This window comes from Hydrogenobaculum sp. 3684 (assembly GCF_000213785.1).
Lineage (GTDB): Bacteria > Aquificota > Aquificia > Aquificales > Aquificaceae > Hydrogenobaculum.
The window spans coordinates 1,030,749-1,492,121 of record NC_015557.1 but is presented as its reverse complement, the minus strand read 5'-3'; the positions used below and the strand labels follow the sequence as shown (position 1 = coordinate 1,492,121).

At 34.8% G+C, this 461,373-nt stretch carries 450 protein-coding genes, 13 tRNA genes, 3 rRNA genes, 5 pseudogenes and 1 CRISPR repeat array (2 of these 472 running past the window's edge); of the genes and pseudogenes, 256 read left to right on the top strand and 215 right to left on the bottom strand.

All coding sequences use genetic code 11. The features are described 5' to 3' along the window. A protein-coding gene (locus HYD3684_RS07895; protein WP_015420130.1) for an ATP-binding protein crosses the window boundary here: on the bottom strand, window positions 1–1,391 show its 5' portion. The gene continues 145 nt to the left of window position 1, outside the view; only the first 1,391 of its 1,536 coding nucleotides appear in the window; the start codon lies at window positions 1,389–1,391; the stop codon falls past the left edge of the window. Between the two features lie 115 nt (window positions 1,392–1,506). Between HYD3684_RS07895 and rfaE2 the strand changes: the two genes are divergently transcribed. From rfaE2 to HYD3684_RS07830, 13 genes are all read left to right on the top strand, one after another. Then, window positions 1,507–1,983 carry a D-glycero-beta-D-manno-heptose 1-phosphate adenylyltransferase gene (gene rfaE2 / locus HYD3684_RS07890; protein WP_015420129.1) on the top strand — a complete coding sequence of 159 codons (477 nt, stop codon included), beginning with the start codon at window positions 1,507–1,509 and terminating at the stop codon, window positions 1,981–1,983. 16 nt (window positions 1,984–1,999) lie between these two features. Further along, window positions 2,000–2,072: transfer RNA gene (locus HYD3684_RS07885), tRNA-Lys, on the top strand. A gap of 74 nt (window positions 2,073–2,146) precedes the next feature. Then, window positions 2,147–3,298 (top strand): hypothetical protein, encoded by a 1,152-nt coding sequence (locus tag HYD3684_RS07880; RefSeq protein ID WP_238524026.1) that lies wholly within the window; start codon window positions 2,147–2,149, stop codon window positions 3,296–3,298. Then, the gene (locus HYD3684_RS07875; protein WP_015420127.1) at window positions 3,286–3,864 is read left to right on the top strand and encodes a hypothetical protein; all 579 of its coding nucleotides are present in this window, start codon (window positions 3,286–3,288) and stop codon (window positions 3,862–3,864) included. The genes HYD3684_RS07880 and HYD3684_RS07875 overlap by 13 nt, the downstream gene beginning before the upstream one ends. Continuing rightward, window positions 3,861–4,550, top strand: coding sequence for a hypothetical protein (locus tag HYD3684_RS07870; RefSeq protein ID WP_015420126.1), 690 nt, complete (start codon window positions 3,861–3,863; stop codon window positions 4,548–4,550). The genes HYD3684_RS07875 and HYD3684_RS07870 overlap by 4 nt, the downstream gene beginning before the upstream one ends. Then, window positions 4,540–6,798, top strand: a complete 2,259-nt coding sequence (gspD, locus tag HYD3684_RS07865; protein ID WP_015420125.1) for a type II secretion system secretin GspD — start codon at window positions 4,540–4,542, stop codon at window positions 6,796–6,798. The genes HYD3684_RS07870 and gspD overlap by 11 nt, the downstream gene beginning before the upstream one ends. 42 nt (window positions 6,799–6,840) lie before the next feature. Further along, window positions 6,841–7,233, top strand: a complete 393-nt coding sequence (gene gspG, locus HYD3684_RS07860) for a type II secretion system major pseudopilin GspG (protein ID WP_015420124.1) — start codon at window positions 6,841–6,843, stop codon at window positions 7,231–7,233. Between the two features lie 7 nt (window positions 7,234–7,240). Then, window positions 7,241–8,917, top strand: coding sequence for a GspE/PulE family protein (locus HYD3684_RS07855; RefSeq protein ID WP_015420123.1), 1,677 nt, complete (start codon window positions 7,241–7,243; stop codon window positions 8,915–8,917). Further along, complete coding sequence (locus HYD3684_RS07850) at window positions 8,917–10,107, top strand: type II secretion system F family protein (protein WP_015420122.1); 1,191 nt, start codon at window positions 8,917–8,919, stop codon at window positions 10,105–10,107. Before HYD3684_RS07855 ends, HYD3684_RS07850 begins: the two co-directional genes overlap by 1 nt. Beyond that, window positions 10,104–10,496, top strand: coding sequence for a prepilin-type N-terminal cleavage/methylation domain-containing protein (locus tag HYD3684_RS07845; RefSeq protein WP_015420121.1), 393 nt, complete (start codon window positions 10,104–10,106; stop codon window positions 10,494–10,496). Before HYD3684_RS07850 ends, HYD3684_RS07845 begins: the two co-directional genes overlap by 4 nt. Further along, window positions 10,489–10,947, top strand: coding sequence for a hypothetical protein (locus HYD3684_RS07840; RefSeq protein ID WP_015420120.1), 459 nt, complete (start codon window positions 10,489–10,491; stop codon window positions 10,945–10,947). Before HYD3684_RS07845 ends, HYD3684_RS07840 begins: the two co-directional genes overlap by 8 nt. Beyond that, on the top strand, window positions 10,934–11,635 hold the full coding sequence (locus HYD3684_RS07835; protein WP_015420119.1) for a prepilin-type N-terminal cleavage/methylation domain-containing protein: 702 nt from the start codon (window positions 10,934–10,936) through the stop codon (window positions 11,633–11,635). The genes HYD3684_RS07840 and HYD3684_RS07835 overlap by 14 nt, the downstream gene beginning before the upstream one ends. Beyond that, window positions 11,622–12,515 carry a type II secretion system protein GspK gene (locus HYD3684_RS07830; protein ID WP_015420118.1) on the top strand — a complete coding sequence of 298 codons (894 nt, stop codon included), beginning with the start codon at window positions 11,622–11,624 and terminating at the stop codon, window positions 12,513–12,515. The genes HYD3684_RS07835 and HYD3684_RS07830 overlap by 14 nt, the downstream gene beginning before the upstream one ends. Here HYD3684_RS07830 and gmd read toward each other — a convergent pair. After that, window positions 12,512–13,540, bottom strand: coding sequence for a GDP-mannose 4,6-dehydratase (gene gmd / locus HYD3684_RS07825; RefSeq protein WP_015420117.1), 1,029 nt, complete (start codon window positions 13,538–13,540; stop codon window positions 12,512–12,514). The two genes, HYD3684_RS07830 and gmd, sit on opposite strands and share 4 nt — an antisense overlap. A gap of 42 nt (window positions 13,541–13,582) precedes the next feature. Here gmd and HYD3684_RS07820 point away from each other — a divergent pair, with 42 nt between their 5' ends. Then, entirely contained in the window at window positions 13,583–14,704 is a 1,122-nt protein-coding gene (locus HYD3684_RS07820; RefSeq protein ID WP_041112968.1) for a glycosyltransferase family 4 protein, read from the top strand. Here HYD3684_RS07820 and HYD3684_RS07815 read toward each other — a convergent pair. Next, entirely contained in the window at window positions 14,694–15,887 is a 1,194-nt protein-coding gene (locus HYD3684_RS07815; protein ID WP_015420115.1) for a glycosyltransferase family 1 protein, read from the bottom strand. The genes HYD3684_RS07820 and HYD3684_RS07815 overlap by 11 nt on opposite strands. 69 nt (window positions 15,888–15,956) lie before the next feature. On the opposite strand from HYD3684_RS07815, the gene HYD3684_RS08220 reads away from it, so the two are divergent. After that, window positions 15,957–16,292, top strand: coding sequence for a hypothetical protein (locus HYD3684_RS08220; protein ID WP_051048525.1), 336 nt, complete (start codon window positions 15,957–15,959; stop codon window positions 16,290–16,292). 8 nt (window positions 16,293–16,300) lie between these two features. Then, window positions 16,301–17,008 (top strand): hypothetical protein, encoded by a 708-nt coding sequence (locus HYD3684_RS07810; protein ID WP_051048524.1) that lies wholly within the window; start codon window positions 16,301–16,303, stop codon window positions 17,006–17,008. On the opposite strand, the gene HYD3684_RS07805 is transcribed toward HYD3684_RS07810, so the two are convergent. The 5 genes from HYD3684_RS07805 to HYD3684_RS07785 all read right to left on the bottom strand — a co-directional run bounded on the left by HYD3684_RS07805 (window position 16,999) and on the right by HYD3684_RS07785 (window position 25,050). Then, window positions 16,999–19,149: a hypothetical protein gene (locus HYD3684_RS07805; protein ID WP_015420114.1), complete on the bottom strand. Its 2,151-nt coding sequence runs from the start codon at window positions 19,147–19,149 to the stop codon at window positions 16,999–17,001. The two genes, HYD3684_RS07810 and HYD3684_RS07805, sit on opposite strands and share 10 nt — an antisense overlap. Further along, window positions 19,133–19,516, bottom strand: a complete 384-nt coding sequence (locus HYD3684_RS07800) for a GtrA family protein (RefSeq protein WP_015420113.1) — start codon at window positions 19,514–19,516, stop codon at window positions 19,133–19,135. The genes HYD3684_RS07805 and HYD3684_RS07800 overlap by 17 nt, the downstream gene beginning before the upstream one ends. Before the next feature lies 1 nt (window position 19,517). Beyond that, window positions 19,518–20,468 carry a glycosyltransferase family 2 protein gene (locus HYD3684_RS07795; RefSeq protein ID WP_015420112.1) on the bottom strand — a complete coding sequence of 317 codons (951 nt, stop codon included), beginning with the start codon at window positions 20,466–20,468 and terminating at the stop codon, window positions 19,518–19,520. Then, window positions 20,458–23,970 carry a glycosyltransferase gene (locus HYD3684_RS07790; protein WP_015420111.1) on the bottom strand — a complete coding sequence of 1,171 codons (3,513 nt, stop codon included), beginning with the start codon at window positions 23,968–23,970 and terminating at the stop codon, window positions 20,458–20,460. Before HYD3684_RS07790 ends, HYD3684_RS07795 begins: the two co-directional genes overlap by 11 nt. A gap of 81 nt (window positions 23,971–24,051) precedes the next feature. Beyond that, window positions 24,052–25,050: a class I SAM-dependent methyltransferase gene (locus HYD3684_RS07785; RefSeq protein WP_015420110.1), complete on the bottom strand. Its 999-nt coding sequence runs from the start codon at window positions 25,048–25,050 to the stop codon at window positions 24,052–24,054. 195 nt (window positions 25,051–25,245) lie between these two features. Between HYD3684_RS07785 and HYD3684_RS07780 the strand changes: the two genes are divergently transcribed. Further along, on the top strand, window positions 25,246–26,193 hold the full coding sequence (locus HYD3684_RS07780) for a flagellar biosynthesis/type III secretory pathway protein (protein ID WP_015420109.1): 948 nt from the start codon (window positions 25,246–25,248) through the stop codon (window positions 26,191–26,193). 14 nt (window positions 26,194–26,207) lie between these two features. Here the strand turns inward: HYD3684_RS07780 and HYD3684_RS07775 are convergent, their stop codons facing one another. From HYD3684_RS07775 to HYD3684_RS07765, 3 genes are read right to left on the bottom strand one after another with little or no spacing between them, the layout of a single operon-like run. Continuing rightward, complete coding sequence (locus HYD3684_RS07775; RefSeq protein WP_015420108.1) at window positions 26,208–27,218, bottom strand: FkbM family methyltransferase; 1,011 nt, start codon at window positions 27,216–27,218, stop codon at window positions 26,208–26,210. A 47-nt stretch (window positions 27,219–27,265) separates the two neighbouring features. Further along, the gene (locus tag HYD3684_RS07770; RefSeq protein ID WP_015420107.1) at window positions 27,266–28,645 is read right to left on the bottom strand and encodes a hypothetical protein; all 1,380 of its coding nucleotides are present in this window, start codon (window positions 28,643–28,645) and stop codon (window positions 27,266–27,268) included. A gap of 43 nt (window positions 28,646–28,688) precedes the next feature. Beyond that, window positions 28,689–29,756 carry a glycosyltransferase family 4 protein gene (locus HYD3684_RS07765; RefSeq protein ID WP_015420106.1) on the bottom strand — a complete coding sequence of 356 codons (1,068 nt, stop codon included), beginning with the start codon at window positions 29,754–29,756 and terminating at the stop codon, window positions 28,689–28,691. A gap of 109 nt (window positions 29,757–29,865) precedes the next feature. Between HYD3684_RS07765 and HYD3684_RS08305 the strand changes: the two are divergent. Further along, a pseudogene (locus tag HYD3684_RS08305) lies at window positions 29,866–30,060 on the top strand (Rpn family recombination-promoting nuclease/putative transposase); the annotation flags it as partial. Between the two features lie 55 nt (window positions 30,061–30,115). Further along, window positions 30,116–31,027, top strand: coding sequence for a transposase (locus HYD3684_RS07760; RefSeq protein ID WP_015420105.1), 912 nt, complete (start codon window positions 30,116–30,118; stop codon window positions 31,025–31,027). Window positions 31,028–31,130: 103 nt separating this feature from the next. On the opposite strand, the pseudogene HYD3684_RS07755 reads toward HYD3684_RS07760, so the two are convergent. Beyond that, window positions 31,131–32,665, bottom strand: a pseudogene (locus HYD3684_RS07755) (AAA family ATPase). Window positions 32,666–32,763: 98 nt separating this feature from the next. Here HYD3684_RS07755 and HYD3684_RS07750 point away from each other — a divergent pair. Continuing rightward, window positions 32,764–34,767: a carbon monoxide dehydrogenase beta subunit family protein gene (locus HYD3684_RS07750; protein WP_015420104.1), complete on the top strand. Its 2,004-nt coding sequence runs from the start codon at window positions 32,764–32,766 to the stop codon at window positions 34,765–34,767. On the opposite strand, the gene HYD3684_RS07745 is transcribed toward HYD3684_RS07750, so the two are convergent. Both HYD3684_RS07745 and HYD3684_RS07740 read right to left on the bottom strand, forming a co-directional pair. After that, window positions 34,768–35,496 (bottom strand): ABC transporter ATP-binding protein, encoded by a 729-nt coding sequence (locus tag HYD3684_RS07745; protein ID WP_015420103.1) that lies wholly within the window; start codon window positions 35,494–35,496, stop codon window positions 34,768–34,770. Then, the gene (locus HYD3684_RS07740; RefSeq protein ID WP_015420102.1) at window positions 35,493–36,290 is read right to left on the bottom strand and encodes an ABC transporter permease; all 798 of its coding nucleotides are present in this window, start codon (window positions 36,288–36,290) and stop codon (window positions 35,493–35,495) included. Before HYD3684_RS07740 ends, HYD3684_RS07745 begins: the two co-directional genes overlap by 4 nt. A gap of 51 nt (window positions 36,291–36,341) precedes the next feature. On the opposite strand from HYD3684_RS07740, the gene HYD3684_RS07735 reads away from it, so the two are divergent. Then, a complete protein-coding gene (locus HYD3684_RS07735) occupies window positions 36,342–36,920 on the top strand; it encodes a hypothetical protein (protein ID WP_015420101.1) in 579 nt (192 codons plus the stop codon). A gap of 12 nt (window positions 36,921–36,932) precedes the next feature. On the opposite strand, the gene HYD3684_RS07730 is transcribed toward HYD3684_RS07735, so the two are convergent. Both HYD3684_RS07730 and HYD3684_RS07725 read right to left on the bottom strand, forming a co-directional pair. Next, complete coding sequence (locus HYD3684_RS07730; protein WP_015420100.1) at window positions 36,933–38,108, bottom strand: iron-containing alcohol dehydrogenase; 1,176 nt, start codon at window positions 38,106–38,108, stop codon at window positions 36,933–36,935. A gap of 10 nt (window positions 38,109–38,118) precedes the next feature. Continuing rightward, window positions 38,119–38,868, bottom strand: a complete 750-nt coding sequence (locus HYD3684_RS07725) for a dihydroorotate dehydrogenase electron transfer subunit (RefSeq protein WP_015420099.1) — start codon at window positions 38,866–38,868, stop codon at window positions 38,119–38,121. 58 nt (window positions 38,869–38,926) lie between these two features. Here HYD3684_RS07725 and HYD3684_RS07720 point away from each other — a divergent pair, with 58 nt between their 5' ends. From HYD3684_RS07720 to HYD3684_RS07680, 9 genes are read left to right on the top strand one after another with little or no spacing between them, the layout of a single operon-like run. Then, complete coding sequence (locus HYD3684_RS07720; RefSeq protein WP_015420098.1) at window positions 38,927–39,400, top strand: hypothetical protein; 474 nt, start codon at window positions 38,927–38,929, stop codon at window positions 39,398–39,400. Window positions 39,401–39,412: 12 nt separating this feature from the next. Continuing rightward, the gene (locus HYD3684_RS07715) at window positions 39,413–39,796 is read left to right on the top strand and encodes a hypothetical protein (protein WP_015420097.1); all 384 of its coding nucleotides are present in this window, start codon (window positions 39,413–39,415) and stop codon (window positions 39,794–39,796) included. A gap of 1 nt (window position 39,797) precedes the next feature. Further along, complete coding sequence (locus tag HYD3684_RS07710) at window positions 39,798–40,472, top strand: YggS family pyridoxal phosphate-dependent enzyme (protein WP_015420096.1); 675 nt, start codon at window positions 39,798–39,800, stop codon at window positions 40,470–40,472. After that, window positions 40,472–41,386, top strand: coding sequence for a tRNA lysidine(34) synthetase TilS (gene tilS / locus HYD3684_RS07705; protein ID WP_015420095.1), 915 nt, complete (start codon window positions 40,472–40,474; stop codon window positions 41,384–41,386). The genes HYD3684_RS07710 and tilS overlap by 1 nt, the downstream gene beginning before the upstream one ends. 32 nt (window positions 41,387–41,418) lie before the next feature. Next, on the top strand, window positions 41,419–42,297 hold the full coding sequence (locus HYD3684_RS07700) for a F0F1 ATP synthase subunit gamma (RefSeq protein ID WP_015420094.1): 879 nt from the start codon (window positions 41,419–41,421) through the stop codon (window positions 42,295–42,297). A 50-nt stretch (window positions 42,298–42,347) separates the two neighbouring features. Continuing rightward, on the top strand, window positions 42,348–42,767 hold the full coding sequence (locus tag HYD3684_RS07695) for a molybdenum cofactor biosynthesis protein MoaE (protein ID WP_015420093.1): 420 nt from the start codon (window positions 42,348–42,350) through the stop codon (window positions 42,765–42,767). Then, entirely contained in the window at window positions 42,736–43,719 is a 984-nt protein-coding gene (moaA, locus tag HYD3684_RS07690; protein WP_015420092.1) for a GTP 3',8-cyclase MoaA, read from the top strand. The genes HYD3684_RS07695 and moaA overlap by 32 nt, the downstream gene beginning before the upstream one ends. A 12-nt stretch (window positions 43,720–43,731) precedes the next feature. Further along, entirely contained in the window at window positions 43,732–44,967 is a 1,236-nt protein-coding gene (gene mtaB / locus HYD3684_RS07685; RefSeq protein WP_015420091.1) for a tRNA (N(6)-L-threonylcarbamoyladenosine(37)-C(2))-methylthiotransferase MtaB, read from the top strand. Then, window positions 44,964–45,251: a hypothetical protein gene (locus tag HYD3684_RS07680; RefSeq protein WP_015420090.1), complete on the top strand. Its 288-nt coding sequence runs from the start codon at window positions 44,964–44,966 to the stop codon at window positions 45,249–45,251. The genes mtaB and HYD3684_RS07680 overlap by 4 nt, the downstream gene beginning before the upstream one ends. Here HYD3684_RS07680 and HYD3684_RS07675 read toward each other — a convergent pair whose 3' ends face one another. Next, window positions 45,252–45,890, bottom strand: a complete 639-nt coding sequence (locus HYD3684_RS07675) for a hypothetical protein (protein ID WP_015420089.1) — start codon at window positions 45,888–45,890, stop codon at window positions 45,252–45,254. It lies immediately after the preceding gene. Between the two features lie 63 nt (window positions 45,891–45,953). Here HYD3684_RS07675 and HYD3684_RS07670 point away from each other — a divergent pair, with 63 nt between their 5' ends. Together HYD3684_RS07670 and flgF are read left to right on the top strand one after the other, a co-directional pair. Next, entirely contained in the window at window positions 45,954–47,558 is a 1,605-nt protein-coding gene (locus HYD3684_RS07670) for a CTP synthase (protein WP_015420088.1), read from the top strand. A 3-nt stretch (window positions 47,559–47,561) separates the two neighbouring features. Continuing rightward, window positions 47,562–48,323 carry a flagellar basal-body rod protein FlgF gene (gene flgF, locus HYD3684_RS07665; protein WP_015420087.1) on the top strand — a complete coding sequence of 254 codons (762 nt, stop codon included), beginning with the start codon at window positions 47,562–47,564 and terminating at the stop codon, window positions 48,321–48,323. Window positions 48,324–48,326: 3 nt separating this feature from the next. On the opposite strand, the gene HYD3684_RS07660 is transcribed toward flgF, so the two are convergent. Next, window positions 48,327–49,196, bottom strand: coding sequence for an LptF/LptG family permease (locus tag HYD3684_RS07660; RefSeq protein ID WP_015420086.1), 870 nt, complete (start codon window positions 49,194–49,196; stop codon window positions 48,327–48,329). Window positions 49,197–49,256: 60 nt separating this feature from the next. Here HYD3684_RS07660 and thiE point away from each other — a divergent pair, with 60 nt between their 5' ends. Then, the gene (thiE, locus tag HYD3684_RS07655; RefSeq protein ID WP_015420085.1) at window positions 49,257–49,901 is read left to right on the top strand and encodes a thiamine phosphate synthase; all 645 of its coding nucleotides are present in this window, start codon (window positions 49,257–49,259) and stop codon (window positions 49,899–49,901) included. Next, window positions 49,898–50,761 carry a methylenetetrahydrofolate reductase [NAD(P)H] gene (gene metF / locus HYD3684_RS07650; protein ID WP_015420084.1) on the top strand — a complete coding sequence of 288 codons (864 nt, stop codon included), beginning with the start codon at window positions 49,898–49,900 and terminating at the stop codon, window positions 50,759–50,761. Before thiE ends, metF begins: the two co-directional genes overlap by 4 nt. Window positions 50,762–50,764: 3 nt before the next feature. On the opposite strand, the gene HYD3684_RS07645 is transcribed toward metF, so the two are convergent. Both HYD3684_RS07645 and HYD3684_RS07640 read right to left on the bottom strand, forming a co-directional pair. Further along, the gene (locus HYD3684_RS07645; protein WP_015420083.1) at window positions 50,765–53,041 is read right to left on the bottom strand and encodes a cation-translocating P-type ATPase; all 2,277 of its coding nucleotides are present in this window, start codon (window positions 53,039–53,041) and stop codon (window positions 50,765–50,767) included. Between the two features lie 58 nt (window positions 53,042–53,099). Beyond that, window positions 53,100–53,777 (bottom strand): ABC transporter ATP-binding protein, encoded by a 678-nt coding sequence (locus tag HYD3684_RS07640; protein ID WP_015420082.1) that lies wholly within the window; start codon window positions 53,775–53,777, stop codon window positions 53,100–53,102. A gap of 36 nt (window positions 53,778–53,813) precedes the next feature. Between HYD3684_RS07640 and rfbA the strand changes: the two genes are divergently transcribed. Genes rfbA through alaS form a run of 5 tightly spaced genes read left to right on the top strand, consistent with a single transcriptional unit; the run spans window position 53,814 to window position 59,682 of the window. Next, window positions 53,814–54,698, top strand: a complete 885-nt coding sequence (rfbA, locus tag HYD3684_RS07635; protein ID WP_015420081.1) for a glucose-1-phosphate thymidylyltransferase RfbA — start codon at window positions 53,814–53,816, stop codon at window positions 54,696–54,698. After that, window positions 54,688–55,260, top strand: a complete 573-nt coding sequence (rfbC, locus tag HYD3684_RS07630; protein ID WP_015420080.1) for a dTDP-4-dehydrorhamnose 3,5-epimerase — start codon at window positions 54,688–54,690, stop codon at window positions 55,258–55,260. Before rfbA ends, rfbC begins: the two co-directional genes overlap by 11 nt. Before the next feature lie 3 nt (window positions 55,261–55,263). Then, window positions 55,264–56,256, top strand: coding sequence for a dTDP-glucose 4,6-dehydratase (gene rfbB, locus HYD3684_RS07625; RefSeq protein ID WP_015420079.1), 993 nt, complete (start codon window positions 55,264–55,266; stop codon window positions 56,254–56,256). Then, window positions 56,253–57,080, top strand: a complete 828-nt coding sequence (rfbD, locus tag HYD3684_RS07620; protein ID WP_015420078.1) for a dTDP-4-dehydrorhamnose reductase — start codon at window positions 56,253–56,255, stop codon at window positions 57,078–57,080. The genes rfbB and rfbD overlap by 4 nt, the downstream gene beginning before the upstream one ends. A 31-nt stretch (window positions 57,081–57,111) precedes the next feature. Then, window positions 57,112–59,682, top strand: coding sequence for an alanine--tRNA ligase (alaS, locus tag HYD3684_RS07615; protein WP_015420077.1), 2,571 nt, complete (start codon window positions 57,112–57,114; stop codon window positions 59,680–59,682). An 86-nt stretch (window positions 59,683–59,768) separates the two neighbouring features. Here alaS and HYD3684_RS07610 read toward each other — a convergent pair whose 3' ends face one another. Genes HYD3684_RS07610 through petA form a run of 3 tightly spaced genes read right to left on the bottom strand, consistent with a single transcriptional unit; the run spans window position 59,769 to window position 62,248 of the window. Next, window positions 59,769–60,479, bottom strand: a complete 711-nt coding sequence (locus HYD3684_RS07610) for a cytochrome c1 (protein WP_015420076.1) — start codon at window positions 60,477–60,479, stop codon at window positions 59,769–59,771. Then, window positions 60,476–61,678 (bottom strand): cytochrome bc complex cytochrome b subunit, encoded by a 1,203-nt coding sequence (locus HYD3684_RS07605; protein WP_015420075.1) that lies wholly within the window; start codon window positions 61,676–61,678, stop codon window positions 60,476–60,478. Before HYD3684_RS07605 ends, HYD3684_RS07610 begins: the two co-directional genes overlap by 4 nt. A gap of 18 nt (window positions 61,679–61,696) precedes the next feature. After that, window positions 61,697–62,248, bottom strand: coding sequence for a ubiquinol-cytochrome c reductase iron-sulfur subunit (petA, locus tag HYD3684_RS07600; protein WP_015420074.1), 552 nt, complete (start codon window positions 62,246–62,248; stop codon window positions 61,697–61,699). 155 nt (window positions 62,249–62,403) lie between these two features. Between petA and HYD3684_RS07595 the strand changes: the two genes are divergently transcribed. The 13 genes from HYD3684_RS07595 (at window position 62,404) to HYD3684_RS07540 (ending at window position 77,686) form a co-directional block, all read left to right on the top strand. Next, window positions 62,404–65,172: an AAA family ATPase gene (locus HYD3684_RS07595; protein ID WP_015420073.1), complete on the top strand. Its 2,769-nt coding sequence runs from the start codon at window positions 62,404–62,406 to the stop codon at window positions 65,170–65,172. A gap of 45 nt (window positions 65,173–65,217) precedes the next feature. Then, the gene (gene dnaG / locus HYD3684_RS07590) at window positions 65,218–66,822 is read left to right on the top strand and encodes a DNA primase (protein ID WP_015420072.1); all 1,605 of its coding nucleotides are present in this window, start codon (window positions 65,218–65,220) and stop codon (window positions 66,820–66,822) included. A gap of 43 nt (window positions 66,823–66,865) precedes the next feature. Further along, a complete protein-coding gene (gene rpoD / locus HYD3684_RS07585) occupies window positions 66,866–68,602 on the top strand; it encodes an RNA polymerase sigma factor RpoD (protein WP_015420071.1) in 1,737 nt (578 codons plus the stop codon). After that, the gene (locus HYD3684_RS07580; protein WP_015420070.1) at window positions 68,599–69,444 is read left to right on the top strand and encodes a zinc metalloprotease HtpX; all 846 of its coding nucleotides are present in this window, start codon (window positions 68,599–68,601) and stop codon (window positions 69,442–69,444) included. Before rpoD ends, HYD3684_RS07580 begins: the two co-directional genes overlap by 4 nt. A gap of 14 nt (window positions 69,445–69,458) precedes the next feature. Next, a complete protein-coding gene (locus tag HYD3684_RS07575) occupies window positions 69,459–69,749 on the top strand; it encodes a 2Fe-2S iron-sulfur cluster-binding protein (RefSeq protein WP_012514567.1) in 291 nt (96 codons plus the stop codon). A 1-nt stretch (window position 69,750) separates the two neighbouring features. Next, the gene (locus tag HYD3684_RS07570) at window positions 69,751–71,196 is read left to right on the top strand and encodes a GspE/PulE family protein (protein ID WP_015420069.1); all 1,446 of its coding nucleotides are present in this window, start codon (window positions 69,751–69,753) and stop codon (window positions 71,194–71,196) included. Next, window positions 71,193–72,314 carry a bifunctional phosphopantothenoylcysteine decarboxylase/phosphopantothenate--cysteine ligase CoaBC gene (coaBC, locus tag HYD3684_RS07565; RefSeq protein WP_015420068.1) on the top strand — a complete coding sequence of 374 codons (1,122 nt, stop codon included), beginning with the start codon at window positions 71,193–71,195 and terminating at the stop codon, window positions 72,312–72,314. The genes HYD3684_RS07570 and coaBC overlap by 4 nt, the downstream gene beginning before the upstream one ends. A 62-nt stretch (window positions 72,315–72,376) precedes the next feature. After that, window positions 72,377–72,946 carry a sulfurtransferase TusA family protein gene (locus tag HYD3684_RS07560; protein WP_015420067.1) on the top strand — a complete coding sequence of 190 codons (570 nt, stop codon included), beginning with the start codon at window positions 72,377–72,379 and terminating at the stop codon, window positions 72,944–72,946. Window positions 72,947–72,965: 19 nt separating this feature from the next. Beyond that, window positions 72,966–73,709, top strand: coding sequence for a 2,3-diphosphoglycerate-dependent phosphoglycerate mutase (gene gpmA, locus HYD3684_RS07555; protein WP_015420066.1), 744 nt, complete (start codon window positions 72,966–72,968; stop codon window positions 73,707–73,709). Beyond that, window positions 73,706–73,957, top strand: coding sequence for a hypothetical protein (locus tag HYD3684_RS07550; protein ID WP_015420065.1), 252 nt, complete (start codon window positions 73,706–73,708; stop codon window positions 73,955–73,957). Before gpmA ends, HYD3684_RS07550 begins: the two co-directional genes overlap by 4 nt. Then, window positions 73,954–74,121: a hypothetical protein gene (locus HYD3684_RS08410; protein ID WP_015420064.1), complete on the top strand. Its 168-nt coding sequence runs from the start codon at window positions 73,954–73,956 to the stop codon at window positions 74,119–74,121. The genes HYD3684_RS07550 and HYD3684_RS08410 overlap by 4 nt, the downstream gene beginning before the upstream one ends. Continuing rightward, a complete protein-coding gene (locus HYD3684_RS07545; protein ID WP_015420063.1) occupies window positions 74,096–75,022 on the top strand; it encodes an RluA family pseudouridine synthase in 927 nt (308 codons plus the stop codon). The genes HYD3684_RS08410 and HYD3684_RS07545 overlap by 26 nt, the downstream gene beginning before the upstream one ends. 21 nt (window positions 75,023–75,043) lie before the next feature. Next, window positions 75,044–77,686: a BamA/TamA family outer membrane protein gene (locus HYD3684_RS07540; RefSeq protein WP_015420062.1), complete on the top strand. Its 2,643-nt coding sequence runs from the start codon at window positions 75,044–75,046 to the stop codon at window positions 77,684–77,686. A gap of 1 nt (window position 77,687) precedes the next feature. Here the strand turns inward: HYD3684_RS07540 and HYD3684_RS07535 are convergent, their stop codons facing one another. After that, window positions 77,688–79,133, bottom strand: a complete 1,446-nt coding sequence (locus HYD3684_RS07535; protein ID WP_237698599.1) for a glycosyltransferase family 39 protein — start codon at window positions 79,131–79,133, stop codon at window positions 77,688–77,690. A gap of 108 nt (window positions 79,134–79,241) precedes the next feature. On the opposite strand from HYD3684_RS07535, the gene HYD3684_RS07530 reads away from it, so the two are divergent. Next, window positions 79,242–80,423 carry an FAD-dependent oxidoreductase gene (locus tag HYD3684_RS07530; protein WP_015420060.1) on the top strand — a complete coding sequence of 394 codons (1,182 nt, stop codon included), beginning with the start codon at window positions 79,242–79,244 and terminating at the stop codon, window positions 80,421–80,423. Here HYD3684_RS07530 and murD read toward each other — a convergent pair. Together murD and HYD3684_RS07520 are read right to left on the bottom strand one after the other, a co-directional pair. Continuing rightward, a complete protein-coding gene (murD, locus tag HYD3684_RS07525; RefSeq protein ID WP_015420059.1) occupies window positions 80,413–81,648 on the bottom strand; it encodes a UDP-N-acetylmuramoyl-L-alanine--D-glutamate ligase in 1,236 nt (411 codons plus the stop codon). The two genes, HYD3684_RS07530 and murD, sit on opposite strands and share 11 nt — an antisense overlap. Before the next feature lie 6 nt (window positions 81,649–81,654). Continuing rightward, on the bottom strand, window positions 81,655–81,882 hold the full coding sequence (locus tag HYD3684_RS07520; protein WP_015420058.1) for a hypothetical protein: 228 nt from the start codon (window positions 81,880–81,882) through the stop codon (window positions 81,655–81,657). A 108-nt stretch (window positions 81,883–81,990) separates the two neighbouring features. Here HYD3684_RS07520 and HYD3684_RS07515 point away from each other — a divergent pair, with 108 nt between their 5' ends. The 10 genes from HYD3684_RS07515 (at window position 81,991) to HYD3684_RS07470 (ending at window position 89,472) form a co-directional block, all read left to right on the top strand. Beyond that, window positions 81,991–82,602 (top strand): methylthioribulose 1-phosphate dehydratase, encoded by a 612-nt coding sequence (locus tag HYD3684_RS07515; protein WP_015420057.1) that lies wholly within the window; start codon window positions 81,991–81,993, stop codon window positions 82,600–82,602. Beyond that, entirely contained in the window at window positions 82,599–83,150 is a 552-nt protein-coding gene (locus HYD3684_RS07510; RefSeq protein ID WP_015420056.1) for an acireductone dioxygenase apoprotein, read from the top strand. The genes HYD3684_RS07515 and HYD3684_RS07510 overlap by 4 nt, the downstream gene beginning before the upstream one ends. Next, window positions 83,147–83,812, top strand: a complete 666-nt coding sequence (gene mtnC / locus HYD3684_RS07505) for an acireductone synthase (RefSeq protein WP_015420055.1) — start codon at window positions 83,147–83,149, stop codon at window positions 83,810–83,812. Before HYD3684_RS07510 ends, mtnC begins: the two co-directional genes overlap by 4 nt. 38 nt (window positions 83,813–83,850) lie before the next feature. Beyond that, window positions 83,851–85,044: a TRC40/GET3/ArsA family transport-energizing ATPase gene (locus HYD3684_RS07500; RefSeq protein ID WP_015420054.1), complete on the top strand. Its 1,194-nt coding sequence runs from the start codon at window positions 83,851–83,853 to the stop codon at window positions 85,042–85,044. Between the two features lie 30 nt (window positions 85,045–85,074). After that, window positions 85,075–86,277, top strand: coding sequence for a type III PLP-dependent enzyme (locus HYD3684_RS07495; protein WP_015420053.1), 1,203 nt, complete (start codon window positions 85,075–85,077; stop codon window positions 86,275–86,277). A 107-nt stretch (window positions 86,278–86,384) separates the two neighbouring features. Then, window positions 86,385–86,573, top strand: a complete 189-nt coding sequence (locus tag HYD3684_RS07490; protein WP_015420052.1) for a CDGSH iron-sulfur domain-containing protein — start codon at window positions 86,385–86,387, stop codon at window positions 86,571–86,573. A 277-nt stretch (window positions 86,574–86,850) separates the two neighbouring features. Then, the gene (gene cmk / locus HYD3684_RS07485; protein WP_015420051.1) at window positions 86,851–87,480 is read left to right on the top strand and encodes a (d)CMP kinase; all 630 of its coding nucleotides are present in this window, start codon (window positions 86,851–86,853) and stop codon (window positions 87,478–87,480) included. Continuing rightward, on the top strand, window positions 87,477–88,040 hold the full coding sequence (locus HYD3684_RS07480; RefSeq protein WP_015420050.1) for a UbiX family flavin prenyltransferase: 564 nt from the start codon (window positions 87,477–87,479) through the stop codon (window positions 88,038–88,040). Before cmk ends, HYD3684_RS07480 begins: the two co-directional genes overlap by 4 nt. Continuing rightward, window positions 88,037–88,945 carry a methionyl-tRNA formyltransferase gene (gene fmt / locus HYD3684_RS07475; protein WP_015420049.1) on the top strand — a complete coding sequence of 303 codons (909 nt, stop codon included), beginning with the start codon at window positions 88,037–88,039 and terminating at the stop codon, window positions 88,943–88,945. Before HYD3684_RS07480 ends, fmt begins: the two co-directional genes overlap by 4 nt. A 2-nt stretch (window positions 88,946–88,947) precedes the next feature. Further along, window positions 88,948–89,472 (top strand): phosphatase PAP2 family protein, encoded by a 525-nt coding sequence (locus HYD3684_RS07470; RefSeq protein ID WP_015420048.1) that lies wholly within the window; start codon window positions 88,948–88,950, stop codon window positions 89,470–89,472. Here HYD3684_RS07470 and hemH read toward each other — a convergent pair. Genes hemH through HYD3684_RS07455 form a run of 3 tightly spaced genes read right to left on the bottom strand, consistent with a single transcriptional unit; the run spans window position 89,424 to window position 92,864 of the window. Then, window positions 89,424–90,362, bottom strand: a complete 939-nt coding sequence (hemH, locus tag HYD3684_RS07465) for a ferrochelatase (RefSeq protein WP_015420047.1) — start codon at window positions 90,360–90,362, stop codon at window positions 89,424–89,426. The genes HYD3684_RS07470 and hemH overlap by 49 nt on opposite strands. Before the next feature lie 10 nt (window positions 90,363–90,372). Further along, window positions 90,373–92,640, bottom strand: coding sequence for a 5-methyltetrahydropteroyltriglutamate--homocysteine S-methyltransferase (gene metE, locus HYD3684_RS07460; protein WP_015420046.1), 2,268 nt, complete (start codon window positions 92,638–92,640; stop codon window positions 90,373–90,375). A gap of 38 nt (window positions 92,641–92,678) precedes the next feature. Then, window positions 92,679–92,864, bottom strand: a complete 186-nt coding sequence (locus HYD3684_RS07455; protein ID WP_012514540.1) for an SHOCT domain-containing protein — start codon at window positions 92,862–92,864, stop codon at window positions 92,679–92,681. Between the two features lie 51 nt (window positions 92,865–92,915). Here HYD3684_RS07455 and HYD3684_RS07450 point away from each other — a divergent pair, with 51 nt between their 5' ends. The 11 genes from HYD3684_RS07450 to HYD3684_RS07400 all read left to right on the top strand — a co-directional run bounded on the left by HYD3684_RS07450 (window position 92,916) and on the right by HYD3684_RS07400 (window position 104,046). Next, window positions 92,916–93,512, top strand: a complete 597-nt coding sequence (locus tag HYD3684_RS07450; RefSeq protein WP_015420045.1) for a TIGR00296 family protein — start codon at window positions 92,916–92,918, stop codon at window positions 93,510–93,512. A gap of 59 nt (window positions 93,513–93,571) precedes the next feature. Beyond that, entirely contained in the window at window positions 93,572–94,201 is a 630-nt protein-coding gene (locus HYD3684_RS07445) for an endonuclease V (RefSeq protein ID WP_015420044.1), read from the top strand. Further along, window positions 94,198–95,700, top strand: a complete 1,503-nt coding sequence (gene murJ, locus HYD3684_RS07440; protein WP_015420043.1) for a murein biosynthesis integral membrane protein MurJ — start codon at window positions 94,198–94,200, stop codon at window positions 95,698–95,700. Before HYD3684_RS07445 ends, murJ begins: the two co-directional genes overlap by 4 nt. Before the next feature lie 4 nt (window positions 95,701–95,704). Next, window positions 95,705–96,556: a cytochrome c biogenesis protein CcdA gene (locus tag HYD3684_RS07435; RefSeq protein ID WP_015420042.1), complete on the top strand. Its 852-nt coding sequence runs from the start codon at window positions 95,705–95,707 to the stop codon at window positions 96,554–96,556. 71 nt (window positions 96,557–96,627) lie between these two features. After that, entirely contained in the window at window positions 96,628–97,143 is a 516-nt protein-coding gene (def, locus tag HYD3684_RS07430) for a peptide deformylase (RefSeq protein WP_015420041.1), read from the top strand. Continuing rightward, window positions 97,140–97,400: a hypothetical protein gene (locus tag HYD3684_RS07425; RefSeq protein ID WP_015420040.1), complete on the top strand. Its 261-nt coding sequence runs from the start codon at window positions 97,140–97,142 to the stop codon at window positions 97,398–97,400. The genes def and HYD3684_RS07425 overlap by 4 nt, the downstream gene beginning before the upstream one ends. Continuing rightward, on the top strand, window positions 97,397–99,004 hold the full coding sequence (locus HYD3684_RS07420) for a cytochrome c biogenesis protein ResB (RefSeq protein ID WP_015420039.1): 1,608 nt from the start codon (window positions 97,397–97,399) through the stop codon (window positions 99,002–99,004). The genes HYD3684_RS07425 and HYD3684_RS07420 overlap by 4 nt, the downstream gene beginning before the upstream one ends. A gap of 11 nt (window positions 99,005–99,015) precedes the next feature. Continuing rightward, window positions 99,016–99,088 (top strand) — tRNA-Phe (locus tag HYD3684_RS07415). Between the two features lie 4 nt (window positions 99,089–99,092). Next, the gene (locus HYD3684_RS07410) at window positions 99,093–101,006 is read left to right on the top strand and encodes a DUF3488 and transglutaminase-like domain-containing protein (RefSeq protein WP_015420038.1); all 1,914 of its coding nucleotides are present in this window, start codon (window positions 99,093–99,095) and stop codon (window positions 101,004–101,006) included. Between the two features lie 91 nt (window positions 101,007–101,097). Next, a complete protein-coding gene (locus HYD3684_RS07405) occupies window positions 101,098–103,533 on the top strand; it encodes an ATP-dependent Clp protease ATP-binding subunit (RefSeq protein ID WP_015420037.1) in 2,436 nt (811 codons plus the stop codon). Window positions 103,534–103,536: 3 nt separating this feature from the next. Next, entirely contained in the window at window positions 103,537–104,046 is a 510-nt protein-coding gene (locus HYD3684_RS07400; protein WP_015420036.1) for a YbhB/YbcL family Raf kinase inhibitor-like protein, read from the top strand. A gap of 2 nt (window positions 104,047–104,048) precedes the next feature. Here the strand turns inward: HYD3684_RS07400 and HYD3684_RS07395 are convergent, their stop codons facing one another. The 8 genes from HYD3684_RS07395 to HYD3684_RS07360 are packed head-to-tail and all read right to left on the bottom strand — an operon-like array spanning window position 104,049 to window position 111,601. Continuing rightward, entirely contained in the window at window positions 104,049–104,798 is a 750-nt protein-coding gene (locus HYD3684_RS07395; protein WP_015420035.1) for a uracil-DNA glycosylase, read from the bottom strand. Next, a complete protein-coding gene (locus HYD3684_RS07390; RefSeq protein WP_015420034.1) occupies window positions 104,795–105,631 on the bottom strand; it encodes a MinD/ParA family protein in 837 nt (278 codons plus the stop codon). Before HYD3684_RS07390 ends, HYD3684_RS07395 begins: the two co-directional genes overlap by 4 nt. After that, the gene (locus tag HYD3684_RS07385) at window positions 105,628–106,749 is read right to left on the bottom strand and encodes an AAA family ATPase (RefSeq protein ID WP_015420033.1); all 1,122 of its coding nucleotides are present in this window, start codon (window positions 106,747–106,749) and stop codon (window positions 105,628–105,630) included. Before HYD3684_RS07385 ends, HYD3684_RS07390 begins: the two co-directional genes overlap by 4 nt. Then, the gene (gene flhA / locus HYD3684_RS07380; RefSeq protein ID WP_015420032.1) at window positions 106,739–108,787 is read right to left on the bottom strand and encodes a flagellar biosynthesis protein FlhA; all 2,049 of its coding nucleotides are present in this window, start codon (window positions 108,785–108,787) and stop codon (window positions 106,739–106,741) included. The genes HYD3684_RS07385 and flhA overlap by 11 nt, the downstream gene beginning before the upstream one ends. Continuing rightward, complete coding sequence (locus HYD3684_RS07375) at window positions 108,787–109,089, bottom strand: hypothetical protein (RefSeq protein ID WP_015420031.1); 303 nt, start codon at window positions 109,087–109,089, stop codon at window positions 108,787–108,789. Before HYD3684_RS07375 ends, flhA begins: the two co-directional genes overlap by 1 nt. Next, window positions 109,086–109,721 (bottom strand): endonuclease III, encoded by a 636-nt coding sequence (gene nth / locus HYD3684_RS07370; protein ID WP_015420030.1) that lies wholly within the window; start codon window positions 109,719–109,721, stop codon window positions 109,086–109,088. The genes HYD3684_RS07375 and nth overlap by 4 nt, the downstream gene beginning before the upstream one ends. A 25-nt stretch (window positions 109,722–109,746) precedes the next feature. After that, complete coding sequence (locus HYD3684_RS07365) at window positions 109,747–111,129, bottom strand: UDP-N-acetylmuramoyl-L-alanyl-D-glutamate--2,6-diaminopimelate ligase (protein WP_237698598.1); 1,383 nt, start codon at window positions 111,127–111,129, stop codon at window positions 109,747–109,749. Continuing rightward, window positions 111,104–111,601, bottom strand: coding sequence for a 4Fe-4S dicluster domain-containing protein (locus tag HYD3684_RS07360; protein ID WP_015420028.1), 498 nt, complete (start codon window positions 111,599–111,601; stop codon window positions 111,104–111,106). Before HYD3684_RS07360 ends, HYD3684_RS07365 begins: the two co-directional genes overlap by 26 nt. Window positions 111,602–111,710: 109 nt before the next feature. On the opposite strand from HYD3684_RS07360, the gene HYD3684_RS07355 reads away from it, so the two are divergent. Next, on the top strand, window positions 111,711–112,013 hold the full coding sequence (locus HYD3684_RS07355; RefSeq protein ID WP_015420027.1) for a hypothetical protein: 303 nt from the start codon (window positions 111,711–111,713) through the stop codon (window positions 112,011–112,013). Window positions 112,014–112,021: 8 nt separating this feature from the next. On the opposite strand, the gene HYD3684_RS07350 is transcribed toward HYD3684_RS07355, so the two are convergent. From HYD3684_RS07350 to HYD3684_RS07285, 14 genes are all read right to left on the bottom strand, one after another. Continuing rightward, window positions 112,022–112,113: transfer RNA gene (locus HYD3684_RS07350), tRNA-Ser, on the bottom strand. Between the two features lie 40 nt (window positions 112,114–112,153). Beyond that, window positions 112,154–112,918 carry an ABC transporter permease gene (locus HYD3684_RS07345; protein ID WP_015420026.1) on the bottom strand — a complete coding sequence of 255 codons (765 nt, stop codon included), beginning with the start codon at window positions 112,916–112,918 and terminating at the stop codon, window positions 112,154–112,156. Beyond that, window positions 112,919–113,707 (bottom strand): ATP-binding cassette domain-containing protein, encoded by a 789-nt coding sequence (locus HYD3684_RS07340; RefSeq protein WP_015420025.1) that lies wholly within the window; start codon window positions 113,705–113,707, stop codon window positions 112,919–112,921. It abuts the gene before it with no gap. A 5-nt stretch (window positions 113,708–113,712) separates the two neighbouring features. Next, complete coding sequence (locus tag HYD3684_RS07335; protein ID WP_015420024.1) at window positions 113,713–113,895, bottom strand: hypothetical protein; 183 nt, start codon at window positions 113,893–113,895, stop codon at window positions 113,713–113,715. Between the two features lie 19 nt (window positions 113,896–113,914). Further along, window positions 113,915–114,505 (bottom strand): aminodeoxychorismate/anthranilate synthase component II, encoded by a 591-nt coding sequence (locus HYD3684_RS07330; protein ID WP_015420023.1) that lies wholly within the window; start codon window positions 114,503–114,505, stop codon window positions 113,915–113,917. Window positions 114,506–114,541: 36 nt separating this feature from the next. Then, window positions 114,542–115,102 (bottom strand): hypothetical protein, encoded by a 561-nt coding sequence (locus HYD3684_RS07325; protein WP_015420022.1) that lies wholly within the window; start codon window positions 115,100–115,102, stop codon window positions 114,542–114,544. Between the two features lie 296 nt (window positions 115,103–115,398). Further along, window positions 115,399–116,265: a UbiA prenyltransferase family protein gene (locus HYD3684_RS07320; RefSeq protein ID WP_015420021.1), complete on the bottom strand. Its 867-nt coding sequence runs from the start codon at window positions 116,263–116,265 to the stop codon at window positions 115,399–115,401. Continuing rightward, a complete protein-coding gene (locus HYD3684_RS07315) occupies window positions 116,252–117,142 on the bottom strand; it encodes a tetratricopeptide repeat protein (protein ID WP_015420020.1) in 891 nt (296 codons plus the stop codon). The genes HYD3684_RS07320 and HYD3684_RS07315 overlap by 14 nt, the downstream gene beginning before the upstream one ends. Then, window positions 117,139–117,870: a hypothetical protein gene (locus HYD3684_RS07310; protein ID WP_015420019.1), complete on the bottom strand. Its 732-nt coding sequence runs from the start codon at window positions 117,868–117,870 to the stop codon at window positions 117,139–117,141. The genes HYD3684_RS07315 and HYD3684_RS07310 overlap by 4 nt, the downstream gene beginning before the upstream one ends. A 7-nt stretch (window positions 117,871–117,877) precedes the next feature. Then, window positions 117,878–118,669 (bottom strand): TIGR00282 family metallophosphoesterase, encoded by a 792-nt coding sequence (locus tag HYD3684_RS07305; protein ID WP_015420018.1) that lies wholly within the window; start codon window positions 118,667–118,669, stop codon window positions 117,878–117,880. 27 nt (window positions 118,670–118,696) lie between these two features. Further along, window positions 118,697–118,779 (bottom strand) — tRNA-Leu (locus tag HYD3684_RS07300). A 19-nt stretch (window positions 118,780–118,798) separates the two neighbouring features. Further along, window positions 118,799–119,887: a glycosyltransferase family 4 protein gene (locus tag HYD3684_RS07295; RefSeq protein WP_015420017.1), complete on the bottom strand. Its 1,089-nt coding sequence runs from the start codon at window positions 119,885–119,887 to the stop codon at window positions 118,799–118,801. Further along, complete coding sequence (locus tag HYD3684_RS07290) at window positions 119,884–121,104, bottom strand: MFS transporter (protein ID WP_041112967.1); 1,221 nt, start codon at window positions 121,102–121,104, stop codon at window positions 119,884–119,886. The genes HYD3684_RS07295 and HYD3684_RS07290 overlap by 4 nt, the downstream gene beginning before the upstream one ends. After that, a complete protein-coding gene (locus HYD3684_RS07285) occupies window positions 121,101–121,334 on the bottom strand; it encodes a tetratricopeptide repeat protein (RefSeq protein WP_015420016.1) in 234 nt (77 codons plus the stop codon). Before HYD3684_RS07285 ends, HYD3684_RS07290 begins: the two co-directional genes overlap by 4 nt. A gap of 98 nt (window positions 121,335–121,432) precedes the next feature. Between HYD3684_RS07285 and HYD3684_RS07280 the strand changes: the two genes are divergently transcribed. After that, window positions 121,433–121,849: a copper chaperone PCu(A)C gene (locus HYD3684_RS07280; RefSeq protein WP_015420015.1), complete on the top strand. Its 417-nt coding sequence runs from the start codon at window positions 121,433–121,435 to the stop codon at window positions 121,847–121,849. On the opposite strand, the gene HYD3684_RS07275 is transcribed toward HYD3684_RS07280, so the two are convergent. Genes HYD3684_RS07275 through trxB form a run of 7 tightly spaced genes read right to left on the bottom strand, consistent with a single transcriptional unit; the run spans window position 121,850 to window position 129,592 of the window. After that, on the bottom strand, window positions 121,850–122,818 hold the full coding sequence (locus HYD3684_RS07275) for a GDP-mannose 4,6-dehydratase (protein WP_015420014.1): 969 nt from the start codon (window positions 122,816–122,818) through the stop codon (window positions 121,850–121,852). A gap of 12 nt (window positions 122,819–122,830) precedes the next feature. Continuing rightward, the gene (locus HYD3684_RS07270) at window positions 122,831–124,048 is read right to left on the bottom strand and encodes an ion channel (protein ID WP_015420013.1); all 1,218 of its coding nucleotides are present in this window, start codon (window positions 124,046–124,048) and stop codon (window positions 122,831–122,833) included. Then, window positions 124,045–126,192: a 3'-5' exonuclease gene (locus tag HYD3684_RS07265; RefSeq protein ID WP_015420012.1), complete on the bottom strand. Its 2,148-nt coding sequence runs from the start codon at window positions 126,190–126,192 to the stop codon at window positions 124,045–124,047. Before HYD3684_RS07265 ends, HYD3684_RS07270 begins: the two co-directional genes overlap by 4 nt. Beyond that, window positions 126,192–126,737: a molecular chaperone, inactive metal-dependent protease like protein gene (locus HYD3684_RS07260; protein ID WP_015420011.1), complete on the bottom strand. Its 546-nt coding sequence runs from the start codon at window positions 126,735–126,737 to the stop codon at window positions 126,192–126,194. Before HYD3684_RS07260 ends, HYD3684_RS07265 begins: the two co-directional genes overlap by 1 nt. Then, window positions 126,731–128,164 (bottom strand): Asp-tRNA(Asn)/Glu-tRNA(Gln) amidotransferase subunit GatA, encoded by a 1,434-nt coding sequence (gene gatA / locus HYD3684_RS07255; RefSeq protein ID WP_015420010.1) that lies wholly within the window; start codon window positions 128,162–128,164, stop codon window positions 126,731–126,733. Before gatA ends, HYD3684_RS07260 begins: the two co-directional genes overlap by 7 nt. 2 nt (window positions 128,165–128,166) lie before the next feature. Then, window positions 128,167–128,610, bottom strand: a complete 444-nt coding sequence (locus tag HYD3684_RS07250) for a TraR/DksA family transcriptional regulator (protein ID WP_015420009.1) — start codon at window positions 128,608–128,610, stop codon at window positions 128,167–128,169. Between the two features lie 13 nt (window positions 128,611–128,623). Beyond that, window positions 128,624–129,592 (bottom strand): thioredoxin-disulfide reductase, encoded by a 969-nt coding sequence (gene trxB / locus HYD3684_RS07245; RefSeq protein WP_015420008.1) that lies wholly within the window; start codon window positions 129,590–129,592, stop codon window positions 128,624–128,626. Window positions 129,593–129,774: 182 nt separating this feature from the next. Between trxB and HYD3684_RS07240 the strand changes: the two genes are divergently transcribed. The 3 genes from HYD3684_RS07240 to era all read left to right on the top strand — a co-directional run bounded on the left by HYD3684_RS07240 (window position 129,775) and on the right by era (window position 131,855). Beyond that, window positions 129,775–130,179, top strand: coding sequence for a hemerythrin family protein (locus tag HYD3684_RS07240; protein ID WP_015420007.1), 405 nt, complete (start codon window positions 129,775–129,777; stop codon window positions 130,177–130,179). 63 nt (window positions 130,180–130,242) lie between these two features. Further along, window positions 130,243–130,908, top strand: a complete 666-nt coding sequence (locus HYD3684_RS07235) for a thioredoxin family protein (protein ID WP_015420006.1) — start codon at window positions 130,243–130,245, stop codon at window positions 130,906–130,908. A 50-nt stretch (window positions 130,909–130,958) separates the two neighbouring features. Further along, the gene (era, locus tag HYD3684_RS07230; RefSeq protein WP_015420005.1) at window positions 130,959–131,855 is read left to right on the top strand and encodes a GTPase Era; all 897 of its coding nucleotides are present in this window, start codon (window positions 130,959–130,961) and stop codon (window positions 131,853–131,855) included. Here era and HYD3684_RS07225 read toward each other — a convergent pair. From HYD3684_RS07225 to HYD3684_RS07130, 20 genes are all read right to left on the bottom strand, one after another. Next, complete coding sequence (locus HYD3684_RS07225) at window positions 131,852–132,433, bottom strand: CDP-alcohol phosphatidyltransferase family protein (protein ID WP_015420004.1); 582 nt, start codon at window positions 132,431–132,433, stop codon at window positions 131,852–131,854. The two genes, era and HYD3684_RS07225, sit on opposite strands and share 4 nt — an antisense overlap. Then, the gene (purB, locus tag HYD3684_RS07220) at window positions 132,430–133,731 is read right to left on the bottom strand and encodes an adenylosuccinate lyase (protein ID WP_015420003.1); all 1,302 of its coding nucleotides are present in this window, start codon (window positions 133,729–133,731) and stop codon (window positions 132,430–132,432) included. The genes HYD3684_RS07225 and purB overlap by 4 nt, the downstream gene beginning before the upstream one ends. A gap of 35 nt (window positions 133,732–133,766) precedes the next feature. Beyond that, window positions 133,767–134,198: a hypothetical protein gene (locus HYD3684_RS07215; protein WP_015420002.1), complete on the bottom strand. Its 432-nt coding sequence runs from the start codon at window positions 134,196–134,198 to the stop codon at window positions 133,767–133,769. Beyond that, on the bottom strand, window positions 134,198–136,126 hold the full coding sequence (locus HYD3684_RS07210; protein WP_015420001.1) for a TonB-dependent receptor plug domain-containing protein: 1,929 nt from the start codon (window positions 136,124–136,126) through the stop codon (window positions 134,198–134,200). Before HYD3684_RS07210 ends, HYD3684_RS07215 begins: the two co-directional genes overlap by 1 nt. Next, on the bottom strand, window positions 136,098–137,150 hold the full coding sequence (locus HYD3684_RS07205; RefSeq protein ID WP_237698596.1) for a GGDEF domain-containing protein: 1,053 nt from the start codon (window positions 137,148–137,150) through the stop codon (window positions 136,098–136,100). The genes HYD3684_RS07210 and HYD3684_RS07205 overlap by 29 nt, the downstream gene beginning before the upstream one ends. 177 nt (window positions 137,151–137,327) lie before the next feature. Continuing rightward, a complete protein-coding gene (locus tag HYD3684_RS07200) occupies window positions 137,328–138,401 on the bottom strand; it encodes an NADH:flavin oxidoreductase/NADH oxidase (protein ID WP_015419999.1) in 1,074 nt (357 codons plus the stop codon). 93 nt (window positions 138,402–138,494) lie between these two features. Next, window positions 138,495–138,566 (bottom strand) — tRNA-Ile (locus HYD3684_RS07195). Window positions 138,567–138,583: 17 nt separating this feature from the next. Beyond that, window positions 138,584–138,661: transfer RNA gene (locus HYD3684_RS07190), tRNA-Asp, on the bottom strand. An 18-nt stretch (window positions 138,662–138,679) separates the two neighbouring features. Further along, a complete protein-coding gene (locus HYD3684_RS07185) occupies window positions 138,680–141,145 on the bottom strand; it encodes a CBS domain-containing protein (protein ID WP_015419998.1) in 2,466 nt (821 codons plus the stop codon). Continuing rightward, window positions 141,126–142,856, bottom strand: coding sequence for a DNA polymerase/3'-5' exonuclease PolX (gene polX / locus HYD3684_RS07180; RefSeq protein ID WP_015419997.1), 1,731 nt, complete (start codon window positions 142,854–142,856; stop codon window positions 141,126–141,128). The genes HYD3684_RS07185 and polX overlap by 20 nt, the downstream gene beginning before the upstream one ends. 24 nt (window positions 142,857–142,880) lie before the next feature. Further along, the gene (locus HYD3684_RS07175; protein WP_015419996.1) at window positions 142,881–143,444 is read right to left on the bottom strand and encodes a DUF4337 domain-containing protein; all 564 of its coding nucleotides are present in this window, start codon (window positions 143,442–143,444) and stop codon (window positions 142,881–142,883) included. Then, window positions 143,444–144,052 carry a pentapeptide repeat-containing protein gene (locus HYD3684_RS07170; protein ID WP_015419995.1) on the bottom strand — a complete coding sequence of 203 codons (609 nt, stop codon included), beginning with the start codon at window positions 144,050–144,052 and terminating at the stop codon, window positions 143,444–143,446. Before HYD3684_RS07170 ends, HYD3684_RS07175 begins: the two co-directional genes overlap by 1 nt. Next, window positions 144,049–144,948: a 2-oxoacid:ferredoxin oxidoreductase subunit beta gene (locus HYD3684_RS07165; protein WP_015419994.1), complete on the bottom strand. Its 900-nt coding sequence runs from the start codon at window positions 144,946–144,948 to the stop codon at window positions 144,049–144,051. The genes HYD3684_RS07170 and HYD3684_RS07165 overlap by 4 nt, the downstream gene beginning before the upstream one ends. Before the next feature lie 10 nt (window positions 144,949–144,958). Continuing rightward, window positions 144,959–146,782, bottom strand: coding sequence for a 2-oxoacid:acceptor oxidoreductase subunit alpha (locus HYD3684_RS07160; RefSeq protein WP_015419993.1), 1,824 nt, complete (start codon window positions 146,780–146,782; stop codon window positions 144,959–144,961). A 133-nt stretch (window positions 146,783–146,915) separates the two neighbouring features. After that, on the bottom strand, window positions 146,916–148,832 hold the full coding sequence (locus tag HYD3684_RS07155; protein WP_015419992.1) for a pyruvate/oxaloacetate carboxyltransferase: 1,917 nt from the start codon (window positions 148,830–148,832) through the stop codon (window positions 146,916–146,918). Between the two features lie 12 nt (window positions 148,833–148,844). Then, window positions 148,845–150,263: an acetyl-CoA carboxylase biotin carboxylase subunit gene (gene accC / locus HYD3684_RS07150; RefSeq protein WP_015419991.1), complete on the bottom strand. Its 1,419-nt coding sequence runs from the start codon at window positions 150,261–150,263 to the stop codon at window positions 148,845–148,847. Between the two features lie 4 nt (window positions 150,264–150,267). Beyond that, window positions 150,268–150,684: an OsmC family protein gene (locus tag HYD3684_RS07145; protein ID WP_015419990.1), complete on the bottom strand. Its 417-nt coding sequence runs from the start codon at window positions 150,682–150,684 to the stop codon at window positions 150,268–150,270. Window positions 150,685–150,699: 15 nt separating this feature from the next. Then, window positions 150,700–151,965: an NADP-dependent isocitrate dehydrogenase gene (locus tag HYD3684_RS07140; protein ID WP_015419989.1), complete on the bottom strand. Its 1,266-nt coding sequence runs from the start codon at window positions 151,963–151,965 to the stop codon at window positions 150,700–150,702. Between the two features lie 62 nt (window positions 151,966–152,027). Continuing rightward, window positions 152,028–152,720 (bottom strand): biliverdin-producing heme oxygenase, encoded by a 693-nt coding sequence (locus HYD3684_RS07135; protein ID WP_015419988.1) that lies wholly within the window; start codon window positions 152,718–152,720, stop codon window positions 152,028–152,030. Between the two features lie 4 nt (window positions 152,721–152,724). After that, the gene (locus HYD3684_RS07130) at window positions 152,725–153,000 is read right to left on the bottom strand and encodes a hypothetical protein (protein ID WP_015419987.1); all 276 of its coding nucleotides are present in this window, start codon (window positions 152,998–153,000) and stop codon (window positions 152,725–152,727) included. A gap of 308 nt (window positions 153,001–153,308) precedes the next feature. On the opposite strand from HYD3684_RS07130, the gene HYD3684_RS07125 reads away from it, so the two are divergent. Together HYD3684_RS07125 and HYD3684_RS07120 are read left to right on the top strand one after the other, a co-directional pair. Next, the gene (locus tag HYD3684_RS07125) at window positions 153,309–155,021 is read left to right on the top strand and encodes an acyltransferase family protein (RefSeq protein WP_015419986.1); all 1,713 of its coding nucleotides are present in this window, start codon (window positions 153,309–153,311) and stop codon (window positions 155,019–155,021) included. Between the two features lie 80 nt (window positions 155,022–155,101). Continuing rightward, a tRNA-Thr gene (locus HYD3684_RS07120) sits at window positions 155,102–155,174 on the top strand. Between the two features lie 104 nt (window positions 155,175–155,278). On the opposite strand, the gene feoB is transcribed toward HYD3684_RS07120, so the two are convergent. Then, complete coding sequence (gene feoB / locus HYD3684_RS07115; protein ID WP_015419985.1) at window positions 155,279–157,372, bottom strand: ferrous iron transport protein B; 2,094 nt, start codon at window positions 157,370–157,372, stop codon at window positions 155,279–155,281. Beyond that, window positions 157,369–157,596, bottom strand: coding sequence for a FeoA family protein (locus tag HYD3684_RS07110; RefSeq protein WP_015419984.1), 228 nt, complete (start codon window positions 157,594–157,596; stop codon window positions 157,369–157,371). The genes feoB and HYD3684_RS07110 overlap by 4 nt, the downstream gene beginning before the upstream one ends. Window positions 157,597–157,631: 35 nt before the next feature. Here HYD3684_RS07110 and HYD3684_RS07105 point away from each other — a divergent pair, with 35 nt between their 5' ends. The 4 genes from HYD3684_RS07105 to HYD3684_RS07090 all read left to right on the top strand — a co-directional run bounded on the left by HYD3684_RS07105 (window position 157,632) and on the right by HYD3684_RS07090 (window position 165,927). After that, complete coding sequence (locus tag HYD3684_RS07105) at window positions 157,632–157,964, top strand: hypothetical protein (RefSeq protein WP_237698595.1); 333 nt, start codon at window positions 157,632–157,634, stop codon at window positions 157,962–157,964. A 37-nt stretch (window positions 157,965–158,001) separates the two neighbouring features. Next, the gene (locus HYD3684_RS07100; RefSeq protein ID WP_041112966.1) at window positions 158,002–158,964 is read left to right on the top strand and encodes a hydrogenase small subunit; all 963 of its coding nucleotides are present in this window, start codon (window positions 158,002–158,004) and stop codon (window positions 158,962–158,964) included. An 82-nt stretch (window positions 158,965–159,046) separates the two neighbouring features. Beyond that, window positions 159,047–162,373 carry a helicase-related protein gene (locus HYD3684_RS07095; RefSeq protein WP_015419981.1) on the top strand — a complete coding sequence of 1,109 codons (3,327 nt, stop codon included), beginning with the start codon at window positions 159,047–159,049 and terminating at the stop codon, window positions 162,371–162,373. A gap of 2 nt (window positions 162,374–162,375) precedes the next feature. Continuing rightward, window positions 162,376–165,927, top strand: a complete 3,552-nt coding sequence (locus tag HYD3684_RS07090; protein WP_015419980.1) for a TaqI-like C-terminal specificity domain-containing protein — start codon at window positions 162,376–162,378, stop codon at window positions 165,925–165,927. A 31-nt stretch (window positions 165,928–165,958) separates the two neighbouring features. Here the strand turns inward: HYD3684_RS07090 and HYD3684_RS07085 are convergent, their stop codons facing one another. Continuing rightward, entirely contained in the window at window positions 165,959–166,930 is a 972-nt protein-coding gene (locus tag HYD3684_RS07085; RefSeq protein WP_015419979.1) for an Rpn family recombination-promoting nuclease/putative transposase, read from the bottom strand. A 94-nt stretch (window positions 166,931–167,024) separates the two neighbouring features. On the opposite strand from HYD3684_RS07085, the gene HYD3684_RS07080 reads away from it, so the two are divergent. From HYD3684_RS07080 to HYD3684_RS07055, 6 genes are read left to right on the top strand one after another with little or no spacing between them, the layout of a single operon-like run. Next, on the top strand, window positions 167,025–167,888 hold the full coding sequence (locus tag HYD3684_RS07080) for an ROK family protein (protein WP_015419978.1): 864 nt from the start codon (window positions 167,025–167,027) through the stop codon (window positions 167,886–167,888). Beyond that, window positions 167,885–168,544 (top strand): glycosyltransferase family 9 protein, encoded by a 660-nt coding sequence (locus HYD3684_RS07075; protein ID WP_015471366.1) that lies wholly within the window; start codon window positions 167,885–167,887, stop codon window positions 168,542–168,544. The genes HYD3684_RS07080 and HYD3684_RS07075 overlap by 4 nt, the downstream gene beginning before the upstream one ends. Beyond that, on the top strand, window positions 168,447–168,758 hold the full coding sequence (locus HYD3684_RS08350; protein WP_148233657.1) for a glycosyltransferase family 9 protein: 312 nt from the start codon (window positions 168,447–168,449) through the stop codon (window positions 168,756–168,758). The genes HYD3684_RS07075 and HYD3684_RS08350 overlap by 98 nt, the downstream gene beginning before the upstream one ends. Then, on the top strand, window positions 168,755–169,033 hold the full coding sequence (locus HYD3684_RS07065) for a SemiSWEET family transporter (protein ID WP_015419977.1): 279 nt from the start codon (window positions 168,755–168,757) through the stop codon (window positions 169,031–169,033). Before HYD3684_RS08350 ends, HYD3684_RS07065 begins: the two co-directional genes overlap by 4 nt. A 50-nt stretch (window positions 169,034–169,083) precedes the next feature. Beyond that, window positions 169,084–170,022 (top strand): TIGR01212 family radical SAM protein, encoded by a 939-nt coding sequence (locus HYD3684_RS07060; RefSeq protein WP_015419976.1) that lies wholly within the window; start codon window positions 169,084–169,086, stop codon window positions 170,020–170,022. Window positions 170,023–170,056: 34 nt separating this feature from the next. Further along, window positions 170,057–171,211 carry a cation diffusion facilitator family transporter gene (locus tag HYD3684_RS07055; protein WP_015419975.1) on the top strand — a complete coding sequence of 385 codons (1,155 nt, stop codon included), beginning with the start codon at window positions 170,057–170,059 and terminating at the stop codon, window positions 171,209–171,211. Here HYD3684_RS07055 and ybeY read toward each other — a convergent pair. The 3 genes from ybeY to HYD3684_RS07040 are packed head-to-tail and all read right to left on the bottom strand — an operon-like array spanning window position 171,208 to window position 173,442. After that, the gene (ybeY, locus tag HYD3684_RS07050) at window positions 171,208–171,642 is read right to left on the bottom strand and encodes an rRNA maturation RNase YbeY (RefSeq protein ID WP_015419974.1); all 435 of its coding nucleotides are present in this window, start codon (window positions 171,640–171,642) and stop codon (window positions 171,208–171,210) included. The two genes, HYD3684_RS07055 and ybeY, sit on opposite strands and share 4 nt — an antisense overlap. Then, on the bottom strand, window positions 171,605–172,603 hold the full coding sequence (locus HYD3684_RS07045) for a PhoH family protein (RefSeq protein ID WP_015419973.1): 999 nt from the start codon (window positions 172,601–172,603) through the stop codon (window positions 171,605–171,607). The genes ybeY and HYD3684_RS07045 overlap by 38 nt, the downstream gene beginning before the upstream one ends. After that, entirely contained in the window at window positions 172,588–173,442 is an 855-nt protein-coding gene (locus HYD3684_RS07040; protein WP_015419972.1) for a 4-(cytidine 5'-diphospho)-2-C-methyl-D-erythritol kinase, read from the bottom strand. Before HYD3684_RS07040 ends, HYD3684_RS07045 begins: the two co-directional genes overlap by 16 nt. A gap of 53 nt (window positions 173,443–173,495) precedes the next feature. On the opposite strand from HYD3684_RS07040, the gene HYD3684_RS07035 reads away from it, so the two are divergent. From HYD3684_RS07035 to HYD3684_RS07015, 5 genes are all read left to right on the top strand, one after another. After that, window positions 173,496–174,779 (top strand): homoserine dehydrogenase, encoded by a 1,284-nt coding sequence (locus HYD3684_RS07035; RefSeq protein WP_015419971.1) that lies wholly within the window; start codon window positions 173,496–173,498, stop codon window positions 174,777–174,779. Between the two features lie 76 nt (window positions 174,780–174,855). After that, on the top strand, window positions 174,856–176,100 hold the full coding sequence (gene ftsA / locus HYD3684_RS07030; RefSeq protein ID WP_015419970.1) for a cell division protein FtsA: 1,245 nt from the start codon (window positions 174,856–174,858) through the stop codon (window positions 176,098–176,100). Further along, window positions 176,097–176,639: a TlpA disulfide reductase family protein gene (locus tag HYD3684_RS07025; RefSeq protein WP_015419969.1), complete on the top strand. Its 543-nt coding sequence runs from the start codon at window positions 176,097–176,099 to the stop codon at window positions 176,637–176,639. Before ftsA ends, HYD3684_RS07025 begins: the two co-directional genes overlap by 4 nt. Further along, window positions 176,626–178,119, top strand: a complete 1,494-nt coding sequence (locus HYD3684_RS07020) for a GGDEF domain-containing protein (protein ID WP_015419968.1) — start codon at window positions 176,626–176,628, stop codon at window positions 178,117–178,119. Before HYD3684_RS07025 ends, HYD3684_RS07020 begins: the two co-directional genes overlap by 14 nt. Beyond that, window positions 178,100–179,785 carry an NAD+ synthase gene (locus tag HYD3684_RS07015; RefSeq protein ID WP_015419967.1) on the top strand — a complete coding sequence of 562 codons (1,686 nt, stop codon included), beginning with the start codon at window positions 178,100–178,102 and terminating at the stop codon, window positions 179,783–179,785. The genes HYD3684_RS07020 and HYD3684_RS07015 overlap by 20 nt, the downstream gene beginning before the upstream one ends. On the opposite strand, the gene HYD3684_RS07010 is transcribed toward HYD3684_RS07015, so the two are convergent. Beyond that, window positions 179,782–180,123, bottom strand: a complete 342-nt coding sequence (locus HYD3684_RS07010) for a hypothetical protein (RefSeq protein ID WP_015419966.1) — start codon at window positions 180,121–180,123, stop codon at window positions 179,782–179,784. The two genes, HYD3684_RS07015 and HYD3684_RS07010, sit on opposite strands and share 4 nt — an antisense overlap. A gap of 113 nt (window positions 180,124–180,236) precedes the next feature. Here HYD3684_RS07010 and mqnC point away from each other — a divergent pair, with 113 nt between their 5' ends. Then, complete coding sequence (gene mqnC / locus HYD3684_RS07005) at window positions 180,237–181,295, top strand: cyclic dehypoxanthinyl futalosine synthase (RefSeq protein ID WP_015419965.1); 1,059 nt, start codon at window positions 180,237–180,239, stop codon at window positions 181,293–181,295. A 10-nt stretch (window positions 181,296–181,305) separates the two neighbouring features. Then, window positions 181,306–181,773, top strand: coding sequence for a thioredoxin-dependent thiol peroxidase (gene bcp / locus HYD3684_RS07000; protein WP_015419964.1), 468 nt, complete (start codon window positions 181,306–181,308; stop codon window positions 181,771–181,773). Here the strand turns inward: bcp and HYD3684_RS06995 are convergent. From HYD3684_RS06995 to HYD3684_RS06980, 4 genes and pseudogenes are all read right to left on the bottom strand, one after another. Then, window positions 181,770–185,108: an EAL domain-containing protein gene (locus HYD3684_RS06995; RefSeq protein WP_015419963.1), complete on the bottom strand. Its 3,339-nt coding sequence runs from the start codon at window positions 185,106–185,108 to the stop codon at window positions 181,770–181,772. The genes bcp and HYD3684_RS06995 overlap by 4 nt on opposite strands. Before the next feature lie 10 nt (window positions 185,109–185,118). Next, entirely contained in the window at window positions 185,119–185,772 is a 654-nt protein-coding gene (locus HYD3684_RS06990; protein ID WP_015419962.1) for a regulatory domain containing protein, read from the bottom strand. A 111-nt stretch (window positions 185,773–185,883) separates the two neighbouring features. After that, window positions 185,884–187,531: pseudogene (locus HYD3684_RS06985) on the bottom strand (IS200/IS605 family accessory protein TnpB-related protein). A gap of 62 nt (window positions 187,532–187,593) precedes the next feature. Continuing rightward, entirely contained in the window at window positions 187,594–188,514 is a 921-nt protein-coding gene (locus HYD3684_RS06980) for a KaiC domain-containing protein (protein WP_015419961.1), read from the bottom strand. A 178-nt stretch (window positions 188,515–188,692) separates the two neighbouring features. Here HYD3684_RS06980 and dnaK point away from each other — a divergent pair, with 178 nt between their 5' ends. Then, complete coding sequence (dnaK, locus tag HYD3684_RS06975; protein ID WP_015419960.1) at window positions 188,693–190,567, top strand: molecular chaperone DnaK; 1,875 nt, start codon at window positions 188,693–188,695, stop codon at window positions 190,565–190,567. A gap of 211 nt (window positions 190,568–190,778) precedes the next feature. Here dnaK and HYD3684_RS06970 read toward each other — a convergent pair whose 3' ends face one another. Beyond that, complete coding sequence (locus HYD3684_RS06970) at window positions 190,779–191,366, bottom strand: TetR/AcrR family transcriptional regulator (RefSeq protein WP_015419959.1); 588 nt, start codon at window positions 191,364–191,366, stop codon at window positions 190,779–190,781. A gap of 14 nt (window positions 191,367–191,380) precedes the next feature. Between HYD3684_RS06970 and nikR the strand changes: the two genes are divergently transcribed. The 11 genes from nikR (at window position 191,381) to HYD3684_RS06915 (ending at window position 203,721) form a co-directional block, all read left to right on the top strand. Beyond that, window positions 191,381–191,800, top strand: coding sequence for a nickel-responsive transcriptional regulator NikR (gene nikR / locus HYD3684_RS06965; protein ID WP_015419958.1), 420 nt, complete (start codon window positions 191,381–191,383; stop codon window positions 191,798–191,800). A gap of 69 nt (window positions 191,801–191,869) precedes the next feature. Then, window positions 191,870–192,892: a HoxN/HupN/NixA family nickel/cobalt transporter gene (locus HYD3684_RS06960; protein ID WP_015419957.1), complete on the top strand. Its 1,023-nt coding sequence runs from the start codon at window positions 191,870–191,872 to the stop codon at window positions 192,890–192,892. Between the two features lie 131 nt (window positions 192,893–193,023). Next, window positions 193,024–194,352 carry a carbohydrate porin gene (locus HYD3684_RS06955; RefSeq protein WP_238524025.1) on the top strand — a complete coding sequence of 443 codons (1,329 nt, stop codon included), beginning with the start codon at window positions 193,024–193,026 and terminating at the stop codon, window positions 194,350–194,352. A 66-nt stretch (window positions 194,353–194,418) separates the two neighbouring features. After that, complete coding sequence (locus HYD3684_RS06950) at window positions 194,419–194,748, top strand: ferredoxin (protein ID WP_015419955.1); 330 nt, start codon at window positions 194,419–194,421, stop codon at window positions 194,746–194,748. After that, window positions 194,748–195,410, top strand: coding sequence for a type 1 glutamine amidotransferase (locus tag HYD3684_RS06945; protein ID WP_015419954.1), 663 nt, complete (start codon window positions 194,748–194,750; stop codon window positions 195,408–195,410). The genes HYD3684_RS06950 and HYD3684_RS06945 overlap by 1 nt, the downstream gene beginning before the upstream one ends. Beyond that, window positions 195,407–196,429, top strand: coding sequence for a 23S rRNA (adenine(2503)-C(2))-methyltransferase RlmN (gene rlmN, locus HYD3684_RS06940; RefSeq protein WP_015419953.1), 1,023 nt, complete (start codon window positions 195,407–195,409; stop codon window positions 196,427–196,429). The genes HYD3684_RS06945 and rlmN overlap by 4 nt, the downstream gene beginning before the upstream one ends. After that, window positions 196,426–197,199 carry an NAD(+)/NADH kinase gene (locus HYD3684_RS06935; protein WP_015419952.1) on the top strand — a complete coding sequence of 258 codons (774 nt, stop codon included), beginning with the start codon at window positions 196,426–196,428 and terminating at the stop codon, window positions 197,197–197,199. The genes rlmN and HYD3684_RS06935 overlap by 4 nt, the downstream gene beginning before the upstream one ends. Window positions 197,200–197,331: 132 nt before the next feature. Continuing rightward, window positions 197,332–198,717, top strand: coding sequence for a TolC family protein (locus HYD3684_RS06930; protein ID WP_015419951.1), 1,386 nt, complete (start codon window positions 197,332–197,334; stop codon window positions 198,715–198,717). Window position 198,718: 1 nt separating this feature from the next. Then, entirely contained in the window at window positions 198,719–199,843 is a 1,125-nt protein-coding gene (locus tag HYD3684_RS06925) for an efflux RND transporter periplasmic adaptor subunit (RefSeq protein WP_015419950.1), read from the top strand. Between the two features lies 1 nt (window position 199,844). Further along, window positions 199,845–203,081 (top strand): efflux RND transporter permease subunit, encoded by a 3,237-nt coding sequence (locus HYD3684_RS06920; protein WP_015419949.1) that lies wholly within the window; start codon window positions 199,845–199,847, stop codon window positions 203,079–203,081. 49 nt (window positions 203,082–203,130) lie between these two features. Next, window positions 203,131–203,721 carry a phosphatase PAP2 family protein gene (locus HYD3684_RS06915; RefSeq protein WP_015419948.1) on the top strand — a complete coding sequence of 197 codons (591 nt, stop codon included), beginning with the start codon at window positions 203,131–203,133 and terminating at the stop codon, window positions 203,719–203,721. On the opposite strand, the gene HYD3684_RS06910 is transcribed toward HYD3684_RS06915, so the two are convergent. The 5 genes from HYD3684_RS06910 to HYD3684_RS06890 are packed head-to-tail and all read right to left on the bottom strand — an operon-like array spanning window position 203,703 to window position 207,844. Next, the gene (locus tag HYD3684_RS06910; RefSeq protein WP_015419947.1) at window positions 203,703–204,572 is read right to left on the bottom strand and encodes a lysylphosphatidylglycerol synthase transmembrane domain-containing protein; all 870 of its coding nucleotides are present in this window, start codon (window positions 204,570–204,572) and stop codon (window positions 203,703–203,705) included. The genes HYD3684_RS06915 and HYD3684_RS06910 overlap by 19 nt on opposite strands. Next, window positions 204,562–205,521 carry a glycosyltransferase family 2 protein gene (locus tag HYD3684_RS06905; RefSeq protein WP_015419946.1) on the bottom strand — a complete coding sequence of 320 codons (960 nt, stop codon included), beginning with the start codon at window positions 205,519–205,521 and terminating at the stop codon, window positions 204,562–204,564. The genes HYD3684_RS06910 and HYD3684_RS06905 overlap by 11 nt, the downstream gene beginning before the upstream one ends. Continuing rightward, window positions 205,518–206,192 carry a peroxide stress protein YaaA gene (locus HYD3684_RS06900; RefSeq protein WP_015419945.1) on the bottom strand — a complete coding sequence of 225 codons (675 nt, stop codon included), beginning with the start codon at window positions 206,190–206,192 and terminating at the stop codon, window positions 205,518–205,520. Before HYD3684_RS06900 ends, HYD3684_RS06905 begins: the two co-directional genes overlap by 4 nt. A 12-nt stretch (window positions 206,193–206,204) precedes the next feature. Then, window positions 206,205–206,813, bottom strand: a complete 609-nt coding sequence (gene hisH / locus HYD3684_RS06895; protein WP_015419944.1) for an imidazole glycerol phosphate synthase subunit HisH — start codon at window positions 206,811–206,813, stop codon at window positions 206,205–206,207. Beyond that, window positions 206,810–207,844, bottom strand: coding sequence for a DegT/DnrJ/EryC1/StrS aminotransferase family protein (locus HYD3684_RS06890; RefSeq protein WP_015419943.1), 1,035 nt, complete (start codon window positions 207,842–207,844; stop codon window positions 206,810–206,812). Before HYD3684_RS06890 ends, hisH begins: the two co-directional genes overlap by 4 nt. Before the next feature lie 79 nt (window positions 207,845–207,923). Between HYD3684_RS06890 and HYD3684_RS06885 the strand changes: the two genes are divergently transcribed. Genes HYD3684_RS06885 through HYD3684_RS06840 form a run of 11 tightly spaced genes read left to right on the top strand, consistent with a single transcriptional unit; the run spans window position 207,924 to window position 218,214 of the window. Continuing rightward, window positions 207,924–209,375, top strand: a complete 1,452-nt coding sequence (locus tag HYD3684_RS06885) for a hypothetical protein (RefSeq protein ID WP_015419942.1) — start codon at window positions 207,924–207,926, stop codon at window positions 209,373–209,375. A gap of 12 nt (window positions 209,376–209,387) precedes the next feature. Next, window positions 209,388–210,203, top strand: coding sequence for a molybdopterin-synthase adenylyltransferase MoeB (gene moeB / locus HYD3684_RS06880; RefSeq protein WP_015419941.1), 816 nt, complete (start codon window positions 209,388–209,390; stop codon window positions 210,201–210,203). 9 nt (window positions 210,204–210,212) lie between these two features. Next, window positions 210,213–210,986 (top strand): citryl-CoA lyase, encoded by a 774-nt coding sequence (locus HYD3684_RS06875; RefSeq protein WP_015419940.1) that lies wholly within the window; start codon window positions 210,213–210,215, stop codon window positions 210,984–210,986. Further along, window positions 210,986–211,207, top strand: coding sequence for a DUF167 domain-containing protein (locus HYD3684_RS06870; protein ID WP_015419939.1), 222 nt, complete (start codon window positions 210,986–210,988; stop codon window positions 211,205–211,207). Before HYD3684_RS06875 ends, HYD3684_RS06870 begins: the two co-directional genes overlap by 1 nt. Beyond that, on the top strand, window positions 211,200–212,525 hold the full coding sequence (locus HYD3684_RS06865; RefSeq protein ID WP_015419938.1) for an acetyl-CoA carboxylase biotin carboxylase subunit: 1,326 nt from the start codon (window positions 211,200–211,202) through the stop codon (window positions 212,523–212,525). The genes HYD3684_RS06870 and HYD3684_RS06865 overlap by 8 nt, the downstream gene beginning before the upstream one ends. 8 nt (window positions 212,526–212,533) lie before the next feature. Continuing rightward, window positions 212,534–213,211, top strand: a complete 678-nt coding sequence (locus tag HYD3684_RS06860; RefSeq protein WP_015419937.1) for a flagellar basal body L-ring protein FlgH — start codon at window positions 212,534–212,536, stop codon at window positions 213,209–213,211. Window positions 213,212–213,270: 59 nt separating this feature from the next. Further along, a complete protein-coding gene (locus tag HYD3684_RS08510; RefSeq protein WP_015419936.1) occupies window positions 213,271–213,405 on the top strand; it encodes a hypothetical protein in 135 nt (44 codons plus the stop codon). A gap of 26 nt (window positions 213,406–213,431) precedes the next feature. Next, window positions 213,432–215,714: a plasma-membrane proton-efflux P-type ATPase gene (locus tag HYD3684_RS06855; RefSeq protein WP_015419935.1), complete on the top strand. Its 2,283-nt coding sequence runs from the start codon at window positions 213,432–213,434 to the stop codon at window positions 215,712–215,714. Between the two features lie 7 nt (window positions 215,715–215,721). Further along, window positions 215,722–216,006 carry an Asp-tRNA(Asn)/Glu-tRNA(Gln) amidotransferase subunit GatC gene (gatC, locus tag HYD3684_RS06850; RefSeq protein WP_015419934.1) on the top strand — a complete coding sequence of 95 codons (285 nt, stop codon included), beginning with the start codon at window positions 215,722–215,724 and terminating at the stop codon, window positions 216,004–216,006. Between the two features lie 11 nt (window positions 216,007–216,017). Beyond that, window positions 216,018–217,076, top strand: coding sequence for a recombinase RecA (gene recA / locus HYD3684_RS06845; protein ID WP_015419933.1), 1,059 nt, complete (start codon window positions 216,018–216,020; stop codon window positions 217,074–217,076). A 4-nt stretch (window positions 217,077–217,080) separates the two neighbouring features. Further along, window positions 217,081–218,214 (top strand): aspartate aminotransferase family protein, encoded by a 1,134-nt coding sequence (locus tag HYD3684_RS06840; RefSeq protein ID WP_015419932.1) that lies wholly within the window; start codon window positions 217,081–217,083, stop codon window positions 218,212–218,214. Here the strand turns inward: HYD3684_RS06840 and HYD3684_RS06835 are convergent. Together HYD3684_RS06835 and HYD3684_RS06830 are read right to left on the bottom strand one after the other, a co-directional pair. Then, on the bottom strand, window positions 218,209–219,438 hold the full coding sequence (locus HYD3684_RS06835) for a ComEC/Rec2 family competence protein (RefSeq protein WP_015419931.1): 1,230 nt from the start codon (window positions 219,436–219,438) through the stop codon (window positions 218,209–218,211). The two genes, HYD3684_RS06840 and HYD3684_RS06835, sit on opposite strands and share 6 nt — an antisense overlap. Next, window positions 219,416–220,009, bottom strand: coding sequence for a D-sedoheptulose 7-phosphate isomerase (locus HYD3684_RS06830; RefSeq protein ID WP_015419930.1), 594 nt, complete (start codon window positions 220,007–220,009; stop codon window positions 219,416–219,418). The genes HYD3684_RS06835 and HYD3684_RS06830 overlap by 23 nt, the downstream gene beginning before the upstream one ends. 62 nt (window positions 220,010–220,071) lie before the next feature. On the opposite strand from HYD3684_RS06830, the gene HYD3684_RS06825 reads away from it, so the two are divergent. The 6 genes from HYD3684_RS06825 to HYD3684_RS06800 all read left to right on the top strand — a co-directional run bounded on the left by HYD3684_RS06825 (window position 220,072) and on the right by HYD3684_RS06800 (window position 223,864). Next, the gene (locus tag HYD3684_RS06825; RefSeq protein WP_012514409.1) at window positions 220,072–220,500 is read left to right on the top strand and encodes an RsmD family RNA methyltransferase; all 429 of its coding nucleotides are present in this window, start codon (window positions 220,072–220,074) and stop codon (window positions 220,498–220,500) included. Next, window positions 220,500–221,129, top strand: coding sequence for an HAD-IA family hydrolase (locus HYD3684_RS06820; protein WP_015419929.1), 630 nt, complete (start codon window positions 220,500–220,502; stop codon window positions 221,127–221,129). The genes HYD3684_RS06825 and HYD3684_RS06820 overlap by 1 nt, the downstream gene beginning before the upstream one ends. 46 nt (window positions 221,130–221,175) lie before the next feature. Beyond that, window positions 221,176–221,258 (top strand) — tRNA-Leu (locus HYD3684_RS06815). A gap of 30 nt (window positions 221,259–221,288) precedes the next feature. Beyond that, a complete protein-coding gene (locus HYD3684_RS06810) occupies window positions 221,289–222,206 on the top strand; it encodes a branched-chain amino acid transaminase (RefSeq protein ID WP_015419928.1) in 918 nt (305 codons plus the stop codon). Further along, on the top strand, window positions 222,196–223,296 hold the full coding sequence (locus HYD3684_RS06805; protein WP_015419927.1) for a hypothetical protein: 1,101 nt from the start codon (window positions 222,196–222,198) through the stop codon (window positions 223,294–223,296). The genes HYD3684_RS06810 and HYD3684_RS06805 overlap by 11 nt, the downstream gene beginning before the upstream one ends. Continuing rightward, window positions 223,286–223,864, top strand: coding sequence for an outer membrane lipoprotein carrier protein LolA (locus tag HYD3684_RS06800; RefSeq protein ID WP_015419926.1), 579 nt, complete (start codon window positions 223,286–223,288; stop codon window positions 223,862–223,864). The genes HYD3684_RS06805 and HYD3684_RS06800 overlap by 11 nt, the downstream gene beginning before the upstream one ends. Window position 223,865: 1 nt before the next feature. On the opposite strand, the gene HYD3684_RS06795 is transcribed toward HYD3684_RS06800, so the two are convergent. Genes HYD3684_RS06795 through HYD3684_RS06775 form a run of 5 tightly spaced genes read right to left on the bottom strand, consistent with a single transcriptional unit; the run spans window position 223,866 to window position 230,288 of the window. Continuing rightward, the gene (locus tag HYD3684_RS06795) at window positions 223,866–224,399 is read right to left on the bottom strand and encodes a glycine cleavage system protein H (RefSeq protein ID WP_015419925.1); all 534 of its coding nucleotides are present in this window, start codon (window positions 224,397–224,399) and stop codon (window positions 223,866–223,868) included. Between the two features lie 51 nt (window positions 224,400–224,450). Further along, window positions 224,451–225,791 carry a UDP-N-acetylmuramoyl-tripeptide--D-alanyl-D-alanine ligase gene (murF, locus tag HYD3684_RS06790; RefSeq protein ID WP_015419924.1) on the bottom strand — a complete coding sequence of 447 codons (1,341 nt, stop codon included), beginning with the start codon at window positions 225,789–225,791 and terminating at the stop codon, window positions 224,451–224,453. Then, a complete protein-coding gene (locus HYD3684_RS06785; RefSeq protein WP_015419923.1) occupies window positions 225,788–227,899 on the bottom strand; it encodes a bifunctional (p)ppGpp synthetase/guanosine-3',5'-bis(diphosphate) 3'-pyrophosphohydrolase in 2,112 nt (703 codons plus the stop codon). The genes murF and HYD3684_RS06785 overlap by 4 nt, the downstream gene beginning before the upstream one ends. A gap of 3 nt (window positions 227,900–227,902) precedes the next feature. Continuing rightward, on the bottom strand, window positions 227,903–228,886 hold the full coding sequence (locus HYD3684_RS06780; protein WP_041112964.1) for a hypothetical protein: 984 nt from the start codon (window positions 228,884–228,886) through the stop codon (window positions 227,903–227,905). Continuing rightward, window positions 228,879–230,288, bottom strand: coding sequence for a TldD/PmbA family protein (locus HYD3684_RS06775; protein WP_015419921.1), 1,410 nt, complete (start codon window positions 230,286–230,288; stop codon window positions 228,879–228,881). Before HYD3684_RS06775 ends, HYD3684_RS06780 begins: the two co-directional genes overlap by 8 nt. Before the next feature lie 219 nt (window positions 230,289–230,507). On the opposite strand from HYD3684_RS06775, the gene HYD3684_RS06770 reads away from it, so the two are divergent. Next, entirely contained in the window at window positions 230,508–233,210 is a 2,703-nt protein-coding gene (locus HYD3684_RS06770) for a diguanylate cyclase (protein ID WP_015419920.1), read from the top strand. A gap of 102 nt (window positions 233,211–233,312) precedes the next feature. Further along, window positions 233,313–234,053, top strand: coding sequence for a triose-phosphate isomerase (gene tpiA / locus HYD3684_RS06765; protein WP_015419919.1), 741 nt, complete (start codon window positions 233,313–233,315; stop codon window positions 234,051–234,053). Window positions 234,054–234,063: 10 nt separating this feature from the next. On the opposite strand, the gene HYD3684_RS06760 is transcribed toward tpiA, so the two are convergent. Then, the gene (locus tag HYD3684_RS06760) at window positions 234,064–234,726 is read right to left on the bottom strand and encodes a class I SAM-dependent methyltransferase (protein ID WP_015419918.1); all 663 of its coding nucleotides are present in this window, start codon (window positions 234,724–234,726) and stop codon (window positions 234,064–234,066) included. 22 nt (window positions 234,727–234,748) lie between these two features. Between HYD3684_RS06760 and minC the strand changes: the two genes are divergently transcribed. The 8 genes from minC to HYD3684_RS06720 all read left to right on the top strand — a co-directional run bounded on the left by minC (window position 234,749) and on the right by HYD3684_RS06720 (window position 238,881). Then, window positions 234,749–235,342, top strand: coding sequence for a septum site-determining protein MinC (gene minC / locus HYD3684_RS06755; RefSeq protein ID WP_015419917.1), 594 nt, complete (start codon window positions 234,749–234,751; stop codon window positions 235,340–235,342). Next, on the top strand, window positions 235,342–236,136 hold the full coding sequence (gene minD, locus HYD3684_RS06750) for a septum site-determining protein MinD (RefSeq protein ID WP_015419916.1): 795 nt from the start codon (window positions 235,342–235,344) through the stop codon (window positions 236,134–236,136). The genes minC and minD overlap by 1 nt, the downstream gene beginning before the upstream one ends. A gap of 2 nt (window positions 236,137–236,138) precedes the next feature. Further along, entirely contained in the window at window positions 236,139–236,378 is a 240-nt protein-coding gene (minE, locus tag HYD3684_RS06745; protein ID WP_012514393.1) for a cell division topological specificity factor MinE, read from the top strand. Between the two features lie 37 nt (window positions 236,379–236,415). Beyond that, window positions 236,416–236,982, top strand: coding sequence for a hypothetical protein (locus HYD3684_RS06740; RefSeq protein ID WP_015419915.1), 567 nt, complete (start codon window positions 236,416–236,418; stop codon window positions 236,980–236,982). 4 nt (window positions 236,983–236,986) lie between these two features. Continuing rightward, on the top strand, window positions 236,987–237,451 hold the full coding sequence (locus HYD3684_RS06735) for a hypothetical protein (protein WP_012514391.1): 465 nt from the start codon (window positions 236,987–236,989) through the stop codon (window positions 237,449–237,451). Beyond that, window positions 237,452–238,198 (top strand): ATP-binding cassette domain-containing protein, encoded by a 747-nt coding sequence (locus tag HYD3684_RS06730; RefSeq protein WP_015419914.1) that lies wholly within the window; start codon window positions 237,452–237,454, stop codon window positions 238,196–238,198. A gap of 141 nt (window positions 238,199–238,339) precedes the next feature. Next, window positions 238,340–238,705, top strand: a complete 366-nt coding sequence (locus HYD3684_RS06725) for a chemotaxis protein CheW (RefSeq protein ID WP_237698593.1) — start codon at window positions 238,340–238,342, stop codon at window positions 238,703–238,705. Further along, window positions 238,702–238,881 (top strand): DnaJ domain-containing protein, encoded by a 180-nt coding sequence (locus HYD3684_RS06720; protein WP_015419912.1) that lies wholly within the window; start codon window positions 238,702–238,704, stop codon window positions 238,879–238,881. The genes HYD3684_RS06725 and HYD3684_RS06720 overlap by 4 nt, the downstream gene beginning before the upstream one ends. Here HYD3684_RS06720 and HYD3684_RS06715 read toward each other — a convergent pair. The 8 genes from HYD3684_RS06715 to HYD3684_RS06685 all read right to left on the bottom strand — a co-directional run bounded on the left by HYD3684_RS06715 (window position 238,876) and on the right by HYD3684_RS06685 (window position 246,552). Next, window positions 238,876–239,643 (bottom strand): HAD family hydrolase, encoded by a 768-nt coding sequence (locus tag HYD3684_RS06715; RefSeq protein ID WP_015419911.1) that lies wholly within the window; start codon window positions 239,641–239,643, stop codon window positions 238,876–238,878. The two genes, HYD3684_RS06720 and HYD3684_RS06715, sit on opposite strands and share 6 nt — an antisense overlap. Then, on the bottom strand, window positions 239,627–240,550 hold the full coding sequence (locus tag HYD3684_RS06710) for a LysR family transcriptional regulator (RefSeq protein WP_015419910.1): 924 nt from the start codon (window positions 240,548–240,550) through the stop codon (window positions 239,627–239,629). The genes HYD3684_RS06715 and HYD3684_RS06710 overlap by 17 nt, the downstream gene beginning before the upstream one ends. 128 nt (window positions 240,551–240,678) lie before the next feature. Beyond that, window positions 240,679–241,899 (bottom strand): cysteine desulfurase family protein, encoded by a 1,221-nt coding sequence (locus HYD3684_RS06705; RefSeq protein ID WP_015419909.1) that lies wholly within the window; start codon window positions 241,897–241,899, stop codon window positions 240,679–240,681. Window position 241,900: 1 nt separating this feature from the next. Further along, window positions 241,901–242,944 (bottom strand): Mrp/NBP35 family ATP-binding protein, encoded by a 1,044-nt coding sequence (locus HYD3684_RS06700; RefSeq protein ID WP_015419908.1) that lies wholly within the window; start codon window positions 242,942–242,944, stop codon window positions 241,901–241,903. Window positions 242,945–243,059: 115 nt separating this feature from the next. Further along, entirely contained in the window at window positions 243,060–244,412 is a 1,353-nt protein-coding gene (gene lnt, locus HYD3684_RS06695) for an apolipoprotein N-acyltransferase (RefSeq protein WP_015419907.1), read from the bottom strand. Next, window positions 244,396–244,701, bottom strand: coding sequence for a flippase-like domain-containing protein (locus tag HYD3684_RS08520; RefSeq protein WP_148283943.1), 306 nt, complete (start codon window positions 244,699–244,701; stop codon window positions 244,396–244,398). The genes lnt and HYD3684_RS08520 overlap by 17 nt, the downstream gene beginning before the upstream one ends. Beyond that, on the bottom strand, window positions 244,625–245,350 hold the full coding sequence (locus HYD3684_RS06690; RefSeq protein WP_051048521.1) for a lysylphosphatidylglycerol synthase transmembrane domain-containing protein: 726 nt from the start codon (window positions 245,348–245,350) through the stop codon (window positions 244,625–244,627). The genes HYD3684_RS08520 and HYD3684_RS06690 overlap by 77 nt, the downstream gene beginning before the upstream one ends. Then, the gene (locus HYD3684_RS06685; RefSeq protein ID WP_015419906.1) at window positions 245,347–246,552 is read right to left on the bottom strand and encodes a bifunctional 3,4-dihydroxy-2-butanone-4-phosphate synthase/GTP cyclohydrolase II; all 1,206 of its coding nucleotides are present in this window, start codon (window positions 246,550–246,552) and stop codon (window positions 245,347–245,349) included. The genes HYD3684_RS06690 and HYD3684_RS06685 overlap by 4 nt, the downstream gene beginning before the upstream one ends. Window positions 246,553–246,779: 227 nt before the next feature. Here HYD3684_RS06685 and HYD3684_RS06680 point away from each other — a divergent pair. From HYD3684_RS06680 to HYD3684_RS06650, 7 genes are all read left to right on the top strand, one after another. Beyond that, window positions 246,780–248,335: ribosomal RNA gene (locus HYD3684_RS06680) — 16S ribosomal RNA — on the top strand. A 52-nt stretch (window positions 248,336–248,387) separates the two neighbouring features. After that, window positions 248,388–248,462 (top strand) — tRNA-Ile (locus HYD3684_RS06675). A gap of 20 nt (window positions 248,463–248,482) precedes the next feature. Further along, window positions 248,483–248,554 (top strand) — tRNA-Ala (locus tag HYD3684_RS06670). Window positions 248,555–248,625: 71 nt separating this feature from the next. After that, window positions 248,626–251,552, top strand: a 23S ribosomal RNA gene (locus HYD3684_RS06665). Between the two features lie 57 nt (window positions 251,553–251,609). Beyond that, window positions 251,610–251,729 (top strand): 5S ribosomal RNA (gene rrf, locus HYD3684_RS06660). Together the 16S, 23S and 5S rRNA genes with 2 tRNA genes alongside form the textbook arrangement of a ribosomal RNA operon. A 12-nt stretch (window positions 251,730–251,741) precedes the next feature. Beyond that, the gene (locus HYD3684_RS06655; RefSeq protein WP_015419905.1) at window positions 251,742–252,467 is read left to right on the top strand and encodes an aminotransferase class IV; all 726 of its coding nucleotides are present in this window, start codon (window positions 251,742–251,744) and stop codon (window positions 252,465–252,467) included. After that, entirely contained in the window at window positions 252,443–253,438 is a 996-nt protein-coding gene (locus HYD3684_RS06650; RefSeq protein WP_015419904.1) for a chorismate-binding protein, read from the top strand. The genes HYD3684_RS06655 and HYD3684_RS06650 overlap by 25 nt, the downstream gene beginning before the upstream one ends. A gap of 1 nt (window position 253,439) precedes the next feature. Here HYD3684_RS06650 and HYD3684_RS06645 read toward each other — a convergent pair whose 3' ends face one another. The 3 genes from HYD3684_RS06645 to HYD3684_RS06635 are packed head-to-tail and all read right to left on the bottom strand — an operon-like array spanning window position 253,440 to window position 256,468. Then, window positions 253,440–253,940 (bottom strand): metal-binding protein, encoded by a 501-nt coding sequence (locus HYD3684_RS06645; RefSeq protein ID WP_015419903.1) that lies wholly within the window; start codon window positions 253,938–253,940, stop codon window positions 253,440–253,442. A gap of 6 nt (window positions 253,941–253,946) precedes the next feature. Further along, window positions 253,947–255,620: a single-stranded-DNA-specific exonuclease RecJ gene (gene recJ / locus HYD3684_RS06640; protein ID WP_015419902.1), complete on the bottom strand. Its 1,674-nt coding sequence runs from the start codon at window positions 255,618–255,620 to the stop codon at window positions 253,947–253,949. Beyond that, window positions 255,617–256,468 (bottom strand): NAD(P)-dependent oxidoreductase, encoded by an 852-nt coding sequence (locus HYD3684_RS06635; protein WP_015419901.1) that lies wholly within the window; start codon window positions 256,466–256,468, stop codon window positions 255,617–255,619. The genes recJ and HYD3684_RS06635 overlap by 4 nt, the downstream gene beginning before the upstream one ends. Window positions 256,469–256,527: 59 nt before the next feature. Between HYD3684_RS06635 and dnaX the strand changes: the two genes are divergently transcribed. From dnaX to HYD3684_RS06600, 7 genes are all read left to right on the top strand, one after another. Beyond that, window positions 256,528–257,814, top strand: coding sequence for a DNA polymerase III subunit gamma/tau (dnaX, locus tag HYD3684_RS06630; RefSeq protein WP_015471365.1), 1,287 nt, complete (start codon window positions 256,528–256,530; stop codon window positions 257,812–257,814). Next, on the top strand, window positions 257,801–258,034 hold the full coding sequence (locus tag HYD3684_RS06625; protein WP_012514374.1) for a hypothetical protein: 234 nt from the start codon (window positions 257,801–257,803) through the stop codon (window positions 258,032–258,034). Before dnaX ends, HYD3684_RS06625 begins: the two co-directional genes overlap by 14 nt. Then, on the top strand, window positions 258,031–259,350 hold the full coding sequence (locus HYD3684_RS06620; RefSeq protein ID WP_015419899.1) for a sigma-54 dependent transcriptional regulator: 1,320 nt from the start codon (window positions 258,031–258,033) through the stop codon (window positions 259,348–259,350). The genes HYD3684_RS06625 and HYD3684_RS06620 overlap by 4 nt, the downstream gene beginning before the upstream one ends. Then, window positions 259,347–259,616, top strand: coding sequence for a ribosome-binding factor A (locus HYD3684_RS06615; protein ID WP_238524024.1), 270 nt, complete (start codon window positions 259,347–259,349; stop codon window positions 259,614–259,616). Before HYD3684_RS06620 ends, HYD3684_RS06615 begins: the two co-directional genes overlap by 4 nt. 16 nt (window positions 259,617–259,632) lie before the next feature. Next, on the top strand, window positions 259,633–260,763 hold the full coding sequence (locus HYD3684_RS06610; RefSeq protein ID WP_015419897.1) for a geranylgeranyl reductase family protein: 1,131 nt from the start codon (window positions 259,633–259,635) through the stop codon (window positions 260,761–260,763). Between the two features lie 165 nt (window positions 260,764–260,928). Further along, entirely contained in the window at window positions 260,929–261,306 is a 378-nt protein-coding gene (locus HYD3684_RS06605; protein ID WP_015419896.1) for a hypothetical protein, read from the top strand. Further along, window positions 261,303–263,105, top strand: a complete 1,803-nt coding sequence (locus HYD3684_RS06600; protein WP_015419895.1) for a vWA domain-containing protein — start codon at window positions 261,303–261,305, stop codon at window positions 263,103–263,105. The genes HYD3684_RS06605 and HYD3684_RS06600 overlap by 4 nt, the downstream gene beginning before the upstream one ends. A 1-nt stretch (window position 263,106) precedes the next feature. On the opposite strand, the gene HYD3684_RS06595 is transcribed toward HYD3684_RS06600, so the two are convergent. Then, window positions 263,107–264,630 (bottom strand): transglycosylase SLT domain-containing protein, encoded by a 1,524-nt coding sequence (locus HYD3684_RS06595; RefSeq protein WP_015419894.1) that lies wholly within the window; start codon window positions 264,628–264,630, stop codon window positions 263,107–263,109. Window positions 264,631–264,633: 3 nt separating this feature from the next. Then, window positions 264,634–265,170 (bottom strand): hypothetical protein, encoded by a 537-nt coding sequence (locus tag HYD3684_RS06590; RefSeq protein ID WP_015419893.1) that lies wholly within the window; start codon window positions 265,168–265,170, stop codon window positions 264,634–264,636. Between the two features lie 149 nt (window positions 265,171–265,319). Here HYD3684_RS06590 and HYD3684_RS06585 point away from each other — a divergent pair, with 149 nt between their 5' ends. Both HYD3684_RS06585 and HYD3684_RS06580 read left to right on the top strand, forming a co-directional pair. Then, the gene (locus HYD3684_RS06585) at window positions 265,320–266,381 is read left to right on the top strand and encodes a TQO small subunit DoxD (protein WP_015419892.1); all 1,062 of its coding nucleotides are present in this window, start codon (window positions 265,320–265,322) and stop codon (window positions 266,379–266,381) included. Window positions 266,382–266,415: 34 nt separating this feature from the next. Continuing rightward, on the top strand, window positions 266,416–266,940 hold the full coding sequence (locus HYD3684_RS06580) for a GGDEF domain-containing protein (RefSeq protein WP_015419891.1): 525 nt from the start codon (window positions 266,416–266,418) through the stop codon (window positions 266,938–266,940). A gap of 15 nt (window positions 266,941–266,955) precedes the next feature. Here the strand turns inward: HYD3684_RS06580 and HYD3684_RS06575 are convergent, their stop codons facing one another. Next, window positions 266,956–267,258, bottom strand: a complete 303-nt coding sequence (locus HYD3684_RS06575) for a nitroreductase family protein (RefSeq protein WP_237698592.1) — start codon at window positions 267,256–267,258, stop codon at window positions 266,956–266,958. A 161-nt stretch (window positions 267,259–267,419) separates the two neighbouring features. Between HYD3684_RS06575 and HYD3684_RS08465 the strand changes: the two genes are divergently transcribed. From HYD3684_RS08465 to HYD3684_RS06550, 6 genes and pseudogenes are all read left to right on the top strand, one after another. Next, a complete protein-coding gene (locus HYD3684_RS08465; RefSeq protein ID WP_041112963.1) occupies window positions 267,420–267,734 on the top strand; it encodes a transposase in 315 nt (104 codons plus the stop codon). A 90-nt stretch (window positions 267,735–267,824) separates the two neighbouring features. Further along, entirely contained in the window at window positions 267,825–267,992 is a 168-nt protein-coding gene (locus tag HYD3684_RS08460; RefSeq protein WP_237698591.1) for a hypothetical protein, read from the top strand. Between the two features lie 63 nt (window positions 267,993–268,055). Next, window positions 268,056–268,886 (top strand): annotated as a pseudogene (locus tag HYD3684_RS08455) (transposase). A 203-nt stretch (window positions 268,887–269,089) separates the two neighbouring features. After that, window positions 269,090–270,634 carry an ATP-binding protein gene (locus HYD3684_RS06560; protein WP_015419890.1) on the top strand — a complete coding sequence of 515 codons (1,545 nt, stop codon included), beginning with the start codon at window positions 269,090–269,092 and terminating at the stop codon, window positions 270,632–270,634. Window positions 270,635–270,687: 53 nt separating this feature from the next. After that, window positions 270,688–271,524, top strand: coding sequence for a family 1 encapsulin nanocompartment shell protein (locus HYD3684_RS06555; protein WP_015419889.1), 837 nt, complete (start codon window positions 270,688–270,690; stop codon window positions 271,522–271,524). Between the two features lie 11 nt (window positions 271,525–271,535). Continuing rightward, complete coding sequence (locus HYD3684_RS06550) at window positions 271,536–272,459, top strand: ferritin-like domain-containing protein (RefSeq protein WP_015419888.1); 924 nt, start codon at window positions 271,536–271,538, stop codon at window positions 272,457–272,459. Here the strand turns inward: HYD3684_RS06550 and HYD3684_RS06545 are convergent. Together HYD3684_RS06545 and HYD3684_RS06540 are read right to left on the bottom strand one after the other, a co-directional pair. Beyond that, window positions 272,446–272,745, bottom strand: coding sequence for a rhodanese-like domain-containing protein (locus HYD3684_RS06545; protein WP_015419887.1), 300 nt, complete (start codon window positions 272,743–272,745; stop codon window positions 272,446–272,448). The two genes, HYD3684_RS06550 and HYD3684_RS06545, sit on opposite strands and share 14 nt — an antisense overlap. Before the next feature lie 223 nt (window positions 272,746–272,968). Next, complete coding sequence (locus tag HYD3684_RS06540) at window positions 272,969–273,175, bottom strand: hypothetical protein (protein ID WP_015419886.1); 207 nt, start codon at window positions 273,173–273,175, stop codon at window positions 272,969–272,971. A gap of 210 nt (window positions 273,176–273,385) precedes the next feature. On the opposite strand from HYD3684_RS06540, the gene tkt reads away from it, so the two are divergent. The 10 genes from tkt (at window position 273,386) to HYD3684_RS06490 (ending at window position 286,792) form a co-directional block, all read left to right on the top strand. After that, complete coding sequence (gene tkt, locus HYD3684_RS06535; RefSeq protein ID WP_015419885.1) at window positions 273,386–275,350, top strand: transketolase; 1,965 nt, start codon at window positions 273,386–273,388, stop codon at window positions 275,348–275,350. Beyond that, on the top strand, window positions 275,341–275,886 hold the full coding sequence (gene hslV, locus HYD3684_RS06530) for an ATP-dependent protease subunit HslV (RefSeq protein WP_015419884.1): 546 nt from the start codon (window positions 275,341–275,343) through the stop codon (window positions 275,884–275,886). The genes tkt and hslV overlap by 10 nt, the downstream gene beginning before the upstream one ends. Continuing rightward, the gene (locus HYD3684_RS06525; RefSeq protein ID WP_015419883.1) at window positions 275,883–276,701 is read left to right on the top strand and encodes a glycosyltransferase family 2 protein; all 819 of its coding nucleotides are present in this window, start codon (window positions 275,883–275,885) and stop codon (window positions 276,699–276,701) included. Before hslV ends, HYD3684_RS06525 begins: the two co-directional genes overlap by 4 nt. Before the next feature lie 78 nt (window positions 276,702–276,779). Further along, the gene (locus tag HYD3684_RS06520) at window positions 276,780–279,833 is read left to right on the top strand and encodes a ribonucleoside-diphosphate reductase subunit alpha (RefSeq protein WP_015419882.1); all 3,054 of its coding nucleotides are present in this window, start codon (window positions 276,780–276,782) and stop codon (window positions 279,831–279,833) included. A gap of 129 nt (window positions 279,834–279,962) precedes the next feature. Beyond that, window positions 279,963–281,828 carry a proton-conducting transporter membrane subunit gene (locus tag HYD3684_RS06515; RefSeq protein ID WP_015419881.1) on the top strand — a complete coding sequence of 622 codons (1,866 nt, stop codon included), beginning with the start codon at window positions 279,963–279,965 and terminating at the stop codon, window positions 281,826–281,828. Then, window positions 281,821–282,738: an NADH-quinone oxidoreductase subunit H gene (locus HYD3684_RS06510; protein WP_015419880.1), complete on the top strand. Its 918-nt coding sequence runs from the start codon at window positions 281,821–281,823 to the stop codon at window positions 282,736–282,738. The genes HYD3684_RS06515 and HYD3684_RS06510 overlap by 8 nt, the downstream gene beginning before the upstream one ends. 9 nt (window positions 282,739–282,747) lie before the next feature. Beyond that, entirely contained in the window at window positions 282,748–283,416 is a 669-nt protein-coding gene (locus tag HYD3684_RS06505) for a hydrogenase 4 membrane component (E) (protein ID WP_015419879.1), read from the top strand. Next, the gene (locus HYD3684_RS06500; protein ID WP_015419878.1) at window positions 283,413–284,855 is read left to right on the top strand and encodes a hydrogenase 4 subunit F; all 1,443 of its coding nucleotides are present in this window, start codon (window positions 283,413–283,415) and stop codon (window positions 284,853–284,855) included. Before HYD3684_RS06505 ends, HYD3684_RS06500 begins: the two co-directional genes overlap by 4 nt. Beyond that, window positions 284,852–286,288, top strand: coding sequence for an NADH-quinone oxidoreductase subunit C (locus tag HYD3684_RS06495; RefSeq protein ID WP_015419877.1), 1,437 nt, complete (start codon window positions 284,852–284,854; stop codon window positions 286,286–286,288). Before HYD3684_RS06500 ends, HYD3684_RS06495 begins: the two co-directional genes overlap by 4 nt. Window positions 286,289–286,297: 9 nt before the next feature. Next, window positions 286,298–286,792 carry an NADH ubiquinone dehydrogenase gene (locus tag HYD3684_RS06490; RefSeq protein WP_015419876.1) on the top strand — a complete coding sequence of 165 codons (495 nt, stop codon included), beginning with the start codon at window positions 286,298–286,300 and terminating at the stop codon, window positions 286,790–286,792. A gap of 85 nt (window positions 286,793–286,877) precedes the next feature. Here the strand turns inward: HYD3684_RS06490 and HYD3684_RS06485 are convergent, their stop codons facing one another. Further along, window positions 286,878–288,101, bottom strand: a complete 1,224-nt coding sequence (locus HYD3684_RS06485) for a hypothetical protein (RefSeq protein ID WP_015419875.1) — start codon at window positions 288,099–288,101, stop codon at window positions 286,878–286,880. 43 nt (window positions 288,102–288,144) lie between these two features. Further along, window positions 288,145–288,504 (bottom strand): hypothetical protein, encoded by a 360-nt coding sequence (locus HYD3684_RS06480; RefSeq protein WP_015419874.1) that lies wholly within the window; start codon window positions 288,502–288,504, stop codon window positions 288,145–288,147. 176 nt (window positions 288,505–288,680) lie between these two features. Between HYD3684_RS06480 and HYD3684_RS06475 the strand changes: the two genes are divergently transcribed. From HYD3684_RS06475 to murI, 4 genes are read left to right on the top strand one after another with little or no spacing between them, the layout of a single operon-like run. Continuing rightward, window positions 288,681–289,868, top strand: a complete 1,188-nt coding sequence (locus HYD3684_RS06475; protein WP_015419873.1) for a type II toxin-antitoxin system HipA family toxin — start codon at window positions 288,681–288,683, stop codon at window positions 289,866–289,868. A gap of 10 nt (window positions 289,869–289,878) precedes the next feature. Next, window positions 289,879–290,139, top strand: a complete 261-nt coding sequence (locus HYD3684_RS06470) for a helix-turn-helix transcriptional regulator (protein ID WP_012514339.1) — start codon at window positions 289,879–289,881, stop codon at window positions 290,137–290,139. Window positions 290,140–290,161: 22 nt separating this feature from the next. After that, entirely contained in the window at window positions 290,162–290,290 is a 129-nt protein-coding gene (locus HYD3684_RS08505; RefSeq protein WP_015419872.1) for a hypothetical protein, read from the top strand. Window positions 290,291–290,300: 10 nt separating this feature from the next. Beyond that, entirely contained in the window at window positions 290,301–291,080 is a 780-nt protein-coding gene (gene murI / locus HYD3684_RS06465) for a glutamate racemase (protein WP_015419871.1), read from the top strand. Here the strand turns inward: murI and HYD3684_RS06460 are convergent. Continuing rightward, window positions 291,070–291,774: an SDR family oxidoreductase gene (locus tag HYD3684_RS06460; protein WP_015419870.1), complete on the bottom strand. Its 705-nt coding sequence runs from the start codon at window positions 291,772–291,774 to the stop codon at window positions 291,070–291,072. The two genes, murI and HYD3684_RS06460, sit on opposite strands and share 11 nt — an antisense overlap. Before the next feature lie 7 nt (window positions 291,775–291,781). Continuing rightward, window positions 291,782–293,077, bottom strand: a complete 1,296-nt coding sequence (locus tag HYD3684_RS06455) for an ATP-binding protein (RefSeq protein ID WP_015419869.1) — start codon at window positions 293,075–293,077, stop codon at window positions 291,782–291,784. 110 nt (window positions 293,078–293,187) lie between these two features. Here HYD3684_RS06455 and HYD3684_RS06450 point away from each other — a divergent pair, with 110 nt between their 5' ends. From HYD3684_RS06450 to HYD3684_RS06400, 11 genes are all read left to right on the top strand, one after another. Then, a complete protein-coding gene (locus HYD3684_RS06450) occupies window positions 293,188–293,430 on the top strand; it encodes a sulfurtransferase TusA family protein (RefSeq protein WP_015419868.1) in 243 nt (80 codons plus the stop codon). Next, window positions 293,427–293,735, top strand: a complete 309-nt coding sequence (locus HYD3684_RS06445) for a DsrE family protein (protein ID WP_015419867.1) — start codon at window positions 293,427–293,429, stop codon at window positions 293,733–293,735. The genes HYD3684_RS06450 and HYD3684_RS06445 overlap by 4 nt, the downstream gene beginning before the upstream one ends. 1 nt (window position 293,736) lies before the next feature. Continuing rightward, window positions 293,737–294,075 carry a DsrE family protein gene (locus HYD3684_RS06440; RefSeq protein WP_015419866.1) on the top strand — a complete coding sequence of 113 codons (339 nt, stop codon included), beginning with the start codon at window positions 293,737–293,739 and terminating at the stop codon, window positions 294,073–294,075. After that, window positions 294,069–294,314 (top strand): sulfurtransferase TusB, encoded by a 246-nt coding sequence (locus HYD3684_RS06435; RefSeq protein WP_015419865.1) that lies wholly within the window; start codon window positions 294,069–294,071, stop codon window positions 294,312–294,314. Before HYD3684_RS06440 ends, HYD3684_RS06435 begins: the two co-directional genes overlap by 7 nt. Beyond that, window positions 294,315–294,803 carry a 6-carboxytetrahydropterin synthase gene (locus tag HYD3684_RS06430; RefSeq protein ID WP_015419864.1) on the top strand — a complete coding sequence of 163 codons (489 nt, stop codon included), beginning with the start codon at window positions 294,315–294,317 and terminating at the stop codon, window positions 294,801–294,803. Further along, window positions 294,800–295,147, top strand: a complete 348-nt coding sequence (locus HYD3684_RS06425; protein WP_015419863.1) for a hypothetical protein — start codon at window positions 294,800–294,802, stop codon at window positions 295,145–295,147. The genes HYD3684_RS06430 and HYD3684_RS06425 overlap by 4 nt, the downstream gene beginning before the upstream one ends. After that, window positions 295,148–295,786 carry a 2-C-methyl-D-erythritol 4-phosphate cytidylyltransferase gene (ispD, locus tag HYD3684_RS06420; RefSeq protein ID WP_015419862.1) on the top strand — a complete coding sequence of 213 codons (639 nt, stop codon included), beginning with the start codon at window positions 295,148–295,150 and terminating at the stop codon, window positions 295,784–295,786. Between the two features lie 93 nt (window positions 295,787–295,879). After that, window positions 295,880–296,254, top strand: coding sequence for a DsrE/DsrF/DrsH-like family protein (locus HYD3684_RS06415; RefSeq protein ID WP_015419861.1), 375 nt, complete (start codon window positions 295,880–295,882; stop codon window positions 296,252–296,254). A gap of 34 nt (window positions 296,255–296,288) precedes the next feature. Continuing rightward, complete coding sequence (locus HYD3684_RS06410) at window positions 296,289–298,274, top strand: HDOD domain-containing protein (RefSeq protein WP_015419860.1); 1,986 nt, start codon at window positions 296,289–296,291, stop codon at window positions 298,272–298,274. Window positions 298,275–298,354: 80 nt separating this feature from the next. Continuing rightward, on the top strand, window positions 298,355–299,548 hold the full coding sequence (locus tag HYD3684_RS06405) for a hypothetical protein (protein ID WP_015419859.1): 1,194 nt from the start codon (window positions 298,355–298,357) through the stop codon (window positions 299,546–299,548). 35 nt (window positions 299,549–299,583) lie between these two features. Then, the gene (locus HYD3684_RS06400) at window positions 299,584–300,978 is read left to right on the top strand and encodes a tetratricopeptide repeat protein (RefSeq protein ID WP_015419858.1); all 1,395 of its coding nucleotides are present in this window, start codon (window positions 299,584–299,586) and stop codon (window positions 300,976–300,978) included. On the opposite strand, the gene HYD3684_RS06395 is transcribed toward HYD3684_RS06400, so the two are convergent. Genes HYD3684_RS06395 through gnd form a run of 3 tightly spaced genes read right to left on the bottom strand, consistent with a single transcriptional unit; the run spans window position 300,961 to window position 303,831 of the window. Further along, a complete protein-coding gene (locus HYD3684_RS06395) occupies window positions 300,961–301,608 on the bottom strand; it encodes a 6-phosphogluconolactonase (RefSeq protein WP_015419857.1) in 648 nt (215 codons plus the stop codon). The genes HYD3684_RS06400 and HYD3684_RS06395 overlap by 18 nt on opposite strands. Further along, window positions 301,593–302,936 carry a glucose-6-phosphate dehydrogenase gene (gene zwf, locus HYD3684_RS06390; RefSeq protein ID WP_015419856.1) on the bottom strand — a complete coding sequence of 448 codons (1,344 nt, stop codon included), beginning with the start codon at window positions 302,934–302,936 and terminating at the stop codon, window positions 301,593–301,595. The genes HYD3684_RS06395 and zwf overlap by 16 nt, the downstream gene beginning before the upstream one ends. After that, entirely contained in the window at window positions 302,929–303,831 is a 903-nt protein-coding gene (gnd, locus tag HYD3684_RS06385; RefSeq protein WP_015419855.1) for a phosphogluconate dehydrogenase (NAD(+)-dependent, decarboxylating), read from the bottom strand. Before gnd ends, zwf begins: the two co-directional genes overlap by 8 nt. A 44-nt stretch (window positions 303,832–303,875) precedes the next feature. Between gnd and HYD3684_RS06380 the strand changes: the two genes are divergently transcribed. After that, on the top strand, window positions 303,876–304,904 hold the full coding sequence (locus tag HYD3684_RS06380; RefSeq protein WP_015419854.1) for a glycosyltransferase family 4 protein: 1,029 nt from the start codon (window positions 303,876–303,878) through the stop codon (window positions 304,902–304,904). A 57-nt stretch (window positions 304,905–304,961) separates the two neighbouring features. Here the strand turns inward: HYD3684_RS06380 and HYD3684_RS06375 are convergent, their stop codons facing one another. From HYD3684_RS06375 to HYD3684_RS06365, 3 genes are all read right to left on the bottom strand, one after another. After that, window positions 304,962–307,928, bottom strand: a complete 2,967-nt coding sequence (locus HYD3684_RS06375; RefSeq protein WP_015419853.1) for an ADP-heptose--LPS heptosyltransferase — start codon at window positions 307,926–307,928, stop codon at window positions 304,962–304,964. Between the two features lie 53 nt (window positions 307,929–307,981). Continuing rightward, window positions 307,982–308,374, bottom strand: a complete 393-nt coding sequence (locus tag HYD3684_RS06370) for a prepilin-type N-terminal cleavage/methylation domain-containing protein (RefSeq protein WP_015419852.1) — start codon at window positions 308,372–308,374, stop codon at window positions 307,982–307,984. 419 nt (window positions 308,375–308,793) lie between these two features. Beyond that, window positions 308,794–308,881 (bottom strand) — tRNA-Ser (locus tag HYD3684_RS06365). A 132-nt stretch (window positions 308,882–309,013) separates the two neighbouring features. Between HYD3684_RS06365 and rpsB the strand changes: the two genes are divergently transcribed. The 4 genes from rpsB to ribF are packed head-to-tail and all read left to right on the top strand — an operon-like array spanning window position 309,014 to window position 312,264. Beyond that, on the top strand, window positions 309,014–309,829 hold the full coding sequence (gene rpsB / locus HYD3684_RS06360) for a 30S ribosomal protein S2 (RefSeq protein ID WP_015419851.1): 816 nt from the start codon (window positions 309,014–309,016) through the stop codon (window positions 309,827–309,829). Window positions 309,830–309,843: 14 nt separating this feature from the next. Next, a complete protein-coding gene (gene tsf, locus HYD3684_RS06355; protein ID WP_015419850.1) occupies window positions 309,844–310,665 on the top strand; it encodes a translation elongation factor Ts in 822 nt (273 codons plus the stop codon). Beyond that, entirely contained in the window at window positions 310,662–311,381 is a 720-nt protein-coding gene (gene pyrH / locus HYD3684_RS06350; RefSeq protein WP_015419849.1) for a UMP kinase, read from the top strand. Before tsf ends, pyrH begins: the two co-directional genes overlap by 4 nt. Further along, the gene (ribF, locus tag HYD3684_RS06345; protein WP_015419848.1) at window positions 311,374–312,264 is read left to right on the top strand and encodes a riboflavin biosynthesis protein RibF; all 891 of its coding nucleotides are present in this window, start codon (window positions 311,374–311,376) and stop codon (window positions 312,262–312,264) included. Before pyrH ends, ribF begins: the two co-directional genes overlap by 8 nt. A 107-nt stretch (window positions 312,265–312,371) precedes the next feature. On the opposite strand, the gene HYD3684_RS06340 is transcribed toward ribF, so the two are convergent. Genes HYD3684_RS06340 through HYD3684_RS06325 form a run of 4 tightly spaced genes read right to left on the bottom strand, consistent with a single transcriptional unit; the run spans window position 312,372 to window position 316,903 of the window. After that, a complete protein-coding gene (locus tag HYD3684_RS06340) occupies window positions 312,372–314,180 on the bottom strand; it encodes a flagellin (protein ID WP_015419847.1) in 1,809 nt (602 codons plus the stop codon). A 60-nt stretch (window positions 314,181–314,240) separates the two neighbouring features. After that, entirely contained in the window at window positions 314,241–315,689 is a 1,449-nt protein-coding gene (locus HYD3684_RS06335; protein WP_015419846.1) for a menaquinone biosynthesis decarboxylase, read from the bottom strand. 22 nt (window positions 315,690–315,711) lie between these two features. Continuing rightward, window positions 315,712–316,221: a ribosome maturation factor RimM gene (rimM, locus tag HYD3684_RS06330; RefSeq protein WP_015419845.1), complete on the bottom strand. Its 510-nt coding sequence runs from the start codon at window positions 316,219–316,221 to the stop codon at window positions 315,712–315,714. Further along, window positions 316,214–316,903, bottom strand: coding sequence for a response regulator transcription factor (locus tag HYD3684_RS06325; RefSeq protein ID WP_015419844.1), 690 nt, complete (start codon window positions 316,901–316,903; stop codon window positions 316,214–316,216). Before HYD3684_RS06325 ends, rimM begins: the two co-directional genes overlap by 8 nt. 91 nt (window positions 316,904–316,994) lie before the next feature. On the opposite strand from HYD3684_RS06325, the gene HYD3684_RS06320 reads away from it, so the two are divergent. From HYD3684_RS06320 to recG, 5 genes are read left to right on the top strand one after another with little or no spacing between them, the layout of a single operon-like run. Continuing rightward, entirely contained in the window at window positions 316,995–318,266 is a 1,272-nt protein-coding gene (locus HYD3684_RS06320; RefSeq protein WP_015419843.1) for a succinate--CoA ligase subunit beta, read from the top strand. 10 nt (window positions 318,267–318,276) lie between these two features. Beyond that, the gene (locus tag HYD3684_RS06315) at window positions 318,277–319,266 is read left to right on the top strand and encodes a CoA-binding domain protein (RefSeq protein WP_015419842.1); all 990 of its coding nucleotides are present in this window, start codon (window positions 318,277–318,279) and stop codon (window positions 319,264–319,266) included. A 29-nt stretch (window positions 319,267–319,295) separates the two neighbouring features. Next, complete coding sequence (locus HYD3684_RS06310) at window positions 319,296–319,610, top strand: SMR family transporter (protein WP_015419841.1); 315 nt, start codon at window positions 319,296–319,298, stop codon at window positions 319,608–319,610. A gap of 10 nt (window positions 319,611–319,620) precedes the next feature. Next, complete coding sequence (locus tag HYD3684_RS06305; protein WP_015419840.1) at window positions 319,621–323,118, top strand: translocation/assembly module TamB domain-containing protein; 3,498 nt, start codon at window positions 319,621–319,623, stop codon at window positions 323,116–323,118. Next, window positions 323,115–325,511 carry an ATP-dependent DNA helicase RecG gene (gene recG / locus HYD3684_RS06300; RefSeq protein WP_237698590.1) on the top strand — a complete coding sequence of 799 codons (2,397 nt, stop codon included), beginning with the start codon at window positions 323,115–323,117 and terminating at the stop codon, window positions 325,509–325,511. The genes HYD3684_RS06305 and recG overlap by 4 nt, the downstream gene beginning before the upstream one ends. Here recG and HYD3684_RS06295 read toward each other — a convergent pair. The 13 genes from HYD3684_RS06295 to hfq (HYD3684_RS06235) all read right to left on the bottom strand — a co-directional run bounded on the left by HYD3684_RS06295 (window position 325,498) and on the right by hfq (HYD3684_RS06235) (window position 335,408). Continuing rightward, a complete protein-coding gene (locus HYD3684_RS06295; RefSeq protein WP_015419838.1) occupies window positions 325,498–325,884 on the bottom strand; it encodes a thioredoxin family protein in 387 nt (128 codons plus the stop codon). The two genes, recG and HYD3684_RS06295, sit on opposite strands and share 14 nt — an antisense overlap. Before the next feature lies 1 nt (window position 325,885). After that, window positions 325,886–327,406, bottom strand: a complete 1,521-nt coding sequence (locus tag HYD3684_RS06290; RefSeq protein ID WP_015419837.1) for a hypothetical protein — start codon at window positions 327,404–327,406, stop codon at window positions 325,886–325,888. An 8-nt stretch (window positions 327,407–327,414) separates the two neighbouring features. Next, window positions 327,415–328,488, bottom strand: coding sequence for a 3-isopropylmalate dehydrogenase (gene leuB / locus HYD3684_RS06285; protein ID WP_015419836.1), 1,074 nt, complete (start codon window positions 328,486–328,488; stop codon window positions 327,415–327,417). A gap of 39 nt (window positions 328,489–328,527) precedes the next feature. After that, on the bottom strand, window positions 328,528–329,169 hold the full coding sequence (gene purN / locus HYD3684_RS06280; RefSeq protein ID WP_015419835.1) for a phosphoribosylglycinamide formyltransferase: 642 nt from the start codon (window positions 329,167–329,169) through the stop codon (window positions 328,528–328,530). After that, window positions 329,166–329,744: a phosphoribosylanthranilate isomerase gene (locus HYD3684_RS06275; protein ID WP_015419834.1), complete on the bottom strand. Its 579-nt coding sequence runs from the start codon at window positions 329,742–329,744 to the stop codon at window positions 329,166–329,168. Before HYD3684_RS06275 ends, purN begins: the two co-directional genes overlap by 4 nt. 1 nt (window position 329,745) lies before the next feature. Continuing rightward, window positions 329,746–330,228, bottom strand: a complete 483-nt coding sequence (lspA, locus tag HYD3684_RS06270) for a signal peptidase II (RefSeq protein WP_015419833.1) — start codon at window positions 330,226–330,228, stop codon at window positions 329,746–329,748. Next, window positions 330,198–332,390 carry a phosphoribosylformylglycinamidine synthase subunit PurL gene (gene purL / locus HYD3684_RS06265; RefSeq protein ID WP_015419832.1) on the bottom strand — a complete coding sequence of 731 codons (2,193 nt, stop codon included), beginning with the start codon at window positions 332,388–332,390 and terminating at the stop codon, window positions 330,198–330,200. The genes lspA and purL overlap by 31 nt, the downstream gene beginning before the upstream one ends. 21 nt (window positions 332,391–332,411) lie before the next feature. Continuing rightward, window positions 332,412–332,693 carry a hypothetical protein gene (locus tag HYD3684_RS06260; RefSeq protein ID WP_015419831.1) on the bottom strand — a complete coding sequence of 94 codons (282 nt, stop codon included), beginning with the start codon at window positions 332,691–332,693 and terminating at the stop codon, window positions 332,412–332,414. Continuing rightward, entirely contained in the window at window positions 332,677–333,036 is a 360-nt protein-coding gene (locus HYD3684_RS06255) for a hypothetical protein (protein WP_015419830.1), read from the bottom strand. The genes HYD3684_RS06260 and HYD3684_RS06255 overlap by 17 nt, the downstream gene beginning before the upstream one ends. Next, entirely contained in the window at window positions 332,999–334,276 is a 1,278-nt protein-coding gene (gene eno / locus HYD3684_RS06250) for a phosphopyruvate hydratase (RefSeq protein ID WP_015419829.1), read from the bottom strand. Before eno ends, HYD3684_RS06255 begins: the two co-directional genes overlap by 38 nt. Before the next feature lie 20 nt (window positions 334,277–334,296). After that, window positions 334,297–334,369 (bottom strand) — tRNA-Val (locus tag HYD3684_RS06245). A 10-nt stretch (window positions 334,370–334,379) separates the two neighbouring features. Then, entirely contained in the window at window positions 334,380–335,099 is a 720-nt protein-coding gene (gene uppS / locus HYD3684_RS06240) for a polyprenyl diphosphate synthase (RefSeq protein WP_015419828.1), read from the bottom strand. A 39-nt stretch (window positions 335,100–335,138) separates the two neighbouring features. Continuing rightward, window positions 335,139–335,408 carry an RNA chaperone Hfq gene (gene hfq, locus HYD3684_RS06235; protein WP_015419827.1) on the bottom strand — a complete coding sequence of 90 codons (270 nt, stop codon included), beginning with the start codon at window positions 335,406–335,408 and terminating at the stop codon, window positions 335,139–335,141. Window positions 335,409–335,490: 82 nt separating this feature from the next. Here hfq (HYD3684_RS06235) and frr point away from each other — a divergent pair, with 82 nt between their 5' ends. The 13 genes from frr to HYD3684_RS06170 all read left to right on the top strand — a co-directional run bounded on the left by frr (window position 335,491) and on the right by HYD3684_RS06170 (window position 347,547). Next, window positions 335,491–336,039 carry a ribosome recycling factor gene (frr, locus tag HYD3684_RS06230; protein ID WP_015419826.1) on the top strand — a complete coding sequence of 183 codons (549 nt, stop codon included), beginning with the start codon at window positions 335,491–335,493 and terminating at the stop codon, window positions 336,037–336,039. Then, a complete protein-coding gene (gene trpA, locus HYD3684_RS06225; RefSeq protein ID WP_015419825.1) occupies window positions 336,036–336,824 on the top strand; it encodes a tryptophan synthase subunit alpha in 789 nt (262 codons plus the stop codon). The genes frr and trpA overlap by 4 nt, the downstream gene beginning before the upstream one ends. Next, a complete protein-coding gene (locus tag HYD3684_RS06220) occupies window positions 336,821–337,489 on the top strand; it encodes a response regulator transcription factor (RefSeq protein WP_015419824.1) in 669 nt (222 codons plus the stop codon). Before trpA ends, HYD3684_RS06220 begins: the two co-directional genes overlap by 4 nt. Then, the gene (locus HYD3684_RS06215) at window positions 337,470–338,543 is read left to right on the top strand and encodes a HAMP domain-containing sensor histidine kinase (protein WP_015419823.1); all 1,074 of its coding nucleotides are present in this window, start codon (window positions 337,470–337,472) and stop codon (window positions 338,541–338,543) included. The genes HYD3684_RS06220 and HYD3684_RS06215 overlap by 20 nt, the downstream gene beginning before the upstream one ends. Window positions 338,544–338,569: 26 nt before the next feature. Next, window positions 338,570–340,267 (top strand): excinuclease ABC subunit UvrC, encoded by a 1,698-nt coding sequence (uvrC, locus tag HYD3684_RS06210; RefSeq protein ID WP_015419822.1) that lies wholly within the window; start codon window positions 338,570–338,572, stop codon window positions 340,265–340,267. A 271-nt stretch (window positions 340,268–340,538) separates the two neighbouring features. After that, the gene (locus tag HYD3684_RS06205; RefSeq protein WP_015419821.1) at window positions 340,539–340,868 is read left to right on the top strand and encodes a nucleotidyltransferase; all 330 of its coding nucleotides are present in this window, start codon (window positions 340,539–340,541) and stop codon (window positions 340,866–340,868) included. Beyond that, entirely contained in the window at window positions 340,865–341,209 is a 345-nt protein-coding gene (locus tag HYD3684_RS06200) for a DUF86 domain-containing protein (protein ID WP_015419820.1), read from the top strand. Before HYD3684_RS06205 ends, HYD3684_RS06200 begins: the two co-directional genes overlap by 4 nt. 293 nt (window positions 341,210–341,502) lie before the next feature. After that, on the top strand, window positions 341,503–342,435 hold the full coding sequence (locus tag HYD3684_RS06195; protein ID WP_015419819.1) for a dihydroorotate dehydrogenase: 933 nt from the start codon (window positions 341,503–341,505) through the stop codon (window positions 342,433–342,435). After that, window positions 342,432–343,208: a polyprenyl synthetase family protein gene (locus HYD3684_RS06190; protein ID WP_015419818.1), complete on the top strand. Its 777-nt coding sequence runs from the start codon at window positions 342,432–342,434 to the stop codon at window positions 343,206–343,208. The genes HYD3684_RS06195 and HYD3684_RS06190 overlap by 4 nt, the downstream gene beginning before the upstream one ends. 20 nt (window positions 343,209–343,228) lie before the next feature. Further along, on the top strand, window positions 343,229–344,368 hold the full coding sequence (locus HYD3684_RS06185) for a Retroviral aspartyl protease (RefSeq protein ID WP_015419817.1): 1,140 nt from the start codon (window positions 343,229–343,231) through the stop codon (window positions 344,366–344,368). A 16-nt stretch (window positions 344,369–344,384) separates the two neighbouring features. Further along, window positions 344,385–344,729, top strand: coding sequence for a hypothetical protein (locus HYD3684_RS06180; RefSeq protein WP_015419816.1), 345 nt, complete (start codon window positions 344,385–344,387; stop codon window positions 344,727–344,729). 39 nt (window positions 344,730–344,768) lie between these two features. Continuing rightward, window positions 344,769–346,130, top strand: coding sequence for a dihydrolipoyl dehydrogenase (locus HYD3684_RS06175; RefSeq protein WP_015419815.1), 1,362 nt, complete (start codon window positions 344,769–344,771; stop codon window positions 346,128–346,130). A gap of 52 nt (window positions 346,131–346,182) precedes the next feature. Then, window positions 346,183–347,547 carry a YchF/TatD family DNA exonuclease gene (locus tag HYD3684_RS06170; RefSeq protein ID WP_015419814.1) on the top strand — a complete coding sequence of 455 codons (1,365 nt, stop codon included), beginning with the start codon at window positions 346,183–346,185 and terminating at the stop codon, window positions 347,545–347,547. Here HYD3684_RS06170 and HYD3684_RS06165 read toward each other — a convergent pair. The 14 genes from HYD3684_RS06165 to HYD3684_RS06100 form a co-directional block, all read right to left on the bottom strand. Further along, on the bottom strand, window positions 347,539–348,582 hold the full coding sequence (locus HYD3684_RS06165) for a PHP domain-containing protein (protein ID WP_015419813.1): 1,044 nt from the start codon (window positions 348,580–348,582) through the stop codon (window positions 347,539–347,541). The two genes, HYD3684_RS06170 and HYD3684_RS06165, sit on opposite strands and share 9 nt — an antisense overlap. 8 nt (window positions 348,583–348,590) lie before the next feature. After that, window positions 348,591–349,451, bottom strand: a complete 861-nt coding sequence (gene hemC, locus HYD3684_RS06160; protein ID WP_015419812.1) for a hydroxymethylbilane synthase — start codon at window positions 349,449–349,451, stop codon at window positions 348,591–348,593. Next, the gene (locus HYD3684_RS06155) at window positions 349,441–349,857 is read right to left on the bottom strand and encodes a M67 family metallopeptidase (RefSeq protein ID WP_015419811.1); all 417 of its coding nucleotides are present in this window, start codon (window positions 349,855–349,857) and stop codon (window positions 349,441–349,443) included. The genes hemC and HYD3684_RS06155 overlap by 11 nt, the downstream gene beginning before the upstream one ends. Continuing rightward, on the bottom strand, window positions 349,850–350,659 hold the full coding sequence (gene lgt / locus HYD3684_RS06150; protein WP_015419810.1) for a prolipoprotein diacylglyceryl transferase: 810 nt from the start codon (window positions 350,657–350,659) through the stop codon (window positions 349,850–349,852). The genes HYD3684_RS06155 and lgt overlap by 8 nt, the downstream gene beginning before the upstream one ends. Window positions 350,660–350,704: 45 nt before the next feature. After that, window positions 350,705–351,784, bottom strand: coding sequence for a type II secretion system F family protein (locus HYD3684_RS06145; RefSeq protein WP_015419809.1), 1,080 nt, complete (start codon window positions 351,782–351,784; stop codon window positions 350,705–350,707). Further along, window positions 351,777–352,802 carry an aldo/keto reductase gene (locus HYD3684_RS06140; protein ID WP_015419808.1) on the bottom strand — a complete coding sequence of 342 codons (1,026 nt, stop codon included), beginning with the start codon at window positions 352,800–352,802 and terminating at the stop codon, window positions 351,777–351,779. Before HYD3684_RS06140 ends, HYD3684_RS06145 begins: the two co-directional genes overlap by 8 nt. Before the next feature lie 17 nt (window positions 352,803–352,819). Beyond that, window positions 352,820–353,626 (bottom strand): hypothetical protein, encoded by an 807-nt coding sequence (locus HYD3684_RS06135; RefSeq protein WP_015419807.1) that lies wholly within the window; start codon window positions 353,624–353,626, stop codon window positions 352,820–352,822. Next, entirely contained in the window at window positions 353,619–354,731 is a 1,113-nt protein-coding gene (gene hflX, locus HYD3684_RS06130) for a GTPase HflX (RefSeq protein WP_015419806.1), read from the bottom strand. The genes HYD3684_RS06135 and hflX overlap by 8 nt, the downstream gene beginning before the upstream one ends. Next, a complete protein-coding gene (hfq, locus tag HYD3684_RS06125) occupies window positions 354,728–354,937 on the bottom strand; it encodes an RNA chaperone Hfq (RefSeq protein WP_015419805.1) in 210 nt (69 codons plus the stop codon). Before hfq (HYD3684_RS06125) ends, hflX begins: the two co-directional genes overlap by 4 nt. Before the next feature lie 2 nt (window positions 354,938–354,939). After that, window positions 354,940–356,004: a flavodoxin-dependent (E)-4-hydroxy-3-methylbut-2-enyl-diphosphate synthase gene (ispG, locus tag HYD3684_RS06120; protein ID WP_015419804.1), complete on the bottom strand. Its 1,065-nt coding sequence runs from the start codon at window positions 356,002–356,004 to the stop codon at window positions 354,940–354,942. Between the two features lie 9 nt (window positions 356,005–356,013). Then, entirely contained in the window at window positions 356,014–356,886 is an 873-nt protein-coding gene (locus HYD3684_RS06115) for a hypothetical protein (RefSeq protein ID WP_015419803.1), read from the bottom strand. A 3-nt stretch (window positions 356,887–356,889) separates the two neighbouring features. Then, entirely contained in the window at window positions 356,890–357,828 is a 939-nt protein-coding gene (locus HYD3684_RS06110) for a ribonucleotide-diphosphate reductase subunit beta (RefSeq protein ID WP_015419802.1), read from the bottom strand. 85 nt (window positions 357,829–357,913) lie between these two features. After that, complete coding sequence (locus HYD3684_RS06105; RefSeq protein WP_015419801.1) at window positions 357,914–358,927, bottom strand: polysaccharide deacetylase family protein; 1,014 nt, start codon at window positions 358,925–358,927, stop codon at window positions 357,914–357,916. After that, window positions 358,918–360,018: a tRNA (guanine(26)-N(2))-dimethyltransferase gene (locus HYD3684_RS06100; protein ID WP_015419800.1), complete on the bottom strand. Its 1,101-nt coding sequence runs from the start codon at window positions 360,016–360,018 to the stop codon at window positions 358,918–358,920. The genes HYD3684_RS06105 and HYD3684_RS06100 overlap by 10 nt, the downstream gene beginning before the upstream one ends. Before the next feature lie 95 nt (window positions 360,019–360,113). On the opposite strand from HYD3684_RS06100, the gene HYD3684_RS06095 reads away from it, so the two are divergent. Further along, window positions 360,114–360,779, top strand: a complete 666-nt coding sequence (locus HYD3684_RS06095; protein WP_015419799.1) for a Bax inhibitor-1/YccA family protein — start codon at window positions 360,114–360,116, stop codon at window positions 360,777–360,779. A 155-nt stretch (window positions 360,780–360,934) separates the two neighbouring features. Here the strand turns inward: HYD3684_RS06095 and HYD3684_RS06090 are convergent, their stop codons facing one another. The 4 genes from HYD3684_RS06090 to HYD3684_RS06075 form a co-directional block, all read right to left on the bottom strand. Then, window positions 360,935–361,435: a M23 family metallopeptidase gene (locus HYD3684_RS06090; RefSeq protein ID WP_237698589.1), complete on the bottom strand. Its 501-nt coding sequence runs from the start codon at window positions 361,433–361,435 to the stop codon at window positions 360,935–360,937. A gap of 2 nt (window positions 361,436–361,437) precedes the next feature. After that, a complete protein-coding gene (locus HYD3684_RS06085) occupies window positions 361,438–364,410 on the bottom strand; it encodes a valine--tRNA ligase (RefSeq protein WP_015419797.1) in 2,973 nt (990 codons plus the stop codon). Between the two features lie 36 nt (window positions 364,411–364,446). Continuing rightward, a complete protein-coding gene (locus HYD3684_RS06080) occupies window positions 364,447–365,076 on the bottom strand; it encodes a Crp/Fnr family transcriptional regulator (protein WP_015419796.1) in 630 nt (209 codons plus the stop codon). Between the two features lie 83 nt (window positions 365,077–365,159). Continuing rightward, window positions 365,160–365,594 carry a group 1 truncated hemoglobin gene (locus HYD3684_RS06075; protein ID WP_015419795.1) on the bottom strand — a complete coding sequence of 145 codons (435 nt, stop codon included), beginning with the start codon at window positions 365,592–365,594 and terminating at the stop codon, window positions 365,160–365,162. 128 nt (window positions 365,595–365,722) lie between these two features. On the opposite strand from HYD3684_RS06075, the gene HYD3684_RS06070 reads away from it, so the two are divergent. After that, window positions 365,723–366,097 (top strand): hypothetical protein, encoded by a 375-nt coding sequence (locus HYD3684_RS06070; protein ID WP_015419794.1) that lies wholly within the window; start codon window positions 365,723–365,725, stop codon window positions 366,095–366,097. On the opposite strand, the gene HYD3684_RS06065 is transcribed toward HYD3684_RS06070, so the two are convergent. After that, window positions 366,094–366,672, bottom strand: coding sequence for a Sua5/YciO/YrdC/YwlC family protein (locus HYD3684_RS06065; RefSeq protein ID WP_015419793.1), 579 nt, complete (start codon window positions 366,670–366,672; stop codon window positions 366,094–366,096). The two genes, HYD3684_RS06070 and HYD3684_RS06065, sit on opposite strands and share 4 nt — an antisense overlap. 127 nt (window positions 366,673–366,799) lie before the next feature. Between HYD3684_RS06065 and gltB the strand changes: the two genes are divergently transcribed. The 23 genes from gltB (at window position 366,800) to aroE (ending at window position 392,402) form a co-directional block, all read left to right on the top strand. Further along, the gene (gene gltB, locus HYD3684_RS06060; RefSeq protein WP_015419792.1) at window positions 366,800–371,209 is read left to right on the top strand and encodes a glutamate synthase large subunit; all 4,410 of its coding nucleotides are present in this window, start codon (window positions 366,800–366,802) and stop codon (window positions 371,207–371,209) included. Next, window positions 371,191–372,378: an RNA polymerase sigma 54 subunit RpoN/SigL gene (locus HYD3684_RS06055; protein WP_015419791.1), complete on the top strand. Its 1,188-nt coding sequence runs from the start codon at window positions 371,191–371,193 to the stop codon at window positions 372,376–372,378. Before gltB ends, HYD3684_RS06055 begins: the two co-directional genes overlap by 19 nt. Further along, window positions 372,375–373,430 (top strand): aminopeptidase P family protein, encoded by a 1,056-nt coding sequence (locus HYD3684_RS06050; RefSeq protein ID WP_015419790.1) that lies wholly within the window; start codon window positions 372,375–372,377, stop codon window positions 373,428–373,430. The genes HYD3684_RS06055 and HYD3684_RS06050 overlap by 4 nt, the downstream gene beginning before the upstream one ends. Window positions 373,431–373,473: 43 nt before the next feature. Then, window positions 373,474–375,048: a citramalate synthase gene (gene cimA, locus HYD3684_RS06045; RefSeq protein WP_015419789.1), complete on the top strand. Its 1,575-nt coding sequence runs from the start codon at window positions 373,474–373,476 to the stop codon at window positions 375,046–375,048. A 55-nt stretch (window positions 375,049–375,103) separates the two neighbouring features. Beyond that, on the top strand, window positions 375,104–376,858 hold the full coding sequence (ilvB, locus tag HYD3684_RS06040; protein WP_015419788.1) for a biosynthetic-type acetolactate synthase large subunit: 1,755 nt from the start codon (window positions 375,104–375,106) through the stop codon (window positions 376,856–376,858). Between the two features lie 10 nt (window positions 376,859–376,868). Further along, window positions 376,869–377,420, top strand: coding sequence for an acetolactate synthase small subunit (gene ilvN, locus HYD3684_RS06035; RefSeq protein WP_015419787.1), 552 nt, complete (start codon window positions 376,869–376,871; stop codon window positions 377,418–377,420). 25 nt (window positions 377,421–377,445) lie between these two features. Then, complete coding sequence (locus HYD3684_RS06030; RefSeq protein ID WP_237698588.1) at window positions 377,446–378,657, top strand: HDOD domain-containing protein; 1,212 nt, start codon at window positions 377,446–377,448, stop codon at window positions 378,655–378,657. Then, a complete protein-coding gene (gene hemE, locus HYD3684_RS06025; RefSeq protein ID WP_015419785.1) occupies window positions 378,657–379,700 on the top strand; it encodes a uroporphyrinogen decarboxylase in 1,044 nt (347 codons plus the stop codon). The genes HYD3684_RS06030 and hemE overlap by 1 nt, the downstream gene beginning before the upstream one ends. After that, window positions 379,669–380,313 carry a dienelactone hydrolase family protein gene (locus tag HYD3684_RS06020; RefSeq protein WP_015419784.1) on the top strand — a complete coding sequence of 215 codons (645 nt, stop codon included), beginning with the start codon at window positions 379,669–379,671 and terminating at the stop codon, window positions 380,311–380,313. The genes hemE and HYD3684_RS06020 overlap by 32 nt, the downstream gene beginning before the upstream one ends. After that, a complete protein-coding gene (locus HYD3684_RS06015) occupies window positions 380,313–381,080 on the top strand; it encodes an indole-3-glycerol phosphate synthase TrpC (protein ID WP_015419783.1) in 768 nt (255 codons plus the stop codon). The genes HYD3684_RS06020 and HYD3684_RS06015 overlap by 1 nt, the downstream gene beginning before the upstream one ends. After that, a complete protein-coding gene (gene sppA / locus HYD3684_RS06010; protein WP_015419782.1) occupies window positions 381,074–381,922 on the top strand; it encodes a signal peptide peptidase SppA in 849 nt (282 codons plus the stop codon). The genes HYD3684_RS06015 and sppA overlap by 7 nt, the downstream gene beginning before the upstream one ends. A gap of 34 nt (window positions 381,923–381,956) precedes the next feature. Next, window positions 381,957–382,547, top strand: a complete 591-nt coding sequence (locus HYD3684_RS06005) for a nucleotide exchange factor GrpE (RefSeq protein ID WP_015419781.1) — start codon at window positions 381,957–381,959, stop codon at window positions 382,545–382,547. Continuing rightward, window positions 382,544–383,074 (top strand): NYN domain-containing protein, encoded by a 531-nt coding sequence (locus tag HYD3684_RS06000; protein ID WP_015419780.1) that lies wholly within the window; start codon window positions 382,544–382,546, stop codon window positions 383,072–383,074. Before HYD3684_RS06005 ends, HYD3684_RS06000 begins: the two co-directional genes overlap by 4 nt. Then, window positions 383,052–385,850, top strand: a complete 2,799-nt coding sequence (uvrA, locus tag HYD3684_RS05995) for an excinuclease ABC subunit UvrA (protein ID WP_015419779.1) — start codon at window positions 383,052–383,054, stop codon at window positions 385,848–385,850. Before HYD3684_RS06000 ends, uvrA begins: the two co-directional genes overlap by 23 nt. Continuing rightward, on the top strand, window positions 385,851–386,516 hold the full coding sequence (locus tag HYD3684_RS05990; protein ID WP_015419778.1) for a PilZ domain-containing protein: 666 nt from the start codon (window positions 385,851–385,853) through the stop codon (window positions 386,514–386,516). It begins immediately after the preceding gene. A gap of 59 nt (window positions 386,517–386,575) precedes the next feature. Next, window positions 386,576–387,193, top strand: coding sequence for an FAD-dependent oxidoreductase (locus tag HYD3684_RS05985; protein ID WP_015419777.1), 618 nt, complete (start codon window positions 386,576–386,578; stop codon window positions 387,191–387,193). A 61-nt stretch (window positions 387,194–387,254) separates the two neighbouring features. Continuing rightward, a complete protein-coding gene (locus tag HYD3684_RS05980; RefSeq protein ID WP_015419776.1) occupies window positions 387,255–387,515 on the top strand; it encodes a hypothetical protein in 261 nt (86 codons plus the stop codon). Next, the gene (purD, locus tag HYD3684_RS05975; protein WP_015419775.1) at window positions 387,512–388,765 is read left to right on the top strand and encodes a phosphoribosylamine--glycine ligase; all 1,254 of its coding nucleotides are present in this window, start codon (window positions 387,512–387,514) and stop codon (window positions 388,763–388,765) included. The genes HYD3684_RS05980 and purD overlap by 4 nt, the downstream gene beginning before the upstream one ends. Further along, the gene (locus HYD3684_RS05970; RefSeq protein WP_015419774.1) at window positions 388,762–389,352 is read left to right on the top strand and encodes a phospholipase D family protein; all 591 of its coding nucleotides are present in this window, start codon (window positions 388,762–388,764) and stop codon (window positions 389,350–389,352) included. The genes purD and HYD3684_RS05970 overlap by 4 nt, the downstream gene beginning before the upstream one ends. A gap of 1 nt (window position 389,353) precedes the next feature. Beyond that, the gene (gene plsY / locus HYD3684_RS05965; protein ID WP_015419773.1) at window positions 389,354–389,944 is read left to right on the top strand and encodes a glycerol-3-phosphate 1-O-acyltransferase PlsY; all 591 of its coding nucleotides are present in this window, start codon (window positions 389,354–389,356) and stop codon (window positions 389,942–389,944) included. After that, a complete protein-coding gene (locus tag HYD3684_RS05960) occupies window positions 389,941–390,504 on the top strand; it encodes an RNA methyltransferase (RefSeq protein ID WP_015419772.1) in 564 nt (187 codons plus the stop codon). The genes plsY and HYD3684_RS05960 overlap by 4 nt, the downstream gene beginning before the upstream one ends. Next, window positions 390,505–391,584 carry a phospho-N-acetylmuramoyl-pentapeptide-transferase gene (gene mraY, locus HYD3684_RS05955; protein WP_015419771.1) on the top strand — a complete coding sequence of 360 codons (1,080 nt, stop codon included), beginning with the start codon at window positions 390,505–390,507 and terminating at the stop codon, window positions 391,582–391,584. Further along, window positions 391,581–392,402: a shikimate dehydrogenase gene (gene aroE, locus HYD3684_RS05950; RefSeq protein ID WP_015419770.1), complete on the top strand. Its 822-nt coding sequence runs from the start codon at window positions 391,581–391,583 to the stop codon at window positions 392,400–392,402. The genes mraY and aroE overlap by 4 nt, the downstream gene beginning before the upstream one ends. On the opposite strand, the gene leuA is transcribed toward aroE, so the two are convergent. The 3 genes from leuA to HYD3684_RS05935 form a co-directional block, all read right to left on the bottom strand. Next, window positions 392,399–393,946, bottom strand: a complete 1,548-nt coding sequence (gene leuA / locus HYD3684_RS05945) for a 2-isopropylmalate synthase (protein ID WP_015419769.1) — start codon at window positions 393,944–393,946, stop codon at window positions 392,399–392,401. The genes aroE and leuA overlap by 4 nt on opposite strands. Before the next feature lie 99 nt (window positions 393,947–394,045). Next, on the bottom strand, window positions 394,046–395,791 hold the full coding sequence (locus HYD3684_RS05940) for an ABC transporter substrate-binding protein (RefSeq protein ID WP_015419768.1): 1,746 nt from the start codon (window positions 395,789–395,791) through the stop codon (window positions 394,046–394,048). Between the two features lie 43 nt (window positions 395,792–395,834). After that, on the bottom strand, window positions 395,835–397,289 hold the full coding sequence (locus HYD3684_RS05935; RefSeq protein ID WP_015419767.1) for an IS200/IS605 family accessory protein TnpB-related protein: 1,455 nt from the start codon (window positions 397,287–397,289) through the stop codon (window positions 395,835–395,837). A 190-nt stretch (window positions 397,290–397,479) separates the two neighbouring features. Between HYD3684_RS05935 and queF the strand changes: the two genes are divergently transcribed. The 5 genes from queF to HYD3684_RS05910 all read left to right on the top strand — a co-directional run bounded on the left by queF (window position 397,480) and on the right by HYD3684_RS05910 (window position 403,785). Further along, window positions 397,480–397,866, top strand: coding sequence for a preQ(1) synthase (gene queF / locus HYD3684_RS05930; RefSeq protein ID WP_012514222.1), 387 nt, complete (start codon window positions 397,480–397,482; stop codon window positions 397,864–397,866). Continuing rightward, entirely contained in the window at window positions 397,867–398,832 is a 966-nt protein-coding gene (locus HYD3684_RS05925; protein ID WP_015419766.1) for a hypothetical protein, read from the top strand. Next, window positions 398,814–399,242 carry a hypothetical protein gene (locus HYD3684_RS05920; protein ID WP_015419765.1) on the top strand — a complete coding sequence of 143 codons (429 nt, stop codon included), beginning with the start codon at window positions 398,814–398,816 and terminating at the stop codon, window positions 399,240–399,242. The genes HYD3684_RS05925 and HYD3684_RS05920 overlap by 19 nt, the downstream gene beginning before the upstream one ends. After that, a complete protein-coding gene (locus HYD3684_RS05915; protein ID WP_015419764.1) occupies window positions 399,239–400,024 on the top strand; it encodes a PDZ domain-containing protein in 786 nt (261 codons plus the stop codon). The genes HYD3684_RS05920 and HYD3684_RS05915 overlap by 4 nt, the downstream gene beginning before the upstream one ends. A 2-nt stretch (window positions 400,025–400,026) precedes the next feature. Next, a CRISPR array of direct repeats spans window positions 400,027–403,359; the repeat unit is 29 nt; unit sequence CTTTCAACTCCACACGGTTAATTAGAAAC. 234 nt (window positions 403,360–403,593) lie between these two features. Further along, window positions 403,594–403,785: a hypothetical protein gene (locus tag HYD3684_RS05910; RefSeq protein WP_015419763.1), complete on the top strand. Its 192-nt coding sequence runs from the start codon at window positions 403,594–403,596 to the stop codon at window positions 403,783–403,785. Between the two features lie 88 nt (window positions 403,786–403,873). Here the strand turns inward: HYD3684_RS05910 and cas6 are convergent, their stop codons facing one another. From cas6 to HYD3684_RS05800, 22 genes and pseudogenes are all read right to left on the bottom strand, one after another. Beyond that, on the bottom strand, window positions 403,874–404,497 hold the full coding sequence (gene cas6, locus HYD3684_RS08300; RefSeq protein WP_237698645.1) for a CRISPR-associated endoribonuclease Cas6: 624 nt from the start codon (window positions 404,495–404,497) through the stop codon (window positions 403,874–403,876). A gap of 101 nt (window positions 404,498–404,598) precedes the next feature. Further along, complete coding sequence (cas2, locus tag HYD3684_RS05900; protein ID WP_015419762.1) at window positions 404,599–404,880, bottom strand: CRISPR-associated endonuclease Cas2; 282 nt, start codon at window positions 404,878–404,880, stop codon at window positions 404,599–404,601. Next, entirely contained in the window at window positions 404,877–405,830 is a 954-nt protein-coding gene (cas1b, locus tag HYD3684_RS05895) for a type I-B CRISPR-associated endonuclease Cas1b (RefSeq protein ID WP_015419761.1), read from the bottom strand. Before cas1b ends, cas2 begins: the two co-directional genes overlap by 4 nt. Then, window positions 405,823–406,335, bottom strand: a complete 513-nt coding sequence (gene cas4 / locus HYD3684_RS05890) for a CRISPR-associated protein Cas4 (protein WP_015419760.1) — start codon at window positions 406,333–406,335, stop codon at window positions 405,823–405,825. Before cas4 ends, cas1b begins: the two co-directional genes overlap by 8 nt. Before the next feature lies 1 nt (window position 406,336). Continuing rightward, complete coding sequence (locus HYD3684_RS05885) at window positions 406,337–408,544, bottom strand: CRISPR-associated helicase/endonuclease Cas3 (RefSeq protein WP_015419759.1); 2,208 nt, start codon at window positions 408,542–408,544, stop codon at window positions 406,337–406,339. Continuing rightward, entirely contained in the window at window positions 408,516–410,738 is a 2,223-nt protein-coding gene (gene cas5b, locus HYD3684_RS08205; protein WP_015419758.1) for a type I-B CRISPR-associated protein Cas5b, read from the bottom strand. Before cas5b ends, HYD3684_RS05885 begins: the two co-directional genes overlap by 29 nt. Beyond that, a complete protein-coding gene (cas7i, locus tag HYD3684_RS05875) occupies window positions 410,725–411,711 on the bottom strand; it encodes a type I-B CRISPR-associated protein Cas7/Cst2/DevR (protein WP_015419757.1) in 987 nt (328 codons plus the stop codon). The genes cas5b and cas7i overlap by 14 nt, the downstream gene beginning before the upstream one ends. Before the next feature lie 45 nt (window positions 411,712–411,756). After that, window positions 411,757–412,314 carry a thiamine phosphate synthase gene (locus HYD3684_RS05870; protein WP_237698587.1) on the bottom strand — a complete coding sequence of 186 codons (558 nt, stop codon included), beginning with the start codon at window positions 412,312–412,314 and terminating at the stop codon, window positions 411,757–411,759. 5 nt (window positions 412,315–412,319) lie between these two features. Next, window positions 412,320–412,604, bottom strand: a complete 285-nt coding sequence (locus tag HYD3684_RS05865) for a hypothetical protein (protein ID WP_015419755.1) — start codon at window positions 412,602–412,604, stop codon at window positions 412,320–412,322. Window positions 412,605–412,620: 16 nt separating this feature from the next. After that, window positions 412,621–415,335 carry a diguanylate cyclase gene (locus HYD3684_RS05860; protein ID WP_015419754.1) on the bottom strand — a complete coding sequence of 905 codons (2,715 nt, stop codon included), beginning with the start codon at window positions 415,333–415,335 and terminating at the stop codon, window positions 412,621–412,623. After that, window positions 415,332–415,781, bottom strand: a complete 450-nt coding sequence (locus tag HYD3684_RS05855; protein WP_015419753.1) for a phosphatidylglycerophosphatase A — start codon at window positions 415,779–415,781, stop codon at window positions 415,332–415,334. The genes HYD3684_RS05860 and HYD3684_RS05855 overlap by 4 nt, the downstream gene beginning before the upstream one ends. Then, window positions 415,778–416,422 carry a hypothetical protein gene (locus tag HYD3684_RS05850; RefSeq protein WP_015419752.1) on the bottom strand — a complete coding sequence of 215 codons (645 nt, stop codon included), beginning with the start codon at window positions 416,420–416,422 and terminating at the stop codon, window positions 415,778–415,780. The genes HYD3684_RS05855 and HYD3684_RS05850 overlap by 4 nt, the downstream gene beginning before the upstream one ends. A gap of 12 nt (window positions 416,423–416,434) precedes the next feature. Continuing rightward, a complete protein-coding gene (locus tag HYD3684_RS05845) occupies window positions 416,435–417,277 on the bottom strand; it encodes an MqnA/MqnD/SBP family protein (RefSeq protein WP_015419751.1) in 843 nt (280 codons plus the stop codon). A gap of 85 nt (window positions 417,278–417,362) precedes the next feature. Next, a complete protein-coding gene (locus HYD3684_RS05840) occupies window positions 417,363–418,577 on the bottom strand; it encodes a (Fe-S)-binding protein (RefSeq protein ID WP_015419750.1) in 1,215 nt (404 codons plus the stop codon). Between the two features lie 62 nt (window positions 418,578–418,639). Further along, entirely contained in the window at window positions 418,640–419,056 is a 417-nt protein-coding gene (locus tag HYD3684_RS05835; protein ID WP_015419749.1) for a hypothetical protein, read from the bottom strand. Next, the gene (dapF, locus tag HYD3684_RS05830) at window positions 419,056–419,889 is read right to left on the bottom strand and encodes a diaminopimelate epimerase (protein WP_015419748.1); all 834 of its coding nucleotides are present in this window, start codon (window positions 419,887–419,889) and stop codon (window positions 419,056–419,058) included. The genes HYD3684_RS05835 and dapF overlap by 1 nt, the downstream gene beginning before the upstream one ends. A 1-nt stretch (window position 419,890) precedes the next feature. Continuing rightward, window positions 419,891–421,285, bottom strand: coding sequence for a Do family serine endopeptidase (locus tag HYD3684_RS05825; protein WP_015419747.1), 1,395 nt, complete (start codon window positions 421,283–421,285; stop codon window positions 419,891–419,893). Between the two features lie 174 nt (window positions 421,286–421,459). Further along, a pseudogene (locus HYD3684_RS08445) lies at window positions 421,460–421,720 on the bottom strand (c-type cytochrome); the annotation flags it as partial. 376 nt (window positions 421,721–422,096) lie between these two features. Further along, complete coding sequence (locus tag HYD3684_RS05815) at window positions 422,097–422,861, bottom strand: patatin-like phospholipase family protein (RefSeq protein WP_015419745.1); 765 nt, start codon at window positions 422,859–422,861, stop codon at window positions 422,097–422,099. Further along, the gene (gene ispF / locus HYD3684_RS05810) at window positions 422,831–423,301 is read right to left on the bottom strand and encodes a 2-C-methyl-D-erythritol 2,4-cyclodiphosphate synthase (RefSeq protein WP_015419744.1); all 471 of its coding nucleotides are present in this window, start codon (window positions 423,299–423,301) and stop codon (window positions 422,831–422,833) included. The genes HYD3684_RS05815 and ispF overlap by 31 nt, the downstream gene beginning before the upstream one ends. An 83-nt stretch (window positions 423,302–423,384) precedes the next feature. Next, a complete protein-coding gene (locus HYD3684_RS05805) occupies window positions 423,385–424,401 on the bottom strand; it encodes a L,D-transpeptidase (protein ID WP_015419743.1) in 1,017 nt (338 codons plus the stop codon). Between the two features lie 33 nt (window positions 424,402–424,434). Further along, complete coding sequence (locus tag HYD3684_RS05800; protein WP_015419742.1) at window positions 424,435–425,067, bottom strand: C40 family peptidase; 633 nt, start codon at window positions 425,065–425,067, stop codon at window positions 424,435–424,437. 99 nt (window positions 425,068–425,166) lie between these two features. Between HYD3684_RS05800 and HYD3684_RS05795 the strand changes: the two genes are divergently transcribed. From HYD3684_RS05795 to HYD3684_RS05785, 3 genes are read left to right on the top strand one after another with little or no spacing between them, the layout of a single operon-like run. Beyond that, complete coding sequence (locus tag HYD3684_RS05795; RefSeq protein ID WP_015419741.1) at window positions 425,167–426,102, top strand: NAD(P)H-dependent glycerol-3-phosphate dehydrogenase; 936 nt, start codon at window positions 425,167–425,169, stop codon at window positions 426,100–426,102. Further along, complete coding sequence (locus HYD3684_RS05790; RefSeq protein ID WP_015419740.1) at window positions 426,095–427,603, top strand: sigma 54-interacting transcriptional regulator; 1,509 nt, start codon at window positions 426,095–426,097, stop codon at window positions 427,601–427,603. Before HYD3684_RS05795 ends, HYD3684_RS05790 begins: the two co-directional genes overlap by 8 nt. Window position 427,604: 1 nt before the next feature. Next, entirely contained in the window at window positions 427,605–428,957 is a 1,353-nt protein-coding gene (locus HYD3684_RS05785) for a hypothetical protein (RefSeq protein WP_015419739.1), read from the top strand. Here the strand turns inward: HYD3684_RS05785 and HYD3684_RS05780 are convergent. The 16 genes from HYD3684_RS05780 to glp all read right to left on the bottom strand — a co-directional run bounded on the left by HYD3684_RS05780 (window position 428,954) and on the right by glp (window position 443,302). Then, the gene (locus HYD3684_RS05780; protein ID WP_015419738.1) at window positions 428,954–430,225 is read right to left on the bottom strand and encodes an NAD(P)/FAD-dependent oxidoreductase; all 1,272 of its coding nucleotides are present in this window, start codon (window positions 430,223–430,225) and stop codon (window positions 428,954–428,956) included. The genes HYD3684_RS05785 and HYD3684_RS05780 overlap by 4 nt on opposite strands. Further along, entirely contained in the window at window positions 430,225–431,163 is a 939-nt protein-coding gene (locus HYD3684_RS05775; protein WP_015419737.1) for an NAD-dependent epimerase/dehydratase family protein, read from the bottom strand. The genes HYD3684_RS05780 and HYD3684_RS05775 overlap by 1 nt, the downstream gene beginning before the upstream one ends. A 12-nt stretch (window positions 431,164–431,175) precedes the next feature. Continuing rightward, on the bottom strand, window positions 431,176–432,234 hold the full coding sequence (locus HYD3684_RS05770; RefSeq protein ID WP_015419736.1) for a mechanosensitive ion channel family protein: 1,059 nt from the start codon (window positions 432,232–432,234) through the stop codon (window positions 431,176–431,178). A gap of 1 nt (window position 432,235) precedes the next feature. Beyond that, window positions 432,236–434,509, bottom strand: a complete 2,274-nt coding sequence (locus tag HYD3684_RS05765) for an endonuclease MutS2 (protein WP_015419735.1) — start codon at window positions 434,507–434,509, stop codon at window positions 432,236–432,238. A gap of 16 nt (window positions 434,510–434,525) precedes the next feature. Further along, window positions 434,526–435,203 carry a response regulator transcription factor gene (locus tag HYD3684_RS05760; RefSeq protein WP_015419734.1) on the bottom strand — a complete coding sequence of 226 codons (678 nt, stop codon included), beginning with the start codon at window positions 435,201–435,203 and terminating at the stop codon, window positions 434,526–434,528. After that, window positions 435,200–436,309, bottom strand: a complete 1,110-nt coding sequence (locus tag HYD3684_RS05755) for a hypothetical protein (RefSeq protein WP_015419733.1) — start codon at window positions 436,307–436,309, stop codon at window positions 435,200–435,202. The genes HYD3684_RS05760 and HYD3684_RS05755 overlap by 4 nt, the downstream gene beginning before the upstream one ends. Beyond that, window positions 436,306–436,638, bottom strand: a complete 333-nt coding sequence (gene rsfS / locus HYD3684_RS05750) for a ribosome silencing factor (RefSeq protein ID WP_015419732.1) — start codon at window positions 436,636–436,638, stop codon at window positions 436,306–436,308. Before rsfS ends, HYD3684_RS05755 begins: the two co-directional genes overlap by 4 nt. Further along, window positions 436,631–437,557, bottom strand: a complete 927-nt coding sequence (bamD, locus tag HYD3684_RS05745; protein WP_015419731.1) for an outer membrane protein assembly factor BamD — start codon at window positions 437,555–437,557, stop codon at window positions 436,631–436,633. The genes rsfS and bamD overlap by 8 nt, the downstream gene beginning before the upstream one ends. 29 nt (window positions 437,558–437,586) lie before the next feature. Further along, complete coding sequence (locus tag HYD3684_RS05740) at window positions 437,587–438,042, bottom strand: hypothetical protein (RefSeq protein ID WP_015419730.1); 456 nt, start codon at window positions 438,040–438,042, stop codon at window positions 437,587–437,589. Then, complete coding sequence (locus HYD3684_RS05735) at window positions 438,039–438,344, bottom strand: nucleotidyltransferase domain-containing protein (RefSeq protein WP_015419729.1); 306 nt, start codon at window positions 438,342–438,344, stop codon at window positions 438,039–438,041. Before HYD3684_RS05735 ends, HYD3684_RS05740 begins: the two co-directional genes overlap by 4 nt. A gap of 36 nt (window positions 438,345–438,380) precedes the next feature. After that, a complete protein-coding gene (locus tag HYD3684_RS05730) occupies window positions 438,381–438,959 on the bottom strand; it encodes a class III extradiol ring-cleavage dioxygenase (RefSeq protein ID WP_237698586.1) in 579 nt (192 codons plus the stop codon). 169 nt (window positions 438,960–439,128) lie between these two features. Further along, on the bottom strand, window positions 439,129–439,755 hold the full coding sequence (locus HYD3684_RS05725) for a methyltransferase domain-containing protein (protein WP_015419727.1): 627 nt from the start codon (window positions 439,753–439,755) through the stop codon (window positions 439,129–439,131). After that, window positions 439,742–441,067 carry a protoporphyrinogen oxidase gene (gene hemG / locus HYD3684_RS05720; RefSeq protein ID WP_015419726.1) on the bottom strand — a complete coding sequence of 442 codons (1,326 nt, stop codon included), beginning with the start codon at window positions 441,065–441,067 and terminating at the stop codon, window positions 439,742–439,744. Before hemG ends, HYD3684_RS05725 begins: the two co-directional genes overlap by 14 nt. Beyond that, on the bottom strand, window positions 441,064–441,855 hold the full coding sequence (locus tag HYD3684_RS05715; protein WP_015419725.1) for a thiazole synthase: 792 nt from the start codon (window positions 441,853–441,855) through the stop codon (window positions 441,064–441,066). Before HYD3684_RS05715 ends, hemG begins: the two co-directional genes overlap by 4 nt. Next, window positions 441,856–442,062 (bottom strand): sulfur carrier protein ThiS, encoded by a 207-nt coding sequence (thiS, locus tag HYD3684_RS05710; RefSeq protein WP_015419724.1) that lies wholly within the window; start codon window positions 442,060–442,062, stop codon window positions 441,856–441,858. Between the two features lie 22 nt (window positions 442,063–442,084). Continuing rightward, complete coding sequence (gene glp / locus HYD3684_RS05705) at window positions 442,085–443,302, bottom strand: gephyrin-like molybdotransferase Glp (protein WP_015419723.1); 1,218 nt, start codon at window positions 443,300–443,302, stop codon at window positions 442,085–442,087. A gap of 67 nt (window positions 443,303–443,369) precedes the next feature. On the opposite strand from glp, the gene lepB reads away from it, so the two are divergent. Further along, a complete protein-coding gene (lepB, locus tag HYD3684_RS05700; protein ID WP_015419722.1) occupies window positions 443,370–444,050 on the top strand; it encodes a signal peptidase I in 681 nt (226 codons plus the stop codon). Between the two features lie 2 nt (window positions 444,051–444,052). Further along, window positions 444,053–444,913, top strand: a complete 861-nt coding sequence (locus tag HYD3684_RS05695; protein ID WP_015419721.1) for an ATP-binding protein — start codon at window positions 444,053–444,055, stop codon at window positions 444,911–444,913. Here the strand turns inward: HYD3684_RS05695 and HYD3684_RS05690 are convergent. Next, on the bottom strand, window positions 444,892–445,263 hold the full coding sequence (locus tag HYD3684_RS05690; RefSeq protein ID WP_015419720.1) for an STAS-like domain-containing protein: 372 nt from the start codon (window positions 445,261–445,263) through the stop codon (window positions 444,892–444,894). The genes HYD3684_RS05695 and HYD3684_RS05690 overlap by 22 nt on opposite strands. A gap of 269 nt (window positions 445,264–445,532) precedes the next feature. On the opposite strand from HYD3684_RS05690, the gene HYD3684_RS05685 reads away from it, so the two are divergent. The 8 genes from HYD3684_RS05685 (at window position 445,533) to HYD3684_RS05650 (ending at window position 450,431) form a co-directional block, all read left to right on the top strand. Continuing rightward, window positions 445,533–445,745, top strand: coding sequence for a hypothetical protein (locus HYD3684_RS05685; RefSeq protein WP_041112962.1), 213 nt, complete (start codon window positions 445,533–445,535; stop codon window positions 445,743–445,745). A gap of 30 nt (window positions 445,746–445,775) precedes the next feature. After that, complete coding sequence (locus HYD3684_RS05680) at window positions 445,776–446,489, top strand: dienelactone hydrolase family protein (RefSeq protein WP_015419719.1); 714 nt, start codon at window positions 445,776–445,778, stop codon at window positions 446,487–446,489. Further along, window positions 446,486–446,827: a DUF488 family protein gene (locus tag HYD3684_RS05675; protein ID WP_015419718.1), complete on the top strand. Its 342-nt coding sequence runs from the start codon at window positions 446,486–446,488 to the stop codon at window positions 446,825–446,827. Before HYD3684_RS05680 ends, HYD3684_RS05675 begins: the two co-directional genes overlap by 4 nt. Further along, window positions 446,803–447,261, top strand: coding sequence for an N-acetyltransferase (locus HYD3684_RS05670; RefSeq protein WP_015419717.1), 459 nt, complete (start codon window positions 446,803–446,805; stop codon window positions 447,259–447,261). The genes HYD3684_RS05675 and HYD3684_RS05670 overlap by 25 nt, the downstream gene beginning before the upstream one ends. A gap of 19 nt (window positions 447,262–447,280) precedes the next feature. Beyond that, window positions 447,281–447,694 carry a protein-tyrosine-phosphatase gene (locus HYD3684_RS05665; RefSeq protein WP_015419716.1) on the top strand — a complete coding sequence of 138 codons (414 nt, stop codon included), beginning with the start codon at window positions 447,281–447,283 and terminating at the stop codon, window positions 447,692–447,694. Continuing rightward, complete coding sequence (locus HYD3684_RS05660; protein ID WP_015419715.1) at window positions 447,691–448,725, top strand: glycosyltransferase; 1,035 nt, start codon at window positions 447,691–447,693, stop codon at window positions 448,723–448,725. The genes HYD3684_RS05665 and HYD3684_RS05660 overlap by 4 nt, the downstream gene beginning before the upstream one ends. Before the next feature lie 7 nt (window positions 448,726–448,732). Next, the gene (locus HYD3684_RS05655; protein ID WP_015419714.1) at window positions 448,733–450,058 is read left to right on the top strand and encodes a hypothetical protein; all 1,326 of its coding nucleotides are present in this window, start codon (window positions 448,733–448,735) and stop codon (window positions 450,056–450,058) included. Between the two features lie 70 nt (window positions 450,059–450,128). After that, window positions 450,129–450,431, top strand: a complete 303-nt coding sequence (locus tag HYD3684_RS05650) for an MTH1187 family thiamine-binding protein (RefSeq protein ID WP_015419713.1) — start codon at window positions 450,129–450,131, stop codon at window positions 450,429–450,431. Here the strand turns inward: HYD3684_RS05650 and HYD3684_RS05645 are convergent, their stop codons facing one another. From HYD3684_RS05645 to HYD3684_RS05610, 8 genes are all read right to left on the bottom strand, one after another. Next, window positions 450,432–450,773, bottom strand: a complete 342-nt coding sequence (locus HYD3684_RS05645) for a 6-carboxytetrahydropterin synthase (protein ID WP_015419712.1) — start codon at window positions 450,771–450,773, stop codon at window positions 450,432–450,434. Continuing rightward, window positions 450,773–451,009: a hypothetical protein gene (locus HYD3684_RS05640; RefSeq protein WP_015419711.1), complete on the bottom strand. Its 237-nt coding sequence runs from the start codon at window positions 451,007–451,009 to the stop codon at window positions 450,773–450,775. Before HYD3684_RS05640 ends, HYD3684_RS05645 begins: the two co-directional genes overlap by 1 nt. A gap of 10 nt (window positions 451,010–451,019) precedes the next feature. After that, window positions 451,020–451,874, bottom strand: a complete 855-nt coding sequence (locus HYD3684_RS05635; protein WP_237698585.1) for a DUF1732 domain-containing protein — start codon at window positions 451,872–451,874, stop codon at window positions 451,020–451,022. A gap of 23 nt (window positions 451,875–451,897) precedes the next feature. Further along, window positions 451,898–453,259, bottom strand: a complete 1,362-nt coding sequence (gene thiC / locus HYD3684_RS05630; protein WP_015419709.1) for a phosphomethylpyrimidine synthase ThiC — start codon at window positions 453,257–453,259, stop codon at window positions 451,898–451,900. Window positions 453,260–453,389: 130 nt separating this feature from the next. After that, window positions 453,390–453,467, bottom strand: a tRNA-Glu gene (locus tag HYD3684_RS05625). Window positions 453,468–453,558: 91 nt separating this feature from the next. After that, window positions 453,559–454,674, bottom strand: a complete 1,116-nt coding sequence (locus tag HYD3684_RS05620) for an FtsW/RodA/SpoVE family cell cycle protein (RefSeq protein WP_015419708.1) — start codon at window positions 454,672–454,674, stop codon at window positions 453,559–453,561. Continuing rightward, window positions 454,661–455,371 (bottom strand): phosphatidate cytidylyltransferase, encoded by a 711-nt coding sequence (locus tag HYD3684_RS05615; protein WP_015419707.1) that lies wholly within the window; start codon window positions 455,369–455,371, stop codon window positions 454,661–454,663. The genes HYD3684_RS05620 and HYD3684_RS05615 overlap by 14 nt, the downstream gene beginning before the upstream one ends. Further along, window positions 455,368–456,183 carry a tetratricopeptide repeat protein gene (locus tag HYD3684_RS05610; protein WP_015419706.1) on the bottom strand — a complete coding sequence of 272 codons (816 nt, stop codon included), beginning with the start codon at window positions 456,181–456,183 and terminating at the stop codon, window positions 455,368–455,370. Before HYD3684_RS05610 ends, HYD3684_RS05615 begins: the two co-directional genes overlap by 4 nt. Before the next feature lie 50 nt (window positions 456,184–456,233). On the opposite strand from HYD3684_RS05610, the gene cysS reads away from it, so the two are divergent. The 6 genes in view from cysS to HYD3684_RS05580 are tightly spaced (at most 35 nt apart) and all read left to right on the top strand, a layout consistent with a single transcriptional unit that may run on beyond the window. Further along, a complete protein-coding gene (gene cysS, locus HYD3684_RS05605) occupies window positions 456,234–457,700 on the top strand; it encodes a cysteine--tRNA ligase (RefSeq protein ID WP_015419705.1) in 1,467 nt (488 codons plus the stop codon). Next, window positions 457,700–458,500 (top strand): prolipoprotein diacylglyceryl transferase family protein, encoded by an 801-nt coding sequence (locus HYD3684_RS05600; RefSeq protein WP_015419704.1) that lies wholly within the window; start codon window positions 457,700–457,702, stop codon window positions 458,498–458,500. Before cysS ends, HYD3684_RS05600 begins: the two co-directional genes overlap by 1 nt. 22 nt (window positions 458,501–458,522) lie before the next feature. Next, window positions 458,523–459,746 (top strand): D-alanyl-D-alanine carboxypeptidase, encoded by a 1,224-nt coding sequence (locus HYD3684_RS05595; RefSeq protein WP_015419703.1) that lies wholly within the window; start codon window positions 458,523–458,525, stop codon window positions 459,744–459,746. Further along, the gene (locus tag HYD3684_RS05590) at window positions 459,743–460,162 is read left to right on the top strand and encodes a hypothetical protein (protein ID WP_015419702.1); all 420 of its coding nucleotides are present in this window, start codon (window positions 459,743–459,745) and stop codon (window positions 460,160–460,162) included. Before HYD3684_RS05595 ends, HYD3684_RS05590 begins: the two co-directional genes overlap by 4 nt. Before the next feature lies 1 nt (window position 460,163). Next, on the top strand, window positions 460,164–460,937 hold the full coding sequence (locus tag HYD3684_RS05585) for an NUDIX domain-containing protein (protein WP_015419701.1): 774 nt from the start codon (window positions 460,164–460,166) through the stop codon (window positions 460,935–460,937). Window positions 460,938–460,972: 35 nt separating this feature from the next. After that, window positions 460,973–461,373: the 5' portion of an energy transducer TonB gene (locus HYD3684_RS05580; protein ID WP_015419700.1), read on the top strand. It continues 355 nt past the right edge of the window; the window shows 401 of its 756 coding nt (coding positions 1–401); the start codon lies at window positions 460,973–460,975; its stop codon lies off the right edge, out of view.

Below are 461,373 nucleotides of genomic sequence, written 5' to 3'. Positions count from 1 at the left end.
TTGTCCTCTACTACCTTAAACTCTATTATATAAACGCTGTCTTGGTTAAAGACACTAAGATCTATCTGGCCTTTGTTTGTGTTATCTTCTGCTATTACATTTAGCCCTGCTCCGTTAAAAAGTGCATATACGATAGATGCATAAAAACCCTCATAAGAATCTATATCGTTTTTCCTATACCAATCATGTGGAATGCTTGCAAAAAATCTATGTAAGATGTCTTTTAATTTTTCTACTTGTCTATTCTCAAAAGCCTCTATTAGACCTATTTCAGTTTTATCTTTTAAAGAAATATTTTCTATCACATAGCCTAAGAAAAAGTCGTTAAAACTCATTTTTACTTCAAGGTTTGGAAAAGATAGTGTATATAAGTTTTTGTTGCCTTTTGTTTTAAACTCTTTTATGGTAAGATAACCAGCTTGAAACAAAAGATTTTCTATCCTTATATTATCCACATCAAGGTTTGATAAAATCTCTTCTCCTACTTCAAGGTCTTCAAGTTCTGGTAGATAGTATTTATTTTTCATAAACATCTTAATAAGGAATGTGGGTGTTCCTGTTTCAAACCAGTAAGGTTTAAACATTTTCTTATCAAACAAAAGCAATATATCAAAAGGATTGTAAACGCTCTCTCCAAGCCAACTATAGCCGTTATACCACTCTTTTATCTTCTCTTTATCAAAATCTTTCAATCTATCTTCAAAAACATTTTCAAGCTCAGATTGGGTATAACCGCAAACAGTTGCAAAGCTTGGGTCTATAGTAATATCGTTTAACTGGTTTAAACCGCTAAATATTGACACTTTTGAAAACCTTGATACACCTGTTAGGAATACAAGTTTTAGATAAGGATCTGCATCTTTTAACACCGAATAAAAATCTTTCAATATTTCTCTATTTTCTTTTGCTACTTCTATATTCTCTATCGCATCTAATATTGGTTTATCATACTCATCTATGAGTACTACTACTTGTTGGTTGTATTTTTCGTATAGTTTTTGGATAAGTTCTAAAAACATTTGGCTTGGACGCTTTTCTTTTAAGTTTATCTGTTCTTTTTCTGATATCCTATTTACTTGAGATGTCATTAGATCCAATAAAATATCTGAAGTTCTTATATTTCCACTTGCAAAGCTTATTTTTATAATAGGATATTTCTTATCCCAATCCCAATTATCATATAGATATAACCCTTTAAAAAGTTCTTTGTTGCCAGAAAAAGCTTCTTTTAAGGTATCAAGAAAAAGAGATTTTCCAAATCTTCTGGGACGAGATAGAAAGTAATATCCACCGTTTTCTAATTTTTTAACAAACATTGTTTTATCTACATAGTAATAGTTGCTATTTCTTATTTTTTCAAAGGTTTGTATACCTATTGGTAAAAGCTTCATAATGTGATTATACCACAGCCTTTTTTATAAGGTTAAGTTGGCTACATCGTGAATACATAAAACGTGACAGACTTCATTATATCAAAAAACCACTTAGAGTGTATAATTAATTCTTATGATTTATACATTGGAAGAGGCGGTAAAAAGGATAGAGGATTATAAATCTCAAAATAAGAAGATAGTTTTTACAAATGGATGCTTTGATATAATACATGCTGGGCATGTAAAGTATTTAAACATAGCCAAAACCTACGGAGATATATTGATAGTAGGGCTAAATTCCGATAACTCTATAAAACGTATAAAAGGAGATAAAAGACCCATAGTACCCCAAGAACAAAGGGCGTATGTGCTTAGTCAGTTAAAACCTATTGATATAGTTGTTATCTTTGAAGAAGACACACCTTATAATCTTATAAAAGCTATAAAACCAGATGTGCTTATAAAAGGAGCAGATTGGAACATAGAAAACATAGTAGGAGCAGATATAGTACTTTCAAACGGAGGTAGTGTAAATACAATAAAATTTGATTACGATACATCCACATCTAAGATTATTCAAAAGATAATAGAGCTTTACTGTGAAAAGTGATATAATTATATAATAAGGGTTGCTAGCTCAGTCGGTAGAGCAACGGACTCTTAATCCGTAGGTCGGGGGTTCGATCCCCCCGCAACCCATGTAAATATCTAATGCTATGATATAATAAAATCATGCTAGGATTTTATTTTTTATACATTGATACCTTATATAAGTGCTGTTAGAAAATATGTATATATGCTTTTATAAAAACGGAAAAAAAGAATATTACGAAGTTGATAAAAGCGTAAAAACTATTTCAATACCAAACAATAAAGGTGTTTTTACCAAAAAGGTGCTTGTAATATCTTCCAAAGATATCTTTTACTCAAAAGAGAGCTTTCCTAAAACCTCTTACGAAAACTTAAAAAGCATTGTAAAAAACTATGTAGAGGATATATACCAAGATGAGAGTATGGATTTTACTTTTAACGTAGCAAAAGTATATGAAAACACGATGAAAGTAAACATATTTGCCTATCCTTCAAGCATCTTAGAAGATGTGAAAAAGAATTTTGAGTTTAACTACGTATTGGTGGAACCTCTTTGCTTTAAAGTGGACGAAAACAGTATTTTGATATACAAAGAAGATGATATATACAACATACTAGCAGTATCAAAAGAGGGACTTTATAGCTATCTTCAGCTGCATACGTTTTCAAAAGACTATCTTGATCTTTTTATAAAAGGGCTTAGCGATTTTGACATTAAAAGCGTTATCTCTTATGAGGATTTGGATTTAGATAATAGCGTTGTAAAAAAAACACCAAAAAGCTATCCCATTTTCTTAGACTATATAAAGTACATAGATTTAAAGCCTTACAAAAGGTTTAGGGCTTTTAGAATAAACGAAGATTTGGTGTTTAGGATAATAATATACTTTCTTATAGGATATGCTGGTGCTCTTTATGTAAACCACAGATACTACCAAGAAAACATAGAAAAAATTACATACCTTGATAAAAAACTAAAACCCTTTATAAAAAGTAAATTGAGCACCGAAGAAACCCCAAAAAAGCACTATGAAAAATCGTTTTTAAAAGATTACAAAAACACCATAGCAAAAATTGATCCTATATTTGTGCTTGATGATATAGCCTCTCACCTTCAAAAAGGCGATTATATCACGCAGATAGATATAAAATCATTGCACCCAAGTACCCCTGAAGCATCTCTTATTATAAACACTAAAGAGCCTTTTAAAGTTTTAGAGGGCTTTTCAAAAGATAAGTGTTTAAAGAATTTCAACTTAGAATCTCCTATATCAGAGAATATGCAAAAATTATATAGTATAAATATGAAGGTGGAATACCTATGCGTACAATAGCGCTACCAAATCTTTCAAGATTAAAAGAAAGCTATAAGAGTATAGATCGTAAAAAACTTGGTATATATATAATAATAATCCTTTCTATCCTTAGGTTCATCATCTATCCTATGAACGAAAAGATAAAAGAAGATAAATCAAAGCTAAATTCAAAACTAAAAGATTATATGGAAGATATAAAATTATACACCTCAAAAAAGATAGAAACGCCAAAAGAAGAGACCAAAAGCAGTAAAATATCTATAGAAAACCTACACAAAAGCGATGAAAAAGCAAAAGACATTCAAATATCCATTGCAAAGATTGTGAAAAAATACGCCAAGAAAAACAACATAAGCATACAAAGTATAGAAATGCCAAAACCATCCAAAACAAAGTACATAGAGCAAATAGATGTAAAGATAAGGCTTTCTACCCAAGACCCTTATAAGATATTCTCACTTTTTCAATATTTAGAAGCTATGCCAAAGTACACCATCATAAGAGAGACCCAAATAAACGCCTTTGGAACCAACGTAAACTTTTATTTTACAATAACCACTTACAAATTGGTAAAACCCGTATGATAAAGCTTGGTAAACAAGATGTAATTGCGTTTTTAATAAGCTTTTTCACAGCTTTTATAATATTTAAAAATACACCTTCTATAGAATATCCAATCCTCCATCTTTCTTCTTATCAAAAGCCCAAAAACCAAAACATCCAAAAAGAAGAAACGCCTACAAGAACCCTTTATAAACCAAAATACATTTTTGTAGAAAACATATTTAACCTACCACCGCCACCGCCTCCAACACTGCCCTCTTTAGCCCAAGCTATTTTCGTAGCAAACACTGTAAAACTGTCTGGTGTATTTGAAAGAGGAAACATGCGCTTTGCAGTGCTAACCCTTCCAAATAACAGCATGATAACAGTGCATCCGGGCGAACTAATACCGGCTGATTTAGGTGGGCCTTCAATCCCTAACTCGGGTGGGATGCCGGGATTACCAAGCTTACCACAGCTTCTTGGCATGTCACATCCTCCTTTCCCACCTCCCAATACAGCCCAAGGGACTCCAACAATATCAAAAGTACAAAAAAGCAAAAAAGGACCTTTTATAAAGGTCTTAGCCATAGGACCAAACTACGTTAGTCTTTCGTTTGTACAAAAAATCCCAGAAAAAAAGGGTGCTTTGGTAACTTACAAGTACAAATTTTACAAAAAAACCCTTAGGATATTTAATTTTGAGGTGAATCATTATGAAAAATAAAAAGTTTTTAGCGATCTTTGGTGCATCTACGCTTTTATTTTACTCTTGCGCTATGACACCAAAAGAGGCAAACCAGATAACAGTGACAAAACAGATAAAAAAACCACAAGAAAACGAAAAAAAGAACAACTTAGGTGTTATATCAGAAGGTTTTCCAACAAACGTAAATCCTTTAGAACCCATCCCCATACCAGATTTTTACAAAAAACCTAAAAACACTGCCACAGCACCTCCCCCACCTCCCGAAAAAAACAAAAAACTTGATTTATCAAAGGTAAAAATAGGAACCAAAGAACCTGTAGCGATAAATGTACAAAACATGCCTCTTGGGGATTTTGTCCAATACGCTTTGGGACAGGTGTTAAAGGTACCTTATTTTATAGACCAAGCCACCCAAAACAACAAAACACCCGTAACTATAAACATGCCCGTTAAACTAAAACCGCAGGACGTACTTAAGTTGGTTTTGGGGCTTTTAGAAAAAAACAACGTAGAAGTATCTGAAAAAGGAGGGGCTTTGTATCTAAATGCAAAACCCACAAACGTAACTCCTTCGCCTCCTCAGGAAGTAGTATTTTCAAGAAAAGCCTTAAACACCTTCCAAACAATAACCCAGATAGTACCGCTTAAATACATAGACCCAAACACCGCCATAAACCTCATACACAACATATACCATTCAAGCTTGGATGTGCAGATATTCCCAAAAGCAAACGCCCTAATGATGACAGGACCTGGTTATTCTATCAAAAGCCTCATAGACTTTTTAGATGCCATAGATATCCCTTATATGAAGAACAAAAAACCGGTACTCCTTCATCTAACCTATTGGTCTCCACAAGATTTTGTAAAACAAATATCAAGCATATTAGAAGGTCTAAACATACCCATAGCTCAAAACCCAAACCAACCGGGCGTGCTTTTTGTACCTATAGATTATCTAAACAGTGTTATGGTGATACCCCCAGACAGCAAAACCCTAAAGCTTATTATGTATTGGGATAAAAAGCTTGATACAGCAGAATCAGCGGGCACCGAAGAAAAAGCTTACATATACAAACCAAGGTTTACAAGGGCCACAGAGCTCGTACAAGCACTACAGTCTTTATACAGCATAACATCTACAACCACTGCCAAAAGCGGAAAGACCCCAACGCTTAAATCAAGCCCTGTGATATCACCCCAAGAAGCGGCCGGACAGCTAAACACCTTGGCAGGTCCAAGTGCCTATGGAAATTACGCCGGCATGAGCCCTTATGGAGGTATGGGAAGTGCCATAGTACCCTCGATGCAGGGAGCGGTACCCACTTCAAACTTCAACACCGGTCCAGAGGTGTTGGCCTTTTCCTCAAAAGATCTAAGGATAGCAGCGGACGATAGAACAAACACCATACTTATAGTAGCCACGCCCACCAAATACAAATTGGTAAGAAGTTTGCTCCAAGAGTTGGACAAACCACCAAAGCAAGTGCTTATAAAAACCACGATAGCCGAAGTAACACTAACTGGCTCACTGCAATACGGTATAGAGTGGTATATACAAAACAGGTTTAAAAAAGGTACATACACCGTATCCACCTTAGGAAACTTAGGAGTGGCAACATCTGGGGGATTGGTGGCCACATACATCACAGATTCAAAGATATTCCAAGCCCTCCTTAACATGTTTGCTCAAAAAAACAAGGTTAAGATACTATCAACGCCTACACTCCTTGTTCTAAACAACCATCCAGCCAGCATAGATGTGGGTACTCAAGTACCTGTTATAAATTCTCAAGCTACCTCGATAAACGTACCATCCACTACAGGGGGCGCTGGTATCATCCAAAGCGTTCAGTATGTAAACACCGGTATCATACTAAACGTACTTCCTACCATAGAAACCAACAACTTGGTAAACCTAAACATATACCAAGAAGACAGCACAGCCCAGCCAAACAACACCTCCGGCATAAACTCCCCTATCATACTAACAAGAAATATAAATACCACCGTGGTAGTGCCAAACGGAGGCACCGTAATACTCGGTGGTCTTATATCCCAGCAAAAAGGCACAGGTGTATCTGAAATACCAATTTTGGGAGATATACCTATATTGGGTAATTTATTTAAAAATACATCCATCAACAACACCAAAACAGAGCTAATAATCATGCTTACACCTTACATTATCACAGATACAGAAGAAGCTCAAAAGATAACGGATGAAATAAAAAGCGAACTTAGTTTTTACAAGGATCTAAAATGACTATCATTGTAAAGTATATGGATTTTAGATATAATTAAGCTTATGAGAAGAAAAAGAGGTTTTACGCTTATAGAAATACTTATAGTGGTGGCCATAATAGGGCTTATAGCTTCTTTGGTAATGCCAAACATATTTAAAAAGTTTGAACAATCTAAAGAACAGATTGCAAAAGCTCAAATAGAAACACTTTCTTCAGCGGTACGCTCTTACATGATGGATATGGACAAATGCCCAAAATCCTTGGAGGATCTTATAAAAAACGAAGACAACAGCCCAAAATGGCACGGACCTTATCTGTCTAAGGAAAAAATACCCTTAGATCCTTGGGGACATCCTTATCAATTTAAATGCCCGGGAGAACACGGAACTTTTGACATATGGTCTTTGGGACCAGACGATAAACTTGATAAAAAAGCCATAACAAGCTGGGAATAACCTTTGCATGAAAAAACCTTTGATAGGAGAGATATTAAGAGAAAAGTTTGGAGTTTCTTCTCAAGATATAGCAAAAGCCCTTGATATACAGAAAAAAAACGGCGGGTATATAGGCCAAATCCTAATACAGCTTGGAAGCATCACAGAATCTCAGCTTTTAGATGCCCTAAGCGAACAACTTTCTATACCTATAAAATATCAAATAGATGAACTAAGATTTCAAGAGATAATAAATGAGCTTTCTACAAAGATAAACTTAGATTTTTTTTATAAAAACGGGTTTTTACCTTTTGACAAAGAAGATCATTCACTTCTTACCCTTACCACAGACCCCCTTAAAATACATATAATAAGCAAGCTAGAGCAAGATACTAAACTTAAGATAAAGCTTTTTTTAACCTACGAAAGGTATATAAAATCTTTGTATAGAAAGTATATAGACACAAACACTGAGGAGTTTGTATCCTTAGAAGAAGAGGACCCAGAAAGGCTAAAAGACATGGCTTTAGAAGTGCCAGTGATAAAATATCTAAACGATATCATCACAAGGGCGGTGGAGCTAAATGCATCTGATATACATATAGAACCCCAAGAAAAGCGCTTCATAGTAAGGTTTAGAATAGATGGTGTTTTGCACGAGATGGACGAAATAGATGAAAACTTTTATTTGGCACTTACTTCTCGTATTAAGCTTTTATCGGGACTTGATATCGCAGAAAAAAGACTACCCCAAGATGGAAAGTTTAGCGTTAGAATAGGCTCATCTCCCATAGACATAAGAACTTCCACCATACCAACCGTAAAAGGTGAGGATGTGGTGATAAGACTCCTTTATAGGGGAAAACTCACCTTTGAACTGGATAAGCTTGGCATAAAAAAAGACCATTACGATATACTAGTAGATCTCATAAAAAGGCCTTATGGTATGATTTTAGTAACAGGACCCACCGGAAGCGGTAAAACCACCACTCTTTACTCGGTGCTTTCTATGTTAAACTCCCAAGAAGACAAGATCATAACCATAGAAGACCCGGTGGAATATCAGATAGAGGGCTTAAATCAAATTCAAATAAAACCAGATATAGGGCTTACCTTCGCATCGGCTCTTAGGTCTATACTAAGACATGACCCAGATATCATCATGGTGGGTGAGATAAGAGACAAAGAAACCGCAGAGATATCGATTCAATCCGCACTAACGGGGCACTTGGTGTTTTCCACCCTTCACACCAATGATGCACCCAGCAGTCTTTTTAGGCTTTTGGAAATGGGTATAGAAGATTATCTTATAAACGCCTCTATACTTGGTATAGTAGCCCAGCGTATTGTAAGGACAAACTGCCCTTATTGCTCAGAGCCTGTAAACTTAGAAGATAATATCGTAAGAAAGTTTAAATTGGACCAGCTATCAGAAAAGTTTGATCATCTTTTGGAAAAAAAAGAGTTTAGAAAAGGAAGGGGCTGTGATAAGTGTGCAAATACAGGATACAGAGGACGTATTGCCATATACGAGCTTTTTGAATACTCAGAAGACCTAAAGGAGGCTTTTGTAAGCCACAAATCTATAGATAACATAAGAGCTATTTTATTTCAAAAGCCTTATTACAGAACCTTGAGAGAGGATGGGTTTTTAAAAGTCATAGAGGGTATAACCACTATAGAAGAAGTTTTGAGAATTGCCTGATGATGGACTTTGAGTATATAACCCTTGACAAAACTGGCAAAGAGATAAGAGGGGTGTTAAGTGCGGAGTCTTTGAAAGAGGCGAAGTTAAAGCTAAAAGAATCTGGGCTTATCATAGTAAAAGTTGAGCCAAAAAAGGAAAATCTTTTTAGCCAAAGTCAAAGGATAAAAGACGATGATCTTTACACCATATCCAAAGAGATGTCGGTTTTGTTAAACTCAGGTATAGTCCTCGACAGGGCTTTGAAAATGGTGATAGATTCCTTAGAACAAGAAAAACTAAAGATATTTTTAGAAAACATACTAAAAGATATCAAAAGCGGAAAATCTCTTTCTAGTGCTTTTGAAGAAAAAAAGATGTTTGACCCTCTTGTGATAACGATGCTGAAAGTGGGGGAAACCACTGGAAACCTAAAAGATGCCTTTGACAACATAGCCCAGTATACGGATTTTAGGATAAAGTTTAGAAACGAGATTAGAAATGCCATGGCTTATCCGATGTTTTTGATATTTGCATCACTCGCAACCCTTGTGGCGATTTTTAAGCTTATAATACCTAGGTTCTTTAGCATATTTGGTTCAAACCCAAAGCATCTTCCCCTTATATCGAGGTTTTTATACGATTTTAGTAAAAGCTTAAATACAAAAACAGAAATAGCATTTACGTTTATCATAATATGGCTTTATGTTATATCAAGGTATTTTAAACTAAACCTATATCAAAAACTAACAAACTATTTTGTATATGTACCTATACTTGGCAATCTCATAATCCAAATTGAGCTTTCAAAGTTTTGCTATGCAATGTACGCTATGCTTAAAAACGGCGTTGAGTTTATAAAAGCCTTAGATCTTGCCACAAATGTAATTAGAAACGATTTTATAAAAGAGGACTTCAAAAAAACCTCCCCCAAGATAAAAGAGGGTAAATCGATAAGTGAGGCTTTTGACGAGCTTTCTTTTGTGCCGCCTATTTTTAAGGGTATGATAAAAGTAGGGGATGAAAGCGGTAACATGAAGGATATGTTTTATGAGCTTTACTCATTGTTTGATGAAAAGCTAAAAAATACCATAAAAAAAGTTTTATCGCTAGTAGAACCTATTATAATAACCGTTATGGGGCTCGTGGTGGGGACTATAGTGGTATCTTTAATGCTTACTGTTATGAGTGTAAGCAACATAAAACTATGAAAAAAGGCTTTACGCTTATAGAGATGCTTATAGTGGTGGCTATAATAGCCATACTTTTTTCCACTATAGCCCCTATATCCATAAATATGTATAAAAGCTATATGGCATCTCAAAGTGCTGAAAAGATACTTATACTGCTTTCGAAAATAAGAAGACATTCGTTTTTATACTCGGTAGAGTACAACATACACTGCAAAAAAGGACATCTTTTTATAAACGATAAAGAAATAGCACTAAAAGATAAAATAACCTGTAAAACCCAAAAACCTATTATCTTTTACAACAACGGCACATCCTCAGGCGGGGACATGAAGATAAAAATATCAAACTTTACTTACACTATAAAGGTAAGTTCACCTTTTGGAGCCATAAGCTTAGAAAATGGATAAAGGGTTTATACTATTAGATATCATAATAGCTTCTTTGATACTAACAGCAGCAGTGGCAGCCAGTATGTATTTGTTTAGAATAGGCTTTAAAGAGTTAGAACAAGCAAATACTATAGCCAAGATATCCTCCAAGATACCTCAAGCGGTGAGCTATCTAAAAACCGTAGACTTCAACAAAGAACCCATTGGAGAAGAATCTTTGGGGCAGATAAAACTAAACTGGAAGGCAAAACTCACCAGCAAAACCCGTATAAACACACCAAAAAACCTCATGTTTGGACCTATGGGCATGGCAAGCGCCGGTAACTCTGAACTTCCTTACGAGCTTTACATTTACCATGTGGATTTTTTCCTTTCTTACAAAAACTACAAAAACCCTTATCACATAGATATTTTAAAATACAAATATTTAGGTCCCACTGGCAAAGAGCTTATAAATGTACCGTTTTAAGGCTTTTAAAAGAAAACATGGATATACCCTTATAGAAGTAATCATAGCGGTGGCTATTTTTAGCATGATGGTGATGCTTGGGACTATGGCCTTTACCCAAGGCCTAAGACAGTACAAAAACATACTATCTAAAGGGCTAAACTTTTGGCAAAACGCCAAATACGTATGGCTTACAAAAAATATAGGTTCTATGATAGATTACTATGTACAATCCCCTTACAGCTGGGGACCGTTTTTTGTGGGAAAGTCAAACTATTTTGAGTACGTAAGTGCATCTCCTATAGCAAGCTCGCTGCCGGTGCTATCATTGGTAAAAGTTCATGAGAAAAAAGATAAAAAATACGATATAATCTACTATGAAAAGCCAGTATACACGATGTACTATGAGGATCTTATAAACTTTTACAAAGATGAGGATTACAAAAAAGCCACCCATCTTGAGCTTTTTAAAAACTTAGACAAGGTAAAGCTAAGATATTATGGTTACAACATCCAAACCAGAGAATACAACTGGTATGAAAACTACAACGCCCTGAAGCAGAAAATACTGCCTACCCTTGTAAAAATCACATACCAAAAATACGGCAAAACCCACAAGCTAATTTTTGGTATAAACAACAACTCCTTAGAAAAAAGCATTTACTTTTACATATACATGTATAAGGGAGCTTTGGGTGAGAAGAGATAACGGCTCAGCTACGTTGCTGGTGATGCTTTTGGCAACGGTTATCATCAGCCTTGGTATAGGTTTTGATTGGATAGTAAAAGAGCACATGAAAGCCACCAGGGATCTTGAGTTAAAAACAGAAGGTATGCTAAGATCATACTCCATCATGGATAAGCTTCTTTATATGATATCTGTATCAGAGTTTACACCAAAAGCTATAAACTCCGAAGTGGTACTAAAGCCTTTTAAAAGTTCATTGTTACCTCTTGATGGCACTTATATAAAGTTTAAAGATGTAGAGGTATCTCTCCAAGATGCAAACGGCCTAATAAACATTTTAGCCCCAAATCAAGAAGCCCTTAGAAACCTCCTAAAAGAAAATACAAAAGCAGATCCAGATATAGTGCTAAAAGCTTGGTATGCTTGGATAAACCCAAACTATCACGATGAGGATATACCCTCTGATTTTTACAACAAGTATTTACCAAGGAAGTATTTACCCCAGTACAAAGAGGAGTTTTCTTTGGTCTATGGTATGACAAAAAAAGATTATGATGCTATAAAAGACTATATAACTATTATGCCAAATACCGGTTTTAACCCAAACACGGCCCCGATACCCGTTTTAATGGCAAGGCTAAACATCACAAAACCCCAAGGAGAACTCATAAAAGAATACCTCAAAAACCACACCATCACCTCCGACGATGAGCTCCAAGCCCTTGTAAACAGAAAACTATCTTTACCAAACTACCGGATATATTACTACCCTTCAAATGCCATAAGAATAATAGTCTTAGCCCTTCACCACAAAAAACCCATCTACAAAATACACGCAGATATTCTAAAAAAGGCAAACCTAAGCTTTCCCTACACGGTGCTTTATTGGAAAGAGTATTAGCATTTTGCCTCTTTTGATACCCTTTCTAAATCTTTTTCCATCATAATCTCAACTATTTTATCGAATGTAGTTTTTGGCTCCCAGCCAAGCTTTTGCTTTGCCTTTGTATAATCTCCTATTAGAAGATCTACTTCAGCTGGTCTATAAAACTTTTTAGATACTTCTACTATAGTTTTTCCAGATTTTTTATCTATACCTTTTGTATTTTCAGCTTCTCCAACCCATTCTATATCAAACCCAGCCACTAAAGAGGCTTTTTCTACAAACTCCCTTACAGAGTGAGTAGCACCTGTGGCAAGCACATAATCATCTGGGGTCTCTTGTTGAAGCATCAAATACATCCCGTATACATACTCAGGGGCATATCCCCAATCTCTTTTAGAATCAAGGTTTCCAAGTATAAGTTTATCTTCAAGTCCATACTTTATACGAGAAAGGGTGTATGTGATTTTCCTTGTGACAAACTCAAGGCCTCTAAGTGGGGATTCGTGGTTAAAAAGTATACCAGAGCATGCAAACATGTTGTAGGCTTCTCTGTAGTTTTGAGTGATAAAGTGTGCATAAACTTTTGCCACCGCATAAGGGCTTCTTGGATGAAAGGGTGTGTTCTCATTTTGGGGGATTTCTTTTACTTTTCCAAACATCTCAGAGGTAGAAGCTTGGTAAAACTTGGTATCTTTTTTTATATCTCTTATATTTTCTAAAAGCCTCAAAACCCCAAGGGCATCTATATCTGTGGTAAGGATGGGCTGCTCAAAAGAAATACCTACGAAACTCTGGGCTGCCAAGTTGTAAACCTCATCTGGCATAACATCTTTTATCACATGCCTTATGTTGGTAAGCTCCAAAAGATCCATATAGACAATCTTTACATGTTTTTCTATACCAAGCTCTTTTAAGCGCCAGTTTGAAGAATCACCGCTTCTTCTATCAGCCCCGTAAACCTCGTAGCCGTTTTCAAGCAACAGCTTTGCCAAGTATGCCCCGTCTTGTCCTCTAATACCTGTTATTAGTGCTTTTTTCATGATAGATATTATAGCATATTTGGTATAATGGTTTTTGATCCGATGAAAAAAGCTTTGGTGCATGATTGGTTTGTGGTGTATGGAGGGGCAGAAAGGTGTGTAGAAAGTTTTACAAACATCTGGGATGATTTTGTTATATACGCTCTTGTGGATTTTTTAAATAAAGAAGATAGAGATATTATCTTAAAAGGTAAAAGCTCAAAAACTAGTTTTATACAGCATCTTCCTTTTGCCAAAACAAAGTATAGAAACTATTTACCGCTTTTTCCAATAGCCATAGAGCAGTTTGACCTAAGGGAGTACGATATTGTATTGTCTAGTTCTCATGCAGTGGCAAAAGGGGTACTAACGCATCCGTATCAGCTTCATATAAGCTACGTTTATACACCCATGAGATACGCTTGGGATCTGTACTTTGATTATCTAAAAGAAGCAAACCTTGAAAAGGGTATAAAAGGATTTTTGGCAAGGTATTTTTTGCATAAGATAAGAATGTGGGATAGCCTAACCGCCAACAGAGTAGACCGCTATATTGCCGTATCATACCATGTAGCCAAAAGGATAAAGAAAATATACAACAAAGATGCCACTGTGATATATCCGCCTGTGGATGTGGATAAATTTAGTCTAAGAGAAAAAAAAGAAGATTTTTATCTAAGCGCTTCAAGGATGGTGCCATACAAAAAGATGGATCTTATAGTGGAGGCTTTTAGTAAAATAGGTAAAAAACTTGTGGTGGTAGGAGATGGACCAGATTTTAACAAAGTAAAAGCCAAAGCTTCAAAAAATATAGAGCTTCTTGGCTATCAAAAAGAAAGCGCACTTATAGACCTCATGCAAAGGGCCAAAGCTTTTGTGTTTGCAGCAGAAGAAGATTTTGGCATAGCACCAGTGGAGGCTCAAGCCTGTGGGACACCTGTTATATGCTATGGTTTTGGTGGAGCAAAAGAAACGGTTTTGGATAAAAAAACAGGGATTTATTTTTTAAATCAAAATGTTGATTCTATCGTAGAAGCTATAAACACCTTTGAAAAGCTTCAAGATACCTTTGACCCAAAAACGATAAGACAAAACGCTCTAAGGTTTTCAAGAGATAGATTTGAAAAAGAGATAAAAACCTTTGTAGAAGAGGCTTACGATGATTTTAAAAGCACTAAAAATTAAAATGTTTTTTAATAGCAATAGCTATATCTTTGGCGGTATCTTCCCAGGTGTTTAGTGTGATATTTGGAAAACTGGGTTTGATAGCTCCTGTTTCAAAGCTTTTAATAGCATCTATAAGAGAATCTACGCTGTAAGGGTCAAAGTATATGGGATAATCTCCAGCCACTTCTTTGAATACCTCAATATCGCTTGCTAAAATGGGTTTATGTTTTGCCATAGCCTCCACAATAGGAAGCCCAAAACCTTCTCTAATGGATGCCATGATAAGGGCTTTGGCGTTTTGGTATAAAAACTCCAGCTCTTCATCTGGGGGGCTTTCTATAAAAAACAGCTTCTTGTCTTTGAAAGGAGAGCCCATTATAAAATCAAGCACGCTCTGATATTTCCAGCCAAACCTCCCAGCTATTACAAGGTTTGGAAAATCTTGGTTTTCTTTCCATATCTTATGAAAAGCCTCTAAGACAAAAAGATGATTTTTTCTTGGTTCAACAGTACCCACCATAAGATAAAAATCTTTTACATCAAACCCGTTTGGTTTTTTGATGTTTTGAGATATCTTTATATCTGTGCCAAGCCTTATGGGATAGATAGGCTTATCTATATTTTTTGATCTTAGGAAATCTTTTATAATCTTTGCCTCACTTTTTGATACAGTAAGGATTAGCTTTGATATTTTCATCATATCTATAACTTTTGTATTAAAAGCTTTTACAATATGCTCTGGTTGGATATCTGGATGTGTAATGGGTATGATATCATGAATTAGTAAAACAAGATTTAGCTTTGAAGCAAACTCAAAAAACTCATCTTCATAGCACTCACTCCAAAAAGCATCACCTACAAATAATATATCATCATCAGAAACAGTTATACTTTCATCAGAAAGCTTACTTTTAATTATATCTGGTTTATACTTTGAAAGACGCTTGTAAGATCTTGCAGCTATAGAATATAAATATGGGTATCTAACAAGATGTTGTCTTATCTTAAGTACTATATCTCTTTTCCTATGGATAGCCTCTTTTTGTACTGGTTTACCTACAAAGATAGTAGGTATCACTTCTTTTTGAGTGATATCTTTTATTATATCTTTATTTTTTATTATATTCCTTACAACCCTCTGTATGCCAGTGTTTAATCCAGTAATATATGTATCTGTAAAATCTATAAGTATTTTGGCCATTTGTATTAGTATTATAGCCCAATAATTTATTAAGTGGGTAGTTTTTGTGCTGTGATAAAATTAGATTGTATGCTAAATAGAATTAAAACTTACTTAAGAAGCTTGGCCAGAAGAGGAGATATTGATTCTGTAAAAGAAACCATAAGACATTTAGATGAAGCAAGAGAAAGAGATGTAAAGCTTTTAAACGAGACTATTAGGGATTTATACAGCATAAGAGGAGATATCGGATCTTTAAGAGATGCCGTATGGCATTTATACAATGTAAGGAAGAAAGATGCCTATATCTTAAAAAATGCCATAGGGCATTTGTGTGTTCAAGATTTAAGAAGAAGAAAAGATCTTATACAAAACATAAACGATGCTGAGTTTTGCATATACTCTCAATTTGGAGAAGATGGATAATCTGCTATTTGGTTGAATCAATTCCTATTGAAAATAAGTATTTTGTTGAGTTTGGAGTAGAAAATTACGAAGAGGCCAACACAAGATTTCTTCTAATCTACTATAATTGGAGTGGGCTAGTGATGGATGTTGTGGAACGTTATATAGAAGATATAAAATCCTCAGAAGTTTATTGGAGATATGACCTAAAAGCAATAAACGTTTTTATTACAAAAAACAACATTAACGAACTATTGAAAAACAATGTACCTTACGAAGATATAGGGCTTTTAAGCATAGACATAGATGGTATGGATTATTGGGTGTGGGAAAGCATAGAAGTTGTAAAACCAAGGATAGTTATATGTGAATACAATGCTCTATTTGGCTATAAAAAAGCAATAACAATTCCTTATAGCGATGACTTTGAAAGGTTTAGAGCAAACCCTTCTGGATGGTATTTTGGAGCTTCGCTAAAAGCATTGGTAAATTTAGCAAAAAGAAAAGGTTATATATTTGTAGGGTGTGATAGTAACGGGGTTAATGCTTTTTTTGTAAGAGAAGACGTTAAAGGAAATCTAAGAGAAGTAAGTATAGAAGAAGGATATAAACCTGGTAAGTTTAAGCAGATCAAAACTTCTGCAGCAGAAGCAGTAGAAATGCTCAAAGACATGGAAGTATATGACGTAGAAGAAAATAAAACATATAAGATATCTCAGATTTTAGATTACTTATAATTTTGTTCATCCTTATTCTTTTTAGGTTCTGGATCTCTAAATATCATAAGAAGCTCTCCTGTGCCTTGTGAAGAGTTTGGATTGTAAAGCTTGGGGTATGGGAAAAATATCTGTAAAGCTTGGGATTTATAGCTATCTATAATTGGCTTTACCTTATCAATGCTTCCAACTACTCCTACCCCAAAACACTTACCTTTTCCATCTGGGCAGCCCCACCATCCTATCCATCCACCGTTTTTAGTCCAATTGATAGCAGAGCCAGTTTCATAGCCAAAAGATTTAGGAAGATAGCCATTTTCTTCTAAGTATTGAGGCAAGAGCTTTGATGGATTACCACCATCTGATAGGAATTTTTGGGAAGAGGAGAGAAGGGTAGAGAATGTATCGCTAAAATATTTAGAGCATTCATTTTTGGCTTCTTTTAGTTTTGAGTCAAGATAACTTAAATCAATTTGATAAATTATAACTTTGCCAACTTCAATAGGTTTTAGACCAGATGTATCCAACAATTTTTGAAGATTTTGATTTTTGTAATCTTCTGGCACAAGTATAGCACCCACTTTGGACTTTGATAAATACGATAAAAATGAATATTCTGAGCAAGGATTTATATCGCTTTTCATATCACCCCATATAAAATGATCCAAAAACCAATGAACATCTTTATCTTCTTGCAATTCTTTAGGAGTTGGACCAGCTATTACTTGAGAAAGGTTAAAGTAAAAATCCGTTTTCATTTGCCACAAAGGTCCTTGAACACCATAGGCACCATAAGTTGGAAATACAATTATATTTTCGCCTTGTTTTATATATTTTTTATATATTCCTGATGATATGAAACTTGGATATATAATCTGTGATCCACGATACATATTTAGATTTGGTATTAGAAATAGGATAGCCAAAAAGGATATAGAATATTTGATATTTTTGTTAATATTTGATTTTTCAAACCATATAGCACTTATAATAGCTGCAACTATATCAATATAAAGAGTAAATCTCGTGGGTAATGCGTTTTTTATAAGTGGCATTTTTGTAAATATATACCATGGCATAACCAACAATAAACGATGTCCCAAAGATTTTAAATATGGTCCAAAGCTGGCTATAACCAAGACTATAAAAAGAGACGACAAAAATATATAAAATCTATTTTTACTACGCCTTGATGCAAATATAAAAGAAACGATGATAAATATTAAAGGAAGCCCTAAATACGCTCCTTCTTCAGAGTAGTTTCCAATAAATTTTTTGCTTATCGGTTCAAACAATTTTCCAAATAACAATGTAATTGGTGTTGGTATGAAAAAGTTCAACGGGTCTGCTTCATAAGCAGATGGAGCGTTTAAAGGCTCTTTAACATATCTATAAAATATATAGTACAAATATGGCAACAACAGTAAAGCGCTTAATAAAACTGCTAAAGAAGATTCTAAAGCAGTCTTCAGTATAAGTTTTTTATACTTCTCATCTTTACGGAATATATAAAACATTATAAATAAAGCTATATAAGAAAATGTAATAAAAGTAGTATATACCTCAGCTGATATTCCAAACTGAAGAGCAAGAAGTATCCCAGAGATTAATATATATTTCTTAGAGCCGATTTCATTTTTAAATCTCAAAATAAACAAATAAATTAAAAATGGGATAACAAATACTACGTATAAGGTTAGATGTCCCAAAAGCTGACCCCACACATAACTTGAAAAGAAAAAGATAAGGCCGCCAAATATAGAAGAAGATTGACTTAAATTTATACTTTTGCATATCAGATATATCCCAAAAGGTGCCAGAGCAAGCGATAAAATAGTTGCTAAATTATATGAAAGAACAGGTCCAAAGCTAAGCGTTATGGGTGAGAACAATAGCGCTATAGAAGGTACCGAAGTAGTCCAAGCAAGATCTTGACCAAAAGGAGCCCAAAATGCTTTTGTAAGAAAAGGATTCAGGCCATGAGATATAGCATAAGGCCACCATTTTATGGACCATAGATAAAAAGCGGGATCGCCAGATATATTTAATCTTGATGTAAACTCAAAATCCATCGGTATTCCCCAAAACACTACTGCCAAAGCAAGATAAAAAAAGAAAGCAAAATACTTTGTATTTAAAAACTTTTTAAGCATATCTTTCATCTTTTGAACCTCTGAACGCAAAATATTTCAAAAACACAAAACCACTAAGCGTATATACTGCACCGCTTATAATTTGAGATATATAAGGATTTATCTTAAGTATATGAATACACAAAACAAGCGTTAAAAAGTTTAATGTATAAGATGCTAAAAGCGATAAAACAAACTTAGGAAACTCTTTTTTTGGATGAGCCTTGCTTTGGAATGTATAAATTTTGTTTAATACATAAGATACGCTTATACCCACAGCATAACCTACTATATTGCTTATTTCTGGAGATACACCCAAAAACATAAGAAAAAATATGATGCCATAACCTACGATTGTATTTATGGTACCAACTAAAAGATATTTTAATATTTGCATACTATTTGTCTTTATTGTCTTTATCCCATATTTTTTTAACGATGTAAAGGGGTCTTTGTTTTACCTCTTCGTATATTCTTCCAACGTATTCTCCTATTATACCTATGGTTATGAGCTGAACACCGCCAAGAAACAATATAGCAACCATTATCGATGGATAGCCCTTCACAGGATTGCCGTATATAAGTTTTTGGATAATTATCCACATAGCGTATAAAAAAGCTACAAAAGATACAAATAAACCTAAAAGTGATGCCAGTCTTAAAGGTGCTATAGAAAAAGAAGTTATACCCTCTATTGCTAAGTTTATCAGCTTAAAATAATTCCATTTTGTTTTGCCAGCATGTCTTGGAGCAGTCTCGTAATAAACCGATGCAGTTTTAAAACCTACCCAAGCAAATATACCTTTCATAAATCTTTTTCTCTCTCTTATTTGCTTGACAGCGTTTAAAGCATCTTTGGATATTAACCTAAAATCCCCCACATTTCGTGGTATTTCAACGCTTGAGACATTATTTATTATTTTATAAAAAGTCTCAGACATAAATCTTTTGAAAAAATTTTCTCCTCCACGCTTTCTTTTCACAGCGTTTACCACATCATAGCCTTCTTCAAATTTAGCAAGAAGCTCTGGTATCACTTCTGGAGGATGCTGCAGATCAGCATCAAAAGGTATGACAGCATCGGCATCTACGTAATCTAAACCTGCACTTAAGGCTATTTCTTTGCCAAAATTTCTAGAAAGAGATATAACTTTTACTTTTTTATCTTTTTCATAAAGCTCTAAAAGTTTACTAAGCGTATTGTCTTTTGAACCATCATCTACAAAGATAAGCTCATAATCGTAATTTGTAGAGTCTAACACCTCTTTCAGTCTCTTGTAAGCTATTTCTACATTATCCTCTTCGTTGTAAGCAGGGATCACAATGGCAATCTTTTTCCTATTCTCCACCCAGCAGTACCTCTAATAGTCTTTTCACATTCTCTTTCCATGTTATATATTTTATACCATCTGGTTTTGGATGCTTATTTTCTTTGTATAGATTTAGCCAGTTTTCGATGGTGTTTGCCAAAGTTTGCGGGCTTTTATCGTTTGGAAAATAATAAGCACTATCACCAGCTATTTCTCTAAAAATTGGTATATCACGGGCTATGATGGGTAGTTTGTGTCTTGCAGCTTCAATAATGGGAAGTCCAAAACCCTCTCCTTCGGATGCCATGATAAAGCATGTAGAAGAAGCGTATATTTTCTCAAGGTATTCATCTGAGATACCAGATAGCCAAAAAAGTCTTTTGTTTAGCTCTTTGTGGGTCCTAATCAAATCTATCACATGCTCAACCATCCAGCCTTCTTTTCCTACTATTACAAGGTTTATATCTAATCCTTTTTGCCATAGTATCTCAAAAGCTTTTATGGTTTGTAGATGTCCTTTTCTTGGTTCTATAGTGCCCACCATCAGAAAGCTTGGTTTTGATGTTAAAAGCCCTAAAACCCTTTCATGATCTTGGGGCAATCCTTTTGTAGGCACTGAGTTTTCAATATCTGCTCCATTGTGGATATAGGTTATATTAAGATCGCTTTTATTTAAAAAGTTAGATACAGAATCTGCAACAGTTTTAGAAACGCATACAATATGATCTGATATGTCAGCCAAGCTTCTCACCCATTCGGCTTGTTTTATGTCATGCCCTTCTGGAAAATATTGGGGAAATTGTATCGGTAATATATCGTGGATTAAAGATACTATTCTTACACCTTTTGTTTTCAGGCTTTTAAAAAAACCAGATGTATAGGCTTTTAAAAAATCTTCCGGATACCAATCTGGAATATATAGTATATCTTTTGAGTCTATGTCCACTGGTATTTCTGGTTCAAGGTAATCCCTCAGACCAGTATCAAAAGCATAATAGCTTGCATATTTGTAGCACCAACTACCGTCTACATTATCTAGATATACGAGTGTTAGCTCAAAATCTTCTGGCAGCAGCTTGCTTAGATAAAAAAGCTGCGATCTTATCACCCTCTGAATTCCTGTTTTTTTATCCTCTTGAGAAATGGCTGTTACATCCACTAAAAGCCGTCTTTTATTTTCAATAACTTCATCGCTTGATATCTTTTTTTCTATTATGTAGCGAAAAAGCTCAGCTTGTTTTGACCAATCAAGATATTTTTTAGCATATATATATCCTTGGGTACCCAAATAGCTTCTTCTTGCACTATCATTTATTAAAAACTTTATTTCTTTGGCAAAATCATGAAGATCGCATATGATAGCATGAGTATTGTTTTTTATGTTATAACCTCTTGCTCCAAAAGGCGTTGTAACAGCGGCTATGCCTTTAGAAAAATATTCTGCCAATTTTAGGTTAGAACCACCACCAGAAATAATTGGATTTATGGCTATATCGGCTAACTCAAGAACAATGTCTTTTTTGATATCATCTAAAACTCCAAACAAAATAATATTGTTGCTGGTAATAGGTATACTGTTACAAACACTACCAATTATACCAAAAACAGCTTCTGGCAGTTCTTTTGATAGGGTTTGATTAATAAATTGAAAGGCCTCTACGTTTGGATAATGAGCGCTTCCTATAAATACTATAAAAGGCCTACCATTTAAGATCCGTTTTATATGTGAAATATCGTTTTTAGTGTTTATATCACCCACATCTGCACCATTTGGAACAATGTCTATTTTATCTTTCTTTGCACCTAAAGCTATTAGCTTTTCTATATCGTTTCCCGATGTAACCGTTATCCTATTGCTAAGCTCTATAGCTTCTGTTTCGCATTTTTTCACAGCTTCTATAAGTTCGTTATAATGAGGATGGCCTTTTAGTAAATCTTGCTTTAAAAAGAATTCTGCATTGAAGCTTTCATATATTATTGGTTTGTTGGAAACGTTTTTGTTTTCTAATAAACCAACCATGTAAGGGTGAGTTAGTATCATGATATCCGCCCATTTTGACAATGCACTAAAAACTTTCGATAGTAGCTTATTTTTTGGAGCTTCCATGAAGTTTACGATATCGTTAGCAGATATATACCATTTAAAAAGATTTTCCTTTTCTTTGTGTTCTTCAGTTTTTGGAATTTGTATCTCGTAAAAATCATCTTTTATACTAACTATATTTATCTCGTCAGATTTTGAAAAACAAAGAAGCCTTATATTGTAATATTTGCTTAAATGACTGTAAATTCTATTTATTCTGACTTCCCCACCACCTTGTGGATTTGAAGCAGAGAAATCATTTAAAACCAAAATGTTTCTTTTTTTATAAGCTTTTTCCTCAGAAATTTTTTCTATTTCTATAGATGCTTTTTTGGCTATGGCATCCCAGGAAAAATTTTCTATTACATACGATTTACTCTCATCTGCCACTTTCTTGGCAAAGTCTAAATTGTTCAATACATCCAATATTCTTTCTTTAAACTCCTCTTTATCGGCTATAAAAACATGTTTGTTATTTATAAGGTCTAATCCTCTTGCTCCAAGAGGTGTTGTGATAGTTGGAATGCCAGAAACAAGATATTCAAGCATCTTAAGGTTTGTGCCACCGCCACTAAACATGGGGTTTATGGCTATATCTACAGTAGAAAGTAGCTTTAATTTTTCCTCATGAGTAATCTTACCGAGAATAGCCACATTTTTGGCTTTTGATTTTTGATTTACCACACAATTCCCAGCTATAACAAAATTTACATTTGGCAAAGATGGTGCAAGATAATTTATTATAAAATCTGCTGCTTCGATGTTTGGTTGATGAAAGCTACCAAAGAAGAGCACCGTTTTTTTGTTTGAAGGATTCCTTGGAAGATAATCACCTGGATTTATTCCGTTTGGAACTATACTAAAATGCTTATCAAAAGCATTAAATTGATCTTTAAACTTATTTATATCTTCTTTGCTCACCGCAAATACAGCATCGCTTCCTAATACCAATCTTTTTTCCAACTCGTAAATATACTTTTTATACTTATTTGAAGATTCACCCTTCCATACGCTTGATACCAAATCAGATTCCACGTTGTAGCTATTGTATATGCGTGGTCTTTTATCAAAACCAAACAATATATCGTAGTCTAGCATATAAGGAGACTCATGGATTATAATATCTGCGTTTTCTTGTATATCCAAATAAATCTCATGGTATTTGTTGTGATATTTTGAGGATAAAGCACAGACTAGCGCTGAAAACTCGTCTGCAATATTTTCTTTTGATATGTCAGCGTGCAGTTTATCATGAATATCTTCCTTTGGAACTCTTATTTCTCTAAATGTGTCGGAATGGATTATAGTTTCTTGCGGATGGTGAGAATATGTAGGTGAGATAAGGGTAATGTTGAAATATTTGCTTAGTTTAAGATAAAGGTTGTAGTATCTTAACTCACCACCGCTTGAAGGTGGCACAAAAGCAGGGAAAAAGTTTATGACAAGTATATTTTTCATAATAGCTTGTTGCGTCTTTTCACGGCCTCTTCATCTATAGCTTTAAAGAGCATTTCAACATCAATATCAAGCTTTTTCAAATCAGGTTTTTTTTAGGAGTCTTCTTTTGATTTTTCCAAGTATAGTATACATACGCCAGAGTTTTGAGTAAATAAGCATATCTATTTGGCTTTTGAGGAACATAAGCATATTGTTTATATGAGATTGCTGAGATTTTATATTTTCTACTTCATTTGATAAATAACTGTTTTGAGATTTTAAAGATGATATTTCATCTAAAATTTGCTTTAGCTCGTCTGATATATTTTGAAACTTATTGTTTAGATTTTGAGAAGCGTAGTTTACTATCTCTCTTAAACTCGGGTAGGAAGAGGCTTTTATAGCCTCTTTGGAGGATTCTATCCTGTCTAAAAATAGTTTGTTAGGAGCTGGTTTGGTAGCTATTATAGCCACTTGTGGTGCCACAAAGCTTGAAAAAGCATCTTCAAAACCAATGCTTTGGGGGTCTTTGTAGTATCCATGAACGCCAAAATAAGAAACACCTATAAAACCATCGTATTCTAATATAAACTTTACGGCTTTTGGGTGGATGGGTTTTAGGTGGGTGGGATCGAGGTAAAAATCTATGGTGCCCATGGGGATGTTGTCGGTGTATGGAAACTCTATGATGAAGCTTCCACCTTCTTTGAGGGTTCTAAAAACCTCTTTGTAAAGCTCAAAAGCGTATTCAAACGGAAGATGCTCCAATACATGTATAAGAGATATCACATCGTAGGTGTTTGAGTCTTGGGCTTTTAAGAAAGAAATAGCATCCGATAGCTCCACATGAAGACCCTTAGAAGAAGCGTAAGAGACCATAATTTTATTTGTATCTATACCAAAAGCCTCAAAACCAAGCTCTTCATAAAGGCTTAGCATCTCACCTCTACCACAACCTATGTCAAGGGCTTTTGGCTTAGAAGATGGGTAAGCCTCGGAGTAGGCTTTTAAAAGAGGCGTGTAAAATGTAAGCCTTCGTTTTATCTCCTCTTCTTCACCTCTAAACTCATCTTCAAAAGCTTTGTAAAACTCATCGTTCATAAACATATATTATACCATATTTTAGCATATAACCAAAAAGTATAACTTCCCAGCCTTGTTTGTATTATCCCCACGATTACTGGCTAGTAAGATTGAAGAGATTTTGTAGGTTAGATAATTTGTTCCCTTAGATTGTGAGCATATAAGCTTACTATATCCTAATCACAATTTAAGCATGTCTCTTATAATATATAAATGGATCAGCAAAACCGTCATCCTCAAGATATAGATATAACCATAAAGAATATAATACTTCCTCTTTTGGAAAGTAAGCTAATGAGAGATATAATAGGTATAAAATATAAGCGGGAGTTAGATTCAGTATTTAAAACAACAAAAGAAAGAAGAGTGGATCTACTCCTTGAGTTAGAAGATGATTCTATCCTTCATATAGAATTCCAGACAACAAACGATAATACAATGCTTTATAGGATGTTTGAGTATTATAGCCTCATCAAAATGGAATACAAAGAAAAGACTATACACCAAAAGCTTATATATCTTGGTGAAGACAAATGCAACATGAAAAACACTTTAAAAGATTCAAAGCTTTCTTACGAATATGAGCTGATAGATCTAAAAGATTTTCAATGTGATGATCTGTTGGAATCTGACAACATGGCAGATATAACCTTTGCGTTTTTGTGCAACGTGAGAAATAGAGAAAAGCTATTTCGTAAAGCTCTATCCAAGTTAAGAAAATTACCAGAGCAAGAAAGATCTGAATGGGTTGGAAAGATATTGACATTGTTAAAGGTAAGACCTAAATTAAGAGAAGGATTTAAAATATTGCTTAAGGAGGAGCCTATGTTAGAGATACCGCCCTTTACTATAGAAGAGCTAAAAGATTTACCATTCACAGCAAAAGCTATAGAGCAATTAGAACAAGAGGCTATTTTAAAAGGATTAGAAAAAGGTAAGCAAGAAGGAAGGCAAGAAGGATTGCAAGAAGGATTAGAAAAAGGTAAGCAAGAAGGATTAATTAAGGCCAAAAAAGATGACATTAAGAGTGTTATTCTCATCAAGTTTGGAGTACTACCAAAAGAGCTTGAAGAAAAGATAGAAAGTACAAATGATATACAGATTTTAGATGATATGTTAAAAAGGGTTGCACTGGCTGGCAAGATTGAAGAGATTTTGTGAGCTAAAAACCCACGTCAACCGAGCTTTTTTAGATAATCTAACACAAGCTTTTTGGTTTTTGAGAGGAAGGAGGCGAGTTTGTAAGATCTTGAGTTTATGATGGCGTTGTAGGCGTTTTGGAGCTCTTCTAAGCGGGCTTTGTAGTGGTTTAGCTCTTTTTGGAGGTCTGGTGAGGATTCGTGGGCTCTTTCGGAGAGCATAAATTGATAACTTAAGAAATTTACATCATTTTGGTTTTTAAAAGCCCTAAAAAGGTTTAACCTATGGGCTATATCGTGATAACCAAGTATGTTTGAAAGCTCTATGATATAGTCAAACTCTTCGGGTTTTAGTAGTCCTTTTGCTATAGGCTCTTTTACATACAAAGCATCACCCCAGTAAAGCTGACCACCTTTTTGAGGGAGTTTGAAAATGGTAGCATCGAAGTTTAGCTCAAACTCTTCTAAGTTTATAAGCTTTTCACCAAAAACCCCATAGTGGTTTAAATCAAAAAACCTATAGAGCACAAAACCTTGAGACCTAAGATACATATCTATATCTGAAAAAAGAGAAGCCCCTTCGTATAGAGGGTTAAACTGAACCTCTACTTTTATAAAAGATGTGGTTTTTAGGATGTTTTTGGCACCTTTTAGGACTAAGAGCTCTGCTCCTTGGGTGTCTATCTTGATATAGTCTATTTTTTGTATACCGTTATCAGAGGCAAATTTATCAAGGGTGGTGGTTTTTGAGATACTTTTATAAAGAGGATGCTCACCGGCACACCACAAAAATGTATCTATCACAAACTTATCTGGAGGGTATATAGAAGAGCAACCAGGATTTTGGGTGATATAGATATCTACTTCTTTTTCTTCATCCAAAAGAGCATATGGGATAAGCTTGATATGAGGGTGGTTGTATCTATTTGATAGCTTGGTGCATTCTTCTTGATCTGGATCAAAACCAAAGATAAAAAGTTTATCTATATGATCTAAAAATCTATCTGCAAAACCCCATCTACACCCAACATCTACTATATGATACATTTTTAAAAACCCCTTCCCATCTAAGGGAAGGGGAGAGATTTTAGAGATTAATAAGAGAAGAAGCCAAGATAATTAATGATTGCACTATACACTACGTTTACAGGGATACGTTTTAGCATACCGTTAAATGTTGCGTAAGCATCAGCTGTTATATTGTTTGGAGTAGCGTTTGAACCAGCGATATTTATAACAAGTGGTACACCAGATTGCCATGCTGTTGGAGTGAGACCTGTACACAACGATGCCAATGTTGCTAAGTTTATGTAATACACATTGGGAGTGCTTGTAGATGTTAATATGCCGTTTGTTGGACAGCTGGCACTTGGATTGTTCAGAACGCTTATACTTGCTATAGAAGCGCTTGATGGCATAGATATGGTGATATAACCAGATTGTATAGCGTTACCATCGTAAGGTGCTAAAGCGTCTGGTACATAGATTTGTGTACCACCAAATGCGAATGTTAAGAAGTTTTGAGAACCAGAGAAGTATGAGTAACTATTGCTGCTTGTGCTTGCTATAGAAGAGATATATATCGTGCCAGGTTGTATATTGCCAGAGTTTGAGAAGTGAAAGATTGCTGTGTCTGAGTAAGGTGAGCTAAACACTGCACCATTAGAAGGAAGCGTTAAGCTTACAGTAGCACTACCTGTTCCTTGAGTATAATTTGAAGATGCAGTATCGCTGGTGCTAGAAGTAGCACCTGAAAAATAAGTATATATAGTAGACACAGAACTTGGTATACCATTAAATACAACATTTAGAGTGTCTGAACTTATAGAGGTAGAAAAGCCAGTAGACGAAGAAATTGTCATGGTGTTATAAGCAGTATTATAATCATAAACATAACTGCCACTTACAAATGTGCTCAAGCTGCTTGGGTCTATGATAGCTGTACCAGCATTAGCTGGTGTAACAGTTAGCTGTTGTTGTACTTGTGCTAACGTTACTGAGCTTGGTGTATCGTTACCAACGTCTGAGCTATAGGATAGGACTATAGAGCTTGTGCCTTGAGAACCATAAACGGTAAATGAGGTATTATTTGCATATGTAGATAATCCACCACCTACTATTGTGTATGAGGCATTAGCCGTTAGAGAACAATTGCTAAGTGTTAAACTGTTAAGTCCAGAATAAGATTCTTGAGTAGTACACAAAGTAGAGCTTCCAGCACCAAGTATTGCGTAATAATCGCCATTTACAAAACTAGCCCCGCTCAATATTAACGTAACCGAAGCATTGGATGGGTAATTTACGCTTGGGGTTATGTAAGGGGTTGGAAGCGATACGTTGCCTGGAAGATATTCTTTAGCAATAGTATTGACTATAGATGTTACCTTGGTCCCATGTGCCTCATGGGATATGGCACCTACACTTGCTACCGCAACAAAAGCGCCTAATAGCGCTGTACTTTTAATCTTTCGCATATTTTCTACCTCCTAAAAATTTTGCTTTTAAAAGTATAGCAAATTATTTTTCATTTGTCAAGTGTTTTTTAAAAATCTCTTCCCACATATCTTTTATGCGGTCTTTGTGAAATAGCTTTGCCCTTTCTAATGAGTAATTTGCATTTTGTTCGTAAAATGTTTTATCGGCTTTTAGTCTAAATATAATATCTTTTAGCTCTTCTTTTGTGTTGTAAAAAAGCCCGTCTTCACCAAGCACATACTTTGTGATATCTGATCTGTAGGCAATACATGGTATACCTATAGACATCGCTTCAAGAAGTGAAAGTGGTAAGGCTTCAAATTTTGCTTTTGATGTAAAAACAAAAACAGAGGAGTGCTCTTTCATATATCCTATAGGGTCTTCCACAAAACCCAAAAAATGCTGATGGGCAAAAAGCCTTGGTTTTAGCTCTTTTAGCTCTTTGGCAAAAACAAGGTCTCGTCCGTTTCCAAGAAAATCTACATCTATGTCTGTACCTTTTAGTGTTTGAGATAGCTCTTGCCAGTCTTTATCTGGTTTTAAAGTCCCTACCCAAGCCACTCTGAAGTTTTCATTGTATGCTTTTGGTTTTGGCTCTAGTTTTTCAATCCAGTTTGGTATGACCTTTAGTTTTTCTACTGGAAGATTTCCTTTTGATGCTATACTATCTTTTATAGGTTCTGATACAAAGACTATATACTTTACATTGGGGTTTTTGGCAAACTCCGTCCAAGCTTCTATCTCAGGTTTTGTACAAAGGCTAAAATAATCTGCATGCACCCATAGTACAGTGTTTGGATGCAAGTCTCTTGCAAGTTGATTGTTTATAATAAGTATATCGTATTTTTTTATATCTTCTTTGATTTTTTCAAGCTCTTGAGATATTTTATCTTTTGGATAGTACAAAGATATAGTTTTTATACCAAGTTTTTGGGCTTTTTCTAAAAGAAATTTTTGAGAGGTTAAAATGCTGATATCGTAATCTTTTTTTAAAAGCTCATAAAACTTCAATATCATCTTCTGTCCACCACCTATAAAGGTAGCGTCGTTGTGAGTATCGTTCCAAAATATATCCATTATCAAGATTTTTGGTTTTTTAGCTTTTGGCATATAGATATTTTAGCATAGTGATCGAGCGACATATAGCTTTTAGAACAAGTCTAAGGTCTTCTATCAATTTATCAAATTTTTCAAGATTGAGCACAAACGTGGCGGGGATGGAAAAGGTGAATGGAACATACCCACATCCTTACCAGTATTAGAAGACCAAAACTTAGAAAAATATGTATCTAAGCTAAACTATATACTTATAGATCTAAATAAAATATCTGATGAAGATATTATAAGTAAGACATACCAAGATCTTTGCGCACAATGGGCAATGCTTACAATGAAACATATATTTGATAGCATCGCATAAGCTTACTATATCCTAATCATAATTTAAGCATGTCTCTTATAATATATAAATGGATCAGCAAAACCGTCATCCTCAAGATATAGATATAACCATAAAGAATATAATACTTCCTCTTTTGGAAAGTAAGCTAATGAGAGATATAATAGGTATAAAATATAAGCGGGAGTTAGATTCAGTATTTAAAACAACAAAAGAAAGAAGAGTGGATCTACTCCTTGAGTTAGAAGATGATTCTATCCTTCATATAGAATTCCAGACAAAAAACGATAAGACCATGCTTTATAGGATGTTTGAGTATTATAGCCTCATCAAAATGGAATACAAAGAAAAGACTATACACCAAAAGCTTATATATCTTGGTGAAGACAAATGCAACATGAAAAACACTTTAAAAGATTCAAAGCTTTCTTACGAATATGAGCTGATAGACCTAAAAGATTTTCAATGTGATGATCTGTTGGAATCTGATAACATGGCAGATATAACCTTTGCGTTTTTGTGCAACGTGAGAAATAGAGAAAAGCTATTTCGTAAAGCTCTATCCAAATTAAGAAACTTACCAGAGCAAGAAAGATCTGACTGGACTGGAAAGATATTGACATTGTTAAAGGTAAGACCTAAATTAAATGAAGAATTTGAAAGAGTATTTAAGGAGGAGCCTATGTTAGAGATACCACCTTTTACTATAGAAGAGCTAAAAGATTTACCATTCACAGCAAAAGCTATAGAGCAGTTAGAACAAGAGGCTACTTTGAAAGGATTACAAAAAGGTAAGCAAGAAGGCTTACAAGAAGGGCTCGTTAAGGCTAAAAAAGATGACATTAAGAGTGTTATTCTTATCAAGTTTGGAGTACTGCCAAAAGAGCTTGAAGAGAAGATAGAAAGTACAGATAACATACAAACTTTAGATGAGATGTTTAAGAAGGTGATACTAGCTGGCAAGATTGAAGAGGTTTTGTAAGTTAATTGAAACCATTAAGCAATAACGTTTTTAAGCTTTTGCTTGCCAAAGTGGCTAAAGAAATATGCCGATAGGCTACAAAATTTTTGATTAAAGATAGCAATCAAAATAAAACCTTCTCCCACTCAAAGCCCACAATGTTTTTATCTTTTTTGCTAAACTCTATCCCTATTAGGTATATCTCACTATACTTGCCTATATACTTCTCATAATATTTTTTTTCTTTTATCTGTTTTAAAGCATTTCCTTCCTCTTTGTCCTCTACTACCTTAAACTCTATGATATAAACGCTATCTTGGTTAAAGACACTTAAATCTATCTGACCCTTATTTGTATTGTCTTCTGCTATCACATTTAGCCCTGCTCCGTTAAAAAGAGCATATACGATAGATGGATAAAATCCTTCATAAGAATCTATATCGTTTTTCCTATACCAATCATGAGGGATGCTTGCAAAAAATCTATGTAAGATGTCTTTTAGTTTTTCTACTTGTTTATTCTCAAAAGCCTCTATTAGACCTATATCAGTTTTATATTTTGCTGAGATATCTTCTATTGTATAGGTTAGAAAATAACTGTTGAAGCTTTTTCTCACTTCTAAGTTTGGGTAGGACAATATGTATATTCCGTATTTTTCTTTAAACTCTTTTATGGTAAGATAACCAGATTGAAATAAAAGATTTTCTATCCTTATGTTATCAACATCAAGGTTTGATAAAATCTCATCTCCCACTTCAAGGTTCTCAAGCTCTGGGATGTAGTATCTGTTTTTCATAAACATCTTTATCAAAAATGTAGGCGTTGCTGTCTCAAACCAAAAGGCTCTAAACCTTTTTTCTGAAAAAAGTAGCAGTATATCAAAAGGATTGTAAACCTTATCTCCAAGCCAACTATAACCGTTGTACCACTCTTTTATCTTCTCTTTATCAAAATCCTTTAGTCTATCGGAAAACACACTTTCAAGCTCAGATTGGGTATAACCGCATACTGTAGAAAACTCTTTGTTTAAAGTGATATCTTGAAGCTGGTTTAATCCACTAAAGATGGATACTTTTGAAAACCTTGATACACCTGTTAAGAAAACAAGCTTTAGGTATGGGTCAGAGGGCTTTAGTATCTCAAAAACTTTTTTAGTATATCTCTATTTCTTCTTGCTTTTTCTATATCTTCTATTACATCAAGTATTGGTTTATCGTATTCATCTATAAGTACCACCACTTTTTGATTGTATTTTTCATATAGTTTTTGGATGAGCTCTTTAAATCTTAGTCCCAATATCTCTTCTTCTAATGTTATTTGATGCTCTTTTGCTACAGCTTTTAGGAAAGAATCTAATGATTTTATAAGATTTTCCTCCGTATCTGGGTAAGCTTGGCTTAAATCAAACTTTATAATAGGATATTTCTTATTCCAATTCCAATTATCGTATAGATAAAGCCCTTTAAAAAGCTCTTTGTTGCCAGAAAACGCTTCTTTTAATGTGTCAAGAAAGAGGGATTTACCAAACCTTCTGGGACGAGATAGAAAGTAATATCCACCGTTTTCTAATTTTTTAACAAACATTGTTTTATCTACATAGTAATAATTGCTATTTCTTATCTTCTCGAATGTTTGTATGCCTATTGGTAAAAGCTTCATAGTGTAATTATACCACAGCCTTAAGAATTACAAATCATGATATACTTCATCATAAATTTTATCATTGTAATTTTTTTACTCTGTAAGAGATTTTTGATATGAAAATTTTACTAGAGCACGGAAGCATAAATATATATAGTTTTGATAAAGAATATGTGATAATTGGCTATCATCAAGACCCTGAGAAAGAGATAAGGCTTGATTATATAGAAAAAAACAACATAGGGCTTCTAAAAAGTAGGCTTTCAGGTCAAGCGGTTTATGTGGATGAAGAGACTATAGGGGTAAGAGTAAAAGGCACCAAAGAGCTTTTTTATGAGAGGTTTTTAAAAGCTTTTAAAAATATAATAAAGGATGTAAATATAGAAGGCACTCAATTGAAAGTAGGTCAAAAAAGGCTTTCGGTGGTTCATGGGGATATTGAGGATGGTGAGTTTGAAATATTTCTGCCTTTGTCTTTAAATATAGAAAAAACGCTAAAAAGTATACATATGCCGGTGGAAAAGCTCACCTCTTACGGTATAAAAGCAGCAGATGATAGGCTTACAAGCGTAAGAAAATCTATAGGAAAAGACATATCAAAAGAAGAGTTTATCAACATGCTTCTAAACAGTCTTTACGATGAGTTTGGGGCTTTTGATATAAAAGAAGAAGAACATGTTTATTTTGAGACAGATAAAAACTTTATCTTTGAAAATGCAAAGCCAAAAGAGGGCTATACATATGGGCTTTATAGATGCAAAGGTGGTACTTTTAGAGTTTATATAAAAGCATCAGAGGGTGTTTTAGAAGATATTTTTATAAACGGAGATTATATAATATCACCAAAAGATTATATTAAAAGCTTAGAAAACTTCTTAAAAGGTAAAAAGATAGACATTATAAAAGATGAGCTTGATGTATTTTTAGAGTCTAAGGCTTTTAAAAGCATAGATATATCAAAAGAAGATATAAAAGAAGCGGTTTTGTTTACAATAAGAAAGCTCGATGCAAAAGATTTTGGTTTAAAAGAAGATACACTTATTGCAAGTATAGGAGGAGATTTAAAAGAAAACCTTCAAAAGGCAAAGGTGATGCTGCTTCCTTACTGTGCCAAACCAAGATGGTGTGATTATAGGCATCTTGATGATTGTGGGGAATGCGGTGGATGCACGGTAGGAGATGCCTATAGGCTTGCCTATCAAAAGGGTATGATACCTATTACCATTACATCGTTTGAGCTTTTAAGAGATACGCTTCTTTGGTGTGCAAAAAATGGATATACTTATATAGGGCATTGTTGTTATGAGTTTTACGAAAAGCGCTACGAGGCTTTTCAAAAAGCCTCTATGTTTGGAGCAAATGGAGTGCTTTTTGATATAGTAGGTACCACTTGCTATAGTCTTGGTGTGGAAGAAGAAGAAAAAGCTTATCACGGTGAGTTTAGTGTAGAGCTTGATCTTATAAAAGACGATCTTACTAAGTCTTTGGCTTTTAAAGAAGATAAAAAAGAATTTAGCAAATCTCATCAGAGCTTTGATTTTTCAAAATACTTTTTAGATTTTAAACCCCCTTACTACAAAAAACCAAAAGCAGTGCCAACCCCAGAAGAAGATAGAACAAGAAGCGCCATGCAAATAGATATCTTTAAAGGTGAGGCCACCATCAAAGACAGTGTAGTCTCTTACAAAGAAGCATTTAAAGAGCTTGCAAGCCTTATTAAAAGCTCAAAAAACCCAACTATAGTAGTAGGACCTCTTTTGTTTTGGGATTTTAACGAAAAAGACCTCCAAGAAAAAGCCTATATCACAAGGCTTTTGATAGAAAAGATAAATGCCAATGTGAAGATACTACCAGATTATAGACCAAAACTAAAAAACTACGATCCAAACGTCGAGATGGACCCACCAAACCCCCATGAAGCCATACTTCATGGCAATCACGACATCACCATTCTGATAGGAACGCACTGCTATAGGACAGATTTTGTTATAAGACTTCTAAAAAAACATACCCCCACTAACGTAGTGGCTTTGTGTGGGCTTTATGGGCACCCTGAAGCGGATTTGTCTACAAGCTTTACAGATGCTAACAAGCTAAAAGAGCTTTTAGATATGCTTTGATTATAAACCGCACAAACTCACCACATTATCTACCTTCCCTCTTTGGATTAGCCTACCTTTGTCTATATAAATAGCTTCATCACACATCTCTTTTACACTTGTCATATCATGGCTTACAAACAATATCGTTTTGTTTCTTCTTTTAAACTCTTTTACCTTTTCTTTGCTTTTTTTCATAAAAGCTATATCACCTACTGATAGTATCTCATCCAAGATTATAATATCTGGGTCTATACTAAAAGCCGTAGAAAAAGCAAGCCTTGAATACATACCAGAAGAGTAAGTCCTTACAGGTTCATCTATCACATCTTTTAACTCTGCAAACTCTATTATCTCATCTATTTTCTTGTATATCTCTTTTTTGGAAAGCCCAAGTATAAGACCGCTTATGATGATGTTTTCTCTACCGGTGAGCTCCGGATGAAAACCAGTGCCAAGCTCCAAAAGAGGTACTAAGCTTCCTTTTACCTTTACGCTTCCAGAAGTGGGTTTTATGATGCCAGATATTATTTTAAGAAGGGTGGATTTACCAGCGCCGTTTTTCCCTATGATACCCAAAGTGCTTCCAGATACCATATCAAAGCTTATATTGTCAAGGGCTTTTACTATCTGCACTTGTGGTCTACCGTGTTTTATAAAATCCACAAAAGCAGACTTTATGGAAAAATATTTTTTCGTATGCCTTTTAAAGATCTTTGTAACATTTTTTACCTCTATCACAACGCTCATATATACTCTGCGAAAACATCCTTTTTAGAGTGAAAATAGTTAAACCCTATTATATAAACTACTATGGATATAAAAAATAACAATATCAAAAGCTCAGGTCTTGGCATTAGGTTGTCATAAAAAATATCGTGGTATACCTTTATAAGATAAGCTATTGGGTTTAGGTATATTAGCTTTTGGTATTTAGAAGGTATTTGTGTATCAAAATACATAACCGGCATACAAAAAAACAAAAGCTGTATAATGGTCTGCATAATCTGTCTAACATCTCTATAAAATACGTTCCATGTGGCTGGGAAAAACGCTACACCTGAAGTCAGAAAAAATTGTATTATTATCACCACCGGAAGAAAAAGCACTATAAAACTTATCTTAACATGAAAAAATATTAAAAATAAAAACAATATAGGTATCGATAAAAGATAGTTTATGAGGTTAGAAGCTACTTTTGTGATTACCACTATCTCAGCAGGTAGCGTAGATTTTGTTATCAAAGCCCCAGCAGAAACCACAGAATCAGTAGCCTCCATCACAGAAGAGGAAAACCAATTCCAGGGCAATATACCGCTAAAAAAATAAACTGGATAATTTTTTGCAGTGCTTTTAAATATCACCACAAACAAAAATGTATAAATCAAAAGATTTAAAAGAGGGTTTAGCATACTCCACAAAAAACCAAAAATAGAGCCCCTATACCTTATTTTTAGCTCTTTTAAAGCCAAAACGTATATAAGGTAGTGATACTTATAAAGAAGGTAAAATGGATATACCAAAGCATTTTGCTTCATTTCCATACTATTATAACTCAAGGCAACTTTATAAGTTGTATGTTATAATCTTATTCTATGAAAAAATATATAGGTTTTATATTTGGTGTGTTGGTTTTTTCATTTTCTTATGGTTTGGTAATACCTCTAAATACAGATGTATCTATACCAAAAAGCGCATATGGAATAACGGCTTATACTAAAGCAAAACCGCCAAAACCTCTTCAGTATATGTATATAGGAGAAAGTATCTCCGAAGTAGGAAAGAATAAAATCCCTTACAGAGTTTATATATCAAAAGGTAAAGGCAAGTTTGGAGATGGTGTCTACAGGGTATGGCTTTCTTTTGTAAAAGAAGATAAATTTAAGGCTATACTCCAAGGTATCAAAAAAGCCAACGAAGAAGCCTACAAGACCCTTCACAAAAAGCCTTCTGTAAGTGCAGAAGAAGCAGCTAACATCATAGCCCCTATGAATGGTATGCTTGAACTAACAGAGGTAAACTGCAAAAAAAGCGTAATATACACATTAGGTGGAGCTGGACAAATTAGGATGAGAATGGTTTATAAAATCGATAAAAACTCACCACCTTTAAACAAAAAGATCTACAACCTCGTATGCACAAAAGGAAAGCTTCCCATCATATACGTCAAATAAAAATACATATATCTAAGGCACAAGGCTTTCATCTTCAAACAAGGAAGCTTTGTATATAAGCTCTACCTCTTTTTCTGTAATCTCAGCGGGATTTATATTAAAAGCGTTTCTACCGGTAAAGTACACATCCTCTGCAAGAATGCGAGGAAGATCTTCATCTGGGACTATACCAAGGTCTTTGAGGCTAAGAGGAAGATTTAGCCTTTTAGTAAGGTTTTTGAGCGTTTCAAGAAGATGATACTCATCTTTTAAACCGAGCTCTAGGGCAAGTTTTCTATATTTTTCCGGTGCTCTTTTTATGTTGTAAAGGGTCACATAATATCCTAAAGCCGATAAGCCTTTTGCATGGGCTACTTGCGGATATCTACCAGATATAGGATGCTCCATAGCGTGGATAATACCAGCCCTTTTTTGATCTATAGCTATACCTGCAAGCATAGCCCCGTAGCTCATGTTTTCTCTAGCTTCTTTGTTGGTGCCATCTTCATAGGCTATTTCAAGCCATTTTAGTATAAGCTTTAAAGCTACGACATCCAAGTCTTCTGCAATGCGGTTATTTAGTCTGTTGGTATAAGATTCTAAAGCATGGTAAAAAGCATCCATACCTGTGGTGGCGGTAAGATCTTTATCCATACTCATGGTAAGTTCTGGGTCTACTATAGCCACCTTTGGATAGTTTAGAGAATGGGCTATTGCAAGCTTTTCTTTTCTATTGGGATTTGATATTACAGAGTATTTGTTTACTTCAGAGCCAGTACCGGCAGTGGTTGGTATAGCTATAACAGGTCTTGTGTAATAGGGGATTGATTTTGGACCTTCTGGGTAAAACACGTATTCCCAGGCAAAACCTTCGTTAGAAGAGACTATAGCTATAGCTTTAGCCGCATCCAATATAGAACCACCCCCAAGACCTATGATAAAATCTACTTTGTTTTCAGCAGCTATCCTTGCTCCTTTATTTACGCTTATATCTGTGGGATTTGGTTCTATCTCATCGTATATGATGACATCTCTTATGTTGTTTAAAATGAGGTTTGATATAACCTTGTCAAGATATCCATGCTTTTTAGAAGACTTACCTGTTACAATGAGCCCTTTAAAACCAAACCTTCTTGCCACTTCACCTACTTTTGACAAACTGCCGTATCCAAAATGTATATCCACAGGCATGTAATAATTAAACACCATAAACCACCTCTTAAAGTATTATTTCATCGCTTTTAAAAACAGGACCTTCTACGCAAGTCCTCACATAACCATCGCTGGTTTTTACCACACACCCAAGACAAACCCCATATCCGCAAGCCATAGGATTTTCCAAAGAAAGATAAGCATCAAACCCTTTTTGTTTTGAAATGTTTTGAACGGCTTTTAACATAGGACTAGGACCACAGGCATAGATATTCGCACTATCTATATTCTTTAGAGCATCCGTCACAAAACCTTTTTTACCAAAACTCCCATCGTCTGTGTAAACCTCTATAGGAATAGAGTATTTTGAAAACCAATCAAGCATAACAAGATATTCCTTTGACCTTGCTCCGTAGTATACTTTAAAATTTAAGTTTTTTTCTTTTAAAAGCCTACAAAACAAACTAACCCCAGATATACCAATACCACCAGCCAAAACAACGTTTAACTTATCCCTTGAGGCTTCAAAAAGCCCGTTTCCAAGAGGCATCAGTACATCCACAAACTCCCCTTTCCTCAAAGTGCTCATAACAGCTGTTCCTTTTCCTACTACATCGTAGTATATATAAATAGCATCTTCTTCTACATCTGCTATGGCGAAAGCCCTTCTGTTTAAAGGATCAAAACTATCGTTTGGTTTTATCATAACAAAATGCCCTGGTTTTATATCGTAGCTATGGTTTAGCTTTAGCACCATCAAATATGTATGCATTCCCACTTTTTCATTTTTTAGGATTTCTAATCTTACATCTTCCATAAAAATATTATACTGTCTGAAACCCAACAAGGTGTTATATTATTATTGGAGGAAATAAATGGGTATAAACATACCGATGGCTATTTACGATAAGTTGGTAGAAAAGTTTGGTAAAGAGACTGCCATTGAAATTGCAGAACTTATTGAAAATACCCAAGACTATTTAGAAGAAAAAGTAGTAGAAGAAACTAAAAAAAGAAAGATAGAATTAAGGGATGAGCTAAGAAAAGAGTTAGCTACAAAAGAGGATATACTGCTTGTAAGACAAGAGATAGAGACTGTAAGACAGGAGATGGAAACTATAAGGCAGGAGCTAAAAGGTAAGATAGAGGCTGTAAGAGAGGAGCTAAAAGGAGAGATTGAAGCGCTAAGGCAAGAGCTAAAAGGAGAGATAGAAGCACTAAGGCAAGAAGTAAAAGGAGAGATAAAAGTCCTAAAAATGTGGATTTTCTTTTTGGGAGCTTTGATGGTGGTGCTAAATCAAAACTCTTTGGAGCTTATAGCAAGGTTATTGGGTAGTATATTTAAATGAAAGAGGAGATTTATGGCCAACATCCCGATAGAGCTTTACAATAAGATAGAAGAAAGCGTTGGTAAAGAAAAGGCTGTAGAGATTGCAAAAATAATTGAAGATACAATAAACCACTTAGATGAACGTGTAGTAGAAGAAACTAAAAAAAGAAAGATAGAATTAAGGGATGAGCTAAGAAAAGAGTTAGCTACAAAAGAGGATATACTGCTTGTAAGGCAGGAAATAGAGACTGTAAGGCAGGAGCTAAATGGTAAGATTGAATCACTAAGACAAGAGCTAAAAGGAGAGATAAAAGTCCTAAAAATGTGGATTTTCTTTTTGGGAGCTTTGATGGTGGTGCTAAATCAAAACTCTTTGGAGCTTATAGCAAGGTTATTGGGTAGTATATTTAAGTAATATGCTAAAAGAGCGTATTGAAGAGGTTTATACCAAGATAGAAAAAACTGCTTTGAAAGCGCATAGGAAAAAAGAAGACATAAAGCTTTTGGCTGTTACAAAAACGGTACCTGAGGATGTTTTAAAAGAAGCTTACAGCCTTGGTATTAGGCTTTTTGGAGAAAACAAAGTCCAAGAGTTTTTAAGAAAATACGAAGCTTTAAAAGATCTTGATATAGAATGGCATTTTATAGGAGCGCTTCAAACCAACAAGGTAAAATATTTAAAAAATAAAGTAAAACTTATACACTCAGTGGATAGAAAAGCCCTTGTGGATGAGATTTCAAAACGAATGGAGCATATTGATATTCTTATAGAAGTAAACGTAGGACAAGAGAGTTCAAAATCTGGTGTAGAAGAAAATCACCTTAAAGAGCTAACAGAGTACACGCTTTCAAAACCAAACATAAACTTAAAAGGGCTTATGTGTATACCACCTTATTTTGAAGATACAGAAAAAGTACGTCCTTTTTTTGCAAAGTTAAGAAACTTAAAAGAAGATTTAGAAAAGACATTTAATATAAAACTACCTGAACTATCTATGGGCATGTCCCATGATTTTGAAGTAGCTATAGAAGAAGGTGCCACAATAGTAAGAATAGGCACATATCTCTTTGGCCAAAGACAATACACATAATGAACCTTGCAAGAAAGATTTTTGAAGCCAACAATCTTTTTAATCTGATAGAAAAAGGCGATAAAATACTCATTGGTTTTTCTGGTGGTGTAGATTCTGTGGTGCTATCTTATCTTCTTTTTAAGCTAAAAGACGTTCTTGGTATTGAGATTGGACTGGCTCATTTTAACCACCATTTAAGAGAAGATGCTGATGAAGATGAGGCTTTTTGTATAGATTTTGCTAAAAGCCTAAAAATACCTATATATGTAGAGAGATTTGATATAAAATCTTTAAAAGGCAATATAGAAGAAAACGCCCGTAAAAAGCGCTATGAGTTTCTACAAAAAACTTCAAAAAAAGAAGGCTACAATAAGATAGCTACAGCCCATCATCTTGATGATTTGGCAGAAACAATGATACTTTGGTTTGTAAGAGGAGGAGGACTAAAAGGTCTATCTGGTTTTAAGGCTTATAAAGAAAATATAATAAGACCACTTATCACCGCCACAAAAGATGAGATTAGAGCTTTTGCAAAAGAGCAACACTTGAATTGGAAAGAAGATTATACAAACTACGATGAGACTATATCAAGAAACCTCATAAGGCACAAAGTAATACCCATTTTAAAAAAGATAAACCCAAATTTTTTATCTACAGTACTCCAAGAGTCTATAATCCTTCAAGATGAAGAGGCTTTTTTGGAAGATTATACAGAGCATGTTATAAAAAATATAGATGTTTTTGATGTTAAAAGCCTAAAACAAGAGCCAAGAGCTATACAAAGACGCATTGTAAGAAAAACCTTTGGCACAAAAACGTTCCAGAAAACAGAATTGGTTTTAAAGCTTTTGGAAAACGCTAAACAAATAAGACTATCTAAAAATAAGATATTGGAAGTAAAAAATGGCAAAATAACACTAAGAATGATATAATATACATTAAACTTTTAAGAGGTGGAATACTTATGCCAAAATTATCACCAAGGGATATAAAGAGTAAGATTGCTGGTATAAAAAATACGATGCGTATTACAAACGCCATGAAGGTGGTTTCTGCCGCTAAGCTAAGAAAAGCCCAAGAGGCTATATTCAAAGCAAGACCATACTCAGATAAATTGTATGAAATAATGGCACACCTTTTTGCCCATATAGATACATATTCTCATCCGCTTTTTAAAAGAAGAGAGTTAAAGACTGTAGATCTTATAATAATAAGTGCAGACAGAGGTTTGGCTGGGGCTTTCAACACAAACCTATTTAAGAAAGTGGATAGCTATATAAAATCTTGTCAAAACCAAAACGTAAATCTCCACATAGTAGGAAGAAAGGCCTATCAGTACTATTCAAAAAGAAAATACAACATAGTTAGCTCCTATCAAGATGTATTTAAAAAAGAAATAAACTTTGATATAGTAAAAGAGCTTGGAGCTAAACTTATATCAAGATACAAAGACGAAGAAACAGATCTTATCGTGCTTTTTAACAACGAAATGATAACAAAAGCCACATACGCCCCAAAAGAAAGAAGGTTTTTACCAATAAGGGAAGAAGATATAAATATACAAGAGCGTCCATTGGACCAAAATACAGTATACAACATAGAAGGTAACGAAACGGATATACTCGATAGCATTATAAACATATACATGAACTACCAACTTTACAGGGCTATGTTAGAATCAAACGCTGCAGAACACTTTGCTCGTATGGTAGCCATGGACAATGCCACCAGAAACGCATCTGATCTTATCAAAAAATGGACTCTTATATTTAACAAAGCTCGCCAAGAATCTATCACCGCAGAGCTAATAGACATAGTAACAGCAGCAGAAGCTATGGATTAAGCTAATATATTGCATAGAAGTTTACAAGCTTTTAAGTATATTAAAATTTGATGATTCCTAAGGTATCTATAGGTGTAGAGTTTATAGCTAGGGAAGAAGATATACTAAGAGCTGTCCCAAAAGAAGTAGGGGCCTCTTTGACGTTTCTTGGTATAGCAAGAGCTTCAAAAGAAGACGGGGACATCGTAGAGCTTTTCTATGAAGCCCATGAACCCATGGCTTTAAAAATTTTTCACGATATAAGATTAAAAGCCATAAAGGATTTTTCTCTTATAGATGCCTATATCTATCATAAGATAGGTAGTGTAAAAGTAGGAGAGGTGTCTTTTTTTGTGCTGGTGCTTGGATCTCACCGAGATGAGGTTTACAAAGGTTCAAGGTTTATAGTGGATGAGGTAAAAAAAGAAGCACCCATATGGAAAAAGGAGGTTTTCAAAGATGGAAGCTCAAAATGGGTCATGGGTGCATGAAATAACATATCTTCGGATATCTATCACCGACAAATGCAATATGAAATGCTCTTACTGTAGACCTATCAATATAGATTATATATCCCACAAAGATATGCTATCTTACGAAGAGATAAGAGATATAGTGCTTGTAATGAAGGATTTTGGACTTAAAAAAGTAAGAATTACAGGTGGAGAACCCCTCGTAAGACCTCAAGTGTGGAATCTTGTATCTTTATTAAAAGCCACAAACTTAGAATCTATTTCAATGACCACCAACGGCACATATCTAAAAGATTATGCAAAACTTCTAAAAGAAGCTGGTCTTGATACTATAAATATAAGCTTAGATACACTAGATGAAAATAAATTTAAACATGTCACCAAAAGCGATATAAAACCCGTTTTAGAAGGCATTTATGAGGCTTCAGCTTTAGGTTTTAACATAAAATTAAATACAGTTTTGATAAGGAATTTCAACGACTCTGAAATAATACCCCTTGTGGAATTTGCAAAGGGTGTAAGGGCAAGGATAAGGTTTATAGAGCTAATGCCAGTGGGAAAGCTTGATTTTTTCAATAGATCAAAGATATTTTACAATGATGAGGTTTTTAAGCTTTTAGAAAAGACCTACGGAAAATTAACGGCACTACCTCCAGATGGTTCTAAAAGCGCCAAAAGGTTTCTAATAGAGTCTATAAACACAGAAGTGGGTTTTATAAGTCCAATATCAAGCCCTTTTTGCGATGGATGTTCAAAGCTAAGGCTCACTCCAGAGGGTACTATCATGTATTGCCTTAGAACCAACAGCGGTATAAATATAAAAAAGATTATAAGAGAAGAGGGTTTAGAGGCTTTTAGAAAACTAATGCCAGATATCATAAGACAAAAAAATATATCCAACGAATACATTATAAACAACGATTATAGCTTTTTGGATTGCAACAGAGCTATGACATCAATAGGTGGATAAAATAGGTAGCTGATGAAATTTAAAATTATAAACTTAGGCTGTAGGATGAATCAGTTTGATGGGGACTTCATAAGCTCTTGGCTTTTAAAACATGGTTATGAAAAATCAGAAATACCAGATATTTATATAATAAACACCTGCAGCGTTACCTCTCAAGCGGATAGAAGCTCAAGACAAGCCATTTACCAGGCCAAAAAAGAAAACCCAAACGCTATAGTAATAGCTACAGGCTGCTATGCCCAAACTCAAAAAGAGGCTTTGGAAAAACTAAAAGAAGTGGATATAGTACTTGGAAACGCCAATAGAACAGATATATTAGAAGCTATAAAAAACCATTTGGACACAAAACAAAAACTCTCTTACGTAGATAATATCTTTAGACAAAACGATATAACCTTTCAAGAGGATATTATATTTGAAAACCACAGGCCTTTTTTGAAAATCCAAGAAGGATGTAACAGTTTTTGCAGTTTTTGTATAATACCTTTTGCCAGAGGTAAATCAAGAAGCGTAGATGAAGAGCTTGTTATCAAAAGCGTACAAAACCTATATGAAAAAGGCTACAAAGAGGTAGTCCTTACCGGTACACAGCTAAGCCAATATGGACACGATAAAGGCACTTCACTTTATAAGCTTTTAAAAAAACTTTTAAAAATACCAATATTTATAAGGCTTTCTTCTATGAATGTAAATGAGATTAAAACAGATAAAAAGCTTTTAGAGCTTATAACAGAAGAGCCAAATATTATGCCTCATTTTCATCTTTCTCTTCAAAGCGCCAGCGATAGGCTATTAAAAGCTATGAGAAGAGAATACACGCTAAAAGAGTATGAAGAAGTGGTAAATTTTATAATAAAAAAAAGACCAATAAGTGCCATTGGTACAGATATAATAGTAGGTTTTCCCACAGAAAACCAAGAAGATTTCAATATCACCTACAATTTTTTAAAAGATTTTCCTTTTGCTTACCTTCATATATTCACATATTCAGATAGACCCCTTACGAAAGCCCAAAGACTAACACCAAAAGTAGATTCAAACACCAAAAAAGAGCGCTCAAAACTTCTTCATAACCTTGATCAAGAAAAAAGGGAACGCTTTAGAGCATCTATGAAAGGTAAAACCCTAAGAGCCATCACCATATCCCCTGACAAAGCCCTTACAGAAAACTATATAGAACTAACCCCAAAAGACTTAAATATAGATAAATTTGAAAAAATAAATGATATAATAATGATACGCTTATGAAGATAGTGGCAAGAAGTGTAAAGGTAGAGCCCTTAGATGCAAAGATAGAGCGCTGTAAAGACGGCGAAAATTCTAAGTTTTACTGCCTTAAAGTTTTGATAACCTTTTCAAATGGTACCACCAAAGAGTATATTATGAGAGCCCACAACGAGCCAAAAACCTTAGAGCGTTTTATAAACAACGAAAAAGGCTATAAAGATAAGTTTCAAGATAAATTCGCTCTGACAGACAAAGGAGATATCGTATATCTACCAAACGTACCAGAAGAGGCTATTTCTAAATAACTATCTACAAGATATATCCACAAAAGCCTGCATACTTATATGTTCTTCAGATTTTACAGGTGTTGGTAAAGCCTTTGCCATAGCAAATCTCATCGGTAGCACCGGATGGTTTTGGGCATAAGAAATGCTTTTCACAAAACACTCTTTTTGAAAAATCTTAGAAAAGTTTGAGGCGTAAACCATGGATTTTTTGGCCAAATCCTTTATAAGATAGTTCTTTGTAGCATCTATATCTTTTTTTGGTACTATAAAACCAGTATACGTTATCTCATAGTTTATACCCTTTAAAGCGTTTAATATTTTTGTTTGGTTTTCAGGATTTTTCATATAAAAACTATAATCGTTTATACCTTTATAACCCTCACATACATATTTGTTTTTAGAATAAAAGCAGTTTTTTAAAATCCTAAAACTACCGCCTTTGTAAGATATATTTAAACCTCTAATCAAATGATCGACTTTGCCAAGGTAGGCTATCACATCAGCACTATTTTGGGCGCTATAATTTATCTCTATATCAAGCTTATAAACGCTAGGCATAATACTTTTACTATCTTTTATCATAATCTTTATATCTGGATAAGCATAAGACAACGCACAAAAACCAAAAATAAATATTAAAAGTTTAAAAGTTTTCATAAATTTTATTATAGCAATTTATTATAGCAATTTCTCAAACTAAATAGCATGATATAATAAAGAATGCACGTTTCAAATAGCAAATTTATCTTTGTTACAGGTGGTGTTTTATCTTCTCTTGGTAAAGGTGTGGCTTCAGCTTCTATTGGAGCTTTGCTTGAAGGTTTGGGGCTTAATATAACCCTTCAAAAGTTAGATCCTTATTTAAATGTAGACCCTGGGACCATGAACCCATATCAACACGGCGAGGTATTTGTAACAGAAGATGGTGCCGAAACAGACCTTGATCTTGGACATTACGAAAGATTTACCAATACAAACTTATCTAAACTAAACAACATAACCGCTGGCAAAATATACAACAGCGTTTTGGAAAAAGAAAGAAAAGGCGTATACCTTGGTTCTACGGTACAGGTTATACCCCACGTAACCGACGAAATAAAATCTATGATACTAAAAGCATCAAAAGACAAAGATATAGCTATAGTGGAAATAGGTGGCACCGTTGGAGATATAGAGAGTTTACCGTTTTTAGAGGCTATAAGGCAGCTTCAGCTTGAACTTGGAAAAGAAAACACACTTTTCATACACTTAACCTATGTCCCCTACATATCTGTGGCAGGTGAGTTAAAAACAAAACCAACCCAACACTCTGTAAAAGAATTAAGGGCAATAGGTATACAACCAGATATCATAATATGCCGCTCCGAAGTAGAGCTTCCTCAAGATGTAAAATCAAAAATAGCGATGTTTTGCAACGTAAAACCAGAGAATGTAATATCTGCCTACGATGTAGATTACATCTATAAAATACCTCTTATTTTAAAAGCTCAAAACTTAGACAAAATCATTATTGATGCTTTTAGATTAGAAAACAAAGAACCAAATCTTACAAAGTGGGAAAACATAGTATCAAGCTTAGAACATCTAAAAGATTCTATAGATATAGCCATCGTGGGGAAGTATATAAAATTAAAAGATGCTTACAAAAGTCTTATAGAAGCTCTTATACATGGGGGCATTGAACATAAGTTAAAAGTAAATATGATTTGGATTGATTCTGAAAATTTAAATGAAAAAGATTTAGAACATGTAGATGGTATTTTGATTCCAGGGGGTTTTGGCGAAAGGGGAATAGAGGGAAAGATAAAAGCGCTTAATTACGGCAGAACTAAAAACATACCAACATTTGGTATATGTCTTGGTATGCAGCTTATGGCTGTGGAGTTTGCCAGAAACGTTTTAGGCTTTAAAGATGCAAATTCCACGGAGTTTGATCCAAATACATCAAACCCTGTTATAGATATAATGGAAGAGCAAAAGGGCATAGAAAACTTGGGCGGGACTATGAGACTTGGAGCTTACGAATGCCTTATAAAAGAAAACACAAAAGCTTATGAGATTTACAAAGAAAACCTCATATACGAAAGACATAGACATAGATACGAATTCAACAACAAATACAAAGAAGATTTTGAAAAACATGGTTTTATAGCTTCTGGCATATACCCTAAAAAATCTTTGGTGGAGATATTAGAGCTTCAAAGCCATAGATGGTATATAGGATGTCAGTTTCATCCGGAGTTTAAAAGTAAGCCCTTCAAAGCTCATAAATTGTTTGCATCTTTTATAGAAAACGCATATATTTATAAGAACGAAAGGAGTTAAGATATGGCTTTGGATTATCAACCGATGTATGTACTTGCCAGCGGAATGAGTTTAGAACAAAGAAGACTAGATGTAGTGGCCAACAACATAGCCAATGCAGATACACCTGGTTTTAAAAAAGATTTTCTATCAGCTTTAGCCTACTATACACCAGATGCCACCAAAGAACCTGGCAACGCCCCAGATAACCCTTCCAACAACTATGTATATACTATTATGGAAAAGATATACACAAACTACACAGAAGGACCTATAAAGAAAACCGACAATCCCCTTGATTTAGCCATAAACGGCAAAGGTTTTTTCAAAGTTATGAACGATAAAGGTGAAATATTTTATCAAAGAAGAGGAGATTTTCAGCTGGATAAAAATGGTTATCTCGTAAACCATTACGGTATGAAGGTATTGGGACCCAAAAACCAACCCATCCAAATACCACCTATTGCCACATCTATACATATTTCACCCCAAGGAAACGTGTTTATTACCACCCAAGGCACCAACGAAACACCTTCTCAAGTAGGTACCATAGGCTTAGTGGACCTCACAAACCCAGAAAAAGCTGGTAACGACCTTTACACAGCCCAAAACGCCACCCCAGACACCACATCTACTCTCATACAAGGGGCTTTGGAAGGCTCCAACGTAAATCCAGTAAGGGAAATGGTACAGCTTATCGACCTTTCAAAAGCCTATCAAGTCTATGGAAACCTTGTGAAAGGCCTAGAAACCACGCAGTCTAAAGTCTCAAATAACTTCGGTTAGTTTTTAGGATTTTAAGATAAAGGTTTTTATAACGGTTATTATGGCTTCATGGATTATTATAAAAAAAGCCAAAAACGTATAAAAAATACCAGAAGACATTTTTATGTTTGATATGAAGTAAAATCCCAACAAGACAAAAAAAGGTGTTAGTAAAATATTTAATATATCAAAAAGTATATCTTTTTTAACGATTTTTCTAGAGATAGTAGAAGATGTTAGTTTATAAATCTGTATTTTGAGGCTTTTAAAATCTACTACGTAGTCTTTTGAATTCTCTTCCGATACTACCTCGCCGTCTTTTGCATAAAGAATGCCATCTTTATAGTAGGCTTTTTTCATATATATGTATTTGCCGTTTTGGGATACAAACATATTTTCAAAGGAATCCTTTGATTTGTTGTCAAAATAAACTGCATAATCCCCTACATGTTCAAAGGTCTTTGGAGGTATTGCTTCTATAACTCTTTTGGCAAACTCTTCCATAAGATAGTTTTTAGCGTAAGTGATATCTTCGTTTGTAATAAAAAATGAAAACAAAAACCCCAAGAAAAGAGGTATAGCCACTACATAAAGGCTTTGCCTTAATATATAAAAAGGACTTACCCCAAATATATAAAAAGCTTGTATTTTATTTTGGCTAAAAAGCTTATAAAAAAAAGAAAAAACGCTTATAATAACACCAAGAGGTAAAAAGTATATAAAATAATAAGAAAACCAAGAGGCTAAAAACCCCAAAGCGGTTAAACCATTAACATAACTAAGCACATAAACCAAAGAAAAAGATTCTATGGAAAAAAATATAAAACATATAACCATGGTGTAAAAATACACGTTTACAAGCAAACCTTTGAGGAAAAACAAAAAAATTCTCATAAAATAACTATTTTAGCATATAAGCTTGCCACAATCTAATGACTATAGTATAATAATGCTATGTTTAAGGATTTTAACTTTAGCATATACCTTGTAACGGATGACGCTTTTTTTGTGGATAGAGACGTTGTAAGAACGATAGAGCAGGCCATAGAAGGCGGTGTAACAGCTGTGCAGTATAGGTTTAAAAACAAGCCTTCTAGAAAAATGTACGAAGAGCTTTTGGTATTAAGAGATATCACCAAACAAAACAAAGTAGCCCTTATAGTAAACGACAGGGTAGATTTGGCCATAGCTGTAAAAGCCGATGGAGTGCATGTAGGACAAGAGGACTTACCACCAGATGTTTGTAGAAAAATAATACCAGAGGATATGATAGTAGGATATTCGGTAAACAATTTAGAACAGCTAAAAGATGCTATGACGATGCCAATAGACTATATAGGGTTTGGCTCTGTTTTCCATACAAAGACCAAAAAAGATTACAAATACGTAGGACTTGAAGCCCTTTGCAAAGCAACAAATATCACATCTATACCTATTATAGCAATAGGAGGTATAACACACTACAATCTAAAAGATGTGTTAAAGTGCAAAGTAAAAGGAGTGGCGGTGGTATCTGCGATACTTGGTTTTGAAGATGTAAAAAGAGCAGCATCTGATTTTAAGCAAATGTACAAAGAAAGCTTAAGTATGCAAATATGAAAATAATAGAGCTTCTTAAGAATAAAAAGGGGGTATCTTTTGAATTTTTTCCCCCTAAAAGCCAAAAAGATAAAGAAGCTCTTTTAGAAACTGCAAAAGAATTAAAGGTTTTCGAACCAAACTTTGTATCGGTAACCCATGGAGCAAGTGGCAACTCCGTATCCCAAAAACCACCCATAGAATACACAAAAGAAACGGTGCTTGAGTTAAAAAACTCTCTTGGTTTAAATATAATGGCTCATCTTACGTGCATATCTCATACAAAAGATGAACTTATGAGTATATTGGGCTTTTACAAAGAAAATAACATAGACAACATATTGGCTTTAAGAGGTGATATACCAAAAAACGGTGAAAAAAGAGGCTGCTCTCATGCATCAGAGCTTATAGATCTTATAAAGACATATTTTGATGATAGTTTTTGCATAGGAGTGGCAGCTTACCCGGAAGGACATCCAGAATCTCCTAACATGGAATGGGAAATAAAATATTTTAAACAAAAGGTAGAAAAAGGAGCAAGCTTTGCCATTACCCAGATGTTTTTTGACAACAGTTATTACTATGAATTTTTAGACCTATGCCACAAGGCAAACATAGATATACCCATAATACCTGGGATTATGCCTATTACTAACATAAAACAAATATCTAAGTTTGCAAGCATGTGCGGTGCCACAATTCCCTCTTATATCACAGATGCGTTGGAAAACCTAAACGAAGAAGATGTAGTAAAAAAAGGTGTTGAAATAGCTATAAATCAATGCGAAGATCTCATAAAAAACGGCGTAAAACATATTCACTTTTACACACTAAACAAATCAAAAGCCACACTTCAAATATTAAAAGCCATAAAACTATAACCTTTAAGCTTTTGAAAGCCTCATAGCGTTTAACACTACGCTCACAGACGAAAGCCCCATCAAAAGCCCAGCAAACTGAGGTTCTATGTAAATGCCGTATTTAGAAAAAATACCAGCGGCAGAGGGTATCATAACAGCATTGTAACCAAAAGCCCAAAAGAGGTTTTGCTTTACGTTTTTCATAAATTTATCCGTAAGGTCTAAAAGATATATTATTTTTTCAAGACCACCACTTGATACTACAATATCTGTACTTACTTTAGCAGCATCTAAGGCTTTTGATACAGCTATACCAACATCAGAAAGCGCCATAGCCTTTGCATCGTTTATACCATCTCCCACCATACAGACTATATGATTTTCATCTTTTAATCGTTTTATAAGATTTGATTTATCGGTAGGGCTCATAGAGGCAAAGTAGTGCTCTATACCAAGAGTATCTGCTATATATTTGACATTTTGTTCGGTATCTCCAGAACAAAGTATGATTTGCTTTTTTCTTTGTTTTAAGCTTTTAATAAAATCTTTAGCGTATGGGCTTATAGCATCTTCAAGATAAAAAATGCCCATGAGACTTTCTTTTGTGCCTATACCTATAGCTTTTTTGTTTATATCTTTATCCCAAAAAGAAACATCTGTTATATAAATATCTTCACACTTTATACCAAAACCTTTTATCTCTTCACACGTTAAATTTATGTCCATATTGTAATCTTTACAGTGTTCATAAAGGGCTTTTCCTATCGGATGGTTTGAAAACCTTTCAGCATGTTTTATCAAAGAGCATACTTTTTCCTTATCCTCTTTTATATCCTCTTTTACAACTTTAAAGGTGCCTTCTGTTAAAGTACCAGTTTTATCTAGCACAAAAGTATCGGCTTTGTAAAGGGTTTCTAAAGAAGCGGCGTTTTTTATCAAAATACCATTCTTAAAAGCCATAGAAACTGCCACCATAACAGATATAGGCACCGCTATACCCATAGCGCAAGGACACGATATCACAAGGGTAGATACAGAGTAGTTTAAAGCCTCTTCTGTGGGTACACCTATTATTTTCCATATTACAAACACAAAAGAAGATATTAAGATAATAGCCTGTACAAAGTAAGAAGAGACCTTATCGGATATTCTTTGTATGTTTGGTTTTTTCTCAAGGCTTAAATTTGAAGCTCTTACAAGCTCATTTATAAAAGATTTTTCAGCTATATTTACCACAACTCCTTTTATATAACCGCTTTTTACCAAAGAACCAGATATTACGTTATCTCCTTCTTTTACAAAAACAGGCTCAAACTCCCCATTTATAAAAGATGTATCTATATAAGCACTTCCTTCTTTTACCACAATATCCAAAGATACCCTGTCTCCAGCTTTAAATAAAACAATATCCCCCTCTTTTAAAGAGTAAGAATCCACAATCAGCTCCTCAGTACCTTTCAAAACCCTTGCACTTCTTAGGTTTAAAGATGTAAGATTTTTAAGATAGGCGCTTGCTTTTTTCTTTAGTCTATACTCTATGAGCTTTCCTATTAAGACAAAAGATACCAAAAAAGTGGGTGTTTCAAAAAATGTGTTTCCTTTTAAAAGCCCAAATACCACAAAAGAACTATACACTATAGATACAAAGCTTCCTAAAGCCACCAAAAGATCCATATTACCAGTTTTGGCTTTTAAAGAAGCGATAGCCCCTTTGTAAAAATCTTTGGCAGTGTAAAACTGAACAGCTATTGCTAAAACCATCTCTATATAATCTTTGTAGGCTATAGAGCTGTAGTTAAGAGCCATTATAAGAATACCCGATGCTATACCAAAAGCTATTTTTAGAGCTATCTCTTTTGATCTGTCAAGTTCTAAAATAGAGGCTTCATACCCTTTTGATCTTATGAAAGCCATTATATCTTCAGAGGAAATAATATCTTTATCGTATTCTATATAAAGGGTTTGTTTTATATTGTCTAAAACTGCCTTTTTTACACCATTTAAGGATTCTAAATCCTCTTTTGTAAGTAAAGCACAAGAGTCAGTGGAGCAATCTACTTTATCAAGGTATAGGTTTAAAACACCAGACTCTTCTACTACTTGGGCCTCGTATCCAAGCTCTTTTATTTTTTTAACGATATCTTCTTTTGATAAAATATTTTCATCAAAGCTCACTATAGCCCTTTCTAAAACCAAAGATACATCAACATCTTCTACACCTTTTGTTTTTTTAAGACCTATCTGTATAGTCCTTTGGCAGTTTACACAGGTCATCCCACTTATTTTGAACACTTTTCTCATATTTACCAATCTATCAACAAATCAATGATAAATCAAGCAAGATATTTAAATGTTAAAATCAATAAAAACTCTCTAGCAATTTTTTACCATATTCGCTTTTTGGGCTTTTAAAAAAATCATCTTTTTTAGAGATCTCTTGCACTATACCATCTTTTAACACCATCACCCTATCCGCTATATAATAAACCACATCTATATCGTGGGTTATAATGATTGAACTAAAATAAGCTTTCATGTTCTTAAAAGCGCACAAAACGTCTTTTTGTATCAAAACATCTAAAGAAGTTGTGGGCTCATCGGCTATCACCAAGGAAGAGCCCCTTGCCAAAGACATTGCTATCATTACCCTCTGCTTTTGACCCCCTGAAAGCTGATGGGGATATTTTTTCTTTAGCTCATCTACATTAAGCCCCACAAGGTTTATAGCCTTATCTATATCCATACCAGAGCTTTCTTTTACAGCCTCTTTTACCATCTTTATCTGTGAATATATGTTAAAAAGAGGATCCAAATAATTGCCTGGGTCTTGAAATATCATAAATATATCCTTACCCTTATACTCTATAAGCCCGTTATAATCAATAAGTCCCATTATAGCTTTTGCAATGGTGGATTTACCAGAACCAGATTCTCCCACTATAGAAAATATCTCATTTTCTTCTATATCAAAACTAACATCTTTTAAAATATGTTTATTTTTATAAAATACGTTTAAATTTTCTACTTTTAAAAGCATAAAAACTAAGTATATTATATAATAAAATAAATCAATATGAAAGCTGTTATACTGGCAGGGGGTTCTGGTACAAGACTATACCCCACTACAGAAGTGTTAAACAAGCATCTTTTGCCTATATACAACAAACCTATGATATATTATCCGCTGTCGTTGGTGATGCTTCTTGGTATAAGGGATATAGCCATTGTGGTAAACCCACAAGATTTGGAGAGTTTTAAACTCTTGTTAAAAGATGGGTCTCATATTGGTATAAATATAACTTATATTATTCAAGAAAAACCAAGGGGCTTAGCAGAAGGGCTTATTCTTGCAAAAGATTTTATAAAAGATGATTATGTGCTTTATCTTTTGGGAGATAACATATTCTTTGGACATGATTTGCCCAAGATTGTAAGTTTGGCAAAAGAAAGGGTTTTAAAAGAAAACGGGGCATCTATATTTTGCTATCACGTAAAAGACCCAGAGCGCTTTGGTATAGCAGAAATATCAGAAGATGGTAAGGTGATCTCTTTAGAGGAAAAACCAAAGCATCCAAAATCCAATTATGCAGTGGTTGGTATGTATGTATACGATAAAGATGCAGTTTATATAGCAAAAGATATAAAGCCTTCTCATAGAGGAGAGCTTGAGATTACATCTGTAAACGAAGTTTATTTGAAAGCTAATAAGCTATACGCCTATATACTGGGAAGGGGTTTTGCTTGGTTTGATGCTGGAACCCACGATAGTTTTATGGAAGCCTCTGAATTTATATCAACAATAGAAAAGCGTACTGGTCTTATGGTAGGATGTATAGAAGAGATAGCTTACAACAACGGATGGATCACAAAAGAGAAACTTTTAGAATTAGCACACAATTTAAGAAAAACAGATTACGGAAAATACTTAATGGAGATAGTCCAAGATCATGCCTTTTGAGTTTATAAAAACAGATATAAAAGAGGTGATACTGATAAAGCCAAAGGTCTTTGAAGACGAAAGAGGGTTTTTCTTAGAAAGCTATAAAAAATCTGAGTTTGAGGAAAACGGTATAACAGATGTCTTTATCCAAGATAATCATTCAAAATCTGTAAAAGGAGTATTAAGGGGCCTTCATTATCAAAAAGAACCAGAAGCTCAAGGAAAGCTTGTAAGATGTATAAAGGGTAAAATATTTGATGTGGCAGTAGATATAAGAAAAAATAGTCCCACTTACGGCAAATGGGTAGGATATGAGCTCTCAGAAGAAAACAAACTGATGCTTTTTATACCAAAGGGCTTTGCCCATGGATTTTTGACCCTTTCAGAAGAAGCTGAAGTAATATACAAAGTATCTGGGGCCGAGTATTCAAAAGAACACGACAAAGGTATAATATGGAACGATAAAACCATAAACATAAAATGGCCTTTAGAACATATAAAAGAGGTTATTTTATCTGATAAAGATAAAAATCTACCAACACTAGAACAAGCAGACAACAACTTTTTATACGGAGGATAAATTTTGAAATTACTTGTAACAGGTGGAGCTGGTTTTATAGGCAGTGAGTTTGTAAGAGAAGGCGTAAAAAGAGGATATGATATTGTTGTGGTGGACAAGCTAACCTATGCTGGGGATTTGGAAAGACTAAAAGAAGTAGAAGAGAATATAACATTCTACAAAGCAGATATTACCAACAAAGAGTTTATAGAGCATATTTTTAAAACTGAAAAGCCAAAGGTTGTAGTTCATTTTGCAGCAGAATCCCATGTGGATAGAAGTATATTGGATGCAAGCCCTTTTATAAAGACAAATGTAGAAGGCACACAAGTGCTTCTTGATGTAGCAAAAGATATAGGTGTTGATAAGTTTATCAACATAGCCACAGATGAGGTTTATGGAGAACTTGGGCAAGAGGGAACGTTCAAAGAAGATTCACTCCTTGTTCCAAACTCCCCTTACTCTTCATCAAAAGCAGCTGCTGATATGCTTGGAAGAGCTTACTATAAAACCTACAAGCTTCCAGTTATAACCGTTAGACCCTCCAACAACTACGGTCCTTGGCAATATCCAGAAAAGCTTATACCTGTTGTCATCTTAAAGGCCCTAAACAACGAAAAGATACCTGTATATGGCACTGGGCAGAATGTAAGAGAGTGGCTTTATGTCTCAGATTGTGCTGATGCTATATTTGAGATAATGGAAAAAGGCAAAATTGGTGAGATTTACAACGTAGGTAGCAATCAAGAACGAAGAAACATAGATGTGGTAAAAACTATATTAAAACTTTTACATAAAAATGAAGATCTTATAGAGTTTGTAAAGGATAGACCAGGACATGATTTTAGATATTCTTTAGATACTACAAAGATAAAAAATGAGCTTGGCTGGGAAGCAAAAACTACATTTGAAGAAGGTATAGAAAAAACTGTAAAATGGTATATAGAAAATATGGCATGGGTAGAGAAAAAACTCAAATACCTAAAAGAGTATTGGGATAAGGTATATAGCGTATGAAATACCTTATACTTGGTAAAAATGGACAGCTGGGAAAAGCGTTTTTAAATGCACTTCAAAATGAAGATATTTTGGGGCTTGATAAAGAAGATTGCGATATATCAGATTTTGACAGATTAAAAGAGATCTTTGATTCTTATAGACCAGATATAGTATTAAACTGTAGTGCTTATAACCTTGTAGATAAAGCCGAGACAGATTTTCCAAGTGCTTACAAAACAAACGCCTATGGAGTAAAAAACTTAGCTTACCTTTCCAAACAATACAACGCTTACTTTATAACATACTCAACAGATTACGTGTTTGATGGTACAAAAGAAGGACTATACAAAGAAGAAGATACGCCAAACCCCATCAACGAATACGGTAAAAGTAAACTCTCAGGTGAAATATGGACTTTAGAAGAGGGGTTGGAAAAATGTTTGATATTTAGGACAAGCTGGGTATATGGGGATGGTACACAAAACTTTGTTTATAAGCTTTTAAACTGGGCTAAAAATAACGATATTTTAAAAATAGCGATAGATGAGTTTTCTGTACCAACGCCTGCAGACTTTTTGGTAGAAAAAACTCTAAAAGCTATAGACAAAAACTTAAGCGGTCTATATCATCTTGTCCCAAACGGCTACGCTTCTCGTTACGAATGGGCAAAGTTAATTTTAAAGGTTTACGGCATAAAGAAAATCATAATACCGGTAAGCAAAGAAGTATTTAACTTACCAGCGAGAAGGCCAGATTTTTCAGCCCTAGATTCAAGTAAAATCCAAAAAGATTTAAATGAAAACTTTGAAGAGTGGAATGACTTATTAAAAAGGTTTTATTGACCAGAGATTAAAACATTGGTAAAATAGATGTATGAAAACAGACGAAATAAGGGAAAAGTTTTTATCTTTTTTTGAAAATAAAGGGCATACCGTTGTGAAAAGTGCTTCTATTGTGCCTAAAAGCGATCCTACGCTTCTATTTGTCAATGCTGGTATGGTACCTTTTAAAAATGTATTCTTAGGGCTTGAAAGTTTACCTTACAAAAGAGCTACCTCTTGTCAAAAGTGTTTCAGAGTATCAGGCAAGCACAACGACCTTGAAAGCGTAGGAAGAACCACAAGACACCATACGTTTTTTGAAATGCTTGGAAACTTTTCCTTCGGAGATTACTTTAAGAAAGAGGCCATACTTTACGCTTGGGAGTTTGTTACAGAGGTTTTGAGACTACCAAAAGATAAGATATATGTAAGCGTCCATCAAAACGATCAAGAAGCTTACGACATATGGAAAGATATGGTAAAAGTGCCAGAGGATAAGATATGGCGTATGGGGGATGAAGATAACTTTTGGCAAATGGGAGAGACTGGTCCTTGCGGATATTCTTCTGAAATCTACATAGATAGGGGAGAAAAATATTCTCAAGATGAAAGATACTTAGAAATCTGGAACCTCGTTTTTATGCAGTTTAACAAAGATGAATCCGGACATATGGAACCCTTAGCCAAACCCTCTATAGACACTGGTATGGGGCTCGAAAGAATAGCCTCTGTGATGCAGGGCAAAGACTCAAACTTTGAGATAGATATTATAATGCCTATTATACATTTTGTAGAAGATCTTTCTTCTAAACGCTACAAAACCGATGAAGAAACTGATATTGCCATGAGGGTTATAGCCGATCATTCAAGAGCTTGCACCGTAGCCATATCTGAGGGTATTATACCTTCCAACGAAGGAAGAGGCTATGTAATAAGAAAAGTCTTAAGAAGAGCCGTAAGATTTGGTTATAAGATAGGTATAAAAGAAGAGTTTTTATACAAAAGCGTAGATGTGGTGGTAGATACGTTAAAAAACGCATATCCAGAGCTTGAAATGAGCAAAGAATTTGTTAAAAATATAATAAAAGCTGAAGAATCGAGATTTTTAGAAACATTGCAAAACTCTTTGGAGCTTTTTGATAGATATATAGCTGAGAACAAGTCAAACGTTATAAGTGGGGATTTTATCTTTAAAGCTTACGATACCTACGGATTTCCTTTAGATATACTTCAAGAGATGGCCCATGAAAAAGGTATGACCCTTGATATGAAAGGTTTTTATGAGCTTTTAGAAAAACAAAAAGAAGAATCGAGAAAACACTTCAAAAGTGAAGAAAAGGTGGATGAGGTATACCTTAGCATAAAAGACAAGGCAAGATCAATCTTCACAGGATACACACACACCGAAGAACAAGCAAAAGCCCTTTTCATAATAAAAGATGGTAAAATAACAGAAGAGCTAAAAGAGCAAGAAGATGGTATCATCATCCTTGATAAAACACCTTTTTATCCAGAAAAAGGCGGTCAAATAGGAGACAGCGGTATACTGGAAAACAGCGAAGCACTTTTTATAGTAAACGATACCAAAACCCCAACGGATGGAGTAATAGCCCATATAGGAAAACTAATAAAGGGAAGGCTAAGAGTAGGCGCAGGCGTACTTGCAAAAATAGATAAAGAAAGAAGAGAGGATATAAAAAGACATCACACCTCTACACATCTTTTGCATGCAGCTTTGAGAAATATGTTTGGTGAATCTGTAAGACAGGCTGGTTCTTACGTGGGAGATGAGTTTTTAAGGTTTGATTTTACATTTTATAGAAGCCTAAAACCAGAAGAGTTAGAAGCTTTGGAAGCGATGATAAACGAAGAGATTATGAAAAATGAAGAAGTATTTGTAAAAGAGCTTCCATACCAAGAGGCTATAAAAACTGGAGCTATAGCAATATTTGAAGAAAAATACGGTGATGTAGTAAGGGTAATAAGCGCTGGAGATTTCTCTAAAGAGCTTTGCGGTGGAACCCACGTAAAAAGAACCGGGGATATAGGTTATTTTAAAATAATATCAGAATCATCCGTAGGAGCAGGTATAAGACGCATAATTGCAAAGGCTGGTAGAAAAGCTGTAAGAGAAGCCTATGAAGATAGCAATCTCTTAAAAGCCATATACCAAGAAATAGGTGCCAACAAGCAAAACCTTTTAGAAAGGCTAACAGCTTTAAAAGAAGAACTGAAAGAAAAAGATAACCACATCCAAACGTTGAAATCTAAATTGGTACGCTTAGAAGCTAAATCCTCTGTAAACCTAGAACAAATAAACGGTATAAAACTATACTGGGGTATATTGGAAGAAGCTTCTTTGGACAATCTTAGAGAGATAGCAGATTCCTATAGACACCATCCAAACACGGTGGTGTTTTTAGTTTCCAAAAGCCCAAAAAAGAGTATACTCATAGCTAGATCAAAAGATTTAAACTACGATATGAAAGCTATTATAAAAGATGTAGCAAAACCAATGGAAGGGTCTGGCGGCGGTAGAGAAGATTTAGCCCAAGGAGGGGTTCAAAAGATAGAAACGTTTAACAGTGCTTTAGAAGTATTGAAAAGCATTTTAAGCAAATAACTATATCAAAGATAAAGAATTATAAAGTTTTTAAGATTTTAATAAAAATTTTATATAAACCCTCCCAAAAGGGAGGGTAATTGGTATCAATGTAAGCCCATTTTATCTAAGAGCCTACCTCTGCGTATGTAAATTGCTATACCAAAGAGTATTAGGAAAGCAAGCGTTACTACGCCCATTTCAAAGCGTCTTGTTTGTTCAGCTGGTGTGGGTGTATCCACAGCTCTTAGATAAGCCACAACTTCAGCAGCTTCTTTCGGTTGGCCGTGCAATATAGCTGGCATTGCAGTACCTGGAATGATTTGACCGGGGTTTTGAACCCAATTAAACAAGTACGCCGATCCTCTTGCAAGGTACATAGTAGACAAGTCTGGTGGAACTTTACCAAACTGGGTTTTAAGGGTATGAAGTTCAGACGCAAAAGCAGCATCGTAGACATCTTGTGGTAGATACATTGCAAAACCTTTGGTTTTTTGATGGAACGGTGCCAAAAGACTATCTGAAGGTATAGGTTTTGCAAATTGTTTTATGATCATTGGATAATTTGGATCTGATTTTACAGATAAAGGATACACACCGTCGTATCTTAAAGAATGGCAAGCGGCACATTGTTGGGTGACTATCTGACGACCAGCAGCTATTATCTGAGGATTATCGCTGTAAATCATGGCTCTGTATTTTGTTGGGAGTGGATACTCTTGTTCTTGAACAAAAGGATTTTTTACCCATATGATGAAGAAAAAGCCCACTACAAATACAGTAAAGAATATTGTCTTAAGGATATTGCCTAAACTCATTGTTCACCCCCTTTAGCATAATCTACTTCACCTTTAGCTTTAGCATAACCAAGCTCTATAAATGATATAATAGGCAAAGATATAAAGAACAAGAACAATAGAGCTGTGAAGAATAAACCAACTTTAGCTACTTGAGGTGTGGCTGGAAGTGTACCTATTATTGTAAGACCAGCACCAGCAAATATAAATACAATATACATTATAAAGAAAAGAGGTCTTCTTCTGGCGCTTCTAATAGGAGAAAAATCAAGCCAAGGTAAAATAAGTAAAAGAGCTAAAACCAAGTTGAAGGTTACAAAACCAACAAATTTGTTAGGTATAGATCTAAATATGGCGTAATAACCTTTTAGGTACCATTCTGGGGCTATTTCAGCTGGGGTTTGGAGTGGGTTTGCTGGTTCCCAGTTTGTGGCTGGTAAGAATTCTTTCATGTAGAAGAATACGAAGAAGAAGAACAGAGCAAGATAAAACATTGCTATAGCACCTTCTTTTAGAGTAACGTAAGGATGGAAAGGCACACCTTCTTTTTTCTTATCGTATGGTTTACCGTCTGGGTTTGATATACCAGCAGCTCTTACTAAGAATAGGTGTATGCTAACTACACCAAGAAGTATAAGAGGAAGTATCAAAACATGAAGGGCAAAAAATCTACCTAAAGCTATGTTTCCAAGGGTATAACCACCTCTCATAAGAAGAGATATGGTCTCACCTATTACACCTGGAATAGCACCTGGTATTTCAACCGTAACCTCTGTAGCCCAGTAAGAAAGCTGGCCCCAAGGCAAGACATAACCAGTAAGAGCGGTAAGAAGAAGCAAGAAATATATTATAAATCCCATTACCCAAACAAGCTCTCTTGGCTTCTTGTAAGCGTTGTAATATATGCCGGTAAACATGTGAAGATATATAACCGCTAAGAAAAAGTTTGCCCCAGCAGCGTGTATACTTCTAAATAACCATCCGTATGGTATAACTTTCCATATGAAAAGAGCGGCACTATCAAAGGCAAGTGTATCATAAGGTTTATAGTACATCAGAAGTATCATTCCAGATAATATTTGCACAGTAAAAGCGATTATCGCCAATACGCCAAAAGCATATGGAAACGTGAGGTTTTTTGGGACTTTGTAGTCCACCATCTGGGACTGAAATATTTCACTCAAATGTGTTCTTTCTTCAATAAATTTAGCAAGACCCATTCCTATTCCTCCTTTTTATCAAGCATACGGATTCCAGAACTTCTTAACAAAGCCTGGAGTACCTATCTCAAGCGTATTGCCGTTTAAAGCTTGTGGTGGTATACCAAGAGGTAATGGCGCTGGACCAGATATGTTGTCTCCCCAAGGAGTGTATATGCTACCATGACATGGACAATGAAATACTGGAATGTTGGAAGGATTCATAGCAGGATCACCATCTGGTTTCCATAGAGGAATACAGCCAAGGTGAGTGCATTTGGCTATGATAGCGTAAACGTTGTGGTTGCCAAGTATGTCCCTGTTGTGGTTTTTGTATTTGTCGTTTTTTACTGGACCATTCCAGTTAAAAGGTGTTGGCAACATCATAACAAACACCGGAAAACCTTTCCACGATGTGACCCTCACATCCATCGGTTTTAACTGAGATACGTCGTAATCCACTTTTGACTGAAGCGCCGACGCTGCACTTGGTCCTAAACTTTTTAGAATAGGATAGGCAGCTCCAACAGCAGCCACAGCGCCAAAGGCACCTACAACGTACTGCATAAAATCGCGTCTTGATGCTTCCATAATAAGTACCTCCTATAAATCTAAATACAGTATACCACAAAACATACATTTTTAAATATAACTTATATTAGGATTTTCTTATATAAAGAAATTCTTATAATCATTAAAGCTAAAGTTATAACATCAATTGCTTTTTTTTATAAATTTATTATGCTATGAAAGGTATATTGGAAAAGCTTTTAGGAAAACCAAAAGAAGAAAACCCAAAAACTAAGTCTCAATCAATATACATAAAGGATATAGAAATTACACCTGGATACTTAGAACAAGACAAAGATGCGCGTATAGAAGAATACTGGGTAGAAACAATGGCCACCTCCGAAGACGGTTATTGGTTTTTGGCAGGTAGAAGACACGGGCTTTTTAGTTTGTACAAATACAACGGGGCTTTGGTAAGGCTTCCAGCAAGACCACCATCCCAAGCGGTAGTAAATATCGTATTTAGAGATAAATTTCTTGCGATATCGAGTCCGCCTTATGTTTCAGTGCATGAGATGATAGATCCATACAATCCAAAATCTTGGAAAAGCATAAAACTTACCCAAGAGGGTTTAAGACCAGCCGGAGGTTTAGATATAGCAAACGGTCTTCTCATATACGGAAGCTTATCAAATCAGGTGGTAATAGTAGAGCTTGATTTTGATAAAGGTGTCATAGAACCAAAAAATATAATAAGACTTCAGGATTTTGATCAAATAAAATTTATAAAAATCCTAAGAAATAGAAATATCATTGTCTCTGGTCCAAAAAAAACGGTTGTTATCGACGTAAACGGAAACATTTTACAGGAGCTAAGCATTCCATCTTCTTGTGCTACTTTTAAAGATGATATTTTATATCTGGTAGGCAACGAGTTAATAGGATACAACGTAGATACAAAAACAGAAGTTTTTAGATACCCACTCTCTTGCAATCCAAACGATATAGATGTGTATGAACATATAGCACTCATAGCCGACAAGGAAGAAAACAGACTAACATTTTTTGATACGAAACTTGGCCAAGAGATGGGAGTATTAGAAGACGGCGGATACTCCGTAGTGAAAGTATCTCCAGATGGTTCTATATATACATCTTTTGTAGATAGGGAAAACAAACTTTACTACCTTAGAAAGTTTGATACAAATTTGCTTGATCTATACTATTCAAAAGAACGCCAAGAAGCTATAAGAAAAAACGCTCAAAAGCTTTATAGAGACTTCAAAAAAAGGTTAAACAACAACGAAACAGAAGATATACCAGAGTTAAAAGAACTTAAGACCTTGATGTCTTATCCTTTTAAAGATATAAGAGAGCTTATAGAAAAAGCTGAAGAAGAGCTTTACCAAAAAATTATAGAGTTAAAATTTGAGGCTTTTAAAAGCCAAATACCAAACATAAACGCAAAAATTTACGAAGAGCTTCAAGAGTTTGGCAAAAACTTAGACGAAAGATATCAAGAGGCTTTTGAAAAACTTCAAAAAGAAGCTTTAGAATCTCTTAAAAATCTTATAGAAAAACATATTAAAGAAGTAGAGCAAGCGATATCAAAAAACTCTATAGCAAGCCAAATAGAAGCGGAGTCTTTAGAAGAGGTAAAAAGGGCAAGAGAGGTTTTTTTAAGTTTACCAAGAGATATACAGCCAGAGGCTTTTGATAGGTTAAACAAGCTAATACAAAGGTTTATAATAAGTAGAAGGTTAGAAAAGTACAAAATCGAAATAGACAACAACACGATAAAAATAGCGGATGTAAAGGTAGAGATACCTCAAAACATAAGAAAAAAACTAAAATGGCAACTAAAGTTGGAAGAAAAGCTCGTTATAGAACAGAAACTTTATTCAAAGGTCTCTTTTGTAAGAGAAGATGGTATCACCAGAGAACCAAAAAGATACAACAACTACCTTACTATAGATGAGATGAGGCATAAACCAAAATGGATAGCAAGATATCTATCAAAATTAAATGGGCTTTTTGGCTATCAAGATAGCTCTATCTTAAATCCCACCGTGAGCTTTGAAGACACGCCTTGGTTTGTGCAAAATTTGGCAATGCTATCAAAAGCCCTAAATGAGCAACTAAAATACAACGAAGGAATAGTGATTATAGAAGGGGATGCCGGTGTAGGTAAAAACTTCCTTATAGAGGTTTACTCAGCCCTTACCAGAAGACCACTTTTTATAATACCTTGTCATTCAAAAATGGAGAAAGAAGATATAACGTTTGTATACGAATACGACCCCAAAATAGGCACAAAAAGGACAAAATCAAACCTTATAAAAGCTTTAGAAACCCCAAACGCCATAATCTTTTTTGATGAGATAAACACACTACCCACGTCGCTTGTTAAAGTTTTTAACCCTTTGTTTGACTATAGAAGGTATATGTATTTATCTTACGATAGTATAGTAAAAGCCGAAAAAAATGTGCTTTTTGTGGGAGCTATGAACCCTCAAAACTATTTGGGCGTATCAGAGCTACCTCAGGATATAAAATCAAGGGCAGACATACTTTACATAGATTATCCACCTTTTGAAGATGAGAAAGGTTTTTATTATCCAGATGAAGCTCTTATATTAAAAGATTATGTAGCGGGGTTTGAAGGTCTTACAAAAGAAGACTTCATATACTTATGGTACGATAAAATAAACGGTATAAACCACGATAAAGCAATAAACGTATCTGAAATCACCATAAGGAATCTCTACAAAATTTTTGAGCTTTTAAAAATAGCATCCTCAATTAGAAGAGCCTACAGAGATTATCAATCTGGACAATCTGAAGAAGCCATAGATTTTGTCTTTTCTATGAGAGATACCATAAGATGCGCTAGAAAGCTAAACGAAAGCGACAACGTAAAAGAGGTAGTAAAATCTACAATATTACCAAAAGTTTCAAATCTCTTTGAGAGAAAAAGCGTAGAAACGCTAATAGATGATACTTAACAAAACATCATTGACAATTTTAAAAGTCGGTTTAGCTTATTTACGATGCTAAGCAAAGCTTATACGTTGGAAAAGAACAAAGCTGGCAACATATCAATAGAAGATGCTATAAAAAGGATAGATATAGTAAAAGAAATATCTTCTTATATAGAACTAAAAAGAAGCGGTAGCAACTATTTGGGAAAATGCCCTTTTCACGATGATTCAACACCTTCTTTATCGGTATCAGAGCAAAAGCAAATTTGGAAGTGCTTTGGATGCGGTAAAGGTGGAGATGTAGTAAAATTTGTATCTTTGTATGAAAACATCTCCTATATGGAAGCTCTTTCAAAATTAGCCATCAAATACAACCTACCCATCAATATAAAAAGTGAAGAAAAAAACCACAAGATTTATGAAGTCATGAGTTTGGTATCTAACTTTTACCACGAAGAACTGACAAAAAGCCCAAAGGCTATGCAATACCTTCAAAAAAGAGAGATAAACCCAAAAACGGTAGAAATCTATGAGATAGGCTATTCGCCAAATCATTACAAAGTCGTGGAATTTTTGCAAAATACATCAGAGTATTATCTTGAACTTTATAAAAGCACACAAAACCTACACAAATCTTCAAAGAGTATAAGGGATATATTTGAAGGAAGGCTTGTAATACCTATAAGAAACGCATCTTCAAACGTTGTGGGATTTGGCGGTAGGATTTTATACGAAGATAAATCCGCTATAAAGTATTTGAACTCACCAGATTCTTTTATATTCAAAAAATCACAACTTCTATTTGGTATAGACATAGCCCTTCCTTACATAAAAGAAAAGGAAGAGCTAATACTGGTAGAAGGCTATTTTGACGTTATAAGACTTTATCAAATAGGCATAAGAAACGTGGTAGCTCCCCTTGGAACGGCATTTACCGAAGAGCATGCAAAAACCATATCAAAATACGCCAAGATAGCCTATATAATGTTTGACAACGACAATGCAGGAAAAAACGCAAGCTTAAGAGCCGCCAAATATCTAATAGCCAAAGGTGTAAAGGCCTTCTACGTAGAGATAAAAGATGCTAAAGACCCAGACGAATTTGGTATGAAGTTTGGAAAAGACGGCGTTTTGGAGCTTTTAAAAGCATCAAAAAATATAATAGATTTAAACATAGAGTCAAAAAATATAGAAACAGCCTTAGAGTTGGCCTCTTATCTCAAAGAACCAGAAGACATATTCCAATATAGTCAAAAACTCTTAGCGGTAGGATTGCCAAAACATATAATAGATCAATACGTTGGTAAAAAAAGTTTTGTAGAAAATAAAGAGCAAGGGGATATCTCTTACGAAAAGATACCTATGAAAGATAGGATACTCTTAAAAGCTTTAAAAGAGTGTGATATAGACATAAACCCTTTAGATATAGACTGGCTTGATAAAAACTCCATAATAATAGCAGAAAAGATAAAGTATCAACAAGAATTAAGAGAAGAAGAGTTAAAATTGCTTGAGTCTGTTGACTATCTTACAAAAGATGCTCTTGAAAAATACCTATTAAAGACTGCCAAAGAACAAAACGTCGTTACCAAAGATGAACTTATGAACATCAAAAATACACTTAGTAGAAAATCTTATATAAAGAAGTATTATTTTTCTCATGGTAAAAGTTAACTTTTATTTATATTTTAAGTAGCTTATTGTTGAAGGAGGTTGTATGGGAAAAGCCAAAGGCAAAGACCAACTTTTAGAAATCGGCAAAGAAAAAGGCTACGTAACCTACGACGACATAAACGAGTATGTCAGTGAGGACTTGGTAGAGTCCGATGAATTGGAGTCTTTGTTTGATATCTTGTCCGAAAAAGGTATACAGATTTTAGAAGATGAAGCTGAAGCCGCTATACACCACGAAGCCGATGAAGAGATTTTAGAAGAAGACGACGAGATGATAGTATCTGCCAGCATAGTAGAGGCAGATTTAAAGAACAACGATTCCGTAAGATACTATCTAAAAGAGATGGGTAAGATAGCTCTTCTTGGAAGAGCAGATGAAATAGAGCATGCAAAATACATAGAGATGGGTAGAAAGCAACTAAGAAGAGGGCTACTAAGGACATCTTTTTTAGTGGATATGGTGCTAAGGTATTGGGCAAAAGTTTGCGATGGAAAGATGAGATCTCAAGAGATACTTGATATGCAGGAAGAACACACAGACTACGATGAGTACGAAGAAGCAGAACACGTAGATTCTGTGTTTATAGAAAAAGGTATAGAACTTGCCAAAAAATATAAAACAGTAATAGAAAAAAGGACGTTATTTTTAACATACAAAGATAAGAAAACAAAAGCAGAATATTTAAAGGCTCATGCAGAGATGAATAAAACGTTAAAAAGTATAAATATCAAGTTTTCAAGATATGAAAAAATAGCGGATGAGTTTATAAAACTATACAAAGACTATAAGAGCAAACTAAATTCTTTAACTATACAAAAAAGAAGATTTGAAGCTATACATCCAAACGTGGAAGAACTTTTATCTTACTACGATAAAAACAAAGAACTACTAAATAAAATAGAAAAACATATGCCTTTTCATACTTTTGAGATAAGCAGGTCAAACTACTTAGCCCTTCAAAGGGAAATAGAGGACATAGAAAGACGCTTAGGAGTCTTACCAGAAGAGCTTAACAAAATTATAAACATTATAGAACAAGGTAGAAAACGCGTAAAAGAGTCAAAAGACATAATGGTAAAATCAAACCTAAGACTCGTAGTATCCATAGCTAAAAAGTACATAAACAGAGGTCTTCACTTCTTAGACCTTATACAAGAAGGCAATATGGGACTTATGAAAGCTGTTGATAAATACGATTATAAAAAAGGCTTTAAATTTTCTACATACGCCACGTGGTGGATAAAACAAGCTATTACAAGAGCTATAGCAGACCAAGCAAAAACCATACGTATACCAGTACATATGATAGAAACTATCAACAAAATTTCTAAAGTATCCAAAAAACTATTTCAAGAGTATGGCAGAGAACCATCCCCAGAAGAAATAGCAAAAGCTCTAAACATGTCTCCAGAAAAAGTAAGGAAAATACTGAAGTCCATTCAAGAGCCTATATCTCTTGAAACACCTATAGGAGATGACGAAGATACACATCTTAAAGATTTTATAGAAGATTCAAGCATATCAAACCCAGAGGAAGCCACAGCCAGAAGACTTCTAAGAGAGCAAATAGAAAAGATCATAAACACACTCTCAGATAAAGAAAGAGAAGTAATTATGTATAGGTTTGGATTGGTAGATGGCATAGAGCACACGCTGGAACAAGTGGGGGCTATGTTTAATCTTACCAGAGAACGCATAAGACAAATAGAATCAAAAGCTATAAGAAAGATAAGACATCCAAGCAGGGCAAAGTATTTAAAAGATTTTGAAATAATATGATGTTTAAAACAGCAATACTGCTTGGTGTTTTAACAGGCATATTTTTAGCTGTAGGTTATATGATTGCAGGCCAAACTGGCCTTCTTTTTGCACTTATTTTTTCGGCTTTTACGAACTTTATAAGCTATTATTATTCAGATTCCATAATACTTTCTATATATGGAGCAAAAGAGCTAACCCCTCAAGAAGCACCTACCCTTTTTAACATAGTAAAGAAGCTAACCCAAAGGGCAAACTTGCCCATGCCAAGGTTATACATAATAGATATGGATCAACCAAACGCCTTTGCCACTGGAAGAGACGAACACCATAGCGCTGTGGTAGTTACTACGGGGCTTTTAAGGCTTTTAAATGAAGATGAAATAATGGGCGTTTTAGCTCACGAGCTTTCTCATATAAAAAATAGAGACATACTTATAGCAACAATAGCAGCCACTATAGCTGGTGCCATAAGCGCCCTTGTAAATATTTTTCAATTTAGTCTTATATTTGGCATAGGACAAGACAGAGAAAGAAATTCAAACCCTATAGTAGCTTTGCTTCTTATTATCATAACTCCTATCATAGCTTCCATAATACAGTTTGCGATATCAAGATCAAGGGAGTTTGCTGCAGATGCTACGGGAGCCCATATATGCGGATGCCCACTTTCTTTAGCAAAAGCCTTAAAGAAAATACATGATTATATAGAAAGAGTGCCTGTAGAAGTAAATCAAGGCACAGCGGCATTATTTATAGAAAATCCAATGGGGAGCATAGGACAGCTTTTCTCTACCCATCCACCTACAGAGGAACGCATAAAAAGACTTGTTGAAATAGCAAAAGAAATGGGACAAATTTAGAAAGGAGATGTATTATGGCAAAACTTATCGTAAATAAAAAGGTTATAGGAAACTTTGACGTAGGAACAAAATTTCAAGATATTCACGACCTTATAGAAAAAGCTGGTGTTGAATTTGGCTGTACCGATGGCCAGTGTGGAGTTTGTGTGGCTACGGTATTACGAGGGCTTGAGGCTTTAAACGAAGTGTCCGAAAAAGAATCAGATACTTTATGGCGTATAGGAGAATACGACGAAGACAGGAGGCTTACCTGCCAACTTGAAATAGTAAAAGACACAGATGTTATAGAACTTCAGACAGATTAAGATGCAAGGCTATGTAGAAAATAGCATCCTAGATTTAGCCAAAAACTTAAGGTTTATACCCATAAAAGAAGACCAAGACACTTTAACGATAGAGGTATCTAGCAATCAAGATGTGGCTTTTGTAAAAAATATCTTATATTTTTATTTAGACAAAAAGATAAAAACTGAGGTTTTAAGCGAAGAGGAGTTTTTAGAACATTGGAACAATTTCTTATCCCAGTCCTATCAAACTTTAGAAGATCAAGATGTGAAACTGGAGTTTGAAACTATAGATATTTCAAAAGATGAGCTTGAAAGTCCCGCTATTATATTTGTAAACAACATTTTATTAAAAGCCATAAAAACAGGGGCTTCTGATATACATATAGAGCCCTATGAGAAAAATGTTTTGGTTAGAATGAGGATAGACGGAAAGCTGGTGGTGGCGGAGGAACTTACCAACGGCTTTTATCAAAGTGTACTTTCTCGTATAAAGGTTATAGCAAATATGAACGTAGCTGAAAAGAGGTTACCTCAGGATGCAAGATTTAGGATAAAGATTTCAAAAAAAGAGATAGATATAAGGGTATCCACAATACCTTCTTTATTTGGGGAAAGGGTGGTGCTTAGAATATTGGACCAATCAAATACGCCTCTTGATTTGGAAGAACTTGGGCTTTCAAAAGAAGATTATGAAAATGTATTAAACATACTTTCAAGACCATACGGCATAATACTTGTCACAGGACCCACGGGTAGCGGTAAATCCACTAGTTTATACGCTTTTTTAAAGAGATTAAAAAGCCCATCAAAAAATATAATAACCATAGAAGACCCAGTGGAGTATCAAATAGAGGGCATATCGCAAATTCAAGTAAATCCGAAAGTGGGTCTTACGTTCGCATCTGGGCTTAGATCTATATTAAGGCAAGACCCGGATATCATTATGATAGGAGAAATAAGGGACAAAGAAACCGCTGAAATAGCTATACAAGCAGCTCTTACTGGACATTTGGTACTTTCTACCCTTCATACCCAAAACGCTTTATCAAGCATCACAAGACTTTTTGATATAGGGATAGAGCCTTTTTTAATAGCTTCTTCCGTAGAAGGACTTATAGCCCAAAGGCTTGTAAGAAAGATATGCCCTTATTGTAAGACTTCTTACAAACCTTCTTACGTAGAGATCAAAGAGTTGGGTTTAAAAGAAGGAGATTATACATTCTACAAAGGGCTTGGTTGCGAACACTGTATGCAATCTGGCTATAAAGGTCGCATTGGGCTTTTTGAGGTAATAAACGTAGATGACAGGCTAAAGAGTCTAATATCTCAAAATCCCTCATGGGAGTATATTAAAAGCCATATACAATACAAAAGCCTATTGGATGATGGCATAGAAAAAATATTAAATGGTATCACATCCACAGAGGAAGTGCTTCAAGTGTGCAAGATTGAGGAAGACCAGTGAACATCCTAATTGGTATTACCGGCGGAATAGCCTGCTACAAAACCTTAGAACTCATTAGGCTTTTAAAAAAGAAAAATCACAACGTAAAGACCATTATGACAAACTTTGCACAAGAGTTTATAAGCCCTATGATAGTAAAAACCCTATCCCAAGACGAAGTATACACAGACTCAAGCTGGAAAGAAAAACCCCTTTGTCATATAGATTTAGCAAGGTGGGCAGATGTATTTATGATAGCCCCTTGTACTATAAATACGCTATCAAAGCTAAGATACGGCATAGCCGACAATTTGCTTACTACCACAGCTTTAGCGTATAAAGGTTATATACTTTTGGCTATATCGGCAAACACTGTAATGTATGAAAAAGATATTACCAAAGAACATATAGACAGTATAAAAAACTACAAGTTTAAAGTCATAGAACCGATCTATGGGCTTCTTGCTTGCAACGAAGAGGGCATAGGCAAAATGGTAGAACCCCAAGAGCTTTTGTTTTATATATACAGTGCCAACGAAGAGCCTATTTTTAAAAACAATCAAGCTTTGGTGATAGGAGGGGCTACAAAAGAGTATATAGATGACGTTAGGTTTATATCAAATGGCTCTTCCGGTAAAATGGCAAGATACCTTACAATGGGACTTTTGTCTTTGGGTGCTAAAGCAGACTTTTTAGATGTATCAAATATGGATGTGGAAGGAGCCTACCAAAAGATATTGGAGATATTTGATAGATACGATATTATTATAATGAACGCCGCTATCTCAGATTACAAGGTATCATCAAAGCACAACGGGAAAATCAAAAAAACTCAAGATAAAATTGTATTGGAGCTTTTAAAAACAAAAGATATATTAAAAGAACTAGGTATTAGAAAAAAACCATATCAAAAACTTATAGGCTTTGCTTTAGAGGAAAAAGAACATCTTATAGAAAATGCCAAATCAAAGCTAATAAACAAAAATTTAGACGCAGTAGTGGCAAACCCAATATCCGTTATGGGCTCTGAGGAATTTGAAGGTTATGTAATTACAAAAGATGATATCAAGAGTATACCAAAAATGCCAAAAGACGTTGCCAGTATAGAGATTTTAAAAGCTTTAAGAAGTATTTTATGATGATTTTTATCCTTTTATTTTAAAATTGTATGTTTATATTTATATATTTGTGAGGTGAGTTTATGGAGACAGTGGATACTAGAGGGTTGTTCTGTCCATTACCTCTTACGTTTGTGTCAAGAAAGTTGAAAGAGATACCTGTGGGCGAAAAGCTCATGGTCATGGCAGATGACAAAGCCTTTAAAAAAGACATAGAAATTTGGTCTTTTGAAACTGGCAACAAGCTTATAGATTTTAAAGAGGAAAACGGATACTACGTAGCTATAATAGAAAGGGGCAAAGGCTTTAAAGGAGAAAAACTTATAGACAAAATTAAATTTATAGCCCTTGGTGTTAAGCTTCATGCAATAAAGCATTTTCTTGATATAATACCTTTTGGTAAGCCAAAATATCTAATAACTTTTGTCTCTGTGTCAGAAGGTGTTAGAGCAGACAAATTTTTGCAGGAAAAGAACATGAACTCCTACGTAAAACTACCAGTGCCAAAAGAAATATATCCGCATTGCGGTATTGTATTTGGCTTTTCATCAAAAGAAAAGGCTTTTGAAACTTACGAGTTTCTAAAACAAAACAAATTTGCCGTAGAAGATGTTTTTGCCATAGAAAAAGGCGAATATCCAAAACTTACTTAAAATATAGTATAATATTTTTATGTATACGTTGGTGCTTTTAAGACATGGACAAAGCCTTTGGAATTTAGAGAATAAGTTTACAGGTTGGATAGATGTAGACTTAAGCGATCAAGGTAAAGAAGAAGCTAAGAATGCCGGTAAGGCTATGCTTGAGGCCGGCATAACACCAAAAGCCGCTTTTACCTCTTATCTTAGAAGAGCCATAAATACACTAAACATAGCTCTTGATACAATGAACCTTCATTATATAGATGTCTTTAAAAGCTGGAGACTAAACGAAAGACATTACGGAGCACTTCAAGGCCTAAACAAAAAAGAAATGGTAAAAATACACGGAGAAGAACAAGTAAATATATGGAGAAGAAGCTACGATGTCCCTCCACCTCCACTTCCCAAAGATGATCCAAACCACCCATGCAACGACCCAAGGTATAAGCATATAAGATGTCAAGATTTACCATCTTCAGAATCCTTAAAAGATACCTTAGAAAGAACGCTTCCTTACTTTCAAGATTTTATAGCACCCACCCTTTTTCAAAGAGGATGCGTATTGGTGGCCGCTCACGGAAACTCCCTTAGAGCCATAGTGAAATACCTTGAAGATTTGAGCAAAGATGAGATAGTAAAGCTAAACATACCCACTGGTATACCACTTGTTTACGTAGTAGATGACAATTTAAATATAAAAAGCAAAAGATACTTAGCAGATGAAGAAACCCTCAAAAAAGCCATAGAGTCTGTGGCAAATCAAACAAAAGCATGAATACAAAAGAAAAGGCTGTAGAATTATCAAAAGAAGTCATAAAAAAGCTATTAGAATGTGGTACAGACATAGATGAGTTTTATAGGCTTTTTAGAGAATTAAGAATTTTAGAAGATGAAAGCCCAAACTTTGCAAAGGCTATTTTAAATGTAGAACACGGCTTTTTTATGACTATCCAATCTTTAAACGTTTTAAAAGAACAGCTTCAGCTTCTCAGCGTTGCAGCCAAAAAAGAAGAGATTATATGATAGAACTTGAGATAAACGATAAGAAGATACGCTTGAAAGAGTTTCCATCAAAGGCGTTAGAAAGTACAATAATAGGTTTTATAAAAGCCCTAAACTTAGAAGAAGAACCGCATGATATAAAAATATTTATTAAAAAAGATGCCCCAGATAAAAATAACCCCTGATATAGCCGGTGAACGTATAGACGTCTTAATATCAAACATATATAAAGATATATCAAGGGAGTATATAAAAAGGATAATAAAAGAAAACGGTGTTTTGATAAACGGTGAAAAGGTTTTTAAAAGCTCAAAAAAGGTTTTTGAAAACGATGTATTGGAGTTTGAAATACCACCTCCAAAAAAACTAGACGTAAAAGCCCAAGATATACATATAGATATACTCTATGAAGATAACGATTTGGCTGTGGTGGTAAAACCCTCTGGTATGCCTTCTCATACAGGACCAGGACACGATGAAAACACGCTTGTAAACGCTTTGCTTGCTAAGTTTGGAGATTTGTCTGTAATAGGTGGGGTAGAAAGACCGGGCATTGTGCATAGGCTTGATAGATATACTCATGGGCTTATGGTAATAGCAAAAAACGATATCAGCCATCAAAAGCTATCTTTGATGTTTAAAAATAAAGAAGTAGACAAGCGTTATAAAGCTATAGTATACGGTATACCAAGGTTTAAAGAGCAAACCATAGAAACTTTTATAAGAAGACATCCAACCAACAGATTAAAATTTGAAGTGTCAAACGAGGGAAAACTGGCCATAACAAAATATAGCTTAGAAAAACCTCTAAAAAATGCGAGCTTGCTAGACATAAAAATATACACAGGAAGAACCCATCAGATAAGAGTACATATGTCTTATTTAGGACATCCTATTGTTGGGGATACGCTTTATGGCTACAAGCACTCTTATTTTGATAAAACCCTTGAACATATGATAGGTGAGAGGTTTTTGCTGGTGGCTTACAAGCTGAAGTTTCTTCATCCTAAAAGCCAAAAACCAATGGAATTTGAAATAGATATGCCAGATTATTTTAAAAACGTTTTAAAATATTTAGAATCCTAAATTTTTATTATAATTAAAAAGATGAAAAAAATAATGTTAATAGTTGTTTTACTTTTAATAAACAAAGCTTTTGGAGAAGCTATTATAACATCAAATTATCCTTTGGCAAAAAATAACTTCTCAAAAGTTATCACAAAAGAGAATTTAAAAAGAATGATAGGTATTATAAAAAATATAGATTATGTAAAAGATGTAAAAGTTTTGGGCTTTAAAGAAGATAAACCTATTTTATACATAGAAAGATATCCAATAATAAAGCATGTAAAAATAACCGGCAACACCTTTTACCATGCTATAGACCTCATACCAATAGCAAATATAAGACCTGGCACACCTGTAAAAGAATCTATTGAAAAAAAAGAAAAGCTAATAAAAGAGTTTTTAGAGGAGTTTTACAAAGATCATGGTTTTTTGAAAGCAAAGGTAAAAGACAAAATAACAAAAACCAAAGATGGATATTTAAATGTATATATCAACATAAAAGAGGGAAATCTTTACTTTATAAAGGATGTTTTTGTAAATGGAAAAAAGTTCAAAAACGATGATCTTCCAATAGGTGATATAGCAGACATCAAAAACCTAAACAAAATATACAACATAGTAAGAAAACACTTTGGTAAAAACGCAAGGGTTTTTGTTTATCAAGAAGGATTGGAGACGCTTATTACAAAAAGACCTTTTAAAGCCATCTTTGGAGCACAAAATATAAAACATAACATATTTCATATAGTAGGTGTTTTTGTAAACGATATTTCAAAATTTTTAAACTATCCAATACCTTTTACAAAAGCAGCCATTGGAGAAGGCGGTATAGTAGATATTTATTACAAAGTCTATCAAAGACCTTTAGGTAGTATCTCTTTTGAAGGCAACAAAGCTTTTGACGACAACATACTAAAAAAAGTAGCAAACATAAGCGATATAGACATATTTACACTACAACAAGCAAAAGAAAACATCTTAAGATTTTACAAAGATATGGGTTATCTTGATGCAAAAGTCCACTATAAAGTAAACAAAGAATATACAAAAGCCATATTTTACATAGAAGAGGGTCAAAGGTATGGCATAAACGATATATTTTCTAATTGCAAAGCTTTGGAAGATTTTATAAAAAAAAGATACAAAGATAAATATTTAAATATATTAGCATTGAAAAAGCTGATAAATCAATACCACAAAAAGCTTAAAAAAGAAGGATACATATATGGCTTTTCCTACAAATACAACGTAGAGAAGTTGCCAAACTATCAAGCAAACATAAATATAAACATAAACAAAGGTTATAAGATTATACTAGAACGCATTGTTGTAAAAGGTACTAAAAACAGACATATTTTGGATATTTTTAAAAGCTATAAAACTCCAAGGGAATACAATGCAAAAGATATAGAAGATCTCTACAAAGATAGCATATTAACCGCTAAGAAATACGGATATTTTGATGTAAAAATAAAGCCAGTGGTACATGTAAAAACCATAGGCAAACATTATTACAAATACATATATATGTTTAATATAAACTTAGGCAAAAGATACGAAAATGGCAACACGGTGATATATGGCTACAACCACACATTAGAGCATAGCATCCAATACATGGCAGCACTACCAAAGTATTACTCCTTAGAGAACGAAAGAAAGGCAATAAAAAATCTACAAGAAAGTTCAATATTTGATGCAGTCAACCTGGAAACATTTTTAAATAAAAAACAAAAGAAAGTGGATAGGCTCATAGAAGTTCAAGAGGGTAAAAGAGGTTTTTTTAGAATAAAAGCCGGATACAACACAGAACAAAGGTTGATATTAGATAGCTCTTTAATGTGGGCAGATTTATTTGGCACACCGGCGATGGCGATATTCAACTACAACATATCTAGCTTAAACACCACTTACAAACTTGGTATATCTGAAAAATTTTTATTTTCTAAAAATTACTTAGGAGATATTTTCTACCAAAGGGATTTTGAAATACACAACAGCTATTACTTTGTATCAAAAGGCATAAACTTTGATATAGGAAGAAGGATAGGAAATTATTACACCTTTAGCGTAGGTTATTCCAGGACAAGAGACTATGTTTACAACGCTCCTATTCAAGACAACGGATATTCAAACCAAGAAACCGTTAGCTTTAGCTTGATAAGAGACTACAAAAACAAATCTATAAACCCTACAAAAATAGGCTATGACAACGTTAGTTTTACCAAAAGCCTACAAACCGGTTACAATAGTTTTAATATAAATACATACTATCTTATACATATAATAGATAAGATATTTTATAGTTTTAAATTTGGGTTTGGAGCAGAAAACGACGGTCTTATATATCAAAGATTTTTCCTAGGCGGTATTAAGGATATGATGGGTTATAACTTTGAAGATATAGGTTCTCCAGAAGGCGGAAAATATTACGGGTTTTTAAGAAACGAGATAGATTTTCCCATCAAAAGCCCCTTTAACTTGGCACTTTTCACAGATACTGGCAACGTAGCAAACGATATATCTGGTATTACCAAAAACCTAAAACAAGATGTTGGTGTTGGTGTATTTGTATATACACCGGTGGGCCCTGTAAGATTTGATGTAGCAAAACCCATCACAAAAATACCAAACGTAAACTCTTCTATAAAATACTATATATCAATAGGATATTTTTACTAATTTAATAACTACGTGTCTTTACCTGTTTTATATGCCCGTTGTAATCTTTTAATACATATATATAGTAGGTTTCTACAGGTTTAGATCTCCAGTAAACGGTGTAAGTGGTTTGATATATTATTTTTTTAAAGCCAGATAAGACTCTTTTGTCTATCGGATGAACGCTTACAAAGATCCCATCATGTCCTATATAGTTTTTCATAAGATTTTGCCATAGGTAAAACTCGTTCATCCTTGTACCTAAATTTATACAAAACACCTCAGGATGATCTTTCATATAAAAAGCAAGCTCCCCAGCTATTTGATAGTAATCGCTAAACACCAAATCCCCAGGTTTGTAAAATCTTGATACAAAAGCACCAAGCTTATCCCAGCCTACCAAAAATTTTGTAGGATCGTGAATGGGTTTTAAAATATTACCAAGGCCTATTAAATCAAGAATTGGTGTAAACATCACAAGTATTGTAATAAGCATAGAAAAACCTATATAAAGTATCTTTTTTCTAAAAGCCTCAAAATATTTTGATATTAAAATAAACGCACTAAAGTAAGCAAAGTCTGGCCAATTGGCTTGTACGTTTGTGTTTATACTAAGAATAGCAAAAAATAGCAAAATAGGCCAAGATAAAATGATAAAATACATATCATTGTGATCTTTTTGTTTTAGGCTTTTAAAAGAAGCGTATAAAAATACAAAAAACCAGACTATTGATAACACTCCAATTTGCCCTCCTAGGAAATTCAAAACCCTTAGGGCTTTAACACTAGCATCATCTTCTATTCCCGCTAAAGCCCCCACATGCTTAAACCCATCGAAGTGATGAAAAGCATTCCATATTATCACTTGAATGCCAAGCACTGTGGCTATTAACATTGAAAGATAGGGTTTAAAGCTTTTAAGAACATCTTTTTTATATATAAAAGCGTAAATAAAACCAAGCACCAAAAAAACAGCGGTGTACTTTGCTAAAAAAGCAAGTCCTGCAAATATGCCAAGGTATATGTAATCTTTTAATTTATTCTTATGAAGGGCTTCGTACATTGCTATGACACTAAGTCCCCAGAAAAACAAAAAAGGCGCATCGGTGGTCATCATTATTGCGTTTATGTTAAAACCTATGACGGTGTTTGGTATAACAGAAGACCAGAAGGCAGCAGATGGGCCATATATTTTTTTAACAAAAAAATAAGAAAAGTTTAACATTATAAAAGCAAACAAAATGGGCCATATTCTAACAGCTAAATTGTTTATACCAAAAAGATGCATCGATACAAAGTTTAAATATGCCACCAAAGGAGGTTTTGAGTAGTAGCTAAAATCTAGATGTCTAGCCCAGTCCCAATACTGAGCTTCTTCTGGGTCCAAAGATATAGGGTAAAAAAGCACGTACGTTATCCTAAAGATCAGAAAAAACACATTTATTAAGAAGACATTTTTAAAGTTCATCAAAACTATTATATTGCAATAAGACTGATTTAATTGTGAAATCATAGGGATTAGTTTTATGGCTTTTGGCATAGAAAATAATACAAAGTAAGAGTATATTAACTTAATATGAAAAAGGTATTGGTATTAGGCGGTGGTATAGCTGGTGTAGAAGCAGCTTCTTTGCTTAGTGAATATGGTTTTGACGTAACGCTTGTTTCCAATAGAGATTACTACTATATATATCCACTGGCTATATGGATACCTGTAGAGAGGATAAAATTTAACGATATAAAGATGAATCTAAACAACTTAGCCTTAATACATAACTTTAGATTTATTAAAGATGAGGTTTTATCTATAAAAGCCAAAGAAAAGGAAGTATTACTAAAAGAGAGTGGTAGCTTAAAAGATTTTGATTATCTTGTGATAGCCATTGGAGGGTCTAAAGTAAATCCAAAAGGTATGGAATACGCTTACTCTATATGCTCAGAGCCTACTCAAGCGTTAGAACTAAGAGATGCCATTCAAAAGCTTGTTTTAAAAGGTTCTGGTAAAATAGCTATAGGTTTTGGTGGCAATCCAAAAGACCCATCTGGTGTAAGAGGTGGACCTGCTTTTGAGCTTTTATTAAACTTAGACGATTACCTTAGAAAACTAAACCTAAGGGAGAACTTTGAAATAACATTCTTTGCACCTATGGATAAACCAGGCATTAGACTTGGAGAAAAAGCTTACAACAGCGCTATAGATATGCTCAAAAAACTAAATATAAAGATAAAAACCGGTAAGAAGATAAAAGAGTTTCAAAAAGATGGTGTAGTATTAGAAGATGGTGAAAAGATAGAAGCAGATGTCATAGCCTTTATACCAGCCACTGATGGGCATAAAGCTATAAAAGAATCCGATTTACCCCAAAACGAAGCTGGTTTTATAAAAATAGATGATACCACAAAAGTAATTGATTTTGATTATGTATACGCTATAGGTGACTCTGCCGCTTTAGAAGGGCCGGATTGGAAAGCCAAACAAGGACATCTTGCCGAAGCAATGGCAAGAGTTTGCGCTTTTAATATAGCTCTAAAAGAAGGCAAAGCTAAAGGAGCGCCAAAAAGCTATAAAGAACATATGAGTATAATATGCCTTATGGACATGGGTACAAAAGGAGCCGGGCTTGTTTATAGAAACGATAAAAAAGCAATATTCTTACCAATGCCCATAATAGGGCATTACCTCAAAAAGCTTTGGGGTATGCACTTTAAGTTGGTGAAAATGAAGAAATTACCAAAGCTTCCTTATATCAACTATTAAAATGCTTTTTTACAAGCTCAGTGAATACCTTACCTCTATGCTTATAACTTTCAAACATATCAAAAGAAGCGCAGGCTGGAGAAAAAAGTATAGTATCTCCTTTTCTTGCCTGCTCTTTGGCTTTTAGCAAAGCGCTTTCCAAATCCTCCAATACATACACTTTTAAAAAATGCTCAATTTGATCTTTTATTAGATTCTTATCTTTTCCATACAAAAACACGGCTTTAATCTTGTCTTTGTAAGCCTCAATAGAAGAAAAATCTCCTCCTTTATCTATGCCACCAGCTATAAGAAGAATAGGGGCTTTGGTGGATTCTAAAGCGCTCGTAAGAGCATTTACCGTTGTAGATTTAGAATCGTTGTATATATCGATACCTTCAAAGTTTCCTAAGTATTGGTATCTAAAAGGAAGTGCTTCGAAGGTTTCTAACTTCTTTTTTATCTCTTCTAAACTTATACCCATACTAAAAGCCACAAAACTAGCAACCGCAATATTATAGAGATTGTGAAGACCTTTTAAAGAAGGATGAGATATATTCTCTATAAAAAGTTCATCTTTGTAATATACATCACTTCCCACAACTTTCAAATCCCCATTTTCACCAAAAAATATCTTTTTAGCCAAAGAAGGCGTATCGCAAACTGGTTTTTGAGCATTTAATATCAATATATCTTCTTGTGTTTGATTTTTAAATATCTTTTGTTTTGACAAAAGATAATCCTCTAAGCTTGGATGCCAATCAAGGTGATCTTTCGAAAAGTTTAAAAATACACCTACGTTTGGTCTAAAGGTATCCAAGGTTTTCCCTTGAAAAGAAGACACTTCTAACACCACATCCTCTTTATCGTTATCAAGGATTATTTCGCTAAAGGGTGTACCAAAGTTACCACCTTCTTTAAAAGAGGTGAAATGATGTATAAGATGCACTGTGGTAGATTTACCATCGGTACCTGTTACTGCTATTATATTTTTACCTTTGTAAAATCTATAAGCTAATTCGGTTTCTCCTATTAATTCTTTTGAAGATTTTATAGCCTCTTGCCAAATAGGATGAGAAGGTGGTACGCCGGGTGATAAAACTACTGTGTCTATTTCATTCCAAACATCTTTCCAAAGATTTTTATCTTCTTTGTCGTCTCCTATATAAGCCTTAAAACCTTTTGCTTTTAAAAGGTTAAAAGCCGCTAAACCGCTTCTTCCTTTTCCCCAAACAAGATAAGTCACTAAGCTTTATCTATAAAGGTTTAATAAAGTTGCTGTAAGCTGTGGGTTATTTTGAAGGTTTTGATTATTTTGCTGCTCTTGAGTATTTTGATTTTGGGCTTGATTATTTTTGTTAACAGCTGTAGCTTGAACCTTGTTTTGAGCTGCATTTTGATTGTTAACTTGCTCGTTCACCTTGTTATGGTGATGCACACCGTAAGTATTATAAGCATTGATAACATTTACATTTGCCATATTTCATCCTCCTTAAAAATAAATATAATAAATTTTTGATTTTTTGCAATAGAACTTATTCAATCACTTGACAATCCCTAAAACAAAGAATATACTATAACTTTTAATATGGAAGGAAAAGTAGCTGATGTTGTAAAAATTGCAAAAGAGTTTCACACAAGAGGATGGCTTCCAGCTACCGCCGGTAATTTATCATTTAGAATTGACGATAAGAAAATATGTATTACAGCCTCTGGCACTCACAAAGGACATATGAGCGAAAAAGATTTTGTCATTGTAGATTATGAAGGCAAAACCATAGATGGCAAGAAAAAACCTTCCGCTGAAACGCTACTTCATATTATAGTGTATAAAAATTTTCCTGATGTAAACGCAGTTTTCCATGTTCATACTATAAACGCTACTTTGATATCAAGGTTATTAAAAGACAAGGTTTTACTTAAAGATTATGAGCTTTTAAAAGCTTTTGATGGAATAGATACCCACGAGACTGTTGTGGAAATACCCATTTTTGACAACATGCAAGATATGAAGAAACTATCAGATATTGTAAAAAAAGCCATAGAAAAAGGTGAAGTAAAATATGGATTTTTGTTAAAATCTCACGGCATTTACGCTTGGGGTAAAGATACAATGGATGCTTACGTAAAGCTTGAAGCCCTTGATTTTTTGTTTGATTGCGAGTTAAAAAGTATGCATTTGCAAAGAGGTGCCCTATGAGTCATCTTGTGATTTACAATGAAGAAGGTAGCGTTTTAGAGCTTATAAAAGAGCATGAGACGATATCAAAGAGATTGGCAGCATTAGGGGTGAGGTTTGAAAGATGGAAAGCTTACAAAGAACTTTCTTGGGATGCAGGTCAAGAAGAGGTAATAAAAGCCTATGAAGAGGATATAAATAGAATAATAAAAGAGTTTGGGTTTAAATCTTTGGATGTAGTAAGTCTAACACCAGAAAATCCTAAAAAAGATGAGTTAAGAAACATGTTTTTAAAAGAGCATACACACTCTGATTTTGAAGTGAGGTTTTTTGTAGATGGGTCAGGTACTTTTTATCTTCATATAGATGATAAAGTTTATGTGGCTTTTTGTGAAAAGGGGGATTTTATAAGTGTGCCAGCTTATACAAAACATTGGTTTGATATGGGTTCAAAGCCCTTTTTCAAAGCCATAAGATTTTTCTTGATACCTGAGGGTTGGGTAGGGCATTTCACAGGCTCTTCTATATCTTTAAAAATTCCAAGTCATGATGATATAGCCACTTTATGATAAAAGCTATTCTTACAGATATTGAAGGCACCACATCTTCTATAAACTACGTAAAAGATGTAATGTTTGAATATTCAAAAAACCGCTTAAAAGACTATTTACAAAAACACTGGGAAGAAGATCATGTAAAAAATATTGTAAAATCCTTATCTCAAAAGCTTGAGAAAGATATAGATTTACAAACAGCCGTTTTAGTTTTCAAAGATTTTATTGAAAAAGATATAAAAGATACACTTTTAAAAGAGCTACAAGGGCATATATGGGAAGAGGGGTTTAAAAGTGGTGAGCTAAAAGGACATATATACGAAGATGCTTATATCAAACTAAAAGAGTTAAAAGAAAAAGGATACAAAATTTTTGTGTATTCTTCTGGGTCTATAAAAGCCCAAAAACTATTTTTTGGACACTCCTCTTACGGAGATATCACATACCTTTTTGATGGGTTTTTTGATACAACAGTAGGTTCTAAAAAAGACCCAGATTCCTATCTGAAAATAGCCTCAACCATAGGTTTAGACCCTAAAGAAATATTATTTTTGTCAGATATAGAAGATGAGATAAACGCTGCTAAAAAAGCCGGCATGAAAACATGTCTAGTATCAAGGGAAAATCCTTGCGAAAAAGAAGGTTGTATAAAGGATTTTACCGAGATAAACATTTAAAAGATTGACTTTTAATTTCTATATATTAAATTTTGTATATGCGAATAATACTTTTTTCTGGTAAAGGTGGTGTAGGAAAAACTACGGTATCGGCAGCTACCGGTTATAAGCTTTCCAAAATGGGTTATAAGACAATTGTAGTGTCTTTAGACCCAGCCCACAGTTTAGGAGATTCTTTTGATATACCAGATGAGCAAAAATATGCCGTTAAAGGTCTTCCAATTCAGATAAATGAAAATCTTTATATACAAGAAATAGACATTCAAGAAGAAATAGATAGATATTGGGGAGATGTCTATAGATTTTTAGAGCTTCTTTTTAACACCACAGGGCTTGATGGGGTTTTATCAGAAGAACTAGCCATACTTCCTGGCATGGAAGAAGTCACAAGCTTGCTGTACGTAAACAAATATTACAAAGATAAAGAGTTTGATGTATTGATACTAGACTTACCACCCACTGGAGAATCTCTTAGATTTGTTTCGATGCCTACGGTTTTAAAATGGTATATGAAACGTGTATTTAAAACAGAGCGCATGATCTTTAAAGTGGCAAGGCCTGTGGCAAAAAGGTTAACAGATGTCCCGCTACCCGATGATGATTATTTCCAAGCACTTGAAAACTTTTATGAAAAGCTAAAAGGTGTAGATGAGATACTTATAGATCCAGATACAACGTCTGTAAGAATAGTGGCAAATCCAGAAAAGATGGTGGTAAAAGAAAGCCAAAGGGCTTATATGTATTTTAATCTCTTTGGTGTAAACGTAGATGCTGTTGTGGTAAACAAAGTCCTTCCAAAAGACAAAGTGGCAGATTGTGAGTTTTTCAAAGAATGGGTAAAATCTCAACAAAGTTATCTTGAAGAGATAAAATCTTTGTTTAACCCTACTCCTATATTTGATGTACCCACTATGCAAGAAGAAGTATGCGGTTTGCAAAAGCTAGAAATGTTATCTGATTTAATATACAAAGATAAAAATCCCGCAGATATACTTTTTAAAGATAAGCCTTTTGAGTTCTTACAATCAAACGGCAACTACATGTTGAAATTAAGAGCCCCATATATAAGAAAAGACGCTATATCTGTGATAAAAGGAGAGGATGAGATCATAGTAAGGGCTGGTAACTTTAAATCCCACGTAATGCTTCCAAGAAAACTAAGAGATTATGAACCAATCAAAGCTAAATACGATGCTCCTTATCTATATATAGACTTGGCAAAAAATAATTGAAATTTAATAAAAAGGTATTATACTAATCTTATGCCAGAAAAAGTTTTGGAAGCTGAAGAGGTACCGGATGTATATCCTTTGCAGTATAAGTTTGCAAAGCAATATTTTGATAGCATAGTATTAAGAAAACCCTTTATATTGGACGTTCTTAAAAGCGTAAAAACCCCGACTCTAGTCATAAACTTAGACAGAATAAAAGAGAGGTTTATAGAACTACAAGAGGCTTTAAAAGAAGCAAAGATATATTATGCGGTAAAAGCAAACGATCATCAAGAAATATTGGCTTTGCTAAATTACCTTGGCAGTGGTTATGAAGTGGCTTCTTCCTGGGAACTGGAAAAAGTCTTAAGACTTGGAGTAGATGGTTCAAGAATTATATCTAGCAACCCGGTAAAACCATTAGATTTTATAGATTACGCTTATAAATCTGGTATTAAAGCTTTTAGCATAGATTCATACAAAGAAATAGATAAGTTAAAAAAGATAGCTCCAAGATCAAGAGTATACGTAAGGCTAATAGTACCAAACGAAGGAAGCGATTGGCCTCTTACCAACAAATTTGGCGTTGATGTAGATACCGCTTTAGATATTCTTGAGTATGCAAAATACCAAGGGCTTGTGCCTTATGGTATTACATTTCATGTGGGTTCTCAATGCAACAATCTAAGAAATTGGTTTATAGGTATAAAAAAAGCTTGGGAGCTTTGGGAAAAAGCCATATACAAAGATATAAAACTTACAATGCTAAATTTAGGTGGCGGTATCCCCGTAAACTATCAATACGAATCCCTTAGCATAAGAGATATTGGCTCTTACATAGAGGCGCTTTTGCAAAAGTATTTTCTTATAAAGCCTATGGAAATACAAATAGAACCAGGAAGAGGGCTTGTAGGAGATGCGGGCGTGTTGGTTAGTTCTGTGATAGGTAAAACCACAAAATATATAAACGGTGAAGAATCTTACTGGATTTACTTAGATACTGGGGTATTTAACGGGCTTGCGGAAGTTTTAGGGGGTATAAGCTATCCTATGTATGCTGAACAAAAAGGCGAGATAAAACCCTACACCATAGCTGGGGTTAGTTGCGACAGCATGGATATCATATCAAATTTCACATATCTTCCAGATGTGGATGTAGGCGATAGAATATATATAATGGCAACGGGTGCTTACACTACGGTTTATGCTGCCAACTTCAACGGTTTTGGTATACCAGAAACTGTTTTTGTATAAAGAGGAAGTATACTTTTATATACTTACTCACTATAAAGTGCCTACTTGACAAGATAAACTATACACTTTAATATAAAACTATCAAAAAACCAAAGGAGGTTTAACCTATGGCAAGACTTGTCAAGTTAAGTGGCAAAGGACCTATACAGGTAAAAGCCCAAGAAGAAAAATGGGTTTGCACGTGTGGACTGTCAAAGGGTTTTCCATTTTGCGATGGATCTCACAAAAAGACCCAAGACGAAGCTGAAGGAAAGCTTTATATATACGGTGAAAACGAAAGGATAGAATTAACATAAGGAGGGATTTATGGATCAAGAGTTTGACAGACAAAAAGTGAAAGCTTACATAGAAGCCTAAAACGACGAGCTTTTAAAAGACATTGAAAACGTAGCAAAGCATGCTCCAGTGGAAGGCTGTGAGCGTTTTATGAAGGCAATGTATGATAACCTAAAACAAAACTCTGAAAATATATCTGGTGCCATCGAATACTGGGAAGGCGAGTTAAAATAAACATGCAAGGCCCTAGGCTTAGGGCCTTTTTATTAAACTTAAGCTTTAATGTATAATATTTAGGTGAACTATAAAATTATAGCTATAGATGGACCAGCTTCCAGTGGTAAATCAAGCGTATCGCGGGAGCTTTCTAAGATTTTGGGATATGTTTATTTCAATACAGGTCTTGTTTATAGGGCCATTGGTTTTTTAAAATCAAAAAATATAGATTTTTTTGATGCTGTAGAAAAAAATAGACTTGTTTTTGAGCTTTTAATAGGACAAACAAAAGTAATTTTTGATCATGATGATATAACAAAAGAACTTACAAAAGAATATGTAGGGGCTTTAGCGTCAGAGGTGGCAAAAGAACCAAGTTTAAGGGAAAAGATAATCGTGTTTCAAAGGTCTTTGGTAAAAGATAACGCCGTTGTAGAAGGAAGGGATGTTGGTACTCACATATTTAAAGATGCCACGATAAAGTTTTTTATAGACGCAGATCCAAAAGAAAGAGCATTAAGAAGATATTTGGAAGAAGGTGGGTCTTATGAGGATATTTTAAATAAAATCCTAAAACGAGATGAAACCGATAAAAACAGAAAAGATTATCCTTTTAGAAAAGCAGAAGATGCCATACAAATAGATACCACTTGTATGACAAAAGAAGAGGTAATAAATCTTTGTATGGAGTATATTAAAAAGGTTTTATGAAAGAATCTATTGCCCTTCTTATCACCGGTGCCAGTGGCAGTATTTACGCTGTTAGGACTTTTGAAGTGCTAAAAGAACGCTACGATCTACATGTGGTGATGTCAAAAACCGCCAAGTACGTAATGGGTTATGAAACAGGAGTCGGTGAGGAGTTTTTTAAAAAAGAAGCCCATGTTTACGATTATACAGATTTTGCAGCTCCTATATCAAGCGGGTCTTTTTTATGCAAGTTTAAAGGAGTTTTGGTGGTGCCTTGTTCTATGGGGACTTTGGGAGCTGTGGCAAGCGGTGTTGCCCAAAATCTCATTCACAGAGTATGCGATACAGCTCTAAAAGAGAGAGTACCTCTTGTTATGCTTGTAAGAGAGATGCCTTACAACAGTATACACCTTGAGAACATGCTAAAACTAACAAACGCCGGTGCCATCATAATGAGCGCAAGCCCTGGTTTTTATCATAAGCCAAAAACCTTAGAAGAAAGTATAGACTTTGTAGTGGGAAAAGTTTTAGATACCCTAAGGATAGATCACAACATCTACAAAAGGTGGAAATCCTCATGAGGATAGTATTTTGCGGTACCTCTTCTTTTGCGGTGCCCTCTTTGGAGCTTTTAGCCAGTGAGTTTGAAATAGCCCTTGTAATCACCCAACCAGATAAACCAGCTGGAAGAGGTCAAAAACTCACGCCCCCTCCTGTAAAGCAAAAAGCCCTCGAGCTAAATTTAAACATCTCCCAGCCAGAAAAAATCTCTTTTATAAAACAAGAGCTTTTAAATATAAAACCAGACATCATGATAGTGGTGGCTTACGGGCAGATAATACCAAAATCCATGCTTGAAATACCAACGTTTAAATCGCTAAACCTTCACGGGTCCTTGCTTCCAAAGTATAGAGGAGCAGCCCCAATCCAACGGGCTTTGATGCAGGGAGAAAAACAAACGGGCAACACAGTGATTTTGATGTCTTCTAAAATGGATGAGGGAGATATTTTATCTATGGAGTCTATACCTATAGAACAAGAGGATAATTATGAAACGCTATCTAACAAACTATCTATAAAAGGTGCAAAGCTTTTAAAAGATACTATTTTAAACTGGGTAAGTGGTAAAATAACGCCTATTCCTCAAAATCACCAAGAAGCCACATACGCTATGCCTATTTTAAAAGAAGAGCTAAGAATATGTTTTAAAACAAGTGCTTTTAGCATACACAACAAGATAAGAGGTGTATATCCAAACGCCTACGGGGTTTCAGCCGATCGCAATATTAAAATCCTAAAAACAAATATCGTAGAAAAAGATCTAAATTTAAAACCCGGTGAGCTTTTTTACGATGGGAAATCTCTTTTTGTAGGCACTGGAGATTTACCTTTGGAGATTTTAGAGATTATGTCTTTAAAAGGAAAAAGGGTAAGCGGAAAAGAGTTTGCAATGGGTTATCTAAATCAAGTTAAAAAATTTTATTAAAAATGGTTTTTGAGCTTTTCAAAGAAAACATAGAACTTTTTAATCTAATAAACCATCATCACGATAAATTTTTTGATAGATTTTTTTATACATATGCATCTTTTGGTTCTGGTTGGGTGCTTTTACCTTTTTTAGCTTACATATATACATTTAGAAGATACAAGTTAAAGGTTTATCTTGTGGCTCTTATCATAGAGACAATACTTGTGACGGCCTTAAAAAACATCTTTGATCAGCCAAGACCAGCAAGTGTTTTAAAACATGTTCATCTTCTTTATAAACTCTATTGGGGATCTTTTCCCTCTGGGGACACTGCTATGGCTTTTGTGATAGCCATGGTGGGTTCTTACAACGAAAAACCTCTTGTGAAAGCATTTTTCTTTTCTTACGCTTTTTTAATAATGTATGAAAGGTCTTACGTAGGGGTTCATTTTCCTCTTGACACCATCACGGGTGCTTTGATAGGGGTATTTAGTTTTTATGTGGCAAAGGCTTTGGTGGATAGTTCTTTTAAAAGCTCAATATAAGTGGGGTTTGTCTGCAAGGTAGGTACTCTTTTAAAGTGTTCTATACCAAGTTCTTTAGCCATGTTTTTATAAAGGTAGTCCATCTCGTAAAGGGTTTCTGAATGCTCTGATACAAAGCTTATAGGCACGAGGCAAAGTTTTTTTATACCTTGCTTTGCCAAGTTTTCTATGGTCTTATCGGTGGGGGGCTCTAACCACTTCACTGGCCCTACTTTGCTTTGATAAGAGATCATATATTTGTTTTTAAAGTTTTTCATAATAAGCTCTACAGATTTTTCTATCTGATCTTTGTAAGGGTCTCCTTTGTCTATTATCTTTTGAGGCAGGCTATGGGCTGAAAAGAGTATAAAATATTCATCGTCTATACCGCTGTTTTTAATATTTTCTGTCCAGGCTTTTATAAAAAGCGGATGATTGTGATAATCTCTTATCTCTTTTACAGGTGTGTCTTTTAAACTTGATTTTTTAAAAAGCCTATAAAACTCTTTAAAAGAAGAACCTGTGGTGGTGGAACTATAATGTGGATAAAGGGGTAAAAGCACTATCTTTGAAGGTTTTACCTTTTCTAAGTTTGATATAGCCTCAGCGGTAAAAGGATGCCAATATCTCATCGCTATTTCAACGATATAATCTTGACCTAAAGCTTGCTGGAGGGCGTTTTTTTGAAGAATGGTTTGCTCTTTCTGAGGGGATTTACCGCCCATTATCTTATAGTAATACTCTGTTTTTTTGGCTCTAAATGTAGATATGAAAAAAGCCACTGGTTTTTGAATGGGTCTTGGGATTTGTATGATATCGTGATCGGAAAATAAATTGTACAAAAAAGGGCGAATGGCGGACATGGAATCCGGTCCGCCCATATTTAAAAGCACTACCGCAGTTTTTGACATCAGATAAAATTTAGGCCTCTTTTCTTAGCTTTAAAGCCATTTCCATCATATTTTTTAAGGCTGGTTTTACCTCTTCCCATCTTCTGGTTTTAAGACCACAATCAGGGTTTACCCATAAAAGGGATTTATCTAAAACCTTCATAGCTCTTTTCATCACAATTTCCATCTCTTCTACGCTTGGAATAGCTGGCGAGTGAATATCGTACACACCTATACCTATTTGTCTGTCCCATTTCCCAAATCTCTCAAAAGCCTCTAAAATCTCACCTTTACTTCTTGAAGCCTCTATGGATATCACATCAAAATCCATATCGTATATTTTGTCTATGATATCGTTAAACTCTGAGTAGCACATGTGAGTGTGTATTTGGGTTTTTGGATTTGCTTTTGAGCACAGTCTAAAAGATTTTATAGCCCAATCAAAATAATCTTCCCAGTCTTTTTTCTTTATGGGTGTACCTTCTCTAAAAGCTGGTTCGTCTATTTGTATTATCTTTATACCGCTTTTTTCTAAGTCTTTTACCTCGTCTAATATAGCTAAGGCTATCTGGTAAGCCACCTCTTTTTTTGGTATATCCTCTCTATAAAAGCTCCAATTTAGTATAGTAACAGGACCAGTTAGCATGCCTTTTACAGGTTTTTGGGTTTTTGATTGAGCATAGAGTATTTCATTTAGTGTCATCGGCTCATCTCTGTAAACATCGCCGTATATGATAGGTGGTCTATAGCCTCTTGAACCGTAAGAGATGATCCAGCCGTGCTCTGTGGTGGCAACACCTTTTAACTTCTCGGCAAAAAACTCCACCATATCTGTACGCTCAAACTCCCCATGTACAAGCACATCAAGTCCTATTTCCTCTTGGAAGGCTATGACGTTGTCTATCTGGCTTTTAATAAAAGCCTCATACTCTTGCTTTGAAATTTTGCCAGATCTAAAAGCGCTTCTGGTTTTACGCACCTCTTCGGTTTGAGGGAAAGACCCTATGGTGGTGGTGGGGAAAATAGGCAAGTTTAGTATGCTTTGCTGGAGTTTTATACGCTCTTTGTAAGGAAGTTCTCTTTGAAAATCACTATCTTTTAGAGCTTTTATACGATCTATCACGGCTTGATTTTTACCAAAGCTTCCTTCAAAAAGTTTGGCTGAAGCCTCTACTTCTTTTAGACTTTCTTTGTCCCCTAAGAAGGCGTTTTTGAGGGTTTTTAGTTCTTCAAGCTTTTGCTTGGCAAAGCTAAGTCTATCTTTTAGATCTTTGTCCATCTTTGTTTCAAGCTCAACATTTACTGGAAGATGTAAAAGAGGAGCAGAGTTTGAAATAGATAAATTTGGTGCTATTTTTGAAAGCTCATCTATTAGCTTTAACTTATCTCTTAGGTTTGCTCTCCATACTTGACGGCCGTTTATAATACCAGCTATAAGCTCTTTGTCCTTTGGAAAGCCGTATTTTCTAAGGTTTTCAAGGTTTTCAGCGTTTGAGCAAAGATCAAGCCCTATACGTTTTACAGGTAAATCTATAATATCTTTATAAGCACTAACACTATCGTAATACGTGATTAGCTCTATATCTGATACTTGACTTAACTCCTCGTATATTTTTTTGACGGCATTTACTTCATAATCTTTCAGATCAAACACTAGGCCTGGGTCTTGTAAAGAAACGATATTTACACCTTCTGTTTTTAGGTTTTTAAGAATATCTTTATACACTTCCAAAAGAGGTTCTAAAAAGTAATAAAGGGTTTTCTCATCCTCTATTTTTGAGGTTTCCAAAACACTAAAACCATCTTTTGTGGTTTTTTTATAGGTTTTTGATAGTTTTAAAAATGTAAAGGGGGCTATTAGGTATGGTTTTGGGTTTTGGACTTTGTCTTTGGCGTTTAAATAGCATCTTTTGGGTTTATTTTCTAAAAGCTTAAAATTGTTTGATTCTAACTCCGGGACTATATAATGATAGTTTGTGTTAAAATACTTTGTCATCTCCATGGCAGATTTGCCACGAGCCATTTCAAAATAGGTTTCAAGCCCTTTGTACTCACCGAAGCGAGATGGTATCATACCCACCATAAGAGCGGTATCTAACATAAAATCGTAAAAAGAAAGCTCTCCCACAGGGATTTCATCAACGCTCTCTGAATAAGCTCTTATCCTTTGGGCTTCGATGTTTCTCATCTGCTCGTAAAACTGTTCTTCTGTTATAGCTTTTTTCCAAAAGCTTTCAAGGGCATTTTTAAACTCTCTTTTTTCACCTAATTTTGGATAACCATACGCCAGTGCTTTCATAATACCTCCTAAATATTTAAATACATTATTATATCACATCAAAGGTTTTCCAACACCCTTTTGGCCTGTTCGTACTCTTCTTTTGATATTTCCCCTCTTAAATATTTGTCGTTTAGAGCTTTTAGCGTATTGGCTTTATGACTTCCAAACAATTTCCCCAATATCCCTAAAATCCCAAAAACAAGTATCACCAAAGATAAAAGCCACAATATCATCACAAGCATAATTTTATTATATAAAAACTTTAAGCACCTGTTAAGTGTTATAATAAAACTATGGATATAAAAGATGCTAAAAAACTAATTGCCTTGGCAAGGGAAAGCATAAAGACGGAGTTTGAAAACAAAGAGCCCTTCGTAGAAGAGGATATAAAAGCAAAGTTTTCAAAACCCCAAGGGGTTTTCACCACACTAAATACATACAAAGATCATCAGCTTAGAGGATGTATAGGTTTTGTAGAAGCAAGGTATCCGCTTTGGCTTGGGGTAGTATACACAGCTAGGTTGGCAGCTTTTAAAGACCCAAGGTTTGAACCGTTAAAAAAAGAAGAACTTGAAAACATAGTGATAGAGCTTAGCATTTTAACTACACCAAAGCGCATAATACCTGATCCAAGATATATATGCATAGGAAGAGATGGGCTTATAGTAAAATACGGCAAAATATCAGGGCTTTTGCTTCCACAAGTAGCCACAGAATACAATATGAACTGGGAAACGTTTTTACAACACACGTGTCTAAAGGCCGGTCTTCCAAGAGATTGCTATAAAAACCCGCAGGTAGAGGTTTATTCTTTTTCTGCTGAAGTCTACAAAGAACTAAGTCCAAATGGAGATGTGGTAAAAGAAGAATCTTTTTCATGCGGGACATAAAGTGCTGTAAGCACATTTTAGCTCTACGTCTTGCAAACAAAGTTCCCAAGAGGTAATAAATGCTTTTAGCACACTTAAAAACCGAGCAAATAGAATGCTCAAAAAAGATAATAAAAAAAGATGGTTTCAATGATTTTAATACAATAGGTGGTATAGATTTAACGTTTATAAAAAATAAGGATAAAACTATAGGCATAGGGGCTTTGGTAATCCTTGATAAAGATAAAAATAAAATCTATGAACACACTTATAAAGATTATGTGGATTTTCCTTATATACCGGGGTTTCTTAGCTATAGAGAGTTTCCTATTATGGAAAAGCTTGTAAACACTTCAAAAGTATTGCCAGACATCTATATGATAGACGGCAACGGTATGCTTCATCCAAGATTTTGCGGACTTGCCTCACACTTTGGTGTAAATCTAGATAAAATCTCTTTTGGTGTAGCTAAAAAACTCCTTATAGGTGATATAGACAAAGAGAACAACATAATATTAAACAACATCATTGTAGGAAAAGCCCTAAAAACAAAGAAAAACGTAAAACCAATCTACGTATCAATAGGGCATAAAATATCCCTTGAAAGCGCTGTAAATATAACCCTTCACTTTTCAAAATATAGAATACCAGAACCCACAAGACTTGCTCATAACCTTTTAAAAGAGATAAGAAAAGAGGTAGAGGCTTGATTTTTAAAAACGCATTATTTTTTTCCGTTGCGGTTTTTATAAGTAGAATCCTTGGATATATAAGAGATGCTGTTTTTGCATATTATTTTGGTGTTTCTTATCTATCCGATGCTTTTTTTATAGCTTGGAGACTGCCAAATACACTAAGAAGGCTTTTAGGAGAAGGGGGTTTAAACGCCTCTTTTGTGCCTATATATGGGGAGCTTTACAAAAAAGACAAAGAACTTTCAAACAGGTTTTTTTCAGGGGTATTTTGGTATTTGGCTTTTATAAATGTGATTATAATAACCTTTGTTATACTTTTTGCCCCTTATGTGGTAAAGATAATAGCCCCAGGTATCACAAATCCATTGGCTTTAGAAAAGGCCTCTTTGTTTATAAGATTTTTGATAGTAAATCAGATGTTTTTTAGCATAAACGCCCTTTTGATGGGTGTTTTGAATGTAAAAGGTATATTTTTTAGAAGCGCTTTTACTCAAGCGATATTTAATATGAGTATGATATTTTTCATAATAGTTCTTCAAGATAAAATTGGCATATTTTCAGCTATAATAGGTGCTTTGATGGGAGGGGTATCCCAAGTGTTATTTTTATTCTCAAAAGCCCTAAAACTCGATATAAAACTAAGCTTTTATTTTGAATGGAATGATTATATAAAAACGTTTTTTAAAAGACTAATACCTGCTTTGCTGGGGTTTGGGGTAGCACAGCTTTCTTTTTTTGTGGATACGTTTTTAGCTTCTATGCTTGGAAAAGGGGTAATATCTTACATGTATTATGCCAACAGACTTTTCCAGCTTCCTATAGGACTTATGTCAGTGGGGCTTGCCAATGCGCTTTTATCATCTTTAAGTGTAGGTGAGGATAAAACCAAGAGAACATCAGAAGCCATAGCTGTGATAAGCCTTCTTACGATACCAGCCTCTTTTGGGCTTTTCGTATTATCAAAGGATATAATAAATACGCTATATCATCACGGGCTTTTTAACGAAAAAGATGCTTTAAACACCGCTCACGTACTTGCCGTATTATCTCTTGGTATTACGTTTTTCTCTTGGCAAAAGATACTTTCAAGCGCTTTTTTTGCCAATAAAGATACACTTTCTCCAAGCCTATCTACGCTTATAGGTGTTTTGGTAGAAGGTATATCTGGTTATACGTTTGCTTTTTTACTGCATTTTTCTTTTATAGGGCTTGCTATGGGTACTGTGTTATCTGGTCTTAGTTCGTTTTTATTTTTAATGTGGCGTTCAAAGGGTGAATTTATAGATTTAAAAATGCTAACAAGCACTTGTCTAAAAGCTCTTGCGGGGGCTTTGTTGATGTGTGTTTTTATACTATATTTTAAAAGGTTTGTACCTTATTCTTGGCTAAAGATAGCCATATTCATACCAGCTGGTGCTTTGGTGTATTTGATGTCTCTTTTTCTTTTAAAAGAACCATTTTTTATCTCTATTTTTAAAAGCCTAAAACGTAAAATTAATGATATGATAAATTAATAATATGGAAAATGTATCTGTTTTAGCAGCTTTTTTAGCAGGTGTCATAAGTTTTTTGTCTCCTTGTGTGTTACCTATAGTTCCAGCTTACTTATCCTATCTTTCTGGAAATAGCAGTGTAAGAGCAGATAAAAATTTTGATATTGATATACTTCTAGCGTCTATATTTTTTGTGCTTGGTTTTACAGTGGTGTTTAGTATAATGGGGTTATCTGCATCTTTTATAGGTGGGCTTTTTAGAGATTACTCATCTTATATTAGTAAAATAGGTGGGGCTTTTGTAGTATTTTTTGGGCTTCATTTTTCTGGAATTCTTATCAAAAAAGATTTTCTTAAATACCTTGGGGCTTTTGAAGGGTTTTTGTTTAGTTTTTATGCTTTTCATATGATAAACCTAAAAACATTTTTAGAGTTATCGGCAGTGGTAAGCATAGTATTCGCCCTTTACATGCTAAACCTTCACAACGTTTTATATCAACAGTTTAAGCTTACAGACGATTCAAAAATAAACATTAACACAAGAAAAGGGTTTTTAAAATATATTTTTGCTTTTACGGTGGGTCTTAGCTTTGCCTTCGGTTGGACTCCTTGTATAGGACCGGTGCTTGGTTCTATACTATTTTACGCTTCACAAGAAAGTACCCTTTACAAAGGTGCTTATCTTCTTTTTATATATTCTATGGGGCTTGGAGTGCCTTTCATCGTATCTGGGGCTTTGTTTGGAGCTTTCATAGGATTTTTAAAGCGCTTTAAAAGAGCTTTCGAATTGGTGGAAGTTGTGGGTGGTATACTCCTGGTGCTAATGGGAATATTCTTGGTGCTTGGTAAAATTACCATGATATCATCTTTGATATAAATCATATTATATATTGCATAATAATATCTTATATCAGATAAAAATAGAAGATGTTGATATATAATATTTAGATGCTTGAAATTGTTACATTTCCAAACGAAATTTTAAAGCGCAAGACAAACCCAGTTAAATCTATTGATGCTGAGATAAAAGAAATCATAAAAGAGATGAAAGAAACCATGTATAAAAACGATGGTATAGGCTTAGCTGCCAATCAGGTAAATATACCCCTTAGCATAATGGTTATAGATACCACTTCAAGAGAAGACGACCAAGAAAAATTCAAAGATGTACTTATAAATCCAACAGTTTTAGCAAAAGAAGGCGAGATAAAGTTTAAAGAAGGATGTCTTTCTTTTCCGGGTTTGCAAGTAGAAGTTGTAAGAGCTAAAGAAATCACTATAAAAGCCATAAACGAGCGCGAAGAAGAAGTGATATTAAACTTAAGTGGACTTCCGGCAATAGTATTTCAACACGAGTTTGACCATCTTAATGGTATAACATTTTTAGATAGATTAAGCGGTATCAAAAAACGTCTTGCCCTTGAAAAGTATCAGAAGATGCTAAAAGAAAAAGTAAGTGCATGAACGTTTATATCGAAAAGTTTTATAGCTTTGAAGTAGATTATAGAAATTACAGAGTCTTAGGATACGTAGATGTAAAGCTAGAAAACGCCGTTAGATTAAAGTATATAAAAGTATTACAAAACAAACTAGACAACAGCGTATTCTTGCAAATGCCCACCTGCAAAGACTCCAAAAAACCTTTTTTTGAGCTTTTAGACCAAAATATAACAGAATATATAAAACAAAACGTATTAAAAATGCTGAGTGAGAACCTATGAGAAAGTATATCACCAACACACTAGCGATACTTACAATAAGTTTGGTGTTATGGCTATCAGAAGCCGTATACGGTCTTTTTTATGATCATACTAAAGGTCCTATTTTCTATACAATCTTTGGTATCACATCTTTTGTTTTTGGGCTTTCAATAATAAAGCTCCTTTACGATGAGTTAGTGGAGGTTGTAAAAGAACTACGCTCTGGCAAAGGCCTTTTTGATGTAATATACGATCTTTTATCATCTTTAAAGCTTGCATTCTTTTTAATGATTGCAATAGCTATATTTTCTATGCTTGGTTCTACATACGTAGAACAAGAACAGCCCTTTAGTTTTTACGCTTCCAAATATGGAGTAAATGAAGCCCATCTTATAATGGCTCTTCATTTAAACAACGTATTTCACTCTTGGTATTATAGGATATTACTTTATCTTTTTGGTATAAACCTAATACTTTGCTCAATAAAAAGATTACCACCGGTATGGAAACATACCTTTGGAAGCGAACGTATATTAAAACTCGATGAAAAAGCAGAAAAACATTTAAAACCTATAAGTGTAAAATCTCAAAAAGATCCAATAGAAATAGCAAAGTTCTTAAAATCAGAGGGCTTTAGGGTTTTTTACGAAGAAGAAAAAGACAAAAAATACATATATGCCGAAAAAGGAAAATGGTCAAGGCTTGGGGTCTACATAGTGCATATAGGACTTATAATACTTCTTGCAGGAACACTTATAGATTCTTACTTTGGCATAAGGGGTATTATGCAGGTCCCAGAAGGTGAAAAATCAAACTTGCTTATGAGTTTAAATTTGGCTTCAAACAAAGTTTATAAACTTCCGTTTTATGTGTATGAAAAAAGGTTTAAGATAATAAACTACGGCAAGTCATCTCCAGAGTTTGCTTCTGCGGTAAAATCCTATGAGAGCTACATATACATAATAAAAGACAACAAGATAGTAAGCCAAGGGTCTTTGGCGGTAAACAAACCTTACAACTACGATGGATACAACATATATCAAGCATCCTATGGACTTACGGGATTTCCAAAAGAAATGGAGCTTATCGCCATAGACAAGAAAAAAGCAGCATCTGGCAATCCTCAAAAAGCTTTGGCCGGTACTGTAAGATTTGTAAATTCTAAATTTGCAATGTTTAATGGCATCAGTCTTGAGATTTTAAAAAGCACATTAAACATAGAAAACCCCCAAGCTGGAGCTAATGGCGATTTGAAGCCTGCTGTTATGCTAAAAGCTAAGTACAACGGTAAAAGTTATTTGATTCCCGTTATATACAGCCCAAAACTAACGCTTGTAGCTTACAACGAGATACCCGGTACAAAAGATTTTCCATACGTATTTTTTATGGATAGTTTTGTACCCCAATATTTTTCAGGATTCCAAATATCAAAAAATCCAGGTACAGATATAATATGGCTAGGTTCTATTGTTACCATACTTGGTATGATGCTAGCTTTCTATAGGGTAAATAGGAAAGTGTGGATAAGGTTGCAAGGAAACGAAATGAAAATAGCACTTTACTCTCACAAGTTTAAAGAAGAGTTTCAAAAAACCTTCCTACAAAAACTAAAAACTGTGATATAATAATAAGATAAGGCCCGGTAGCTCAGTTGGTAGAGCATACGGCTGAAAACCGTAGTGTCGGCGGTTCGATTCCGCCCTGGGCCATTTTATGACTAAAAGTTTAAAAGTTTACAGCTTTCTTTTAATACTTGTATATTTAAGCATAGTATTCTCAATACTATCTATAAGCTTAGTTAGTTTTAGCCCTATATTTTTTATAGGTATTGCTTTAGTTGTTATAGGTATTTTTCAGGATTTTAAAAACAAATATTTACCAAGAATTGTTGTAAATACAATTGCAGTTTCATCTGTGATTTTGGTTTTTGCAGCAAGCTTCAATATAACTGCACTTTTTGATTTTGCCAAAAACATAATAATAACGTTCTTAGGCATCAAATCCTTAGAGAAAAAGCAACCAAGAGACATATACCAAATACTTATACTGGAAACCATGGGTATGGGTATAGTAGGGGTTGCCACCACAGATATAAAGTTTTTAATGATGCTAATAATGTGGGTTTTCTTAAGCATTTTTATATTCTTAACCACAAATATTTTTAAAAGCCTAAAAGACGAAATCTTAACAAAATATCATATAAAACTTATCAGCTACGTTGTAGGGCTTATATCTATAAGCACCGTAGTTATAGGATTTTTCATATTTCTTACTATGCCAAGGATACAATCGCCTCTTTTAAACATAGGAATAGGAGGTATTTCAAATACAGTAGGATTTTCTAATACACTTTCTCCATCAAACGCCACCAACGTATTAGAAAACACATCCACAGTTTTCAGAATATTTAACATAAAAGGAGATATAAATTTAAAAGATGCTTACTTTATAGGAGAAACCTTAGATTATTTCAACGGCATAAGCTGGACTCACAAACATAGAGCAAAGGGGCCAAAGGTTATAAAAGGCAATATTGTATCTTACGATATTATGATAGAACCAAGCTACGACAATATTCTTTTTGGTATCTTGTTTCCACACATGGTTAAAATCTATAAAAGCCCTATAAAAGCTTATATAACAAGCGATAACACGATAAAGACAAATAAGCCTATCACAAATAGAACTGTTTATAGGGTATGGTCTTACGTGACAGATTCCTATAGACAAAACCTTATGAATATGAATAGGTTTTTACAACTGCCTCAAAACATAGACCCATCTATAGTAAAACTTGCTGAGTTTATAAAAGCCCAAAACAAAAACCCCATAAAGGCTATAGAAAACTATTTTAAGCAGGAAAACTTCAAATATTTTCTAAGCAACAAAGCTTCAAAAAATTTTCTATACGATTTTTTATTTAAGTATAAGACTGGAAACTGCGAAGCCTATGCTTCTTCAACCGCTCTTTTGCTTAGGTTGATGGGTGTACCTTCGAGAGTGGTGGTGGGTTTTCATGGGGCTATTTACAACAAAGATGGACATTATTTTTTTGTAACAAACTCCTTAGCTCATTCATGGGTAGAAGCATATTACAACGGCAAATGGCAAACTGTAGACACAACCCCAACAGACTACACCCAGACAATACCAAAGTTAAGTAAAGCAAGGATGTTTTTTGATTATATAAACTACCTATGGGATATAAACGTAGTATATTATTCTAGCGCAAGGCAAAAATACCTATTGGAAAGTGCCGTTAAACATATAAAAGCCATAGCTACTCATTATGCAAAATATGTAGCTTATGGATTGTTTGTTTTGACGGTATTTTATATGGCTTTTAATAGAATACTATTGATGTTTAGTATAGATGCCATGTACAAAGATATATGCAAAAGGTTGAAACAGCCTGATGTAAAATACTGTACACCAGAACACGTCTCAGAGTTCATAAAAGAAAACGGCTTTAAAAACTTTTTTGATATTTATATAAAAGCTAAGTATTCAAAATACGGCATAGATAAAAAAGAGAAAAAATTGGCGAAAATATATTATAATAATACTATAAAAGCTATAAAAGAATTTAGCGGTTTTGTTAATAGACAACTTAGCAAAGATACATAAGAGTTCTATCATAAAAAATAATAAATAATTCTATATTTTTATATATAGAGTCTAACTAAGGCTCTAAAAATTTTGGTGAAAAGAGGTTTATATGTTTGAGAAATTTACTGAAAGGGCTAGACAGATTATATTACAAGCAAGAGAAGAGGCTATAGAGTTTGGTCATGGTTATCTCGGCACAGAGCACTTGCTTTTGGCTCTTTTAAAAGAAGACGATATACCAACACTCGTGTTGGCTAAGTTTAACATTACCCCTGAGAAGGTAAGGAAAGCTATTACAAGCCAGATGTCAAGGGGAAACCACACAGGAGAAGTATTGTTTGCTCCAGATGCCAAAAGAGTGCTAGAGTTTGCAGTTGAAGAAGCTAGGATACTACATCATCAATTCGTTGGTACAGAACACATATTTATAGGTGTTGTAAGAGAAAAAACGGGTCTTGGTGGCAGAGTATTAAGAGGTTTAGGCCTTGACGAATACGCCGTAAGAAGAGAAACGCTTCAAATATTAGGAGAACTACCCACCCAAGAAACCACAAAATATGTAGCAACACCAACGCTGGACAGACACAGTAGAGATATAACAGCTCTTGCTGCAGAAGGCAAGTTAGATCCAGTGGTGGGAAGAGGAAAAGAAATAGAGAGAACTATTCAGATACTAGCAAGAAGAAGAAAAAATAACCCTGTCTTGATAGGAGATCCTGGAGTAGGAAAAACTGCTATAGTAGAAGGCTTAGCACAAAGAATAGTAGCCAAACAAGTACCAGAATCCTTGATAAACAAAAGAGTGGTAGTGCTTGATATAGCATCTATAGTAGCTGGTACAAAGTATAGAGGTCAGTTTGAAGAAAAGCTGAAAACTATTATAAAAGAGTTAGAAAAAGCGGTTAATGTAATTCTTTTCATAGACGAGCTTCATATGATTATAGGAGCTGGAGCAGCAGAGGGTTCTGTGGATGCCTCTAACATGCTAAAACCGGCTTTAGCAAGAGGTGAGATTCAAATAATAGGGGCCACTACACTTGATGAATATAGAAAATACATAGAAAAAGACGGTGCCTTAGAAAGAAGATTTCAACCAGTGTTGGTAGAACCTCCTTCTGTAGAAGAAAGTATTGAGATTTTAAAAGGATTAGCTCCAAGGTTTGAAAGCTTTCACAACGTTAAATACGAAGAAGAAGCACTTAAAAAGGCAGTAGAGCTTTCCAATAAATACATAAACGACAGATACCTACCAGATAAAGCTATAGATGTAATGGATGAGGCTGGAGCTTTGGTAAAAATAAGAGGCTCCGAAATGCCAGAAGAACTTCAAAAAATGCTGGAACAAATAAAAGAAATAGAACAAGCTAAAGATCAAGCTGCCGCCGAACAAGATTACGAAAAAGCCGCAAACCTAAGAGACGAAGAGATGAGATTAAGAGCTAGGTTTGAAACCGCAAGACTAAAATGGAAACAAGAACAAGCTATAAACAAACCTTTAGTGACCGTAAAAGATGTTGCCTCTGTAGTAGCAAAATGGACTGGAGTACCGGTAGATAAACTCTATGAAGATGACCTATCAAAACTAATGCACATAGAAGAAAAGTTAAAAGAAAGGGTGATAGGTCAAGAAGAGGCTATAAAAGCTATAGCAAAAGCTATAAGACGCTCACACGTAGGGTTAAAAGGCAAACACAAACCAATAGGGGTATTTATGTTCTTAGGTCCTACTGGTGTAGGTAAAACTGAAACTGCAAAAGCTTTGGCAGAATATCTTTTTGATACAGAGGATGCTCTCATAAGGTTTGATATGTCTGAATATATGGAGAAGCACACCGTATCAAAGCTAATAGGCTCGCCTCCTGGATATGTAGGTTATGGAGAAGGTGGCCAACTCACTGAAAAAGTAAGAAGAAAACCTTACTCTGTAATACTTTTTGACGAGATAGAAAAAGCCCATCCAGATGTATTCAATATATTTTTACAAATATTCGATGATGGAAGGTTAACGGATGGTAGTGGAAGAGTTGTAGATTTCTCAAACACCATAATCATAATGACTTCAAACCTAGGAGCAAAATCTATAATGCAGAACACAACCTTGGGATTTGAAAGCAAGCAACATGAGGTGGATAAAAAGAGTATGAAGAAAAATATAATAGAACAGGTGAAAAAACACTTTAACCCAGAGTTTATCAACAGACTAGATGAAATGATAGTATTTGAGCCTTTAGACGAAAAAGACTTGGAAAAGATACTATATCTTCAAACCAAAGAGATAAACAAAAACCTACAAGATATAGGTCTTAGTGTAGAAATTACAAAAGAGTTTGCCGATTGGATAATTTCCAAAGAGTATAAGAAAGAGTATGGAGCCAGAAGTTTAAGGAGAGCTATACAAAGACATATAGAAGATATGTTAGCAGAAAAGCTTATAAACAAAGAGCTAAAAGATGTAGCAAAAGTAGTAATTGATGTGAAAAACGATACCCCTTACATAAAGAGTAAGAAAAAGAATACCAAGAAAGAGGTAGTAACTACTAAATGAAGTATGAAGACGAGGCTTTTTGTCTTTTCTTTATTTATAGCTATAGCGGTTTTTATGACTGAGCAAGCATCAGCTTTTGAACTTTATAGTAAAGATTTTAAAAACGGCGGTTATATCCCGCCGTTATTTTCTTGTCTTGGTAAAGACATATCTCCAGAGTTATATTGGAAAAACCCTCCAAAAGATACCAAAAGCTTTGTCATCATAGTGGAAGATTTGAACGCACCTGGCGGTGTTTTCTATCATTGGAGCGTATACGATATACCTTCAAGTGTTCATGAGCTAAAAGAAGGTACAAAAGAATATCTTCAAGGCTTAAACGATTTTGGCAATATAGGATATGGAGGACCATGTCCACCACCTGGAAAACCGCATAGATACTACTTTAACCTTTACGCTTTAAATATAAGCTCTTTAGGATTACCAAAAGGAGCCACAATAAAAGCCATCCAAGAAAAAATAAGATCTCATATATTAGGAAGCGCCTTTCTTTTTGGGCTTTTTAAAAGATGAATCTAACGTAAGCTGTCTATAAGGCTTTTAATTTTTAAAATATCTTCTCTAAAATTGCTAAGTTCGTTTGGATTCCTAAGAAGATAGGAAGGATGGTAAGTGGCAAATATTTTTGTCCCAGGTGCTAAAACGGGACTTTTTAGGTTTGCCAATATAAAACTTCCCCTTACCTTGGTGGGAGATATCTGTTTTATGCCAGAAAGCCCGACTGCCGCCGTTCTTCCAAGAGCTATTACAAGCTTTGGCTTTATAAGCTTTATCTCTTCTTTTAGTATATAAGAGCACGTTATCATCTCTTGCTCTTCTGGAGTTCTATTGTCTGGGGGTCTACATTTCACAACATTTGTTATATAATAATCCCTTTGTCTTAAAAGCCCCACTCTTTCAAGTTCCTGAGTTAAAAGTTTGCCAGCTTTTCCAACAAACGGTTTACCCTCAACATCTTCATCAGCCCCTGGTGCTTCTCCAACAAACATTATACCAGTATCAGGGTTACCATCACCAAACACCACTTGAGTCCTTTGCTCTGATAGTTTGCATTTCTTACAATCTTTACAAGTCTCATAAAAAGCTTTTAATTGCTGTAACAAATCTGATGCGGTTGACTTATAAATCGTGGCAGAATTGTTATTTAAGGTCTCTTGATTTTTATTTTCAACGTTATCTACGCTATTTTTTACACTTTCTCTTAATTTTTTATCAATATAAACTTTGCCAAAACCTATAGTTTCATATATAAAAGTGCTGTTCATGTGGGTTTTAACCTCTCTATAAGTTTTGACCAGAAACTCTGTTTAGACTGTACATTTATGTTTAGAGGTATGTTCTTTAAACTCTGGGTAAGCTCATCTGTCAGAGTCTTATCAAAAGGTTTTTGGTCCACTATTTTTCTTATAATATTCTTGTTGTAGGTTATATAACCTAAATATTTTAAATTTATATCTAAAAAGCGCTGAGACACAGTGTTTATACTGTTAAATATTTTTAAACCTTCTTCCTTTGAACTACATTTGTTTATCAAAACGTAAAAATCTTTTAACATCATAGATGTGTTTAACACCTTTATAAGAGCATACGCATCTGCTACAGCAGTAGGCTCTGGTGTAGATATAACAATCGGTATATCAGAAGACGATGTAATAATAAGCGTTTCGTTGTGAATGCCTGGGGGTGTATCAAAAATAATGATATCAAAGTTATTCTCAGCATATTCATGAATTCTATCAAGAATCTCTGTTATATCTTTTGAAGATAAGTTTACAAGCTCTTGAATACCGTTTCCACTGGATATAAAGGATACGTTGTTGTTTATTTTAAAAACTATCTCATCTATACTTGCTTTACCGTTTATAAAATCAGACAGGTTTTTCTCTGGAGTGAGTCCAAGCATGATATGTACGTTTGAAAGACCAAAATCTCCGTCTATGATAAGCACCCTTTTGCCAGTATTTCCTATGATCATAGCAAGGTTTATGCTTATAAGAGTTTTGCCAACACCACCTTTACCGCTAGATATCGCTATATATCTTGTATTTGAACCTCTTTCTATAGCCCTTTTCAGGTGCGATAGTTGCCCTTCCATCATATCGTACCTCTTAATAAAATATTAGCTATATTGTCGTAGGTGGCAACCTCTATATCGTTTGGTACTTTCTGACCGAACGTCAAAAAAGATATGGGAAGATTCGTTTTAAAAGATGCATTTATTATACATCCAGGATAAACTGTCTCATCAAGTTTTGTAAATATAATACTTTTTATACCAAGCTCTCCAAACCTTTTAGCGCTGTCTAATATTATTCTTTCATCAGTAGTGGTACTAACCGTAAGAGCTATCTCCAAGGAAGGGACATTTTCCAAATAATGTTTTAACTCTTTTAATCTTATAGAATCATATTGACTTCTTCCAGCTGTATCTATAAATATAACGTCAAGGCTCGATAGCTCACCTATGCATTCTCTAAGCTTTTGAGGTGTATCTGCCACTCTAAGAGGCATTTCTAAAAGATTTACATAAGACTGAAGCTGTTGCACAGCACCTGTTCTATAACTATCAAGTGTTATAACACCAGTTTTAAAACCTTGCATCTTATACATATATGCAAGCTTTGCTATGGTAGTGGTTTTACCAACGCCAGTAGGACCTACCAAAGCCAATATACTTAAAATGCTTTTACTAAAGTCTAGGGTTTTTAAAGAAATATTTTTAGATAAACCTTCTTTTAAAGATTCGTAATCATCTTCATATTTTAAATCAAGCCTATTTATGTTTATATCAAAACCACAAGAATCTTCAAGGATTTTTTTAGCTATATCTTGTTCTACACCCACATTTATAAGCCTTGTGGCCAAGTTCATGGCCCTAAGTGAAAAATCATCGTTTGATTGATATTGTGGCTTAGGAGTTTGCATTTGTTGCGGAGGCTCTTGTTTTACATTCTTAACAACATTTACCACGTCCTTTAAAGTAGTTTTTATTTGCTCTATCTCTGTATATAATTCTTTTTCTTTGTTAAAATGTGATTGGAAATCCTCGTCATCGGCTATACCTATTGTAACCTCTAATTTGTTTGTAGAAAAAAATAACCATTTCTTGGTTTTTACTACTTTTGTGGACATAATGGTAGCTTTATCTCCATACATCGTTTTCGTTAGTTCTATCGCCTCTTGGAGTGAGTCTGCCAAAATCTTTTTAATTTTCATCTACCACACCAAGCACCTTCATATTTACCTGTTTATCTATTTCATTATAAGCTATAATGTTTAATTGTGGCAAGTATCCTTCTAAAGCTTTTCTCACAAATCTTCTTATGTTAGGTGACGTAATAAGCACAGGTTGAGCCTGAAACTCTGCAAAACGCTTCATGTTTTCTGCTATGTTGTTTTTTAGTCTGTTTATAAGAAGATCTAAGAACTCCTCTTCTCTTCCTTCTTTTATATAAGAGTTTAGCTTAGTTTCAACCCTAGGAGAAAATGCAATCACGTAAAGGGTGTTGTCTTTCATAAAACGTTTTGTTATATGCTTTGAAAGCTTTTGCCTTACAAACTCTACTAAAAGTTCAATATCGTTAACTCTATCTATATAATCGCCCACAGTTTCTATTATAGTTACCATGTCGTTGACCGGTACGTTTTCTTTTAGAAGGCTCTGTACAACCCTATGAAGCACAGAGTAAGATACTTTTTCAGGTATTATATCTTTTATGACTTTTGGGTACTTTTGAGATAGCCTTTCCACCAAATCTATAATCTCAGCTCTTCCTATTATTATATAAAGGTTTCGTTTTATTACCTCAGAAAGATGCGTTATTATGACGGTGGATATATCTACTACCATATACCCAAGCTTTGTAGCTTTTGCCTTTTGCTCTTGTGTTATCCAAAAAGCTGGAAGATGGAAAGAAGGATCTTTTGTGGGCTTTCCGTCTGTGAGTTTTTCTTTTACATTGCCAAGATCTATAGCCAACAAAAACCCAGGCATCACTTCGTAAGAATCTTCTTCCACACCCCTTATAAGTATTCTGTATTGGTTCGGCGAAAGTTTCATATTGTCTCTTATATGCACAAGCGGTATAATTACACCATACTCAGCAGCTATTTGTCTTCTTATAGTTTTAATACGAGAGGTTAGGTCTCCTCCTTGGGATTCATCCACAAATGGGATAAGCCCATAACCCACTTCCAACGTTATCGGGTCTGGTTGAGGTAAAAAATCCTCTTCTCTTTGAGTTTGAGGAGCCATCTTTTGTGCTTTCTCTTGCTCTAAAGCCTTTTGTATTTCAACAGCTTTTTGAGTTTTAAGATTTTGTTGAATATAAAAATAAAGACCTCCAAGGATTATAGCCATTATAAAAAATGGTATTTTTGGTAAACCTGGCATTATACCTATAACAGCCAACGCTATAGCGCCAAACAAAAGGACTCTTGGATCCTTGGTAAACTGCATATATATAGCGCTACTGAGCTCTTCTTCCTTTGTGGAGGATTTTGTAGTAAGTATACCAGCAGAAACAGATAGTATCAAAGCTGGCATCTGGGATACAAGACCTTCACCTACAGTGAGTAGCGTATAATTTTTTATTGCCTCCTGAAAATCCATGCCTTTTATAACTATACCTACCACTAAACCGCCGATTATACTTAAAAAGAGTATGATGATAGCCGCTACCACATCACCTCTTATAAATTTAGAAGCACCGTCCATGGCACCGTAAAATGCCGCCTCTTTTTCTAGTTCTTTTCTTCGTTGTTTTGCCTCTTGTTCATTTATAAGACCTGCATTTAAGTCTGCATCTATACTCATCTGTTTACCGGGCATTGCATCCAGTGTAAACCTAGCTGCCACTTCCGATACTCTCTCGGCACCCTTTGTAATAACCACAAAGTTTATAACAATAAAAATAAGAAATATAATAAGTCCTACAACTACGTTGCCCCCTACTACAAACCTTCCAAAAGCTTCTATAATATGTCCCGCAGCAGAAGGACCTTCGTTTCCGTAAAGAAGTATTCTACGGGCTGCAGCTATGTTTAAAGATAGCCTAAGCAACGTCCCTATCAAAAGTATGGAAGGAAACGAAGAAAGCTCTAAAGGAGATTTTACATTTAGTACCAAAATAAGCACCACCAATGAAAAGCCTATGGCAAAAGCAAGAAGAATATCAAGCAAAAAAGCTGGGAGAGGTATAAGTATAGCAGCTAAAATAATACCAAAAAATACTATGACAAAACTTTGTTGCATTAGCCTATTTTAAACCCCACCACCAAACCTACCAAAAACACTACTATATTCAAATTCTTAAAATCTATAAACTTATGTAAAGAACTGTGTTCAAAAAACTCTGATTTGTGGTTTATTATCTGGCTTTTGGCAAAATCAAAAAAATTTTCTAAAATATGATAAAAAACGTTAGAATGAGCGCCGGGTAAAAAATACCCTACTATTATAAAAACTATAAGAATAAGGGCAAAAAGCGATGTAATCTTGTTTATTAGATATCCTATCACTACTCCTATTAGAAAAACACCTATAAGCGTTGTCATTTTATCTTACCAAAGCTTTCGCAGATATCTTTTAATACACATTCTTGGCATTTTGGATTTTTTGCAGTACAAACTTCTTTTGCATGCCTTAACAAAAGAAGATAAAACGTTGTCCAAAGCTCCTTATCTACAATAGATTTTAAGTGCTCTGTGGTTTTATCTGGATCTTTGTTTTTATCAAGACCAAGCCTTTGAACTATCCTATGCACATGCCTATCTACCGCTATAGCAGGTTTTCTAAAAGCGTTTGCCAGCACCATATTGGCGGTTTTTCTACCAACCCCTGGAAGTTTTAAAAGCTCGTCTTCCTCGTCTGGGACCTGAGAGTTGTATTTATCTACTAAAATAGTAGCTATTTCTTTTATAGCGATGGCTTTTTTGTTGTAAAAGCTTATAGATTTTATCGCTTCTTTTATCTCTTCCAACGGGGCTTCTTTTAGAGCTTTTGGGTTTTTAAACTTAGAAAAGAAAGACTTTCTTATGCTATTTACCTTCTCGTCTTTTTCTTGGGCTGCTAAAACTGTCTCTATTAAAAGCTCAAAAGGGTTATCAAATTCAAGGTCTATTTTTGGGTTTTTGTATATTTTTGAAAGCCTTTGATAAACTTCTTTTGCTAACGTTTTCTCATCCATATAATTATTATACAGCGTTTATATGCTAAGTGTTATTTTTATACTTTAACACCTCTTCTTTATCACTAAAATGATATTTTACACCTTTTATCTCCTGGTAATCCTCATGTCCTTTACCAGCTATTACCACCACATCACCATCAAGGGCTATATCAAGAGCCAAAACTATGGCTTTTTTGCGGTCCTCTTCCACCATAGGCCCTTTAGATGGGTCTATACCCTCAAGTATATCTTTGATAATATCCATCGGCTCTTCAAACCTCGGATTATCGGAAGTTACAATGCTTATGTCAGAAAGTTCTGAAGCTATTTTGCCCATCTTTGGTCTTTTGGTTTTATCACGGTTTCCACCTGCACCAAAGACACATATAAGACGGTTTTTGGTTATTGCTCTTGCGGTTTTTAAAAGCTTTTCAAGGGCATCTGGAGTATGAGCGTAATCTATTATCACCTTAACACCGTTTAGCTCTATCGTTTCGAACCTTCCGGGTATTGAGCTTAAAGAAAGAATACCTCTTTGAATATCTTCTATATCAAACCCCATATAAAGCCCAAGGGCTATACTTGCTCCCATGTTGTAAGCTTGAAATCCACCCATCAGGTTTGTCTTAATCTCATAATGTTTATTTTTATAGTAAAAGCCAAAAACCTTGTTTTTTTGATCAAAATACTCTATCTTCAGATGGGCGTTTTTCGAATACCCATAGGTTATAGCTTTGTCTTTAAACTCCTTATAAAGCATGCTACCGTAATCATCGTCTATATTTAAAACACAAACCTCATACTCGTAATCTTTAAAAAGCCTTCTTTTGGCGTTGAAATAATCTTCCATGGTCTTATGATAATCAAGATGATCTTGGGTAAGGTTTGTAAAGACGGTGGCAAAAAACTTTGTAGGATAAACTCTAAGCTGATCCAAAGCGTGAGAAGATACTTCTGCTGCCACAAAATCAAGCCCCTTTTCTTTGGCTTTTGATAAAAGGCTAAACCACGTTTTTACACCGGGAGTTGTATTGGGAGCTTCTATAACCTCATCGTCAAGTTTGTAATACATAGTACCAATGATACCACCTTTATATTTTTGAGACAAAATAGCGTGTATTATATGTGTGGTGCTTGTTTTACCGTTGGTCCCGGTAACACCTATGACTTTCAGATGTTCATCTGGAGCATCAAAATGAGCTTTTACACACTCTCCAAAAGCTTTTTTAGAATCTTCTACTACTATTATATTCTTAAAATCCTTAAAAGGTTTTTCTGCTACAACGTAAGGAGCCCCTTTTCCAATGGCTTCTTCTATAAAATCATGACCGTCTTTTGAAACGCCTCTTATGGCAAAGAATATCGTATTGTTATCTACCTCTTTGGAGTTGTCTGTAATATTATACTTCTTGCAGTCTAAATTCATTGTAAACATCAAAGCTTTTGGAAATGTGTTTTTGAGGTATAGGATAATCTACTTTTACAAAGTAAAGGCAATTTGTAGTGCACTTGGTTACACAAGAGGGTAAAAGCCCTTTTTCAAGTCTGTTTATACAAAAATCACACTTTACCACTTTTTCAGTTTCTGGGTTAAAGCTTATAGCCCCGTAAGGACAGGCTATTATACAAGCTTTACAGCCTATACAAAGGTTATCCCTCACAAACACAAGACCATCTTCTCTTTTTGTCATAGCTGAAGTGGGACAAGCGTATACGCATGGAGCTACATCGCAGTGAAAACAGTTCATAGGCATAAAGTAAGAAATCTGTTCTTCTTCGTAATGTTCAAATCTAAGTACTTTCATAGGTCTTGGTCCTTCCTGGAAAAGACTTTTTTCTTGCTTGCAAGCCACTTCGCAAGACATACATCCTATACATCTATCTATATCCATAAGCATTACGTATTTTTCCATAGGAGATTATATTATAGCATCTTTTAAATAAAACAAGACTATTCATAAAATATTCATATATGTGTGCTTAAATTCTAAATAGGAGGTTTTAAACATGAAAAATCTTTTAAAAGTAGGTTTAACAGTGGGTATTTGGCTTTTAGTATTTAATACTTCATATGCTAACGATGGTATAATGCTAAACCAAGAAAAAGCCTATCTTTTGGAGGTTATACACGATAAAATAGATATGCTACAAAATATGGAGATATGCGTAGATCAAGCCCAGTCTTGGAAAGATTTAAAAGGGTGTAACTTGTACGAGCTTTGGGGAGGATATATGCCGCCAGCTTGTCCCTATCCAAATCCTTACTACTGCGGGCCGATGCCTTGGATGTTTGAAAGAAAGCACAAATAGTTAAGATATGGCGGAGAGGACAGGATTCGAACCTGCGGTACGGCTTTAACCGTACAACGCCTTAGCAGGGCGCCGCCTTCGACCACTCGGCCACCTCTCCTTACCTAAACATTATACCATAACAATTTAGCTAAGAAATTTCAATTTACAAGCTTTTTTATAGAAAAAGCGCTAAAAACCAAGAAAACAACGCTGTAGAAACTCAATACCGCTAAAGGTATGCCTATATAAATACTATTTTTATAAAGTAAAAGTCTGAGACCTTCCACAGAGTAAGTTAAAGGGTTTAAGAACGCAACAACCTTCAACCATCCTGGCATTAAAGATATAGGGTATAAAGCACTGCTGGAGAAAAAAATAGGCATCGTTATTATTTGAATTACGCTCATAAACCTCTCAACATTTTTAAATATCGAGGCTATTAGCATAGAAAAACTGGCAAAACATATACCAGATAGCATGATAACAACAATTGAAAGCAAAATTGTATAAATGTTTATATAGATGTTAACGTTTATGGCTTTTGAGAGTATCATTATTAAAAAAGCTTGTACTAAAGATCTAACACCAGAAAAAATAGCTTTCCCAGTGGTAATAGAAGAATAAGGTATAGGAGCACTTAAAAATCTCGTTATCTGACCTTGATCTTTGTCCCATATTAAAGATATACCATAAAAAAATGAAACAAACATCACAGATTGAGCCAAAATGCCCGGTGTCATAAAAGAAAGGTAATCGCCTTTTATAGGTATGCTCTTTATATTTTTAAACACATTGCCAAAAAGCAGTATCCAAATAAGGGGCTGAAAAGCCCTCGTTATTATATCTACTTTTTGACGTATCATCTTTCTTAGTTCTATTTCAAGTATTACAAAGCTTCCTCTTATAAAAGCCAAAAACCACATCTAACTAAGCCTTTTGACTATATTCCTTGTTTTTCTTATAGATTTTATATCTTGGGTATCCTCTTCGATATTCTCACCGGTAAGCTGAATAAAAATCTCTTCCAAAGAGGCATTTTTGTCGCCAATGAGTTCTCTTAGCTCTTCTAATGTACCTTTTGCCACTATTTGCCCTTTTTTCATGATTGCTATTCTATCGCATATACGTTCAGCTTCGTTCATATCGTGAGTGGTGATTAAAACCGCCATATCTTGTTTTTTTGATTTTAAAAAATTCCATATACTAAGCTTAGAGTTTGGATCAAGACCTACGCTTGGCTCATCTAAAAGAAGCAGTTTTGGACTGTGCAAAAGCGCCATAGCAATCTCTAACTTCCTTATCATACCACCAGAAAACGTTTGAACCATAGAATCTTTTCTATCCCATAGATTAACGGCTTTTAGCATTTGTTCAACACTATCTTTGGAAACGCCGTAAAGCTTTCCTATAAGCCTTAGATTTTCGTAAGCGCTTAGGTTAGGTATTATAGAAATATCTTGAGGCACATAGCCAATTTGGCTTTTTATCTTGACGGGATTTTCTTTTATAGATTTTCCTTGAATTTTTATTTCACCAGAAGTAGGTGGTATTATACCGGCTATTATTTTTATAGTGGTGGTCTTCCCAGCACCGTTTGTACCAAGAAGACCAAAAATCTCACCTTTTTTTACTTCAAAACTTATACCTTTTAAAGCCTCAAAACCGTTGTAACTTTTCTTTAGGTCTTTGACTTCTAAAAAATACTCTTCCAAACGCTTTAGTCTTTAGCTGCTAAAGGCACTACCAAACCAACCCAAATGCCGTTTAGAACAGCAGCCACCACCATGAGAAAACCAAATGTAACCGTAGAGTATTCTTGCCCGTGCCACAAAATAGCACCAGCCACTTCAGCCACCACCAAAACCAGAGTTGTGAGCCATATAAGAGCTACGCCTTTCATAATGCAACCTCCTATCCGTTTAAACTTTATTATAACTCAATTTAGCTTCTTGTAAAAAGTTTTTTAGTATATCAAATCCATACTCAGAAACTATGGACTCTGGATGAAACTGCACACCAAAAATAGGAAGAGCTTTATGTCTTATACCCATTATATCGCCATCCTCGGCCACAGCATCTACAATAAACTCATCTGACAGCGTACTTTTATCTATCACCAACGAATGATATCTTACCGCTTTAAAGGGATTTGGTAGACCTTTATAAAGACCCTCGTTATCATGGGATATCATAGAGGTTTTCCCATGCATAAGTCTTTTAGCTTTTACTATATTAGCTCCAAAAGCATATCCTATGCTTTGATGCCCAAGACAAACCCCCAATATTGGATATTTATCTTTATACATTTTTATTACATCTACAGATATACCAGCCTCTTTTGGAGAGCAAGGCCCTGGAGATATTACTATAGCGTCTATGTCCATATCTCTTATATCTTCTGGTTTTATTTCGTCGTTTTTCACAACTTCTACATTTTGACCCAATATGTTAAAATACTGCACCAAGTTGTAAGTAAAAGAGTCATAATTATCTATCATCAAAAGCTTCATACTTAAAATATAGGATCTCTTACAAAGTTTTCAAGCTTAAAACAACATCCCAAGTTTTATGCCAAGCCTATAGTTATCAGGGTTTATACCGGTGTTTTTGTACTCGGTGGCAAACTGATACTTTGCTTGAGCTCCTATGTATACATTTGGAGATATCTTAAGATCAAGCTCACCAGAGCCTTGCATAGTGCCTACCATACCAGAGGACATCCCTTGGAGTTTTACATCCGCTGCTCCTATACCAGCACCAAAACCAGCAAAAAGATTTTGACCTATAGGATATAGGTATCTCATGTTAAGTTCTATATTTGAAAAATCAAGATGAGAACCATCTCCATAAGCTCTGCCCGTACCAAGCTGTAAAGAGGGTTTTAATTGTCCGTAAGCCACTTTAAAAAGCCTACAGTTCCAATCTACACCAACACCAAGATAAGGCCCATCAAAACTACTTATATGAGAACCCGTAAAATGCATATAATCAAGCTTCATATACGATGTAAAATCACCAAGATTCTGAGTGCTAACGTTATCACCATAATAAGGCTGTGCCATAGCCATACCACCAAAAACCAACAAACCCATCAAAAACTTTCTCATAAAACACCTCCTATAAACATTATATCGCTAGTTAAACGAAAAATTATAAAAGATTTAATTGTACAAGTTCACTACATCGTGAACATATAAACCATGGTATACTTGTCGTATAATAAGCGTATTTTAAGAAACAGGTATCTGAAACATAGTAAACCACTCTAGTGTGCCAAAGGCATTTTTTACATCGTATGATAAGTGTCTGTTAAAAAGACATGCATCTAAAACATGGTAAACCACTCTGTGTTCATAGTCTATCTGAACTTATACAGTATTTTAAAATCTTCTTTATCTGGGTTTTAAAAATGAAAGTATAGTATAACCCCGTCGTACAACACAAGAGCTATAGCGCTAAGAAGTATAAGCTTATCGTTTAAAAGCTCTTCTGAGGGTTCTCCGCTTTTTAAATTATGGGTTATATGGTAATACCTAAATATACCAAACGTAGCTATTATAACGCTATAAAAAAATATTTTGCTGGGTATACTTAGAGTATACATAGTATATATGCCAAGTCCCAAAGTGGCAGATATTACCATAAGCTGGTCAAGATAATAAACACTGTAATACTTTAAAACCTCTTTAAAGTCCTCACTTTTTTCTTCCATTGTAAATAACTCATACCTTCTTTTGCCAAAACCAAGGTAAAGGCTTATAAAAAACATATCTAAAAACAGATAAGGAGACACATCCACAGATGCCGCAAAAGCCCCTATGTATATCCTTATCAAAAAACCAAAGGCTATAAAAAACACATCAAAAAGCTGTTTTTTCTTAAAATAAAAGCTGTAAACAAAACTATTTAATACATACACCATAGACATTGCAAAGGCAAGCATTGAGACTCTAGTCACAAGGATAGACCCTGTTATAAACAAAGATATTCCTATCAAAGATGCAAGTTTGATAGATATATCACCTTTTGCTATGGGCCTATTTTTTTTCTTAGGGTGAAGCCTGTCTTTTGGCGCATCTATTATATCGTTTAATATATATGTGGAAGATGCTATAAGGCAAAATCCTATAAAGACAAGGCTTGTATTTAAGAACAAAGTTTTATTAAATACTTCCCTTGCAAAGACAATAGGAATAAAAAGCATTAGATTTTTTGTATATTGTTTTACCCTTAAAAGCCTAAAAAATATCTTTAGTTTATTGTAATCCATTTAACCAAGATTGAAGATATTGTACTTCTTTATCTGCATGTATTTGGTTTAGATATTCTATAGCTCCTTGGATATATGCTCTAGCTTTTATGGGGTCATTCATATCTTTATAATAAAAACCAAGATACGCATACGCCATAGACTCCCAATAACTATCATCCGCTTCCAGAGCCTCTTGATAGCCTTCTGATAAAAGCGTCAAGGCGTCTTTATAATCTTTGTTTTCTCTTGCTATCTCGCCTAAAGAGAGCAAGGCTATAGCCCTTGCATCGTGGTTTTTTGATTTTTTGGCAAGTTTTTGAGCTTTTTCTAAAATAGATTTCGCCTTATCAAGATTTCCTATGTGATAATAAGCAAGACCTTTTAAAGCCATTATATCTGATTTTATAAAATCTGATTTAGCATGTTTTAAAGCCTCATCAAAAAACTCTATAGCCTTTTGATAGTTGTTTTTAGCGCTTTCTAAAAAACCTTCCGATTCTAAGGCTATGGCAAGGGCGTCGCCCGTTGGGTTATACTTCATAGCGTTTTGGCAGTGCGTCGAGGCTTTATTTAAATCCCCGCTCATGGCAAAAACTTTACAAAGATAGCTTTCTGCCTCGGACATCATCGTTATATTTTTTGTATTGTCAAGAGAATTTTTCAAAAACACCACAGCATCTTGATAATCTCCATTTATCTCACTCATGATTCCAAGACAAAGGCTAGCTGCTGGGTCTTTGGGATTTTTTATAAGTTCGTTATGACCCTCAAACACCGCCAATCTAAAATCACCCTGATATAGTTTTGACATACATTCGTTGTTGAAGGGCTTTTTAGAGCAAGAGCTAACTATGAAAGCCAAAATCAGAAATAAAAAAAATATATTCTTTTTCATAGAGATTTTATCTCTTGAATTATCTCTTGTTGAAGCTTCATAATGATAGAGCTTAGCTTTGCAGCGTCTTTTTTATCCACAGACATCTTAAAGCCAGCGTATAACTCATCTTGTTCTTCGTATATACTTACTAGATTAGCCTTACCCCTAACGATATCGCCATCTATATAAAGCTCCACATCAAAAACAGTATCTTTGCTTGCCAAATCTTTCATCTTACCCAATATCATATCTTTGTTTTCATCTTTTTCTATTTTTATAGCAAAACCAGTTTCGCTAATATTTTTTAACGATAGGTTTGAAAAACATTCGTCCAAGTCCTCAAGGCACAACTTTGCATAAGCTTTATGCTTATAATCAAACTCCACCCTTACGCTCGATCTTTTTAAAAATGGCGGTACATCTATTAAGGATTCTGCCATAAGCACAAGCTCATCTCTAGCACTTGAAAAAACGCTACATTTTATATAAAAAGAGAGTTCTCTACTTTGGTATGGTATAACAATCTTCACATACACTGGGTTTCCAGTTTGAAAAGCATACTTCATAGATGTATTTTTCCAATTAAAAGCCAAATAAACCTCGTTAGTTTTAGAAATGTCAAACCAAGAAAAGGGCACCTTTATGTTGATAGGTACATCTCTATACACAGTATATATATTGTACTCCTTACCCTTTTGTAATTTTGCAACGACCTCTTTTATATCTATTTCAAAAACGTTTGGCATTTAATTATTATATTACATCTTCAAATATTTGTAGCCTATTTATAGATTCTATCGTACCTTCGGCTTTTAATAAGATTGCGTTAAATATACCTTGAGATTTATCCACTTCAAACCTTGCCGGGATGCCGTTTAGGTATTTTGTAATAGCTGCGTACTCTGTACCTATTATACTATGCCAAGCTCCAGTTATTCCTATATCTGTTACATATGCCATACCAGATGGAAATAAAAAAGCGTCAGCGGTAGGCACATGCGTATGAGTACCGTAAATAAATATCTTGTTGGCCACATCTTTAAACTCGTTTTCTATGTAAAGGGCAAAAGCGTATTTTTCGGCAGTGGCTTCTGCGTGAAAATCTATTATAGCTATGTCAAAATAATACTTAGAGAGTATATCTTTTGCCACAAAAAAAGGATTTTCTAACGCTGGATTTCCCATAAAAACTCTACCCATAAGGTTTAACACAAGAATTTGTTTTTGGTTTTTATTAAAAATACCAAAACCTCTACCTGGCACCCCATCTGGGTAGTTTGCTGGTCTTAATATGTCTTCTTTTTGATCTATAAAGCTAAAAACCTCTTTATTGTCCCATATGTGATTTCCAGAGGTAAACACATCTACCCCAAGGGCTTTTAGCTCTTCATAAACCTTTAAAGTTATACCAAAACCACCAGCTGCATTTTCACAATTTAAAAGCACAAAATCTACTTCATATTCTTTCAAAACATGCGGCAATATTGATTTTAAAACCCTTCTACCAGTTCTTCCTATCACATCCCCAATAGCTAGTATATTCATCCTATAAAAATTATACAGGATATTACATGCGGATGGTGGGACTTGAACCCACACGGCTCTTCACCATAGGATCCTGAGTCCTACGCGTCTGCCAATTCCGCCACATCCGCTTTAGATATTTTATTATATCTAAGACAACTCTTCCAACAATTTTACATACTTTGATAGCATATTCTCTATGCTATACTCTTTTGAAGTAGCAATAGCATTTTGAATTATATGCTCTCTAACATTACTATCTAAATTTAGTACCTTTTCCATGGTGTTTGCCATGGCGTTTATATCCTTTGGAGGGATTAAAAATCCATTTATCCCGTCTTTCATATATTCTGATATACCACCCACATTTGTACTTATACAAACAAGCCCACTTGCCATAGCCTGTAAAAGCGCTCCTGCTATACCTTCTAACCTTGAGCCAAGCACAAAACTATCGCAAGCTCTCAAAATATATTCTACATCTTCTTTGTACCCAAGCCCTAAAAAATGTTTTATACCAAAAGAAGATGCTTCTTTCATAGCGTCTTTATCTGTTAAAAGCCCCACAAACAAGAGCATGGTATTGTCTTTTTCTATTTGTTTGTAGGCTTTTAGTATATCGATATGACCTTTTATCTCAGGGTTGTAATTGGCTACATTTACAAATATATGTTTGTCAAGCGGTAGATTGTATTTCTTGCGAAGTGCTATTTTCTCCTCATAGCTTGCTCTTTTAAACCTCGATAAGTCTATCCCGCTTTGGATCAATCTAAGCTTATCTTTAAAAAAATCTTCTTCTAAAAGCTCCTCATAAACTTTTTTAGATACCACCACTATTTTATCGGCAATAGAGTATTTAAAATATTTTGAAAGCATGTTTGATTTTCTACCAGATCTTTTAAAAGCCACTATTTTAGGCTTTTTGGATAAAAAAGGATAGACCACCCTCACATAATCAAGGGCTTTTGGAGAGTTTGCAAATATTACATCAAAATTATTTTTTGAAATAATATCATAAAGCCTTTTGTAGGTAAAAAAACTTATCCTTTTAAAAGGCGTTTCTTTTTCAAACTCATAATATGGGACTTTGTCTTTTATTTTTTCTTTAAAAGCCTCAAAATCAAAAGAAAGTGCAAAAGATACATCAAAACCAAGATTTTTAAGACCAACGGCTGTTATGTAAGCTTGCTCTTTGGTACCACCCCAGCCCACAGCATCCAAAACACTTAAGATTTTCATTGAAGATAGTTTTTTTCTTTTAACAAAAACACCACCAAAACACCAATTATATATATAGAAGATGCCATAGCCCCAGCTTTTGCCACAGAACCAAATAGATATGTAATATAACCTGTTATAAAAGGCCCAACAGCCGCCAGAGTCCTTCCTACGTTAAAACAAAAACCAGCTCCAGTGGCTCTAATAAAAGATGGATACGCCTGAGGGAAGTATATAGAAAACCCGCTAAAAACACCGTTGTTAAAAAATCCAAGCAACGCAAGCGATATTAAAAGTTTATCAAAGCTTTTAACATATAAAAACGTTGTAAGCCCCATCAAAAAACTACCCATAAAAAACAAAATAAACGTATTTCTTATGCCGATACGTTTTGTTATAACACCAAAAGATATATAACCAAACAAAGCACCGATGTTTAAAGCTATTGAGCCAAGCCCTACATAGTAGGCTATATCTTTTTTATGCAAAATATAAGATATCAAAGCTGGAGTCCAGTTTGTAACCCCCCAAAGCCCAAAGACCGCTACAAAAGCAAGCAAAGAACCTATGATAGTTTGATTTATATACTCTTTTCTAAAAAGAAGTTTTAGGCTTTTAATATAAGAAAATGTATTTTTATTTAAAATCCATTCTTGGGATTCTTTTACAAAAAGCCTAAAAACAAAAGCCAACAAAGCAGGTAAAATACCTATTAAAAACATCACCCGCCAAGAGTGATAACGCCCCACAGTAAAATATATAATAGATGCCAGCAAAAACCCAAAAGCCCAAGCGCTTTGAAGAAGGCTTGAAGCAAAAACTCTATTTTTATTTTTAAATATCTCTGCCACCAGTGTAGCACCACCAGCCCATTCACCACCTATACCAATGGCCGTTATAAACCTAAAAAGCCCAAGTTCCCATACATTTTGAGCCAAGGACGAAAGGCCGGTAAATATGGAATAAAGACCTATCGTTATAGTAAGAGCCCTAACTCTACCTATCTTATCCGCCACATAGCCAAAACTAACCCCACCTATAGCCCAGCCTATTAGAAATATAGAAAATATCAACCCTCCGTAAAAGCCCACATTGGATTCTGTGTTTAAAATACCTTGGTTTTTTAGTAGCTCTTTTAAAGCGCTCACCATCACCAAAGCATAGATGGTGGCATCCATGCTATCAAACACCCATCCTAAAAAAGCCCCTATAAAACCAAAAAGTTCTTCTTTTTTCATACTTCGTACATCATATCAAAAAGTTCTTTAGCCATAACCTCATCCATAGTTTTTAGCTTTTTGTAGCACTCCCGTGCTTTATCTATATCGTTTATTTTAACATAGGCAACACCTAATTTAAATATAAGATCTTTGTCCTCTGGTTTTTGGGAGAGCTCTTTCTCCAAATCCTCTATATACCTTTTTACCATTATATCGCCCATCTTACTAAACATACCCTTTTTTATCATAACATTAAAGATAATAACATATTGGCCGTTTGCAACGCATAAAAATAAACAAAAATTTATGATAAAATAAAGTTAAATTTATTTTAAGGAGGTTTTTTATGAAAAAGCTTTTATTGGCAATGGTACTTGTAAGTGGTGCGGCCTTTGCAAAACCAGAGATTGCGATCAAAGACCCTTGGGTTAGACTTATGCCCCCTACTTCAAAAGTAAGCGCCGCTTATATGAAGATAGAAAATAAGGGAAGTTCAGAAGATGTGTTGTTGTGGGCAAAGTCATCTGTATCAAAGATTACACAGCTTCATAAAACCATAACCAAAAACGGAGTGATGAAGATGGTAAGAGTAAGAAAGTTTGTGATAAAACCAGGGCAAACGTTTATTTTAAAACCAGGGGGTTATCACATAATGCTTATAGATTTAAAGCATCCTCTTAAAAAAGGAGAAAAAGTAACCCTTTGGCTTAAGTTTAAATATAGCGGTATGAAAAAAGTTATCGCACCGGTGGAAAATAGATAATTAGAGTTTTACATCTTTTATCCAATCCCAGTTTTTTAAGGTCCATTCTACGGTATTTTTGATGCCTTCTTCCAAAGATACCGTAGGGGCCCACTCTAAAAGATTTTTAGCTTTTGTGATATCTGCCCAAGTGGCCATCATATCGGCTTTGTGAAACTCTTTATAATTTATCTTGGCTTTTTTGCCTAGATAAGTTTCAATAAGTTCTATAGCATAGATAAGTTTATCTGGTTTGTTGTTGCCAAGGTTTATGATTTCATAACCAAGTGGTTTTAGGGCTTTTATGGTACCTTTGGCTATATCGTCTATATATGTAAAATCCCTTGATTGAGAACCGTCTCCAAAAAGTTCTATAGGTTCTTCTTGGTATATCCATTTTATAAACCTAAATATAGACATATCTGGTCTTCCAGCGGGCCCATAAACGGTAAAATATCTTAGTATAGACACATCTATGCCGTATAGGTAATGATAGCTATAAAGCATAGCTTCTGCACCTTTTTTAGAAGCAGCGTAAGGAGATATTGGAGTATTTACTGGAAGCTCTTCCACAAAAGGCATCTTTTGACCAGCGTACAAAGAAGATGTAGAAGCTTGGACAAACTTCCTTGTACCAAAGTCTTTTGCCAACTCTAAAAGGTTTAAAACACCAAGCGTATTGGTAGAAAGGTAAACAAATGGATTTTCCAAAGAGTATCTTACACCAGCCCTTGCTGCTTCATTTATTATGGCATCTATGGGATTATCTTGAAATATCACCTCAAGAGCTTGTTTGTTTTCTATATCTATAGGATAAAATTTGAAGTTTTCATGGCTTTTAAGAGTATCAAGCCTCCAAAGCTTTACCTTCACATCGTAATAATCGTTAAGATTGTCAACACCAACAACACGATAACCTTCTTCTAAAAGAAGCGTAGATACTTTCCAGCCTATAAAACCAGCAGCCCCTGTGACAAGTATGGTTTTCATAAGAGTATTGTATCATAAATCCTTTAAGAACATATCTCCCAATATTTCACCGCTCACTATGATGTTATCCGCTATGTTTCTTTTTCTAAAAGTCTTTGCATTTTCTATTTTTAAAAGCTGAAGATTTATCTTTATATTTTTGTTTAAACCTCTTGCCACTACAGCAGTTAGCATAGACCTTGCATCTATAGACTCGGAGTCAAGATTTTGAATAGGTTCTGGAAATATATTTATCCGTTTGGCAAGCTCAATCTTTACATCTTTTAGCACCTTTTCTTTTACAAAATCCCCTTTTTTAAATATAAAACCGCTTGGAAGTTCTAAATCTTGATTGCTTATAACCACTATCATCGGTTTATCTTTGCTATGAGATAGTTTTTCTATCATATAAGAAGTGGCTTCTGTCCATCCAGCCAAAATAATATGATCTTTTAAATCCGCCATTATTATACCTCCTGTTTTCAACAAATTTATATATCTTATAAGCCCAGAGCTTATAAAAGCCGTTAACACTGAAAACGAAAGCCATCCCATAAAAGCAATAACAACGGCCACAATTCTTCCCACAGTGGTGATGGGCGTTATATCTCCGTATCCTACCGTTGTAGCAGTTATCATAGCAAGGTAAAAAGCATCAAAAAGATTGTGCATATGAGGGTTATGCGCTTCTTTTTCTACAGAAAATAAGATGATCGTCAAAGAGAACATGCTTATAAAAATAAACATCAATATACCAAATATTTCATTTACAACATCTGATATATGGCTGATTAGAGTAGTGTAAATCTCTTTGTATTGCATTGATATCTTGAAGAATCTTGCTAAAAGCACCACTATTCTTATAAGCCTAAGAGGATGAAATATAGGAAAAATAGATATAAAATCTACTATAGAATAAGGTTTTGACATCCATAAAATTTTTGGTTTTATGGCTTTTATAAAAGCTTTCAAAAAACCCTGATCCCTGTTTCTTATGAAATCCTCGGTAAAATCGCTACAAAGCCACAGCCTAGAAACATATTCAAAACCTATTACGAAAGATGCAGCAAAATCAAACACAAAAGCCATAGAGTAAAGATCTTCATGTAAAGCGTGAAACTCGTTGAGAAGCCCAAGTACTATAGATAAAAGCACTATAAATATACTTATAGGCTGATAGGTTTTATAAGCGGTGGAAGAAGGGTCTTCAAACATCCTGAAAACAAAATGCTTTATAGTTTTTAATCTCATACTGGTCTTAAGAATTCTTTTACAATTGATCTTTCTTTATCTTTAAACTTCACATTTGCTACGCCGTTTGATATATTTAAAACTACGCCCTCTCCGAAAACCTCGTGAAATACGCTATCCCCAATTTTTATATCTACTTTTGATACTTTATTTTTTGAGCTTTTATAAGATATAGATTCATATTTTGTTAGAGTTTTTGCCTCTTGATTTTTCAGTGTTTCTTTAGGCAAAAACGATGTGTCCAGCAAGGTTTTGTCCATAATGTTTATAAAATCGCTAGCTTTACCAGCAGCAGTATAACTTAAAAACAAATATCTTTTTGCCCTTGTAATACCAACGTATAAAAGCCTTCTTTCTTCTTCCATATCAAGCACATCGCTAAAAGCTGAAGAATGAGGAAGTATACCATTTTCAAGCCTTGGCATAAAAACAGCTTCAAACTCCAAACCTTTTGCCTTGTGAATGGTCATAATTTTAACGGCTTTTGAGTTGTCTTTGTCATCTTCTTCCATTAAAGAAATCTCTTGTAAAAGCTCTTTTAAATTTTCTTTTTGATTTTCTTGATGTTTTTGGGCTTCTATTTCAAAAAATCTTAAAAGCTCCTTTACGTTATCGATGCGCTCTTGATAATCTTCTTTGTACTCTTGCTCCAAATATTCAAAATATTTTATATCCTTTATAAGCTTCTCCACGTAAAAAGATATATTTCTGCCGTTGGCTTGCCCCTTTTCCAAGTTATAAACCAATCTTTCCATAGCCTTTATAAAGTCGTTTTCTTCAAAAAGCTTATTACCTAAAACATACTTTGTAGCTTGGATCAGATCTATAGATTTTTGCTTAGAGAGGTTTATAATTTTCTCTATTGTTTTTTCTCCTATGCCTCTTTTTGGATTTGTTATAGCTCTTTGAAAAGATAAGCTATCTTTTGGATTTATCGCAAGATGCAAGTACGATAGTATATCTTTTATCTCTTTTCTTTGAAAAAATCTCAAAGCACCTATTATCTTATGAGGGATCTTTGCTTTTACAAGAGCTTGCTCTAAAAAGTTTGTTATATAGCTTACCCTCACAAGGATAGCTATTTCTTCCAATGGTACGCTTTTGCTAAGTTCCTCTATTTTCTTGGCTATCCACTCTGCTTCTTTTTCTTCGTTTGGATGAAACGTTATAACAGGTTTTGGATGGGTTTGATTGTCTTTTTTATGACTTTTTAAAATAGGTACAAGCTCTTTCCATTTGGCTTTTGAATTTTTTAAAACATCATTGGCTAAAGATAATATCTCGCTTGAGGATCTATAGTTGATGTTTAATTTTATTATTTCTGGGTTGTAATCTTCTATAAAGCTTATTATGTTGTCTGGGTGGGCCATACGCCATTCGTAAATGCATTGGTTTGGGTCTCCTATCACGCATATGTTGTCTTTTTTTGATATATGTTTTATTATCTCGTACTGAGTGGTGTTGGTGTCTTGGAACTCATCCACTATGATATAATCAAAAAAATTCTGATAGTAGTTTCTAAAAGCCCCATCTTTTTGAAGCATATCCTTAAAAGCTCCCATAAGATATGAAAATGTAACAGCGCTTGTCTCTATCATAGCGTTTAAAAATATATCCTTAAGCTCTAGCACTTTTCTATCAAACTTGTTGTCTTCGTCTAAAAATCTTATGCCTTCTATAGCTTGGTTTACAGCTATGTAAAGCTTTTTTGCTTCATCTTTTTTTATATCTTGATCTTTTATTATGCTCTTGAAAAGCCTTACTGAATCTTCTTCATCAAGCACTCTAAAATCGTTTGAAAGCCCAAATATTGCATGATGCTTTCTTATAATCCTTGAAGCCACAGAATGAAATGTACCCACCCATTCTATATTTATATCTTTACCCAATAAGTTAGCGTATTTTTGTATCCTTTCTTTTATCTCGTTGGCAGCTTTGTTGGTAAAGGTTATCATCAAAAGCCTACTCCCTCTTATCTTATACTCTTGGTTAAATATAAGATAAAGGGCTTTGTGTATTATGGTTTTAGTCTTACCAGAACCAGCTCCAGCCACCACCAAAAGTGGTTTTCCATTTGATAAAACCACTTTTTTTTGCTCTTCATTTAGTCCTTCTAAAAGTTCTTTTAAGAGTGTTTCACTCATCAAAAGACCCTTGTGGGTGGTCTTGTGTATATAGGTTCTACAAAAAATATATCGCTTGGTTTTTCTTCTTTAAAAGCCTCATAACCAAGATAAGAAAACATGTGTTCATATTCTTCTATATCTTTTGACATAGCATCTGGAAGTTCTTTATACTCTTCTATATCAGATACTCTATATCCTTTCTCATAATAAGCACCAACATAGGCGTTTGAAACTTTTCTATAAAGAAACAAACTATCTTTTGAAAACATTGTTTTTGCCACTGCATCTATGTTTATAAAAGAGTATATCGGTTTTTCAAGAGCTATGCACATAGCCTTTGTAAAGTTTACACCTATCCTAAGCGGTGTAGCATAACCTATGCCTATACATACAAAAAAAGCATCTATCTCTGCTGGTTTTATATCAAAAGTATTAAACAAAAACGGCAATAAGCTAAGCGTTTTTTCGTTGGTTTTTTTATAAAAGCTCAATACTGGTTTTGAGTCTTTTAGCAAACAAAAAGATACATTGCTACTAGAAGTATCCAAACTCAAAATTAGCATACATTTGATATATATTCATAGTGAGGATAGTGTTGTTCCCAAGCGTAGGATACATCCAAAAGTGTCTGCTCGTCAAAAGCCCTTCCTATGATTTGCACACCTATTGGCAGTCCAACTTTTGTAAACCCAGATGGTATAGATATCGCTGGAAGCTCAGCTAAATTTACAGAAACTGTAAATATATCAGAAAGATACATCGATATTGGGTCGCTTAGTTTCTCGCCAAACTTAAAAGGTGGTGTAGGAGAAGTGGGGCTTATTATCACATCTACTTTCTTTAAAGCTTCTTGAAATTCTTTTTTTATTAGGTTTTTAACAGCAATAGCTTTACCATAATATGCTTCGTAATACCCAGAAGAAAGCACATAAGTCCCAAGCATGATACGGCGTTTTACCTCAGGGCCAAAACCTTCATCTCTTGTTTTTGCATAAAGCTCAAAGATATCTTGAAAATCTTTAGCCCTATAGCCATATCTTACCCCGTCAAACCTAGCTAAGTTTGAAGAGGCTTCAGCCGGTGCTATTATGTAATAAACTGGTATAGCGTACTCTATATGTGGCAAAGAAATTTCTTTTATGGTAGCTTTGTTGTCCTCTAAAAATTTTATAAAGTTTTTAAAAGATTCTTCTACTTCTTTATCTATCTTGTAAGCCATAAACTCTTTTGGAATACCAACACAGAGCTCTGTCCTTGGTTTTAGGTTTTTAGAAAAAGAAGGAAGTTCTACATTGGCACTTGTACTATCTTTTGGATCGTAACCAGATATCACTTCCAAAAGAAGGGCTACGTCTTTTGTATACCTACCAAAAGGCCCTATCTGGTCCAAAGAGGAAGCGAAAGCCACAAGGCCATACCTTGATACTCTACCGTAAGTGGGTTTTAAACCTATAACACCACAAAAAGAAGCTGGCTGTCGTATAGAACCTCCAGTATCAGAACCAAGAGAGAGTGGCACCATGTTGGCACCTACCGAAGAAGCAGAACCTCCAGAAGAACCTCCCGGTACATACTCTATATTCCAAGGGTTTTTTGTTTGGAAAAAGGCTGAATACTCTGTAGAAGAACCCATTGCAAACTCATCCATGTTGGTCTTACCTACTATAATAGCTCCCTCTTGTTTTAATTTTTTAATCACAGTGGCATCGTAAACAGATATATAGTTTTGTAGCATCTTTGAGGAGCAAGTGGTGGGAAATCCATCAACGTTTATATTATCTTTTATAGCTATAGGTATACCAAATAGCTTACCTTTGGGTGTTTGTTTATCCAAAGCTTTCGCCGTTTCATAAGCTTGGTCATATAGATCTGTCACAAAGGCTCTTATCGTTGGTTCGAAAGCTTCTTTTCTTTTCTTAAAACTTTCCAATATCTCAGAGGGTTTTACTTTTTCTTCTAAAAGCCAAGAAACACTATTTTTGTAAAGCATATTCAGTCTTCCCCTATATCATCCCTTTCTATAGTTATATCTTCTACAGGTGGCTCGTATGTATTGTTGGTCATTGATGTACCCATAGTCTCTTCATATTCTTCGGCACCTTTGGCGGTAAACCTTGTCCAAGGTATAGCTTTTAGTCTTTCATAAGGTATCGGCTCTCCAGTCCATTCGCATATACCGTAAGTCCCATTTTCAATACGCTTTAGAGCATCTTCTATCTCTTTTAGCACTTCCATATCCCTTTGAGAAAGAGACTCTAAAAGCTCTTCCGTATAATTTATTTGGCCCAAATCCTCTAAATCTTGAGGCTCTTTTGCCTCTTCAGATACACGCTTTTGGACTTCTAAGTTTTCGTTGTATCTGGCCACTATCTTAGCCTTTTCTTCCAAAAGCCTTTTTTTCAACTCTTCCAATTGCTTCTTAGTAAGATGTTTCATGTAACCCCCTTTATTACCATTGAGATGTAATCTTAGATTTTTTGTTTAGATACTTATCAACAGCTAAAGCCGCTTTTACACCATCGGCAGCCGCTATAACAGCTTGTTTTATGTTGGTGCAAAGTATATCTCCTGCAGCAAATACTCCTGGTACAGAAGTCATCATCTCTTCGTTTATTTCAAGGCAACCATGTTCGTTCATCTTAACTTGCCCCATTAGAAAATCCACAGAGGGTTTGTTACCACCTATAAATATAAAAACACCATCCACTTCCAACGTGGTTTCCTCACCAGCGGATAGTTTTTTCACATGAAGCCCTCTTACAAGACTATCGCCAACAATTTTAACAGGTCTTGTATGAAGAAGTATCTCTACGTTTGGAAGGCTTGAAAAATGCTCAATCTCTTCTTGAGGTGCTCTTATTCTAGAAGAAGGCACCACAAAATAAACCTTTGAAGCAAAACGGGCGATAAACTCCGCTTCTTCAATACCATAATCATCATCACCTACAACGGCTACAGGTCTATCTTTGAAAAACGCAGCATCACAAACACCGCAGTAGGATACTCCTTTACCTAAAAACTCCTCTTCACCGGGAAACTTGTGAGCCCTTTCCATGGCTCCAGAAGATACTATCAAAGCTTTTGCCTTATACTCTTTACCGTCTATGGTATAAACGCTTTTAACCTCGCCTTCTAAAGATGTGGCTATAACTTTACCTCTTTGAAATTCTGCACCAAAGGCTTTAGCGTGGTCTCTCATTAATTTTAAAAGCTCAAAACCCGTCAAAGGACCTCTTATGCCTGGGTAGTTTTCTATCTTTTGAGTAACACCCAAAGCTCCGTCAGCTTCAGCCCTATATAACACCAACGTAGACAAACCAGCCCTAGCGGTATAAATAGCGGCAGAAGCACCAGCCGGACCTGCACCTATTATAATTACATCGTATACCTTATCTTGATTAATAAGCGTCAATTCCATATTTTCACTCCTAAAAAGTTAAATAAATATTATATCTAAATTTAAAGCATAAGATATGATTAATATATGCGAAAGAATACAAAAACAATTCATATACAATGATAAAATGCATATTGACAAATCAAGTACAAAATATAAATTAACATTTACTTATTTAAAGCAAGAAATTTTAGGAGGTATTTATGCTTTTACCAAAGGAAAGGATACCGCAGGTGGCTTTGATGGAAATGAACGATATACACTTTGAAGAAATAGACCTTCTCAACGAGCTTTACGATGCGATAAAAAACAACGAACCCATAGAACGTATAGAAAAACTTTTTGAAGATTTTTTAGCAGATGTAGTTTATCATTTTGAGTTTGAGAACAACGCCATGAAAGAGACAGGATTCTTTGCCTATCCTATGCACAGACAAGAACACGAAATGAGGATGTCTGAGTTAAACAAATTAAAAGAGGATTTTTACGCCACTAAGAACAAAGAACTAATAGCAAACTACCTAGAACAAAAATTTGTACCTTGGCTTATAATCCATGTACCAACGATGGATACCGTCACTGCCCAATATTTAGCAGATTATCTATAGATTTATAACGAAAAAAGTTTATATTAATATATAATAAATTTTTTATCCTTTAAGGAGGTGTTTATGCTTTTAGACTTAGAAACAAGGGCACAGTTGAGGGACATATTTGAGAAGAACCTCAAAGAGCCAGTAAAACTAAAGCTATTCTCACAGGCTATAGGATGTGAGAGTTGTGGCATAACAGAACAGTTGATGCAAGAAGTCAGAGAGGTGGCTGGAGATAAACTCTCTTTAGAGATTGTTTCACCGCTTACCAACCAAGAACTAGCTTCTTCCTACGGCATAGAAAGAGTGCCAACGCTCGTAATAGAAGGTGAAAAAGATTATGGTATAAGATATATAGGCCTTCCGGCAGGTCTTGAATTTAACACTCTTATACATGGTATTATCCAGGTATCTCAAAGAGACCCTGGACTTAAAGAAAGAACCCTTGAGATATTAAAAGAGGTGGATGTACCTATAGATATAATGGTGTTTGTAACCACCTCTTGTGGATATTGTCCTGCTGCTGCCATAACAGCTTTTAAATTTGCAATAGCAAACGACTATATCACATCAAAAGCCATAGATGCTTCAGAAAACATGGATCTATCGGAAAGATTTCAAGTGGTAGGAGTACCAAAGATTGTATTAAACAATGGTCTTGCGGAGTTTGTAGGTGCTCAGCCTGAAGAAGCTTTCTTAGGGTATATTACATCAGTAGCATCAAAGCTTAAAAGCCTAAACTAAAATATAAAAGCGGATAGCGATATCCGCTTCCTTTGTGATATAATCAAAAGATGAAGGTTGGATTTGTAAGTATAGTAGGAAAGCCAAACGCAGGGAAATCCTCTTTGTTAAATGCTATACTAGGTAAAAAAGTATCCATAGTATCTAACGTAGCTGGCACTACACGCATAAGGGTTATGGGTGTAAAAAATTTAGAAGATGCTCAGATTATCTTTGTGGACACTCCTGGATTCATGAAAAGACCCAAAGACCTCATGGAAGAATACATGGTAAAAGCTGCCAAAGAATCTTTGGAAGATGTAGATGTGCTTTTGTTTGTACTTGACGCTAAAACAGGGATTACCGAAGAGGATTTAAATCTTTTTAAAATCCTAAAAAGGGATTACTCCGACAAAAAAATAATAGGTGTTTTAAACAAAATAGACAGCATATCAAAAGAACAGGTTTTAGAGCTTATAGAAGAGGTATCAAAAATCTTTGCACTAGAAGAAATAGTCCCAGTGAGCGCTACCAAAAATACAAATATAGATGAGCTTTTAAAAACAATCGTAAAATACTTACCAGAACAAGAGATTAAGATGTTTGAACATGAAGAAGACGCTTCTTTGCCTTTAAGACTTCATGTGTCAGAGATTATAAGGGAAAAAGTCCTTCAAAGGACATATCAAGAAGTACCTCATTCTGTAATGGTAATAACCGATTCTATAGAACCTGCCAAAAACAACAAAGACATGATCGTAATAAAAGCTAGGATTTTAGTAGACAGAGAAAATCTAAAACCTATCATTATAGGTAAAAACGGTCAAAATCTTAAAAAAATAGGTACGGAGGCCAGAAAAGAACTTGAATTTTTGCTTGGAAAGAGAGTGTTCTTAGAGCTAACAGTAGAAGCTACAAACTGGCGAACAAAACCAGAGTATGTAAAGTATATGGGTTATATGGGTTAAGAAAGATGTTTTTTTGCGTAAAATATCCTTTCTAAAGTTGTATAAAAAGCCCCTATACCTACTATCAAAAGTCCAAGTTTATAAAACCCAAGAAATGTAAATATTACTATTGTACCAAAACGCTCTGTTCTTTCAAAAAAACCCACCGGAATATCAACACCAAGACTATGAGAACGGGCTTTTGTATAGCTTACTGTAAAACCAAACACCAATGCTAAAAGCCCAAAAAATACACCTTCTATATCTTGAGCTTTTGAGAAAAAAAGTATCATAGCACCTATCGGTAAAGCATCTGATAATCTATCTATAGTAGAATCTAAGAAAGCACCAAAGGAAGAGCTTTTGTTTGTAAGCCTAGCAAGGGCTCCATCCAAAGCGTCAAACAGACCACCTATTAGAAGAATCAAGCTTCCAATATGATTATACCCTTTATAAACAAAAAAAGAGCCTATAGATATTACAACTACTCCTGACAAGGAAATTGTGTTTGGATTTATATTTTTTTCTTTTAAAAAATCAAGAATTGGGTATACAGTTTTTTCAAAAACAGGTTTTAGGCTTTTAGCAAAATGACTCATCCAAAAACTCGTTTAAATATATAATCCCTATGTTTTATAAATTCATAAGGATCCATTATCTTATCAAGATCTTCTTTTGTAAGGTATTTGGAGGCTTCTTTGTCTTCTAAAAGAGCATCTTTAAACATAATACCTTCATCCCAGCTTCTCATAGCACATCTTTTGACTATATCGTAAGCGCTGTCTCTATCTACACCTTTTTGCATAAGATAAACAAGGACTTTTGAAGAAAAGTAAAGACCTTTTGAGATATCCATATTTTTTAGCATTCTATCGGTATTTACCTTTAAGCCTTTCAATATGTATTCAAAAAGCCCAAACATATAATCAAGGCCTATAAAAGTATCTGGTATTATGATGCGCTCAGCGGATGAATGAGATATATCTCTTTCATGCCAGAGGGCTATATTTTCAAAAGCGGCTATCATGTTTGCTCTCATAACTCTTGTAAGTCCGCATATTCTCTCGGCGTGTATTGGGTTTTTCTTATGGGGCATGGCAGAAGATCCTCTTTGAGATTCTGAAAAAGGCTCTTCCATTTCAAGGACTTCTGTTTTCTGGTAATGTCTTATCTCTGTGGCAAACTTTTCCAAAGAAGAGGCTATCAAAGAAAGCACGCTCATAAGATAAGCATGTCTATCCCTATGCACTATTTGACTGGGAGCTGGTTCTGGTTCAAGCCCAAGCTTTTGAAGGGCTATTTTTTCTACCTCTGGGTCTATGTTTGAAAATGTACCTACGGCTCCGGAGATTTTCCCTTTTAATACATCTTTTTTTGCCACTTGAAGGCGTTCTCTTTGCCTTTTTAACTCATCGTACCAAGAGGCAAATTTAAGCCCTACGCTTATAGGTTCTGCATGCACCCCGTGGGTTCTTCCCATCATAACGTTATCTTTATATTTAAAAGCTTTTTCTTTTAAAAGCTCCAAAACTATATCAATATCAATTATTATGCTGTCTATAGCATCTTTTAGTACTAAACTAAGAGCTGTATCTAAGATATCAGAAGATGTAAGCCCCATGTGAAAATACTTTGAATATTCACCAAGTTGCTCTCCTATGGCACTCACAAACGCAAGCACATCGTGCTTATACATCCTCTCATACTCATCTATTTTCTTTTCTACGCTTTCATCCACATATGCTTTACTATCTATAACTTTGTAAGCTTCTTTTGATATTATACCAAGCTCTGCCATAGCATATAAAACAGCTAACTCTACCTCAAGCCACTTCTTATACTTGTTTAAATTTGAGAATATTTCAGCCATTTCTTTTCTTGTATATCTTTCTATCATACAAAATATTTTAGCATTTAGAAGGTTTGTTTAATTTAGAAAATTAAATCTTTTATGCTTACTTCAAAAGGTTTATAATCTTTTGGTAGGGTTATACCAAACCTTCTTAGTCTTTCTTTTACAAACACAAGCTGATATCTTCCATCAAGCCAATAAAGCCCAGCTACAGCATCGGGATTTTTTAACAAAGCATTATAGCTCATTGCCAAAAAGGGCTTGTGAAAAGCTGGTATATAAGAGTTAGATACCACAATATCTGCATTGTTACAATTTAAAGTAAAACTAGCATACCTAAAATAATGAGCTACAGGTTCAATATTTACACCGTCTTGGCATATTATCGGATTGTTTTTACGGGTTAGTGCTATAGCTATTTTCTCTATTAACCTTGAGAGTATGACATTTTTTTCTATCTGAAAAGCTAAGCTTATATACGGTATGATAACAAGAATTAGCAAAAATCTCATTAGAAAAGCCTCTCCAAGCTTATATAAAATGTCGTAGGATAGGCGTTTACGTTGTATAAGCCGCTTGGATTGCCGTTTTGATCATATACGATAATTGGCACCTTGTAAGAGCTGTTTAGTATGTTTTGGGCTTTTAGCGTTATGCTGTAATAAGGGTTTATATGGTAAGTGATGGCACTATCCCACATGTATGTGGAGGGCTCATTTATACCAAAATACCCATCAAAAGGACTTCTGTATACAAGTTCATTGTAAAAATATATATTTTTATACCTATCAAAAAGTTTTATAGAAAACCCTTCATTTGGCGAATGATATAATTTGTTAAGTTTATTAACAAAATAATCAAATTCTATCTTGTTAAAAGAGTTTATAAAATAAGTGTTTGAAAGCCAAAATATATTCATATATATAGGAGATGACATGTTGTAATAACCATAAGGATAGTTAAAGCTTGGTTCTATAGTATTTCTCATATCTATGTAGGCGTATAAGAATCTAATATTATCTCTTGAAAAATTATAATCTGTTTCAAAGCTCAAACCTTTATATTTTACATTTTTAAGATGATAAGGTCCGCTGTATAAAGCATTTCGAAAAGGAGGAGGGGTATAAGTCTTGTAAATGAAACCTTTAAAAGCTATATTATTTTTGGGTTTTGATATATAACCAATTCTTGCAGAATAATCAGAGTTTCTAAAATGCCCGTTGTAAGAGTACCTATCAAACTTTAAATCTCCAAGCAAAAGGTTTCTATCGTTTATATTAAATTGATCTTCTATGTAAGCAGTGTAATAGTTTCTATGAGTATATTTATTTAAAGAATTTATAGGTATATTGTTGTAACTTAGGTTATCTATATCAAAGTTTAAAAGCTGAAAACCAGAGCCTATTATAAGTTTATTCTTATCGGTGGTAAAGGTCTTTAGTATATCCCCAGAGTATTTGTATATGTTCGCATTTAAATTGTAAAAAATGGGTATTTCTCCTTGATTTAAAGCATATGGTATGTAAAGAGGGAAATCAAATGAATTTTTATAATTATCTTTATGTTCCATGTCTAAAGCAAAGTGAATTTTTAGGCTTTTATCGAAATAATCTGTAAAGGATATATAGGCATCTTGGTCTTTGTCTGTACCACCCACTGGATTTACAAATTCAGCCCCTACAAATACGTTTTGTTTTGATCTAACAGCGCTTATATCAATATGCCAGTTAGAAAAATGTGTGTATCCTTTGTGATTTAGGTTTAAAAAAGCGTATTGTTTAAAGGCGTTTCTTGAATGTTCTATATTTAGTACGTTAAACTTTGGGAAGGCCTCGTAGGCTTGATCGTACATAAAAGAATAAGAAAAGTTTTTATTTATGGGTTTTGCACTAGAAAACCCAACATTGTAGCCACCTCTTGAGTTAAGAGTGATTCTTAAAGATGATATATTCTCCCTCGATGGTTTTTTAGTGTATATCTTAATAATAACAAGTTTTGGCGTATTGCCAAGAATGACAGAACCTGGGCCAAGATATATTTCTATATGATCAACATCGTTTAAAGGATAATCTGCATACAAATTAAAATCTCCATTAAAGCCAGAGCTTACAAGATGATCATTTATATAAATAGCAAATTGGTTGTAATAATCGTAAGCAAACCCACCTAGCGTTAGAGAGTAGTTCCCGCTTTCATTTGGCCCATAGTTAAATATTGGAATTGATTTCAGCACATCTTCAAGGGTATATGCTTGCATGCGCCTTAAATCTTGCCTTGTTATAATAATCCAATGCCCTAAACTCTCTTTTCTTGTCTGATAAGATAAATCAGATTTGCTGTTGTACATAGACAAAAGCTTACTTATGTTTTGACTAAAAGCTAAAGAGGTGATAAATTCAACACAAAACAAACTAAGAAGTAACAGCTTTTTTATCTTCATAAACCTCTATTCTATCCCTACCGCTTCTTTTTGCCTTATAAAGAGCCTCATCGGCTTTTTTAATAGCTTCATCCAAGTTTTTAGCTTTTAAACATACCCCTATAGATACGCTAATTTTTATATTGTGATTGCTGATATTAATATCAATAGATTTTATTTTTATCCTCAATCGCTCTAAAGTATTTAAACAAGCCTCATGGTGTTTGCATTTTAAAAGTATCAAAAACTCTTCACCGCCCCATCTTAAAACAATATCATCTTTTCTTACGGAACTTTTTATAGCTTGAGCTAACTCTTTTAGAACTGTGTCACCAGCATCGTGTCCATACGTATCGTTTACTCTCTTAAAAAAATCAATATCTAACATAGCAACTACGTAATCTTCTTGATTGTTTTTTATACTTTTAAGCAGTTTTCTATTTGGTAAGCCTGTAAGTTCATCTATATAAGATTCTATCTTGTAAGCTCTTGTTTTGAAAAGCAAAAATACTATAGTCAGCAAAAACAACAACGACATTATATCGATAATTATTATGCCTATTTTTATACTCGCTAAGGTATCTTTTAAACTTTTTAACGTACTCAACTTATAATCTATTATTATCAATGCTTTATAGGGTTTATCGTGTATCAAGACGTTTAGTGGGTAGTAAAGAGAAAAACCCACGTTTTCTATAGTATCATGGTATTTTACATAAGATGTACCAGTTTTTATAGCTTTTAATATAACATGTTTTTCATCTGTAGTGGGCATAAAAACCCGTGGGTAGCTAATACCATGCTTTGGTAAATCCTCTACGCTGTATAAAATACCGTTTTTATAGACAAGCACAAAAACTCTCTGTATATCTTTTGAAAGCAATAGCGGAAGATAGTTGTCAAGCTCCTTGTAAGATTTGTTGTTTACTTTTAAAGCTATATTGGAAACTGTGGCTTGGGTTTGGTTATAAACAATATTTATTATAGACTTAGAAAGCTTAACTTCAATTCTATGAAGTTCATAAGATATAAAAAGAAAAGCCAAAATTATAAAAATTATATAAAAACGTTCTAACCCCTCTTTTTTAAATGACATGGATAATATTTTAACATAACGATATAAATAGAGATAGGATAGGAATACAGAGTAGTAAAAACACTTTTCAGACAAGTAAGTCTGCCATAGTTTATGTGTTTAAGATTTATATTTTAGAAAATTATATCAAACATCCAGATAATATCCTCTTTGATACTGATTTGGAATATCTATCTTGATGTTTCTTGACATAGCCCATTTTATAGGAAGATATGGCTCTTGCAAGAAAAGACGAGCTATAGCCACAAGGTCTGCTCTTTTGTTTTTTATAATCTCGTTTGCCATATCAAAGGATGTGATACCACCCACCGCCATCGTTTTTATACCCACTTCTTTTTTGATGGTTTCAGCAAATACTATCTGATGGGCTCTGTAATAATCGTTTGGTGGTACTCCAAAGGCTATCCCACCAGAAGAGCAGTCTATCACATCAACGCCTTTGGTTTTTAGGATTTTAGAAAGTGCTATAGAATCTTCCAAATCCCATCCACCATCCACGTGATCCACTACCGATATCCTGACAAAAAGTGGCATCTCGCCGGGTACAATGCTTCTTATAGCTTCTGTTATCTCTATTAAAAGCCTAATACGGTTTTCAAAAGTACCACCGTATTCATCTGTTCGTTTGTTTGTAATAGGTGATAAGAACTCGTTTAAAAGATATCCGTGGGCCGCATGGATTTCTATCACATCAAAACCAGCTTTTAAAGCTCTTTGTGTAGCTTTTACAAACTTTTCTACAATATTTTTTATATCTTCTTTGGTCATCTCTTTGGGAGTTTTCCAATTAGGACCAAAGGCTATTGGGCTTGGTGCTATTAAATCAAGCTCATCATAACCAAACCTCTGAAGATTATCCCAGGGTCTTCCTCCAAAAGCTTTTCTACCAGCGTGAGCTAGCTGTATACCTACTTTTGCTCCAAAGCTATGACATATATCCACTATACGCTTTAAACCTTCTATATGCTCATCTTTGTATATACCAAGGTCTTGTTTTGATATAACACCCTCAGGAGATACAGCACAAGCTTCTGTAAAAATAAGACCAGTGCCCCCAGCTGCTCTTGAACCATAATGAGCTATGTGAAAATCCTTTACAAAGCCATCTTCTGAAGAATACATGCACATAGGGGACATAACAATACGGTTTCTAAGCACCAAAGACCTAAGCTCTAATGGAGTAAATAGATTTTCTTTCATATTTTTAAGTTTATCATGTTAAAAGCCAAATAAAAAGTATAAAAACTACAAAAATAAAATGAAATTGTCAGTTAGATAATATGAGAAAAAGCATGGGCCTGGAAGGACTCGAACCTCCAACCGGACGGTTATGAGCCGTCTGCTCTGCCTTTGAGCTACAGGCCCTACGTTAATTAAGAAGATGGCGGAGCAGACGGGATTCGAACCCGCGACCTCCGACGTGACAGGCCGGCGTTCTAGGCCGGCTGAACTACTGCTCCAGCCATCTAAATATTATATCATAGACTATAAATTTTGTCCATCTCAATTAATTTTGATTCTTCAATAACTTTAGAACGATCCGCTGGTGGTATAGAGCTTATATCTATATTTGGTTTTAGGTTTTTAAGATGAGAAAGATATTTTACTATACGGTTCATAACATCTACGTTTCCCTCGGTGGCAAAAAGGGCTAATTCCTCCAAGCCAAAGGGCTTTAATATCTTGTATAGTTCCGATGGTTTTTTGGCTTTTAAAATCTCTGATATAATGTGTTTTATATTGATCTCAAGAAATCTGTAAATAAATGCCGGGGCGCTTATAGCTTTTAAAATCTCTTCTAAAGAAGGGGCGTTTTTTATCAAAAGCCAAAAAAATATCCAAGAGGCCTCTTTAAAAGGGGTTTTGTACTCCAACAAATACCAATCAGAAAACATCTTTAGGTTTTTAGATTTTTCTTCTATATAAATATAATCTGGTTTGTATTCAAACAACGATTCTATGATGCCGTATTTTTTGTAAGTTTCAAAAATGTTTTCAAACTCTTTTTCTTGAAGGGCTATTTTTAGTTCGTTGAATATTCTTCCTTTTGGAGCGTATTTTAGCATACCTTTTTGTAAAGCCTCTTCTAAAAGTCTTTTGGTGTCTTTTGAAAGTTTGAAGTTTAGTTTGGCCTCAAATCTTATGGCTCTTAATATCCTAACTGGGTCTTCTATAAAACTAAGTGGGTGTAAAACCCTTATAATCTTATTCTTTATATCGTTTAAAGCTCCAAAATAATCTATCACAGTGCCAAAATCTTTTTCATCAAGAGAAAGAAGAAGCGTATTTATAGTAAAATCTCTTCTAAACAAATCCTCTTTTAAAGAGGCTTTTGACACCACCGGGTAAGAACCTGCCATCTCATAATACTCTCTTCTAGTGCTTGAGATTTCTATTTTAAAACCCTTGTACTTAAAATGAACGCTGTTAAAACCAAGAAATCTATGGGTTTTTATACCATGAGATTTTAAGCTTTGCTCTAATAGGTCTATATCCCCTTCAAAAACAAAATCAATATCGTAAGAAGGTCTATTTAAAATGATATCTCTTACCACACCACCTACTAAATAAAGCTTTTCACCTTTTGGTATAAAGTTTTTAATATCAATAATGATATCTATCATATAAGATGGTATATTTATATGCTTTGTGGAAATATTGCGTTCTTCATCTTCGGTGATATGTCTTATAAGATCTGATTTTGTTATTATACCCACCAACTTTCCCTCTTTGTCCAATACCCCTATCATAGGTGCCAAAGGGTTTTCTAAAAACACTTTTTCAGCTTCCCAAATAAAATCATCCTCTTTTAAAAGCGGTATACTTACCAAAAGCTCTTGTACTTTGCTATCTTTTGAGATATCCAAAGCTTTTGCCAATATCTTTTTGGTAATGGCACCTATCACATGTTCATTCTCATCTAAAACTGGGGCTTTTGAGATCTTGAAGTTTGAAAGTGTATAAAAAGCCTCTTCTACGCTCATATCTTTTTTTAGGGTAAGCGGGTGTTTTGTCATAATATCTTTTAGGGTTATCTTTGGGTTTTCTTCTTTTAAAAGCTCTAAAATGATACTTTTTAATTTTTTAGAAGATACAAAGTTTAGTTTTAAACCAGAGGCAAGCGTATGACCACCCCCTCCTAATTTTGATAAAATGCGTTCTACATCTATAGTTTTTGAGCGTGCTACCACATAGGTATTTATAGAAGAAGACATGATGATAAAATAAGCATCAAGGTTTTCAAGCTCCTTTACATCTCTTAAACTCTCAATTACACTTTCTTGAGTAGTGTCAAGCACTATAAAACCTATCTTTTTGCCATTTATATTTAAAATCTCCAAACTCTTTAGATATTCTTCTACATGAATCAAATCTTTTAGGCTTATATAATATTTTACATATTTGTTTACAAATTCTATATCCCCGCCCATCTTTATAAGATAAGAAGCCACTTCAAAATCCCTTGGGCTTATATCTTTTATGGAAAAATAGTTTGTATCGTCGTATATACCGCAAAGCAAGACAGATGCATCTTCTTTTGATATAGATACATCTTTTTTTATAAGATGCTCTACTATAAGCGTAGTACAAGCCCCAAGAGTTTCATCTATGTAAGCTTCCACAAGTAGTTCTTTTTCTATGTGTCTTATGTGATGATCAAACAGCGTTATTTTTTTAATCTTTTCTTTTTTTAAAAGCCCAAAAACAAAATCTATAGATGAATAATCCACTGTAAAAATATGTATATTTTCTAGCCCCTCTAAAGATTTTAAAATATTAAATCTATCTTTTATATCTTCAAAGAGTTTTCTGGCTTTTGGACTAAAAGATGTGTAAAAAAGTTTTGCATCTTTTTCTAAAAGCGATATACCGTATATAGAGCTTAAAGCGTCTAAATCTGCGTTTGGTGGAAGCAAAAGCACCTTAGCGCTTTTTTCGGACAAACGCTCTTACCTCTTGTAGTGGCTTTGTGTTTAAAACCCGTTCTTTCAAAGCCCAACCTCTTCTTGCAAGCCCAACCCCTACTTTCATAAACTGAAGATGAGAAGAGGAATGAGAATCCGTTACTATGCTTATCGTTACCCCTCTTTCTACTGCAAGCCTTATGTTGTCTGGGGATAAATCTGCCCTTGGAATGTTTAATTCTAACGCCGTGTTGGTATCAAGGGCTGCTTTTATCACCTCTTCCATATTTAGTATGTATCCATCTCTATAACCGTAATTTTTACCAGTGGGATGCCCTATTTGATTTACATATTTGTTGTGGCAAGCTTTTATTATGCGTTTTGTATTATCAGTGCTAGGCGACATGTGAGAGTGGATAGAAGCTACTACATAGTCAAACTCCTCTAAAAAGCTATCTGGCAAATCTAAAGATCCATCTTCTAATATATCCACCTCACAGCCTCTTAGTATAGTCATACCTTTGTACTCTTTTTGGATCTGTTCTATCTCTTTCCACTGATTCCTAAAGCCCTCTTCATCTAAACCGCCTGCCACTCTTAGGGATTTGGTATGATCTGATATGACGATATATTTATATCCAAGTTCGTAGCATGTTTGCACCATCTGTCTTAAAGAAGCTTTACCATCTGAGTATGTGGTATGCATATGAAAATCGCCTTTTATATCATCATAATCCACTAGCTCTGGTACTTTGCCTTGCATGGCAAGTTCAATCTCACCTTTATCTTCTCTTATCTCAGGTGGAGGCATCACCATACCCAAGATGTTGTAAATATCTTCTTCTTTTTCACCCCCAAGCCTTTTACCAGAAGATATTTCAAAAATACCGTATTCGCTTATCTTATAACCTTTTTCTTTGGCGATATCCCTTATCCTTACGTTGTGCTCTTTAGAACCTGTAAAATATTGAAGACCAGAACCCCATTCTTCTTCTTTTAAAACCCTTAAATCCACTTGTTTTGAGTTTTTAAGAAGAATAGATGTCTTTGTTTCACCGCTTCCAATAACTTGCTCTATATCTTTATAAGCTTTAAAATACTCATGAATTTTTGGAAAATCCTCTTTTTTGGCAGACACCAGTATATCTATATCACCTATAGTTTCTTTCATGCGTCTTAAAGAACCAGCCACAGATATATTTATTATCTCTTTACAACCTTTCATGTAGTTAAGTATATCTTGAGCCAAAGAATAGGCTTCTGTTATAAACATCCTCTCTTTTGATTGTTCAAAAAGAGCTATACCTCTTTTTATATTTTCTATTTTTTTGGGGCCAAAGCCTTTTATGGTTTTTATACGTGGATCGTCTAAAGCTTTTAAAAGTTCTTCCTTGTTTTTTATGCCAAAAACATCGTAAAGAGTCTTAAGAGTCTTGGGCCCAATACCAGGAGCATCCATTATATCAAGAAGTTCTTTTGGGACTTTTTGCAAAAACTCATCGTGCTTTTTTATACGACCAGTTTTTAAATACTCTTCTATCTTTTCTAAAGAGGATTCCCCTATACCGTGTATTTGGTTTGAGCTAAGGTATTCTTTTAGCTCATCTACACTTTTTATATCTTTGTCTATTTCAAAAAGAATATCTGCTACTTTCTGATAAGCCAAAACTCTAAACTTGTTCTCCCCCAAAAACTCCGCCGCCAGAGCCATCTCTTTAAAGAGTTTTGCTATATCCTTAGTGGATGCCATAAGATGTATTATACAACGTTTTTACTAAAAAGCTATGTTGTATACAAAAAGCCCAAAACCTATAAGAGCGGATATCAAAGAAATGTAAAAAAACTCTTTTCTTCTGGTAAGGGCTGACACTGAAGCCACCGCAATACCTATTTGTAAAAGAAGTTGCGATATCATAAACATATGATGCTTTTCATAATAATGTTCACTTTGAATGGTCTTTTGCTCAACTTGTTTTTCTAAATCTTTGGCTTTTTTCATTATCTCTATTTTTTGATTTTTGTATTTTTTTATATATTCCTCAAACTTTGGATTTTCCTTTATATAGTTTGCTATGGTATACATATGATATCTCATATCTTTAGCTTGATAGTAGTTCCAAAGGTCCGTGGCTTTGTTCTGCAAAAGTACCGCATCGTTTTTTGCCACTATAGTCTTTGTAACGTATATTTCAGATTGCATACTCACAAGACCGCTTAACACAGCCATTATTGTAGTGGCTAAAGATACCCACAAGAGCCATTTCTCTTTGGCTTTCTCCTCTTTTATAGTCTCTTCTATCAGTTCTTTGGCATGCTCTTCAATAGGACTTTCTTCCATCAATCCACTCCTTCTGAGTGGTATTCGTCTAATGGATGATTTTCTGATGATACACCACCCCAAGGTTTTTTGCCGTAAAATTTTGCCTCTACGTCTTTTATATTCTTTAGTGTTGAGCTTTTAAAATTAACACTTCTTAAATCTGTGTTTATAAAATCTATATCTTCTAATGAGCTTTCTTGAAAGTGAGAACCCTTTAATATAGCATCTTTAAAATTCACATTTTTTAAATGAGTACCTACAAAAGCACCATCAAGCATCTGGGCCTTTTCCATGTTGGAGCTTATTATATCACAACTTATAAACTTTGTTAGACCCATGAAAGCATATTTAAAAGAGCAGTTTTCAAAATAGCACTTGTCAAAAGTGGTCCTTTGAAAATTTACCCTCTCAAAGTTGCAGTTTACAAATTTACAGTTTACAAAATCAGCTTCTGGTACAAAACACTCTGTAAAATCTATATCTTTAAAGGTAATATTCTTAAAGCTAGCGCAGGTAAAGGTAGAAAAACAAAGGCTTAAGCCCTCAAGGCTTAAGCCCTCCAATATCTCATTTGAAAAGTCACACTCTGTTAAGTCCTTCGTTTTTGCCTTTTCTAAAAAATTCATACAGGCAATACTTTACACTCATCTATAAAAACTTGAGGGTTTATATCCTTTGAAGCTTTGTATTTGGTTTTTACTTCTTTTACCCTATCTTGATAGGTAGGCTCTTCTTTTTGATAGAAAATACCTATAGGTACTTTGGCAGATTCGTTGTAATAATGCTCTAGGTCTTTCATAGCTAACTCTAAAGCTTTTTGTAAGTTATCTAACTCATTGTGGCCTTGTTCATTTATATCTATAGTCTTATCTTTATAGTATTTGAAAGTATCTACTTTGTTGTATGTAGGACATGGAGATATGATGTTTACAAAGCTAAAACCTCTATGAGATATAGCCTTTTTGATAATATCGCTCATATGTTTGAGATTGCCAGCATAAGTTTGTGCCACAAAGGTAGCACCAAAAGTAAGCATGTAGGATATAGGATTTATTGGCTTATCTATAGAACCATAAGGCGTTAAAGAGCCGTAAAGTCCTTCTCTTGAAGTGGGTGATATTTGATTTTTAGTAAGACCATACACTTGGTTGTCCATACAAAGTACCGTGATATCTATGTTTCTTCTAGCCGCATGTGGGTTATGGCCAGAACCTATAGAGAATAAATCCCCGTCTCCAGCTTCTACTAAGACGGTGAGATCTGGATTTGCAATTTTTACACCTATAGCTGTAGGTATAGCTCTACCATGAAGTACATGCATACTGTAGTTTTTCAAAAACAAAGGTGCTCTAGAGGAGCATCCTATACCAGATACAGATACTACGTTTTCTGGTCTTATTTTAAGCTCTGAAAGAGCTTTTGTAATGGCGCTTATAACACCAAAATCCCCACATCCTGGACACCATGTGGGTTCTATATCGCTTCTATAATCCGCTGGTTGAAGCTCCAACTGTTGTTCCATAAAACCTCCTTTAAATTAATCCGTAAGCTTTTTCGCCGTAAATATGCTCAGGAGTAAATCTTCCTTCTGTTATCTCCTGATTTTCCATCAAAAAGTCCACTATATCTTCTATCTCTTTTGGTATAAAAGGCTCTCCTCTATAAATGTTGTAAGATATAGGTCTTATATGGGTTCTATCTTTTACGATAGTAGCCAATTGTCCATAGTAGTTGGTTTCCGGTATCAATATACGTTTTGAGCTTTTAGCAAAAAATTCAAAAACGTCTTCTTTTACTGGCCATAAAAGCCTTGGATACATGGCATTTATCTTTAGACCTCTACTTCTCAATCTTTGTACTGCTTCTTTTGTTATGGATGCTGTAAGACCCCAAGTGATGATACCTATATCAGCATCTTTGTAAGGAGCATCTATTTCTATAAACCTATCGTAATCTTCTTCCAAGAGTTTCTCGAGCTTTTTAAAACGTTTGTTCATTTGATAGGTTCTTATGTCTGGTCTGTTTCTTGGATCCGAATTTTCTTGTCTTTCAAGACCTGTTATAGCGTGTATGGCGTTTGGGTCCCCTGGTATACCCATAGGTGTGATACCATCTTCGGTAAAAAGAGCATACCTTAAAAATCTTCCATGTCTTATAAACTTTTGCTCTTTATCTTCTTCTGAGTTATAGATAAGTCTATTTACAATGTTCAATTTGGATAAGTCTGGAGTTGGGAAAGCCTCAGCCCTTAAGCTCATAGCAGCGTCTGTAAGCATGATAACTGGCATTTGATATTTTTCTGCCAAGTTAAAAGCCTCAACAGACATATAAAAGCTATCTTCCACAGATATTGGAGCTAAAACAGCCCTTGGTATCTCACCGTGAGAACCATAAACGGCGTGGTATAGATCTCCTTGTTCATGCTTTGTGGGCATACCTGTAGCTGGGCCTACCCTTTGTACATCTACTATTACCACAGGAGTCTCTGTCATACCAGCATAACCTATAAGTTCTGACATGAGTGAAAGACCAGGACCAGAAGTGGCTGTCATAGCTTTTGCACCGGCAAAAGAAGCACCTATGGCCATAGCCAAAGACGCTATTTCATCCTCTGCTTGATAGAGCCAGCCATCTTTTCTTATTAGATCCTCCACTATATAGTTTCCAACGGACGTAGCAGGTGTTATAGGGTAAGCTGCGTAAAACTGACATCCAGCAGCCACACAACCCTTTGCCACAGCTTGATTACCTTCCATAATTACTACATCTTTTAAGCCTATAGGCGGTGGGAACTCAAAGCCATCTTTTTTAACAAGATTTTCTTTTACATAGTTTATACCGGCTTCTAGAGCTTGATAGTTCATAGAAACTATCTTCTCACCCTTTCTTGAAAATTTTGCTTTTATAGAGTCTTTTAAAGACTCAACAGGTAAATTAAACAAGCCAGTGAGAGCCCCAAGAGCTACTATGTTTTTTGTAATATATGCCTTAATCTGATTTTTTGCTATATCAGAAAGAGGCACCGGGTACATGATTACACCTTCATGCTCTTCTGGTTCAAAATCTGAAGAATCGTAAACAAGCACGGTACCAGGTTTAAGATGCTTTTTGTTGTAAGCGTAAGCTTCAGCGTTAAAACAGCATAGAATATCAAATCCATCGCCCGTGCTATAGAGTTTCTCATCTGATATTCTCACAGTGGAATTTGCATAACCGCCTTTTATCTCAGCGGGAAAGCTCTTGAAATTCACCACGTGATAACCAGACCTAACAGCGGCTTCTGTCAAAAAATCCCCAGCAGAGATTACACCTTCTCCACCTTCTCCACCAATCTTGATAACAAGACTAAAAGCCATAAACACCTCCTAAATTAGTTAGCACTTAAAAACAATAAATACATACTTCACAAAATAAATATATACTTACAATTCATCTTAAAAAGATCTTCAATCATAAAGCGCGCCATAATATATGGCGCGCCAAGCAATATTAAGCTGGTTCTATCCTTACGATAACTTCGTCAGGTGTAATATTCTCACCGGGTTGAGCGTATATTCCCTTTACAATACCGCTTATAGGTGCATGTATTTCGTTTTCCATCTTCATAGCTTCTACTATAGCCACCGTTTGACCTTTTTCTACCTTGTCCCCTTCTTTTACTAAAATTTTTGAAACTTTGCCCGGCATAGGTGGTACTGCATCGCCTTCTTTCTCTGGTCTTGGTCTTGTACTACCAGAGCTTTGAGCAGCTCCACTTTGTTTAGCCTGACCAGAAACAAGAGCTTCTGCTATAGGATAAAGCTGTATCTCTTCAAGCTTTCCGTTCACTCTTATGTAATATTTTTTAGGTTTTCCAGGCTCTTGACTTGGAGCTACACCTTCTACTTTGACTTTAAATTTATCACCGTGATAAGTAATATCAAACTCCACTGGTGCTGCGTTTTCAACGGTACCTGGTTTCGTTTCCACTATATCAGTGGTATCTATGGCTATATCGGGGGTTAGCTCGCCGTTTTCTCTGGCTTTTAAAAACTCCATAGCCTGCATTGGGAATAGTACGTAAAGAAGTATATCTTCTTCAGACTTTGCTAAAGGACCAAGCTCTTGCACAGCCTTATCCCAATCGTTTGGATCTGCTAAATCACCAGCCCTTATATCAAACTTAGGCTCTTTTCCAGGTCCTAATATCTTTTCCACAAGCTCTTTGGCTATTGGACCTGGTGGTCTTCCGTATTTGCCTTCTACATAATCTCTAACTTCTTTTGTGATGGTTTTATATCTTTCACCGGTGATGACATTTAAAACTGCTTGCACACCTACTATCTGAGAAGATGGAGTAAGAAGTGGTGGATAACCAAGATCTGCTTCTACGTGAGGTACTTCTTCCAAAGCCTCTTCCATCTTATCTGCAGCGTTTGCTTCTATTAGCTGGGCCACCATATTTGATATCATACCACCAGGTATTTTGTGTATAAGCACTTTTGCATTGACCCCAGCGTACTCAGTTTCATATTTTCTATATTTTCTCTTTATTTGTCTTGTGATTTCAGCAAGCTCGTCCAAGATTTTAAGATCTATACCAGTGTCGTACGGCGTACCTTGTAGGGCTGCTACTACGCTCTCTGTGGCTGGGTGCGATGAACCAAAAGCCAGTGGCGATAAAACAGTATCAAGCATATCAACACCAGCCAACACTGCCATCATATGGTTCATAATGGCGGTACCACTCATATCGTGGTTGTGAAGAAGCACTTTTATCTTATCGCCGACTTTTTTCTTTATACCTCTTATAATGTTGTAGGTATCCAGTGGCATTAGTATACCTGTAGCATCTTTGAAAGATATCCAATCTGGTTCTAAATCTATTAGCTCATCGGCGTAAGACATCCATTTTTCAAGCGTATGAACTGGGCTTTTGGTATAGCTAATCTCAGCGTGCACTTCACCACCAAACTCTTTTATAGCTTTGCAAGCCACTTCGATGTTTCTGTTGTCGTTTAAAGAGTCAAATACCCTAAACACCGTTATGCCGTTTTTTATGGCTTTTTCTACAAACTTTTTGACGACTTTATCAGATTTTGGTTTATAGCCTACTATATTTTGGCCTCTAAAAAGCATTTGAAGTTTTGTGTTGGGCATCACTTCTTTTATACGTCTTAATCTTTCCCACGGATCTTCTTTTAGATATCTAAGACAAACGTCGTAAGTGGCGCCTCCCCATACTTCTACAGCGTAAAAACCAGCTTTATCCATCTTTTCACAAAGAGGAAGCAAATCATCGGTTCTTACCCTCGTGGCAAGCTTACACTGTTGACCATCTCTTGGTGTAAGGTCTGTAATGAGAATTTTCTTTGGTGGTGCCACTTCAAGGTTTTGTTCTTGCAACATTTGTTCGATAAGTTTCATAATTTAACCTCCTTATAACCCGTGATATGAAGCTATAGCTGCACTTATAAAAGCTACAAAATCTTCTTTGTCTTTTGGCTCTTCGTAATTAAACACCTCTTGGTGCTCTTCCAAATACTTGGTGGTAAAGTATCCATTTCTAAAATCTTTTTCTTCTACAATCTTCTTAAGAAGAGGTATCGTGGTTTTAACACCCTTTATCTCATAAGTGTCTAAAGCTGCCTTTGTCCTTGAGAGTGCCTCTTCCCAAGTTCTACCCCAGCATATAAGTTTTGCTATCAAAGAGTCATAATATGGCGTAACTTCGTAACCTACAGAAGCCGCACTTTCTATCCTAATACCAAAACCACCAGGTACGTAATAACGCTCTATAGTACCTATGCTTGGAGCAAAGTTTTTCTTTGGATCTTCTGCATTTATACGACATTCTATAGCGTATCCGTTGAAGGTTACATCCTCTTGTTTTATCTCAAGCTTATGACCTGCGGCTATCTTTATTTGCTCTTTTACTATATCAACACCGGTCACTCTTTCTGTTACAGGGTGTTCCACTTGAATACGGGTATTCATCTCTATAAAGTATATGTTACCTTCTAAGTCAGATACAAATTCCATGGTACCGGCGCTGTAATAACCTATCTCTTTTGCAGCTTTTGCCACTATTTCACCGTAGTGCTTTCTCTTTGCTTCGTTTAGTACCAAAGAAGGAGCTATTTCTATAAGTTTTTGATTTCTTCTTTGGACAGAACAATCCCTTTCCCCTAAATGTATAACGTTTCCATATTTATCACCTAATACTTGAAACTCTATGTGTTTTGGATTTTGAATGTATTTTTCTAAAAGCAAATCACCTCTTCCAAAGGCTTTTTGAGCCTCAGAGTAAGCGGCTTCATAGTTTCTTTTAAGCTCTTCTTCGTCTTTACATATTCTAATACCTCTACCACCACCTCCAGCTGAGGCTTTTAAAAGCACCGGATACCCTATTTCTTTTGCTATTTCAATAGCCTCTTCTACAGATTTTAATATGCCATCGCTTCCGGGCACCGTAGGAACACCCGCTTTTTTCATCACCTCTTTGGATCTTGCCTTATCACCCATAAGGGCTATTACTTCGGCAGAAGGACCTATAAAGGTTATACCATTTTTTTCACAAAGCTCTGCAAATCCTTCGTTTTCTGCCAAAAACCCATATCCTGGATGTATGGCATCTGCCCCCACAGACTTTGCCAAATCCACTATGAGTTGAGCGTTTAGGTATGTGTCAAGAGGATTTGCACCTATCATATAAGCTTCATCTGCCATCTTCACGTGTCTGGCGGTAGGCTCTACTTCAGAGTATATTGCTACTGTGGGTATATCAAGTTCTTTTGCAGCTCTTATAATTCTACAAGCTATTTCACCTCTGTTTGCCACCAATATCTTTTTAAACATAGACTTACCCCTTTTCTATTTTGAAAGTATAAGATATAGGTGCTACTTGGTTTATCATATAAGCTATACTGCAGGTTTTGTTAAGAGCTGTCTCTATAGCCTCTTTTACATCTTGCTCTGAGAGGTCTTTACCTTTTATCGTAAAATCCAAATAAATTTTTGTAAAGACTTTTGGATACGTGTCTTTTCTCTCACTGTCTGTGTTTACAACAATGTCTTCTACGTGTTTACCGGCTTTATGAAGAGCTTCGTATACATGAATACCCATACACCCAGCTATAGAGTGAAACAAAAGTTCTGGAGGCCTTACACCTCTTCCTTTACCACCTACATAACCAGCGGCATCTATGGGGACTTCTATGCCAGATTCCCCTTTACCCACAAAATGAAAATCTTCCTTTTGCCTTACGGTAAGCTTCATCTATCACCTCTCAAATCAAAGTTTATCAATCTCATCAACGATAGCATCACCAAACTGAGACGTAGTTAAGGATATAGCTTCTACGCCCATCTTTTTAAAACCATTAGCTATATCTGGTGTACCTTTTCTTTGGTTTATTACGCTTTTAATAGCTTTATAAACAAGATCAGCAGCTTCATAAAAGCCTAAATACTCAAGCATCATAGCGCCAGAAAGCGTTATAGAAAGTGGGTTTGCCATGCCTTTACCAGCTATATCGTAAGCGGTACCATGGGTGCTTTCAAAAAGCGCATAGCCATCGCCTATGTTACCACTGGGTACATAACCGGGACCACCCACCAAAGCAGAGGCCAAATCAGAGATATAATCGCCGTTTAAATTTTGCGTGATAATCACATCGTAATAATCTGGGTTTAATACAAGTTGCATAAGCATTTGGTCTGTGATAACTTTGTAGAGTTTGGCTTGACCTTCTTTTGGCTCTCCTTCTGTGATTATTTTACCTTCAAACTCTGGTTCTTTTGCCACTTCAAAAGCCCAGTTCATAAACATACCTTCGGTGGCTTTCATTATGTTACCTTTACCCGCTACCGCTATATGCTTTTTACCGTTTTGAAGAGCGTATCTAAAGGCCTTTCTTACGTGTCTTTTGGTTTTAAACTCAGACATTGGCTTTACCGTAATACCTGCATCTTCTGGTATAGCATCTTCTGATACGCTCATTTCTTTTACAAAAAACTCCCTTACTTTTTTAAAGCCATCTGTTTTTGGCATATACTCTATAGCCATGTATACATCGTCGGAGTTTTCTCTAAACACCGCCACATTTACCCTTTGAGGGTTTGGTATGGGGGATGGCTGGCCCATCCAATAAACGGGTCTTATGGCAGAATAAAAATCCATAGATTGACGCAAAATGGCATTCAAAGATTTTCCACCTTTGCCCACTGGTGTACCAAGAGGACCTTTTATACTAACGATACTTTGTTTTAAAAGCTCCAGAGTCTCCTTTGGCATCCTCTCAAGGCCTTTTTGCTCTGCCATGTCTCCAGCCAAAACCTCTACCCAGTATATCACTTTAGAGCCGTTGTAGGCTTTTGACATAGCCTTGTTGATTACCTTTATCATCTGAGGTGTTATTTCAGGGCCTATACCATCCCCTTGGATAAAAGGTATGATGGGGTTATTTGGTACTTCCAATGTTTTATCGGCTTTTAATTTGATAAAAGAACCCTCTTTGGGTATACTAATCTTAGAATCGTACCAGCATACGTTTTCCATCAAACGCTCCTTAAAAAGTTGTCATAAAATATTAAATAATCTTATAAAAAAAGTCAAGTATTTTATACGAATTTCATCTTTTCGTAAGCCCTTACAAGATAAGGCTTCTCTATTTCATCCGGGTAAGGAACTGGTCTATTCACCTCTCTAAAGAAGTTTACGTTGTACAAGAATGCTATGTTAGCCTCTCCTATGATAGCTTTTATCTGCTCGTCTGTTAAGTCTAATGTGTCCAAAGAAGCTCTGTAATTTCTTTTAAACTCCATTATATCTTTTATTTTATCAAACTCGTAAAACCTTGTGCCCTCACTGTTTTGCAAGTTTAAAGCGTTTCTTATCATATCTTTTATCATCTGCCCACCAGACAAATCCCCCATATACCTAACATAAGCATGGGCTATAAGAAGCATAGGTTCATGTTTTGCTACATAGCTAATCCTAGATATATAAAGCAAGATGGCTACCGTTGGATATATCTGCTCAAGGTAGTTCTCTCCAAAGTAAAACTTCAAATCTTCTACTATATGCTCTCTTCTAAAAAGCTCCGGATAATATATTTTTGATACGTAAGGGTTATCTTTGTTTTGTTCTATGGCATCTTCTAACGTGTTGTATATATAGTAAAGACCTGCGGTTATCTTTTTCATATCCTCAAACGTGGTTTTGGCTTCTTGCATATCTTGGGCTACGGTAGAGCTATCCGCCATGCTATGTATATCCCAAATTCCTTCTCTTAAAAGCTTAGAAAATCCCATAATATCAATCCTCGTCTTTATAAATTTCTACCAAAAGCTGGTCTTTCAACTCTTGTACCACAATTATATGAGTATTGTAAATAAGAGGTTCTTTTTGTATTACATCAAGTTTTTTGTTGGCATAATAAACAGTAGCACCTTCTGGGACAACACCTTTAAACTCTTTCATAGGATATGTTTTTACCATACCAGGTTTGCCTTTGTATCCATAAGCAAGGCCCATTATAAAACTGGCAAACTTAGACATTTTACCACTAGAACCACTAGGCGGCATTATCATAGATAATATTATAATACGCTTTAAAATAAGTTGTATGTATAAGTTCACTAAATCGTAAATGCATTTTTGCTAACAACTATCACGTATGGCTTTTCAAAGCTAGCATTTCAAGAATATAATTTTAAGTCAGAAATCAATAAGATAAATAGTTTATTAAGATAAGTTTATTATGGATTATGGGTTTAAAGGTATGATTAAAAAGAAAGAATTAGAAAATTAGTTTAACAGGAGGGGAATTTATATGATGTGGTTGGCGCAGTATTTGCTAATATCAGCTGTAATATTTGCATAGATGGGAGGTAGACTTTATGAACTCAGAAATTAACGGTTTAGATGGTTTTCGTGCAATTTTGGTGTTTTCTGTGATGGTTTTTCACTCGATACTGATATTTACTCCAACTCATATTGAGCTTTTTCAAGGTGGATTTTTTGCAGTGGAATCTTTTTTTGTTTTATCGGGTTTTTTTATTACAAAGTCTTTGATATCTAAGTACAAATCCAGCAAAACATCCATAGAAGCATTCAAAAAATTCATAAAAGCAAGGATATTAAGACTAACACCTGCTTTTGTTTTTCTTTCTTTAATACAGCTTCTAACTATACTTATTTTATTTCTCAAAAAAGTTTACTTATTTACACAAGAGCTTTTTTACAGTAGTTTAAATCTATACAATATCTGGCTTTTAATAAGACATATTCCTTACTTTCAAAAATTTACACAGATACTATTTTACAATCATTTTTGGTCGCTGTCGTTAGAATGGCAATTTTACATAGTTTGGGGCATTTTGTTTGCACTGCTTTTTAGGATAAACAAGAAATATATCATAATATTGGCTGTAATTATAGCTGCTTTATCAATGGTAGACATGTATTACATGGCAAGGTTAAACGAAGATATAAACAGGGTTTATTATGGAACCGATTCAAGGTTTTTCCCTTTTATGCTTGGAGCTTTACTTGCTTTTTTTGAACAGAAAATCCCAAAACACAATTATATGTTTTTCATAACAGGCTTAACTTCTTTAGCGCTTTTGATATTTGGCTATTTTAAATTTAACGAATACTCTTCAATAACCTATTCTTTTGTTTTTATTTTAGTAGACGTTCTCACTTTAATATTTATAGTATCTGTTTTAAAATCTCCTATATTTGATAAACTTATGTCTATTAAACCACTTCATTATTTTGGAATTAGGAGTTATTCGCTATATATATGGCATTATCCTATTTTTACAATATTGACTCTAATCTATAAAAATGATATACTGACATCTATTATGATGGGATTTATTTTAACTATTTTGGCAGCGGATATATCTTATACTTTTATCGAAGAACCTTTTAGAAGGTGGAATTTTGATGCTTATAAAGATTTTAAAACAAAGTTTAGCTTAGTATTAAACTCCTTTTTAATCATAGTTACTTGTTCTTATGTGGGTTTTTCACATACCAATCAACAATTAAACCAGATACCACAAAATCGTTATACTTACGCATGGCACCCTAGTGTTAATGATGAAAATAGCAGTTACAAAAAGCATGAAAACAAATCTAATTTATCTAACCTGAGGGTTGCAGTCATAGGAGATTCCGTAATCCTCGATGTGAAACCTTATTTAGAACGTTATTTACCTCATGTATATGTAAATGGCAAAGTCAGCAGACAATTCTATAGGGTTTTTGATGTATTAAAACGTATAAACTTAAATGATTACAATGTGTTTGTCATTGAACTTGGAACAAATGGTTATGTTAGACCTAGTGATTTGAAAAGGCTTATAAAATTGCTTTCTAACAAGAAGGTTTATCTCATAACGACGAAAATGCCTGATCCATGGCAAAACGAAGTCAACAATCTATATTTTGAAGCTAGCAAAAAGTATCCTAACGTAAAAGTAATAGATTGGTATAGTTTTAGCAAAGATCATCCTGAATTTTTCTGGAATGACAAAACGCATCTAAGACCCTATGGAGCCAAAGAGTACGCTAAGCTTATAGTAAAAAATTTAGAGCATTAAATCCAAAAGATATACTAAAAAGTTTTTGAATAAGATATTGACAAGATTGTTTTTATTTGATATAATTTAGCTTTAACTTAGCTAGCGTAGCTCAGTCGGCAGAGCACGTGATTTGTAATCACGAGGTCGTGGGTTCGACCCCCACCGCTAGCTTTTTGATTTTTTAGTGGCATTTACCACATTTTTTCGCCTTTGATTTTTGGCTTTTAATAAGATAAAAAATACCAAAAGTTAAAAGAAGTATTACAAAAGCCCAATCAAAAAACATGAAGCACCATACTTAGTCTATATATCACAAAAGCTACCGCCCATCCTAAAACGAAGCTGTATGTCAAAAAAAGCATGGCAAATTTTGTTCCAAACTCTGATTTTAAAATAGACACCGTAGCTATACAAGAGGTATACAAAAGCACAAACACCATAAAAGATAAAGCTCCGTAAGGGCTTAAGCTATCTCTTATGGCTTTTATGGTAGAAGAATCAGTGCTTTCTTTTGTAAAAACATTTGAAAACCCAGGGGATACAAAGGCTATGGCGGTGTTTTTTAAAGCGTTTTCAAGGGATATCATTTGTTCTTTAAAAGACTTTTCTATATTAAAATTTGAATAATCTTCTTTGGCAGAGGCTGAGTATATAGCACCCATAGAACTTATTATGATCTCTCTTGCCAAAAAAGCTGGTACCAGCGATGTGGTGGCTCTCCAGTCTTCTATACCTATTGGTTTAAACACATATACCAAAGCACCACCTATTTTACCAGCTACAGTATCTTTTACATTTGTATTTGGGGGGATATGTAAAAAAGCCCAAACCACTACCGTAGAAGCAAATATAAAAGTACCGGCTCTTTTTAAAAATCCTTTTAATTCTACAAAGGCTATGTTTAAGACTATCTTTAATGGGGGTTTTCTATAAGGAGGAAGCTCTAATATCATTGGTAAGCTTTCTGTTTTTGGTAAAACCTTGTTCATAACTATAGCCGTTAGTATGCTAAAAAATATACCAAGTAAGTATAAAAATAAGATTATAGGAGCAGGGTTTTTGAAAAATATTGCTCCAAAAAAAGCAAACACCACAAACCTCGCTGGGCAACTGGTAAATGGTATCATCGCTGCCACTATAAGCTTTGAGCGTTTATCTTCTAATATTTTAAGTGCCATAATAGCGGGTACATTGCAACCAAAACCAAGCATAAAAGGAAGTATCCCACGTCCATCTACTCCAAACTTAGATACAAACCTATCAAAAATAATAGGTACTCTTGGAAGATAGCCAGATAGCTCCAACACAGAAAGCCCAACAAACAAAGCCCCCACAAGGGGTGCAAAGCTTATTACAAAACCAACACCGTCTAATATTGCACCTGATACAAAACTTTTTACTATGTATGGAGCTTTTGGGAAAAGCTTATAAACCAAAGGATGTAAAAACGAGCTTTCAAAATCTCCTATCCAGTTTGATATAGGATAGCTCACATCAAAAGATAGTTTAAACATTAGATACATCACTACTACAAATATCAAAAGCCCAAAAAAAGGATGAAGAGCAAACTTATCGAGGATTTCCGTTAATTCTATCTCGTCTTTAAAGCTTCTTTTTACAACGCTTGAACTTATAAAGTGAGCAACACCGTATATATCTTTTTTAAGTATATCGTAGATATTTTCCTTCAAATCGTTTTCAAGTTTTAATATGATTTCGTTGCAACAATCGCAGGGGATTATACGCTCGAGTATCTTCATGGCAAAAAATCTAGGTGGTATATTTTTATTGGGTGGTACGGCACAGAAAGATAAGATATCGTTTATGGCTTTTTCTGTGATATCTGAGTATCTTAGGTCTTTTGGTATTTTCTTTTGTTCATAAGTAGATACTATACTTTCTAAAAGTCTGTCTTTTAAATCCTCTTTCGTACCTATGGCACTTATTACATCAACGCCTATGAGTTCTGAGAGCTTTTTTATATTTATATCTATCCCAAGTTTTAACGCTTCATCCCACATATTTAGCACTATTACCATAGGTATTTTTAGCTCTATCAACTCAGCAGTCAATATTAGAGAACGTTCCAAGTTTGTGGCTTCTATGATATTTACTATTATATCAGGAGGGTTGTTTATCAAAAAATCTGTGGTAACAGCCACATCTTCTGATGTATAATCCAAAGAGTAAGTGCCTGGTAAATCTATGATATGAAATTCATAATCTTTATAGAGCAATGTAGCTTCTGTCTTTCTTACGGTGACGCCCGGCCAATTGCCAACTTTTAATGAGGTTTTTGCTACGTTGTTTATTATGGTGGATTTTCCAACGTTTGGATTGCCAACAAAAGCCAGCTCTATTTTTTTCATTCTACTTCAACTTTATCCGCAAGGCAGTTACATATAGATATCCTTGAATTGTAGACTTTTAGTATCATATTTCTGTCGTCTTTTCTAAGGATTTTTACGCTTACTCCAGGTACTATACCCATGCTTATGAGCTTTCTCTTCCAGCCTGGATTTTCGTTGTGACCTTTTACAACGTATCCCTTTATCTTTAGCTCTTTATCTTGTGTAGCTTCAACTAACCTCATAGATTTTAATATGAAATCTCAATTTAATTTATACAATGAGAAATATCATGGCTCTTAAAAGCCAAATACTTATCTTATTAAAAGGAGGTTTTAATATGAATATATCAAACGCTATTTTTAACTTAAGCGCTTTGCAAAACAACGTACAACCTCAGCCAAAAGCCCAGCAAGCGGGTATGGTAGATGGCGTTCTACCTTTTGGACTTTTTATGGGAGAACCGGTATCACCTGCTGAAAAATCCAAACAAGAAAACCAGCAAGCTACCACAGGTATAAACTCTTTTGAATCAGCCCTTTACAATTTCATGAACAACATGATAACCCAAAGCGTACAAAACACTCAAAACAGCGGTTTAAACAGCTTTTAATTATTTTTAGGCTTTTAGTATGTAAATATAAAATGATATGGAAACTTATTATGATTTTCTTACGGGAAGAGGGGTTAGGTATAGAGAATTCGTAAGTTTTTCTACAAAAATATGTGGGCTTCTTGGTATAAATCCAAATGAAATAAACAATATATTAGAAGCTCTAAAACAAAAGCCGAGGATACCGGTTTTGTGGTTTCATGGACTTGAATGCTCATGCTGTTCTGAGTCTTTGATGAGAAGCTCATCACCGGTGTTTAGCGATATAGTATCGTTGATATCTTTAGAATACGATGATTTGATATCTGCTTCTTGTGGTGAAAATCTATTAAACTATAAAAAGAAAATAATAGAACAATACAAAGGAAACTACATACTTGCCATAGAAGGAAGCATTACGGAGTTTGAAAATGGGGCTTGCTGCATGGTGGGAGGAAGACCCTTCAACGAAGAGCTTTTGGAAGCTGCCGAAGGTGCAAAAGCTATTATAGCTTGGGGTTCATGTGCATCTTTTGGCTGTGTACAAGCGGCTTATCCAAATCCTACAAAATCATCTTCTGTAGATACCATCATCAAAAATAAACCCATCGTAAAAGTACCCGGATGCCCTCCTATACCAGAGATAATGGCAGGTGTGATCGTTTATATGCTTTTAAAAGACGAACTACCTCCTCTTGATAGCAAGTTAAGACCAAAGATGTTTTATGGTATGACAATCCACGACACTTGCTATAGGAAGAACTTTTACAACGCCAACAAGTTTGCCGAACGCTTTGACGATGAAGGTGCAAAAGCCGGTTATTGCCTTTATAAACTTGGATGCAAAGGTCCAAGCACCTACAACGCCTGCAGTTCCATTGGCTGGTACAACGGCCTATCTTTCCCCATAAGATCAGGCCATGGTTGCATCGGCTGCTCCCAAGAAGGCTTTTGGGACAAAACCATGTACAAAGAAGAAGCACCTATAACACCTCAGAATTTTGATATATTTAGCTTTTAAGATATAATAATTTAATGGATAGAGCGATACCATCGCATTTCAACTCTGAGGAACAAACAATGCCACTCAAGAGAACATAAAAATGCTAAAGCACTCTCCTCAAAATTTTATAACAAATAGCGGTAATAAAAGTTTACAAAGTAGGCTAAAAGAGCTTGTTGGTATAAGCAAAGAGCTAAAGTTTCTTGTGGGATTTTTCTATTTTTCTGGTATAAAAGAGCTTTATGAGACTTTAAAAGAGCTGTATGAAAATGGAAAGCTTCAAGATGAACATATTAAGATACTTGTAGGTCTAAACGTAGATAAGGGAAATTTTGGTTTATATGAGGCTTCTAAAAGCATAGAAAACAAAGAAGAAACCATAAGAGATTTTATAGAATCTATAAAAATTGCATTTACAAATGAAAAACTCGATAAGAAAGAGATTTATGAACAAGCTGAGTTTTTTGTGGAGCTTTTAGAAAAAAGAAAGCTTGTAATAAGAAAAACTAAAGATCCAAACCATGCAAAGCTTTATTTGTTTAAAACCACTGAAACTGGGGCTCCTGAGCTTTTTATAACAGGAAGTAGCAACTTAACGCTTGCTGGTATCGAAAGCCAAAACGAGTTTAACGTCGAGATAAAAGATTATGGTTTTAAAGATGCAGAAGAGTACTTTGACGCTAATTGGGAAATGGCTATAGAGTTATCGGCTGAAGACGTTGTAAACGCCATGAGAAGAAATACATTTTTAAGATATATAGATCCTTTTGTGGCATATGTTTATCTTATTAAAAACTATCTTGACACTTACCAAGCTAAAGATATAGGTAAAGAGCTTATAAGCCTTATGGAAAAAAAGGGATATAGGCCTTACTCTTATCAAATTGAGGCTGTATCTCAAGCAATAGCCAGCTGTGAAGCGCATGGAGGGGTTATCCTTGCCGATGTGGTGGGACTTGGAAAGTCAATCGTTGCTTGTATGGTAGGTAAGGCAATGGGTAAAAGGGGTATTGTTTTATCGCCTCCTCATTTGATAGGGGATGATGCTAAAACGATAGGATGGAAAAAATATTTGGAAGATTTTGAGCTTTACGGATGGGAAGTGTGGTCTATTGGAAAGCTCGATGAGGCGCTTCAGTTTGTAAAAAACTCAGACAATATAGATATTGTTGTTATAGACGAAGCCCATAGGTTTAGAAACGAAGACACCGCTAGTTATAATCAGCTAAAAGAGATATGTAGAGGTAGAACTGTTATGCTTCTTACCGCTACACCTTTTAACAACAAACCATCTGATATATTTTCACTTCTTAAGCTTTTTACGATACCAAAAAAATCTACGATACTCCTTGATGAAAATCTAAAGGCAAAATTTGATGAATATGAGGATCTGTTTAATGAGCTCTCTTATATCAAGAAACACTACAACTCATCAAACGCTGAAAGACGAAAAAAAGCCAAAAAATATTACAAAGAGATCTTTGGAGAAGATACTGTAAATATTGAAAAAGTAAGGGATAAGTCTAAGATGTTGGCAAGGCGTATAAAAGCCATCGTAGAACCTGTTTTAATAAGAAGAAATAGACTTGATTTAAAGCATTATAAGGAAAAGATAGATCTTCCTATTGTAAGAGATCCAATAGAGTGGTTTTATGAATTAACACCAAAGCAATCAAAATTTTACGATGAGGTGATAAGAGCTTTTGACGATGATAGTAAGGGCGGATATTTCAAGGGTGCTATATATATGCCTATTAAATACGAGAAAGGTATAACAAATGAAGATAGCAAACTTTCTGAAGATGATAGGTTTATATTTGTTTATCAGAAAAATTTATACGATTTCATGAGAAGGCTTCTTGTGAAAAGATTTGAAAGTAGTTTTGGATCTTTTTATGAGAGTATTAAAAGCTTTAAACGTATAAATGAAACAGCTTTAAAGTTTATTGAGAAATCAGGTAAGTTTATACTTGATAGAAAACTCATGGAAGATATCGTTACAGCAGATCCAGATGAGATTTTAAAAGAGCTCGCAGATTATGAAGATCGTTTAAAAAACGAAAAACTAAACAGCAACTATTACAAAGTTTATGATTTATCTACGTTTAAACTAAAAGATAAATTTATAGAAGATATACAAAGTGATATTGATCTTTTTGATGATTTTATAAGAAAGATAAAAGAGCTAAACCTTACAGAGAATGATCCTAAAGCAGATAGGCTTATATCTGGTATCGAGGCTTTTATAAAAGAAAATAGAAAAGTGGTTATATTTACCGAATACATAGATACGGCAAAACACTTAGACAGTATATTAAAAGCTAAATTTGGAAATATATTGCTTAGTGCTTATGGCAACATAGGGAAAACCAAATTTGAGGAGATAGCCAAAAATTTTGACGCCCAAAACAAAGAACAAGAAGATAAGTACAGCATACTTCTTGCCACTGATAAACTATCTGAAGGTTATAACCTCAACAGAGCTGGTGTGGTGATAAATTACGATATACCTTGGAATCCTGTTAGGGTTATACAAAGGGTGGGACGTATAAATAGAATAGGTAAAAAGGTTTACGATGAGATCTACATAGTCAATTTCTTTCCCACTGAAAAAGGATCTGATATAGTAAGATCAAGGGAGATAGCCCAAAACAAAATGTTTATGATTCACAATATCCTTGGAGAAGATGCCAAAATCTTTGATGAGTCTGAAGAACCCACCGAGTCAAAGCTATACAAAAGGTTAAACACCTATCAAGAGGGTGAAGAAGAAAGCTTTTTTACAAAGCTAAGGGATGAGTTTGAAAATATAAAAAATTCTTATCCAGATATACTAAATCAAATTGAAGATATGCCAAAAAGGGTTAAAACCGCCAAAAAAGGGCAAAAAGATGAACTTTTTGTTTTCATTAGAAAAGGAAAAGATATGTTTGTGGGCTACAAAGATTATCAAGAAAGACAGCCAAAATCCATAAGCTTTGAAGAAGCTTACGAGAAAATAAAAGCAAACAAGGGTGAAAAATCTTTAAGATTGTCAGATAAATTTTGGAAGAATTATGAAATAGTGCTAGACAAAGATGCTTATATAAGAAGAAGATCAAACTCAAGCTCTTTGGAATCAAAAGCTCTAAACCTTTTACAAAGTTTGTTGAATACACAAGATGAATATCTAAAACCTTTTAGAGCTTTTATTATCGATCTTAAAAAAGATATAGAATATTATGGAAGTCTTTCGGATTATATATTAAGAAAAATTGTGGAAATAGAAAAAGATCTAAAAGATATCAAAAATGTATGTTCTAAATTAGAGGAGATAAAAAACGAAATAGGAGAAGATTTTTTAAGAAAAATAGAAGATCAGCTAAAATTTTTAAATCTATCCAACGAAGATGTTATAATAAGTGTAGAAAATCAAGAGAGTGCTTAAAAATGGTAGAGATATTAGAAAACCTCACAAAAGCGTTTTCTTTGGAAGATTTTCAAAATTATCTTTATGATAACAATTTTACCGTTTCTCCAAGACAAGTATACGATTATGAAAACCATGAAGAGTTGATAGAGGAAATAACATATTTAGGACATATAAAGTTAGAAGACCGGGAAGCTGATTTGGTAGTTTTTGCTGTGAAGGTCAAAAATCTTACTGAAAGAACCAGCAAGAAAAAACAGTTTGATATTGCAAAAGAGCTTTTGAACAAAGAAAACAAATATTACGGGTTGTTTTTATTTTACTCTGATAGATCGTTTAGACTTTCATTTGTATTTAAAAATACCTATGGCATAAAAGCCCAATACAGTTATTACAAAAGGTTTACGTTTTATATAGATCCGAAACTTCCAAACAAAACCTTCATAAATCAGCTTAAAGACTGCAATTTTAAAAATTTAGAATCTATAAAAAACGCCTTTAGTGTGGAACCAGTAACCAAAGAATTTTACAACGAGCTTCAAAATTGGTATTTCTATGCGATGGATAAAGTCAAGTTTTCTGAATATTCAGAAAAAGATAAAGAGATTAGAAATGCTCAAAGTTTAATTAGGCTTCTTACAAGATTGATTTTTATATGGTTTTTAAAAGAAAAAGGATTGGTACCAAATGATTTGTTTGATGAACAAAAGCTAAAAAACATCGTAAAAGATTTTGGTAAGAGCAACAACTATTACAATGCAATTTTACAAAATCTATTTTTTGCAACACTAAACACACCAATAGACCAAAGAGCTTGGGCAAAAAACGAAGGTTACCCAGCAAACAGAAAAGACTTTGGAGTAAAAATCAAATATAGATATGAAGATAAATTTTTGATAAATGAAGAAGAGGCGAAAAAGCTTTTTTCAAGCATTCCTTTTATAAACGGCGGGCTTTTTGACTGCCTTGATAAAGACAGTATTTATATAGACGGATTTACAAGAAATGAGAAAAAGCAGGCTAAAATCGATGATGAATTGTTTTTTAGCAGTAAAGAGAAAACAGTTGATTTATCTAAATATGAATTGAGTGCAAACGCAAAAGTTAGAGGGCTCATAGATATTCTTAAGTCCTACAACTTTACCACAGATGAGGCAACACCGATAGACCAAGAAATAGCCCTTGACCCTGAGCTTCTTGGCAAGGTATTTGAAAATCTACTAGCAAGCTACAATCCAGAGACTAATACCACCGCAAGAAAAGCAACGGGTAGCTACTACACACCAAGAGAGATAGTAGATTACATGGTAGAAGAGAGTTTAAGAGAGTATTTAAAGACAAAAGTACCACAAGCTGAAGAAATACTTGATAACTTATTTTCTTACTCTAATGAAAATATAGATTTACCAGAAAATCTAAAAAAAGAGCTAATCTATGCAATAGACCAGATAAAGATAATAGACCCAGCCTGTGGATCTGGGGCTTTTCCTATGGGAATATTGCATAAACTTGTTTATCTTCTTCAAAAGCTTGATCCGGCCAATAAAGTCTGGTATGAAATACAAGTAGATAGGATCAACAAAGAAAGTAAAGAAGTATTAGAAATGGCAAAAGATGAAAACGCTCTGAAAGAGCTTTTAAATGAGGTAAAAGAGCATTTTAACGAAAGCATAAACTACCCAGACTATGCAAGAAAGCTGTATTTGATAGAAAACTGCATATATGGGGTAGACATACAACCCATAGCTATTCAGATCAGTAAATTGAGATTTTTTATTTCTTTGATATTGGATCAAAAAGCAGATAAAACTAAACCAAACTTTGGTATTTTAACTTTGCCAAACCTTGAAACAAAGTTTATCTCTGCAAATGCTTTGATAGGATTGGAAAATACACCTCAAAGACGCATTAGAAACCCAGAGATAGTTAAATTGGAAAAACACTTAAAATCATTAAGGCATAGATATTTTAGAATTAGATCAAGAAAAGAGAAAATACAACTACAAGAAGAAGACAAAAAGATAAGAGAGCAAATAAAAGAGCTTCTAATCAAAAATAGATGGCCTGCTGAAACAGCCGATAAAATAGCTCATTTTGATATCTTCGATCCAAACGCCTCCGCAGATTGGTTTGATCCAGAGTGGATGTTTGGAGTGGTTGATGGTTTTGATATCGTGATTGGAAACCCGCCATATGTAAGACATGAAAAAATAAAAGCCATTAAACCGATCCTTGAAAGACAAAACTACGAAGTTTTCACATCAACGGCAGACCTTTATGTGTATTTTTACGAAAAAGGCTATCAGCTTTTAAAAGATCAAGGGATTTTGGCATATATAACAAGCAACAAATGGATGAGGGCAAAGTACGGAGAGAAGTTAAGAAAGTTTTTAAAAGAAAAAACAGCTATTTTAGAGATTATAGATTTTAGTGGTTATAGCGTTTTTGAGCAAACAGTGGATACCAATATTTTGATCTTTAGAAAGCAGAAACCAAGGAAAGAGCATATTTTTAGATTTTTAGAGGTTAAAAGTGATATTGAAGATATTGAAGAGTATTTAAGAAAAGACAAATCCAAGTTGATTGAGCAAGCTACTGAGAAAGGAGTTGAGCGTTTAAATAGTTGGTCTCAGGTAGATACATGGCAAGAGCTTAGAACATGGCAAACGATGTATCAAAATAAGCTTTCTGATAACGCTTGGACGCTTGGAGATGAAAGTGTTTTGAGTTTAAAAGATAAGATTGAAAAAGTAGGAAAACCTTTAAAAGATTGGGATGTAAAGATTTATTATGGAATAAAAACAGGATTTAATGAAGCTTTTATTATTGATAGTGAGAAAAGAAATGAGATTTTAAGAAATTGTAAAACTGAAGAAGAGAGAAAAAGAACAGAGGAAATTATAAAACCAGTTTTAAGAGGTAGAGATATTGAGAAATACAGGTATAAGTGGGCGGGCTTGTGGATAATTGGGACTTTTCCAGCAAAACATCTGAATATTAACGATTATCCAGCTTTAAAAGATTATTTAGCAAGCTTTGGAGATAGGTTATTACAAGACGGAAAGCCAGGTCATCGCAAAAAGACATCAAATAAATGGTTTGAGACACAAGATAACATAGCATACTATCAAGAATTTGAAAAAGAAAAGATAGTGTGGCAAGAAATAGTAAGAGAGCCAAGTTTTGCATATGACAATTCAGGTATGTATGTTGAGGCTACAGCTTTCTTAATGACAGGAAAAAATTTAAAATACATAATTGGACTTTTAAACTCAAAACCAGTGGCATTTTTCTTTAAAACTTTCTATGCAGGTGGCGGATTAGGAGAAGATGGATACAGATATAAGAAAGCGTTTTTAGAACAGCTACCCCTTCCCCCAATCACAAAAGAAAACCAACCCATAGCAGACCAAATAATCCAAAAAGTAGAACAAATCCTCACGCTTACCCAATCTGAAGATTATGAAACAAATCAAGAAAAACAAGAACATGTGAAAAGGCTTGAGCATGAGATAGATAAGATAGTTTACAAGCTTTACGGATTAACGGAAGAGGAGATAAAAATAATTTAGCGTGGCATACTTGTAGAGGGAAGTTGATCTCTTACAAAATCTCTTCAATCTTGCCAGCCAGTATAACCCTTTTTAACATATCATCTAAAATCTGTATATCATCCGTACTTTCTATCTTCTCTTCAACCTCTTTTGGCAATACTCCAAACTTGACAAGAATAACACTCTTGATGTCATCTTTTTTAGCCTTAATTAATCCTTTTTCTAATCCTTCTTGCAATCCTTCTTGCAATCCTTCTTGCTTACCTTTTTCCAATCCTTCCATAATCCACTTTTCTATCAGTGTCATAGCTTTCTTATCACCTCCTATAAGTTCTTTCAAGGCGTTTTCTGCCTCTTTGGTATCACCTTTCACATATGAAATATAGTTAAATGAGAAAAATAAACAATGATATCCTTCTTCATCTTCATGAATTTGAACGTATTCCACCAATGGCCTAAATACTGCTTTAATCTTTTCTATATTCTCATGTACATGCTTCATTGCAATAACAGCAGATGTAAAGCAAAAATCTATGTAGGCTTCTTTTATTAGCTCATCATCAGATATTTTATTTAGATCTATAAGTATATAGTTTAGCTTAGATACGTATTTTTCTAAGTTTTGGTCTTCTAATACCGGTAAAGATGTAGGTATGTTCCATTCACCTTTTCCATGATAAAAAACAATGTTGATAATAGGAGGGTAATAATCTTTCTCTTTTATAGCCTCTTCCCAAATAGCACTGTTGTAGTATAGAAGCTGAATAGGTAATTCTTTATCAAGATAAGATTTATGTTCAAGTACAATCCTTATATAAGCATCTTGATCTTTTACCTTGCAGCTAAAAAGTAGATCAAGCATAAACTTTTGAGATTTTGAAGAAAACTTTTCTGTATTAACAGGTGTTATAGAATGTATACTTTTAGATACATCTTTACCAAAGATATCAAGAAGCAATTTTACTCTCTTAGGATTAGAAAATATTTGCTTAAAAAATGAATCGTGTGGTTGTATATCCATAGGTTTATTTTAATACAAACAAGGGGCAGAGGTTATACTTTTTAGCTTTAAGAGTTTTTTATGTATTTGGTATAATATCTGTAGGGATTATAACATGATACTCTCTTTAGACGTAGGGGCTACTCATATAAAATCTGGGATAGTGGAAAATGGTAGTATAAAAAATAGGCTTGATTTTGGGACACCAAAAGATTTTGAAGGGTTTTTGGGGCTTTTAGAAAAAATAATATCTCATTATAAGGATATAGATACACTTTCTATAGCAATAGCTGGTCAAGTGGATATGAAAAAAGGTATTTTAAAACATGCACCAAACTTAGGCTGGAAAAATATAAATTTTGTAGAGCTTGTGCAAAATAGATTAAAAAAAAGGACTATCTTAATAAACGACGTTAGAGCTATCACTTACGGAGAATACATATACGGCGGGTTAAAAGATGTAGAAAACGGGGCTTGTGTTTTTGTGGGTACAGGTATAGGTGGTGGGCTTATCATAGATAAAGAGCTTAGGTTTGGCTGTGATTCAAACTTAGGTGAGATAGGGCATATAAAACTAAAACCAAATGGGCTAAAATGCACCTGCGGTAAAAGGGGCTGTTTTGAAGCTTACGCCGGGGGTTTGTCTTTGGAGAGATATTTAAAAAAATTAGGTTATAATAAAAGCTTAAAAGATTTGGTTAGTGAAAAAGACTCAGAAGTTGCAAAAAAGGTTTTTGATAGGTTTGTTTTGTACATGTCTTATGGGCTTGCTAGTTTGATAAATATGTTAAATCCATGTAAGATAGTTTTAGGGGGTGGTGTTATGATGGGATTTAACTTTTTGTTTGAAGAGATAAAAAATAAAGCTATTTCACTATCTATAGACCCAAGCGTTGAGCATATAGATATCACACTTTCAGAGCTTGGAAACGATGCTGGGATTTTGGGAGCCCACGCTTTTGCCATGAAGCATATATGAAGATTTTGGTTTTATCCCTTCATAGGGGTTATGGGGATCTTCTTTACAACGCTTTGCTATTTAAAGCTATAAAAATCCACCAAAAAGATGCAATAGTAGAGGTTTTTACCACAAAACAAGGTTTAGAGCTTTTTGAAAAAAACCCTTATATAGATTTTATGAATGATAAACTTGGTTCTTTTGAAGGCTCTTACGATTTTTTAGTAGATACTTCCTTTAAAGGTATTTCTTATATTTATAGTTTTCTCTTAAAAGCCAAATACAAAATAGCTTTGTATAAAAAAGACAAAGAAAAGTTTTTATCTTTTATATACAACAAGCTCACTCCTTTTAGTCCAAAAGATAATGAGATAAAAAATACCCTTCAGATACTAAGCCCTGTTTTTGGTAAAGAGGTTGATGTAGAGCCTTATTTTTGGATTTTCAAAGAAAACCCTCTAAAGGGTAAAACCTATGTAGTAATATCTCCTACAGCACCTGTGCCCACAAAAGTCCCAAGTATAGATATATTTAACGAAGTGGCGAAGTTTATACATGCTAAAGGCTACGATGTGGTGTTTGCTTATCCAAAATCTGAATTTTGCCACATACATATCTACAGATATACATACTTACGCAAGCATTTTAAAAGATGCAAAAGCTCTTGTTTCTTGTGAGACATTTAGCTATCATCTTGCTACGTTTTTGAATGTGCCTTCTTTGGTGCTTTTGGGAGCATACCCCATATGGAAAGTAAGCCCTTTACAGCATTATGTAAGCCTTAATCTTGAATGTCAATACTGCGGATCTAAAACCTGCAAAAGAGGCGATGTGGCATGCCTTAATATAGATTATAAAGATGTAATAAAAGAGTTTCAAAAGCTTTTATGAAAGAAAATTTTGTAGAACTGATAGGTCTTGTGGCAGGGGCGCTTACTACATCTGGTTATATTCCCCAAATTTATTCTGTGATAAAACACAATAGTGCCGAAGGGTTATCTGGGCTTTTCTTAATTATAATGACGATTGGTATAAGCTTGTGGCTTTTATACGGGATTATACAAAACTCGTTGGCTCTTATTTTTGCAAACGCTTTTAGCTTGTTTTGTCTTCTTGTATTGGGTTTTTATAAAATTAAAGATTATTATCGTAAAAACCAGCAATAATGTGTTTTTTATTAGTGAAAAAATAAAAAATATATATATATTTTTATCCTATGTTAGCGACATCATCAAGGATTTACACGTTAAAAGATTATCTTAAGCAAAAGTATGGAAGAAGGGTGCAAAAGATAACGGTAGCCCTTCCCTTTACATGTCCAAACATAGACGGCACAAAGGCCACTGGTGGATGTACCTATTGTCTTACTGGCACAAGACCAGCCCACATATCACCTTTGATGGATTTAAGAGAGCAAATATCTTCAGGTATAGCCCAAGCTAAAAGAAGATACGGTGATAACATATATTTTTACATATACTACCAGTCTTATTCAAACACATACGGAGATTTAGATTTTCTAAAATCTGTATACGATGTGGCGCTGGAATTTGAAAACGTTGTGGGTATAGATATTGGCACAAGACCAGACTGCGTACCAGAAGACGTATTGGAGCTTATACAAACCTATACAGACAAATTGGATGTATGGATAGAATACGGCCTTCAAAGCTCTCACTTTAGTACCTTAAGATGGATAAATAGAGCTCATGGAGCATCTGATTTTGTAGATGCTGTTTTAAGAACAAGGAAATACAAAGGTATAAACATATGCGCTCACCTTATAGTGGGTTTTCCTCAAGAAGATTTGGAAGACAACTTAGAAACTGCAAAGCTAATAGCCGCTTTAAACGTAGACGGTGTAAAAATACATCCACTTCACATCATCAAAAATACGAAAATGGCAAGAGAATATCTGGAGAACCCTTTTAAGCTTTTAACCTTAGAAGAGTATGCATATAGAGCTGCCAGAATCATAGAGATACTTCCACAAACGATGGTCATACACAGATTAACCGGCGAAGTAGAACCAGATAGGTTGATAGCCCCAGATTACTGTACATTTTCAAGAAAGTTAGAGGTAAGGGAAAAGATAGAGCAAGAGCTTGAAAAGATGGACTCTTACCAAGGGAAAGTTTGTCCATTTAATAGATAAGATAGGCTTTTAAAAATTTAGTAAAATTAAATAGATGAAAAAGTATCACTGGAGTATAATATCAATCTTTTTGATGCTCCTACTGGCTATTATAAAGCTGGGGGTGGGTTTTTTGTCTAAAAGCGTAGCACTTAAAGCAGAAGGTATACACTCTTTATCGGATAGCTTAGCTTCTTTCATAGGTTTTATTTCTATATACATGTCTGAAAAAAAGCATGAAAAGTTTCCCTATGGACTTTACAAACTGGAAAATATAGGTGCGATGTTTATATCGTTTTTCCTATTTTTCGCCGCCTATGATATGTTTATGGATGTGCTCTTTGGTCACTATAAAATAGATAGGCAATATATATCATGGGGCTTAGGTGTAGGTATCATATCAATGCTTATAACCTTTGGGTTTTCAGTATTAGAAAGAATAGCCGCCAAGAAGCACAACTCCCCAGCTTTAATGGCAGATAGCGAGCACATGTTGGTGGATGGGTTTGGCTCTTTTGTTATAACGTTAAACTTCTTATCGCTGGAGTTTAATATAAATTTAGATAAAATATTTGCAAGCGTAATAATACTCCTTATAATTTATACGGGTTTTCATATATTGAAAGAACAAATCTTTGTTATATTGGATGCTTCAGTGGATTCAAAAATGATAGAGCATATAAAAGAGATAATACTGCAAGATCCTAGGGTAAAATCTATAAAAAGGTTGTTGGTAAGAAAATCCGGTGATAAGATTTTTATAGATGCTGCTATCTCAATCAAATCTCACAACTTCAACCAATCCCACGCCGTTGCTGACGATATAGAAGAGGCAATAACAAGGGTTTTTCCCCAAACGGAAATGGTTTTTATACACTACGAACCAGACGAAAGTCCTGAAAATACAAGAATAGCAGTTTTGACATTTCAAGATGAAGTTTCAGATTTTAAAAATGTAGACATGATACATATTTACGACAATTTTGTATTAACCTTTGTATTAAAAGCTAAAGACGATAAAGAGAAAAAAGAAGATATAACCGCCACAGATATAGCTCAAGTAAAATCAGACTTTGTTATAGCTACAAACCATCCAAAAAGCAACCGTGCCAAATGGATACTTCACAAATACGGGGTTTTTATATGGGAAACAGAAAACAAAGACATCCAAAAAGCCCTTGATGAGATAAAAGCTTTTTCAAAAGATTAATTAAACATAGCCAAAGCGCTTTCTTGTTTTTCAAAGAATGTTTTTTCATCTTCTAAAGAAGTTTCATGATCGTATCCTATCAAATGCACAATACCATGCACAAGAAGCCTTGTTAACTCTTGCTCCAAAGAAACACCGTACTCTATAGCTTGTTTCAAAGCGGTATCGTAAGATATCACTATTTCACCAAGGTAATATATATTTCCGATATTTTCATTTATATTAAAAGACAAAACATCTGTAGGCTTATCTTTTTGCCTGTAAGTAGAATTTAAATGCTTTATCTCTTCGTCATCTGTAATATAAATGTCCAGCATTGAGTTTTTAAAACCAAAAAACTTTAACGTATGGTTTGCTCTTTTTTTTAAAAGATACTTTAACTCTTTTGGTATTTCAAGCTTCTTGTAGGTCTTTAGATTGATTTTGTTCATAAACTTCGTAGGCTTTGACAATCTTTTGAACTATAGGGTGTCTTACCACATCTTTCTCATCAAAAAACACAAAATCTATACCCTTTATATTTTTAAGCACATGAATTGCTTCTTTTAGCCCAGATTGTTCTTTCCTTGGCAAATCCACCTGCGTCATATCTCCGGTGATCACAACTTTTGAGCCAAAGCCAATTCTTGTAAGAAACATCTTCATCTGTTCTTTTGTAGAGTTTTGGGCTTCATCAAGTATGATAAAAGCATCGTTTAAGGTTCTACCCCTCATAAATGCAAGAGGTGCAATCTCAATGACGTTTTTTTCCAACAAATAAGCAGATTTCTCGTAATCTACCATATCAAAAAGGGCATCGTAAAGAGGTCTAAGATAAGGATCTACCTTTTCAGCTATTGACCCTGGCAAAAACCCAAGCTTTTCTCCGGCTTCTACGGCTGGCCTTGTAAGAATGATTTTGTTTATCTTTTGAGCTTTTAGATAAGATATAGCCATTGCCATAGCAAGATAAGTTTTACCAGTACCAGCAGGACCTATCCCAAATACAATATCGTTTTGTTTTATAGAGTTTACATACAAATATTGATTTTTCGTCTTTGGAGTTATGGCTTTTTTGCGATGTGTAATAAGTATTGTCTCATATTCTTCTTTGGATTCTTTTTCATCTTCCTCTTCTTCTTTGTTGGTATAAGATACAGCCATATTTAAAACATCTTTAGAAGATAGAGGGGTTTTGGCATACTCTTTTGTTATATAGTTTAGAAACTCTATAAAGTTTTCAACCTTAGAAGGTTCACCTTTTATATGTAGTTCTTGGCCTCTTGCTACTATCTTTATTTCAAAAAGCTCCACAAACTTTTTAAGGTTTTCATCCGCCCTTCCTACTATGGCATAAAACCTTTCGTCTATATCGCCTATATCAAATATTTCTTCTATTATATGGTTTTGCATTCGTATACGTACCAACCCCTCGACTCTAAAGCCATTTTAATCTTATCACTTAGCTTACCAAACACATAAACGCTTGAACCGCTCCCAGACATATACGGCTTGTATCCAACGCTTTCTAAAAATCTTATGAGTTCTCCTATTTCTTTGTATATTTCAATAGCGGTTTCTTGTAAGTGATTTTCGATAATATTTTCTATATTGTTTTCTTCTAAAAGCCTTAAAATATCTTCCAACGACAAAACTTCTTCAGTTTGTTTTGTAAAAGCACCGTAAACTTTGGAAGTAGAAGCTTCTACATTTGGATACACTATTGTTATTTCTCTGGAAATAGGTTCTAAAGCTTTTACTTGGTCACCGGTGCCGTAAACCAAAGCACATCCACCTTTTAAGAAAAATGGTGCATCCTTGCTAAAAGAAGATAGAAACTCTGCAAGCTCTTGTTCTTCCATAGGGTTTTCAAGCTCTTCGTTTAAATAGCTAATAACAGCTGCCAAATCAGAACTAGCACCGCCCAGTCCAGCACCCACAGGTATATTTTTTTCAATTACTATCTTATAATCAAAGTTTTTACCAGTTAGTCTTGAAAATGCTAAAACTCCTTCGTAAACTATGTTGTCTTTTAGATTTTTAGAAAAAGGACCAACGCTAAGCACTTCTAGAGTATAATGGGGCTCTATGTATATTCTATCGTACAAATCTATCGTATGGATTATGCTAAATATATCGTGATAACCGTCTGTTCTCTTGCCTTTTACCCAAAGTCCAAAATTTACCTTTGCTGGCGCTAAAATAACCTTTACACCATCTTCCAAAATAATCAAATTATCTTTTTTATTCATCCTTATAAATATTATAATCTAAAATTAAAAATTTTACATGATATAATGTATGTATGTATAGAGTAGGTATAGCAGGTTATGGTACCGTTGGTACCGGTGTAGCAGAACTTCTTATCACCCATAAAAATCTCATCAAAGAGAAAACAGGCTTGGAGCTTGAGTTAAGCGCTGTTTTAGATAAAGATTGGCAAAGGGAAAGACCTTTCAAGATAGATGATTCTTTGAAAGTAAGCTCATTAAAAGAGCTTTTAGATAGGTCAGATATAGTTGTAGAATTAATAGGTGGAGTTGGTTTTGCAAAAGAACTTATAGAAAAAGCCATAGAAAATAAAAAGCACGTTGTAAGCGCCAACAAACATCTTATAGCTATACATGGAAAAGAAATCTTTGAAAAAGCCAAAGAGCACAACGTAAGCATAGAATTTGAAGCATCTGTTGGTGGGGGAATACCTATTATAAAAGCTTTAAAAGAAGGCTTAGTGGCCAACAAAATAAATTATATACACGGCATATTAAACGGCACTACAAACTACATTTTAACAAGCATGCTAGATGAGGGCAAAAGCTTTGAAGAAGCCCTCAAGGAAGCTAAAGCGCTAGGATATGCTGAGCAAGACCCAACTTTTGACATAGAAGGTATAGACGCAGCTCATAAAATAGCGATACTTAGCTCTATTGCCTACGGTGGTTATATAGACTTTAACGATATATACATAGAGGGCATATCAAACATAGATCTTCTTGACGTGGAGCTCGGTAAAGAGCTTGGATACACTATAAAACTTTTGGCTATTGCAAAAGCTATAGACGGTGAGCTTGAGGTAAGGGTGCATCCAACTTTTATAAATCATCAAGAGCAACTAGCCAAAGTATCCGGTGTATACAATGCAATCTTAATAGATGGTGATTTTGTGGGCAAAAGCATGCTGTATGGAAAAGGTGCTGGCTCAAAACCAACCGCCTCAGCAGTAGTATCAGATATCATAGATATAGCAAAAAATACCCAAAAACGTTTTCAAGCTTTTAATACCGATAAAAGCCTTAAACTAAACAAAAATTTTAACACAAGATACTATATTAGGTTTGAAGTGGAAGACAAAATAGGTGTGTTGGCATCTATTGCAAACGTATTCGCAAAATACGGTATAAGCATAGCGTCTGTGTTGCAAAAGGAGATGGTCTGCAAAGTGGCGAAAAAAGAAAACAGCTTGGTAGTCCCGCTTGTAATACTGACCCATAAAGCATACGAAAAAGATATAAAAAAAGCTTTAAAAGATATAGAAGAGCTTTCTGTGGTAAAAGAAAAACCTATTTTAATAAGACTTGAAGAAGAATGAGAAAATATTTTACAAATTACAATTATTTTTATATAATATTTGATATGAAAAGAAAAATATTTAAGAGGATAAAAACGTGAAATCTATAGTTGGATTAGATATAGGTACGAGCAAAATAGTAGCTCTGGTGGCTGAGATAGACAACTACGGAGATACACACATAGTGGGAATAGGCGAGGCTAAATCTCAGGGCATAGACAAAGGTTCTGTAACAAAGCTTGATTCAGCTTCAAAAGCTATACAAAAAGCCTTAAAAGAAGCTGAAGAGATGTCGGGGCATAGGATAGATGGTGTTTTTATATCGATATCTGGAGTGCATATTAAAAGCCAAAACGAAAGAGATACCATAAGCATATCACCGCAGCCTTCTGATGTAGATGAGCAAATAGTTGAGAGGCTTTTAGAAAGGGCTGTGGCAAAAGCCAAAGAAGAATCTTACGATATATTACATACAATACCAAGAAATTTTATATTAGATGATCAAGAGGGCATATTGGACCCAATAGGTCTTACCGGTTCAAGGCTAGAATGTGATGTACATATTATAAAAGCAGGTGTATCGCTTTTAAGAAACGTAGAAAGAACTGTAAGCGTTGCTGGGTATAAACTTTTCGGCAGAGTATTCGCTGGGTTAGCATCGGCAGAATCTTCTCTTACAGAAGAGGAAAAGTTAGAGGGTGTCTTGCTTATAGACATAGGTCATTCTGTAACAAACTTTGTTTTATACAACAACGGCCAACCGGCGGTATCAGGTACAGTACCCATCGGAGGATACAACATTACGAGGGATTTGGCTCATTTTCTTAAAATATCTACAGAAGAAGCCGAACGTATAAAATTAGAAAGCGGTGTAGCTTTTATAGAGCTTGTAGATGAGATAGAAAAGGTAAAGATAAAACCACGCGGAGAAGATAAAGAGGCGATGGTCCCGAGAAGACAACTAGCAGAGGTTATACAAATAAGGTTAGAAGAGCTAATGGATAAAATAGTAGAAAAGATAAACAACTCAAGCATAAAACTTGAGAATATAAACGCAGGTGCTGTCATAACAGGAGGTACAGCAAAGCTAAACGGTATAAAGGATTTTACAGAACACTACCTTGATATGGCGGTAAGAATAGGATATCCTCTGAATATAACTGGCCTAAAAGAAAAGCTACAAGATCCTTCTTACGCATGCGTATGTGGCATAATAAAGATAGCTCAAAACATGAAAGATATAAGCTATACAGCACCGCAAAGACCCATACAAAGGCAGATCCAATCAAGAAACACCAGCTTTTTGCAAAAGATTGTGAATTTCTTTAAAGATTTAATATGAAGAAAAATATAGCATACATATTGGCGCTTGTTCTTTTTATAGTGGCAGCTTATTACGGATTTTACGACAAAGATTCAGCTCAAGCGATATCTTATCAAAAACCAAGCCCTATACCTCAGTTTAGCGTAAGGTTAGTATACGAAAATGGTGTGCCCACAAACAAGGTGGTAAGCATAAACAACTTTAAAGGACATTATACGCTGGTGAACTTTTTTGCTTCTTGGTGCCCACCTTGTAAAGCAGAACTACCCTTGTTTGAACAAGCCTATCAAAAATTCTCCCCCTATGGATTTAGAATTCTTGCTATTAGCATGGATGATAACGAAAACGCTTTAATGTCTTTTTTAAAAGATAAGCACTATACATTCGATATAGCAATACACAGTCCTGGGCTTGGTTCAAAGTTCAACATAACAGGTCTTCCAACTTCTTATCTTTTAGACCCTAAAGGTAATATAATAAAAGTTGTATACGGAGAATACACCACTATAAACCAAGACCTTTCCAACATATACTTTAACCTTAATGAGCCTCGTTAGAAAAATTACATTGTACATAAGCGTTATATCGCTGATTTCATACTTAGCTGTGGTAATAGGTAACAAAGTCATAACAAAGAAAGAAATAGACACCAGAGTCATGAAAGAGTACTACGATACATACAAAATATACAAAGCTGCAGTGGACGAGTACAAAGATATGTTAAAAAATGGTATTGTTAACCCAGATATTGTATTAAAAGCCAAAAACCAAGATTATTGCAAACAAGATAATTCCGATGCAATATTGGGAAGATACCTCTCTTTAGGTATCTATAAATACATAGGAGACACCTGTGATTATATAGGTATATACGCTTACAAGCCCCTTGATTACCTATCTAGATTAGAAGACATAAGCTGGGTTGTGATACTTCACACAGGTGTTATAAAAAAACTATATAACCAACAGAGCTTTTGGGACAACTACGTAGGTGGAAAGATCATTACCAAAAAATACATAGTAGATTCTTATAAAGATAACAACGCCCTTAGTATATTTTTATACTCCAAAAAATCAAAAATAATATCTTACAAGGTGGAAAACATAGGAGAAGATTATTACCTCATAATGGAAATACCTATAATAAATATATCTGGTATAGAACTTGGCAATATATACCTTATAAAAAACATATCTTGGATATACAAACAAGAGCACAGACAATTCTTAGTTCTAACTGTATACGGAATAATATTTACATCTATTCTTCTTATTATCATTATATTTATAGTATCGCAGATTATAAAAGACATAAACAATCTCTTAAGGGTGGCTTTAAAACTAAAAGAAAAAGATTTTCTTCACTTAGACGAAGTTGAGAAAGACCCAATATTAGAAAAAGATATATCAAAGTTAAACGAGATTTCTAAGCTTAAAAAAATAACCTATATGATGGCCATAGAGATAAAAAATCTTGTTAGCGAACTTCAAAAAGATAAAGAGAAGTTTCAAGATATGGCTTACAAAGATGCCCTTACAGGTATATACAACAGAAGATTTTTCTTTGAAAATGTGAGTATATTGATAGAGCAAGCAAAAAGAACAAACACACCCACGTGTATCGTTATGTACGATATAGATAACTTCAAAAAGGTAAACGATACCTACGGCCACGACATGGGAGATGTAGTGCTAAAAGATTTTGCCAATGTCATAGTAAGCTCTATAAGAAAATCAGACATAGCTGCAAGACTTGGAGGTGAGGAGTTTACCGTATTCTTATACAACACAGACGTAGAAAATGGATTTAAAGTGGCAGATAAAATAAGGCAACGCTTTGAAAACTCAACTCACACACTAAACGATATCACCATTAAATGTACCTGTAGCGGTGGTATTTACCAAATACAGCAAGAGGACGATATAGATAACGCTCTAAAAAAAGCGGACGAAGCCCTTTATGTGGCAAAGCGTACCACAAAAAATAGGATTGTAATATATAAAGAGGGTATTGAAGATGAGCTCAAAAATACTTAACGTAAGCCTTTGTCAGATAAACACCACAGTAGGGGCTTTTGAAAAAAACTTTGAGAAAATTTGCGATTTTATATCAAAAGCCAAAAACTCACACATAATAGTTTTTCCAGAGCTATCTTTGTGTGGTTATATGCCTCAGGATATTATCTATAGTTCAAAGTTTTTAGATTTAAACAAACGTTACTTTGAAAAGCTAAAAGAATATTCAAAAAATATAGACAGCGTTATAGTGGTGGGTTTTGTAAGAGAGGAAAAAGCTATTTACAACTCCTTAGGGGTTTTGTTTAAAGGTGAGGTATTGGGCTTTTACGACAAAAGGTTTTTGCCAAATTACAACGTGTTTGATGAAAAAAGATATTTTAAAAGCGGTGAAAAGGATTTAACCATAGACATAAACGATATAAGGTGTGGTTTTTCCATATGTGAAGATATATGGTACCCAGATGGCACCGAAAGACAAGACGCTTTAAAAGGTGCGGAAGTGCTTATAAATATAAATGCCTCTCCATACGCTTTAAAAAAACAAGATTTTAAAGAAAATTTCCTAAAAGCAAGAGCTTCTGATAACTTATGCTTTTTGGTTTATACAAACTTGGTAGGGGCAAACGATGAGCTTGTGTTTAACGGCGAGAGCCTGGTCATCGGTCCTAAGGGGGATACAATAGCAAAGGCAAAAGCTTTTGAGGAAGATATTTTACATGTAAGCTTAGATATAAAAGAGGTTTTTACAAAAAGACGTACAGATTTAAGATGGCAAGAGGTGTGTAGACCTATTAACTCCAATATAAGTATTAATATATCAAAAAATCAAAGATACGATAATACTATACATCTTAGTCTTTCGAAGGAAGAAGAGCTAATAAAAGCGATAACACTTTCTATAAAAGATTTTTTTGAAAAGCAGGGTTTTTCTAAGGCGATACTAGGGCTATCCGGCGGGATAGACTCTGCCTTGGTGCTTTATCTAGCGGTTTTAGCCCTTGGAAAAGAGAATGTAAAGGCTGTTTATATGCCTACTGTGTTTAACAAAGAAGAGTCTTATAAAGACGCAAAAGCCCTTTGTGAAAATTTAGGTGTAGAGTTAAGTGTTTTCCCTATAGAAGATATAAGAAATATATACAATAAAACACTTTCATACGGTAATTTTGATATAGCCGATGAAAACCTCCAGGCAAGAATCAGGGCAAACATACTTTTTTACATATCAAACAAAGAAAATAGAATAGTGTTATCCACTTCAAACAAATCAGAATCAGCAGTAGGCTATACAACCATATATGGAGATATGGCAGGTGGATTTTCACCTATAAAAGATTTGTACAAAACAGAAGTTTATGAGATAGCTTATTTTATCAACAAAGACAAAGAGATAATACCAAAAAATATAATAGAAAGACCGCCCTCTGCAGAACTAAAACCCAATCAAAAAGATCAAGATACTTTACCACCTTATGATGTATTAGATAAAATTTTATGGCTTTTAATAGAAGAATGTAAAGACAAAGAAGATATAACAGAGTTTGATAAAGAAATTGTAGAAAAAGTTTATGATATGCTTTTAAAAGCCGAGTACAAAAGAAAACAGGCCCCCATAGGGCCTAAACTTCACGAAAGAGCTTTCGGGATAGGTTGGAGATACCCTATTGTAAGAGATAAAAATATTTAATACATTTTACCAGGTGGGCCACCAACTTCAGAACGAGGTCCGTGTTCAAATTTTTCGTTTCCCATTGGATTGCTGGCTGGTTGACAGTTTGCTACCATTCCCTTTTTAGCAAGTCCTGGTGGCATACCGTTTATAAAACCTACTTTTCTACCTCTTTGCCATCCAGGCGGTATGTTGCATTGGTTGTAATTATTGTAAGTGTTTGAATAAGCACCACCGCCATTTAACGCGTTTCCAAGGTTTGATATGGTGTTTCCTATATTTTGAAGCTCATCACCAAGTGTAATACCAAAGCTTACGTTTGCTAAAAGCGCCAAAACACCTATATATTTCAGCATATAAACCTCCTTTTAATATAAATATCCAATATAGCAGTTTTACATGAAAATTGGATGAATAATAGCTGATAAAAATCTTCTTTACAAAGAAGATAAGAGAATATATTTAAAATATGAAAGTTTTGGATATTGGAAAAAGGATAGACGAGCAAACAGCCAAAGAGCTCTTTGAAGAGCTTGATTTAAATACGCTTGGTTTTTTGGCAGATAAAAAAAGAAGAGAGTTTCATGAAGACAACATTGTAACATTTGTTATAGATAGAAACGTAAATTATTCAAATGCCTGTGTGGCATCTTGTAAGTTTTGTGCTTTTTATAGAAAACCAAAAGACGAAGAAGCTTACGTATTGCCAAAAGACGAGATATTGAAAAAGGTAAGAGAATTAAAAGAAAGAGGCGGAACTACACTTCTTATGCAAGGTGGATTAAATCCAGAATTAGGTCTTGATTATTTTAAAGATCTTATAAGCTCAATACATCAAGAATTTCCAGATATAGATATACACTCATTATCGGCTCCTGAGATAGTTTATCTTGCCAAGATTGAGAAGATGAGCATAAAAGATGTAATAAGAGAATTAAAACAATCAGGATTAAAATCTATACCCGGTGGTGGTGCAGAGGTGCTATCTCCAAACGTAAGATCTGTCATAAGTAAAGGCAAATGCAGCACAGATGAGTGGATAGAAGTGCACAAAAGCGCTCACGAGCTTGGAATGACTACAACAGCCACAATGATGTTTGGCCATATAGAAACTATAGAGGATATACTCTACCATCTTTCTCTTATAAGAGATTTGCAAGATAAAACCGGTGGTTTTACAGCTTTTATACCGTGGACATTTCAAAAGGGTAACACTGAGCTTGATTATGTAGAACCAGCTTCAAGCGTATATTATCTAAAGGTTTTGGCAATAAGCAGGTTGTTTTTAGACAACTTTAAGAATATCCAAGCCTCTCACGTAACTCAAACCATGCAAATAGGTACCGTGGCTCTTCACTATGGGGCTAACGATCTTGGTAGTGTGATGCTTGAAGAAAACGTTATATCTTCAACGGAGTTTAAAGTGAGGATACCAGCTGTTGAAGATATGATAAAAAATATTAAAAAAGCAGGTTTTATACCGGCAAAAAGAGATACGTATTACAATATATTAGAAATATACAACTAAAGGAGGTATTATGGAAAAAGCACCGGATTTTTGCTTACAAGGTATCGATGAAAACGGCAATGAAAAAGAGTTTTGTTTAAAGGATTTTAAAGGTAAAAAGATAGTGCTTTATTTTTATCCAAAAGACGATACCCCAGGATGCACGAAAGAGGCTTGCGGATTCCAAGAAAATTTAAATCCCATAAAAGCAATGGGTGTGGAAGTGATAGGAGTGAGTCCAGACAGTATAGCTTCTCATAAAAAGTTTAAAGAAAAATACGGTTTAAACTTCATACTCTTATCAGACCCAGATAAAAAGGTGGCTGAAGCCTACGGAGCTTATGGTGAGAAAAAGATGTATGGCAAAGTTACAAAAGGCATTATAAGATCAACGTTTGTAATAAACGAAAACGGCGAGATAGAAAAAGCTTGGAAAAATGTAAAAGTAGATGGGCATGTTCAAGCTGTATTAGATTATCTTAAAAGCCAAAAAACTTAGATTATATATTTTATAGCCTCTTCTAAAGGCATAGGTTTCGCAAAAAGATAGCCTTGAGCTATATCACACCCTATTTCTTTTAAAAGCTCATATTGCTCCTCATTTTCAACACCTTCTGCTATTGTTTTAATGTTTAATGCTTTGGCAAGGTTTATTATGGCTTTTACCACCGCCAAACTTCTTTTATCAAAAACTATATCCTTTACAAAGGATATATCTATCTTTATAATATCAAGCTCAATATTTTTAATATAGGAAAGAGAAGAGTAATAAGTGCCAAAGTCATCCAAAGCAACTTTACTACCAACTGATCTTATATTTCTCAAGATTTCTTTTGCCTTTTCAAAATCTGATAGCAACATCCTTTCTGTAATCTCTATTACAAGCTTATCTTCAAACTCATGACAAAGGCCTATAAGCTTTGACATGAACATATCATCTTTGAAGCTGTTTGCAGATATGTTGAAAGCAGAGCTAAAATGTGATTTAGCTTTTGAAATAAACGTATTCATATCCTTTTCAACCATCTTTAAAAATACCTCTTGAAATCTATTTAAAAAATACGAAGAAGATTCGAGGTAATCTATAAACTTGTAGGGAGATATTGCACTGCCATCTTCATCTATTATTCTCATGAGGGCTTCAAAACCTACAAAGTCTTTTGTTTTAATGTCAAAGTAAGGCTGATAGAAAAATTTAAACAACCCTTTGTCCAGAGCTCTTTCTAAAAGCTCTTGAGCCTCTTTATACTTCTTGAGGGATGAACTTATATCTTCGTTGTAAAACCTGTATGTGCCCGGTCCTTCTTTCTTGGCCTCTTGTAAAGCAATGTTGGCTTTTTCGCGAAGCACTTCAAAAGAGTCACCGTCTTTATCGTAAAAAGACACACCTATATTGATAAAGATGTCAATACCAAGCTCTTTTGAAACAAGCAATTCGTTTATTTTGTTTATAAAATCGTTAATTTTAGAAGTGATGTCCTCTTGAGAACACTCTACGAACATACCAAACTCATCTGGCCCAACTCTCGATAGCACAACATCATCTCCAAACTGGGATTTTGAAACGCTATTTAGCATATTAGCAAAATCTTTCAACAATTTATCCATATGTGAAAAGCCGTGAATCTGGTTTAACTCAGAAAAACCATATATATCAATAAGCAAAACGGCTCCTTTGTCTGAAGTTTTAGAGCTTTTAAGATAAGAAATCCTATCGTTTATAGCTTTAGAAAAACCAGCCATGTTTAAAAGGCCTGTAAGATCATCTATAAGTCTAAAGCGTTCTAAACGCTCTTGAAGCTCTATTTCTTTTGTTATATCTTTTGCTATAGTAATATACCTTACAGTTCCATCTTTGAGCTTTACCGGTATTATCATCTCTTCTAAAACAAAGATATCACCGTTTTTAGCTTTGTTGTAAAAAATCCCTTCAAAGATATCACCAGATTTTATAGTATCCCAAAGTCTTTTGTAGAATGTATCATCGTGATAACCAGATTTAAATATGCTTGGTTTTCTCCCTATTACCTCTTCGCAAGAGTACAAAGATATTTTACATACCGTTTGATTTGCATATAGGATATAGCCATCTTCATCCGTTATAAGCACCCAACCTTTAGAGTTTTCTACGGCTTTTCTTAATATGAGGCTATTTTGCTCTTCCAAGATTTTTTTCAGAGCAAAAGATACGTCTTTCTCAAGCTCTTCAAGTATGCTAACAATATGATAATTATCAAAGAATTGAAATTCTTTTTTATATATGCTAATAATATAAACAACTTCATTTTCGTTGTGAGAAAGTATTGGTGTAGATGCCTTAGAATACGTAGGTTTAGATTGTAAAGCGATAGATTTGCTAAGCAAAGCTCTTTTTTCCTCTTCTAAGCTGATATCTTCAATAGGTGTTCCAGATTTTAACATAAGTTCAAGATTGTCTTTTTGTTTTACTTTAAATATCTCAACGTAGTCAAAATCAAACATTATAATGGTCTCTGCTATGCCGCTTAATAGTTCGCTCTCTAGTTCCACACTTACCAGTATAGTGTTTATCTTTTTTAACATATCAAAAAGTTTGGCCAACAACACTTTCTCAGAAATATCAAATACTGTATATAAGATGTATGTTTTATCTTCCATACTTAGCTTGTTTACATAAACTTCTACGTTTATCTTTTTGCCGCTTTTAGAAACATGAATAAATTCAAAACGTTTTAAATCACCCTGTATTATATTTGTTAGCAATCTTTCCGATTCCTCTTTTGGCCCTCCTTCAAGTTCATATATATACATATTTTGAATTTCTTCTTTAGAATAGCCGTATAACTTTGACGCTGGTTCATTTGCCTTTAGAATTTTTCCATTTTCATCTATGAGGAGTAACGGAAGAGAATATTTATCAAACAACACCTCGTAAAAGTATTTTTCCTGATTCAAAAGATATTCATTTTTGGTCTTCTTGATTATAAAAGCTATAAAACCAAGTATGACAACACCAAATATAAACCAAGACAAAAAGACGGCTCTTAAATTGGTGTAATAACCTTTTAATACAAAAGGAATAGAAGCAGATACATAAGGATATATAACTTTACCAACCACAAGATCAAGTCTTGTGATAGCTGCAAGTTTTGGCTCACCATCTATAGGAGATTTGTATCTTACAAGGGCGAAACTTAGGTTTTTATGAGATGTTATAAAATAATAAAGAGGTTTGTGTATTCGGCTTTTAGACAAAATAGGTATATGAGCGTTTATGACACCGTTTGGAAGCAAAACCCCATAAGAAAAACCTGTTGTAGAAGAAGCGTATATGTAAAGAGGAGGTTTATGTATTTGTAGAAGATATAGGCTGTCTTTTATAGGTAAAAGCGTAAATATAAAGTAGTGCTTATCTATTTTAAAAGCCGGTGTAAAACAGTATTTATGAGAAGAGATGCATTTGTAAATTGCATTTTTTATATTTTGATTTGATATAGCATCTTCATAAATAGATAGCTCATCTTCTTTATAACCTTTACCAACAACCTTAAGATTTTTATCTATTATAAGAAATAGGCTATTATCGTTGTCAAAGTTCTTTTGCAAAATATAAGAGGCTCTATGCATATCAGATTTTGTTATTATGTATCTGATATTTTTCATAAGATAATACTCTAACTTGTTTTGGTTAGCTATATGATGTTTTAATGTATATAGATTGTTTCTTAGATCTGCTTTTGTATATTCTATAGCATCTTTTTTATACTTACTTATATAAAACAAGTTAAGACCTAAGCCGAATGTTATAAAGATAAAAGCTAAAACAAAAAAGAAGAATTTACTTTTGTTCTTCAACGTCTCTTATCTAATCTTTTATTTGATCATGAATAGCTTGCTTTATCTCGTGTATAAGGGCTGCTGGGGTTTTGATAGGGTAGTGTATTAGCTTTATTATCTCTTCTGTATTAACATTCTTAATCTTTACGTTTTTTAGCTTTTCTTGTAAAACATTGCCATCTGTTATTGGATATTTTATACCTTTGGTATTTTTAAGCACAAGATAAGCCCACGGTACATCCAAATCTCTTACGATATCCTGAGCTATCAAAGAACAGTAATGCACGAGGCTTTGGGCATCCTGGCCGTCTTTTACAAACTTGTAAGCTAATTTCGCAATACCACCAGCTGTATGAACCTTCATTTCCTTAGATTCTTCTTTTGTAAGCTCCTCTAACTTTTTTATCTTTTCCATGGCAAGGGTTGGATCGGCCCTTAATATATTTTTTACAGTGTTCTTGGTAAGTCCTACCTTAGCAGCTATCTCTTCTTCTGGTTTTATGTACTCTTCTTTTAAAACAATCACATAAGAGGCTCTAGCCAAAGAAGGAAGCCATGTTAGAGTCCTAAACTCAGAAAGCTTAGAAAGACCTCCAAGAAGGTCTATGGCTTTTAAGAAAACTCTTTCCACCAACCTTTCCAAGTCTTGCTCGTTTTCAAAAGCACCGTTTAGCGTAATCATATCTATACCTGGTCAACCAAACTGTACAAAACTGTAGAGCGATGCAATCGCATTTCGAATCTAAGAAACATTCAAAGCCACTCCAAAGCTCAGAGAAATGCTTACAGCACACTATTGCTCTGTACAGCTTGAGTTGGGGTATTTGTATTCCGCCATTTCAGACACTTCCGACCCCAACAGGCGGTATTTTGGAAGTGTCATAGTCCCTATACCAAGTACAGGAACTAACCTATTAGCCACTGCTATCCAATCCTTTGAAATTATAACACGTTTTAAAGGAGAAAAATCTCTGTAAGATTTTTCAAGACAGCAGAAAGCAAGGACTGTGAAAAGAACTTGCCAGTTTTTGTGTCCCGCATAAGCGGAACCTCTCACCCGTTCCTTCCGTCGGTTTACAGGTTGTTGAGAAACTGACTTACTCTTTTCACTTTCTATAATAAGCGACAAATGTTTTTGTAGTGCTTTAAGTTCTTTTCTTAATTTACTTAGCTTACTTTTTAATTTGTTTCTTTTGTACTGATTTCTTTCTTCTTTTATCTCTTTCTTAAGTTTTGCAATTCTGCCATCAATACTGGCTTCACTAAACAAAAGAAAATCTTTATCATTTAATAATCCTTTGTAGTTTTTAGGTAGTTTTTCCTTATATCCTAATCCTCTTCTTGCTATTACAAATGCTGCTGCAATATCTTTGTCTATGTTAAACTGCGGTGCATATTTTAATTTGCCTATTAAAGATGTATATGCTGGATTTACTTTTCTAATTTCTATTCCATTTCTTCTTGCTGTAATCTCTATTTTATTTAATAATCTCTTGTATATCCACTTTTGCAATTTCTGTCTTAGTTTAGCAAACCCATCTCCTCTTTTACCTTTTGGTAGTTTATCTAAGTTTTCTATTGCAATAGCTTTGTTTTCCTTCTTAGCAATTTCTATTATTTGATGTGCTATTTGCCATTCTAAATATTGTCTTTTTTCTGAGCTAACATCCAATAACTCATGCAAGCTTATCGCTTGATAGTTTTCCAGATTTCCATCTTTTGACACTGTTACTAATGCTAAATGAAATGGATAAGCGTTTATATCTATGCCTATTATTCCATTATCTTTTTTAATTGTAACAGGTGGTAATTTTTCTTCCACAGATATGAAAGCATATACATTACCGTTTTTTACTTTTAATCTAACGCTATATGGAAACCAATCACTTGTCTGATATGCCTTTTCTAATATAAACATAAACTCTATCCATTTATCTTTTTCTCTTTTAACACTTCTAATTACCTTTGCATAGATATACTGTCTATCTCCTGTGTTTATTCTTAAATAAAGTTTATCATTTATCCACTCAAATCTTAAATTCAAATTACCTTGTTTTGTTTTATCTCCTCTTGAATATAAATTCCCTTGTCTGCTTTCTTTCCATTTTGTCTTTAGCTGTTTTCTTCTTTTACCTGTTAAATGGTTTTTCTTTAATTGCTCAAATGCTTTTCTTGAGCCAAATATGAGCTTTTTTGGGTTTTGTTCTCTCTCTTTGCATGATGTAATCATCGATTGTGCTAAAAATATAGCATCATCTGAGTATCTTGTGTTTATGTTAAATAATCTTGATAAATGTTTTTTTAAATCTTTTCTTTTTTTCACCTTCTAACAACCTTTTGTATGCATATCTCATTGCAGATGAAAATCTACGCATCAAATCTAATACAATCTCTTTATCTTTTTCATTTTCAAATTCAAGCAAACATTGAAATGTTAACATTTCTTTTTAAATCCTCTTTTTCCGTATATACTACATAAATATACACTTTTGTGTAAGATTTGTCAACTGTTGTTAGCCTCCTCTTCGGATTTTACATTTTTACCTATGGGCTCTTTTATCACTACGAGCCCTGTTTCTGTGATATCCAAAAAATGCGTCTTTGTGTCGTGCCCAGACATCCTGCAACCATCTATTCTAAAAAGCCTTACTATATCACCTATTTCTTTTTTATAAAGCCTCGCCTTGTAAGTAGAATCCACTAACTCCTTTGCCAGCACCATAGTACCATCTACTATATGACCTACAGCATAGCCTCCAGCCGCTTCAGCGGTAAGCTCTTCATGACCGCTTCTTTTCTGGGATACAAAAAGAGCCGTCTGATACCATTTTTTCATAAAGTTGAACATCCTTCTTACTATTGCTCTTGCCATCATCTCTTTGTTTTCAAATAGCCCAGTGATAGAATCCACTACAGTGAAGTTTATTTTGTAGGTTTTTATAGCGTAAGCCAGAGTTGCTAGTAAATCAGGTATATTTTCTCTAAGCCTATCCGAAGAAGCAGCATCTATAAGTATTATGTTGTTTTCAAAATCTTCAAACTTATACCCCATAGCTGAAGCTCTTAGCTTTAGAGAAGCCGCTACAAAGTTAGCTGGGGCTTCTACGCTTATAAAGGCTACTTTTTTACCCTTTTGAGCCTGATATACGCTGAATTGCTCAGCCATGAGAGATTTACCTGTATCTGATACACCAGTTATATTCATTACCGAATAAGCTGGTATACCTTTTAGACTCTTTTTTACAATTTTGCCTTTTTCTGATTCTACTACGAAAAACAAATCATCAAGCCCCTCAACACCAGTTTCAACGCCGTATATTTTTGGTGCTTTCTCAAGCGCTTCTTTGCCAACGTATATAGCGCTTAGATCTGGCTTAGGTTTTTCCTGTCCTTGAACCTCTTCCTTGTCAAAATTTTCTTCCATAAATTTATTATAACTTAACTTTTTTCTAAAAAGCTGATAAAACAAATACTTAAGATAATATTTACTTTCTACTTTAAAGTATTTGGCTTTTAGTATGTTATAAATATACTAAAAAAACTTGACAAAATTATACTTAAGTTTTATTATAATAGTATATTAAAGTAGGAGGTAAAAACGTATGGCAGAAAAAGTATTGGGTATAGACCTTGGAACTACAAACTCTGTTGTAGCTGTAATGATAGGTGGTGAACCAGTGGTTATAGCAAACCAAGAAGGGGCTAGGTTGACTCCTTCGATAGTTTCATATACAAAAGAAAAGGAAGTTTTGGTGGGTGATCCAGCCAAAAGAAGAGCAGTACTAGACCCAGAAAACACTATATACGAATCCAAAAGGTTTATAGGTAGAAAATACGAAGAGGTTTTAGACGAAGCAAAAAGGGTATCTTACAAAGTGGTTCCAGATGACAAACAAGATGCAGCTTTTGAGATACCAAACATTGGAAGAAAGGTAAGACCCGAAGAAATAGGAGCTCAAGTGCTTAAAAAACTAAAAGAAGCAGCCGAAGCTTATCTTGGTGAAAAGATAACAAAAGCCGTTATAACAGTACCAGCATATTTTAACGAGCGTCAACGTCAAGCTACAAAAGACGCAGGAGCTATAGCAGGTTTAGAGGTCCAAAGAATATTAAATGAACCAACAGCGGCAGCTCTGGCCTATGGGCTTGACAAACAGTCTGATGTTAAAATCTTAGTATATGACTTTGGTGGTGGTACTTTTGACGTATCTATCCTAGAAGGTGGAGACGGTGTTATAGAGGTAAAAGCCACAAACGGCGATACACATTTGGGAGGTGCAAACATAGATGAGCGCATAATGGAATGGCTTATCTCTGAGTTTAAAAAAGAAACCAATATCGATCTTAAAAACGATAAAACAGCACTCCAACGCCTAAAAGAAGCTTCAGAACAAGCTAAAAAAGAGCTTTCTTTTAAGATGGAAACGGAAATAAACCTACCATTTATAACCATAGACCCAGATACCAAACAACCTATGCACCTACAGAAAAAACTCACCAGAGCGAGATTAGAAGAGATGATAAAAGACCTCATAGATAGAACTATGGAAATAGTAAAAAGGGCCTTAGAAGATGCAAAGCTAACTCCAAAAGATATAAACGAAGTGGTATTAGTGGGTGGTTCTACACGTATACCTCTAGTTCAACAAAAGATAAAAGAGTTCTTTGGCAAAGAACCTCACAAAGGTGTAAACCCAGATGAAGTAGTGGCAGTGGGTGCTGCTATACAAGCTGGTGTTATAACTGGTGAAGTAAAAGACATATTGCTTGTAGATGTAACACCGCTTTCTTTGGGTCTTGAAACGTTGGGTGGAGTGATGACTACCCTTATACCAAGAAATACGCCTATACCTTACAAAAAATGCGAAGTATTTACCACAGCTTCAGACAATCAAACAGAAGTAGAAATCCATGTGCTACAAGGTGAAAGACCAATGGCCAAAGACAACAAATCTCTTGGAAGATTTACCCTAACTGGTATACCACCAGCACCAAGAGGAGTACCACAAATAGAAGTATGCTTTGACATAGACGTTGATGGCATACTTCATGTGACTGCTAAAGACAAAGCTACAGGCAAAGAACAATCTATAAAGATACAAGCCTCCGGTGGACTCTCCAAAGAAGACATAGAAAAGATGGTAAAAGAAGCAGAAATGCACGCTGAAGAAGATAGAAAGAACAAAGAACTCATAGAAGCAAGAAATAGGCTAGACTCTTTGATTTACAACCTTGAGAAGCTTTTAAACGAACATAAAGACAAGATACCTCAAGATCTTGCCCAAGAAGCCGAAGCTGAGATATCAAAAGGCAAACAAGCACTAAATTCCGCCGATAAGAACGTTATAGAAGAAGCTTACAACAAAATAACAAATATATCCAACAAGATAGCTACAAGCTTATACTCTTCTGGTCAAACCCCACCACCAAACGATCAAAACCCACCAGATGACGGTTTTAACGCAAGACCAGTATAACTATACCAAAAGCCCCTTTTGGGGCTTTTATAAAAATTAAAAGTGAATATGTATATCTTGGGGTATCTCTATATCTTTTAGCAAATTTTTGATATATTCGCTTGTGGTAGATGGGTAAACTTTGGCTTTTTCTTCTAAATCTTTTTGTTCCATACACAAAAACGACTGGGTATTTGCTACACAAGAAAGTCCCTGTATCCAAAAAGCGTTTTCATGCTTTTAAAGCCATATATATATTTTCTGATATGTAGGGCTCGTAGTAGTCTAAGTCGTTGTCTAAAACGCCTTCATAGTATAAAAACACTATGCCCCCTATCGAACCAATCATAGTAGAAAAAGCTGTGAAAAATTCTTGATTTCTAAGCTCTCCTTTTTCAACGCCATCTGAAAGCAGTATCATAGTTTCCGTAACAATCTCTTTCACACAGGTAAAACCTTCGCATCCGTCTTTGAAAACTTCTCTATTCACCAAGAAAACCTTTAAAAAATAACTCATAAGCTGAGGTTCATGTTTTGCAATGTCAAAGAAATTCCTAACAAATAAGCTTATTTTTTCTTTAACGCTCACGTTCAAAGAGTTTATATAAGAGAGTTTTTCACCTACAAGTTTAGACACAGTTAGCATCGTTTCTTTTGCTAGCTCTTCCTTTGACTCAAAATAGTTATAAAGGTTGCCTACACTCATGCCCGAAGCGTTTGCAATATCTGGCATTGTTGTGTTATAATAACCACTTTTAGCAAAAAGCTCACAGGCTACTTTTATAATCTGGTTTTTCTTCTCATCTTTGCTATTTGGCATAGTAATATAATATAATGAGAAAGATGGACAAATCAAAGGTTGAAAGGATATGTATAACAATACCAAAAGAGCTTGTAGATTTTATAGACAAAAAAGTAGAGCAATCTTACGCATCAAGATCTGAGTTTATAAGAGATTTGGTAAGAGAGGCCATTGTAGAAGATGAATGGGAAGATGAAAACAATGAGCTTATAGGGGTTTTGGTGATAATATATGATCATCATAAAAGAGAGCTTACACAAAAGTTGCTCGATATACAGCACAACCATTATATAAACATTCTATGTACTACGCATATACATATAGATCATAACAATTGCTTAGAAACCATAATGATAAAAGGTCCTAGTCAAACGATAGTAGAAACTGTAAACATCATATCAGGTCTCAACGGCGTTAAATTTGCTAAGTTGGTAAAAGCTTCAAAACTATAATATATATCATATTACTTTTTTTAAAAAAATATTATCATAAATGATAATTCATTCAGGAGAAGATACAGAATGAAAAGTGCAAAACTTATGCTTTTTGGGCTTTTGGTGTTCAACACTCTGGTATGGAGTTTATTCGTAACAAGCTTTTACAATATACCAGGGCTTTTGGCTATAGGAGGTATGGCGTATCTTTTTGGACTAAGACATGCATTTGATGCGGATCATATAGCAGCCATAGACAACACCACAAGAAAATTGGTTCAGGATGGTAAAAATGCCAACAGCGTAGGTTTTTTCTTCTCCCTTGGACATTCAAGCGTTGTTATAGGGTTGTCGGTAGCTCTTATATTTGCCACAAAGGCCGTAAAAAACTCTATACCCACTTTGCAAAACATGGGAAACATAGTAGGCACTCTCATATCAGCTTTATTTTTAACGCTCATAGGTATTATCAACATATTCATATTTAAAGCCCTATACGATATATATAAAATGTATAGAGAATCTTCTTCTGAATATCAAGAAGAACTAAACAAGATATTTCAAGAGCTTTTAAACAAAAGAGGTTTTATGGGAAGGTTTTTTAGCTTTTTGTATAAAAAAATAGATGCCCCTTACAAAATGTATATAGTAGGATTTTTGTTTGGTCTTGGGTTTGATACGGCTACAGAAATTGCTATACTTGGTATATCTGTGGCTTTGGCAAAGACAAGTATGAATATATGGAGCATACTGTTGTTTCCACTGCTTTTCACAGCAGGTATGACGTTAATGGATTCTTTTGATTCTTTTATCATGAACAACATATATGCTTGGACCAACAACGACCCTATAAGAAGACTATCTTTTAACCTTGTTATCACTGGTGCTAGTATTTTTATAGCCCTTTTTATAGGCATGCTGGAGTTTTTGCAAATTATAACACAAGAGTTTATGCCAAAAGCTTACTTTACAAATTTAGTTAACAGTATTCCCCTTGGTAAAGTTGGTATATTTATTGTGCTTTTTATGATATTTATATTTTTAGGAGCGTTTATTTTCTATGGAAAAGCTATAAAACAAGATATGTATCATACAAGAAATATAAATTAAAAATATAGCGAGGTTAAGTATCATGGAGGTAAAAATTTTTTTTATGAGAAAAACTTTGTTTTTGGTGTTTTTTTCCTTGCGCTTTAGCCTTTGGCGAAAACCTTCCCCCTTGGTTTCCTCAATTCTTAGGTATGAAAGCAACATTTGTGGGTCAATACTCTACAAACTTCAACTCCCCTTACGAAGGACCTATGACCTTTGGTAATCCATATAAAAACAACGGTGGTGGAAGATCCGAAGAGGTAACCCAGTCTTATGGTTTATACACAGGAGCACAGCTTACAAAAGATATCCAAGCTTATCTTGATATACAGCTTTTTAAAGGAAACGGCGTAGGTTATGGTCAAGGAATAGGTGGTTATCCAAACTTCCTTTACATAAGGGCAGGGTCATCTGATCTTGGCAAAAACCCATATATAGCAAGAGCTTATATTATATACACAAAAGCCCTATCTCAATCTTTGGAGTATGAAGGAAGAGCTCCAGATCAGCTTCCAGGGTACTATCCAAAAGAATATTTTTATATCAAGATAGGAAAGTTTTCCCTAGCAGATGATTTTGATAACAACCGATATGCTAACTCTCCAAGAACTCAGTTTTTAAACTATGATTTTAACGACAACGTAGCTTGGGATTACGGAGCAGATACAAGAGGATACACAGTAGGTGTAGAATCTGGTGTTGTTAAGAAACACTATTCTTTTAAAATAGCTTTAGGGGCAGAACCTACCATGGCAAACGGCAACACCTACGATCAGTCTGGAGCTTACAGTCTAAACACACAGCTTTCTCTAAGACCAAACGACATAGGAACTGTGATAAGGCTTCTTGGCATGCTAAACTACGGTAGGATGGGAAGCTATACTGAGGCTATGGATAATTTTAGCTATTATTATTCTCCAAATAGCCCTTGTTATTACACAAAATTTGGACCAAATGGAGCTTTGGCAGGATATGATTACCCTGTTATATGCACAGAGTCAAAAGATCACAAAAGATACAAATGGGGATTTTTCCTAAACTTAGAACAACCTATAGCAGATGATGGTAAAACAGGACTCTTTTTAAGAGCTGGTTTTAACAACGGACAAACAGAAGATTTTGCCTACACCGATGCAGATAGAGACATAGCAGGCGGTATTTCTATAAACGGCGTTCATTGGAAAAGGCCCAAAGATCAACTTGGTATAGGCCTTGCCATAAACGCCCTTTCAAACACCCACAAAAGATATTTGGAATCAGGTACCATCAACGAACCATCATCTTCATTCTTTGTAGGCTCAGGTCAAAACGGACAATTTAACTATGGCTATGAAGAAATAATGGAAGCTTACTACAAGTATCAACTAAACAAGTATATATCTATATCTCCAGATGCTCAATACATAAGACATCCAGGGTATGATAAGAATAGAGGTCCTTTGTGGGTTTATGGGCTTAGAGTAAATGCACAGTTTTAGAGCTTTTATCATGCCAAAAGCCTATAAATTTTATAAATTATTAAAAAACCTTTTTAAGGAGGCGATATGTTTAAACACGTATTCGTATGCGTAAATCAAAGACCACCAGGCCATCCTATGGGTTCTTGTGCAGAAAAAGGAAGTAGGGACGTTTATACAGCCTTTGCGGATGCCCTTCAACAAGACCCTCAGCTTATGATGACAGTGGTGGTAACACCAACAGGTTGCCTTGGACCTTGCGGTATGGGACCAACGGTGGTGGTATATCCAGAAGGCATATGGTATGGCGGTGTAAAAAAAGAAGATGTAAACGAAATCATTGAAAGTCATCTAAAGGAAGACAAACCAGTAGAAAGACTTATCATATCTAAAGGAAAACCACCAGGCATGCTTTGATGAAAGCTCTAATACTAAGGCATGTTCAGATAGAGCATGCCGGTGTTTTTAACTACATACTATCATCAAAAGGTATAGATATTAGATATGTAGACCAGGCAAAAGAACTTCCACAAGAAGAGTTTGATATACTTTTTGTGCTTGGTGGTTATATGGGCGTTTACGAAGAGAGCCAATATCCATTTTTAAGTAGAGAGTTTAGAATAATAGAGCATTTTTTAAAAGCCAAAAAACCAATATTAGGTATATGCCTTGGGGCTCAGATGCTTGCACATGTGTTAGGGGAGAAAGTCTACAAAGGACAAAACGGCAAAGAGATAGGATGGTATGAGATAAGAAAAGAAAACGACCATAAATTTTTTAAGGGTTTTCCAGATAAACTTATGGTTTTTCAATGGCATCAAGATACTTTTGACCTACCAAAAAACGCTTTAAGAATATACAGCTCAGATAAGTATCAAAACCAAGCTTTTGTTTATGAAAATGCCGTAGGTCTTCAATTTCATATAGAGCTAACAAAAGACATGATAAAAGAGTGGATAGAAGCCTATGAAGAAGATTTAAAACAAGAAAATATAGAAAAAGACACCCTTATAAAAGAAGATTATATAAAAACCACAAATGAACTATCCTACAAACTAATAGAAAATATGTTCCAATGATAAACTTATTGGAAGATTACTTTGAACTACAAGAAAAATTAAACTTAGAAAAGTATAGAATATCTCAAATTAAATCTTGGGCTTTTAAGAAAAAAATAACCGATATAAACCTCATGACAGATATTCCTAAAAGCCTAAGACAAGAACTAAGAATAGATTTTCACGTGCTAAGCTTAGATTCTTTTGTAGAAGGGGAGGATTCCACAAAGTTTGTTTTTAAAACAAAAGATGGGCACTTTATAGAAAGTGTACTGATAAAAGAAAAAGACCATTATACACTTTGCATATCTACACAAGTTGGCTGTGCGGTGGGGTGTAAGTTTTGCGTTAGCACCATAGGAGGACTTTTGAGAAATTTAAGCTTTTCAGAGATAGTAGATCAGTATTTTTACATATCTATACTAAGAAGTATCTTTATAAGAAATATCGTTTTTATGGGCATGGGAGAGCCTCTTGCAAACTTTGAAAATCTAAAAAAAGCATCTTTTATCTTCCTAAAAGAGTTTGAACTTTCCAAAAGACATATAACTATATCCACAAGCGCCTATACAAACTATATCAAAAAACTAAAAGAAGACAGTTTTTTAAACAAACTAAACCTAGCCATATCATTAAACGCCTCAGATGATGAAACAAGAAAAGCGCTTATGCCCAATGTAATAGGATCTTTAAAAGAACTTTTTGAGATTTTAAAAACATACCCATTAGAACCAAGAAGGCGCATCACAATAGAGTATGTACTTATAAAAGATATAAACAGCTCTTTAAAAGATGCCAAAAACCTTGTAAATCTTCTTAAAAACCTAAAACATAAAATAAAGGTAAATTTAATACCTTACAACGAAAGCCCTATATTACAATTTGAAAGACCAAGCGAAAGCCAAATATACAGATTTCAGCAAGAGCTTTTGAAAAATGATGTATCCTGCACAATAAGATGGAGTAAAGGTTTAGAGCTAGCTGCCGCTTGCGGACATCTAAGTAGAATAAGGACTTTTGATATGATAAATATACAATGAGATTTAGCTTTTACGTTAAAGAAGATAAAACGGCCAAAGAATTTGTAGAATACATTGAAAACCAGCTTAAGACTATGGGACAGAAGGTAGTGACAATTGAAGAGGCGGATATATTGGTAGTAGTAGGAGGGGATGGAACTTTTTTAAGTGCTGCTAGAAAGTTTTCGGCTTTTCAAAAACCAATAGTAGGTATAAACTTAGGAAGGCTTGGATTTTTGACGGAGATACCAAAGCAAGATGCTATACGTATGCTAAAACTCATAATAGAAGGCAAATACAAAGTAATAGATAGGATGATGATAGATGTTTATCTAAACAATAAATACTTAGGAGCATACCTAAACGATGCTGTATTGGCAAGGTCTTATCTTTCAAGGCTTATAGATATAGAAGTTTATCAACAAGAACACATGATAGCAAAACTAAGGGCAGACGGGGTTATAATATCAACTCCAACGGGTTCTACCGCTTACGCTCTTTCAGCTGGGGGTCCTATACTTACCCCAGAGCTTCAAAACATCTTGCTGGTGCCTATATGCCCACATACAATCTCTATAAGACCCATGGTTTTGTCTTCTGATGCTCTTATAGGCCTAAAACTAGGAGATAAAACAAAAGAAGCATATCTTACACTTGATGGTCAAGAGTTCTTTAACATAACCCAAAAAGACAATATCTTTATAAAACGCTCAAACACAGTATGCAAAACTATATCTTTAGAACATGTAAGCTTTTTCGATGTAATAAGGGACAAACTTGGCTATGCTTAACCATCGTTTTATCATAATAAGAATATTAGAATATTCTTATATTCTTAATTTATAAATTTGTGATATTATATTATCTTCTATGCGGTTAGAATGTATTAATTATGCTAAATTATTTAATTAGGAGGCGATGATATGAGATTTATATACATGGCGTTTGCTCTGTTAATATTAGCAGATATATCTTTTTCTCAAAGCATAAGTATAGATTATGCCATAAAAGAGGCTCTTAAAAATAACCTAGCAATAAAAGCCAAAAGATACGATATAAAATCAAAAGAATATGAGTTAGAAAGCGTAAAAGGTATGCTATTCCCAAGGCTTAGCTTACAAACATCTTTTAACCGCACCAACATAGCCCCTTGGAGCATAATGAACAAAATGGATACAAGAAGCCTCAAATTTCCACAACCACCTCCTCAGTTTTTCCAAGCCCCATTTACTACACCCCAAATGGTAGGCGGTGCTTTCCAGTCCATGCAAGACTTTTTTAACAACCCAGGAGCTTCACAGCTTTATCAAACCCAACTAACTTTACAAATACCTATATGGATCGGTGGTAAAGTCCAAGCTTACGAAAGTGCATCTTATCACGCTCTTAAAAGCACCAAAAAAGAACTAAACCAAACAGAACAAGACATTGTTTACAACGTATACAAAGCATACCTTGGTGGGCTTTTGGCAAAAGAAGGTATAAAGCTTGCCACCCAAGCGGTAAACGATGCACAAAAACACGTAGATATGGCTGAGTCTTACTATAAAACTGGTATGGCGCTTTTCTCAGACACTCTAAGAGCAAAAGTATACCTTCATCAAGCAGAGCAAAAACTAGTAGAAGCCAAAAACAACTATAAGACTGCCAAAAGAGCGTTGTTTTTACTAATGGATGAACCCTATAAAGATGTGGATTTAAAAGGAAATCTCTATTGTCCAAGCCACATAGACAAAGAAGCTCTTGTAAAAGCTGTATACCAAAAACCCCAAATAAAATCTATGGAAGAAAAACTAAGAGCTTTAAAATCCATGAAAAGAGCCTACTTAGCAGATTACTTACCCCAAATAGGGGCCTTTGGTTCTTACTCGCTTTTTGATAACTCAACACCCTTTGGAGCCACTGCCAACGGTTATATGGTGGGAGTTGGTGTAAATTGGAATATCTTTGATGGTTTGACAGCTTTTAACAAGATAAGAAGTTTAAACGAACAAAAGCTTATGCTTAGTTCTTACATAGATTACATGGCAAAAGGTTCAATATTCAAAATAAACAAAGCTTTAGCTGATTATGAAAACGCACTGGCTATGATGAAATATGCAAAAAAAGAAGAAGAGGAAGCAAAAGCCACTCTAAAAGTTATGGACCAAAGGTATAAAGTGGGTCTTGCTAAGATTACAGATGTTATAGACGCTGAAACTCAATACGATAAAGCGAGGTTTGACTTTGCAAAAGCAATGTATGATTGTAATTTAGCCTATATTAAAAGCCTATATCAAGCTGGCCTATTAAACAAGGAGGTAAAGTAATATGAGCGCTCTCAAGAAGTACGTTCTTTATTTTATAATACCAATGGTTGTTATCATACTTTGGCTTGGTGGGTTTTTTGAGCATAAGATTTCTCCTGGTGAAAAGCCCCTAAAACCAAAGGTTATTTCAAATGTAAAAGTTATAACAGTATCCTCTTCCACACCTATAGAAGAAGAGTTTGACGGTGTAGTGAGCGCTAAAAACCACGCTGCTATCTCCACAAGGCTTATGAGCAAAGTGATAGGAGTATATGTAAAAGATGGGGATTGTGTAAAAAGAGGACAGCTTTTGGTAAAACTTGATACAAAAGATATATCAAGTATGGTAGCTGAAGCAAATTACGGAGCCAAACAAGCTGAGGACCAGATGAAAGCAGCCGAAGCTAACTTACAAGCTATCTCAAAAACCTATCAAAGATTTCAAAAGCTTATAAAAACAGGAGCAGTAACAGAGCAAGAGTACGATGAGGTAAAAGCTAAGTACGAAGCAGCAAAGGCTATGGTAGAACAAGCCAAAAACGCTATAATGGCTGCAAAAGCTGGAGCATCTGCCGCCGGGGCAAACTTAGCCTATGCAAATATAACAGCTCCTTTTTCAGGATGCATATACATGAAAAATGTAAACGTTGGAGATATAGCAGCCCCTGGTATGCCTCTTATGATGATAGATAAACCACCATACAGAGTAGATGTGGCATTACCAGAAAAGTATATAAACAAAATAACCCCAGGACAAACGTTAAAAGTATATATAGGTGGTATAGACAAAACAGTAGAAGGTACTGTAAAAGAAGTATCCAAAGCTTTAAACCCTATGTCTCATACGTTTGATGTAAAAATAGATATACCAAACCAAGATGGCATCACAAGCGGGCTTTACGCAAAAGTTTATATTCCTAAAAGCCAAGAAACTGTCGTTACTATACCAAAGGATGCACTGTTTAAATGGGATGATATAGATGCGGTATGGCTAGTAGACAAAAACAACATAACCCATATGCAGTTTGTAAAGCTTGGTCAAAAGGTAGGCGATAGCTACGTTGTACTATCTGGTTTAAAACCAGGGGATAGAATAGTGGAAGGAAACGTATACAACGTTTGCGATAAATGCAAGATAGGAGAGTAATATGTACGGGATAGCCGGAAGAATAGCAAAATACTTTATAGATTCCAAACTTACACCTATAATGATAATAGCGCTTTTGGCTCTTGGTATATTTGGGGTGGTTACCACTCCAAAAGAAGAAGACCCAGATATCGTAGTACCAATGATAGATATTATGATACCCTATCCAGGTGCTGCTCCAAGAGAAGTAGAAAAAAGAGTGGTTACACCGTTAGAGAAGAAGCTTTGGGAATTAAAAGATATATCTTACATTTACAGCGCATCTGGTGATGGTTATGGTCTTGTGACCGCAAGGTTTCACGTTGGCACAGACCCTATAAAAGCACTTGTGCAGTTAAATGCCAAAATGATGGCATCTTTAAACTTAGTACCACCAGGCGTTCAACTTCCACCTCTTATAAAACTAAAATCCATAGACGATGTGCCAATAATGACACTTACGTTGTGGGGAAAAGGCTATGACTATTATTCTCTAAGAAGGATTGCAGACACCTTAGATAACGAGCTAAAAACTGTACCAAACGTAGCTCAAGTAAAAATCTACGGTGGTCAACCAAGAAAATTAAGGGTACTGTTAGACCCAGCTAAAGAAGCGGCTTACGGTCTTTCTCCAGCTTATATAGTACATATCATCCAAGAGGCAAACCAAGAACTTCCAAGCGGTTATGTAAATCAAAACAACACACTTTACTATGTAAAAACCGGAAACTTTATCAGATCTAAACAAGATTTAGAAGATTTGGTGGTAGGATGGTACGGCGGAAAACCAGTTTATCTAAGAGATATAGCCACGATTACAGATGGTCCAGGCGGTATACACGATTACGTAACTATGGGCTTTGGCGCTGCTTCTAAACGCTATGGCTCTCCTATGTATCCCGCTGTTACTATCTCGATAGCAAAAAGAGCAGGTACAAACGCAGTAAATGTAGCAAACGATGTACTTAAAAAGATAGATTCTTTAAAAGGTACTGTCATTCCATCAAGATTACACATAACCGTTACAAGAAACTACGGAAAATCCGCTCAAAACAAAGCAAACGAACTTATAGAGCACTTATTTATAGCCACAGCGTCTGTTATACTTCTTATAGCGGTAGCTCTTGGTCTTAGAGAGTCTCTTATAGTAGCAATAGCTGTACCTGTAACCCTTGCATTTGCGTTATTCTTTAGCAAGCTTTACGGTTTTACTATAAACAGGGTTACGCTTTTTGCTCTTATATTCTCAATCGGCATATTGGTAGACGCTGCTATTGTAGTGGTAGAAAATATTCATAGATGGTTTGAGTTTTTCCCAGAACTTCCAAAACACGATGCCATAATAAGAGCCACTGACGAAGTAGGAAACCCTACCATACTTGCAACCCTTACCATCATAGCCGCTTTAATGCCTATGGCTTTTGTGGGTGGTCTTATGGGTCCTTATATGAGGCCAATACCGGTAAACGCTAGTGCAGCAATACTATTTTCTTTGTGGGTTGCTTTTACCATAACTCCTTGGGCAGCCTATAGACTTATAAAACATGGACACGAAAATCATGATAAAAGCGAAAAACCTGTAATAAACATAAAAGAAACTATATTTTGGAAACTATACTGCAAGATGGTAGAACCCCTTCTTATATCAAAATCAAAAAGAGTTTTATTCTATATAGCCGTTTGGTCTTTATTGGGTATATCTGTATTTCTTATACTAAGTAGAGCTGTTATAGTAAAAATGCTTCCTTTCGACAACAAATCAGAACTATCAGTAGTCTTAAACATGCCAGAAGATACCACGGTAGAGCAAACATATTTAGTGGCCAAAAAGATTGCAGATTACATAGCAAAACAAAAAGAGGTTAAATACTATCAAATATATGCAGGTTTGCCAAAACCCTATGGTTTTAACGGCCTTATAAGACACTACTATCTTAGGACAAGACCTTACTATGCACAAATAGCCATAGAGCTTGTGGGAAAAGACAAAAGAAAAATGGAATCCCACGCTTTTGCCCAATCCATAAGACCTATGGTACAAAAGATAGCTTACTCCATGGGAGCTTCTTATGTGGCTGTAGTAGAGACCCCACCAGGCCCACCAGTTTTAGACCCAATAGTGGCTCAGATATACGGCCCAACGCTTTCTTCTCAAAGAGCCTTTGCTATGCAAGTTTTAAAGCTTTTTAGAAAAGATAAAGAAATAACAGACAGCGGTATATACTTAGAATCAAACGCTCCCCAAATAGATTTTGTTATAGATCAAGCAAGGGCGGCACAGTTTGGGGTTTCAAAAAAGGATATAGTAAGGACTCTAAGAGTAGCAACCGCTGGTTATAATGCTGGTATCATCCAGTCCACAGACACCGAAGCAGTACCTATAGAAGTAAGGATAGCAAGACCCTATAGAACGCTTCAAAACCTTGAAAACTTAGAAATACCCAACAAACAAGGTCAGCTTATACCACTATCAAACCTCATCAAAATAGTAAAACACCCTATACACAAAACCATATATCACGAAAATTTAAGAAGAGTAGTATATGTGGTAGGAGATGTGGCAAAAGGTGCAGGTGCCCCGTTTTACAGCATATGGGACATAAGGAAAAAGGTTTTGAGTATACCTAACCCGTATGGCCATGTATCAGAGCTTTGGATGTCTTTCCCAAAGATTACAAATCATATATATGTAAGATGGGGTGGTGAGATGTATATTACTTTGCAAGTGTTTAGAGATCTTGGCATTGCTTTTGCAGGTGCTCTTTTTATCATCTATATCCTCATAGTAGGATGGTTTAAGGACTTCAAAACCCCTGGTATCATCATGTCTCCTATTCCACTAACTTTAGTTGGTATAGTCCCAGGACACTTTATACTACACGCTTTCTTTACAGCCACTTCTATGATAGGTTTTATAGCTTTAGCTGGTATAATCCTTAGAAACTCTATACTTCTTGTGGAATTTGCAGAACAACGTATAAGAGAAGGAGTACCTCTTCATGTGGCTGTGGTAGAAGCCGGTGTCATAAGAACAAGACCTGTACTTTTAACAGCAGCAGCCCTTATAGTAGGTGCTTTTGTTATCATATTTGACCCGATATTCAACGGTCTTGCCATATCCCTTATTTTTGGTACAATAGCCTCCACTGCTCTTAGCTTGGTGCTTATCCCAGTTATGTATTATGGGTCTAAAGTAAAAGGCCTTCCACCAGAAGCTTGCCCCTTGCCAGAAGACATAAGTAAAGATTTAAGAAGTTAATTAAGATCTTAGAGCCCTTCCAGGGGCTCTTTTATCTTATAATAAATATATGATTAAAATAGGGATATCTCTTATAGTCCTTGGATTTATAAGCATATTTTTATTTGATAAGGATATAACGTATTTTTTGTATGTCCATAGGGATAGTTTTTTGGCTTTTAAAAGCTTGATAAAACTTATTACAAAGCTTGGGCATTTTGACATTGTTTTTTATGCATGTACGGTGCTTATGCTGATTAGTTTTTATGTTAAAAGCCTAAGAAAGTATATACTCTTACTATCAGTTTGTCTTGTGCTTTCAGATAGCGCTATCATGCTGTTTAAGTTTATATTTGGTAAAGCAAGGCCTGAGCTTTTTTTGAAAAAAGATATATATGGGTTTTACTTTTTTAAAAGCAATAAAAATTACTCTTCTATACCTTCTGGGCATGTGCTTATAAACAGTTCTATAGCTTTTAGTATTTTTATTAAAAATAAAAAACTAGGGTTTTACCTTATACTTTGGTCAATGTTGGTGGGTATATCAAGGGTTTTACTTTTTATGCATTATCTTGGAGATGTGCTTGTGAGTTTTGGTATGGGATGTCTGATATCTATTTTGGTTATAAAGTTAGAAAAGCTTTATCTTTCTTCTTTGTAGTGTTCAAGCTTTAAAAATAATAAAGATAGTATACCAAGTATAGAAGAAGATAAAAGCAAAAACACATGGGTTATAAAGCCAAGATCCAAAGACGTTTTTAAAGATATATCAGTTAGCTTTGATGGTATAGAAAAACCAAACTCATAAGTGCCAAGGCCCATAACGCCGTTTATAGGCAATATAGAGCTAAGTTCTGATACCACATAAGAGGGCAATATATCAAAAAATCCCATAGGTATAATGTTTTTTGCCATCTCATAAAAGCCAAGAAACTTAAAAGCAAAAGATATCACAGAGATAAAGTAAAGCTTTATGGCGGTTTTGCTTTCAAAATGAGTAGAGAGATTTTGTTTTAGGGATTTTAAAATAAATATATTTGGTAAAATAGCTATAGTATGCTTTAGTAAAAACACCATTATAAGACCAAATACGACGATAAAAGCCGCAAAATAAAACTTAAAGAAAAAACCAAAGAAAAACCCAAGCAAAGCAAGTCCATCCATCAGTCTAGCCAAAGCAAATATCCAAAAGGATTTAGTAAGGTTTATACCACGCTTTTTAAGCATGTAAAAGAAACTAAACTCTCCAGTCCTAGCCGGTAGTATATTGTTTAAAAAAATATGGATGTTGTTTATAAGAAAAAAATCTTTCATGTTTATATCTTTTATCATTAGATGCCAGCGATAAGCTCTTAAGAAAGAACTAAAAACGTAAAGAGTAAAACCAACACCTATATAAAGGGGGTTTAAAGCTTCAAAGCCATTTTTAGCCTCTTTAAAACCAACGGTTTTATAAAAGATGTATAAAAATAATATGCTTAAAAGAAAAGAAACCAGTATTTTAATTTTCATCAATATTTTCTATATTTATTGCATCCTTTATCCTATAGGGTTTTATATCTTGAGATTCGTAGTAAGTTCTTATAATAACTTCTGCGATTATTCCAGTAGATATAAACTGAAGACCAGATATAATAAGAAGCACTGTCAAAAACAAAAGAGGTCTTTGTCCTATCTCTTGATTGTTTATAAGTTTATCGTAGGTAAGATAAAGCCCAGATAAAAATCCAAGGCTAAAAAGTATAAAACCTATACCGCCAAAAGCATAAAGGGGTTTGTTTATATACTCATTTAAAAACTTTACCAAGAATATATCAAGTATAACCCTTATAGTACGCCCTATACCGTATTTAGATTTACCGTAAAGTCTTGGATGATGACTCACAGGCACTTCTGTTATCTTAGCCCCTAACCCCTTAGCCAAAGCAGGCAAAAATCTATGCATATCTCCGTATAGCCTAAAGTTTTTAGCTATATCTTTTTTATAGGCTTTTAACGAACATCCATAATCATGAAGATAAACACCTGTGGCGTTTGAAATTATATAATTGGCAATTTTAGAAGGTAGTGTCCTTGAAAAAAACGGGTCTTTTCTGTCTTTACGCCAACCGCTTACCACATCGTATCCTTCGTTTATCTTTTCAATGAGGATCGGGATATCCGCTGGGTCGTTTTGAAGATCTGCATCCATAGTAATGACTACATCCCCAGAAGCGTGCTGAAAACCTGCAAACATGGCTGCCGTTTGTCCATAGTTTCTTTTAAAGCTTATTACCTTTAATCGCTTATCTTTTGAGGCTATTTCCTTTAACTTGTTAAAAGTGTTGTCGGTGCTTCCATCATCTACCGCTATTATCTCATAATCGTAGGGAAGCTTATTCATAGTGTCTACGATTTTTTCGTAAAGCGTTCCTACGCTTTCTTCTTCGTTGTAAATTGGTATTACTATAGAAATTTTCATATGATACCCGCTTTTTTAACAGAGTATTTTCCTTCAGAATGCATATAAACCGCTATGGCGTTATCTTCTTCTTGTATATCGCTTACCACAAAATCTAAAAAATTTATCTTTTTAAGTTCTTCTATGCTTTTTATATCTTTTTCAACTATATATCTCATTGTGTAAGCTTTTACCAAAGAACTATCTTTCATAGGTTTATCCTTTATCATGTATTTAAAGTTTACAACCTTTGTTTCTTTTGGTAAAAGCCTATCAAAAGAGCTTGGTAGAAAGTTAAACACAATAAAATCATCGTTAAGTATATATCTTTTTATATCTTCTTTCCAAAAACCCATAGACTTATACTGACAAGAAACATCCCATTTGCAAACTTTGTCCTCCGGTGATAGCATACCCATTATGGGATGTAACACTATCGTTCTTTCAAAAATTCTCTCTTTTACAGCTTTTGGCATGACATGCATATGAAGCCCTTCCCAAAACTTATCTTTGGATATTCTCCAAAGAGCCCCACCCTCTTTTGATTTTTTAGCTTTTAAAAGCTTAAACGCTTCATGCCTTTTTTCTTGCAAAAAAGAAAATTTTCCATCGGTAAACAAGTTTTCTTTACAATCCAAGTCATAATAAGCACTATACTTATTGGCACATCTTGTAAGATAAAGCACTCTCATAGCTTTCTCACCTCATAGCTTGTATTTTTCTTTAAAATTAGAAAGTATTTTAAGACCCACTTCTTGGCTTTTTTCTGGATGAAACTGCAAACCCACTACGTTCTCGTATTCTATAGAAGATGCAAAATCAACGCTATAATCGGTGTAAGTGGAGATTATATCTTTATCCTGAGGATTTACGTAATACGAATGCACAAAGTATACAAAAGCCCCGTTTTCTACACCTTTAAACACGCCATCATCTTTTTTTATCCAAAGCTGGTTCCAGCCTATATGAGGCACTTTCACCCCCACTGGAAAAAGCCTAACATCACCTTTAAATATAGAAAGCCCTTCGTGCTCGCCAAACTCATAGCTTTTTTCAAACAAAAGCTGGTATCCAAGACAAATACCTATAAAAGGTTTGCCTGATTTTATAAAAGCTATTATGTCATCTATGATATCTAAATTTTTAAGATTATCCATCGCATCTTTAAAAGCTCCAACACCCGGAAGACAAAGAGCATCAGAAGTTTTTATTTGGTCTTTGGTGTTTATTATCTGAGGGTTTAAACCCACTTTGTCAAAAGCCTTAAAAACGCTTCCAAGGTTTCCCATACCGTAATCTATTATACCTATCATAGGCTTTTGTTTATAACATAAACTATTTTTTCTAAATCCTCCTGAGAAAGATAAGGGTGCACTGGTATACTAAAAAGCTCCTTTATATATTTGTTGGCGTTATCAAGAGGAAGATGCAAAGCATCTCTTAAGCTTGCCAACGTATAAGTGTAATATACCCTTGCGTCTATATCCTCTTTTTTAAGAGATTCTATTATATGATCCCTATTTTTATGCCTTAACGTGTAAAGATGATAAACGTGATGGGAGTTTTCTCTTTGTTTTGGTTTTATGAGCTCATCGGATAGGTGCTTGTTGTAGTACTCTGCGTTTTTTATACGCTTATCGTTTTGTTCTTTTAGTCTCTGAAGTCCTAAAAATCCAAGGGCAGCCTGAAACTCTGTAATTCTTAAATTTAAGGCCGGTGAATCTCCAAAGTCTATAAGGGCGTTTACAGCTTTTAATATAGACTCATCAGAAGACGATATTGCACCACCCTCTCCCATTGGAACATTCTTAGAAGCGTAAAAACTAAAAGCCCCCACATGTCCTATAGCTCCAGCCATTTTACCCTTAAAAGATGCTCCGTGAGCTTGGGCTGCATCTTCTAAAACATATACGTTGTATTTATTTGCAAGCGACATAATTGAATCCATATCAGCCATGCCACCGTAAAGATGCACCGGTATTATACAAACTGGGTTGTATTTTTTTATAGCATCTTCTAGTTGATTTACATCCATTGTATAATACTCATCTACATCCACCACCACCGGTATACCACCTGCCAAAATCACCGTGTCTATCGTAGCCATAAAGCTAAGAGCTGGTACTACAACATGTTTACCTTCAACGTTTAAGGCTTTTAATATCACGTATAAAGCAGCGGTCCCAGAACAAACCGTATAAACTTTTTCTACACCTAAAAACTGTGCAAAAGCTTCAGAAAATTTTTTGGTCCATGGTCCTCTTGTTATATAACCAGAAAGCACTATCTCTGATAGGACTTTTGCATCTTCTTCCGTAAATCTAGGCTCAATTATCTTTATCATTCTAATATTTTACATGAGTTTGCTACAAAATTTCTATTTTTATAAAAAAATGTTATATAATATTTTACAAGGAGATGTTATGATTAAGAGCTATATACAAACTGCCAAGATATATCTATTTTTAATATTTATGAGCACGTTGGTAAGCGTGGGTTTATCAAGAGCAGAGCAGGTTTATGTAAAACCGGGTAATTTTTCTTACTTTGACGCATACATACCCATTTATATAACCGCTGGACAAAAAGTAACCTTTACCTTAAGACCAACGGATGCTTATGGAAACTTCATAAATAATTTCTCTTATTACGATAAGAAGTTTCTTGTAAGAAGCACAGGAGAGTTAGCAGTAGATCCAGCTTTATTTTCTTCAAAGGATTTCAAAGATGGTTCTTTTAGTATAACCATAGAAGACAATGAGGCGGGTGTGGCTACTTTATCAATACTGGAAGGCTCTTATCCAGTTCCTATAAAAAACGAAGCCACTGGCAGTATGATGCCTGTGGTTAGCATAAAAGTAGTCAATGGTCCTGTCTATAAGTTCGCTATAGAAGCGCCTTCTACAGTAGAAGCGGGTAGGGATTTTGTAGCTAAGGTTATCGCTTTAGACAAATATGGAAATGTGGTTAAAAATTATGCTTCAATAGGCTCTGACGTTGTAGTAGAACTTAAAACACCAAACGGCACACTTCCTTACACAGTTCATGCTTATAAGTTTAAAAACGGTATAGCTGATATCGTATTAAGATACGACACGCCTTCTAAAGTAGCTATAGACGCTTACGAAGTAAACAACCGTAAAATATCAAGCCAAGATTATTATGTAGATTTATATTCACCAAAACCATCCAGATTTAAAGTAGAGATTCCAGAAAGTACTATAAGTGCCGGTGAGCCCTTTGAAGTATACGTTACAGCATACGATCAAGATGGTCAAGTTATAAGAAATTACAATATAGTGGGTAAAACTGTTCACCTTGTGGCAAGTGGTACTGGCAAACTTATTCCAGATATAATACCCCCAGAGGATTTCATAAACGGCACAGCGAAGGTAAGCCTTATATATACGAAATCGGAGCCAATTACAATATCTGCATACATAGAGGGTATGGTACCCAAAAAACCGGCTCAAACTTTCCAAAAAGAAGTTACAAAGCTACAACCCAAAAGCATACCAAAGCCTAAGAAGAAAGAAGTGGTAAAACCACAAAAAAATATTTATAAAGAAGTGGCTTCTTTAGAGTTTCCGAAAGCTTATGGATCCATAAGAAAATACGATTACAGCACCAAGTTTGTGGACGGCAGAAGAATAGGTATAATAGATGTATTCTTCACAAGAAGAATAAAACATCCAATAGCCAGGACTGTAAAACCTTTATACTTTGGAAAAGAAGCTTTTGGCAGGTTAATAGTTCAAAACGGTAAAGATACCGTTGTTATTGTGCTTGTGCCGGAAAAAGAAGACCTATATGTAACAGATATAAAAAAGCACAACAACAGCATGGATATAACCATAGAAAGGCCAAGACCTTAAAGGAGTATTAGCATGTTTGATTTTACTGAAGAGCAAATTAAAAGATATGCAAGACATATAATATTACCAGAAGTAGGTGGTGTTGGACAAAAAAAGATAAGCCAAGCCAAAATTTTGGTAATAGGTGCCGGTGGGCTTGGATCACCAGCTATATATTACTTAGCGGCAGCTGGGGTTGGTACACTTGGCATTGTAGATTTTGATAAAGTAGACTATTCAAATCTCCAAAGGCAAATTATTCATACAGAAGATAGGGTAGGAATGCCTAAAGTTGAATCTGCCGCCATGACGGTAAAAGCCCTAAACAAAGATGTAAACGTCATCACTTACAACACTATGATAAACAAAGACAACGTAATGGATATTATAAAAGATTACGACATCATATTAGATGGTACCGACAACTTTCCCACAAGGTTTTTAATAAACGATGCTTGCTATTTCTTAGGTAAAAAGCTTGTATCAGCCGCGATGCTCAGATTCGAAGGTCAAATAACCGTATTTAACTACGAAGACAAGGAAAACTCTCCTTGTTATAGGTGTTTGTTCCCAGAACCACCGCCCCCGGGGCTTGTGCCCACTTGCCAAGAAGCTGGCATACTCGGTTCTATCGGTGGTATAATGGGTGCAATACAAGCCACAGAAGCTTTAAAACTTGTAATAGGCTGTGGAGAGCCCCTTATAGGTAAACTGCTTATCATGGATGCTTTGTCTATGGATTTTAGAAAAGTAAATCTAAGAAAAGATAAATCTTGCCCGCTTTGCGGAGAAAACGCTCATATAAAAGAGCTAATAGAATATGAACAAACCTGCGATGTTCATTTTTAGGAGGTTTAGATGGAAAAAAAATGGCGTACCGGTATCACTCTTCACAAAGGCGAAGACACCTATATAAGAGGTTACAAGCTATTAGACTTAGTAGGTAACCTTAGCTTTTCACAAGCGATATATCTAATATTAAAAGGTGAGCTGCCATCTGAAAAAGAAGCCAAGATGATGGATGCTATCTTTGTATCTGTAATAGACCACGGCATAGCTCCACCTTCTGTAATAGCTGCAAGAGCTGTAGCCTCTGGTGGCAACACGCTAAACGTAGGAGTAGCCGCTGGTGTTGCGACATTTGGTTCTGCTCACGGTGGGGCTTTGGAAGATGCGATGAAGTTTATGCAAGATAACATAAACAAAAATATAGAAGAGCTTGTAAAAGAATATCTTGAAAATAAAAAACCAATACCTGGTTTTGGACATAAATACTACAAAGAATTTGACCCAAGGACAAAGAGGCTGATGGATATAGCTAAATCTTTGGGCTTTTACGATAAGTATTGTGCTTTTGCAGAAAAAGTAGAAGAAGAGATACTTAAACAAAAGGGCAAAAAGCTCGTGTTAAACGTAGACGGTGCCATAGCTGCTGTTACATCGGAAATGGGGTTTGATTGGAGGCTTGGTAAAGGATTTTTCATAATAGGAAGGGTTCCTGGGCTTGTAGCTCACGTATACGAAGAACTTACCAAAGAAAAGCCTTTTAGCAAGAGATTAAACGAAAAGGAAGAAACTGAATACACCGGGATAGAACCAAGAGAGCTTCCTCAAGAGTTTAAAAAGTTTTAATGATTTTAAGGGTAAAAGTAAAACCAAACGCAAAAACCGTTTCGGTGGAGCAATTAGAAGACAAAAGCTTAAAAATAAGCATAAAAGCTCCGCCGGTGGACGGTAAAGCAAACGAAGAACTCATCAACGTTTTGTCGGAATTTCTAAAAGTATCAAAATCTAAGATACACATAAAAGCAGGAAAAAGCTCAAAAGAAAAACTTGTGGAAATATATGATTAAAAAGCTACTTATAGCAAATAGAGGCGAAATCGCCGTAAGAATTATAAGAACCGCCAAAGAGATGGGCATAAAAACCGTGGCCATATACTCCGAAGCAGATAAAAATTCCCTACACGTAGAAATGGCTGATGAAGCAATATGCATAGGCCCGCCGAAGGCAGCCGATAGCTACTTAAATATTCCTTCTATAATGGCAGCCGCAGAAGTTACAAAAGTAGACGCCATACACCCAGGATACGGCTTTTTGTCGGAAAATCCAACATTTGCAGAAATAGTTCAAGCTAGCAATATAAAGTTTGTGGGACCACCTTCAGAAGTTATAGAATTAAGCGGTGATAAGGTAAAGGCCAAGGAGATAGCAAAGAAAGCTGGAGTACCGGTAGTACCAGGAAGCGACGGTGAAGTAAGCTTTTTAGAAGCAAAGGAGATAGCTCACAAAATAGGATATCCAGTTGTGTTAAAAGCGGCAGCCGGTGGCGGTGGTAGAGGCATAAGGATAGTAAGAGACGATAAAGAGCTTCTTGAAGTGATGCAAACAGCTATGGCAGAAGCAAAAAATTCCTTTGGAGATGAAAGGATATATATAGAAAAATACCTTATAAACCCAAAACATATAGAAGTACAAATACTATCTGATGGGAAAAACGTAATAACCTTAGGAGAAAGAGAATGCTCTTTACAAAGAAGGCATCAAAAGATAATAGAAGAATCGCCTTCTGCTTCAATATCTGATTCTGAAAGAGAGCTGCTATACGAATACGCTATAAGGTTTGCAAAAGCTATAAACTACATAGGAGCTGGCACTGTAGAATTCCTCTACACAGAAGGGCAATTTTATTTCATAGAAATGAACGCTCGTATACAAGTAGAACATCCCGTAACCGAGATGACTACAGGAATAGACATAGTGTCTTATCAGCTTTTAATAGCGGATGAAGGTGAGCTTGATATAGACTCTATAAAACCACGAGGATTTGCTATAGAATGTAGAATAAATGCAGAAGACCCTATTACTTTCATACCATCTGTAGGTGTTGTTGAAAAACTAAGATTACCAGGCGGGTTTGGAGTAAGAGTAGATACCCATCTTTACCAAGGCTATAGCATACCCCAATATTACGACTCTCTTTTAGCCAAAATAATAGCTTATGGTAAAAATAAAGAAGAAGCTATAAATCGCATGAAAAGAGCTATTAACGAAACAAAGATAGAAGGAAAATCTCTAAAATCAAACTTAGATCTTCACAGAAAACTTTTAGACACAACAGAGTTCAAAAAAAATGAGCATCATGTAAGATTTTTAGAAAACATGATATAATTTGGAAAATGAAGTTTAAGAAGCTTGTTTTTTTAGCTTTTAACGTTATAATGCTTAGTTTATTGCTAAATAGCTGTGCTTCAACGCCTCATCACTTAAAATACTTACCCTATTCAACACCATCTCAAAATCTAAACTATGCATCAAAAGGTAGCCTGTACGTACCAGATAGTCCTATGGCTAATCTTTACAGCGACCAAAGGGCTTTTGCAGTGGGGGATTTGGTACACATCCTTGTTTCAGAAAGCGTAAACGCCGTAGAAAGTATATCAAATCAAACTCAACGTTCAAGCACATTCAACGACGCTATCTCCTCGTTTTTTGGACTTCCTTCAAGTACTCTTAGAAATTTAGGGGTTGGAGCAAACTCAAACGCACAGCAAAAAGCTCAAGGCACAGAATCTCAAAGCGGGGTTTTTACTACTACTATTACAGCTTATGTAAAAAGAGTTTACCCAAATGGCAACCTTCTCATAGAAGGTCATAAAATTATATATCTAAACAACGTAGAAAGGGTAATTACGTTAAGGGGTATCGTAAGACCTCAAGATATAGACAACACAGATACCGTCCCAAGCCAGGATATAGCAAACTTAGAGATTTTATACCAAGGCCATGGTTATCTAGTAAATGGCTCTCAACCAGGATGGCTAGCTAGATTTTTGGCAAAGATCCTCCCCTTTTAAAATAAAATCATTGACTTTTTTCATAAATCGCAATAATATGATATAGAAGGAGATTTTTTATGGGAATTTCTGAGATAGTAGGCGTGATAACGCTTATTGGTATAGTGGTGTATTTTATATGGATGTTTGTTTACGATCCAAATGATGAATCCGATAAAGTCTTAGATTACGATGAGCAAGAGAATGAAACATAAACTAAAGTTATGTTAAAATAAGCTTTGTGGAAAGTTACAAAGGCTTAACGGAAGATCAAGCTAAAGAAAATATAAAAAAGTATGGCTTTAACGAAATAAAAGAAAAAAAAGAATCAACCTTTGTCTTGTTTCTCAAAAAATTTTGGGGTCCTATACCTTGGCTTTTAGAATTTACAGGTATATTGACGTTTTTACTAAAAAAGTATCCTGATGCGATAGCTATTTTTGTATTGCTAATATTTAACGGGGTAGTATCTTTTTGGCATGAGCTAAGCGCTCAAAACGCTTTGGAGCTTTTAAAAAAACATCTAAGTGTAAAAGCTAAAGTACTAAGAGACGGCATTTGGAAAGAGATAGATGCAAAGTATATTACAATAGATGATATTGTACTTTTACAAAGTGGATTTGCAGTACCAGCTGATGTAGAGATTTTAGAAGGTGCGATATCGGTAGACCAATCAAGTATAACAGGAGAATCTCTTCCTAAAAGCCTAAAACCTAAAGATACAGCGTATATGGGTTCTTTTGTGGTAAGAGGAGAGGCTATAGGAAGGGTGATAAACATAGGAGAGCATACGTTTTTTGGAAAATCTGCAAAGCTAGTACAAGAGGCTAAAACCAAAACCCAGCTTGAAGTAGTGGTTTTTGAGCTGGTAAAATACTTATTTTTGTTTGGGGTCTTTCTCATAATAATATTGTTAGGTCTTTCCATATCAAAAGGTTTTTATTTAGGCGATGTTTTACCTGTTCTTGTGGTAATGCTCATTCCTATCATACCTGTAGCTTTGCCAGCGGCTTTCACACTCTCCACAGCGCTTGGAGCAAAAGAACTTGCTAAAAACGGTGTCCTCACCACAAAACTCTCAGCTATCGAATCTGCTGCATCGATGGATATACTTTGCACCGATAAAACAGGTACTATTACAAAAAACAAGATAACAGTAGATAAAATCCTCCCTGTAGGTAATTACCAAGAAAAAGATGTAATGTGTTACGGAGCCATATCTTCTGACCCAAAGCAAAAAGACCCCATAGAAGAGGCAATATTTAACTATTTAAAAGACGATTGCTACAAAATAGAAAAAGAAGATTTTGAGGCTTTTGATCCATCAAAAAAATACTCAACAGCAAAAATCAAAAAAGACAACGAAGAAATATATGTATTTAAAGGTTCGCCTAAAGTAGCTCCCATAGAAGATGAAAATCAAGAAAACCTTTACAAAGAAATGGCTAGCATGGGGCTAAGAGTTTTGGCGGTTTGGATAGAAAAAGACCACAAAAAAGAGTTGGTGGGTTTTATAGGCTTTTCTGATCCTCCAAGAGAAGACTCTAAAGAACTTATAGAAAAAATAAGGGACTTAGGTGTAGATGTAAAAATGATTACCGGTGATACCAAAGAAACTGCAAGTCATATAGCCTCTTTGGTAGGGATAGAAGGTGATGTTTGCGAAGCAAAAGATATAAGAGAAGCCTGCGGAGTGTTTGCCGGAGTATTACCAGAAGATAAATTTAAAATTGTAAAAACCTACCAAAAGATGGGTCATATAGTAGGTATGACCGGAGATGGCATCAACGATGCTCCAGCTTTAAAACAGGCAGACTTTGGTATAGCAGTCTCAAACGCCACAGATGTGGCAAAAGCGGCCGCTTCAGTGGTTTTAACAGAAGAGGGACTAATAAATATAGTTTCTGCCATAGTGGTATCAAGAAAAATATATCAAAGACTTCTAACATACGTATTCTCAAAGACCATAAGAGTTTTTGCCGTAGTGCTTACGATATTTGCATTTTTTATTATAGACAAAGATTTTGTACTCACTACAAAAATGATAATAGCCATGTTTTTTTACAACGATTTTCTTACGCTTTCTTTGGCCACAGACAACGTTGGCTATTCTCAAAAACCAGATAAATGGGATATAAAAAAGATATCTATAGCATCTTTGGCATTTGGTATTTTTAGTGTTTTATGGATTGTAGGTGGTATATACATCTTTGGTCATCTAGTATTCAAGCTTCCTCTTCAAAATATAAAAACTCTAACTTTTCTTGCCTTAGTCCTTACCATACCCGTCAGTATATTCTCAGTAAGAGAAAGAGACTTTGGTATAAAAAATATGCCTTCAAAAGCATTATTGTTTTCTATGCTTTTTGCAATAGTAGGTTCAAACCTTATGGCTTTATACGGTTTTCTAATGCCAAAGCTTCCAGTTTATATAGTACTCACAATGGACCTTTACATATTCTTAATGTTTATACCCTTTAATACATTAAAGATTTTTACTTTTAAAAGCCTCAAAATGATATAATAAGAATATGAGTATTAGCAAAGAAGAGGTTATAAAAATAGCAAAGCTTTCAAGGTTAGAGTTAAAAGAGGATGAAGTAGAGTTTTTCTCAGCTCAAATGAAAAACATACTTGATTTTGTAAACAAGCTAAATGAAGTAAAAGCCGAGCTCCTAGAAGAAGAGTATAGCAACTCTACACCTTTAAGAGAAGATGAACCAGAGGCTTCTTTAGAGGTGGACAAAGTCCTTCTAAACGCTCCAGCTAAGCGTTTAAACATGTTTGAAGTTCCAAAAATAGTAGATGCAAACTGACTGAGGTAGTTATGGATCAAGAAAAGAAAAAAGCCTTAGAGGCGACTCTTACACAAGTAGAAAAGAAATACGGCAAAGGTGCCGTTATGCCTATGAAGGCCGCCTACGAAAAACAAACCATAAACGTCATTCCTACAGGGATATTGTCTGTGGATAGAGCTACGGGAGTAGGTGGCTTACCAAGGGGTAAGATTATAGAAATATTTGGACCAGAATCTGCAGGCAAAACCACATTAGCCCTTTATGCTATAGCAGAAGCCCAAAAGCAAGGGGGTATAGCGCTTTTTATAGACGCAGAACACGCTTTGGACCCAAAGTACGCCGTAAAACTTGGGGTAAATCTTGATGCTATGTATATATCCCAGCCAGATTATGGAGAGCAAGCCCTTGAGATAGCGGATGCTTTTATAAACTCAAACACAGTGGATATTATAGTAGTAGACTCGGTGGCTGCTTTGGTACCAAAAGATGAATTAGAAGGCGAAATGGGTGATGCTCAAGTAGGTAAACAAGCAAGGCTTATGTCTCAGGCTTTAAGAAAACTAAAGGGAGCCACCAATAAATCCAATACAACCCTTATATTTATAAATCAAATAAGAGAAAAAATAGGTCAGATGTACGGAAACCCAGAAACCACACCGGGCGGAAGAGCTTTGAAGTTTTTTGCAGATATGAGGCTTGAAGTAAGAAAAACTGGAGATATAAAAGCCGGAGATAACAAAATAGGCTACAGTGCGAAGGTAAGGGTAGTAAAAAACAAATTAGCACCACCTTTCCAAGAGGGCGAATACGAAGTTTACTTTGGCGAAGGTGTATGTAAAATCTGTGATCTTGTAAACGTAGCAATAGAGATGGGTATAATTCAAAAAAGCGGTAGTTGGTACAGCTATCAAGATACAAAGATAGGCCAAGGCAAAGAACAAGTTAAGACATTTTTAACTGAAAACAAAGATATAGCAAAAGACATAGAAACCAAAATAAGACAAGCCATATATAGCTCCAACAACCCACCACCATCAGAAGAAAACAAAAAAGAGCAAAAAGCCCAAACCAAAAAAGAAGAAGCGTAGTTTTATGTTTTTAATGAACACGTATCCTCGTAAAGATATTGCTTTTGTAAGAGGAGAAAATTCTGTTTTATTTGACAAAAATGGTAAAAGGTACATAGATTTTTTATCAGGTATTGCTGTAAATACGCTAGGGTATTCACATCAAAAGCTTAAAAACGCTTTGAAAAATCAAATAGATGAGATAATCCATACTTCAAACCTATACGAAAACCCTTGGCAAGAAGAAGTAGCTTCAAAGTTAATAAGCTTTTATAAAGACAGGGGCAAAGTATTTTTTTGCAACAGCGGCACAGAAGCCAACGAAGCAGCCATAAAACTAACAAGAAAATACTTCAAGGACAAAGGAAAAGACAAATACCGTATCATCACATTTAAAGGCGGGTTTCACGGAAGGACTATGGGCTCTTTGTCGGCCACTCCCAGACCAAACCTGCACCAAGGTTTTGAACCGATGCTTGAGGGTTTTGATTACGCCGAGTTTAACGATATAAACTCCGTTAAAAGCCTAATGACGGATAAAACAGCAGGCATAATGATAGAAGCCATTCAAGGAGAAGGTGGTATAAACGAAGCAAACTTAGATTTTCTAAAAGAGCTTGAAATATTATGCAAAGAAAACGATATGCTTCTTATCTTGGATGAGGTCCAAGCTGGCATGGGAAGAACCGGTAAGTTTTTTGCATATCAATATGCAGATATAAAACCAGATATCGTTACGATGGCAAAAGGGCTTGGCTCTGGGCTTCCTATAGGAGCTGTTATTGCAAAAGATGAGATTTCAGAATCTTTTGGAGTGGGTACCCACGGGGCTACCTTTGGAGGAAACGCCCTTTCTTGCATGGCAGCATCTATTACCCTTGATGAGATACCAAATCTTATGAAAGACATACCTTCAAAAGAGGCAATATTTAGAAACGCTTTAGAAAGTTTTGGGCTTTTAAAAGGAAAAGGATTGATGCTTGGGCTTGATATAAAAAAAGATTGCAAAGAGATATCAAATGAACTTCACAAAAGAGGGCTTGTAATAAACTGCACCGCCAACAGCGTTTTAAGAATGCTTCCGCCTCTTGTTATCACAAAAGAAGAGATAGAAGAGGGATTAGATATATTGACATCTACGCTAAAAGATCTTTTATAAACCCCACATAGCGTAAGCTAAACCAAAAAGAAATATCATAGAAAAGACTTTTAAAAATCTATCTTTTATAAAAACTATAGATAGTAGCAAAAGTCCATCAAAAACCACTCCATAGTAAATAGGTATTTTAAAGTACATAGGTCTTAGATTTAGCTCATAAACGATATCTCCAAAATAATAGGCTATTTTATTTAAAGGTATATAAAATATAGGTATAGAAAAAACCGTTAATATGTTTAAAAGCCCCAAAACAAGGTATAATTCTACAACTAGAAGCAAAAACGGTACCACCAAAACAGCTAATATAGATATAGGCCCAAGCTTTGAAATCATTGGCATAGAACTAAGAATTGCCACCAAAGAAAGCTCCATAGAAAGCGCTATCTTACCAAAGAAGGTTTTAGGAGTTTCTACGCTTTTAAGATAAAAGAGTATATAAAATGTTATAACCATTGAAAGCCAAAAACCAATACTTTTATAAAAAGATATATTAAAACAAAGCGTAAGAATACCAGATATAAAAAATATTTTTATGTTGCTTGCGTATCTATAAAAGGTTTTTAGCAAAACACTCACTATAAGATAGCTAACAGCCCTTATTATAGGAGCCCCGTGTTCCATAAAAATACCGACATAGGTTATCAAAAGTAAAAGTGCAAAAACATCTTTATACTCACCAAAAAAGAGGTTTGATAGATTTTTAAATATAAGGTCTATATGTATCCCAGACATAATGAGCAAAAATATCAAAGAGTTTACCGAAAAACTTGTAAGAAGGTCCTCTGGAAGAGCCTTCACGCCCTCTCCAAACAAAAGCGCAAGGCCTATATCCTTTGACCAATCGTTTGAAGTGGTGCTTTTGAACCTATTTTTTAAAAATATCTTTAGTCTTTCTAAAAGCCCCAAATCACGGTTATTTGGTTTTGATATTTCCAAAAAATCTTTTGAAGTTTTTGCGATGCCGTTTTTTACCTTTATATAACCTTTTATATAGCTATCTTTTGGAAGTTTTATGTTTAGATGCAAGATATCGCCTTTTAGATAAGATGGGTTTAGTACCTTTACTTCAGAATTTGTCAATGCTTTAGCCTCTATTTTGTAAAAACCATTTTTTAGATGGGTTTTAGGGCTTTTAATATTATCTTTAAAAGTCAGAAAACCTAAAAGTATAAAAAATAAAAGTGGATATAAAAATACACTTTTAGGCCATAGATAGCTTTTCATTTACAACTTCATCTATGATTTCGCATAAAGTGTGTCCAAGTGTTATGTGACACTCTTGGATTCTTGCTGTATCGTAAGAGGGTACTACAAAACTATAATGGGCTATATCCACCACCTTGCCCCCTTGCTTACCGCTAAAAGCTATGGTAGTAGCTCCCATATCGTGAGCTTTCATAAGACCTTTTATTACGTTTGGAGAGTTCCCAGATGTAGATATACCAATAGCCACATCCCCAGGCATACAAAGGGCTTCTATCTGACGCTCAAAGATTACATCAAATCCATAATCGTTACCAACGGCTGTAAGTATAGAAGTATCTGTGGTAAGGGCTATAGAAGGAAGGCCTTTTCTTTCTTTTTTGTAGCGCCCCACAATCTCTGCGGCTAAATGCTGTGAGTCTGCTGCTGAGCCCCCATTTCCAAAAAACAAAATTTTATTACCATCCAAAAGAGCCTGAGCCATGATAAGTCCCACTTCTACTATCCTATCTTTATACATCTCCAAAAATGCCCTTTTGGTCTCTATGCTGTTTATAAAAGAGTCATTTACAATTTTTAACAAGTCTTCCATGTAAATATTATAAATTATCCTAAAAGCAAAGTCTTTAGATCATAAAATGATATAATAATTAAATGTCTTATAGGCCCACGTCTTCAATGGTGAAATTAGCTATATTCAACATAATTGGAGATATAGAGGGGCTCATGTTTTTAGAGCTTTTTGCTGGAAGCGCCACAATATCTTTGGAAGCAAAAAAGCGAGGTGCCATACCAACAGCGGTAGATATATCTAATAAAAACGTAAAAACCAAAGATGTAAAGTTTGTTAAAAGAGACGTTTTATCGTTTTTAAAAAGCTCAAAAGAGCAATTTGATATTGTATTTGCAGATCCTCCTTACAAATTTCAAGATTACGATAAGCTTCTTTTTTTGGTAAAAAATGTTTTGTCAGAAGGTGGGCTTTTTATACTAGAGCACAGTTCAAAACTTGATTTTGGCTCGAAAGACAAAAGAGTTTACGGGGACACGGCGATATCTTTTTGGTACAAGGAGGAGCTTTGATGCGCTTTGAAGGATACATATTTGATTTGGACGGCACTTTGATAGATTCTTTGGAAGACATAGCAAACGCTGCCAACAAAACACTAAGAGATTTAGGATTTGAGGAAAAATCAAAAGAAGAAATAAGAAAACACATAGGCTCAGGGGCAAGGGAACTTTTTAAAGGAATCTTACCAAGCGAATCTCACTTGGAAAAAGCTGTAGAAATATTTAAATCCTACTATGCCCAAGAACCTGTAAAACATACCAAATTGTTTGATGGTGCATTAGAGGTTTTAAAGCTTTTAAAATCAAAAAATAAGAAAATGGTCATAGTATCAAACAAACCTTTAGAACTTAGCAATATAATATTAAAAGCTCTAAACATAGAACATTATTTTGAATATATAGTAGGTCCAGAAACCTACAATGAAAGAAAACCTTCTCCTATACCCATAATAAAAACTTTAGATAAATTAAACATCGCTCCAGAAAAGTCAATAGTAATAGGAGATACGTATGTAGATATAGAGAGTGCAAAAAAATCAAATTGCAAAAGCGCATTGGCAAGCTGGGGCTATGTAAAATTGAAAGAAACAAAGCCAGATTTTGTCCTAAAAAGCTTTGAGGATTTGGTGTATATGATTTGAAGAAGTCATTGACTTAAAAGCCTTTTATATGATATTATAATAACTAGCCGAAGTGGTGGAATGGCAGACACAGGGGACTCAAAATCCCCCGCCCGCAAGGGCATGTGGGTTCAAGTCCCACCTTCGGCATTTTTATTTTATTTTTTAAGAGGTGGTTAAATGGAATACGCTTATTTTGAAGGAAACATAATACCAGTAGAACAAGCCAACATAAACATCAAAACCAACTCTATACACTACGGTACACTTGTTTTTGAAGGCATAAGAACATATTACAACGAAGAACACAAACAGCTTTACATACTTTTTTCCAACGAACATTATCTTAGGCTTTTGAAAAACGCAAAAGCCATGTTTATGAACATAAACAAAACCCCGGAAGAACTAACAGAAATTACAAAAGAAATTTTGAGAAAAAGCGAAATAAGGGAAGATACTTACATAAGACCGTTTGTATATTTTAAAGATTTGGCTCTAACACCAAAACTAAAAGATTTTACGCCAGAAATAGCTATATATACGTATAAATTCGGTAGATACTTAGACACTTCAAAAGGTATTCATGCAAAAGTATCTTCTTGGAAGAGAAACTCAGACAACTCTATACCTTCTCGTTGGAAAGTGGCTGGGGCTTATGTAAATAGCGCTTTAGCCAAAACAGAAGCTTTGATGTCTGGATATGATGAGGCTATACTTTTAAACGAACAAGGAAATATAGCTGAAGGCTCTGGTGAAAATATATTTATAATAAGAGGCAAAAAGCTTATCACACCATCTTTTAGCGAAGGCATATTAGAGGGTATCACAAGAAGAGCCGTCATAAAGCTTGCGAAAAACGAACTATTTTTAGAGGTAGAAGAAAGATCTATAGCCAGAAGCGAGCTTTATATGGCTGATGAGGTGTTTCTAACGGGCACAGCAGCAGAAATAACCCCAGTAATAGCTATAGACAATAGACCAATAGGAGATGGAGGTATAGGTCCCATAACTCAAAAGCTTCAAAAACTATACTTTGATGCGGTAAGAGGAAATATAGAAAGATATAGGCACTGGCTTACTCCAGTATATGACACATAAATTTTTAAAGGAGGTTTGCCAAGAGGTATCAAAATACCCAAGACCTGTAAATTCCTTAGGATCAACCTATACGAAAGATCTTGTAAAAGAGTTTGCCATAAAAAACAATCTACCATTAAGCATAGAAGAGCATAGATCTAAAACCACACCTACACATTTTTTTCTAAAAGCTAAAAAACTAGTAAAACTAAATATATTAAACGAATTCAAAGAGCATGTAGAGGGTAAAATTTTTATTGTTGAAATAGAAAAGTTAAAATATATAAACACCCTTCAAGATTATATTCCAATTTTGCTAATTAAAGATATAGTAGATATAGAACTTTATAAAGACAAAATAAACGACATAAAACCAAAAGCCGTTATATTTAGCCTAACAACCATAGACACAAACTTTTATCAAAGGGTTTTCAACTTCAACATGCCGGTGTTTTCTATTGGCTACAAAGACTTAGAATATATAGAAGAGTTAACATACATAACCTTAGAACCCATAAAAGAAGAACAGATAGAGATAGAAAATATATCTTTTGATATAGGAAGAGGTCCTATTGTATATGTTATTACCTCAATAAGTTCAAAAGATGACAGTTACGGATCTATATACAGTGCTTCATCAATAGCTTTGACACTTGGTATCGCACAATCCTTTTGTAAACATTACAACAGCGATTTTAAATTTAGGTTCTTTTTTACAGAAGAAGATAGCTACAACTTTGAAAGTATACAAAAGCATATTAGCAAAAATCTAAAACACGTTTATTATGCAATATCTGTTTTTAATATGGGTTGGACAAACAAAAGTTGTTTTTATGAAGACGCCCACGGGGATAATTCTCTTTATATGAGCGAAAAATTTTATAAATACGCAAAAAGCATAAATCAAAACATATTTTTCCTAAAGACAAAAACAATGTCTTTTTTGCATGCTCCTTTTAAAAATAAAGATGTAAAAACCCTCATGCTTGGTTCTTATCCTTGCATTGTATCAAATACAAAGTATGACAACATAGAAAGTGTTAGGTTTGAAGAGCTTTGCTCTTGGTTTGAAATATTGTCAGGATTTTTAAGGAGGTTTCATGCGCTTTAAATATATTTTAGTGATTATTTTGATGACATCTTTAGCTTTTGGCGAGGTAGTAGATAAGTTTTTAAATAATATAAAACATATGGAGCTTATAAAAATAGGCTTTCAACAAAAGTTTTACCCAATAGGCTACACTAAGCCTATTGTATCTTATGGTGAAGCGTATATTGAAAACAAACCACCTTTTAAAATAAAACTTACATATGAAAAGCCCAACAAGTTTGTTATACTATACAACGGTAAAAGCACCATACTCTACAACAAAAGCTCAAACTACACTTACTATATAAAAGGTAAAAGCGAAGAGATAAAAGGTATAAGCATATTAAACAAAGATATAACTAGCGTATTTAGACCTATACTTACCTCTTATCAGAATGGCTATTATGAGATACTCTTTATACCAAAATCAAAAATTGTAAAAGATGTATCCTACGTAATTCTAAAATTAACAAGAAATCTAACTCCAGATTCCTTTTACGTTTATATGCCGCAAAAAGGCGTTTTATACATAAAGGTATTGAGCTTTTACAATGAAAAAAACAACGAAGATTTATTTAAGATAAAGTAAATCAATGCTCTTCCTCATAACCAAGCTCATCTTCTGGTATTTCTTCTAAGGGCTCTTCTTCTAATATATCTGGTGAGTGTATTATACCTACTGAACCAGATTCTTCTCTTATTAGCTCTTCCAAATATTCTATATACTCCTCTGAAGACATAAGGTCTTCTACTTCAAGGGGATCTGACATTCTAATCTCCACAATCCAACCTTCTTCATAGGGATCTTCGTTTACTATACTAGGGTTGTCTTCTAAGTAAGAGTTTGTGTTTTCTACAGTGCCAGTAATAGGGGACAACACCTCAAACATTCCTTTAAGACCTTCTATCCTGCAAATTACATCTTGTGGTTCAAAGTAATCTCCTACGCTTGGAAGCTTTATCTCTTCTACGGTATCCACTTGAAATTGCGCGTAATCTGTCAGACCTATTTTAGCTACGCTTCCTTTTACCAAAACCCATACGTGATCTTTTGAATAGTAGTACTTTTGTGTTTTTACTATATACCTTCCTACCACCACTTCGTCTTTTCCTAAATCTTCCATATAAACCTCCAAATATCTATTATATATAATACTTATAAAAAGCAATATATATTATAAACCATTTACAAGCCTATCCACAACGTTTTCCATCTTCATGCCTCTAGAGCCTTTTACCAAAATCATTGTATTGGTATCGGTTTTTTGTTTTAGGCTTTTAACAAGATGAAAAGACAGCTCCTCTTGATTATCAAAGTAAAAAACTTCTTTGTTGGAAAGTTTTAAAACATCGTAAGCGTATTTCATATCGCTTCCATAAAGATACACATTGTTAATATGAGAAGACTTCAGCATAGCCCCTACCTTCTCGTGAAGAGCCTTTGAATACTCTCCCATCTCAAGCATATCTCCCAAAACTATTATCTTATTAAAATCTTTAAAACTATCTATAGTAAGAATGGCATTTCTTACAGAAACAGGATTTGCGTTGTAAGTATCGTCTATTATTCTAAAAGGTCCTTTTTTTATAAGTTGCATCCTTCCTTGCACACCTTTAAAACTCTCAAACCTATCTTTTAACTCCTTCCAATCTATACCAAAAGATGCAAGAACACCAACCGCTGCTGCCGCACTCTCTGCTATACCTATGCTAAGCACTGGTATAGTAAGCCTGATTCCCATTATCTCAAAATGTGTACCTTCTTCGTCTATATAGACATTTTTTACTCTTATATCAGCATCATCTCTAAATCTACAAAAACTAAGCCCATATTCTTTTTTATAAAAGCTATGAAACGCCTTAGGATAGACCCCAGACAAAAGATTCGGAGAGTCAAACACTTCAAAGTTTCCTTTTACCACGTTTTCAATAGAGCCAAAACTCTCAAGGTGCTCTTCTCCTATAGAAGATATAACCCCAACATGTTGTTTTGCAATATTTGTAAGCTTTTTTACATCTTCTAATGCGGTAGCTCCCATCTCCAACACAAGATAATCTATATCATTATCAGCTGTTATAACTACCTTTGGAAGCCCTATTTGAGAGTTAAAATTTTTGTAAGTTTTATGCACTTTACCAGGTAATACATGAGCTATAAGCTCTTTTGTAGTGGTCTTACCAGCAGAACCAGCTATCGCTACAACATTTGCTTTAAGACTAATCCTTTTCAAAGAGGCTATATCCTGCAAAGCCTTTATCGTATCTTTGGCTTTTAGACAAGATTTACCTTTTGCTAGTATCTCTTTACAGTCAAAATCTTCTCTTACCAAAAACCCTGCTATATTTTCATTAAGAAGGTTTTTTATATAAAGATGTCCATCGGTTTTTTCTCCTTTTATAGCTACAAACAAAGCATCTTTTACAGGCTCCCTTGAATCAAAAAATACATCTTTTATCAAAAAAGGTTTTCCCTCGTGTATCAAACCTAAGCTTTTAGAAACTTCTAAAGAGTTCATCCAAACACCCTTTTTACAGATTCTACACCTTTTATAGATTTTATCTCGTCAAAAGCTCTCTTTAAGTCTTTTGTGTTTCTTAATTGCACTTTAAAATCCATGTTTGCTATGTTTAGGTTGTTGGTTTTTGTGGAAGCTTCTACTATGTTTATGTTTGATTTTGTAAAAGCAGAAGACACTTCTGAAAGTATGCCTGGCCTATCTGAAGCTATTACTCTTACCCTCGTGGTGTATAGTTTGTCTTGATTTTTCCAGTCTATTTTTACCACCTTTTGAGGGATGTTTCTAATGGCGTATTGAAGGTTTGGGCATTTCTCATGATGTATAACAATACCGGCGTTTTTTGATATAACCCCCATCACCGGATCTCCTGGAATTGGCATACAGCATTTCGCTACACCAAAAAGCACGTTTGATACACTCTCAAGCTTCAAAGACCCCTCTTTGCCCTCATCTTTTATATGTTTTTGCTCTTTTTCTTTGGAAAATAGCTTTATTATCCTGTTTATTGGGATTTTACCAAAACCCACATTTGCAAAAAGATCTTGCTCGTTTATATCAAAATGCAAACTGAGTTTTTTTATCATATCTTCGAAGCTTACACTTAGTTTCTCTGAAAGCTTTAAAAGGGTTTTGTGACCCTCTTCTATAGCCATTTCTTTTTCTTTTGCTTTTAAGAAAAGCCTAATACGAGTTTTTGCTTTTTTTGTGGTTACAATCTTAAGCCATTCTATTTTTGGGCTTTGAGAGGGGTTTGTTATAATCTCTACCCTATCACCGCTTTGAAGCACATAAGAAAGAGGCACTATCTTGTTGTTTACTATAGCTCTTTGACAGTGGTTTCCTATATCTGTATGTATGTAGTATGCAAAATCAAGCACCGTTGCACCTTTTGGAAGCACTACAACGTCATCTTTTGGAGTAAATACAAATACCTCATCTTCGAAAAGCTCATCTTTAACAGCTTCTATGAGCTCATTGGCGTTTTTGGTTTTTATGCTGTTTAACACCTCTCTTAACCATGCAAATATGGAGTTGTCTTTTGTAGAGGAATTTTCTTTGTAAGCCCAGTGAGCTGCTATACCCTTTTCAGCTCTTTCGTGCATTTCGTAAGTCCTTATCTGTACCTCCACAACTCTTTTTTTTGGACCTTCCACGGCAGTATGAAGAGATTGGTACATGTTTGGTTTTGGAAGTGATATGTAATCATCAAAGCTTCCGGGTATAGGCCTAAAAATGCTATGAACTATGCCCAAAACAGTATAACACTCTGCCACATCCTCTACTATTACCCTTATACCAAGAATATCCTGTAAATCCTCCAAGCTTAGATTTTTTCGTTTTAGCTTTTGATATATGCTGTATATATGTTTTTGTCTATATTGTATGGTGTAGTTTGGTTTTTTATCTTTGAAAAAATCGTTTATGGCTTCTACCAATTTAGGTATGAAGTATTTTTTTAGATAAACCTCTGATTCTGCACTTATTTTTTGGACAAAATCTTTTATTTTTTCGTACTCTTCAGGATGCGTATATTTTAAGTAAAGGTCTTCTAGCTCTTTCTTTATGCTCCATATGCCAAGTCTATGAGCTATCGGAGCGTATATGTCTATGGTCTCATTGGCTATTTCAAGTTGTTTGTGTCTTGGCATGTAATCAAGGGTTCTCATATTGTGTAGTCTATCCGCTAACTTTATGACTATGACCCTTACATCCTTTGACATAGCAAAAAGCATTTTCCTATAGTTTTCAGCCTTTGCATGTTCTTTTGAAGAAAACTTATACTTGTCTATCTTGGTAAGGCCATCCACTAGGCTTGCGATCTGAGGGCCAAACTCCCTTTTTATCTCCTCAACGGTGGTATCGGTATCTTCTACTACGTCGTGTAAAAGCCCAGCTACAATACTATGATAATCCATCCCTATGGAAGCTAATATACTAGCTACAGCTATAGGATGGTTCACATAGGGTTCTCCAGATTTTCTTGTTTGGTTTTCATGCTTTTGATATATAAAATCTATAGCTTTGTTTATAATGTCCTCATGCTCTTTGTATTTGTTTAAAATATCTTCTATGAGTTTTTCGTTGGCTTTATCTAACGTTTTCATATCTTATCCCGGTGGAGGTGGTGGAGAATTTTGGGGTTGGTTTTGGTTTGGAGATTGACTGGAAGAAGGAGAAGATGCATTCTGATTTTGAGCTTGATTGTTGGCATTCATAATCTCTTTTTTCATGGCGTTTAGTTCTTTTTTGTGTGTCATAATATAATCAGTAACAAGGGCAGCTTTTTTAGGATCCATCGCTGAAAGTATATCTCCAGCTTTTCTAGAAGGTAGCATAACAAGAATCTTAGCCGCTATCTCAGGGTCTACATCGTTTAGCATAGCTCCCGCTTGGTCACTATCAGCAGCGGCTACTACTTTTACATACTTTTGTATTTCTTGTTCTTCTTGTTGTTTTTTCTTTTTAGCCTCTTCTTGCTTTTTCTTTTGAAGCTTTTGAAGTTCTTCTTGTTGTTTTATAAGGGCTTGAAGTTCTTTCTTTTCTTTTTCTAACTTCTGAAGTTTTTGGTCTAAAAGAAGGTTTAGGTTTTGTTCATCGGAGTTAATATTTTGTTCCACTTGAGTTTTGGCGTTTTGATACAAAGCCGGTGCTCCAAAGCTTTTCATACTAAAAGCCAAAAACAAGGCTATCAAAACTATGTAAAAATGTTTTAGGTTGTAGAAAAAACTAGCGTTCATCTCCTCTTGGTATAGTTCTTTCTTTATATACTCAATCTGTCTATTGTGTTTTATGATCTCCATAGCTTTAATATCTCTAACAATATCTTTTGCCTCCTCAGCCAAAGCCTCCTCTAACAGTCTTAACTCATCAAGCGTTTTTTCTATAGCTTTTAATCTTACATACAGCTTTTGATAAGCCACTAAGTTTGATATATATTCATCGTAAGAAGAAACATCTTTATTTAAAAGGTTCATAGCTTTCTCTATATCTTTTTTCTCGGTTTCTAAGGTGTTTATTTCGTCTTTTATTCTGTTTAGCTCGGATAGTTTTAGGTTTAGCTCTTGTTTTTTTATATCTATTATTTTATCCACTGCAAACCTCGCATCCACCAAGGGTCATAGATTTTATCCTCACAGTGGGCTGGGCATCTGAAACTGGTACCCCTTGACCATCTTTACCGCAGGTGCCTATGGCAAAACCCTCGTCGTAACCTACGGCATCTATATCTTCCAAAGCCTTAGGGCCGTTTCCTATGAGTGTTGCTCCTCTTATGGGATATGTAATTTGGCCATTTTCTATAATATAGCCTTCCATTACATCAAATACAAAATCTCCAGTGATGGTGTTTACTTGTCCACCGCCCATTTTCTTTACCAAAATACCCTTTTTGGTGTCTTTTATTATATCTTCTGGATTTGTTTTACCGCTTTTAATAAAGGTATTTGTCATACGCACCACCGGAGGATGGGCATAGCTTTGACGCCTTCCGTTGCCGGTGGATTTTACACCGTCTTTCATAGCCCTTAGCCTATCGTACATATAGCCCACCAGATAACCATCCTCTATAAGAACTTTCCTTTGAGCCTCAACCCCTTCATCGTCAAAGTTAAAAGAGCCGTTCATGCCTGGAATCGTAGCATCATCAATGACACTCACCAGCGAAGAAGCCACTTTTTGACCTATCCTATCTTTATAAACAGATTGGCCTTGCTGTACCAAATCTGCCTCAAGCCCATGACCCACTGCTTCGTGTACCATCGTCCCGCCTGCTTCTGAAGACATCACTATGGTAAAACTACCCGCTGGTGCTGGTTTTGCATCCAAAAGCATGATAGCCCTTCTTGCAGCTACACTTGCTATTTCCTCAGGAGATTTTCTTTCAAAAAGCTCAAAACCTACGTTGCCACCCATAGATTCGTATCCCCTTTGAAGGATGCCATCTTTGTAAGACACAACTTCCGTGTAGAAGACTGTTCTTGTCTGGATGTCTTCTACATGCTCTCCTAAAGAGTTTATTATCATTATTTGTCTTTTTTTGTCCATCAAAACTGCACTCACTTGTTTTACATATTCTCCAAAAGACCTAGCAGCATCATTAGCTCTGTTTAAAATCTCTATTTTCTTTGAAAGCTCTATTTGTTCTGGATCTATACCTATAGGCATATAAGCTTTAGCGTAGGCTTTTCCAACCTTTATAGGACCTTGAGAAGACGTGTTTGCTATGGTTTTGGCAAGCTCCACCAAAGAGTCTATATCAAACTCCGTAGAGTATCCGTAATATACCTTGTGATTCTTTATAAGCCTAAGACCTACACCCACATCAGACCCATGTTCTATCTTATCTACTTTGTTGTTTTCAAAAACAATACGTGTGTTTGAAGAGTCTTCAAAGAAAATCTCTCCGTATTCTCCGCCGTTTCCCATCAAAAACGATAGTATATAACCGGCCTTTTCCTGTAAAAGCTCTTTTACATCTATTGCTTCTAAAATCATAAAAACTCTCCTTTCCAAATATTCTAACTCTATTAATTTATCTTCAATCAAGGAGGTAGTCAAGCCAAAAAACTATTTTGTAAAATCTTTACGATGGCGTCGTATATTTTTGTAGATTTTTATACGATAATATCGTATAGTATTGAAAAGTTCCTGCAACTATAAACCATTATAATATACCTCATAAATCGTTTTTTGTTTTGATATAATTATATACCTATGGAAACTTCTGATTGTATATACAAAGAAAGTATAAAAAAATTGATAGATGATTACCTAGATACAGGGATTATAGATGAAGAAAGCATAAAAAAGATAGGTTATGAAGCTTACGATACAACTCATATAACTTATATAAAACACAATATAGAGAATATAAAAAATAGCTTTATAAAAGAATACTTCAAAAGCCACGAATTTACAGAGGAAGCTTACGATAAGATATACTCTTTCTTTAAAATTCTTGAAAAAAATATATCAAGAGCTTACGGTATAAGGTGTATAGAATATTCAGAAACGTTGGAATCTACTTTGTATACTGAGGATATATTACCAGAGCTTTTAAAACCAAGTGCACAATTTAAAGACGCTATAACAAAAGATTATGTTGAATTAAACGAAACCCCTTCCATAATATTGGATACAAAATCTTGCCCAGTCTACAAGGAAATAGAAAACTCAGCAATGCCAGAAGATGTTAAAAAAGATGTTCATAAAGCTCACGAGAGACTTCATTATACCGCTCAATACTTTTATAAGCTTATAAAAGAAAAAGACACAGAAAATCTATACGGTATATACTGGCACATGAGATATCTAAATATCTTAATAGTAACTGCTATATCAATATACAGCTTGAAATTTGAAAGGGAGTTTTACAAAACACTTTTAGAGGGCCATAGTATACCAATACTTTTGGTAGATCCAGATACTTACAGCATAGCAAACGCCAATCAGGCCGCTCTTGATTTTTATGGATACACAAAAGAAGAAATAACTACTTTGAAAAGTTGGGATATAAACACTTTAGGCGAAAAAGAAATAAAAGAACTCGCATCAAAAGCCAAAAACAAAGAGATAAACAGGTTTAGGTTCAAACACAGATTAAAATCTGGAGAGATAAGAGATGTGGAAGTTTACTCATCCCCTGTTGTTGTAGAAGGTAAAGAATATCTACTTTCTATAATATACGACACGACGAAAGAAGAAAGGGCTAAAAAATTTTTAGAAATCTTAAAAGAGATAGAGCGCCTTAGCAACATCTCTGACACAGAAGAAGAATTTATAGAAAATCTTTTTAGATTTTTAGAAAAAGAGGATATATCAAAAGATGTATGTTTTATAATAAACAAAGAAGGCAAAACCAAAATAAGTTCGTCATCAGAAAGCTGTATTCAAAACATAAAAGATAAAGAAGAAAATTTTCCCATATTTGAGGCTTTTTATCTTAAAATCCCTGTTTACCATGAAAATACAGAAGATATAAAAGATGAGTTTGTAAAAGAAAAGCTTTTAGAAAGAGGGGTCCTCTCATCCTTTGCAATACCCATATTAAAAGATGGTAAGCGTTACGGAGCCCTTTGCATATGTTCGAATATTAAAGGCTACTTTGAAGATTATGGGCTTTTCATCACACAGCTTAAAGAAAAGATAGAAAACGCATTAAAAAACATAAATCTTAGAAAAGAGTTAAACTATAGGAATGAACTTCTTAAAAACATAGTAGAGAATACTCAAATAGGTGTGATGGTATTTGATATAGACAATATTTATTACACAAACAGATACTTTCTTGAGCTCTTAGGATATGAAGAAGATACGATAAAAGAAATAAGCATATTTGATATATTTTCTTCAATACACACGAAAGATCTTATAGAAGCCTTCACAAACAAAAGATCAATACTTTTACAAGATTTTAATCTGATAAACAAAAACAAGCATCTTGTATACGTAAAGGGTTCTTTAACCCTAACAAAAGATTTAAGCGGTAAAGATATCGCTATATTTAGCTTTGTAGATACCACACAGGAAAAGCAACTAAGGGATATACTAACACGTGAGAAAAAAACATTAGAAAATATATTAGATAGAGCAAACTTTGGGGCTTTTATATTTAAACTAAAAAATTTAGAAAATCTAGAGATAGAAATTATATATAAAAATAAATATTTTGACAATATGATAGAAAATCAAGATATAAAAACCTGCGAGGATTTTCTTATATTTGATGATGATAAAAAAGAACTAATGAAGAGATATTTAAGGAAAATTACAGCAGACGAGAGCGGGATTTTTACTATAAACGATATTATTATGAAACAAGATAAAAATATCGTGCTAAAACTAAACATGAACCGAATAAGCCAAAACCATGAAACACTGATACTTTGTATACTTCAAGATATCACAGAAGAATCAATGATTATAAAATATTTCGAAGAGCTATCTATAAAAGACGGCCTAACTGGAATATGCAACAGAAGGTGTTTAGAAGATAAACTAGAAGAGTATCTAACCCTTGCCAAAAGATACAACAGACCTTTAAGCGTTATTATGTTTGACATAGATTTTTTCAAACACATAAATGACTTATATGGACACGATGTAGGAGACAAAGTGTTAAAAACTATAGCAAATATAGTCTTATCAAACATAAGAGCCACAGACATATTGGCAAGATACGGCGGTGAGGAGTTTGTTATAATAGCCCCGGAGACAGCTTTGGAGGATGCAAAAGCCTTGGCTGAAAAACTAAGAAAAGAAATAGAAAATTTTCTTTTTGAAGAAGGTTTTAGTATAACATGTTCCTTTGGCGTCACTTCGCTAAACCAAGAAGATACAAAAGAAACCATTTTAAAACGAGTAGACGAGGCCCTTTACAAAGCAAAGAGAGAAGGGAGAAACAGAGTAGTGGCCTGAAAGGCTTATTGAGATGCATGTACTTTGAAAGCAAAAGTGGCCTCGCAAGAGGCTTGTTAATATACTAATATATTAAACACTAACACATGGTATAATAACTTTATGAAAAAGATTATAGCTGCCAATTGGAAGATGCATAAGACCTATGAGGAAGCCATATCTTATATAAATGAACTTTTGAAGAAAAATATAGATTTTGAAAAAAAAGATGTGCTTATATACCCTCCATGCTTATATGTATGCGAGGTTTCTAAGCTTTTAGAAAAATCAAATATAAAAGTAGGAGCTCAAAACGTATACTATGAAAAGAAAGGGGCTTTCACTGGGGAAATCTCACCGGTGATGGTAAAATCCTGCGGGGCAGAGTATATACTCATAGGACATTCAGAAAGAAGGCACATATTCAAAGAATCTGATGAGTTAATAAGAAAAAAAGTGATATCTTCACTGGAAGAAGGTCTAAAGGTGATGCTTTGCGTAGGGGAAACCTTAGAAGAAAGGGAGTCTCAGCTTACTTTCAACGTTATAGAATCTCAGCTAAAGCTTGCACTGGCTGGTTTAGAAGAGTGGTTTGAGAATATAGAAATAGCTTACGAGCCTGTTTGGGCAATAGGCACCGGCAAATCGGCAAATCCAGAGGATGCTTCAAAGATACATAGCTTTATAAAAGACATATTAAAAGATATAGCAAAAAAAGATACAGATATAAGAGTTTTGTATGGTGGTAGCGTAAATCCGCAAAATGCTAAAGAGTTTTTAAAAGCTCCAAACGTAGATGGGCTTTTAGTAGGTGGTGCAAGCTTAGATCCAAACACGTTTTTAGAGATAGTAAACGCTTGCTAAAAATATTTAATTAAGGCTTTTCAAACACAAGCAATCCTACCATACCAAAGATAAAAAGCTTTTTGTTTATGAGTCTAAGACCATAGGATTCGCAAAGGTTTTTTATCTCTTCGGTGGATAGGCTGTTTTCCAAAGAGTGTATAAAAAAGTCCCAATTTTTGTTACCAAATATAGCCACACCAAGAGGTCTTAAAAACGTCTTTGAACCTTTAGCAAAAAAATCCATACCAATAAACTTCGTAGTATCAAGCACTATAAACTTACCGCCTTTTCTTAAAACTCTGTTTATTTCCTTTAACATAGAATCTTTGTCTATTATATGTCTAAAAACCAAAGACATGGATATATTATCAAAAACCCCATCTTTAAAAGGCATATGCTCAGCGGATGCTATAAACAAATAAGTGGGTTTTCCTTTTAGTTTTTGTTTGGCTATTTTAAGCATCTTTATAGACAAGTCTATACCAAAAGCAGTTTTTATCTTATTTTGCTCAAAAGCCCTAAAAATAACGTCCCCAGTAGCAGTACCAATATCCAGCAGGTTGCCAGGTTTTAACTCGTGGGCTATGCTTTTGTGCCATTTTTTGTTTTGGCCAAGACTTATAAATCCCACAAACTTATCGTAAGCTCCAGATATTGAATCAAAAATATTGGCAAGATTTTCCAAATTCATACAAATATGATATCATATTAATATGATAAAGATAAAAGGTATAACGCTACCTGTTGTGAGTTTGACGCTATCTTTGGAAGATACCACGAAAGAAAACCTTATAAATGAGCTTGTAGAAAAAATAAACTCAAACGTATTCTCAAACAGCTATTTTCTCATAGAAGTAGATGAAAGTATAGATAAAGAAACTCTAAAACAGATAGAAAAGCTGCTGGAAGAAAAAAATGTTAAAAGCATAAAAACAATGAGCGTTCAAACAGTAAGCGCACAAAAACCCACAAACGTATCTAGGCTTTTAATAGTAAATAAAAACCTTCGCTCAGGACAAACGGTAGAGCATAGCGGGGATGTTTTAATACTAGGTGATGTAAACGAAGGTGCGGAAGTTGTAGCCGCAGGGAATATAGTAGTTATGGGAACTTTAAGAGGTTATGCTCATGCTGGAGCTATAGGAGACGATAGCTCCGTGGTGGTAGCAAAGAAGATGATGCCTCAACAACTAAGGATAGGACATCATATAGCCATAAGAGGAGAAGACGAAGAAGAACCTCAAGAGGCTGAGATAGCAAAAGTTATAGATAATAAAATAATATTAGAACCTATAGGAGGTTTTTGATGAGCGATACAAAAGTTATCGTTATTACATCCGGCAAAGGCGGTGTTGGCAAAACTACGATGACTGCCAACATAAGCACCGCTTTGGCAAAATTAGGAAAAAGCGTGCTAGTAATAGATGCCGATATAGGCCTTAGGAATCTTGACATGATACTTGGGCTTGAAAATCGTATAGTTTATGACGTATTAGATGCAATAGAACAAAGAGTAAGCCCAGAAAAAGCCTTGGTAAAAGATAAAAGAGGATTGCCTTTATGGCTTTTACCGGCAAATCAAACAAAGAATAAAGACGCCATAGACCCAGTAAAATGGAACAAGCTTATAGAAGATTTTAAAGAATCTGGAAAATTCAACTACATAATAATAGACTCACCGGCTGGTATTGAACAAGGATTTAAAAATGCGGTAACTCCAGCAGATAGCGCCATAGTGGTGGTAAACCCAGAAGTATCATCGGTAAGAGATGCAGATAGGTCTATAGGCCTTATGGAAAGCATGGGCAAAAGCGATTATAAGATTGTCATAAATCGTATAAGATGGCACCAGGTTAAAAAGGGTGAGATGCTTTCTATGGAAGACATAGTAGAGGTTTTAAAAGTGCCTGTGCTCGGAGTTGTCCCAGAGGAAGAGAAGCTTGTAGATTTTACCAATAGAGGTGAACCTATAGTGCTCGATGAATCATACAATGCCTCAAAAGCAATAATGGATATAGCAAAAAGGATAACCGGTGAAAATGTACCTCTTACCCTTTACAACAAAGAGAAGGGTTTACTGGCAAAACTCTTCGGGAGGTAAAAATGGGTATATTAGACATATTTTTCAAAAATAAAAGCAAAGATGTTGCCAAGCAACGTCTTACTATGGTGCTTGCTTATGAAAGAAAAGGTTTAGCGCCCAATTTTATAGATTCTTTAAGAGATGATCTTATAGCGGTTTTCTCAAAATATTATCAGTTTGATGTAAACAACATAGAAGTTGAGCTAAAAAAAGACAACTCTGCAGAAGAGCTTTGGATAAGCATACCATTCAAACATTAAGCATAGTTTTTATAACAAATCATGATATTATATTAGTATGATATGTTTAACTCATTTAGAGGTTTGCCCGTATTGTTATCATGTAGCTCTAAAAGTTTGCGAGTTAGATGAGCCCTACCCAAGGGTAGAGGCTAACTGTCTTTGCTGTGGTTATACTATAAAAGACAAAATACCAAAGCATTACGACTTAGATTTTAAAAATATTTTAGAGCTTTTAAGCAAAAAACAAATAGGCCTTGTATGCGTTGACAACAATTGCGGCTCTAAAAACATAATAAGGCTTATAGACGAGGGAAATTACAAAGAGTTTAGATGTCTTGATTGCGGTGCAGAATGGAACAGCAAAGAACTTCAACATGCTATAAAAAACGTTAAAAAAGTATGGGAGTGTTTAAAGAAAGAAGAGCTAGAAGATTGCGTAAGGGCACAAGAAGGCGAGTGTCCCATATGCAAAAACGATATAGGGCATAAAAGAAATGGTTATCTTGTGGAGATTGTTTGCAGCTTATGTGGTTTTCACAACGTATACGAAGAGAAATTACCAAACATTGATGTATCTCAAATAGATTGCAAAGATTATCAAAAAGCGGAAACACCGGGTTAAAAGCGTGGCATACATTGAAGATCCTATAAAACCCCTTCAAAAGTATATAGACTTGTACGAAAAATATAAAGAAGCCACTAAAAACATACAAAACTACAAACAGGACTTTTTAAATCAGTCCACTGACGAAAGATTAGCCCTCGCCATAGCCTCAGCTATAATAGGGGGTATCGAGTCAAGGACAAAAGACGAAGAGGTAAGAAGATGGGCTATTTGGGGTGTAGATCAAACTATGAGGGTTTTCAACAACTTTCCGAAACTATCCGAAAATCAGCTTTCCTATCTTTTTTTTGTACTTGGAAGACACTTTATACCTATACTTCTTCATGAAAAAGGCATAAAATCGGACTCTTTTAAAGCCTTAAAAGAAGAAGAGCAAATAAAAGCCGTTATGGACGTGCTAGATATAAACTTTGAAAATGTGGTCATTAGATGCCTTCAAGCTATAGACTTTCTTCACATAGAGTAGATGGATATCGCAATAAAAGTAAGAAATCTTACAAAGGTAATAAACAATAGGACGATACTAAAAAATATATCTTTTGATGTTTATAAGAAAGAGGTATTTACCATAATAGGCGGTAGCGGTAGCGGTAAGACATCTATTACAAAACATATCATAGGACTTTGGCAACCCACCGAAGGAGACATAGAGATTGAAGGTAAATCTATAGTAAACCTAAATAAAGATGAACTAAACAAAATAAGGATGAAGATGGGATACGTCTTTCAAGAAGGGGCTTTGTTTGATAGCCTTAGGGTTTGGGAAAACGTAGGCTTTTACTATTTAGAGCATACAAACAAACCCAAAGACGAGATAATAAAAATAGCCATAGAAAAGCTAAAAGAGGTAAACCTAGACGAGTCTATACTCTATCTTATGCCGTCGGAGCTTTCTGGAGGTATGAGAAAAAGAGTAAGTTTAGCAAGAGCCCTCGCCACAGACCCCGAGATTATCATCTACGATGAACCTACCTCTGGACTTGATCCAATTACAAGCCGCATAATAGACAAACTTATATTGGATTTAAAAATTAGATTAGGTATAACGTCCATCGTAGTAACCCACGATATGGTAAGTGCTCTTGGTATTAGCGATAGAATAATGGTGCTAGACAAAGGAGAGCAAAAATTTTTAGGTACCAAAGAAGAGTTCCTAAATTCAAAGGAACCATCTGTTAGAATGTTTTTAGAAAATGCGGTCCTAAAAATCTAAAAAAATTTTTTTAAAAATATGACAGAAGTTAATATAATATAGAAGGAGGATTTTATAGCAAATATATTAAAAGCTGAAAGTGTACCAACGCAAACGGCTACTCAAAGAGGTAAGAAAGCTCAAGCGAATATATTGGAGTTTTTGGCTATTTACTTAGAGAGTGAGCTTATGGGGATACCCCTTACAAAAGTGATAGAAATAACAAAAATGAGGGATATAGTACCAGTACCTTTTTCGAAAAGCCATATAAGAGGAGTAATCAATATACGCGGTGAAATAATGGCTATAGTCTCTTTGAAAGAGACGCTTGGGTTAAACGAAACTAGGGAATCTCAAAGGATAGTAATATTGGAGACAAGGTTTAGAAAGATTGGTATCATAGTGGATGAGATTTACGGTGTTATAAAGGTAAGAGAAGATGATTTAGAACCAAATCCAATGGTAGGAAGATATAGCGAATACGTAAAAAATATAGCCCAGATAGACAACGGATATCAGAATCTATGAAGTTTTTTGGCTTAGAAGAGCTTGATGAAGACAGATTAAAAAAAGCCTATAGAAAAATGATGAAAGAATATCACCCTGATAAGGTAAAAGATAAAAAAATATCGCATGAGAAAACTGTACTTATAAACTACCATTACCAAGTCTTACTTAGCTATATAAACGGACTAAAATCATAAGAGTAAATCTTCTAACTCCTTTTGAAATTTTACCGTAGCATAGATATATTCTTTTGGCAAGGTAGTGTTTTCTTCGTTGTAAAAATTGCAGTGTATATAATACACATAGGGCTTGTAAGAGTCGTTGTAATGCTTCGTCATCATTATATCGCTTATAGTATCTCCAATATAGACTCCACCTTTTTTACAAATCGCATCTACACAATACTTTAAAGCTTCTTTGCTTGGTTTTCTCTTGGTTTTATCATCTGTGTAATCGTCATCCACTACAAAATCAAATATATCCTCAATACCAAAAAGCTTCAAAGAAAATATCAAATCATCTTTAGGTCTTCCGGTCACTATACCAGTTTTATAGTTTTTTTTCAGAGCTTTTAAAAAGCTTTTATCCAAAAGAAGTATTTCGTTTTCTCTAAATTTTCTATAAAAAGCCTCAAAAACATCTACAAGCTCGTTGTAATCAAAGTAAGGATTGTTAAAAATCTTTTGCTGGATATAGGTTTGATTTGTGGTGTACTGTAAAGCTTCTTCTTTGGTTATATATCCAAGCGCCATCAATATCAAAACAGAACTACTTTCCCAGTCGTTGTTTATACCAGCTTTCTTTTTTACAAATATAAAATCTTCTTCTTTCAAATCCTTACCGGTGTAATGCTTAAAAGTCTCGTATATGGCTTTGTGATAAGAAGGTCTTACGTCTATCAAAACGCCATCTACATCAAATATAACAGCGTCTATTTTATCCTTAAGATTGAAATCCAACAGCTTCTCCAAGAGCCTCTTTGTTGGCAAGAAGAAATTTTATAAATTTATCCACGAGGGCTGATTTTGTAAAATCGGTATAATATATTACGTTAAAAACTTTGTAAGCGCTGAAGTTTCTAATCTTAACAGGCACAAGATCGCCTTCTTCAATATCTTTTTGTATTGAGTTTCTAGGGAAAAATGAAGCGCCGTATCCAGATTTTACGATATTCATAATAGATCTTATAGAGTTTGTTTCTATTTTTATGTTTAAAAGCTCAAAATTTATACCCATGGCTTCCAGCGTTTCTTTTACGGTTTTCCTAGTACAAGAATACGCCTCTCTCATTACAAGGTCTATAGTATAAAGATCTTCTGGTTCTATGATATCTTTTTTTGCAAGCTCGTGATTTTTCCCCACACAAAGCACCAGCTCGTCTCTAAAAAGTTCAACGCTGTTTATTTTAGAATCGGCTTCTTTATCAACCACACCTACGTTTATTAGTCCATTTACTATACTATCTTCGATCTTTTTAGAGGTATCTACGTAGAGCTTTACTGTAATGCCCGGATAAAGTTTCTGAAACTCCACTATAAGTTTTGGCAACCTATACTCACCAAAGGTAGGGCTAGAACCTATATAAAGCGTATCTTTTATATCTTTTTTTAGCTGAGACATCTCTTTTACAAGGTTGTCGTAGCTTTCTAAAAGAAGTTTTGCTTTTTGGTAAAGCCTTTCCCCTTCCTCTGTTAAAACTATTTTACCCCCTTGTCTTCTTAAAAGCTTACAACCAATGGTTTTTTCCAAAGATTTTATCTGTTGGGTTATAGCTGGCTGAGTGACATAAAGCACATCTGAAGATTTTGAGAAACTTCCAAGATCCGCTACGGTTATAAACGTTTTAAGCTTAACAATATCTATCATCCAACCACTCTTAACTATATATTATAGCACTATAAATAAAATTTATACTTAATCAGTATCATAAAGACATTGAAAAAACATTTTTAAACGGGGCAGCAAAGGCCCCATAGAAAAGATTGTAAGATAGATTATTTTTTAGATTTTACGTAGTTATCCCAGTTTGACCTGTCAAAAGGAGATATTTCCCTTAACTTTTTGATGACTTTGGGAAACTCTCTTGCCACATAATCTATATCTTCATCGGTATTGTCTCTTCCAAAGCTAAACACCAAAGAACCGTTTGATACTTCTTTTGGTATACCTATGGCAGCTATAACATGAGATTGTTTTAAAGCTGTAGATACACAGGCAGAACCTGAAGCTGTTTCTATACCTTGTAGATCCAATCTAAGAAGCATAGCCTCACCTTCTATAAGATGAACTATGACAGATAGATGATGAGGAAGCCTTTGGGTTGGATGTCCTGTAAACTCTATCATGTCAAGATTTTCTTCGAGGGCTTTTCTCACTTTATCTCTGTAGGAAGAAAGGCGTTTTACCCTATCGTCCATCTCTTTCATAGCAAGCTCTGCAGCTGCTCCAAAGCCCACTATACCAGGCACGTTTTCAGTACCAGCTCTAACACCGCGCTCTTGAACACCGCCTTCTATGAGGGGTTTTATCTTGACGCCTTTCTTAGTCCAAAGAGCACCAACGCCTTTTGGTCCATACATAAGATGTGCTGTAAAAGAAGCTGCATCTATACCAAGCTCTTGCACATCAATAGGAGTATGACCGCAAGAAGGAGCTATATCGCTGTGGAATACAACCTTAGGGTTTTTAGCTTTTGCGATAGAAACAAGATTTTTTATATCCTGAATGGTGCCTATTTCTCTATTTGAATGTCCTATAGAGATTAGTATGGTATCTGGTCTTATAGCCTGTTCTAGCTGCTCTGGGTTTACAAATCCATACTTATCCACCTCAAGATATGTAACTTCAAAACCTTCTTTCTCTAAATTTTTGCAAGGATGAAGTATAGAATGATGTTCTATTGGTGTGGTGATAATGTGTTTACCCTTTTTTTCGTAAGATTTGGCTATCCCTTTTATCGCTAAGTTGTTGGCCTCTATGCCACCAGATGTAAAAACTATTTCTTCAGGGCTTTTAGCATTTATAAAATAAGCTATCTGCTCTCTTGCGTGGTTTATGGCTTTTTTAGCCTGCTGACCAAAACTGTGTAAAGATGTTGGGTTTCCAAAAATCTCTCTAAAATAAGGCAACATTGCCTCTAAAACTTCCTGAGCCACCGGGGTAGTAGCTATATGATCCAAGTAAACTGTCTTTTCCCCTGCCTTCTTAAAAAACATGTTATTTACCTCCTTGGTATATAGAATCAACTATTTTTGCTATTCCCATAAAAGCCTTGGCCGTCCTAGACTCCGGCGAGGCTTCTACTATGGGTATTCCTTCGTCTGCATACTTTGTAACATCTGGCTCTATAGGTATCGAGCCTAAAAGCTTTAGATTGTAAGTTTGCACAAATTGGGGCACTTTGCTTTCTCCAAATATGCGGTACTCTTTTCCAGTTTCTGGACATACAAAATAAGCCATATTTTCAACAACCCCAAGTATAGGTATATTTACTTCTCTAAACATAGACACCGCCTTTTTAACATCCACCAAAGCCACATCCTGAGGTGTAGTGACCACCACCGCGCCATCTATAGCTGTATTTTGCGCAAGACTAAGCTGGACATCGCCAGTTCCAGGAGGCAAATCAAGTATAAGATAATCTAACGGCCCCCAATCTACATCAAACAAGAATTGATTTAACGCCTGCATCAATATGGGACCTCTCCATATTACAGGGGTGTCTTCGGAAGGAAGCAAAAATCCCATAGATATCATCTTTACGCCATATTTTTCTATAGGTATTATCTTGTTAAACACGTTTGCGGTTAGCCTTGCCCCTTTGGTACCAAGCATAGTAGGCACAGATGGACCATAAATATCTGCATCTAAAAGCCCAACACTTCTACCTAACTTGCTTAAAGCCATAGCCAAGTTCGTTGCCACCGTAGATTTACCAACACCACCTTTACCGCTTGCTACAGGAATAATCCTTTTCACACCCTTTATACTTCTTTTGCTGAAAACAGGCTGTTCAAAGGGGTTTTTCTTGGGTTCTCCTTCTACAAATTCTATGTTTGGCTTTAGGTTTTGATTTGTTTCTTTGATAAGGTTTTCAAAACGACTCTTCACCTGCTCCTTAACAGGTTCAGGTACAGCCAACTTTAAATTTATAATATCTCCAGACACTTTTAGATCTTTAACTATGCTGGTAGGCTCTTGAATGTTTAAATCTTTCAAATCAAGAGTTTTGATTTTCTCCAAAATTTCTTTTACTGCCATACTTACCTCCGTTTAATTTAAAAAGATATAAACTTTTTAAAGGTATTTTATGAGAAATATTAGTTTAAAATTTATTTTTATGACTTGGTAATCATAGATTTTTATCATAAATTTTTTAGTGTCTCTTTTTAAAAGCCCCAAACTTGTAAAAATAAAATATATTTACACCAAGTATTACAAAAACAAGCGGTTTATAGCCAAACATATCAAAAGGTGTCTTTAGTTTGTAGGGTTTTACATAACCCACACGAACACCTTTCTTTCCATAAGAAAGCGTCTTTTCATAACCAAGAGGAGATATTATTGCAGATATACCAGAGTTGTTGGACCTTATAAGGTATTCTCCGTTTTCAATTGCCCTTGCCATAGCTTGATCGTTGTGCTCATAAGGCTCCAATGTAGGGCCAAACCAAGCGTCATTTGTAAGATTTATAATAAAATCACTGTGCAAAGATAATTTTCTTACATAAGAAGAAAATTCCAATTCAAAGCATATGGGTGTTGCTACCTTATAGATGTGTCCATTAACAATTACGTTTATAGGTTTCATGCTTTTACCAGGTACAAAATCTATACCGTTTATGGCAGCGAAAAGCTTTTTAGCAAACTTAAAAGGATAAGGCATATACTCACCAAAGGGAAGAAGCTTTATTTTAGAATAGTAGTCTATCATGTTACCCTTATAAAAAGAGTAGGCGTTGTTGGTGGGAAGTATCTTGTTGCCTTTGTATTTTATATCCACAAGTCCCACCACAAAAGGTTTGTAATAAGTATAATACATAAATAACTCTCTTACAGGATCTTTGTAATCTGAGTACAAAAATGGAAAAGCAGATTCTGGAAGCACTATAAGATCTGCTTTTTCTGATATAGCTTTTTTTATCAAAGGAAAGTAAACAAGCGACTCTTTCTCAAACTGATAATAGTTTAGCTTTATGTTCTCATCTATGTTTGGCTGTATCGTAGCTACTTTTATAGAGGGTTTATCTTTGTAAAAGCTATAAACATAGGATTTGTAATTATAACAAATTATAGCTAAAAATATCGTAAGAGCAATAGAAAAAACAAATTGTTTCTTGCTTTTAATACTAACAAGAAAATAAAGTAAGAAAAGACCCACTCCATATACACCAAAAAACGCCAAAGCGTACTTTAAAATAGGTACATGCACTATCAAAGTACCCACTGGATACCAGGGAAAACCATCAAAAGGCAAAAACTCCCTTAGGTATTCAACACTTATCCACGACACTGGAAACATGTAAATGTTAAATTTATAAAGCTTTTGAAACAAGTAAACGCTTCCAAATTGAAGTATATCAACCCCCACCAAAAAAACAAAAAAAAGCAAAACCACCAAAAATATATTCATCTCACCAAATTTATAAAGCGTATAAAAAATCCAGTAATAGCAGACAAAAGAGTATAAAAACCCAACACCAAGATAAAAACTAAGTTTGTTTTTCATTGTCCTTTATAAGTATTATTTGAAACAATATCCAGCCTATAAAAGCTGAAAAATACTGGCTTACAAACCTCCAAAGTATTACAAAAAGCCCCAGTTCATATAAACTAAGATAACCTTTAAACACTTCGAGTCCTCCTATTTCTCCTACACCAGCTCCCCCTGGAGTAGGGCTCATGTATATACCATACAAAAGCCCCAACTGCCTCAGCATGCTAGTTAGAACATCCACATTCTTTCCAAAAGCTTTTATAAGCACTGGGGCTATACTCAAAAATGTTATATAGAGCATAACAGAGTAAAAAAACGCCAAAAAAAACACTACTTTTCTTAATTCTTAAAAAAATCCTCAACGTTGCTACGTATTTTCTTAGTGTATATTTTATGTTTAGCTTTCTTTTGTCGCTAAGTATGTTGCTTTTAAAAAAAAGTTTAGCACCTATATATATTAAAAGCCCGATACCAAAGGACACTAGAAAAATCTTAAGAACATCTAAACCAAGCTTTGGCTTCTGATAAAGGTAAAAAGCTGTTATAGGAAAGGCCAAAATAAAAAAAAACATACCAGAAAACGTTTTCATAGTGACTATACTCATAGTTTTGTGAAGGTGTACACCTCTTCTTTTTAACATATAAACACTAGCTAGCTCTCCGCCTATGTGAAGAGGTGTGACTGTAGCTGCAAAGGTATTTATAAAAGACATGATATAACCGTAAAAAATAGAGTATCTCACGTTTAGGGCTTTTGAAAGGGTAAAAAGCCTAAGTACATCAAAAGTTTGATACAAGAAGCTCAAAAGAAGAGCCAAAAGCACGTATCTAAAGTTCAACCTGTACAAAACGTCTATTGTATATTTGTTAAAAGTCTTATAAATTACATAGAATATACTAAGACCTGCTACAAAAGTAAACAATGCAACAGCTTTTAAAATATGCTTCACAACATATGACCCAGCTTATTTTTCTTAGTATCAAGATAAACTCTATTGCATTCGTTGGGATTTATAGCTATAGGTACCCGCTCCACCACTTCTAAGCCGTATCCTTTAAGAGCCACTATCTTACGCGGATTGTTGGTTAAGAGTCTTATCTTTCTAACACCCAAATCAAGAAGTATTTGAACGCCTGTTCCATACTCTCTCAAATCCGCTGGAAATCCTATCTTTTCGTTGGCTTCTACCGTATCATAACCCTGTTCTTGTAAAGCGTAAGCCTTTATTTTGTTTGCTATACCAATACCTCTTCCCTCATGACCCTTTAAGTACACCAAAACACCTTTGCCTTCTTTAGCTATAGCTTCAAGGGCAGCTTCAAGTTGAGACCTGCAATCGCATCTTAAAGACCTAAATACATCGCCGGTAAGACATTCAGAGTGCACTCTTACCAAAACCGGTTCATCTTCTTTCCATTCTCCCATTGTAAGAGCCACTTGCTCTTCACCGTTTAGTTTATTTCTATAAGCGTGCACTTTAAAAAGCCCGTAAGCGGTAGGCAAAGTAGCGCTTGCAACTCTTTCTATAGTCCTATCTTTCCTTAACCTATATTTTATAAGGTCTTCAATAGTAATAATTTTTAGATTAAAAGCCTTTGCAAACGTTTGAAGTTCTGGCAATCTAGCCATTGTACCATCTTTATTCATAATCTCACATATCACTCCAGCTGGGTAAAGGCCAGCAAGCTTTGCAAGGTCTACCGAAGCTTCTGTATGTCCAGCTCTTTCCAAAACACCACCTTCCTTAGCTCTTATGGGAAACACGTGTCCTGGTCTTATAAAATCTGATGGCTTAGCATCTTCACTGATGGCAAGTTTTATAGTCTTAGCTCTATCAAAAGCCGATATACCTGTAGTAGTACCGTGTTTAGGGTGAGCATCTATAGATACACAAAAAGCAGTTCCTTTTGGATCTGTGTTCATGCTTACCATAGGAGGAAGGTCAAGTTCATCACACCTTTTTCCCTCCAAGGTAAGGCATATAAGACCTCTTCCGTGGGTAGCCATGAAATTTATAGCCTCTGGCGTTACAAATTCAGCAGCCATAACAAGGTCTCCCTCATTTTCTCTGGAGGGATCATCCACCACTATAAGCATCTTACCGTTTCTTATATCCTCTATAGCTTCTTCAATGCTTGCAAATTCACTCATAATTTTAAATATATTATATTTTTCCTTAGTATGCTATGCTTTTAAGATAACCCAAACCTAACCCACATCATATAACACCCTCTTGACAAAAAGAAAAAATTTCTGTATACTTAATATTCTCAATTGGTTGATAGCTTCAAAAAGTTGGCTATCAACGGTCGTACTTCAATAGCTGAATAAGAGGATAGCGTAGCAACATTATTAACATTAAAAGCCATGGATAAAATTCTTTGAAGAGTTTGATCCTGGCTCAGCGCGAACGCTGGCGGCATGCCTAACACATGCAAGTCGTACGGAGAGTGGGGCAACTCACTCTCAGTGGCAAACGGGTGAGTAACGCGTGAATAACCTGCCTTTGAGAAGGGGATAACTGTCCGAAAGGATAGCTAATACCCTATATTGCCTTTTGTCACTAAGGCAAAAGGTGAAAGCGAGGCTGTCAAAGGCTTCGGCTCAAAGAGGGGTTCGCGTCCTATCAGGTAGTTGGTGGGGTAATGGCCTACCAAGCCAATGACGGGTAGCTGGTCTTAGAGGATGATCAGCCACAGTGGGACTGAGACACGGCCCGCACCCCTACGGGGGGCAGCAGTGGGGAATCGTGGGCAATGGGCGCAAGCCTGACCCCGCAATGCCGCGTGAGGGAAGAAGCCCTTCGGGGTGTAAACCTCTGTCAGATGGGAAGATGGGACTAGGGGCTAATACCTCCTAGTCTTGACGGTACCATCAGAGGAAGGGACGGCTAACTACGTGCCAGCAGCCGCGGTAATACGTAGGTCCCGAGCGTTGCGCGATGTTACTGGGCGTAAAGCGTCCGTAGCTGGTTTCGTAAGCGGATTGTCAAAGCCCGAAGCTCAACTTCGGCAAGGCATTCCGAACTGCGTTACTTGAGTCCTGTTCAGGTAGGCGGAATTCCCGGTGTAGCGGTGAAATGCGTAGATATCGGGAGGAACACCAGTGGCGAAGGCGGCCTACTGGGACGGTACTGACGGTCATGGACGAAAGCTGGGGGAGCAAACCGGATTAGATACCCGGGTAGTCCCAGCCGTAAACGATGGATGTTAGGTGTAGTGATAACTTCGCTGCACCCCAGCTAACGCGTTAAACATCCCGCCTGGGGAGTACGGGCGCAAGCCTGAAACTCAAAGGAATTGGCGGGGGCCCGCACAACCGGTGGAGCGTCTGGTTTAATTCGATGCTAACCGAAAAACCTTACCAGGGTTTGAAATGGTAGGAAAGGCTGTCGAAAGATAGCCGTGTTTCCCTTTTGGGAGAAATCCTACCACAGGTGGTGCATGGCCGTCGTCAGCTCGTGTTGTGAGATGTTGGGTTAAGTCCCGCAACGAGCGCAACCCTTGTCCTTATTTGCTTCCTCGTATGAGGTGCTCTATAAGGAGACTGCCGGCGACAAGCCGGAGGAAGGAGGGGACGACGTCAGGTCAGTATGCCCTTTATGCCCTGGGCTACACAGGCGCTACAGTGGCAAGGACAATGAGTAGCGAGAGTGCAAGCTCAAGCTAATCTCACAAACCTTGTCGTGGTGCGAATTGAAGGTTGAAACTCACCTTCATGAAGCCGGAATCGGTAGTAATGGCGTATCAGCTATGTCGCCGTGAATACGTTCCCGGGCCTTGCACACACCGCCCGTCACGCCACGGAAGCTGGTGTTTTCGGAAGTCCTCAAGCTAACCCGCAAGGGAGGCAGAGGCCGATGAAAACATCGGTAACTGGGGCGAAGTCGTAACAAGGTAGCCGTAGGGGAACCTGCGGCTGGATCACCTCCTTTTTTAACGGATAACACTTGCTACGCTATCCTCTCATTGAGCTATTAACCCTTAGGGCCTCTAGCTCAGTTTGGTTAGAGCGTACCCCTGATAAGGGTAAGGTCACTGGTTCAAATCCAGTGAGGCCCATTATCAGGGATGCGTATTAAGGGGATGTAGCTCAGCGGGAGAGCGCCTGCTTTGCAAGCAGGATGTCGTGGGTTCAAATCCCACCATCTCCATGTGTAAAACGTGGAGAAGCTCATACTTCATAAGCTGAATAGGTTTGAGAGAAGAAGTAATTAAAGTGGGTATGCAAGTTAGTAAGGGTCCTTGGTGGATGCCTTGGCAGCTAGAGTGGATGAAGGACGTGGTAAGCTGCGATAAGCCGGGTGGAGGCGCAAACAGCCTTTGAGGCCCGGATCTCCGAATGGGGCAACCCGCTATGGGTAATACCATAGCACCCGAAAGGGGCACACACGGGACGAAGTAAAACCTTCTAGTAGTCCCAGGAAAGGAAATCGAATGAGACTCCCTAAGTAGCGGCGAGCGAACGGGGATTAGCCTAAACCTACAAAGTGCCATGGTGGCAGCCTTAGCTTTGTAGGGGTCGTGAGGCGCATCTTCAAGACTCTGCCAGGTCTTGCGGAAGTTACAAAACTTTATGCTAGCAGAAGCACTTGGAACAGTGCGCCATAGAAGGTGAAAGCCCTGTATGCGAAAGCATAAAGTCTTCCGGATGCGTCCTCGAGTACTACCGCCCCCGCGGAAGGTGGTAGGAATCTGGGGAGACCACTCTCCAAGGCTAAGTACTACTAGCTGACCGATAGCGCATAGTACCGCGAGGGAAAGGCGAAAAGAACCCCGGAAGGGGAGTGAAATAGAGCCTGAAACCAAGGATCTACAACCCAGTGGAAGAGGCTTTTGCCTCGACTGCGTGCCTTTTGCAAAATGAGCCAGGGAGTTGTCCTAAGCTGCAAGGTTAAGTCGCAAGACGAAGCCGAAGGGAAACCGAGTCCGAATAGGGCGTTAAGTAGCTTGGGGCAGACGCGAAGCGGAACGATCTACCCATGCCCAAGGTGAAGGACAGGTAATACTGTCTGGAGGCCTGAACCAGTCGGTGCTGCAAAACCGTTGGATGAGGTGTGGGTAGCGGTGAAAAGCCAATCGCGTTCCGGGATAGCTCGTTCTCTCCGAAATAGGTCGACGCCTAGCGTCATGGTAGCTTCTCTCAGGTAGAGCCACTGGAAGGGCTAGGGCCTCGAAAGGGGTACCGAACCCTACCAAACTCCGAATGGGGAGAAAGCGGTCCATGGCAGTCAGTACCCGGGGGATAAGCTCCAGGTACGAGAGGGAAAGAACCCAGACCGTCAGCTAAGGTCCCTAAACTGAGCTAAGTGGGGAAGGATGTGAAACCCCTAAAACAGCCAGGAGGTTGGCTTAGAGGCAGCCATCCTTTAAAGAGTGCGTAACAGCTCACTGGCCTATTGGGGTTTCGCGCCGAAAATTTAGCGGGGCTAAGCTCAGTACCGAAGCTACGGACAGCGTTAAGCTGTGGTAGGAGAGCGTTCCCTGTTGGCTGAAGTCAAAGCCGTAAGGCATGATGGACGACAGGGAAGTGAGGATCCTGGCATGAGTAGTAGCGAAGATAGATGAGAAATCTATCCGCCGGAAGCCCAAGGTTTTGGCGTCAATGTAAATCATACGCCAGTTAGCCGGTACCTAAGGTGAGGCCGATGAGGCGTAGCCGATGGAAAACGGGTCAACATTCCCGTGCCAGCTAAGTGGAGGTTAAGTCATGACGTAGGAAGCTAAAGGCAGCCTGCTATGGAATGCAGGTTCAAGGTAGTAGGAGGAAGGGATAGGCAAATCCGTCTCTTCATACTCCGAGAGCTGATGAAGTAATTGCCTTGACGCTACACTACCGAGAAACAATGGCGTAACCTTTGAAGCTTAGCTGACCGTACTGGAAACCGACACAGGTGGGCTGGGTTAGTAGCCTAAGGCGTCGGGGGAACTCTCCTCAAGGAACTCGGCAAATTGACCCCGTACCTTCGGAAGAAGGGGTGCCCATGGAGGTTGTAGTTTTTCGGCGAAGGCCTCCGTGGGTCGCAGAGACCAGGTGGTGCCGACTGTTTACCAAAAACACAGGACTACGCAAACTCGAAAGAGGACGTATGTGGTCTGAAACCTGGCCAGTGCTCGTAGGTTAAGAGGCGGGGTGCAAGCCCCAAATCGAAGCCCGGGTAAACGCCGGCCGTAACTATGACGGTCCTAAGGTAGCGAAATTCCTTGTCGGGTAAGTTCCGACCTGCATGAATGGTCCAACGAGTGCCACGCTGTCTCGAGGAGAGACCCGATGAAATTGTGATGCCGGTCAAGACACCGGCTACCCACGGCAGGACGGAAAGACCCCGTGAAGCTTCACTGTAACCTGACATTGGACTTTGACCTATCCTGCGCAGGATAGGTGGGAGGCTAGGAAGCCCCTCTTTCGGGAGGGGTGGAGCCACCGGTGAGATACCACCCTGGATAGGTTAGAGTTCTAACCTTAGCAAGTAAGCCTTGCAAGGGACAGTGTCAGGCGGGCAGTTTAGCTGGGGCGGCTGCCTCCTAAAGAGTAACGGAGGCGTCCAAAGGTACCCTCAGGCGAGTCGGAAATTCGCCATCGAGTACAAAGGCATAAGGGTGCCTGACTGTGAGACAGACATGTCGAGCAGACGCGAAAGCGGGGCTTAGTGACCCACATGCATTCCGAGTGGAAGGGCATGTGATCAGCGGATAAAAGCTACTCCGGGGATAACAGGCTAATTTCGCCCGAGAGCCCCTATCGACGGCGAAGTTTGGTACCTCGATGTCGGCTCCCCCCATCCTGGAGCTGAAGCAGGTTCCAAGGGTTGGGCTGTTCGCCCATTAAAGGGGGACGCGAGCTGGGTTCAGAACGTCGCGAGACAGTTCGGTCCCTATCCGCCGTGGGCGCAGGAGTTTTGAGAGGGTCTGTCCTTAGTACGAGAGGACCGGGACAGGGAAGGCTCTGGTGTATGGGTTATCACTCCAGTGGTAGCGCCCAGTAGCTATCCTTCTACGGAATAAGCGCTGAAAGCATCTAAGCGCGAAGTCCACCTCAAGATAAGAACTCCCTGAAGAGCCGTGGAAGATGACCACGTTGATAGGCCCTGTAGTGGAAGCCAAGCAATTGGTGGAGCTAAAGGGTACTAATAGCTCGTTCGACTTGCATACCCACTAACTTCTTCTTTCTCAAACCTATTGAGCTTATAAAATTAAAAATCAAGATTCTCCGCGGGCAATAGCGAAGGGGAAACACCCGGTATCCATTCCGAACCCGGCAGTTAAGCCCTTCTGCGCCGATGATACTGTGCTGGGCAAACGGCACGGGAAAGTAGGTCGCCCTCGGGGGTTAAATTTACTATGGACAACAACATCCAATACTCTCAGGGGCTTTTTGAAACTTTCATATACAACGGCGATACTCCGTCCTTAGAAAGGCATCTAAAACGATTAAACAACTCATCAAAAGAACTATTTGACATAGAACTTGATCTAGACAATATAAAAACTACATTAAACCAATATACCAAAAACACAGTTTTAAAGCTTTTAGTAGCTTATGATGAAACTAAGATTTTCTATGAAAAGCCAAAAACTTACAAAGTCTATATCAAAAACCGTGAAAAAGGACCTATTCCATCTGTAGTAAGCCTAACAATCTCACCCTATAAAAGACATAGTAAAGATATAACCATATACCACAAAACCACAAATTACCTTCTAAACACACTAGCAAAAAGAAAAGCCCAAGAGATGGGATTTTTTGACGGGATATTTTTAAATGAAAACGATGATATCCAAGAGTGCTCAAGCTCAAACATACTATTTGAAAAAGATGGCAAATACTACAGTCCTTATATTCAAAGCGGTATTTTGTTTGGTATAACCCTTCAAACGCTAAAAGACCATATAAATATAGAGTTTTTACCAATAAAAGCAAAAGACCTAAAAGAGTTTGAAAGAGCTTTTATATTAAACTCTGTAATCGGTGTAAAATCTATAAAAAACATAGATCATATAAACTACAAAATAGACCAAGATTTGGAGCATTATTTAAATTCATGGGTAGAAAAAGAAAACTCATAATAGCCTCTGGCTTTTTAAATAAGCACAATAAATTACTCTACAAAGCAAATATAAAAGATATAATATATTTGGATAGTTTAGATCAGTTTGAAGAAGACAAATATATACACTTTCTAATAATACCCTTTTCAAAAGATAAAATAATAGATATAAAGATATCTTCTTTTGTAAGGCTTAGACCCATTTACACAACATCTCGTTTTAAACTTCTTGATATGACACCAAAACAAGATTATATAAATATGCTACTAAAAGCCAAAAAACATATAGAAAATGGTGATATATACCAAATAAACTTAGCTATGAAGTTTGACTTTGAGCTTTTATCCAAAGAAGAAGCATTGTTTTGGCATTTTTTCAGATACCAGCCGGTGGATTTTGGATTTTTCTTTAAAGATAAAGATTTTTATATAATAAGTGGGTCTATGGAGCTTTTTATAAAAAAAGAAAAAGATATCATAATTTCAAAACCTATAAAGGGCACTTCAAAACGAAAATGTGAACTTATCAAAAGTCAAAAAGACATATCTGAAAATCTTATGATAACAGATGTTATGAGAAACGATTTTAACAAAATATCAAACAATGTCAGCTGTAAAAAACTTTTTGCCATATCAAAACACAAAACCCTTTATCATATGTATTCTGAAGTATTTGGCAAAACCAAGGAAAAGCCTATAAATATAATAAATCAATGCTTGCCAGTGGCTTCCATAAGCGGTGCTCCAAAGAAAATGGCCACATATCTTATAAAAACACTAGAGCCTTTTGATAGAGGGTATTATTGCGGTGTGGCTTTGCTTTTAAAAGGTAAAAATATGGTTTCAAGTGTTTTGATAAGGACTATAGTAGGAAATGCGAAATATTTTACGTACTACGCTGGTTCTGGTATTACCTACGATTCAAATGAGGAAAAAGAATACGCTGAAAATCTTTTGAAATCAAAATTTTTTAAACTTAAAAACCTTTAAATCATTTTATAAACTTTTTTAGCTTTTTTAAAAAAGAAAACACAAAATCCCAAAAGATATGCACTATATCAGATACCACTGCACCCATCACAAACCAAAATATATCTTCTTCTTTTATCCTATATTTTATATGTTGAAAAAAAGTATCTGAGCTTTTAATAAAAGTATGAGAATAATGCGAAAAGCTCATAATACCCACTATAACAAAGTATAAAAACACCACCAAGACAAAAACATATAAGAGTCTAGAGAGAGTACCCACTATAGGAAAGTGCGACAAACCCCTATGTTTAAAAACAATACGGTATGGATGCCAAAACCACTTTAATATCTTCCATCTTTTTGAGGGTTTTGAATGATGAAGGTCTATATCTGGAGATAGCAAAATAGTAGAAATCACATAAGCACTTCCAAAATATAAAAAATACTCATGAGGCACACCGTAAAGGAAGATAGGAAGCGTTGCTAAGTTTAAAAAATCGTGGGTATTACCAGAAGCCATCAGATATCAACAAAATACCACATCTATCATGTTTATTCCGTAAGAATCTATGTTGTATATGGCTTTTAAACGTTGACCAGGTCTTAGCTTTACAAAAAGCTCCTCTTCAAAACAGCTTAGTTCTATCTCTTTGTCTTTGTCTAAAGTCTTCACCCTTACCCCTACGCCTTTGCTTGATATAGAAGAAATAGTGATATCTTGAGATATAAAAATCGGTTCTGGGTTTAGTTCACCATATGGAGATAGCTTCTCTATTATTTCTTCAATACGTTTATCAACGCTTCTTAGGGGAAGTTCCATGTCCACCTCTAAAACCCTATCCACTTCAAAGGACTCTCTTTTTAATAAATCGTTTATCTTTTGTCTAAAAGCATCAAAATATTCTTTTTTAATGGTAACCCCAGCTGCTCCAGCATGACCTCCCCATTTATCAAACATATAGCTTAAATTTGATAAAAGCTTATGAACATCAAGACCTTCCACAGATCTTATAGAGCCCACCGCATGAGTGTTGTTGATGTGAAATATACCTGTTGGTTTTTTAAGCTTGTTAGAAAGTCTTCCAGCCACAATTCCAAGAACCCCATGATGCCATGTTTGTTTTCCAAGTATCACAAAATCATCGTTGGATTGAGAAGCAAGACTATAAGCCTCTTTAAACATCTCGTTTGATATTCTTCTTCTATCTTGGTTTATCTTGTTTAAGTCTTCAGCTAATATTCTAGCTTTCTCATAGTTTTTTTCCGCCAAAAGCTTCAAAGCTATTTGAGGTTTTCTTATGCGACCTGCGGCGTTTATCCTTGGGGCTATTGAAAATCCTATATCTTTGGCGGTGATTATCTTTTGATTTCCGTTTTGGGTTTTTGATATGTAGTTTATAAGGGCTTTCATACCAGCTTTTCCAAAATCTGTAGCCATATCCCAAGACATATCTTTTATTTTGTTTATAAGCTCAAGACCTTTAGATATTAGGACTCTGTTTAATGAATTTATCGGCATCACATCCGCCACAGTACCTACTGCCACCAAATCAAGATATTTTTTTATATCAAAATCTACACCCAAAGCCCTTCTTAAAGCCCCCACCATATAAAAGGAAAGCCCAGCTGTGCATAGGCCTTTTAGTTTGTTGTCTTCTTCTAAGTTTGGATTTACCAATATAGCCTCAGGCATGTCTTCGCCGTGATTTATCATATGATGGTCTAAAATGATAAAATCCATATTGTATTTTTCTTTTGCATATTTTATCTCATGAACGGCTGTGGTACCGTTGTCTAATGTAAGCACCAAGTTAGAGTACTTTGAGAATAAATCTATAAGCTCTTTTGAAAGCCCATAGCCGGAGTTTCTGTTTGGAAGCACCGGTACTACGTTGGCGCCTATTTGCTTTAAAAAATCGTACATGATGGTAGTAGAAGTAACCCCGTCCACATCGTAATCCCCGTAAAGTAGTATCCTTTCTTTAGATTTTATGGCTTTTACAAGTCTATCTACGGCTTGGTTTATGTTTGGTAAAAGCTCAAAACTTGGTATATTTTTCAACTTTACATCCAAATCTTCAATATTTATATTTCTAAGGCCAAGAAGCGTATTAAAAACTAAGCTATATAAATCCGCCGAATCATCTAAACTCTGTATTTGACTTTTAACAACAACATGCCTACCTAAAGCACTTATCATAAATTCTTCTTATAGAGATTATATATAGCTGAAAAATCAAGGTCTTCCATGTTTGATTTTATAGCAAGCCCATAAGTCTCTTTAACAGCTCCTAAGCTAAAAGAGAAAAGCCCAAAATCTTTAAGAAGGTCTTGCACATAATGAAGGTCTTTATATATGGCCTTTACAGAAAACTGAGGAGAAAAATCCTCTTGTAAAAGCTTTTGTTTTTTAACGTTTAATATGTAAGAGTTTCCAGCTCCAATCTCTAAAAACTTCAAAATAGTATCTTTGGGAAGGCCAACGCTTTCTCCAATGCCAATGGCTTGGGCTATAGCGTCCATAAAAGCTCCAAGTACTATGTTGTTTATTAGTTTTCCGTAAGTGCCGTTTGGCACTGGTCCAAGATACATTCTTTCTTTTGTAAAAAGCTTTAAAACCTCTTCAACGCTTTTAAATACATCCTCATCGCCCCCCACGAGCATAATAAGCTCGCCCTTCGTAGCAGGTATCACAGAACCAAGCACAGGTGCATCAAGATACTTAGCCCCAAGCCCTTTTAACGTCTCGTAAGCTTCTTTTACATAAGCGTAGTGGTTTGTGGTGGTATCTACGATAGTTTTATCTTTTAAATTTCCCTTTACAAGACCGTTTTCTCCAAAGACAACCTCTCTTGAAGCAAAAGAGTCAAAAACGTTTATAAAAACAATATCCACCTCTTCTAAAAGATCATATGGATGATCTACCGCTTTAAAGTCTTTTACCTTTGATTTTGTCCTGTTGTAAACTATCACCTCCACACCTAAAGAAGCCATTCTTCTTACAATAGCTGAACCAAGATTTCCAAAGCCTATAAAACCTACCTTCATACCAATAGTGTATCAATATTTTTATATTTTTTCAAGCAAAATAATTTAAAATATATAGGATGAGTTATATACCTTTTGCTAGAAAGTACAGACCAAAAACGTTTAAAGAGCTAATAGGTCAAGAGATACCAGCTACCATATTAAAAAACGCATTTTTATACCAAAAAATACATCACGCTTATATATTTGCAGGACACAAAGGGACAGGTAAAACCACCACCGCAAGGATATTTGCAAAAGTCTTAAACTGCCTAAATCCCCAAGAGGGAGAACCTTGCAACGCTTGTCCAAACTGCCAAGCTATAGAAAAAGGTACATTTGTAGACCTTATAGAGATGGATGCCGCTTCCAACAGAGGTATAGATGAAATAAGAGCCGTAAAAGAAGGGGCAAGCTATCTACCGATGCAAGGCAAATATAAAGTTTATATCATAGATGAAGCTCATATGCTTACAAAAGAAGCTTTTAATGCACTTTTAAAAACCATAGAAGAACCACCACCTTCTTTGATATTTATCCTTTGTACCACAGAGTTTGACAAGATACTTCCCACCATTCAATCAAGATGTCAAAAGCTTGTGTTTTCAAGAGCTTCAAAAGAAAACATAAAAACATACCTAAGACGAATAGCCACCCAAGAAAACATCGAAATAGACGAAGAGGCTTTGGATGTTTTATCAGATTTAGCAGATGATTCTATGAGAGATGCCGCTAGTCTTTTAGATCAAGCTAGCACATACGGCAACAACAAAGTAACCATAGACATAGTAAAATCTATGTTTGGACCGGTGGATAAAGCATCTATAAGAAAGTTTTTGGAGCTTTTAATAGAATCAGACACAAAAGAAGCTATAAATATGTTAAATACCATAAACGAAAAAGGCTACAACGTAAGGCTTTTCTGGGAAGGAGTTTACAAAGAGATAAAAAACATACTAAAAGCTTTTGCCACCGGAGAAGCCGAAGAAGAGTTTTACAAAAAAATGTTAGAAAAACCCTTAGAAGTATTTTTATACCTTGAAGATATCATAAATCAAGGTTTTAGCGCCATGTATCAAAAAGATCCAATCCTTGCTCTTGAGATAACAGTGCTAAAAGCTTCTTTGATAAAAGATTTTGTGCCCATTTCAGAGCTTTTAAAAGAAGGTTTAGATTTGCCCACAAAATCCGCTGAAAAAAAAACACCAAATGAACCTATAGATTCTAAAAGCCAAAAAACTGAGGATATAAAAGCTGAAAACTCTAAGGATCAAGAGTATCCAGAAGAAGTAGAGAAAATTTTAGAAGTCTTTAAACCGGCAAAGATACTTCACTATGAAAAGAAAATAAACCATGATAAAAAGTGATATGAAAGTGGTGATACATCTTTCAAAAGAAGGGGAGCTTCTTATATTAGATGCCATCATAACAGGGGCACCAAATAGGCTTGGTCTTACAAGGACAAGACCCTATGACAAAAAAACCCTTGAAATACTAACTACAGGGTATCAAATTAATGATTTGATGGAGTTTTTAGAAACGTTAAAGCCTTATTTTAGTATAGAATCTATAGAGATAGAGCAATGAAGGTGCTTATAATAGACGACGAGGCTTCCATAAGAGAGTCTATATCAAATATACTAAGCGATGAAAATATAAGCTCAAAAACCGCAAAGTCCTTGGAAGAGGCAAAAAAGATCCTTACAAAAGAGTACTTTCCGGTGATACTTCTTGACATATGGCTTGAAGATGGCTCTGGTATAGATTTTATAGATACCATAAAAGAGTTATCTCCAAACTCTTCCATAGTGATGATAACAGGTCATGGCGGTATAGAGCTTGCAGTTCAGTCTATAAAAAAGGGGGCTTTTGATTTTTTAGAAAAACCTCTATCTATTGAAAAGCTTTTAAACGTTATAGAAAAAGCCCACAAAGAACACATAAAAAACAAACTCACCAACATAGAACAAAGTGATGACATCATAGGAGAATCATCAGCTATAAAAAAACTAAAAGAAGAGATAAAAAAGGTAGCAAAATCAAATGCAAACATCGTAATATTTGGAGAAAATGGCACCGGTAAAGAGCTTGTGGCAAAAAACATCCACAAACTATCTTATAGAAAAGACAAACCCTTTGTGGATATAAACTGTGCTGCAATACCAGATGAGCTTATAGAATCTGAGCTTTTTGGATACGAAAAGGGAGCTTTTACTGGGGCGGTGTCAAGAAAAGCTGGAAAACTTGAAATAGCAAACGAAGGAACGATATTTTTAGATGAAATAGGGGATATGAGTTTAAAAGCCCAGGCAAAACTCTTAAGGGCTATAGAGACAAAAAGCTTTCACCGGCTTGGGGGGCTTCAAAAAATAGATGTGGATGTAAGGTTTATATGCGCTTCCAACAAAGATCTAAAAACACTTATAGAACAAGGGCTTTTTAGAGAAGACCTTTATTATAGGCTTGCAGTTATAACACTAGAAGTACCACCTTTAAGAGAAAGAGGACAGGACGTAATAATCTTAGCAGAATATTTCTTAGACAAGTTTTGCCAAGAGAACAAAACAAAACCAAAAAAATTAACAGAAGAGGCAAAAGAAGTACTTTTAGAATACCACTGGCCCGGAAACGTAAGAGAGCTAAAAAATCTAATGGAAAGACTAAGCATAATAGTAGAAAAAGATACGATAGACGCTGATTCTCTTGAGATAAAAATCAAAAACAAAGAGTCTCAGGATTTTAAAAGCGCAAAACAAGAGTTTGAAAAGCAGTTTATACTAAAAAAGCTTGCCCAGTACAACTACAATATAAAACAAACAGCTCAAGCCATAGGTATGGATTTTACAAATTTATACCGTAAGATAAAAGCTTACAACATCAAAATAGAAGAGGATTCCAAATGAACAAACAAAAAGATATGCTAAAAAGAACCATCGAAAAAGAAGTAGCAAACATACTATTAAAAGACATAGAAAACATCCCAGGTTTTGTAACGGTAAACGGTGTACTCTTAAGCGAAGATGGTAAAAATGTGTTGATATCTATAAGCGTTTTAGAAAAAGACAAAGAAGAGGCGGTACTAAAAAGACTTCAAAGCGCAAAGGATTACATAAGACATCTTTTGACCAAAAAAATAAAACCAAATCCATGCCAAAAATCGATTTTGTAATATCTAAGGAAGATTGATGGAGCGATACGACGTTATAGTTATAGGCGGTGGTCCTGCTGGAGCTGGTGCATCTTACGAGCTTGCGGATGCTGGCGCAAAAGTCCTAGTAATTGAAAAAGCCAAATACCCAAGACCAAAGCTATGTGCTGGTTGCATATCAAAAAGGTCCGTAGATTTGTTTCCAGCTTTTAATATAAAAAACAGCATAAAAGGAGGGATACTGGGCTTCAAAGGCCAAGAGTTTGTAGAAAAAGTTTCCGATGAATGCGCTGTTATAGTAGATAGAAAAGAGTTTGATCATTTTTTAATATCAAAAGCCCAAGAAAAAGGAGCCCATCTTTTAGAAGAGATCACTGTAAAAGATATAGAACTAACCCCCACCGTAAGAAAAGTCATCACCGACAAAGGAGTATTTGAAGCCGATTATGTGATAGGAGCAGATGGTTATCACTCTGTTACAAGAAAATCTATAGCCTGTAAAAGTGCATCAAGAAAGTTTTTTATAGCTATGGAGGTAAAAGTCCCAAAAGATGATTTAAAAAATTTTAAAGAAGATGAGGTTTTGATAGACATAGGCGTTGTAAAAAAAGGCTACGGATGGTATTTCCCCCAAGGGGAGTTTGTAAATATAGGTATAGCCACCGCTGAAAAAGAAGATCTTTTAAACATTTTTAAAGCTTATACAAAAAACCATAAGCTATTTCCTATTGATATATCAAAACACCGCATAAAATCTTGGTTTATACCTTTTATCTCAAAAGCCCAAGAGTTAAGACTTGGAAGAGATAGGGTATTTTTAACAGGAGACGCTGGGGCTATAGTAGATCCATTGCTGGGAGAGGGCATAAGGTATGCATACTTAAGTGGGGGCCTTTGCGCAAGAGCCATAAAACTTGCCAGAAAAGATGCCCATTCTTTGTATGAAAGGTTTGTAAAAAATACAATATTAGAAGATCTCGTTTACGCTGGTAAAATCGCTTCCATAGTCTACAACATACAAGAGTTATCTTTTAAACTATCTCAAGACAAAGCCCTATATATGTTTTTTGAGCTTTTAAAAGGAGAAAAAACCTACAAAGATTTATACAGATGGGGTTGGAAAGAGCTTATAAAAAATATACCTAAGATACTGAGCGGAATGATATAACGTAGTAAAATTTAAAGCAAAGCTACGAGCTTGCATCGCTATCTGAAAACACTATAAAAGCAATAGTGGAATTTGCTAAAAGTATAAAAACTTAAAACATTAAAACTTGATTTTTCCGTAGAAATAGATTATCTTATATAAACTATCTTAAATTGGAGTGTGTCTATGAAGGACTCTTGTTCTATGTTGGTCTCTTGTTTGGAATCATTTTTTGACGAACTAAAGTCTAGTCCTTTTGATAAATCACTTTTAGATCTAAAGATGAACTTTGCCAAAAACATAAACATAATAATAATGAGTGCAAAATCAAACGGAAATTTGGAATATGTCCTGTGCCAAAACATAGATGGTTTTAGAGAGCACCTTCTTTTAAACATGCCAAACTTAAAGGATAACTGCCAGCGTTTTAAGCTTTTAAAAGCTTTAGAGGAAGTGATAGATAAGTATATGCATTCTAAAGATATAAAAGATAAAAACTCCATATCAACGCTTGGGGAAACCATATTTACATTGCTACAGCAAACAAAACCTTGTAAAAAATGAACAAGTTTGACCAATTAGATTCTATATTAGAAAGAGAGTACGACATAGAGGTAAAACATTCTCAAGAAGGTTGGGGCTGTGGATACGATCCAAAATATGTATCCATGGTGGATATGTGGGCAAAGGGGGAGATAGAAGATATACCTCAAATCATAAGAATACCAGCGGGTGTTGTTTACAACGCTTCAGAGTTTTTAAGGGTTTCTCAAGAGCAAGCACTGTCTGATATTGGACATGAGATAAGATATATAATTAGCACAAACCTATTTAACTTTAGAAACGGCCAAAGGGAAGTTTTTAGAGCAGGGTATGATCCCACATCGTTTGTATGTCTTTACGCTGTTTTTGAAAACATAAGGCTTGATAAAGAGGTTGGTTTTGGGGCTTTTGACAGAAAAAGATTCAACGAAAGATTAAACCGTATAAAACCAAAGTATCCACACCATCTATACCTTGCTTATATTTATAAAAGCTTTTACCAAGAGCAATTTGATATACCAAACGACATAAAAAAACATGCAAACGATACAAGAAATAGCTTTGACGAGGCTTTAAAAGATATACCAGAAGCCTACAACATCCTGATGGAATCCGTATGGCCAAGATATAGGCAACTGGTGGAGCTATCCCAAGATATAAGACTTATAGAACTCATATTAAAAGAGCTTGATAAACACTCTGGTAGAATCACCACAGATATAGTAGGGAAATTAAACACAGAGCAAATAAGCTTTTTTGAAAGTCTAAAAAAAGCAAACCTCATAGACAAAGTCATCGTAGATAAATCAAAAGCTATACTAAAACAAATACCAGATTGGATGGTGGCCTACGCAAGACAAATAGTAAGGATGGAGATGATAGAGCAAGACGCTATATTCTTTAGAGAGTTTCTACCCAAAGTCCTTGAAGCGGAGATAGAGCACAGGGGATTTTTAAGTTTTATCATAAAACCCTGGGAAGAGAGCATGGCCTCAGGGAGTTCTTCAAAATCCGGGAGATCCGATTCTAAAAACAACGACGGTAATGGATCTTCTTCTCTTGGAAAAGATCAAAGCAAAGCTTACAACGAAATAAGAAACTCTATAATAGTGGTATCTGAGATTTTAAAAAGAAATATATCAAAACTATTTCCCACAGAGGATAGTTTATTTGAAGGAAAATACTACACCGGAAAGCATATAAACAAAACAGCCCTTGCCACAGAGATAGCATCAAAAAGTGGTCGTATTTTCCAAAGAAGGATAGCCGGAAACGAAATACCGGTGTTTTTTTCGTTTTTACTAGACATATCTTCAAGCATGAGAAAAGAAGATAAGCTTATAAATGCCATTAAAAGCCTAATACTTATAAGCGAGGTTTTAAGCGATTTAAAACTTGATTTTTCTATAAGCCTTTTCAACGAAGAATATTTTATATTAAAAGATTACAAAACCCCTTATAAGCAAGTTATAGCTAACATATTAAACATATTACCTCAAAAAAGCACAAACTTAGGCCTTGCCATTGAAGAGGAAAGAAGGCATATAGATGACTTTCAAAGAAAAACCCACAAAAGGGGTGTATTTGTGCTGTTTTCAGATGGAGAACCCACAAAAGGCATGAAAAAAGAAGAGCTAAGCTCCTACGTAAATTTAATAAAACTAGAAATACCTATAGTGGCTATAAGCGTAGGAAAAGCTGGAGAATCCATAAAGGAGGTTTTCGGTAAGAATACGCTTATAGTAAACTCTATAAACAGTTTGCCGGTGGCCTTTGGAAGAATTGTACAACAACAGCTAAATAAGTTTATGAAAAGATGATTTATTTATTAAAAGCATATTTATAATGCCAGTAAAAGTTTAACACGTTTTTTACATAGTGTCTATTTATGGTGTTTGGTATGTGCTCTACAAACAAAAGCCAATCATCAAAATCTTTGTATCTTGATACGTTTCCAGGTCCTGCGTTGTAAGATGCTATAGCTTTTACAAGGTTTTTGTGCCAAAGGTTGTAAACAAAATAAAGGTAATAGCTTCCATAAAGTATAGAGTATTTTGGGCTTTTCATATCATCTACAAAAGGAAGATTAAACCTTTTTGCCACAAACATACCGGTAGTATCTTTTACTTGCATAAGCCCAACGGTGGTGGGTTTTTTATCTGGAAAAGCCCAATAAGTTCTCGCTATGGGGTTGTAAAAGCTTTCCATCCTTATAATAGAAAGCACCAAGCTTGGGCTCATGGTATCTTTTGGTATATATTTCAAAAACACTATAGGATAAGCGTCCCAATAGCCTTTTCTTATCATGTAAAACTTCGGGTTTATATGAAAAATTTCACACATCTGTTTTTCGTTAAAATGTTTATCTTTGTAATAGCTGTAAAGGTAGCCGTTAAACCCATAATCCATAATACGTTTAAATTCTAACACCCTCTTATCTGGCTTATAAGAAGGACATCTTAAAAATTTTGCGTATATAGGTTTATGAAGTTTTAGCTTTGCCAAAGTCCCGTAAAAACTATCATATCTTGAAGCTTTTTCTAAATATCTTTTGTTTTTAGTGCTTTTATAAAGCCAATAATAAGATGCTCCTGTTTTATCGTAATAGGAGGCTTTTTTAAAAGCCCTGGAAGCGTTTTGATAATCTCCAAGCTCAAAATAAGATATCCCTTCATAAAAATATTTATAAAAACCATCTGGTACATAGCTGACATAGTTTATAAGAGCTCTTGGTTTATCTTTAAAAAACAAATATCTATAAACATAGTTTACATAAAAATCCTTCAAGTGTTGATAATTAGAATATGGTTTTAACCTTGATAGCTCTTGGCTTGCTTTGGCAAAATTGTCTATAAAAAGATAATGATAAAATTTAGCTACAATAGCTGGTGCTGAATTGCTGTTTTGGGATATAAGATAGGCAAGATAATAACACCCTCCTTTTAAAGCGTTTTCTATAGCAGACTCATTTCCCATAAGCTCATTCTTCTTATCAGGAAAAAAGCAAGGTTTTTTAGCCATAATATCTTTATTTATTTTTGCTAAAAGCCTATAATACTGGTATACAAAACCCCTTGTAAGACAATGAGTATCCACTTGGTCAAGTATATGCTGAAGGTTGTTAGAATCTTTCGAAAGGTAAGCATATACCACCAGTGCATCGCTTTTTGTAATAGGATCGTTGTAAGATATTACTTTCTTTACAAGAGCTTTAGCTTCAGATGGATCTTTTTTAACAAGTTTTAGGGCTTTTGAGAAAAGATTAAGCTCTTTATCAAAATCATAAGAAAAGCCAAAACTTACAAAGGATAAGAACGTTAAAAAAATCAATAAAAATTTGCGCATTTATCAAGGGTGTTTTATTTCATATATTCTAACAAAAGCGTAAACAAGATCTTCCACGCTCTTTACTTCTACTTCATCCTTTGACCTTCTATCCTTTGGAAGTTTTTTATAACCTATATAAATGAGCACAAGACCTATTATGCTTATCACTAGACTAGCCAAAGCCCAGGCTAAATGATTTACAGGTCTACTAAACGTCCCGATGGTAAAAGTCCAAAAAGATACCGCCACAGATATCACGATACCACCCATGGCAAGCCAGAAAAAATCTTTTATGGGTATATGTTTTGGCTTTGCCATCAGCATAAGATCTTTATTTCTAAAGATTATATCTTCTAGCTCTTCCGTGCTTATCATATCAGCATCTTTAATGCCTATATCCTTTGCTATATATACGATGGCTTCCCTATAATCGGAGGTCTTAGGTCTTACTAAAAGCGCCAATACAAGGTTCCTAAAGTTCTCTAAAGAGACATTCTCCCCTTTCTTTCTTCCTAACCACGATTTCAATATAGCTTTATCTCTTTCCAAGACATCCATACAAATATTTTAACTCATATTTTTGAAAAAAATATAAAATATCAAACTTTATGAAAAATTTTAGTTTACAATATCATAAACAAAGATTATGTTTTTTTATACAGCGTTATTTATATTTAAATATATCACTTGATAGGAGGTGTAAGCTTATGGAAAGTGTCAGCGGTTATTCATCTAAAAGTGTTTCAAATAGTAACATAGATATATTACAGCTACTTGCGTTTGTAGTTTTACCAGTAAGACTGGTATACGCTTGGATGTATATATCTGCACCATTGAGAAGGGTGGTTTTAGCCAGTGGAAAGCTGGATCCAAACTCGCCTTTGTGGGTAGGGCATAAATTCAATTCCTTTTTGCCTCACGCATCAAATATACTATGGCTTCATGATTTTGTTAGATACTTAGTGCTTCATCCAGATCTTCTGGCTAGTTTTCTATGGGTATTTACTATAATAGAATTTCTTACTGGTTTAGGCATAGCTCTTGGACTTTTATCAAGGCTTAGCGCTATTGGTGGGACGCTTTTACCCCTTGGAATGCTCTTAGGAGCAGGTTGGCAAGGTGCCACATGCCTTGATGAGTGGCAAATAGGCTCTACGGGTGTTGCAATGGGACTCACGTTATTTTTTGCCGGAAGCGGTGTTTTAAGTGTAGACTGTCTTTTGATGAACAAATATCCAAAGCTTAAAGAGAGCGGATGGTTTAAATGGCTTGGTAGTGGTCCAATTTTTGATAACCCCGCTTTTAACAAAATCGCTATAGTTGGCGCTCTTTTTGCTTTATTTGTCACGATGGGTACGAACCAATATTTCCAAGGGGGTGTATGGGGTAAACTTCACAACTTTGGCAAAGTCCTCGATGTAAAAGTATCCAATGCACACATACAAAATGGAAACCTCGTTTTTGAAGCCTATAGAATAAGTGGAAGTTCTGCTGCTATGGCTTGGATACCAAAAATAGATCTTATAAAAGATGGTAAAGTAATTTATACCTGGGATCAAAAAGCGATAACCTCTTTACCACCTTCAAGCATAAAAAATATATACATAAACAAAGCTAAGATAAATCAATACGCTCTTGGTATGAGATTAGGTGCTAAGGCGATAATCACCTTACCGCTTCCACAAAATCTAAATTTAACACATGGTCAATATACTCTTGTATTACATGAGATAGGTGGTCAAAAGTTCAGCACAACATTTACCTATTAAGCTAATCAAATAAATATGCCCCTTTTGCGGGGCATTGCAATTTTTTTTACATACAAGCAAAATTAATAACATCGGTAATCATTCATCAAGCAAACATGCTAAACATAGCTACAATATACGATATTCAAGAAGAACTAAAACGGCCCCTTTTTCTCTAATAATATTTGATATAGACGATTTTAAAAAAATAAACGACGCATACGGACACGACGCTGGGGATTTGATACTAAAACGTATATCGGAGCTCGTGAAAGCCAACATAAGACAAGAAGATATTTTTTGTAGGATAGGTGGGGAAGAGTTTGCCATTATACTAAAACAGATAGATATATTTGGAGCGTATGTTGTTTCAGAAAAACTAAGGAAAATAGTAGAAACTACAGACTTCACTTACAAGGACAAAACTATAAAAACCACCGTTAGCCTTGGCGTAGCTGAGTTTGGTAAAAACGATACAAAAGAAACCTTGTTTAAAAAAGCCGATAGAGCATTGTATGTATCAAAAACCTCTGGTAAAAACATGAGTTATTTATTTTTTGGAGATTTTATGGAAGTATAAATATACTATTAAAAGCTATAAAAGCTTTACAAAATCTTCAAAAGAATATCTAAAAGCCCTTGGTAAGAGTTTTCTGCTTTGATCTTTATAGCCTATGGCTATTACCATGGTGATTATCTTATAATCTGGAAGCTTTATAAAATCTCTCAATTTTTTATCATTAAAACCTTCCATCGGATGCGTTTCAAAGCCAAAGCATCTAGCAGTGATTATAAAATTCATGGCAAACAAAGAACTATCTCTTACAGCTTTTAACTTAGCCTTCTCTGGTATAACACCGTCCTTAACACCATAGCTATCTACTATAGCACTTTTCACAGCTTCTTTATTTCCCTCAGTTATATAACCAAGCTCTAACCAGCTATTTACTATATCATCAGCATGCTCAATAGCAGCTTTTGGGTTTGCTATTACTGGGAGTTAAAATATTTATGTGTCTTAAACTTAAACACTTTATCAAATTTTAGGAGGTTTTGTTTATGAAAGAAGAAGAAAGAATAGGGAAGTTAAAAGCTTCTTTAGAAAGCCTAATAGAAGATTATCTTGGTAAAGACATCAACAACTACCAGAAGCTTGGTGTAAAGGAGTTCATTGAGTTAGTTATGGAAACGCTTATGAAGTCTGAAAGAAAGATATTCTTAAGCGAAAAAGAAGACAACAAAGCTAACGGATACTATGGAAGAACTTTAAACGCAGGATCTTTTAAGATAGACTTAAATGTTCCGAGAGATAGAAAAGGAAGATTTAGGCCTAAAGCTTTACCAGAGCCCTATAGAAGAGTCAATGAAGATTAGTGTGCGTAGCATTTCTTACACTACCAGTGCCTGTTCCCTTGTCAACCCCTGAAGTAAAATGCGATACCATCGCTCTACGTAAATCTTCTAATGAGCCTTGTGGCCAATGGATACTCTGAAAGTAAGATAGAGTCTACCTTAAATAGCTTGGGTCTTGATTACTCCAAACAACATATGAAGATAATTAAGCAAGATCTTCTTGAAAGGTTAAACGATTTCAAAACCAGAGAATTACCATCAGACATAGCTATCCTCTAGCGTGCGTAGCATTTCTTACACTACCAGTGCCTGTTCTTTAATAAACCCACGAAGTGAAATGCGATACCATCGCTCTATATAGATGCCTATCATTGTGAAATAAGAGAGAAGGGTAAAGTAAGGAAATCAGCTGTTTATATTGCTCTTGGCATAGACCTTCAAGGAAACAAAGATATACTTGGGTTCTAGTGTGTCATAGACATTTCTTACTTCGTGAGTAGGTTGTCTTTTAAGCAAAAACTTATTGGAAATATGCTAAAGCACTCTACTTTCTTTAATAACGAGAACAGAGCAGATTGGCTAAAGGTTTTCAACGACCTAACAGAAAGAGGAGTTAAAAGAGTAATGATTATAGTAAGCGATGATTTCCCTGGTATTGCTAACGCCATTGAAAAATTTTTTCCAGATACAGACCATCAATTGTGCTTCATACATCTTCAGAGAAATGTAACAGCTCAGATGAGTAAGCAAGATGCTCAGTTCTTTAAGAAAGAGTTAAAGAATATCAAGAACAATAGCTTAGATTTTGAAGATGGTTTAGAGAAGTTTGGAGCACTGTGTGAGAGATTTAAGTCTATTTATCCAAGCTTCATAAAAAGGATACAAGCTAACAAAGAAAGGTACTTATGCTTCTTGAAATATCCAGAAAATCTAAGAAAGCATATTTATACTACCAATCCCGTAGAGAGTATAAATAGCATGATTGAAAAAGCAAGGATAAACTTAGGAGGCTATTTCCAATCTGCTGAGATTCTTGAAATAAATATCCTTGTCCAGAGAGATATTTTAAAGAACAATAAGTGGAGTAAGCCAGTTCCTGCATTAAAAGGGTCCTCATATGAAGTTTTACAAATATTCAACAGGAGATTTTGTTATGAGACACAAAATTATTGACAAGTCTCGGGCTTTTATAGTTCTTATATATAGCATCGTTATCAAATTCATTATCGCTCATCTGACTACCCCTTCAAAAATTGCATGCATAAATACATATTTATAAATATTTTAACATAATGTAGGGGTTTTTGATAAGATAATAATTTTAGCTATGAGGTTAATTTATCATTTTAGATTATAATATTTTAAAGGCAGGTTATATGAAATATTTACCTATTGGCATACAAACGTTTAGAGATATCATAGAAGGCGGTTTTTACTATGTAGATAAAACACAATTTATACCAAAACTAACGAGCAAATATTATTTTCTATCTCGTCCAAGAAGATTTGGCAAATCTCTTTTTCTTGACACATTAAAAGAAGCTTTTTCTGGCAACAAAGAATTATTTAAAGGGCTTTATCTGTACGATAATTGGGATTGGGAGAAAAGGTATCCAGTGATAAAAATAAGCTTTGCAAGTGGAAATATAAGAACTTCAGATATTTTATTGGATCTAATGACATCTCAAGTAAATAGGATATCAGAAAAAGAACAGATAAACTTAAAAGAAAAGCGTCCAAGCCAAATGTTTTTAGAACTTATCCAAAAACTATACGAAAAATACAATCAAAAAGTAGTAGTACTAATAGATGAATACGATAAACCGATATTAGATGCGATAGAGAATATCGAGATAGCCAGGGAAAATAGAGAAATATTGAAAGATTTTTATTCGGTGTTAAAAGATGCTGATTCTTATCTAAAACTTGTATTCCTTACAGGTGTATCAAGGTTTTCGAAAGTATCAATCTTTAGCGGTTTAAATCAGCTTCAAGATATCACGTTAAATGAAGAGTTTTCTACAGTATGCGGCTATACCCAATCTGAGCTTGAAAGTGTGTTTTCCGATAGACTAAAGGATTTTGATAAAGAAAAGATAAAACAGTGGTACAACGGCTATAGTTGGCTTGGAGAGAGCGTTTACAATCCTTTTGATATACTCCTTCTTTTCTCAGAAAAAAGGTTTAGAGCCTTTTGGTTTGAGACAGGGACACCTACATTTCTTATTAAGATGTTTATGAAAAACAGATACTACATCCCAGAGCTTGAGAATTTGGAGGTAGGAGAAGAGATTTTATCAAATCTTGATGTTGATAACATAAGGGTAGAAAATCTTTTGTTTCAAGCTGGTTATCTTACAATAAAAGAGTTTTTAGAAGAAGACGGGGTGTATATACTATCTTATCCAAACTTAGAAGTAAGAAAAAGCTTAAACAACGCCTTTCTTTTTTATCTAGATTTTGATGCTAGCAGGATAACCAAAACAGAGCTTAATATAAAGCAAATTCTTAAAGAGAAAAATATAGACAAACTAAAAGATGCTATATACACATTCTTTGCAAGCATCCCTCACGATTGGTATAGGAAAAACGATATAGACTCCTATGAGGGTTTTTACGCATCTATTGTATATGCGCTTTTTAACGGAGCAGGGCTAAATGTGATAGCAGAAGACAACACAAACAAAGGCCAGATAGATCTAAGTGTCTTTAACCAAGACAGCGTTTATATAATAGAGTTTAAGGTAGTAGAAGATAAAGAAGAAGGAGGAAAAGCTTTAGAGCAGATAAAAGAAAAAAGGTATTATGAAAAGTATAAGAGCAAATATAATGATATATACCTAATAGGGATAGAGTTTAGCAAGAAGGATAAAAACATTGTGGGTTTTGAGTGGGAGAAAGTTTCAACTTTTTACATTTAACTCATACACAAAATAATAATTTGGGTTATAATCTGAAAGAGGAGGATAAAATCATGAACTTTTTACATAGAGAAGAAAGCCCACTAACAGCTCAAGAGTGGCAAACAATAGACAACATCGTGGTAAATACCGCTAGAAACCACTTAGTAGGTAGAAGGTTTATAGAGCTAACCCAAGCTCTCGATCCAGCTATTCAATCGGTGGCCTACGATACTATACCAAGCTTAGATAATGGAGCTTGTGGGCTTTTTGGGGAAAAAGAATGCGGTATAGCCAAAATAAAATCAAGAAAATTTTTACCTATCCCCCAGATTTACAAAGACTTTAAGATACACTGGAGAGACATAGAAACCAGTAGAAAATTAAATATACCCTTAGATGTAAGCGTAGTGGCTTTGGCCACAAGAGAAGTGGCTTTGGCAGAGGATAGGTTTATATTCCATGGAGATAGCGAGATTGGGTATCCTGGGCTTTTAAATGTAGAAGGAAGAAGTATAATTAAAAACAAAAACTTTGACGAGGAAGGCGGTATATTTAAAACAGCTTTAGCTTGCGTGGAAACGCTGGTAGAAAAAGGTTTTAGCAAGAACTTAGCCTATATTTTAAATCCAAAAGACTATACAAAGGCTTTTAGGATATATGGGAACAGCGGTGTACTGGAAATAACGCATATAAAAGAACTTTTTGATGTAGGAGTTTTCACAAGCCATGCTGTTGATGAGGGTAAAACCATAGCGGTTGCCACTGGTGTTGAAAATATGGATATATTTTTAGTACAAGATATGATAAGCGCTTTTATAGATTATGAGAATATGGATTATTACTTTAGAGTGTTTGAGATTTTGGCTTTTAGAATAAAAAACCCATCGGCGGTAGTCACTACAGAATAAGGAAGGCATTTATGGATAACAAAACAATCATAGAATACCTAAATTACAACATAAGCTTAGAGCATTCTGCTATTATCCAATACTTGTTTCACGCTTACACAATAAACGATGAAGGCTTAGAAAATAAACTCGAAGAGATAGCAAGAGAGGAGATGAAACACCTTCGCATGTTTGCCCATAAAGTAGTAGAGCTTAACGGTATACCAGCTATAGACAAAAGGGCCCAAGTATTTTTGGAAGCCCCTACGCTTCAAGATTTACTTCAGCTTGATATAGAAGCTGAGAGCATGGCCATAGAAGAGTATTCAAAACAACTAAGCAATATAGAAGATAAAAGCATAAAAAAGATATTTGAAAGGATTATAGATGATGAAAACTCACATCTACATATTTTCAAAGATCTCCAGAAAAAGGTATTAGAAACATCAAAAGAGTTTGGGGAAAATCCTATTTTAGATGAAAACAAACTAAAGATAGTAAGCACATTAAATACATTTTTGCAAAAACAATATCAGACTATATTAGAAACCTTATATCAGTCTTTTGTAACAAGGCACAAAGATATGTCTTTGAGCGATGAGTTAGAACAAAGAGCTATAGACAAAATGAAACATATGGGCTGGATAGCCGAAGAGATATCAGAAAAAGGTCAAAAACCAAACTTTTCTTTGCCAAACAATGTAAATACGCTTGAAAATAAAGATGAGATAATTGCCTATCAGATAAAAGATCAAGAAACATCTTCCAATCAAATAAAAGCTATAGAAAGTAGTGTAGAAGATTCCGATCTAAAGTGGATTTTAGATAGAATATCAAGAAGAGAGATACACTATAAAGACTTAGAAGCTTTCTTAGAAAATCCGAAAACAAAAGAAGAGGATATAGCAAAAGTTGTAAACGCTCTAACGGTGGGAAGTTTATTTAAGAAACATTGAGTTTATCATCTTCTAACAATCCCTTTAATCCTCCTTCTATATTAAAAGCTTTAAAACCTAAACTATTTAACATATCTACCACATATTTACTTTTATTGCCACTGTTGCAAACTACAAAATATTCCTTTGATTTATCTAACATATACTCTAAATTTTCGTTATCTACAATCTCATCAAAAGGAATATAAATATACTCTTTACAACAAAACATATCCATCACTTTATCCACATCAAATTCTTTCTTATCCATTCTTACATCTAAAAGAGTCTTAGTATGCTTTAGCATTTCTCTGAGCTATTGAGAGGCTGTGAATGTTCCTTAGCGTAGAAACGCGTCATAGTCGCTCTAGTGTGCTTTAGCATTTCTTTATTCTTCTGAGTGGCTTTGTCTGTTCCTTAGCGTAGAAATGCGCCATAGTCGCTCTTACCTCGTATATGTAAACGTATCCGCAGGGCCAAAGACCCGCGGATTATAAAATTAAACGGAGGAGGGAGGTAGCTGATTACAATTAATCTTCTGAGTCTTCCTTAGAATTGTCCTCAGAATTGTCCTCTTGCTTGTTTTCATCTTCAGCCAAAAGATAAGATTGATTAGCAGCTTTGGCTGAGATGCCAGTTTCCTTGTAAGTTTGTGAAGCTTGGGCACTTGCCCCAATAAACAAGACAGCTCCTAAAAGAGCCAACATCCTTGGTGCAGATACGATAAGGTTTCTCATACGCCTTACCTCCTTTAAGAATATAAAAAAAATATAAAATTATCAAGTGAAATTTTAATGAAAAGATAAAATTTTTATAAAAATATCAAATTATATTTACTTTGTACATTTTATAATCCCCTATCGCTAATTATTATTCTTGGCAAAATGATATTATTTTTATGTCTTGTTTAAAAGCTTATATAAAAAATTTGGTTTATAATAAGAAGTATGAACATAGATGAACTTGTCATTAACAGCATTAGATTTTTAAGCGTAGATGCCGTAGAAAAAGCTAATTCAGGACATCCCGGTATGCCCCTTGGCACCGCTCACATAGGATATATACTATTTGATAGGATTTTAAGATACAACCCAGAAAACCCCAAATGGGTAAATAGAGATAGATTTGTGCTTTCCAATGGGCATGGTTCCATGCTTCTTTATTCGCTGCTATACCTTTATGGGTTTGATCTTACCCTTGAAGATATTAAAAACTTTAGACAATTAGGAAGTAAAACCCCAGGACACCCAGAGAGCTTTTTAACAAAAGGCGTAGAAGCCACCACAGGACCCCTTGGACAGGGTATAGCAAACGCCGTAGGTATGGCTATAGAGCAAAAACACCTTGGGGCTATATGCAACAAGCTTGATGAGCCTATATTGGACTATAAAGTCTTTTGCATGGTAGGAGACGGGGATTTAATGGAAGGGATCTCTTATGAAGCAGCAGCTTTGGCAGGGCATCTAAACCTTGACAATCTATTTATTATCTGGGACAACAACCATATTACTATAGATGGAGACACAAGCTTAGCTTGGAGTGAAGATGTACTAAAGCGTTTTGAAAACGCAGGTTTTACCGTAAGACACATAGAAGACGGATACGACATTGGGCTTTTAGAAAAGACTATAAAAGAACTTTTAACAAATCAAACAAAACCAGTGTTCTTATCGGTAAGAACTCATATAGGTTATAAAAGCATAAAACAAGACAGCGCTGAAGCCCATGGGGCTCCTCTTGGAAAAGAAGCTATAGCAAAATTAAGGGAAAGCCTAAACTGGCCCTATGAACCTTTCCACATACCTCAAGAGGTATTGGATTACACAAGAAGAAAAGTAGAAGAAGGAAGAATATTAGAGCAAAAATGGCAAGAAAAGTTATTAAAATACAAAGAAACTCATAAAGATATTGTAGATATTTTGACAAAGAATATAAATTTGGAAAACGTAATATCACATATACCAAGGTTTACAGAAGATATGGCCACAAGACAAGCCTCCGGCAAAGTGTTAAATGCTATAGCACCGCACATGCCAACGCTTTTTGGTGGTTCAGCAGACCTACACGAATCAAACAACACCTATATTCACAACGAAGGGGATTTTGAAGCCACAAACTACTACGGAAGAAACATACATTTTGGTATAAGAGAACATGCGATGGGAGCTATAGCCAACGGCATGGCTTACGGAGGCATCACAACTCCTTATGTGGCAACGTTTTTGGTATTTTCAGATTATATGAGACCAAGTATAAGAGTAGCCGCTTTGTCAAAGCTACACGTGATATACATATTTACCCACGATTCTATAGGTGTAGGAGAAGATGGACCAACCCATCAACCAGTAGAACACGTACCATCTTTGAGACTAATACCAAACCTATGGGTGATGCGCCCTTGCGATGCCAATGAAACCGCTTACTGCTGGGAACTTGCTTTAAGAAGAAAAGACGGCCCAGTAGCTCTTATACTATCTCGTCAAAAGCTAAAAACCTTAGATAGGACAAAGTATACCAAAGAAAATATGACAAAATATGGAGCATACGTGCTTTCTGGTGCTCCAAATCAAGAATTTACCATAATAGCATCAGGATCTGAAGTAGGATTGGCTTTGGCTCTCCAAGACAAACTTGCCGAAAACGGCATACAGTCTTCTGTAGTAAGTGCTCCTTGTTTAGAGCTTTTTGAAATGCAAGATGAAGCTTATAAAAAAGAGGTCATTCCAAAAAATACAAAGCACATAGTAATAGAAGCTGCTAAAGGAGATATCTGGTATAAGTATGTAAACAAAGACGCCCTTGTAATATCTATGGAAACCTTTGGCAAATCTGGAAAAGGCCCAGAGGTTATGAAACATTTTGGTTTTGACGAAGAATATATATATCAAAAAGTGAAAGAAAAATGGATGTAAAAGATAAACTCCTTCACGCTACCACTGTAATAGCTGTTAGAAAAAATGGCCAAACGGCCATTGGAAGCGATGGGCAAGTAACACTTGGCTCTCAGATACTAAAACACGGTGCAAGAAAGATTAGAAGACTTCACAAAGGCACTGTACTTGTGGGCTTTGCAGGTGGAGCAGCAGATGGGCTTGCTCTCATGGAGAGGCTTGAAGGTAAGTTAGAAGAGCACAGAGGAAACCTAGCAAGGGCAGCTGTGGAACTTGCCAAAGAATGGCGCACCGATAGATATTTAAGAAGATTAGAAGCGGTCTTGATAGCTTGTGATAAAGAAAGTATGTTTTTGCTCTCTGGTAACGGTGATGTTATAGAACCAGATGAACCCATATTGGCCACAGGTTCTGGTGGTGATTTTGCAAGAAGTGCCGCTAAAGCCCTATACTATCACACCGACAAAAGCGCCGAAGAGATAGTAAAAATATCTCTTGATATAGCATCCGATATATGCGTTTATACCAACAAACACTTTAGCATAGAGCTGTTGTGAAATGTATAAGTGTAGTTATACCCTCTTACAACGCTTCTAAGTTTTTATTAAAAGCCATAAACTCTGTAAAAAATCAAACATACCTTCCAAAAGAGCTTATAGTAATAGACGATGGATCTACTGACAACATAAAAGAGCTTTTAAAAGATATAAAACTACCCTTTGATTTTAGGCTTTTAACAAACGAAAAAAACAAAGGAAGAAGCTACTCAAGAAACTTAGGGGCAAAAGAAAGCGCTTGTGATTTTGTAGCGTTTTTGGATGCAGACGATATATACTTTCCCCATCATCTTGAAGAGCTCTCAAAAGAAAAAGGGGATTTGGTTTACTCTATTCCAAGAACATTTATAGATGAAGAAGATAAGATAATAAGAGTATCAAAAAAAGCTTACCCCGATTTAAAAAGCATGATACTTGGGGGAATGGTAGGATATCCCTCTGGTATCATGGTAAAAAAAGAACGTTTTTTGGCTTTTAACGAAAGCCTCCACCAGCGAGAAGACTGGGAGCTATTTTTAAGATATTACAAAAATAACCTTGATATAAAGATTATCGATAAAAACACCGTAGGGATAAGAGAGCACGGCAAAAGAACAAGTCGGTCAAAAGAGTATTTTGACTATACGATGAAGGTTTATAAGATGCACAAAGACATCGCCGATGCAAATATGTATCTTAGCATATCTGAAACTGCCTTCAGGTTCAAAGAGAAATCTTTGGGTTTTGAGTTTTTAATAAAAGCCCTAAAACAAAATCCAAAAGCTTTAGATATTAGAAGACTTTGGAATATAATAAAAAGAATACCAAAAGTATAGTGAGTTTTTTCAGGCTTTTAAAACAACAAATTTCCTTTATATTTTTATATTTAAATTAAAAGTTTAGGAGGCTAGACTATGGAAGTTATTAAACGCTCAGGTGCAAGAGAAAAATTAGACCTTTTAAAGATAAGGACGGTTTTAGAAAATGCTTTATCTTTGCTAAAAGAGTGGAAAACCACAAAAGATGTATCTGCCCAAGATAGAGCGATGCAATCGCATTTCTGGTCTAAGGAGCATTCACAGGCACTCCAAAGTTCAGAGAAATGCTTACAGCACACTAGAGCGATGCAATCGCATTTCAACTCTAATGAACATTCACAGCCTCTCAATAGCTCTGAGAACGGCTACAAGTCTGCCACGAACCAGCACACTATAGAAGAATGGACAATGGAGGATTTAAATAATATCAACATAGACGAGATCATGGAAGATATAGAGATAAACCTCTTTGATGGTATAGAAACCGCTGCCATATTCCAGCATATACTTCATTCTCTTCTTACAAGGGCCATAGATGACCCGATATACGACGCCATGGCAAGAAATGTGCTTTTACAAAGAATATACAAACAAGCTTTTGGTGGTATGTACTCACCCAAAAAAGCCTACAAAGAGCTTTTTATAGACTACATAGACAACGCTGTGGAGCTTGGGCTTTTAGATGAAAAATTAGCTTCTTATTATGACCTTGAAATGCTTGCTCTTGAGTTGGTACCCAAAAGAGACCAACTTTTAAAGTTTAACGGTCTTTATAACCTCATGGATAGATACCTTATAAAAGATTTGGATACTGGAAACATCTTAGAAGCTCCTCAATGGTTTTGGATGAGAGTGGCAATGGGCGTAGCTTTGGTGGAAAAAACCCCTGAAGATAGAAACCATTGGGCTATAGAGTTTTATCACATGATGTCAAGTATGGAGTTTATCCCATCCACTCCAACGCTATTTAATTCTGGCACAAGATTTCCGCAGCTTTCTTCTTGTTTTGTAGTGGATTTTGAAGACGATCTTTCTAAAATCTTTGAAACTGTAAAACAAGTAGGCATGTTAAACAAACACGCCGGAGGAGTTGGATTACCGGCTACAAAACTAAGGGCAAAAGACTCAATAATAAGAAGCATTCAAGGAAAATCCTCAGGTATAATACCGTTTTTAAAAATAATAGATGAGACAATAACAGCGGTATCTCAAGGTGGAAGAAGAAGAGGCTCAGCACTGGCTTCACTGGAGCCATGGCATCTTGACGTGTTTGATTTTATAAGGACCAAAAGAAAATGGGGCGATGATTCCCAAAGGTTTAAAAACCTCAAGATTGCTCTTTTCTTAAACGATGAGTTTATGAGAAGAGTAGAAGAAAATGGAGACTGGTATCTTTTTGACCCAGCTGATTGTCCAAAATTAGTTAGCACCTACGGTAAAAAGTTTTCTAGAGAATATTCAAAATGTATAAGAAAAGCTCTATCGGGAAAGATAAGGCATAAAAAAATAAAAGCGGTGGAGCTATTTAAAGAGGCTATAGAAAACACCATACAAACTGGAGAGCCTTGGTACACATTTAAAGATCCTATAAACATAAGACATCCAAACAAACATACTGGGACAATCCTTACCACAAATCTATGTACTGAACAACTTTTGGTATCTACCTACGATTCTATAGAGTCTTGCAACTTAGGCTCATTGGTATTGCCTAAATTTTTATCAAACAACACTTTTGACTGGGAAAAGTTTAAAGCGGTTATAAGAAAAGCGATAAGATTTTTAGATAACGTTATAGATGCCAACTATTATGCTTTAGAGGCTGTGGAAAAAGGCACAAAACAAAGCAGGAAAATAGGTCTTGGGTTTATGGGATATCAAGATATGATAGAAAAGCTAAAACTACCAGTAGACTCAAAAGAAGCTTTGAAGCTTTTAGATAAAATAGGAGAAACGATGTCTTATGTGGCTATAGAAACTTCCGTAGAACTTGCCAAAGAAAGAGGCACTTATCCAAACTTCGAGGGCTCGGACTGGTCAAAGGGAATCCTACCAATAGATACTCTAGAGCATCTTTTTAGAGAAAGATCTTTCACCAACGACAAGTATGCCACGCCCTACAATGACATGATTCAAAACTATGCGGATGAGAATAGAGCGACTATGGCGCATTTCATCTCTAAGGAACATTCACAGGCACTCAATAGCTCAGAAAACGGCTATGAGCACACTATAGATTATAAAAATCTTGTTGATAAGTATGTAGGACTTGACGATATACCGGAAGATGACACTAGAGCGGTGTCGACGCGTTTCGAAGCTAAAGACCAGGCAACGGCACTCAATAGCTCTGAGAACGGCCCTTGGCACACTTTACCAACATTTAATTGGGAAGAACTAAGAGAAAAAGTAAAGCAAGGTATAAGAAACGCATGCCAGACAACGCTTGCGCCCACAGCCACAATATCTATAATAGCTGGCACTTCTCAAAGCTTTGAGCCCTATTACGCTTTGGTCTATTCAAGAACCAACATAGCTGGAAGATTTTTAGAAGTGAACGAAAACTTTATACGCGATCTGAAAAGATTAGGCCTTTGGGACAAGCTAAGAGAAGACGTACTACTTCAACAAGGCTCTATACAGGACATAAAAGAAATACCTAAAGAGATAAAAGATATATACAAAACCGCCTACGAAATAGACACCGAAGTCTATATAAAACAAGCGGCTGTACTTCAAAAATGGATTGATTCTTCCATATCAAGAAACTTATACTTCAACACCAGAGACCCACAAAAGATAATGGAAATATATCTAAAAGCTTGGAAATACGGACTAAAAGCCACATACTACGCCTTTATGCCAGCAAAGATAAAAACCGAAGGAAAATACGTGCATGAGGACTTGAAAGAGCCGCAATCATCACAGTTAGAATCTAAGGAACAGAAACCAGCATCCAAAAGCTCAGAGGACGATTTGGAACATATTGTAGAGGCATTTTCCCAAACCACTCAAGCTAAAACTGTTAGCAGTGCATCATCTTCGAAGCCAAAAAATAGTAACAAAGGCAAACTCGTTGAAAGCGATAATCTAATGCCTTTAGACGAGATAATGAAAGAAAAAGGCTATTGCGAAGAATGCGGTAACTGATAAAATACTTTTATGAAGAAGCTTATAGCCATAATGGGCCTCGGCATTATTTTCTTGCTGAGGCTTATTTTTAAATTTGACAAAAGAAATAAGATATAAATCTAAAAAATATGCTATAATAAAAGCACCGTGTTTTTTTATAAAAAAGTTAGTAAGGATTTATGGAGGTTTTTGGAGGTAGGTTTTAGCCTTCTATATATTGGTATATTCTTAGGATGTATAGCGCTTTTTATAAAAGGTGATAACAATACAATACATTTAAACACAACCATAAAGTACATAATATACTCATTTTACGTAGATAGACTATCGTTGTTTTTTATAGGTATTGTGGCTTTTAACGGTGCAATAAACAGCATATACACCTTGGATTACATAGAAGAAGAGAACTACGATAAAAAAATTTTAATGACAATGTTAAAAAACATTTTCATACTATCTATGATATTGGTCTTACTAAGTGCAAACGTTTTTACATTTTTATTGTTTTGGGAGGTTATGAGTATCCTCTCGTTTTTCTTGGTGCTTTGGGATTTTAAAAAAGAAGAAAATTACAAAGCATCTTTGATATACATAGTGATGACACACATAGGTACAGCTTTTATACTACTTAGTTTTGTAGGATTTTATATAAATACAAACTCTCTGAGCTTTGATCATTGGCAAAACTTATCGCTAAACACCTTTTGGACCACATGGATATTTTTATTTTCAGTGCTTGGATTTGGTATGAAAGCAGGTATTATAGGGCTTCACAATTGGTTGCCAAAAGCCCATCCTGTGGCACCTTCTTTTGTATCCGCCCTTATGTCTGGACTTATGATAAAAATGCCTGTTTATATGTTTATAAGGTATTGGTTTTATTTTATAAAACAATATCCGGCAAGTTTTGGGCTTTTAATACTAACAATTGGAACTATCACTATGCTATTTGGCATCCTAAACGCATCTGTCCAAAACCGCCTAAAAGCTATGCTCGCTTATTCTTCTATGGAAAATATAGGGATTATATACGCTGGTATAGGACTTGCTATGATTTTTAAAAGCCTAAATATAGAATATTTATACGCTTTGGCTTTGGGGGCTTCGTTGTTTCATATATTAAATCACTCTTTGTTCAAATCCCTTTTGTTTATGAGTGCAGGGTCTTTAATGGCAAGAGCCCATACCCAAGAGATAGCAAAGCTTGGCGGGGCCATAAAATACGCTCCTAAGCTTGGTACAATAACCCTTGTTGGGATGCTTAGCCTTGTCGCTTTGCCTCCTTTTAACGGTTTTATAAGCGAGTGGCTTCTTTATCAAAGCCTTCTTTTATCTTTGAAGGTAAAAGGATATTACCTTTGGATAGCATCGCCCTTATCTGCATCGTTTTTGGCACTTACAGGTGGTATAGCTATGCTTAGCGCCGTCAAATACTTTGGTCTGACGTTTTTAGGAAACCCAAGAAAAGATATAAAACACAAAGAAGATATAAAAACCATGGGTCTAATATCCATGGGTATATTGGCATTGTCTTGCCTATTGGTGGGTGTTTTGCCGGTTTTTGTATTAGATGTGATAAACAAACTGATACCAGTACCTATACATGTAAATGGGATATTTGAAATTAAAACCCCTGAAAACTTTGGTTCTATAGCACCGTTTTTTATAGGTATATTGATGGTTTTCATGCTTTTGATAAGCATATATCTAAACAAATACATCTCAAAGCACTCTATTTATTACAAAACATGGGCCTGCGGACAAGAGGATGTACCTCTATCAGCCCAGTATAGCCCAGAAGGGTTTTCTCAGCCTATAAAGAAAATCACTTCCAAACTATACAAAGATGGGTTAGATATCTTTGATGGTATTTATGGTTTTATTGCTAAAAGCTTATTAAACAAACTCCAAACATTAAAGTATAAAATCCAACCAGGTATTATACACGTATACATACTCTATATGGCTATAACGCTGATAATCTTAATATGGGTAAGTAAGATATATGGGTAACATCGTAATAGGTATTTTACAGATTGTTATATTCATAGCCTTAGCTCCAGCTATAAAGGGTTTTATACATAAAATAAAATTAAATCTAAGAGGTCAAAAAGGACCATCTATTTTACAACCCTACAAAGACCTTATAAAGCTTTTTAGAAAAGAGCCCGTAATATCAAAAGACGCATCTTTTATATCAAAGATAGCTCCTATCGTAGTGCTTTTGGCTACAATCATAAGCGCATCTTTTATTCCTATTTTTAGCCCAAACACGCTTTTGTCTTTTACAGGGGATGTTATAGCCTTTATGTACGTACTTGGTTTATCTACGTTTTTTATAGCACTTTACGGTTTAGACCAAGGGTCTTCTTTTGGAGGGCTTGGTTCTGCAAGGGAGATGACGATAGCTTCTTTGGCAGAGCCCACACTTATGATGATTATGTTTACATTTTCTTTGGAGTACGGTACATCAAATATAAGCGAGATATTTGTAAAAGCCCATAGTCATTCTTTTAATGTGCCCATAGCCTATGTGTTTAGCCTTTTGGCTTTGTTTTTTGTATCAATGGCAGAAAATGCAAGGATCCCCTTTGACAATCCCGAAACTCATTTAGAGCTTACAATGGTGCACGAAGCGATGATATTGGAAGCAAGCGGTAAATACTTGGCCATATTTGAACTTAGTTCTTATATGAAACTACTTTTGTTTATAAGCATAGCCAGCAATATCTTTTTACCGTTTTTATACTCTTCAAACATGCTTCTAAATATATTATTTTATATCATAAAAGTCATAATATTCTCTATACCAATAGCCTTAGTGGAGCTATCTGTGGCGAAATTTAGGTTTTTTAGGATACCAGATCTTCTGATGATATCCTTTGCATTGGCAACACTGGGGTTTGTGCTTTACTATGCTTAAGGAGAGACTATGAATTTAAACATTAGTTTAAGCGAGTTTGTGGAGTTTATGGCAGCTTTGTCGTTGTTTTTTGCTATACTTCAAACTGCCAGTCATAGGCTTGATTTTGCCATAAAAACCTACACAGCCCAGTCAATAGCCCTCAGCATTACCATGTTTTTGAGCGTGTTTTATTATTTTGATTATGAACTTATACTATCGGCAGTTTTAACGCTTTTAATAAAAGGTATACTCATTCCATTTGTGATGAAAAAGATAACAGATAAAATAGTAGAAGACGAAAATGTAAAACCCTTTGTAAATCTTACCTACTCTGTGCTTATATGCATATTTATAGTGATATTCTCTTTTTATATCACAAGCAACACATTTTATCGTAGTACTGACAACGGCACTATGCAAAAAGTTTTAGCTATAGGGCTGTCCATTATCTTTGTTGGGATATTTCTTATGCTTGCCAGAAAAAAAGCCCTTATACAGATAATAGGATTTCTTACATTAGAAAACGGCATAATACTTGGGGCCACTTCAACGGTAAAAGGTTTGCCCCTCATAGTGGAAATAGGCGTGTTCTTCGATGTGTTTGTGGGTGCTATCATGGCAGGCATACTCATATTCCATATCAAAGACACGCTCGAAAGCATAGACACTTCCAAATTGTCGGATTTGAAAGAATGATTACACTTCTTTTATTAACAGAGCTAATAGGAATAGTTGTTATACCGTTTTTGGATTTTAATAAAAATAAGTATATTCAAGCGTTCTTGCAGTTTATAAATGTGGTTGTATTTTTGTATCTTTTTAAAAGCCTAAAAACAAACGGTCCTTACTACGGGACATACTTCACCTTAGATAGTTTAAATATTGTACTAATAGGTATTGTAAGTGTCGTAGGGTTTTTAACATATTTATACAGCATTGGATATTTGGAAAAAGAGAAAAGTCTAAAAGAATCAAAAATAAAAGAGTTTTATCTTTGGATAAACACATTTATGTTTAGTATGCTTTTGTTGGTTAGCACAAGCAATTTGGGTATCATGTGGGTAAGCATAGAAGCCACTACGCTATCCACTACGTTTTTAATAAGCTTTTATAAAAATAAAACAGCCGTAGAAGCCTCTTGGAAGTATATAATGCTTTGTTCTCTTGGCATAGCCCTCGCTCTTTTTGGGATAATACTCATATACTTTGGGGTTATAAATATCATCGGTGGTGGGCTGTACTCTTTGGACTGGCAAAATATAATGCCTATAGCAGATAAGATAGACAAAAACCTTCTTAAGATAGCGTTTGTCTTCGTGTTGGTTGGTTTTGGTACAAAGATGGGTTTGGCACCCCTTCATTTTTGGCTACCGGATGCTCACTCCGAAGCTCCTACACCTATAAGTGCCTTGATGTCCTCGGTGCTTTTGAGCTGTTCTTTTTATACGATAATAAGGATATTTAGCATAGAATCAAAAGCCGGAATTGGAGCATTTACCTACGATACGATGCTTTACATAGGGCTTTTTAGTATTGTGCTTGCTTCTATATTTATACCCCGTTCAAGGGATTACAAAAGGCTCTTGGCTTACTCTACAATGGAGCATATGGGTATATTGGCTTTTAGCTTGGGGCTTGGGTCTTTTGAAGGTATATTTGCAAGTCTTCTGGGGCTTATAGCACACGCTTTAACAAAAGCCCTTATGTTTATGTCAAGCGGTTCTATATTGGTAAATCTTCATACTAAAAGCATCAAAGACATAAGAGGTTTATTTAAGATACTTCCTATAACAGCAACGTTTTTAGCCGTTGGGGTTTTTGCCATAACAGGAGCTCCGCCGTTTTTACTCTTTATCTCAGAGTTTCTTACGCTTGTCTCGGCGTTTAAAGAAGGCTTTATATGGCAAGGGATAGTGGTGCTATTAGCCCTTTCTCTTATCTTTTTTGGTTTTATAGAAAGCTTTTTTGGTATGCTAACAAGAGAACCAACGTTTGAGCAGAAAAAAGAGCATATGTTTATGCTTATACCTATGGGAATACTCGTTATCTTGATTGTGGGTCTTGGGCTTTTCATACCAAACGATATAAAATCTTTATTGGAAAACGCCGTTTATACAATAGGGGTTAGAAGATGAAGCACTATATAGAATCTCTTTTGCACTCTGACGATCATCAGTTTTTAGGGGTGTTTGTCAGCGATGATTTAGAAAAAGAAGGTGTATTTAAAATAAGATATTTATTTTGTGATATTAAAAGCAAAAAACTAAACACTGTAGAACTAAATGTAAAAGATACATTCCCTCACATAGATATACCTGTGCTTGATTGGTATGAAAGAGAAATCTATGATATGTTTGGTCTTATACCAGAAGGCCATCCAAATTTAAGACCCCTTATGCTTTTTCCAGAAAACTATCCAAAGGATTTTCACCCACTAAGAAAAGATGCCAATATGAATATAAAATACGAAGGATATAAGACCTATCCTTACGAAGATTTTGACCCAGAAGGTTCTTTTAAGATACTTGTAGGACCAATACACGCTGGTATCATAGAACCGGGACATTTTAGATTTACGTTGATAGGAGAGCCCATACTAAAACTTGAAATAAGGCATTTTTACAAACACAAAGGCATAGAAAAGCTCTCAGAAGGAAAAACCCCAGAAGAGAGCCTAAAACTATCTGAAAGAATATCTGGTGATCACAGCGTGGCTCATTCTTTGGCTTTTGTAAAAGCAGTGGAAAAAATATACGATATAGATATACCGCCAAAAGCAAGATACATAAGGGCTATACTGTTAGAGCTTGAAAGGCTTATGTGCAATCTAAACGATTTTGCTTTTATATTCCAAGACGTAGGTTATTCTTTTGGAGCCCAAAAGGTGTTTGCTTTAAAAGAGATGCTGATGAGACTAAACGAAACACTTACAGGCAACAGATTTAACAGAAACATCATAAAAATAGGTGGAGTCTCAAAAGAACTTGATACAAAAGCCATTAAAGAGGTTTTGGGGCTTTTAGAAAAAGAGTATTTAAAATATAAAAAACTATTTTTAAATTCATCAACGGTTTTAGAAAGAACAGATACCACAGGAAGGATATTTTATAAGACTGCTAAAAAACACGCAGCACTTGGTTATGTAGCAAAAGCAAGCAACATATTTTTTGACACAAGGGCTATTTTGGAAAAAGATCTTTACGGGTCTTTGGTAAAAGCCTTTAAACTGGAGAAAGGAGATGTAAGCGCCCGGGTAAAGGTGAGATTCAACGACATAGAAGAGAGTTTTAACATAATAAAAACCTTCATAGAAAATATGCCTTTGGGAGATATAGCAAAAAATATAGAACCAAAAGATGGAGAAGCCTTTGGATACGAAGAAGGTCAAAGGGGCAACATCACGCATTTTCTTAGGATAGAACACGGTCTTATATCAAGATGGAAAATAAGAGACCCATCTTTTCACAACTGGCCCATCATTCAAAAAGCGGTGCTTGGGGATATAATAGCAGATTTTCCCCTTATAAACAAAAGCCTAAATTTATCTTATGCTGGGAACGATCTATGAGGTGGGATTATGCTTAATATACTTAAAAGCTTTTTAAAAGAAGGTATCAAAACAGAAGACATAACCCCTTATAACGAACAAAACATCGTCATCTATAAAAAACTTCCAAAACACTTAAAAGGTAGTCTAAACATAAGACATGTGGACTGTGGGTCTTGCAACGCCTGTGAGTATGAGCTTACAGCTTTATCAAACGTATTTTACGATATAGAGCGCTTTGGTATAAAATTTGTAGCCTCGCCAAAACACGCAGACGCTCTAACCATATCAGGCCCCATCACAAGAAACATGTACAAACCACTTTTAGATGCCATCCAAAACACCCCAAACCCAAAAGTTATAATAGCTATAGGCGATTGCTCCATAGATGGCGGTCTTTTCAAAGGCGCTTATGGAATAATGGGCGGTCTAAAAGACATAAACATAGAACCTCACATCCTCATAAGAGGCTGTCCCCCACATCCAAGAGATATAATATCAGGTATATTGAAGGGATTTGACTAATAAAGAAAAGAAAAAGAATAGATATAATCATAAAAGTAATTAAATATGTCATTTTTACAATGTTGGATAATTTTAGATTTATATCTTATTTTTTAAAGAGTTTTTTATTAAGCTCGTCTACTATATTAAACTTGTCTACTATATAAACTATAAAGTAATTAACTATAAGGTCAAACAAGATAATAAATATACCCATGATATAAAATTTAAGATCAGGTTTGATAACTATTATACTTTTTATGCAACTTATACTTTTTATGAAACCATATACATTACTTTTTATGAAAACAGATAAAAATATCAGATATATTATAAGCAACCGAGAGAAGTAAAGTAGATGTGCAAAGAAGTAAATTATATGTACAGGCATTTCTGCTAATGCTCTTCTAATTATTATTGTAATATTTTCTACATTTCTCTTTCTCAATAAATTTAAAATATATATTATAAGCAACCGAGAGAAGTAAAGTAGATGTGCAAAGAAGTAAATTATATGTACAGGCATTTCTGCTAATGCTCTTCTAATTATTCTTGTAATATTTTCTACATTTCTCTTTCTCAATAAATTTAAAATAATTATAATAATTACAGCAACAAAACAAGCAAAACTATGATTAGCAAAACTATAATTAAACAATCCGATAATGATAATGACGCTAATAGGAACCTCAATTTTTAAACATGAACTTAATTTTGAAACTAGTTCAAGTAATTTTGAATCTGTTTCAGGTAAAAGTTCTTTTGATTCTTTTAAAGCAAGAACATATAAAATAAATAAAATAAAACCTGCATTTAGTCGATTTGCTTTTAAGAATCTTAAGTTTTCTGATAGGACAAGACCTAGAAATAGGAAAAGCATAAAACAAGCAACCATAATCGAGTTATAAAATAACTTTTTATAATCGGACAACTTTTTATAATCGGACTTCACTAACAGAATTACACAAATAAACAAAATTACAGGAAGAAAAAATAGAAAAATAATACCCGCTTTTTCAAAATTATTTACATTAGGAAGACTTTTTACGCTAAAAATAAAATATAGCACAAACAATATGACGAAAACTACATATGCAATTTGAGCTACTTTTTTACCAAAGTTGGTAATCAAATTCATACTATAATACCTCCTAATATAGCTTGTAATTGGTATTCTAATGATAGCATTTTGTGCTTTAAGCTTAAATACCTCGTATACTATTCTTTCTTCTTTAATCTTGTCTTCTTCTTTCTCTCTTGTTTTGTTTTCCTTAACAAGGAATGAAATTATGTTTGTATCGAGAAGATACATTTTTTCTCTCTTTTGCATTTTTAGCTTTTAGCATAATAAGTTAACAAGATTTATAAAATTATTAAAGACTGGGTTCTGGAGCTATGCCTATAATTAGCTCTAATGCCAACATACCTCTTATTGCCTTTTTGATTTGTTCATTTGATAGATGGTATTTGATTGGAGATTCATCAAATGCTCTTAAAATTCTTCTTATAATCTCTTCTTTAGAATTATAAGTTTGCTGATAAATTTCATCCTCAGAATATACCTCGTTTATGAGATTTATTAGCCTTTCTTTAAATTTTTGTTCTTTCTTATTTATAAGTCTTTGCGGATTGTATGAATTAGTATTTTTCGGTACGTTAGCCAAATAACCAAAATTTGCTCTTGTTTTTAAGCTCTTTTTCTCCAGTGGTTGCTTAATATTGATAGTTTTCACTTTTCATCACCTCTTATAAATATAGTATAAATGATTTTATACAATCTTACATATTTTTTATCACAGTTAGATGCATAAGCCTCACTAAGAAATCTAACAAAATAGCATTCTACCCATGGCGTATTTGTCAATTTCACTTGACATTTGATGGTAAAAAATATATTTTGTAAAGTGAAATGGACATAAAAGTGATTTGCAATGGTAAACCAGTGGGAACGTTGTTTGAAGGGGATCAGTCTAAAGGTTTAAAAGAATACGTATTTGAGTATTTGGCTTTTAAAGAATCAGATATATACAGTCTTTACAATAGCATATCGTTGTCTATGCCTTCTTCTCAGCGTATATATGTAAGCAAGTTGTATCTTCATCCGTTTTTTGATAGTTTTTTGCCAGAAGGTTATTTGTTTGAGATTTTAAAAGATTTGATAAATAAAAGGGAAGGAAAAGTAGATGATTTTGCTATGTTGGGTTATCTTGCACCGGGCATAGAAGGAAGGGTAAGCTTTGAGGGCGAATCTTTGCCAGTACCCACAAACATAAGCCTTGAAGATATAATAACAAACGATACATGGGATACTTTTAGAGAGCTTTTATACATGTTTCTTCAAAAAAATGCCATATCTGGGGTTCAACCAAAGACGATAGCGGTGATTAAAGATAAAACCAGTTTAGATTTTAAAGAGTTTATAGTAAAAACCTATGGGGATGAATATCCTAACCTTGTAGAAAACGAATACTTTTGTATGAAGACAATAGAAAAGATTGGTGTTAAAATACCAAAGATCTACATGTCAGAAAACAAAAGATTTTTGGTGATTGAAAAATTTATTTACGACGAAAAGGGGTATTTGGGCTTTGAAGAAGTGGGCTCAATCTTAGGAAGAAGAAGATACGACAAATACGAAGGCAGCTATGAGCAAATAGCCAAAGCAATAAAAAAACTCTCCACAGACACACTAAAAGATCTTGAAACGTATTATAAGATGATAGTTTTAAACTTTCTTATTAAAAACGGTGATGCACACAACAAAAATTTTGGATTTCTTTATAAGTCAGATATGTCTTATATTTGGCTTGCCCCAGCTTACGATGTAGTATGCACAACTGTTTATATAAAAGACGATAAACCAGCTCTATTTTTAGGAGGGACAAAAAGATGGGTAAGTAAAAAGGAATTGGTAGAATTTGGATTAAAGTATTGCGCTTTAGAAGAAAAAACCGCAATAGAGATATTTAACAATTGTCAACAAGCGTTAGCAGAAAGCATTGATGATATTAAAAGCTATATAAAACAAAATAAAAACTTCCAAGAAATTGGAAATAGGATCATAAAAGAATGGGAACATTCTTTAAATCAAACATAAGGAGTTTTTAATGGATTATGAAAGATTAGGAAAGTTTTTAAAGAAAAAAAGAAAAGAAAAAGGATGGACTCAAGACGAGATCGCCAAAAGGGTAGGACTAAGCAGGCAAACCATCAGCAAAATAGAAAACGGAGTAATGGCAAGAGTTAGCCTAATTCATATGGAAGCTCTTTTAAGACTTATAGGCTACGATATGTGCATAATCCCCCACAATCCCTTTAGCAAAGAAGAGCCCTTTATGTGTAAAGAAGACTTAGAATGGGAAGAGTAAGAAAATGTATTATAATTTTTATATGGAAGAAAAACAAGCATCAGGCTTGTGGGCATCAACAACTGAGGATGTTCATGATATTGAAGATATTTGGATGGCTCCAGCTTCTATTAGCGTAAAAATTATAACACATCATAAAAACCCTTTATAATACTTAGGGTATGAAAATAGGGATGTTTGATTCGGGCGTAGGTGGGCTTACTGTTTTAAAATCTGTGAGAAAAGTCTACGATAAAGTTGATATTGTTTATCTTGGGGATACGGCTAGGGTACCCTATGGCATAAAATCAAAAGAGACTATCATCACCTATGCAAAAGAAAGTGCAAACTTTTTGATAAATCAAAACGTAGATGTGATACTTATAGCCTGCAACAGTGTTAGTGCCAACGCCATGGAAGCGCTTCAAGAGATGTTTGGTATACCTATAGTGGGGGTTATAGAAGCTGGAGTTGAGGCTGCTCTTAAAAGCTCAAAAACAAAGCATGTAGGTATTATAGGCACTAGCGCCACTATAAACAGCAACAAATATCAAGAACGTTTAGAGGCTTTTAATATAAAAACCTATGCAAAAGCATGCCCTCTTTTTGTGCCCATAGTAGAAGAAAAACTTATAAACACAGACATATCAAAAAAGACGGTGGAGTTTTATCTAAAAGAGTTTAAAGATTTAAAAGATATAGATACCCTCATTCTTGGATGCACCCATTACCCACTTTTAGAAGAGGATATAAAAGCGTTTTTACCGCATATAAACTTGGTGAGCTCTTCAGACGCTATAATATCTTATATAAACAATATCGTTAAAAACGAAGGAAATGCTACTACAGAGCTTTATTTTACAGATATATCACAAAACACATCAGAGCTTGTGGAGTATATAATGGGACAAAAATACGATTTAAAATATGTAAATGTAGAGAGTTTAGCGCTTAACTGCTAACACCCTTTACATGCCTTCCGCCGTCTATTGGAAGTATAGCACCTGTTATAGAAGTAGTTTCTAAGAAAAGCTTTAAAACGTTATATATATCATGAAGACTTACTTCCTTCTTTAAAGGTGTGTTTGTTATAACCTTTTGCCATTCTTCATCTTCCATATCATCTGGTTTTAACACAGGTCCCAAAGCCAAAGCATTCACCAAAACATGAGGGGCAAACTCTTTGGCAAGCGTAAGAACAGCCCCGTGAAGCCCAGCTTTTGCCACAAAATAAGGAGCATAGTCTTTATAAGGAGTATGCATTATAGCCCAGTCCCCAAAACCTACGATCCTACCTTTTATATGGCCTTCATTTTTCATCATCAGCTTAAAAGCCTCTATACCAATATTTAAAAAAGCCTCTACTATGATAGCGTTGTAATACCTATACTCTTCTATGCTAAAATTGTTTATAGGTACCTTGTAATAAGGTGATGCCATATGCACAAAAGCCTCTATTTTGCCAAACTTTTCAAATACAATATTTGCTATCCCAGAAGAATCTTTAGATAAATCTCTTTTTATACAAAAAATACCATCTATCTCATCGCAAGGGTTTTTACTGTTATACACAACAGCCACGTCTTTACCCTCTTCCAAAAGCCTCTTTGCCACATAAAAACCTATCCTTCTTGCCCCAGTGATTATAATAGCCATACAAGTATTATAATTGAAAAAGAAGATAGTAATAAGCTGGTAATATTTTTATATCTATCCCATTTATACTTATCTCGTCTTTTTCATCAAAGGTGAGTATGATACCCTCTTTTGAACCCAAATACTTAGAAGCTTCTAAGATACCTTCTATCTCCCTTTGCTTGGTTTGAGATAAGCTCATTTCGTAAGTTATCTGTATTGGTATAAAGTGGTTGTGATCGTAGGCTATTATATCGCATTCTTTTTTTTCTTTAAAAAAGAAAATATCGTAGCCTTTTGTTAGTAGTTCTTTTATCATGGCATTTTCTAAAAGTATGCCCATATTTTCTTTGAAAGAAAAACTAAGAGCGTTTAAAAGGCCGTTGTCTATCAAATAAGCTTTTTTCTGGAGTTCAGATTTTAAGATAGATTTGTTGTATTTTTTTACAACAAAAAGAAAGTATATATCCTGAAGCATCTCAAGATATTCGTATAAACTGTCTTTGGCTATCTTATGAGCTTGGGACTTTAGCTCGTTGTATATATTGTTTATAGACAACATACTTCCGATGTTTTCCACCACTCTTTTTATAAAGTACTTCAATGCGATGTGGTTTTTTATTTTGTATCTTTCCACCAAATCCCTATAAAACATCACTTCAAAGTAATTTTGTAAAGTTTTTAGTTTTAGGCTTTTATCATCAAAAAAAACCACCTCCGGGAAAGCCCCGTAGTTAAGATAATCTAAAAACGCCTTTTTTAAAATGGCTCTTTTTTCTATATTGTAGAAATCTATTTCTTCAAAATAAAAGCCCTTAAACTTTAAAAACTCTTGAAAGGAGAGCGGAAACACCTCATATGTCAAAGTCCTACCCCTTAGAGCCGTGGCTATTTCTTTTGATAAAAGCTTTGAATTTGAACCGGTGATGTATATATTTTTTGTATATTTATCGTAAATCCTTCTTACAAAGGTTTCCCAGCCTTCTACGTTTTGAATCTCATCAAAAAATATGTATACATCGTTTAAGGGTATATCAGGATATAGCTCTTTGTAAGCCTCAATTAGTGAACCAAGCTCATCTGATGAGATATCAAGCCTTTCATCTTCAAAGTTTACATACAAAATCCTTTCTATAGGTACACTATTAAGGAGCTTTTTTATAGTTTGAAACATAACGTAAGTTTTACCGCTTCTTCTTGGGCCTATCAAAGATATTATCTTATTGGTGTTTAAAGGGAGCTCTATATTTCTATTTAAAAGCTTAGGAAGTGTCCATTGATGGAACTCAACTATAACTTGCTTAAATACATCTTTCCTTTTCATAAGGAAATTTTAACATAATTATTTCCTTTTTAGAAGGAAAGAATAAATGCCACTAAAAACCATATCTATAATCATAGTATTTTATTTTTAACAATATTATCATTGTTAAGATGAGTGATTTTGAAATAAATAAAGAGCTTGATATTACTGGGGAAGTATGCCCTTTTACATTTGTAAAGAGTAAGCTTGTGCTTGAGACGATGGAAAAAGGAGAAGTTTTGAGGGTTATAGTAGATTACGAACCGTCGGCGGTGAGCGTACCAAAAAGCATGAGAGATGAAGGTCAGGAAGTGTTAGCCACCAACAAGATAGGCGATAACAAGTGGGAAATCATCGTTAGAAAAGCAAGATGAATATCCTTATAGTAGTTACATCAAACCCTTTTTCAAAAGATTTTGACAGCGTATACAAACTATCTAAAGCCCTTGTAGGTAAAGCTGATGTAACGATTTTTTTAAGCGGCAACGGCACTTATTGGCTTAGCTACGATATGACAAAGCAATTTTTAGATATAGGTGTTAAGATAATATATTGCGCTCACTCAGCACGCCAAAGAGGCATCGAAGAGTCTATAAAATCTCAAAATTTCATATCAAGCTCTTCTTACGATATGTTTAGAAAAATATCAGAGTTTGACAAGGTGATAAACTTTAACTGATATGATAAGCTTTATACTTAAATCAGAGTCTTTTTCTTGGAAAGCCCACGAAGGGTTGAGGCTTGCCGCTGCAAGCGGTATAACAAACGATACGAATGTAATATTTACCGGAGACGGTATATACGCTATAACAAAATGGCGCCCAGAAGCCTTAGGACTAGCCAGCTTTGAAAAGATGTTAGAACAAATGAGTATGTTAAACATAAACTTTTACGCAGAAAACTCTTGTGTAGAATCAAGGGGTTTAAAGGCTTTTGAATTTATCATAGAACCAAAGATTATATCCTCTGAAGAAGTCAAAGACCTGATACACAAATCTAAAGCGGTGCTTGTATGGTAGAAAATCCAAATACAATCTGGCTTGTAAGAAGGTTTGGGGATTTTAAAAGTAGCTTACCATCGGAGAACGATATAGTGGTACTTATACAAGATGCAGTATTAAGAGCACCAAATAAAAATTGGTATCTATGCAAAGAAGATGTGTCTGCAAGAGGTCTAAAGGTCCAAGAAGAGTTCTTGCTTAGCTGGGAAGATATATCAAAACTCATATTAAAAGCCAAAAACGTGGTGGTGTGGTAAATGTGGTATATATCAAAAACATTTAGGTTTGAAGCAGGTCATAGAGTTTGGAAACAAAACCTATCTTGCTCAAGAGGATCAAGTCTTGGTTCTGATTGTATAGAAAATAAGTGTGTAAACTTACATGGGCACAGTTATGAAATAGAAGTTGTGCTTTGTTCAAACGTACTTGATAATCAGGATATGGTGATGGATTTTCATCATCTTAAAAGCGCATTAAACCCTCTTATAGACCAATTTGATCATAGTTTTATAATAGATAAAAACGATCCTTTGTTTGAGGCTTTTAAAAAAATAAACCAAGATTTTGGATTAAAACTTACGACAGTGGATTTTTGCCCTACAGCGGAAGCCTTGGCAAAGTATATATACGATTATGTAAAAGAGAAATTTGAAAAAGCAGGACTTTTAAACGAAGTAGATATATATAAAGTAGTTGTTTGGGAAACAAAAACCTCAAAAGCTGAATACATAGGAGAAAGACTATGAGTGTAAGGCACAAAGTAAAAGAGCTTATAGACAAAAAATATGAAGAGATAGAAAAAATAAATAAAAATCCCATAAAAGTCTATGTGGTATTTAGCCCAAAGGACAATTTAGAGGATTTTGACCCAGAGCTTGCAGAAGTTATAGAGTTTGAATTAGATAAAGAGAGTGAAGAGTCAAAAAAGAAGTTTTTGGATAGGCTTTTAAGAGAAGTGCTTGAAGCAGAAGTTAAAAATATGGTTTGGTGTGGGTTTGTAGTGGATACAAAAGATGAGCTCATACCAATATTAGAACACATACCTCAAGATGAAATGGTAGAGTTTATAAGCTTAAAAAAAGAAGATTAGATGCCCTCTTTGATACTTTTAGCGGCTGGAATTGGCAAAAGAGCCGGTATAAAAAAACAGTTTATAAAGTTTAAAGATATGCCACTATACAATTTTACTCTAAGAAAAGTGGCAGATCTTTTCAACGAGATAATCATGACAGTGCCCCAAGATGTGGAACATTCTATTTTATACGATGCTCATAAGTTTGGAGCAAAGTTTGTATATGGGGGCGCGGAAAGACAAGATTCTGTAAGGTTTGCATTGGAAGTGGTAAAAGAGGATATAGTGGTAATACACGATAGCGCAAGGCCCTTTGCCAGCCGAGAGGTGTTTAAAAAGGTGATGGAGCTTGAAAACTACGACGGGAAAATAGCAGCGGCAAAAGCAAGAGATACTATAAAAAAATTAGAAAACGGTGTTTTAAGAACTATTCAAAGGGATAACATGTGGTTGGCCCAAACCCCCCAATGTTTTAAAACAGATGTTATAAAACTTTGCCATGAAAAAGCCTTAGAAGATGGTATAAAAGCCACTGACGATGCTTACTTATTGGAATATTATGGATACAGCGTAGGTATAGTAGAATCCTCTTATTGGAACATAAAACTCACCTATCCTGAGGATATTCCGTTTTTTGATAAACTTTTGCAAAGATAAAAGCCAAAAAGCTTTATTATAAGAAAATCTTATTGACAGCATGTAAAATTAATTTATTATATTATTATAATACACTTAAAAGGAGGACGTTTTATGGAACAAAAAGCCCCAGATTTGGTTATCATTCTGTTAACCGGTCCAGAAAACCCAGCAAGGTTGCCATCTGCGTTTTTCTTGGCATCCACTGCAGCTGCCGAAGACATGAACGTAGTTATGTATTTCACAGGACCATCCACACAGCTTCTTAAAAAAGGTGTAGCTGAAAACACATACCCAATGCAAGGTGGACAGCCAATATCTTACTTTATCAACTTAGCCCGTCAAAATGGTGTGCAAATGATCGCTTGCAAGCAATCCCTTGACCTAAACGGTATGAAAGAAGAAGATTTAGCTTACGATTTTCCGCTTCTAACACCAACGGCGGCACTACCAAGTCTCGGAATGGCTGGCAAAGTAGTAACCTGGTAAAAAACTAGGGGGCTTATGGGCCCCTTAAACAAAATTGAACAATAGAAAACATCTAAGATTTTATACACATATAGAAACTCAATATGGCATTATAAAAAATATATCCTACCAAGGTGCTCTAATAGAACTATCAAGCCAAGATATTCTAAAAACTCTATTAGAAAATGATAACTTTTCCATAAACATACTAGGAGAAGAGGTTAAAGCCAAGGTAGTCTCAGATAATATGAATCAAATCAAAAATTCTAAAGATCGTGGCACACCTGGAGATCGTGGTATACTTGTAAACCGTGGTATACTTGTAAATCGTGGCATACTTGTAGGAATCGTATTTGAAAAGCCCATATCAAAAGATACATTACAAAAAGCCATAAAACTACACAAAAAACCAGAGCACATAAGAAAAGAGCCAAAATTTAAGATAGAAATAGATACATTAGAAGCTTTTGAAGCTCATGATTTTATAAAAAGAGTAATGCCTATTATAATGGAGCTTACCGATGAAAACACCAATGTAGATAAAATATATGCTCTTATTAGAAACATGCCAAAATTAGAAGAAGATATATTAAAGATTGCAAACAACGCTTATTCAAACAAAGGCATAGATATAAAAGATATAAAATCCGCCATTATAAGACTTGGACTCTCAAGGATAAGGGATTTTACATTAAAAGCTATATCAAAAGAAGCTATTACAGAGTATAAAGATGAGCTAAAAGAACTAACAGAAATAGAGAAAATACTTATACTTCAAACAGCCATCTTTGACAACATATGCCAAATCGCTTGCACCCAAAGAAGTAGATTTTATGACCTTCTTGTGCTATCTATGATAGATGGACTTCTTATCGTTATAGATTTCCTAAACAAAAACAAATACAACGATATTAAAACCCAAATACTAAATTTAGTAAAAACACCATCAAAATTATACTCTTATATATCAAGAATATTTGAAAAAGATACGTTTGGAAAAGATATGATAAAATTAAACAAAGAATATTTCGAAAAGGTATTTTACGGTTTTGATGATTTCATTAAAAGCATTATCATTGGTTACAATACTTATGCCCCATACTACAAATACAGCACCACTAATAAATTACAACTATCAAAGCAAGCCATAAACCTATCTTTTACAATACATCTTTCTATCCTAGGTACAAAGTTTATAATGCAAAACGATGAAAAGGCTGGATTTATCATGTTAAATAGATTAAATAGGTTTGGTATAGATAGCATAAAGTTTTCAAGCTTTTTAAAAAATATCATAAACGACGCAAACCTGACAATAAGAGACTTGGGAGTTTCAAAAGAAGTGTGCCATAGGCATTTCTCTGAGCTATCGAAAGGCTATGCCAATTCCTTAGATTCGAAATGCGATAATATCACTCTAAGCACTTCTATACAGAAAATAAACTACATCCCAAATATAGAAGGTGAAAATGCAAAAGAACAAACAAAAATAGAAATACCAAATACCCTTCAAAATTTTTACAATATATTCACACAAACGCTTACAAAATTAAAAAGGGTTTGCGTAAGATACGAAGATAAGGCTTATACAATGTTAAAAATAGAAAACCTCATAAACTTTATAAAAGAAACCCAAAAAGGTGTATTTGGAGTAATAGATTTAAATACGTTTGAAATACCCTCTTACGAAGATATAAGCTTTTTAGATATCTTAGTGTTAAAAGATATAGGCAACATAGAAGATATAGGCAAGCTAAAAGCAATACTAGATAGTTTTGAAGGGTATATAATAATGACTCTAAGAAACGATATAGATTTAGAAACTACAAACAACGGGCTTTTTAATATCATTGTAGAATTTACAATAGAATTTCCCTCTTACATGGAAGACGATGAGCTTTACGCTGATCTTATTAAAAGCGCAAAAAACTTGTTAAAAAAAGACTTTGGTATAAATCAAGAGATAGCTTCAGAAGATCTACGATACGATTTAAAATCAATTGTAAGAAAAGTAATTAACAACAACTTTAATATATATTAATATTATCATATCTTATAAGTATATAAATAATTATAAAGCTCATGTTTAGAAGTTTATAGTAAACTTAAAAAGTAGGTTTTATGAGTATAAAAGCTAAATTATGGAGTATAATATTGTTTATATTTATAGGGGCTTCTGTGGCCCAAATCTCTCTTTACTTTACAGGTAAAAGTATAGAAGAAAAGATAATATCTTTAGATAAGGCTTACCATCAAAATGAAAACCTACACAAACTATTTGAAGAAATACTTACATTAAAAAATGCATACTCCACAATACTTATAGATCCCTCAAACAACTTTGCAAGAAACAAGATGTATTTTCCAGCTTTAAAATATGTAAAATCTCATGAAAATCTTATAAAAGATCAAAACCTAAGGAGTCTTTTAGATAAATTCATAAATCATACTTTAGATGCAGTAAACAATGTAAACGCCCAAAATCAACAACAATATATGCAAAATAGTATAAACCTCCAAATCACAGTGTGGCAACCTTTTAGGAAAGGATTTAATAAGGTTTTAAATGAGTCTGAACTAGCTTTTAAACAAAAAGAAAAAGAAACCATAAATTATATTACCTCTAGCGGTATAAAGCTTATGGTATCATCTTTAGCCGCTCTTTTAGTGGCAATAGCTACATTCTTTGTGGAAAAGGATATACAATCAAGCATAAACAAGCTTATAAACATAATTCAAAATATTACAAACTCCATGAGGTTTGATTATTTTAAAACCATGAAACCAGAGTTAAAAGGTGAGTTTGGAGAAATACTTGACTCATTGGCAAAGATGTTAAATGAAGTGGATATATCTATGAACGAGATAGAAAAAGTTATGAAAAGTATCTCCAAAGGAAACTTTAAAGAAAGAATAAACGAATCTAACTTAGATGGAGATTTAAAAAATATGGCAAGAATCATAAACGACTCTATATCAAAGTTTGATAATATATTTCATAACATAAACGATACACTATCAGAAGTGGCGAAAGGAAATCTAAGTGTAAGGATAGACAATACAAACTTAGAAGGGGATTTAAAAGAAATTGTAGATAATATGAACAAATCCTTAGAAAAGCTAAACTTCATTGTAAACGATATAAAGAATACACTAGAAGGTTTAGCAATGGGTGATATGTCGGTACAGATAAAAGAATTTGCAACCGGAGACATAGAAAAAGCCCAAAAGCTTATAAACGATTATATAATACTGATAAGATCATCCATGCAAGCCCTAAGAAAGATAATGGAAACATCTCTCATGTCAAGATGAAATTGTAAAATATTAAAAATGTTATAATATAACTAATGAAACTTAACTATATTTTTTATATTGCTTTTGTAGTGTTTTCTATTTTTAGCATATATTCTTGTGCCCAGAACACCCACAATATAGAAGAGCTATCAAGTAAAAATTCAGAGTATTATTACAATATAGGAATGGCTGGTTTAACTGCTGGAAACTATGCTGCTGCCATAGCAAATTTTAAAAAAGCTATATTAAAATACCCATATTATTACAAAGCTTACGACAAACTAGCCCTTGCTTACGCCAACGTAGGTGATTACAAAAAAGCTTTAGAAAATATAGACAAAGCACTACATATAAAACCAGACTACTATCAAGCTATTTTAGACAAAGCTATAATATTACAAGCAGAACATAAAACCAAGGACGCAATAGACACTCTTAACAAATGTATAAAAAACGATTATTGTAGCTTAAGGCCCCAAGCTTACTATCAACTAGCAAACATATACAAATTAAAAGGCGATACAAAAGATTACATTAAAAATCTAAATTTAGCAATAATCTACGATAGAGATTTTAACGTAGCAAAGTTTGATTTAGCAAGAGCCTACGTAGACAACAACATGTGTAGCAAACCAGACATAGAAGAAAAAGTAATCTATCTTATAGATAGTGAGAAAAATAATATAGGTGCTTCAAGTATGCCAGATATGTTGCTTCTAAAAGCAAAGTGCTATATGGAAGCTAACAAATTTAAAGAAGCATCGAAATTGATAAGGAAAATATTGTTTAATGAAGATATAAACCAGCATTACAAAGACAAAGCTATAGAACTATCAAAAGAACTTATAACATTAGAGTATGTAAATAAAAATACTGAGAATCCACCTATATCCTACGCAGAGTCAACCAAAGAAAATAAGCCAAAAAACCAAAATAAAGTAGTTAATAATAACAATAAAGAGAAAGAGACCAAAAACTTCTACTACTATCAACTTGGAGTTTACTACATAAAAGAATATGCTTCTGATATTTATATAAAAGCTAAAAAACTTGGGTTTGATACTTATATGGTGAAAAACAACAAAGCTATTATAGTGTTTGCGAAAGTACCAGAAGATAAAAAAGCTTTATTTAAAAAAGAGTTTCCATTTGCTTTTAAGATAAAAAATCCACAAGAGTTGCTTAGTTTAAAAATGGTCCATGTAGAAGAGGCTCCTTCTTTCTACTACTACCAACTTGGAGTTTACTACATAAAAGAATATGCTTCTGATATTTATATAAAAGCTAAAAAACTTGGGTTTGATACTTATATGGTGAAAAACAACAAAGCTATTATAGTGTTTGCAAAAGTACCAGAAGATAAAAAAGCTTTATTTAAAAAAGAGTTTCCATTTGCTTTTAAGATAAAAAATCCACAAGAGTTGCTTAGTTTAAAAAGAATTGAATAGATCCTTCATACCATCTGATACAAGAATTGGTTTTTTACAATTGTTGTTTGATATAAACTCATTTGCTATTGTATTTTTTTCTTTTAAAAGCCTTGAAACCACAGATTTTTTTGATTTTGATATAAAAAATATAAGCTTTGAGTTTGATAAAGCTTTATAGTTTAGCGATATACGAAGTATATTGTTTGGACCAACACTTATTAGCGTGTTTTCACAGGATTTTAGTATACGTTTATCTGGAAAAATAGAAGCGCTATGACCATCTTCTCCTATACCAAGCAAAGCTATGTTTATTGGTTTTTTATTGATAATATCTGAAAACTCCTCACAATCTTTTTCAATATCACCAGATTTATAAACGGGTTCTACATTTAAAAATTTTGATATATTGTGATAGTTGCTATCTTTGTGATCGTTTGGAACGTAGCGCTCATCTGTAAGAAAAAATTTAAAATTGGGAAAATCGTATTTTGACATAAGCTCATACAAATATAAAGGCGTGCTACCACCAGCTAAGGCTATGTTTAGTTTTAGTTTTTTGGCTTTTAGGAAAAATCTAAGTAAAAAATAAGACGAAGACTCTATTGAATCAAAATCGTAAACTTTTATAAAATCTAAAATATATACCATTGTCTGTTATCTTTGTTTATAAGTATATCAGCAGATTTTGGCCCGTAAGAGCCCACTTCGTAAAGCTCTACATCCTTTTTTTCTTTCCATATATCTAAAAGAGGTTGATAAAGTGCCCATGCAAGCTCTACTTCATCTTCTCTTAAAAATAGTGTTTGATTTGAGTTTATTATATCAAGAAGAAGAGTCTCATAAGCCTCTGAAGAGGTGTTATTTTCCATACCCATAGACACTTCCAAAGGACAAGATAGAAAATCAGAGTTTGGAGCCCTTATTTCAAGGCGAAGCTCTATATTTGTAAAAGGTGAGATTTTTATAACTATCTTATTTTCTTTTGGCTCACAGCCTATGAGTTTAGCAAAAGATGTAGGCATTTTTTTAAGCACTACTACGATTTGAGTGGCTTTTGTTTTTAACTTTTTGCCAGTCCTAAGATAAAATGGTACCCCATGCCATCTTAAATTGTCTATATGAAGTTTTACAACAGCAAAAGTCTCTGTTTTTGAGCCTGGTTTTACACCTGGCTCCATCGTATAACCTTCATATCTTCCAAGCACCACATCCTCAATACCTGGAGTTCTTATGGATTTTAAAACTTTTACCTTCTCATTTCTTATCTCTTCTGCATCTATACAACAAGGGGGCTCCATAGCTATAAAGGTTGCCATCTGGGTAAGATGGTTTTGTATCATATCTTTAAAAGCCCCAAACTTGTCGTAATAAGCACTTCTTCCTTCTATACCAATATCTTCCAAAGCCGATATCTGAACATGGTCTATAAAGTTTTTGTTCCAAATACCTTCAAATATGTAATTTGCAAACCTAAAACTAAATATATTTTGTACAGCTTCTTTACCTAAAAAGTGATCTATCCTATATATTTCTTTTTCTAGGAAAAATGTATGAAGAAGGTTGTTTAAACGTTTAGCAGATTCCAAATCGTATCCAAAGGGTTTTTCTATTACAATTTTTCTTTTGTTTGTCATATCAAGAAGCACATGGCCTATATTTTTTATAGCAGACTCGAACAAGTTTGGCGGTATAGAAAGATAAAATATAATCTCATCTTTTTCTATGCTTTTAATAAAATTAAAGTCTTTTGGATTTGTAACATCTACATTTATATAATCACAAACAGATGCGTACTCCTCACCAAACAAAGACTTTATCTTTGGTATAAATTCATCTCTACTGGATTCTCTTGAGCAAGATATAACCTTTTTTGGTGAAATTTTACCTTCTTTAAGGAGTTTTGCAAGGCTTGGATGTATTTTTTTCCAAGCTAAATCGCCGTTTCCACCAAATAAAACAAAAACAAAGTTATTCATCTTTCTTAAACTTATGTTGCCCAAACTCGTATCTTAAGGCTGCTAAGACCCTATCTCTAAAGCTCTCTTGTTCTCTTGATCTAAATCTCATAAAAAGAGCGTTAGATATAGATGGCATAGCCACACCCTCATCAACTGCTTCTATCACACTCCATCTTCCTTCACCGGTATCTTCTACGTAAGGCTTTATCTCTTCTAAAAGCCCAAAATCACATAAAGCTTTGTAAGTTAAATCCATAAGCCAAGAAGCCACAACGCTTCCTTTTGTCCACACCCTTACAGCCTCTTTTAGATCTACTTCTGGTTTTGATGTTTTTATAAGATCAAGCCCTTCTGCTATACTTTCCATCATCCCATATTCAACGGCATTATGTACCATCTTAACAAAGTGTCCCATACCAGGCCCACCCATATAACCAAAACCAACACCCTCATTTGCCAAATCTTTAAGTATTGGGCTTATAAAATCAAAATCCTCTTTATCTCCTCCCACCATCAAAGAAAAACCCCTTTCATAACCCCAAACACCCCCAGATGTCCCTATATCTAAAAACTTTATAGATTTTTCTTTTAGAGTGTTATACCTTCTTATAGAATCCTTATAGTAGGAGTTCCCACCATCTATTATAAGATCCCCCTCTTTTAAATAAGGCAAAGCTTCGTTTATAACATCATCCACGGCACTTTGAGGGACCATTATCCATAAAACTCTTCTATCATCTCCAAAAGCCTCAAACATCTCTTTGTAAGTGCCAAAACACTTTACCCCGTAAGAAGATGCCTCTTTTGTGCAGTGCTGGTTTCTATCAAACCCAAAAACCTCATGTCCTTTTTCTTTTATCCTTCTTGAAAGGCCAATACCCATTCTCCCAAGCCCAGAAAACGCTATCTTCATAAAAACCTCCTATTAATATATCTAAAACTTTTATAATTAAATTTATGCCAAAGAAGAAAAAAAGCATTACAATTCTGGAAGCTAGGTATTACCACAACGACAATCCCACCATAGATGGGCATGCTAAGATGATAGTAAAGTTTTGTGAGCTTCTAAAAAACGACTTTAACATAAGCCTTATAACAACATTTAAACCTCTCTACAACGAAGTAAAGAATATAGAAGATGTGGATAGCGTCCTAACAAAATATGAAGATGTAAAAGATTTCAAAGATATAATATTAGAATCAGATATCATGCTTTTAACCAAACCAGACTATATATTTTATCATCCAAACACCTATGTGTGGATACTTGCAAACTACGCATCGTTAGAGTCAAATATGGAAGCACTAAAACAATGGTCTATTAAGTACTTTAATCATCCTTATATAAAAAAGATTATATTTGTATCACCTGTGATAGAAGAGTCTTTCTTATCAACAAACCTAGTACCAAAAGAAAAATCAATAGTAATACCAAATTGGATTGAAAGCGTAAAAAAGAAACCAAAAAAGTATGAAGATATAAAAGATTTTAAAGTATTATGGCTATCTAGATTTATAGCTGAAAAAGGATGGGAAGATTTATTTAATGCTGTTAGAAATACCGATATAAAAACAGAATTTATAGGGTATGGAGATGATTTTGAAAAAGCTTTGGAATTAAAGAACAAAGAACAATTAAATAACATAGAGCTGTTAGGCTTTGTAGAAAATGCAATTGATTATTTAAATAACAACGCAAGTGTATATGTTTTTACATCTAAAGACCCAACGGAATCTTTTGGGCTTTCATTACTAGAAGCAATGTCTATAGGTATACCTTGTATATCAAGTAATATACCAACATCCAGATATGTTTTAGGAGATAAAGGTTTATTTTACAATACAATAGATGAATTAAAAGTTCTTATTTTAGAACTTAAAAACAATAAAGATTTATACAACGAACAAGCTAAATACTCTTTAGAAAGAGCCAAACTATTTCATAAAGACAACATTAAAAAGATGTGGAAAGATGTTATCCGCTAATATGTAAATGCTGTACCAGCTCTATTTATACAAAACAAAGTATTTTTTCGGTTCATATTATAAAATACCTCTTATAATATTTCTCAAATCAAACTCTTTTATGTTTTTTCTTATATAAGATACAATCTCTTTTGCCTCATCTTTGTTTTCTTTAAAATATCTTGCTTTTTCTACCATATCCTCTATAGAAAACCCGCTCACATACTCACCGTATTTACCAAACATATCTTCAAGTATTGGTTTGTAATCTGTTATAAACATCGTTTTTTTGTTAAAAGCCTCAAAAAATCTTTTATTTAAGGCATTTGAAACTATATCATTTAAACCAAGTATTATGTTTTTTCCGTTGAAGATATACTTTATATCTTTTGGATGTATCATTATAGGAAAATCCCTTGTCTTTGCAACAGTAGAAAGAGCTACTCTAAAGACCATCTCATCGTCAAACTCCAAAGTGCCTATATGTTTAATGGTGCTATCGTTGTATTTACATGCATAAGCCCCCATATAGATATAATCGTAAATATACTCTCTTATATCCTCTAATGCTATATCTTCATTCAAAGCTTTTAAAGACGTTCTAAAGTTTGATAGCTTTTTAATAAAAAATTCTGTAATATTATTATCAGCATAGGTTTTATGAATAGAACATTCTGATAAAAATACAATATCAGATGACTTATTATTTATATCTTTAGTATTATAATCCACAAAATACCCATAAAAATATCTTACATCTAAAGATCTTTCTTTCAAAAAATCCACTATCCTCTCGTCGTTTGATATATAAATAGTTTTTGATGGGGAAAACTTACCAAACATATCACTTAATTTATCTAATATATCTTCATTCTTATCTTTTTTATCTTTGAATTGATTTAGAAGATCCTCATACGTGGTATCTTTGTCTATAAAAACTATTTTAGAACCTATATAGTTTAAATAGATTTTTTGTTTTAGGTTTTTAAAATCTGAAAAAACTATATCAATACCTATATTTGAAAGCGTTTGAAGAAGTATATCTTTTTTAGAGGCGTATTCAGCTTCTGGCACAAACACCGTGTATATAGAAAATCCTAATTCTTTAAATACGTTGTAAAAATCGTATAAATGTTCTTTTTCAAAGGATAAGAAAACCTTACCTTTACTTCCTCTTTGAAGCTCCACTATATCAAACTCAGAAGTTTTTGAGCTTTTGGTATAAAAACTAATTTCTTTATACTTATCTGAGATTAAATAATAATATTGCATTGCACTAAAAACATCAAGATGATGTCTTAGGTTTATATTATCGTTTATAACGGCTATTAAAAAAGCCCCTTGAAGGGAGTTTATATAATCTCTTAAAAATACGTTATGAGGAACTTGATTATCTATAGAGTTTGATTTGCCAAAAACACTTTCATACTCAAAATATGATGTAGGGGTTTCGTAAACTTGAAAATCTTTAAAATGTTTAGAAAGTATAGATACAAGCTCATCTTTTGTATATTCATAAACACTTTGCTTAACCACACCCAAATCAAAGATATCAAGACCTTTTTTAACGAAGTTGTAAAGCCTATTTTTATTGGCAAACACAATGATAGCTTTTTTATTTTTTAAGCTTTTAAAATCTATATTTTTATAAAACCCATCTGTTATTATAATATTTGAAGAGTTATCATCTATTGTTATATCTAAATCTTTTAAAGCCTCTTCATAAAGGACTTTATCGTAGCCTTCTATCTTTACATTTTTATTTTTTCTAGCAAATTCTTGTATAAAATAAAATAAACTATGTCTATATTTATAAAAATAAAGATAAGCTCTTCCTATATAATCGTTTACAAGCTTGGTTTTATAATAATAACTGTAAAGCTCTTCAAAATTATCAATTTTATCTTCTTTTTCTATATCTGAACTTTTTACAAGATGTTCCAAAGATTTAAATGTTTCTAAAAGCTCGATTCTGTCTATAAATTTAAAACAAGGGGAATAATCATCGTCTTGTTTTTTAAGGTCTTTAAAAAGTTTTGCCTCGGGGCATGGTTCTGATAAAGCGTGTATCCTACAGGGGCTTGAGCATTTTGTACCTACATATCTTGCATTTACTCCCTTTATATGAGGTACTTTGTAATCATAAACAGCCTCAAAAGAACCAGGTCCAAGCACAACAAGAGTAGGCACACCAAGAGCCACCCCTATGTGAGCTACCGATGTTTCAGCGCTTATTAAAATATCTAAAATACTTACATAATGAGAAAGATACTCTATATCCTTTACATAAGAAGATACATCTACTATAAAAGGGTATTTTTCAAAATACTCTTTGGCAAGGTCTTTGGCTGAATCTGTATAAGCGCAAACTACAGTGTATTTATCTTTTGCATAGTTTAGTACGATATCTAAAACATCTGGTGGTATCCTCCTATGGATAGAGCTTGCTTCAAAATGAAGCCCTAAAAGCGGTCTTCCAAGGGATATAAACCTTTTTATCTTATATATAGTTGTTTTAATCTCTGGATCGTTAGAAAGTGTAATATCTGGTTTTTTATCCTTTTCATAAAAGCCAAATACTTTTTCATCAAAAAGCGAAGCCAAATAATCTGGCACAAATTGATTATCAAAACCAACACTAGCCACATGAGCCGTTAGATCAAATATATAATCAAACCTATCTAAAACATCTATATCTATAGGGGTTGGTACAAGCTCATCTATGTAAGGATTATCTATAAGAAGCTTGTTATCTTTCTTATGCTCATAGCCTATATATATATCTTTGTAAGCTCTTTTTATGGCTTTTAAAACAGGTAAAAAATGTATACTATCCCCAAGTGCAAAAGCTGTTATTATTAACAATTTTTTACCGCTAAGATCAACGCCTTTTTTATATATCTTAGATGGTGGTATTTTTATATTTGCATAAACTATATTTGGTTTATCTATATCAAGATAGGATATATAATATCTATCTTTTTCTAAACCACTATAATCATATTTTTTTATATTTTGTTTTACTAAAGACTTTGATATTTTCATTTAATATATTATATAAAATTCCCCCTCCAAGGGGGAGAAAAATAATAAAATTGTTACGATGCTGTACAACCAGCACTAGTACTATTAGAAGAACATATACCAGTACCTGTAGCTATACCTTTTGTTACAACACAAGTACAAACAGCACTACCGCCTGTTGTAACTATAGTTGGACAAGCAGCAGATATAACAGAATCAATTGTAGCTGTGACACCTAAAGCAGATGCTGCTGTATTTTGAGCTGTTACTTCATCAAGGCACTGTCTTGCATCTGCCAAAGCAGCACCAGCAGCAGCAGTATGCATATATTGAATGTACTGTGGTATTGCTATCGCTGCTAAGATAGCAATGATGGCTATAACCACCAAAAGTTCGATAAGGGTAAAACCCTTACTTAGGCCTTTCTTTTTAGAGAGTTCTTCTCTCAAAACAAAAACGTCTTTCATTACGCACCTCCTTAAGGTTGATATCTTAATTATAAGTAGTTATTAACTAAAATTGTTAAAATATGATATAGATTGTATTACATTTGTAATACAAAAATAAAATTTATGGTAAAAACCTATTTACATTTTTCTTGTATATATTTTTGCTATATAAGTAAAAATATTATGTCTATAAAATTTGTCTACAAAAATAACGCTTTTATATAGACATCGTTTTTGGCTTTTAGACAACGTATAAACACATATAAACATAAAATAGAAAATAAATTTAGTCAGAAATTTTATTGATAGATAAGGGTTTTTCAAGGATTTAGACAAAATAGAAAGATATTATTTATATTCTTACTCTTTAAATATTTAAAAGATTCATATAATTAAAGGATAAAGAAAAATAGGGATGTCTATAAAAGTATCACATACGGAGAGGGAGGGATTCGAACCCTCGGTGGGCTTTAAACCCACAAGTGATTTCGAGTCACCCGCTTTCGACCACTCAGCCACCTCTCCTAGAAAATATTATACAAAGTTTTTGGGATTTTGATATAATAATAGATTAAACTGCACTCTAATCAAAAAGGGTCGTCAGGTAAAACTGACGCTTGGATTAGAGGAGGTTAAAAACCCTTTTGGAGGTATGTTATGTCAGTAAGTATGAAGGATCTTTTGGAAGCTGGTGTTCATTTTGGACACTCAAAAGGAAGATGGAACCCTAAGATGGCACCGTATCTTTATGGTGTAAGAAACAACATACACATTATAGACCTTGGAAAGACCGTTCTTTATTTGGAAGAGGCTTATAACTTTGTATCAGATGCCGTATCAAAAGGTGCAGAGGTGCTTTTTGTAGGTACAAAAAAACAGGCTAAAGATGTTATTATGGAAGAGGCTTTAAGATGCGAGTCTTTCTATGTAAACGAAAGATGGGTGGGTGGTCTTCTTACAAACTTTAAAACCGTTAGAAAAAGCATAGCCAAGCTCCGTCAGTTAGAACGCATGGAAAAAGAAGGAGTTTTTGAGGTTTTACCAAAAAAAGAAGTAGTAACCATGAAAAGAGAGATGCAAAGACTTCAAAAACTATACAAAGGCATCATAGATATGGATAGAATACCAGATATAATATGGGTAGTGGATACCAACAGAGAACATATAGCTGTTACAGAGGCAAGAAGGCTTGGTGTAAAGGTTGTTGCTATAGCAGATTCAAACTGCGATCCAGATGAAATAGATTATCTTATACCTGGAAACGATGACGCTATAAAATCTATTAAACTTTTAACATCAAGGATAGCCGATGCTGTGTTAGATGGTAAGCAAAGAAGAGAAGCTTCTGCTGTTTCTGAAACATCAAAAAGAAAAGTGGTGGTGGTGGCTGAAGAGGAAAAAGAACTCTTTGAAAGAGCTATGGCTATGTCAGAAAAGTATGAAGATATAGACAAAGATAGTGTAGATTATTAATAGGAGGAGATTTTATGGCAGTTAGTTCTGAAAATGTAAAGCTTTTAAGAGAGATGACCGGCGCTGGGATGCTTGATTGTAAAAAAGCCCTTGAAGAGGCAAACGGAGATATAGAAAAAGCCAAAGAGATACTTCGTATAAAAGGTTTGGCAAAAGCCGATAAAAAAGCTTCAAGAGAAACTAAAGAAGGTCTTATAGTGGCAAAATCTACGCCTTCAAAGGGTGCAATGGTTGAGCTTGCCTGTGAAACAGATTTTGTGGCAAGAAACGAATCTTTCAAGGAACTTGCCAATAAAATCCTTGATTATGTGTTTGAAAATGTAGGTGATACAAAAGGTGAGTCAAGAGATAGTTCTATACTTCAAGGTAAAATAGACGGTATAACTATAGAAGAGCTTTTAAAAGAAGCTATAGCCAAAATAGGAGAAAACATACAACTAAAACGCTATTGCGTGGTGGAAGGACCAAACTTTTCATATATACATGGTGGCGGAAGAATAGGTGTATTGCTATCTTATGAAGGTGATAACCTTGATGTTGTAAAAGATGTTGCACTTCAAACAGCCGCTATGAGGCCAGAGTTTTTATCCCCTGAGACTGTACCTCAGGATGTTATAGAAAGAGAAAAAGCCATATATATGGAACAAGCTAAAAAAGAGGGTAAACCAGAAAATATGCTTGAAAAGATAGCAGAAGGAAAGCTCAAAAAATTCTACGAAGAGAAAACGCTTTTACATCAGAAGTTTATAAAAGATGAGAAAAAGACTATTCAAGATTACATAAGAGCTAACAACGTAACTATAAAAGGCTTTTGTAGATTTGAAATAGGTACATGAAGTATAAAAGGATATTGTTAAAGATATCAGGTGAAGCCTTGGCGGGAAGCCAAGGCTTTGGTATAGATAAAGATGTTATTTTAAGCTTTTCAAATGAAATAAAAGAAGCTTACGAGCTTGGAGTTCAAATAGCTATTGTAATAGGTGGTGGAAACATATTTAGAGGTCTAAAAGCTCAAGCAAGTGGTATGGATAGAGCCACCGCCGATTATATGGGGATGCTTGCCACCGTTATAAACGCTTTAGCCATGCAAGATACATTAGAGAGAATACACAACATACCTACAAGGGTTTTATCGGCTATAGAGATGAGACAGGTGGCAGAACCTTATATAAGAAGAAGGGCTGTAAGGCACCTTGAAAAAGGAAGAATTGTTATATTTGCCGCTGGCACTGGAAACCCGTTTTTTTCCACAGATACAGCCGCTGCTTTAAGGGCTGCCGAAATAAACGCCGATGTTTTTATGAAGGCTACAAAAGTAGACGGCATATATACAAAAGACCCAGCTATTTATAAAGATGCAGAGCTTATAAAAGAAATATCTTATATAGAGATTATAAGTAAAGACCTAAAGATTATGGACCATACGGCTATCACCCTTTGTAAAGACAACAACATACCTATGGTGGTATTTAATATTTATCAAAAAGGGGCTTTGAAACGTATTTTATCTGGGGAAAACATAGGTACAGTGGTAAAAAGTTATAATGCTTAAAAAGCCCATAGCTTTGGCTGTAGGTAACTTTGACGGTGTTCACTTGGGTCATCAACATCTTTTAAAGACTCTTGTTCTAAAAGCCAAAGAAAAAAACTTGGTACCTTCTGTCTTGATGTTTGATCCACATCCTTTGGAGGTACTAGAAAAAGAATCCGCTCCTTGTATGATATATACTATAGAAGAAAGAAAAGAATATATATATAAACTTGGTGTTGAAAACATCTTTGTAATAAACTTCACCAAAGAATTTAGCAATATATCTGCAAGGGATTTTATAAAAGACTATGTTTATGAAAAGCTCAATACAAAGCTTTTGATAGTGGGATACGATTGGAGGTATGGAGCCAGAAGAGAAGGGGAGTTTGAACTTGCAAAAGAGATGGGAGAGATGCTTGGGTTTGAAGTAATACCCAGTGAACCTTACAAAGTGGATGGGCATATAGTAAGTAGTACCCTTATAAGAAGGCTTTTAAAAGAGGCAAAGTTTGAAGATGTTAAAAAATACCTTGGAAGAGAATATACTATTAAAAGACATATTGTAAGAGGAAAGGGCTTAGGCTCTAAAATAGGCTTTCCCACAGCAAACATATCGGACACGTCAAACATGTGTTTAAAAGAAGGTGTTTATGCTGTAAATGTAAATGGATATCTAGGTGTGGCAAACTATGGCAAAAGACCCACCGTTGAACACACAGATCAAAATATATTAGAGGTACATATTATAGATTTTAACGGTGATTTAACTGATGATATTTTAAATATAATGTTTTTAGGCTTTTTAAGAGAAGAAAAAAAGTTTAACTCCATAGAAGATCTAAAAGTCCAAATAAAAACTGATATAGAAACTGCTAAAAGTTTATTTTCTAATAAAAGCGTATAATAAAAAAATATTTATAACATCAAAACGTATAATACAAGTAAAATGTTTTTATAAAATTGTTTTTAGATATTTATAAACCCTCCCCGAAGGGGAGGTTATATATTTTATTATCTGAAGAGTGTAAGAAGTTGTTGTGGGATTGCGTTTGCTTGAGCTAACATTGCGATGGCTGATTGTTGTAGTGTGTTGTCGTTTTGATATTGGGTCATTGCTTGAGATATGTTTAAGTCTCTTATAGCTGCTTCAGCGTTTAATGTGTTGGTTTGGCCTGTTTGGTCTCCGTTTGCAAGCGTTTGCATTTGTTGCATTACGGCACCTACTTGGGCTCTTATGGTATCAACATAGTTTATAGCGTTTTGAAGTATTATTTGAGCTTGGTTTGCACCTTGGGTGGTAGTTACGTTTATATCTAATAGGTCTTTCACAAAGTAGTTATAACCAACTGTTTGAGATCCGTTTATTGTTGTGGTATTTGTGGAGCTATATCCGTTTATATAGCTATTTGATACTGGGGTGTTGAATACGAGGTTGTTTATAAGATTGTCGTTTGCATTTGCGCCTTGACCAAAAGCTGCTATTTGTAGGTTTGATGGGCTTGTAATCTGTAATGAACCCACAGAGACTATAGCGCCGTATGTAGCTGAAGCTGTACCGTCTAAGCTTGCTGGTTGTACTGCACCAAACTTTGCTAAGTTTAATCCGTATGTGGCTTGGCTAGCAGTATTAGAATTTGTCACATTGATGTTTATTTGGAATGTAGAACCGTCTGTGGTATAAAGTTGTAAATATTGACCTGTAGAGTCTGTGGTGGCATATACACCAGTGTTTGTAGCAACGCCGTTTATAGCAGATATTATGTCTTGTAAACTATAGGTTTGTCCACCAACTAGGTTTATAGTCTGAGATACAATACCTACGTATTGACCGTTTGCAAGTTGTTCTGGTTGACCTGCTGCGTTTGTAAGTGCTGTAAAACCAACACCTACAGTGCTGCTTTGTTCTACTTGTCTTGATATTACTATACTTACTGTGGCAGAAGAGGCTACTTGTATAGTACCGAAAGCTTGGGTACCTTGTAGCGTGTTGGAAGCTTGGGCTGTAACAGTACCATTGAATACAGAGTTTATGTTGTTAGCTATTATATGTGCGTCTAAGTATGCGTTTGTGGCTGAAGCGTATGCACTAGCTACAACTTCGTTACCGTTTATAAATAGCTGTTTGTTACCATCAAACAATACATCGGATGTTATTACTGTTTGTGAAGCAGTTGTATTGGCTCCGACGTAAGTTGTGGCGCTTGCTGTGGTGTTTACAGTTATAGGTCCAGAACCGCTGTAATAAGCCATTATATTTGCGGCGGTAGAACCGTTGTTTATATTTTGGAAATCTCCAGTTTGGGCTATAGCAGCACCCATTCTTTCTATGGATAGGTTACCTATTGATATGTTTATATACTGACCTGCTTGACCACCAAATTGAATGGCTTGGTTTATAAAACTACCGTCAAAGAGTTTTTTGCCGTTAAACGTGGTGGTGTTAACTATTTCTTTTATAGATTGAGCCAGGGCTGAAATTTGGTTTTGTAAAGCACCAGCTGAGTTTATATTGTTGGTGGAGTTTGCAGCGTTAACGGCGTAAGTGTACATGGTGTTTAGAGTGTTGTAGATTTGAGATAGCTGACCATCTGCCACTTGAGCCAATGAATAGCCTTGTTGGGTGTTGAGATAACCCTGTCCTAAAGCTGTACCCAATGTGTGTAATTGGTCTGCTATAAATAGACCAGCTGGGTCATCTGCTGCACTCAATATCCTTAAACCTGTGGATATGTGAGTGATGTCGTTGGTAACATTTTGGTTTGCTTGTTGTAAAGCATTGTTAGCTACAAGCGCACCGTAGTTAAAATTAATTGATAGCATAACGCACCTCCTAAAACTTGTTATTTAACATATCGGAGGTTTTTAAAGTTTTTTTAGCTTTTAAGATAAAAATCTTGATATGTTTTGCCATATGCTATCAACCTTTCTTTTTGTTTCATCGTCGGTTTTAGCCACCTCTGGCCATACTCTTGTATATCCTTCTTCTTTTAGTTTTTTTGTGGCATCTATTATAATCTTACCACCAAAACCTACTTCGTTGGTAGAATGATCAAGTACATCTATAGGTCCTTTTGTGATGATTATATCCCTTGAAGGGTCTGTGTTGTTGCCCCATATCCAAAGCACTTCTTCTATATCGTGTACGTTTACCCATTCGTCAAAAACCACTATATACTTTTCCAAAGACATCAGTCCAAGCCCAAGTAGTGCATAAGCTACTTTAAAGGCGTGCCCAGGATAGCGCTTTTTTATGGAAACAAAGCAAAAGTTGTGAAATACTCCACTTGCTGGAAGATGATAATCCACTACCTCTGGTAGATTAAACTTAATAAGGGGTAAGAATATACGTTCTGTGGCATAGCCAAGGTATTTATCCTCTTGGGGTGGTGGTCCTACTATAGTGGATATATATATTGGATTGTCTTTAGATAAAATAGCTGTTATGTGCATTGCTGGGTATTTGTCTACTGGTGTGTAAAATCCAGTGTGATCTCCAAAAGGCCCTTCGTCTATAAGCGGTTCTTCTGGGTCTACATAACCTTCTATTACAAAATCTGCGTATTTTGGATACTCTATATCAACAGTTTTACCCTTTACAAGCTCTAAAGGGTTTTCTCTTACCATACCCACAAACAAATACTCATCCACCTCTGGCGGAAGCGGTGCCGATGCACTGTAAGTACAAACTGGATCTGCACCTATTACTATAGCTACTGGTAATTTTTTACCAAGTCTTTTTGCCTTGTGAAAATGTGAGTTTCCGTCTTTGTGTATTTGCCAATGAAGAGCTACTTTTTTTTCTTCTAAAAGCTGTATACGGTACATCCCCACGTTTCTGATACCTGATTCAGGGTCTTTTGTGATAACCTGAGGAAGTGTTATATATCTTCCACCATCTTTGGGCCAGCATTTTAACACAGGTATATCAAATACACTTTCGCTAAAGGTTTTATAAGGGTTTTTAGATTCTACCTTTGGTAGTGCGTCATTTAGTTTTTTTAGTTCTGGGAGTTTTTTAAGCTTTTCTAAAAATGTATTTGGTATTTCTGGTCTTAACACTTTATAAAGCTTCCAACCTATATCTTCAAGGTTTTCATAACCAAAGATGATTTTTAACCTTTTATAAGAACCAAAGGCGTTTGTGAGAACAGGTATATTGTAGCCTTTTACATTTGTAAAAAGTAAAGCTTTTGGGTCTTTTGTTTTACACATTCTATCTGTTATCTCTGTTATCTCATAATGAACATCTATGGGGTCTTTTACCCTTATAAGCTCACCTTCTTTTTCTAAGATATTTACCAGCTCCTCTGTGGTTTTAATGCTTCGCATAAGTAAAATATATTTAGTTTTTTTAGCTTTTCAAATCTAAGATATAATCTTTTGAAAGTATTATTTGGTCTTTGTCAAGTTTTATCAAAAACGGTTCTTCTGCTGGTATTATATATTTTCCAAAGTCTATTTCAAGGTAATCTTTGTTTGCATATTTAAATACGTTTGTAAGTCTTCCAAGCTCTTCGCCGCTATCTAACTTTACTTTTTTTCCAAAAAGCTCGAAAAGAAATACCGTTTCTTCTTTTCTTGGTAAATCTTTTGAGCTTGCAAAGATTGTGGCGTTGCAAAAGCTTTTTGCCATCTCCACTGTGTCTATTCCTTTTATATGGCATAGTACCTTGTTTTGGTGTTTTTTAAACGTTACGTTAAAAGCTTTAAACTCTTTAGTTTGTTTGTTTTGTAAATATATCTGTTTTAGGTTTTTAATATAAAAATCTATATCTTCCTCAAACTCAAAAACCACTTCCAAATCACCTTTTAATCCAAACGTTGATAAAAACTTTCCTATTATTACCCTATCATCATTCATCTTTTAAGCTAAACTTGTAACCTACGCCCCTTATGGTTTTTATATATTTACCAAAATCCCCAAGTTTATCCCTTAGATGTTTTATATGAACATCCACTGTTCTATCGTTTATGTCTGTGCCATATGACCATAGCATATTTATTATTTTGTCCCTTGTCATTATTTTGTCCATATTTTCAATTAGATGTTTTAATATTCTAAATTCTGTTTTTGTAAGGTTTATAGGTTTTCCATCCAACGTTACTTCCATCTTATCTTCATCTAGTTCAAGATTTTCTACTTTTAACTTGGTTGTGGTAATTGTTTTTTTGTATCTGTTTAATACAGCCCTTATCCTTGCTATTAATTCTTTTGAAGAGAATGGTTTTGTGATGTAATCATCGGCTCCTGCATTAAAACCCTCTATCTTGTCTTCTTCTTCTGATTTTGCAGTAAGAAATATAATAGGTATATCTTTGTAAAGGACGTTTTGTCTTAGTATTTTTGCTATCCTTACTCCGTCGTAACCAGGAAGCATGATATCAAGTATTATTATATTTGGTATTGTTTGTTCCATTGTTTTGAAAAATTCGTTGCCGTTTGTAAAGTGTTTTACCTCAAACCCCTCGTTTTCTAAGTTGAAGGTAAGTATCTCAGCTAAATCCATATCATCTTCTACTACGTACACAATATCTTTATCCATATAAGTTATTATAACTTAAAAGCCTTTATTGTTTTTCCAATCATCAAATGTGATATAATATTAGTCAATTTCTAAAGGAGGCAAAAGTCTTATGAACCTCTATGAGTTTGAAGCTTACGATAAGATTTTTAAGAAGTACGGCGTACCAGTTTTAAATTATATGTACGCCGATCATATCAACGATGATTTAAAAGACTTTGCCAATAAACTTGGTGAGTCTGTGGTGAAGTCTCAAGTGCTTGTAGGGAAACGTGGAAAGGCAGGCGCTGTGAAGCTTTGTAAAACACCAGAAGAGGCTATAGAAACGGCAGAAGCTCTTTTACAGTATCCAGTTTACGGCGAGATGCCAGTGGGTATTATAATTGCCGAAAAAGCCAAAATACTAAAAGAGTTGTATGCCTCTATCACATATTCCACAGAGACAAGGACTCCGGTGTTGGTGCTTAGCTTAGAAGGTGGTATGGATATAGAAGAAGTCCCACCAGAAAAGGTAAAAACCTTTAAGATAGATCCGTTGATAGGTTTATATCCTTACATGGTAAGAGAATACCTAATGGATATGGGATTTCCAAAAGAGTATATCGGGGTTTTAAGAGAACTATCAGAGGTTATAGCAAACCTTTATAAGGCTTTTTGGGAAACAGAAGCAAAGCTTATAGAAATAAACCCCCTTGCTATATGCGATGTAAATGGAAAGCAAAAAATATATGCCCTTGATGCTGTAGTAACCATAGATGACGATGCCTCTGTGCCGCCTTCTAAAATATACGGTGTTAGAAGCGCCATGAAACGCCCTCCTACCCAAAGAGAGATAGAAGCATCTTTGATAGATAGAGACGATCATAGAGGTAAAGCCGGTTCTTATGTGGAGATGGATGGTGATATAGCCCTTATGACCTTTGGTGGTGGTGGTTCTACGGTTACTATAGAAACTTGTTACAACATAGGTTTAAAACCTGCAAACTTTACAGACATAGGTGGAAATCCTCCAGCCGAGAAGATGTACAAGATAACCCGTATAATTCTATCCAAACCAGGTATAAGAGGTGTATTGGTTTGTGGAGGTACTGCCAACAACACTCGTATAGATGTGACACTCGGTGAAGGCGTGGCAAACGCTATAAGGGACTTGAAGAAAGAAGGTAAACTTGATCCAAATTGGGTATGGGTAGTAAGAAGAAACGGCCCTGAAGCTGAAAAAGGTTTGAGGATGCTTTATGAGGCTTTTAAAGAGTGTGGTGTGAAAGGTGAGATTTACGATTCATCTTTACCTCTTACGGAGGCACCTGTAAGGTTGAAGTATCTCTTGGAGCATCAAGTAAAATCTGTAAATGATAACGTTGCTGAAGATTTAGGAGTATAAGGAGCGTGTTATGAAAGGTACTGTTTATTTAAACGATAGCCATAGGTTTGTGGTAATAGGTATTACAGGAAGAGAAGCTTCCCAGGTGGTTACAGAAACAGAATCCCTTTATCCTGGGTTTATAAAAGCTGGTGTTACACCTGGAAAAGGCGGTACTAGCGTCGCTAACGTACCAGTTTACAACACAGTCAAAGAAGCTCTATCTCATCATCCTGAGATAAACGCAGGTCTTATATATGTACCCCCTGTGTCTGTAAAAGACGCTGTCATTGAGCTTGTAAACAACGGTATAAAGCTTATATACATTATCACTGAGCATGTACCAATAAGAGATACCACTTACTTCTACAATTATGCCAAAGAAAAGGGCGTTATCATAGTAGGTCCTACTTCTCTTGGTGCCATAGTGCCTTCTGTGCCTATGAGGGTTGGTGCTATTGGTGGTAAGGATCCTTCCATTGCCTATAAACCCGGCGGTCTTGTGATATTGTCAAAATCTGGTGGTCTTACTACCACTACCGCTGAGATGATGATGAGAAGAGGTTGGGGTGTTTATACCGCTATAGCTCTTGGAGGAGACGTAATATCTTGTACTACATTTGAAGATGTTATAAGAAATATATACGATGACCCAAATGTAAAGGCTGTTATTATCCAAGGTGAAGTGGGTGGTACCTACGAAGAAAACGCAGCCATGGCGATACTTGAGCTCTACAAACAAGGTAAGTGGAAAATACCAGTTGCTGCTTTCGTAGCTGGAAGATTTCAAGAAAATTTGGAAGGCGTATCCTTTGGTCATGCTGGGGCTATAGTGGAAAGGGGCAAAGGCAAAGCAAGCACCAAGATAAAACTATTTAACGAAGTGGGCAAAGAGACTGGACTTGTAAAAGTAGCTGAGTTTTATCACGATTTACCCACTTGTCTGGAAGAGCTTGGTGTTCCAAGAGACTTTGAAGATACCACCGGCGCTTCTGTGAAACCCCTTTACTCTACCATATAAATATATCCCCTCCTTTTGGAGGGGCTTTTATGATATACTGGTTAGCTCTTTTTTTAGCTCTTTTTCTTAATGCTTTTTCAAATATAGCTGTAAAAATAGGTGCTATTAAAAGCTCAAAACTTTTCATATTGGCTGGTCTTATAGGTTTTGGTATTCAATTTTTGTTTTACGCTTTTGCTCTAAAAAAGATAAATTTAAGTATTGCCTATCCTATTATGGTAGGTAGTGGGTTTTTTATTATAAGTTTATTTTCTTATTTTTATCTAAAAGAGCATATGAATATATACGATTTTGTTGGTATGGTTCTTATATTTGTTGGTATTTTGCTTATAAGTATAAGATAAAATATTTGTAATGAAGAAATTTTTAAGAGTCTTAGTGCTTGTTTTAGCGCTTTATTTTCTTGTTTTAAATCCAATTTATTTTATATACAAACACCACATAAGCTTTGGTTATAAAAATAGAAGTTTTTACGTTAAAAATTTGGCTTTTAAAATAGATGGAAAAGATATAAAAATAAATAAAATTATATTTTATAGGCTTGGGATAGGCATAAAAGGGCTTTCTTACAGCTCAAAGCCAAGATATTTTTATCTAAAAGATGGAGATATTTACATTTATCATAAACATATATATGCCGATGCCAACCAGTTAAACATCATCCTTGTGGCCCAAGAAAACAAACCTTCAAATGTGCCAGATTTTAATCTAAGGCTTTACGAAAGATTTTACAAAATACTTCATGTAAATGTTAAAAATCTTTATATAGCTGGTGCAGATAGATTTTCAGACAACGCTTTTGCACTTTTTATACCCAGAGTTAGCCTTAAAGATGGCATTCTTCATACAGAAGATTATGCTCGTTATGTTTATCTTAGTAAAAGCTCAAAACAAGAGCTTTATGTATATGTGCCAAAAGCATACCTTGAAAATGGTTATTTTGTAGCAAAGGATGTAAACGCCGTGTCCTCTTTGTACGATTTTAATATAAACTTTTGGTGGGCTCATAGAATAGGTAAAGCTATAGCTTCTGGTTTTGTAATACCTATAAAAACACCGGTTTTTGAGACTTCCACGTTAAACGGTATTTTAAAAGCTTTTATAAAAAATAAAGATGTATATTTTACATCGAACCTAAAAATAGACAATATATACATACCAAAGTTAAAACCTATAAAAAATGCTTCTTTTGATATAAAGGGATCTGTTTTAGATCAAGGGGGTGTGTCTTTTGACGGTATCTTAAAAAGCCCTTTGGCAGAGCTTTATATAAATTATACGGATACACAAAACGATTTTGATATAAAGGTAAAAAATCTTTATTTAACCAACAAAGATATAGCTTCAAATATAAAATATACTATAGATTTATACGCTGGTGGAAAACTATTTTACAGCTTAGACAACAAAATCCTAAACTTAGATTTAAAACTTTCAAATGTAAGACTTTACAAGTATAAATTTGGTATTGGGCTTTTAAAGGGAAAACTTGATTTTAAAAGAAAAAACGCTGGTAGTTTGTATTACTCTTTGTATGGAAATCAAAGTGTAAAAGGTTATATAGCTTTTAATAACAAAAACATTTTTACAAAAGCGAACTTGGATAATTTTTATATCTCTTACAACAATGTAAACGCTTCTATAAGCGGTATTTTACAAGCAAATCTTTATCCTAAGTTTTTTGTAGAAGGATATTTAAACGCATCTTCTATAAAAGCCCCTTATGTAAATGTTAGTTCTTTACCTATAATGCTTTCTTACAAAGATAATATTTTTACACTTTCTAGTGATTCATCTTATATGAGTGCTTTATTTACTTATCAGAAAAATATTATAAATGGCTATGTAAAACCAAAGCACCTTATGATTTACAAGTATATAAACGGTGCAATTTATACCGTCAATTTAACAAATGGTATTATCACTATATCAAACAACAGCATATATATAAACAACGTAGGGTTTAGCGCTTCAAATTCAAAAAATCTTTACGCTTTTGGCAATATAAATGGTGCTGGAACTCTTAAAAATATCTCTGGAAACGTTGAGATATCAAATGCAAGTTATAGCTTTTTGAAAAATATAAAAGGAAATGTATATTTTTCTTATAAAAACAATATGCTTAATCTAAAACCCACTTTGCAAGAACAAAACTTTTTACTTACTTCAAATCTAAACATATCAAAGTCAATAAACTTCAATGCTAAACTAATAGGTAAAAATAAGATTTTGCATGTGGATTTGGCTTTTAACGGTAGTGTTGATAATAAAGAAAATATAAACGCCGTTGGTTTTGTAGTTTATAAAGGTATAAAAATACCTATAAACTTTTATATAAAAGATGAAAACGGTATATATACTATGTACGCAAATGGTTTTGATATTAAGTATAAAAACCTTTATATAAATGTGGCAAGTATAAGAGGATCTTCTCAAAAAGATGGCAATATAAATTGGAAAACAGATGGATTTAAGGTATATCTTTACAATCAGCCTATTTTGGAAAGCTCAGTTATAGATGGTGTACTTAGTTTAAAACCTTTTTATTTGAAATCAAACCAAGCACATATAGATGGTCTTTTTAAGGGAAGTTTTTACTTTGGCTACGATAAGAAGTTTTATACAAGCTCAAACGGTGTTATAGATATAGATGATACTTTGGCCTTCATCAAATCAAAGCTTCCTTTCTTACTAGCTGGTAACATAAACTACGCTATTAATATAGATGATAAAGACATAAACTTATATCTTAAAAGCCAAAAACCTGTTTTACTTCTTTCAAAATATTTATCTTTACCTTTGTACAGCGATATAAACCTTGATATAAAAACCTCTAAAAATGGCTATTTTACACCTGTTAACCTTGTATTTTCATCTTCTAATGGTAAACATTTAATAGCTTTTAATATAACAACCTCTAACCATAACATTTATATAGGTTCTTCTTTAAAGAGATTACCAGTTTATTTATATTCAAAAAATGGCTATTATCAAGGATTCGTAGATGGAGTTGTCAATACAAGCTATGTTTTTAAAAATCTTTCTTCTTTTATAGATATAAAAGGGTACCTTGATCCAAGGGGTATTCTTTATATCAAAAGCTTTTCCACTGGTTCTTCTTATGGAAGCTCTCCTAAACTCCCTAAAAATCTTTATATGAATATAGATATTAAAAACTCAACACCGATTACCGTCATGTTGCCAGAGGGAAACATATACACTGGTATAGAAGGAAAAGTCTTTGCAAGAAATGGAAATTTTGGTTATAATCTAAATTTGAAGGCTTTCAGTGGAGAGCTTACTTACTCTGACAAAACATTTTACGTAAGGTATGGCATGCTAAAACTAAGAGATGCCAACAAGTATATAAACGTACTCTTGATGTCGCCAGGAGACTCTTACAACACCTATATATCGTTGGTGGGAAATTTGGAAGATCCTACTTTTGATATATACTCAAATCCACCTATGCCAAGAAATGAGCTTTTGTCTTCTTTCATATTAAATAAATCTGGTATAGCAGCACTTCCTATCAATGCTATGGCAAGCAAATTAGCAAAATACTCACCTTCTGGTTTGGCAAGCAGCATATTTGGGACAAATGTAAACTTAAGCGTATATCCAAGTCAAAGTGCAAACGGTAGCTTAAATACAAATGTAGAAATGAGCAAAGACATATCAAAGAATATAAAACTAAAAGCTCATATTAGCACAAGCCAAAATCCTCTTGATACTTATTATGGGGGTTCTATAAAACTAACCCCAAACACCTCTATAGAGTTGCAGATGTATGGAAATGGCTCTTCGGAAGGTGATATGAGTTTTGAAAAACGCTTTGATTTTGGTAGATGATGGAAGATTTAGAAAAACCCATATCCCTTATAAAAGATTTACTTTCAAGCGATATTAAGTTAGAAAGGGCAAAAGGTTTTGGGGCTTATCTTAGCAACGCATTAAAACCATACATATCAGAAAGCCTTTATAAAAGCCTAAATATAATAGACGAACTTTCAAAGGAAAAGAAAAAAGCCCTTTTAGAACAAATACTTCAAGAGTTAGAGGCTTTTAAAAGACCAAACTACCTATCTATATCAACTCAAAAGCAAAAACTTAGAAGGCTAAGGGATTTAAACATAAAGATAGAGGATATGGATTTTCTAAATAAAAACCAAAAGAAGATACTCCATGCAAGCGGTCTAAATACCCTAATGGATGTACTTTGGTATTTTCCATACACTTATGAAAATAGGCTTGTGTCAAAATCAATTTCCTCATTAGCTTTAGATACTTATGGCACTGTTTTAGTGAAGATAGAAAACCTCATATATGACGAAAAAGAAAAATACCCTTTTAGTATAATCACAACAGACGGTAAAACTAAACTAGCTTTAAAGTTTAAGGCAAAAGATAAGTCTGTGATGGGCTGGTACCAGAAGGGACAAAATATAGTAGTATATGGTATGCTAAAAGAGTTTAGAGGCCAGAAATATATGATACATCCAAAGATATTTAGTGAGTCATCAAAAGAAATAGATATCGTAAAACCTGTTTATCCGTTGGAAAGATTTGAAGATCCCCAAAGCTTACTAGCTTCCTCTTCTCAAAAAAGAAGAAAGCTCTTAGAGTCTTCTATAAAAGCAATATTAAACTACTACAAAGATTACTGGCAAAATTTACAAGATATATTACCAGAGGAGTTTTTAAAAGACAACGATTTGATACCTCTTTCTACAGCTTTTAAGATAATACACGCTGAGGATTACTTTAAAGACTTTAAAAGCTTTGAATCTATGCTATCAAAAGCCAAAAAACGGTTTTTATACGAAGAAATATTTGTATTTGAACTTGCCATGTTAAAAAGGCGCTCTTTGGTAAAATCTCTAAACGCTCCTTCTATAAACGCTGACCCAGATAGCATAATAAAAGAGGCGCAATCTCATATAAGCTTTCCTCTTACAAATGCACAAAAAAGAGCTATCACAGAAATAATAAACGATATGAAATCTACAAAACCGATGAGTAGGTTGCTTCAAGGGGATGTGGGAAGCGGTAAAACTATGGTAAGTATAGCCAGCGCTTTGGCGGTGCTAAAAGAAGGTTTTCAAGTGGCTCTGATGGTGCCCACTGAGATATTGGCAAACCAGCATTATAAAAACTTTCATGATTTTTTCTCAAAGTTAGGTTATAGAGTTGGGCTTTTAACATCTTCAACATCAAAAACAGACATTCACAAACTTATATCTATAGGGGAGATAAATGTAGTAATAGGTACCCATGCTTTGGTCCAAGAAAAAGTAAAGTTTAAAAACCTTGGTCTTGCCATAGTAGATGAACAGCATCGCTTTGGCGTAGCTCAAAGGCAAATACTGTTAGAAAAAAACAACAACCTTATGCCCCATATGCTTTATATGAGTGCTACTCCTATACCTAGGACTATAGCGATGGGGATTTTTGGAGATTTAGATATTTCTGTTTTAGATGAAATGCCAGCCATGAGAAAGCCAGTAAAAACCTCTGTTTTGTATTCAGACAATCAAAAGGATATGGCGTTTTTGATAGAGCATATAAAAAAAGAGCTATCAAACGGCAACAAAGTATACATAGTTTATCCTCTTATAGAAGAGTCCGAAAAACTAGATTTAAAAGCTGCTCAAACCGAATATGAGAAATGGAAAAATATATTTGAAGATTACAAAGTGCTTCTTTTGCATGGTCGTATGAATGACAGGGAAAAATCAAGCGTTATGGAAGAGTTTAAAGAAAGTGGGCATATATTGGTATCCACCACCGTTATAGAAGTAGGTATAGATGTAAAAGAGGCTAGTACTATTGTTATAGAGGATGCTCACAGGTTTGGTTTGTCTCAGCTTCATCAGTTAAGAGGAAGAGTAGGTAGAGGTGATAAAGAAGGCTATTGTTTCTTATTGGTAAATAGCTCTTTTATTAAAAGCCAAAAAATTACAGAACAAAATGCCACGTTGCAAAGATTACGTATTATGGTAAAAACTAGAAATGGTTTTGAAATATCTTTAGAAGATTTAAAATTAAGAGGACCTGGTGATGTGCTTGGACTTTCACAATCTGGTTATTTTGGTTTTAATTTTGCAGATTTAAAAAACGAAGAACATCTAAGATTGATGAGTACCATAAGAGAGGCTATTCCAAAGTACAAAAAAGGTATAAGCGAAGATCTTATGTGGTTTGTAAATAAAAAGTATATGGATGAGAAGGTTATTGTGGCTTAGTAAACATGTTTAATATGTCTTCTTTTTTCTTAACGCCTATAAAGGCGTTTAATACATTACCTTTTTCTATTAAAACCGTAGTCGGAGTGCCCATTATACCTAACTCTTGAACAAGTTTTGCCCCTTCTTTGCTAAATACGTCTATTTTCTTAACCTTTACCTCTTTTATAGAGTCTATTATAGGAGCCATCACTTTACAAGCACCACAGTTTTCAGAATAAAAGTAAAGTATCAATCTTTTTTCATTTTTAAACTCGTTTAATGTGGCTCCTTTTAACTTTTTCATCTTGTATATAGCTAAAAGTCTTAGGCTTATAATAAAAGCTAAAAATAAAATTAAAAATATGATAATAAGCGTAATAATAGCATGCATATCAGAGCACCTTAAAGCTTATTTTATAGATATCTGAGTTATTTTGGATAGGTATTGTACCTACTTTTCCGGTGATAACAAATATACCTTCTTTTGTAGATATTATACCTTCTATGGCTTCTTCAAAAGAAGCACCTCTTAATTTTTTCATATACACAAGTTCGTTGTCTTTGCCACCTATATCAAGAGCGTAAAGATTGCCGTAAGCGTATTTTGTAATACCAAAGAACTTTTCTATGGAGCTTTCTTTGTTGGCGCCGATTAAAAATACCGGTAAACCTTCTAAATTAGAGGGAGTACCCTTTTCATAAAAAATATACTTCATCGTAGTATCGTTTATAAAAGGTATGTTTACATAAGCATAAGACCCACCAAATACCGCTGAAGATGAGTATAGTTCTGTATCGTTTTTAAATACCCTAAGCCTGTGGGAGCTGTCTATGAATATGGTATCGCCTTTGTATAAAGAAGCCCCGTCTATTCTAAAACCAGCTGGCACATCTACATTCTGAACAGCTTTTACTTCACCATTTTCAAAAGCAAGCTGTTTTACAGCTCCAAATTTGCTATCGGCTGTGAAAGTCTGACCCCAGAAGGTTTTATGTGGATGTTTCTTATCTAAAATAGACATAAAGTAATGAATGTGTTTTGCAACAATTACTGGGCTATCTCCTATCATTTTTACTATAAAAGAAGACATATCTGATCCAGTAAACATATTTACAAGTATATAATCTTCTTTGCCCTGACCTATTCTTCCTACGCTCACAGAGATAGGATGACCTGCCGGTAGGCTCATGTCTGCTATTTTTACTACATCATCTCTTAAAAGCTGATAGATTAAAAGGTTATCCCTTGTTAAAAGCACCAGATACTCTTTGCCGTTACCATAAAGATCTCCAACGTCCGCACTTAGCACCAAAGAACCCACAGACTTTATAAATTTTGATGTTACAAGAAGATGCAAGTCTCTAATGGATGCTTTTTTTATGACAACACCCTGAGAGGATGCTTCATATATAGATTTTTTGATAAAACCACCTGGGATCCTGGAAAAGGCAATGCCGTAACCTTTTGGAAACTCTTTTATGGTAAGAGCACAGTTTTCGCCGGATTTTACGTTTGGAAATATGGCAGCTATATCGTAGAGTTTTTCATCAGAACCTTTAAAACATATATCTGATGTGTCTATTTTGGCTATATCGCCTACGCTTGGTTTTTTACCAGAAATAATATTGCCTACTGCAAAATTATCGTAAACTTTTTCTATTTTTACTTTTGCAACTTCTTTATAGGAATAACCTAAAAACTGATGGCTAAGTGGATTTATAATACGTCCAGTTTGCTCTTTTATATCAAGCACCTCACCTACGTGTAGGTCTTTTCCCGCTATATATACTTCGTTATTTTTTACATTTATCACTTGATAGGTTTCTTTGTTAAGCTTTTGCAAGAAAGAATCTAAATTGCCCCCGTATGAAATGCTACATAAAACAGCTAAACTTAGCAAAAACTTTTTCATAAACCCTCCTATAGGTTTTCTATAATTTTTTTGGTCATTTCTTTTGTGTTTACCTTAATACCTTCTCCTCTATATAAATCTTGGGTTCTATACCCTTGAGCCAATGCTTTGTCAACTGCATCTTCTATAGCTTTTGCCACATCGTCCATTTTGAAGGAATACTTAAACATCATCGCCACTGAGAGTATAGTGGCTATTGGATTTGCTATGCCTTTACCTGCTATATCAGGAGCAGAGCCGTGTATTGGTTCGTAAAGGGCGTATTTATCCCCTAAGGAAGCAGATGGAAGCATACCAAGACTTCCTTGTATAACACCAGCCTCATCAGATAGTATATCTCCAAATATATTGCCAGTTACTATGGTATCAAAAGAATAAGGTCTATTTACAAGTTGCATAGCGCAGTTATCTACATAAAGATGTTCTAATTCTACATCCTGATAATTTTTGTGTTCTTCGTTTACTATATCTCTCCAAAGCCCAGACACTTCTAATACGTTCGCTTTATCAACGCTGGTGAGTTTTTTCCTTCTTTGTCTTGCTATCTCAAAAGCCTTTTTTACCACCCTTCTTATTTCTGATTCTTTATAACCCATTGTGTTAAAGCCGTATCTTTCGCCGTTTTCGAGCGTTGTTATACCTCTTGGCTCTCCGTAATACACATCGGAAGAAAGCTCTCTTACCACCATCAGATCCGTGCCTTTTACTACTGATTCTTTTAAAGGGGAGCTTTCTATGAGAGCATCAAAAACTTTAGCAGGTCTTAAGTTTGCATATAGATCTAAGGCCTTTCTTATACCAAGAAGCCCTTTTTCTGGTTTTTTATCTGTGGGTAAATCATCCCACTTTGGTCCACCTACAGCCCCAAGTAGCACCGCATCAGATTCTTTGCATATTTGCACAGTTTCTTCTGGAAGAGGATTGCCTGTTTTATCTATAGCTATACCACCTATTAGGCCTTCTTTTGTTTCATATTGGAAGTTGTATTTTGAGGCTAAGCTATCTAGTACTTCTAAAGCACTATCTACAATCTCAGGGCCTATACCATCACCTTTTAAAACAGCTATTTTTAATGTCTTCATGCTTTTATTTTAGCATATTTCCAAGCACAGCTTAATATATTATTCAATTTCTATCTCTAAACAAGGGTTAAAAGGATAGCAGTTGTATTTTGCGTTTTTTACGTAGGCTTTTTTATCTTTTACAAAAACTCTATTTTGTTCTATCCATTTTATTACTTGGGGTAATAGCTTATGTTCTAAGCTTAGGACTTTTTGTTCTAATATATATTCTGTGTCTTCTTGGTCTATGGGTGTAACCGCTTGGGCAATTATGCAACCAGCGTCTATATCCTCTGTTACAAAATGCACGGTAGCCCCGCTAAACTTAACACCAGATTCTATAACTCTTTTGTGTACATCTATTCCTTTAAAAGCTGGTAGCAAAGAAGGGTGTATGTTTATTATCTTTTGTGGATAGTCTTTTATAAAGCCCTCAGAAAGAATAGCCATAAACCCCGCTAGTACGATAAAATCTATGTTCTTTTCTTTTAAAAGCTTTAAAGCGTTTTCTTCAAACGCATATTTTGGTTTTGGCTCAAAATAAAATGTTTCTACGCTATAAGACTTTGCTATATCTATGGCTCTTGCGTTTTTGTTGTTTGATATGACGATAAACTCTGAGTTTAAAAACCCTTTGTTTTTGGCTTTTAGTATAGCTTCTAAATTTGACCCTCTTCCAGATACAAAAATTGCCATTTTCATAAAGCTTTTGCCCTTTTTATAAATTTTTCTAATTTATCAGGATTTTTTTTACCTGGTTTTTCTTCAACCCCAGATGCTACATCAACAGCATAGGGTTTTATATCTTTTAAGTGTTGAACGTTTTCTTCGTTTAAACCCCCAGATACAAAAAAATTCCTTTTCAAAGTTTTTAATATATTCCAATTAAAGCTCTTACCAGTGCCTCCATATTTATCTGATAACGTATCAAAAAGTATAAGATTTTCATCCCAGCATTTTTCTATATCTGGTAGTTTATCTTTTACTCTAAATACCTTTATAATCCTATTTGATATACTGTAAGTACAATCCTCATCTCCATGAAGCTGGATAAAATCAAAATAATTAAGAAGCTCTTTTACTGTGTTTAAAGGCTCATTCACTATTACTCCTACTGTCGGTATTTTTAAATGCTTTTTTATTTTAATAGCCTCTTCTAAATTTATGTATCTTTGGCTTTTAGGATATAGTATAAAACCTAAAAAATCAGCTCCAAGTTCTTGGGATAAAAGGGCATCTTCTAAGTTTGTAATACCGCATATTTTTACCTTTGCCATATTACCCCTCACGCTCTTTTAAAGAAAGAAGTATAAGCCCTGCTATGGATAAACTCACAGCGCTATCTGCCACGTTAAAAGCTGGCCAGTAGTGATCTCCTATATGGAAATACAAAAAGTCTGTCACTTTGCCATAATACACCCTTTCAAACAAGTTTCCAAAAGCCCCGCCTGAGAGCATACCCATTAGTATACTAATTTTTGTATCTTTGCTTTTAAAAGCATAAAAACCGCTTACAAATATGGCTATCACCGGAAGGACTTCCAAAAGCAACACTCTAAGCATGCCACCCAAACTAGATAGCATACCAAAAGCAATGCCAGTGTTGTATATAAGCACTATTTTTAGTATAGGTAGTACATCTACACTTTCGTTTGGTTTTAGTATGCTTTTTATCTCTATTTTTGTTATCTCATCCAAGATAAATACCGTTAAGAATGTGATAAAGTATATTAAAAGAAATCTTTTAGGCTGTTTTTCCATATATATTTTGCTGTTTCCAAATCACATCTTAGAAGTTCTCTGCCGTTGTATTCTATGGTAAAAGATTTTTCTGATATGATGCTTCCTATGAGCATCCAATCGAGATTGGTTTCTTCCACTACACTCTTAAACTGCTCTTCTAAATCTTGGTCTACGCTTACCACTACCCTTGTGGGATTTTCTGTAAACAAAAACATCGTTGGGTCTTCGTCTACATAAAGGCTTATGTAGGCTCCCAAGTTTGTATCTACTAAACTCTCGAATATATTTACTATAAGACCGCCCATCGATACATCGTGAGCTGAGAGTATTAAATCTTTTTGGATTAGGCTTATAAGAACTTTAGATAAGAGTTTTTCTTTTTCAATATCTACTTTTGTAAGAGCACCTTTTACACTACCAGTTAAAATTTTCTGTACAAGGGAACCATTTAGAGTATACTCTTGGTTTAAATTTCCTATAAGGAACAGATTAGAGGGTTTTTTAAACCTGTGATCCATGTGTTTACGTACATCTTCTAAAACTCCAACCCCAACTACCACAGGCGTTGGCATAATATTTGTGATGGTGTTTCCTTCAACGGTTTCGTTGTATAACGATACGTTACCGCTTATTACCGGGACGCCAAACTCTTTCATCGCATCTGCCATACCACTTACGCAAAGCTCTATCTTTATTGCCACATCTTCTCTTTTTGGGTTTCCAAAGTTTAGGCAATCGCTAAAAGCAAGGGCTTTGGCTCCTACGCAAGCTAAGTTTCTAGCGCATTCCGCTATAGTCCATCTTGCCCCTTCGTAAGGGTCTGCTTCCATATAGTAAGCGTTTCCATCAGCTTTTATAGCTATTCCCTGATCTGATTTTACGGCGGGTCTTAAAGGCCACTTTATCCTTAAAACTGCCGCATCGCTTGAAGGTCCTATGACCGTATTAGTGCCTACTTCAAAATCGTATTGAGTATATATATGCTCTTTTGAAGCTATGTTTGGATTTGATATTACCTTTAAAAATAACTCTTTTAGGTCTATTTTATCTGGCAAAAATTTTTCTTTGGCTGGTGTAAATTCCTTAGAAGGTGTTGTGTAGCAGCTTGGCACACCTTCTGCTACTATTTTATAGTCCAAAGATGCTACTTTCTCATTTTTGAAGTATACGTTTACCGTGTTTGATGTGGTGGTTTCTCCTAACACACACCAAGAAAGGTGAAATTTGTTTGCTACGTTTATTAACTCTTGTAAGTTTTCTTTTTCGGCTATAAGAAGCATTCTTTCTTGGCTTTCTGAAAGGAGTATTTCGTAAGCGTTCATGTCTTTTTCCCTAAGTGGGACTTCGTCTAAGTTTATATCAACACCCATATTTGATTTGTAAGCTACTTCAAAGCAAGCGCCAGCTATTCCTCCAGCTCCTAAATCTTGTATACCCACCACCAATTGGTTTTCTACCACATACATTATAGCTTCTAAAAGTTTTTTGCCGTAAAAAGGATCGCCTATTTGGACGTTGGAACGCTTTTTCAAAGCTTTTTCATCAAACTGAGAACTAGCCATCGTAGCTCCGTGTATGCCGTCTCTTCCGGTGGATGAGCCTAAGAGAAATAGTATCTGACCTACTTTAGTGGCTCTTGCTTTGTATATTCTATTTTTTGGCATTACGCCTATGCAAAAAGCATTTACAAGAGGGTTTTTTTCGTAGCAGCTATCAAAAAATGTCTCACCACCAACGGTGGGTATACCTATACAGTTGCCATAGTGACTTATCCCCTTTACTACCCCTTTGGTGATCCTTTTGGAGTTCTCTCCAAATCTAAGGGAATCCAGTATCGCTATAGGCCTTGCTCCCATAGACATTATATCTCTTATTATCCCCCCTACTCCTGTAGCAGCACCGTTAAAGGGATCTATAAAAGATGGATGATTGTGACTTTCTATCTTAAAAGCAAGCCAAACATCTTCTAATTCTATAACACCAGCATTTTCACCGGGTCCTTGAACCACGTAAGGAGCTTCTGTTGGAAATTTCTTAAGAAGGGGTTTTGAGCTTTTATAAGAACAATGTTCAGACCATAAAACACCAAATATACCGAGCTCTATATCGTTTGGCTCTCTACCTATGAGAGATTTTATAGTTTCATACTCTTGCTGTGTAAGCCCATGTAAATTATCCATTTTAAATATTTTAGCATAGGTTTAAAGTAGGTTTGATAATAAATATATTATACCTATAAAAGCCAAAGACAAAAGCGCAAACTTTAAAATACTTATAAAGAACAAACTAAGTATTGTATAACTCAAAATAGCTGGTTTTCTTAGGTGTATAGCGTCGTATTTGTGAGATATATATACGATAGCCCATATGGTGGCAAAGTAGATTATTGTATCTACGACAATTGCATACATAAGACTTGATAGATTTATATGAAAAGGCAAAGACCCCAACAGTTGATTGAGTAAGCTATTTTGAGGATTCATCTTTTGTATCGTCTTCTGGCTTTTTAAACCATAAGCTTTTTGGAAGTATTACAATTTTTTCGTTGGGCCTTTGCATCTGCATATACTCTGCGGCAAACTTTTTCATAAAGAAGTTGGGGTTTTCATCTATTTGCTGTTTTTTTGCATAAAGGTATTGATATCTATCCTCTTCTTTTTTTAAAAGAGCTTCTATAGGGGCATTGGATTTTTCAAGGGCTATAAGTGAGAATATATTGGAAGAGCTTATAAAAATATTCCATATCGTATAAAATATAGCCAGCGAGAAAAACCCAAGCGTTATAAAGTTACTGTAAGAACGGCCAAAATTCTTCTTTTGACGCATACATAGCTCCGTAGCCAAGGTACTCTTCTATCCTTAGAAGCTCGTTGTATTTGGCTATCCTTTCAGATCTTGATAAAGAACCTGTTTTTATCTGTCCTGCGTTTGTACCTACAGCCAAATGAGCTATAAAGGTATCTTCTGTTTCCCCGGATCTGTGAGATATAACGGTGTTGTAGCCGTATTGTTTTGCCATAGCTATGGTTTCCAAGGTTTCTGTGAGAGTGCCTATTTGGTTTAGCTTTATAAGTATTGCGTTTGCTATGCCTTTTTCTATACCATCTGCAAAGATTTTTGGATTTGTGGCAAACACATCATCTCCTATAATCTGTACCTTATCTCCTAAGCTTTCTGTAATCATCTGCCATCCTTCTTCATCATCTTCTGAAGCTGGGTCTTCTAACGATATTATCGGATAGTTTTCTAAAAGCTTTATGCAAAAATTAAGAAGTTCCTCTTTGTCATACTGCTTACCATCTATAGTATATATACCGTCTTTGTAAAACTCCGAAGCTGCAAAATCAAGACCTATGGCGATGTCTTCTCCGGGTGTATATCCGGCTTTTTCTATGGCTTTTAGTATAAACTCTATAGCTTTTTCGGTGGATTCTAAGTTTGGTGCAAAACCACCTTCATCTCCTACACAGGTGGCAAAACCATTTTCTTTTAGCAAGCTCTTAAGCACATGAAACGTCTCTGAAGCCATCCTAAGGGCATCAGAAAATGTCTCGGCTCCATAAGGCACTATCATAAACTCTTGTATGCTAAGAGGGTTGTCTGCATGTACTCCGCCGTTTATTATGTTCATAAGAGGCACAGGCAATTTTTTTGCAAACACGCCTCCTAAATATGCAAAAAGTGGTATTCTAAGCTCGTTGGCCATGGCTCTTGCCACTGCCATGCTTACAGAGAGTATTGCGTTAGCTCCTAAGTTTGATTTGTTGTCTGTGCCATCAAGTTCTATAAGTGTTAAGTCAAGCTCTGTTTGGTTAGAAGCGTCAAGGCCTATTATGGCTTTTGCTATTTCTTTGTTTACGTTTTCTACGGCTTTCAAAACACCCTTACCAAAGTATCTCTCGTCGTTGTCTCTTAGCTCTAAAGCCTCTTTTGAGCTGGTGGAAGCACCACTTGGAACTATAGCTACACCCATAGCTCCCGATTCCAACAACACTTCTGTTTCTACCGTTGGATTGCCCCTTGAATCAAGCACTTCTCTTGCTTTTACGTCTGCTATTTTACTCATAACTCCTCCTTTTGATAAAATAGGCACGAGGGGGATCGAACCCCTGACCTCAGGCGTGTCGAGCCTGCGCTCTCCCAACTGAGCTACGCGCCTTATTTTCCTATTATATCATATCTACTGGTTGCACCGCTCCAAAGCGTCTTTTTCTTTTAGAAAAATCCTCCACTATCATACAAAGATCTTCTGGTGTAAAATCCGGCCAGTATTTTTCACAGAAGAAAATTTCAGCATAAGCTATATCCCAAAGCAAAAAGTTCGATATTCTTTTTTCGTTTCCAGTTCTTATTAGAAGGTCCACCGCCGGTAGAAAATGAGTGTCCAAAGCTCTTTTTATATCCTCTTGAGTTACTTGATTTTTTTGAGATACAAGTCTACCACTGCTCAGCAGCTTGTTAAAAGCCCTTGTGATGTCGTCCAATCCACCGTAATCTACAGCCAGTGTTAGGGTTATAGCGTTGTTTTTTTCGCTTTTTTGTTCTATACTATCCATGTATTGAAGAAGCTCTTGTGGTATTCTGTCTTTTCTTCCTATAAATTTCATCTTTATGCCGTTTTTTAATATACTTTCTTCTTTTCTTATGAGGTATTCTTTAAAAAGCTTAAAAAGAACATCTATTTCTTCTTTTGGTCTTTTCCAGTTTTCTGTTGAAAAAGCAAAGAGCGTTAAATAACCCACTCCCAGTTCTTTAGCTTTTAATGTAACGGGCTCTACTACCTCAGCCCCTGCGTAGTGCCCATAAAATCTACTTTTACCTTTTTCTTGGGCCCACCTTCCGTTACCATCCATTATTATAGCTATGTGTTTTGGCACATTTAAGTCCATTAAATTAGTATAAACTAAAAAAGTGAAATCAAGATGAAATTATATGTTGTAGTTTTCTTCTTCCTCCTCTTCCTCTATCTCGTTGAAGTTTAAGTCTATTCTCTCAGCAGGTATTATTGTAGTTATAGAGTGTTTGTAAACCAACGTTTGTTGTTTACCATCTTCTATGAGGATTGTATAAAGATCAAAAGATCTAACTTTTCCTTGCAACCTTACGCCGTTAAGAAGATATATAGATACTTTTACCTTAGACTTTCTTATTTGGTTTAGCATCAAATCTTGTAATCTTGCTGCGTTTTTGCTACCCATAGCTTTACCTCTCAAAGTTAATAATTTATTATTATATCAAAATTTCATAAAAATTACAGGCTTTTGATTTATAATAGATAATATGATAGAGGATATCTTGAAAGAAGCTGAAGAGAGCATGAAAAAGAGTATAAACCATTTTAAGAGCGAGTTGGCAGGCTTTAGGACAGGTAGAGCTTCTACATCGCTGGTGGAGGACATCAAGATAGAGTATTACGGCTCTAGAGTGCCTATTAAACAAGTGGGTAATGTAAGCGTACCAGAGCCAAACCAGATACTCATTCAAGTGTGGGACCAAAACGCCATATCACCTATCGAAAAGGCTATAATGGAACAGCTTTCTTTAAACCCGGCAAGACAAGGAAATACCCTACGCATTACACTTCCACCCCTTACTCAAGAAAGACGTAAAGAACTTGTGAAGCTTTTACACAAAACCACTGAAGAAGCAAAAGTGGCTATAAGAAACATAAGAAGAGATGCAAAAGAGATGATAGAGTCTTTAGAAGGTATATCTGAAGATGAGATAAAAAGGGCCCTCGATAAGCTTCAGAAAATCACAGACCATTATATAGATGAGATATCAAACCTATCTTCTTCAAAGGAGAAAGAGATTACGGAGTTAAAATGAACATATCAGAGGTTTTTGGGCTTTTAAAACAAAAAAATAAAATAGCATTGCTTTCTTACATGGTGGCTGGATACCCAGATTTGGAAACTTCTTACAAAGCTTTTGATATACTCTTAGAGCAAGGCTCTGATATGATAGAGATAGGTTTTCCTTTTTCAGATCCTGTAGCAGATGGACCCACTATTCAAGAGGCTCACACGGTAGCCCTTCAAAACGGCATCACCCATAAAGATATATTTGATCTTTCTAAAAGCCTAAAAACAAAGCACAAAGACAAACCCTTTTTGCTTATGACGTATTTTAACCCTATTTTTAAGATAGGGCTTGATAGGTTTTTTGAAGAAGCGAAAGAGTCTGGAATAGATGGTTTTATAATACCAGATTTACCAGCAGAAGAAGCTCAAGGTGTAAAAGATGCCTTAGAGCAAAGATCTCTTAGCCTTGTGATGCTTTTGGCTCCAACTTCTTTTAAAAACAACAGGGTCCAAAGTGTTTGTGAGATGTCATCAGATTTTGTTTATATGGTATCTATTACTGGTATTACCGGTGCAAGAGACAAACTACCCATAGAAAGTATAAAAGAATATACCACTAACTATAGAAAACATTGTCATAAACCCATAGTTCTTGGTTTTGGTATATCAAGCAAGGAGCATATAGATAGTTTAAAGTCTTATGTGGATGGTGTGGTAGTGGGTAGTCATTTTGTTAAAAGCCTAAAACAAAGAGGCTTGGAAGGGTTAAAAGAAGAAGCTAAAAAGCTTTCTGAAGCCACCTATCTATGAAAGTCCTTGTGGTAGAAGATGATAAGATACTTTTAGAGCTTTTGTGCAAAAAGTTAAAAGAAAACGGCTTTTTGTGTGAAGGTGCCGAAAACGCTCAAGATGCTATTCTATATTTAAAAGCGGAAGCGTTTGATGTGATATGCCTTGATATCATGCTTGGGAAAGACAGTGGTATAAATCTATGTAAGGATATAAGAGAACTAAACAAAGAATCTTCTATTATATTTATAAGTGCTATAGCAGATTTATCCACCAAAACAAAAGGTTTTGAAGAATGCTTAGCAGATGATTATATCACAAAGCCCTTTAGCGTAGAAGAGCTTATCCTTCGTATAAAAGCCGTTGTAAGAAGAAAGCACAACATAAAAGGAAGCGTTGTAAAGCTAAGAGAAAACGTCCTTTACGATATGGATAGAAAAGTTCTTATAGTGGACGGGGAAGAGAAAGAGCTTACTAGAAAACTTGCCTGCATATTGGAAACTCTAATATTAAAAGCTGGAAAACTGGTATCTTATGAAATGCTTATGCAAAATTGCTGGGATATGGCAGAAGCTCCAAGTCAAGATTCTATTAGGACCCATCTTAAGCTTTTAAGAAAACTTTTGAAAGAAGAAAATAAGGACCTTATAAGAAACGTGCCAGGGCTTGGCTACAGGCTTGTTTAGAAATATTTTTATAAACGCCAGATTAAAGTTTGCCGTTTTAAACTCTTTTATATTTATCATCATAATGGGGCTTTTTTATTATCTTCTTTACAACCTTTACGTGAGTTATGCAGAAGAGATCATAAAAAACCGCTCAGAAGATATAGCAAAAGTGGCTTTGTTAAAAGCTGTAGAAAAAAAACTCTTTACATTGCCTCCCGGTTTTAGCATAACCATAGAGCGTAACCACAAAATTTATTATAGTGCCAACAACATGGATAAAGACGATAAAAGGGCTATAAAGCTAAAAGATAGATTTGAATACAACGGCAAAATATACACCGTTTTCTTAAAAGCATCGGTGGAAGACATCGTTGAATCTGAAAAACGTATTATGTTTTACGCAAGTTTGGTGTTTTTTGGGCTTACGATGGTGGTTTTTGGGATTTCTTACTGGTTTTCTGGGATTTTCTTAAAACCTATAGAAGATTACACCCAGAAGCTCGATATAGTCCTAAAAGGAAGCATGCACGCCATAAACACACCGCTTAGTATTTTAAAGCTTTCTGATATAAAAGATAAAAGGGCTAAAGAGGCCATATCTCGCATTGAAGATGCCATAGGGCGTGTGAAGTCTATTTTTATATCAAAACCAAGCCAAGAAACTCTTTTAAATATAAACGCCTTTGTAGAAGATGCGTTGGATGCCCTTGAAGATTCTTTGGAATCAAAAAACATCGCTGTAAATCTTGAAGAGAATACAACACTTAAAGTATATGGAGACCCTGTGGATATTTCCATGATAATAGAAAACATCTTTGACAACGCTATAAAATACAACAAAGAAAATGGTTTTATAAACGTAAAAATATCCTCTTCTAAGCTTGTGGTGGAAAATCCAAGTGAGCCTATAAAAGATACTTCAAGGCTCTTTGAGCTTTTTTACAGAGAAGATGAGTCAAAAGAAGGTTTGGGTCTTGGGCTTTACATAGTAAAAACGTTGTGTGAGAGAAATGGTATATCTGTAAAAGCCAAATACGAAAACGGCATTTTTAGGATAGTGCTTGAATGGTAAAGTTTATATAACTATATTATAAGATTATGGATATCGTAGCGCTTATAGAAAAAGCCCCGGAAGAACCAGGTGTTTATATCTTTAAAAACCAAAAACATTATATTTATATAGGTAAAGCTATAAATATAAAAAAGAGATTGCTTCAGCATCTAAAAGAAAGAGAGCAATCTAAAAAAGAAGCTAATATATTTAATCATTCTAAGGAGCTTGAATGGATAGTAACAAGAAACGAATACGAAGCTCTTCTTTTGGAGATGGATCTTATAAGGACTCACAAGCCAAAATACAATGTGCTTTTAAAACATGGCAGTGGCTACCCTGTTATACTTCTTACCGATGATGAATATCCCACTGTTAAAATCACCAGAGACACATCTCAAAAAGGAGAAGCTTTTGGACCATTTTTAAATATAAACAAAGCCATAAAAATTAAAAAACTTATACATGCTACTTTTAGATTAAGAACTTGTGAGGAAATGCCAAAAAGACCAACCCCTTGTATGGATTATCATCTTGGGCTTTGTTCTGGTCCTTGTGCAAACCTAATATCCAAAGAAGACTACGCTATAAGCGTAAAATCTGCAAAAGCGTTTTTGTCTGGCAACGTAAAAGACGTGCTTCCCACTCTTTATGAAAAGATAGAGCAATATGCTTCAAATCTTGCTTTTGAAAAGGCGGCATTTTTAAGAGATCAGGTGCTTGTGCTTCAAAATATAGTGGATGGGCAAGGGGTTTTTCTATACGATATAGAAGAGGCTGATGTGTTTTATTTGGAGGGTTATAGTTTATGGCTTTTTATAATAAGAAACAAACGCCTTGTAGCTCATAAGGAGTTTCGTTTAAACAAAGAACTTATTATAAATTATGAAGAGATGCTTGGTACATACTATATGTCAAATATAGTACCCAAAAAAATTGTGGCAAACTTTGAGCTAACTGAAAATTTTAGGCTTTTTATAAAATCAAAACGAAAAGACGTAGCGTTTTCAAACAACATTCCAAAACCGCTTTTAAAGATAATAGAGAAAAACGTAGTTTTAAAACCAGACACCAAAGAGTTTGAGAGTGAGTTTTACAAGCTTTTTGGAAGAAAGGCCCCAAAATTGATAGAATGCTTTGATATAAGCCACTTTCAAGGTCAATATACCGTAGGCTCTATGGTGGTGTGGGAAGATGGCAGTCTAAACAAATCAAAATATAGAAGGTATAGGATAAAAACCGTAGATTACATAGATGATTTTGCATCGTTAAAAGAAGTCCTATCAAGAAGGGCAAAAAGGATAGTATCAAAAGAGGACCAAACTCCTGACATGTGGCTTATAGACGGTGGTAAGGGTCAGCTTTCAATGGGTATTGAGGTAAAGGAAAAGTTTTTATTAAACATATACATTTGTTCTTTAGCCAAAAAAGAAGAAATCATTTATACAGAAGACGGGCTTGAAATCCCAATTAAAAACCACCAAGCTCTTTATAGGGTATTTGGGCTTTTAAGAGATGAAGCACACCGGTTTGCCATCACCTACAATAGAAACCTCCGTTCAAAAGAGTTTATAAAAGATACTCTTTCAAAGATAAAAGGCGTTGGCAAGGTAAAAAAAGAAATTATATATAGACATTTTGATAGTTTGTATGATTTTATAAGATCTGACGATGAAAAGCTTAAAAAACTTGGTATATCAAAATCCATAAAAGATCAAGTAAGAAAGATGCTCGGTGAGAATTAGGGATTTTTAACAACTCCACCAAATCCTGAAATGCGCTGATAGCGCTCTAGTATGCCAACGGCATTTCTCACATCGTATAATAAGCGTCTGTTAAGAAAACAGGCGTCTGAAATGCGATTTTATCGCTCTAGTGTGCCAACGGCATTTCTTACACTACCAGTGCCTGTTCTCTCGTCAACCCCCGAAGTAAAATGCGCTTCCATCGCTCTGTGGTTTATTAATAAGTACCGAGCTCATAAAATTTTTGTTATGATGTGCTAAAATAACACTTATGGCAAATATTGGAAGGGATAGAAAATCAAAACAAAAAATAACTATAGATCAACTAAAGCAAAAACTTTCTGAACTAAAACCTATTCTTGAAGAGAAGTATAAAGTGAAAGAGATAGGCATATTTGGCTCTTATGTGAGAGGTGAGCAAACAAAAAATAGTGATCTTGATATACTTGTGGATTTTTACGAAGTTCCTGATCTTTTTACGTTTGTTGAGCTCAACAACCTGTTATCAAAAGCGCTTAAAATAAGAGTGGATCTTGTTATGAAATCGGCGCTTAAACCATACATTGGCAAAATCATCCTTCAGGAAGCCATTTATCTGTGAAAATAAAACGTGAGATAAGAGATTACATTTTAGACATAAAAACCGAGTGCGAATATTTAATTAACAAATCTAATCGTTTAACTTTTGAAGAATTCCTCCAAAATGAGGAGCTAAAAAGAGCTTTTGTTAGAAGCTTAGAAATCATTGGAGAAGCTGCAAAAAATATCCCAAAAGAACTAAAACAAAAGCACCCAGAGATTAAATGGACAAGTATTGTAGGTATGAGAAATAAATTAATTCATGAGTATTTTGGAGTTGATTATCTGGTAGTATGGAAAACTATAGACCTAAGGATACCAGAGCTTTATCAAGTGATACTTAAATTAGTTGATGAACTGTAATGCTATATTATATAGTCATCAAGCTGTTTCATCTGAACTGTTCGGGTTTTAACAACTCCACCAAATCCTGAAATGCGATTTTATCGCTCTAGTGTGCCAACGGCATTTCTCACATCGTATAATAAGTGTCTGTTAAGAAAACAAGCATCTGAAATGCGATTCCATCGCTCTAGTGTGCTTTAGCATTTTTCACATCGTATAATAAGTGTCTGTTAAGAAAACAGGCATCTGAAATGCGCTGATATCGCTCTGTTCCATCAAGACCCTTAAAGTTTATGCTAAAATAAACATAAATGGACAAATTGGAAATAGAGCTTTTTGGTATAAAGTTTAAAAACCCTGTATGGGTGGCTTCTGGGACTTTTGGATACGGTGTTGAAGGAGCCAATATATACGATATATCAAAGCTTGGGGCGGTGGTAACAAAAGGACTTTCTTTAAGACCAAGAGAAGGAAACCCAATGCCAAGGATTGCAGAAACCCCTTGTGGTATGCTAAACTCAATAGGACTTCAAAATCCTGGTGTTGAGGCTTTTATTAAAAAAATATATCCAGTTATAAAAGATATAGATACGCATTTTATAGCAAATGTATTTGGAGAAACCGAAGAAGAGTATATAGAAGTAATAAAGATTTTGGAAGATGTGCCAAAGATCTCTGCCTACGAGTTAAACGTGTCCTGTCCAAACGTAAAAAAAGGTGGTGTGGTCTTTGGTCAAGACCCAGTAGTTTTAAGATCTTTGATAGAAAAGATAAAATCTTTTGCCAAAAAACCACTTCTTGTAAAGCTCTCTCCAAACGTGACAGATATCACAGAATTTGCAAAAATATGCATAGAGGCAAAAGCCGACGGGATTGTGCTTATAAATACGCTTATAGGCATGAAAATAGATATATACAACGAAAGGCCTTTCCTTGCCACAAAAACCGGTGGGCTTTCTGGTCCTGCTATACTTCCAATAGCCGTTAGGATGATATGGCAAACCTATGAAAAATACGGCAAGGCTATACCTATAATTGGCGTTGGTGGGATTACTACATATGTAGACGCTTTAGAGCATGTATTGGCAGGGGCTAGTGCTGTGCAAGTGGGTACTGCAAACTTTTATAAACCTTTGAGCCCTTTGGATGTGATAGAAGGTATAAAAAATCATTTGGATGCTAAAAACCTAAAACATTTCAAAGAACTAATTGGAAGAGCCCATAGGCTTGATATAAAGCAATGATTTTTGATGATTTAAGACCAAAGATAGAAAAAAGACTAAGAGAGCTTTTAACGCCTTTTGAGCCAAAGGTTTTATATGATGCAATGGCTTATTATGTATTTCAAGAGGGTAAACGCATAAGACCCGTCTTGTGTGTAATAGGGGGTTATGCTTGTGATTTAGATGAAGAAGATGCTATAACCCTTGGGTGCGCTATAGAGTTTATCCACAACTACTCCCTTATTCACGATGATATGCCAGAGCTTGACAACGACGATGAAAGAAGAGGAAAACCCACATGTCATAAGATATTTGGTCAAGATATCGCCCTTTTGGCAGGAGATGGTCTTCTTAGCTTAGCTTTTGATATATTATCAAACGAAAGCTTATATAAAAATCCCAAAAACCTCGCTAAAGTGGTAAATTACGTTTCTAAAAACGCAGGTATAGAAGGCATGGTAGCAGGTCAAGTGTACGATATAAAAGGTGAAAAAGATTTTCTTAAAGTGGCCTCTTTAAAAACCGCCGCTCTTATAAAAACCTCTTTGGTTATACCATCGATATTAAAAGGTGTAGATTTTTCTTTATACGAAAAGCTTGGACACAATATAGGCGTATTATTTCAACTAACCGATGATTATTACGATAAAGACGGGGCATACGTTGTTTTAGGTGAAAAACCTCTTTTAAAACTTATACAAGATTATAAAAATACCATTTTCACTCTCATAAACCAAACAAACGTATCTTCTTATCTTAAAGAGTATGTAGATTTTATAAGCTTTGGTATATAGAAAAATGAGAGGTTAGCAACGTGAAAAAGTTTAATTTATCAAAAGAGCTTTTATTAAACGGCATACTCATTGGAGCACTTTCTATTGGCTTAGCCTCTTGTGGCGGCGGAGGTGGAGGTAGTAGCTCATCAACACCTCTACCCTCTTCAATGGCAACATATATTTACGCTGGTACAGATTATTACAACGAGCCTATTATCACAGTTTATATAGATGGGTCTCCTGTTCAACTACTAGCTGATACTGGAGCTTCCGGTCTGATAGTCAACAGCTCTGCTATCAATATCCCAAGTTCTGATCTTACATCTTATTCGTTTTCTGGGACGTTTGCTGATGGTTCTACTTACTCAGGGACTATGGCAAGCGCTACTGTGTGTCTAAATCCAAATATAACCAACACTTGTGTAGTGATGCCAATAGGTGTTATTACATCTGGTAATGCCTTTCCTAGCTTTGGGGAAGCCCAAGGAGATTTTGGGTTAGACTCCTCGCTTAATATTATGGCTCTTGGTTCAAACTCTTCTGGTTCTTATCTTGCGGGACTTTCTTACCCTACTTATCTTGAAAGACAGTACGACATAAACTCTTATACTATAAGTTTTTATCCACTATCAAACACATTTTATGCAAACGTTTCTCCAAATACACCGATAGGGCAGATAAGCTTTGGTACTTACAACGGAAATAGTAGTTCTATTATATCTTATTCTGGAGGCTTTCCATCCACAACAGCTATATTTCCTTCTTATACCTCATCAAACCCTTCCTTTACAGCGGGCGTTTCATTCTTTGATACAGGTTCTAACTTAAACTTTTTGACCACAGAGGTCTTTACCACAGAGATACCTCATTTTTCATCATCTGATGAAAACAACTGTTCTATATCTTCTCTTTTAAATGGTGGCTACAATATAAGCTACCAAATACCTTACCAAAATACTACAAACTTTTACAATACAGCTTTTACGACAGAGCCTTCTTCTTCAAATCTTTGTAATTTTAACCCTCCTTGGAATCTGATGACAGGCATGACAATAGATAGTGGATCTTATCAAACCGTAGGTTATGAAGATTTTGGACTATCTGAGATGCTAAGGCATACATACGTTTGGATACTAAACAATCAAGGTTTTGTACAGGATATATCTATCAATCCATAATTAAAGGAGGTGGTTTATGTATATATTTATAGGTCAGCCTTTACCAATTGAAGCAAATACTAAAATAGTTAATAAAGCCAATATATCTACTCCATACATGAAAATCCAAGGTAAAACATTTACATATTATGTAAAAACAAATCCCAATGGCAACGTTCAAGAGGTAATAGCAAAATCCCAAAGAAACTTAGCCCCAGCATCTTATTTTATTCAAAATGTAAATGCATGTACTAAAAAGCTTCTTCTTAGAGTACCCCTTAGAATGGCAAAATGGGAGTACGATTGCCCCCAGGGGAAATTTGAATACACTACTTTTGGCGTGATAGGAAATCTTATAACAAAAGCAAAGATGATTAGATAAATTAACAAAAAATTTATATTTTAAATATATAATAATATCATGATAGAAGTGGATGTGCTAACAATTGGTGCTGGCGGAGGGGCTTATCCTGGAGCTTTTAGGCTTGCTAAAGCAGGTTTTAGCGTATTGATGGTAGATAAAAAAGGGGTGATGAGTGGCAATTGTCTGGCCGAAGGTTGTGTACCTTCAAAGGCTATAAGGGAACAAATACATACTTACCTTAGGTTTAAGGCTTTTAGTAAAAAAGATATCGATATAGATTATAAAGATATAATAGCTAAAAAAGACGAGGTTCAAAATATAAGGTACAAACTCCACGAAGAAGAATTAAAGGCTTTTAAAAACTTAAAACTTATGAAAGGTGTAGCTCGTTTTAAAGATGAACACACCGTTGTGGTAGAGTCTGACAAAGGAGAGGAAACTATAAAAGCAAAATACATCATAATAGCCTCTGGGGCTGATGTGTTTGTACCACCTATAAAAGGAAAAGAACATGCTATAACAAGCACAGATATATATAAACTAAATCCAAACCTCACTTATGTACCTAAAGAATTTGCCATAATTGGTGGTGGATATATAGGGTTAGAAACGACCTTCTATTTTGCCAATCTGGGTTCTAACGTTTATATATTTGAAAAGCTTGATAGAGTTTTAGCTGGCATAGATAAATACGCTACTAATACCCTTTTAAAATACCTTCCTAAAAACATTAAGATATTCACATCTGTGGAGGTCCAAGAGATAGGTCTAAAGGATAATAAAAAAAAGGTTGTTTATTACAAACAAGATGATACTGTAAAATCTATAGAAGTGGATGAAGTGCTTATGGCGGTGGGTAGAAAGCCAGTTATACCAGAAGGAGCGGATAAATTTCTTAAAATATCAAAAGCTATAGAAGTAAATAGGGCTTGTCAGACAAACATACCTCATATATACGCCTCTGGTGATGTGAACGGCAAAGTTCCTCTTTTCCACACAGCCATAAGACAGTCCTTGGTTTGTGCTTACAATATTATGGCAAACAATACACCCATTGATTACGCTGATTTTGATAACGTTCCCTTTACCGTTTTTACAATACCAGCTATGGCTTTTGTAGGTATTACCAAAGAAAAGGCTGAAAGTCTAAATATGGATATAGTAGAAGCGTCTTTCGATTTGAAAGAGGACTCAAGAGCCGAAATATATTCTGAAGAAGGTGAATTAAAGCTATTTTTCGATGCTAAAAGCTTAAAACTTGTAGGTGCATACATAGTAGGCACAGATGCAGAACAGTTGGTATCTCATCTTGGGCTTGCTATAAAGCTTGGGGCCAGTGCCAGAGATTTGGCAGAGCATCAAGATCAGCACCCTATGACCCAAGAGTGTATATCAAAAGCTGCAAGAAAACTATTTTGAAGATATTACAAACTTCATACTCCAATTTTATTTTGTATATAGCTTTTAGTATATGATAGATACGCATTGTCATTTGGATTTATTGGAGAAAGAGCATTTCGAAGAGGCTATAAACGATGAGTCTTTAGAGTATCTTATAACTATAGGTTTTGATAAAAAAACCTGTGAAAACGCCGTAGAGATAGCTTCAAAATACGATAAGGTGTATTGTGCTGTTGGTTTTCATCCAAACGATGTAGCTGATATCACGGAAAAAGATATACTTTGGCTTGAAGATCTTGCCAAATCAAGTGCAAAAGTAAAAGCTATAGGGGAGATAGGTTTAGATTACTACAGGTCAAAAGATCTAAAGGATAAGCAGATAGAGTATTTTAACATCCAGCTTGAGCTTGCAAAAAAACTTGGTCTTCCGGTGGTGATACATTCAAGGGATGCAGAGGAAGATACTATAAAAGTGTTAGAATCTCATCAAAATGTAGGTGGGGTGCTTCATTGTTTTAGCGGTTCTTTGGAGTTTATGAGAAAAGGCGTAGAGCTTGGGTTTTATATATCTTATTCAGGCAACATAACCTTTAAAAATGCTCAAAGCTTAAGGGAAGTGGTATCCAAAACCCCTACTTATAGGCTTCTTATAGAAACAGATAGTCCGTGGTTAGCGCCGGTGCCTCATAGAGGTGAGAAAAATAAACCTTCTTTTATATGGCATACTGCCAAAGTGATGAGTGAACTTATACCAAACTCTAGCCTTGAAGATATAGATAGAACCACCAGTGCCAACGCTAAACTTTGCTTTAACTTAGGTTTTGATAAAAACGAAGATACTATAACCTATGTTATCAACAACAAGCTTTATATAAACCCCACAAACAAGTGTAACCTTCACTGTAGATTTTGTGAAAGAGAAAGAGATAGAAACTTTATGGTAAAAGGCTATTGGGTCTGGACAAAAAGAGACCCGTTGGCTGATGATATAATAAGAGAGATCCCAAACCCAGAAATTTATGATGAGATCGTCTTTTGTGGATATGGAGAACCAACCCTTAGGATGGATGTTATAAAGAAAGTATCTTCTTATATAAAATCAAAATCCCCAAACACAAAGGTTAGAGTAGATACAAATGGTTTGTATTTGGCTTTTGGTAAAAAAGAAGATTTAGAGAATTTAAGAGGTTTAGTGGATACTTTTTCTATAAGCCTAAACGCCCCCGACGAAAACACCTATAACGACGTCTGTAGACCCCCTTATAAAAATGCATTTTCTTTGCTTATAGAGTTCATAAAAACTGTTAAAGAGCTTGGTTTTGAAGTGATAACCACCGCCGTTACATATCCTGGTGTTGATATAGATGCCACAGAAAAACTTGCTTTAGAGCTTGGTACTAAGTTTAGAAAAAGAGAGTGGGAAGTCTTAGGGTAAGATAATATTTGATATTGCTATTGGTTTTACCCCAAAGTATAGGTTTTTTATGTTAAACATATAAGAGTAAGCTACTATAAAAGATGGTTTTTGGGGCTTTTCAAAAGAAGCGTAACCCCCTAAAAATGTGCTTTTTGGTATACCTTCTTCATAGAGTATAGAGAAACTGTTTTCATAGGGAAGATAAGCCAATATGTGGTTTTCTTTTTCAAAGAAAAAAGAGGGTCTATCCACAAAAGATATAACGGTATTTCCTTTTTTTATGTTTTCTATTATGTCTTTTTTCGTTTCTAACTTGCTTTTAGAAAAAACAAAGTTTCTAAGCATGCCAAAAGACCATTTGTAAGAGGGTATTAAAAGCCTAATACCCACTTCTCTTACGTATATTTTTACATGATGATCAAGCCCACCTATTATAGGGTTTTTCCAACCTTGCTCAAAATATTTTTTTATATAAACCTCTGGTGTTAAAGCAGGCGCAAAAAACCTGTATATACGCTTTTTTAAAAATATCTTTGGTATCAAAGATGCAATATATCTCCAAAGGATTTTGTATTTTGATGCTATGATGGCATCTCTTAGATCTATAAGCTCTACCACAAGATCTTCTTCTTTTGGAAGCCTCCATATGTATTTTTTCTTAAAAGGATGTGCTACTACCCTTAGATCTTCTACACTTATAAGGCTACCCACTATGCCTTTTTCGGTGGTGATCTTTTGTTCTGTACCCACTATGGTGTGATCGTTTTCAAAGCACTTGTAATGTGTGTTTTCATGATCTGTGATGATTGCATAATCTATGGCTTCTTCTTTTCTTGCGGTTTCTATGTCTTCTGGTTTTCCCAAAGAATCGTAGGAAAACTCTGTATGTATATGAAACACAAAAGATTTTACATAAAACTCTGGTGGGTCTATGGGCTGTCCTTTGGAAGGGTTTTTTAGGCTTTTAACAGGAAGTATAAAAAATAAAAGTTCCAATATGCCAAAGGCTATTATAAAAGCGTATATACATATTATTACAAAGAGAATCCACACTTATAAAATTATAACAAAAGATTTTTTGCTAAGTCTTTTCCTAAGCCTATGGGGTCTTTGCCTTCTAATGTTAGTTCTCTATAGTTTGTGCCATCTTCGTTTGCTATAAAACCTCTTATTTTTATAAGATCTTGTGTAAGAGTTGCATGCGCTCCCATTGGGATTTGACAGTTTCCTTCCACTGTTTCTAAAAACGATCTTTCTGCCAAAGCGCATATGTATGTAGGCTCGTGGTTTATTTGTCTCAAAATGTTTGATAGTTCTTTGTTTGAAGCTTTGTACTCAATAGCCACTATCCCTTGACCTACCGCTGGTATAAAATCAAGGTATGAGCTTATAACACCTTCAAAGCCAAGCCTTTTAAGACCAGCACTTGCTAAGATAATAGCATCGTAAAGCCCATCTTCTAACTTTTTTAGCCTTGTGTCTACATTTCCTCTTAGATCTTCTATGGTTAGATCTTGTCTTTTTTGTAAAAGCTGGACTTTTCTTCTTATGGAAGATGTGCCTATTTTTGCGCTTGGTGGAAGCTCATTTAGTGTTTTATAGCTTTTACTAACAAAAGCATCTTTTGGATCTTCTCGCTCTAAAAAGATATCCACCACAAGCCCTTGTGGTATAAAAGCTGGTACATCTTTTAAAGAATGAACGGCAAAATCTATCTCATCTTTCATAAGGGCGTTTTCTATCTCTTTTACAAAAAGCCCTTTGCCCCCTATCTTTGATAGAGGTGTGTCTAATATTTTATCTCCGGTGGTGGTGATAAGCACAAGCTCTATTTCTAAGCCTAAAGCCTCAAGCTTTGATTTTACAAAGTTTGCCTGCCAAAGGGCCAGTTTGCTTTTTCTTGTGCCAAGCCTAAGTTTCAACGATTACTTTCTCCTCCACCATTTTTTTATCTAAAAGCTCAAAAGACCTAAAAGAAACGGCTTTTCCTTTTTGCACAGATACTATTATGTAAGATAGGTATTCAAAAGCCCTTTCTTCATCGGTTTTTGAAGCCATGTCTGGATGGTCTGGATGAGAGTGGTATATGCCCACTATCTGCAATCCTTTTTCATCGGCATAGCGTTCGGCTTTCATATAGTCTTTTGGGTTTATCTCGTATCTGTCGTTTTTTCTTTCTTTGTTGGCATTTTCTACTGCTAAAAGCTCATAAACTACCCTTATACCATCTTCTTCTTTTCCTATCATAATACCGCAAGTCTCGTAAGGGTAATCTTTTTCAGCTTGGGATTTTATCTTTTCTAAAAGCTCTTTTTTTATCTTAAGCATGTTTTTCTTGGGGCTTTTTGTGTAGTATAAACCAAAGAACAACAGAGCCTATCATCATACCTATGCAAACGATTTGATTCCAAGTAAGTCCAATACCTGGGATTGGTGGTGTGACTCCTCTATAAAACTCTTCTATAAATCTAAAAAGCCCAGCAAAGAAAAGATAAAATATAAACACCTCACCGTCAAATTTTTTCTTATAAAAAAGCACTATAGCGCCTATGAATATGAAAAGGTTAAATATGAGATCCATAAGCTCTGTGGGATAAAGTGGTACATGAGGAGGTGCAATGGCCCCTTCTGGAAACACCATGTAAAAATAGGGAAACTTTGACATAAAATGAACGCCTACACTTAAATCACTAACCCCAGATACTTCTTTACCATAACAACAACCTGCCGATGTACAACCTATTCTTCCTATAGCTTGACCTATGGGAAGTGCTATAGCACCAATATCAGCCACTTTAAAAGGTTCTAAATTGTAATATTTTACAACAGCAAGTATCGTGATAAGCCCACCTATAAGACCTCCAAACCAATCAAGACCCCCTTGCCATATTTCAAAGGGACTAAAAAAACTTCTCATCTCGTTGTGATGCTCTATCACATAAGCAAGTCTTGCCCCAAGTATAGCTCCTATTATGCCAAATAAAAATATATTTTCTATTTTATGGGATTCTATACCTTCTTTTTTTGCAAAAAATATTGCCAAGAGGTATCCCACTATCATGGCAAGTGACGCCGTGACACCGTAGGTATAAACCTTTAACCCAAACAAATCAAATAGTATAGGATGCATACAAATATTATAAACCTAACAAATGAGTTTTGTATGAAAGAAAATTTAATGTACAGAAGAGGCTATATCTACTATAGGAAGCATAATAGAAAGTACCACAAGGCTAACCAAAATCCCTACAATTAAGGTTGCCATCGGCTCTAAGCTAGATACAAAAATGTTTATGGTTTTATCTAAAAGCTGTTCGTATATCTTATAAGAGGTTTTTAAAGCTTGTTTTAAATCTCCTGTGTATTCGCCGTTTTTTATAACAGATAATACGCTTTTTTTAAATAAACCAGTTTTTAAAAGGGCTTGATGAAAGCTTATACCACTTCCTATATCTTGTTCTATGAGAGAAAGCTTTTGTTTTATAAAATTGTTTTCCACGGTTTGAACAGAGACTCTTATAGAAATACCTATTGAAGAGTTTGAACCAAGCATTAGGCTCATAGCGTATAAAAACTTTGAAAGCTCAAGGTATGTTATAAGGCTTCCAAGTATTGGGATTTTAAGATAAAAACTATCTATTTTTTCTTTTGAAAAAAGCTTTTCTTTAAAAATAAACATTAAAAACAAAAGGGGACTAACATATATAAAAAATACCACTACTTTTGCAAAATACATAAGAAATATAGTAATAAGGGGAAGTTTGGCGTTAAAGCTCTTCAATACATCTTCTATACGGGGAATGACGTAGTTTACCGATATAAAAACCGCCAATATGCTAAAAAGAGTTACTATACTTGGGTATACGGCTTTTGATATAACTTTTGATTTGTAACTATCCATATTTTCTAAAAAATCTCCAACGGTTTTAAACACGTTTTCGAGGTTTTCAGAGGTCTCAGCAGCGTATAGCATGTTTGATAGTATGGAGGGTAGTGGTTTTTTTGCAAAGGCTATATGAAGAGGTTTCCCCATTTCTATATCTTTTTTTATATTTTGATAAAGCTCTTTCAAGATGGGTTTATCTTGAAGGTCTATGGCTATGTCAATGGCTGTGTATAGGTTTGTCCCAGCGTTTATAAGCTCGTAAATTTGCTTAAGGGAAAAAGCTATATCTTTTTTTGAAATAAGCTTTGTTTGTACATTTTTCTTAAAAGCCCCGATATCAAGTTTTAGGCTTAAATGTGCCTCAGGCATTTTTTTTATACATGCTAAACAAGTTTATATACTTTTCAAACTCCATAGGAGGTACGTTTTCTATTTCTAAATTTTCCTTAAGATGCTCTTTGTTTTTAGTGCCTACAAGCATCGTGCCTACTCCGGGAGCACTTCTTACAAACTGTAAGGCTACGTGGATATCTTTTTCCAAACCAAAATAATCTTTAAGCTCTTTGGGTATTCTTCCTATCACTTGCCCTTGATAGATAGAAGCGCTTGTGTATACGTAAACTCCAAGCTCTTTTGCAGCTTCTAATATGGTTTTGTATTCATTTCCTACTATTTGGTTTTTGACGGTAAAAGCTTCAGACATACCTATATTGTAAGGAAGCTGCATAAATCTAAAATGATGATCTTTTGAAATATAAGAAGCTATATCTAAAATTTCTTTTAGTTCAAGGTGCTGTTTGGAGGCTCTTGATATTCTAAAACCGCTCCATGTAGCCACTCCGTAGTATTTTAGCTGTCCTTGAGATACTTTTTCTTCTAAAAGCTCAAAACAAGATTTTAGTGTGTTGTAAAACTCATCTTTGTTTTTGTAAAGAAGCTGTTCTTCTACGTTGTGTAAAAAGTATATATCTATATAGTTTGTATTTAGGTTTTGTAGGCTTTTGTTAAAACACCAATCTATAAATTTTCTATCAAGATAGTGCCAGTTTTGAGTTAGTTTTCTTTCGTCTATGATACCAGGATAAACAAATATATCGTAAAAGTAGTCCTTTGGGTCTATGCCACTTTCTATATCGTAAGGTACGTATCCTCCTTTTGTAGATATTATAAGGTTTTCTCTTTTTATATCTTTTAGCACCCTTCCTATAGCTCTTTCGCTTTTCATGTATCTGTAGTTTATAGCGCTATCTACCACGTTTATACCTAGCTCATAGCCATATCTGATGGTTTCTTCGTAAGCTTTGTCGGTTTCTTGATCAAGCTCTCCCAAATAAGTGCCTATGCCTATTTCTGATAGTTTAAACTCTAAAAATTCTTTGTATACCATTTTGTTATTATACCATTTTATTGAAAAAATCTTTTTATTTTGTTTAAAAGCCTTGAAAACATACTGTCTTTCTTCTTATATCTGTTTGTATGTATCCTTGGAATCTCTTTTGATTTTTGTTTTTGCGGCTTTTTAAAGAATAAATCAAGCTGTTTTATAAAGTCTCTTAAATTTAAATCGTAGAAATTTTCTATACTGGATAGTTTATCAGAAGCGCTTTTGGCGTAGTCTTTTGCTCTATTTAAAATGTCCTTTTGATAAAACTCCATTGCAAAACAAGCGTCTATGAGAGCGTCGAAAAACTTTTTCTCGGTGGTGGAAAAGCTCCTTTCTCTTAACATGTTTGCATAGAGTATACATTCTTTAAAAAGTTGTTCGTTGTAAAGAAGTACAACGGTGGATACTTTCTTTTCGGATAAAGATCCGTCACCAAAAGAGGATAGCTTGCTTACTATGTTCCAATATTTTGCTATAAGGTTTGAGATGTTGTTAAAATCTGGTTTGTAGATATGCGCTATGCTAACTTGGGCTTGTGTCGTATCTTGGATTTTAAATATATCTTTTCCCTCGTAAATTTTATCATCCTCGTTTACGTAGAAGATGTCAAGCTCCATCATTATATCGCGCCAATCACCTTTTATATGTTTATGGGGCTTTTCAGAACATCTTATAAGGTCTAAAAGAGGAACTTCAAAGCTGTTTTCTCTTCTTACAAGCTGGATATAGCAAAGCACCATAAGGAGCACTTCTTTTTTCGATAGATCATCAAGCACCTCTAAGAATATGCTATCTAAAGAACGCTGTTGAAACTCTAAGTTATGCATATATATAACCTAAGTCAAAATGAGCTTTGTAGTATGATTTGATACGCTCCAATAAGACGTCTATGTTCCAATCTTTTTCGCTGGATACCAAAACGTAAGGTTTTTCAAAGAAAAACTCTTTTTCAAAACCAAGGATATCTTCTTTGGAGCTTACCAACTTATCGATTTTATTAAATACGTACAAAATAGGTTTATCTTTAACGCCTATATCTTCCAAAATTTTGTTTACTACATCTATTTTCTTTAACCATCTATGGTCTGATATATCTACTACAAAAACAAGCAAATCTGCAAGCGTTACCTCTTCTAAAGTGGTTTTGAAAGACTCTACCAACTCTGGTGGTAATCTATCTATAAAGCCTACGGTATCTGTTATAAATATTTTTTCTCCGTCTACAAAGCTTGTACCTACCTTTGTATCAAGAGTGGCAAAAAGCATATCGCTTATAAAAACGTTTTTTTTGGTAAGGGCTTTCATCAACGATGATTTCCCGGCGTTTGTGTAGCCTACCAAAGCTACTTTTAAGTAATTTGTTTTAAGCCTGTTCTTTCTTTGCTCTTTGTGATGTTTTTTTATTTGTTCTATTTCTTCTTTTATTTTGTGTATGCGTTTTTGTATAGCTCTTCTTTTTATTTCTATGAGTTGCTCACCGGGTCCTCTGGTGCCCATCTTACCGCTTTGCCTTGATAGTTTTGTACCAACGCCGTAAAGTCTTGGTAGTTCATAGGTGAGTTTGGCTAGTTCTATCTGAAGTTTTGCTTGTTGGGTTTTAGCTCTTGCCATGAAAATCTCAAAAACTACGTTTGCTCTGTCAAGGACGCTTACTCCTAAAAAAGATTCTATATTTCTAACCTGAGATGGGCTTAAAAACTCATCGAACACCACTGCATTTGAGCCAGTGCCCTCCACAAGCTCTTTTATGAGATTTAAGTATGAGCTTCCCACAAGCGTTGAAGCATCTGGAAAATCTCTTTTCTTTACAAGGTATCCTACGCTTTTGCCACCTATAGCCTCAACTAAGCCTTCTAACTCTTCTAATGATTCTAAAACTTGATTTCTTGTTTGATGTCTTAACTGTAAGGCTACAGATATAGCTTTTATCAATTTTCAGACGCCTCTTCTATGACTACTGTGCTTATTGCATGCTTGTAAATCAAGTTTGTACCGCTTTCGGATTTCAAAAGTACAGTGTATTTGTCCTGGTCAAGCACTTTACCTACTATTCTGTTCCCCCTTGTGAGGTATATCACTACCTCGATGCCTTTTTCTTTGGCATCCTCCAAGATTTTGTCCTGTAAATTCTCTGTCATATTTATACCTCCTGATAGTATTTTTCTATTGTTTCTAAAAGCTCTGATACCATATTTTCTTCGGTAACTTTTTTTAAGATTTTACCATCTTTAAACAACAAAGCGCCCCCTTTCATACAAGCTAACCCCACATCTGCGTGGGAAGCCTCACCTATGGCGTTTACCGCACAGCCCATTATTGCAACCTTTATAGATAAATCTTTGTCTTTTAAAGCTTCTTGGACCTGTTTTACAACATCGGGTAAGTTTACTTCTATTCTACCGCACGTAGGACAAGAGACTATATCTATACCCTTTTTCTTTAGCCCTAAACTTTTTAAAATTTCGTAAGCTACTTCTACTTCTTTTTCTGGTTCATCCGTTAGGGATACTCTGATGGTATCTCCTATACCTTTGTAAAGCAATATACCAAGCCCTACGGAAGATTTTACCATCCCTTGGGTACCCATTCCTGCCTCTGTTATACCTATATGTAGAGGTATATCGGTTTTTTCTGCAAATATTTCGTTGGCAACAGCATTTTGAATTACATCTGAACCTTTTATAGACACTTTAAAGTTGTAAAAGCCTAAAGACTCAAAAAATTCTGACCAGTTAAGAGCGCTTTCTGCAAGAGCTTCAGCGCTTGGATACCCATATTTTTCCAAAAGATGTTTTTCTAAAGAACCAGAGTTAACTCCAAGTCTTACGCAAATATTTCTTCTTTTTGCCTCTAGGACTATATCTCTTACTATCTCTTTTTTGTTTATATTGCCTGGGTTTATTCTGATGCCGTGAGCTCCAGCTTCCATAGATAAAAATGCCATGTTAGGCACAAAATGAATATCTGCTATTATAGGCACTTTAGAGTATTTTATTATCTCTTTGAGAGCCTCGGCATCTTCTTTAGCTGGCACCGCTACTCTTATGGCTTCACACCCTGCTGTTATAAGCCTATCTATTTGAGAGATGGTAGCTTCTATATCGTGGGTTTTCGTAGATGTCATGGACTGGACTACGATGGGATTATTTCCCCCTATTTTTAGAGTACCTAACGTAATTTCTCTAGTTTTACGTCTTTTTATCATACAATTTTTCTAAGCTACTTCGTGATTTGCCCATAATAAAGTCTCGTGAGAAACTCTTTCCATATAAGAAAAGCTAAATATTCCAGCTATATATTCAAGGTTTGATATCAGGTTTTCGTTATAAAGATCTATAGGGTTAGAAAACTCAACGTTAAGAACTATACTATAACCATCTTTTGGCAAATTTACTTGCAAAACACCGTTTTTATAATCTTTTTTTGTTTCGTAAGGCAATATGCTTTCAATTCTTTTGATGCTTATATCTACTAAATCAAATCGTTTTTTCAAAGCCTCAAGAAATTCATCCATGTTTTTTGACTCTAGGGCTTTTTCTAAGATAAACTTAGATTCTTGATGCTTTAGCTGATCTTTTTCCCAAGCGTCAAGGTGTTTTAGCATATCTTTGTAGGCTGTTCTTAAGTTTAATATCTTGTGGTGCTCTTTCTTGAAAGCCGATATTATATCTGGGCACATTGAAGCTACCAACATACCAAGCTGTAAACTGGCAAGGAACAGCATATAGGGTATATTTTGATGAACTTTGTATATATCAAAAGCCAAAGACTCAGCGGTTATCAAAAAAGAAACGTTAGACTGTCTTGGAGAGAAAAGCCCTATGCTTATTAGGGAAAGAGGGTATGTGTATATGCTTGAGAATGTAAAAAACCCTGCAAAGTAGAAAACATCAAGGTATTTGTTTATGCAATGTCCTAACTTTAGTTTATAGTAAGATAGTATGGCTAAACTAAAGTATAAGAACGTAAGCGTTATTATAATTGCCCTTATGTGAAAAGAAGGTATAGAAAATGCCGCTGCTACAGCACCTAAACTTACAAGCAATCTAGAGGTTACATATATGTTTGTAAGTAGGTTTCTTATCATCTATTAGTAATCCACTTTTGCTTCAAAGAAGTTTGTGAGGTCTGGTAAGTCTGTTTGAGTGGTTAGCCATTTCATGGGGTTCTTTTGACCGTATATAGCTTCAAAACCAAGAGAGCGCATCCGTCTGTCCGCCAGATACCTGACATAAGATGTATAAGTTTCAAAAGAAAGTCCTATTATCTTTTCTGGCATAGCTACTCTTGCGTACTCAGTTTCTATATCCACAGCCTCTTCCATAAGAACTCTAAACTTGTCCTTGTAATCGTTTTTATTTTTGTCTTTTAGAAGCTCATTGAGAAGATAAATACCAAAAGCCAAATGTCTTGTCTCATCTTTTAATATCCACCTTACTAAAGCAGCTACATTTTTAAGCACGCCTCTTCTTCCAAAGGCAAGAGGTGTCACAAAACCGCTAAAGAAAAACAACCCTTCTAAAATTGCATAATATACAAATATATCCTCTATAAGGTTTTCCTCGGTAGGTTCTTCGCAAAGAGCCATCGCACGTTTAACTTCAAAATCAGCCTTTCTTTTTATTTCTTTGACGTTTTCATGCATTGCGTATACTTCGTGAGGTTTTAAATCAAGACCATCCATTATGTATCTAAACGTATCTATGTGTTTCATCTCTTCCATTAGCTGATATCCTAAAAACATCCTTGTTTCTGTGTTTCTTATGCGTTTTGAAATCTCCAGTATGTTTTGTCCAACCCAGCCTTCTGCTGAAGAGAAAAATCCAACTGTGTAGAGCATGTAATGACGTTCTATATCATTTAGCTTTTCATAAAATTCGTGTTTATCGTTCGCAAGGTCGTATTCTTCCGGTATCCAGTAGTTGTTTTTGGCTTTTGTATAAAGGTTTAAAATCTCAGGATACACTACGGAATCTAGCTTATATGTATAAGATTGACAAACCTTACCGTCTTTCTTCATTACTTCCATGAATACCTCCAAATAAAATCATATGCCATAAATATAGTATATCACAAAAGCTTGTCAATGATTTTTTGAGACCAAGCAACGTCTTTTATTTGTTAAAAAATCTGTACAAATTTGTAGGATAATATATGATGTTTTTTAGAAATGTAAATATATCTTTTACCGCTGTTATACGACCTATATCGTATCTATCTTGATGTGGATATACTGGTTTTTTCTTAGTACTAAAAGCCATATAAAAATACTTTGAAGCCTCTTCTTTTAAAATGTCTGACATATCCCCGAATGGATAGGCAAAAGATATTATTTTTATACCAAGGGCTTTTTCTAAACCCTCTTTTGAGGTTTTTAGCTCATGCCTTACCCTTTCTCTGTACTCATCTGTTGTTTCAAAAGAAAGTTTTAGGCTTTTAGTATAAATATTAAATAAGTTTTTATCTTTATTTTTTTCTAAAAGCTCATAAACTGAGTTTGGTATAAAAGCTTTAGGATGAGATAAATCGCTTTTTGAAGGGTATATAGGAAGGCCTTCTTTTAGTGGATTGTAAATAGAAGAAAGTGAATAGTGATAGTTTTTAGCATTGTATATGTCTATTGGTTTTTGATCTATAAAGGTTTTTGTATGGGTGATCCCGTGAGAGCCTACATCAAACACATCAAGCATAGACCTTAACTCTTCAAAGCTCAAAAAGTCGTAAGATATACCTTTTTCAAAAAACTCTTTGTTGGCCTCACCAGCCCCTAAGGGTTTATAAAGGTCTTTTAATGAGACTTTTCCTTCCCAATAATCAAAAAGGGTTGGTCTTTTTATATCTTCTTTTAAAAGCCTTGAATATATGGGAAATATGATAGCTCTTTTTTTGTATTTTTTAAGTATAGGATAAGCGTATATAAAATTATCTACATAACCATCGTCAAAGGTGAGCACCACAGCTGGTTTTTTAGGTGTATAAAGCCCGTCTATATATGCTTTTAGTTCTTCTAAACTAAGGACCTCGTAAAATCTATCCAAAATGTTTATATGCTTTTGAAATAAAGATAAATTAACATCGTAAGATTTTTTTGGAAATATCTTGTGATAGCAAAATACCATTACGCCCATTTTTCAAAATACTCCTTTATATGTATAAAATCTAAATCTGTTTTAAAACCCTCTGGGCTAAAGTGTGTGGGTTTTGCATCTAAATCTTTTAATATTTGTTTTAGCTTTGGCATCGTACCTTTTCCAAATATATTTGCTTTGTAAAACCAAGGGGTTTTTATCTTAGATTCTTCTAAAATTGTTTTAAAAATCTTTATGGTATCCTTTGTAAAATATGTAAAGTCTTGTTCTTTCATAATATCCAAAAGCTCTTTGTCGTAAATATCTCCTATATAGATAGGACCAGCGTAATCAAAAAAATCATCACAAAGAGGGCAAAATTTTGGTAGATCAAGAACGCATGTGTAAGTATTTCTAAATTTACAACTATGACAATACCCTATATAAGCTATATCTTTAGATATATCTATGGCTTTTGATACACCTTTTAATTTTATAAAAAAAGCCCTTAAAAAGTGCCTATAACTAAAACCAAAAACAGGTTTTAAGACCACATCAAGCCTAAAAGAGGCTTCTATTACAGATTTTACAAGTATCCTCAATGCACTTTCGTGATAAAACTCACTATCAAGAGGTTTGGCGCTGTATCTTCTAAAAGCTTTAAATGGATATGACCCAGATAAAGATGCCGTATCTGTGGCAGTTATACCTATAAGACCACCGGTTTTTAAAGCGTTTATAGCGCTTTCTAAAAATCCTATAGGGCTTCCATAAGGGTCTATATCTATATAATCAAAGCCTTTGTTTTCTAACAAAAACATATTTGCATCTTTGTTAAAAAAATATACGTTTTGATAAGCTTCAAGATTTTTTTGAGCTAATTCTATGGCCTCTTTTTTTATATCGTTTAAAAAAGCTTTTTCTACTACGTTTGTTTCTTTTAAAAGCCTTAAAACCCTAACCCCAGAAGCGCTCATTGGATCAGCTATAAAAAGTTTTTTGGATTTTAGTATAGAGTAGGCTTTTAAGATAAGCACCGTGAAATCTCTGTTAACAGCCATAAAGGGGTTGTAGAAAACCTCTACTTCTTTTGATAAAACCTCCGGAAGCTCTGGTATAAAAAACTCTACTGCCCCTTCTTTTACAAGCATACTACAATTATAAGAAAAAACTATAAGCTCTTGGCGTTTTTATAAGGTTTGATATATATCATATAATATTTGCTAATTTTTTTATATTTAAATACATGGAAAGGTTTAATAGTGTTACAACGAGGGATTACGGGTTACTTAGTAAAGTATATGGGCTTTTGGCTTTTTCTATAGCTTCGGCCGTAGTGGGAAGTGTGGTAGGGCTTTCTCATGTGATAATGGTGGCAAGCCATTTTTGGTTGTTTGCTATACTTGAGTTTGTGCTTGTATTTGCCACATCCATAGTGGGTCAAAACAAAGATATGGCTTTGCCAGGTTTTATACTTCTAAACGTATTTACCTTCATTACAGGCTTTACGTTAGCTCCTATACTTTCTTTAGCTTTGGCAGTAAACCCTGCCGCAATAGTCTATGCTTTGGTTACCACCGCAGCTACGTTTGTAGGTATGAGCTTAGTGCCTATCGTTTTTAGGGTGAATGTGCTTGGCATGGGCGGATTTTTGTTTGCTGGTCTTATAGCTATAGTGGTGGCAAGCTTACTAAACTTATTTTTCCATTCTGGTGTTGTAGCTCTTGTTATATCCATAGTCGCCACAGTGCTATTTAGTTTGTATGTGAGCTACGATACAGCCCGCATTTTAAGCATGGATCCAGACGCTCCAGCAGTATCTTTGGCTTTGGCTTTGTATCTTGATGTGCTTAACCTTTTTGTAAATATTCTATTCTTATTCTTGGAGTTTTCAGGTAATAGAAGAAGCTGATATATTTAACTTGAGCTCCCGGCAAGGGGGCTTGTTTAAATTTGTGTTTGCACTAATGTCGTGATGTCTAGCTTTTGTAAAATCTTCCTTAGTTTTCGCCTCACAAGATAAAATAAAGCAATTATAACACCGCTTATTTTTTAGCTTTTAAAAGCTTAAAACACTGGATTTATTATATCACCGTTTGTATTTCTGGTTTCATACAAAAGCTTACATACGTTGTCTATAGGGTCTACACCAACTTCCCCGATGATGGCACCTTTTTTAACGTAATCTCCCTTTGCTACAAATACTTTACCAAGATATGTATATACGTCCACTAAGTTTTGAGGGGTTTTGATAAGGACTATGTAGTTGTAGGCTTTAAGTGTATTGCCTGAGTATATAACCTGACCAGGTTCTACCGCTTGTACCATAGATCCGCATTCTGTGTAAAAGTATACTTTTTTTCCAACGTATACGGGCTTGGCGTTTACTGGGTATATTGATTCTACTTTTGGCTGTGGCGGTTTTTGAGGTTTTTTCTTAGGTATGATGTTTTGAATAGGTTTTGTGAGCTCTGCTAGTCTGTTGGGGCCTGTGCTTTTCACCTCTATTTGGGCGCAAGAGCTTATTAAAAGCCCAAAACCAAAAAGTAGTAAAAGTCTTTTTACCATATTCATATTTTACCAAATTTTAGTATAGCTATAAGCTTTTGTACGTTTTCTTTTTCTTTTTCTAATTTTTCTTTTGTGGTTTTTGCTTTTTCTACTTCCTCTGGAGGTGCTTTTTCTATAAAGTTTTTGTTTTCAAGCTTTGATGCGTATATAGAAAGTTGTTTTTCTATGTCTTTTAATGCTTTTTCGTAGTCTTTTAGAAGGGCATCTCTGTCGAAGTCTTTTTCTGGTATATATAGTGTTATATCTTCAAAAGGTATTGATAGCATGTTGGTTTTATCTGTGGGTATATCAAAGGAGCTTAATTTACAAAGACTTACTATGTGGGGTTTAAACTCTTCTAAAAACTCTTTTGAGCTATGGCTTTCAAAATACATATCTATCTTTGATTCTATCTTAAAATCAGATTTTATCTTTCTTATAAAAGAAATCAATCTTTTTAGTCTTTCTATGGTTTCATAGCTTTTAATATCTATAGCTTCTTTATCAAAAGCCGGAAACTCTTTTAAAGATATATCTTTGTCGTTGAAGATGGTCTTGTCGTGTATGTAGCTTGTAATAAAGGGCATAAAAGGGTGTAAAAGTCTTAGGGCTTTTGATAGGACGGTGTTTAGCACTGCTAAAGCGGTAAGTTTTTTCTTTTGGATTTGGTTGTTTATTTGTTCTATCTGTGATTTTTCTTCGTCTGTCATGTCTTCTTTTATTTCTATGGGCTTTTCGTATATGCGGATTTTTGAAAACTCTATATACCAATCGCAAAATTCATTCCAGAAAAAGTTGTAGATACTTTGAGCAGCATGGGAAAACTGATAATGTTCAAGGTATTCTGTCACTTGTCCTATGGTGAGGTTTAGGGCTGTAATGATCCAATAATCTTCTTTTTCATACATATCCCCGTATATTATGTCTTGGAGAAAATTCTCAGGGGTGTTTGATATTACAAATTTGGCGGCGTTCCATATCTTGTTGGCAAAAAACTTACTTGCCTCAAACTTTTGTTCAGAAAGTTTTATATCCCTTACAGCAGAGCTCAAAGAAGCCAGTGTAAATCTTAGGCTATCCGCTCCGTATTTTTCTATTACATCTATGGGGTCTATGACGTTTCCTTTGGTTTTTGACATTTTTTGACCTTTTTCATCCCTTATAAGAGCATGTATATAGACATCTTTGAAGGGTTCTTTGTCGTTTAGCATTTTGCTCATCATGATCATGCGAGCCACCCAGAAAAAGAGTATGTCAAAAGCCGTTACCAAAAGGCTATTTGGATAGCAAACATCTAAATCGTGGTTTGGCTCTGGCCAAGAAAAGACTCCAAAGGGCCATAAAGCGGATGAAAACCATGTATCAAGCACATCCTCTACCTGTTTTATGTTTGTAGAACCACAGTGTTTACATTTTAATAAAATCTCAAAACTCTTTATATCCTTATGGTATTTGTATAAGTCTCTTCTGGTGGCCATGTATTGCCATATAGAAAACTCGTTTATACCAGTAGAATAGTATTTTTTGTAGGCAAAATGCTTGTAAAAATCAAGGGTTGACATCTCAGGGTGTACAAAATTCTTACCGTTTAGGATATCATCTATCTCTTTTGGTGTAAAAACCTTTTTTATCTTACCATCTGCCAAAAGATTAAAAATAAGTTTATCTTGGACGTAGTTAAAATCTTCGTCGGTATAAATAGATTCTTTTTTGCAGTCTTTACATTCCCATACTGGTATTCTATGGCCCCACCATATTTGACGTGATATGCACCAATCTTTTATGTTTTCCATCCACTCGTTGTAGTTTTTCTCCCAGTTTGGTGGTATAAACCTCGTTTTTTGGCTTTTAACAACCTCTAAAAACTCATCTTTTTTATTAGAGACTTTTAAAAACCACTGGGTGGATACCATGGGTTCTATAGTGGTTTTACATCTATAGCATTTCCCGACAGCATGGGTATGCTCTTCTTCTTTTTCTAAAAGCCCTAAACTCTTAAGCTCTTCTACTATTTTTTGTCTTGCTTCGTATCTATCTAAACCTTCAAATCTACCTGCGTTTTTTGTAAGTTTTGCCTTTTCATCCATTATTTTTACTATGGGAAGGTTTTGTCTTAAGCCTGCTTCATAGTCGTTTGGATCGTGAGCCGGTGTGATCTTAACGGCCCCTGTACCAAACTCCATATCCACAAACTCATCTGCTATAACTGGTATTTCGGGGCTTACTTGGTTACCAGACATATCTTCTCTTTGCCAATCTACCAAAGGAAGTTTTAGTTTTTTACCTATAAGGTGTTTGTATCTTTCATCGTTTGGATTTACAGCCACCGCCACGTCTCCAAGCATCGTTTCTGGTCTTGTGGTGGCTACAACTATATATTCGGTGCTATCTAACACTGGGTATTTTATGTAATAAAGTTTCCCTTTTTCTTCCTCGTGTTCTACTTCCAAATCAGAAAGAGCCGTCAGATCTTTTGGACACCAGTTTATAATGTATGTGTCTTTTTTTATAAGACCCTCTTCGTAGAGTTTTTTAAAAGCATGTCTTACGGCTCTTGAAAATCCTTCGTCCATCGTAAAGCGTTCTCTTGACCAATCTACAGAAGCTCCTAATCTTTTTACTTGGTTTTTGATGTTGTCTCTTGATTTATAAACCCATTGCCATACTCTTTTTAAAAATTCTTCCCTTCCTATTTCAAGTCTTGATTTATTTTCTTTTGAAAGCTCCCTTTCCACCACAAACTGAGTGGCTATACCAGCATGATCAAATCCTGGCACCCATACCACATCGTAGCCTTGCATTCTTTTAAATCTCGCCACTATGTCTTGGATGGTGATGTTTAAAGCGTGTCCTATGTGAAGAGAACCAGTGACGTTTGGTGGGGGTATCACCATGCTAAAAGCCTTTTTTGGGCTTTTAACAGTATATATATTTGACTTAATCCAGTTTTCCAAAACTTCTTGTTCAATATCTTTTGGTATATAATCCTTCATAAACTACTATTTTACCAAAAACTGTCTTTTTTATTTTTATAAATCGCCTCTTATATGTATTTTTCCTCTTTTTAATTCTAAGAGCCCTTGTTTTTCTAATTCTTTTAAAAGCCTAGAAACTACTTCTCTTGCCGTACCTATATCTTTTGCAATATCTTCATGAGTGCAATTTACTACCATTTGGTTGTTGGCGTTTTCAACGAGATATTCTCTAAGTCTTTGTTCTAGTGGTTTTGACATTATTTCGTTTAATACAAAAAATACCTCGTAAGCGTTTTTTACTACTGTATCTAAGACAAAGTTTCTCCAATAAGAATACTTTTCAAACCAAGCGTTGGCTACTTGAGATGGTATTGTAAAACCTATTACATCTGTTTCGCAAACTGCATATGCCGGATAAGGCCTGTTTTTGTAAATTGCAAGGTTTGTCAGCATACATGTCTCTCCAGGACCTATTTTATATAAAAATATTTCTTTGCCATTGTTTAACATTGCATATACTTTTAAATAACCCTCTATCACAATCGGTGTAAAGTCGCATCTAGCACCAGGATACCCTACCATAGTTCCTTTTGGAAGATTCACAAAAGTGGAAAATTTTTTTAGCTCATCTTGAAAATCTTTATTTGCAAATGGGAAAAGATTTATCAAGCTTACAGTTTCCATACTTATTAATATTGTTGATTGTTATAGATTTTCAATGATAAATAATTTGAATATAGCCACGCTTAGGCGTGGCTATTGTTTTTTTAGTAGCTTTGCTTTTGTACTATGTATGGCTTAAGAGGAACCAATCTTTCCAATAGCTCTTTTTGTAATTTTGGCGGCACTCTATATTCGTCTAATACGCTTTCTGTTATTTTAACAAACCTATTCCAGTCCGAATCTGTTATACCAAGGCCAGCGTGAGCTTCTTCCATGTTTTCTCCAGTGTATATACAAGGTCCTCCGGTGACACTGCATAAAAAGTCAGTGAGATTGTTTACAACGACTTCTTTGTGGTGGGTGTTTAACCCTTTAAAATAGACGCCAAGCTTTGGGTCTTGTACAAGCTTAGTAGCCAAGGTCTTAGTAACGGCGGATATGGCATCATATCCACCCAACTCCTGATAAAGGGTTTTGGCATTTGCCGATGTTAACCCTATGCTTGTGAAAATGGCCGCTGCCAGTAAAAGTTTTTTCATACAACTACCTCCTATTGGTTTATGCTTTTAAGATAAATGTTAAGCTTTGGTTATTCAGTGATAAAATTACATAATATATATGATGTTTACCATATAATATAGTAAGATGTTAATTATATTAATATAAGATGCAAGAGGCGAAAGATAAGTCTTTGGAGCTTGACAAGGTTTTTATAAATAGCATGAGGAAGATGATTCAAGAGAAATTAAACGAGCTTAAATATAAGGATCTTGATGAGGATGCCATAAGGGCAATAGATCATATAGAAAGGGTAGCAAGGTATACAGCAAAACTTGAGGAGTTGGAGAAAAAGACAAAAAATAGCACATTTAACGGATATTTTACCAACGCTGAGATGGTTATAATGAATATTGTGGAAAATGTATTGAAAGATATAGAAAAAATGGATAAACTTGATAGTATACATCTAAACTATCTAAAACTTTCCATATATGAAAGATTAAACGAAATAGCAGCTATAATAGAAAAATATTTGGATTAGAGTTTATTTATAAGCTCTTTTACTTTATCTATAGACATGCCTTCTCTTACTATTTTTATGGTATTTTGTTCTATTTCTACTATTGTTGAAGGTGGGCTTTCTATAAAACCCCCATCTATGTATAAAGGTATTTCATCTTTGAAATAGCTTATAGCCTCTTCTATGGATTTTGCAGGAGGCTCTCCTTCTTTGTTGCAAGAAGGTGCTAAAAGGGGTTTTTTAAGTTTATCTAAAAGCTCTTTTATAAAACCCTTTTGTGGTATTCTAAAACCTAAGCTTTTGTCTTGGGCTTTTATTATGATACTAACACCTTCTAACTTGGATAACTCAAAAACTTTATCGTTTGGTTTAAATCCATACATTTCTAAAAAATCTATATCTGGTAAAAGCCTAAGAAACGGTTTTTTTGAGGGCCTTCTTATTTTGTAAAGAAGCTCTTGAGCTTCTTCGTTGTCTATTGCTAGTACTCCATAGATAGTATCTGTGGGGGAGCATATGGGCATATTTTTGTTTAGTATATATATAGCGCTATCTATAACGCCTTCTTCGTTTATTTTTTTAACATCAAAAGCCATGAAGAGATACTAAAAAGTTTTTTAGCTTTTTCAATGATAAAAGATAGTTTTAGTTTTGTGATTTTGTTTAGTACATTTTTTTTCAATAGAGTTATAATATTTGTCTACAATGTTTGGAGGTAAGCTAATGCAAGAAAAAGACTCTTGCGGTGTTGGTTTTATTTGCGATGTAAACGGTAAAAAATCCAATAAGATTGTAAAATATGGTATTGAAGCTGTCAAGAATCTAACTCATAGAGGAGCAGTTGGTGCTGATGGTAAAACCGGAGACGGTGCTGGCATACTAATACAAATACCTCATAAATTTTTTCAAAAAGAGATAGATAGGCTTGGTTTTGAGATATCTTCTGTAGAAAACCTTGGAGTAGGTGTTTTATTTTTGAAAAACAACGATACATCAAAAGTAGAAGACATAGCCAAAAAAATGGGCTTTAAACTTATAGGTTTTAGAGATGTACCCATAGATAAATCTGCCCTTGGTAAAAGTGCCCTTGAGACGATGCCTGTTATAAAACAAATGCTTCTTGATTTGGAAGGCATAGAACACAAAGAGCTTGCTTTGTATTTTCTTCGTAAAAGCCTAAAAAAAGAGCTTAAAATATACATACCTTCTTTGTCTTCTAAGACGATAGTTTATAAAGGCATGTTTGTGGCTTATCAGATAGATCATTTTTACAAAGATTTAGAAGATGAAGATATAGAATCTTCCATATGCCTATTTCATCAAAGGTATTCTACAAACACGTTTCCAAACTGGAATCTGGCGCAACCTTTTAGATATTTAGCCCACAATGGTGAGATAAACACAATAAACGGCAATAGAAACTGGATGATGGCTATTCAATCTGAGCTTTACCATAAGCTTTTAGAAGACAACATAAAACTTATAAAACCTATAGTAGAGTATGATGAAAGCGATTCTGCTTCTTTGGATAAAGTTTTTGAGCTTTTAGTGTTAACAGAGTACCCAGTAGAACATGCTATAAATATGCTAATACCACCTGCTTGGGAAAACGACGATACACTAAAAGACGATATAAGGGCATTTTTTGAATACAAATCCTTACTTATGAAACCTTGGGATGGACCAGCTGCCATCGTATTTACCGATGGTGTAAAAGTGGGTGCTCACTTAGATAGAAACGGGCTAAGACCTTCAAGATACATAATCACAAAAGACAACATAGTAATACTTGGTTCTGAAGTGGGCATGGTAAATATAGACCCTTCTGATATAAAAGAAAGCTCAAGACTTTCTCCAGGTGATACTATCCTTATAGATACTTCCACTAAAAGCCTAAAAACCACCCAAGAAATACTAGAAGATATATCAAAGAAAAACCCTTATAAAAAATGGATAGAAGAAAATCTTCTAAGGCTTGAGGATATTATAAAAGATAGAACGTTAGAAGATGAGCATGTAGACAAAGATACGCTTACACGCTTACAGGCTTATTTTGGCTATACAACAGAAGAGCTTAAAAATCAAATAGACTATATGGCAAAAGAAGGTAAGGAATATACATTTTCAATGGGAGATGATACACCACTACCTCCTTTAAACGAAAAGCCAGTACTCCTATTTAGATACTTTAAACAAAGATTTGCTCAAGTTACAAACCCTCCTATAGATTCTATAAGAGAACGCTTTGTTATGAGCTTGAAAATGAACCTAGGGCATAAGAGAAACTTTCTTGTAGAAACTCCTCAGCATGCTAAAAGATTTCAAATAGATTCTCCGGTGCTTTTGCCATATCACATAAAAGCTATAGAAAATCAGAAGAATTTTAAAGTAAAACGTATATCTTTATGCTATCCAAAGCATAGAAGCGATAACATACAGGCCCTTCAGGATTTAAAAGGTTTTGAAAGGGTTTCAGATATATTGATGGACGCTGTTTATGAAGGTATACCTATTGTAGATTTGAAGATAGGCTTAGAAGTGCTTACTCATTTAGTAGAGCAAGCTGTAAAAGAAGGTGCAGATATAATAATTCTTTCTGATAAAGGTGTTGATGAAAAGAACGTAGCTATACCAAGCCTTTTGGGGGTTAGTGCCTCCGTAAGACATCTTGCTAAGCTTGGCTTATCGCAGAAGGTAAGCTTTATCGTAGAAACTGGAGAAGTAAGAGATACACATTCTCTTGCATGTCTTATAGGATACGGAGCATCTGCGGTTTATCCATATCTTCTTTATGAAACCTTATATCACACTTATCCTGAAAACTACGAGCGTGTGTTGAAAAATTATAAAAAAGCCCTTGAAGATGGTATTCTCAAGATAATGGCTAAAATGGGTATAGCAACGCTCAACTCTTACCAAGGGGCTGAGATATTTGACTCCGTATGTCTTAACAAGGATTTTGTGGATGAATATTTTACTGGTACTCCCGTTACGTTAGAAGCGGATGGTATAGAGCAAATAGAAGAATCTATTATAAAAAGACATGATTTTGCTTTTAACAGCGAAAAACCAACCCTTGATTATGGGGGTGATTTGAAGTTTAGAAAAGGCGGTGTTTACCACGCTTGGTCTCCTCATGTGGTAAGAGCTCTTCATAAGTATTTGGAAACCCTTGATTATAAAGATTATCTTGAGTTTTCTAAGATTGCCAACGAAGAGCATCCAACGTTTATACATCATCTTTTGGATTATAAAAAAGCTAAAAGCCCAATACCTATAGAAGAGGTAGAACCCGAAGAAGAGATACTAAAGCGTTTTGTGACAGGTGCTATGTCTTTGGGAGCGCTTTCTCCAGAAGCTCATGAAGTACTTGCAATGGCTACCAATATGCTTGGTATGAAATCAAACAGCGGTGAAGGTGGAGAAGACCCAGAAAGGTATTTTACCGAGAAAAACAGCGCTATAAAACAAGTGGCTTCAGGTAGATTTGGTGTGACCCCTACTTATCTTGCTTCTGCCACCGATATAGAGATAAAAATAGCACAAGGGGCAAAACCCGGTGAAGGTGGTCAACTTCCTGGTAAAAAGGTAAGTCCCTACATAGCTAAGATAAGATATGCCCAAGAAGGGATAACCCTCATATCACCACCACCTCATCACGATATATACTCTATAGAGGATTTGGCACAGCTTATAAACGATCTTAAAAAAGCAAATCCAAAGGCTCGTATATCTGTGAAGCTTGTTAGTGAATCTGGCATTGGCACCATTGCCTCTGGTGTTGCAAAAGCTTATGCTGATATCGTACAAGTGAGTGGTACCGAAGGAGGTACTGGAGCATCTCCTCTTAGCTCTATAAAAAATGCTGGTAACTATTGGGAAATAGGTCTTTACGATACCGTAAAAACCCTTATGGAAAACGCTTTAAGGGATAGGGTTAGCGTAAGGGTAGATGGTGGTTTTAGAACTGGTAAGGATGTGATAATAGGTGCTATTTTAGGTGCAGAAGAGTTTGGTTTTGGTACCGCTGCCATGATAGCAGAAGGCTGTGTGATGGCCCGTCAATGCCACTTAAACACATGCCCTACAGGTGTGGCTACCCAAGATGCAAAGCTAAGAGCTAAGTTTAGTGGCACCAAAGAAGGAGTGGCTGCTTATTTTAAGGCTTTGGCTAGGGAAGTAAGAGAGATACTCTCATCTATGGGATACAAAAGTCTAAACGATATAATAGGTCGTCTTGAGCTTTTAGAACCAAGACCGTCCAGACTAAAGCTTGATGTATTCACAAAAGGCTATCCAAAAGATGCTCCAAGGTTTAGGACCTTTGAAAGAAACGACAACCCTGAAAAAACTTTAAACGATTTTATAGCCGAAGAATTAGAAGAGTTTATTAAAAGCCAAACACCTGTTGAAAGGCATTACAAAATCACAAACATAGATAGAAGTGTGGGGGCTACCATAAGTTATTATACGGCTATTTATCATAAAGATAAGGGCTTGCCATCAAACACGTTGAACCTTTATTTTGAAGGCGTTGCAGGCCAAAGTTTTGGAGCTTTTAACCACAAAGGTATAAACTTATTTTTAAAAGGTATGGCAAACGATTATGTAGGAAAGGGAATGCACGGGGGTATTATATCTATAAGACCTTTTTATTATGCTGATAAGCCTTTTGTCTTGGCTGGAAACACTATATTATATGGTGCCACCGGTGGTGAGCTTTACATAGCTGGGTCTGTGGGTGAACGTTTTGCCGTTAGAAACAGTGGTGCAAAAGCGGTGGTAGAAGGAGTGGGTCATCATGCACTTGAGTATATGACAGGCGGTGTTGTTGTAAATATAGGGAATTTTGGCTACAACGTAGGTGCTGGTATGACTGGTGGTATAGCCTATTTCTACGACAAAGAAGGGGTTTTGGAAAAGCATATAAACACATCTTACGTGCTGGTGCAAGATATAACCGAAGAAGATATAGAGCTTATAAGGTCTATGCTTGAATCCCATGTAAAATATACAGATAGCCCTAAAGCTAAAGAGATGTTAGAAAATGGGTTTGAGGCTTTTAAAAAGATTATGCCGATAGAGCTTTGTGTAAGATCTGAGAGTTCAGACGAATGTGTCCAGAAGGTATAAACCTAAATCAAAAGCTTGAAATTAAAATAGGTTTAAACCTATTTTTTGTACTAAGTCAAAATGTTGAGCTTCTACAAGATACTGCAACAGATTTAGAGCAAGAGCTTAAAGTAGAAGAGAAGCTAAATCCTTTTTTAAAACTAAAAGTACTAAAACCGCCGAAAAAGTTTTTTATAAACAAAGAAGACTACACCCAAAATATAGCTTACTCTTACTCTTACAAGGAGCATCTTATAAAGGCTATAAATGAAGAGCTAGAGGATATAGAAAAAGAGATAGCCAAAGAAATAGTATATTCTCTAGATAGCAGTGGTTTTATATCTCTTGAGACGTTAGAGGATATAAAAAATCATTTTGGCGTAGATTGGGATGTCGTAGATGATGCCAGAGCTTTTGTGATGGAGATAGAGCCCATAGGGCACGGTTCTTTAAATCCTTTTGAGTACATGGAACTTCAGATAAGGACTTATTACAAAGACAAGAAAGAGTATATAAAATATTTAAAAGATTTAGAAGAAAGAAAAAAAATACCTAAAGAGGCTATGGAGTTTTTCTCAAGTCTCAAAAAAACACCCATTCAGATAGATAAAACAAACCTTTTACCCTCTAAAGTGGATATCGTAATAGAGATAGATCAAGGGGAGATTTTATACGATATATTTGATAACTATGTAGATATTTCTCAAGAAAATATAGAAGAGAGCTTAGAGGACAAAGAGCTTGAAAGATATTTAAAACAAAGGGCTAGAAGGTTTGTAGAAGCCATAAACTTAAGAAGGAAGTTTCTAAAAGAGCTTACAAAGATTGTTGTAGAAAGACAACAAGACTTCTTTTTAAAAGATAAGCCTCTTAAAAGCTTGATGCTAAAAGATGTGGCAAATGAGTTTGGTATTTCTATATCCACTGTTTCAAGGCTTGTAAATTCAAAGTATGTAAAAACGCCAAAAGGGGTATTTAAGCTAAGATCTTTTTTTGTGAGAGAGAGCGTATCCTCAAAAAGTCAAGAGGAGATATTAAACATGATAAAAAAACTCATTCAAAACGAAGAAACTGTATATACCGATAAAGATATAGAAGAGATCTTAAGAAATTACGGTATAAATATATCAAGGCGCACTGTGGCAAAGTATAGGGCAAAACTTGGTATTGGAAGTTCGAGGAAAAGATGAAAGATATTTTGGAAAAGTTTTATGGGCTTTTAAAAGAAAAACATATAAATAGCTTTTTAGTAACCTACAAACCAAACGTTTTATATCTATCTAAGTTTAAATCCTCAAACGCTTATGTGCTTTGTTTGGAAGGCGAATTTTTCTTTTTTACAGACTCAAGGTATATAGAAGGGGCAAAAGAAAAGATAAAACATATGGAAGTGATAAATATAGAGGGAAATTTTTTAGAGTTTATCTCAAAGTTTTTAAAAACCAAAAACATAGATTCTATACACATAGATAAAACAGTTTCTTACTCTTTTTACGAAGAGCTTTCAAAATATATAAACTTATCTTTTGAAAAAGACCCTACTTTTTTCCTTAGAAAAGTAAAATCAAAAGAAGAAATAAACATAATGAAAGAAGGTGTAGCAAAATCAGATGCTGTTTATAAAAGGCTTCTTGATTTTGTAAAACCTGGTATGAATGAAAAAGATGTAAAAGATTTTGTTGTATGTGAGTTTTTAAAAGAAAAAGCCCAAAAAGAGAGTTTTGATACAATAGTGGCTACTGGCAAAAATTCAGCTGTGCCTCATCATGAGACTTCTTTTGATGTTATAGAAAAGGATAAACCTCTTCTAGTGGATATGGGGCTTATATGGGGCCATTATGCCACTGATTTTACAAGGACCTTTCACGTAGGAAAGCCCTCAGATGAGTTTTTAAAAGTTTATAACATCGTAAAAGATGCTCACCTTTTTGCCATAGAAAAAGCTAAATCTGGTAATATTCTAAAAGATGTGGATTTAGCAGCAAGGGATTATATAGCATCAAAAGGATATGGAGATTATTTCACACATTCTACTGGACATGGAGTTGGCCTTGAAATACATGAAGAGCCAAGAGTTTATAAGACATCTGAGGATATCATAGAAGATGGATATGTATTTACTATAGAACCAGGCATATACTTGCCAAACCACTTTGGTGTAAGGCTTGAAAATATAGTTTATATAGAAAAAGGATATCCAAATGTTATGTCTTCCATAAGCCTTGATTTGGTGGTTTTATGATTTATATTTTAAAATCTTGAAAACTAATATATATAATATACTTATGGAGAAAGTTTACATTTACGATACGACGCTAAGAGATGGCTCACAGTCGGAAGGGGTGAACTTTAGCTTAGAAGATAAACTACTTATTACAAAACATTTAGATGATTTTGGTATAGATTATATAGAAGCTGGCTGGCCTGGTTCAAATCCAAAAGATACATTTTACTTTGAAAAGATTAAACATGTATCTTTAAAACATGCCAAGATAGTGGCTTTTGGTTCTACAAGAAAAAAAGCTCTAACAGCCTCTTCAGATCCTCAAGTGTTATCGCTTTTAAAAGCTCAAACACCAGCTATTACCATATTTGGTAAATCTTGGGATTATCATGTACTAGATGCTATAAACACCACCTTAGAAGAAAATCTAAATATGATATACGATACCATATCTTTTTTAAAAAAAGAAGGAAGAGAAGTTATATTTGATGCGGAGCATTTTTTTGATGGTTTTAAATCAAATAAGGATTATGCTTTAAAAACGATAGAGGTAGCTTTTGATGCAGGGGCTGATTGGGTGGTGCTTTGCGATACCAACGGCGGTACGCTTCCTTTTGAAATGATAGAAATATTTAAAGAGGTGTTTGATAGGTTTAAAAATGCAAACATAGGCATACATGCTCACAACGATGCAGAGTGTGCGGTGGCTAACTCTCTTATAGCTATAAAGATGGGCTGTAGACAAGTGCATGGGACTATAAACGGCATAGGTGAAAGAACAGGCAATGCAAACCTTTGCTCTATAATACCAGCGCTTTCTTTAAAGATGGGATTTCAAACTGTACCAGAGGAATCTTTGAGAAATCTCACAGAGCTTGCAAGGTTTGTTTCAGAGGTATCAAATGTGCCTCTTCCAAAAAATATGCCTTATGTGGGAGCGAGCGCTTTTGCCCATAAAGCTGGTGTGCATGCTTCAGCGGTGAGCAAAAAAACTGATATGTATGAACATATAAGGCCAGAGCTTGTGGGAAACGTAAGGAAAATAACCATCTCCGATATGGCTGGTAGAAGTAACATACTTTATAAACTAAAAGAGTTTGGTCTCAGTGTAGATGAAAACTCTCCAGATGTTATAAAGCTTGTGGAGCATATTAAAAACCTTGAAAAAGAAGGATATGTGTTTGAAGCGGCCGATGCATCTTTAGAACTTCTTCTTAAAAAGCATTTTGGTATTGCAAAAGATTATTTTGAGTTAGATTTTTATAAAGTGGAAGTTTTTAGTAAAAATCACGAGGAGCTCTCAGAAGCTACAGTTAGGATAAAAATAGGAGATACTTACCAACATACCGCAGCTTTAGGAAATGGCCCTGTAAACGCATTGGACAACGCCCTTAGAAAAGCTTTGATAGATATCTATCCGAACCTTGAGTCTTTAGAGCTTATAGATTATAAGGTTAGAATAGTAAATGAAACCGAAGGGACCTCTGCAAAAGTTAGGGTGCTTATAGAGTCCACTGATGGAATCAGAACTTGGGGTACTGTGGGTGTCTCTTACAACGTTATAGATGCCTCTTGGAAGGCCCTAGTGGACAGTGTTAGTTTTAAGCTTTTAAAAGATGAAGAAGAAAATTTATAGTTTTTTAACAAAAGCGTATTATATTTAAGATTTATTAAAATTGGAGGTTTTGGCTATGGCAATGCGTAAAGGAGCCGATGTTGTTATTGAGACGCTTTTAAAAGAAGGCGTTGATGTTATATTTGGTATACCTGGCGGTGCAAATATGGAAATATACGATGCTTTATATAGAATAAATAAAATAAAACACATATTGGCAAGACATGAGCAAGGTGCTGGACATATGGCAGAAGGATATGCCAAAGCATCTGGAAAAGTAGGTGTGGCTTTAGCTACATCAGGCCCCGGTGCTACAAACCTAATTACTGCTATAGCAGATGCTTATATGGATTCTGTGCCAGTGGTATTTTTAACGGGCCAAGTACCTACGTTTTTGATAGGAAACGATGCTTTTCAAGAGGTAGATATAGTAGGGATGACAAGGCCTGTGACAAAGCATAACTTTTTGGTGAAAAGAGTAGAAGATTTACCCCTTATCATAAGACAGGCTTTTTATATAGCAAGAACCGGAAGGCCTGGGCCTGTTTTGGTGGATATTCCAAAAGATATTACCCAAACCATGACAGACGTAGAGATACCCTCTGATGAAGAAGTTATAAACTCTTTACCGGGTTATAAGCCTCACATAGAAGGAAATCCTCAGCAAATAAAAAGAGCAGCTCAGCTCATATTAGAAGCCAAAAGACCTGTGCTTTACGTAGGTGGTGGTGCGGTAGCAGCAGAAGCGAATGCAGAAATTACAGAACTTGCGGAGCTTATGAAAATCCCAGTGACCACTACAAATATGGGTAAAGGAGCTTTTGATGAAAGGCATCCACTTTCTTTAAGGATGCTAGGTATGCACGGTACATACTATGCTAACATGGCAGTTTACCACTCAGACCTTCTTATTGCTGTAGGCTCTCGCTTCGATGATAGGGTCACTGGTAAAGTGGATGAGTTTGCTCCTTTTGCCAAGATAATACACATAGATATAGACCCAGCCTCTATATCGAAGAACATTACTGTGGATGTACCTATAGTAGGTGATATAAGAAGCGTATTGGTAAGACTTATAGAGGAGATCAAAAACAAAAATTCTAAGATAGTGCACGAAGATGAAAGAAAAGCATGGCTTGAACAAATAGATGCTTGGAAAAAAGCTTACCCATTGTCTTACAAGCCTTCTGATAAGGTTATAAAACCTCAGTTTCTCATAGAAACTATATACGATGTGACCGAGGGAAACGCTATAATTGCTACAGGGGTAGGACAGCATCAAATGTGGAGCGCTATGTTTTATAAGTATTCTTTCCCAAGGCAGTTTATAAACTCTGGTGGACTTGGTACAATGGGCTTTGGTTTGCCAGCGGGTATAGGTGCAAAAATTGCAAGGCCAGATAAAGATGTTTTTATAATAGATGGAGATGGTTCATTTTTGATGACGATGCAAGAACTTATAACTGCAGCTCACTACAACATACCTATAAAGGTAATAATATTGAATAACGCTTATTACGGTATGGTTCGCCAATGGCAAGAACTTTTTTACAACAAAAGATACTCTGAAGTTGATTTGTCTTTCCAGCCAGATTTTGTAAAACTCGCAGAAGCCTGCGGTGCTATAGGCATGAGAACTGACAACCCGAAAGAGCTAAAAGATATACTCTTAAAAGCCAAAAACGTAAACGATAAACCTGTGTTGGTGGAAGTGATAGTAGACAGAGAAGAAAACTGCTTACCTATGGTACCTGCTGGAAAAAGCTATAAGGATATGCTACTTTCCGATGGCAAGAATGTAGAAGCTGAAACAATGTATTTAGTAGGATAGAGGAGAAGAAATGGAGGCAATAAACGGAAGACCTAAAAGAGAGATCAAAAAGGGCGAGACCAGAAAGCACATCATAAGCATATTAGTAAACAACGAATTTGGGGTTTTGGCCCGCATAGCAACTTTGATTGCTGGTAAAGGCTACAACATAGAAAGTCTCAGCGTAGGCGATACCTCAGAAGCAAACCTATCACGTATAACGATAGAGGTAAAAGGTGATGATATAGTTATAGACCAGATGATAAAACAGTTAAGAAGGTTGATAGATACGGTAAAGGTAAGGGATTTGACAGATGTACCGAGGGTTGAGAGGGAGCTTATGCTTATAAAGTTGCATGCTCCTTCTCATAAAGAAAGAGATGAGATACTTAGAATAGCCCAGATTTTTAGAGGTAAGGTGGTGGATATTTCTCAAAACAGTATAATGATAGAGCTAACAGGAGATAGTGAAAAGATAAAAGCTTTTTTAAACTTAGTAAGACCTTTTGGCATAAAGGAGATGGCCACCACTGGAAAGATCACGTTAAAAAGGGAGTCCGTTTTAGAAGAAATGCAAGACTAAAGCCGAATATATTATAATGTTATACATGTTAGTTACTAAATTAAAAAGAGAGTCTATTGTAAATAGGGATTTTTCAACATTTGGCTATAAGTTTTCTTTAGAAAGTGAAGATGAGTTTGTTCAAAACGATGCTGCTGTTATTCTTAGTTCTCTTATAGAGTTTGATTTTAGAAAGTTAACCCACGGATTTAGCACTTTCATAGATGTAGGGATAGATGTTGATTTTATATACAACGATTTCCTTCCACGCGTTGAGAAAGACATGAAGCTTGTTTGCATTCTTGACTATAAAAAACTCTCTTTTTCTTATACGTTAAGCTATATAGAAGATGTCTTTGAAAAATTAAGCGTAGAGAATATAAGCATATGTGTTTTCAATTTTAACCCTGGGGAATCAGAAATATCTGATAATATTTTGAAAAGAATATCTTTCATAATGGTGCCAGTATCGTTAAATCCAGAGGTTTATGCTCCTTATGTAAACATGGGTATTAGCCTCATATGTAAAGATATCAACTCTATGGAGGAAATGGACATAGCTTTAAAGAATGAACTGTTTTCCTACTATATGGGTTATTATATAGAATCTCCTAAAAAATTAAATATAAACAGGATTGAAAAACCATCTTCTATGATAACGGAGCTCTTTATAAAGTTAAGAACACCAGAAGATATAAAGGAGGCTATAGATATAATAAAAAGATCACCAGAGCTTACTTTTAGCATATTGAAATTTATAAACTCCGCTTTTTTTGCAATACCTTCAAAGGTCTCATCTGTGGAGGCAGCCGTGACCCTTCTTGGATTTAACAATTTAAAGAAATGGGTAAACTTGATATTTTTATCTTCTTCAGTGCCAAATCCAGCTAAAAATATATACGTGGAAAAAGCCGTAGCTAGGGCCTATTTTATGGAGAAAGTTTGTAAACTTATAGATAGCACAAAAGCACTCACAGCTTACATGGTGGGTATCTTATCTTTCATGGATGTGCTTTTGGGAAAAAGCTTTCAAGAGATATTTGAAGATATACCGGTTTCTCCGGATGTGGCAGAAGCCCTTATAGAAGGGAAGAATATGTTTGCAGAGCTTCTTGATTTGGTAAGAGCTTTTGAGTTTCAAGACAAAGAGAAGATAGATTTTTATGTGTCAAAATACAATCTAAATAAAGATAGGGTTGAAAGAATTTACTTAGAAGCCCTTTACGAGTACGATAGATTTATAGAAGCTATACGCTAATGAAAAATGATATTTTCCTTAAAAGCCTAAAAAAAGAACCTATAGAAAGATATCCGGTTTGGCTGATGCGTCAAGCGGGCAGATATTTACCAGAGTATAGAGCCATAAGGCAAAAGTATAAAAGTTTTTTGGATTTTTGTAAAAATGTAGAAGATGCCGCTGTTGTATCCCTTCAGCCGGTGGATATACTGAGTGTGGATGCTGTAATCATGTTCTCAGATATCCTTGTATTGTTAGAACCAATGGGTATAAAAGTGTCCTTTGAGGCTGGGGAAGGTCCAAAGTTAGAGCACGATTTTGATTTTAAAAGCCTAAAATCAAAGGATATAGCAAAGGATTTGGGTTATGTTTTTGAGCTTTTAAAAGTATTAAAAGAAAAATCCCCAGTGCCTGTGATAGGTTTTTGTGGAGCGCCTTTTACGTTGGCCTCTTATGTGATAGAAAAAGAAAGCTCAAGGGATTTTACCAAAACAAAGGTATTTATGTATGAAAACCAAAAAGATTTTCATATCTTGATGGAAAAGTTATCTGAAGCTCTTGTAGAGTATATAGATAATCAAATCAAATCTGGGGCTGATGTAATCCAAATCTTTGATTCTTGGAGTATGAGTTTATCGAGATTTGCCTACAAAGAATACGTTCATAAGTACAATGCTTTTATCATAAAATCTATAAAACAAAAACATCCAAACACCCCTATCATATACTTTTTTAGAGGTTCTTCTTCTCATATAGAGGATGCTGTTGATTTAGGTGCTGAGGCTTTGAGCGTGGATTGGAGTGTTTGCATAAACGATGTTTGTAAACGCTATCCGGATTTGGTTTTCCAAGGCAATTTAGAACCTCAGATACTTTTGTTAGACAAAGACAATATAAGAAAACATGTGGAAGAATTTGTGATGTGCATACCAAGGGATACTGCTTTTGTGGTAAATCTAGGGCATGGTATAACCCCAGATGTATCTAAAGATAATGTAAAATATTTTGTAGAATGTGTGAAGGAGGTGTCTTATGGGAAAAGAAATCTCTCTAAAAACGGCTAAAGCTTATTTGTCTGGAGAAGGTAATAAAGCTATTATAGTCCTTCATGAATGGTGGGGACTTGTGCCACATATAAAAGACATAACAGATAGGTTTGCCAAAGAAGGTTTTATGGTGGTAGCCCCAGACCTTTACGATGGTAAAACCGCCGATAACCCAAACGATGCGGGAGCTCTCATGCAACATCTATTTTCAGATTTATCAAAAGCAGAAGAGATAATAAAAGAAACGATAGATTATTTAAAATCTCAAGGAGCTAAAAAGATAGGTATAACAGGTTTTTGTTGTGGTGGGACTTTGACATGGTATTTTGGAAAATACGCCGATGCCTTGGTACCTTTTTATGCTCTTTATCAACTTGCTCCCATTGATTTTTCTTCTATAAAAGCACCTGTTTTAGCTATACATGCTGAGAAAGATGAGTTTGTGCCACTTTCTGATGTAGAAAAAGCCAAAGAAGAGTGTAAGAAGCATGGTATAAACGCTGAGTTTATCGTATATCCAGGTGTAAATCACGCTTTTCTAAACGATACAAGGCCAGAGGTTTACAACGAAAAAGCTGCAAAAGACGCCTGGGAAAAGGCTGTGAACTTTTTCAAAAAACATCTTAGCTGATGGGCTTTTTAGAAGAGATAGTAGAGTATAAAAAGAAAAGCTTAAACAAGTCCTATAGTTATTTTGATGAGCTTTTGGGCAGGATAAAAGAGGCAAAGCCCGCCTTGTCTTTAAAAGAGAGTATACTATCATCAAAAGTCATGAAAACCCCTATCATAGCCGAGATAAAACAAGCATCCCCTTCTATGGGTCATATAAAAAATGTTGATATAAAAGATCAAGCTTACATATATCAAGAAGCTGGGGCTTGCGCTATATCGGTCCTTACAGAAGAGAAATTTTTCAATGGAAAACTTAGTTTTCTTGAAGATGTAAAAAGCGTTGTAAATATACCTGTTATGAGAAAAGATTTTATAATAGATCCTCTTCAAGTATATGAGGCAAGAGCTTATAAAGCGGATGCTATACTTCTTATAGCAAGGATTTTAGACAAATATCAGATTGAAGATATATCTTATGAGGCAAAAAAGCTTGGTTTAGAGATATTGATGGAAATTTTTGAAGAGCATGAGATAGAAAAGGTAAAAGAGTTTGAGATAATTGGCGTAAACAACAGAGATTTGGATACTCTTGATATAGATATCAACAAAAGCAAAGAGATGCTTCCTATTTTAAAAGATTATACAAAAGCTGTTTTGATAGCAGAAAGCGGGATATCTTCAAAAGAAGATATTGAGTTTTTAAAAGGATATGACGGATTTTTGGTGGGTACATCCATTATGAAAGAAGATGATCCAGCCAAAAAACTGAAGGAGCTTGTATGGTAAAAAGAGTGCTTATATTTTTAGGTGTTATATTTGTCTTTTCGCTTGTTTTTGCGCTTTTAAATAGAAGATCCCCAAATATAGCCATAATAAGAGTAAAAGGTGTTATATTAAACCCGCTTCCTATAGAAAAAGAGATAGAAAAAGCCCAGAAAGATCCCAATATAAAAGCCCTCGTGCTAAGAGTAGATAGCCCTGGTGGAGCTGTGGGAGCAGCTCAGGAAATCTATAGAGCTTTACAGATATTTAGAGCTCATAAAAAGCCCATTGTAGTTTCAATGGGTAGCTTGGCAGCCTCTGGTGGGTATTACATATCTGCTCCTGCAAACTACATATACGCAAACCCAGGCACGCTTACAGCCAGCATAGGTGTTATAATAGATTATCTAAACTACAAAGACCTACTTAAAAAAATAGGTATAGAACAAGGTGATATTAAAACTGGAAAATACAAAGACATCTTGGTGCCATGGAAGAAGCTTTCCAAAGACGATAAAGCGTACCTTCAGTATCTTATAGACAACACCTATCAGCAATTTATAGATGCAATATTGGCCTATAGGTCCAACAAAATCTCAAAACAAGAGCTTTTATCCATAGCAGATGGTAGAGTTCTAACGGGTGTTCAGGCAAAAGAAGTGGGTCTTGTAGATGGTATAGGAAACTTAGAAGATGCTATAAAAAAAGCAGCAGAGCTTGCCCATATAAAACATCCGGTGGTAGTGTTTTATAAAAAGAAAAAACCTTTCTTGAAAGAGCTTATGGAAAGCTCCTTTGGCGGGGCTTTGGACAAGTTCGAGCTTATGTCACCGATCCACACCATGTATATGTTTCAAGGCTTTTGATATAATATATAATTTAAGGAGGTGAAAAACGCCTATGGAAGAAGAAATCAAGCAAGAAAATGAGAATATTCAAGAAGAACAGGAAATCACAAAAGAAGAGCTGTTGGAAAAATATTCCAATTTAGAAAAAGAATACGAAGCACAAAAAGAAAGATGTTCAAAGTTAGAGAGTCTTTTAAGAGTGTCAAATGAAAAATTGGTTTCTTTGCAAAAAGAATTAGAGCAATTGAAAGAGCATTATAGAAAAGAACGAGAGCATCTTAAAAAATACGCTCACGAGGGCATAGTAAAAGATATGCTTGATGTAATTGATAATTTTGAAAGGGCGATGGCTCAGTTTAGCAACATGGAATCTTTGGACCAAAATACAAAAAATATACTTTTAGGTATAGATATGATATATAAAGATTTAAAGAACATACTCAAAAAGCATGGAGTTGAGGAGTTGGAGCTAAAAGGGCAAATCTTTGATCCTACCATAGCGGAAGCTGTAGATACAATTCAAGACGATAACCTTGGACCAGATGAAATAGTTGAAGTAATTACAAAAGGCTATAAATTGCACGATAAGGTTATAAGAGCGGCAAGGGTAGTGGTAAACGTAGCAAGAGAAGAAATCACATGATGCTGGTGCCAAACTCTAGGAAAATAGCTGGTATCTTTATAGATGGGACAAACCTTTACTTTGTCCAAAAACAGTTTTTGGATTTTAAAGTAGATATATTAAAGTTAGTTAGATATTTTGCGAACTACTTTGTTATATACAATACTTTTTTTTATCTGGCTTATAAAGAAGAAGAGGAAAAGCAAAATAAGTTTTACAGAATGCTTACCTTTGGCGGTGTTACTGTCATCAAAAAAGCTGTAAAACAATTAAAAGACGGCAGCATGAAGGGAAACCTTGATGTAGACCTTGCGATGGATTGCCTTCTTACCAAAGATAACTACGATGTAGCGATACTTGTAACCGGAGATAGCGATTTTGAAAAGCTTATAAATATACTTAGGACCTTTGGCAAACAGATAATAGTAGTCTCTACAAAAGATAGCTCTTCTATAGAGCTTGTAAATATATGTGACCTTTTTGTGGAGTTAAAAGATTTGGCACCTTTTATAAAATTAGAAGAGCATGAAAAACAAAACAGTACATAACTATATAATAGTAAAAGGTGCAAGACAACACAATCTTAAGAATATAGATGTAGATATTCCAAAAAATAAGCTTGTAGTAATAACAGGCCCTTCTGGTAGTGGTAAATCCTCTTTGGCTTTTGATACGATATATGCGGAAGGGCAAAGAAGGTATGTGGAATCTTTATCTTCTTACGCAAGGCAATTTTTAAATGTCATGGATAAACCAGAAGTAGATAGCATAGAAGGTTTGTCTCCTGCCATTGCCATAGACCAGAAAACCACCTCTCACAACCCACGCTCTACGGTGGGTACTATCACAGAAATATACGATTATATAAGGGTTTTTTGGGCAAACCTTGGAAAACCAAAATGTCCTATATGCGGAAGGGTTTTGGAAGGGCTTTCGGCTCATGAAATATTGGAGCATATATACAACAAATATAAAAACAAAAAGGTTCAGATTCTTTCTCCCATAGTAAGGGGGAAGAAAGGCGAGTTTAAAGATGTTTTTAAAAGCATAGAAAAACGGGGATTTTCAAGGGTAAAAGTAGACGGCAATATATACAGAATATCAGAAGTGCCTTCTCTTAACAAAAATCAAAAACACGATATAGACATTATAATAGATAGACTTACTTTGATTGAAGAAGATAGGCCAAGGGCTTTGCTTGCTATAGAAAAAGCCCTAGAACACGCCCAAGGGCTTGTTAAGATGGAAGACGTTGAGTCTTCTTCTTTTGAGCTTTTTAGTGAAAATATGGTTTGTCCAGAGCATGGATTTTCTATACAAGAGCTTAGCCCAAGACTTTTTAGCTTCAACTCTCCATACGGTGCTTGTCCTGTTTGTAAAGGTATTGGTGTAAAATGGGAGATAGACGAATCCGCTCTTGTAGATATCAACGCACCTACTATAAACGCCATTAGGATATTTAACGAATATCAGTTTTTTGATTATTTAAAGTATCCAGTTTTAGAGATTTTAAGAAAGTTTAAAATAAACCCAAATACAGCTTTTAAAAATATACCTAAAGAAATAAGAGAGCTTATACTTTATGGCTCAAGAGGCAACTACAGTTTTTATTTTGAAGGTATCATACCGCACTTAGAACAAAGATATATGAACGCTGAAGAATCTGATCGTGTTAAAGATATGCTTGAGGGTTTTATAAGAGAAAACCCATGTCCTGTGTGTGAAGGTTCTAGGTTAAAGCAAGAAGCTTTGTCTGTTTTTGTGCTTGATAAAAATATATGGGATGTAGTAAAAGTATCGGTGGATAAAACCTATGAGTTTTTTGATAGCATAGAAGAGAAGCTAACTGACAAAGAAAAAGAGATAGCAAAACCACTTTTAAAAGAAATAAAAAACCGTATAAAGTTTTTATTAGATGTGGGTCTTGATTACATATCTTTGGGAAGGAGTGCAAATACGCTATCCGGTGGCGAGATGCAACGTATAAGACTTGCTACACAAGTAGGTTCTAAACTCACCGGCGTTTTATACGTGTTGGATGAGCCATCCATTGGTCTTCATCCAAGAGACACTGGAAAGCTTATAAACACATTAAAGGAGTTAAGGGATCTTGGAAACACCGTTATAGTGGTAGAACATGATCACGAAACTATAGAATCGGCCGACTACGTGTTGGAGCTTGGGCCAGGTGCTGGTAAAAACGGCGGTTATATAGTATCTAAAGGTAGCGTAGAGCAGATTAAAAAAGATAAGAAATCTCTAACGGGTGGTTATCTTTCAGGTAGGCTTTCTATAGAAATACCAAAACAAAGAAGAAAACCCCAAAAAGGCTTTCTTACTATAGTAGGGGCCAAGGAAAACAACTTAAAAAATATAACGGTAAGATTTCCGGCTGGGCTTTTTATATGTGTAACAGGGGTTTCTGGTAGTGGAAAATCAAGCTTGGTTTACGATATACTTTGGCAATACGCTAAAAGACATTTTTATAGTTCTTACGAGTATATAGGTAAGTTTGATAAGATAGAGGGTATTGAGCTTTTTGACAAAGCCATAAATGTAGACCAATCTCCCATAGGAAGGACTCCCAGAAGCAATCCAGCCACCTATGTAAAAGTCTTTGATGCTATAAGAGAGCTTTTTAGCCAAACCCCCGAGGCAAAAGCGAGAGGATATACACCGGGTAGGTTTTCTTTCAACGTAGAGGGTGGGCGTTGCGAGGCTTGTCAAGGAGAAGGTGTTATAAAAGTTGAGATGCACTTTTTGCCCCCTGTCTATGTAACTTGTGATGTTTGTAAAGGTACAAGATACAACAAAGAAACGCTTGATATAAGATATAACGGTAAAAATATATCGGACGTTTTAAATATGACAGTAGACGAAGCTTACGAATTTTTTAAGAATATACCTTCTATATCAAAAAAGTTAAAGCTACTTCAAGAGGTGGGACTTGGTTATATACCACTTGGTCAAAACGCTACTACTTTGTCTGGCGGGGAAGCTCAGAGGATAAAGCTTTCAAAAGAACTTTCCAAAAAAGATACCGGCAACACCCTTTATCTTCTTGATGAACCTACTACAGGTCTTCATACTGACGATATAAAAAAGCTCATCTCTATACTTCAAAGGTTGGTTGATAAGGGAAATACTGTAGTGGTGATAGAGCATAACTTAGATGTTATAAAATGTGCAGATTGGATAATAGATATAGGACCAGAAAGCGGTGATAAAGGAGGATATCTTCTTTTTGAAGGTCCACCAGAAGAGCTTATCCATCATCCGCATTCCTACACTGCAAAAGCGCTTAAACCTATTTTGGAGGTTTAAATGCTTGAAAAAGATTATATTTTCAAGATTTTAGCGTTTTTAAAAGCTAGGAACAAGAATGTGTTTATAGCATGGCAAGAAGAATCGGTATTAAACGGTAGTATAGCAACTATAGTAAATGTATCAAGCGAATCTATATCTTTAGCTTTTGAGCATCAAGAAACGCTTTATTCTATATCTCCTGGCAAAAATGTGTTGGTTAGAACTGGCATACTTTTGAGGCCTCTTCTTTTTAATGTAGTGTCTAAAGAAAAATCTATAGCTAATCTTAATTATATCAACATAGTGGCTGTAGATAGAGAAAAAAGAAGATTTTTAAGGATAAATCTCGAGGATCCAATAGATGCCACCGTGATAATTATCAATCTGTTCTTCCAAGCAAGAATAATAGATATATCTGAGGCTGGAGCCGGTATTATAATAAACACAAATAAACCTTTAGACGCATTTTCCAATAAATATGCAGATATACAATTTACTCTTTTAAATAATATAATTAGAATGAAAATACGTTTTGCTTGGATAAGTAAACCAAACTTTGAGCAGTTTTTTGTTGGTGTTGAGTTTTTAGCGGATAGTTTTCAGAAAAATAAAATCCAAAAATTTATGATAGACAATATGTATAACATAGAACAAGAAATGCTTGAGTTTCTCAGTTTTTTGTGAGACCTGCTTGTGATAAAAACCATTGAAAGATCTTGCTCTGGTGGGTTAAAATCTTTTTCATGAGATACGATGTAATAATTGTAGGTGGTGGACCAGCTGGGCTTTCTTGCGCTATAACTATTGGTTCTGCGGTAGAACACGAAATGGAGTTTGCCAAAGGCAAAAAGGTGCTTGTCATAGATAACGGTAATTCTGATCTTAAAAGCGCAAAACTAAACAACGTACCCGGTATAAAAAGAGGTACCATCGGAAAAGAACTATTAGAGCAGATAAAAGACCAAGCCAAAGAGTATTCTTGTGTAGAAATATTGGAAGATACGGTTCAAAAAGTTTTGAAAAATAGCGGTTTTATAGTGCAAACTGCTTCTGGCAATAGTTTCGAGGCTGATGTTGTAGTTTTAGCCTCTGGTTTTAAGGCTTTTGATATAGAAGGGTTAGACTTAGATGTTGTAGAAAATCCTCTTTCACCAAAACCAGGAAGGGTTATGATAAAAACAAACAAAAACTATGAGGCTCTTGATAAAGATGGCAACGCTATAGAAAATCTTTATATAGCAGGACTTTTAGCAGGTTTTAGCTCTATGTTTACTTGCGCGGCTGGTTCTGGTGTACAAGTGGGGATAAATATATTAAACAAATACGCTGGAAAACCAATAGTAATTCACGATGTTCCGTAATATTTGCTAGACTTTTTATTTTTAAGCTTATTTTAGGCTTTTATGATAAAATAATATCGTTATGTTAAAAGCTTTAAAACAAGGAATTATTTTAATTTTAGGACTTATTTCTTTATCTTTGGCATGGCATAGAAAATATGAGCCTATGTCAAACTGCGACGTTAATTCTATAACTGCAGATGCCAGTTCTTATGTGGGGGATATAAAAGATATAAAGGTATCTCACACCAAAAAAGGATGTCTTTACACTGTGAAAGGGAGTAATGGTATAGCAAAATTTGATGATGATGGTAATCTTTTGTACTACAAGAAAAAAAGATGAAAGCAGCAGTACTTGGTTCTGGAGCTAGAGAGCACGCTATAGTCTGGAAATTAAGACAAGATCCACGCATAAAAGAAATATTTGTTTTTCCAGGAAACGCCGGCACTTCTAAGATAGCTAAAAATGTTGAACTTGATGCAAACAATATAGAAGATATAGCTAAGTTTATTGTAGATAACTCTATAGATATAGTTATACCTGGACAAGAGATTTACTTGGTAAAGGGTATAAAAGATTTGATAGGGGATAAGTCGTTTGTTTTTGGTCCTTCAAAAAAAGCATCAAACCTTGAAAGCTCAAAAGACTTTGCCAAAGCTTTTATGTCAAAGTATGAAATACCTACTGCTAACTACGGTAGTTTTACAGATCCCAAAAAAGCGCTAAACTTTATAGAAGATATAGGTTATCCTGCTGTTATAAAAGCCGATGGTCTTGCCTCTGGTAAAGGTGTAGTGATAGTGTCTTCAAGACAAGAGGCTTCTCAAGTTTTAGAAGATTTTATGGTAAAAAATAAACTTGGTGAATCTGGAAAAAAAGTAGTGATAGAGGAATTTCTACGAGGAGAAGAAGCTTCTTATATAATAGCTATAAAAGATGGTAAGTTTGGTGTTATGCCCACATCTCAAGATCATAAGAGGTTAAAAGACAACGATGAAGGTCCTAACACCGGTGGTATGGGTGCTTATTCACCGGCCCCTATTATTAATAAAGAACTAGATAAAAAGATAATAGAGAAGATTGTAAAGCCTGTAATGTATGGCTTAGGACAAGAAGGTTTAAACTATACGGGGTTTTTGTATATAGGGCTTATGATATCTGAAGGAGAACCTTATGTTTTGGAGTTTAACGTAAGGCTTGGAGATCCAGAAGCCCAAGTACTTATGCTAAATCTAAAAAAAGAGCTTCTTGATGTAATATCTGATCCAAGTGTTTTGCAAGGCTCAAATACCGATGAGTTTGCAGTGGGTGTTGTGATGGCTTGTAAAAACTATCCTTATTCAAACTGTGAGCCAACACCTATAAGAAATTTGGAAAAAGCCCAAGAAAAAGGCACTATTATATTTCAAGCCAATACAAAACTTATAAACGATGAAATCTACTCTTTGGGTGGAAGAGCCCTAACCGTTTGTGCTACATCAAAAGATTTGAAAGAAGCTCTAAAAAAAGTATACGATGCTATAACTCTTATAGATTTTAAAGATGCTGTTTATAGAAAAGACATAGGTCAAAAAGCCTTTAAATACCTATGAGATTAAAATTTTATCTTACACCTATACTAATTGTCATTTTTAGTATATTTATATTTTCTTGCTCTTCTAAACCCTCTGGTGCCAAAACTATAAACATAAACAACGCACAAGTATCTGTGTATTTTTCACCCAACGGCGGGGCATCGGATGCTATCATAAGAGAGATCGATCATGCACATTCTTTTATAGATATAGCAATGTATGCTTTTACATCAAGACCCATCGGTCAGGCGGTTATAGATGCTTACAAAAGAGGCGTAAAAGTTAGACTTGTAATGGATGTAAGAGAAGCAAACACAAGATATTCAAGATCAAGGTTTTTTTACAGAGCCGGCATTCCTATAAAGACCTTACCCGTTGAAGAAACAAGGTTTGTAAAAGGTCTTATGCACAACAAATTCGCCGTTATAGATGGTAAAGAAGTAATCACTGGTTCTTACAACTGGACTGCATCTGCTGAAAAACTAAACTATGAAAACCTTCTTATTATTAAAAGCCAAAAACTAGCAGATATTTATGAAAAATACTTTAATTGGATGTTTTCTATAGGAAACGATTTTAAGCCTAAGGAAGATAGCGGTTATTGATATGGGGTTTATAATAGGTTTTCTTTTAAGCGTTTTTGGTTATCTTCTTGGTTCTATCTTGTTTGCTAAGATAGTAGCCTCTTACAAGGGTATAGATATCACATCTGTTGGTAGCAAAAGTGCAGGGGCTACAAACGTCACCCGAACCCTTGGTAAAAAATACGGTGCTTTGGTGTTTTTACTGGATGCTTTTAAAGGATTTTTGATAGCTATTTTAGATAGATTTTATATAGATCCAAGCTCTCTTTGGTTTGGGATTGTGATGGTATCACCGGTGATTGGTCATATATACTCTTATAGAGCTGATTTTAAAGGTGGAAAAGGGGTAGCCACCGCTTTTGGAGTGGTGTTTGGGATATCGCCTTTACTTGCTTTAAAGATGTTCTTGGTTTGGGCTGTTGTATTTTATCTTTTTAGATATGTATCTTTAGCTTCTATAACATCTGTGTTAGTAGGGTATTTTTTGTTTTTGGAAGGAGATTTTACTACATCTCAAAAACTTGGAGCTAGTTTGATAGCTTTTCTTATACTTTATAAGCACAAAGACAACATTTTTAGGCTTTTAAACAAAGAGGAATATAGGTTTAAATGAGTGTTTTTATAGGGGTTTTGCACTGGCCTGCTACTGATAGATACGGAAATAGAATCATCACATCTTTTACTACCCTTGATCTTCATGATATAGCAAGACCTGCAAAAACCTACGGTGTAGAGACTTATTATATAGCCCATCCGGTGGATGCTCAAAGGGAGGTTATCCAAAGACAGATAGAGTATTGGACTTGCCAAGAAAACAAAGATAAGCAGTTTACAAGGTATGAAAGTGTGGCTTTGGTAAAGCTTGTTTATAACTATGAGGAGATTATAGAAGATATTATCTCTAAAAAAGGCAAAAAACCAATAACGGTGGGTACCGATGCAAGGACTTATCCAAATACGATATCTTACAAAGAGCTTTCAGAGGCTATAAAATCTGGTGAAAACGACTATCTCATACTATTTGGCACAGGATATGGTATACCAAAATCTTTGATGGAAACCTTTGATCTTATATTAGAACCCATCTATGGGGCTTCCGATTGGAATCATCTGTCGGTTAGAAACGCCGCCGCCATAATCTTAGATAGGCTTCTTAGTAGAAATAGGTGTTAAATGTTATATTGGCTTGGTTTAGTCCTTAAAAGTCATATATTTTTATTCAACGTATTAAGATATATCACCTTTAGGGCGTTGATGGCTGTTATTTTAAGCTTTTTTATTACACTTGTTTTATCTCCTATTTTTATGAGAAAAGTAACAGCCCTAAATAGATTATACGGGGGCTACGTGAGGGAAGATACTCCAGAGACTCATTCTAAGAAAAAGTTTGTGCCTTCGATGGGCGGGCTTATAATAATACTTAGCCTTGAATTATCCTCAATTTTGCTTATGAGGCTTGATATAGCCCAAACATGGATAATGGCTTTTACCGTGCTTGGGTTTGCCATTGTTGGTTTTATAGATGATTTTGTAAAACTAAAAAATAAAAAAGGTATATCAGCAAGATCCAAGATGCTTGGTCAAATTGTAGTGAGCTTTGTAAGTGCGCTTCTTCTTTACTTCGTGGTTCATATAGATACCAATTTGTATTTCCCTTTTTTTAAAAGCCTAAAATTAAATTTAGGATATTTTTATATAGTTTTTGTAATGCTTGTACTTATAGCTACTTCAAATGCTGTAAACCTTACAGACGGACTCGATGGACTTGCTATAGTACCAGCTATGACCACCGCTTTTGCCCTTGGTATCATTTCTTACGTGGCTGGTAATGCCGTATTGGCAAAGTATCTTGAGATTCATTATGTTGAAAATGCCGGTGAGCTTGCTATATTTGGTATGGCTGTAGTGGGGGCTGGTCTTGGGTTTTTGTGGTTTAACTCTTTTCCCGCTCAAATGTTTATGGGGGATGTGGGATCTCTTGGGCTTGGAGCGGCCCTTGGTATGCTTGCTATCATGTCAAAGCAAGAACTAACCCTTATAATAGCTGGTGGAGTGTTTGTGGTGGAGGCCCTTAGTGTAATAATTCAAGTAAGCGTTTTTAAAATTACAAAGGGAAAACGGGTCTTTAAAATGGCGCCCATTCATCATCATTTTGAACTAAATGGCACTCCAGAACCAAAGATTGTTGTAAGAATCTGGATAGTTTCTATACTTCTTGCAATATTTACCATAGCTACGCTAAAATTAAGATGATGAACTTACCAAACGGTCAAACCCTTTGCTATGGTATCTTTGGATATCCGGTTAAACATAGTCTATCCCCTGTTTTTCAGTCTTTTGCTTTTAGTAAAAAAAATATAAACGCTATATATATACCTTTTGAAGTAAAACCAGAAGACTTGGAAATCGCTATAAAAGGCGCAAAAGCAATGTCTGTTAAGGGCCTAAATATTACAATACCCCATAAAGAAAGCGTGTTGGAATTTGTAGATGTGATCTCTGATGATGTAAAGAAAATAGGTTCTTGCAATACACTTCTTTTTGAAGAGAATATCATAAAAGCCTACAACACAGATTATATAGGTTTTAAAAGGGCTTTGGAAGAAAAAACTTCTTTAAATGGCAAAAAAGCTTTAGTGCTTGGAGCTGGTGGGACTTCGAAAGCTATAATATACGCTCTTACAAGCTCTGGTGTAAAAGTTTACCTTCACAATAGAACTATAAAAAAAGCCCTAAAACTAAAAGAGATTTTTGATGTAGAAGTGATAGGACACATAGAAGATATACTTCAATACGTAGATATCATAGTAAATACCACATCTGTGGGCTTAAAAGATGATGATGAAGCTCTTTTTGATTACGATAAGATATCAGCTCATCATATAGTTTTTGATGTAATATACAAAGATACAGCTCTTATAAAAAAAGCAAAAGAGAAAGGAGCCGTTGCTGTAAACGGCCTTCCCATGCTCGTTTATCAAGGCTTAGAAAGCTTCAAAATATGGACAGGTGTTGATGCTTTTGATATAGCGCCTCAGATTTTTGAGCTTTTAAAAGCATATAAAACTTAAACTCCTTCTATAGCTTTTTCTTTTACTTGTTTTTTGAAAAGCGCTTTGTTTACAGCATCCAAGAAGGCATTTGCGCTGGCTTTTACTATATCTGTATCCGTGGAACTGCCAGAGGATTTTATATCGTTTAACTCTATCAAAACCCTTGCTTCTGCCTGGGCATCGGTGTTTGGTGTAAGGGCTTTTATGGAGTAATCCAAAAATTTAGGTTCTTGAGGTAAGGCTTTTTCTATAGCTTTTATAACAGCATCTACAGGACCATCGCCGGTGGCTGTAAAAATCTTCTTTTCGCCGTTTATCTCTAAACTAACTGTGGCAGTGGGAAGTAAGTTGTCTCCAGTTTGCACTTGAAAGCTTATTAGTTTTAAAGACTTGTTGTCTTGTTTTAATACATCTTTGTAAATGAGGGCTTCTATGTCTTCGTCGTATATGTATTTTTTCTTATCAGAAAGAGCTTTAAACTCTTCAAAAAGCTTTTCAAACTCTTCTTCTGGGAGTTCTATACCAAGTTCTTGCAAGCGAGATTTTAAAGCGTGTCTTCCGGAGTGCTTACCAAGTACAACTCTGTTTGATGGAAATCCTACATCTTCTGGTTTCATGATCTCGTAGGTCATAGGATTTGACAACACACCGTGCTGATGAATACCAGACTCATGGGCAAAGGCGTTGTCTCCTACCACAGCTTTATTTGGCTGAACAAAGCTGCTGGTGATTCTACATAAAAGCCTACTGGTTTTGTATATCTCTTTTGTATTGATATTGGTATAAAGATTATCAAAGTATTCTTTTCTTACTACCAAAGCCATCGCCACTTCTTCAAGTCCTGCGTTTCCAGCCCTTTCTCCTATAGCGTTTATAGTGCATTCTACCTGCCTTGCCCCAGCTTTTAAAGCCATAAGTGAGTTTGCTGTAGCCATGCCAAGATCGTTGTGGCAATGCACGCTTATAATGGCTTTGTCTATATTTGGAACATTTTCTTTTATGCTTTTTATAAGCTCATAAAACTCCAAAGGCGTAGCGTATCCAACGGTGTCTGGTATGTTTATAGTGGTAGCGCCTTCTTTTATAGCCTCTTCTATGATTTTATAAAGAAAGTCTTTTGAGCTTCTGGTGGCATCTTCGCAGGAAAACTCTACATCGTCTGTGAAGTTCCTTGCAAATCTTACCGCTTTTTTAGCAAGTTCTAACACTTCTTCTTTGGTTTTTTTGAGTTTGTATTGCATGTGTATATCGGATGTGGCTATAAAAGTGTGTATACGTTTTCTTTCGGCTGGTTTTATAGCCTCAGCGGCTCTTTCTATATCTGTTTCGTTGGCCCTTGCCAAAGAGCATATGGTAGGTCCTTTTACCTCTTCAGCAATTAACTTTATAGCCTCAAAATCTCCTTTAGAAGCTATGGCAAAGCCAGCTTCTATGATATCAACCCCAAGTCTTGCCAGCTGATGAGCCATTTGTAGCTTTTCGTCTATGGTCATTGAAAAACCAGGGGCTTGCTCACCGTCTCTTAACGTCGTATCAAATATATATACTCTTTTATCATCCATAAAAATAATATCTAATTCTTATCATTAAAAACTATGAAACTAATCAGTTTGCGTCTTTGTTATATCGTGTTATAACAGAAAATTCTATCTAATAACCTTTCACCTTTCAATATACATATAATCTTTTTTATAAAAGCCCCAGACTGTAGGATAAAAATTTTTCATATAGACTTTTGAGGTCATTAGGCTTTTAGGCGTGACTATGAAAACCATAGGCTCGTAATACTGAATCAAATAAAAAGCAGCCCTATATATATTTATACGCTTTTTTTGGTTTATGGTTTTTGCTCCTTCGTCAAACAACGTATCGAGCTCTTTTTCCCAAAGTGTGGCTGGTTTTTTCTCCATAGGATACCATATATGTAAAGAACCCTTTGAATACCAAACGTTTTTACCATCGTTTGGGTCAATGGAACCAGTTAGACCTATCAAAACGCTTTCCCATTGATAAGGAGGTGTTGTAAGTTTAGATACCAAAGAGTTGAAGTCTATTGGTTGAAATATTACTTTTATACCTATTTTTTCCAAGTCTTCTTTTACAATGGCTCCTATATATTTTCTGTCTTGGGCATCTGAGTTTGTAATAAGGCTAAACTCTACTCTATGACCATCTTTATCGTAGAGCTTACCTTTTTTGTAATAAAAACCAGCTTTTATAAGAAGTTTTTTGGCTTTTGATAGATTAAAAGGATAACGTTTAAATAAACCTTTTTTATAGTAGGGTTTGTTGGCGGGGGTTATTGGTCCGTAAAGGGGGCTTGCCATGTTGTTGTAAACCATAGAAGCTATAGCTTTTCTATCTATGGCGTAAGATATAGCCACTCTAAAAAGTCTGTCTTGAAACCATTTTAGTTTATATTTTGGTATATCTGCATGAGGATTTTGATTGAATGTGATAAACGTTGTGGTTGGAGTCTCCCCTAAGTCATATACTATGGCCGGGGTTTTTGGTTTGTTTAAAGCAAAGTAAGATAGATCTTCTGGGGATAGTCCGACGTAAGATATATCTCCTTCTAAAAATTGCATTAGGGCTATATTTTTATCTTGTATAATAAAAGCTTTGATACGTTTTATATAGGGGAGGTTTTTTGAGCTTTTATAATAATATGGATTTGCTTCGTATTCTACATATTGGCCTTTTACATATTTGACGAGCTTATAAGGGCCAGAGCCTACTATTAAAGAAGGCTTTTGAGATACACTCCAAAATGTGTTAAAGGTATTTTGTTTTACAGCGTTTTCTAAAATATGCTTTGGTAGTATGGGAGCGCTTATAGCTTGTAAAAAGGGGGCAAATCGGTGAGGCAAATCAAACTCTACAGTGTATTTGTTTAACGCTTTTACCTTAAAAGGTTTACCATCCACTGACAAGGTATCTTTTATAGAATTTGGAATATGAGGGTTATAATATATATCGTTGTAGGTAAACTCTACATCGTAAGCGGTTAGGGGTTTTCCATCGGACCATTTTAAACCTTTTCTAAGATATATTATGTAGGTTTTTCCGTTATTTAGTATTTTCCAAGAAGAGGCAAGTTCTGGTTTTATGCTCATAGTTTTTAAGTCAATCCTTGTAAGACCGTTAAAAAGAGGGGCGATTACATCTGTAGAAGATGTCTCTTGAGCTAGTACTGGGTTTAGGGTTTTGGGATCCGAAGCTAAGACGATATAAGCGATGTTAGATGTCTTGCCAATGGATATATGAGCTTTTCTTAAGTCTACAGTTTTTATAGGTATGTTGGAGACTTTTGGGCTTTTGGAAAAGTATATAGGCAAAAAACATATAAGTGTAAATAAAATGCCGTTAATATAGGGATTTTTGAGTATTTTAAAAGCAAAATACATAAGATAATTATAATACTTCAAATGAGGCTGTTCTAAATTTACTCTACTTCCGTAGAGTCGCCCCGTCAGCCTGAGCCGGAACTAACCTACTTGCTACCCTATCCACATCCCCTAAGACTAGTAAAGTCTTTAGGGAGGAAAAGTCCCTAGTAAAAACTTTTCCAAGCACAGGGATCACAAGAGCTACTCTCAAAACTTGCCAAGCTTTGTTAGTCTGTTCGAGATTCCTTCCATTGGCTCCCTTACAGAAACTTGACTCGCTTTGAAAGCTTTCAAGTTTTTTAACATCATTAAGTATTCTGTTTAATTCCTGTTTTAATGGATTTTGTTTGTATTTGTCCTTTTCCTGTTTTATTTTTTCTTTTAGTTTTTGTATTTCATTATTTAGTCTTTCGAGTGCATAGTTTATATAATTTTCATCTTTTAGTAGTTTTTTGTAATTAATTGGTATCCTTTCCTTAAATCCCATAGCTCTTCTAGCAATAACGTAAGCTCCTGCAATATCTTTATCTATGTTAAGTATAGGTGCATATTTTAAGGCTCCTATAACAGAAGTATAAGCAGGATTTACTTTTATTATCTCTACACCTTTTTGTATGGCTACACTTTCTATCTTAGATAATAAAGATTTATAGTTCCACTTAGTTAATCTTTCCCTAAGCTTTGCCTTGCCGTCTCCTCTATAGCCTTTATTAACTTTGTTTAGATTTTCTATAGCTATAGCCTTTTGCTTTTCTATAGCTGTATTTACGATTTTATGAGCTAATATCCATTCTTCGTATTCTTTTCTGTTTTTCTCATATAATAAAAAGTTATGTAGTTCACGTCTTTCATAACTTATTAAATTACCATCCCTAGATATCTCTGCTAAAGCTAAGTGAAGAGGACTAGCATTTGTATCTATACCTATGACCCCGTTATTCTTAGTAATATATGTACTTGGTACTGGAAAGTCAAAGGTAATATAGCCATATATATCGTTTCCTCTTATTTTTAACTCTACTGTATAAGGAAAGTATCTTTTGTTTTCCCATAAATCGTTTAGCATAGCTAAAAATACAGCCCATTTATCATTTTTACTACTTATTTGCCTTTTAACTTTTAACCATATCCATTTACGTGGTTGTATATTTACTCTTAAGTATAGTTCATCATTTTTCTTTTCAAAACGTAATAATCTGTTGCCTTTATCTGTGTTGTTAGCAGTTCCTATGCTAATTAGATTATACTTCCTGTTTTGTCTCCATTGTTCTTTTAGTTTTTCTCTTTGTTTTCCTTGTAAATGGCTTTTGCACAATTTTTCAAATATTTCTCTGTTTCCAAATACAATGGTTTCATGTTCTTTGTTAATTGATTTTGCTTTATTTATTGCACTAGGTATATACCTTGTTGGTAAACTTGGAAATTTCTCTCTAATCAAATGGTATATATCTTTATCTGCATAGCCTTCTCTTATCCTGTTATATGCATATCTAACAGCTGATGATTGGAGTTTCATTAGGTTTTTTCAATATCTCTAAGTCTTCTTTACTATTTTCAATAAGCTTGAATCTTAATGTTATATACATAGTTAACAATATAACATATAAGTTGATTTTTATCTCTGATTTATATTAGAGATTGATTTTTATAACAGCCTCTACTTCAAATTGACAAAACATCTTATTTGTATTATCATTATACCCATTATGCAACAAGAGAAAAAGTACGGTGAAATTGAAATAGAAAAAGCAGCTTTAGAACCATGGGAAAACCCAGCCAAAGAAAACGACTATATAATAGAAATGTCTTTTCCAGAGTTTAGCTGCCTTTGTCCTAGATCTGGTTATCCTGATTACGCCACTATAAAGATAAGGTATATACCAAACGAGTATATTGTAGAATTAAAATCTTTAAAACTATGGCTAAACTCTTTTAGAAATCAATATATATCTCATGAAGCAGCTACAAACACCATATACAATAAACTTTTTGAGCTTTTAAAACCAAAATTTTTAGAGGTAATAGGGGATTTTCATCCAAGGGGAAATCTTCATACCGTAGTAAGAGTAAGGTCTGATAAAAAATATGATTAAATGCTCATAAGGGGTATATATTTAGACACTTCGGTAGTTCTAAGAAAAATAAAAAATTCTTTTGAGATAGTAGAAAAAGGTAAAGAAGATGTAACAATTAGAGTACTGGCTGTCAAGGATGCCATTTTAATAAAAGATACTTCAAGTATTGATCCTACATTAAGTATATTGGATATATCTGGATATAAATTTTTAACCAAAAAGCCTATAGACTTTGACACAGAAGATATATGGGCTTTGGCTCTTTTAAGGGCTCTTGATACTATGGGCTATGACAACCTTTACGTAGTTTTTAAAGATGTTTATGCTTATGTGCTTTGTAGAATAGAGAATAAGGATATAGCTTACTATGAGGTGATATTTGACAAAGATGAACTTATAGACAAACTAAACACACTTGAAGGGGATATACTTTACGATATAGAAGATATAAAAGCTACTAACCTAAGAGCATTGCCTATGCTATATATTAAAAAGGGTCAGCTTATAGCTTTTGGTGGTGCTTTAAAAAAAGTCAAAGATAGATTTAACCAAATTCAAAGGATATCTTTTCAAAAGCTAAAAAAAGAATTTGTAAGTATAGGTATATTTGTTTTGGGGATTTTAATAAGCTACTTGGTGTTTCTTTTATCAGTACATTATCAAGTAAAAATAGTAAAAGAAAAAGAAAAACATATTTTTGAAAAAGCTTTTCCAAATACCCCGATAGTGGATATAAAAGAGCAAACAGAAGCCTATATAATACCAAAAGACAGCTTTAAACTTTCTAAACTCCTTTTAAAAGCCTATAAAAACTTACCACCAGATGCCAAAGTATATGAGCTTTTTTACAAAGATAACGCCCTAAGTGTAAAATCAGAGATTAGCTCGTATGAATTAAGCTCGTTAGAAAATGTGGTTTCTTCAAGAAATCTAAGTGAGGGAAACAAACAAGAGGTAGTTCAAAAATGGATTTTAGGAAGATAAATATATCACCAAGGTATGTTTATTTTTTATATAGAATAAGGTATATTTTATATGTTGTAATTTTTTTAGCTATTTTTCTTGAGGCTTTTAATAGTGTAAAAAAAGAAAAAGAGGCACTTTACAATAAAATAGCCCAGTATGAATATATAAGCTTTCTTATCAAAAACGGCAAACCCAAAACAAAAACGTTAAACGAAAATTATATTAGAAATTTATTTTCACATACAAAAGTAGATTATATAAAATATGAAAACGGTTTTTACAACGTAAAAGCATCAAACGTTGATATTCAAACACTTGCTAATATAGTTTATCAGATAGAAAACGACGGTTTTAAGATAAATTTTTTAAAAGCTACAGACTATACTGGAGAACAAAACTTTGATCTTCTTATGGAGATAAGCCCTTGAAAAAGTCTTATGCAACATACAGCCTAATAGTTGGTATTTTGCTTATACTTACAAGTATTTTATCTTCTTATTACAATATTAAAAGCCTAAAAATTGTATTGAATCAAGAAATACCCACTATACCATCTTCTTTTAATAAAAAGGATCTAATGGAAGCTATAAGTAAATTTGCACACCAAAAAATAACTCCTCAAACCACTAGCTCAAGCTCAAACATGGAAGTACTTGCTATAGCCTACAGTGAAAACCCAGCTTATTCTATGGTGCTTGTTAGCTCTAATTGTGGTAAAAAAGTGCTTATGGTAGGAGATAGTTTTTGCGGTTTTACAATAGAAGAGATAAAACCTTTTTATATAATAGCAAGCAACGACGGCAAAACCCTTACTCTAAAACTTTCAAAAGGTGCTAAGATAAACAGTGCCAATACACCAAGCGGTCTTCCTTCTTTGAAAGAGCTTTTAAGCGGTAGTTTAAATCAAAATACTTATACAGTAAATAGAAACGAGCTTCTTGAAATTACATCAAACCCCTACAAGATGTTTAGCGATATAGACCTTGTACCTACTCCAAAAGGTTTTATGTTTAAAAGCGTAAAACCAGGATCGCTTTTTGCCCAGATGGGTATAAAACCAGGTGATATACTTCTTTCTATAAACAACGAAAGCCTAAACTCTCCAGAAGATGCTTTTAGAATATTAGGTACATTAAGAAACAGCCAAAGCTTCAGCGTAAAAATCATAAGGGACAACAAAGAGATAACCCTTTATTACAAAGTAGAATGAAACTTTCAACTCCACACGGTTAATTAGAAACTCAACAACTCCCGCTAACGTTTATCAAACGCTTGTTGTCTTTCAACTCCACACGGTTAATTAGAAACAGTTTTTGCATCGGTATTTATAAACGCCCCGATGCTCTTTCAACTCCACACGGTTAATTAGAAACTGCCTCAAATGATTGAAAGACTACATCAAACCTTAGAAGCTTTCAACTCCACACGGTTAATTAGAAACCATGTAGTTTAATAATTGTTGCAATTTTTCAGTAATCTTTCAACTCCACACGGTTAATTAGAAACCCATTAGCTACTGGCTCGGGCAAGTGCTAAAAGTATCATATCTTTCAACTCCACACGGTTAATTAGAAACGAATAGAGTCTTTCTTGAAAAAAGACAAAGCTCTAATCTTTCAACTCCACACGGTTAATTAGAAACACTAGACAGATCGCAAGAACTTTCCGCCATTTTAAACTTTCAACTCCACACGGTTAATTAGAAACCCTATTTTTACACAAAAGAAATACTATTTTCAAACGCCTTTCAACTCCACACGGTTAATTAGAAACAAGTCCCACAGGAGCATCTATTAATGCAAATGCTCTACTTTCAACTCCACACGGTTAATTAGAAACATAGAAGACCTCCATTCTGTTAAAAAAACGCTTACTCCTTTCAACTCCACACGGTTAATTAGAAACTTTGTTTTACAAGTGCGTTGATAATGTTTGTAATCAACTTTCAACTCCACACGGTTAATTAGAAACTGGTTGGAAGGTGATAGGCGTAGATGCGATTGGTAGCTTTCAACTCCACACGGTTAATTAGAAACAGAAGCCGCCAGAAGCAACAGAGCTTTGTTTACTTCCTTTCAACTCCACACGGTTAATTAGAAACTCTTCTTCTTGTCATCGTCCACTTTTTCAGCAATTGTCTTTCAACTCCACACGGTTAATTAGAAACTCAGATGAAACACATAGATGCGTTAGGTCGTGTGAAAAACGTCTTTCAACTCCACACGGTTAATTAGAAACTACACCGTTTGCGTTTAAAAGGTTTGCGTCTGTGTTCTTTCAACTCCACACGGTTAATTAGAAACTGCAGCTTCTTTAGAAGAAGTTTTAAGCAAAAACTTACTTTCAACTCCACACGGTTAATTAGAAACAGTCCTACTGGAGCATCTATGAGTGCAAATGCTCTACTTTCAACTCCACACGGTTAATTAGAAACCAAGGAGATACACATCTGCGGCTTGAAGTGATTAAGCTTTCAACTCCACACGGTTAATTAGAAACAGAGCCCTCAAGCCTGAAGAGATTGCAAATAGAATACTTTCAACTCCACACGGTTAATTAGAAACTCATGCAAAATATCAAAGTGATACTCACAACTCAACGCTTTCAACTCCACACGGTTAATTAGAAACTTTTTGACTGAGTGCAAATCTTCAATCAAGTCTTTGTCCTTTCAACTCCACACGGTTAATTAGAAACTAAAATGACATCCCCCGTAAGACCACGCACACCGTCCTTTCAACTCCACACGGTTAATTAGAAACTGCTATTACACCAGCCAATCTCTGAGAATATGGCTCACTTTCAACTCCACACGGTTAATTAGAAACGCCTTCCTTCAGCTTTTGACCAATACATGTTGACATCTTTCAACTCCACACGGTTAATTAGAAACCTGAAAGACAGTGGGGTTGGAGCTGGGCTGCTATTTCTTTCAACTCCACACGGTTAATTAGAAACAGATGGAAAAGCAACTTAATCTTGAAGCTCTTCTAAACTTTCAACTCCACACGGTTAATTAGAAACTTCTGTGATATCAAGAGTAGAAAGAGCGCCAAGGAACTTTCAACTCCACACGGTTAATTAGAAACGAATAGAGTCTTTCTTGAAAAAAGACAAAGCTCTAATCTTTCAACTCCACACGGTTAATTAGAAACACTAGACAGATCGCAAGAACTTTCCGCCATTTTAAACTTTCAACTCCACACGGTTAATTAGAAACTCTATTCGCATTGGCTCGCAAAGTGGCACTTGCAAGTGCCTTTCAACTCCACACGGTTAATTAGAAACGCGAAAGTTTTGGTTCCTGATACGCTTGATGCAAAACTTTCAACTCCACACGGTTAATTAGAAACCAAATAATTACAAAGTAGTGTTTAGATTGACAGCTTCCTTTCAACTCCACACGGTTAATTAGAAACCCATGAAGTACAAAGTAAAAATCACTTATCCAACAACTTTCAACTCCACACGGTTAATTAGAAACTTAAACCTAATGCATCGTTAAAAAGTGATGCTAAAAAACTTTCAACTCCACACGGTTAATTAGAAACCAAGGAGTATTGAGATACCTACAAAAAGATGAGATAACTTTCAACTCCACACGGTTAATTAGAAACCGAATGTGCTTGTTTATCGTTTTTATCAAGTATATTTTGGCTTTCAACTCCACACGGTTAATTAGAAACGCAAAAAGAAGCAGTCCCAGATTTGCATGATGTTGAGTTCTTTCAACTCCACACGGTTAATTAGAAACTATTTTAGCAAGTAGTCTGTTGCTGTTTAGCTGTGCGACTTTCAACTCCACACGGTTAATTAGAAACAAACAAGCTTTTAAGAGATGTTTTACAAACTTGTAACTTTCAACTCCACACGGTTAATTAGAAACTATAAACATCAATCTATTGAAGAAGCTAACTGCAAACTTTCAACTCCACACGGTTAATTAGAAACAAATAACATATTATCAATGGAGTGCTGTAGGAGATCTTTCAACTCCACACGGTTAATTAGAAACTTCTGCTATTTGCTGTTTTTCAAACGATTCTTTAACCTTTCAACTCCACACGGTTAATTAGAAACAGAAAAATATTTCTATCATCAAATTATCTCAAGAAATCTTTCAACTCCACACGGTTAATTAGAAACAAAAAGATTTCATATCCTCCACACTTTCAAAATTTAGCTTTCAACTCCACACGGTTAATTAGAAACTCTCAAAGCTGGCAGACTATTGACGTATGCTTTGAAGACTTTCAACTCCACACGGTTAATTAGAAACATACAACTCCAACGAATTTTAATGTTACGAGACAACTTTCAACTCCACACGGTTAATTAGAAACTCATATCAAAACACAAAACACTTGCACGTGTGATAACTTTCAACTCCACACGGTTAATTAGAAACTTGCAAAAGTAGGAAGTGTTATGCTCTCATTTTTGTCAGGCTTTCAACTCCACACGGTTAATTAGAAACGTTTGATAGTTCTAATGTAATAGATACTTTTGCATAAGTCTTTCAACTCCACACGGTTAATTAGAAACCCAGAAATCACTATATTTAAAATTATATAGTGTATCAATGGTTTTGTCAAGGGGGTACCCATCGCAAATGAAGGTAATTTCCCGAAAATGCCAGATTCTGCAAAGTTTAGTGTACCACTATCAAGTTTAAATCATTGTCTAACAAGCCTTTGACAAATTCGCCGTAATTACGGTTTTACGGTTTTATGTAATTACGGCATTGCGGTTTTACGGCAAGATTATATATTTAAATCTATGAGGAAAAAAGGCAAGAAATTGGTTAAAACAACAGTTTTATTACCTTCCGATGTTCACCGGGCTTTGCGCATAGAGGCTATAACCAAGAAAATATCTATGGGAGATCTGATAGTCCAAAAGCTAAATGAGTTAGAAGAATATAAAGAAAAATACGGCGGAGTTGTTAAAGCGGAAGAATATCTTCATTAGAAACTCTAACGCCATATTCAGCTGTTGAAGTTCACAGGGCTTTTATAAAGCCCTTAATCATTGAAGTTATTTATATTATATCATATTATCAATCTAAAGTTTCCAAATAGCCAAAACCTTGTCCTGTTCTAACTCCCAGACCATACTGATAAACAAATCTTAATAGATCTTTGCTATCTGTGTGAAGTTTAAACTTTCCCAAAAAGCCTCTTACGTATCCTTCGTAGTGTTTTACAAATTCTTCTTTTATCTCTATTGGCTCAAGTTTAAAAGTCTTTACACTCAAATCTTCCCCCACTAAGGCTCTGTAGCGTTTTAGTGAGTTTTCAAAAAGCCACCATTCGAAATCTTTATCCATCGGAGTGGCGTATCTTTCTTTGGGATTTTTTGAATATACGGCTCTTTCCACTACCACAGGAGATAAAGTTTTAAATAGTCCATTTGGTTCATACTCTTTTTCGACCCTCACGCTATCAATTTTAAACTGAGCATTTCCAAGCTTTGTATTCATGTTGTGAAGATAACTCTCTTTGATGAGCTTTAAGATCCCATTGTAAAAGGATATGGCTGTTTTTGGCTCCCCTGTGGAAAACCTAAAGTTTATACTTTCTACTCCTTTTATATGATCTTCTTCTATGTTTGTATGCTTTCCAAAATAAACCGTAAAGGTATAAGGTTTTGGGCTTTTTTCATGAAACTCTTTTTCAAAAATTTTTTTTTAAAAGCGATATAAACCTTCTTCTGTAGTCAATATTTATGGGAATATCTTCTTTTGAGGCTCTAACAAGCTGAACTTTAAATCTCATGGAATTATCATATCAGATTGTCTGTAGGGTCTTTGATGTTTGTTAGTATTTCCCTTTTATAATTTGTAGTATCCTCAAGGATATAAATTATCAGCGAGTCTTTTTCCTTGTCTACAACCTTCAACATCTCATTTTTTAATCTTTCAATACCAGAAGCCGTTAGGTTTCCCTCGAAGACAGATTTTTGAACATGGGTTAAATATTTCCTTGCGGTTTTTAGAGCCTTTTGAAGCCTTCTCTGCCCTTTTTTCTCTGTGGTATCTATGTCGTAAAAAAGTATTATTCTCATCTTTTTAAGCTATGATAATTTACGGGAAGATAATACTCTTCTCCTGTCAGGTGCTTTACCAGTTTATAAAGTTCAAGTCTTATCAGTGTTTTTAATGAAACATTTCTTTTTAGTTTTGGATGATAAACCGTGGATTTTAAAAGATCATCAAAAGCTCTCAAAAACTTCTTTCTGCCCTCTGCATTTAAATAGCAGTATTCGGCTTCTTCCAAAAAGTCTTTTTCTGTTATGGCTTTTGACTTTAAAAGCTCAATAATCAACCCCTCCGATAAAATGGGTTTAAAAACCTCTGCCATATCCAAGCTAAGAGAATGTCTTTTCTCAGAGGGTTCATGCAGATAACTAACCGTTGAGTTCAGTGGGGTGTGGTATATCTCCCCAAGCACTTTGGCATATACTAATGAGTTTCCAAAAGATATTAAAGCGTTTAGAGGGTTTTGGGGTGGTCTTTTTGTCCTTGCTTCAAAATCCCAACCTGTTAGCTCTTCAAGGGCTTTATAGCAAAGTTTTTTAAAATTTCCTTCCACTTGCATGATTTCCTGAGTATTAGAGGCTTGTTTTAACGCTTCTAAATGCTCTTTTGTATCTATTTTATAAATCCCCTCAGAGTTTATTATAGAACCAATCACAAAGCTCTTGGCAAGATAAAGCTTTTGTTCTTTGTCAAGGTAATGCTCTACTTGCTTTATTATGAGATGTCCCGAAAGCTTGCTTTCTCTAGGATAAAAGCTTCCTATGTAATAGCCATAGTAGTTAAAAAAGTGAGCTACTATATCGTACTCAGACAATAGGCTAAAAAATTTTGTATTGGTGCTCACCTCTGTCACTATGAAAAGCTCAGAGACGTTCTCAATTGGAATTTTCTTCTTTATATCTTGGTTTTCAAACAATATAGTATTTTCGTCTCTTCTTAATGTACCACTTGTAGTTATGTAGTAAACTTCACCCATAGCAATACTCCCAATAGGCGCACTTTTTACAATAAGCTTTGTTTATAACCTCCGGTGGCTTATCTTTTTTGATAATATTATCCATATTCTTAAACACTTCCTGCATAAGCTCATTATCCTGCTCTTCGAGTTCCACTTTCAAAAGCTTTTTACTTTTAGGGTAATGTATTATTCCATGCGAGACTTTTATCCCTTTCTGCCTTAGATAGTATATATAATATTTAACTTGTAGTATATGGGCTGGTTCCAAAGCAGATGAGTGTTTTATCTCATGAACCACCAAACCATTTTCTGTGCTAAAAAAGTCTATACTAACTGGCTCATAAGAAACCCCTTCTTTATTTTCTCTTGAAAAGCTTGTATCGTCCAAAAGTTTTCCAAGCTCTACATAATCTGATTCATCTTCAAAGCTTATTCCTTTTGTGAAAAGCCAAAGCTTTCTATGACATATTAAATAATAAGCCACTTGTGTACCTTTGAATCTAAGCTCACTCGTATTATACATATCAAATAATGTTATCTATCTGCTCTAAATCTGCTTCAGGTTTTATAACGAAGCCAGTATCTTCGCTATAATCCCCTTCCAAATAGTAAACACCAAATCTTCTAAGTTTTTCGTTAGCTTTCTGGAGTTTTATTTTCTTTAAAGACCATTCGGGAACAGATATGGTGTATTCAAGTATCTCGTTAAAAATCTTTGTTCTTTCTTTTAAGTTTCCTTTCACTGCTTCCCACTTTTGCATTAGATTTTCTACCTCACTTTCAAACTTAATAGGAATCGCTGATATTGTGTTTATATCTCTAAAAAGCTCTTGAGCTTGAGATTTGCTTCTTATGAGACTATCTGTTCCTTCCCAAAGGCTTTTTATATATTCCTCAGCTTTATTAAAACGCTCTAGATACTTTGTGCCTTTTAAAGATTGTTCCGAATAGACATTTTCTACAAGTTTCCATTTGAAGGCCCAATCCCAAAGACCATCTTTGAGATTTTTTAGGGTGCTTTCGAAAAGATGCTTGTAATAAACTTTGCCTATACCAGAACAGTCTTTTGTAAACACAAACACGTTGGGTTTGTCGGTTGGTTTTTCACCTTTTCTGTTGCACCTTCCCATACGCTGTATTAGGCTATCTGCAGTGGAAAGCTCAGTAAAAAGATAATCTGCATCAAGGTCCAAAGATACCTCTGCAAGCTGAGTGGTAATCCAGGCACCATTGCTATTAGCATCGAAAAACTCTTTTATCTTTTTTTCCTTATCTTTTCTGTCTTTTAGTATGAACCTACTGTGTAAGAGATTGGCATTTGAAAGCTTTTCCTTTACCTCTATTGCTTTTTTCACAGTATTTACCACCACAAGCACTTTGGCATTTTTAGAGAGATTGTTTATAATATCTACGTAGTTATCTATAGTATCGTCTATAACCTGAATATTATGATATATCATAGGCTGTAGGTTTAATTCTTTATATACTACGCCCATATTTTTAAACCTATCTCTTAAAAATTCTGGGAAAGTAGCTGTCATTACCAAAAACTTACCACCGTTTTGTATTATTATTTCCAACGCTTTTACCATAAAAGCTAAGGTAATTGGGTCGTAAGATTGAATTTCATCTATTACAAGCCTTGAGTAAAGGGTGGTTGCGTAATACTTCTCAAAACCTTTGTATCTAAAAACAAAGTGCATAAGTTGATCTGGTGTAGATATTATTATAGGCTTGGCAAAATTGCGAGAAAGAAAGTAGTTTAAAAATATTGAATCGCCTTTGTTATTTTGAATATCTTCTGTGCTATATTCCTTTTCGAGCACATAGCTTAAGGCACTTGAGTGCAAAAGCCCTGCATAATCTTTTAAAATTCCTTCTGCCCTTGTATAAATGCCATTGGCGGAAACCCTGTAGGGCAACATAAAAAAGCCCTTCTTTTTAAGATAGATTAGACCTGCTTCCGTTTTACCTGAACCAGTAGGAGCTATTATCAAAAGGTTTTTATCTCTATTTTCTTTGACAAAGATTTGCATTTCGTTTGGGACTCTTTTAGTGCTTTTAAAAAACTCATCCACAAAATTAAGTGTATCCTCTGGTGGGTTATCCTCCACCTCTTGTGTTTTCTTTGAGCTACTTGCATGGTCTATACGAAGCAAAAGGCCTTTTAATAGGCGGTAATAACCAATTAGCTCATCTATAGAAATGTTAAAGATTTTTGCTACATCATCTCTTAAGTAATCTGTCTCAGTCTTTTTCAGCATAAATCTAATAGGGATTTTTTCAAAACCAAACTCTTCTTTTAGAACTTTTTCTACATTTTCAACAGATGGGTCTTCTACAGGATGATGGTGTAAAACCAAAAGCCTAACAATCTTTCGGGCTAGTTCATCTTCTATGTCTACAAATGCCGGTGATAAAAGGTTGTGCCTTACTTCTGGAAGTTCTTTTATAGGCTTTTCGCACTTTAGGTTTTTGTTTCCAAGTTTTTCTTGAAATTTACAGTGTATTTTTCCATAGTCGTGGTATTCACAGGCAAGTTTCAAGATCTCCCAAAATCTTTCTTTTAGCTCATAGGGAAGCCCTTTGGGCATAAGCTCTTCTATCTCTTGTTTGTAGTAATTTTTTAGTTTTTCACAGTTTTCTAAAAGTTTGTCTGTGTGGTCTCTTATAGTAGTTCCATCATCTTTTGCCCAACGCTCTTCAAGCAGATTCTGTAATATTTTCTTCATTTTTTACTTGCGCTTCTTCAGTTTTTTCCTCTGAATTGAGCCCTATCAAAAAGGCATAAGCTATCATGTTAAAGTTTTTATCGTCTAGGCTTTCTTTAATGACATAAGGGATTTCTCTTTCCACCTCAAGATATGCTCTTATTAAGTTGTGAATAAAATATCCTTTGTCTTTTCTCCGTATAGCTTCAAGTAGTCTATAGATAAGTGGTTCGAGCTTTTTCTCTTTGTTTGGATCTTTGGTGTAAAACCCTTTTAATTTTTTTCCTTCCCAAAAAGCCCAATCGATGTAATTTTTCTGTTCGCTCATATTTAGCACCTCCTGAAATTCTATAAAAAATAGCAGATTTTTACTTAAATAATCCAACTTTTTACCAGTTTGTATTATTCTGCTTTCAATAGTTCTTATTTCTAAGTTTTTATAACTCTCCTTTTTTATAAATCCTGATATTAAAAGCAATAAAAACTCATAAAGAGATTTTCCAGTGTAGACATAGAAAAGAAAGTCGGAAAATACAGCTTGAAGATTTTTTGGATATTTGCCGATTAAGTTACGGATGGCTTTTGCTAACGTTGGACTGATATTAAAAGAGTATATGTTGGCAGTTGCATTCCCTACCATTTCTATTTCCACAAAATAAATGTTTTGTAAAATCCAACTGCTTTTTTGTGTTTCCAAGCCTAAAACATGCTTTACAACGCTCCATATTTTACCTAACTTATCTTGCTCTACTTCTTCTTCCGTGCTTAGTACTAAGTTTAATCTGTAGGTTTCCAAAAGGTTGTCTGGTATATAAATAAAAAGATATTTTCCTCCTGACTTGTAAAAGCCTGCACTTGCAAAATATAGCAGAAATTCACACTCTTTGCATATAGGTATTGGATCCCATATAAAATTTTTAACTGTATCAAGACTAGAAAACAGTGGAGTAAAATTTGTAGCATCTACAATATTTTTAGCTTGTCTTTCGTGACAGAAAAAGCATACTTGAGAAGTCTCTATAACCTTGGTTAGAAAATATTGATAGCCTTCTATGAAACTCTCTTTTATTTTGCTCTTAACATTATTTATATCAGATATAGACAAACCTCTTAACTTTGTTATGTAAGATAAAGAAGGATTTGTAAAAGGACTGTTGCTGTGAAAATCTCCAAAGCTTCTAAGTATTATCACGTTGTATGGATTAAACCTTTCTTTCTTTTTCTCCTTTTCATAAGAAGAAATAAGCGCATGTTCTAACTGTTCTGAGTCATTTAGTAGATAATCCGCATAAGTTTCCGGCAATTTTTCCCACAGGTCTTTTGGGATTTTCAACGTTTTTTCTTCAACAAAATCTTCTATTCTTTCTCCTTGCTTTTTTAAAACCTTCAAAACCCCTACACAAGCACTTGCCATAAGCCAATTTTCTGAGTAGAATCTAATATATTCATTTGCATCTGAACCGTGGCATACTTGTGAACCGTGGCATACTTCTTGTCTTCTTTGTTCTTTTTCTACAAGTATATCACTATCCAAATCCGTTAGGAAAACAGGATTTTCATCCCCATCAAACATCAAAGAACCATAAATATATGTTCCTTTTTGAAAATAGTAAGCATCAATCCAATGATATGTTTTTGGTTTGTGAACCGTGGCATACTTGTTAGAATTTTTATAAAAGTAGGATAGGTTAAAAAGAATCCCTTTGTCAGTGGTGTTGATGTTTTCTAAATGCTGTTTTGGTACGTAAGCGTTGTAGGCAAGCTTTATATAATCTTCTTCAGATATTCTTTTCTTTTCACATGCAACCCTTTTTACTTCTTCTACTTTTACCGGGTACTCACCACCCGATAGGAATAAAACTTCCTTTGGCTCTTTTAAGGCTTTTTCTATTTGATCTAAAAACTCATTTTCTGTCATTATGTGGATTAAGAGTGTTAAATTGTACAGAATTGGAACCTGTAAAGGAAGTTTGTCTAACTTTTTATCTCTTAAGTTATACTTCTTAAACCATACATAATCCCTATATATCGTCTCATAATCCCCTTGAATAGAAATTTGAAAATGTTCTTTGTTCCACTTTTTTCCCATTGCCTTGTAAATGAGTCCTATTATAGTGGAGTATGGTGGAAGAGGATAAACCTCAACGCCCTTTATTGATAGAGGATTTTTGAAAATACCAGTAGGAGTATAAAGCTTAAACCTAAGACAATCCATAAACTTTATCCACTTTTGTTTTTAGCTCTTCAAAGGCTTCTCCTACACTTTTACAATTTAGTTTTTCTCTTATATCCTCCTCGTTTTCAAAAAATCCCGAAAGCACTCCGCAAAGTGTATTTTCTTTTTCTTCTTCGGGTATTAAGCTTTTGCAATCAAGAAGTCTATTGAGGTCTAAAAGGAGTTTACCGTTTTCTATTTCTTTTGCATCGATGCATCCCATAAAAAACGGATTTTTTATTTTGTAAACCCCACCTATTACAAAAATAGGTGATAAATTTTCATATCTTCCCCTAATCTGCCTTGAGAATGTTCTTATTATGTCCAAAAGATCTTTTACTCTTTTCGCCCTTTCTTCAGGCTCTATAACTTCAACGGTATTATTTTCAGTTTCTAAAACTCCTATCCTGTCTAAGTCTATGGCTATTGTATAATAGTAGTGGGTAGTGTGCTGTTCAGATTGGGCTATGGCTTGAGCTTCCTTTTGTTCAATGTGCTTTATATACCTATTAAAAGCATCTATATTGTTAAGAAAATCCATATCTCCTTGAAACTTGGATACGGAAAAGGCGTAGGTTGTTTTTACTGGCGCAGTTCTTTTGACACTGTCTCCGTAGGATAAATCCACCTTCTTACCATCGTCCCCTTTTAGATTGGTCAAAAGCCCTCCAAAAAGATCAAACTCATGATATTCTTTTATTAGACTTTTAGAAAACTCATCCACATCAAGTTCTTTACCTTTTTTTGAATTTTCAATATACTCCTTTATCTTTTCATCCAACAATCTCCATCCCTTCTCTTCTTTACCCTTCCTCTTTATATCATATTTTATTGCTTTGTCCGACACATAGGTGAGCTGAGAGTTGTCTCCTAGGGAAAGTTTCTTAAGAATTGATACATTGCCTATGTTCTCCCCGTAATTAAGGCTTGTGGCCCTTTGGGTTACAACGGTTAATGTCAATATTCCTATCATTTTTACCTCCTTCGTTATATTATATTCCACTTATAATATTTATATTTAAAGGAAAAACCTTATAGAAGCTATACCGTAAACACCGGTTTTAAAAACATCATCTATATTTTCTTTTGTGATACCTCCAAGGGCAAATATGGGTTTTTTGGAGGACTTGACTACATCTTTTAAATATTCTAAACCAAGAGGTGTTGCGTTTTCATGGCTTTTAGTAGGAAAAATAGGGCTAAGCGTGACGTAATCTGCACCTTTTTGAAAAGCTTCAAGCACATTTTCTTTTGAATGAGCCGAATATCCTATGATCATATCTTTACATATATTTTTTACAACAGATACATCCAAAGCGTTCGATGGAAGATGTACTCCGTTTGCCCCTACAGCCAATGCTATATCAAAGCGTTCGTTTACAAAAAATAAAACACCGTAATTTAGTGTGATATCTCTTATAGCTTTTGCATATTCATAAAAATATTTCCCTTTTAGGTTTTTGGCCCTTAGCATAATGATTGGTTTGTAAGTTTCTACAATCTTCTTTGTTTTTTCGGTTATATCATCTTTAAATGCATCTACATCAACGATTGCAAGATATCTTGAGAGTTCCATGAGCATTAAGCTAAAGCCATCAATATACCAGCCGTAAAAACCCCAGCGTATAAGAGCATTAGCGCGTTGAAAAGCCCTACGTCTTTTATATCTTTATCATAAGCTTTCGGAAATTCTTTATCTCCTTTTGCTCCTAAAATCACAAAAACCTGGAAAAGAAGGAGCATAAACATAAAAAGACTTCCAAATATGAAGTTTCTATCTGCTAGAAAACCCATAGCCATCACCGATAATCCAACAGATGTCACATAGATTACCAGTTCAATGGTATACTTCTTTAATAGTTCCATAAAACCTCCTACACCTTTAATTATATACCACTCTATTTTTACCTAACTCTTTTGCTTTATACAGCCTCATATCAGCTACTTTTATCAATTCTTCTAGGTTCTTGGCATCATCATCAAAAGTAGCTACACCAAAAGACGCGGTTATATAATACTTTGGATAAATATCATCTATATCTAATGTGCTTATGTCTTTAGATTCCAAAGAGTTTATATAAAACATTTTGCTTGATAGGGCGTCCTTTACTCTATTTGCTATTTCAATTGCATATTCTTTAGGTGTTTCTGGAAGCACTATCATAAATTCCTCACCACCATATCTAGCAAATATATCTGAAACTCTTATGTTTTCTTGAACTACTTTAGATAGATGCTGTAAAGCCATATCCCCTGCCCTATGACCGTATGTATCGTTAAATTTTTTAAAGTTATCTACGTCTAGTATAATAATCGATAATTTGGTTTGATATCTTATAGCTTTTTGAAATGCCTTTTCCAATATCTCATCTAAAAACCTTCTATTGTAAGCATTCGTGAGAGGATCTCTTATAGAAAGCTCTTTGTTTATTTCCATGAGTCTTAAATTGCTAACTACAGGTATAAAAGCCTCTATAAATTTATTTATTTTATTCTTTATGACTTCTGTGAAAAAGTTTTCTTTAGAAGACATTAGGGTTAAGATAGCTGTGGCGTTTGTTATGTAAATACCACCTATAAAAATAGGGACGCACATATAAGATTTTATAGAAGATCCTAAAGCAATCCTAGGACAGCCATAATCTACATTAATATTGGGAGTAGCTAGAGTAGTTCCAGATTTTATAACTTTACACAAAGACGGATTGTCTTCTAAACAATCATTTACCCATAAGTTATTCTCATTATGCAGTTGATATATGCTTTTTGTATTTAGCAAATAAGAGGATACAATTTTGTTTAGGGATGGATTTAGTTTGTACATATGAATGTATTCTATTCCTAGTCTCTTTAAGTAATGTATAAGAATATCATAAGCTTCATCTTCTTGATGCGCTTTAGAAAGATCTGTAATAAAAGAATAAAGCATATTTAGATCTTTGTTTGTATTTTTTAGTTTTTCTTCTATAATTAACTCTTTTGATATATCTCTTGCTACCACAAGTATATGTTCTTTCCCGGTGTTATTTTCAAATTCTACTCTTGTTGCTACTACATGCACTGGTAAAAATTCTCCGTTTTTTTTGATGTATACTCGTCTTCCTACCACTTTTTTGTTCTCTTTTATAACGCGTTCTATAAAGTGTTTTATTACATTTTCTGAATTTAATATGATATCAAAGAAATTTTTGTTTGTAAGTTCTTCTTCTTCATATCCCAAGTGTTCTAAAGTAGATTTGTTAACAAATTTGATCTTATAATCATAAGCATCGTAGATTATAACCATATCGTTCATTGCGTCTAAAATATTTTTATATTGCTTATTTATCTTTTTTAGTTCTAGCTCAGATTTATAGGCTTTTGTTATGTCTTTAAACAAAATTTTGATTCTACCGTCTATTATTTTTTGTTCATCCTCAACATACAAGCAGGATATATGATATATGTGATCTTTTATAAATATAGGCTCATAGTTTACACTTTTTTCATTTTTAAGCTTTTCGTATATATATTTCCATGTATAATGATCTATAATTTCTTCTATATTTTTCCCTAAAAAGTTTCCAAATATGCTCTTTGCACTATCATTTTGCCATATTATTATACCAGAGGAAGAATCAAAAACACCAGTGTCCATAACCTCTAATACTGGATCTTGCATTATATTTAGCATAGATCTTAAGTGTTTTAACTTTTTCTCTACATATTCTTCATATTTTTCCTCAAGATTTCTTATTATATCTCCTTGGGTTACTATGCCTATGGGATTGTCTTTTTCATCTACCACTACGAGTCTTCTTATATTAAAGCTTGCCATAATCTTTGAAGCTTCTATAAGAGGTGTGTCTATTCTGCAAGTTATTACAGGGGATTTCATATAATCTTTAATCAAAGCTTTATCTAAATCAACACCAACAGATATGAGCTTAGTCAAATCTTTTTGAGTTATTATACCTACAAGTCTACCACGCTCCACAAGTCTACCACGGCTTACAAGTCTACCACGGCTTACAAGTCTACCATCGTTTGTATCTTGCTCATTTTCACCAAATTCACTACTATTTGTGTTGTTGGGTTCTAATATTACTACTGCTCTTATTTTGTTTTCTACAAGCGTTTTAAGAGCCAAGCTTAGAGTATCTGTAGGAGATAAGCTTATCAAATCTCTTTGTCTTAGTATATCTTTAACATTTTTGTTTCTTTTTAACATTTCTTGGTCTATTGTTTTTATAAGAGTTCTTTGAGTAAGCACACCTATTGGTTTATCTTCATCATCAACTATAATAAGCTTTGATATATCGTTTTCTATCATTAAATTAATGGCCTCAAAGAGGTTGAAAGAGCTTCTAACGGTTATTGCCGGTTTTGAAGCATACTCTAATACGTTTTTATCGAGATTTTCGTTGGCGTATTTTAACTTTAAAACATCAGACTCGGAGAAAATACCCACTGCTTTATTGTTATCAACAACAACTACGTAGTCCTTATCAAAATTAGCCATCAGCTGTATAGCATATTTTGTAGGCGTATTGGCTTCCACCTTTAGAAAATCTAAAACTTCCTCATTTTTTAAAGCCAAATGAACAGTATAACTCATATAATCGTTTTAAAAATAAACAGTAAAATAGCCCCTAATAAACCAGCGGCAATATCATCTAGCATAACCCCAATGCCATTTGGAGTTTCTAATTTCCTTATACCAAAAGGTTTTGTTATATCTAAAAGCCTAAAAACGAGAAAACCAAAAACCATCCACCAAAAGCTATGTGGCACAAACATCATTGTTATAAAGTATCCTACAAGCTCATCTACTACAACTTCATCTGGGTCTTTGTTTCCCGTAATATCTATTACATATTGAGAGGCTATAACACCAAGAGGAATAAACACAATTAAAAATAAGAGCTTTTCAAAAAAATTATTACCCAACAAATATATAAAAGGTATAGCGCTTAAAGTGCCCACAGTACCAGGAACCACAGGAGCTTTTCCGAGCCCAAAGCCAGTGGCTACAATTTTTAAAAATAAATCTTTGTAATTCATAAAGGTATATCTATGGGCGGGAGTTCTTTATCTTTGCAAAGACCTTTTGGGTCTTGAAGAAGCTTTTCTATAAATCTTATTTCATCCTCTTTTGTATTTAAAGAAACACCGTATATTTTTGCCAAATCGGATAACTCAGGTGTTTGACAACCTATGCTTGAAAGTTTGTGCGGTATTACATAAGCTATGTTGTCTATAGCTGGGTAGATGTCTTTTAAATAAGTTAAGACAGCGCTTTGATATATAACTACTCTTTGATAATTTGGAAGTTCTTTGGTAAGTTTTTCTACACTAAGTTGGTCAAATTGTTTTATATTATCATCGTTTTTGGCTTTTAAGAATAGAAAAAGTTTGTCACCATCAAACCCAGCATGTAAAAACGCTATGTTGGTAGGGTAATCTTCAAACCCAAGCTCATAAGCAAAGCTTCTAAAAGCACCCATGGCTTCTTCTTTGGATTCAAACACTCCCACAGACTTATTAAAATCTTCATCGTTCGTTTCTATATAAACCACGTTTATTGTATCGTCACCTACTTCAATAAGTTTAACGCTTATTTTATAAGATATCTCCGGCCAAGCCTCAAAAAGGCTTTTTATATCGTTTTCTACGTCCTCGTCGTATATTTTTTGCAAAATCATAACACTCTCCTTTTAAAGTTCGTCTGTGAAAATAATATCTGGTATATCTGCTTTGATGATACCTTTTTCTTTGCCAAGCTTATATAAAAGCCTTACCGCTTCTTTTCCATCCGGTCCATAGTCTATAGTTCTTTCGTTTACATACATGCTTACAAACTTTGAAGCCCTCGCCTCGTCGTTTTCTAAGTCCCTTGCATAATTTATAGCGTAGTTTAGAGCCTCTTTTCTTATCTCTAGGGCTTTTTTAACACTTTCTCTCATTAGGTTTTCAATTTTTTTTATGGTATCTAAGCCAAGGTCTTTTCTTACTATGTTGCATCCTAATGGAAGTGGGAGGTTGTATTTTTTCTTCCAATCTTCCCCAAGGTCTACAAACTTGTATAGTCCTTTGTCTTTGTATGTAAGCTGTCCTTCGTGTATGATAAGGCCAGCATCTACACTACCCTTTTCCACTTCATCCAATATCTTATCAAAAGGCATAACAACTGGCTCAAAATCCTCTTCGAAAAGCCTCAAAACAAGGTAAGCCGTTGTTAGCTCTCCTGGTATCCCTATTCTTTTCCCTTTTATGGTGTTTGTAGGTTCTTTTGTGACAACGATAGGGCCATATCCTTCTCCGACGCTTCCACCGCTTGGCAAAACGTAGTACTTATCTGCTACGTATGGGTATGCATGAAAAGAAATTGCGGATAGTTCGTATGTGCCTTTTTTAGCGTCTTCGTTAAGGCTTTCTATATCTTTTAGAACGTGTTCTATCTTAAATCCATAGTTGTCTATAAGACCTTTAACCATAGGATAAAACATAAAAGCATCGTCTGAGTCTGGGCTGTGGGCCACTCTAATAACTTGCTCCATAAAAATCTCCTTAAAAAGCTAATAATATAAACATTATAAACCAAACAAAAATGAGCTAAAGCAAGTTTTTAAAAACCAAAAAACTTCAATCTTCTAACTTATTCGCTACAAAATCTGCTATGTGCATAATCTTTTGGTTGTTTTTAAACTTCAAATTGCCATCTTGAAGCTGTAAAACACATCCAGGACATGCGCTTAGTATGTATTCTGCGTTTGTGGATTTGAAGTCTTCCATTTTCTCTTTTTGAATGGCAGTAGAAAGCTCTGGGTTTTTCATAGAAAAAAGTCCAGCAAAACCACAACAGCTTTGGGCTTTAGAAGCTTTATTGTACTCTACATTTTCTATTTTCTTTATAGTATTTTCAAAATCGGAAACCGGTGTTTTCATGGCGCTGTAAGAATGGCACGGCACGTGAAATGTAACAGATTCTTTTGATTTTGACTTTAAAACAAGATCGTTTGAAGAAGCTACAATGCTTGCAAAATCTAAAACATTTTTATATCCATAATCTTCTAAAAGTGCACCACCACAGGTGGGACAAACTACCACTATAGCATCAAAGTTGTATTTTGAAATCTCTTCTTGGTTTTTGGCTTTTAGTATATTAAAAGCCTCAATATTTCCAGAGTAAAGATGAGGAGCACCGCAACACTTTATATCCTTTGGTACAATTACATCGTAACCTGCTTTGTTTAAGACTTTTATGGCATTTTTACCAGTGGTAGTGTAAAAAGCATCTACCATGCAACCGGTGAAGAAAAGGAGTGTGCCTTTGGAAGGAGTTTTATCGGTTTTAAAAGTTTGTCCTCTTATACCAAAAGCGTCTTTGGCGGGTTTTGGCATAAATTTTACAGCACCGTTTATACCAGAGGGTATATAAGTTTTTAGTTCTTTTTTGGGGATTAAAGATAATAAAGAACCAGCCATTTTTACGACAGTTCTACCAACGTTTGTTTGCATGAGCTCAAGAGCGCTTAAAGCGGTATATTTAAAAGGGTCTTTGCCAAGTGTGTTTGATTGAAGCTCTTTGGCCTTTGACATAATTTCTTTATACTCTACGTTGTTTGGACAAATCCACTCACATCTTCTACACATGGCGCATTCGTCCCACTGTCTTGCCACATCTTTGGTAAGAGGCAATTCTCCAGATAGGACCATCTGAGCTAATGCAAGTCTTCCTCTTGCGAAGCTTCTTTCTTCTTCGTTTACCCTATAAGTAGGGCATACTGATTTACAAAGACCACATCTAACGCATTTTTGTAGCAAATCTATAGGTATTTCAAAATGTTTTTCTTCCATATTTAAAATATAGATTTTATTTGGTATATGGCTTTTAGTAAAATCATAAAACTTTTATATTATTAAGTAAATAGTATTTGGTCTAAAAACTCATCAAGGCTTTGTCTAAAAAGCATATCTTCAAATAAATTTGGGTAAAGCTTTTTTAATAAAAATAGCGGTGGATAGCCCACACCTACCACAGGTCTTGGTTTTAAAACGTTTGTAGAGGATTTTGCTATTTCAAAGATTATGTCATATCCTGTCTTAATGGCCTCTTCTATGTTGTAAAACCTCTGAATGGGATCACCGTATTCAAGAAGGTATATGTTTCCTACCGAGGTGGAGAAAGCATCCCAATCTAATATATTTGATATTAGTTTCGAACCGTAAAAATCGGTAATCTCTACAGAGTCCAAATCGATAAGTTTAAAGGATACCATGTAAAAATTTATTAAGTATTCGCCTACATATGTGTCGAGATAAAAGTATAAATCCATCAGAAGATCTCGTAAGAAAGCATGCCTTCAAATACTTTTGTAGTGGGACCTTCTAAAAACACTTTGTCATTCTCTATGGTTATTTTTAAAATCTCACCGGATTTGGTGATAATGTCTACTATGTTAGAAGCCGACAAACCAAGAAGATATGCGTTTATACCACAAGCTGCACTACCTGTCCCACAAGCGAGAGTCTCGCCTTCAACACCCCTTTCGTAAGTCCTTATTCTAAAATTACCATCTTTCGTTTTTGCCACAAAATTTACATTTGTTCCTTTTGGAGCAAAATACTCATGGTATCTTATGGCTCTACCTACTTTTTCCACATCTAAGTTGTTAAGCTCGTCTTCATCCATAAATATAACAAAATGTGGTACACCAGTATTGACAAAATGACCTTTGAAAGTGCCATACTCGGTTTTTATTTCTATATCCTTTTGATATGAATGATATGGGGTAAGTTGCACTTTTACCCTTTTATTATCTACGATATGAGCTTCTATCTCACCTGCTATTGTTTCAAAAACCATATCCTTTGGAGCAATGTCTTTTTCATAGGCAAATCTTGCAGCACATCGAGAACCGTTGCCACACATCTCAGCTACAGACCCATCGGCGTTAAAAAAAGACCAGCTAAAATGATTTTTAGGGTTTTTGGCTTTTTCTATAAGTATAACACCGTCTGCACCCACAGATGTATGCTGTTCGCAAAGCTTTCTAACAAATTCGTTTATACTTAAACCTAACTTTTCTATCTCTTTATAAACAAAATTATCCCTATTGTCTATGATGATAAAATCGTTGCCAGAACCTTGATATTTCGATATTAGCATATTACTTGAGGTTCACAGTCACAAAGATATTTTGACCGTTTCTATCTACTAAGAAAGTAGCGGTATCTTTGTGCTCAGATATTAAGCGCTCTAATATATTGTCCATCTGGGCTTTTGTATAAACTCTATGAAGATTGATGCTTAGTATTATATCACCAGCTCTTATACCAGCCTCATAAGCTGGAGAACCTATAAGGACATCTTCCACCAAAAGGCCACCCTTTACTTCGTAACGTCTTTGCTCTTGTGGGTTTAAAGGTCTTACTATAAGACCCAAATCTTTAGCTTCCGACGTAACGCCTATGTTGCTAGCGCTGCTTGGCATTTTTGCGGTTTTTACTTTGATCGTTATAAGCTTATGATTTCTTATAACACCCAAAGTCAAGACAGTGCCAGGTGGGGATTCCATTGTTTTAAACTGAAGCTGATCTATGCTTTCAAGAGGCTTTCCATCTACAGACACTATTATATCCCCTACTTTAAGACCGTACTTTTGAGCAGGAGATCCAGGAAACACTTGAGCTACTATAGCGCCATAGTTTACACCTAAAGAAGAAGCCATCTGAGGTGTTATCTGTTGAATAGATACCCCAAGCCACCCTCTTATAACTTTACCGTGCTCCATTATTTGATGATAAACCCATTTAGCTAAATTTATTGGTATGGCAAAACCAAGCCCTTGACCTCCTTTTACCATTGCGGTATTTATACCTATTACTTTGCCTTCTATATTTATGAGAGGACCACCGCTGTTGCCTGGGTTTATAGCGGCATCTGTTTGTATGTAATCTTCATACTGAGAAAGGCCAAGTCTTCTATTTAAAGCAGATACAACACCCATCGTAACGGTTCTACTAAAACCATATGGATTCCCTATGGCTATAACAAGTTGCCCTATCCTTACATGAGAAGAATCACCAAGAGTAGCAACCCTAGAACTAGGGTTGTTTATGCCTTCAGCGCTAACCTCTAGCACCGCTAAATCTGTTTTAGGATCTCTACCTAAAACCTTAGCTTTTCTTTCAATGGTTCTAGATAATTTTACCATTACATCTTTTGAATTTCCTACAACGTGATTGTTTGTTAAAATTATAAAAGCATTTTTAGATTGTATATATTTAATTATAATACCAGAACCCAAATCTTTTTCTTTCTCTGGAATTTCTGGAGTTGGAATACCAGGCATCATAAACGGTGGAAACCCTGGAAATATTTGAGTGCTTAAAGGAGTTTTGACTATTTGAGTAGCGTAAATTGTTACCACTGAAGGTGAGACTTTATCTACTATTTGCTCTACTTCGTTTTGAAATTGTTCTAAAATTGGACCAGAAACTGCACTAACATTTGATCCTAGGATAGCTAAAGCCAAACCCAAAGCGAAAAATTTCTTTTTCATAAAAAACCTCACACTTTAAGAAAAATAAAAACCTCCCCAATATGGGAAGGTGTCATAAAGCTTGTATTAACCTTTCTTTTCGGTCTTCTTTTCTTCTTTCTTAGAGCTTTTCTCTTTGCTGTTGTTTGAAGATGATGAAGATGATGAAGATGAGCTAGAAGAATTTTTGTTATAAAGAGCTAACACCATTTGAGCCAACTTTTTAGCGTCAGCATCGCTCACGTTTTGAGCTGGCATTGGTACAGCGCCCCATATACCTTTGTTACCGTTCTTTATAGCTTTTGCCAACTCATCTACAGCGTTTGGTTTACCGGCATATTTTTTAGCAACGTCTATCCAAGCTGGTCCTACCACTTGTTTGTCTACAGCGTGACAAGCCAAACATCCTTTTGTACCAGCCATAGCTACTAACTTCTTAGCATCGTCTTGGTTTATAGAAGATGCGCTAGCACATACTTGTTGAGCACCGGTACCAGAACATATTTGAGCTGATGAGGAAGATGAAGCTGATGAGGTAGATGATGAAGATGAAGCTGATGAAGCTGATGATGAAGATGAAGCTGATGGGGTAGAAGAAGTTGTAGCAGCTGCTGATTGTTCTGAGCTTGCTGATGATGACTCACTTGAGCTTGATTGTTGGTGGCTACATGCCACAAGACCTAGGGCTAAAACTGCAGCACCTAAAAGTGTCTTCTTCATTTTTAAAACCTCCTAAAAATAAAAATTATCTAATATAATAACTTATTATATATTAAAAAAGCTATGATATAAAACATTTTGATATAATGAAAATCGTTAAAAAATAAAAACTTTATAAATTTTTGCTCATAACGGATTTTGTATAAGAATATCCTATATTATAAAGCTCATCAAATTTTTTGTAATTTATAAAACTAATATGCTGTACTGGAAGCTCCAGATATATATCACAAAGTTTTTTGCTAAGATCCATATTTTTTCTTGCTATTAAAAATGTCGATCTTAATAAGTTTCCAAAAGTACCTAAGTTTTCTTTTATCAAAACATTTGGCATTATATCAGAACATACAACCTTTAGGTTGGGATACTTAATTTTTATTGGATTAACAGGCAAATTTTCCGTTAACCCACCATCTACTAAAAGCATGTTCTTGTAAGCTACCGGTTCAAAAATAAACGGCAAAGCGCAAGACCCGAGAGCTATAGAAGCTGGTTCACCTTCATCTAAATAAATGGTCTCACCAGAAAACAAATCTAATACGCTAGCGCTGTAATAAATAGGCAAATCTTTTATATTGTTGTATGGTATGTAGCTTCTAATTATTTTAAAAGCCTTTTTAAACCCAAGTATTCCCCCTTTTCCCACTGTAAAAGTAGTAAACCAGTTTATAGATTTTAATATAGAAAGCATCTCATGGGGCTTATAACCTGCTGCGAAAAACAATCCCACTAAAGCACCAGCACTTGCCCCAGATACAGCTTTTACATTAAAACCCATTTCTAAAAGGGCTTGTAAAACGCCAATATGGGCTGCGCCTCTTGCCACACCTCCAGAAAGGCATACCCCTATATCATTTTCTGCAAAAGCACTATGCATATTACCTCTAAGCTATCTTCTTTGTTGTAACCTTCTTTAGTTTTGGCTTTTATAGATATATTATCTTTTGATATACTTAAAAGCCTCGATAGACTATCTATTATTTTATCTCTAACACTTGATATGTTTGGTTTATCTGCTATTATGTTGCAGTCTAAGTTAACTATTGAATAATCCATGTCGTACATAATCTCTAAAGCTTTATTTAGAAAATCTACGCTGTTTCTATTTTTGTTTTCTTTGCTTTTATCGGGAAAAAGAGTGCCTATATCGGTTTTTGCCAACGCTCCTAAAATAGCATCCGTTATTGCATGCAAAAGAGCATCACCATCCGAATGCCCTTTTAAGCCATATCCTATATCAAATTCTTCACCCCCTAAATATAGCTTTTTGTCTTTTTCAAAATAATGAGCGTCTTGACCTATGCCTATCCTATACATGAAAAAAATTATACCACGATTTACAAGTATGCCACGATTTACAAGTCTACCATGATTTACAAGTATGCCACGGTTTACAGCTATTACCAGCTTTCAAAAGTAAATTTTATAGGATTTAAAGGCTTAAAAGTTTCGGTTTTCTTGATATTTACATAAGGATGTGTGGCAAGATATCTCTTGTCGTAGTTTGATAGGGTTACTACGGCGTATTTATACAAGATTTTGTACAACTCTTTGGCTTTTGGTATTGGAAGCTCAACGCATCCTGCAGATTGTGGGTAACCGTACCTTTTTCTTGGAAAACCGTGTAGCGCTTCCCCTTTGTAAAAATAATTTACCCAAGGTACATCAGGGTCGTCGTAGGTTTTATTGGAGCCTGGAAAAGTGCCTTTCATTTCAGTTTTTTTAAAACGAAGATAAACCATATATGTGCCAGTGTTGGTGGTACCCATTACTCCAGTGTTGGCTGGGCTTTCAAATATATATTTTCCATTTTCCCACACATATACTTTTTGAGGTATGTGTTGATTCACGTAAACCCATACAAACGGTTTCTTAGCTTTAAAACCCGTCTTATAGGCTTGTTGTAAAATGATGCTGGCTAAAGCTGTATTATCCGGATTAAACTTTATGTTGTACTCTTTCATAAACCTCAAAATGGCACTTTTATAAAGGATGCTATTTTTGCTTGTAATACTTAATTTTACAAGCTTTGGCGGTACGTCTTCTGCATCCCATTCATAAGTAATTTTATAGCCATCTTTATATGGTATATAGCTTATAACCTTAAAAGGCAAATAACCCATGTTGTATAGATAATTGATATCCTTTATAAGATATTTGTCCTTTATAAAAACAGAGTTTTTAAACTTTAACGGTTTTATTTCGGATGGTGTTGACTTTGTGATGGTTTTAGGCGGTGAATAGTTTATGGGGGATTTTGATGCATAAGATGCATTTATAATTTTTACATTTACACTGTATACTTTAGGTTTTATTTCATCGTAGGCTTGTATGGGAATTGGTTTAAAAATAGGTTCCGCATAGGCTAAGCTTAAGCAAGAAAAAAATAAGATTACTACAAGCCTTTTGCTATCCATTAAATATATTTATAAAAGCCTATAAAACAAACCCTAAAACAAACTTTTTGCAAATAAAAAGTGTTTTCTAAAGTAAGGTTGATTTATAGGCTCTATAACTACTTTACCGTAAGCAGATGACGCATCTATCATAAGACCATGGCCTATATATATCCCTACATGGCCTGGATGATGTTTCCTGTAGGTTTTGAAAAATAATAGATCCCCAGGTTTTAAGTTTATAGCCAATTTCCCAACATGAGCTTGTTCTGAAGCGGTTCTTGGAAGCTTTATCCCTAGCTTATCAAAAACTTTCATGGTAAAACCAGAACAATCAATCCCGTATCTGGATGTACCACCAAACCTATACGGAGTGCCTAAGTATTGTTTTGCTATTTCAATAAGTCTTTGCACTAACTTTTTATCAAATTTATCTGAGGCTATCTTTGTAGGAATAGGAGGTTTGCCTACGCTGTATCTTACAAGTTCTGAAATAGTTTGAGGCTTTTCTAGTTCTACTTTAGACTTTTCTATTATGTTTAGTATAGGATCTTTATAAACGTCCTGCCCGTATTTGTGATAGTTTATTATTTGCCTTATGGGACTTACAAATTCGCTTCCGTAAGCGACATTAAAAGCCAACACCAAACTTGCTAAAACCGCCCCTACATATTTTACCTTCTTCATAGTTTTTTCATTTTATTATATGCATCATTAACATTTCCATGATATATATCATTTTCTGTTAAGAAAATATGCAATAAGTGTTCTGATATAATATTAAATATGATTTTTATATTTGGAGCTGGCAAATGGGGCTATGCTCTGTCTTATGCTTTTAGCAAAAAAAGAATACCGATAACCATATACGATATAAAAGAAGAAACGCTAAAAAATATACCAAAACATCCTTATATAAAAACCACAACAAATACTGAAGATGTTCTAAAACATGAGATTGTAATCATAGCAACACCAACCCAAAGCATCAAACATATAATAGAAAATTGCAAAGATAAAGATACAATAATAGCTTCAAAAGGTATAGATATATCCACACGTAAGGATGTTATAGACTTAGCCTTAGAGTACAATATAGAAAAGTCAAACATCTTTGTTTTATCTGGGCCATCTTTTGCTGAAGATGTCCTAAAAGATTTGCCAGTGGCTCTAACGCTTGGATATTTTAACAGGGAAAAGGCTTTAAAGCTTCAAAACCTGCTATCATCACAGCTTTTTAGAATATACACTTCTAGTGATATAAAAGGTGTGGCATTGGGAGGTGCTATCAAAAACGTTATGGCTATAGCCTCTGGTATAGTGGAAGGAGCAGGTTTGGGTGAAAGCGCTCAAGCGGCTTTGGTAACAAGGGGGCTAAAAGAGATGATTAAAATAGGAAAATTGATGGGCGCTAGAGAAAAAACCTTCTATGGACTCTCAGGGGTTGGAGATTTGTTTTTAACGGCAAGCTCAAATAAATCTAGGAATAAGCGTTTTGGGCTTTTGATAGGAAAAAAGAAATCACCAAAGGAAGCGTTAGAAGAAATAAAAGAAGTAGTGGAAGGTTATTATACCGTAAAAGCGCTATACGACATAGCAGTAGAAAGACATTTAGACCTTCCTATAACTAACGCTGTTTATAAAGTACTTTATGAAAATATGTCCATTGAGGAGAGTATGAATACGCTTTTATCAAGAGAGCTAAAAGAAGAAGATGACTAATAAGATAAAGCTTGAAAATATAGATATATCGCTTTTGACCTCTGTAAGTAAGGCTCTTTCTCAAAAAGATTTTGATAAGGCTTTAAGGGATATTTTAAAAATATTTTACTCTTTTTGGGGTGTGGAATACTCTTATATAGCTTTTTATGATAAAATCACAAAAACTATAAAAATAAGAGAAGCTTTTGGTTTTAATCAAAGTGTAAAGAAGATACTGTTTGAATCTGGAAAAGGGATAGTAGGAAATATATTTAAAAACAGCATACCTGTTGTAATAAAAGACCCAAGACACGACAAGGCTTTTTTGAACAAAACAAAAATCTTAGACAAAATAAAAGATGAAACCTTTGTGGGTGTACCTATAAAATCTGAAGATGAAACCATAGGGGTTTTTTGTCTTTTTAAAAACTTAGATAGATACGAAGAACTCACAAGGGTAGTAGATATTATGCTTATAGTAAGCGCTATGATAGGTATGTCTTACAAACTTTTTGGGATTTTACAAGAGGAAAAAGCCTCTTGGGAAGAACAAAGGCAACTTTTGGCAAAAGAGTTTTCAGATACTTTTAGCATAGAAGGATTTGTTGGAAAATCAGAAGCTGTAATTACATTAAAAGATACTATCCAAAAAATAGCGATGACAGACAGCACAGTACTTTTGTTAGGAGAAAGTGGAGTAGGTAAAACGCTTATAGCAAAGGCAATTCATGCTTTGAGTGATAGAAAAGATAAACCTTTTATATCTGTAAACTGTGCAGCAATACCAGAAACGCTTCTTGAAGCGGAGCTGTTTGGCTATGAAAAAGGAGCTTTTACAGGAGCTATTCATTCTAAAAAAGGTAAATTTGAGCTAGCAAACGGAGGTACAATATTTTTAGATGAGATAGGTGAGCTTCCTCTTCAATCTCAATCAAAACTGTTAAAGGTTATACAGGAAAAGGAATTAGAAAAACTTGGAGCTGAAAGGAGTATATTTGTAAATGTGAGAGTAATAGCATCCACCAACAAAGATTTAGCGTCTATGGTGGCAAGAGGAGAGTTTAGAGAGGATTTGTATTACAGATTAAACGTAATACCTATAAGAGTGCCGGCTCTAAGGGAGAGAAAAGAAGATATACCCCTTTTGGTAAAACATTTCTTAGATAAATTTAACAAGCATTACAAAAAGCATATAAACATAGAAAAAGAAGCTATGGAAGCTCTTATAAATTACAATTGGCCAGGCAACATAAGAGAGCTTGAAAATCTTATAGAGCGTCTTGTGGTTATAAACAATAAAGACATTACAAAAGAAGACGTTTTGTTGGCTACCAAGATAAATTCTAATAAACTACAAACTGACATACCAAGCATTATAGAATCCACCGAAAAAGAGGCTATCAAAAAAGCTTTAGAAAAATGTAGTTATGTAAAGTCAAAAGCTGCAAAAATGCTTGGACTTACCTTAAGACAGTTAGACTACAGGATTAAAAAATACAACATACCTATAGAAAGGCTTTGATATGAAACTTTTAAAAGATTATAGGGTCTTGTTTTTACTTTTAATAGTACCATACCTTTTTGTATTAAACCTTCCTTACGTGGGAGAAGAGGCAAACTGGGTTATACCATCTTTTGAGATGAGCTATTTCAAAGAATACGTACTTCAAACAATATACAAAGTACCTTATTATAGACCTCCTCTTTTTAACTATCCCACTATCGTATTTTCAAAGCTTTTTGGATGGGAATACGCCAAAGCTATCCAAAGGCTTCAGACTATAACAATGACTATACTTACAGCTCTAAGCATAAGGTATGTGCTAAAAAGAGTTTACAAAGATGAAAAGCTTGGATGGTTTGGAGCTCTTATATATCTAAGCCTTGGGGATGTAATGATTCACGATGGATGGCTTGGATACGAAGATGGGGTTTACATAGGCTTTTCTTCTATGTCTATGCTGTTTACGATGCTTGGGGTGTATGAAGAGTCTTATATGTTTATATTTTTTGGATCAGTGCTTGCCACTGGTGGATTTTTGACCAAAGCCCTCACTTCTTTTGTTTATTTTTATGCTACTCTTATAATATCTTTTTACATACTAAAACCCAAAAAACTAAATATATATAAAACCGCTTTTATAAGCTCTATAGTGCCTTTGTTTTTCTTGATTCTTTGGTATGGTTTTGCTCCAAAATCAAACGTTAGCGAACATGGTATGCTATGGGATATAATAAACAAATTCAGATTTAAAGGTATAATACCCTATCTGAAGCAATTTTTTGGTTATCCTGTTCAATTTTGGTTAAATATGTCTTTAAACTCTTTGGTGTTTTTGTATTTGGCTTTTAAAAGAAAAGTAGATTTAGATATTTTAAAAACCGATAAGTTTTTATTAAACGCTTGGATAGTGGGGATTGTAAATTTTATACCCTATTGGCTTCCACCTTTTAGCGGTATAAGATACGCTGCTCCTTTGTACAGCATCTTTGCACTTTGCTTTAGTGTTATGCTGTATCCAAAGTTTAAGGATTTGATGTTAAAGTTTGTATACTTTGCTATAGTGTTTAAGTTTGTAGCCCTTGGTATAGCCTTTCCCATATACTATGGACACATAAGAGAAAATACCAACAAGATAGCAAGAGAAGTTTACAACCTCACCATAAAAAAAGGAATACCTTTATATTGCGATGATGATGGCTGGGTGGGTTTTTCGGTGATAGCAAATATAGATGTAAAAATACATAAACCTATCTTATATCCACCAAAGGATCTAACGTATGGGTGTGTGTTTACAGCAAACTTATCAAAGTATAAGGATTTTAAAATAGTAAGAAATTATCAAAACTCAGACTATCTTGTATGTAAATTTTAAAGGTATCTATCCACCACATATTTTGCTATCCTTACACTTTCTGAAAAACCCCTATCCTCTGGATAATAGTATGTGGTATCAAGAGCGTATAAGTTGTTTGCTATGTTTATAGGCGGGAGTTTGTAAAGATAAAGCGGTTCATACACTCCTTGGGCATTTTTATATATGTTTATACTAAAAGCCAAAAAATCTTCGTCTTTTAGATCTTTGTTTATCTTTTTAAGATAACTTTTACAAAGCTCTTTTATATAAGCTTCATCTTTTTTAAGAAACTCATGGTCTTTTGGAAGATAAAAAGGTATATAGACTATGTTTGATTTTATATCTTTTCTTAAAGCGCTGTAGTTTATTATTCCTGGTATTTTTATATCCTCATCGTTTATATTTATCCAAAAATGCTTTGAAAATGGTTTTCTTAGTTTTATAACCACACACATCACATCAAGGTATGTAAAATCTTTATACTTAGAGGCTATTTTTTCATCTGTTATAAGATGCTGAAGTATGTTGATAGGTATCGTGCTTATCACCTTGTCGTAGTTAAGCACTGTATCTTTTATCTTTATACCTTTTAGAGTGTTATTTTCTATAAGGATTTTGTCAACGGGACTGTTTAGATAAATGTTTGCTCCTTTTTCAAGAAGCGCTTTCTCTAAGCTATCTATTATCGTTTTTACCCCTCCTTCCACATATCCAAGGGATTCTTTGAATATGCTATCCCTTGAAAGTCCTACTCTTTTTATCCTGTTCCATATCCAAGCTGCCGATATTTTGGTTTGATACTTATAAAACTTTAAAGAAAAAAGCTTATCCCACAAAACGCTGTAGGCTTTTTCTCCTATTATTGATTTTATCCAATCTATAGCGTATTTTCTGTCTAGGCTACTCCAATCGTTAATTTTTGTGCTATAAAAAGCCAAAAAACCATATCTTAACTTAGAAATTATATCAAGCCCGTCAAACTTTAAAAGGCTTATAGGATCTCCAAAAGGCTGGAGTTTTTGGTTGTAATAAAATCCCATTGTGGTGTTTTTCCATTTTAAAAGATGATATATGTTTAGTTCTTTTAAAAGCTCAAAAAGTGCTAAATCTGTTTTACAAAAAAAGTGATAGTATTTTTCTATAATATCCCCATCAAAGTTAAAGGATGCGCTCATACCTCCCAATACGTTATCTTTTTCATATATATCAACACTGTAGCCTTTTTTAAGGGCATAATACCCAGCTGCAAGACCCATGGGTCCACCCCCTATTATGGCTACTCTCATCAAAACTCCAACACCACTTTAGAATATATAGGGTGAGTAAAAGTCTCTTCAATGGCTTTTTCAAAGGGAGTGGGTTTTACATTGAAAATATGTGGCCAGTCTATAACCTCAAATATATCACCCGCCACTAAGGCTTTTAACTGATCTACGGTAAAAGGCGGATTTGGGTCAAAAATCCCCCATATGTATAAAAGCGTATAGAAAAGCCAGTACGGGATGTTTAAAATAAGAGTTTTTGATTTTGTATATTTTTTAATGGCTTTTATTATATCTATATAATATACCTTTTCAATGCCAGTAATGTCGTATATGCCTTCTTTTCTTGTTTGAATGCAGTCTATTATGATGTTGCAAAAATCTTTTACATAAAGGGGCTGTCTTATATACTTTCCGTCTCCTGGTATTGGAAATATAGGAACTTTTTTCATAAACCTTGAAAGCCATCCAAGATGTTTTCTATCAAACCATCCAAACATAAGGGTCGGTCTTAAGACAACATTTTTTATACCAGATTCTAATACCATTTTCTCTTGATCTTTTTTGGTTTGTGTATAAAAATCATCGGCCACAGAGTTTACCACCGAAGAGCTTATATGTACTATATATTCTATGTTGTACTTCTTACAGGCTTTTAAAACATTTTCTGTAGATTTTATGGTATTTTTGTAAAATGGTTCATAGGTTTTTGCTCCTATCTGAGCTTGGAGCATCACTACCACATCTGCCCCTTCTATAGATCTTTCCCAATCTCCTTCTTCTGATAAATCCCCATAAATTGCCACCACATCTTTATGAAGGGATTTTAATATATCTAAATTCTTCTTATGTTTATCTACAACCACTATATTTGAATACCCTGCTTTTTTAAGAAAGGCCACCAAATTTTGACCTACAAGCCCAGCGCCACCTGGAAGGACTATCTTTTTATCTTTTTCCATATGAAAATTATATCAACTTTCGTTTTTTATTATTACATTTATTGTTTGATATGGTATTTCTATGTTTTCTTCCTCAAAGCGCTTTTTTATAGCTTTTATAAGCTCATGAATTATAAGGTATTGGTTTAGGAATTCTTTTGCTTTTACAACCAGGCTTAAATCTATGCCAGAACTACCAAAAGACCTGTATCTTACGACTGGCTCATAGCTTTTGTCTGCACCCTCTACTTTGTTTACAACCTCTTTTGCTGTTTCTATAAGAAGCTTTTCTACTCTTTCAAGATCTTCTTTATAACCTACAGAAAAAGAAAATATCACTGCCATGTTCTCATATGGAAGGTGATAATTTGTAATTACAGAAGATGTAAGCTTTGAATTTGGTACCACTATAACGTTCCCAGAAAGAGTTCTTATATGAGTGGTACGCCAATATATATCTTCTACATATCCCTCGTACACATCAAACTTTATATAATCTCCTACTCTTATATTTTTACTAACTAGTATATAAAACCCAGATAAGAAGTTTGATAGGGTATCTTGAAGAGCAAGACCTATTACTACGGTGCCAACTCCTAAGGTTGTAATAAGTGGGGTTATGGAAAGCCCTATACTTTGGAAAGCTATAAAAAGCCCGATAATGGAAACAAATACTACTATTGAAGCTTTTAATATAGAAGAAGGTACTTCATTGGTTTTAGACTTTATATATAAGCCTATTATCTCTCCTATAATGTTTGAAAGTATATAAAAACCGATAAAAATAAGGCTAAATAGTATAGTCCTATCTATTACAACATGAGCTTTTTTTGTGATGTAAAGATAATCAGAAGATAGATAAGCTCCTAAGAAAACGCTCCACAATCCTATGAGAAACGGGCTTATTCTTATTTTGCTGGTGGTCTTTAAGCTTTTAAAAACGGTATTTAGAAATACTCCTATTAAAAACCCTATACCAAAGAATAAAATACTGTAAAAACCAAACACCACTAAACCGTATTCTTCTCTACTTTTAAAAATGTGACCCAGGAACTCTAACCTTAGATGTCTGGTGATTGTTATTTTGTCCATACTAAAAATATACTATGGTGGTACCAGGTCCACCTTCTTTTGGGTAGGCATCCCTGTAGAATACAACGTAAGAAGATGACGAAAGATAGTCTGTTACAGCTTTTTTAAGCACTCCAACACCGTGTATTACTTTTGCCATTTTAACTCCACTTGCAAAAGCGCTATCTAAAAATTTATCAAGTTTGCTTATAGCTTCTTCTACTGAAAGCCCGGTTAAATTTATCTCTGGCATACCTGCTTTTTTATTTTCAAACTTTTGTAAGCTTATATTTATAGTGTGGGTTCTTGGTATTTTGGCGGTTTTTGAAAGATCTTTTAGCTTTATCCAAGCCTTTATATCACCAAACATCACCTGAGCTTTGTCTTGCCTTATTTCTAAAACCCTACCTTTTCCACCCATAAACTCTACCCAATCTCCTACTTCTATTTGCTGCTCTTCTTCTTTTTCCAACTTTTTTAACTCTTCTTGCTTTTGTTTTATAAAATCTTTTAAACTAGCTTTTTCTTTAAGACCAACCAAAAATTCCTGAGCTTCTTTCTTAAGTTGTTCCAAATAGTTTTGAGCCTCTTTTGCGGCATTTTTCCATGCATCTTCTTTGGCTTTTTCCATTTCTTCTACGAGAGATTCATATTTTCTTTTTAAAAGCTCAAGCTCCTCTCTATGTTTTTCCAATATTTCCATTTTATCTTGGTATTCTCTGACAAGCCTATTTAAGTTTTCCATAACACCTTGGTATTCCAAAGTATTCTCTCCAAGAAGTTTTTGGGCTTCTAAAATAACCTCCTTTGGTATCCCAAACCTTTTGGCTACTTCTATACCCATGCTTTCTCCAATGGTACCATAAAGCACTTTGTAAAGAGGTCTTAGGGTATCCCTATCAAACATCAACGTAGCCGGTTCGTAATAATCAGAATTTACCGCCCAAAGCTTTATGGGTGTGTGATGAGTGGAAACCACTACAAAAGCGTTTAACTTCTTTATATAATCAAGGATTGCTATACCAAGAGCAGAACCCTCCAGTGGGTCTGTGCCAGCTCCTAATTCGTCTATCAGTATCAGTGTTTTTTCTGTGGATCTTTGTAAAATCTCCGAGATATTTTTTATATGAGAAGAAAAAGTCGATAAAGACTGTGATATGTCTTGTTCATCTCCTATATCCACAAAAATATTGTCAAAAATAGGCAGTTTGCTATTAGGTGAGGCAGGTATAGGTATAGCGTGTAAAAACATGATATAGCTAAGTCCAAGGGTTTTTAGGAAAACGGTTTTCCCGCCGGTGTTTGGCCCTGTAAGCACAAGCCCTTTTTTGTCTTTTAAAATTATATCCACTGGAATAGGATTTTGAGATAAAATGCTCATAATTGGATTTCTTGCTTCTAAAAGCTCTATACAATCGCCAATAGAAGGCAATGAGCACTCGTATTCTATGCCAAAGGATGCTTTTGCCATCAGAATATCTATTTTAACAAGCGTATTAAAAGATTCTAAAAGTCTATTTGCCCTTTCTCTTATAAAAGAAGTGAGTTTTTTTAATACAAGATGTATCTCTTTTTCTTCCTCTGTTCTTAAAACTGCAAGCTTGTTGTTTAAATCCACCACTATCTGGGGCTCTAAATATGTGGTAAAACCAGAAGAAGAAACACCATGCACTATCCCCACTATCCTTTTGACGCTTTGGGTTTTTACAGGCACTACATATCTATTTTGTCTTACTGTTATAAGCTTTTCAGAAAATAGTATATCACTATCTGGTCTTTGGAAAAGAGCTTCTAGTTTCTCTGTGATAGTTTTTTCTACTTGCTTTATTTCTTTTCTTATCTCAAAAAGATCCCTAGAGGCTTCTGATTTTACAACGCCAGAAGGATCTATGGTTCTTTCTATTTCAGCTTCTAAGGTTTGAAACGTGCCTAAATCTTTTAGTATTTTATTAAATAAATCGCACCTATCTAAGGCATCCACTAAAAATTTTCTTACATCTTTTATAATTTTTAAAACTTTGTATATGCTAAGTATTTCGTCTATTCCTAAAACACTTTCTTCTATCATTGCTTTTTTTAGGCTTTTAGAAATATCATCAAAGCTATACAATATGTTTTCTCTTTGTCTTAAAAGCTTCATAAAACATTCAACAAGCTTTTGTTCTTGTAAAAGTTCCTCTTTTGGGATAGGTTTTATATTTTCTATATACTCTAAACTTGCTACAGAATGCGTCCTCAATTTCAGATTTTCTTTTATCTTGTGAAACTCTAACTTCTTAAGCTCATATTCTCTCATATTTAATATAATAACATCAACTTTGCTCTGTGCTTAGCATATAGCCTCTTCCTCTTATGGTGAGGATGAGTTTTGGGGGTTTGTCGTCTAGTTTGTTCCGAATATTTTTTATATAGACATCTACGATGTTTGAATCGTAATCGGAGGCTATGCCCCATACTTTGTTTAATAGCACTTCTCTTCTTATGATCTTGTTTGGATTTTGAGCTAAAACTTTTAAAAGCTCAAACTCTTTTGGTGTAAGGTTTATGGCTTTTCCTTTATAAAACACTTTAAAATCTTTTAAATCCATTGTGAGGTCTTTTAAAACTATCTTTTCTTCTTGCACTTTGTTATAACGTCTTAAAACGGTTTTTACCCTCATTATCAGTTCTTTAAAAGAAAAGGGCTTTGTGATGTAATCGTCTGCTCCTGCTTCAAGGCCCTCTAGCTTATCCTCTAGCTGGGATTTTGCCGTTAGCATAATAATGGGGATTTCACTTTGAAGTCTTAACTGTTTACATACTTTTACACCGTCTATTTTGGGAATTACAACATCGAGAATTATGATATCGTAGCTGTTTGTTTTTGCCTTTTGAAGAGCCTGAAAGCCGTCTTTTGCTATATCTACTTCAAATCCCTCGTGTCTAAACCCCTTTTCTAACGTTTCTAGTAAAAGCTCATCATCTTCTACTATAAGAGCTTTAAGACTCATAAGCTTATATGAGGTTCTAGACTAAACCAACTATCACAAGAGCACTTTGGAGAATAATTTTTAAAAGCATTACCGCAATCTTTACATTTCCATAGTTTTAGGTTTTTAAAAACAATATCAAACCCCTCTTTTTGGGATTGATCTTGATAAGCTTTTAGGAGAAAATCTACAATTTCGTTGCCGGTACTGGTATCTGCTAAAACCTTTATCTTTTGAGGAGCTCCTATATGTATAAAAAATATACTAAGCACATCTTTTGAAGCGCTTTTTTCTATGTTTGTACTCATCAAGTAAACGGCTCTTTCTGGCAATGAGCATCCCACCAACAAAATTTTATCTTGCAAGTTTAACTGGCTTAAGCTGTCTATTGTCTTTGAGGCATCTTTTGTTTTTTCTTGGGCTAAAAGCTCTGATACATATAAAAATCCTGTTATTTCGTTTTTTGTATCGCCAAAGGCATCTTCTAGCTCATCTAGGCATTTTGTTTTATCTTCTATGTTTAAAGCGTTTAAACTCTTTATGGTGTTTAATATATCTTTTTGATAGGGTTTTTCAGATCTAGGTGTTAGTTTTAAAACTTGGTTTTGAGTATCGTATGCTCCTTGGTAATCTTTTATATCAAAAAGTATATCTCTTTTTAGCTGAAAAGCTGGATACTTTTCTTCAATATTATCTAAAATTCTAATAGCTTCTTGAGGGTTTTCAATCCTTAGAGATTTTGCCCTTTCAAATTCACTGTACATATCTGTATCGTAGTTGGGTGTTTGTTTTAATATATTTGCTAGTATAAAGTAAAGGGGTTTGATATCTTTTATGATGTCTAAGTTTGTTTTTGGCTTTTGATATTTTGAAAAAAATGCAGCTTTTGATATGTTAAAAATATTTGATAGCTTTGAACTTAGGTTTCTCTCTCTAAAAGAAAATATCAAAGTAGGTATTATAAAACCTATGAAAGTAAAGCTAAGCACCAACACAAACAAAGGTACTTTAAACGTATAGGTTAGGAAGTATACATTCACATCGTACATGTGTTGGGCTATAAATACAATGAAAAATATTATTAAAAGCCCCAAAAATAAAATTTTTAAAATGTTTACAAACTTCATAAGCTTACCCTCTCCGCATTTGACCAAAGCCAGTCAAGGTTGTAATACTCTCTAGCCTCTTTGGTTTGTATATGCACTATAATATCTAGCAAATCTATCAATATCCATTGAGCATGTTCGTTTAAACCTTCTACGTGGTCTATGTTAATGCCTCTATTTTTTAGCTCTTTTTCCAAATGTTCTGCTAAAGCTTTTGCATGAACGCTTGAATTGGCGGTAGCTATTATAAAATAATCGGCTATATTCGTGTGTTTTCTAACGTCTAAAACCGATATATCTTCTGCTTTTTTATCTTCCAACAACGTTTTTATAAGTTTAAGCTTATCCATTTGTTTCTTTTATTATTCTCTCCAGTTTTGATACGTAAGGTGTATTGCCAAATATTTTTTTATACTTTTCAAAGTATTCTAAACCTTCTTTTCTTGATTTTTTTGCTAAATCTTCCCATCTTTTTATCTGAAGTTTCCAGAATTTTATACGTTTTTCTATAAATGGTTTGTCTTGGGCTTTTGCGTGACGAAGTTTGTCTTCATCTTTTTTTAGCATATCCTTATACTTATCTTCATACCTTTTAGCTTGTTTTGGTACTAGCAAAAGATTTTTTATTAGCCTGTAGTAGGTTTTTGTTTTGGATATATACTGCGTGTCGTTTATTAGCATGTCTTTGTAGCGTTCGGCAGCCGGATAGTAAAAACCGTAATCTTCGTAAAATTTTGCTATAAGCTCATCGTGTTTTGCTATTTTTTGTCTGGCTTCATCTATAAGGGCTCTTACATCCGAGTCGTAAGGGTTGTTTGGGTATTTGCTCAAAAATTCCTTTGCCAAGTCTATAGCTTTGTAAGTGTAGGTTTGATCTCTATAGGCGTCCGGAGCTATTTTATAATAGCTTTTTATAAGCATGTATGTGGCTTGAGGGGCTTCTGGGGAGTTTGGATAGTAGTATAGAAAGCTTTCAAGGTATATGATGGCATTTGTATAATCCTGATCAAGATAATAGCTTTTAGCCAGCATAAACCTAGCTCTTTCTATTTGCTCTGGGGTAAGGTTTTCAAGGTATTTTAAAGCTCTTTTTAGGTTTTCTTCCGCAGAAGAGTAATCTCCGTTTGTAAAAGCTTCCGAGCCTTTGATATATCCTTTTATAGCCCTTTGCTCCCTTTCTTTCTGGGTTACCTTAGCACATGAGCTAACCATCAAAGAAGCTCCCAAAATCACCATAGAAAGAGTAAACACTTTAAAGTATCTTTTCATATAGATATTATACCACTCCAAAGCATTTTTTAAAAATCTAAAAGCTTTCTATCTTTAACATATGAAGATATGCTTCTTAATACCTCTTCAAAGTTTCTTATTTTTTCAATGGCAAGGATGATTTCATCTTTTACAAGGGATATATTATCTGGATATTCGTGGGTAAGTTTGTTTCTTAATTTTCTTATTTGTATCCATTCATCGGTACTTGGTATAATATTCAACTTTTCAAGCTTGTCTAAGATATCTACAAAACTTAGATTATCACAATCTTCTCCTAAAGATGTTAAAAAATTTTTAAAAAGTTTTTGCCCCATATAATCTTGAAGCTTTAAAAACCTATAAACAAAGGCATCTATTGTTTTTATGGTTTCAAAATCTTCTAATTTTTCAAGCATGTTGTTTTGTAAAATATCAGAAGATAAAGTTTTTAGCCTCTCTAGATGTAAATAAGATACTTTTAAATTTTCTTCTAAAAGCTTCATATCAAAACGCCTGTTCTTTTTGCCTCTTCAAAGATTGGTTTATTATCTCTGTTTTTGGCTTTTATCAAAACGTCGACACTCCTTTCAACGCCTTTTATCTCAAGCTTTGCTAAAAACTCAATCTCTTGATTAAGAGAAACTTCCTTTTGGGTTTCTATGAAAATATCTATATCACCACCTTTTTTTGTTAAATCTACCCTGCTGCCAAATATATAAACCTTTGCATCTTCCCCAAATATCTCAATTGCCACTTCTTTTATAATCTCTATCTCTTCATCTTTAAGCCTTATTCGTCTATCCATATATTATTATATTTTATAGTTTTTAAAAGCAAAAAACTAATTTATACACCCAAAATTAAGAAGGGAGAGATTACCCATCTCAAAACCATCGTAGAGGAGCGTTGGTCTTTGGCAAGCACCTATAAAGTAAAAAAGTGGTATAAAATGCTCTATAGTAGGGTGGGCGAGATTGGCGTATCTATGATGTTTGAAGTTTTTTAGGCTTTTGATATCATGGTTTAAAACTGCGTTTTTTATAAAACCGTTAAACTCGTAAGCCCAATCTTCTGTAGTATCTTTTATAAGCATTAGATTGTGTATGGCACCCCCACTAAACAAAATGCTTGCTTCATCTTTAAAGTGCGATAATTTCTCACCAAAATCTATATAAAAATCAAGATCTTTACCAATGGGTATGCTAATTTGTACTATAGGTAAAGAGGCGTCTTTTAGCATGTGATAGAGCAAAGCCCATGCTCCATGGTCTAAACCCCTTTTGGTTTTTGCCAAGTGAAGCTTAGAAGATATGCTATCTACAATGTTTTTATCGGTAAAAGCCTTGTAATCTATAGAATAAAGCTCTTTTGGAAAGCCGTAAAAATCATAAATAATAGGATAAGGGTTTTCGCTTATCATCGGCTCTTCTGTAAGCCAGTGAGGAGATAGTACTATAATGTATTTTGAAGATTTTATCCGTTTTTTCTTGATTTTTCAACATCTTTGTAAAATCGTTGTTTTCCAATAAAAGCATGGGAGACCCATGCGATATAAAATATATCATAATAAAGTTTTATAAGCTTGGGGGTTATAAGCTTGGGGGTATCTTTATGGGGTTATTCATCTTCTTTTCTAACTCTGGGTCTGGTGCCATAGCGTAAACCCCGTAGCAGTATTTACCAAGATCCACCATACGCCCTACTTTTATACCAACGTCTTCTAATGCAAGGCCAAGCTCCCATTCGGAAGGTACTTCTTCTTTTGGTGGACCTTTATCTCTGTCCTCTTTTTTCCATTCTACAATACCTATCAAACCACCAGGCTTTAATACTCTTAAAAGCTCGGATAAAAACTCACCAGGATTTGTAAGCTCATGAAATACAAAAGCCATATATGCAAAATCTATTATCTGATCGGGAAGTGGAATTTTATTTTCTTCAGATTGAAGCACTACTACGTTTTGAAGACAAAGCTTTTCTACCTTGTTTTTTGCATACTCCACTGCTGCCGGCTGAGAGTCTATGGCATAAACTTTTCCCTCTGGGCCTACCATCTTGCTAAGGTAAGGAAGATAAAAACCAGTTCCTGTGCCCACATCGAGCACTTTATAACCTGGTTTTAGGCCAAACTGTTTTAGAGTTTTCTCTGGGTCAAAAAGCTCAAGACGCTCTTCGTTGTCAAGACGATGTAAATGTTCTGGATTAAACTTGTGCATGAGCCACTCCTTTTTTAAGAAATAAAATCTGTTCGTTTGCTTTTTTCATGGCGTATCTTAAAGAATCGTTAAAAGAATTACCTTCAATATAGTTTCCTGCTATAAACACACCTTTGTTCATGTTCTCTATATCCTTTACTGTGTTTATAAATCTCTCGTAGCCTATGTTGTACTGAGGTATGGCTTTTTTCCATTTTTTGAAATAATATTTTTCAAAATCCTCTATACCAAGGATTTTTTTAAGCTCTTTTTTCACTTCGGACAATATCTTTTCCTCTGGCCAATCTGCTACATCTTTTCTTCTTTCACCGCCTACATATATAGTGATAATATTCTCATCTTCTTTGCAGATTTTAAATAGATTGCTTGAAAAAAGTGCTCCAAGCATGATGGTATTTTCTTTTCTTGGTATTAAAAACCCAAAACCCTTTGGAAGGGTATGTTTTACGATAGCACTTATCACTATAACAGGTGCATACTCTATCTGGTCTAATTCCGCAGACATGCTCCAAGTGAGATTTCTAAGAAGATAAGATGCACTGTAGGCTGGTGTGGCTATTAGTATAGATTTTGTTTGAATTTTACCGCTTTTAGTATCTATAGTATATATATCATCTTTTTTAGTGATTTTAAGTGCCACATTTTCCAAAGATATATCTATGCCAGAAGCCATTTTTTCTAAAAATGTTAAAAGCCCACCTTCAAAAGATGTGATCTCTCCTTGAGGGCCAAGGGCTTTTTTCTTCATAGAACCTTTTATGATAGACCCATATTCATCTTCTAAGGCTTTTACCCTTCTAACGGCGTATTTGGCAGACAGCTTATCCGGGTCTCCAGCGTATATACCGCATACAAAGGGTTCTACTATCTTATCCAAAAACTCTTTACCAAGACGCCTTGTTACAAAATCGCTTATACTTTCTTTGAGATCGTCTTTTGGTGGTATAAATGGCTCTCTTAAAAGCCTGATTTTACCAAATATAGAAAAAAAATCGGAGGTTAAAAACTCAATCGGGTTTGATGGCATCCTTTTAAGTTGACCGTTTAAATATACGTATCTTGTGTTGGCGTGCTCTTTTGGTGGATGTAGAGGTTTTAGATTTAGTTCTTTGGCAAAAGCCATAAACTCATCTTGGCCAAGCACAGATTGTACGCCAAGCTCTATGATACGGCCATCTTCTCTCAAAGTATGGGTAGAACCACCTATGTGAGGCTCTTTTTCTATAACAAGAGGATCAAAACCAGCTTTTTTAAGCGTATAAGCTGCTACTATTCCACTAACACCTGCACCTATTACAACGGCGTCTTTCATTTAAAAGGCACTCCCGTTAAAGGAGATGATGGGACTGCGTATGTTCTTTTCGGCATCCTACCGGCTAAATAAGACATCCTACCTGCTATCCAGGCATGTTTCATGGCTTTTGCCATCAAAATAGGATTTTGAGCCTCTGCCAAGGCTGTGTTTGTTAGTACCGCATCTGCTCCAAGCTCAAAAACGATAGGAATATCGGCAGCACTTCCTATACCAGCATCTACTATTACAGGCACAGATACAGCCTCTTTTATAAACATAATGTTGTATCTATTTTGAACACCAAGACCAGAACCTATAGGGCTTGCCAGTGGCATAACCGCTACACATCCAATATCTTCAAGCTTTTTAGCGGCTATAGGATCGTCAAATATGTATGGTAGCACCTTGAATCCTTCTTTTACAAGTATTTTAGCTGCTTCTAGAGTTTGTTCCATATCTGGGTATAGGGTTTTTTGATCTCCTATCACCTCTAATTTTATCCAATCTATGCCAGTGGCTTCTCTTGCAAGCATAGCTGTGTTTATAGCATCTTTTGCCGTATAGCAACCAGCGGTGTTTGGAAGTATGAGGTATTTGTTTGGATCTATGTAATCAAGTAGGTTTTCTTTTGTTCTGTCCGTGATATTTACCCTTCTTACAGCTACCGTTATTACTTCAGCACCAGATGCTTCTAATACTTCTTTGTTTTCTTGAAAGCTTTTAAACTTACCAGAACCTATGAACAGCCTAGACTTAAACTCTCTTCCAGCTATTACCAAAGGATCAAAAGACATGAGATCTTCCATTTAACCACCTCCTACTAACTCTATAATCTCAACACAATCGCCATCTTTTATGAAGACTTCTTGATACTTGGATTTTGGTATGATGTCTTCATTGACGGCAACAGCAAGACCCACGGGCCTTAGTTTTACTCCAAAAGTTTCTATAAGCTCCAAAATGTTTATGGGCTTTTCAAAATCAAAATATTCACCGTTTACCTTGATACGCACATTAAAAATTTAATTAAAAAACTTATCTTATGTATGATGAAAACATTATTACATCCACAAATTCCCCAGCAGGTATTTCGTTGACACCCTTTGGTACCAATATATAACAATTGGCGCTTCTAAACTCTGTAAGCATGTGAGAACCTTGCTTAGGAAGAGCCTCCACCAAAAGCTCTTGTTCTAAATTTAATATACCTCTTAGAAACTCAAGTCTATCTGAAGATTTTCTTTTTATTGGGGCTATTAGTTTCGCTCTCATGAAAGGTTTTATAATATCTTTGTAGCCCATCATTTTTTTGATAGAAGGTCTTACAAATATATCAAAGTTTGTAACACAAGATACTGGATTTCCCGGAAGTCCAAAAAACAGCTTATCGCCTTTTGTAGCAAACATCATAGGTTTTCCAGGCTTTACAGCTACTTTATGAAATTTAACATCAAAACCTAACTCTTTTACCGCTTCTTTTGTAAAATCTTTATCGCTTACAGATACTCCACCAGTGGATATAAGAATATCAAACTCCTCTATACGGTTTAAGGTGTTTTTTATTGATTCTTTGTCATCTTTTATTATACCCAAAAATGTTGGTTTTACACCCATGCTTTCCAAAAGTCCCATTATGCTTATATGGTTTGAGCTTCTTATTTGAGCATCGCTGGTTTTTTCTTGTCCTACATCTAAGACCTCATCCCCGGTGACAAAAATACCTACCCTTGGCATTCTAAACACATCCAATGTAACTATATTCTGAGAAGCCAAAATACCAAGCTCATATCCTCTTAGTACTTTGCCAGATTCAAGCAATAAATCGCCTTTTTTGATATCTTCACCTATTTTTCTTATGTTTGATCCTTTTTCTTTATAAGCTAAAATCTCTACTTCATCGGCGTTTACTTTTGTAAGTTCAAGTTCTATTACAGTATCAGCCCCTTGTGGTATGGGAGCCCCTGTGTATATCTTAACAGCTTCTCCTTTTTTAATAGGTATTGGTTTTGCTCCTGCTGATACTTCTCCAGCTATCTTTAGCTTTACCGGCAGTGCGTTTTTCAAAGGCAATAAATCTTCATTTAAAAGCGCAAAACCATCCATTGCCGAGTTATCAAAGCTTGGTATGTTTTCTTTGGCGTAGATGTCTTTAAAAAGCACTCTATTTAGTGCTTGGTCTAAAAATATACGCTCACTATCCAAAGTTTTTGTATTGTTTAAAATAATTCTTAAGGCCTCTTCAAAATCTATCATAATTTTATTTTAGCATTGTTTTACCCTTTTCATGCAAATTTTATAGGCTTTTAGTATAATATACCAAATGAACTTTTTAAAAGAGATAAAAGAATTAATAATCATCGTAATAGTGGTGATTTTTTTAAGGGCTTTTGTGGTGGAGGCTTTCAATATACCATCTGGTTCTATGAAGCCAACCCTTGATGTGGGGGATTTTGTGCTTGTAAATAGATTGGCTTATGAGATATCACAGCCAAAAAGAGGGGATATTGTGGTTTTCAAGTGGCCGGTGAATCCAAATATAGATTTTATCAAACGTATAATAGGCGTCCCTGGAGATCACATAGTAGTAAAAGGTCAAACCCTTTATATAAACGGCAAAGAAGTAAAATGGCAATTTGTAAAACAAACCGATAGAAAGCTTATTTACTATGAATATCTTCCAATAGGCGATGGAAAGTTTAGAAAACATCTTATAGCTATTTACAAACATCCTTTTGTACCAAGAAGAAACGTAGACGTAGTGGTCCCACCTGGTGATTATTTTGTGATGGGAGACAACAGAGACAACTCAGAAGACAGCAGGTATTGGGGCTTTGTGCCAAGAAAAGACCTAATAGGCGATGCTTTTGTTATATACTTCTCTGGTCATGTCCCATCTCTTACCACCGCCGAAAATAGCCCCCTCATTGGTCTAAGACAGCTATTTTTAGCCCTTATAAGCCCAAGGATAGATAGAATAGGTATGCAACTAATGAGAAGGTAATCATGAGAAAAGAACTAACTTTTGACAACTTACACAACAATATATGTGATTTTACAAAGATAGAAAATGGTATTATTGATGTTTCAAGTTATCATTACGTAGAACCTGTTGGTATAGCTATACTAAAAGCTATAAAACAAGAGATAGAAGATGTTGAGATTAAATCAGATCCAAATTCACGCTTTTATTCGTATTTTAAAACGTTAAATGAGGCTCATTACGATGAAAGTAGAACTTACATTCCTTTAGAGGTTGTAAAGATTGGTAATGTAGATATCAGTAGAGATAGATTGGTAAAAAAGATAATGGACAATTTTGATGATCTGAATTATGAAGACAAAAAAGATTTGAAGAGTTATTTAGATTACATGGTAGGAGAGATATTACACAATGCCATTCAACATTCACTTAGTCCTATTGGAGCTATAATTACTGGTCAATACTTCCCAGCCCAGAGAAGATTGCAAATAGTTGTAGTAGATAGAGGGGTAGGATTTTTACACAATATACAAAAGCGATATCAAGTAAATACGGAACAGGACGCGATTTTAAAAGCTCTTGAAAAAGGTGTTAGTAGCCCACCGGCAAAAATAAATACTTATTATTCTCAAAATAATAATGTTGGATACGGACTTTACGCTCTGAAAACGATAATAGAAAAGACAAATGGAAAACTAATGATAATTTCCAACAACGGCATGGTAAGATTGGACAGAGATAACCATTTAACTGTACAAGAGTTTCAAAATACAGACTGGAAAGGATCAATAGTAGCTTTTGAATTTTTTGAAGATGAAATAGAATTCTCTAAAGATGAGTTTTTCAAAATATATATATGGGATCAGGATGAAGAAGTGCTTTGAGCCATCTTCTTACTGTAAGATATCACCCAGTTTAGCGTACCACGAATAAAATTGTTTGCATTAATAACTTTTATTTTGTTTTTAACAAAATCTACCCCATTTTTTCTAACGAATACCCCTACTATTTCGTCCCCAAACCCTTGTGTAATAAGTTCAATACCCTCAAAATCCAAAATAATTTTCACATTTTTTTCTAAGAGCTCTTCCATCATTTTCCTTACTATAACTCCGGTTTCTCTTGCAGTCAAAGAGTCCAGTTCAGGAAATAACTCTTTAAGTTTTATAACAGCCGCACCCTGCATTTCATCATTTCTAATCCCTTGCTTTGTAATCTCAACACCACTCTTCATAATCTCTCCTAAAAAACACTATAATTCATTATATATATTTTTGAAAAATTTACAACTATAGAGCGATAACATCGCATTTTACTATTGCGTGGCATACTTGTCGGTAATTGACGAGGGAACAGGTACTGGTAGTGTAAGAAATGCTTACAGCACACTAGAGCGACGGTATCGCATAACTCTGCCACGACCTCAAGTCTGCCACAATTTATAAGTTCACTGCACAGTGAACTTATACACCTAATTGAGAAATATGCTATCATATATTACCTATGAAGAAGAAAATTTTTCTTTTGGGTATTTTTGCTTTTATAATGATAGGATGTTCTTCAAAGCAACAAACCAAAGAAAACACTAGCGCTCAAAACACATCTCAAGCACCACCACCTTCAATTTCATGCAAAGATTACTGCAAACAAGAGTGTCAAGGCTTAGCTAAAAGCTGCGAGACAAACTGTCTTAACGCCTGTTATCCTACCCCTTAACAAACCTTCTAAAAGATTTATATTTATAGTATGATAGCTAAAAATTTTGATTATAGATCGGAAGATATAACCTGTGAAGGGTATTTGGCTTACGAAGAAAGCTCCAATATCAAAAGACCTGGGGTTTTAGTGGTGCCAAATTGGATGGGTGTAGGTGATTTTGTAAAAGAAAAGTGCGAGACACTTGCTTCTCTTGGCTATGTAGCTCTTGCTGTAGATGTTTATGGCAAAGGAGTAAGACCAAAAGATAGAGAAGAAGCCGCTAAACTCTCTTCTTATTACAAAGAAAATTACCTTATTTTGAGAAAAAGACTTAAAGATGCACTAAATGCTATAAAAACTGTAGATCTTGTGAAAGATGATTACATAGGGGCCATTGGTTATTGTTTTGGCGGTAGCGCTGTTCTTGAGCTTGCAAGGTCAAACGAAGATATAAAAGGTGTTGTAAGCTTTCATGGTGGTCTTGCTACTCTGGATATCAATAGAAATCCCATAAAAGCCAAAATATTGGTTTGCCATGGAGTAGATGATCCTTTTGTACCCATGTCTCAGGTAGAGGCTTTTATTAAAGAGATGAATGAAAGAAAAGCCGATTATCAGATTATCATGTATGCTGACGCAGTGCATTCTTTTACAGAAAAAGCAGCGGGTAACGATAAATCAAAAGGAACCGCCTACAACGAACTTGCGGATAAAAGATCTTGGAACCACATGCTCTTGTTTTTCCAAGAGATATTTAGATGATTAAAACAAAAAGAGTATACGAACCAAAAGAAGAAACTGATGGTTTAAGAATATTAGTGGATAGACTTTGGCCACGAGGTATAAAAAAAGATAAGATAGATTTATGGCTAAAAGATATAGCTCCTTCTGATGAAATTAGAAAGTTTTATCATGAAAGCAAAGATTTTGAGGCTTTTAAGAAAAAATACATAGAAGAGCTTAAGGAAAAAGACACAAAAGAATTATTAGAATTAGCCAAACAAAACACTATAACGCTTTTATACGCTTCAAAAGAACCTCAAAACAACGCCGTTGTCTTAAAGGAGTATCTAGATTGGATATTAGAAAAGCAAAAATAAAAGATGCCCCTTACATACATGAGCTTATAAACGATTACGCTAAGAGTGGTGTTTTACTGCCAAGAAGCCTTAGTTCTATATATGAAAACATAAGGGATTTTTTTGTAGCAACAGAAGATAATAACATCATAGGTGTTTGCGCTCTTCATATAGTATGGGAAGATTTGGCAGAGATAAAGTCTTTAGCGGTAGAAAAAAACTATACAAAAAAAGGGATAGGGAGAGCATTGGTGGAAGCTTGTTTAAAAGAGGCTAAAGAATACGATATAAAAACTGTATTTGTCCTAACTTATCAGGTGGATTTTTTTAAAAAAATGGGTTTTGAGCTTATAAAAAAAGAAACGCTGCCTCACAAAATATGGGGAGAATGCATAAATTGCTCAAAGTTTCCTTCCTGTGATGAAATAGCTATGTCAAAACTTTTAAAAGCCTAAAAAACGATATAATATTAATATGAAAATAGGTTTTGTGTGTGATAAACATTCCAACAGAAGCATTATAGCACAAGCTTTAGCTTTAAAAATGCTAAAAGAACTTGGCCTAAAGGCAGAAGTATATTCAGCGAGCCTTGAACCCGATCAAGAGATAGATGTTAGCGTCTTAAAGCTTTTAGAAGAAAAAGGACTAAACACAGCCAACGTTAAAAACAACGCATTGGAAGATATACCTTATGAAGAGTTAGATGTGCTTATAGTGATATGTGATAAACTAGATAAAACCTGTCCCTACATAATATCCCACGAAAGACGAGAAACTTGGCTTGTGGAAGAGCCTTATCCATTGACAAGGGAAGAGTTAAAAAAAACTATAGACAAAATAGAAAGGTTTTTGAAGGATTTATTTAGATATGACAAATTATCCAAATGAAAAAAATACTGTGGTTAGCAACAAATGAAAACCCAAATTTTGGTGGAATAGAACTTCATAGCGTAACTTTTGTAAAGGCCATAAAACAAAGAGGCTTTAACGTAAGCTTGTGCTTATCTAAAGACAACTACGTAGACAAAAACACACGTGATATTGAAAAATGTTATGTAACTACGCGCTATTCTTTTGATTTAAAAGCTTTTAAAAAGATATATGAATTTACAAAAAAAATAAACCCAGATGTCATAATAGCCAACAACGCTAAGGAGTATGAAATAGCTCTTATCGTATCAAAGCTTTTAAGAAAAAAGGTTATAGCTTTTAGACATATGGAGAATCTGAAAAACCCTTTGGTGGCAAGGCTAATACTATCAAATATGGACATAGTCTATACAGTAAGTGAAAAACTAAGGCAAGAGCTTTTATCAAAAGGAGTTAAAGAAGACAAACTAAGAGTGCTTTACAACTTAGTAGAAGAAGGAAACCCTAAAAAGCAAAGTACAGATAAGATAAAAGTTCTTTTTGTAGGAAAAGTTATAGAGGCTAAAGGTATTTGGGAGTTTTTGCATCTTGCCAAAGAGCTAAAGCCCTATCAAGAGTTTGAATTTTATGTGGTGGGAGATGGTCAAGAGCTAAGCAAAGCAAAAGCTTTTTCAGAAGAAAATAGTTTAAATGTAAATTTTGTAGGCTTTCAAAAAGATGTTTACCCTTACTATCAGATTGCAGATGTTGTTTTAATACTATCAAAGTACGATGAGGCCATGACAAGGGTTGCAATAGAAGCTTTGGCAAACGGCTGTGCCGTTGTAGGTTCCATAGTCGGTGGTATAAAAGAGGCGATAGAAGAAGGCAAGAATGGTTTTTTGGTAAATCCAACAGATATAAAAGCCATAAAAGATGCCGTTCTTTCTTTTATAGATAAGAATAAGCTTTTAGAAGCTCAAAAATACTCTTACGAGATATATAAAAGAAAATTCTCAAAAGAAGCCATTTTAAGTAAGTTTGAAGAGGATATATCAAATCTGATATGATATATCTATGAACTGGCTTATAAATCTTATAAAAAAACTGTTTAAAATAGAATCAAAACAGGAATACGCCTATAAATTAACGCTTAGTTTCATAAAGCAGGTTGGATTAACTCCAAACGATAAAGAAGATGTTGAGTTTTTTTATGTGATGTTTTTAGAATGGGGAAAAACAAAAAATGGCATGAAAAATCTATACGAGCTTTTGAGTAAAGCATATGTAATTTTTGTCAAACTTTTAAAAGCAGAACCAAATTCTTTAAAAGCTTTAGATCCTGATGTAAACGAAGCTCAAAAAAATAAGAAACATATCATCAAAATGCTTGAATTTGTTTTATCAAAAGCAAAAACAAAGGGTAATTTTGAGAAAATTTTGGAGGCTATAGATAGGCAAGAGGTGATAGACAATGCCCTTCCTTCCGCGGTAATAAGATTTTTGATACCTGTGATGCTAGACAACTTAACAAAGTTAAACATAAAAAACGACCTCGTGAAATTTGCCAACATAATTGAATTTTATAGAAACATCGTTAATCAGGAGATACTCATATTTTTAGAAAATGTATTTGGTACATATTTAGACACATACATAAAATATAAAAACGATATAGAAGCTTTTGCCATGCAAACCATTCAAGATTTTGCCTCTTTCATAGATATTTACAAAAATGGTGATAAGGAAACCGTAAAAACCTTTATCAAGTATGTGGCACCTTCTTATGTGTTGTTTCATATAAACAATTACAAAGAATACTCAGAAGAAGCAAAGCAATATTTTGACACGCTTTTACCAAATTTAAAGCAAAGGTATGAACAAGATGAAGCTCTCTTACAAGCAGTTCTTATAGTCTTGTCAAATATTTTAAAACTTTCAAGCTCTTTAAACGACGTTACGTTATATGTTCAAAGTGTAGATGGCTATATAGTAGATTTTATAGAAGTGGCAAAATCTGAACAAGTAAAAGAAAGGTTGAAAGAGAATAAAATGTTCTTTTACGCCTCTAAGAAGATAAAAAAAGATATTTATACCACTGAAAGCCTTCTTATAAATTATGTGGCTTACGCAATACCAAACCTCCTAAACGCTTGTCAGAATATAGAATTATTTGAATACTGCAGATCTTTAGTGAAAGATTTGATGGATACTTTTATAGATGTAGAGATAGCTTTTTATTATGTATACGTAGTATTGCCAAAATGGGTAAAAGCAAACAAAAATCAAGATACGCTATTTGATATGCATGAGAAACTCAAAAGAATTCTTTATCCTATGCAAAAAGATATTAATGAGCTGGTAAGATTTTTCTATTTTGACTTCAAAGATTATATGGTATAAATGCTTTGTATCATGGCTTTTAAAATGAACTTTTTTAAATTCTAAAATCACAAAACCAAAGGAGGCAAGGATGAGCTACATACTTTCTATAAGCATGTTTCCAGTGGATAAAGGTGAATCTCTAAGTCAATATGTGTCAAAGGTGTCTAAGATTATTCACGAGTCAGGTCTTGAGTATGTAATAACACCCATGGCCACCATGATAGAAAGCACGGAGATAGAACCACTTCTTGAAATAATAAAGAAAGGGCTTGAGGCAATGCAACAAGATTCTAACAGAATATACGTCAATATGGCTATAGACTATAGGAAAGGAGACAAGACCGGAAGGTTAAAACAGAAGGTAGAGTCTTTAAAATCAAAGATTGGTTAATTATTCGTAATATTCGGCACCGCAGTTTTCTGTTTCCCAAACTATTACTTTTTTAACGTTGTATTTTGTTTTTAATGTATCAAAAAAATATTTAGCTAAATTTTCGGCGCTTGGTGAAAAATCAAATACATCGTTTAAAAGCTTATAATCTGGTAATATTTCATCAAGATATTGATCTATCTCTACAAAATCAACACCTATGCCACCTTTGTCCAGATTATTTGCCTCTATAAAAACCTCTATGCCAAAAGTATGACCATGAATGGGTTCTGGAGCCCCTTTGTAATATGTAAGAAAATGAGCGGCGTTAAACTTCTTCTTAACCCTTATTGTATAAGGCATCAAATATCCTCTATGGATTCTCCTCTTAAAAGCCTTCTTGCTTTGTTTACCACAGAAAGCACCACAAACCAAAGGGCATGATAATCTATGTTATCAAATTCTTCAGCCACATCAAGAGTTCCATCGTCTTTTTTTACAAGATAAACGTATTTCATAGCCTCAAGACAAAGCACTTTATTTACGCATGTAGCCAATATCTTATCTTTTATATCCTTTGGCAGTTCTAACTTTTCCATATTTTCTCCTTTATTCTAAGTTTGCAGACTGTTGCTTTATTTTATCGGTTTCATACTTCATATTAACAGCTATACGAGATAGTTCTGGCACTTTGTTGGACATCGTGGTAATCTCCCTGTGAAGTTCCTGAGCCACAAATTCTATCTTCTTCCCCTTTTCTATTTGCTCTGAGGATATTATATCGAGTATATGATTAAGATGATTTTCTATACGAGATATTTCTTCAGATATATCAAGCTTTTGAAGTAAAAGCATAAGTTCATTTACCACTATAGGATTTTGCTCTTCTAAACTTAAACTCTTGGCTTTTTCTATTATTTTTTCCTTTGATGCGTTTTCATATTCTTTAAAACTTTCTTTTGCTTTTGATAGGTATTCTTCTAAAAGCTCTACACGGGATTTTATATCTTTTATAAGAAATTCTCCCTCTTTTTCTTTGGATTCCATAAACTCCTTTAACGCTTGTTCAAAAAGCATTGTGATAGTATCTTTAATACGCTCTTTTTTCTCTTCATCTTTTTCTTGGGAGGTTTTGTAAGTTTCCATAGCAATATCAAAGATTTTATCATCCGTTAGGTTTATGTTTAACCTTTGACAGGTTTCTTTTAAATCTTTTATTATATTTTCCAAAAATCCCACATCCATATTCTTAATATCTTTTGTTTGTTTTAAATCTATGGACACTAAAACAGTACCTCTTGCCAAAGAGCTTTTTATCCTATCTTTTATATAGGTTTCTAGGGTTTGAAAATCCTGAGAAGGAATCTTAACAGATATGTCAAGACCCTTCCCGTTTACAGATTTTAAGGTTAAAACTATACTAAAGCCGTCTATCTCCGCAGTTTTCTGGGCAAACCCGGTCATGCTCCTTGCAAAAAAAGTTACACTCAAGGGGTTTGCCATGTACCTTCAGCTAGTTGCTCTTCAAAGTCTGTTTTCACGTTTTGAGATATACGGTAAGAACAAAACTCAGGTCCACACATAGAACAGAATTTTGCAGTCTTGTATCCTTCTTGTGGAAGCGTTTCATCGTGGTAAGCTCTTGCGGTTTCTGGGTCTATGGCAAGTTCAAATTGGCGATTCCAATCAAAAGCGTATCTTGCTTTTGACATTTCTAAGTCCCATTCTCTAGCTCCTGGTAAACCTTTTGCCACATCTGCAGCGTGAGCAGCTATCTTGTAAGCTATGAGACCTTGTTTTACATCTTCTAGATTAGGTAAACCAAGATGTTCTTTTGGAGTCACATAACAAAGCATAGCAGCCCCATACCAACCAGCCATTGCAGCACCTATAGCAGAAGCTATGTGATCATAACCTGGCGCCACATCTATCACCAAAGGACCAAGTACATAAAATGGTGCTTCATGACAGTATTTTTGTTGGATTTTCATATTAAACTCTATTTGATTCATCGGTACATGCCCAGGTCCTTCCACCATTACCTGTACATCGTGCTCCCATGCTTTCTTTGTGAGCTCTCCAAGCACCATAAGCTCTGATAACTGAGCTTCGTCTGATGCATCTGCTATGGCTCCAGGTCTTAGCCCATCTCCTAAAGAAAAAGATACGTCGTATTTTTTAAATATCTCACATATTTTATCAAAGTTTGTATAAAGAGGGTTTTGCTTTCCATGCTCTAGCATCCACTGTGCCATGAGGGCACCGCCTCTTGATACTATGCCCATAACTCTATGAGTAGTAAGGGGTATAAACTCCTTTAGCACGCCAGCGTGAATGGTCATATAAGAAACGCCTTGCCTTGCTTGTTCTTCTATTACATCTAAAATAAGATCTTCGGTAATATCCTTTATTCTATTTTTTGCTATCTTAAAAGCTTCATATATTGGCACTGTACCTACTGGCACATCAACTGCATTTATAATAGCTTCTCTTGTTTCTTTTATAGCTTCACCAGTGGATAGATCCATTATTGTATCTGCGCCATACTTGATGGAGATTTTTGCTTTCTCTATCTCTTGTGGTATATCTGATGCAAGCTTTGAGTTTCCTATATTTGCATTTACTTTAACTTTTGAATTTATACCTATACACATAGGTTTTAAGTGTCTATGGTTTATGTTGGCAGGTATTATCATACGGCCTCTTGCCACCTCTTGACGTACAAACTCTGGGTGAAGACCTTCTACCTTTGCCACATAACGCATTTCTTCACTTATAATACCTTGCCTTGCAAGGTGCATTTGTGTTTTATTGGTCCAGTTGCTTCTTAGGCTCCAATCTTCTCTCATAAAAGCCTCCAAAAATAAGATACATAAAATATTTAACTAAAATTTTAAAAGTCAATGGTATTTTGTCATTGTTTTATAGATTTTAAGATGTAGATTTAATTGGTTTTTTCAAAATATGTTTGATCAGAAATGGCATCCCCAGCGGGATTCGAACCCGCGTCGCCGGCGTGAAAGGCCGGTGTCCTAGGCCAGGCTAGACGATGGGGACTACCATCAAACAACTTCTTTATTATAGCAAAATCTTCTATCATTGTAAATGATTTTAGTTATATTGATTGAGCTAAAGCTATACAATAATTTTAATCCCCAGTATCATACTTTATAATGCTATCGTGGGATAAAAGGCTAAACTTGGTTTCTCTATGACTGTTTACTATTGAAAAGCAGAGTCCAAGAAGTATAGAGCTAACCATTATATTACTTCCTCCATAAGAAATAAAAGGAAGCGGTATACCCACCACCGGCACAAGACCCATAGCCATAGCCAAATTTATCGTAGAATGAAAAAATATAAAAGCTGCCACCATCACCACGTATATTTTTTCTGTATACAATCTCAAATAGTAAGATATACTTAAAAGCCTCAAAACCAAATACAAATACAATATTATTATAACCACAGATATCACAAATCCAAACTCTTCCGCTATAACAGAAAAAATAAAGTCGGTATGTCTTTCCGGTAGAAACAGAAGGTGAGATTGGGTGCCTTTTAAAAAACCTTTGCCAAAAATTCTACCAGAGCCTATTGATATTATGGATTGGATAAGCTGATAACCACCTTTGGAGTAATAGGCTTTTGGGTTTAAAACCGTCAATATCCGCTCTTTTTGATATTGCTTCATAAAATGCCACGCTACTATAGGAATTACCATTGCTATAGGTATTGCGTATCTGAAAAAATTTTTTGGAAACTTCGCAAAGAATACCAAAGACATTACAGGTAATGTCATTATCACCGCAGAACCCAAATCTGGTTGCTTATATATTATAAGAAAGGGTATACCGATACTAAGGAGTATATAAGCTATTTTTTGGGCTTTTAAATAAGGGCTCATATAAATTATATAATCTACTATAAGTATTACGGAGGCCTTCATAAACTCCGATGGTTGTATGCCAAAAGGACCTACGCCTATCCATCTTTTTGCACCGTATATAGTTTTTCCAACAAACATCACCGCTATTAAAAGAAAAAGATTTACACCATATATCAAAGGAGCTAAAGAAAGAACTGAAGAGAACCTAACCCTACTTATACCATACATGATAACCCAACTTAAGAAAATATATAAAAGTTGTTTTATAAAAAGTCCATATTGAAAACCGTAAGTGGTGTATGTAGAACTATAAACTCCCACCAACCCTATTATCTGAATAAAGAGTATAGTGAGTGCTAAGTCAACGGGGCGCATTTATTGTATAAAACACCAGCGAGCTAAACATAAGAGCATCAAACCTATCTAAAAAACCACCATGTGGACCAAACACATTTGAAAAATCCTTAACATTGTATTGTCTTTTTATTAGGCTTTTAAAAAGATCACCAAATACTCCAACAAGACTTACAGCTATACCTATGATAAGACCTTTTGAAAAACCAAAATAAAATATATTAAATATAATACATGACAAAGAACCTCCAATAAATCCTTCTATAGTTTTATTTGGAGAAATCTCAGGTGCCAATTTGTGTTTGCCAAAATTTTTACCTACATAATAGCTCATCGTATCAAGTATCCAAACCCCCAACAAAAGCCCCAAAATGTAATGATTGCCAAGCGTTTTCACCTTATATATATATTCTGGAAGCGCTGTGCTAAAGGTTAGTATAAAAAAGCTTTTATAAAAGGAATCTAAATCTTTTGTAGTTAAAAGCTCTAAAAAAACCACTAAGAAAATTGCCAAAAACCCATAAGTTATATTGTAAAGACTTAACAACGTAATAAAAGGTGCTAAAAATACGGCTGTTTTTGAACCTAATACATCTTTTAGTTCTTTTGCTACAAAAAAACTTAAGACACACACTCCTAAAAGCGTTATAAATTTAAAAGACAACAAGAAAAATAGTGTACCAAGACCTACAATTATACCATAATATTCTCTATTCATTGAATCTCTAATTCAGATCTTGCTAAAGCTGCTTCTATACTATTTGGATAAAGTTTTATAAGCTCCTTGTATAAGTTTACAGCCGCTGATTTTTGTCCCATTTCTTTATATATATTAGCCGCGGAAAAATAAGCCGACGGTGCTTTGTCACAAGATGGGAGTTCTCCTTTTTTACATTTATCTATTAGGGTAAGTAAGATTGCCAACGCTTCGTTGTTATGATGCATGGCTTTTTCAGTCATTCCTAACCAGTAGTATGCGTTGTTTGTAAGTTTTGAATGTGGGTTTTTCAATATAAACTCTTTGAAAAGTCTCTTAGCTTTTTGATAATCTCCAGATTGATAAGCTGTGTAAGCCATTTCGTATAGTTCTTGAGGGCTTTGAGGCGTGTTTGAGATGAGGGCTTTCAAATTGGAAGATGAACTTTGAGTTTCAGAAGGAGCCGTAGAATTTATTATAGTAACGGTGCTTGATAGATTTTTTATGCCCTTTGAAGGGGTTATAGCTGGTAAAGAGCTAAGATTTGAAGGTGATGGCGGTGTTTCAGAAGATTCTGGTGGGGTTTGAGACTCAGATTCTCCAAGGTTTTTTGTAATATTGTTGTATGTAGAAAGCCCAAGCTTTACCCTTAATTTTGCTAAAGACTCATCCAAAGAATCTAGCCTTCTATTTATTTCGTTGATTTCTTGTTGTTGATATTGATACTGTTGCTGAAGCATAGTTATTGGATTTGGCCCTTGCTGTGTTGGTGCTGCGCAAGAGCTAAGAAGAATCGCCAACCCGCTTGCAAAAAACAATTTCTTTTTTTTCATACTTTTATTTTAACATAGATAAGGTTTTAATCTTAGGTTAAAATAGATATATGGGATTTGTGCTTTATAATACACTTAGTGCTGAGTTGGAAGAGTTTGTACCTATAAACCCTCCTCAAGTAAACATATACACCTGTGGTGTAACAGTATACGATGATTCTCACGTAGGGCATGGAAGAAGTCTTATAGTATTTGACGTTTTTAGAAGATACTTAGAAAAGCTTGGATACAGAGTAAAGTTTGTTAGAAATTTTACTGATATAGATGATAAGATCATAAACAAAGCCAACGAAGAAAACAAAGACTTCATGAGCATAGCCAACAGATACATAGCTAGATACTACTTAGATATGGAAGCCATAAACGTAAAACCTGCCAACGTAGAACCAAGAGTTACAGAACACATGGAAGAGATAATATCCCTTATATCAAAGCTGATAGAGCTTGGCAAAGCTTATGAAAGCGATGGCGATGTGTATTTTTCAATAGATAGCTTTAAAGAATACGGTAAACTTTCAAAAAGAAGCCCAGAAGAACTAGAAGCAGGAGCCAGAATTGAACCTTCTTTAAAGAAAAGAAATCCCCTTGACTTTGCATTGTGGAAAGCATCAAAATCCCACGAACCTGGCTGGGAATCCCCTTGGTCTTACGGAAGACCAGGTTGGCACACCGAATGTGTAGCTATGATATTTAAACATCTTGGAGAAACTATAGATATACATGCAGGTGGTATAGACCTCGTATTTCCCCATCATGAAAACGAGATTGCTCAAGCGGAGAGTATCACCGGTAAACCCTTTGCCAGATATTGGATGCACAATGGTCTTGTTACCGTTGGCGGTAAAAAAATGTCAAAATCCCTTGGAAACTTTATCACTTTAAAAGAGATATACACAAAGTACCATCCAGATGTTTTGAGGCTTTTAGTATTATTTACACATTATAGAAGCCCTTTAGATTTTTCTTTTGAAAAGATGGAAGAAACAAAAAAAGCTTACGAAAGATTAAAAAGCGCTATAGAAGACATAGAACCTTTAAAAGCTATAGCAAAAGAAGGAAAACCTGTTGTAGACATAGATTTTTATAGTCTTGAAAAAAGCACCCAAGAGCAATTTTACAAAGCCCTATCAGAAGATTTCAATACATCGTTGGCTATGGCTCAAGTCTTTAACGCTGTAGCCGAGTTAAACAGAGCAAAAACAGAGAGCTTTAAAATAGGCTATATTACACCTAAAGAGCTTGAAGGATATCTATTTTTGGCAAACAGCTTAAAACAGACGTTAAAAGATATTTTTGGGCTTTTAGAAGAAAACACCTTACAAAACACTCTTAAGACGTTGGAACCAGCTTCAAGCGTCAATATATCCACAGAATTTTTAGAAATTTTGATAAAAGCTAGAAACTTGGCAAAAGAAAACAAAGATTTTAAAGTAGCAGATTTCATAAGGGATGAGCTTCTAAACTATGGTATAAAGCTTGAGGATACAAAGGCCGGCACCATCTGGAAAAAGCTCTGATGCCATTTTACATAAGAATAGGCAAATTTGCTGTATCCACATTAGGCCTAATGATAACCATATCCCTTTTTATCTCTTACGTTGTGTCGTTGCAGATTTCTAGATATATAGGCATATTAAAATCCCAGACGGAAAATATATTTTTGGCGGGAGTGCTTTCTGGTATTTTCTTTGGAAGACTTTTTTATATTATCAAAAATCACGACCAGATACCAAACGTCATAAGCGTATTTCAAATATGGAACGGCGGTATCGATTATTACGGAACTATGATAGGTGTTATAATAGGAGTTGTTTCCGTGGCTTGGTTGTACAACATACCTATTTTAAAAGCCCTTGATATAACCTCTATAATAGGCTCTCTAATGCTTGGATTTGGTTATATATCGGCAGGTCTTGTAGGTTTTGGTTTTGGAAGACCTGTACCTATGGCAGTGGATGTTACACCTGGGTTTCACCTTTTGAGAGTGTTTCCGTTTTTTTATGTGGTTTATAAGTTTGGTGATATAGCCCCTCCTTCTATTCCCTTTTATCCAGTACAGTTTATTTACGGTATATTGTTTTTGCTGTTTGGCATAAGCCTAATATTTTATGTGATAAAAAAACAAAATAGGTTTATGGGAGAAGTATTTTCTATTTTTCTCATGCTTTATGGAATTTCAAATATTATAGTAGGATATTACACAATAAGCCGTGTTGTATTTAATCACATTACATTAGAACAGTTGTTTGGGCTGTTAAGTTTTATATCTGGATCTGTTATTTTGATGCTTTTAAAATCAGAAAAAACCAACGTATAAAGATTTGCTATAATACTTCTATATGTACTACAACGAAGAAGATAGATATGCTAAGCACAAGAATCTAAAAAGGGTTCTTGTGTTGTTGGTGCTTGGATTTATTTTTTACGTTGGTTTTCAGCTTTTTAAAGGCTGGCCAAAGCCAAAGTTAGAACTTTCTTTGAAAGATCAACAGATACCAGGTTCTTTTAACATCTCTTGGCCCACTGATATAAGGTATGGAGTAATTGGTACACTTCAAAGCGGTATCATATCAAAAACCCCAAATCAAGGTCAATGGCCGTTAGCCAGCGTAGCTAAAATAATGACCGCCTATATAATTTTAAAAGATCACCCTCTTTCAATAGGGCAAGATGGGCCTACCGTTACCGTCACCCAAAAAGAGGTAAACGAATATGAAGCTTTTAAAAAAGATGGCCAATCTGTAGTAAAAGTAACCTTGGGGGAAAAACTTACAGAAAGACAACTTTTAGAAGGTCTAATGATACCGTCTGCCAACAACTTTGCATATATATTGGCTAGATGGGACGCAGGTAGCGTAAAAGCTTTTGTAGATAAAATGAATAAAACCGCTCAAAGTCTTGGCCTAAAAGATACGCGTTACGAAGACCCATCAGGCGCTAGCGCTGGAACTGTAAGCACACCAACAGATCAATTTAAACTCACCCAGCTTGCCATGCAAATCCCAACTTTTAGGCATATAGTAGCTATGCCTCAAGTAGTTTTACCAGTGGCTGGTATACAGTACAACGTAAACTACGACCTTGGTAAAGACAACATAGTAGGTGTAAAAACTGGTTCTTCTTTACCAGCTGGTGCAAACTTTGTTTTTGATTCAAAACAAGGCAACATAGATATACTAGGAGTAATCTTTGGTGCATCTGGCAGATCTCCTCTTATCACAGCTTTAAAAGATGCCATAACCCTTATAGACATGACAAAAACTCAGCTATCTACCGAAAAACTTATATCAAAAAATCAACAGATAGGCTTTATCAAAGTCCCTTGGATAAAAAAAGAGATTCCTATGTTGGCATCTGATGATTTTAGCACCGTAGTTTATCCTGGCATGAAGATAACTTACTCTCTTTATCCTGTAAAGGATATTAAATTTCCAATAAAACCTAACGAAGTAATCGGTACTCTTATTATAAATTATGGAGATTCTAGCTACAGCATGCCAGTAATAATTTCTCAAGAGATAAAAGCACCTAGTTTTTTAGATAGATTAAGGAGGGTATTGTGAAAAATTTTCTTTTTACAGTGGTTGTCTTGGGGATGGGGCTTAGAATGGCTTTTGGTTATATAGGTGATTCCTACGATACATTTTTAAAAGAGTACAAACATGTAAAGATTTTGAGCGTAGACAAAAATATTACACCGCATGCCAAAAGAGCCCTTGAAATAGAAAAAAATGGTTTTAAGGTATACGCTCTTTTTGATGAAAAAGATATTTGCTACGAGGAATACACGTTAAAAAATAAAACCCTTCCATCGCCAGATTTATTTATAAAAGATGCTTCTAAGATAAAACCAAAGCTTTTGCTTAGAATACCTTTAAGAATGGCCGTATGGGAATACGATACTCCAACATATAAAATTATTTACCAAACCTTTGGCCTGCCAGGTTATCTTAGTGCCGATGCAAGAATAAAACAGTAAAATGGATTTAGACAAGATAAAGTTTATAGGATTTTCGGATAAAAAGTTAAAAAAATTTTTGGACAAATCAAACTATGTGTTTTGGGAATGGGCTGATAAACTAAAACATCACAAGGATATTGAATATATAAAAATATATGGAAAAGATGCCGTATATTTTGGAAAAGAGTTTGGAAGGGTTCAAGTGTTTGTAAAACTTGAAAACCTATATAGAGGCATAATAACCCTTCGCAAAAAAGCTGTGGCAATCGGCGTATTTGTATTTTCCGATGATATATATCAATTAAACGTAAAACAGTTTAGATATCCCATTTTAGATGAAGCAGAAGAAATAGTGGCAGGCCTTATAGATGCTATAAGACATGGCAATCTAGAAAAATCCATAGAAGAAACTATAAAAAAAGAGGTTATAGAAGAGCTTGGTATAGAACCAACATCACATATATACAAAAGCCTAATGGAATCTAAGCCTATTTTTATAAAATCTCTTTATCCAACCATAGGAGATTCTTCTGAAGAAGTATTTTTGTATGTTTTATTTTTAAAAGCCAAAAAAGAGGAGATAGAACATCTTTGCAAGAAAGAGGCTGGCAACAAAGAAGAAAACGAATATACAAAAGTTTCATGCATAAAAGGTATAGAGAACATCTTAAACAGAGATTACATAGATGCCAAAAGCTTTATAATACAGCTTTGGTTAAAAACCAAATACTTAGAATTTAAACAATCTTCTTTTTCTCATTTTGAAGATTTTATTGGAAGCTTATATAAATAAAACTTAGATACCTATCATATGCTAATATATTTAGTATGGATTTAAAGCAAGAAACGCAAGAATTACCGTTTTTTTTGGTATCTATATTGATAAACATATTCTTGTTTTCTGGTTTAGCCATGCTTTTTACCATGAGACCACTTCTAAGCCAATATCAAAATCCACCTGTTAACGTACAGCTAATAAATCCACCAAAAGAAGTACCAACTCCGCCAAAACCTATAAAACTTCAAAAATTTCATATGAAAAGAAGCTACTCTAAACCTTTAAGCCCAGCCAAAGGCTATAAACCATCAAGAGGCGTCCATAAACCCTTGCAAACAAGCGCTTTAAGACAAAGACAAGTTTTTAAAAAAGGGGATATTAAAATCCCGGTGGTACACCATCCACCAAAAGCACCGCCAAAAAACATCAGCGTATTGTCATCTTTGGAAAA

Bases quoted from the DNA above. Each gene is read 5' to 3' on its own strand.
- rfaE2 (WP_015420129.1), top strand. From the start codon at position 1,507: ATGATTTATACATTGGAAGAGGCGGTAAAAAGGATAGAGGATTATAAA.
- HYD3684_RS07875 (WP_015420127.1), top strand. From the start codon at position 3,286: ATGCGTACAATAGCGCTACCAAATCTTTCAAGATTAAAAGAAAGCTAT.
- HYD3684_RS07870 (WP_015420126.1), top strand. From the start codon at position 3,861: ATGATAAAGCTTGGTAAACAAGATGTAATTGCGTTTTTAATAAGCTTT.
- gspD (WP_015420125.1), top strand. From the start codon at position 4,540: ATGAAAAATAAAAAGTTTTTAGCGATCTTTGGTGCATCTACGCTTTTA.
- gspG (WP_015420124.1), top strand. From the start codon at position 6,841: ATGAGAAGAAAAAGAGGTTTTACGCTTATAGAAATACTTATAGTGGTG.
- HYD3684_RS07855 (WP_015420123.1), top strand. From the start codon at position 7,241: ATGAAAAAACCTTTGATAGGAGAGATATTAAGAGAAAAGTTTGGAGTT.
- HYD3684_RS07850 (WP_015420122.1), top strand. From the start codon at position 8,917: ATGATGGACTTTGAGTATATAACCCTTGACAAAACTGGCAAAGAGATA.
- HYD3684_RS07845 (WP_015420121.1), top strand. From the start codon at position 10,104: ATGAAAAAAGGCTTTACGCTTATAGAGATGCTTATAGTGGTGGCTATA.
- HYD3684_RS07840 (WP_015420120.1), top strand. From the start codon at position 10,489: ATGGATAAAGGGTTTATACTATTAGATATCATAATAGCTTCTTTGATA.
- HYD3684_RS07835 (WP_015420119.1), top strand. From the start codon at position 10,934: ATGTACCGTTTTAAGGCTTTTAAAAGAAAACATGGATATACCCTTATA.
- gmd (WP_015420117.1), bottom strand. From the start codon at position 13,540: ATGAAAAAAGCACTAATAACAGGTATTAGAGGACAAGACGGGGCATAC.
- HYD3684_RS07820 (WP_041112968.1), top strand. From the start codon at position 13,583: ATGAAAAAAGCTTTGGTGCATGATTGGTTTGTGGTGTATGGAGGGGCA.
- HYD3684_RS07815 (WP_015420115.1), bottom strand. From the start codon at position 15,887: ATGGCCAAAATACTTATAGATTTTACAGATACATATATTACTGGATTA.
- HYD3684_RS08220 (WP_051048525.1), top strand. From the start codon at position 15,957: ATGCTAAATAGAATTAAAACTTACTTAAGAAGCTTGGCCAGAAGAGGA.
- HYD3684_RS07805 (WP_015420114.1), bottom strand. From the start codon at position 19,149: ATGAAAGATATGCTTAAAAAGTTTTTAAATACAAAGTATTTTGCTTTC.
- HYD3684_RS07800 (WP_015420113.1), bottom strand. From the start codon at position 19,516: ATGCAAATATTAAAATATCTTTTAGTTGGTACCATAAATACAATCGTA.
- HYD3684_RS07790 (WP_015420111.1), bottom strand. From the start codon at position 23,970: ATGAAAAATATACTTGTCATAAACTTTTTCCCTGCTTTTGTGCCACCT.
- HYD3684_RS07785 (WP_015420110.1), bottom strand. From the start codon at position 25,050: ATGAACGATGAGTTTTACAAAGCTTTTGAAGATGAGTTTAGAGGTGAA.
- HYD3684_RS07780 (WP_015420109.1), top strand. From the start codon at position 25,246: ATGGATCAGCAAAACCGTCATCCTCAAGATATAGATATAACCATAAAG.
- HYD3684_RS07775 (WP_015420108.1), bottom strand. From the start codon at position 27,218: ATGTATCATATAGTAGATGTTGGGTGTAGATGGGGTTTTGCAGATAGA.
- HYD3684_RS07770 (WP_015420107.1), bottom strand. From the start codon at position 28,645: ATGCGAAAGATTAAAAGTACAGCGCTATTAGGCGCTTTTGTTGCGGTA.
- HYD3684_RS07765 (WP_015420106.1), bottom strand. From the start codon at position 29,756: ATGCCAAAAGCTAAAAAACCAAAAATCTTGATAATGGATATATTTTGG.
- HYD3684_RS07760 (WP_015420105.1), top strand. From the start codon at position 30,116: ATGGATCAGCAAAACCGTCATCCTCAAGATATAGATATAACCATAAAG.
- HYD3684_RS07750 (WP_015420104.1), top strand. From the start codon at position 32,764: ATGAAAATTTTACTAGAGCACGGAAGCATAAATATATATAGTTTTGAT.
- HYD3684_RS07745 (WP_015420103.1), bottom strand. From the start codon at position 35,496: ATGAGCGTTGTGATAGAGGTAAAAAATGTTACAAAGATCTTTAAAAGG.
- HYD3684_RS07740 (WP_015420102.1), bottom strand. From the start codon at position 36,290: ATGGAAATGAAGCAAAATGCTTTGGTATATCCATTTTACCTTCTTTAT.
- HYD3684_RS07735 (WP_015420101.1), top strand. From the start codon at position 36,342: ATGAAAAAATATATAGGTTTTATATTTGGTGTGTTGGTTTTTTCATTT.
- HYD3684_RS07730 (WP_015420100.1), bottom strand. From the start codon at position 38,108: ATGGTGTTTAATTATTACATGCCTGTGGATATACATTTTGGATACGGC.
- HYD3684_RS07725 (WP_015420099.1), bottom strand. From the start codon at position 38,868: ATGGAAGATGTAAGATTAGAAATCCTAAAAAATGAAAAAGTGGGAATG.
- HYD3684_RS07720 (WP_015420098.1), top strand. From the start codon at position 38,927: ATGGGTATAAACATACCGATGGCTATTTACGATAAGTTGGTAGAAAAG.
- HYD3684_RS07715 (WP_015420097.1), top strand. From the start codon at position 39,413: ATGGCCAACATCCCGATAGAGCTTTACAATAAGATAGAAGAAAGCGTT.
- HYD3684_RS07710 (WP_015420096.1), top strand. From the start codon at position 39,798: ATGCTAAAAGAGCGTATTGAAGAGGTTTATACCAAGATAGAAAAAACT.
- tilS (WP_015420095.1), top strand. From the start codon at position 40,472: ATGAACCTTGCAAGAAAGATTTTTGAAGCCAACAATCTTTTTAATCTG.
- HYD3684_RS07700 (WP_015420094.1), top strand. From the start codon at position 41,419: ATGCCAAAATTATCACCAAGGGATATAAAGAGTAAGATTGCTGGTATA.
- HYD3684_RS07695 (WP_015420093.1), top strand. From the start codon at position 42,348: ATGATTCCTAAGGTATCTATAGGTGTAGAGTTTATAGCTAGGGAAGAA.
- moaA (WP_015420092.1), top strand. From the start codon at position 42,736: ATGGAAGCTCAAAATGGGTCATGGGTGCATGAAATAACATATCTTCGG.
- mtaB (WP_015420091.1), top strand. From the start codon at position 43,732: ATGAAATTTAAAATTATAAACTTAGGCTGTAGGATGAATCAGTTTGAT.
- HYD3684_RS07680 (WP_015420090.1), top strand. From the start codon at position 44,964: ATGAAGATAGTGGCAAGAAGTGTAAAGGTAGAGCCCTTAGATGCAAAG.
- HYD3684_RS07675 (WP_015420089.1), bottom strand. From the start codon at position 45,890: ATGAAAACTTTTAAACTTTTAATATTTATTTTTGGTTTTTGTGCGTTG.
- HYD3684_RS07670 (WP_015420088.1), top strand. From the start codon at position 45,954: ATGCACGTTTCAAATAGCAAATTTATCTTTGTTACAGGTGGTGTTTTA.
- flgF (WP_015420087.1), top strand. From the start codon at position 47,562: ATGGCTTTGGATTATCAACCGATGTATGTACTTGCCAGCGGAATGAGT.
- HYD3684_RS07660 (WP_015420086.1), bottom strand. From the start codon at position 49,196: ATGAGAATTTTTTTGTTTTTCCTCAAAGGTTTGCTTGTAAACGTGTAT.
- thiE (WP_015420085.1), top strand. From the start codon at position 49,257: ATGTTTAAGGATTTTAACTTTAGCATATACCTTGTAACGGATGACGCT.
- metF (WP_015420084.1), top strand. From the start codon at position 49,898: ATGAAAATAATAGAGCTTCTTAAGAATAAAAAGGGGGTATCTTTTGAA.
- HYD3684_RS07645 (WP_015420083.1), bottom strand. From the start codon at position 53,041: ATGAGAAAAGTGTTCAAAATAAGTGGGATGACCTGTGTAAACTGCCAA.
- HYD3684_RS07640 (WP_015420082.1), bottom strand. From the start codon at position 53,777: ATGCTTTTAAAAGTAGAAAATTTAAACGTATTTTATAAAAATAAACAT.
- rfbA (WP_015420081.1), top strand. From the start codon at position 53,814: ATGAAAGCTGTTATACTGGCAGGGGGTTCTGGTACAAGACTATACCCC.
- rfbC (WP_015420080.1), top strand. From the start codon at position 54,688: ATGCCTTTTGAGTTTATAAAAACAGATATAAAAGAGGTGATACTGATA.
- rfbD (WP_015420078.1), top strand. From the start codon at position 56,253: ATGAAATACCTTATACTTGGTAAAAATGGACAGCTGGGAAAAGCGTTT.
- alaS (WP_015420077.1), top strand. From the start codon at position 57,112: ATGAAAACAGACGAAATAAGGGAAAAGTTTTTATCTTTTTTTGAAAAT.
- HYD3684_RS07610 (WP_015420076.1), bottom strand. From the start codon at position 60,479: ATGAGTTTAGGCAATATCCTTAAGACAATATTCTTTACTGTATTTGTA.
- HYD3684_RS07605 (WP_015420075.1), bottom strand. From the start codon at position 61,678: ATGGGTCTTGCTAAATTTATTGAAGAAAGAACACATTTGAGTGAAATA.
- petA (WP_015420074.1), bottom strand. From the start codon at position 62,248: ATGGAAGCATCAAGACGCGATTTTATGCAGTACGTTGTAGGTGCCTTT.
- HYD3684_RS07595 (WP_015420073.1), top strand. From the start codon at position 62,404: ATGAAAGGTATATTGGAAAAGCTTTTAGGAAAACCAAAAGAAGAAAAC.
- dnaG (WP_015420072.1), top strand. From the start codon at position 65,218: ATGCTAAGCAAAGCTTATACGTTGGAAAAGAACAAAGCTGGCAACATA.
- rpoD (WP_015420071.1), top strand. From the start codon at position 66,866: ATGGGAAAAGCCAAAGGCAAAGACCAACTTTTAGAAATCGGCAAAGAA.
- HYD3684_RS07580 (WP_015420070.1), top strand. From the start codon at position 68,599: ATGATGTTTAAAACAGCAATACTGCTTGGTGTTTTAACAGGCATATTT.
- HYD3684_RS07575 (WP_012514567.1), top strand. From the start codon at position 69,459: ATGGCAAAACTTATCGTAAATAAAAAGGTTATAGGAAACTTTGACGTA.
- HYD3684_RS07570 (WP_015420069.1), top strand. From the start codon at position 69,751: ATGCAAGGCTATGTAGAAAATAGCATCCTAGATTTAGCCAAAAACTTA.
- HYD3684_RS07560 (WP_015420067.1), top strand. From the start codon at position 72,377: ATGGAGACAGTGGATACTAGAGGGTTGTTCTGTCCATTACCTCTTACG.
- gpmA (WP_015420066.1), top strand. From the start codon at position 72,966: ATGTATACGTTGGTGCTTTTAAGACATGGACAAAGCCTTTGGAATTTA.
- HYD3684_RS07550 (WP_015420065.1), top strand. From the start codon at position 73,706: ATGAATACAAAAGAAAAGGCTGTAGAATTATCAAAAGAAGTCATAAAA.
- HYD3684_RS08410 (WP_015420064.1), top strand. From the start codon at position 73,954: ATGATAGAACTTGAGATAAACGATAAGAAGATACGCTTGAAAGAGTTT.
- HYD3684_RS07545 (WP_015420063.1), top strand. From the start codon at position 74,096: ATGCCCCAGATAAAAATAACCCCTGATATAGCCGGTGAACGTATAGAC.
- HYD3684_RS07540 (WP_015420062.1), top strand. From the start codon at position 75,044: ATGAAAAAAATAATGTTAATAGTTGTTTTACTTTTAATAAACAAAGCT.
- HYD3684_RS07535 (WP_237698599.1), bottom strand. From the start codon at position 79,133: ATGAACTTTAAAAATGTCTTCTTAATAAATGTGTTTTTTCTGATCTTT.
- HYD3684_RS07530 (WP_015420060.1), top strand. From the start codon at position 79,242: ATGAAAAAGGTATTGGTATTAGGCGGTGGTATAGCTGGTGTAGAAGCA.
- HYD3684_RS07520 (WP_015420058.1), bottom strand. From the start codon at position 81,882: ATGGCAAATGTAAATGTTATCAATGCTTATAATACTTACGGTGTGCAT.
- HYD3684_RS07515 (WP_015420057.1), top strand. From the start codon at position 81,991: ATGGAAGGAAAAGTAGCTGATGTTGTAAAAATTGCAAAAGAGTTTCAC.
- HYD3684_RS07510 (WP_015420056.1), top strand. From the start codon at position 82,599: ATGAGTCATCTTGTGATTTACAATGAAGAAGGTAGCGTTTTAGAGCTT.
- mtnC (WP_015420055.1), top strand. From the start codon at position 83,147: ATGATAAAAGCTATTCTTACAGATATTGAAGGCACCACATCTTCTATA.
- HYD3684_RS07500 (WP_015420054.1), top strand. From the start codon at position 83,851: ATGCGAATAATACTTTTTTCTGGTAAAGGTGGTGTAGGAAAAACTACG.
- HYD3684_RS07495 (WP_015420053.1), top strand. From the start codon at position 85,075: ATGCCAGAAAAAGTTTTGGAAGCTGAAGAGGTACCGGATGTATATCCT.
- HYD3684_RS07490 (WP_015420052.1), top strand. From the start codon at position 86,385: ATGGCAAGACTTGTCAAGTTAAGTGGCAAAGGACCTATACAGGTAAAA.
- HYD3684_RS07480 (WP_015420050.1), top strand. From the start codon at position 87,477: ATGAAAGAATCTATTGCCCTTCTTATCACCGGTGCCAGTGGCAGTATT.
- fmt (WP_015420049.1), top strand. From the start codon at position 88,037: ATGAGGATAGTATTTTGCGGTACCTCTTCTTTTGCGGTGCCCTCTTTG.
- HYD3684_RS07470 (WP_015420048.1), top strand. From the start codon at position 88,948: ATGGTTTTTGAGCTTTTCAAAGAAAACATAGAACTTTTTAATCTAATA.
- hemH (WP_015420047.1), bottom strand. From the start codon at position 90,362: ATGTCAAAAACTGCGGTAGTGCTTTTAAATATGGGCGGACCGGATTCC.
- metE (WP_015420046.1), bottom strand. From the start codon at position 92,640: ATGAAAGCACTGGCGTATGGTTATCCAAAATTAGGTGAAAAAAGAGAG.
- HYD3684_RS07455 (WP_012514540.1), bottom strand. From the start codon at position 92,864: ATGCTTGTGATGATATTGTGGCTTTTATCTTTGGTGATACTTGTTTTT.
- HYD3684_RS07450 (WP_015420045.1), top strand. From the start codon at position 92,916: ATGGATATAAAAGATGCTAAAAAACTAATTGCCTTGGCAAGGGAAAGC.
- HYD3684_RS07445 (WP_015420044.1), top strand. From the start codon at position 93,572: ATGCTTTTAGCACACTTAAAAACCGAGCAAATAGAATGCTCAAAAAAG.
- HYD3684_RS07435 (WP_015420042.1), top strand. From the start codon at position 95,705: ATGGAAAATGTATCTGTTTTAGCAGCTTTTTTAGCAGGTGTCATAAGT.
- def (WP_015420041.1), top strand. From the start codon at position 96,628: ATGCTTGAAATTGTTACATTTCCAAACGAAATTTTAAAGCGCAAGACA.
- HYD3684_RS07425 (WP_015420040.1), top strand. From the start codon at position 97,140: ATGAACGTTTATATCGAAAAGTTTTATAGCTTTGAAGTAGATTATAGA.
- HYD3684_RS07420 (WP_015420039.1), top strand. From the start codon at position 97,397: ATGAGAAAGTATATCACCAACACACTAGCGATACTTACAATAAGTTTG.
- HYD3684_RS07410 (WP_015420038.1), top strand. From the start codon at position 99,093: ATGACTAAAAGTTTAAAAGTTTACAGCTTTCTTTTAATACTTGTATAT.
- HYD3684_RS07405 (WP_015420037.1), top strand. From the start codon at position 101,098: ATGTTTGAGAAATTTACTGAAAGGGCTAGACAGATTATATTACAAGCA.
- HYD3684_RS07400 (WP_015420036.1), top strand. From the start codon at position 103,537: ATGAAGACGAGGCTTTTTGTCTTTTCTTTATTTATAGCTATAGCGGTT.
- HYD3684_RS07395 (WP_015420035.1), bottom strand. From the start codon at position 104,798: ATGAACAGCACTTTTATATATGAAACTATAGGTTTTGGCAAAGTTTAT.
- HYD3684_RS07390 (WP_015420034.1), bottom strand. From the start codon at position 105,631: ATGATGGAAGGGCAACTATCGCACCTGAAAAGGGCTATAGAAAGAGGT.
- HYD3684_RS07385 (WP_015420033.1), bottom strand. From the start codon at position 106,749: ATGAAAATTAAAAAGATTTTGGCAGACTCACTCCAAGAGGCGATAGAA.
- flhA (WP_015420032.1), bottom strand. From the start codon at position 108,787: ATGCAACAAAGTTTTGTCATAGTATTTTTTGGTATTATTTTAGCTGCT.
- HYD3684_RS07375 (WP_015420031.1), bottom strand. From the start codon at position 109,089: ATGACAACGCTTATAGGTGTTTTTCTAATAGGAGTAGTGATAGGATAT.
- nth (WP_015420030.1), bottom strand. From the start codon at position 109,721: ATGGATGAGAAAACGTTAGCAAAAGAAGTTTATCAAAGGCTTTCAAAA.
- HYD3684_RS07365 (WP_237698598.1), bottom strand. From the start codon at position 111,129: ATGAATTTAGACTGCAAGAAGTATAATATTACAGACAACTCCAAAGAG.
- HYD3684_RS07360 (WP_015420028.1), bottom strand. From the start codon at position 111,601: ATGCTTATGGATATAGATAGATGTATAGGATGTATGTCTTGCGAAGTG.
- HYD3684_RS07355 (WP_015420027.1), top strand. From the start codon at position 111,711: ATGAAAAATCTTTTAAAAGTAGGTTTAACAGTGGGTATTTGGCTTTTA.
- HYD3684_RS07345 (WP_015420026.1), bottom strand. From the start codon at position 112,918: ATGTGGTTTTTGGCTTTTATAAGAGGAAGCTTTGTAATACTTGAAATA.
- HYD3684_RS07335 (WP_015420024.1), bottom strand. From the start codon at position 113,895: ATGAAAGGCGTAGCTCTTATATGGCTCACAACTCTGGTTTTGGTGGTG.
- HYD3684_RS07330 (WP_015420023.1), bottom strand. From the start codon at position 114,505: ATGAAGCTTTTGATGATAGATAATTATGACTCTTTTACTTACAACTTG.
- HYD3684_RS07325 (WP_015420022.1), bottom strand. From the start codon at position 115,102: ATGAGAAAGTTTTTGATGGGTTTGTTGGTTTTTGGTGGTATGGCTATG.
- HYD3684_RS07320 (WP_015420021.1), bottom strand. From the start codon at position 116,265: ATGGATTACAATAAACTAAAGATATTTTTTAGGCTTTTAAGGGTAAAA.
- HYD3684_RS07315 (WP_015420020.1), bottom strand. From the start codon at position 117,142: ATGAAAAAGAATATATTTTTTTTATTTCTGATTTTGGCTTTCATAGTT.
- HYD3684_RS07310 (WP_015420019.1), bottom strand. From the start codon at position 117,870: ATGCCAAACGTTTTTGAAATAGATATAAAAGAGGTCGTTGCAAAATTA.
- HYD3684_RS07305 (WP_015420018.1), bottom strand. From the start codon at position 118,669: ATGAATATACTAGCTATTGGGGATGTGATAGGAAGAACTGGTAGAAGG.
- HYD3684_RS07295 (WP_015420017.1), bottom strand. From the start codon at position 119,887: ATGAAAATCTTAAGTGTTTTGGATGCTGTGGGCTGGGGTGGTACCAAA.
- HYD3684_RS07290 (WP_041112967.1), bottom strand. From the start codon at position 121,104: ATGAAAAAAGAAGAACTTTTTGGTTTTATAGGGGCTTTTTTAGGATGG.
- HYD3684_RS07285 (WP_015420016.1), bottom strand. From the start codon at position 121,334: ATGATAAAAAAGGGTATGTTTAGTAAGATGGGCGATATAATGGTAAAA.
- HYD3684_RS07280 (WP_015420015.1), top strand. From the start codon at position 121,433: ATGAAAAAGCTTTTATTGGCAATGGTACTTGTAAGTGGTGCGGCCTTT.
- HYD3684_RS07275 (WP_015420014.1), bottom strand. From the start codon at position 122,818: ATGAAAACCATACTTGTCACAGGGGCTGCTGGTTTTATAGGCTGGAAA.
- HYD3684_RS07270 (WP_015420013.1), bottom strand. From the start codon at position 124,048: ATGAGATTAAAAACTATAAAGCATTTTGTTTTCAGGATGTTTGAAGAC.
- HYD3684_RS07265 (WP_015420012.1), bottom strand. From the start codon at position 126,192: ATGAGTGAAACACTCTTAAAAGAACTTTTAGAAGGACTAAATGAAGAG.
- HYD3684_RS07260 (WP_015420011.1), bottom strand. From the start codon at position 126,737: ATGCTAATTTTGAGTTTGGATACTTCTAGTAGCAATGTATCTTTTTGT.
- gatA (WP_015420010.1), bottom strand. From the start codon at position 128,164: ATGCTTTACAAAAATAGTGTTTCTTGGCTTTTAGAAGAAAAAGTAAAA.
- HYD3684_RS07250 (WP_015420009.1), bottom strand. From the start codon at position 128,610: ATGAAACATCTTACTAAGAAGCAATTGGAAGAGTTGAAAAAAAGGCTT.
- trxB (WP_015420008.1), bottom strand. From the start codon at position 129,592: ATGGAATTGACGCTTATTAATCAAGATAAGGTATACGATGTAATTATA.
- HYD3684_RS07240 (WP_015420007.1), top strand. From the start codon at position 129,775: ATGCTTTTACCAAAGGAAAGGATACCGCAGGTGGCTTTGATGGAAATG.
- HYD3684_RS07235 (WP_015420006.1), top strand. From the start codon at position 130,243: ATGCTTTTAGACTTAGAAACAAGGGCACAGTTGAGGGACATATTTGAG.
- era (WP_015420005.1), top strand. From the start codon at position 130,959: ATGAAGGTTGGATTTGTAAGTATAGTAGGAAAGCCAAACGCAGGGAAA.
- HYD3684_RS07225 (WP_015420004.1), bottom strand. From the start codon at position 132,433: ATGAGTCATTTTGCTAAAAGCCTAAAACCTGTTTTTGAAAAAACTGTA.
- purB (WP_015420003.1), bottom strand. From the start codon at position 133,731: ATGATAGAAAGATATACAAGAAAAGAAATGGCTGAAATATTCTCAAAT.
- HYD3684_RS07215 (WP_015420002.1), bottom strand. From the start codon at position 134,198: ATGAGATTTTTGCTAATTCTTGTTATCATACCGTATATAAGCTTAGCT.
- HYD3684_RS07210 (WP_015420001.1), bottom strand. From the start codon at position 136,126: ATGAAGATAAAAAAGCTGTTACTTCTTAGTTTGTTTTGTGTTGAATTT.
- HYD3684_RS07200 (WP_015419999.1), bottom strand. From the start codon at position 138,401: ATGAAAGAAAATCTATTTACTCCATTAGAGCTTAGGTCTTTGGTGCTT.
- polX (WP_015419997.1), bottom strand. From the start codon at position 142,856: ATGGCATCCACTAAGGATATAGCAAAACTCTTTAAAGAGATGGCTCTG.
- HYD3684_RS07175 (WP_015419996.1), bottom strand. From the start codon at position 143,444: ATGGAAGAAAGTCCTATTGAAGAGCATGCCAAAGAACTGATAGAAGAG.
- HYD3684_RS07170 (WP_015419995.1), bottom strand. From the start codon at position 144,052: ATGAATTTTTTAGAAAAGGCAAAAACGAAGGACTTAACAGAGTGTGAC.
- HYD3684_RS07165 (WP_015419994.1), bottom strand. From the start codon at position 144,948: ATGGAACAACAGTTGGAGCTTCAACCAGCGGATTATAGAAGCGATATA.
- HYD3684_RS07160 (WP_015419993.1), bottom strand. From the start codon at position 146,782: ATGGCTTTTAGTCTTGTTATCAAGATTGGTGGAGAAGGTGGAGAAGGT.
- HYD3684_RS07155 (WP_015419992.1), bottom strand. From the start codon at position 148,832: ATGAAACTTATCGAACAAATGTTGCAAGAACAAAACCTTGAAGTGGCA.
- accC (WP_015419991.1), bottom strand. From the start codon at position 150,263: ATGTTTAAAAAGATATTGGTGGCAAACAGAGGTGAAATAGCTTGTAGA.
- HYD3684_RS07145 (WP_015419990.1), bottom strand. From the start codon at position 150,684: ATGAAGCTTACCGTAAGGCAAAAGGAAGATTTTCATTTTGTGGGTAAA.
- HYD3684_RS07140 (WP_015419989.1), bottom strand. From the start codon at position 151,965: ATGGAAAACGTATGCTGGTACGATTCTAAGATTAGTATACCCAAAGAG.
- HYD3684_RS07135 (WP_015419988.1), bottom strand. From the start codon at position 152,720: ATGGGATTTTCTAAGCTTTTAAGAGAAGGAATTTGGGATATACATAGC.
- HYD3684_RS07130 (WP_015419987.1), bottom strand. From the start codon at position 153,000: ATGATAATGCCGCCTAGTGGTTCTAGTGGTAAAATGTCTAAGTTTGCC.
- HYD3684_RS07125 (WP_015419986.1), top strand. From the start codon at position 153,309: ATGAACTCAGAAATTAACGGTTTAGATGGTTTTCGTGCAATTTTGGTG.
- feoB (WP_015419985.1), bottom strand. From the start codon at position 157,372: ATGAAAAAAATAGAGCTGGCTTTTGTTGGCAATCCAAACGTTGGAAAA.
- HYD3684_RS07110 (WP_015419984.1), bottom strand. From the start codon at position 157,596: ATGAGGTTAGTTGAAGCTACACAAGATAAAGAGCTAAAGATAAAGGGA.
- HYD3684_RS07105 (WP_237698595.1), top strand. From the start codon at position 157,632: ATGAGAAATATCATGGCTCTTAAAAGCCAAATACTTATCTTATTAAAA.
- HYD3684_RS07100 (WP_041112966.1), top strand. From the start codon at position 158,002: ATGGAAACTTATTATGATTTTCTTACGGGAAGAGGGGTTAGGTATAGA.
- HYD3684_RS07095 (WP_015419981.1), top strand. From the start codon at position 159,047: ATGCTAAAGCACTCTCCTCAAAATTTTATAACAAATAGCGGTAATAAA.
- HYD3684_RS07090 (WP_015419980.1), top strand. From the start codon at position 162,376: ATGGTAGAGATATTAGAAAACCTCACAAAAGCGTTTTCTTTGGAAGAT.
- HYD3684_RS07085 (WP_015419979.1), bottom strand. From the start codon at position 166,930: ATGGATATACAACCACACGATTCATTTTTTAAGCAAATATTTTCTAAT.
- HYD3684_RS07080 (WP_015419978.1), top strand. From the start codon at position 167,025: ATGATACTCTCTTTAGACGTAGGGGCTACTCATATAAAATCTGGGATA.
- HYD3684_RS07075 (WP_015471366.1), top strand. From the start codon at position 167,885: ATGAAGATTTTGGTTTTATCCCTTCATAGGGGTTATGGGGATCTTCTT.
- HYD3684_RS07065 (WP_015419977.1), top strand. From the start codon at position 168,755: ATGAAAGAAAATTTTGTAGAACTGATAGGTCTTGTGGCAGGGGCGCTT.
- HYD3684_RS07060 (WP_015419976.1), top strand. From the start codon at position 169,084: ATGTTAGCGACATCATCAAGGATTTACACGTTAAAAGATTATCTTAAG.
- HYD3684_RS07055 (WP_015419975.1), top strand. From the start codon at position 170,057: ATGAAAAAGTATCACTGGAGTATAATATCAATCTTTTTGATGCTCCTA.
- ybeY (WP_015419974.1), bottom strand. From the start codon at position 171,642: ATGAACAAAATCAATCTAAAGACCTACAAGAAGCTTGAAATACCAAAA.
- HYD3684_RS07045 (WP_015419973.1), bottom strand. From the start codon at position 172,603: ATGCAAAACCATATAATAGAAGAAATATTTGATATAGGCGATATAGAC.
- HYD3684_RS07040 (WP_015419972.1), bottom strand. From the start codon at position 173,442: ATGAATAAAAAAGATAATTTGATTATTTTGGAAGATGGTGTAAAGGTT.
- HYD3684_RS07035 (WP_015419971.1), top strand. From the start codon at position 173,496: ATGTATAGAGTAGGTATAGCAGGTTATGGTACCGTTGGTACCGGTGTA.
- HYD3684_RS07025 (WP_015419969.1), top strand. From the start codon at position 176,097: ATGAAGAAAAATATAGCATACATATTGGCGCTTGTTCTTTTTATAGTG.
- HYD3684_RS07020 (WP_015419968.1), top strand. From the start codon at position 176,626: ATGAGCCTCGTTAGAAAAATTACATTGTACATAAGCGTTATATCGCTG.
- HYD3684_RS07015 (WP_015419967.1), top strand. From the start codon at position 178,100: ATGAGCTCAAAAATACTTAACGTAAGCCTTTGTCAGATAAACACCACA.
- HYD3684_RS07010 (WP_015419966.1), bottom strand. From the start codon at position 180,123: ATGCTGAAATATATAGGTGTTTTGGCGCTTTTAGCAAACGTAAGCTTT.
- mqnC (WP_015419965.1), top strand. From the start codon at position 180,237: ATGAAAGTTTTGGATATTGGAAAAAGGATAGACGAGCAAACAGCCAAA.
- bcp (WP_015419964.1), top strand. From the start codon at position 181,306: ATGGAAAAAGCACCGGATTTTTGCTTACAAGGTATCGATGAAAACGGC.
- HYD3684_RS06990 (WP_015419962.1), bottom strand. From the start codon at position 185,772: ATGATTACGCTAAACGGTGCTTTTGAAAACGAGCAAGACTTGGAAAGG.
- HYD3684_RS06980 (WP_015419961.1), bottom strand. From the start codon at position 188,514: ATGGAAGAAAATTTTGACAAGGAAGAGGTTCAAGGACAGGAAAAACCT.
- dnaK (WP_015419960.1), top strand. From the start codon at position 188,693: ATGGCAGAAAAAGTATTGGGTATAGACCTTGGAACTACAAACTCTGTT.
- HYD3684_RS06970 (WP_015419959.1), bottom strand. From the start codon at position 191,366: ATGCCAAATAGCAAAGATGAGAAGAAAAACCAGATTATAAAAGTAGCC.
- nikR (WP_015419958.1), top strand. From the start codon at position 191,381: ATGAGAAAGATGGACAAATCAAAGGTTGAAAGGATATGTATAACAATA.
- HYD3684_RS06960 (WP_015419957.1), top strand. From the start codon at position 191,870: ATGAAAAGTGCAAAACTTATGCTTTTTGGGCTTTTGGTGTTCAACACT.
- HYD3684_RS06955 (WP_238524025.1), top strand. From the start codon at position 193,024: ATGAAAGCAACATTTGTGGGTCAATACTCTACAAACTTCAACTCCCCT.
- HYD3684_RS06950 (WP_015419955.1), top strand. From the start codon at position 194,419: ATGTTTAAACACGTATTCGTATGCGTAAATCAAAGACCACCAGGCCAT.
- HYD3684_RS06945 (WP_015419954.1), top strand. From the start codon at position 194,748: ATGAAAGCTCTAATACTAAGGCATGTTCAGATAGAGCATGCCGGTGTT.
- rlmN (WP_015419953.1), top strand. From the start codon at position 195,407: ATGATAAACTTATTGGAAGATTACTTTGAACTACAAGAAAAATTAAAC.
- HYD3684_RS06935 (WP_015419952.1), top strand. From the start codon at position 196,426: ATGAGATTTAGCTTTTACGTTAAAGAAGATAAAACGGCCAAAGAATTT.
- HYD3684_RS06930 (WP_015419951.1), top strand. From the start codon at position 197,332: ATGAGATTTATATACATGGCGTTTGCTCTGTTAATATTAGCAGATATA.
- HYD3684_RS06925 (WP_015419950.1), top strand. From the start codon at position 198,719: ATGAGCGCTCTCAAGAAGTACGTTCTTTATTTTATAATACCAATGGTT.
- HYD3684_RS06920 (WP_015419949.1), top strand. From the start codon at position 199,845: ATGTACGGGATAGCCGGAAGAATAGCAAAATACTTTATAGATTCCAAA.
- HYD3684_RS06915 (WP_015419948.1), top strand. From the start codon at position 203,131: ATGATTAAAATAGGGATATCTCTTATAGTCCTTGGATTTATAAGCATA.
- HYD3684_RS06910 (WP_015419947.1), bottom strand. From the start codon at position 204,572: ATGAAAATTAAAATACTGGTTTCTTTTCTTTTAAGCATATTATTTTTA.
- HYD3684_RS06905 (WP_015419946.1), bottom strand. From the start codon at position 205,521: ATGAAAATTTCTATAGTAATACCAATTTACAACGAAGAAGAAAGCGTA.
- HYD3684_RS06900 (WP_015419945.1), bottom strand. From the start codon at position 206,192: ATGAGAGTGCTTTATCTTACAAGATGTGCCAATAAGTATAGTGCTTAT.
- hisH (WP_015419944.1), bottom strand. From the start codon at position 206,813: ATGATAGGTATAATAGATTACGGTATGGGAAACCTTGGAAGCGTTTTT.
- HYD3684_RS06890 (WP_015419943.1), bottom strand. From the start codon at position 207,844: ATGATAAAGATAATTGAGCCTAGATTTACGGAAGAAGATGCAAAAGTC.
- HYD3684_RS06885 (WP_015419942.1), top strand. From the start codon at position 207,924: ATGATTAAGAGCTATATACAAACTGCCAAGATATATCTATTTTTAATA.
- moeB (WP_015419941.1), top strand. From the start codon at position 209,388: ATGTTTGATTTTACTGAAGAGCAAATTAAAAGATATGCAAGACATATA.
- HYD3684_RS06875 (WP_015419940.1), top strand. From the start codon at position 210,213: ATGGAAAAAAAATGGCGTACCGGTATCACTCTTCACAAAGGCGAAGAC.
- HYD3684_RS06870 (WP_015419939.1), top strand. From the start codon at position 210,986: ATGATTTTAAGGGTAAAAGTAAAACCAAACGCAAAAACCGTTTCGGTG.
- HYD3684_RS06865 (WP_015419938.1), top strand. From the start codon at position 211,200: ATGATTAAAAAGCTACTTATAGCAAATAGAGGCGAAATCGCCGTAAGA.
- HYD3684_RS06860 (WP_015419937.1), top strand. From the start codon at position 212,534: ATGAAGTTTAAGAAGCTTGTTTTTTTAGCTTTTAACGTTATAATGCTT.
- HYD3684_RS08510 (WP_015419936.1), top strand. From the start codon at position 213,271: ATGGGAATTTCTGAGATAGTAGGCGTGATAACGCTTATTGGTATAGTG.
- gatC (WP_015419934.1), top strand. From the start codon at position 215,722: ATGAGTATTAGCAAAGAAGAGGTTATAAAAATAGCAAAGCTTTCAAGG.
- recA (WP_015419933.1), top strand. From the start codon at position 216,018: ATGGATCAAGAAAAGAAAAAAGCCTTAGAGGCGACTCTTACACAAGTA.
- HYD3684_RS06840 (WP_015419932.1), top strand. From the start codon at position 217,081: ATGTTTTTAATGAACACGTATCCTCGTAAAGATATTGCTTTTGTAAGA.
- HYD3684_RS06835 (WP_015419931.1), bottom strand. From the start codon at position 219,438: ATGAAAAGCTATCTATGGCCTAAAAGTGTATTTTTATATCCACTTTTA.
- HYD3684_RS06830 (WP_015419930.1), bottom strand. From the start codon at position 220,009: ATGGAAGACTTGTTAAAAATTGTAAATGACTCTTTTATAAACAGCATA.
- HYD3684_RS06825 (WP_012514409.1), top strand. From the start codon at position 220,072: ATGTCTTATAGGCCCACGTCTTCAATGGTGAAATTAGCTATATTCAAC.
- HYD3684_RS06820 (WP_015419929.1), top strand. From the start codon at position 220,500: ATGCGCTTTGAAGGATACATATTTGATTTGGACGGCACTTTGATAGAT.
- HYD3684_RS06810 (WP_015419928.1), top strand. From the start codon at position 221,289: ATGGAATACGCTTATTTTGAAGGAAACATAATACCAGTAGAACAAGCC.
- HYD3684_RS06805 (WP_015419927.1), top strand. From the start codon at position 222,196: ATGACACATAAATTTTTAAAGGAGGTTTGCCAAGAGGTATCAAAATAC.
- HYD3684_RS06800 (WP_015419926.1), top strand. From the start codon at position 223,286: ATGCGCTTTAAATATATTTTAGTGATTATTTTGATGACATCTTTAGCT.
- HYD3684_RS06795 (WP_015419925.1), bottom strand. From the start codon at position 224,399: ATGGAAGATTTAGGAAAAGACGAAGTGGTGGTAGGAAGGTATATAGTA.
- murF (WP_015419924.1), bottom strand. From the start codon at position 225,791: ATGAACTCTTTAGAAGTTTCTAAAAGCTTAGGTTTGATACACGAGGGA.
- HYD3684_RS06785 (WP_015419923.1), bottom strand. From the start codon at position 227,899: ATGAAAACGTTAGATAAAGCCAACGAAAAACTCATAGAAGATATTTTA.
- HYD3684_RS06775 (WP_015419921.1), bottom strand. From the start codon at position 230,288: ATGATTTTAGAAGCAATAGATGTAAAAGAGCTTTTACAGGAAAAGGCC.
- HYD3684_RS06770 (WP_015419920.1), top strand. From the start codon at position 230,508: ATGGAAACTTCTGATTGTATATACAAAGAAAGTATAAAAAAATTGATA.
- tpiA (WP_015419919.1), top strand. From the start codon at position 233,313: ATGAAAAAGATTATAGCTGCCAATTGGAAGATGCATAAGACCTATGAG.
- HYD3684_RS06760 (WP_015419918.1), bottom strand. From the start codon at position 234,726: ATGAATTTGGAAAATCTTGCCAATATTTTTGATTCAATATCTGGAGCT.
- minC (WP_015419917.1), top strand. From the start codon at position 234,749: ATGATAAAGATAAAAGGTATAACGCTACCTGTTGTGAGTTTGACGCTA.
- minD (WP_015419916.1), top strand. From the start codon at position 235,342: ATGAGCGATACAAAAGTTATCGTTATTACATCCGGCAAAGGCGGTGTT.
- minE (WP_012514393.1), top strand. From the start codon at position 236,139: ATGGGTATATTAGACATATTTTTCAAAAATAAAAGCAAAGATGTTGCC.
- HYD3684_RS06740 (WP_015419915.1), top strand. From the start codon at position 236,416: ATGATATGTTTAACTCATTTAGAGGTTTGCCCGTATTGTTATCATGTA.
- HYD3684_RS06730 (WP_015419914.1), top strand. From the start codon at position 237,452: ATGGATATCGCAATAAAAGTAAGAAATCTTACAAAGGTAATAAACAAT.
- HYD3684_RS06720 (WP_015419912.1), top strand. From the start codon at position 238,702: ATGAAGTTTTTTGGCTTAGAAGAGCTTGATGAAGACAGATTAAAAAAA.
- HYD3684_RS06710 (WP_015419910.1), bottom strand. From the start codon at position 240,550: ATGATAGATATTGTTAAGCTTAAAACGTTTATAACCGTAGCGGATCTT.
- HYD3684_RS06705 (WP_015419909.1), bottom strand. From the start codon at position 241,899: ATGTTTTTTAAGAAGGCAGGGGAAAAGACAGTTTACTTGGATCATATA.
- HYD3684_RS06700 (WP_015419908.1), bottom strand. From the start codon at position 242,944: ATGGCAGTAAAAGAAATTTTGGAGAAAATCAAAACTCTTGATTTGAAA.
- lnt (WP_015419907.1), bottom strand. From the start codon at position 244,412: ATGAAAAACAAACTTAGTTTTTATCTTGGTGTTGGGTTTTTATACTCT.
- HYD3684_RS08520 (WP_148283943.1), bottom strand. From the start codon at position 244,701: ATGCTCTATATAACATTTTTGAGTATAGCCCCAGTGCTTATAAAAGCT.
- HYD3684_RS06685 (WP_015419906.1), bottom strand. From the start codon at position 246,552: ATGAGTGAATTTGCAAGCATTGAAGAAGCTATAGAGGATATAAGAAAC.
- HYD3684_RS06655 (WP_015419905.1), top strand. From the start codon at position 251,742: ATGGACAACAACATCCAATACTCTCAGGGGCTTTTTGAAACTTTCATA.
- HYD3684_RS06650 (WP_015419904.1), top strand. From the start codon at position 252,443: ATGGGTAGAAAAAGAAAACTCATAATAGCCTCTGGCTTTTTAAATAAG.
- HYD3684_RS06645 (WP_015419903.1), bottom strand. From the start codon at position 253,940: ATGGCTTCTGGTAATACCCACGATTTTTTAAACTTAGCAACGCTTCCT.
- recJ (WP_015419902.1), bottom strand. From the start codon at position 255,620: ATGATAAGTGCTTTAGGTAGGCATGTTGTTGTTAAAAGTCAAATACAG.
- HYD3684_RS06635 (WP_015419901.1), bottom strand. From the start codon at position 256,468: ATGAAGGTAGGTTTTATAGGCTTTGGAAATCTTGGTTCAGCTATTGTA.
- dnaX (WP_015471365.1), top strand. From the start codon at position 256,528: ATGAGTTATATACCTTTTGCTAGAAAGTACAGACCAAAAACGTTTAAA.
- HYD3684_RS06625 (WP_012514374.1), top strand. From the start codon at position 257,801: ATGATAAAAAGTGATATGAAAGTGGTGATACATCTTTCAAAAGAAGGG.
- HYD3684_RS06620 (WP_015419899.1), top strand. From the start codon at position 258,031: ATGAAGGTGCTTATAATAGACGACGAGGCTTCCATAAGAGAGTCTATA.
- HYD3684_RS06615 (WP_238524024.1), top strand. From the start codon at position 259,347: ATGAACAAACAAAAAGATATGCTAAAAAGAACCATCGAAAAAGAAGTA.
- HYD3684_RS06610 (WP_015419897.1), top strand. From the start codon at position 259,633: ATGGAGCGATACGACGTTATAGTTATAGGCGGTGGTCCTGCTGGAGCT.
- HYD3684_RS06605 (WP_015419896.1), top strand. From the start codon at position 260,929: ATGAAGGACTCTTGTTCTATGTTGGTCTCTTGTTTGGAATCATTTTTT.
- HYD3684_RS06600 (WP_015419895.1), top strand. From the start codon at position 261,303: ATGAACAAGTTTGACCAATTAGATTCTATATTAGAAAGAGAGTACGAC.
- HYD3684_RS06595 (WP_015419894.1), bottom strand. From the start codon at position 264,630: ATGCGCAAATTTTTATTGATTTTTTTAACGTTCTTATCCTTTGTAAGT.
- HYD3684_RS06590 (WP_015419893.1), bottom strand. From the start codon at position 265,170: ATGGATGTCTTGGAAAGAGATAAAGCTATATTGAAATCGTGGTTAGGA.
- HYD3684_RS06585 (WP_015419892.1), top strand. From the start codon at position 265,320: ATGGAAAGTGTCAGCGGTTATTCATCTAAAAGTGTTTCAAATAGTAAC.
- HYD3684_RS08465 (WP_041112963.1), top strand. From the start codon at position 267,420: ATGAAAGAAGAAGAAAGAATAGGGAAGTTAAAAGCTTCTTTAGAAAGC.
- HYD3684_RS08460 (WP_237698591.1), top strand. From the start codon at position 267,825: ATGAGCCTTGTGGCCAATGGATACTCTGAAAGTAAGATAGAGTCTACC.
- HYD3684_RS06560 (WP_015419890.1), top strand. From the start codon at position 269,090: ATGAAATATTTACCTATTGGCATACAAACGTTTAGAGATATCATAGAA.
- HYD3684_RS06555 (WP_015419889.1), top strand. From the start codon at position 270,688: ATGAACTTTTTACATAGAGAAGAAAGCCCACTAACAGCTCAAGAGTGG.
- HYD3684_RS06550 (WP_015419888.1), top strand. From the start codon at position 271,536: ATGGATAACAAAACAATCATAGAATACCTAAATTACAACATAAGCTTA.
- HYD3684_RS06545 (WP_015419887.1), bottom strand. From the start codon at position 272,745: ATGCTAAAGCATACTAAGACTCTTTTAGATGTAAGAATGGATAAGAAA.
- HYD3684_RS06540 (WP_015419886.1), bottom strand. From the start codon at position 273,175: ATGAGAAACCTTATCGTATCTGCACCAAGGATGTTGGCTCTTTTAGGA.
- tkt (WP_015419885.1), top strand. From the start codon at position 273,386: ATGAACATAGATGAACTTGTCATTAACAGCATTAGATTTTTAAGCGTA.
- hslV (WP_015419884.1), top strand. From the start codon at position 275,341: ATGGATGTAAAAGATAAACTCCTTCACGCTACCACTGTAATAGCTGTT.
- HYD3684_RS06520 (WP_015419882.1), top strand. From the start codon at position 276,780: ATGGAAGTTATTAAACGCTCAGGTGCAAGAGAAAAATTAGACCTTTTA.
- HYD3684_RS06510 (WP_015419880.1), top strand. From the start codon at position 281,821: ATGGGTAACATCGTAATAGGTATTTTACAGATTGTTATATTCATAGCC.
- HYD3684_RS06505 (WP_015419879.1), top strand. From the start codon at position 282,748: ATGAATTTAAACATTAGTTTAAGCGAGTTTGTGGAGTTTATGGCAGCT.
- HYD3684_RS06500 (WP_015419878.1), top strand. From the start codon at position 283,413: ATGATTACACTTCTTTTATTAACAGAGCTAATAGGAATAGTTGTTATA.
- HYD3684_RS06495 (WP_015419877.1), top strand. From the start codon at position 284,852: ATGAAGCACTATATAGAATCTCTTTTGCACTCTGACGATCATCAGTTT.
- HYD3684_RS06490 (WP_015419876.1), top strand. From the start codon at position 286,298: ATGCTTAATATACTTAAAAGCTTTTTAAAAGAAGGTATCAAAACAGAA.
- HYD3684_RS06485 (WP_015419875.1), bottom strand. From the start codon at position 288,101: ATGCAAAAGAGAGAAAAAATGTATCTTCTCGATACAAACATAATTTCA.
- HYD3684_RS06475 (WP_015419873.1), top strand. From the start codon at position 288,681: ATGGACATAAAAGTGATTTGCAATGGTAAACCAGTGGGAACGTTGTTT.
- HYD3684_RS06470 (WP_012514339.1), top strand. From the start codon at position 289,879: ATGGATTATGAAAGATTAGGAAAGTTTTTAAAGAAAAAAAGAAAAGAA.
- HYD3684_RS08505 (WP_015419872.1), top strand. From the start codon at position 290,162: ATGGAAGAAAAACAAGCATCAGGCTTGTGGGCATCAACAACTGAGGAT.
- murI (WP_015419871.1), top strand. From the start codon at position 290,301: ATGAAAATAGGGATGTTTGATTCGGGCGTAGGTGGGCTTACTGTTTTA.
- HYD3684_RS06460 (WP_015419870.1), bottom strand. From the start codon at position 291,774: ATGGCTATTATAATCACTGGGGCAAGAAGGATAGGTTTTTATGTGGCA.
- HYD3684_RS06455 (WP_015419869.1), bottom strand. From the start codon at position 293,077: ATGAAAAGGAAAGATGTATTTAAGCAAGTTATAGTTGAGTTCCATCAA.
- HYD3684_RS06450 (WP_015419868.1), top strand. From the start codon at position 293,188: ATGAGTGATTTTGAAATAAATAAAGAGCTTGATATTACTGGGGAAGTA.
- HYD3684_RS06445 (WP_015419867.1), top strand. From the start codon at position 293,427: ATGAATATCCTTATAGTAGTTACATCAAACCCTTTTTCAAAAGATTTT.
- HYD3684_RS06440 (WP_015419866.1), top strand. From the start codon at position 293,737: ATGATAAGCTTTATACTTAAATCAGAGTCTTTTTCTTGGAAAGCCCAC.
- HYD3684_RS06435 (WP_015419865.1), top strand. From the start codon at position 294,069: ATGGTAGAAAATCCAAATACAATCTGGCTTGTAAGAAGGTTTGGGGAT.
- HYD3684_RS06430 (WP_015419864.1), top strand. From the start codon at position 294,315: ATGTGGTATATATCAAAAACATTTAGGTTTGAAGCAGGTCATAGAGTT.
- HYD3684_RS06425 (WP_015419863.1), top strand. From the start codon at position 294,800: ATGAGTGTAAGGCACAAAGTAAAAGAGCTTATAGACAAAAAATATGAA.
- ispD (WP_015419862.1), top strand. From the start codon at position 295,148: ATGCCCTCTTTGATACTTTTAGCGGCTGGAATTGGCAAAAGAGCCGGT.
- HYD3684_RS06415 (WP_015419861.1), top strand. From the start codon at position 295,880: ATGGAACAAAAAGCCCCAGATTTGGTTATCATTCTGTTAACCGGTCCA.
- HYD3684_RS06405 (WP_015419859.1), top strand. From the start codon at position 298,355: ATGAGTATAAAAGCTAAATTATGGAGTATAATATTGTTTATATTTATA.
- HYD3684_RS06400 (WP_015419858.1), top strand. From the start codon at position 299,584: ATGAAACTTAACTATATTTTTTATATTGCTTTTGTAGTGTTTTCTATT.
- HYD3684_RS06395 (WP_015419857.1), bottom strand. From the start codon at position 301,608: ATGGTATATATTTTAGATTTTATAAAAGTTTACGATTTTGATTCAATA.
- zwf (WP_015419856.1), bottom strand. From the start codon at position 302,936: ATGAATAACTTTGTTTTTGTTTTATTTGGTGGAAACGGCGATTTAGCT.
- gnd (WP_015419855.1), bottom strand. From the start codon at position 303,831: ATGAAGATAGCGTTTTCTGGGCTTGGGAGAATGGGTATTGGCCTTTCA.
- HYD3684_RS06380 (WP_015419854.1), top strand. From the start codon at position 303,876: ATGCCAAAGAAGAAAAAAAGCATTACAATTCTGGAAGCTAGGTATTAC.
- HYD3684_RS06375 (WP_015419853.1), bottom strand. From the start codon at position 307,928: ATGAAAATATCAAAGTCTTTAGTAAAACAAAATATAAAAAAATATGAT.
- HYD3684_RS06370 (WP_015419852.1), bottom strand. From the start codon at position 308,374: ATGAAAGACGTTTTTGTTTTGAGAGAAGAACTCTCTAAAAAGAAAGGC.
- rpsB (WP_015419851.1), top strand. From the start codon at position 309,014: ATGTCAGTAAGTATGAAGGATCTTTTGGAAGCTGGTGTTCATTTTGGA.
- tsf (WP_015419850.1), top strand. From the start codon at position 309,844: ATGGCAGTTAGTTCTGAAAATGTAAAGCTTTTAAGAGAGATGACCGGC.
- pyrH (WP_015419849.1), top strand. From the start codon at position 310,662: ATGAAGTATAAAAGGATATTGTTAAAGATATCAGGTGAAGCCTTGGCG.
- ribF (WP_015419848.1), top strand. From the start codon at position 311,374: ATGCTTAAAAAGCCCATAGCTTTGGCTGTAGGTAACTTTGACGGTGTT.
- HYD3684_RS06340 (WP_015419847.1), bottom strand. From the start codon at position 314,180: ATGCTATCAATTAATTTTAACTACGGTGCGCTTGTAGCTAACAATGCT.
- HYD3684_RS06335 (WP_015419846.1), bottom strand. From the start codon at position 315,689: ATGCGAAGCATTAAAACCACAGAGGAGCTGGTAAATATCTTAGAAAAA.
- rimM (WP_015419845.1), bottom strand. From the start codon at position 316,221: ATGAATGATGATAGGGTAATAATAGGAAAGTTTTTATCAACGTTTGGA.
- HYD3684_RS06325 (WP_015419844.1), bottom strand. From the start codon at position 316,903: ATGGATAAAGATATTGTGTACGTAGTAGAAGATGATATGGATTTAGCT.
- HYD3684_RS06320 (WP_015419843.1), top strand. From the start codon at position 316,995: ATGAACCTCTATGAGTTTGAAGCTTACGATAAGATTTTTAAGAAGTAC.
- HYD3684_RS06315 (WP_015419842.1), top strand. From the start codon at position 318,277: ATGAAAGGTACTGTTTATTTAAACGATAGCCATAGGTTTGTGGTAATA.
- HYD3684_RS06310 (WP_015419841.1), top strand. From the start codon at position 319,296: ATGATATACTGGTTAGCTCTTTTTTTAGCTCTTTTTCTTAATGCTTTT.
- HYD3684_RS06305 (WP_015419840.1), top strand. From the start codon at position 319,621: ATGAAGAAATTTTTAAGAGTCTTAGTGCTTGTTTTAGCGCTTTATTTT.
- recG (WP_237698590.1), top strand. From the start codon at position 323,115: ATGATGGAAGATTTAGAAAAACCCATATCCCTTATAAAAGATTTACTT.
- HYD3684_RS06295 (WP_015419838.1), bottom strand. From the start codon at position 325,884: ATGCATGCTATTATTACGCTTATTATCATATTTTTAATTTTATTTTTA.
- HYD3684_RS06290 (WP_015419837.1), bottom strand. From the start codon at position 327,406: ATGAAAAAGTTTTTGCTAAGTTTAGCTGTTTTATGTAGCATTTCATAC.
- leuB (WP_015419836.1), bottom strand. From the start codon at position 328,488: ATGAAGACATTAAAAATAGCTGTTTTAAAAGGTGATGGTATAGGCCCT.
- purN (WP_015419835.1), bottom strand. From the start codon at position 329,169: ATGAAAATGGCAATTTTTGTATCTGGAAGAGGGTCAAATTTAGAAGCT.
- HYD3684_RS06275 (WP_015419834.1), bottom strand. From the start codon at position 329,744: ATGGCAAAGGTAAAAATATGCGGTATTACAAACTTAGAAGATGCCCTT.
- lspA (WP_015419833.1), bottom strand. From the start codon at position 330,228: ATGGAAAAACAGCCTAAAAGATTTCTTTTAATATACTTTATCACATTC.
- purL (WP_015419832.1), bottom strand. From the start codon at position 332,390: ATGGATAATTTACATGGGCTTACACAGCAAGAGTATGAAACTATAAAA.
- HYD3684_RS06260 (WP_015419831.1), bottom strand. From the start codon at position 332,693: ATGAATCCTCAAAATAGCTTACTCAATCAACTGTTGGGGTCTTTGCCT.
- HYD3684_RS06255 (WP_015419830.1), bottom strand. From the start codon at position 333,036: ATGCGTCAAAAGAAGAATTTTGGCCGTTCTTACAGTAACTTTATAACG.
- eno (WP_015419829.1), bottom strand. From the start codon at position 334,276: ATGAGTAAAATAGCAGACGTAAAAGCAAGAGAAGTGCTTGATTCAAGG.
- uppS (WP_015419828.1), bottom strand. From the start codon at position 335,099: ATGGACTTAAATGTGCCAAAACACATAGCTATAATAATGGATGGTAAC.
- hfq (WP_015419827.1), bottom strand. From the start codon at position 335,408: ATGGGTAGCAAAAACGCAGCAAGATTACAAGATTTGATGCTAAACCAA.
- frr (WP_015419826.1), top strand. From the start codon at position 335,491: ATGATAGAGGATATCTTGAAAGAAGCTGAAGAGAGCATGAAAAAGAGT.
- trpA (WP_015419825.1), top strand. From the start codon at position 336,036: ATGAACATATCAGAGGTTTTTGGGCTTTTAAAACAAAAAAATAAAATA.
- HYD3684_RS06220 (WP_015419824.1), top strand. From the start codon at position 336,821: ATGAAAGTCCTTGTGGTAGAAGATGATAAGATACTTTTAGAGCTTTTG.
- uvrC (WP_015419822.1), top strand. From the start codon at position 338,570: ATGGATATCGTAGCGCTTATAGAAAAAGCCCCGGAAGAACCAGGTGTT.
- HYD3684_RS06205 (WP_015419821.1), top strand. From the start codon at position 340,539: ATGGCAAATATTGGAAGGGATAGAAAATCAAAACAAAAAATAACTATA.
- HYD3684_RS06195 (WP_015419819.1), top strand. From the start codon at position 341,503: ATGGACAAATTGGAAATAGAGCTTTTTGGTATAAAGTTTAAAAACCCT.
- HYD3684_RS06190 (WP_015419818.1), top strand. From the start codon at position 342,432: ATGATTTTTGATGATTTAAGACCAAAGATAGAAAAAAGACTAAGAGAG.
- HYD3684_RS06180 (WP_015419816.1), top strand. From the start codon at position 344,385: ATGTATATATTTATAGGTCAGCCTTTACCAATTGAAGCAAATACTAAA.
- HYD3684_RS06175 (WP_015419815.1), top strand. From the start codon at position 344,769: ATGATAGAAGTGGATGTGCTAACAATTGGTGCTGGCGGAGGGGCTTAT.
- HYD3684_RS06170 (WP_015419814.1), top strand. From the start codon at position 346,183: ATGATAGATACGCATTGTCATTTGGATTTATTGGAGAAAGAGCATTTC.
- HYD3684_RS06155 (WP_015419811.1), bottom strand. From the start codon at position 349,857: ATGCTTAAGATAAAAAAAGAGCTTTTAGAAAAGATAAAATCCCAAGCT.
- lgt (WP_015419810.1), bottom strand. From the start codon at position 350,659: ATGCATCCTATACTATTTGATTTGTTTGGGTTAAAGGTTTATACCTAC.
- HYD3684_RS06145 (WP_015419809.1), bottom strand. From the start codon at position 351,784: ATGCCTGAGGCACATTTAAGCCTAAAACTTGATATCGGGGCTTTTAAG.
- HYD3684_RS06140 (WP_015419808.1), bottom strand. From the start codon at position 352,802: ATGGTATACAAAGAATTTTTAGAGTTTAAACTATCAGAAATAGGCATA.
- HYD3684_RS06135 (WP_015419807.1), bottom strand. From the start codon at position 353,626: ATGCATAACTTAGAGTTTCAACAGCGTTCTTTAGATAGCATATTCTTA.
- hfq (WP_015419805.1), bottom strand. From the start codon at position 354,937: ATGACAGAGAATTTACAGGACAAAATCTTGGAGGATGCCAAAGAAAAA.
- ispG (WP_015419804.1), bottom strand. From the start codon at position 356,004: ATGATAAAAAGACGTAAAACTAGAGAAATTACGTTAGGTACTCTAAAA.
- HYD3684_RS06115 (WP_015419803.1), bottom strand. From the start codon at position 356,886: ATGATAAGAAACCTACTTACAAACATATATGTAACCTCTAGATTGCTT.
- HYD3684_RS06110 (WP_015419802.1), bottom strand. From the start codon at position 357,828: ATGGAAGTAATGAAGAAAGACGGTAAGGTTTGTCAATCTTATACATAT.
- HYD3684_RS06105 (WP_015419801.1), bottom strand. From the start codon at position 358,927: ATGGGCGTAATGGTATTTTGCTATCACAAGATATTTCCAAAAAAATCT.
- HYD3684_RS06100 (WP_015419800.1), bottom strand. From the start codon at position 360,018: ATGCTTGTAAAAGAAGGGGCAGTAGAGTTTTTTATACCAGAGCTTCCG.
- HYD3684_RS06095 (WP_015419799.1), top strand. From the start codon at position 360,114: ATGGAAAGGTTTAATAGTGTTACAACGAGGGATTACGGGTTACTTAGT.
- HYD3684_RS06090 (WP_237698589.1), bottom strand. From the start codon at position 361,435: ATGGTAAAAAGACTTTTACTACTTTTTGGTTTTGGGCTTTTAATAAGC.
- HYD3684_RS06085 (WP_015419797.1), bottom strand. From the start codon at position 364,410: ATGAAGGATTATATACCAAAAGATATTGAACAAGAAGTTTTGGAAAAC.
- HYD3684_RS06080 (WP_015419796.1), bottom strand. From the start codon at position 365,076: ATGGAAACTGTAAGCTTGATAAATCTTTTCCCATTTGCAAATAAAGAT.
- HYD3684_RS06075 (WP_015419795.1), bottom strand. From the start codon at position 365,594: ATGAAAAAACTTTTACTGGCAGCGGCCATTTTCACAAGCATAGGGTTA.
- HYD3684_RS06070 (WP_015419794.1), top strand. From the start codon at position 365,723: ATGCAAGAGGCGAAAGATAAGTCTTTGGAGCTTGACAAGGTTTTTATA.
- HYD3684_RS06065 (WP_015419793.1), bottom strand. From the start codon at position 366,672: ATGGCTTTTGATGTTAAAAAAATAAACGAAGAAGGCGTTATAGATAGC.
- gltB (WP_015419792.1), top strand. From the start codon at position 366,800: ATGCAAGAAAAAGACTCTTGCGGTGTTGGTTTTATTTGCGATGTAAAC.
- HYD3684_RS06055 (WP_015419791.1), top strand. From the start codon at position 371,191: ATGTGTCCAGAAGGTATAAACCTAAATCAAAAGCTTGAAATTAAAATA.
- HYD3684_RS06050 (WP_015419790.1), top strand. From the start codon at position 372,375: ATGAAAGATATTTTGGAAAAGTTTTATGGGCTTTTAAAAGAAAAACAT.
- cimA (WP_015419789.1), top strand. From the start codon at position 373,474: ATGGAGAAAGTTTACATTTACGATACGACGCTAAGAGATGGCTCACAG.
- ilvB (WP_015419788.1), top strand. From the start codon at position 375,104: ATGGCAATGCGTAAAGGAGCCGATGTTGTTATTGAGACGCTTTTAAAA.
- ilvN (WP_015419787.1), top strand. From the start codon at position 376,869: ATGGAGGCAATAAACGGAAGACCTAAAAGAGAGATCAAAAAGGGCGAG.
- HYD3684_RS06030 (WP_237698588.1), top strand. From the start codon at position 377,446: ATGTTAGTTACTAAATTAAAAAGAGAGTCTATTGTAAATAGGGATTTT.
- hemE (WP_015419785.1), top strand. From the start codon at position 378,657: ATGAAAAATGATATTTTCCTTAAAAGCCTAAAAAAAGAACCTATAGAA.
- HYD3684_RS06020 (WP_015419784.1), top strand. From the start codon at position 379,669: ATGGGAAAAGAAATCTCTCTAAAAACGGCTAAAGCTTATTTGTCTGGA.
- HYD3684_RS06015 (WP_015419783.1), top strand. From the start codon at position 380,313: ATGGGCTTTTTAGAAGAGATAGTAGAGTATAAAAAGAAAAGCTTAAAC.
- sppA (WP_015419782.1), top strand. From the start codon at position 381,074: ATGGTAAAAAGAGTGCTTATATTTTTAGGTGTTATATTTGTCTTTTCG.
- HYD3684_RS06005 (WP_015419781.1), top strand. From the start codon at position 381,957: ATGGAAGAAGAAATCAAGCAAGAAAATGAGAATATTCAAGAAGAACAG.
- HYD3684_RS06000 (WP_015419780.1), top strand. From the start codon at position 382,544: ATGATGCTGGTGCCAAACTCTAGGAAAATAGCTGGTATCTTTATAGAT.
- uvrA (WP_015419779.1), top strand. From the start codon at position 383,052: ATGAAAAACAAAACAGTACATAACTATATAATAGTAAAAGGTGCAAGA.
- HYD3684_RS05990 (WP_015419778.1), top strand. From the start codon at position 385,851: ATGCTTGAAAAAGATTATATTTTCAAGATTTTAGCGTTTTTAAAAGCT.
- HYD3684_RS05985 (WP_015419777.1), top strand. From the start codon at position 386,576: ATGAGATACGATGTAATAATTGTAGGTGGTGGACCAGCTGGGCTTTCT.
- HYD3684_RS05980 (WP_015419776.1), top strand. From the start codon at position 387,255: ATGTTAAAAGCTTTAAAACAAGGAATTATTTTAATTTTAGGACTTATT.
- purD (WP_015419775.1), top strand. From the start codon at position 387,512: ATGAAAGCAGCAGTACTTGGTTCTGGAGCTAGAGAGCACGCTATAGTC.
- HYD3684_RS05970 (WP_015419774.1), top strand. From the start codon at position 388,762: ATGAGATTAAAATTTTATCTTACACCTATACTAATTGTCATTTTTAGT.
- plsY (WP_015419773.1), top strand. From the start codon at position 389,354: ATGGGGTTTATAATAGGTTTTCTTTTAAGCGTTTTTGGTTATCTTCTT.
- HYD3684_RS05960 (WP_015419772.1), top strand. From the start codon at position 389,941: ATGAGTGTTTTTATAGGGGTTTTGCACTGGCCTGCTACTGATAGATAC.
- mraY (WP_015419771.1), top strand. From the start codon at position 390,505: ATGTTATATTGGCTTGGTTTAGTCCTTAAAAGTCATATATTTTTATTC.
- aroE (WP_015419770.1), top strand. From the start codon at position 391,581: ATGATGAACTTACCAAACGGTCAAACCCTTTGCTATGGTATCTTTGGA.
- leuA (WP_015419769.1), bottom strand. From the start codon at position 393,946: ATGGATGATAAAAGAGTATATATATTTGATACGACGTTAAGAGACGGT.
- HYD3684_RS05940 (WP_015419768.1), bottom strand. From the start codon at position 395,791: ATGTATTTTGCTTTTAAAATACTCAAAAATCCCTATATTAACGGCATT.
- HYD3684_RS05935 (WP_015419767.1), bottom strand. From the start codon at position 397,289: ATGAAACTCCAATCATCAGCTGTTAGATATGCATATAACAGGATAAGA.
- queF (WP_012514222.1), top strand. From the start codon at position 397,480: ATGCAACAAGAGAAAAAGTACGGTGAAATTGAAATAGAAAAAGCAGCT.
- HYD3684_RS05925 (WP_015419766.1), top strand. From the start codon at position 397,867: ATGCTCATAAGGGGTATATATTTAGACACTTCGGTAGTTCTAAGAAAA.
- HYD3684_RS05920 (WP_015419765.1), top strand. From the start codon at position 398,814: ATGGATTTTAGGAAGATAAATATATCACCAAGGTATGTTTATTTTTTA.
- HYD3684_RS05910 (WP_015419763.1), top strand. From the start codon at position 403,594: ATGAGGAAAAAAGGCAAGAAATTGGTTAAAACAACAGTTTTATTACCT.
- cas2 (WP_015419762.1), bottom strand. From the start codon at position 404,880: ATGAGAATAATACTTTTTTACGACATAGATACCACAGAGAAAAAAGGG.
- cas1b (WP_015419761.1), bottom strand. From the start codon at position 405,830: ATGGGTGAAGTTTACTACATAACTACAAGTGGTACATTAAGAAGAGAC.
- cas4 (WP_015419760.1), bottom strand. From the start codon at position 406,335: ATGTATAATACGAGTGAGCTTAGATTCAAAGGTACACAAGTGGCTTAT.
- HYD3684_RS05885 (WP_015419759.1), bottom strand. From the start codon at position 408,544: ATGAAGAAAATATTACAGAATCTGCTTGAAGAGCGTTGGGCAAAAGAT.
- cas5b (WP_015419758.1), bottom strand. From the start codon at position 410,738: ATGGATTGTCTTAGGTTTAAGCTTTATACTCCTACTGGTATTTTCAAA.
- cas7i (WP_015419757.1), bottom strand. From the start codon at position 411,711: ATGATAGGAATATTGACATTAACCGTTGTAACCCAAAGGGCCACAAGC.
- HYD3684_RS05870 (WP_237698587.1), bottom strand. From the start codon at position 412,314: ATGGAACTCTCAAGATATCTTGCAATCGTTGATGTAGATGCATTTAAA.
- HYD3684_RS05865 (WP_015419755.1), bottom strand. From the start codon at position 412,604: ATGGAACTATTAAAGAAGTATACCATTGAACTGGTAATCTATGTGACA.
- HYD3684_RS05860 (WP_015419754.1), bottom strand. From the start codon at position 415,335: ATGAGTTATACTGTTCATTTGGCTTTAAAAAATGAGGAAGTTTTAGAT.
- HYD3684_RS05855 (WP_015419753.1), bottom strand. From the start codon at position 415,781: ATGAATTACAAAGATTTATTTTTAAAAATTGTAGCCACTGGCTTTGGG.
- HYD3684_RS05850 (WP_015419752.1), bottom strand. From the start codon at position 416,422: ATGATTTTGCAAAAAATATACGACGAGGACGTAGAAAACGATATAAAA.
- HYD3684_RS05845 (WP_015419751.1), bottom strand. From the start codon at position 417,277: ATGGAGCAAGTTATTAGAGTGGCCCACAGCCCAGACTCAGACGATGCT.
- HYD3684_RS05840 (WP_015419750.1), bottom strand. From the start codon at position 418,577: ATGGAAGAAAAACATTTTGAAATACCTATAGATTTGCTACAAAAATGC.
- HYD3684_RS05835 (WP_015419749.1), bottom strand. From the start codon at position 419,056: ATGGATTTATACTTTTATCTCGACACATATGTAGGCGAATACTTAATA.
- dapF (WP_015419748.1), bottom strand. From the start codon at position 419,889: ATGCTAATATCGAAATATCAAGGTTCTGGCAACGATTTTATCATCATA.
- HYD3684_RS05825 (WP_015419747.1), bottom strand. From the start codon at position 421,285: ATGAAAAAGAAATTTTTCGCTTTGGGTTTGGCTTTAGCTATCCTAGGA.
- HYD3684_RS05815 (WP_015419745.1), bottom strand. From the start codon at position 422,861: ATGCATAGTGCTTTTGCAGAAAATGATATAGGGGTATGCCTTTCTGGA.
- ispF (WP_015419744.1), bottom strand. From the start codon at position 423,301: ATGTATAGGATAGGCATAGGTCAAGACGCTCATTATTTTGAAAAAGAC.
- HYD3684_RS05805 (WP_015419743.1), bottom strand. From the start codon at position 424,401: ATGGATAGCAAAAGGCTTGTAGTAATCTTATTTTTTTCTTGCTTAAGC.
- HYD3684_RS05800 (WP_015419742.1), bottom strand. From the start codon at position 425,067: ATGAAGAAGGTAAAATATGTAGGGGCGGTTTTAGCAAGTTTGGTGTTG.
- HYD3684_RS05795 (WP_015419741.1), top strand. From the start codon at position 425,167: ATGATTTTTATATTTGGAGCTGGCAAATGGGGCTATGCTCTGTCTTAT.
- HYD3684_RS05790 (WP_015419740.1), top strand. From the start codon at position 426,095: ATGACTAATAAGATAAAGCTTGAAAATATAGATATATCGCTTTTGACC.
- HYD3684_RS05785 (WP_015419739.1), top strand. From the start codon at position 427,605: ATGAAACTTTTAAAAGATTATAGGGTCTTGTTTTTACTTTTAATAGTA.
- HYD3684_RS05780 (WP_015419738.1), bottom strand. From the start codon at position 430,225: ATGAGAGTAGCCATAATAGGGGGTGGACCCATGGGTCTTGCAGCTGGG.
- HYD3684_RS05775 (WP_015419737.1), bottom strand. From the start codon at position 431,163: ATGGAAAAAGATAAAAAGATAGTCCTTCCAGGTGGCGCTGGGCTTGTA.
- HYD3684_RS05770 (WP_015419736.1), bottom strand. From the start codon at position 432,234: ATGGACAAAATAACAATCACCAGACATCTAAGGTTAGAGTTCCTGGGT.
- HYD3684_RS05765 (WP_015419735.1), bottom strand. From the start codon at position 434,509: ATGAGAGAATATGAGCTTAAGAAGTTAGAGTTTCACAAGATAAAAGAA.
- HYD3684_RS05760 (WP_015419734.1), bottom strand. From the start codon at position 435,203: ATGAGTCTTAAAGCTCTTATAGTAGAAGATGATGAGCTTTTACTAGAA.
- HYD3684_RS05755 (WP_015419733.1), bottom strand. From the start codon at position 436,309: ATGAAGTTTGTAAACATTTTAAAAATTTTATTTTTGGGGCTTTTAATA.
- rsfS (WP_015419732.1), bottom strand. From the start codon at position 436,638: ATGGATAAGCTTAAACTTATAAAAACGTTGTTGGAAGATAAAAAAGCA.
- bamD (WP_015419731.1), bottom strand. From the start codon at position 437,557: ATGAAAAGATACTTTAAAGTGTTTACTCTTTCTATGGTGATTTTGGGA.
- HYD3684_RS05740 (WP_015419730.1), bottom strand. From the start codon at position 438,042: ATGAAGCTTTTAGAAGAAAATTTAAAAGTATCTTATTTACATCTAGAG.
- HYD3684_RS05735 (WP_015419729.1), bottom strand. From the start codon at position 438,344: ATGGATAGACGAATAAGGCTTAAAGATGAAGAGATAGAGATTATAAAA.
- HYD3684_RS05730 (WP_237698586.1), bottom strand. From the start codon at position 438,959: ATGATAAGCGAAAACCCTTATCCTATTATTTATGATTTTTACGGCTTT.
- HYD3684_RS05725 (WP_015419727.1), bottom strand. From the start codon at position 439,755: ATGCACAAGTTTAATCCAGAACATTTACATCGTCTTGACAACGAAGAG.
- hemG (WP_015419726.1), bottom strand. From the start codon at position 441,067: ATGAAAGACGCCGTTGTAATAGGTGCAGGTGTTAGTGGAATAGTAGCA.
- HYD3684_RS05715 (WP_015419725.1), bottom strand. From the start codon at position 441,855: ATGGAAGATCTCATGTCTTTTGATCCTTTGGTAATAGCTGGAAGAGAG.
- glp (WP_015419723.1), bottom strand. From the start codon at position 443,302: ATGATAGATTTTGAAGAGGCCTTAAGAATTATTTTAAACAATACAAAA.
- lepB (WP_015419722.1), top strand. From the start codon at position 443,370: ATGAACTTTTTAAAAGAGATAAAAGAATTAATAATCATCGTAATAGTG.
- HYD3684_RS05695 (WP_015419721.1), top strand. From the start codon at position 444,053: ATGAGAAAAGAACTAACTTTTGACAACTTACACAACAATATATGTGAT.
- HYD3684_RS05690 (WP_015419720.1), bottom strand. From the start codon at position 445,263: ATGAAGAGTGGTGTTGAGATTACAAAGCAAGGGATTAGAAATGATGAA.
- HYD3684_RS05685 (WP_041112962.1), top strand. From the start codon at position 445,533: ATGAAGAAGAAAATTTTTCTTTTGGGTATTTTTGCTTTTATAATGATA.
- HYD3684_RS05680 (WP_015419719.1), top strand. From the start codon at position 445,776: ATGATAGCTAAAAATTTTGATTATAGATCGGAAGATATAACCTGTGAA.
- HYD3684_RS05675 (WP_015419718.1), top strand. From the start codon at position 446,486: ATGATTAAAACAAAAAGAGTATACGAACCAAAAGAAGAAACTGATGGT.
- HYD3684_RS05665 (WP_015419716.1), top strand. From the start codon at position 447,281: ATGAAAATAGGTTTTGTGTGTGATAAACATTCCAACAGAAGCATTATA.
- HYD3684_RS05660 (WP_015419715.1), top strand. From the start codon at position 447,691: ATGAAAAAAATACTGTGGTTAGCAACAAATGAAAACCCAAATTTTGGT.
- HYD3684_RS05655 (WP_015419714.1), top strand. From the start codon at position 448,733: ATGAACTGGCTTATAAATCTTATAAAAAAACTGTTTAAAATAGAATCA.
- HYD3684_RS05650 (WP_015419713.1), top strand. From the start codon at position 450,129: ATGAGCTACATACTTTCTATAAGCATGTTTCCAGTGGATAAAGGTGAA.
- HYD3684_RS05645 (WP_015419712.1), bottom strand. From the start codon at position 450,773: ATGCCTTATACAATAAGGGTTAAGAAGAAGTTTAACGCCGCTCATTTT.
- HYD3684_RS05640 (WP_015419711.1), bottom strand. From the start codon at position 451,009: ATGGAAAAGTTAGAACTGCCAAAGGATATAAAAGATAAGATATTGGCT.
- HYD3684_RS05635 (WP_237698585.1), bottom strand. From the start codon at position 451,874: ATGACCGGGTTTGCCCAGAAAACTGCGGAGATAGACGGCTTTAGTATA.
- thiC (WP_015419709.1), bottom strand. From the start codon at position 453,259: ATGAGAGAAGATTGGAGCCTAAGAAGCAACTGGACCAATAAAACACAA.
- HYD3684_RS05620 (WP_015419708.1), bottom strand. From the start codon at position 454,674: ATGCGCCCCGTTGACTTAGCACTCACTATACTCTTTATTCAGATAATA.
- HYD3684_RS05615 (WP_015419707.1), bottom strand. From the start codon at position 455,371: ATGAATAGAGAATATTATGGTATAATTGTAGGTCTTGGTACACTATTT.
- HYD3684_RS05610 (WP_015419706.1), bottom strand. From the start codon at position 456,183: ATGAAAAAAAAGAAATTGTTTTTTGCAAGCGGGTTGGCGATTCTTCTT.
- cysS (WP_015419705.1), top strand. From the start codon at position 456,234: ATGGGATTTGTGCTTTATAATACACTTAGTGCTGAGTTGGAAGAGTTT.
- HYD3684_RS05600 (WP_015419704.1), top strand. From the start codon at position 457,700: ATGCCATTTTACATAAGAATAGGCAAATTTGCTGTATCCACATTAGGC.
- HYD3684_RS05595 (WP_015419703.1), top strand. From the start codon at position 458,523: ATGTACTACAACGAAGAAGATAGATATGCTAAGCACAAGAATCTAAAA.
- HYD3684_RS05585 (WP_015419701.1), top strand. From the start codon at position 460,164: ATGGATTTAGACAAGATAAAGTTTATAGGATTTTCGGATAAAAAGTTA.